Source organism: Candidatus Pelagibacter sp., from assembly GCF_052049675.1.
Classification (GTDB): domain Bacteria; phylum Pseudomonadota; class Alphaproteobacteria; order Pelagibacterales; family Pelagibacteraceae; genus Pelagibacter.
Map to the genome: position 1 here is coordinate 173,015 of NZ_JBNGZM010000001.1, position 461,373 is coordinate 634,387.

Consider the following 461,373-nt stretch of genomic DNA (forward strand, 5'->3'; position numbering starts at 1 on the left):
ATGTTTTCCGATACGTCTTTCTTTAGCGTTCTCCCACAGAGATAACCATTGTTTAAAATTTTGAACTTTAAGATTGTTTTTATTTTTACTTCTAACATAAAAGTTTGGAAGTGGCTCCCTACCTGATGGTTGTCCAGCAACATTATATCTCAAATCAGCACTAATTCTAAAATCATTTGATCTATTTGGTAAAGAGCAGTGAATAGAATGCTTGTGCAATAATATTATATCACCCACATTTGCTTCTAAATAAATATGCTCCATATCATCAAGTAATTCACTATTTTTTAATTCCACCTGTCCTCTATATCCTGATACATGGTTTAATAATCCCATTTTATTAATTTTTTTTACTGTAATCATACATCCATTCTTTTTAGTAGTTTTGGTGAAAGGAATCCACACTGTAACCATATCAGTTAATTTTTGTCCTCTAGAGTTTAAAACGGCAGCGTCTTGATGCCATGGTGTTCTACCACTTAAGCCGTCATGAATTGATCCTTTTGGTAATTTGTTTTCAGGTTGTTTGATTCTAGTATTTTGAACAGGGTTAGACATTATTTCTTTCCCTAAAATTTTTTCTACAACATCTAAAATTCTTTTATTTGTAATTAAATTCCATAATGATTGAGTTGCGAAATAATCACTATCTCTTTTAACATGGTCTCTTGGTAATCTTGTATTAAAATATTGATCTAGATCATAAATATTAAGTTTTGATATATATGAATATTTTCTTTTAAAATCTAGATTAAGAATTTTTTTTACCCCAGTTTTTTTTGCATACTTTTGAATGAGGCAATCCATGACAAATTCCATATCATTAAGAACTGGTTTTAAGTCTCTTCTATAGTCAAGTATATTTTTAACAATTGAGTACCCATTCTCATATAATTTTTTTTGAAGAGTATTTGTCATAGTTGAAATTTATTTTATCATTGAAATAATTTCAATGGTTTGGTGCTGTGGTTAAATAGTTCACGTCATGAAAAGAGGTTAACATTCTTTTTTTGTTGTTAATTATATGAGGATAATATGAGATTCCTTTGTAATTCCATATAACTGGTTTATTTAAAGCATAACTTCCATAAATAAAAAAACGTTTTGGACAATTTTTCTCTATAAAGCGCTTTACTCCATGATAGGAATTTGGAGTAGATTGAAAAAAAACAACAGTCCCTTTTTTGGGTGTAAAAGACTTAACTATTTCAAGCTCATCTATTTTTGGAAATCTTCTAAAACTTTTTCTTAAATTTTTTTTTGCCTTTTTCCTATAGATAGTAAGAGAGCCACCATTCTTTTTTGGTATGTCTGTTAAATAAATTAAGAAATTATATAACCTAGTTATGTCATCCCTATGAGGTCTTAATCTATATCCTCCTTTGGATACTGAAAAGTCAATATCTAAATTTACTTTAGGATTCGTATAATTATTGCCTAACATTTTTTTCAATTCTTTAGAATTTAATTTTTTTTTAATAGTAAACTTTTTAGGATTAAAAGATTTTGGTTTATGTAAATTAACCCATGATCCATCTTTAAAATTTTTAATAAAAATACTCTCAATTTTTTTATAAAAAGTATTGCTATTAAAAAGCTTAAAAAGTTTTGCAGAGTTAACTGAGTTTTTGATATATGAATTAAAATTTTTCGAACCTTTATTTATTCTGCTTCTACCACCCATGATCATATCATCAAATGATTTAGAATTACTAATTTCTTTAATTAACAAATTACAGATGCTTTTAGAAACAACGTTGTCACCAACTAAAACTGGAAAGTTACTTTTGATTTTTTTTAATTTATTTGTACTAAGCATTTAGCTGTACATGCCTTCTTTCACTTTAATCATTTTATACATGAGATCATTAAATGGTGTCTTAACACCATGTTTTTTACCTATTTTTGAAACCGCACCACTAATAAAGTCTATTTCTGTTTTTCTCTTGTATTGAACGTCAAAAGCCATTGATGATTTGTTAGTTTGCATTGAATCTACAATTTTATTAAACATAAATAAACATTCATCCTCAGAAACATTTACACCATCAGCAAGTGCAACTTCTCTAGTTTCTAAAATTATTTCTTTACCTAAACCACGAGATACTTCATTTGCTTTGTTGTTTATATATAAGTCAGTATGATGAAGATCAAAAATCGCAGATAATGGTCCAATTGCTGTTAGAGCAAAAAGTTTCATCCATTTTCTTTTCTTCACATCCTCTGCAGCAATCATTTCAAGATTGTGAGCGGTAAAGGTATCTGCTATTTCTTTAATTCGATCAGAAATTCCTCCCTCGTACTCACCAATCCAAGATGGTAACGAACCATGATTCATTATATGTCCAGGACCCAAAATATTCGAAGCCTGAGTAGTTGTTCCACCAATAACTTTTTCATCACCTACAATACTTTGGATAATTGCTTCATGACCAATACCATTTTGAAAAGACATGAACACTGTTTTGTCTCCTATGATATTTTTAACACTATTTAATGCTGGTTCTAAAGCTGTAGCTTTACACATAACAATCACAGCATCTACTTTATTCAACGAGGATGGGTCTGAAGTAGCTTTCACTTTAATTACTCGATTACCACCATGTCCGTCCATTTTTAAACCATCTTTATTAATTGCATCTACATGTTCTTTCCAAACATCAATTAAAATTACATTTAAACCTTTTTCAGAAAGTAAACCGCCAAATAAACAACCCATTGCTCCTGCACCAAGCACAGCCACTTTTAAATCTTTATTAATCATCGTTATCTTATCTAAAATTATTTATGTATAGAAATTATATATATTATCTATAGACATTATGCAAAATAAATAATAGCTTATTAACATCATGCAATTAAAAATAGAAAAAGGAATATTTAAAGATTATTTATTAAAAGACATTTCAATTGCATTAAGAAAAGGATTGTCTGAAAATTTCAAAAAAGTTGAAGTAGAAGTGGTAGATTGCCCAAATCTTAGAGATTGGGATTGTCCATCAGAAGGAATTAGTGGAAATCAAAAAATAATAGACGTTGGCGGAGAGCCTTATATGCATGATCCAAAATTTATTGGTGCAGAGTTTGACTATCAAGAAATATCTAAAATGATTGATTCTGAAAAATCTTATGCTTTAGGAGCTGGATCAGGTGCAATGTCATGTTTAGATGGTCATTGTGGAGAATTAGTTATAAATGAAAATTTAACAACTGATGAATCTAAATCAATAATAGCAAGAGTAAGTCCTGACAAAAAATGTGTTGTTGAAAAATATTCTGCAAAAAAACATGGTGGACTTGGAAATATTTATTATACAGATGGTAAACAAGGAAAAGTAATTAAAATTAAAATCAAAGGCAGAAATGGAGAACAAGGTTCTTTACCTCAAGCAATAAGGTCTTCTTTATTAAAAAATTTGAAAATTAAAGATAATGAGCACATGTCTCTCGCAGGTGTGTTTAGAGTATTAAATGGAAAAATAAGATCTCACGTGCAACCTGATTATAAAGATATTAAACACGAGTATTACGATCCAAAACAAATGAAATGTGTAAAAGATTTTCTTCAATTTTATGAACCTGTTGGACCAAAATTACAATGCTATACAGTTCTTTGGACTGGTGATCCAACTGGGGGAGAATTAAATTTAAGAGAATCTGGCGAACATACTCACTTTCATTCTTACGAGCATGACAGAGACGCTGGCCATTATCATTTTGATGTAACACCAGAGGAAATAGAATACGAATGTTATTTTAATACTGCAACTGAAGTACATAGAGTAAACAACATTTATAAAGAACTATTAAGTAAAAATAGTATTGAATAGAAAACTCAATGAGTTTAAATTTATTTAAATGAAAAGACAGTTCAAGTATCCAAAACACTTTGAAGAACAAAAAAAAATTCCAAAACTTACTCAAAAAAGAATTCAATTAGCAGAAATATCACTTGGTGATTTTGAAGGAAGATTAGCTAATGAATTATTGAATTGGTTTTCTTTAACCCCACAACATTGGATAATGTTGCATATGGTTATGCTTGCTTATTACAAAAATAAATCAATTACCAAAAATCAATTACTTAAAGTAATTGAGAAATCATATTTAACCTCAAACGTTTATATCGATACAGCAATTAAAAAAGGTTATTTTAGAATTATTAGAAACGAGAGAGACAAACGATCTATTTTTATTTTACCTGCAGTAATTACTATCAAAACCTTTGAGGAGTTTATTGATAGAAGAGATATTCTTTATAAAGGAATTAAATGAAGAATATTTATACATGGGCCGCTAAACCAGCGAAGCGAACTTTGACTGTAGCAGATTTAAAATCAGCTAAAGGAAAAAGAAAATTTACACAAGTTACAGCGAATAGTGTTGAAGAAGCGGATGCGGCTGAAAAGGCAGGCTTTGATATGATTATATCAAACGCAAAAAATGTAATTCCTGTTAGAGAAGGTTCAAGAAATTTATTCTTAACAGCAGCTTTAGTATTAAATGAGTTTGTAACAGCAGATGATATCATGCGTGGCGCTTTTAAAGCGTTAGAGAATGGTGCGGATGCAGTTATGACTCCTAGAAGTATGGATATAGTTGAAATGTTAGCTAAGGAAGATGTTCCAGTTATGGGGCATTTAGGTTTGGTTCCAAGAAAATCTACTTGGATTGGTGGCTTGAGGGCAGTGGGCAAAACTGCAGATGAAGCATATGATCTATTTCAAAAGTTTAAAAGATTAGAAGATGCAGGTGCTTTTTCTGCAGAGTGTGAAGTTATACCTGAAAATGTAATGGGTGAAATTTCAAAGCGCACAGATATCGTTACTGTTTCATTAGGTTCAGGAAAAAATGCTGATGTAATGTATTTATTTATGGAAGATATTTGTGGTGATACTGAAAATCCTCCACGACATTCTAAAGCATATGGAAATTTATTAAGACTAAGAGGTGAAATTAAAATTGAAAGAGTAAAAGCACTTAGAGCTTTTAAAAAAGACTCTATGACTGGTAAATTTCCAGGAAAAAAAGAATCATCAAATTTAGAAAAAAAACAATTTGAGAAATTTTTAGATCAATTAGATTAGTAAGTCGCGTTATCGTCTTTTTTTGATAAAGAACCTTTCATTTTATCAACTGTAGCTTTTGCACCAGCACTTAGAGCCCTTAAATCAGACGCTATAGTTACAAAATTAAAACCTTTTTCAATCATCTTGGTTGCATATTCTGTGGTACCATTATGAATTCCTGCAAAAATATTATTTTTTTTAGCATGTTCTAAAATTCTTAAAATTTCTGAATAAGCTTTGGTTGACTCAGGTCTATCAAAACCAGGTTTTTCACCTATAGCTAAACTTAGGTCAGCTGGTCCAATATAAATACCATCAACACCTGGTGTAGACATAATTTCATCAAGGTTTTCCAATGACTCTTTTGTCTCTATCATTGCCAATTTTAGTATTTCTTGATTAGCGTGATCTGCATAATCAGGTCCTCCATAAATTAAACCTCTAACAGGTCCAAAACTCCTGTACCCATCTGGTGGATACATACATGCTTGGACAAAATTTTCTGCTTCTTTTTTATTACTTACCATTGGGCATATAATTCCATAACATCCAGCATCTAATATTTTCATTATTTGACCAGGTTCATTCCAATTTACTCTTGCTAAAGGAGTTACTTCTGTTGTGGATATTGTTTGCATCATTGGTAGTGCATTACTGTAATCTACTAAACCATGTTGCATATCTACAGTTAGAGAGTCCCAACCTTGATGAGCCATTGCTTCAGCAGATGCTGTACTTGGAATTGCACACCAACCATTGATTACGGGCTTACCGTCTTTCATCATTTTTTTAACTTTGTTTTTTCGCATTATTTATATTTTTAAGCCCATGTGAGTATATTTCACATTCAGATAGTCTTTAATTGCTCCTGAACCACCTTCACGACCATAACCAGTTTGTTTAATACCTCCAAAAGGTGCTTCAGCAATTGCAACAACACCAGTATTAACTGCAACACAACCAGACTCTAGCTTTTCAGATCCAATATGAGCTTTGTCCATAGAATTAGTGTACAAATAACTACATAATCCTAAGTCATTATCATTTGCTCTTTCAATTACTTCATCAAAAGTTTTAAAAGTTAAAATTGGAACTAGTGGACCAAAAGGTTCTTCTTTCATAATTGTAAAATTATCTTTTACATCGTCAAAAACTGTTGGTTCATAATAATATCCTTTATTGAAACCAGAAGGTTTCTGTCCACCCATTAATACTTTAGCTCCTTCTTTTTTGGTAGTTTCAACCAGTTTTTCTATTTCTTCTAATCTCTTAGCTGTTGTTAAAGGTCCTAAATCAACTCCTTTGTCCATACCATTACCAATTTTTAATTTTTTTGCTCTCTCGATAAAAGCATCAACAAACTCATCTTTTCTGTTTTCTTGGATATAAAATCTATTTGGTGAAATACAGACTTGACCGTTATTTCTAAATTTACCAGTTATTGCAATATCAGCTACTTTGTTCATATCCACATCTTCACATACAATAAAAGGTGAGTGTCCGCTAAGCTCCATAGTAACTCTTTGAACTTTATCAGCTGCTTTTTTTAAAATAATTTTACCAACTCTAGTTGATCCAGTAACTGAAACTTTTTTAATTATATCAGACTCCATTAATTCATTTGAAATTTCAGCAGGATCACCAGACAACAGACTAACAACACCATCTGGTACACCAGCTTCTTTACATATGTTTACTAATTCCATTACAGCACCAGGAGTAATTACATCAGGTTTACAAATTACAGAACATCCTGCTGCTAAAGCAGTAGAAATTTTTCTTGAGGCTAAAACTATTGGGAAATTCCATGGAACCAAAGCTGCAACAACTCCTACAGGTTGATAATAAACATGAACTCTAGTATCTGGAAATCTACTTTGTTGTGTTTGACCATAAATTCTTTTTGTTTCCTCAGCATTCCACTCAAAAATATCAGCTCCACCACCCACTTCACCAACCGCTTCAGTTAGAGGTTTTCCAACTTCAAGGGTTAACCATTTTGCAATAACATCTTTTTTTTCTCTCATCATGTCTGCAATTTTTCTAAGTACATAAGCTCTTTGCCATGGTGCAGTGTTTTTCCAAACTTCTAAACCTTTTTCTGCAGACTTTAATGCTTTTTGCACTTCAATAGATGAAGCTTTCGATGCTTTTCCAATCACTTCTTCAGTTGCAGGGTTGATTACATCATAAGTTTCTTTTTTTTCAGCTTGTTGCCATTTACCATCAATGAATTGTCCAAATTTTTCGTACATAGAATTTATTTTTAAGTTTACTTAATTAGGTTTTTTAATTTATAATTAAAATTATATATAAACACTATACATATTAAAAGATAAACATATTTATGAAAAAAATTACCCTCACATGTGCTCATGCAATAGTTAAATATTTAATTGCTCAAAAAATATTAATTAATGGCAAAAAAGAACCTTTATTTCCAGGTGTCTTTGGAATTTTTGGACATGGAAATGTAGCTTGCTTAGGTCAAGCATTAGAGGAAAATCAAAAAGATCTTCCGACATATAGAGGGCATCATGAGCAAAATATGGCTCTTACAGGAATTGGTTATGCGAGAGCAAAAAGAAGACAACAAATTTTTGTAGCGACATCATCTGTTGGACCTGGGGCAACAAATATGGTTACAGCTGCAGCAGTTGCTATGAGCAATAGATTACCAATTTTATTTTTACCTGGTGATACTTATGCAAATAGAATGCCAGATCCAGTACTGCAACAAGTTGAACAATTTAACAACCCAAGCACAACTGCAAATGATGCTTTCAAACCAGTTACGAGATATTTTGATCGTATCACTAGACCTGAACAAATAATTCAATCATTTCCAATAGCAGTCCAGACAATGTTAGATCCTGCTGATTGTGGTCCTGCTTGTATTTCATTGAGTCAAGATATCCAAGGCCAAACTTTTGATTATCCAGTAGAATTTTTTCAAGAAAAAGTTCACACAATACGAAGACCAAGACCAGATGAATTTCAAATAAAAGAAGCAGTTGATAAAATTAAATCTTCAAAAAATCCAATTATAATATCTGGAGGTGGAGTATTTTATTCAGATGCAATGGAAGAATTGAGTCAGTTTGCAATTAAACACAACATCCCAGTTACACAAACTGTAATGGGCTACTCAACAATGAAGCGAGACCATTCTCATTTTGCAGGTCAAATTGGAGGCCTGGGAGGAAAAAATACAAATACATTAGCTAAAGAAACTGATCTTGCCATTGCAGTTGGAACAAAACTTGCTGATTTTACAACAGGATCATGGGCAAATTTTGAAAACGAAAATTTCAAATTAGTTTCTATCAATGTATCAAGATATGATGCTAATAAACATTTAGCACAAGCAGTTGTTGGAGATGCAAAAGTTTCATTAACTGAACTTTCTCAAGCCTTAGGTGATTGGAAAGTAGGAGAAGATTGGAATAAAAAATCTCAAATTGAGCTTAAGTCATGGAATGAACATATAGATAAAGAGAGTGCCCCAACTAATCAGGAAGTCCCAAGTTATGTCCAAGCAATTGGTGCAATCTATAGAAATTCTGATCCTACAGATATTGCAGTTACAGCTGCAGGAGGTTTAGTTGGTGAGGTAATTCAAGTTTGGAGACCAAGAGAACTAAATACTCATGAAACAGAATGGGGTTTTAGTTGTATGGGTTATGAAATTTCTGGAGCTTTAGGAATCAAAATGGCAAATCCAGATAAAGAAGTAATTTCTTTTGTAGGAGATGGATCTTATCTATTAAATAATACTGACATTTATTCTTCAGTTATCACAAAAAATAAATTAATTATAATTGTTTGTGATAACGGGGGCTTTGCAGTTATTAATCGATTACAATTATTTAAAGGTGGTAAAGAGTACAACAACTTATTGAAGAGTTCTAATACACCTGGCTTAGTTGATGTAGATTTTGCAAAACATGCGGAAAGTATGGGTGCAAAATCTGAACACGTTACTTCACTTTCAGATCTTGAAGCTGCATTTAAGAGAGCAAAAGCATCTGATGTGACTTATGTTATTTCAATTAAAACTCATGCTTACAAATGGGTTGAAGGTTCATCTTTTTGGGATAGCCCTACACTAGAAATTCCAACCACTAAAGAGAATGAAGAAGCTTTAAAACTTTATAAAGAAGGAAAAGATAAACAAAGACAAGGCGTATAAACCTTTATGAATAAAATTTTTAAGGTCGGTCTTATAGGCTGTGGTCATATTGCTGAGACATACTTTAGGGGGCAACAATATTTTAATAATTTTAAAATAATTGCATGTGCAGATATTGATCAAAAAGCAGCCGATAAATGTGCAAAATTATACAATATTAAATCTAAAACAGTTTCGGAAATTTTAAAAGACAATGAAATAGAAGTTATTTTAAACTTAACAATTCCACAATCTCATTATTCAGTCTCAAAAAAAGTTTTGACTTCAGGTAAACATGTTTATTCAGAAAAACCATTAGCAACTTATTTTGCAAAAGGTAAAGAACTTGTCTCACTAGCAAAAAAAAATAAACTTTATCTTGGAAATGCTCCAGATACATTTTTAGGTGGAGGAATTCAAAAAGCTCGAGAATTAATTGACTCTGATTTGATTGGAGAGATTAAATTAGGTAATGCCATTTTTGCATTTCCAGGGGTAGAGTCTTTTCATCCAAAACCTGAGTCATGGTATAAAAAAGAAGGAGGTCCAGTAATAGATATGGGACCATACTTTTTTACAACCTTAGTAAATTTACTTGGACCAGCAAAACAAGTGCAAGGAAGAACATTAACTGCCTTTAAAAAAAGAATTTATGGAGTGGGTCCAAAAAAAAATAAATCATTTAAAGTTGAAACTCCTACAACATACTTAGCAACAATCCAATTTCACAGCGGTGCTATAATTCAAGTAACACTTTCTTTTGATGTAATTAATCATCAAAGAAATCACATGGAGCTTTATGGCACAAAGGGATCGATTATTGTTCCAGATCCCAATATGTTTGGTGGTTCTGTTTTTATTTCTGTTACAGAGGGTGGAAAATGGGGAGAACATAAAACAGATAAGATGCATTTAGGAAAAATAAACATAACTTCTTCTAGTGGAAGATCAAATGAAGCTGCAACAAATGCGAACTATCGGAGTGTTGGTTTATCTGAAATGTTATATTCTATTCAGAAAAATAAAAAGCACAGGTGTTCAGGTGATTTATCTTTACATGTATTAGATATAATAGAGTCAACCATGAGGGCAGCAAATACTGGAATTCCTCAAAAAATACAAACAAAATGTGATAAACCAAAAAAATTTACCGAAGAAGAAGTAAAAAAAATTTTAATTTAGTGTCAAAATCAATTGTTATATCTGATCCTTTCCCAAGAACACTGGATCTGATTTTTAGGAAAAAAAAATTAATAGAATTAAAAACAAAATATAAGGTTTTAGTAGCACCTGATAAAAAAAAAAGACAATTTTATGAAAACTATATTGATAAGGCTACTTTCATTATGGGTCAGCCAGACTTAGATAAAAAAATTCTGTCAAAAGCAAAAAAATTGAAAGCAATAATCAATGTTGAAAGTAATTTTATGAATAACGTTGATTATGTTTATTGTGCTAAAAAAGGAATCCATGTAATTGCAACTTCCCCAGTGTTTTCAAATCCTGTCGCTGAAATTGCATTAGGAATGACACTTTCTCTATTAAGGAATATTCATAATGCTCATTTTGATTTTGTAAAAGGTAAAGAAAAATATGGGTTAGAAAGCAATTTAAAAGCATCTTTATTATCAGGAAAAAAAATTGGATTACTGGGTTTTGGTGATTTAGCTAAATCTTTATATCCAATGTTGCTTCCATTTACTAAAGATATAAATGTTTATGACCCATGGTTATCAAAGAATAAAATTAAAAGCTTCGGATTTAAACCTGTTGGTTTAAATCAAATGTTTAAAACATGTGAAATTATCTATGTTTTAGCCGCTGTAACAACTAAGAATAAAAATTTAGTTAATAAAAATTTAATTAACAAAATGAAACCTAACTCACTATTCATATTGATGAGTCGAGCAGCAGTTGTAAATTTTAAAGATTTAATCGATAGAGTTAAAAAGGGAGATATTTATGTAGCTACTGACGTATTTCCTGTGGAACCAGTGAGAAAAAATGACCCAATTAGAAAAGTCAAAAATATTTTGTTTTCAGCGCATAGAGCAGGAGCTTTAACAGAGGCCTTTTATAGTATGGGGGATATTGTTTTAAAGGACATGCATCTAATTTCAAAAAATTTAAAACCAAAATTTTGCAAAAAAGCTGAATTGAAAACAGTACGATTATTGGCCTCAAAACCAGTTGCAATTAATTGATTTTTTAATAATTTTATGAATTATGTCGGCAACTACTAATCCACTCTTAGAAGCTAAGGGGATAACAAAATATTTTGGAACTATTACTGCATTAGAAAATGTTAACTTAAAGGTTCATGCTGGAGAATGTTTGGGTGTAGTAGGAGATAACGGAGCAGGAAAATCAACTTTAATGAAAGTTTTGTCGGGACTTTATAAACCAAGCGCAGGTTCCTTATTTTTCCAAGGCAAAGAAGAAATATTAGAAAGTCCAAGAGACTCTCAAAATTTAGGTTTAGAAATGGTTTATCAAGATCTTGCTCTAGCAGGTAATTTACCTATTGGTGAAAATATTTTTTTAGGAAGAGAGCCAACAAAAAATTTAGGATTTTTAAAACTATTAGATTTTAATAAAATTAAAGAGTTAACTAATGCTCATTTAGATAAGTTAAAAATTAATGTTAAAAGTGCCGATCAAAAAGTAGAGGAACTTTCAGGTGGTCAAAGACAAGCTGTGGCAATCGCACGATCAACAGCCTTTAATGCTAAAGTAGTAATTATGGATGAACCGACTGCAGCATTAGCAATCAAAGAAGTGGGTAAAGTTTTAGATCTTATTAATAGTTTAAAAAAAACAGGTGTTGGAGTGATTGTTATAAGTCATAGAATGGATGATATATTTACAGTATGTGACAGAGTGATGGCTTTATTTCAAGGAACTAATTTTGCAGAAGCCAACCTATCAAGTACATCTAGAGATGAAGTGATTGGTTGGATTATGGGAAAAAAATAAATATGGAAGATAAAGATAAAAAAATTGTAAGTCTTCATTTGAAACTAATGCCATATTTAGAAAAATATGGAATTCTTCTTTTATTAGTAATTATGATTTTGGTTATGCACATTTTGCAACCAGATGTTTTTTTATCTTGGAGAAATGTAACTAACGTTTTTAAACAAATATCTTGGCAGTCAATGTTAGCCTTGGGAGTATTTATGGTAATTGTGACTGCTGGGATAGATCTTTCGGTTGGTTCAATCATGATGTTATCATTAATGATATTGGCTGTTGTTGCTAAAGCTGGAGCACCTTGGTACATTGTAGTTATTACACCTTTGATTGCAGGGTTTTTATGTGGTCTATTTAATGGCCTAGGTATCACCTTACTTCGCATGCCGCATCCTTTTATAATGACTTTAGGTACTCTTTATATATTTAGAGGAACTGGAAACTTAATTTCTGGTGGAACCCCAATAAGTGGTTTTACAGATGAAGTTAGGTACCTCGGTCATGGAAGAATTGATCTTCAATGGTTAGGATTAGAAAAATCGCAATACCTTCCAGTAAGTTTAGTATTAATTGCTATTGTATATATAATTTTTTGGATTTTTTTAAATCATAGCAAAACCGGAAAATGGATTTATGCAATCGGAGGAAATCCAAATGCTGCTAGAGCATCTGGAATAAATGTTAACAAAATTTTAGTTATAGTTTACTCACTATGTGGATTTCTATCAGGTATTGGTGCTTTAATTTTAGCAGGCAGAACTGACTCAGGTTATCCCAACGCTGGACTTCAATCTGAACTTGATGCGATCGCAGCATGTATAATCGGAGGAGCAAGTTTTTTTGGTGGAAGAGGTACAGTCCTAGGAGTATTTGCAGGTGTAATGATAATGGGAATTCTGAGAAATGGTCTCAATTTGATGGATGTTAGTTCTTTTTGGCAGCAAGTTTTGATAGGATCCATAATAGTTCTTGCAGTTTATGTAGACGTATTAAGAAGAGATTTGGGAACTAGAAAATAAATTATATATATTTACACGCCTTGGTTGTATTCAAAATTGTCTTAGCATACTTATAAATAGTTGAACTCTTCTGAATTTTTTTATTTAATTTAACTTTAAATAACAATAGGGGAAATAAATGAAAAACTTAACAAGAAAAATTGTTGTTTTTTTTACAGCAATTTTTTTATCGATCAGTATAGGTTCAGTCTCTTTTGCTGATGGACATGGTAAAAAAATTCTATTCAGTATTAAAGGTCCTGGATCAGGAAATCCTTTTTGGGCATCTGTAACAAAAGGTGCTGAAGAGGAAGCTAAAAAACTAGGTGTTAAATTAATTTTAATTGCACCTCCACAAGAAGGAGATGTTCAGGCACAGATAAATCAAGTAGAGGACCAACTGGCAAAAGGTGTTGATGCTTTAGCACTTGCACCAGGAGATCCAAATGCTTTTGCTCCGATCGTTGATGATGCGATCAAGAGTGGAGTTCCAGTAGTATTTGTTGATACAAAAGGAATAAATGAAGGAGTAACTTTTATTGGAACAAACAACATGAATGGTGCAGAGTTAGCTGCAAAATTTATTTGTGATAAAACTCCTAAAGGTTCAGATGTTGCAATTTTAACTGGTATTGAGTCACAATCTACAGCGTTGTTAAGAAGAGATGGTGCAATAAAAGGTTTTAAAAATTGTGGATTGAACATTGTTGCAACTCAAACTGCTGAGTGGGACACTGCGAAAGGTAGATCCGTTACTGAGTCGATTATTTTAAAAAATCCAAATATTAAAGCAATATTTGCTTCAAATGATAATATGGGCTTAGGCGCTATGCAGGCTCTTAAAGATGCGGACATGAATGATGTTGTTGTAGTAGGATTTGATGCTACTCCAGATGCAGCTACAAGTATCTTAAAAGGAGAGATGACAGCAACAATTGCTCAGTTTTCTTACAACATGGGTGCATATGGAGTAAAATATGCTCTAGAGTTAGCTAATGGTGGAAGTATTGATCCAAACATTGATACAGGAACACAATTAGTAACAAAAGAAAACGCCAACGATTTTAAATAATCGATAGGTATATAATTTAAAAAAAAGGGTGGAATTTAATTCCACCCTTTTTTTTATGTAATATAATAATCCATGCTTATTAAAATTGATCCAGTATTAAGCCCAGATTTACTTTTTCATCTAAGATCTATGGGTCATGGAGAAAAACTGATATTAGCTGATGCTAATTTTCCAGCATATACTACAAATGAAAAAGTAATAAGATTAGACGGAGTTGGCATAAAAGAAGCAGCCTCTGCCATACTTTCAGTTTTTCCACTAGATAGTTTTATTAATTCAAAAGGAGGATCTCCAGCTTTAAGAATGGAAGTAGATGATAAACCTGAGGAGTTAACTGAAACACATAAAGAATTTATTGAAGTTGTAAAAAAAATCTCAGGAGAAAATTGGAATGTGGGATCAATTTCAAGACAAGAATTTTATCAAGAGGCTAAAAAAGCTTATTGCATTGTTACTACAACAGACGCAAGACCGTTTGGCTGTTTTATACTTACCAAAGGAGTCATTTTGCCTGACGGAAACGTTTGGACTTAAAAAATGAAAACCATTTCAGTTTTTGGTGTATTTGTTGCAGATCTTTGCTTCATTTCTAACGCTATCCCTGAAAAAGGACAAACTATTCTAGGTTCGCAACATATTATTGGACCAGGTGGAAAAGGGTCAAACCAAGCAATTGCAGCAGCTAAACTCAATGGAAGCGTAAATTTTATTACAAAAATTGGCAAAGACAAAAATGGTGAGATGGCTTTAACTTTATATAAAGAATTGGGCATAGACACTGCTTGTATAATTCAAGATGAAAATCACTCAACTGGAGTTGCAGGAATAATGGTAAATGAAAAAACAGGTGAGAATGCAATAAATATAATACCTGGTGCTGCTGGAACTATTACCCATGATGATATTGAAAAAAATTTAAATTTTATTGCAAAAGCAGAAATATTTTTAACACAACTAGAAACACCTTATGAGGTTACTAGCTATGCATTAAAAAAAGCTAAAGAAAAAGGATTAGCCACAATATTAAATCCAGCACCAGCATGCAAAATTAAAGATAATGATTTTAAATTAATAGATTTTTTTACACCTAATGAAACTGAAGCAGAATTTTATTTAAATAAAAAAATTGAAACAGAAAAAGATATCAAAAATGCTTCAGAGGAATTTTTAAAAAAAGGTATTAAAAACATTATTATAACATTAGGAGAAAGAGGATGTTATTTTGCAAATAAAAAAGAAAATTTTTTCGTAGAAGCATTTGAACTTAAAGACCCAGTACTTGATACTACAGGCGCAGGTGATGCTTTCAATGCTGCATTAGCTGTAGGGTTATCAAAAGATTTACAAATTAAAGAAGTACTCACTTTTGCAAATCAAGTTGCAGCAATTTCAACCACTAAACAAGGCGCAGCAGCTTCAATGCCATCTTTGGAATATATAAAGAGTTATTAATATTTTTTTTAAAAATGAAAACTGAATATTTTGATCTTAAAAATAAAAGAGCTTTAATTTCAGGAGGAGCCTCTGGGATTGGTTCTTCAATTGTTGAACATCTCTGTGAGCAAGGAGTGGAAGTGTATTTTTTCGATATTGATAAAAAAGAGGCAAAAAAAACTATTAATAAGATCAAAAAGAAAAAATTTAAAATTCCAAATTTTGTGGAATGTGACATTAAAAATATAAAAAAATATAAATTATCAATTTTAAACATAATCAAAAAACAGGGTCCTATTGATATTTTAGTAAACAACGCTTCTAACGACCAAAGGCATAGTTTAGAGAAAATTACAGAAAAATATTGGGATGATAGAATGGCGATTAATTTAAAGCATTATTTGTTTGCAATACAATCAGTTAAAAAAAGCATGATAAAAAACAAAGGTGGATCAATAATAAATTTAGGGTCTGTCAGTTGGGTTAGAGGAGCAGTAATGTTTCCAGCATACAGTATTGCAAAAGCAGGAATTCATGGATTAACAAGATCTTTAGCAAGAGATTTAGGAAAACATAATATAAGAATTAATTCAATTGCACCTGGTTCAATCGCAACAGCTAGACAATCCAAATTGTGGCTTAATCCAAAATTTAAAAAAGAAATATTAAAAAATCAGGCTTTAAAAAAACAATTATTACCTGAAGATGTTTCAAAAATGGTTTTATTCTTAGCGTCTGATGTTTCATCAGGATGTACAAAACAAAACTTTACAGTTGACGCAGGATTAATTTAGTTTTTCTTATTTTGAGACATTGATAAAGCAATCTTAAAAGAGTTTAAGATTGGAGCTAGATTAGCCTCATTTTTTCCAGCGATAGCAAATGCTGATCCATGAGCAGTAGTAGTTACTGGTACAGTCAATCCGCCTTGAACTGTTACTCCTCTATCAAAGCCAAACGCCTTAAGTCCAGATTGAAGTGCATCATGATACATACCAACCATACAATCATGGTTTTTATTTTTATAAGCTACAACAAAAGATGTATCGCATGGCAATGGACCATCAACATTGTAGCCAAGTTTTTTTGCCTCTTCAATCGCAGGAATGATCTCATCTTTTTCCTCTGTCCCAAACTCTGCGTGTGGATTCAGAGCTTGAATGGCAATTCTAGGATTTTTTACACCATTCAACTCCATAACCTCATTAATTAATTTTATAGGTTTAATGATATTATCTTTAGTAATATGTTGAGCAACTTCTTTTATTGGAATATGAGATGTTACTCTTGCTGTCCAAAAATTATCTATAACATTAAATTCGCAACAAAAACTATTTACTTCAAGTTTTTCAGCCATTAACTGTAATTCATCTGAATGTTTATTTCCCCCAAGTTTTAAACTTGTTTTATTCATTGGTGCAAAATTAATTGCATCTATTTTTTTTTCTTTAGCTAGAGTTAAGGCTAAATCTAAAGCTTCTAATACACTTTCACCAGACTCTTTTGATGGTTCCGCTAATTTATATTTATGATTCTTACCTTTAGAAATATCTAACAAATATCTATTTGCTTTATCAAAATTTACATCATCAAAATTTTCTACAACATCTATATTATGTGAAATTCCTGTAATACTATTTCCGCTTTCAAAAACTTGTTTCTCACCGATTATGACGATGTTTGCTTTTTTTGTCATTTCATCATTTAAAAGTTTTGAAATTAATTCTGGTCCAATTCCAGCTGGATCACCAAGTAGAAGAGCTATGTTAGATTTATTTTCAGTCATTTTTTTCTTTACGTCTTGTAGCAGATTATGTTTAAATTATTATATATAAATTAACTTAAGAGGGAAATAATGAAAAAAAGCTTTAAACTATTTTTAGCAGCTGCTTTTCTAGTAACTGAATTTTTTGTTGTAGCTCTTCCATTAATGATCACATCAGCTAAAGCTGATGGTCACCCAATACAAGCAATTACACACGCTGGTTTTGGTGGTGGAACTGACGTTACTACTAGAATGATGTTATTAAGAGCAAGAAGAGTCCTTAAGCAAGACATGCAATTAGTAAACAAAAAAGGTGGTGGTGGGGCCGCATCTATGGATTATATGATGTCTTTACCAGCTGATGGAAATCACACTTTAACTTGGACAACAGGTCATGCTGTTTCCATGGCTTTAGGAAAAACTAAAGTTAAGTTAAGTGATATGCAACCACTTGCTAGAGGAACGGATGACCCTCAGTTATTTGTTGTAAATTGTAAAAACGATATTAAAGATGCTAAAAAATTTATTAGTACTCAAAAATCAAAATCACTAAAATATGGAACTACTCATACTGGTGGTATTGACGATGTTAGTGCAATTGCATTTACAAAAAAAGGTGGATTAAAAGATCCAACAATCGTTGCTTACAAAGGTGTTGCGCCAATTAAAACTAACCTTATCAAAGGAGATATTGATGTAGGTGTTTTAAACTTAGGTGAAGCACTAACTGAAATTAATGAAGGTAAACTTTGTGTATCAGTTGTATTAGCAAATAATAGAATGGCAAAAATTGGAGATTCTCCAACAGCAAAGGAATTAGGTATACCTGTTTCTTTATCTACTGTTAGAGGTTTCGTAACTAAAAAAGGTGCTCCAGCAGACAGAGTAAAACAATTAGAAGCTGGAATGATGAAAGCTATGAGCCACAACTATTACAAAAATTTCTTAACTGAAATTGGTCTTGATGACACTAGTGTAGTTGGTGCTGACGAGTGGGGTAAGCAAATGGAAGAAATGCTTACAGAAATGACTGCTCAGCTTAAAGCATTAGGTTACATAAACTAATCTAATCAAAAGTACATTTAGATATGAAGAATGTACAAAAACAAAAAAGGGCAAACAAAAGTTTGCCCTTTTTTGTTAGAGACGAGTTTAAAGTTTGTTTGGTTATTATTTTAACTTCTGTAGCGTTATTAATCACTACTTTTACATTTGATATTGTTCCTCCTATTTTAAATAGAGGAATTCAACCAGCAACATTTCCAAAGGCACTTTTGATTTTAATAATAGTAATGAGTTTACTAATTTATTATTTAGCAATCAAAAATCCTTGGAAAATTGAAAAAAAATTACCTAAATCATTTTATTTAACAATTTTAAGTTTTTTTATTTTTGTGGTGATTTCAAAAACTTTAGATTTCTTTTTAGCAATTTCAGCTTTATCTATTTTTGTTTCCTATTATTGGGGAGAAAAAAGAATATTTTATTTATTACTTGTTGGGATAATTTTTCCTGTGATTGTCTTTGTTTTTTTTGAAACAATTTTAGGTTTAAGATTTCCACCTGGAATTATAACTAATATTTATTATAGCTAGATGGACAATTTATTATTAATGATGGCTCCTTTGTTTAGCTCAAAGCTATTGTTGGTTTTATTTTTTGGAACTTTGTTTGGTTTAATATTAGGTGTTCTACCTGGTTTAGGACCAACAACTGGTGGAGCATTGATTTTACCTTTTACAATGACACTAGATCCATTATCAGCAATTGTATTGTTAACCTCTATTTATTGTGCAGGGACTTATGGAGGTGCAATAACTGCAGTTTTAATTAATACACCTGGAACCCCAGCTGCTGCCGCAACTTGTTTAGACGGGTATCCTTTAGCACAAAAGGGGGAGGCTGGAAGGGCTTTAGGAATGGCAACTGTTTCTAGTACAGTTGGGGGTATTTTTAGTGTTATTATTCTTGTCTTTTTCGCACCTATTCTGGCTCAACTTGCATATGAATTTGGTCAACCAGAATATTTTGCATTAGCTATTTTTGGTTTAACGATGCTTGCATCAATAGGAGAGGGAAGTCCAATTAAGAATTTAATTGCAGGCGCATTTGGAATTTTAATTTCAACTGTTGGTAAAGATTTTATGACTTCAATTGATCGGTTTACTTTTGGAATTAATGAATTAACTGAAGGGATTGGTTTTATACCGGTAGTAGTTGGGTTATTTGCTATGAGCGAGATGTTAACTCAATCAACTTTAATTAACCAAGTATTTAATAGAATAGCTTTAAAAGCAATAAAACTTCCAAGTAAAGATGATTATAAACAAACCTGGAAAACAATTTTAAGATCCAGCGGTATAGGTTCGTTTATTGGAGTGTTACCTGCTGAAGGTGGAACAGTTGCATCTTTAATTGGATATTCAGAAGCAAAAAGATTTTCAAAAAAACCCGAAGAGTTTGGAAAAGGTTCTATAGAAGGTATTGCGGGTGCAGAAGCAGCAAATAATGCAGCAACAGGAGGTGCAATGGTTCCAACACTTGCGCTTGGAATTCCTGGGAGTGCAACAACTGCTGTTATCCTAACTGGATTAATTATACATGGTGTAAGACCTGGTCCTGATTTATTTAGAGAACAACCCGATTTTTTATATGGAATCTTTGGAGCAATGTTAATTGCTAATGTTTTGTTTTTTATATTTGGTTTCTTTGGAGCAAAAATTTTTGCAAGAATAACACTAGTGCCAAATAAAATTTTATGGCCAATGATTTTTGCAGTTTCAGTTTGTGGAACCTATTCACTAAACCAATCTATAATTGATGTATGGATAATGTTATTTTTTGGTGTTCTAGGTTTCTTTATGAGAAGATATGGTTTCTCAGTTGTACCAGTTATCATTGGATTGATTTTAGGTGAGTTAGTTGAGGGTACTTTAAGACAATCTCTGGTTATATTTGATGGAAATTGGTTAATGTTTTTCACAAGACCAATAGCTTTAACGTTCTTTATTTTGTCTTTAATTGCCTTAGCTTTTCCTTTAATAAGATCAAAAAAATTTAAAAAATAAAGATGATTAAATATGATTTAAAAAACAGAGTAGCAATTGTAACAGGTGGAGCTCAAGGATTTGGTTTAGCTATCACTGAAAGATTTATTGAGTCTGGAGCTAAAGTAGTAATTTGGGATATAGACGAAAGTGAAGCCAAAAAATCTTTAGAAAAAGTAAATTCAGAAAACTTAACTTATCAAATAGTTGATGTTAGCAATTATGATGCAATAAATTCAAAATTATCTGAAGTTGAAAAATCACATGGTAAGATTGATATCTTTATTAACAATGCGGGTGTAGCTGGAATGAACACTACAGTTGCAGAATATCCAATAGAAGAGTGGAATAAGGTAATTAACTTAAACTTAAATGCAGTTTTTTACTGTTGCAAAGCAGTTGTTCCATTTATGTCTAAGAATGATTACGGAAGAATTGTTAATATTGCGTCTATTGCAGGTAAAGAAGGAAACCCAAACGCAAGCGCTTACAGTACATCTAAGGCAGGTGTTATAGGTTTAACTAAATCTCTAGGTAAAGAGCTTGCACAAAAAAATATAGCTGTAAATTGTGTAACACCAGCAGCAGCTAAGACCAGAATATTTGATCAAATGACAGAAGAACATATAAATTATATGTTATCAAAAATTCCCAGAAACAAATTTGCAAAAGTTGAAGAATTAGCGTCATTAGTAACTTGGTTAGCCAGTGAAGAAAATTCATTTTCAACTGCAGCAGTTTTTGATTTAAGTGGTGGAAGAGCCACATATTAGTTATGCAAATAGGAATTGATGTTGGTGCAACCAAAATAGAGAGCGTTGTTCTTGAAGTAAATGGAAACGAAAAACACAGATCAAGAATATCGTGTCCAAAGGAGTATACTCAAATTATAACTGCTATAAGAGATATCCATAAACAATTAGAAAAAGAGTTTAAACAAGAACTTCCAATTGGAGTTTGTCATCCAGGAGTTCATTCTCCTCAAACAGGGTTAGTAAAAAATGCACCAAATTTAAATTGGTTAGAAAAAAAGCCATTTCAAAGTGATCTACGTAAAGCACTCGGAAAAGAGGTATTTTGTGAAAATGATGCAAACTGTTTTGCTCTATCAGAAGCTATAGATGGATCAGGTAAACATTACAAAATTGTTTATGGAATTATATTAGGTTCAGGAGTTGGAGGTGGTTTAGTAATAGACAAAAAAATTATTACTGGCTCGAATGGAGTTGCAGGTGAATGGGGACACAACCAAATTCCATATTTTGCAGCTAAGAAAGAAAACTTCGACTCAAGTAATGCTAGGGAGGCAGAGATAGAAAGTTTTTTATCTGGTTTAAGTTTAGCAAAAAGATTTAAGAAACTTTATGGAAAAAATTTAAAAACAAATGAAATTTTTGAATTGAATAGAAAACATGATTTAGATGCCGAAAGATTTATAGATGATTTTAAAGTAAATTTGGCAATGTCTCTTTCAAGTATTATAAATATTTTAGATCCTGATGCTTTTATATTTGGAGGAGGAGTTTCAAACGAAATTGATTTTTTAAATGAAATAGACTCGTTAGTTAGAAAATTTGTTATTGGAAGAGAATATGAAGGTGTTTTTTTAAAACCTAGATATGGAGATGCTAGTGGTGTTAGAGGTGCTGCAAGATTAGGAAGAAGCACAACATATTAGAAAATTCTATTCATAATTTAATAAAAAAAAGTTTAATTTTTCTTAAAAGGATGAAAAATATAAAAAAAATTATTAAAAATTAATATCAACCAAGAGTTGAATTTATTTTAATTTTAACAAAATAAATTAGATATAGATATTATATATAAATTTTGAGTAATTTTATTTTTTACTTTACTACTTATGTTTGAATGTGTTTAAATCCCGACTTAATAATTAATATATATATTAAATTAACTAACTAATAAGAGGGAAATAATGAAAAAACTTATACTTTCGATTGCAGCTCTTGCATTATTTGCAACTTCTGCGTTCGCTGAAAGATACGTCATGATTACTCATGGTGAAGGTAAAGATCCTTTTTGGCCAGTAGTTCAAAAAGGTGGTGAAGATGCAGCTAGAGCAATCGGTGCTGACTTTGAATACATCTACAACCCTTCTGCTGATATGGCTGATATGGCAAGCTCAATTCAAGCTGCTGCAGCTACTCAACCAGATGGAATGGTAATTTCTTTACCAGATCCAGATGCATTAGGCCCAGCTATTAAAGCTGCTGTTGCTGCTGGTGTTCCGGTAATTACAATGAACTCTGGTTTAGAGTCGTCTGCTAGCCTAGGTGCTTTAATGCACGTTGGTCAGCCTGAATTACTTGCTGGACAAAAAGCTGGTGAAAGAGCAAAAGCTGAAGGTGCTACTAAAGCATTATGTATGATTCAAGAAGCATACAATACAGCTCTTGTAGACAGATGTGAAGGTTACGGTTCTGCAGTTCCAATGCAAATGACTGATACTACATCTGACCCTGCAACTATTCAAACTAGAGCTACTGCTGCTTTACAAGCTAACAGTGATATCAATGCGATCCTTTCAGTAGGACCACACGTATGTGAAGCTGTTGACAAAGCTTTAGTTGATCTTGGTATGACAGTACACCACTCTTGCTTCGACTTGAGTCCTGCAGTTATGGACTTAATCGGATCTGGAAGAGTTTCTTTCACTATCGATCAACAACAAAGATTACAAGGTTATGTGCCAATCATCGTATTGCACTTGTACAACAACAGTGCTGGACTTCTTCCAGGAGCTAACATCCCATCAGGACCTGGCTTCGTTGACAAGTCTAACGCTTCTTCAGTTGCTGCTCTTGCAGGAATTGACAGATAATTTAATATAATTTAAAGGGTCGATTGCGAAATCGGCCCTTTTTTTTTAAATTAACGAATCTTTTTTTTTAAATGAACACACCAACAACAAACAAACCAAGACAAGAGTCAGACCGACAGGGTGAAAAAAAATGGTATTCTGCCTTTACCTCTCGTCCAGAGATTGGACCTTTTGGGGTGATGCTATTGCTTTTTTGTTTGTTAGGGTACTTTTCAATTCCAGAAGGACAATTTTCTTTTAACCCTTTTTCTGGAGAAGGATTTAATGCATTAGGAATTAGAAATAATTTTAGGGTAATAGCTCAATTAGGAATCGTAGCGCTTGCTGCTGGAATGTTAATTATAGCAGGAGAATTTGATCTTTCCGTTGGTTCAATGATCGGTTTTGCTGGCGGTTGTATGGCAATGATACTAAAATGGGGTTTTGCTGTTGTTATTCCTTACATATCTTTTGAAGGAGGTTTTCATTTTGAAGGATTAAGGTTATTTGAAATAAGAGATGTCTCTCCACTACTAGCAATATTAATTACTTTATGCATGACTCTATCTTTTGGATGGATTCAGGGATGGATAATAGTTAAAAGTGGTATAGCTTCTTTCATTGTAACACTAGGTGGACTTTTCTTTTTAAGGGGTTTAACAGAAGTATCTTATAGAGCATTTAACAGAGCTCCTGATCAAACTGCTGGCTCAACAACCGTTACAGATTTACCAGATATTAAAAACATAATAAATGTACCAGGTCATGGAGAAATGGAAAGAGATGCGGCTAAAAATTTACCAAATGACCAATTATTAGAAATTCTTAGCACTGTGCCGGCAAGCACGGTAGCAAAATTAACCGAAAAATTAACATATATTAACGAAAAAGTTGCAGCTTTTAAAACTGCCTCAAATTCAGAAAAAATGATTGCAACTTTAGAAAAATCTTTAGCTGGAGCAAAAAAATCTGGCAATGATTCAATGGTGGAAATTTTGACAAAAAAAATAGAAGCTGGAGTAAATGTTCCTGAAGTTGCAGCAAAAGCAGTTACAGATATTGATATAGCAAAAGCTTATATTGACACAATTTATACTGCAAGACCAGTCGCTAACTTTTTTGGAGGTGATATAATGGAACCAATTTTTAACTGGTTGTATTTTACAGCAGATTGGAATGTAAATAACTATGGGAACATTTTTGCTAAAGGAATGTATTCTTGTTTAATGATTTGGTTACTTATCGCTCTAATTTTTTATTTTATTTTGAGCAAAACTCAAGCAGGTAACTGGATTTACTCAACTGGAGGAAATCTTAGTGCTGCAAAGGCTAATGGTGTGCCAACAAACAAAGTTAAGATTTCATTATTTGTGAATACTGCATTCTGCGCAACTATGTTTGCAGCATGTCAAGTGTTTGAAGTTAATACTGCGGATACAGCTAAAGGTAATTTAAAAGAATTAGAAGCAATTGCTGCAGCGGTTATTGGTGGTGTCGTGCTAACAGGAGGTTTCGGAACAATAGGTGGAATTATTCTTGGCACAATTATTTTTGGAATAGCAAAAGAAGCTTTCTTTTATATTCCAGGAATTGACGGATCATTCTATAGGGTCTTCCTTGGAGCTGTTCTTGTTACTGCTGCTCTTACAAATGAGAATATTAGGAAACGAATTATGGGAAATATCTAATGGATAAAAAACCATTAATTGAACTAAAAAATGTAGTAAAAAAATTTGGAACATTTACTGCTTTAAATGGTGTTTCATTAGATGTCTATCCAGGAGAAGTTCATGCTCTTTTAGGTGATAATGGAGCTGGAAAGTCAACTTTGATCAAAGTGTTATCTGGAGTTCATCTAATGACAAGTGGAGAAATAAAAGTTGATGGAGAAACTGTTAATTTTTCTACACCGCGACAAGCATCTGATGCGGGAATTGGTACAGTTTATCAAGATTTAGCACTCAATGCTTTAACTTCAGTAACAAGAAATTTTTTTCTTGGACGTGAAATAAAAAAAGGACCTGGCCCATTTGGCTTGATGCAAATGGATGAAATGGACAAAATAACAACAGAAGAAATGTCTAAAATTGGAATTAATATTTCAAACCCCAACCAACCTGTTGGAACAATGTCAGGTGGACAAAGACAAACTTTGGCTATTGCAAGAGCAATTTACTTTGGTGCAAAGATATTAATATTAGATGAACCTACATCAGCATTAGGTCAAAAGCAGCAAATGGAAGTTTTAAAAACAATAAAAAAAGTTCAAAGGCTTGGAAATATTGCAATTATACTTATAACACACAATGAAATTCATGCACGCCTTATAGCTGATAGATATACTTTTTTAAGTTTAGGAGAAGTGATCGGTTCAGGATTATCTTCAGAACTTGGTGGTGAAGATGTAAAAAGATTGATGTCAGGTGGTGCAAAAATTGGTGATCTTGCTCAAGAATTAGAGTAATAATTTTTTTATTTTTTTTTAATTTTTTTTCACTTAAGATTTATGTATGCGTAAATTCTCAAGAGAAGGTTTTAATATTACTGAAGCAATAAATGAATTAATGCATGAAACCGGAGTTATAGTTATTGAAAATGCATACAATTTAAATGATATCAAAGAAGCAAGAGAGATTGTTAATCATTTTGCTGATACACAGGAACAAAAAGAAACTCACTTTAATGCTGAGGCTGAAGCATCTGATAAGATTAAACTTCAGCAAAGGATATGGAATTTATTTGGTAAAGGAGAGGTATTTAGTAAGTTAATTACAAATGACATTATTTTTAGCTTAATGTCTAAACTTTTAGGTTCAGAATTTTTTTGTGGTTCTTACTGCGCAAGTAGATTGTTACCAGGGTCAATAGGACAGGAACTTCATATAGATTATCCGTATTGGGATTTTTATAATAGTGAAACTTTTCCTATGGGTCTTAATAGCTCATTCGCACAAAACTGTCAGGCTACCATTCCTCTAGATATTTGTTCAGAACAATCAGGAGCAACTGCATACATACCAGGATCGCAAAAGAAATTACATTATCCAAATGAAAATGACGATTTTTCAAATAAACAACAAATGATTGCTAATCCTGGAGATTTAGTTTTTTTTAATGGTAACTGTTGGCATGGAGCATCACCAAATAAATCAAATCACCAAAGAGCAGCATTATTGATAGAGTTTCTTCCTAAATATATAAAGCCAGTAGAGGATTTAGTCACTTATTTATCTGAAGACTTTAAAAATAATTCAAGTCCAAAAGTGCGACAGCTTTTAGGGTTAAATTATGAATATCCAAAAATTATGGATGCGAGCAAAAAAACAAATAATATTGGTTTAGGTTATAAAGCTAAATAAAATCTATATTTTTAATTTAAATTCTCTATAAATATTAATAATAAAATAAACAGAATAGAAAATATTAAGCTAATAGAATTTGTAAACATTAAGATTTTAAAAATATAAGAGCATTTATAACAGGCGGAGGATTAGGAAAATGAAAGTAAAATATTATGATCTAGAAAATAAAAGAGTATTTATTACAGGTGGAGGATCAGGAATTGGAGCTTCAATTGTTGAACATTTTTGTGAACAAGGTTCTGAGGTTTATTTTATAGATATTAAAGTGTCAGAGGCTGAAAAATTAATTGAAGATATCAAAAATAAAAAATATTCAATACCAACTTTTATTGAATGTGATTTGTTAAATATAAAACAACTTCAAAAGACAATAGCAGACATAATAGATCAAAAAGGCCCAATTGATATCTTAATCAACAATGCTGCTAACGACACAAGACACAAAATTGATGATGTTACAGAAGAATATTGGAACGAAAGAATGAATGTAAACCTAAGACATTATTTTTTCACAGTTCAGTCAGTTAAAAAATCAATGATTGAAAATAAGGGTGGTGTAATTGTCAATATAGGATCTTCTTCTTGGATGGTTGGACAAGGTGGTATGGCAGCTTATACAGCTGCAAAATCTGGAGTAGTTGGTTTGACAAGATCATTTGCGAGAGATTTAGGTGAATTTAACATTAGGGTTAACTCAGTAGTACCAGGCTGGGTTTTAACACAAAGACAAATTGATCTTTGGTTAAACGAGGAGTCCGAAAAAGACTTGATGAAAAACCAATGTTTAAAAGAGAGATTGTTACCCCATGAGCTTGCCCAAGCAGTATTGTTTTTTTCATCAGAACAATCAGGTGGATGCACAAATCAATCTTACATTGTTGATAAAGGCTGGTTGTAATAAGCTTTGTGAAAGTACAAAGCTCAATAATAGAAAATAAGTATCTAAGAGTTAAATCAATTAATATTGGTGCTTGTTTGTATGAAGTTTATGATAAGCAAAAGAAGATAAATTTAATCTTAAATCTTGGCTCTAAAAAAAATTATAGAAATAAAAATTTTTATGTAGGTGCTACGTGTGGCCGGTACGCAGGAAGAATATCAAATTCAAGATTTAAGATTAAAAAAAAGATTTATAGACTCGATGGCAATGAGGGAAGAAATACACTTCATGGAGGAAAAATAGGATTTGATAGGTTGGAATGGAAAATACACCATCATTCAAAAGCTAAAATAATCTATCAATTATTATCTAAAAATCTAGATCAAGGTTTTCCAGGAGATCTAAATTCACAGTGTATATTTGAAATTAAGAATAAAAGTTTATTTATCATATATCAATACAAATCAAATAAATTAACGCATGTGAGTTTAACAAATCACAGTTATTGGAATTTAAATAAAAATAAAAAAGAAACAATTTTTAATCATGAGTTAAAAATTAATTCTGAAAAATATCTTGAGGTGAACAATAAATTGATCCCAACTGGTAAATTTGAAAAAGTTAAAAATACTATTAATGATTTTAATAAGTTTAAAAATATTGGAGAAAAAATAAATATTATCAAAAATAAAAAAACAAAAATAACACTAAATAAAATAAATGCATTAGGATTTGATTTAACATTTTGTGTTAAAAAAAATTCCAAAAATTATTTAGCCTCATTAAAAAATAAAAAAACTAATATTCAATTAGATTTTTATTCAAATCTTCCTGGGATACAGCTTTATACTAGTCAGGGTTTGCGATTTAAAAACAAACTTTATCCTTACCAGGGTGTTTGTTTAGAAACTCAACACTATCCAGATGCACCAAATAACAAAAATTTTCCAAGTACTCTAATTAAACCCAAAAAACTTTATAAGTACTTTACAAAGATAAAAATCTCATAAAATGAAAAAAAAAATAAACATATCAATTGTTGGAACAGGACTAATGGGTTTACAACATATAAAAGCTATTCAAAAATCAAAGAAAGCAAATCTTCATTCGATAGTAGAGATTGGTGATAACGCTAAAAATTTATCTAAAAAATACAAGATTCCATTGTATTCAAATACAGGTGAACTGTTAAATTCAAAAAATTTAGATGCAGTGATTGTTGCTACTCCAAATCAACTCCATGAAAAGCATACAGTAAGTTTTTTAAAAAATAAAATTCCAGTATTGTTAGAAAAACCTATTTCAGATAATATTAATTCAGCTAAAAAAATTATTAGTAGTGCAAATAAAAATAAAACACCATTATTAATAGGTTATCACAGAAGACATAACTCAATAGTATCAAAGGTAAAAGGTTTAATTGATAAAGGAAAATTAGGAAATATAGTTTCAGCAAATGTTTTATGTTGGCTTTATAAACACAGAACCTATTACAAAGAAAAATGGAGAGTAAGTAAAGGTGGTGGGCCTTTAGGCATCAATTTAGTTCATGATATTGATATGATTTGTTATTTATTGGGTTCAATAAAATATGTTCAAGCGTTTACAACAAATATAACTAGAAAATTTCAAGTAGAAGATACAGCTACAATAAGTTTGATCTTTAATTCAGGAGCACTTTGTACACTAAATTTGTCAGATACAATTGTTGCACCTTGGAGTTATGAATTGACCGCTGGAGAAAATCCTGCATACCCAATTACAAACCAATCTGCATATATGATTGGAGGCACAAAAGGTTCTTTACAGTTTCCTAATCTTAAATATTGGTTTTATAAAAAAGAACGAAGCTGGTGGAATAAGATTTTTGTTAATGAAGATAAAAACAAAAAAGATGACAATACATTAGTAAATCAAATTAACCATTTTGCTGATGTAGTTACTAAAAAAGCTAAACCAAAAGTGAATGGTAATGATGGTTTAATTTCTCTCAAAATTTTTGCAGCAATAACTAAAAGTGCGAAAACTGGCAAAAAAGTAAGAATATAAACTTTTTATTAAAATTTAAATCATTCATTGTTTTGACATATTTTATTTGTTAACTTTTTATATGAAAAAAATTATCTTACTTGCTTTATTTAGTTTTTTATTTTTTACAAATTCAAATGCTGCATGTGACGATCCTTTAACAGAAGGTGTAGATTATTCTAATTGTAGATTTTCAGATTCTCAAGATTTACAAGGAAGTTATCTTCCAAATTCAAATCTTTCTTTTGCAAGTTTTATTCAAGTAAATTTTGATAAAAGCATTATGATGACATCAAATCTATCATTTGGTACTTTTCCAGAATCTACTTTTGTAAGAGCTAATCTTTATGAATCTGTTTCAATTGGTGCGAATTTTGAAAAAACTAACTTTACTGGAGCAAACTTAACCAGAGTTGATTTTATGGGCGCAACATTGATCGAAGCTAATTTTCAAAACTCTAATTTGATGGAAGCTAATTTTACATCATCTAACATTACCAATGCTAATTTTGATGGAGCTAATTTAACTGGAGCTACTTGGACCAATGGTCAAACGTGTGGTCCAGAGTCGATTGGTACTTGTAATCAATAGTTAATGAATACCTCAGTAAATACTGATGATGTTATTTTTAATTTTTTTAAACAAATTTGTGATGAAAAAGATGATCAAAAATGTGTTGAGCTTGGGAAAGAATGGATAAAAGCAATGGAAACAAACCTGTCCAGTATGGAATCAAATTTAAATGGTGCTGATTATATTAAGCATAAAGATGATATTCAAAGTAACAGAAACCATCTTAATAGCTTAAAAAATAAAACTTCATCTGAGTGGAGAGAGTACGCTACACAATGTATGATCGAAATAATGAACCATAAAAATCGGAAATAATTAAATTTTAAAAAGACTTTCAATAATAAACAAAATATATTAAGTATATCAACAAGGGGTGTCTTAACAGACTGAGATCATACCCAAAGAACCTGTCCGGTAATTCAGAAAGGGATAAAATGGATAAAACATATTTTTTAACTCAATCAACCTCATTAACATTAGTTATTACAATTAGTTTAATATTTGCTTTCTTGGGAATTTATCATTCTAAAAAATTTAGAGGAATAAATAATTATTTAACTGCAAATAGAAACATTGGTTTATTTTCACTTACCACAAGTCTAGTAGCATCAGCTTTAGGAGCCTGGATTCTATTTGGTCCAGTTGCGGCTGCAACATGGGGTGGAGTAGGTGCTGTTATTGGATATGCATTAGGCACAGCTTTTCCGATGATTTTCTTAATTTATTTTGGAAAAAAAATTAGAAAAGAGTTTCCAAAAGGGTCTTCTTTAGTTGAGTTTATGAGAAAGAAATTTAGCAAAAGCCTATTTAAGTTTATTTTGTTAATGACAATCTTTTATATGTTTATTTTTCTTTGTGCAGAAGTAACAGCGGTTGCTGTATTAATCAATTATATATCTGGAACAGAATTGTGGATTACAGCGTTAATAGTTTTGGTAGCTACATTAAGCTACACACTTTATGGGGGGCTAAGAGCATCAATATTTACTGATAATATTCAAATGATTGTAATTGGTGTTTTATTATTTGTTTTGATTTCAATCATTAGTTCATCTTCAGGGGATAATTTTTCTTTTTCTTTAGTTAATGAGAAAAACCCTCAACTAATAAGTTCAAAATATATTCCAGGATACACTGCTGGATTAACTTTTTTTATAGCAGTTGCAGCAACTAATTTATTTCATCAAGGAAATTGGCAAAGAGTATATGCAGCAAAAGATTATCAAATATTAAAAACTGGTTTGATAATTTCTTTCTTTATTATTGTTCCAATAGTTTTTTTAATGGGATTTATTGGAATGGTTTCATTTTCAATGGACCCATCTGTTAGACCAGATTTAGGATTTTTTAATTTATTATTAAAAGATCAAACAGAAATTTTATCCTTATTGATCGTTGTACTTGGTCTTGCATTAACAATATCTACTGTTGATACTTTAGTTAATGCTATTTCAAGCTTGTTTGTAGTTGATGGCAAACCAACTTTTAAATTAGATAAAAAAACTGATTACTTAAAAATATCTAAATATTTCATTTTAATCTTGTCTGTAATTGCTTTTGGAGTTGCTTCAAAAGGATTTGATATTTTATATTTGTTCTTACTTGCAGATTTATTTTGTTGTGCGTTTGTAGTGACTGTTTTTTATAGTTTCTATAATAAGGTGGATGAAAAAAATGCTTATGTTTCAATTATAATTGGTTTAATTGCAGGATTTTTAATGTTTCCATTTCCAGATTTTTCTAAAAGTTTATTAGTAGGAGTAATTTTTCCTACAGATATATTTTCACCTTTTATAGCTCAATCTTTATTATTTTTATCTTTTTTGGTTGCAACTTTCTTGCCAGTAATAATTTTGAAAATTAAATTTAGATAGAGGATTTTAAAGCGTCATAAATAAGTTCTTTGGTTGTCTCACCAATACTTCTGTAAACTTCTTTATTATCTTTAAAAATTAAAAGTGTTGTTTGATATTGAATATTAAAAAATTTAGCAATTTCTTTATTTGTTACATCAAAAGCAAAGTATTCCATATTTTCAAAATCTTTTTTTGCTTTTTTTAATACTTCCATTTGACCCGCACATGACGAGCAATATTTAATCCAAGAACTCACAACAACAACTTTTCCTTCCGATAAAGCTTTATCAAATAATTGTTTATCATAAGTCGTTTCTTTACTAGTTGCTTTGGAAGTCAATGCTAATACAAAACAAATAAATATTAAAAATTTTTTCATATGTTTTTTATTTAACGTAAATTTTAATTTATTGTAATACAATAAATTGTCTCTATATATGGTTATCAAATGTCTAGTGATCAAATTACCATAAATAACTTATCAAAAGTCTTTGACAATGGATTTGAAGCATTAAAAAACATTAATCTTAATATTAAAAAGGGTGAAATTTTTGCGATGCTTGGACCAAATGGCGCAGGAAAGACAACTCTTATAAGTATTATCTGTGGAATAGTAAGACCTTCTTCAGGAAAAGTTACCGTAGATGAATTTGATATTATTGATGATTATAGAGAAACAAGGTCAAAAATTGGTTTAGTTCCTCAAGAGCTTACTCTGGAACAATTTGAAACCGTATTTAATAACGTTTCCTACTCCAGAGGTTTATATGGAAAAAAACCTGACCAAAAACATATTGAAAAAGTTTTAAAAGATTTGAGTTTATGGGATAAAAAAGATCTAAGACTTAGACAGTTGTCTGGAGGAATGAAAAGAAGAGTTTTGATTGCTAAAGCATTATCTCATGAACCAACTATTTTGTTTTTAGATGAACCAACTGCTGGAGTAGATGTTGAGTTAAGACAAGACATGTGGAAAGTTGTTGAAAGTTTAAGAAAAACTGGCGTTACAATAATTTTAACCACACACTACATAGAAGAAGCAGAGGCTATTGCGGATAGAGTAGGAGTTATAAATCAAGGAGAAATAATAGTTGTTGATGAAACAAAAGAATTATTAAAGAAAATGGGTCATAAGAAACTTACGGTAGAATTACAGGAAGACGTTAAAGAAATACCAAATAGTTTAGTAAAATACAATCTTGAGATTGGAAAAGATAGAATGTCAATTGATTATACTTACAATGTTCAAGCAAAACAAACAGGAATTACAAATTTACTTCAAGATTTAAAAGATGCAGGATTTAAACTAAAGGATCTAAAAACAGAACAAAGTACTTTAGAAAAAATTTTTGTAAGTTTAGTAAAGGAAAACAATGAAATTTAATTATTACGCATTTAAAGCAATTTATCTTCATGAGATGGATAGATTTAGACGAACATTGATGCAATCTTTATTATCGCCAGTTTTATCTACTTCTTTATATTTTATTGTTTTTGGTTCAGTAATCGGAGGGTATGTTGAAAATATTGATGGCATTAGTTATGGATCATACATCGTACCTGGTTTGTTGATGCTTACATTATTAACCCAATCAATAAGTAACACATCCTTTGGTATTTTTTTTCCTAAATTTAATGGAACAATTTATGAAATTTTAGCTGCACCAATTTCAACTCTAGAAATAGTTCTTGCATTTGTTGGTGCAGGAGCAACCAAAACTTTAATTGTTGGTTGTATGATATTTATTACTTCAACTTTTTTTGTTGAAGTTGAAGTGCAATTCCCAATATTAATGATTTTTCTTTTAGTATTAGTTTCATTTACTTTTGCATTATTTGGTTTTTTAATTGGATTGATGAGTTCTAATTTCGAACAAATGTCAATCATACCAACTCTTGTTATAACTCCAATGGTTTTTTTAGGTGGAAGCTTATATTCTTTAGATATGCTTCCAGAGTTTTGGCAAATAGTTACATATTTTAATCCAGTAGTATATCTGATAAATGGATTAAGGTTTTCATTTTATGGAGTATCAGATTTTAATATATGGATAAGTGTTGGTTTAATGTTAAGCTTTTTGATTATTTGTATAGTGATTGTAACAACGCTTCTTAAAAAAGGTTATAATATAAAAGCATAAATAATGATTAAATATATTCTTCCAGCTATTATTATTTTTTTGATTGTTTTGTTCTGGGAGAAAATTACCGAATTTGTAGAAAAAAAATTCAATATTAAGCTTAATTATATTGTTGTTAGCTCCATAATTGCTGCAATAGCAGTAATTCTTTTGCTCCTTAATTACTAGTATTTATGAACATTCTTGATGTTTCAAATTTTGAAATAAAGGAAACGGATGGAGTTTTTACCTTTAAAAATGAAAATACAACAATAGGCTTTGTTAGATTTAATGAGATAGGAGAGGTAGAATATATTTTTGTTAATCCAATTTTTAGAAAAAAAGGATTAGCAACCAAATTATTAGAATTAGTAAAAGAAAAAACTGGAAAAGAAATAATACTTCAAGAACCAATAAGCCCTTTAGGATTGAAATTATTAAAATCATTAAATAGATGGAAATAAACTTTTTATTTTTCTTAACGGTTGTTCCTGCAATTATTTTATATGGAATTGCAAAATCAGGTCTAGGTGGTTCCATGACTTTAATTTCTGTTCCTTTAATGACAATAGTGATGCCATTAAACCAAGCGTTAGGAATTATTTTACCAATTTTAATATTTTCAGATTTTATTGCTGTTTATAAATATAGAAAGGAATTTGACATAGGAACTTTAAAATTAATGGTTCCATTTGCAGCAATCGGGATATTTTTTGGATCATTAACTTTTTCATATTTTTCAGAGGAATTATTAAAATTTATTATTGGAGTTATGGGCTTCTTGTTTGCTGGTCATTACTTTTTTTTTAAAAAAAATAAAGAAAAAAGGTCAGAAAAAAACTTTTTTAAAGGTGGTACTTGTTCAGTCGTGGCAGGATTTACAAGTTTTTGCGTACATGCGGGAGGAACTCCAACTAGTCTTTATTTACTCCCGCTTAGAATGAAAAAAGAAATTTATGTAGGTACAAGAATATTTTTTTTCACTTTCGTAAATTTAATTAAACTTCCCTTGTACATTAGTTTATCTATGACAAACTTAGAGTCTTTTAAACAGTCAGCAACATTGTTTCCAGTTGCATTATTGGGAATATTGATTGGATATCAATTACTTAAAATTATTGAAGAGAAACTATTTTACAATATTTTATATGCTTTAATTTTTGTTACTAGTGCGAAGCTTTTGTATGATTATCTGGTATGATTTAATTGCGCATTTAAACTTTAAAATAAATGGTAAATAATTATTAAAATGAAGAAAAAATTCAACCCAAGAATTAAAGCAAGATTAAGAAAAAATAGACAGGTTTTAACTAAAAATATTGATAATTTTTTTGCGTGGGTCAAAGGCGCAAAACTTGTTGAGCTTAAAGAATGCAATACTGATGAAGATCCTGTCAGACCAGAGTTAGATAACAAGTTTAGAACAGGATATGGAAGAAAAATTTTTGGTGTTGAATATCAAGGAGAAATTCACGCTGTAATGTGTTTTGCTTATACAAATGAAATTCCAAAAAGTGTTGAAGAGTTAGAAAAGTTAAGTACTGATGCATTTTTACAAACTGCTATGAGAGATCAATCAGGTGGTCAAATAGCTGTTGCTTATACTGTGTGGTCCAAAAAAAAAGGTGGGGGAAAATTAATTGTAAAAGAAGTTTTTAAAAATATAAAAAAATCTAATCATTTAAATAGATTAGTAACCCTTTCACCACTAACAGAAATGGCAACTAACTTTCATGAAAGAAATGGTGCTAAATTAATTCAAATTAATGAAACTACACAAAATTTTGAATATAAAGTTATGTAACAATGAGAATTATTAAATTTTATTTAATAGTATTTTGTACTTTATTTATTTTACCATATTCTGCAGTTATGGCTTACGAAGAAGCAAATTACGAAGTTGTCTCTAAAAATGAAATATATGAGATTAGGAAATATTCTGATCGTTTAGCGGTAGAAACAATGACATCTGGAATAGATAGTAATTTTAGAAAATTGTTTAATTACATTTCAGGCAGAAATGATACCCAGGAGAAAATTAAAATGACAACTCCAGTTACACAAGTTGAGAAAAATGGAAATATGATTATGCAATTTTATTTACCCTCTAAATTTAACTCAGAAAATGCACCAAATCCTAGCAGGAAAGATGTTAAAATAGTTAATATTGAAGGAGGATACTACGCGGTGTTGAAGTATTCTGGTCGAGCGTCTGATGGAAATTTTATTAAACATAAAGAAATTTTAGAAAAAGAGTTACAAAAAAAAAGCATATCTATTATAAGCCCACCTATTAGAGCAACATATGACAGTCCATTTACCCTACCAATGAATAGAAGAAATGAGGCCATGTTTAAAGTGGAATTAAATTGAATAAATCAAAATTTAAAGCAATGGTATTATCTTGTATAGATCCAAGATTTCAACATATAGTCTACAATCATTTACTGAAAAAAAATTAATAGGAAAATACAGCGCTTTTACAATTGCAGGTGCAGCTGTTGGGGTTACACATAATAAATTTAAGCAATGGCATAAAACTTTTTATGATAATTTAGGAACCTCTATTAAATTACATAAAATAGAAAAATTAATTGTTATTAATCATAAAGATTGTGGTGCAGCATAAATAGCTTATGGAAAAAAAGAATTTACTCCAGTTAATGAAAAAAAAATTCATAAAGATTCGTTTTCTAAAATTAAAAAACAAATAAAAAAAAGATTTCCAAAATTAAAAGTAGAATTAAATCTAATTTCTTTAGATAGCAAAATTACTAAATTCTAATTATTGATTCCTTATTAGAGGATAAACTTTAGGACTTAGATATTTTAAGTTTGTTAGCAATATTAAAATTAAAGTTACTAAACCAATTGAAAATCCTAAAAAAATTAAAACTTTGAAATCGAAAATCCAAACTAGTTCAAAAATATTTTCTATAATAAATTTTGAACCAATCACTGCAAATAATATTGCAATTAAAATTACAGAAATAAAAATAATAACGAATTCAATTAATGATGAAAAAACGATTTGTTTTTTTGAAAAACCTAAGATTTTAAAGACTAAATTTTGATATTCTTTTACTTTCCCTTGAACCATAATTGCGCTCGAAATTACGATTAACCCTATTACAATAGTAACCGCTGAAATTAAAGTAACTGCAATAAATACTTTATTTAAAACAGCTGTAACTTTAGATAAATAATCTGCAATTTTTATCATCGATAAACTCGGCATTATTTCAAGCATTTCAGTTTCATCAAATTTATTTGAATTAAATTTTGCAGTAGCTAAATATTCATGAGGTATATTTTTTGCAAATTGAGGATTAAATAACATTGCAAAATTGATGTTTAAATCTCGATAATCTACTTCTCTAAAATTAATGACCTCTCCTTCAATTTCTCGTCCATATACATTTAAAGTAAAAATATCACCTAACTGAATGTTAAAATCTTTAGCAACTTTTGCATCAAGAGATATTTGAAGTTGATCTGGGTTTGATAAATCCCACCATTTACCAGCTAAAATTGCGTTATCTTCAGGTATATTTTCTACCCAGGAAGATCTTCTTTCACTACCAATTACCCAATAACTGTCATTATCTGGTTTAATATAAGTGTTAGGATCCACACCATTAATTTTTACAATTCCAGAGGATACCATTGGCACAATTTCTATAGATGCATTTGGATCCATATTTAAAATACCTTGTTCAAATTTCTCTCTTTCACCTTTTTGAATACCGACAAAAAAATAATCAGGTGCAATGTCAGGAATAGATTTCGCAATTTCTCTTTGAAAATTTGTACCAACTAAAGCTAATGTTAATAACAAAGTAACCCCTAAGCCAAGAGACATAACTGTAATGGGAGTTATACTTTTTGTTTGGGTAATATTTTTAATTGAAACTTTTAAAGAAATTATTGGACTAGATTTGAATTTTTTTAGAAAAAAAATAATTAATTTTGAAAGTAAGAAAAATACAATTAAACACACAAAAAAGGCAGCAAAGTAACCCAAACTATATGAAGGCTGTTCAGATCCAACTGTGAATAATAAAATTAAAATAGATAATAAAATAAAACTTAGAACAACTGATCTCTTAGAATAATAAAATTGAAGGTTTTTAAATACGTTTCTAAATAAACTAGACGCTTTAACCTGATCAATAGAACTGATTGTTGGAATAGAAAAAATTACCAGCACCAATAAGCCTACAAAAAATATTTTTAAAAAATTGAGCAATGAAAATACTGGATAAACATTTAATCCCAATCCATCAGATAAATATTTATCTACTATTGGTACAATTAAGAAACTCGATCCATAAGCAACAACAGTGATGATAAATAAAAGTATAAATAACTGCAGATAATATAGTGTTTTAATATTGCCTGAATAAAAGCCAACTGCTTTTCTTACAGCTATCGACATGTTGTTTTGATTAATAAAAGAAAGCAAAGTATTTGCTATTCCAATACCAGCTATCAACATTGCACTGATAGATACAAGAGATAAAAATTGAGAAAAATTATTTATAATTCTCTTTATCCCACTTGCTGAATTTTCAGGATATCTAAGTTTAACTTTTTGATCGTCTTTAAAGATTTCTTCAATTTGTTGTTCAATTTCTTCTGGCTTATCATTTTCATTAAACCTTACTTTGTATTCATAGTTTAAAAAACTTCCAATTCCGTTTAGTTTTAAAATTTCTAAAGTTTGTTTTCCTGCTAAAGCCCAATCGCCAAATGCAACAAATCCACTTACATCTGGTACTGATTTAATAATTCCAATTACTTTAAAATTTTGATCTTGGACTTTTACTAATTCATTAATTTTAATATTTAGGGTTTTTGATAAACTTTCATTGATAAGGATAGTGTTAGGTTCTTTTTGCATTCTTTCATAAGCACCAATTGGCTCATACACAACATTTCCATATAGAGGATATTTTTCATCTACAGTTTTAATTCTAGTAAATAATGATTTATTTTTTTCTCTGCCAGTAGTTGAAAGCATAGTACTGAACTCAATCATTTGAGAAACATTTGCAAATTCTTTTACTTTATTAACTAGATCTAAATTTCCTTGATTACGATTGTAATCAATCTCTAAATCTCCACCTAAAAGTGCTTTGGCATTATCATTTAGTTCTTTTTTAAGACTATCTTCAATTGTGAAAATAGCACTTAAGATAAATAAACTTATAAAGAGTGTAACAATGATACTGGAAATTTTATGATAATTTCTGCTTAAGTCCTTTAAAGCATATTTAAAGATCAAACTAAATTTTGAAGGATTATTTAATTTTTCCATCTTTAATTTTTATTTTTCTTTTTGCTTTGTCAGCAAGTTTAGGATCATGAGTTACCATGATTAAAGACGAACCTTCTTCTTTGACGTACTTAAATAAAATATTTGCAATCATAATAGAATTTTCAGTATCTAAGTTTCCGGTTGGTTCATCTGCTAAGATTAATTCTGGTTTCATCGCAATTGCTCTAGCAATAGCAACTCTTTGTTGTTCACCACCTGATAATTGACTTGGAAGATTATTAAAACGATGTTTCAAACCAAATCGATCTAATAATATTTTTGCATCTTTTTCTGGATTTTTAAAGTTATTAAGTTCAAGTGTCAGAGCAACATTTTCAACCGATGTATAATTCGGAATTAAATAAAAAGACTGAAAAATTATTCCAATATTTTTCTTTCTTATCTCAGATACTTCATCTTCACTAAGGCTCGTTATTTCTTGATCATTAAAAATTATTTTACCAGAGGTTGGTTTTTCTAAGCCTCCAATTAACATTATTAAACTTGTTTTTCCCGAGCCACTTTCTCCAACTACTGAAACAGTTTCTTTTTTCTTAATATTTAAATCAACATTTTTTAAAACATTGATAGTATCTTTACCAGTTTGGTATTTGAGATTTATTTTTTTTAATTTAAGAAGAGCACCCATGAATAAAAATATATTTATAAAAATTTTGATGTTCTTTCTAGTGCACATAAACGCAAGTGCAATAGAAAAGGTAGTTTTATTTGGAGATAGTTTGATGGCTGGTTATGGATTACCTAAAGAACATCATTTATCAATAGTTTTAGAAAACAATCTTAAGCAGGCTGGTTTAAATATCAAAGTAATTAATGGAAGTGTCTCTGGTAGCACGTCATCAGGTGGATTAAATAGAGCTGATTGGAGTTTATCAGAGCCAGGTATTGATTTAATTATTTTAGGTTTAGGTGCTAATGATATGCTTAGAGGAATCCAACCAGAGGAAACGGAAAAAAATTTAGAACAAATAATAAAAGTTGCTCAGAATAAAAAAATTAAAATAATTTTAGCCGGAATGAATGCACCAGATACTCATGGGGAAAAATATAAAAAAGAGTTTGATGCTATTTATCCAAAGTTATCAAAAAAATATAATTTAGCGTTAATCCCATTTCTTCTTGAAGGTGTGGCACTTAATCCAAGTTTGAATCAACAGGACGGTATACATCCCAACAAAGATGGAACAATAAAAGTAAGTGAAACAATAAAAAAAAGTATTATTAATATAATAAATTAAATGAAAATCTTTCTATCAATATTTAGCTTATTGTGTTGCCTTAGTTTTGCTCAAGCTCAAAATACAAATATTACACTAAATTCTGATTTGAACTTAAACTGCAAATTTGAAAAAGTAATTTTAAAAAATCCAGACCATAACTTTCAATCTTTCACAAAAGATCAAATTAAAAGAAAAGATATTAATAAGTTAATAATCGAGTCTAAAACACCAGACATTCTAAATGTTAAAAATTTATCAGAATTTTTTAATAAAGTTGATTTAGAGGTTAAAATTTCGAATAAAGATATATTCTTAATTCAAGCGTTCGATAAAGAGAGGAATTATTCTGAGTCTGCAGTCTATACTAGAAAAACAGGCGAACTTATTCACGAAATCACAACCAATATAAAACAAGAGGAAAAAGAAAAAGATATTTCTTTTTATAGTTGTAAAAATAACAACAAAGACATTTAAGATCAAAGACACTAACTTCAATTTATGATAATGTAAAATTATGAATAAATTAATTTTAGTTATTTTTTTTTTCGCATTTTCACATTTTAATTCTATAGCCAGCGAGAGAGATATCAGGCTCAACCAACTGTTTAATGAGTTAAAAGCAAATAAATCAAAAGTAGCCGCAATAATTGAACAAGAAATTTGGTCTTTGTGGAGCACACATCCAACAGATGAAAAACTAACTGCAAGATTAGAAGAAGGTTCACAATTAGTTAGAGATCAAAACTATCTAAAAGCAAAAGATATTTTTACTGAAGTAATTAATCTTGATCAAAGTTGGGCTGAGGCATGGAATAAAAGAGCAACAGTACTTTATATGTTGGGAGAATTTCAAAAATCACAGGAGGATATAGATAGAGTATTAGCTTTAGAAGAGCGTCACTTCGGAGCTTTGGCAGGTCAAGGTTTAGTAAATATTCAACTAAGAAATTATGAGAAAGCAATTTATAGTTACGAAGAGGCTAAAAAAATTTATCCATCGATGAAATCAGCCGAAATAATGATTTCAAGAATAAAAAAACTTATAAAAGACGATTCTATTTGATCTAAATTATATGTTGCAAATTTACAACAATTTGAAAAATTAACCATTTTTCAATGGTTTTTAAGGCAATTTTGCCTTGTTTTTTTCAAAAGCAGCCTGTAAGAGTCCGTCAATACGTATTAAAAGAAAAAACAAGAAAGTAATTACTATGAAAAAAATACTATTAAGCGCAATATTATTTGTATTCGCATGTTTTGCTGCTCAGGCAGATAGCAGAGTGGGTATTAAAATATCAAGCGCTAACATGGCAGCGACGGGTACATCAACCACTGACGCCGGTGGAACTGTAAACCATGACGATGACGCTGATTTTGCTATTCCGGCCTTTTTTATTGAAAAAGATATAGAGGCAGGAAACTTTACTATAGCTTTAGGTTTAGATGTAATCCCGTTTAGTACGGAGGTAGATAAACTAGATGGTGGTGATGGTTTTGACGCTACAATTTCAGTTGGTAATCTTTTAACAGCATATGTTCAACCAACATTTAACACAGGTGGTCCTTTATCATTTTTTGTTAAAGCTGGTATTGCGGATGCAAGTTTAGAAATTACAGACATTTCAAGACAAGCTACAAACGCAGCAGCCAATAGTGACACTGCTAGTACTGATGGTGAACAAGACAAAGGTCTAAATGGTTCAATGTATGGTGCTGGTGTTCAGTATGATACTGATAGTGGTTTTATTAGATTGGAAGGTACTGTGACTGATTTTGATGAAATCAAACACACTAACTCGAACAGTAAAACACTTAAAGCTGACTCTGAGCTAACTTTAATTAGTTTATCGTTTGGAAAAACTTTTTAATTAATTAAAAACTAATTTTTAAAAAGGACCTTGATTTCTCAAGGTCCTTTTTTTTTGTTTAAACATAATTTTTTTTAAATTTAGATATATGTGTGGAAGATACGTAGTAAAAAATCCAGTTACAAAAACAAGCAAACTAGTTAAATCTGCAATTCAGGTTGAGGATACCGAAAACTATAATGCTCATCCATATCAAAAACTTCCTGTAATAAAAAAATATAAAAATGGCAATACTTTAGAAAATTTAAAATGGGGATTAGTACCAGGATGGGCTAAAGAAAAAAATTTTAAAGCTTTAATTAATGCAAGATTAGAGACTATTGATGAAAAAGTTTCCTTTAAAAGATTAATAAAAACCAACCGATGTGTCGCAGTTGCCGATGGTTTTTATGAATGGAAAAGAGAAGAAAAAGAAAAAACTCCATATTATTTTACTCGTGAAGATACAAACTCTATGTTTTTCGCTGGTATATTTGAAAACGATCAGTTTTGTTTAATTACAGAAGAAGCAAAAGAAAATATAAATGAGATTCATCACCGACAACCGGTTATTTTAAATCATGCTGATATTAATCGTTATTTAAATTTAGAACTACAGGGCTCAGCGTTTTTGAAAGAAAGGAAAATTCCAAATTTAATTTTTCATGAAGTATCAAAAGATGTAAATAAACCGACAAATAATACCGCATCTTTAATTCAAAAAGTTTAACTAATCTCTAAAGTTAATAAAATCAATGGGAAGCCCTATGTCAATTGCTTTGATTGCAGCCATAGCATCTTGAAGATCATCTTTTTTTTTGCCATCTACCCTCAATTCATTACCTTGTATTTTAATCTGAATTTTAAGTTTAAGTTTTTTGATATCAGCAATAATTTTTTTAGCATTTTCTTGACTAATACCCTCTTTTAATTCGCTTAATTGTCTAATTGATCCTCCGGAAGCTCCTTCAGAACTTTTAACTTCTAAAACCCTTGGATCTACTTTTCTTCTAACCAAATGGGTTTGTAACAATTCATTTACTTGCTTTAATTTTAATTCATCTGGAGCATTAGTAGTGACCGCTCTATCTTTTCGGTCTACAGATATGTTAAGTCCTTTAAAATCATATCTATTACTGATTTCTCTTAAGCAATTTGCCAAAGCATTATCAAATTCTTGATAATTTATTTTGCTTATTACATCAAATGTAGGCATGATTACATTATACAGTATTAATGATCGAAATTTAAACTAAAATCTAAAATCTAGTAATAATAAGGCATTTTAGCTTATTGAGTAAATTGTAAATAATAATATATTTAAGATGTGCTTACTTATATCGTCCCGTTTTTAATACTTATCTTAGTGGTTGTTTTTATACATGAATATGGACACTACTATTTTGCCAGAAGATATGGAGTAGGTGTTACAGATTTCTCAATCGGTTTTGGTAAAGAGTTGTTTGGTTGGAATGATAAATTCGGAACAAGATGGAAAATTTGCATAATTCCTTTAGGTGGCTATGTAAAATTTTTTGGAGATAGAAATGTTTATTCACAAGCTGACCATCAAGAAATTTTAGAAAAATATAACGAAGAAGAACGGGAAAAATTATTTATTTTAAAACCCTTATACCAGAGAGTTTTAATTGTATTTGGTGGTCCTTTAGCTAATTTTTTACTTGCTTTAGTAATATTTTTTTCAATTTACACTTTTATAGGTAAAGATTTTACTCCTGCTGTCATAAATGAAGTTCAAAAAGATAGTCCAGCAATGGCAGGAGGTCTAAAAACTGATGATATAATTTTAGAAATAGACGGTAATGAAGTTAAAAGTATTATGGAGGTTTCTAAGTTTATCACTATGTCTACTGGTGATTTTATAGACTTTAAAGTTAAGCGTTCTTACGATGAATTAATTTTAAAAATTAAGCCAAATATCGTTAAGGGTGATGATGGATTGGGAAACAAGATTAATAAAAGAATGGTTGGTATTAAGCTTGGTGCCTATGATAACAAAGTTAATCACGTTAAATTAGGACCTGCTCAGGCTTTATATCATGCAGGTTATGAAGTTTATTTTGTTAGTGTTTCCTCGCTTAAATACATCGGGGGTATGATTTTAGGAAAAGCAGATACTTCTCAGTTGGGAGGACCCATCAGAATTGCTAAAATTTCTGGACAAGTTGCAACATTTGGAGTGTTGGCTTTCATTAGTATGATGGCTTATATTTCTATAAGTTTGGGACTTATTAATCTATTTCCAATACCAATGTTGGATGGAGGACATTTAATGTTTTATGCTTTTGAGAAAGTTTTAGGCCGACCTTTATCTCAAAAAACTCAAGAAGGTTTTTTTCGAATCGGTTTATTTTTATTGCTATCATTAATGCTTTTCACAACATTTAATGATTTAAAAGACCTAGGTTTATTTAGATAATTCACAATATAAAAAGTTTAAAAAAGTCAATAAATCCAATGTTTATTTGAGTTTTTACAAGATATTGTGGGTTAAAAAAAACAAAACACTAAAAAAAAGCTTGATTTATCAACGTTTATGACAAGTATAAATATTAACCAACAAAACCGGAGCTAAAATGAACAAAAAACAACTAATTGCTAAGCTTTCTGGCTCTTTAAATTTGAGCAAAGCAGATGCAGAGCGAACTTTTGATACAATTACCAACACTATTTTAGACGCTCTAAAAGGTGATGACTCAGTAAAAATTGCCGGGTTTGGTACGTACAAAGTTGCTAAAAGAAAAGCAAGAGTTGGAAGAAACCCAAGAACTGGTGAGCAGATTCAAATTGCTGCTTCTCAAAAGGTAAAATTCTTGCCAGCTAAAGCTTTAAAAGAAGTATTCAACAGATAATATTCTTTTTTCAACAGCCCTAAACGTTTTAGAAGCACGTTTAGGGCTGTTTCTATATGCAAAAACTGCATAGCAAATTTTCCTAATCAACGTTAGTTTTAAAAATTAATAAAACTATAAAACAACTCTTAACAAGTGGAGGTCTTATGACTAAATTTATAAAAAAAATGTCCGCACCGATTCTTTGTTTGATATTTTTATTAAACATGAGTAGCGCGGGTATGGCAGAGACAACAGTTTCTGCTGAAGTTCAAGCTATATTCAATTCATTATTGTTTTTAATGTGTGGTTTCATGGTCATGTTCATGGCAGCGGGTTTTGCAATGCTAGAATCTGGTATGGTAACTTCAAAAAGTGTTTCTGTAATTTGTGCAAAGAACATTGGTCTTTACTCAATTGCCGGAATTATGTTTTGGTTATTTGGATATAACTTAGCGTATGGTATACCTGAAGGTGGATATATTGGAACATTCACACCTTGGTCAGATGCAAGTTCAGTTGATACTGGATATGCCGATGGGTCTGATTGGTATTTTCAAATGGTTTTCTGTGCAACAACAGTTTCAATTTGTTCAGGTGCAATGGCTGAAAGAGTAAAACTTTGGCCTTTCTTTCTATTTGCAGCTATCTTATCTGGAATTATTTATCCAATCGTTATGGGTTGGCAATGGGGTGGAGGCTGGTTAGCAGAACTAGGCTTCTCTGATTTTGCTGGTTCAACACTAGTTCACTCAACAGGTGGTGCAGCAGCTTTAGCTGGTATTATGTTGTTAGGTGCTAGATATGGAAGATTTGGTAGTAAGGGTGAAGCGAAAGCTCTTAGACCTTTTGCTGCTTCTTCAATTCCGCTAGTAACAGTTGGTGTTTTCATCTTGTGGTTAGGTTGGTTTGGATTCAATGGTGGATCTCAACTTGCTATAGGAACATTTGATGATGCAGTTGCAGTATCAAGTATTTTTATTAACACTAATCTTGCTGCTGCTGGTGGTGTAATGGCCGCTGCAATAATTACAAGATTAATGTTTGGTAAAACTGATGTTATTCAAATGTTAAATGGAGCAATTGGTGGTCTTGTGGCTGTAACAGCTGAACCACTAGCACCATCGCCTTTAGCAGCTATTTTCATAGGAGCTGTAGGTGGTTTAATCGTTGTATTTGGAACTAAATTACTTTTTAGTTTCAAACTTGACGATGTAGTAGGTGCAATTCCGGCTCACATGTTTGCAGGAATATGGGGAACATTAGCTGTGCCATTAACAAACACTGATGCATCGTTTAGTGCGCAATTAATTGGTGTGCTATCAATTAACATTTTTGTATTTGTGGTATCGTACATCGTGTTCTCTGCTATGAAAGCTACTTTTGGAATTAGATTAAGTAAAGAGGCTGAGGCCAAAGGTACTGACGTAACTGAAACAGGAGTAATAGCATACGCAATACGTGACTAATTGCATGTAATATAGAGGCTCTTCGATCTCCATGTCGTTATCTCATTGAAGAGCCTCTAATAAAAAGAATTAACTATAATCTCTCTCTCTAGTTAGTTAAATAAAGGCCCCTTAGAAATAAGGGGTCTTTTTATTTTTTTACGATATCTTGTAGAGTTTTTAAGACTTCTCTTGCATGGTCTTTAACTTTAACGTTGTCCCAAACCTTAAGTATTTTACCTTTTTTATCTATTAAATAAGTCGTTCTAACTATTCCCATAAATTCACGACCCATAAATTTTTTCTTTCCCCAAACTTTATACTTTCTAAGAACCTTTATTTCTTCATCAGCAAGCAAATCAAACATAATTTTGTACTTATCTTTAAATTTTTCATGACTTTTTAAACTATCTTTTGAAACGCCATATACCTCACAGTTTAATTTTTTAAATTTAGAAAGTAGTTTATTAAAATCATTAGTTTCAATAGTACATCCTGGCGTATCGTCCTTTGGATAAAAATATAAAACCAAATATTTTCCAATAGAATTTTTTAAAGAATATTTGCCAACTGAAGTTGCAGGAATTTCAAAATTTGGTGCTTGAGTGTTGATTTTTAATGTCATATTTTATTTTCTTTCCATAGTTTTTCATAATCTATCAAAGGCGATAAACCATATATTGAATTAATGTTAGTAAAATGAACTGCTAAAGCAGGCATTGGACTAATACATAGTTCTTTTTTATATATATCATGAAATGGTTTTTCAAAAGGATAATGTTCAAATTCGCAAGCACTAACAAATTTTTTAAAATGTTTATTAATAAGTTTTTTGCTCGTTAAAAAAGTACACAAAGATTCCTCGATAGTTCTCCAGTGACAGTTATTACCTAGAATTATTTTAGAGTCTTCTAATTTATTATAAAGATATGGATAGTCAGCAGGACACATAATTAATTCTTTACCTACTTGTGAAGAAATCCTTTCGTAAGAAAGGATCATTTCCTCTATAGCATTTCTCTTATGCAAATAATCATCTTCTACAAAATAAACTAAATCATCACAGTTTTTTCCAATATTAAGTGATTGATTTATATTTGACATATTTGAAATTTGATTATTAGTAACTTTATTTCCTTGTTGATTAATTTTTTTAATTTTCTTTTTATAAAAATTTATATTTAAATTAAGAATTTCACTTTTAAAAAACTGTCTTTTTAAAAGTTTTTTAAATTTTTCAATAACCTTATCATCAGAATTATGATCAATTATTGTAAGTTTAACTTTTACATTTTTAAATATTTTTTTATTATTGTTGATTGAATTAATAAGTGATTTTAAAGTTTTTAAAGAATAATCTTCTTTATTTAATTTAAATATTCTTTTCTTTGATTGAGTAAGCATATTAACTGAGGCGCATGTCCTTAAAATTATATCCAATGATCTGATTGGTCTTTTTATTTTAATTCTCCCCATTGGAAGAACAAGAGATTGTATTCCTAAATTTGATAAGTTTTTAGAACCTTTTTTGTTAGTCGTAGGAAAACTAAGATTACCTTGATCGACAATTTCATAATCAAAAAATCTACAAAATTTTATAAATAGTTTTTTAAATAAACTAGATTTTCTTGTTTTATTTTGAACTTTCATAAGTTAGAAATAATTAATTATGACAATTAAATCAATTCAAAGTTTAGTAGATTCAGCAATGCAGGAAATAAAAACTATTAATGCAAATGAAGCTTATGAAATGTTTGAAGGTAATAATTGTAATTTAATTGATATAAGAGAGATAAATGAATTAGATAACACTGGTAGAGTTGAAGGTGCAAACCACATTCCAAGAGGCATGCTAGAAGTTTATTTAGATCCAAATAGTCCAATCATACAAAATAGACAGGTTGATAAAAATAAAGAGCTTATTTTATTTTGTGCAGGAGGCGTGAGATCTGCTTTGGCCGTAAAATCATTAAAAGAAATGGGCTATGAAAAAATTTCTCATATTGATGGTGGATTTGCTGCAATGAGCAACAGTGGTTTTAAAATAATTTAATTATTATTTAACTCTTCTAAAGCATATTCAAGTCTATCTTGTCCCCAAAAAGTTTTATTATTAACTATAAAGGTTGGGGTTCCAAAAACTTCTCTTTGAAAGGCATCAGCAGTTAATTTAATCAATTTATCTTTGACAGATTGTTCTTTTATAGATTTAAAAAATTCATCATTATCAATATTTAATGTATTTAATAATTTAGAAAAATTTTCGATATTTGATAAGTCTTGATCATCTCTCCAATAAGCGTCAAAAAAACAATTTAAGTAATCGTTTTGCTTGTCCTTACTAACACTAATATATCCTCTCATTATATTTAGAGAATTTATTGGAAAATTAGAATTCCATTTGAATTTAATATTATTTTTTTCAGATACCAAATTGCAATCATTAATATTATTTCTTAATTTATATTTATTAAATGCAGGAGAATCAATTTCAGCTAGCTTATGAAGACCCCCTAAATAAATTGGTTTGTAATTAAATACGATATTTTTATGTTTAAGAATTTTTTTGTGTGCGATATATGCATAAGGACTAATTATATCGAAATAAAAATCTATATGATTACTCATATAAACTAATTCTTTTTGCGTAAAAAATTCTAATTATCCAATATAAAAATAAACCTAATGGACCAATTAAATAAGTTACAATTAACGGCACAGCCATCAAAACTCTATTAATAGAAAACTTTTGAGAATCTTTAACAATCCAGCCACCAATAAATAAGTTTATTGCTATGAAGTGAGTCCAAAATAACATTATGTACAAATGGTCTTCAAACAATCTAGATAGCTCGCTTAGACCTAGGTAAAGAGAGAAATTTCCATCAAAATCGTAACCAATTAAATAAGATTTGTATAAAATGAAGATATACACACCACTTAATATGAAAAAAGGAAAAATTGATGTAACAAAAATTCTACTTAAATGAGATTGCGGAAACACTATCAAGATAAACCAAAAAGGTAGAACTCCAAGGTTGATCCACATATAAAGTGTATCAATTGTGAAATAAGTATAAATTTGTTCAATCATAAAGATATATTATATTAAATCTAAGAATGATTCCTATAAGAAATAGAAAAAAAACACTCCAAGTAACTGTTGATGAGATGCGTAATTTTGCCTTTGCATATGTTGAAAAGTATGCTCCTTCAAAACAACAACTCAAAACTTATTTATTAAAAAAATACATGAAACTATCAGCATCAAATGTAAGAAAAAAAGATGTAAATAAATTGATTGATATTGTTTTATCTGATTTTGAAAAAAACAAATTTATAAATGATCAATTTTATTCTGAAAGTAAAGCCAAAAGTATGATCCAAAGAGGAAAATCAATTAATAAGATTAGAAATTATTTAATTGGAAAAGGAATTAACGAGATATTTATTAAGGATACGGTCGATAAAATAAAGGAAGATAATTCTGATCAAGATTTTTTTTCAGCAATAAAATTATGTAAAAAGAAAAGAATTGGCCCAGCTAGAGCAGAGGATAATAGAACTTTATTTTATAAAAAAGATATATCTCTACTTGCAAGAAATGGTTTTGATTTTGAAACATCAAAAAAGGTAATGGATATAGATAAAGATGAATATCTAAAAATAATAAATTTACTTTAATTTTTTATCATTTTCTTCTTTTACAAGCTGATTTATTTTATTTCTTATATAATTTTTTACGAAAACAAATATTAACAATCCAAAAATTGAAACAGATACAATAATTATTAGTATTATTCTTAATTGTTCATCCATTATAAAATATTTTTATTTTTTAAAATTATACTTGGATTTTTTAAATCTTTTTTCCCATACAAAATTTCGTTTCCTTCAAAATCAGTTACAGTTCCACCTGCATGTTCTAAAATTGCGTGACCAGCTGCTATATCCCACTCATATGCCCTAGGTTCTGCAACATAACCATCATATTCACCAGCTGCAACGACACAGAATTTCAAAGAACTTTTCATTCTAATATTTTCTTTTACTCCTAAATCATCATAAATTTTTTGAATTTCAGGCTTTATTTTAGTTGAGTATGAAATAAATTTTAAATTTTCTGTTTTCTTAGCAGGTAAATTGCTTAAGTTAATTTTTTTACTGTTTCTAAGCTCAAAAGCATTATCTTTTTCATAAGAGTAAAACATTCTTTTTTTTGCAGGAGCATTTATCAATCCTGCAACTGGCTTGTTATTGATAATTAAACCAGCGTTAATGGTAAACTCTTCTAAATTATTAATATAATCATAAGTTCCATCAATAGGATCAACAAGCCAGAAATCTTTTAAATTTAGATTATCTTTATTTTCAGAGGTCTCCTCTGAAATGATAGGTAAATTTGGAGTAATCTCAGAAATTTTTTTTGATATAAATTTGTTTACTTCCAAATCACCATTACTTACTGGTGTATTGTCTGATTTTATTTTTTTTACCAAACCCATTTCTCTTAGTTGAATAGCCAAATCTCCAGCCTCTAAAAAATTATCAATTAAATTCTCAACAATCTCTTTCAAGTTCAACTTCATTTTCCTAGTTTTTTTAATTCAACGTTTTTTACATTAATTACTTTTTTTCCAGCATTTTCAAAATTAACTGTCACTTTATCGTTAATTATAGATTGCACTTGCCCAATTCCCCATTCTTTTTTTTGAGGATTAGTGACTTTGTCACCTGGTTCATAATCTAAAATCATTTAATTTAACTTATATTGTAAATAAGTATAAATACCACCTTATGAATAAATATTTAAATTCTATTGGTTTAGACAAAAAACCTTCAGATACTACCTTAGTTGTTGCAATGTCGGGTGGAGTAGATTCTTCTACTGTTGCAGGAATTATGAAAAAGGAAGGATATAATGTAATTGGAATAACTCTAAAACTTTATGACGATGGTAGAGAAGTAGCAGCATCAAAACAATGTTGTTCGGGTCAAGATATAATGGATGCTAAACGTGTTGCACACAAATTAGGTATAGAACATAAAATTTTATATTATCAAGATAAGTTTAAACAAGGTGTTATAGATAATTTTGTTGAGAGCTATTTAAAAGGTGAAACTCCAATTCCATGTGTTCAGTGTAATCAAACTGTAAAATTTAAAGATTTATTTGAAGTTTCAAAAGAACTCAAAGCGGATGCGTTAATTACAGGCCATTATGTAAAAAGTATTACAGAAAATAAAACTACAAACATGTATAGAGCAATAGATGAAAATAGAGACCAAAGTTATTTTTTATTCAACACAACTAGAGAACAATTAGATTATTTAAGATTTCCCTTAGGTGGAATGTTAAAAGACAAAACCAGAGAAATTGCAAAAAATCTTGATTTAAACGTTGCAGATAAACCCGATAGTCAAGATATCTGTTTTGTTCCAAATGGTGATTATGCTTCAGTAATACAAAAGTTCAGACCAGACTCCTTTCAGAAAGGAAATATAAAAAATTTAGATGGTGAGGTAATTGGTGTTCATGATGGAATTATTAATTTCACAATTGGTCAAAGAAAAGGAATTAAAGTTTCAGATAAAGAGGCCCTCTATGTGTTAAAGATAAATTCCGATAAAAATGAAATAATAGTTGGACCGAAAGAAAAACTTGGAAAAAAAACAATTTCTATAAAGAAAATAAATTTATTAACAAACAAAGAGGATTTAGATAAAAATTTATTTGTTAAAGTTAGATCTACTGGAAGTCTACTAGAGGCAAAAGTTGATCTTATAGATAATAATAATGCTAAAGTTAATTTAGCAATTCCTGAAGATGGTATTTCACCTGGTCAGGCATGTGTGTTTTATCGTAAAGACCAGTTTGGCCACAAAGTGCTAGGTGGTGGTTGGATTAAAGAATAGCAGAAGAATTATTTCTTCTTATTTTTTCTTTTAGCTCTTCTTTTTTTAGACCCTTGTTTTCTTCGGCCTCGATGTTTCTTTGGGTAACTCATTTAGTCCTATTTTAATTTTATTGACGTTTTTCATGGGATATAGCATTGTCTTAATAACATATCAAATTTATTATGGGTAATTCCTTCAAGACTTTCCTGAAACATACAGCTAAAGATTTTCATAATCAGTCAGTAAATCCTCCTGTGGTTAGAGCTTCTACTATTATTTTTAAATCTATGCAGGATATTAAAAAAACTCAGAATAAATATTTGAAAGATCCAGTAAGTGGAAATTTTGATTATGGTCGACAGGGAACATCCACAACATATGCCTTACAACAAATTTTAAAAAAAATTGAAGAATGTTATAAGGTTTATTTAACTCCGACTGGTTTTGGTGCAATATTTCTTGGTGTGTTAAGCGTTGTGAACCCAGATGATGAAATACTTGTTACAGACTCAGTTTACTCGCCATCAAGACTTTTAACAGAAACATACCTTAAAAAATTTAATATCAGAGCAATATTTTATAATCCAAATGACTTAGATGATTTAAAAACTAAGATTACAAAAAAAACAAAGCTTATTTTTGTTGAAAATCCTGGAAGCAACACTTTTGAATTTCAAGATTTATCTAAAATAGTTGCATTGGCAAAAAAAAATAAAATTTATACAGCTATAGATAACACTTGGGGAACACCTTATTTTCTAAAACCAATAAAGCTAGGTTTTGATATGTCGATTGTCTCTGCAACAAAATATTATTCTGGTCACTCAGATGTAATGGGTGGAAGTTTAGCTATAAGTAAAAGAGTTTTTAAATTAGTCGAAGCAACAAGTAAAGTTTCTGGGTTAAGACTAGGTCCTGATGATGCGTATTTAATTCTAAGAGGTATTCGAACTTTAGATGTAAGATTGGAAAAACATCAGGAAAATGCACTTAAAGTCTCCAAGTTTTTATCAAAACAGAAAAAAATAATTAAAGTTTTTTATCCATATAAAAAAAGTAGTCAAAATTATAAATTATGGAAAAAATATTATTCTGGAGCATCGGGTTTATTAGGATTTAAAATAAAATCAAAAAATAAAAACTCAGTGTTAAAATTTGTTAATTCTTTAAAACTTTTTGGGTATGGATTTAGTTGGGGAGGTTTCGAAAGCTTAGCACTTTATCAAACACATCAAGCACTAGGTAAGAGACAATTTACACATGTAAATAAGGATGAACATATAATAAGGATGCATATTGGACTTGAAGATACTAAAGACATAATAAATGATATAAAACAAGCATTAAAATTTATAAAATGAGTTCAGAAAGTTTTATTATTAACAAAAAAGCACTAATCACTTTAATTGCTGCTTCTATTGTTGTAATTATTTCCTTAGGAATAAGACAGACATTTGGTTTATTTTATTTTGATTTTAATACAGATTTAGATATTTCCATTTCTCATTTTGGTTTTGTTATGGGATTGCAGTTATTACTTTGGGGAGTATTCAGTCCGCTGTTTGGTGTAATTACTGATAAATACGGAGGAGCGGTTGCAATATTTATTGGCTTTGTTTTTTATTTAGTTGGGGTTTTGCTTTTTTATTCTGGCTATAATACCGGAGGTTATTTTACTTTAACCATAGGAGTGATGATTGGAATTGGCTTAGGTTCTACTGCAATTGGTATCCCAGTATCAGTAGTAGCTAAACATTTTCCAGCATCTAATAGAACTATTGCAACAGGAATTGTTACATGTGCAGGTTCATTTGGATATTTTGTATCACCTTTACTTGTAAGATATTCCTTAGTTGAAACAGGCTGGGAGAATACTCTTTTATATTTTTCTCTTCTTTTAGGATTAGGATTAGTGGTAGCTTTGTTTGTAAGTACTCCTAAAATACCTGTGGGAGTTAATCAAGATAATAATCAAACAGTAAGAGAGGCTCTAAAAGAGGCATTTGCAAATAAAAGTTTTATTTATCTCACTTTAGGTTTTTTTGTTTGTGGTTGGCATATTGCTCTAGTAGCAACACACATTCCTACCTATATGGTAGATAAAGGTTTGCCTGATTGGACACCTGCAATGGTTTTAGCTTTGATAGGAGTGTTTAATATGGCCGGCACTATTACAAGTGGTTATTTAGCAACGAGGTACAGTAAGAAAAAAATATTAAGTGCAATATATCTTTTAAGAGGCGTTTCAATTATCTATTTTATTTTCTTACCACCAAGTATATTTAATTCTGTAGTTTTTGGAGTTACTTTTGGTTTTTTATGGCTATCCACAGTTCCTCCAACAAATGGAATTGTTGCACATATATTTGGTACAAAATATGTTGGACTTTTATATGGAATAGTTTTTGTAAGCCATCAAATTGGTTCTTTCCTAGGAGCGTATCTAGGTGGTGTATTTTATGAATTAAATGGAAATTTTGACTATGCATGGTACGGATCTATCGCATTATCAATTTTTGCAGGTCTGATACATTTACCTATAGTAGAGAAAGCAATTGAAAGAACTCAGCCAGCATAAGTTTAAATTTAACCCTTATTTAGAGGATCTGTATCAATCAGATAAACCTTTAATTATCTATAAAGTAGAAGATGGCTATAATATTTATACAGATTTTTCAAAAAAGATCATTTTAACAAAAAAAAATATACATAAATTTCTTAATTCGTTAGAGAAAAAAAAATATAACAAAGAAACAGATTTATATCTTGGATTTTTTGGTTATGAAATTTTATGTAATTTGATTGGTATTAATTTAAAAAATAAAAAAAGGATAAACTTTTATAAAGGAATTTTTTATAAACCTGAGACTATAATTAAAATTAGAAAAGATATTAAAGTTGTATCTAATATAAAAAAACATACTTTTAACTACCAATTCAATAAAACTCAAATATTAAGTCCTTTTAAGATTAATATTTCATATGCAAAATATAAAAAAATATTTGAATTATTTTCAAAAAAAATAAGAGAAGGCGAGACTTATCAAATTAAAATTTGCACAAAATATAAGAATAAATCGTTAATTAATCCTGTTAATTTTTTTTGGAAATTGATGCGTGTTAATGCGTCCCCAGAGTCATTTATGATAAAAGACAAGGATTATTCTATAGTAAGTTGCTCACCCGAAACATTAATTGATAAGAAAAAAAACAAAATTATAACAAAACCAATAGCTGGAACTTTTAAGAAAAAATTATTATCAAATAAAAATATAGCTCTTAAATATTTCAAAAATAATGAGAAAGAAACAAAAGAACACAACATGATAGTTGATATGGAAAGAAGTGATTTATCAAAAATTTGTAAGCCTGGAAGTGTTAAAATACTTAAAAAAAAATACGTTGAAGAATATAAGCATCTTTTCCATTATGTGACTTCAATAGGTGGGATAATAAATAAAAATACAAAATTGATTGATATCATCAAAGCTATGATGCCTGGAGGATCCGTAATTGGTTGCCCTAAAATTAGAACATTAGAACTACTAAATAATCAAGAAAAAGAAAGTAGAAATATTTTTACAGGAAGTTTTGGGTTTATTAAATTTAATCAAGACATGAAGTTTAATATTATAATTAGATCTATATTAAATTACAAAAATCAATCAGAGATCTCTGCTGCATCTGGAGTAGTATTAGATAGTTCACCCAAGAAAGAATTTAATGAAAATTATATTAAAGCAAAATCCTTATTGGAGTTATTTAAATGATTTACATTATAGATCATCAAGACTCTTTTACTTGGAATGTTGTTCATCAATTTGCAAAATTTGATAAAGTATTTTGCTCAAATTATTACGAGTTAAATAACAAATTACTTGATAACAGTGATGTGATCGTTTTATCACCAGGACCTGGATCACCAAAGGATTACCCTAATACTTCAAAAATTTATAAAAAATACAAAGGAAGGAAAAAAATTATTGGTATTTGTCTTGGTTATCAAATGATTTTGCATAATGAAGGAGGCAAAATAATACAACAAAAAAAAATTTATCATGGATTTCAATCTAAAATTAAAACAAATAATCAAAGTAAAATCTTTAGAAATAATCAACAGTTTAAAGTTGGAAGATATCATTCATTAAAATTAATGGAGCCATTTAAGTCGAATTCAATTAAAATAACTATGAGATGTAGTAAAACAAAAATACCAATGGGCCTTGAGGATAATCAAAACAAAATATATGGATTTCAATTTCATCCAGAATCTTTTTTAACAGAAAATGGCAACACTCTTATTAAAAAAATCTTATCAGCTTAGTAATCTTAAAGAAGTTACTTTCAAAGATCTCTGGGGAACTAGAGGTGTATTCACTACAATGCGAATGGTTGGAAAACCTCCTAAGTTAATACTTTTAAAACCGCATTTAGAGAACTTAATAAAATCTACAAAAAAATATGGAATAAGAAAAAACAATTTAAAAAACATTATTAAAGATTTAATTAACAAAAATTCTCTATACAAAGGTTCAGATAATTTATTTCGTATAGCGTTAAATAAAAAACTGATATCAGTCTCAATTAGAAAAAGACCAAAACCAAAAAGTAATTTTAATCTTTTATTATTTAAATATAAACGTGTAGAACCAAATTATAAAAATCTCTATTATAAAAAAATATTAGCAAAATTAAGCAAAGTTGATTCAACAAAATTTGATATTGCCCTAGTCGCAAATGATAAAATTTTAGAAACTGGTACTTCAAATTTAGTTTTTGTGAAAAATGAAAAAATTTTTTCACCTAAAAAAAATTGTTATTTTGGAAACACACTTAAATTTCTAAGCAAGAAAATAAAAATTAATTTTAAAGACATTTCTATTAAATCAATTAATGATTATGATGAAATAATACTAATCGGATCTGGCAAAGGAGTAACATCAGTATCAAAAATAAAAGATCTTAAATGGAAGAGAAGAAAGAATAATTGCTACACTAAGTTAAATAAAATATATAATTCTCTTGTTTAAATATGAAAGATCCAAACTACCCTTGTATATTTTTCAAAATCAGAAAAGAAGAGCTTCAGTTTGAAAACCAATTGGCTTACTCATCCATAGATACCTATCCAGTCTCGGAATTTCATAGTCTTATCTTTCCCAAAAGACATGTAGAGACATACTTTGAGCTTACTAAAGAAGAAATCCAGGCATGTAATGATTTAATTTTAAAAACTAAAGAAAAAATTTTAAAACAAAACCCTAGTGTTAAAGGTTTTAATATAGGCGCAAATGCAGGAAAATCTGCAGGCCAATCAATTATGCATTGTCACATTCATCTAATTCCTAGAAGAGAAGGTGATATAGAGAATCCTCAAGGAGGAGTCAGGTCTGTGATCCCAAAAAAACAATATTACAAAAAAAAGTAAATATTTTTTAATTGCTATTAAAGACAAATTTATCAATAGTTTTTGTTGATATGATGAGCTAACTAGATTAGAAAACTTTAAAATTATTTAAAAATAATTTAACATAAGGGTAAAATGCTTGAAACAAATCCATTTTCGTTATTATCTGAGACAGTTCCTACTGTTGTTATGCAAGGTTTTATAATTGCAATGGTTCTTTTAATTACTTTTGGAACAATTATTCAGATGATACACCACAAAAATTTAACTTATTTCTTTAACAATGCAAAAAAAGCAAAATTGCAGGCAACAAGAGAGGTTGGAGCTGCTGAGAAGGCAAAAATTATTGCTAAGACTACTGTTTATGACATTGGAACAACATCAGAATTAGGTTTTGGAAAAAGAAGATTAGCACATGTTCTTGGTATGTATGGAACTATAATCTTTTGGATTGCTTCAGCAATGTTAGTGTTTTGTTATACAGGTGCAGATAAAACTTCTTCTACATTATGGTCAATGCTATGGCATGTAGGTGCAATACTTACATGTGTTGGTGGATTTTGGTTTTGGTTTTTTTTAAGAGTAGATGTTTCTGCCGAAGCACACCCTTGGTATAGAATTATTAAAGCTGATTTGTTTGTTCTAGCATTATTAGCATGTTCAACTTTTGGACTAGCTTGGTCTTATACTCAATTTAATGGTCAAGTTGGTTTGTCATTCTTATTTTTTGCATTGTTTGTAGTTTCAAATTTAGTTTTATTTGGTGGAGTTTATTGGTCAAAATTTGCTCATATGTTCTATAAGCCTGGAGCAGCAATACAGAAAAATTTGGCTGAAGCAGACGGCTCTAGAGATAATTTACCACCTCCTGCTGATGCGCCTGAGCAATTTGGCCTAGGAATAAAAAGAGAAGAGCCAAAACATTATTAATATGATAACAAAAAAGGAAAAAAAATAAATTATGTCAACTTTTGTATATATGACTAGATGTGATGGATGTGGTCACTGCGTAGATATTTGTCCATCTGATATAATGCACATTGATGAAAATATAAGACGTGCGAAAAATATAGAACCTAATTTTTGTTGGGAATGTTATTCATGTGTAAAAGCATGCCCAAATCATGCGATCGACGTAAGAGGTTATGCAGATTTTGCTCCAATGGGACATAGCGTTAGAGTAAGACGTGAAGAAGAAAAAGGAACTATTTCTTGGAAAATAAAATTTAGAAATGGAACAACAAAAGACTTTGTTTCACCAATAACAACAAAACCATGGGGAAAATTTATTCCTAAACTTGCAGATGGTGAAAAAGTAAAACAAGGAGAATTAAATTCACAAAGACTTTATACTGAACCTGAAGGACTAAATATCGATGGTGAGCTTCCTGCAGTTCCAAAAGAATCTTTTAAAAAAGGAGTTTATTACTAATGGCTAAGCACAAAACTCATTACGAAGACTGTGATGTATTAGTTGTTGGTGGAGGAATGGCCGGCACTGGCGCAACTTTCGAAGCAAGGCACTGGGGTAGAGATATGAAAATCGTTTGTGTTGAAAAAGCAAACATAGACAGAAGTGGGGCGGTAGCTCAAGGTCTTTATGCAATTAACTGTTACATGGGCATGCAGTGGGGTGAAAATCAACCTGAAGATCATGTCAGATACGCAAGAAATGATTTGATGGGAATGGTTAGAGAAGATTTAGGGTATGACATGGCTCGTCATGTAGACTCAACTGTTCATATGTTTGATGAATGGGGTCTTCCTATGATGAAAAATCAAGAAACTGGAAGATATCTAAGAGAAGGTAAGTGGCAGATAATGATCCACGGTGAAAGTTATAAGCCAATTGTTGCAGAAGCAGCAAAAAAATCTGCAGACAAAATTTATAATAGAATTATGATTACTCATCTTCTAATGGATGAGGCTCAAGAGAATAGAGTGGGTGGAGCTGTTGGATTTAATATGAGAACAGGTGATTTCCATGTATTTAGAGCAAAGGCTGTAATTGTTGCAGCAGGAGGAGCTTCACACATATTTAAGCCTAGAGCTGTTGGAGAAGGTATGGGAAGAACTTGGTATGCTCCTTGGAGTAATGGTTCAGCATATGCATTACCAATTGCAGCTGGTGCTAAAATGACTCAGATGGAAAATAGAATTGTGTTATGTAGATTTAAAGATGGATATGGACCTGTTGGTGCTTACTTCTTACATTTAAAAACATATACACAAAATGCAAATGGTGAAAACTATGAGAAGAAATGGTACGATCAGACTAAGGAATTAGTAGGTGAATATATAGATCACCATCCAACACCTACGTGTTTAAGAAATCATGCATTTATTCAAGAAACAATGGCAGGTGGTGGACCAATCCATATGGTTACTACTGAGGCTTTTCAAGACCCACATTTAGAAACTGTTGGTTGGGAGAATTTCTTAGGAATGACAGTAGGTCAAGCTGTTGTTTGGGCATCTCAAAATATTGACCCGAAATATACAAATCCTGAATTAACAACGTCCGAACCATACGTAATGGGTTCACATGCTACTTGTTCTGGAGCTTGGGTAAGTGGACCAGAAGACTTGTCTCCACCGGAGTATTTCTGGGGTTATAATAGAATGTTAACAATTGATGGATTATTTGGGGCAGGTGATACTGTGGGTGGAAGTGCTCACAAATTTTCGTCAGGCTCATTTACCGAAGGTAGATTAGCAGCAAAAGCGGCTGTAAAATATATTGAAGACAAAAAAGCTGAGGGTTTAAAAGTATCAGATAAACAATGTGAAGATTTCAAAGTTAAAGTTTACAAACCTTTAGAAAATTACACAGTTGCTCAAAATGAGATTACTGGAGGAACTGTATCTCCAAGCTATATTTCACCTATTCAAGGCTTACAACGTTTACAAAGAATAATGGATGAATATGTAGGTGGAATAGCTACAAACTATATGACTAATGCTAATATGCTAAAAAGAGGATTAGAGTTGTTAGCTTGGCTTGAGGAGGATCTTGAAAACGTGGGAGCTGAGGATTATCACCAGCTTATGAGGGCATGGGAACTTAAACACAGAGCTTTGACATCTCAGTGTGTAACAGAACATACTATGTTTAGAGAAGAAACTAGATGGCCTGGATATTATTATAGAGGCGATCATATGAAACTTGATGATGATAATTGGCATTGTTTGACAGTTTCTAGAAGAGACCCTAAGACTGGTAAGTTTAGTATGGAGAAAGTTCCTGTCTACCATATAGTGGATGAAAACGAGAAGAAAAAAGCTTCGTAGTAGATAATTTAATTAAATTAAATGGATATTTTATCTAAATCAGATGATGAAATATATGAATTAGCCAAACCTATTTGGGATAATTTGGTTAAATCATCTAATCTTAAAGATTATGGTGGGTTTACTAAAGATTTCTCTACTCAAATGCTTTTTGGAGCTAACGAAGTAGAACTTGGTAAACAGTGGGCTAATAATAAGCTTATCACTAATCTTAGAGAGACCTTCGAACCTTTTGGATGTCTTAGAAGAGGAGATCACATAACTGTTTTGATCAAACAGACAAATAAAGAGATCCCAGGAGATTTCCTTGGAAGGTTGGTGTTAGGAGTTGAGGACGATTCAATTAAAGTTTTTGGGGCCACCATCTACTAGTCAAAGAAAATTGCTTAATAACAAATAATTGTTTGACAAATTTCGTTGTGGGTGTAATGACGAATTTAATGTTACTTTCTAACGTAAAAATTATCAATAAACTCTCAAATTTTAAAACTACATTTATTAAGGCAGGAATTATAGCAAGCTTAACAGCTTACTGGGGAGTGATTTTAGTTGGAACTTTTATCACTTTTAACTAAGTTGTTTTTTAACAACTTTTAAATTTTTTATGGAAGTATTTTTACCGATAGCTCAAGTTTTTGTTAACCCTATTGAGATACTTTTATTAAGCGCTATTGTTGGAGTGCTTTCAGGTTTATTTGGTGTTGGCGGTGGGTTTTTAATGACACCTTTTCTAATTTTTTTAGGAATACCTCCTGCATATGCAGTTGCAAATGAAGCAAATAATATTTTAGCTACTTCAGTTTCTGGATCTACAACACATTATTTAAAAAATACTTTAGATTATAAAATGGGCTCAATGATTGTGATTGGAGGTGTAATTGGAACTTCTTTAGGAATTTACACTTTTACGTATTTTAAGGGTATTGGAAAAATTGATACAGTAATCTCTTTAGCTTATATGTATATATTAGCAATAATTGGAACATTAATGTTAGTTGAGAGTTTGGGTGAAATAGATAAAGCAAAAAGAAACGTAGTAGTTAAAAAAAAATTACATGTTCATTATTGGATACATGGTCTTCCATTAAGAATGAGATTTCCAAAGTCAAAATTATATGAGAGCATTTTTACGCCAATTATAATTGGTTTATTAGTTGGATTTATTGCAGCTATTATGGGAATCGGAGGTGCTTTTATTTTAGTTCCTGCAATGATTTATATAATTAAAATGCCTACTAAATTAGTTCCTGGTACGTCTTTATTTGTAACAATTTTTGTAAGTGTGGTGGTTACTTTTCTTCATTCATTTAATTATGGATCTATAGATTTATTTTTAGTTCTTATGTTGGTTGTAGGATCTATAATAGGAGTTCAAGTTGGTCAAAAATTAGGAGAAAGAATCGATAGTTCTGGTTTAAGAGCTTTATTAGCAATCTTACTACTGATAGTGGGTATAGCAATAGCATACGATACATTTTTTGCAGAAAAAATTATAAATGGAACTGCTAAAGCCACTAGTTCAGATTTAAACTTCTTTTCTGAATTTATAATTGATTTTTCTAAAGAGATGTCTTTCTTTTATGGACTATTTACAATTATGTTTGCAATTATTTTAGGTGTTGGAGCTGCTTTTATAAGACGATTTATTTCAAATTTAAGAAAAAAATTATTAGTTAAATCCTAATTAAAATAATTTAGATATAATTCTATAGTTGTAATACTAACAAAACCGACAGTTGCCATACTTATAAAACCAAAAACAAATGGTTTATAACCCATATTTTTAATTTCTTTTAAGTTAGTGGAAAGACCTATTGCTGCCATCGCCATTGTTAAAAATATTTTTGAGGATAATTGAATACCTTCAATTGTAACCAACCATTTGTAATTATTTGAGTACATTAGATCACCTAAATTTCTTATTATTATCATGGCTACAAAACCTAATACAAAGTAAGGAAAAAAATCTATTATTGAGTATTTCTTTTCTTTAGTTTTTCCTCGATTATAAAGAAACGCAAATAAAGGGATCATGATAATCAAAAAGGTATTCCTTATTAATTTTGTCACTGTTGCGATATTTAAAGTTTCAGGACTATTAAACTGCTGGTCATAAATTAATCCTGCAGCTGCAACTTGAGAGGTTTCATGGATAGATGTTCCCAGAAATAATCCTATTAATAATGGCTCACTTTCAAAATAAAAGTTAGCAAAATAGGGATAAATAAGCATCGAAAGTATTCCAAACAATGTAATATTAGCAATTGCATACGACACCTCGTTTTTTTTTGCACCAATAACAGGAGCAGTAGCCATAATTGCTGTAGTGCCACAAACAGTGCTGCCTATTGATATTAAGTAAGCCATTCTTGTTGGTATTTTTAATTTTTTAATAAGAAGTTTAATTACTATTAACACACTGATTATACAGATTATAATTAATGGAATTGCTATTGCTCCAAATTCTAAAAATTCAAATGGCTTCAATTGAATACCTAAACAAATAATACCTAGTTTTAGAATATATTTTTGTGTAAAATCTAATCCTTTTAAAAAACTTTCTCTAATTTGAAAAACATTTCCGAAAAACATCCCTAATAAAATAGCAATCATTGCAGTAGATATTGGGCTTTTTTCATAGCCTAATAGCTCAATACCAAGAATATTATTGAAACCTTGAGATAAAGTATAAAGAACAAATGCCAATATAATGCCTGGTAATACAACCAGGTATTTTTTAAATTTCATGAAAGACTAAAGTTAATTAAGCACTTCTATAAAGTTTAGTCATAACAAATTCTTTATGACCTAAAGCTTCAGCACAAGTTAATCTACCGTTTGCTACTCTTAGTGTAGTTTTAATTAATTCATCACCTGCTTCAGATAAATTCATTTCTCTTGAAAGAATTTTTGAAACATCACAATCAATATGCTCTCCCATACCTCTTACAGTTAATGGATTAGCTGTTAATTTAACAACAGGTTCAATTGGATTTCCAACAATATTACCTTGTCCAGTTGGAAATAAATGAATATTAAAACCAGCAGCAGCTTGGAGTGTTACACATTCTGCAGCAGCAGATGATGTGTCCATAAAATATAAACCTTTTCCTTTAGTTGGTTCTTCAGCTGGTTCAAGAACATCAATAAATTTACAATTTCCAATTTTTTGAAAATTACCAAAAGCTTTTTCTTCAATTGTTGTAAGCCCCCCAGCTATATTTCCAGCTGTTGGTTGACTTTCAGAAAGATCATCTGTCGCTTCTTTTAAAATAAAATCATTATAAGAGCTCCAGGTTTTCATAAATTTTTCAGAAGCCTCTTTAGTAGCTCCTCTAGTTGCACAAACTTGTTCTGCACCAGTTAACTCTGATGTTTCACCAAAGCACAAGTGAACACCTAATGGCTCAAGTTTATCCATTAAGTTTCCTACAGTTGGGTTAGCGGCTAGTCCTGAAGTAGTATCAGACTCTCCACACTTAACTGAAATCCATAAATCACTCACAGGGCACTCTTCTCTTTGTTTTTCTGAAGCCCACATTACAAATTCTTGTGCTTTTTTTGATGCTTTCATTGTTGTGCCAATGTCTCCTGTACGCTCAATATGAAATCCTTCAACTGGTTTTCCAGTTTTGGCAATTCCATCTACAATTTTTTTTGTCCATTTTGGCTCAATACCAATAACAATTACTGCCGCAACATTTGGATTACAGCCAGTTCCTATCATTGTTCTAAAATGAAGCTTTAAATCTGCACCAAACTGAAGTCTTCCGTAAGAATGAGGAAGAGCGATTGTGCCTTTAATATTATTAGCAACTGCCTCTGCACATGCGTTTGAAATGTCATCAACTGGCAAAATAATTACATGATTTCTTGTTCCGGCTCTGCCGTTTTCTCTTTTATAACCTAAAAAGCTCTTTGGGATTTCCATACTATTACCACTTCTTTGTTTTTACATTGTGAACATGTACGTGTTCACCTTTTTTGATTGATTTAACAACTTTACCAATATCGTGACCATATTTTAAAATAGTATCACCCTCTTTAAGGTCAACCATTGCAATTTTATGACCTAGAGGTATTTCATCTACGGATTGAATATTTGTTGAACTGTCGTCTTCCATTATCCAGCAAGCACAGTCCTGTTTAGGAGTGATTTTTTCAATAACAACTACTCCCACGTTGTCTTTTTTATCATGTATGATTATATCTGTTGCCATATCGTGTCGATTTGTTTGTTTGAAATTCGTAAAAACTTATATATTAATCGCACAGATTAACAAAGGAATTTTATAAATAGTACAATTACATTTTAGAGAGGTTCTAGTTTTATGACAAAAATGACAACAGAAGAAGCTTTTGTAAAAGTTTTACAAATGCACGGTATTGAACATGCGTTTGGAATTATTGGTTCAGCCTTTATGCCAATTTCAGATATTTTTCCAGATGCAGGTATTACTTTCTGGGATGTTGCTCATGAAACAAACGGTGGTTTAATTGCTGATGGTTACACAAGAGCTACTGGTAAAATGTCAATGGTCATTGCTCAGAACGGACCTGGAATTACTGGATTAGTTACACCAATTAAAACAGCTTATTGGAATCATACCCCTCTTTTATTAGTTACACCGCAAGCAGCGAACAAAACAATGGGACAAGGTGGATTTCAAGAAGTAGAGCAAATGAATTTATTCAAAGACATGGTTTGTTATCAAGAAGAAGTAAGAGATCCATCAAGAATGGCTGAAGTACTAAATAGAGTTATAGAAAAAGCTATAAGAGGATCAGCACCGGCACAAATTAACGTCCCAAGAGATTATTGGTGCCAAGTAATTGATATTGATCTTCCTCCGATTGTAAGGCTCGAAAGACAAGGAGGAGGAAATGATGCAGTAGCCAAAGCATCCGACTTACTATCTAAAGCAAAGTTTCCTGTTATATTATCTGGAGCGGGTGTTGTTATTGGAGGAGCAATAGAAGCTACAAAAAAACTTGCAGAAAAATTAGATTCACCTGTTTGTTCAGGCTACCAACATAATGACAGTTTCCCTGGAAGCCATCCTTTAGCTGTTGGTCCTCTAGGTTACAATGGGTCAAAAGCTGCAATGGAATTAATTTCAAAAGCTGACGTGGTATTAGCTTTGGGAACTAGATTAAATCCATTTTCTACTTTACCTGGTTATGGAATTGATTATTGGCCAAAGAATGCAAACATTATTCAAGTTGATATTAATCCTGACAGAATAGGTTTGACTAAAAAAGTTACTGTAGGAATAAGTGGTGATGCAAAATTAGTTGCTGAACAAATTTTAGAAAAATTATCCTCAAACGCTGGTGATACTGATAGACAAGCTAGAAAAGATTTAATTCATCAAACTAAATCAGCTTGGTTACAAAAACTTTCAAGTTTAGATCACGAAGATGACGATGAAGGAACAGTTTGGAATAAAGAAGCTAGGGAAAGAGATGCAGATAGAATGTCACCTAGACAAGCTTGGAGAGCAATTCAAGCAGGAATGCCTGATGATGTAATTATATCAAGTGATATTGGAAACAATTGTGCAATTGGTAATGCTTACCCAACATTTGAAAAGCCAAGAAAATATTTAGCGCCAGGTTTATTTGGTCCTTGTGGTTATGGATTTCCATCAATATTGGGAGCAAAAATTGGTTGCCCAGATACTCCTGTTATTGGATTTGCTGGTGATGGTGCTTTTGGAATAAGTATGAATGAAATGAGCTCATGTGCAAGAGAAGAATGGCCCGCAATAACAATGGTTATTTTCAGAAATTATCAATGGGGTGCAGAAAAAAGAAACACAACACTGTGGTTTGATAATAATTTTGTTGGTACAGAGCTAGACCCAGAATTAAGTTACGCTAAAGTTGCTGACGCTTGTGGTTTAAAAGGTGTAACAGTTCGAACAATGGAAGAAACTACAAATGCTATAAAGAAATCTTGTGAGGATCAAAAGAGTGGAATTACAACCTTTATAGAAGTAATTTTGAACCAAGAACTTGGTGAACCTTTTAGAAGAGATGCTATGAAGAAACCAGTTAAAGTTGCTGGAATTAATATAGCAGATATGAAACCTCAAAAATCTTTAAATGGATGACATTAAATTAAGTTCAAATAGAAGTTTTGGAGTAGTTTTTTTTATTGTTTTTTTATTAATTGCTATTTATCCTCTTATAAATCAAGGAGAATTAAGGATATGGTCTCTGGTAATTTCATCTTTATTCTTATTATTAGGGCTATTAAATTCTAAAATATTAACACCTTTAAATAAGTTATGGTTTAAATTTGGACTATTTTTAGGAAAAATTATTTCACCAATTATTATGGGAGTAATATTTTTTTTGGTTGTAACACCAATAGGCTTGCTAATGAGGCTATTTGGAAAAGATGTTCTAAATCTTAAATTAAATAAAAAAAAAAATTCGTATTGGATTGAAAAAGTTGGCCCGAAAAGTAAAATGAAGAATCAATTTTAAAAATGAGTTTTATAATAGAATTTTGGGAATTTTTAAAAGTAAGAAAAAAATATTGGCTTCTACCAATAATAATTGTACTAGTTTTATTTGGTGGATTAATTGTATTAACACAAGGTTCAGCTGTAGCACCATTTATTTATACTATTTTTTAAAGTGGCTTCAATACTAGGTATTTCTGCATTTTATCACGATAGTGCAGCATGTATATTGAAAGATGGAAAAATTGTTGCAGCAGCACAGGAAGAAAGATTTACAAGAAAAAAACACGACTCAAGTTATCCTCATAACGCAATAAAATTTGTTTTAGAATATGCAGAATTAAAATTAAGTGAGGTAGACCAAATAGTTTTTTTTGAAAAACCTTTTTTAAAATTTGAGAGATTACTAGAAACATATGTAGCTTTTGCACCAAAAGGTTTTGTATCATTTGCTAAAGCTATGCCTTTATGGATTAAAGAAAAACTTTTTCAAAAAAATCTTTTATTTAATAAATTAAAAGAGCACGATTTAGATTATAAATCTGATCAAAATATTTTTTTTTCTGATCATCACTTAAGTCATGCGGCAAGTGCGTTTTTTCCATCTCCTTTTGAGGAGGCCATTGTCTTGACTGCAGATGGTGTAGGTGAGTGGGCCACAACAACAATAGCTATCGGCAAAAATAATAGTTTAGAAATTAAAAAAGAAATACATTTTCCGCATTCACTTGGCCTACTTTATTCTGCTTTCACATATTATACAGGATTTAAAGTAAATAGTGGTGAATATAAACTTATGGGTTTAGCTCCATACGGAAATCCAATCTATGAGGAAAAAATCAAAAAATTAATTGATATAAAAGATGATGGAACTTTTAGATTAGACCAATCATATTTTAATTATGCAACTGGTCTAACGATGACTAATAAGAAATTTAATAATTTATTTGGACAAAAACCCCGAAATCCAGAAAATGAAAATATATTACAATTTCATATGGATATTGCAGCATCTATACAAAAAGTAACTGAGGAAATAATGATTAAATTAGCAAAATCAATTCAAAGAGAGTATAAAATAAAAAATCTTTGTTTAGCAGGTGGTGTTGCTTTGAATTGTGTTGCTAATGGAAAAATTCTTAAAGAAAAAATCTTTGAAAATATTTGGATTCAACCAGCGGCAGGTGACGCTGGTGGGTCTTTAGGAGCAGCTTTAGCTCTTTGGTATATAGAACAAGGAAATAAAAGGACAGTGAACGTTAGTGATGATATGAAAGGGTCCTATTTAGGATGTGAATTTGATCAAGGACAAATTGAAAAAGAATTAAATTCAATTGGAGCAATATTTGAAACTTTAGATTACGAACAGTTAATTGATAAAACTGCAGATTATTTGTCTAAAGAAAAAGCTATTGGATGGTTTCAGGGAAGAATGGAATTTGGACCGAGAGCCTTAGGTTGTAGATCAATATTAGGTGATCCAAGATCAGATAAAATGCAAAAAAATTTAAATCTCAAAGTAAAATACAGAGAAAGCTTTAGACCATTTGCGCCTTCGATATTAAGAGAAGATTTAGAGGATTGGTTCAATTTAAAAGTTGATAGTCCATACATGCTTTTAGTTGCTGATATAAAATCAAATAAAAAAATCGAAATGAGTGACGAACAAAAAAAATTATTCGGAATAGATAAATTAAATGTAAAAAGGTCAGATATCCCTGCTGTTACACATGTAGATTATTCTGCAAGAATTCAAACTGTATTAAAGGAAACTAATAAAAGATATTATGATTTAATAAATAAATTTAAAAAAATAACAAGTTGTCCAGTAATTGTAAATACTTCATTTAATGTTAGAGGGGAACCAATTGTAAATACCCCACAAGATGCATTTAAATGTTTTATGGGTACAGAATTAGACTATTTAGTAATTGGAAATTGTATTTTAGATAAGAAAAATCAAAATAAGAATTTATTGAAAGATTACTCTAAAGGTTTTGAATTAGATTAATATGAATGTTAGTAACAAAAAATTTCAAAAATATTATTCAATTCAAGGCAGCCATTTGTTAGTGTTTGCAGCTTCAGAGTTTGCAAGGATTTTTTTAAAAAAATTTATTAATTATAATGTTTCATCAAATAACTAAAAAAATTTTATTTTATATAATTTTAACAACTTTAAATTTTTTAATTTTAGCATTAATTGTATTTACTTTTAGTTATGTTTCTTTAATTTTTGGAAAGACTTATGATTTATTTTGGATCAAAAGTATTCAGAAAAAAATTTATTTTCGTGGACAAAGAAATATATGGCAAAATAATAAGGATTGTGCCGTTTATGATAAAGATTTATTGTATAAACCTAAAGAAGGAATATGTCAGTTTTCAAATCCTGAATTTAAAACAACTTTAAATTTTACAAAATTTAATAGAAGTCATTTTATTAAAAACTCAGAAATTGACAAAAAAAATCCAATTATTGTAATTGGGGACTCAATAGCAATGGGTTGGGGTGTAAATGATAATGAAACCTTTTCCTTTCATCTGGAAGAACTTTCAAAAAGAAAGGTCTATAATATGGGGGTTTCTAGTTATGGTACAGTCAGAGAAATAAAAAGATTAAAACTAAGTCCATTCTACAAAGACACAGATACTATAATTATTCAATATCATCCTAATGATTTAGATGAAAATATAAATTTAGATTCAGGAAAATCTTATTCAAAGGATGAATATACTGAAATATTTTCAAAAAATAATACTTTTAAAAACAATTTAAAGTTTATTTTAAAAAATTATAAAACCTCAATTAGATTATTTTTTTCTGATTTAATTGATATTTTATTTAAATATAAAAATTTAGAAAAGTATAATTTTAATGTTCATAAAGAATACTTAGAAAGATTATTATTTAGTAATTTTGATTTAAAACAAAAAAAAATAGTAGTTGTTTTTATAAAGCAGCCTTGGCAAGAAATTATAAATTTTCCAAAAAAAAGCGATAAAATTAAATATATTCTAGTAAATTTAAAGAAATCAGATTTTTTTATAATTGACGATCATCCCAATAGCTCAGGTCATAAGAAAATTGCAAATATTTTAAATGAGTCATTATATTAATAAATAAATGAATATATTAAACGACAATACTTGTGGATGGATTAATGATTTAGATATTAGAACTAAAATTAATGTATTAAAAAAAAATATAAATTGTGAATGGTTGATTATTGGAGCAGGTTATACTGGTTTATCAGCGGCAAGAAAATTAGGTGAATTACATTCTGATCAGCAAATTATAATTGTTGATGCTCAACTCGCTGGAGAGGGTGCAAGCTCAAGAAACTCAGGTTATTTAGTTGATACAACGCTTAATGATGGTTTTACCTCTAATAAAGAATTAGATAATTATAAAAAAAAAACAGATATTTATAAATTAGGTATAGAGTCTGTTGAGAAATTTATTAAAGAATATCAGGTAGATTGTGATTGGAATGAATGTGGAAAATTTTTTGCATCATCAAAGCAAGAAGATAAAAAAATATTAGAAAATTTTTCAAACACTTTATTAAAATTAGGTTTTGAGCATAATTTGCTATCAAGCAAAGAACTTAGAAGAAGATTGGGTACAAATTTTTACAATATTGCTCTTTATACAAAGGGAGGGATTTTATTGCATCCGGGTAAATTGGTCAGAGCTATGATTGATACATTGCCAGAAAATGTAAATCTTTATGAAAATTCCTTATTATTAGACTGGAAAAAGAAAAATGATGCTGTGATTTGTAAATTTATAAATGGTTCAATTAAAACTAAAAAAATTATTTTTGCTACAAACGCATTTTTGAAGTCTTTAGGAATAAAATCAAATTATAATTTTCCCATTACTTTAACAGCTAGTATGACCAGACCTTTATCAGATGAAGAATTTTTATCTCTTGGTAAGCCTAAAGAATGGGGTGTTTTACCTGTTAGACCAATGGGAGCCACTATAAGAATGACGAAAAATAGAAGAATTTTAATTAGAAATACCGCAGAAGTTTATAATCCTTATCAAATGTCCAAAACTGAATTAAATAAAAGATCATTAAAACAAAAGATTGGAATTAAAAAAAGATTTCCTGAATTACCTGATGATATTATTCAATCTTCCTGGTCAGGAATTGTTTCAAGAACAAGAAATAGTTCACAAATTTTTGAAAAAATAGACGAAAATATATTTGCTGCAGGCTGTTATAATGGCTCAGGTATTGGAGTTGGTATTTTGTTTGGGGAACAAATTGCGATTAAAGCATGTAATGAAAATACAAATGAGATAAGAACTATAGAAGCGAGAAATAAACCTACATGGCTTCCTCCTGATCCAATTTTAAGTTTAGGTGTTAGAGCTAGATTGATCTATGAACGTTTAAAAGCAAGATCGGAAATTTAAACTATATATTTTAATTATCTTTTTCAATTAAATTAATTTTTTAATAAATTTAAATGAATTTGTTCTGAAATTTCATAAAAACCTTTTTCAGTGTAATGATCCCAGTGACCATCTATTCTTTTAAACATGGTTGAAATATTTTTTTCATTATATTTATTTAAAATATATTTGTTAAAGTCAAAGTAAGATATTTTTCTATTATTTAAATAATTTTTTAATTTATTTAGTTTTTCGTTTAATAATAAATTTTTTAAATATTGACCATCTTTGGATTTGGGAAACAGAATATCTGGGTTTACAGAATTAAAAACAACGTAAAGTTTTTTTTTCTCTTTCTCTAATGAATTTATAAATTGATCTAATACCTTTATAAAAATAATATCTATCTCTTTATTAAAAAGATAATCAAAATTTTTTTTTAAATTTTTTTTGTTTTTAAATAAATCTTCAATAGAATTTAATAATGACTTTAAGTTTAAATGATAAACGCTTAAAGAATCATTTAAAAATCTTTGGGCTTTATCACCAAAAAAAGAGTCTAAGATTGATACTTTGATTTTTTTATTTTTTTCATTATTTAGATTTTGAATAAAGTTTTCTTCATTCAGGTAATTCAATAATATATCATTTTTAATTTCTTTACTTAGATCTAAGTAATCGTTACTTGGTGTGATAAATAATATTACATGATCATAATTATACTGATCTCTATATTCTTTAAATGTTGCTAATTCAAGTAATGGACCGTTTCCACCAACTCCTAAGCTATTAGTTTGATAAGAAAATTTCTTAAATTGAGCATTTAGATTATTTTCATTTTGAACACACATACCTTGAACATATGAATCGCCTACTAATAAATAATCGTTCCTACTATTTATTTTATTATTAAAACCATTTGGGTCAGAAAAATAGTAAACAGGATTATTTTTTTCATCTAAACATAAAAGTATTTTTGAGTCTTCATATCCTGATAATAGTAGTATTTTATTCGATTTATCTAATAATTTATAAACTCCAAAATTTAGATAAATTTTATCATTTGGATTTTTTTCTTGAAGGATATTTAAATAATAGAGCCTTGTTTTTTTGAATAGTTTATTATTATTAAAGTTGATTCCTAGTTCAATTAAATAAAGCAGTAAGTATAAAATTGTAAAATTTATTAAAAATAATTTTAAAAAATATTTAATTTTATAAAAAAACATCAATTTTTTTATTTCAACACTGACATTGGATCCAGCCGTGTTTGAAACCAATTAATTCTAAAATCTAAGTGTGGTCCAGTTGATCTTCCTGTAGATCCTACGGTTCCAATTACATCTCCTTGATTAATTTGATCACCAACTGAGACTAATACACTTTGTAAATGAGAATATATCGTTGATATTCCGTGACCATGGTCCATTATAATCGTACCTCCTGTATAATATAAATCATCTTCAGCCATAGTAACAATACCTGAACCAGAGGATTTAATCATCGTTCCTTGTTTAGCTGCAATGTCTATTCCATAGTGGGGCCATCTTGGTTTACCATTCAAAATTCTTTGACTGCCATAAACACCACTGATTATACCTTCAACTGGCATTATAAATTTTTCTTTAAAAAATTGTAGATCAGAATTTATTGCTCTAGCTTCTCCAATTGCATTATTTTCTTTTTTAATTCTTTTATAAACAGATTCGGGAGGGGTAACTTTACTCTCTGCCAGACCATCTATTCTTTGTATATTATATTTTCTTTTTAAAACTTTTTTTGTAGTTAATAGTTTTTTTCCATTAATAATTTTTGTGAATGTTAAGTCATATTTTTGATCTCGATCTATACCAAATACAAAAAAACCATCTTTTGAAACTTTTACTTCTTTTTTTCCAACCAAAATTTTAGCATTAGGATCAGTTTTACCTAATATAAAATGACCTTGTAGAAATTTACCATGGAATTCAATAGCTTTTACTGGTGATACAAAAATTAAAAAAACAAAAAAAAATCTATAAATTATTGAGCTGTCCATCCACCATCTATAATTATTGATGTTCCAGTTATCATTGAAGATGCAGAGGATGCTAAAAAGCAAACTGTTGTAGCAACATCACTTTCAGTAGCTGCCTTTCCCATAGGAATATTTCCAAGGGCTAACTTTTTGAATTTTTTATTTTTAAAAAAATTTTTAACCATTGGTGTTTCAACAAAAGTAGGCGCTACCGTATTGACTCTGATATTTTTTTTAGCTAACTCTACTCCCATTCCTTTAGTCAATCCTTCAATCCCAAATTTTGTCATGTTGTAAACATTTCTACCTTCCATACCTACATGTCCAAGTTGAGATGACATATTTATAATTGAACCAGGTCTTTTTTTGTTTTTGAGCATCTTTTTTACAACAATTTGTGCTACGTTAAATGCTGCCTTAAGATTTAAATCCACAAGATAATTCATGCTTTTTTGTTTTATTTTTTCAAAAGGCTCTGGAATATTAGTTCCAGCATTATTTACTAACACATCAATAATTTTAATTTTATCTAATTTTTGTTTTAAATCTTCATAATTTATTACATCGCATGAAACTTTAATAATTTTACCTTTAACTTTTTTGATATCCTTCTCTAATTTATTAAGATCCGAAGATGTTCTGCTTAAAGCTATAACGGTTGCACCTGCCTCAGCTAAAGCAATTGAACATGCTCTTCCTAGTCCTTTACCTGCACCTGTAACTAAAGCATATTTGTTTTTTAGATTTATTTTTTGAAGATACATTAAAAGAATAATATTTTAATATCTGTGTAAATCAACTCAACAGCTACAATTAAAATAGCTAATAATCCAAGCCAAGCTATCCATCTATATTTTTTAATCCATCCAGAAATTAAAGTTGCTGCAGTTGCCATTAAAACAATTGATAATATTAATCCAAATACAAGAAGTCCATAGTGATCACCAGCTGCACCGGCAACACCCAAAACATTATCTAAACTCATTGTAAAATCTGCCAGTAAGACAGTCCAAATTGCTTTAAGAAAACTTGAACTATCTACTTTTATATCCTCTTCTGATTCTGATCCTTTTATTACGTCTACATAAAGCTTGTACACAATATAAAGTAACAACAATCCACCAATTAATCTTAAACCAGTGATTTGTAGCAGATAAGCTGTAAGTAAAGTGAGTATTATTCTTAAAATTACAGCACCACCAATTCCCCAAAAAATTACTTTTTTTCTTTGTTCGACTGGAAATTTAGACGCAACCATTCCAATTATTATTGCGTTGTCACCCGCTAAAACTAAATCAATAAGAATTATTTGAGTTACTATTGCTATTTGTTCAGGTGTAAAAAATTCTGCAAACATTACTGCTGTAGTATCATGTCAGCACCTTTTTCCGCAATCATTATTGTTGGAGCATTGGTATTTCCTGAGGTGATATAAGGCATTACTGATGCATCAATCACTCTTAGATTTTTTATTCCATGAACTTTTAATTGATCAGATACTACTGCATTTTCATCTTTACCCATTCTACATGTACTGACAGGATGGAAAATTGTGTTAGCATATTTCCCTGCTTCAACAGCTAACTGCTCATTGTCAGTAATATTTATACCTGGTCTTAATTCTTCTGGTCCATAATCTTTATAGGCTTTGGACTCCATAACTATTTTTCTTACTATTTTAAGAGACTTACCTGCTATTTCTCTATCTTCATCTGTAGATAGATAATTCATTTTAATCTTTGGAGGAATTCTTGTATCTGAGGATTTAAGTTCAATAGATCCTCTGCTAGTAGGTCTTACATTAGTAATGGTTGGTGTGAAAGCAGGAAATTTGTGTAATGATGATTTTCCTAAGAAATCTGTACTAGCAGGAGAAACATGAAATTGTAAGTTAGGAGTTTCTAAATGTGGATCACTCTTTACGAAACCACACAAATAACTAGCACCAACTGTAAGAGGACCAGTTCGAGTTAAGAAAAATTTTAATCCAGTAAATATTTTTTTAGTAAAGCTATAATAAATATCATTTAATGTTTCTAAATTTTTTATCTTATATACAGGTCTTAACATTAGATGGTCAGTTAAGTTTTGGCCTATATTTTTATTATCCATTAATACTTCAATACCGTTATCTTTTAATAATTTAGCTGGCCCCAAACCAGAAGCTTGAAGAATATGTGGAGATCCAATAGTACCAGCACTTAAAATGATTTCACTATTTGCTTCAACAGTATTTAACTTATCACCGGTCCAAAATTTTACTCTTTTGGCAATTTTATTTTCAAATTCAATATTTTTTATATGAGCTTTAGTTATAATTTTTAAATTACTTCTACTTTTTACAGGATTTAAATATCCAACTGCTGTGCTACATCTAAAACCATTTTTTACTGTTAAAGGAAAATATCCCATGCCCTCATTATCACCGTTATTAAAATCATCAGTTTTTTTATATCCAAATTCCTCTGCAGCTTCTAAAAATAAGTCTAAAACTTTGAATGTAGATCTAATTTTTTCTACCTTTAAAGGTCCACCAGAACCATGAAATTCATTTTTTCCAAATTGAAAATCTTCAGATCTTTTAAAATAAGGAAGCACATCCTCCCATGACCATCCTACATTTCCTAATTGTCTCCAATAATTGTAATCATTTGATTGCCCTCGAATATAAAGCATGCCATTAATAGAAGAGCTTCCCCCAAGTGTTTTTCCTCTTGGGTAAGTCATCTTTCTATTATCACAGAATGGCTCTTCTTCTGTGTTAAAACACCAGTCGGTCTCAGGATTATGCATTGTTTTAAAATACCCTCCAGGAATATGTATCCACGGATTAGTATCTTTACCACCTGCCTCTAAAAGTAAGACTTTATTCTTAGGATTAGATGAAATTCTGTTAGCAAGAACACATCCAGCTGATCCTGCACCAATTATAATATAATCAAAATTATCCATTACTTTAAACTCTTATAAATTAAAATTTTTTTATTTGTAACATTTCTGTATACAAAAAAATTAAAATAATCCAATATTAACACTTGTTTTAGATTTCATTCTTTGACAAGCTTTTGTTTTTATAAATAAAGAGAGGGAAATACGATATGAAAAAAATCATTTCAATGTTATTTGCAGTTGCTATGGTATTTGGATTTATTTCAAATGCAAATGCTGCAAAAACACTAAAATGTCAGACAGTTCTAAACACTAAAGCTGACGAAGTTAAAATGTTAAAGGACTTTACTGATACGGTAACTGAATTAACTGGTGGATCTCTTAAATTTGAAATCTTACCTGCTGGAGCGGTTGTTGGAGTTAAAGAAACTCTAGATGCTGTTGACAAAGGTTTGATTGACTGTGGATTTGCATGGACTCACTATTGGTCAGGTGAACACCCTGCTGCAATGCTATTTGGTTCTCCAGTAGCTGGTGGCGGAATAGGTATAGACAACTTAGCGTTTCTATCTTGGTTCCAATATGGCGGTGGAAAAGCGCTTTATGATCAATTATGGAAAGAGATGAACAGAGACATTAAAGGATTTATGCTTCAACCTGTTGGACCAGAAGCTTTAGGTTGGTTTCCAAAACCAATTAAAGATATGGCTGACTTTAGAAAGTATAAATTTAGAACACCTCCAGGTATTCCTGGACAAACTTATAAAGATATCGGTATAGCATCTGTTGCAATGGGTGGTGGAGATATTCTACCAGCTTTAGAAGCAGGAACTATTGATGCTGCTGAATGGTGTTGTCCAAAACCAGACTTAACATTTGGTTTCCAAAAAGTTTTAAAGCACTATTACTTACAAGGTTTACACCAAGTAGTGGTAAATGCTGACTTTTATATTACTGGAAAAACGTATGATGCTATGACTGCACATGAGAAGAAGTCTCTTGAAGTTGCTGCGGATGCGTCTTTGATAAAATCTTTAAGTTATAGAATTTTATCAAATGGGGAAGCTTTACAAGAACTTACAACAAAACATGGAGTGATTTTAGAAGATACTCCATCTGACTACTTCACTGAGTATATGGCAGCTGCTAAAGCAACTTTGAACAAAAATGCTGAAAAAAATGCATTTTTCAAAGAAGTTTATGACTCTATGAAAGTATTTGCTGATAAAGCAGTTCCTTTCTGGAGTGGTGCTCAAATGTCAAATGCGAAGCTAGGAATGGCTCACGCAGCAACATTAAAGTAATCATTAAATAATTAGAACATTAGAGCGGACTTAATAGTCCGCTCTAATTTTTTTTTAATAAAAATTTTTATGGCTGAAGAACCAGGTAAATTAGATATTTCAGATGAAATGATTGCTGAAAGGCGAGGTGGTTCGGGAAAAATGCCAGAAGATATGCCTTCTTGGATGGCAAAGTCTATAACTAATATAGACAAATTTAGCAAGCAAGTTGGTAGTGTAGTCTGTTGGATATTAATACCACTTATTTTTGCTATGACCTATGAGGTACTTGCTAGAAAATTATTTTTAGCACCTACAATATGGGCTTATGATATTAGCAGATTTTTATATGGAGCTCTTTTTATGTTGGGTGCAGGTTATGCACTTTCAAAAGGAGTTCATATTAGAGCAGATTTTTTATACAGAAATTTTAAAATTAAAAACCAAGGATTAATCGATTTTTGGCTTTATCTTTTATTTTATTTCCCAGGTCTAATAGTATTTTTTTATATGACTTTTGGATTTGTTGTAGAGTCTATCCAAAGAGGTGAAAGAGGTATGGATACTACCTGGATGCCATATATGTGGCCAATCAAAACATGTTTATTAATTGGAATTATATTTTTACTCATCCAAGGATTTGCAGAATTACTTAAAAGCTACTGGGCAGCTAAAAAGGGTGAGTGGCCAGGAGAGCATAAATGATAGCAGAATTAATTGATCCAGCCATTTTAGGTTTTATTTTAGTTGGAGTAATGCTTTTTGCAATCTTCGTTGGATTTCCAATTTCTTTCACTTTAATTTTTTTAGGGTTTGTATTTGGTTATTTAGGATTTGGAAAATTAGTATTTTATTTAATGACGCTCCAATTTTCGATGGTTATGACCGAACAAACTCTCGCTGCCGTTCCGCTCTTTGTGTTTATGGGAATAATGATGGAACAAGCAGGTTTAATGGAAAGGCTATTTTCAGCCTTCCAGATGATGTTAGCTAGAGTTAAGGGCTCATTATACTACGCAGTGTTATTTGTTTCAGTTATTTTTGCAGCTGCAACTGGAATAGTTGGTGCCTCAGTTACTATCTTGGGAATTATGGCGGCAAAATCAATGAACAGATCAAATTACGATGTAAAACTTGCTGCAGGTACAATTACAGCTGGTGGAACTTTGGGAATTTTAATCCCACCCAGTATCATGCTTGTAGTTATGGGGCCAATAATGGAAATTCCAGTTATAGATTTATTTGCTGCCGCAATTATTCCAGGAATTCTTCTTGCAAGTTTATATGCAGGCTACACCACAATCAGATGTATGATAAACCCAAAACTAGGGCCTGTTCTTCCAGAGGAAATGCGAGCTGCTAGTATGAAAGAAGTTTGGATTGAGTTTTTTTTAGGTTTAGTTCCACCCGCAGCATTAGTTTTTGCAGCATTAGGAAGCATTTTATTTGGTTTTGCTACACCGACAGAGGCTGCTGGGTGTGGTGCAATGGGTGCATTGCTACTTTCATTAGCATATAAAAAATTAACATTATCAAAACTACAAGAAGCTTTAGTTAAAACTTTAGAAATTACAGCTTTGATTATGGTATTAGTTGCTGCCTCAAATTTTTTTGGAGCTGTATTTGCAAGATTAGGAACACCAACTTTATTAACAGAATTTTTATTAGGTTTAGAAATGAATAAATATCTGATTTTAGGAATGATTATGGTTATGATATTTTTGCTTGGTTGGCCATTAGAATGGGTGCCGATAGTTATGATTATTGTTCCAATAATTTTGCCTCTTGTAGAAGCGTTAGGATTTAATTTAACTTGGTTTGCAATACTGGTAGCTGTTAATCTCCAGACCGCCTGGTTATCTCCACCTGTTGCACTCTCAGCATATTTTTTAAAAGGTGTAGTTCCAGAATGGGATTTAAAAGATATTTATTACGGAATGATGCAATTTATGGTTCTACAAATAATAGGTTTGGTTTTGATTATTATATTTCCTAAAATTGCCTTATGGTTGCCAACTCTCTTATATGGACAGTAGAATTTATTAGTTTAAAATAAATTTAGTGAATCAACCAAAAGTAAAATATTCTCTTTCAAATTGGGACCTGGTGACAGTTAACCCAAATTACAAAACTTGGAATTGGAAAGATCTTTTTTGTTTTTGGGGTGCTAATGTACAAAGTGTAATTGGTTTCTCATTAATCTCTTCGCTTTACTTAATGTATAGCTTAAATGTATTTGTAGTATTTTTTGGAATAATATTGGGATCTTTTTTTGTTTATTTATTTTCAAATGCAATTGGGAAGCCATCTCAAAAATTTGGTTTACCATTTGCAGTGTTGTTAAGATCATCTTTAGGATTTAATGGTGCTAAATTATTTGGATTAATCAGAAGTTTGGTGGGGATTTTTTTATTTGGTATTCAAACTTATTTTTTATCAAAAATATTAGTTTATTTGATAAGGATAGCAATTTTCTTAATTGACAATTCCTTATTAGAACAAGAATTATTTATTGTCTTTTATTTTGGTCTGAACATTATTGATTGGTCTGCGATAGTAATAACAATTATTCTACAGACTTTGTTTTTTACTGTTGGGATGCAGTACAATAAAAAAATAATTAATTTCTCAGCGATGATAGTTTATGCCGGAATGCTTATTTTTTTCATTGTTGTTTTATTAAGTGATGTAAAAATAACTACCGATGCTTTTTCAAATATATTTAATTTTAGTAATTTTTTAAATATAGATAATTTAGCTCCTTTAATTACAGTTGCTGGAACAATATTTGCTTATTTTTCAATTTTAATAATTAGTTTTGGTGATTTTTCTAGGTATGTAAAAAATGAGCAAGAATTGAGAAAAGGAAATTTAAGTTTAATTTTGAATTTAATTATTTTTTCATTTTTGTCTGTTTTCATCGTTACAGGTTCTGATGTTTTTCTAAATCAAAAATTTTCAGATATAGATAGAATTTTTACTAATCCAACGGATATAATTGGAAAGTTTGATAATATTCAAATAACAATAGTTGTTCTATTTTTCATTATAATAGCTTCAGCTTCGACAAATTTAGTTGCTAATTTTATACCATCTCAATACTCATTAATAAATTTTGCTCCTTCAAAATTAGGCTTAAAAAGTGCAAGTTATATAATTTTGTTTTTTGGTTTATTGATTGCAATATTTTGGCTGACCATATTGAGCCAAATAGGAATTTTATCCTTTGTTGATACCTTTGGTGCTTTTTTTGGTCCTTTATTTGGAGTGATGGTAGCTGATTATTATTTAATTAAAAATCAAGAATTAAGTAATAAAGATCTATATTCTATTGAAAAAGAGAGTGCTTATTATTATTCAGGTGGTTGGCATATAAAAGGTGTTTATTCTTTAATATTAGGATTTATTTTTTCAGCTTCTACAATTTGGAATACTAATTTAATGTTTTTACAATCTTATGCTTGGATAATAGGTGCATTTGTTGCCTGGATAACATACTACTTGTTAGCAAAAAAATAATTTAAATGCACACATTTGATTTTAAAAATAGAACAGCAGTAGTTACTGGTGGAGCTCAAGGGTTTGGTTTAGATGTTGCAAGAAGATTTTTGGAGTCTGGTGCTAAAGTATTTATATGGGATATTGATGAACAGCTTCTTAAATCAGTAGCTGATAAAGTAAAAAATCCTAACTTATTTTACAGTGTCGTTGATATATCAAATTATCAAGATGTAGAGAAAAACGTTGCAGACATAACCTTAAAATCAAATATAGATATTTTAATCAATAATGCTGGAATAACAGGTCCCACAGGTCCTTTATGGGAGTATAATGTCGAAATGTGGAATAAAATAGTACAGATAAATTTAATGGGTACTTTTAACTGCTGTCGAGCAATTGTGCCAAATATGATTAAAAACAATTATGGAAGAATTGTTAATGTAGCTTCCGTTGCTGGTAAAGATGGTAATGCAAATGCAAGCGCGTATAGCTCAGGAAAAGCTGGCGCAATTGGGTTAACAAAAGCTTTAGGTAAAGAATTAGCTGACAAAGATATAGCAGTAAATGCTGTCACCCCAGCAGGTGCTAAAACTAGAATTTTAGATCAAATGAGTAAGGAACATGTACAAAGAATGCTGTCAAAGGTGCCAAGAGGAAGATTTCTTGAAATACATGAGTTTACCTCACTAGTTTGCTGGCTCTCTTCACAAGAAAACACTTTTTCTACAGCTGCGGTATTTGATATCAGTGGTGGTAGATCCACATATTAGTCTCAAAAATTTGATACTATTTTTCGATCATTAGTTTGATTTTTAATAGAATTTTTACCCATAACTGGTGCTGTGATCATTATTGACCAATATATAAGCAGCATAAACACAGAAATTATTTTAATGTAACTAATTTAACAATAAATTTTGAATTTAGAATGTTGAAATTGTGACTGAATATTGAATTTATAAATAATCTATCTATAAGAAGAACATGTTAAAAATTTTTTATATTTTTATTACATCATTAATCTTTCTTAGCTCCGCACATGCAGAAACTGTAAAAGTTTTTGAATTTACTGAAAAAGAATTATCTGTACTTGAGATCCGTAAAGTAAGAGGAGCAGATAACAAGACTTTTTATACTGTTGGATCAAATGAAAATGGTAATTATTTAAAAGCCGTAGCAGATAATGCTGCTTCAGGCCTAGGAAAAGAGATCAAAATTGACCTAAATAAAACACCTTTTATCAATATTACATGGAAAATTGAAAAGGACCTTCGTGGAATTAAAGAGAATACGAAAAAAGGACATGATTATGCCGCCCGTGTTTTTGCGATTAAAAAAACTGGAGCTACACCTTTATCAAATAGAGCAATTAATTATGTTTTTTCAAGTAATAGTGAAGTTGGTGAAAATAGACCCAGTCCATATACAAAAAAATCAATAGACAACGTATTAGCAACTACTAAAGACAACTTAAATGAATGGGTAACAGTAAAAGCCAATGTTAAAGAAGATTTTAAAAAATTTCATGATCTAGATGTTAATGAACTAGATGGTCTGGCTATAATGGCTGATACTGATAATTCTAAAATGAAATCAATTTCTTATTTTCAGAATATTTATTTTTCAGCAGATTAATTATTATTTTACATACTTTTTTAATCCAATACTTAAAAACGATAATAAAATAGCTGCGATAACATCAGCAATTGGAATTGCATTTGGAAATCCAAAGTTCCATAAAATTACTCCGATTAACCAAATTATATAAATTTTCATTTTAGATATTATATCTTAGTTTCTATTAAATTTTTATTTATTTGATATTATTAATTTATGCATAAAAACTTTACTCATAATGTTAAAGTATATTATGAGGACACAGACGCTGGTGGAGTAGTATACTACGCTAACTATTTAAAATATTTAGAAAGAGCCAGAACGGAAGCGTTATCAACTATTGGATTAAGTAATAAAAAAATAAAAAATGATTTTGGTGCTCTTATAATTGTAAAATCGTGCAATATTGAATATAAAAAGTCTGCATATTTAGAAGATGATTTACAAATTAAATCTTTTGTAGACTCTACTTCAAAAACTTCTTTTTTGATGAATCAATCAATATTTAAAGATGAGGAATTGATCGTAGAAGCTAAAATTCATCTAGTATTTATAAATGAAAAATTTAAGCCAGTTAAAATTCCAGAAAAAATCTTATCAGAATTTCAACCCTATACTTCTAGTTCATAGATATTTTTCTAGCTTTTTTAAATAAGTCTACAATCATTCTTTCAGATACAAGTTTAGTATTTACATTTCTAGGGCTAGGGTGATAACAGGCAATTAATTTAATATTTCCTGGTAGTAAATAGGATTTTCCATGAATAAATTTTATCTTTTCTTTTAAATTGTATTTTTTTTTATAAAATTTAACACAATTATCAAATGCAACTTTTCCTAATGCAATAATAGTTTTTAATTTTTTTAAATTATAAATCTCGCTACCAAAGTAATTTGAACAATTATTAAGTTCCTCTAATTTAGGTTTATCACCTGGAGGAACACATTTTAAAATATTAGTTATATATGTTGATTTTAATTTAAGACCATCATTTAGATTTTCTGAATTTGGTTGGTTTGAAATTTTAGCTTTAAATAAACATTCAAATAAAAAGTCTCCAGATTTATCACCTGTGAAAGCTCTTCCTGTTCGTGTACCACCATGTGCTGCTGGGGCTAATCCAATTATTAAAATTTTTGCATCAATTTCACCAAAACCTGTAACTGGTTTTCCCCAGTAAGTTTCATTTATATTTTGCTTTCTTTTTTCTGTTGAAATTTTTTTTACAAAATTAACAAGCCTTGGACATTTTTTACATTTAAGAATCGTTTTATTTAAACTATCTATTTTAATATTCATAAATGAAAATTTTAAATTATTTAGTCATAATATTTATATGTATTAATCCCTCAGTTAAAGCAGATTCAAATAAAATATTAATTAATGAATTACAAAAGGGTGGAAAATTAATATTCATAAGACATGCTTATGCCCCTGGTGGCGGCGATCCAGATAATTTTGATATCAACGATTGTAAAACTCAAAGAAATTTAAGTGATAGTGGTAAAGTTCAATCACAAAAAATTGGTAATTTTTTTAAAAAAAATAAAATTTCAATTGGAAAAATTTATTCTAGTGAATGGTGTCGATGTAAAGAAACAGCATCTATTGCATTTAAAGAATATGAAACTAAAAATTTTCTAAACTCATTTTTTAGTACGAAATTTGCTAATAATAGAAAAAAGCAAATTATTGATTTTAATAAATTTATTAGTACTTGGGATAAAGATCAAAATTTAGTTTTTGTTACACATTATGTAGTGATTTCTGAAATTTTAAGTTATGCACCATCATCTGGAGAGATTGTTGTTTCGGATATAAATTTAAAAGTTATTGATACTTTAGAAATTGAATATTAAAGTAAATAATTATGTCATCTAAAAGAGCAATGAGACAAGCACAAAAACAAGCATACGCAAGGCATCGTTCAAATATTACAAATAGTAGATTTGAACTTAAGAAAAAATTTACTACCAAAAACAAAGAAGAAAAAAAAATAAAAACTAACTTTCTTGATCAAATTTCTCTATTTCTTTACAAGTAGAGATTTTAGATAAACTCTCGACATCATTCAAAACAGCCTTAACAAATATTTCTGGTTTATCTTTTTCAAATAAAATTTGAGTATAAAACTGAGGATACCCATGTTTTAATGTAAGTATTTTTCCATTTTCCTCATAAATATTTCTCACATAGGAGTTTTTCTTTTTAACGCTTAAATCGGTGATCTTATATTTTTGATAAGTTTTTTCATTATAAACGTAATTACGTGTCATAACTAATTCATTAAGATTTAAAATATATTCATTTTTTAAAAAACCGTCCTCTTTATCATCACATTTGCTCAGGACAATTATTTCTGAGTGAGAATTAAAGGATATAAAAAATGATATAAAAAATATTAAAAACTTATTTTTTCTCATTCTTATCTACAAAAAATAAAGCTACAATAAATATTACAGTCCATACAAATACAGACAATGTTTTAAAAGGGGTAGTGTCTGCTCCCCAAACATCAAAGAATAAAGCACCAATAATTATACCTATAGCGTAGATAATACTTACAATTTTAACTTTACTCATATTTTATATTACTCTTTGATTAAGTTTTTCTTGAAAAGAGACATGCCATTTTTGATTTTATAAGAGTACGATTCTTTAAAACTTTCAAGCTGCCAACCAGTCAGCCTTTTTTCAATTTGAATTATATTTTCTTTTTTCCAATCATCAGTTGTTTCTTCAAGCTTCCAAAGTCGTTTTTCCTCATTACTTCTTCCACAACCATAACAATAGCCTGTTGTTGGATCAGTTTTACAAATACTTATACAAGGTGAAATAATCATTTTTTATAAATTAGTATAAATTTTATTAGATAAATAGATAATTTTTTAACAATTGTCATTGGACAAATAGTTTCAATAATATATAAAACCCCATAATTTGTGGGGCGATGGCGGAATTGGTAGACGCGTTGGTCTTAGGAACCAATATGGCAACATGTGAAGGTTCGAGTCCTTTTCGCCCTACCATTAAGAAATTATGAAAGTTACAGTAGAAAATAAAAAAGGTTTAAATAAAGATCTTAAAATTTTTATCGATAAAAAGATAATGAATTCTTATATGGATGAAAAATACGAAGAGATCAAAAGTAATGTAAATCTTAAAGGATTTAGACCAGGTAAAGTTCCAAAAGAAATTTTAAAAAGACAATTTGGTAAAGCGGTTTTTGGAGAAGTCTTAGATAAAGTTTTAAAAGAAACATCAACTAAAGCACTAGAAGAAAAAAAGATTAAACCAGCTGGTCAACCAAAACTCGACTTAAAGACATACGGTGAAGACAAAGATTTAGAATATGTTTTATCAGTTACAGAGTTACCAAAAGTAGAAATTAAATCTTTAGAAAATATTAAATTTGACGAATACACTGTTAAAATAGATGAGGTTGAAACAGATAAAAGAATAAAAGAAATAGCAAAAAACCAACCAAATTTTAAGGAAGTAAGCCCTGATACAAAAGCTAAAAAAGGTGATTTAGTTTCTTTAGACTACAAAGCAACAGTTGATGGCAAGGACTTTAAAGGAAGCGAAGGAAAGAACACTCAGCTTACGTTGGGTAAAGATTTATTTTTAAAAGGCTTTGATGAGCAATTAATTGGAGTTATGAAAGATAATGAAAAAATTGTAGAAGCAACTTTGCCAGAAAATTTCCCAGAAAAAGAATTAGTAAATAAAAAAGCTAAATTTTATTGTAAAATTTTAAGTGTTAAACAATCAGAAGAAGTAAAAATTAATGATGATTTTGCAAAAAATTTAGGAGCAAAAGATTTAAAAGATTTAAAAACATTAATTTCAAAACAAATTAATGATGAATATAAAAACTCTTTAGACCAATTATCTAAAAACCAAATTTTAAAAGAAATAGAAAAAATTAAAATAGACGAAGTTCCAGAGAATTTAGTTGAGGAAGAAGTTAAAGTTCTTTCTCAAGGCATGTCTGAAGAAGAAGCAAAGAAAAATAAAAAAAATTTTGAAGAAAAAGCCAAAACAAGAATTAAAACTGGATTAATTTTAAACGAGTTTGGTGAAAAAAATCAAATTAAAGTAACAGAACAAGAGGTTCAAGCTGAAGTACAAAAACAACTAAGAATGATGCCGGGACAAGAAAAAATGGTTATGGATTTTTACCAAAAAAACCCATCTGCATTAGCAAGTTTAAGAGGAACTGTATATGAAGAAAAAATTTTAAACTTAGTTAAAGAAAAAGGTAAAGCAAACAAGAAGGAAATTTCAAAAGATGATGCTGAAAAGATTTTAAAAGAAGCTCATAAACGTGATCATGGAGAAGAAAAAAAAGAAACGAAGAAAAAATCCTCCACAACATCTGCGAAAGAAAAAAAACCACCAACTAAAAAGGCAAAATCAAAGCCTACAGCTAAAAAGACAAAAAAAGTTAGCAAAAAGTAATCTCAAGTTGTATAAGTAGAACGAATCAATTTATGACAACAAAATTATCAGAACAAATGAGCAATCTTGTACCAATGGTTGTTGAACAATCAAGTAAAGGTGAAAGAGCTTACGATATTTATTCTAGACTATTAAAAGAAAGAATAATTTTTTTAACAGGTCAAATTAATGATAACGTTGCATCATTAGTTACTGCTCAATTATTATTTTTAGAAGCCGAAGATCCAAAAAAAGAAATTTATTTATACATTAATAGCCCTGGAGGCTTAGTCACAGCAGGCCTAGGTATTTATGATACAATGCAATATGTGAAACCAGATATATCTACCTTATGTATTGGTCAAGCAGCTTCTATGGGTTCTTTTTTGCTTGCAGCTGGTACAAAAGGGAAAAGATTTTCATTACCAAATTCGAGAATAATGGTTCATCAACCATCAGCAGGTTTTCAGGGTCAGGCAACTGATATTGAAATTCATGCTAATGAAGTTTTGTCTTTAAAGAAAAGATTAAATGAAATTTATTCAAGACACACTGGAAAAAGTGTTGAAGAAATAAAATCTGCTCTTGAAAGAGATAATTTTATGACTGCAGATGTCGCACAATCTTTTGGTCTTATTGACGAAGTAGTAGAAAAAAGATCATAATACACAACATATTGAATCACAATTAATAGAAACTTGATTAGTATGAGTCTTCTATAATAAAGTAATAATATTGATTCGTTATAAAAATTAAAATGACTACAAATAATAAAAATATTCTTTACTGCTCTTTCTGTGGCAAAAGCCAACATGAAGTAAGAAAATTGATTGCAGGCCCAACTGTTTTCATCTGCGATGAATGTGTTGAGCTATGTATGGACATTATAAAAGAAGAGAGCAAAGACACTTTTGTAAAACATCAAGATGGACTTCCTTCTCCAAAGGAAATTTGTTCAGTATTAGATGATTATGTAATTGGTCAAGCTCATGCAAAGAAAGTATTGTCTGTTGCAGTACACAATCATTACAAAAGATTAAATTATGAGAGCAAAACAAGCAAAAATGTTGAGCTTTCAAAATCTAATATACTTTTAGTGGGTCCTACAGGTTGTGGAAAAACATTGCTTGCTCAAACTCTAGCTAGAATTTTAGATGTTCCGTTTACGATGGCTGATGCAACCACTCTAACTGAAGCAGGTTATGTTGGAGAAGATGTTGAAAATATTATTTTAAAATTATTACAAGCCTCTGATTATAATGTTGAAAAAGCTCAAAGAGGAATAGTTTATATTGATGAGGTTGATAAAATAAGTAGAAAATCTGAAAACCCTTCAATCACAAGAGATGTGTCTGGAGAAGGAGTTCAGCAAGCTCTTTTAAAAATAATGGAAGGAACAGTTGCGAGCGTTCCCCCTCAGGGTGGGAGAAAACATCCTCAACAAGAATTTTTACAAGTAGACACAACAAATATTTTATTTATTTGTGGAGGAGCATTTGCAGGGCTTGATAAAATTATTTCTCAAAGAGATAAGGGAACATCAATTGGTTTTGGTGCAGATGTAAAAAATACACAAGATAAGAAAACTGGTGAATGGATGAAAGGTCTAGAGCCAGAGGATCTACTAAAATTTGGTTTAATTCCAGAGTTTATTGGAAGACTTCCAATGATAGCAACACTTGAAGATTTAGATGAAAAATCTTTAATAAAAATATTACAAGAACCAAAAAACTCTTTAATTAAACAATATCAAGAGTTGTTTAAATTGGATGGTGCAAAACTTACTTTTAAAGAAAATGCTTTAAAAGAAATTGCGCAAAAAGCAATTAGCAAAAAAACTGGAGCAAGAGGTTTGAGATCAATTTTAGAGAATATTTTATTAAAAACAATGTATGATCTACCGAGTCAATATAATATTGAAGAGGTTATTGTTGATGCTGGTGCAGCAAAGGGACATTCACAACCAATCTTAGTTCATGCTAAAGGTGACAATAAATCTAAGTCAAATAAGACTACAGCGGCTTAATATCCTTAATAAGTAATAAATACCTATTGCATTATAGAATATAATATCCATATTATCCGTATGGACGTCAAAATATCACTTCCCTTACTTCCTTTGAGAGACATAGTTGTTTTTCCAAGTATGGTTATCCCACTTTTTGTGGGAAGAGATAAATCTATTTCAGCACTTAATGAAGTTATGAAAAAAGATAAGAAAATTATTTTGGTAACTCAAAAAAACTCAGAAATTGATGATCCTAAGAAAACTGATGTTTTTATGTACGGTTGTGAAGGAAGTATTTTACAATTGTTAAAATTACCAGATGGCACAGTTAAAGTTTTAGTTGAGGGTATTAAAAGAGTAAAAATTCTAGATTTTAATGATAACGAAAAATTTATAACATGTGATTACACACTCTTTAACGATGTTTTACCTAAGGATGAGGATTTATTTCCTTTAGCAACTACGGCCCTTCGAAGATTAGAGAAATTAACATCTATAAATAAAAAAATTTCCAATGAAACCATCAATACAATTAAACAATTAAAAGACCCATCACAAATTGCCGATAATATTGCATCTCATATAACAGCTACTATTTCTGAAAAACAACAAATATTTGAAACTGTAGATGTCAAGAAAAGATTAAACTCCATTATTAAAATAATGGAAAATGAAACAAGTATTATTGGTGTTGAAAAAAAAATTAGGGGAAGAGTTAAAACTCAGATGGAAAAAACGCAAAGAGAGTATTATTTAAATGAGCAGTTAAAAGCTATTCAAAAAGAACTTGGCGAAATTGAAGATGGTAAAGACGAAACAACAAGCCTGAATAAAGCCATTACAAAAGCAAAGATGCCAAAAGAAGTTGAAAAAAAATGTCTTCAAGAATTAAAAAAATTGAAAAATATGAGTCCTATGTCTGCTGAAGCAACAGTTGTAAGAAATTATTTAGACTGGATGACCGAACTCCCTTGGCATAAAAAAAGTGAGGTTGATATAAATTTAACTAAAGCTTTAAATATTCTTGATAAAGATCACTTTGGACTAGAGAAAGTTAAAGAGAGAATAATTGAATTTCTAGCTGTTCAAAAAAGAATGGAAAAAATCAAAGGACCAATTTTATGTTTAGTTGGACCCCCGGGTGTTGGTAAAACATCTTTAGGAAAATCAATTGCAAAAGCTACAAATAGAGAGTTCGTTAGAATGTCTGTAGGTGGAATGAGAGATGAAGCTGAAATAAGAGGGCATAGAAGAACATACATAGGATCTTTACCTGGAAAAATTATTCAGATGATGAAAAAAGCAGGAACAAAAAATCCACTAATTCTATTAGATGAAATAGATAAAATCGGTAATGACTATAGAGGAGATCCTTCATCGGCTTTATTAGAGGCTTTAGATCCAGAGCAAAACACTTCATTTAATGACCATTATTTAGAAGTTGATTACGATTTATCAGATGTAATGTTTGTTACAACAGCCAATACATTAAACATTCTTCCCCCATTATTAGATCGAATGGAAGTCATTAGACTAGCTGGTTATACAGAGGATGAAAAGATAAGTATTGCCAACAAATATTTACTACCGAAACAAATTAAGGATAATGGCGTCAAAGAAAAAGAAATGAAGCTTGATGATGACATTATAAAAGAAGTTATTAGAGGATACACTAAAGAATCCGGAGTTAGAAACCTGGAAAGAGAGATTTCTAAACTTGCTAGAAAAGTTGTTAAAAAAATTGTTTCTGGAGAAGAAAAAGAGGTTGGAATAAACAATAAAAATTTGTCTGATTTTTTAGGTGTCCCTAAATTCAAATTTGGAGAGCTAGAATCCGAGAACAGAGTAGGTATAGTTACAGGTCTCGCTTGGACAGAATATGGTGGAGAGATTTTAAAAATTGAAACTGTAACAATGCCAGGCAAAGGTAGAATGCAAATTACCGGTAAATTAGGTGATGTTATGCAGGAGTCAGTTAAAGCAGCTAAAAGTTTTGTGAGATCTAAATGTTTAGAATATGGAATTATTCCACCTGTATTTGAGAAAAAAGATTTTCATATTCACGTGCCTGAAGGTGCAACTCCTAAAGATGGTCCTTCCGCAGGTATAGGGATGGTAACTTCTATTGTATCTTCAATTACTAATATTCCTGTAAAAAGAGATGTAGCAATGACAGGAGAAGTAACTTTGACGGGTCAAGTTTTACCAATAGGTGGTTTAAAAGAAAAACTATTAGCAGCGCATAGAGCTGGAATAAAAGAGGTATTGATACCAAAAGAGAACGAAAAAGACTTAGTAGATATGCCAAAAAAAATAGTTGATGACATTAAAATCACCCCTGTTGAGTATGCAGATCAAGTTTTGAAAATAGCTCTTGTAAAAGAACTTAAACCAACCGAGTGGGTTGAGGTTGAAATCTCAAAAAAAGACGATAAATCTCAAGCTAGTATTCAGTAATAAAAAATCTATAAAATGGAAATATTAGTAATTTTTTTAGTAATTATATTTTTAGCTATTTATTTATTTAGACCTATTTCAAAACAGGAGAAAGATAGTTTTGAAAATAAGACAAATTGGAGGGGTGGATTTTAATTTTACCCTATTTTATAGTTATTAATAAATCTTGACGTTACTGATCTAAAAGATATAAATCACGTTACTTTTTGGTTATGGGCGGTTAGCTCAGTTGGTAGAGCATCTCGTTTACACCGAGGGGGTCATAGGTTCGAGTCCTATACTGCCCACCAAGAATCAAAAGTGGGGGTGTAGCTCAGTTGGTTAGAGCGATCGCCTGTCACGCGATAGGTCGAGGGTTCGAGTCCCTTCACTCCCGCCACTTTTTTACTAAATTACAACTTATTGTCTAATACATTGAAATTGTTAGCTTTTTTAGTTTACCCAATATAAGTCATTGAAATTGTTAATTTTTTTTTTTCAATAAAATGTGACGTATGAGCGCTTCAAGAACAAAAAAAAAGTGCTATATAGACTCCAATGTTATCTGATTTTTTACAAAATTACTTACCTATTATAATTTTTTTGATTCTAGCATTAGGGCTAAGTTGTGCTTTTGTGGTAATTAATTTTATTCTTTCACCAAAAAGTCCAGATCCTGAAAAGCTCTCTGCATATGAATGTGGATTTGAACCATTTGAAGATTCAAGGATGGAGTTTGATGTAAGATTTTATTTGGTAGCAATATTATTTATTATTTTTGATTTAGAAATTGCTTTCCTTTTTCCATGGGCAATTTCTCTTGGAAATATCGGTTTATTAGGTTTTTCATCAATGATGATTTTCCTCTTCATACTTACAATTGGTTTTATTTATGAGTGGAAAAAAGGTGCTTTAGACTGGGAATAAAATTTAATTACAATGCAAAACAAAATAGATCAGGTTCCTGAAGAGTTTAAACAACTTGCAGACGATTTTAGCAAGAATGGTTTTATTACAACTTCTCTAGACAATTTAATAAATTGGTCAAGAGCAGGATCACTTCATTGGATGACATTTGGACTAGCATGTTGTGCTGTTGAAATGATGCAAACATCGATGCCAAGATATGATCTTGAAAGATTTGGTGCTGCACCAAGAGCCTCCCCAAGACAATCAGATGTAATGATTGTAGCAGGTACTTTGACTAATAAAATGGCACCTGCTTTAAGAAAAGTTTATGACCAAATGCCAGAACCTAGATATGTAATCTCAATGGGAAGTTGTGCGAATGGTGGTGGGTATTATCATTATTCATATTCTGTAGTGAGAGGTTGCGATAGGATAGTTCCAGTTGACGTTTATGTGCCTGGATGTCCTCCATCAGCAGAAGCATTGCTTTATGGAATATTACAACTTCAAAAAAAAATTAGAAACAAGGGTTCTATAACGAGATAATTATGAAAAATTTAATTGATCTAGAAAAAAAAATTAACTCGGAATTAACAACTAAAATTAATAGGACTGAGATTAAACATAATCAGATTTATCTTGAAACAGACAAAGATGATCTTATTGATGTAGTTTTGTTTTTAAAAACAAACAATGACACCAAATTTAGACAACTTATTGATATCACAGTTACTGATTATCCAGAAAATAATCAAAGATTTGAGGTAGTATATTTATTTTTAAGCCATGAATTTAATCAAAGATTAATTTTAAAATATACAATTGCAGAAAATGAAATCATACCATCCATAACTAGTATATTTCCAGGAGCTAATTGGATGGAAAGAGAAGTCTTTGATATGTACGGTGTTTCTTTTAAAGATCACCCAGATTTAAGAAGAATACTCACTGATTATGGTTTTGAAGGCCATCCTCTCAGAAAAGATTTTCCTTTAACAGGACATACAGAAGTTAGATACAGTGAAGATCAAAAAAAAGTAATAAGTGAGCCAGTCAAACTTGAACAAAACTACAGAAACTTCGATTACGAAAGCCCATGGGAAGGCACTAAATATATTAAAGAAGAATTAGATAATAATGACAAAAAAAATTAAAAACCTTAATTTAAACTTTGGCCCTCAACACCCTGCTGCTCATGGTGTGTTAAGATTAATTTTAGAATTAGATGGAGAAGTAGTTGAAAAAGCAGATCCACATATTGGATTATTACACAGAGGCACAGAAAAACTAATTGAAAACAAAACCTATATGCAAGCAGTTCCTTACTTTGATCGTCTTGATTATGTTGCTCCAATGAACCAAGAACATGCTTTTGCTTTGGCAACTGAAAAAATACTTAAAATAGATGTCCCAATTAGAGCTCAATATATAAGAGTAATATTTTGTGAGATAGGAAGAATTTTAAGCCATATATTAAACGTGACCACACAAGCTATGGACGTTGGTGCTCTAACTCCAACTCTATGGGGTTTTGAGGAAAGAGAAAAGTTAATGGGTTTTTATGAGAGAGTTTCTGGTTCAAGACTTCATGCAAATTATTTTAGAGCAGGTGGAGTACATCAAGATTTACCACAAGGTTTAGAAGAAGATATAGGTGAATTTTGTGAGACTTTTCCAAAAATAATTAATGATTTAGAAAGTTTATTAACAGAGAACAGAATTTTTAAACAAAGAAATGTAGATATAGGAGTTGTTACCAAACAGGATGCTCTAGACTACTCTTTTTCAGGCGTAATGATCAGAGGTTCAGGAGTTCCATGGGATTTGAGGAAATCTCAACCATATGATTGCTATAAACAATTAGATTTTAAAATACCAGTTGGAAGAAATGGAGACTGTTATGACCGTTATTTATGCAGAATAGAAGAAATGAAAGAAAGTGTATCAATAATTAAGCAGTGCCTTTCTAAAATGGAAAAGGGTCCGATAAAATCTTTAGATGGTAAGATAAGTCCACCATCAAAAAAAGAGATTAAACAATCAATGGAAGCACTTATTCATCATTTTAAACTTTTTACAGAGGGTTATAGAGTTCCTAAAGATGAAATCTATACAGCAGTAGAAGCTCCAAAAGGAGAATTTGGTGTTTATCTGATTTCAGACGGATCAAATAAACCTTATAAATGTAAAATTAGAGCTCCTGGATTTTCACATCTACAATCAATGGACTATTTAATAAAAGGACATATGTTAGCTGATGTACCAGCAGTATTGGGTTCATTAGATATAGTTTTTGGTGAGGTAGACAGATGAGCTTAAGAAGACCTGCAAAAGATCAACCTGAAACTTTTAAGTTTAGCTCTTCCTCGATGGAAGAAGCAAATAAAATAGTTTTAAAATATCCTAAAGGCAAACAGCAAAGCGCTGTGATGGCTTTACTATATATTGCTCAAAAACAGAATGATAACTGGATACCATTGGCTGCCATGAAATATATCGCGAAGTTTTTAGACATGCCTTACATAAAAGTTTATGAGGTAGCAACTTTTTACACTATGTACAATTTATCACCAGTAGGAAAGTATTTTGTTCAGGTTTGTACTACTACTCCTTGTATGATTCGAGGAGCAAATAAAATAGTTGAAGCTTGTAAGGAAAAAATTTCAGATAAAGAAAATGAATTATTAAATGATAAAAATTGTTCTTGGATGGAAGTAGAATGTTTGGGAGCGTGTGTTAATGCACCTATGATGCAAATTAATGATGATTATTATGAAGATTTAGATAAAGAAAAGACAATAGAAATATTTGATAAAATTTTAAAAGGTGAGGACCCAAAACCAGGATCATATCGAGGACGATTAAATACTGAACCTGAAAAAAATAGAAAAACACTTATGGATGTAAAAAATGCTTAAAGATCAAGATAGAATTTTTAAAAATTTGTATAATGATATGGGTTCGGATGTTAAATCTGCTCAAAAAAGAGGTGACTGGGTAAATACATCAGAATTGGTAGCAAAAGGAAGAGATTGGATAATAAATGAGGTAAAAGATTCACAACTCAGAGGAAGAGGAGGTGCCGGATTTCCTACAGGTTTAAAATGGTCTTTTGCTCCTAAAGAAGTAGGATCTAGACCTCATTATTTAGTTATTAATGCAGACGAGTCTGAGCCAGGCACTTGTAAAGATAGAGATATTTTAAGATTTGAACCCCATAAATTGATTGAAGGTTGTTTAATAGCATCATACGCAGTTCAAGCTCATGTTTGTTATATCTATATCAGAGGTGAATATTTTATAGAGGGTCAAAAATTACAATCAGCTATTGATGAAGCTTATGAAAAAAATTTAATTGGTAAAAATGCTGCTGGAACTGGATGGGATTTAGATATTTACATTCACTACGGAGCAGGTGCTTATATTTGTGGAGAAGAAACTGCATTATTAGAGAGCATAGAAGGTAAAAAAGGGCAACCTAGATTGAAACCACCATTCCCAGCTTTAATTGGCCTTTATGGATGTCCAACAATTGTAAACAATGTAGAGACTATAGCAGTAGTTCCAACAATTCTTAGAAAAAGTGGGAAATGGTTTGCATCTCTAGGCAGAGAAAAAAATACTGGTACAAAAATATTTTGTATATCAGGAAATGTTAATACACCATGCAACGTTGAGGAAGAAATGAATATTCCTTTAAAAGAATTAATAGAAGTTCATGCTGGAGGTGTAATTGGTGGATGGGATAATTTACAAGCTGTTATACCAGGAGGCTCATCCATGCCTCTTATTCCCAAAGAAAAATGTGAAACATTAACAATGGATTTTGACTCACTTATGGCTGAAAAAAGTGGTTTAGGCACGGCTGGTGTTGTTGTGATCAATAAAGATCAAGACATCATTAAATGTATGGCAAGAATTGCTAGATTTTATAAACATGAAAGTTGTGGTCAATGTACACCTTGTAGAGAGGGTTCTGGTTGGATGTGGAGAATGCTTGAAAGAATGGCAAAAGGTGATGCAACAAAAGATGAAGTTGATATGTTAGGTGATGTTACTAATCAAATTGCAGGACATACAATATGTGCTTTTGGAGAAGGTTCTTCATGGCCTGTTCAAGGGCTTTTAAGACATTTTAAAAAAGAGATAGAGAAGCGAAATAATTTGGATCCTATTGTTCAGACAAGAAATAATATTCCTTATTTAGTAGACCAACACTTATTGGATAAAAAAAATGCTTAAACTGAGAGTAAATGATATTGATGTTGAAGTAGAAGAGGGATTAACGGTACTTCAAGCATGTGAAAAAGCTGGAGCGGAGATTCCAAGATTTTGTTATCATGAAAAATTATCTATAGCTGGTAATTGTAGAATGTGTTTAGTGGAGATGGAAAAATCACCTAAACCTATAGCTTCCTGTGCTATGCCAGCAGCTGAAGGGATGAATATAAAAACAAATACTGAGTTAGTAGAAAAAGCAAGAAAGGGTGTGATGGAATTTTTATTGGCTAACCATCCTTTAGACTGTCCAGTATGCGATCAAGGTGGTGAATGTGACCTACAAGATCAATCTATGTATTACGGTGTAGATAAATCAAGATTTAAAGAAAACAAAAGATTAGTTCCTGAAAAAAATATGGGACCGTTAATAAAGACCCAGATGACAAGATGTATACATTGTACGAGATGTGTACGATTTGCTACTGAAGTTGCGGGTGTACCAGAGCTAGGAGCCATAGGTAGAGGTGAAGATATGCAAATTACCACTTATCTAGAACAATCAATGCAATCAGAACTTTCAGCTAACGTAGTCGATCTTTGTCCAGTAGGAGCTCTAACCTCTAAACCTTATGTATTTGAGGCTAGACCTTGGGAATTAAAAAAAACAGAGACAATTGATGTAATGGATGCGGTTGGTTCTAATATAAGAGTTGATACATATGATTGGGCGGTAAAGAGAGTTTTACCAATCATTAATGAAGATATAAATGAAGAGTGGATTTCTGATAAAACTAGATATGCATGTGATGGACTTCTTCATCAACGACTAGATACTCCATTTATTAAATATAACAAAAAATTTGAGAAAGCTTCTTGGAGCGAGGTATATAAAATTTTAAAATCTAAATTTGAAAATACAACGAGAGAAAAAATTTGTGGATTTGTTGGGGACTTAACCAACATGGAAACTAGCTATATATTTAAAGAATTTTTTGAGAGAACACTTAATACAAAGAACTACGAGTCAAGAGTAGATAATAGATTTATAGATGTTTCTAAAAGAGAAAATTATATATTTAATGCCTCCATTAACGGAATAGAAGATGCAGATTTAATATTTTTAATAGGTACTAACCCAAGATATGAGGCAACTATTTTAAATGCTAGAATTAGAAAATCTCATTTAAATAACAATACTAAAATTTTATCTTTAAATGATAGTGGTGATTTAACATATTCTTACGAAAGTTTAGATGGAAATACCCAAACATTAAAAAATATTTTTGAAGGAACAAATGATTTATCAAAAATTATTTTAGAATCAAAAAAACCAATGATTATACTTGGAGAGTCATTTTTAAGATTAAATTCAGCAGAGTTTTTGTATGAAAAAATATTAGAATTTTTAAAACTGAATAATAAATTTTCTGAATATTGGAATCCTATAAACATACTTTCTTGTGATGCTGCTTCAGTTGGAAATTTTGACCTTGGTTTAATTAACAATGAAAATAATTTATTAGATAATTTAAAGTCCAATAAATTTGATATTGTTTATTTAGTTGGTCAAGATAATTTAGATTTTGTCAAAAAAGATGAGTTTGTAATTTATCAAGGTAGTCATGGTGATAAGGGAGCTGAAATTGCTGACATTATATTGCCTGGATCAGCTTATACAGAACAAGATGGATACTTTACTAATTTAGAGGGAAAAGTACAAAAAGCTTTTAAAGCATCTTACCCACCAGGAGAAGCTAAAGAGGATTGGCAAATAATTAATGAAATTGCTGAATTTATGAATAGTAGAAAATTATTTAATGATAAAGAAGAACTAGAAAGTAGTATGTTCAATTACCTAAATCTTCAAAAAGAAAAACAAAGTAAAGAATATGAAAAAAAGATAGTTAAAAATTTTCATGCCGAAAAATTAACAATAGACTTAAAACCGTATTATTTTTCAAATATCATTGCGAGATGTTCGAAGACTATGATTGAATGTAATAATTCAAAATTAAATTTTAAATCTACAGGTACAGAAGGTTAGCATGGAGTACGTAAATATAGTTTTTGAGCAAGTATATAAAATATTATTTTTGTTAGTTCCAGTTTTGGTTTCAGTAGCGATGGTTGTTTGGCTTGATAGGAGAGTTTGGGCTTTTGTGCAAAAGCGACAAGGACCAAATGTTGTTGGTCCTTTTGGATTATTACAATCTTTAGCCGATGCTTTAAAATATATCTTTAAGGAAATGATCATTCCTTCAAGTTCGAATAAAGTTATATTTATATTAGCTCCCATAGTAACAATGACCTTAGCCTTAATATCATGGGCAGTAATTCCATTTGGTGCAACTCAAGTATTAGCTGATATAAATGTTGGAATTCTATACTTATTTGCAGTTTCATCTTTAGGTGTGTACGGAATCATAATGGGTGGCTGGGCATCAAATTCCAAATATCCTTTTTTGGGAGCAATTCGATCTGCAGCTCAAATGGTATCATATGAGGTATCAATTGGAGTAATTATAATTAACGTGTTGTTGTGTGTTGGATCGCTTAACTTAAATGACATTGTTATTGCACAGCAAAATCTATGGTTTGTAATCCCATTATTTCCAATGTTTGTGATATTTTTTATATCAGCTTTAGCTGAAACAAACAGACCTCCCTTCGATTTACCTGAAGCTGAGGCAGAATTAGTTGCTGGTTATCAAACTGAATATTCTGGCATGATGTATGCAATGTTTTGGTTAGGTGAATACGCAAATATTTTATTAATGTGTGCAATGGGGGCAATATTGTTTTTAGGTGGCTGGTTATCTCCAATAGAAATATATCCATTCACATTGATACCAGGATCAATATGGCTGATTTTAAAAATCTTACTTTTATTTTTCTTATTCGCTTTAGTTAAAGCAATCGTTCCACGATATAGATATGATCAACTTATGAGACTAGGTTGGAAAGTGTTTCTTCCTTTTTCTTTAGTTTGGGTAGTACTTACCGCAAGTTATTTATTTTATTTTAATCTTTTACCAGTGAACTAAATATGAAGATTTCTAGAATTTTTAAAACAATATTCATGGCAGATTTTCTTGGAGGCTTATACATGGCTTTAAGAGAGTTTTTTAAGCCAAAAAAAACAATTAATTATCCTTTTGAAAAAGGAAAAATAAGTCCCAGATTTAGAGGCGAGCATGCTTTAAGAAGATATCCAAATGGTGAAGAAAGATGTATTGCATGTAAGTTATGTGAAGCTGTATGTCCAGCACAAGCCATAACAATCGAGTCTGCACAGAGAGAAGATGGTAGTAGAAAAACAACCCGATACGACATAGATATGATGAAATGTATATATTGTGGCCTATGTGAAGAGTCTTGCCCAGTAGATGCAATTGTTCAAGGTCCTAATTTTGAATTTTCTACAGAAACAAGAGAAGAGCTGTATTACACAAAAGAAAAATTGTTAGATAATGGGGATAGATGGGAGAATATTTTAGACGCTAACATTAAAGCTGACAATATTCATAGGTAAAAATGATTGCTCATGCTATTTTCTTTTATACCTTTTCTTTAATTGCTGTTGTCTCAGCTATAATGGTTACTGCTTCTAAAAATACTGTTCACTCAGTATTTTTTCTAATTTTAGATTTTATAAGTATTTCATGTCTTTTTATAATGATTGGTGCTGAATTTTTGGGAATGATAATGTTAATTGTATATGTTGGTGCTGTAGCAGTTTTATTTTTATTTGTTGTTATGATGTTGAATGTAGCACAACAAAAAAATCAATGGTTTGCAGGTCAACAAAGCTCTAAACATATCCCAGTAGGATTGATTATCAGTACGCTTATATTTGTTGAAGTAATAATTGTAATTGGTGGTTGGAAATATAAACCAGAAATTTTTGATATTAATAATTCATTTGCTCAAACCAGCATTAGCAACACTCACTCATTAGGACAGATTTTATATACAGATTATATTCATGTGTTTCAAATAAGTGGAATGATCCTATTAGTAGCTATGGTTGGGGCTATTGTATTAACATTTAGACAAAGATCAGGTGTTAAAAGACAAAGTTATATCAAGCAGATATCTAGAGAAAGAGCCGATGGTGTTGAGGTGCTAGAAGTTCAGAGCAACAAAGGAGTTAAGGTAGATGATTGATATAGGTTTAGGACATTATTTAACTTTAGGAGCAGTAATATTCTCAATTGGAGTAATTGGTATTTTTCTTAATAGAAAGAACATCATTGTCATATTAATGAGTATTGAACTAATATTACTTGCAGTAAATATTAATTTAGTTGCTTTTTCTATTTATTTAGGAGATTTGTCAGGGCAAGTCTTTACTTTATTTATTCTTACAGTTGCGGCAGCAGAAGCAGCCATAGGATTAGCAATCATAGTTGTATATTTTAGAAATTCTGGAACAATACGAGTTGAAGAAATTGACAAGTTGAAAGGATAATCATGGAACTATCAATTATATTTCTTCCACTTATTGCTTCAATTATCTCTGGTTTTTTTGGAAGATATATCGGTGATAGAAACTCAGAAATAGTAACAAGTGTTTTAGTTTCTATTTCTGCATTTTTATCAATTTATGTTCTTTATCAAGTAATTGTAAATAAATATGAAGAAAATATTGTTATAGCAAACTGGATAAGCTCTGGGTCACTTGATGTAAATTGGTCAATGTTAATTGATCCATTGTCAGCTGTAATGTTAGTAGTAGTAACTTCTGTATCTGCTTTAGTACATATCTATTCAATTGGTTATATGTCTCATGACCCTCATAAGCCAAGATTTATGGCTTATTTATCATTGTTCACATTTGCGATGTTGATGCTTGTAACTTCAGATAATTTTATACAATTATTTTTTGGTTGGGAAGGTGTAGGATTATGTTCTTACTTCCTAATTGGTTTCTGGTTTAAAAAAGAAAGTGCAAATGCTGCAGCCATAAAAGCATTTGTTGTAAATAGAGTAGGTGATTTTGGTTTTGCTTTAGGAATTTTCTTAATATTTTATTTATTTGGAACTGTTAATTACTCAGAAGTTTTTCAACAAATTCCAACAGTCGTAGATAAAAATCTACCATTTTTAGGTTTTGAAGTTAAAGCAATAGATTTAGTTTGTTTACTTCTATTTATTGGAGCAATGGGTAAATCTGCACAGATATTGCTACATACTTGGCTACCCGATGCGATGGAAGGTCCAACTCCTGTTTCTGCATTAATTCATGCAGCAACAATGGTAACAGCTGGTGTTTTCTTAGTAGTAAGGTGTTCCCCAATTTACGAATATTCACCGTTAATACTAAATTTTATAACTATAGTTGGAATGACTACTGCATTCTTTGCAGCAACTGTCGCTCTAGTTCAAACAGATATAAAAAAAATTATTGCTTACTCCACATGTAGTCAACTTGGTTATATGTTTTTTGCAGCAGGAGTAGGTGCATACAATGTTGCTATGTTTCACTTATTTACTCACGCATTTTTCAAAGCTTTATTATTTTTAGGGTCTGGTTCAGTAATCCACGCATTTAAAGATGAGCAAAATATAAATAATATGGGTGGCGTATGGAAAAAGTTACCATATACCTATACTTTAATGATTATCGGAACACTTGCTTTAACAGGTTTTCCTTTTTTATCAGGATTTTATTCTAAAGATGCAATTATAGAATTTGCCTATTTAAAAGGTAATACTACTGGTTATTACGCAGCCGGAATTGGAATAATTACAGCATTTTTAACATCTATTTATTCATGGAGATTAATCTTTAAAACTTTCCATGGAGAGTATAATAATAAAAAGGTCAAGATAGAGGAAACACATGAGTCTCCGTTAGTAATGCTTGTTCCTTTATTTATCCTCTCAATAGGAGCAATATTTGCTGGTTTTCTATTTAAAGGACTCTTTATTGGTCACGGTGATAATTTATTCTGGGCAGAGTCTATAATGTTTTTAGAGCCTTTGAGCACAGAACATCCACCTTTATGGTTTTTGCTTTTAACACCTTGTTTGGTTTTATTATCTATTCCAATTGCTTATTACTTATTTGTTAAAAACAAAGAATTCCCTAATTCAATAGTTTCTATGAATAAACCTTTGTATAATTTTTTAGTTAACAAATGGTATTTCGATGAGTTGTATGATGTGCTATTTATTAAATCCTCAAAAAAATTAGGTTTATTTTTATGGAAATTTTGTGATGGAACTATAATCGATGGTTTTGGTCCTGATGGAATTTCATCTTTTATAAAAAAATGTTCAATTAAAGCAACTAAATTTCAAAGTGGTTTTATCTATCAATATGCATTTGTAATGTTGTTAGGTTTCTCTGCTTTATTAACATTTTTAATAATTAAATAATGAATTTTCCTATTCTTTCATCTTTAATATTGTTGCCAATAGTTGGTTCATTATTTTTATTTTTTACTAAAGATAAAGAAGGGAATAATTTAACTGCGAAATATGTTGCTTTATTTACTACCGTAGTTAATTTTTTTATTTCTATTTATCTATGGATTTCTTTTGACCAATCAACTTCTAGTTTTCAATTTATAGAAGATAGAACGTGGATTGAAGGATTTATTAATTATAAAGTTGGAGTAGATGGTATTTCAATTTTATTTATTATATTAACCACATTTATAACTCCACTTTGTATTATATCTGTAAATAATTCTGTTAAAAATAGATTAAGAGATTTTTTAATTTCTATTCTCATCATGGAAAGTTTCATGATTGGTGTTTTCTGTGCACTTGATTTAGTTGTATTTTATTTATTTTTTGAAGCTGGATTAATCCCAATGTTTTTAATTATTGGTATTTGGGGAGGTGCAAAAAGAGTTTACTCAGCATTCAAATTCTTTTTATACACACTATTAGGATCTGTTTTGATGTTGGTTGCAATAATTTCAATTTACTGGATTACTGGAACAACTGACGTGGTTAAATTATATGAAATTGGCATTGATGTTAAATATCAAAATCTATTGTGGTTAGCATTTTTTAGTTCATTTGCAGTTAAAACACCTATGTGGCCAGTTCATACATGGTTACCGGATGCTCACGTGGAGGCTCCTACAGCAGGATCTGTATTATTAGCCGCAATTTTGTTAAAAATGGCTGGATATGGTTTTATAAGATTTTCTTTAGGTCTTTTCCCGGTTGCATCAGAGGTATTTACACCTTTAATTTACACCTTGAGTGTTATAGCAATCATATTTACTTCACTGATAGCTTTAATGCAGGAAGATATGAAAAAGTTAATTGCTTATTCTTCAGTTGCGCATATGGGCTTTGTAACTTTGGGTATATTCACTTTGCAACAACAAGGAATTGAAGGAAGTATAATTCAAATGATAAGCCATGGCTTAGTTTCAGCAGCATTATTTTTAACTGTTGGTGTAGTTTATGACAGAATGCATTCTAGATTGATAAGCACATATGGCGGACTAGTCTCTGTAATTCCAAAATATTCAATATTATTCATGCTATTTGCTTTAGCATCTCTTGGTTTACCTGGAACTAGTGGTTTTATTGGCGAGTTTTTAATATTAATGGGAGCCTTTAAAGATAATTTTTTAGTGGCTGTTATTGCAAGTATTGGGGTGATTTTAGGGGCAGCATACATGTTGTGGCTCTATAAAAGAGTGGTATTTGGAAAATTAATAAACGAAGACCTTAAAAAAATTTTAGATTTAAATAGATCTGAATATTTAATTTTGAGTTGTTTAGCTGCACCAATTTTATTTTTTGGTTTTTATCCTGATCCATTAATAAACACTATTGAAGTATCTGTTAATGATTTAATTAATATGCATAACGCAAATATAGCTAGTAAATAATATGGAAAATTTAAATTTAATATTACCTGAAATTTTTATTTCTCTATCGATAATGTTTTTACTTATTTTGGGTGTATTTAAAAATAACAGTTCTAAAATTACTTTTAATTTATCTTTGTTTGCAATTTTAATTACAACAATAATAATGATCAATGAAACTTTCTCTGTAACTAGAGGAACATTGTTTAATGAAAGTATTGTGATTGATAGTATGTCCTCGTTAATGAAAATTATAACGTTAATTGGAGGTTTTTTAGTTTTAGTTATTTCGTCAACTTATCTAAAAACATTCAAAATATATAATATAGAATACCCAGTTCTTATTCTGAGTTCAATTCTTGGCATGATGGTAATGATCAGCTCAAATGATTTAATTGTTTTTTATATGGGGTTAGAATTACAGTCATTGGCTCTTTATGTTTTAGCTACATATAATAGAGATCAATTAAAATCATCAGAAGCTGGTTTGAAATATTTTGTTTTAAGTGCATTATCATCTGGCCTGTTATTATATGGATGTTCTTTAGTTTATGGTTTTTCAGGTTCTACCAATTTTGATATAATATCAAATCAACTAAATACTGAGGATTATGTTTTAACTTTTGGGATTGTATTCATATTAGTTGGTTTAGCATTCAAAATTTCTGCAGTTCCATTTCATATGTGGGCACCTGATGTTTACGAAGGATCTCCAACCACTGTAACTTTATTTTTTACAATAGTACCAAAGATAGCTGCTTTGACTGTATTAATTAGATTTTTATATGTTCCATTCTTAAATTTAATTGATCAATGGCAAATGATAATAGTTTTCCTATCTATAGCTTCTATGGTTTTTGGAGCTGTTGCTGCTATAGGGCAAACTAACATTAAAAGACTAATTGCTTACAGTTCTATTGGACACATTGGTTATACATTGGCTGGTTTAGCTACAGCATCAAACGAGGGAATTCAAAGTTCAATAATTTATATTTCTATTTATGTTGTCATGAATTTAGCTCTTTTTTCATGTCTATTAATGTTAAGAAGAAAAGATCAATATTATGAAGATATTGATGATCTGTCAGGATTATCAAAAAATCATCCATTATTGTCTTTATGTTTGTTGATAGTATTATTTTCTTTAGCAGGAATACCACCCCTAGCTGGTTTCTTTGCGAAATTTTATGTTTTTAAAGCAGTATTGGAACAATCAATGTATTTTTTAGCTATAGTAGGGTTATTATCAACTGTGGTTGCAGCTTATTATTATCTAAGAATTATTAAAATTATGTATTTTGATATGGAAAAAGATAAATATGATACAGACCACAGCTTATGGCTAAAATTTTCACTGACAGTTTCTACAATATTAATTCTTTTATACTTCATATTCCCAAGTCAGTTAGTAGAAGTTGTTTCAAGAATTAATATTATTTAATGAAATATAAAAAATTTAAATTTAAAAAAGTTAAAAGTACAAACAATACTGCGATAAGAATTATTAAAGAAACTAAATGCAACTTAGGTATGGTTGTTGCTGAAACGCAAATAAATGGTAGAGGTCAGTATGGAAGAAAATGGATATCCTCAAAAGGAAATTTATTTATTTCTTTTTTTAATGAACTAAACAAAACAAAACTATCGATTAACGCTATAACAAAAATCAATTGTCTTTTAGTTAAAAAATTACTCTCGTCATTTACAAGTAAAAAAATTTTATTTAAAAAACCGAACGACTTGTTAATTAATAAAAAAAAAGTTAGTGGAATTTTACAAGAAGTCATATTTGTAAGAGATAAAAAGTTTTTAATTACTGGTATAGGTATAAATATTAAAAAACATCCCATTATAAGGAATTATCCTGCCACAAACTTGCAAGAGGTAACTAAAAAAAGTATTAATAAATTTATTGTAGAAAATAAACTAAAACTACTTTTTGAAAAAAATTTATCTAAACTGTATAAAATTTAATAATGTATATTTTTGGTGATATTGGTAATACAGAAACAAAATTATGTATTGTTTCAAAAAAAAATAAAATATCAAAAAAAATTACTTTTTTTTCAAAATCTGTAACTAACAAGCAGCTTAACTGTTTATTTAAAAAAAATAAAATTCAATTTAATAAAATTGAAAAAATATTATTTTGTAGTGTTGTTCCAAAAACATTTTCTGTAATTAATAAATTTTTATCTAAAAAAGTTAAAATTAAATGTTATGAGGTTAAAAAATTAAACTTAAAATCACTTATAAAAATCAAAGTAGATTATAAACAGGTAGGCTCAGACAGAATTACTAATGCTATAAGTTTAATGAACAATAAAAATAATTTTATAATTTTAGATTTTGGTACAGCAACAACTTTCGATGTACTAATTAAAAATACTTATTATGGAGGAATTATCGCCCCAGGTGTGAAATTATCTCTCAATACCTTATCTGACAAAGCAACTTTGATTCCAAAAATAGATTTAAAAAAGATTAATAAAGTCATTGGCAACAATACAATCTCAGCTGTCAGATCGGGCTTTTTTTGGGGTTATGCGGGTTTAATTGACAATATTGTTAATTTAATTAAGAAAGAGACCAGAAAATCTTTTAAAGTAATTATTACTGGCGGATTTTCAAATTTATTTAAAAACTCAATAAAAACGAAAGCAAGTCACAACCAAGATATTACAATTAAAGGCTTAATAAAGATTTCAAAATTAATAAAATAATATGAAAGATGAACTATTATTTTGTCCCTTAGGCGGATCAGGCGAAATAGGCATGAACATGAATTTGTTCGGCTATGGACAGCCTAGTGATCATAAATGGATTATGGTCGACATAGGAGTAACATTTGCAGATGATACTATTCCAGGTGTTGATTTAATTTATCCAGATCCTGGATTTATAGTAGAAAGAAAAGATAATTTATTAGGAATAGTTTTAACACATGCTCACGAGGATCACATTGGTGCAATTGCGCATTTATGGCCAAAATTACAATGTAAAATTTTTGCAACTCCTTTTACAGCTGTATTAATTCGGGAAAAATTTAGGGAAAAACAAATCGATATAACCAATTATTTGCAGATTGTTGAGTTAAATGGAAAGGTTTCTTTAGACCCATTTGAAATTGAATACATAACTTTAACGCATTCAATATTAGAACCAAATGGACTTAGAATAAAAACTCCTGCAGGAGTTATTTTGCATACTGGAGATTGGAAGGTAGACCCAAATCCTTTGATAGGAGACAATATAAACGTAAAAAGATTAAAGGAAATTGGTGAAGAAGGTGTTCTAGCAATGATTTGTGACTCAACAAATGTTTTTAGCGCTGGTAGATCAGGTTCAGAATTAGATGTAAGAAAAAACATGCTAAACGTAATGTCTAGATTAAAAAAAAGAATTATCATAACGTCTTTTGCTTCAAATGTAGCTAGAATGGAGACAGCTTTTTATTGTGCAGAACAAACAGGAAGACAAATTTCTTTAGTGGGAAGATCAATGCATCGTATTTATAAAGCTGCACGTCAATGTGGATATTTAAAAAATACAATTGAACCAATTGATCCAAGAGAAGCTAAAAATTTCCCAAGAGAAAAAATTGTATATTTATGTACTGGAAGTCAAGGCGAACCAATGGGTGCAATGATGAGAATTTCTAGCTATGTTCATCCAGATGTTTTTATTGAAAAAGGTGATGCTGTAATTTTTTCTTCAAAAATCATACCCGGTAATGAAAAAAAACTTTATAAACTTCACAATCAACTTGTTAAGGATGGAATAGAAGTAATATCTGAAGAAACTGAATTTGTTCATGTTTCAGGACATCCAAATAGAGAAGATCTTAAAGAGATGTATAAATGGGTAAAACCTAGGTGTGTAATACCTGTTCACGGTGAACATAGACATATGATAGAGCACATTAATTTTGCAAAAGAAATGCAAGTACCACATCCAGTTCAAGTAGAAAACGGTGATATTGTTAAGTTATATCCAGGTGAAATACCCACAGTATATGACAAGGCTCCAAGTGGCAGACTCTACTTAGATGGCAGTGTTAGTGTTGATCCAGATTCACAATCAATAAAAGATAGGAAAAATTTAAGTGCAAATGGATATCTTGAGGTAACAATTATGATTACACCTAAAGGTAATATACACAACAATCCTATTCTTTCATTTCGTGGTTTACCTGTAGATGATCGAGATGATTTTGTTTATGGATTAGAGGAGGAAATAGAGAAAACCTCTAGAACTTTTAAAATTGGAAGCAAACAACAAGAACACAATCTTATTGATGCATTAAAAATTGTCTGTAGAAAATTTTCTAAAGAGAGAACAGGGAAAAAACCTTTTACCAATATCAATTTAGTAAGAATTTAATGAGCGTAACAGGCTTAGCCATTATCTATATAATTATATGGTGGATAGTTTTTTTTGCTATTCTACCTATTGATGTGAATCGAACAAAAACTGTAAAAATTGACGGTGAGGATCCTGGCTCACCTGAAAATCCAAAAATGCTGAAAAAATTCCTTTATTGCACTGGAATTACTACTGTCATTTTCTTAATAATTTACTTATTAATTAAATTTGAATATTTAAATTTAAGAAATATGATTAATTAAGATGCTTTTATCAAATTCATTTATACCAATATTAAAAAATAATCCTTCAGAAGCAAAAATTAAATCTCATCAATTGATGTTGAGAGTAGGCATGATTAAACAAGCCTCTGCAGGAATTTATTCATGGTTACCTTTAGGTTTTAAGGTAATGAAAAAAATTGAAGACATTGTCAGACAAGAACAAAACAAAATTGGAGCTCAAGAAATATTAATGCCAACAATTCAATCCAGCGAAATTTGGAAAGAAAGTGGTCGTTATGATGATTATGGTGAAGAGATGTTAAGGATAACCGACCGTCAAAATAGAGAAATGTTATATGGACCAACCAATGAAGAGCAAGTTACTGAAATTTTTAGATCTTCAATAAAATCTTATAAATCACTCCCACAACTTATGTATCATATTCAATGGAAGTTCAGAGATGAAATTAGACCTAGATTTGGAATTATGCGTGGTAGAGAATTTTATATGAAAGATGCCTATTCATTTGATGTATCAGATGAAGAAGCTTTTTATTCTTATAATAAATTCTTTCTTTCTTATTTAAGAACATTTAAAAGATTATCTTTGACAGCAATACCCATGGCTGCTGATACAGGACCTATAGGTGGAAACTTATCTCATGAATTTATTATCCTTGCTAATACTGGAGAAAGTAAAATTTTCACAGATAAAAGGATATTTGATCTTGATAGTGAAGACACTGAAATAGAAAAAGCTTCATTGGAAAGTATGAGAAAAAAATATGAACAATTTTATGCTGTAACTGATGAAAAATTTAATAAAAAAGAGTTTGAAAAAATTGTTTCTAAGGAAAATCAATTGATTACAAAAGGTATCGAAGTAGGTCATATATTTTATTTTGGTGACAAGTATTCAAAACCAATGGGAGCATCTGTTGATTTACCAGGAGGAAAAAAAGATTTTGTTAAAATGGGTTCTTATGGAATTGGTGTATCAAGGTTGGTAGGGGCTATAATTGAGGCAAAATATGATGACAAAAATGAAATCATGAAATGGCCATTGTCTGTTGCTCCTTATGATATTGCTTTAATACCTATGATAAATAAAAATGACACCTCAGCTTTAGATAAAGCAAATAATATCAATATAGAATTAATCAAAAATAATATTGATGCAATCATTGATGATACAGATGAGAATTTCTCATCAAAAATTAAAAAAGTGAATTTAATTGGTGCCCCATATCAAATTATTATTGGCAAGAAAAGTGAGGGTGATTTATTAGAGTTCAAGGAAACCGGTGGTGAAACTCAAAATTTACCATTAAGTAAAATTATAGAAATTTTAACTAAACAAAAAAATTCAATTTGATTTCTACTTTAGAAAAAGAAATTACTTTTAGATTTTTAAAAGCCAGAAAAAAAGATGGCTTTTTGAATGTTATATCTATTTTTTCTTTTATAGGAATAAGTCTTGGAGTTGCAGTTCTTATTATCGTGATGTCAGTTATGAACGGATTTAGGACTGAGCTGATTAATAAAATAGTAGGCTTTAACTCACACATAACTGTAAAAACTTATGGAAATCCAATTGATCAAAAAAAAATAAATAAAAAAAATTTAAAATTAATTTCAGAAAATATTATTTTAAGTAACTCCGGAGAAGCTATTATACTTAAAAACGATACATCAAAAGGTATAGTATTACGTGGATATAAAACAAATGACTTTTCAAGTTTAGAAATTGTCAATAATGAAAAATTTAAAGGGAACAAAGGTCAATTAAATAGAAACTATATTTCTATAGGCAATGAATTAAGTTTTTCTTTAGATCTAAAAATAGGCGATGAATTAACTTTACTTTCACCATCAGGTATAGAAACAATTATTGGTAGTATGCCAAAACAAAAAACTTTTTTGGTAGCATCAATTTATAATAGTGGTTTGGCTGAGTTTGATAACAATATCGCATTTATTAACCTAAGTACTCTTGAGGATTTTTTTGACTATAAGTCAGAGGATAGAAATTTAGAAATTTATTTAAAAAACCCAAATAAAATTGAGCAGCAAAAATTTATTGTCCAAGAAATTTTTGATGAAGAATTTGTTGTTAGTTGGGCTGATATGAATAGTTCATTATTTTCTGCCTTAAAAGTAGAGAGAAATGTAATGTTTATTATTCTATCTTTAATAATTATTGTAGCAGCTTTTAATATAATTTCTGGGTTAACAATTTTAGTTAAAAACAAAACAAGAGATATTGCAATTTTAAAGTCAATTGGTGTGTTAAATAAATCAATTGTAAAAATATTTTTTTTAGCAGGTGTAATAATAGGAACATCAGCAACTATTTTTGGAATTTTTTTAGGTGTAACGTTTTCTCTTTACATAGAGAATTTTAGACAATTTCTTAGTTCGACATTTAATATAAGTTTATTTCCAGAAGAGATTTATTTTTTAAGCAAGATGCCTTCAGAAATAGATCCAACTTCAATTTTTTTAATATCAATTTGTTCGATAATTATAACAGTAATAGTTTCAATTTTTCCTGCCCTCAAAGCGGCCAAAATGGACCCAATTAAATCTTTAAAATATGAATAATTTTCTTGAATTAAAAAAAATATTTAAAACTTTTAAAACTAAAAATACAGTTAAAGTATTAAAAAATCTTTCTCAAAAATTTGATAAAGGTAAAAGCTATTCTATAATGGGACCATCTGGATCAGGTAAATCAACTCTATTAAATTTAATTTCATTGATCGATAGACCATCATCTGGGTCAATCCATTTTGATAAAATCCCTGTAAATTTCAATGAATCTGAAAAAAATGATGTTTATAGATCAAAAAAAATAGGAATTGTTTATCAACAAAATAATCTTCTCCCAGATTTTACTGCTTTAGAAAATATATATTTGGCCTCACTTGCAATTAATGACAATAAAGAGTTAGCAATATCTAATGCAGAAAAATTACTTAAAAAAATTGGTCTTTCTAAGAGAGCAGATCACTTTCCATCTCAACTATCAGGTGGTGAAACTCAAAGAGTTGCTATAGCAAGAGCAATTGTAAATGATCCTGAAATTATTTTAGCAGATGAGCCAACTGGAAGTTTGGATATGGAAACTGCAAAAGACGTTTTTGAACTTTTATACAAACAAAAAAGGTCGGATAGACTTATTATATTTGCAACTCATAATAGATTCTTTGCCAATAAGGCAGATTGTCTTTTGGAGATGATAGATGGTAGTATAAAACCATCTAATGTCTGAGTCTCATTTTCAAAATTTCAATCATCTTAAAATTCACACTCAATATTCTATTTGCGAAGGAGCAGCTAGAATTGATGATTTACAAGAATATTCTAAGAAAAATAAAATAAAATCACTTGGTTTGTGCGACACTTCAAATTTATGTGGTGCACTTGAATTTTCTGAAAAGATCTCAAAGTCTGGAACTCAACCAATAATCGGAACGCAAATTAATTTTAAAATTGGAGAAACAACAGGTTTAATCCCTTTGTTTGCTTTGAATGAAGAAGGATATAAAAATATAATAGAACTTTCATCTTTATCATATTTAGAAAACGATAAATTGTCTGATCCACATGTAGATTTAGAATTATTATTAAGCAATTCCAAAGGTTTTGCTGTTTTTTCAGGAACTGTTTTTGGTTTATTTGGTAAACTATTTGATAAAGGTAAGTTTAGTGAAATTGAAGAGCTTTATAGTAAACTTAAAAATACCTTTAATGATAGATTTTATTTAGAGATTCAAAGACATAATGATCAAAATGAAATTGGATTTGAAAAATTTAATTTAAAAAAATCTTTAGATTTGGAAATACCTATTATTGCAACTAATGAAGTTTTTTATTTAGATAAAGAAATGCATGAAGCTCATGATGCCTTAATTTGTATAGGTAACAAAACATATGTAAATGAAAAAAACAGGTTAAAATTAACCGACCAACATTATTTAAAAACTAACTCAGAGATGTCTGAATTATTTTCTGACTTACCTGAAGCTTTAGAAAACAATTATAATTTTCCATTAAGATGCAGTTATAGGCCATTATTTTCTAACCCTATTTTACCTGATATTAGTAGTGATAAAGATGGAAACGCAGATGAAATTTTAAAAAAAGATTCAATAAAAGGATTAAAAGATAAATTTAATAAAATTTTTAATTTAAGCAGTGATGATTTAGAAAATAACAATTCTTATAAAGAATACAAGAACAGGCTGAATCATGAACTTTCTATTATTATAGAAATGAAATATTCTAGTTATTTTCTCATAGTTGCTGACTACATAAAATGGGCTAAAAATAATGATATACCCGTAGGTCCTGGAAGAGGTTCAGGCGCAGGTTCATTAGTAGCTTGGTGTTTATCTATTACTGATGTTGATCCAATTAAATTTAATCTCATTTTTGAAAGATTTTTAAATCCAGATAGAATTTCAATGCCAGATTTTGATATAGACTTTTGTGAGGATAAAAGAGATCAAGTTTTTGAGTATCTAACAACAAAATACAAAGATAGCGTAGCTCACATTATAACATTTGGTAAATTAAAAGCCCGAATGGTAATTAGAGACGTTGGGCGAGTTTTGGGTTTAGCTTACGGATTTGTTGATAGCATATCAAAAATGATTCCTTTTGATCCATCTAGACCACAAAATTTAACTCAGTGCATTGCTGGAGAACCACGATTACAAAAACTTATTAATGATGATCCAAGGGTAAAGAAACTTACTGATCTATCTTTAAAATTAGAAGGTCTTAACAGAAACGTTGCTACTCACGCCGCTGGAGTAGTAATAGCAGATAAAAAACTTACAGAGGTTGTTCCTTTGTATAAAGATGTTTCTGCAGATTTATTATTACCATCTACACAATTTGATATGTACTCTGCAGAAAATGCAGGTTTAGTAAAATTCGATTTTTTGGGCTTAAAAACACTTACTGTAATTAACAATACACAAAAACTTGTAAGAAAAAAAATTAAAGATTTTGATATAGAAAAAATTAATTATGAAGATCAAAAAGTATTTGATCTAATGTCAACAGGTAAAACGGTTGGCTTATTTCAAATTGAAAGTTCCGGTATGAGAGAAGCTTTAACCCAAATGAAACCAAATCATATTGAAGATATTATCGCATTAGTTGCTTTATACAGACCGGGACCAATGAGCAATATTCCAACGTACAATGACTGTAAACATGGAAAGCAAAAACCAGATTATTTACACCCACTTTTAGAAGATATTCTAAAACCAACTTATGGCGTAATTATTTATCAAGAACAAGTAATGCAAATTGCACAAAAATTGTCAGGATTTACAGCAGGACAAGCTGATCTTTTGAGAAGAGCAATGGGTAAAAAGAAAAGAGCAGAACTTGAAAAACAGAAACAAGGATTTATTGCTGGTGCTGTTAAGAATGGAATAGCAAAAGATATTGCTGCTGGCATTTTCTTAAAAATAGAACCTTTTGCGGAGTATGGATTTAATAAAAGTCACGCAGCTGCATATGCAATTATTTCCTACCAAACCACATTTTTAAAAACATATTATCCAAAAGAGTTCATTGCTGCTTCAATGACTATGGATTTATCTAATCAAAATAAATTAAGTGAGTTTTATGAAGAATTAAAAAGATTAAATATCGAAGTTATTCGTCCTGATATAAATGAATGTTTTGCTGATTTTAGAACAATCGATGATAAATTTTATTACGCTTTAGGTGGCATTAAAGCTGTAGGTTTTGAAGCAATATTAAATATTGTGGAGGAAAGAATTTTAAACGGAAATTTTAAATCAATTAATGATTTCATAAATAGAGTAAATCCAAAAGATTTAAATAAACTTCAATTAGAAGGATTAGTTAAAGCAGGTGCTTTTGATAAATTACATGCAAATAGACAAGCTTTGTATAACTCTATACCAGCAATGATAGCTAAAAACAAAAATAAATTTGATAATAAATCTGCTAATCAGATTGATTTATTTTCAGATGACGAAAGTTCTCAGGATGATATTATAATTAAAGTTGAAGATTGGAAGTTTGAAGAAAGATTATCAAAAGAATTTGAAGCTGTAGGTTTTTTTATCTCAGACCATCCTTTAAATCAATTTAAAGAAATTTTTAATGATTATAAAATAACAGATTATTCAAGTTTCATTTCAAAAGAAGAATTAAAAGATTCAAACATAGCAGCAACCTTACTAAAGGTTCAAGAAAGAAAAACGGCAAAAGGAAATTCTTATGCTGTTTTGAAATTAACAGACCTATCAAGTGTATTTGAGCTTTTTATCTTTTCAGATGTTCTTGAGTTAAATAGAGAAATTTTAAAAGAGGGTAGCTCATTTATTTTAACGTTATTTAAAAATACTTCGAATGATGAAAATAGGCTAACTAGAATAAACGTTCAAAAAATAGCTTCACTTAAAGAATTATTTAACAGTCCTATAAACGAGGTTTCATTCAAGCTAAAATCTCCTGAACAAATTAAAAAAATATCTACAATCTTGAAAGATAAAGGCAAGACAGTAGTAAATATTAATTTAGTTAAAGGAAATAATATTCTTCAATTTAGATTGAAAAATCCACGTAAATTGGACAGAAAAGCTTTAAATCTCTTAAGAAATCAAGAGATTCAGGCAATAATAAACTAAATAAGTACTTGTTAAATTTATTAAATATTTGTAAATACTTCTCAAATTAAATTAACACGCACACAGTTATTGGTTTTATACCTCCGGTCCTTTATTGGAAATTACTGTGGTGGCTTAACCGGGAATAAATATGAAAATACCTAACGTTACAATACAACAATTACTAGAAGCTGGCGTTCATCTTGGACATAAAACTTTAAGATGGAACCCAAAAATGAAAAAGTATATTTTTGGAAAAAGAGACTCTATTCACATTATAGACTTAACCCAAACCCTTGAATTAACCAAAGTTGCTTTGGAAAAAGTTTATGAAATTATTTCAAATAATGGAAAAATTTTATTTGTATCTACAAAAAAGCAAGCATCTGAAGCCATAGCAGAAGTTGCAAAAGAAACAGACCAGTATTTTGTAAATTACAGATGGTTAGGAGGAATGTTAACTAATTGGGGGACAATTTCAAACTCAATTAAAAAATTAAAAAAATTAGAAACCGATCTAGTTTCAGAAAATAGAGGTTTTACGAAAAAAGAGCTTTTAAAAATGAGCGTTAAAAAAGATAAACTTCAAAGGTCTTTAGGTGGTATAGCTGAAATGAAAAAAGTTCCTGATCTAGTTTTTGTTATAGATACAAATTATGAGTCTTTAGCAATTGCCGAGTCTGCTAAATTAGGCATACCAATTATTGCTATTTTAGATAGTAATTCTAATCCAGATAATATTGATTACCCAATTCCAGGTAATGACGATGCAAGAAGAGCTATTGATCTTTATTGTAGTTTAATCAAAGAAACTATCAACAGTGCTAAAAGTTCTAAACCTGCAGTTGAGATAAAGAAAGATAAAGTTAAAGCTGAGGATAAAACAAAAACTATTCAGGAATTAGACAGAGAAAAACTAGAAAAAAAATTTTCTAAAGACGATAAGGAGAAATTAAATTAATGAGCGATGTAGAGAAAGTAAAAAAACTTAGAGAAGCAACCGGTGCTGGTTTTAAAGATTGTAACTTAGCTATTAAAGAATCAAATGGAGATTTAGATAAAGCAATTGAAATTTTAAGAGTAAAAGGAATTTCAAAAGCATCAAAAAAAATGTCTAGAGATGCAAAAGAAGGTGTTGTTGTAGTTAGTGGAGATGAAACTAAAACTTCTGTGATTGAAATAAATTGTGAAACAGATTTTGTTGCTAAAAATGATGATTTTATTAACTTTGTTAAAGAGTTAAGTGAATTAAATAATCAAAATAATTCAAACATTGAAGATTTAAAAACATCTAAAATGAAAAATGGACAAACAGTTGATGACAATCTAGTTGCTTTAATTGCAAAAATTGGTGAAAAAATAACAATAGGAAAAGCTAAAACTATTCAAAATACCGATGGAGTTAATAACCACTATCTCCATACAGTTGTAAAAGATAATGTTGCAAAATTAGCTGTTATGGTTTCTTTAGATACTAAAGATAATTCAGAAACAGTTAAAACATTTAGCAAGCAACTATCAATGCATATTGCAGCATCAAACCCACTAGCTTTAGAGTCAAGCTCAATAGATCAATCAATTATAGACAAAGAACAAGAGTTAGTTACTGAAGAATTAAAGAACTCTGGAAAACCTGATGATATTGCAAAAAAAATAAGCTTAGGTAAAATGAATAAGTTTAAAGAGGAAAATGCTCTTTTAACACAGGCTTGGGTAATGGAACCTAAAAAGAAAGTTAAAGAAGTATTAAAAGAATTGTCTATAGCAGATTTGAAAATTAAAGAGTTTTATAGAATTAAGATTGGAGAATAAATGTTTGATGAAAAATCATACAGCCTTAAAATGGATAAAGCCATTGAGGTATGCTCTAAAGAACTATCTTCCCTGAGAACAGGAAGAGCTAATGCGTCAATGCTAGATTTGATTAAGGTGGATGTGTATGGCCAACAAATGCCAATTAACCAAGTTGGCAGTATAACGACACCTGAACCGAGAATGATTAATATTCAAGTTTGGGATGCCAACAATGTACCTTTAGTTGATGCGTCCATTAAAAAATCTGATTTGGGTCTCAATCCACAAATAGATGGACAATTAATTAGATTGCCAGTTCCTGAGCTTAATGAAGAAAGAAGAACTGAGCTTAAAAAATTAATTAAATCTATAGGTGAAAAATGTAAAGTATCAATAAGAAATATTAGAAGAGAAGCTAATGAGCAGCTTAAAAAACTTTTAAAATCAAAAGGTATTGGCGAGGACGAAGAAAAAATAAATGAAAAAAAAATTCAAACAATAACAGATGAACACATAAACTCAGTGGATGAAAAAATTTCTTCAAAAGAAAAAGAAATTATGACTATATGAACCTTTTACGACACGTAGCCATTATTATGGATGGTAATGGTAGATGGGGTTTAAAGTTTAAAAATTCACGAAATGCTGGTCATAAAGCTGGTCTTAAAACTGTTGAAAAAATAATCAAGGAAACAATTAATCAAAATATCAATTTTTTAACATTATATGCTTTTTCAACTGAAAATTGGAAAAGGCCAAAAAAAGAAATTAACTACCTCTTTAACTTATTGGAAAGTTTTTTAAAAAATAAGATAGATAATTTGCATAAACAAAATATTAAATTAAAAATAATTGGTGAAAAAAAATTTTCAAATAAACTAAATAAACTTTTAATAAATGCAGAAAAAAAAACTTTAAAAAATGAAAAATTACAAATTAACTTAGCTTTAAATTATGGATCAAAGAATGAACTTCTAAGTGCTTTTACAAATATGAAAAAAAAAAATTATAAATTTACAGAAAAAAATTTAAACAAATTTTTGCATACTAAAAACCTTCCTGATCCAGATTTGTTGATTAGAACCGGAAATACACATAGACTAAGTAACTTTTTACTATGGCAATTAGCATATTCAGAAATTTTTTTTATTAAAAAGTTATGGCCTGAGTTTAATGAAAATGATTACATTAAAATAATTAAAAAATATAAAAATATAAAAAGAAACTTTGGTAATATTAATGAATAATGAATTATTAAAGAGAATTTTGAGTTCTTTAATATTAATACCACTTGTATTTTTTTTTATATTTAAAGGTTCTTATTTATTTATTTTTTTTATTTTAATAGTTTATTTAATTACTTTATATGAGTGGCATTTTCTAAGTTTAAAAAAAAATTATTATTTACCTGGATTTGTTTTTATTTCTTTTTCTTTCTACACCTTTTACTATTTGAGAATAGAGGGATATTTTTATTTATTTTTGTTAGTTATTCTAACTTGTATTTCAACTGATATTGGTGGTTATACTTTTGGAAAAATTTTAAAAGGTCCTAAAATAACAAAAATAAGCCCAAACAAAACATATTCAGGAATGTTAGGAAGTTTTTCTCTTTCAATTATCTTTTTAATTATTCTCAAAAGTAATACAGACTTATTTTTATTAATAAAAAATGAAAGTTTAGCTTATTTGAATATATTTATCTTAGCTTTAATTATTTCTTTTGTAAGCCAATTAGGAGATTTAATTATTTCTTACTTTAAAAGAAAATCAAATATTAAAAATACTGGAGAAATTTTACCTGGTCATGGCGGTCTCTTAGATAGAATTGATGGTATGCTTTTTGCCTTTCCTTTTACATATTTATTAATCAAAATGCTTTAATGAAGAAAAAAATAGCAATTTTAGGATCAACAGGCTCAATTGGTAAAAGTTTATTAAATATTATTAAAAAAGACAAAAATAGTTTTGAAATTTTATTACTTACCGCAAACAAAAATCATTCAAAACTTTTAGAACAGGCAAAAAAATTTAATGTAAAAAATCTTATTATTACAAATTCAAATAGCTTTAGATTGCTTAAAAAAAAAACCAAAAATCTTAAAATAAATGTTTTTAATGATTACAAAAATTTAAACAAAATTTTTATAACCAAGTGCGATTATATAATGAGTTCAATTATTGGTATAGATGGGCTATATCCAACCATCAATATAATTAAATTTACAAAAAAGATAGCAATTGCAAATAAAGAGTCAATCATATGTGGTTGGCCGCTAATCCAAAAAGAATTAAAAAAATTTAAAACAGAATTTATCCCCGTTGATTCAGAGCATTTTTCTATCTGGTATGGCTTATATAAAGAAAAGCCCAATAAACTAGATAAAATATTTATAACAGCCTCTGGTGGGCCGTTTCACAAGTTACCATCTAAAAAATTTAATAATATAAAAATTACGGATGCAATAAATCATCCTAATTGGAAAATGGGAAAAAAAATATCAGTAGATTCAGCAACGATGATCAATAAAGTATATGAGGTTATAGAAGCTAAAAATATTTTTAAAGTCCGATACAATCAAATAAAAATACTTATACATCCGAAGTCGTACATACATGCTATTCTAAAGTTCAATAACGGAATGATTAAAATTGTAGCCCATGATACAACAATGGATATACCTATATTTAATACAATTTTTAATAATGATGATAAAAAATTTATTTCAAACAATATTGATTTAAAAATATTAAATGATTTAAATTTTAGCTACGCAAATTACAAGAAATTTCCAATGTTCAAATTATTAAAAACACTTCCTGAAAAACACTCACTTTTTGAAACTGTTATTGTCTCTGCAAACGATACTCTTGTTAATTTGTTTTTGAATAAAAAAATTAGTTTTACTGAAATTCAAAAAAAATTATTTGAAGTTATAAAAAAGAAAGAATTTTTAAAATATAAAAAAATTATACCTCGAAAAGTAAATGATATTATAGATTTGAATAATTATGTTCGTTTAAAATTATTAAAAAAGGTGTATAAATCATCAAATGTTTAAACGTATTATTAAATTTTTATCTAGTGTTGGTTTTTCTATATATTTAACAAGCACAGTTCTTCATGCTGAAATTGTTAATCAAATAGAGGTAAATGGAAATGATAGAGTTTCAAATGAATCAATTCTAATGTTTTCAAAAATTCAAATAGGAGATGATTTAAATCAAATTAAAATTAATAATGCATTAAAAAATATATATGAGTCTAATTTTTTTTCTGATGTAAAAATTAAACTTAAAGCAAACAAACTCTCGATATTTGTCGTAGAAAATCCAGTAATTGAAAATATAGAATATCAAGGAATTAAATCAAAAACACTTATTGAAAATTTAACAAAAAATTTAAAATTAAAATCAAGATCCTCCTATGATGTTTCAATATTAAATAATGATGTGAAACAGATAAATTTTTTATTAAAAGAATTGGGTTATTATTTTTCAAAAGTTGAAGTGAATAAAATAGATTTAAGTGATAACAGATTAAAATTAATTTATAATATTGAGCTTGGAGAAAAAGCAAAAATTAAGAAAATTATTTTTTTAGGAGATAAAAAATTTAAAGATAGCAAACTTAAAAGTCTTATTACAAGTGAAGAATATAAGTTTTGGAAATTTATTTCAGGAAAAAAATATTTGAATGAAAATTTAATAAATTTTGACAAAAGATTGCTTAAAAACTTTTATTTAAACAAAGGGTATTATGATGTTAAAATCAATTCATCTTTTGCAAAATTAATTAATAATGATGAATTTGAATTAGTATTCAATATAAATGCAAATAAAAAGTTTTTCTTTGATAATTTAAGTATTGTTTTGCCTGACGATTTTGAACCAAATAACTTTAATGATTTAAAAATAATTTTTGATGAACTTAAAGATAAACCTTATTCTATAAATTCTGTTGAACAAATAATCAATGAAATCGACAAAATTTCAATAAATGAACAATTTGAATCTGTTAAAGCAAGTGTTTCTGAGAATATAATTGATAATAAAATAAACCTTATATTTAAAATAGAGGAAACAGAAAAGTTTTTTGTTGAAAAAATAAATATTTATGGAAACAATATTACAAGAGAAAGTGTAATAAGAAATAAATTTTTAGTCGATGAGGGTGATCCATATAATGAAATTTTAGCCAATAGAACAGTCAACGAGATTAAATCTCTAAATTTTTTTAGAGATGTAGAATTTAATGTTATTAATGGCGATAAACCGAATTCAAAAATAATTAATATTTCTGTTATTGAAAAACCAACAGGTGAAATAATGGCTGGTGCTGGTTTTGGAACTGATGGTGAAGTTTTAGAGATAGGCGTTAGAGAGAATAACTATCTTGGAAAGGGATTATCAATAGATACAAATCTTTTAGTTAGTTCAGATAAAATTTCTGGTCAGTTTAACATAATAAACCCAAATTATAATAATTCAGATAAAACATTAACTTTTGGTGTTCAAGCTTTGGAGTCGGACAAACTGAGTGATTTTGGTTATAAGTCAAACAAAATTGGATCTTTAATAGGAACAAATTTTGAATATTTAGAAGATTTTAAATTTGGTTTAGAGGCTTCATCATTTCTTGAGAAAATAGAAACTAACAGTACAGCTTCTGCAAGACAAAAAACCCAAGAAGGTAATTATTTTGATACTTATGTAAATTTAGATTTTGATTATGACAAGCGTAATCAAAAATTTCAAACTAGTGATGGTTTTAGAAGTTTTTATTCAATTGATGTACCTTTAGTTTCAGAGACAAATACATTGGTTAATTATTATAATTACAAAATTTATTCTGAATTATATGAAAACAACATATCGTCTCTATCAATTTCTTTGAGTGCAGCTAATTCATTAACCGGAGATGATATAAAGTTATCTGAGAGACTTTATATTCCTCAAAAAAAATTAAGAGGGTTTGTCAGGGGCAAAGTTGGACCAAAAGATGGAACAGATTATATAGGTGGCAATTATTACACTACAGTGAATTTAAACACATCATTACCGCAAGTGTTTCCCAACCTTCAAAATTTAGATGTTGGAGCTTTTTTTGATATTGCCAATTTATGGGGTGTAGATGATGCTACTTTAAATGATAGTAATGAATTAAGAAGTTCAGTAGGTATTGGTGTAGATTGGTTTACACCAGTTGGACCGTTGTCATTTACTTTTGCCCAACCTATCACTAAAGGATCAACTGATTCAACTGAAACATTTAGGTTTAATTTAGGTACAACTTTTTAATGTTCAATTTCAAAAAAATTATTTTTGTTGTAATATTTATCCTACATTCATCATTAGTTTATAGTGCAGAAAATGTAGTTTTTATTGATATAGATTATGTTTTAAATAACTCAAATTTGGGTAAATTAATTTATAAAGACTTAGAAAATATAAATAAAAAAAATATTACTCAATTGGAGGAAAAAGAAAAACAAATTAAAGAAAAAAAAGACGAAATAAATAAGACTAAAAATATAAAATCAAAAGAAATACTTGATCAAGATATTTTATTATTTAATAAAAAAGTAGAAAAATATAGAAGAGAAAAAGACGAACTAATTAAAAATTTTCAACAAATTAAAAAAACAAAGCTGGATAATTTTATGAATAAAATAAATCCACTTATCCAAAAATATATGGATGAAAATTCTATTGATATAGTTTTAGAAAAAAAACAAATTTTTATAGGAAATATAAATAAAGATATTTCTAACGATATACTAAAATTAATTGAAAAAAATTTTAATGAAAATTGATAAATTAAATAAAGAACAGATACGAAATTTATTACCACACAGAGAGCCAATGCTTTTAGTAGATGAACTTTATGATATAAAAAAACTTACATCTGCAACAGCACTTGTTAAAGTTAGAACAAACAGTTTTTTTGTTCAAGGTCATTTTCCAGATAATCCTGTTATGCCAGGTGTTTTAATTGTTGAATCATTTGGACAAGCTGCTGCTGCATTAACAGCATGTGGTTTAGAAAAATCCACATATGAGAATAAATTAGTTTTTTTAATGGGTGTAGAAAAAGCACGCTTTAGAAATCCTGTTATACCAGATTGTGAATTAATTTTAAAAATTGAAGCTATAAGATCACATGGCAAAGTTTGGAAGTATAAAGGTGAAGCTTTTGTAGATGAAAAAAAAATGGCTGATGCTATTTGGTCAGCAACTATTGTAGATAAGAAATAAATAGCAATAAATATTGATAACCTATTTAAAATTGCTTTGATAAAAGCAATTATGTCTAAACCATTCTTTAAAAACAAAGGACCATTTAAAATTTCAGAAATTATAAATTTATTAAATATTAAAATAGATGTTAAAAATAAAGATCAGTATATCAATGATATAAAGGACTTATTAACTTGTGAAAAGGAAGATATTACTTTTTTTCATTCTAAAAGATACAAAGATATTGCAAAAAAAACTAAAGCATCTTTTTGTTTGACTACCAAGGGTTTAATAAATGAATTGCCTAAAAGTTGCATTGCATTAACTGTTGATAATGTTTTGGTTTCTACTTCAAAAATTACTTCTTTATTTTATCCAGACTCAATAATCGATGATTTTGATGAAACTGTTAAAAAAATTAATGATACTAAATTTAAAGATAAGGTTAATTTTGGTCAAAATGTTTTGCTTGGTAGCAACGTTTCAATTGGCTCTAACTGTAAAATTGGACACAACACAATTATAGAAAAAAATGTTATTATTGGTGATAATTGCTCTATTGGATCAAATAATATTATTAGAAATACTTTAATAAAAAGCAATGTAAGAGTATTAGACAATTGTGTAATAGGAAAACATGGTTTTGGATTTTTTCCAATTAAGAATAAAAATTTAAGGTATCCTCATATCGGAATAGTTTTAATTGAGGACAATTGTGAAATTGGATGTGGTGCTACTATAGACAGAGGTTCTATGTCAAATACAATTATAGGCAAAAATACATATTTGGATAATCAAATACATATTGCACACAATGTTAAAATTGGGGAAAATTCAATAATAGCAGGTCAAGTAGGTATAGCTGGAAGCTCCATAATTGGTGATAATGTTAAAATTGGTGGCCAAGCCGGAATATCAGGTCATCTTAAAATTGGAAACAATGTAGAAATTGGAGGTGGTTCTGGTGTTATTAGAGATATTCCTGACAACACAAAAGTTATGGGCTATCCAGCAAAAAATATTAGAGAATTTTTAAGAGATAATAAATGATTCATAAAACAGCTATAATTGACTCAAATGCTAAAATTTCTAAAAAGGTAAAAATTGGACCATATACTGTTATTGGCCCAAATGTTGAAATAGGTGAAGAAACAGAAGTTTTATCTCACGTAAATATCGCAGGAAACACAAAAATTGGAAAAAATAATAAAATTTATCCATTTGCATCTATTGGAAATGATCCACAAGATTTGAAATTTCAAGGTGAAGAAACAAAATTGGAGATAGGTGATAATAACAAAATCAGAGAATATGTCACTATAAATCCAGGAACAAAGGGCGGCGGTGGATTGACTAAAATTGGTAATAACTGTTTATTTATGGTCTCAGCTCATATTGCTCATGATTGTTTTGTTGGTGATAATGTAATTTTAGCAAACAATGTACCATTAGGAGGACACGCACAAATAGGTGATAATGCCATTATTGGAGGTAATTCGGCTGTTCAACAGTTCACTAGAGTAGGTAAATCAGCAATGATAGGCGGGATGTGTGGCGTGGTTAGGGATATAATTCCATATGGCATAGCACATGGAAATAGAAGTATTTTACAGGGATTGAATTTAATAGGTTTAAGAAGAAAAAATATTCCAAATAAAGAAATAATGATTTTAACCAATGCTTACAAAGAATTATTTAAAAATGAAAATTTAACTGAGAATTTAAACAATTTATCTAAAGATTTTAAGAGCAATGAACTTGTAGCAGAAGTAATTGGATTTATTGAAAAGGATAAAAAAAGACCAATTTGTACACCGTTTTCAAAATAAAATGATAGGATTGTTTTTAGGTGATACTGATTTTTCAGAAATAGTTTTAAAAAAAATAAAAACAAAAAAAATTAAATATTTCATTATAGATTTTTCCAAAAAAAATAAATTTAAGAAGGATAAGAATTCATTTAAAATAAGTATTGGAAAATTTGGAACAATTATAAATTTAATTAAACAAAAAAAATGTAAAAAAGTTTTATTTGCAGGTAAGATCGCAAAACCAAATTTTTCTTCTTTAAGATTAGATTTTAAAGGCATTTATTATATGCCAAGTGTAATCAGAGCAGCTAAGATTGGTGATGCAGCTATAATTAAATCAATAATAGAAATTTTAAGCAATGAAGGAATAAAGGTCATTAGCTCTATATTTTTTAATCCAGAACTATCTTTAAAGAAAGGTTGTTACACCAAACCAAAGCCCAATCAACAAGATTTAATATCAATTAAAAAAGGGAAATTTTTTTTTAATAAAACAAAAAGTTTAGATCATATCCAAGCGTTAGTAGTTAAAGGCGATAAAATTTTAGCTAAAGAAGGTAAAGAGGGTACAAAAAAAATGTTATCAACATTAAAGAAAAAATCAGAAGGTATCTTAATTAAATTACCGAAAAAGAAACAAGATTTGAGAATGGACCTTCCAACAATTGGTTTACAAACTTTTAAGGACGCTAAAAAATATGGATTACGTGGTGTAGTTTTGCAATCTAAAAAGAATATTTTTTTAGATAAAATCAAATGCATTAGATTTGCTAATAAGAACAAGATATTTATCAATATTATATGAAAAGAATATTCATACTCACAGGCGAGCCTTCTGGAGATAAATTAGCTTCAATGGTTATTTCTAAGTTAAAATCTCAAAATCCTAATATTGAATATTTATCCGTTGGTGGAAATCATTTAAAAAAATTAGGAATTGAAAGTATTTTTAATTTAAATGAAATAACTTATCTAGGTTTTACGAGTATTTTATTAAATATATTTAAAATTAGAAATAAAATTAATTACACTGTTAATGAAATAATAAAATTTAACCCTGATATATTATTTACTGTTGATAGCCCAGATTTTACTATGCGTGTCGCCGAAAGAGTAAAAAAAATTAATAATAATATTAAAATAATTCATTATGTTGCTCCACAAGTTTGGATATGGCGAAAAAATAGAGTAAAAAAAATTAAAAAATATATCGATCATATTCTTCTATTATTTGACTTTGAAAAAAAATATTTTGAAGAAGAAAATATTAAAAATACTTTCGTTGGACATCCATTAATTGAGAACAATCAAGATAATCAAAAAATTATTGAAAATATTATTCCTAAAAATAAAAAAATTATATCAATTTTCCCTGGAAGTAGAAAATCCGAAACAGACGTATTATTAAATATTTTAATTGATTTTATAAAGCTAATGAACAAAAGACATAATGATTTTTATTTTTACTTTCATTCAACTGATGAAAATAAAAATTTAATTTTGTCAGAAATTAAAAAATTTAATATTAAGAATGTAGATGTGGTTTCAGATGAAGGTATTAAATCTAAAATTTTATCTAATTCAGTTTTTGCTGTATCTAAATCTGGTACAGTTTCGTTGCAAATTTCAAACTCAAACATACCTTCTATAATTATTTATAAACTCAGTTTTATAAATTTTATGATATTTAAAATGTTAGTTAATGTTAAATTTGCAAATATAATTAATATTATCAATAATCGTGAAGTCATCCCTGAATTGTTACAAAGTGAGTGTAATGCTGATGAAATTTATAGATCTGTTATTTATTTTTTAAAAAACCCTGACCTTATCAAAAAACAATTATCTGATTGTTCAAAAACATTAGAAGGAATTAGATCTAAAACATCTTCATCTGAAGAGGCTTGTTTAGTTTTAAGAAATTATCTTAGCTAGTCTTTTTAAAACCTCTTCTTTACCAAGAGAAATAACTATATCATATAATCCAGGACCAAATTTTGATCCTGTTAAACAAATCCTTATAGGCTGACCGACTCCTTTAAAATTTGTATCATTTGTTTCAATCAAATTATTTACTACAGGCTCTAAATTTTCCCTATTTATATTTGATATGGATGATAATTCTTTAATAAATTCAGAAATAATTTTTTTTGCATTATCATCAATCAATTTAAAATCATCCTTATTGAAGTTAACTTCATCATTAATGATAAACTTTGCATTATTATATATGTCTTCTAAGGTTTTAGCCTTATTTTTTAAAAATGATAATGAGGATTTAACTTTTATTTCTTTATCATTTTGAATCTCTTCTTTATAGATTTTGCAATATTCATCTAGACATTGATAAAGATCTTTCTCATCAATTGTTTTTATATAGTGTTCATTCATTGATAATATTCTGCTCATATCTAGTTTTGATGGTGATTTGCCAATACCTTCTAAATTAAAGTACTTAATACTCTCATCCAGAGTAAATATTTCTTTGTCTTGATATGACCATCCAAGTCTTAGTAAATAGTTTCTTAATGCATCAGGCATTATACCTATTTTTGAGTAATCATCCAAAGTAGAAGCATTATCTCTTTTTGACAGTTTTTTACCTTCGAGTGTATGAATTAATGGTATGTGCGCAAATTCTGGAACATTCCAACCCATTGCTTGATATATTTGTATTTGTTTAAAAGTATTTATTTTATGATCATCTCCTCTGATTATGTGAGTCATTCCCATTTGATGATCGTCAACAGTTGCAGACAAGTTGTAAGTTGGCGTTTCATCATTTCTTAAAATTATAAAATCTTCAATTGTATTATTTTCAATTTCAATAACTCCTTGAACTAGATCTTTAAGTTTAGAATTTCCCTCTATTTTACTTTTAAATCTAATTACAGGTTTAATATCTTTTGGAGCATCTTTATCATCAACATCTCTCCATTTTCTATTGTAAATATATGGCATCTTTTTTTGCCTAGCTCTTTTTTTTTGCTCATCTATTTCTTCAGTAGAGCAATAACATTTATACGCATTACCATTTTTTAATAACTCGTTTGCAACTTTAATATGATCTTCTATTTTTTTAGATTGAATATATTCTTCACCATCATGTTCAATCCCTATCCACTTTAATGATTTAATAATTTGTGTTTTGTGTTCTACTTTAGATCTTTCTTTATCAGTATCCTCTATTCTCAGGTGAAAAGTTCCTTTTTGGTTTTTAGAGAACAACCAATTAAATAATGCAGTTCTAACACCACCAATGTGAAGAGCTCCAGTAGGGGACGGCGCAAAACGTGTTGCTACTTTAGACATCAATGTTATTTAGACTATTTTTTTAGAAGTTTCTATATAAAGATACCAAAACTCCTTGAACTTTTACTCTATCAGGTCCAAAAATCTTAGTTTCATAGTTTCTATTGGCACTCTCAAGGGCTACAACTTTACCTTTTTTTCGAATTCTTTTTAACATTGCTTCATGTTCATCTATTAAAGCAACTACAATTTTACCATTATCAGCAGTATCAGTTCTTTTAATAATAACAGTATCACCTTCATGTATACCCGCATCTATCATAGAATCACCTTGAACTTTTAATCCAAAGTAATCACCATTTTTTTCTAAATTATTTGGTAGTGGAATTCTAGAAACCTCATTTTGTATTGCTTCAACAGGTGTTCCAGCTGCAATTTTTCCAAGTACTGGTACTTCTACTTCATCAGAATTAGTTTGTTCTTCATCTAGTCCACCTTTAATCACACTTGGTGAAAAACTATTATAAATGTCATTTGCAGAGGCTGTTTCTGGTAATTTAATTACTTCTAAAGCTCTTGCTTTATGAGCTAATCTTTTAATAAAACCTCTTTCCTCTAAAGCACTAATCAATCTATGAATACCTGATTTAGATTTTAAATTAAGAGACTGTTTCATTTCTTCATAAGAAGGAGATACGCCAGAACTTCTCAACTTCTTGTTGATAAATAAAAGTAGGTTTTTTTGTTTTTTCGTTAGCATAAGAACAAATATCGTACAAATAATGTTCTATAAAAGTTCTTTTAAATTAACAATACTAAAAAAAACTAGTAAAATTAGGGTTTATTTGACTATAAAACTGAAAATATAGAATTTTCATCTAGGTTTTTCAAAAGTGATTCACCAATTAAAAAAGTGTTAATTGATGTTTTTTTATTAAGCTCTAATAGCTCATCTTTACTCTTAATTCCACTTTCGGATATTAAAGGACCTTTGTGACTTTTTACAACATCATAAATATCATAAGTTGTATTTATATCAGTTTTAAGTGTTTTTAAATTTCTATTGTTTATTCCAATTAATGCATCTTTAAAATTTAATGCTTTTTTAGCCTCTTCTACTGTATGAACCTCAACTATAACCGACATATTATATTTCGTAGCTTCATCATATAATTCAGAAGCAAGATCATCTGAAACCCCAGCCAAAATAATTAAAATAGCATCAGCGCCATAACTTTTTGCCAAAGGTATTTGAAATTTATCAATAAAAAAATCCTTACACAATACAGGTAAATTTATTTTATCTTTTATTTTGCTTATGTGAATTAAATTTCCTAAAAAATAATCTTCTTCTGTTAAAACTGAAAGGCAAGTTGCTTTATTATTTAAATAAATTTGAGCAATATCTAAAGGATTATAATCATCGATTATTATACCCGATGAAGGACTTGCTTTTTTAATTTCAGCAATAATTGAAGTTTTATTATTTTTTAAATTATTTTCTATTTTCTCTTTAAAATTAATATAGCTGTTGTTTTTATTAATTAATTCATCCAAAGTTTTAAGGTCAAGAGATTTTTTTAATTTATCAACTTTTTCAATTTTCTTTTGAATGATATTTTGAAGTATATTTTCAGGCATTTTGAATTTTTTCTAGATGTAAAAAAGTTTTTCCAGAAAGGATAAATTCTCTTGTGTAATTATATGCATCAGAAAAGTCTGAAAATTTTTCTCCAACAATTAAACCTGCTGCAGCATTTAAACAAACTGCTTTTGAAAAGTCATTATCTTTACCTTTAAATATTTCAATCATCTTATCAGCATTGAATTTTGCATCATCACCCACTAGATTTTTAAAATTATCTGCATTAACCCCTAAAGCATTTGGATCTATTTTTATTTCAGATATTTGACCATCTTTTAATTGAATAACATTTGTGATTGCATATGGAGATATTTCATCTAATCCATCCTCGCTATTTACTATCCAAGCGAATTTTAAATTTAAATTTTTAAGTCCTTCTGCAAAAATTTTTATTAATTTTTTATCAAAAACACCTACAACTTGCCTTTCAACAAGAGCTGGATTACTTAATGGACCAATCATATTAAAAATGGTTCTTTTTCCAATTTTCTTTCTTACTGATCCTACAAATCTCATTGCACTATGATAATTTGGTGCAAACATAAACCCAAAATTATTGGTATTAATTTCTTTTTCAATATCTTCAGCTTCTAAATCAATTTTAATTTTTAGAGCCTCTAAAACATCACCAGATCCACATTTTGAAGAAACAGCTTTATTACCATGTTTAGCAACTTTTAAACCCATGCTCGCTAAAAGTAGGGCAGAAGCAGTTGAAATGTTAAGAGTATTCATACCATCACCGCCTGTACCACATGTATCAATACAATCATGTACTTTTACTCTTTTTGATTTTTGTCTTAGAACAAAAACTCCACCTGCTATTTCATCTGAAACTTCACCTTTTTCAGATAGTAAAGTTAAAAAGCTAAAAATTTCATCATCACTGGCTTTTCCAGTCATTAATATTTCAAAAGCAGTTTTACTTTCTTCAAAAGTTAAATCTTGTTTATTTTTAAGTTTTTCTAAAATTTGATCCATAAATCTAACTGTTAATAAAGTTTTTAAGAATTTTCATTCCAAACTTAGTTTTAATACTTTCAGGATGGAATTGTACACCATGAATATTAAATTTTTTATGTTGTACTCCCATTATAATCCCATCTTCTGTCTCCGCTGTAATCTCTAGCTCTTTTGATAACGTTTTTTTATCAATTATTAAACTATGGTATCTGGTGGCCTTAAATGTATTAGGGAGGTTTTTTAAAATACCGATTTTTTTTGATTTGATTTTGCTTGTTTTGCCGTGCATTAATTTTCTTGCTTGAACAATTTTTGATCCAAAAACTTGTCCGATTATCTGATGACCTAAACATACTCCTAAAAAAGGCAATTCTTTGTATAATGAATTCAATATTTTTATACAATTGCCAGATTGATTTGGGTTGCCTGGTCCTGGTGAAATAACAATTTTATCATATTTCTTTTTGATGATTTCTTTAGAATAAATTTTATCATTTCTTACTACATCAACTTTAACATTTAATGAGGAGATATAATGATACAAATTAAAAGTAAAACTATCGTAATTATCTATTAACAATATTTTCATTATCTTAAAGCATTAATTAAAGCTTTTGCTTTATTAACTGTTTCCTCATATTCATTTTTAGGTTTACTATCTGCAACTATACCTGCACCTGCCTGTACATAAAATTTTTTATTTTTAGCAACTGCAGTTCTTAAGGCTATGCATGTATCAAATTCTCCATTTGCAGAAAAATACCCAATTCCACCTGCATAAACTTTTCTTTTTGTTATTTCTAATTCATCTATAATTTCCATAGCTCTAATTTTTGGTGCTCCAGAAACTGTACCTGCTGGAAAACCAGCTAAGAGCGATTTAAATTTTGAAAATTTTTTATTATATTCTCCAACTACATTTGAAACTATATGCATAACATGAGAATATCTTTCGATAATGAAGCTTTCTGTAACTTTTACCGAATTTATCTTTGAAACTTTACCAGCATCATTTCTACCCAAATCAAGTAACATTAAGTGCTCAGAAAGTTCTTTTTTATCTTTAAGTAGATCTTTTTCATAAAAAAGATCTTCCTTTTTAGTTTTACCCCTTGGTCTAGTTCCTGCGATTGGTCTTACAGTAATTTTATTATCCCTAAGTCTCACAAGTATTTCAGGACTTGCACCAATTATTTGAAAATCCTTAAAATTAAAGAAAAACATAAAAGGAGAAGGATTTGTTACTCTTAGTTTTTTATAAATATCTAATGGTTTCTTTGTTAATTTTGCCTCAAATCTTTGGCTTAAAACAACCTGAAAAATATCACCTAATTTAATATATTTTTTTGCCTTATTAACCATTGATAAAAATTTATTTTTTGAAGTGTTAGATTTCACTTTTATATTTTTTGATTTTTGAATTATTTTTTTGTCAGTATTTTTAATAGATGATTGAATAAGTAATTTAAACAAATCAGATTTAATTTCTTCATATTTATTTTTATAGTTTTTAATTTTTTCATCTTTAAAAATGTTAGATATGTAGAATATTTCTTTTTTTAAATTGTCATGAATAACTAATGTTCTTGGACGTAGAAGCCTCACGTCTGGTAAATTTAGATCATTTTTACAATTATTTGGAATTTTTTCTATGTATCTGATTGAATCATAAGAAAAATACCCAGAGATTAATGAGCAAATTTTAGGTAAATTTTTAGGTGTTTCAAACTTAAAATCTTCAATGATTTCTTCAATTAATTTTTCTGGTTTATCATTTAGTTTTCTTTTTTTATTTTTTTGAATTATGTAAGAATTATTATTATTAAATTCCCAAATTTTGTCAGGATTTTTCCCAAATATTGTATATCTGCCTTTGATTTTACCTTTTTCAACAGATTCAAATATAAAACTATTTTTTTCCTCTAGGAAATTATCTATTAAGTTTAATACTTCCTCATCTTTTTTTACTTTTTTTTTTGTAAAGATGATTTGATTTTTTTTGCTTCTGTGTCGAAACTTAAAATCTTTGAAGCTTCGATTAATAATCATTTGAAATAATTTTTAACTCTATCAATAGTTTTTTGATTTAATTGAACTTGATATTTATCATTAAGTAATTGATCATACGATTGTAAGATACTTTTTCTATTATTTGTATTTTGGCTATTTACAAATTTAAGATATTTTTCATCGGTTTTGCTAAATGAATTTTTATTTGTTCCAGTAATTTTTACTAAATAAATTTTATTTTCTTTGTTTACTAGTGCAAAAGAGTTTACAGGTAACGAATAAAGCATTTTTACTGAGTTAATATCAATGAGTTGATCGTCTTCTATAGAATTAATAGAAGAATATTCCTTATATGATCCTGCTAGTTCTTCAAATCTCGAATTATCGAATTTCTTTTTTTGAATCTCTTCTATAATTTCTTTGTTGTAATCAAATTTACCTTTTTGATAAATAAACTCAACTATTTCTTCTTTAATGATTTCATCATTTAAATCTGGAGCTCGATCATATTGATTATTAATATTATAAAGTAAAAAGTTGTCACCACTTTCTATCAAGTCTATTTTAGATGCTTTCTTAGAATAAATTAGATCTTCATTAATTTGTTTATTAGAGCTAGGTGCAAACTCATTTACTTCAATAATTTCAACATCTACATCTTCTAATATATTTTCAAATGTAATCCCTTGAGAAATTTTGTTCTCAATTGAATCAATTTCATCAAAAAATTCTTGATTGAATTCTTCAATTCCAATTAGATTTTTTGGATTTAAAATCACATACTTAAAATCTATATATTCTCTTTTTAATTGATCTTTATTTTCATCAATAAATGCTTCAATTTCATTTGTTGTGTAATCATTTTTTGTTTTATATAGATCTTCCATATCAAAATACTCAATATCTAAAGATTTATTATTATCTTCAAACTTTTTTTCTATCAAAAAATTTGGTGTTATTGTTCCAGCACCAATAAAATCAAATAAATGTTTCTGTAATTCTCTATTTTTTAATTGCAATTCAAACATTGGAGCTGACAAGTTGTTGGAGAGTAAAAATTTTTCATATTTAATTCTTTGAAAAGTACCGTTTTCATCATGGAAATTTTTATTTTCTTTAATGTTTTTAAGTATGGTTCTTTCATTAATTGAAAGATCAAAGTCTTTAATTTCTAAATCAATCAATGTAGTTGAAATTAATCCTGATAACAATTCCTCAATAATATTGTTGTCTAAATTATCTCGAATAGCTTTTTGTGAAATTCCACTTTGATTCACATAGTCAATAAAATCTTGGGTTGTTACATTTGTTTTATTTATTTTTGCAATATTGTTTTGATTGTTTGTACTAAACCCACCGCCAAAACCTCCAAAACCAAAAGCGATGATGATTATGACAATTAATACCAATCCACCAAGTTGTTTCCAGCCTAAGTTTTTTAATTTTTCAATCATAGCGTTATAAATTTATTGATCTGTAAAAAACAAATCTATAGATTAAAAAGTCAATTATGACAAATAAATATATGTATTTTGTAGCTAATTGGAAAATGTTTGGTGATTTAAGAACTCTAAATTCGCTTGATAAAGTAATAAAGTTTTCAAAAAATATTAAAAAAAATAAGTTAAAAATAGTTTATTGCCCACCAAATACATTAATTCGTCCATTGTCGAGAAGACTAAAAAAAACAAAAATAGAGGTTGGTGCCCAAAACTGTCATCACAGCTATGACTATGGAGCGCACACTGGCCAAGTAAATTCTACCATGCTTAAAAATGTTGGAGCAAAGTTTATTATTTTGGGACACTCAGAAAATAGGCAGTTAGGAGAAACAGACAAAATAATTAATTTAAAAATTAAAAGTGCAATTAAATCAGGCTTGAAAATTATATTTTGTATCGGTGAAACTTTGAAAGAAAGAAGACAAAAAAAAACTAATCAAATTTTAAAAAAACAAATTGAAAAAGGGTTAAAATCGATAAAGAATAAATCTAAAATTATTATAGCCTATGAGCCTGTATGGTCTATCGGAACAGGTGTAATTCCAAAAGAAGCTGATTTAAATAAATCAATTTCATTCATTAAAAGTAGATTTGTAAAAAAATATCCTAAAATTTTATATGGTGGATCTGTAAATACTAATAACGTAAGTATATTAAAAAAAATTCCCAACATTGACGGTTTTTTGATAGGAAGCGCATCACAAATTCCAAAAAAATTTATTGATATAATTCAAAAAACCATTAATTAGACCCACATGGAAACTTTATTATTAGTAATCAACATCATACTTGCAGTTATTTTAGTTCTTTTGGTTTTATTACAAAAATCAGAGGGAGGTGCTCTTGGTATTGGGGTTTCTCAAGAAAATTTTATGTTGTCTAGATCAGCAGGTAGTTTTATGACAAAAGCTACTGCAATTGTTGCAACTCTTTTTATTATTTGTAGTTTAGCTTTAACAATAATTTCTAGAGCAGAACTTACTCCTACGGGGTCGGTATTAGATACAGTTGAGGAAAAAACTGAAGACACGCCGTCAATTCCAGAAAATAATTAATTAATCCTTTTCAATTCATTTTTTATTCGCTATAAGATACTTCCATGGCGCGATATATATTTGTCACTGGCGGCGTGGTTTCTTCCTTAGGCAAAGGTCTCTCTTCAGCATCATTAGCATATTTATTGCAATCAAGAGGTTATAAAGTTCGTTTAAGAAAATTAGATCCTTATTTAAATGTGGATCCAGGAACAATGAGTCCGTTTCAACATGGAGAAGTTTTTGTAACCGATGATGGGGCTGAAACAGATTTAGATTTAGGCCACTATGAAAGATTTTCAGGCGTTACTGCAAAAAAAACCGATAACATCACAACTGGAAAAATTTATAACGATGTTCTTAAAAAAGAAAGAAAAGGTCAGTATTTGGGCAAAACTGTTCAAGTTATTCCTCACATCACAGATAGAATTAAAGAATTTATAAAACATGATACATCTAAAGAAGATTTTGTCATTTGTGAAATAGGTGGAATAGTAGGTGATATAGAAAGTTTACCATTTGTTGAAGCAATAAGACAATTTTCAAATGATATTGGTAAAAAGAATGCATTATTTATTCATTTAACTTTAGTTCCTTATTTAAAAGCATCAGATGAAATCAAAACCAAACCAACTCAACATTCTGTTAAAGAATTAAGAAGTATTGGTATTCAACCTGATATAATTATTTGTAGATCAGAAAGACCTATTCCTTTAGACCATAGAAAAAAAATATCTTTGTTTTGTAATGTTGATATTAAAAATGTAATTGAAACTGTTGATGTTAAAACTATTTATGAGGCACCGATTAGTTTTGCAAAAGAAAAATTAGATGTTCAAGTTTTAAATTATTTTAAAATAAAATCTAAAAAATCAAATAATTTAACACCATGGAAGAAAATAACTAAAATCACTCTTAATACCAAAAGACATGTTAACATTGCAATTATTGGTAAATACGTTGAATTAAAAGATGCGTATAAATCTTTAGATGAAGCACTTACTCATGGAGGAATATCCAATAATCTTAAAGTTAATTTAGTAAGAATAGACTCTGAAAAATTAAAAGTTTCAGAAATAAAAAATAAACTTAAAAATGTTTCAGGAATTTTAATTCCAGGTGGATTTGGTAAAAGAGGAACTGAGGGTAAAATTGAAGCAATAAAGTATGCAAGAATAAATAAAATTCCATTCCTTGGAATTTGTTATGGAATGCAAATGGCAATAATTGAATTTGCTAGAAATCAATTGAAAATTAAAAAAGCAACTTCTTCTGAGTTTGATAAAGGTGGTGTTCATATTATTGGCTTGATGCATGAGTGGGAGAAAAGTGGCAGAAAAGTTAAAGGAACAGACAAAGACTTAGGAGGCACCATGAGGCTTGGTTCTTACGATGCAATTTTAAAAGATAAATCTAAAATTAGAGATATTTATAAATCTAGATTAATCAAAGAGAGACATAGACATAGATATGAAGTGGATATTTCATATAAAGATAAATTTGAGAAGAAAGGATTAATATTTTCGGGCTTATCTCCAGATCATAAGCTACCAGAGATAATTGAACTAAAAAATCATCCATGGTTTATAGGAGTTCAGTTTCACCCTGAATTTAAATCTAGACCTTTGAAACCACATCCTTTATTCTCTTCTTTTATCAAAGCAGCAAAAAATCATATATGAGTGCGATAAAAGTAAATTGTGAAAATATAGAAATTTCAAACAATAATAAGATCTGTATTATTGCAGGTCCATGTCAGTTAGAGACAGAGCAGCACGCAATGGATATGGCTGGAAAAATTAAGGAAATTACCTCTAAATTCGGCCTTGGATTTATTTACAAAACTTCTTTTGATAAAGCGAACAGAACTAGCTTAAAAAGTAAAAGGGGAGCAGGATTAGATGCATCACTTCCTGTATTTGATAAAATTAAAAAGGAATTAAATGTTCCTATTTTAACAGACATTCATAATGCAGAGCAATGTGAAGTTGTTTCAAAGTATGTCGATGTTTTACAAATTCCAGCTTTTTTATGTCGACAAACAGACTTGTTAATTGCTGCAGCTAAAACAAATAAAATTATTAATGTTAAAAAAGGTCAGTTCTTAGCACCATGGGATATGGTTAATGTAACTAAAAAAATTTCAGACTCAGGAAATAAAAACATCCTAGTCACAGAAAGAGGTGCAAGTTTTGGATATAACACTTTAGTCTCTGACATGAGATCATTACCTATAATGGCAAAGAATGGTTATCCGGTAATTTTTGATGCCACTCACTCGGTTCAACAACCTGGCGGACAAGGAGAATCTTCTGGTGGTCAAAGAGAATTCGTTGAATATTTAGCAAGAGCAGCTGTTGCTGTTGGTGTTGCTGGAGTATTTATTGAAACTCATCAAGATCCTGATAATGCTCCATCAGATGGACCAAACATGGTACCATTGAATAAATTAGAGAATCTATTAAAACAATTACACGATATAGATAATCTAATTAAAAAATAGTGAGTAAAATTTTAAAAGTAAAAGCACGTCAAGTTTTTGACAGCAGAGGAAATCCAACAGTAGAGGCAGAAGTTTATATTAAAAATAATAGCGCGTCCGCTATTTGTCCTTCAGGTGCTTCCACAGGAACTTTTGAAGCTTTTGAAAAAAGAGATAAAAATAATAAACGGTATTTAGGAAAAAGTGTTTTAAGTGCAGTTAATTTAGTCAATACTAAGATTTCAAAAAAATTAAAAGGACAAAGTATTCACAACCAAGAAAGAATTGATACTTTGTTGATTAACTTGGATGGGACAAGACAAAAAACTAACTTAGGAGCCAATGCCATGTTAGCTGTTTCTATGGCTGTTAAAAAACTATCTGCAAAAGCAAAAAAATTACCTTTGTATAAAACTTTTTTTCAAAAAAAAAACTTTCAATTACCTTATCCATTAATGAACATTATTAATGGTGGAGCGCATGCAAATAATGGTCTTAGAATTCAAGAATTTATGATCAGACCTGATCGAGCAAAAAGTTTTTCTGAGGCGATGCGAATTTGTTTTGTTGTTATTAAAAACTTAAGTAAATTAATTAAATCCAAAGGTTTATCAACTTCAGTAGGTGATGAAGGTGGGTTTGCACCCATGATCAGTAGTAATAATCAAGCTTTAGATTTAATTTTGAGTGCAATTAAAAAATCAGGATTTATTAATGGTAAAGATGTTTCTATTTGTCTAGATGTGGCTGCTAATGAATTATATAAAAAGAACAAATACTCTATTCATTCTAAAAGTTATATTTCAGTAGATAAATCCATTAAAGAATATCAAAAAATTATAAAAAAATACAAAATTAAGTCTATAGAAGATCCGTTTGCTGAAAATGATTGGTTGGCATGGAATAAATTAATAAAATCAATAAAAAAAGTTCAGATAGTAGGAGATGATTTGTATGTAACAAATCTTGAAAGATTAAAAAAAGGTTTCTTAAATATTTCCTCTAATTCTATATTAATAAAGCTAAATCAAATTGGAACTGTTTCCGAAACTCTTGATGTAATAAAATTTGCACAAACTATTGGATATAAAACTATTATATCTCACCGATCAGGTGATAGTGAGGATACGTTTATTGCTGATTTAGCAGTAGGTACTAATTCAAATCAAATTAAAACCGGATCTTTAGCCAGATCTGAAAGGGTTGCAAAATATAATCAATTAATACGTATTGAAGAAGAACTTGGAAAAAAAGCGAGGATGAATAAGATCAATTAATGCTTCGATTAATAAAAAGAAATTATTTTTTATTAATATCAGTTTTTCTTATTTTTTATTTTGGTTTTAACTTAGTATCTGGCGAAAGAGGTCTTTTTTCGTATATAGAAAAAAAAGAACTTTTGTCTAACTTGAAAAAAGAAGAATTAACCCTAACTAATAAGATAGAAGACATGGATCATAAAAATTCACTTCTAAGCACTAATTTAGATCTTGATTATATTGAGACTTTAATTAGAGAACGATTTTTATTTGGTAAAAAAAATGAGACAATTTATATAATTAAAAAACATGAAAAGTAGGCATCCAGAAAAAGAAAACAAACCGATTAATCCAATTAAAAAAAAACCTGAATGGATTAGATCTAAACTTACAAATAGTAAGGAATTCTTCTTAACCAAAACAATAGTAAATAATAATAATCTTGTAACTGTTTGTCAGGAAGCAAACTGCCCTAATATAACTGAATGTTGGAGTAAGCGACATGCAACTTTTATGATTATGGGAGACACCTGTACAAGAGCTTGTGCTTTTTGTGATGTTAAAACTGGTGTACCAGGAAAATTAGATCAACTTGAACCTGTAAAGATTGCAGAAGCTGTAAAAAAATTAAATTTAAAACATGTTGTTATTACTTCAGTTGATAGAGATGATTTAGATGACGGTGGATCAGAACATTTTTTTGAAGTGATTAATCAAACTAGAAAATCAAACCCAAATACTACTATTGAAGTTCTTACACCTGATTTTTTGAGAAAAGGAGATGCATATAAAAAAGTTTTAGATGCTAAACCAGATGTTTTTAATCATAATATTGAAACTGTTCCTAGTCTTTATTTAAAAGTTAGACCTGGATCTAGATATTTTGCATCTTTAGAGCTATTGAAAAATGCAAAAAAAGTTAATAAAAATATTTTTACCAAATCGGGAATAATGGTCGGCTTAGGTGAGGCAAGAGATGAAATTTTACAAGTCATGGATGATTTAAGAGCTGCAGACGTTGATTTCATAACGATCGGTCAATATTTACAACCATCAATCAAACATTATCCATTAGATCGATATTACACGCCAGAAGAATTTGAAAATTTAGGAACAATTGCAAAAGCCAAAGGATTTTTGTTAGTTTCTTCATCTCCTCTAACTAGATCTTCATATCATGCAGATGAGGATTTTGCGAAACTTCAACAAAATAGATTAAAAAAAAATTAATGCCGAAAGCATCAGTTAAGCGATTAATTGATAACAGAAAAGATAAGCTAATTGAGTTTGTTTTAGATATTGAAAAATACCCAGAATTTATTCCTTTCTGCGATAATTCAAAAGTCTATGAGAGAAGTGATAGAGGCGATACCATAAATATAATTGCTGATCTTACAATAGGTAAGGGGCCATTTAAGGATACATTTAAAAGTGATGTTAAATTAAATAAAAAAAATGATCATATTCATGTTGTTAATTTAGGTGGACCATTAAATCATTTAGAAAATAATTGGAAATTTATTGAGGTAGGAAATGACAATGAAGGTTATAAAACAGAGGTTTTATTTGACATCGATTTTGAAATCGAAAATAAGTTTTTAAATATTTTAATGACCAATTCTTTTCAATTTGGTTTGGAAAAGATAGCTGATGCCTTTCAAAAAAGAGCTGAAAGTATTAAATAATTTTACTGATTAACTTAATTACGTTACGAACTGTTGATTTTTGAATTGAATTACGGTTTTTTGATTTAAATTTATTTTCTTTAATAAGCAGAGTTTTACCTTTTTTAATGCCAACATATACAAGTCCAATGGGTTTTTCTTTTGATCCACCTCCTGGTCCAGCAATTCCTGTTATCGATACATTAATTTTACTCTTTGATATTTTAGATAAATTTTGAACCATTGACTTACAACACTCATGGCTCACCGCACCATATTTTTTAATAATATTTTTATTTACCTTTAATATTTTTATTTTGGCTTGATTAGAGTAAGTGATCAGACCCATTTGAAAGTATTTTGATGAATTAGCTAATTTCGTCAAATTATGGGCCAATAATCCACCTGTACATGATTCAGCTACAGATATAGTTATTTTTTTTTTAATTAATTTTTTATGAAGTAATTGGACACTCATTAGAATTTTAAACTTATTAAGTATATTAATACCATTGAATATAAACCTGCCATTATATCATCCATAATTATTCCAAAATAGTTCTTATGGTTTTTATCAAAATAACTTACTGGAAAAGGTTTTAGGATGTCAAAAAATCTAAAAAAAACAAAAGATAAAATATAATAAACTTCAATTGAAATGCTTATATTATTAGTTTGATTTAAATATAGCAATAAGATTAAAGGCATAGATTGCCCTAAAACCTCATCGATTACTATTTGTCTTGGATCTTTATTTTTAAATTCAGATTCTGAATCTTTTACTGCATAAAATGAATAAAAAAACAAAATTATAAAAAAAATAATTGAAAATTTAAGATCTGTGTATCCTAAAATCTCATAAGCTATGTAAATAAAAAAAGTTGTTACAGCAGAGGTTAAAGTTCCAGGAATTTTGGTTAAATATCCATAACCAAAGAAAGTGGATAACAGAACATTTATTTTTTTCATTGTGTTATTGAGCAAATAACTTCACAAGCTATTGCTTTTTCCTTTCCAATTAAACCAAGTTTTTCTACTGTTTTACCTTTTAGGTTAATTAATTCTTTATCAATATTTAGTAAATTAGATAGGGATTTGATTATTTTATCACGATACTTTGAAACTTTTGGTTGTTCGCATATTAAATTTATATCTAAATTATTTATATAAAAATCATTATTATTTAATATTTCAACAATAGGCTTTAGCATTTTAGGAGATCTAATATTTTTATATTTTTTTTGATTATCTGGAAAAAAAGTACCAATATCTTTTTTTCTTAGGGCCCCAAGGATAGAATCGATTATCGAGTGAATAATCACATCTCCATCAGAATGTCCTTTAAGTCCTGAGTGATATGGAATTTTTATACCACCTAAAAAAAGTTTTTTTCCTCTTATTAATCTATGAATATCAAAACCAATACCAAAATAAGTTTTATTAGTTTTGATATCTTCTTTAAATGTAATTTTGTTATTTAAGTTTTCACCTTTAATAAATTTAACTTTTAAATTATTTTCAATAAATAATGTTGCTTCATCAGTAATTTTATTTTTTTGTTTATTTGAAAGAATATATAAATCTTTAAATCTGAAACCTTGAGGAGTTTGAGTTAAAATTGAATTATTTCGACTAAGGTTTATAAGTTGGTTTTTTACTTTATATTTAATAGAATCTTTTGGATTTATAAAAGGTATTACAGCCTTATTTTTTTTAAGTGATTTAATTAGATTTTTTAAAAGCTCGATAGTGAAATTTGGTCTAGCAGCGTCGTGAATGAGAACATTATTAGGTTTAAATTTTTTAATATATTTTAAGGCAATTAAAGAAGAATCAGATCTTTCTTTACCACCTTTTATTATGAATACATTTTTAGGAAATTTTTCTTTAATACTTTTTTTATTATTTACGACCAATATAATTTTTTTAAAGAGCTTTGATTTCATTGCTTTTTCCAAAGAATGTTTAAAAAGAGCCTTGTTTTTATAAATATTGTATTGCTTTGGTTTTTTTGAATTAAATCTTTTGCTTTGTCCTGATGCTAGTATTATAAAATAATTATTCATTTATATGGTAGTTTTTATATTCAAATGTACGAATTTATTAAAAAAAATATATATTTAATAATATTATTTATTATCACATTATCGATTGGTTTTTTAACCTTTTTAACTTTTATTGACAAAGGATTTATTGAATTATCAGATCAAAATTTACAAATATTATTAGTATTAAACATTGTTCTTTTAATTGCACTTTTTGTTTTTATTTTTATTGAGATTAAGAGCGCAATAAAAAATGACATCGATAAAGATGGTTTTAAATCTAATAAAAAATATATTACATACTTTGGTTTATTTACTTTAATTCCATCGGTATTAATTTCAATATTTTCACTCTTTTTATTTTCTTTTGCTTTAGAGAAGTATTTTGACAAAAAAGTTACGACGGTAGTCAACAACTCTTATGAGTTAGCAAGGAATTATATCGAGGAAATTAGAAATAAAATTCAATCAGATATTGTTTTAATAGCTTTTGATACCAATAAAAGTAAAAAATTTTTAAATGATAATCAAAATGAATATAGTAGGTTTTTGGATACACAAAAATTAATTAGGGATGTTGATGAAGTGCATATCATAGATATTAATAAAAGGTTGTTATTTACGACTTTGAAAGATGATCAGCCATACATACCTCCAGTTGACAGAGCATTAAATTTAGTTTTGGATGATGATCGTCCTTTAAAAATTATTAATGCACCAGAAAATATTTCTGCCGCAATAATGAGGTTGCAAAATTTTGAAGATAGATTTTTATATGTAGTAAAGTATTTAGACAAAGATATTTCTAGATATTTGACAGAGTCTCAAGAAGCTATTAATTTTTATTATACAGTTGAGGAAAAAAGCACTGGAATTAAAATCTCATTTGCTATTATTTATATTATTGTTGTTAGTGTTTTATTATTTGTCTCTATATCTATTGCGATCAGATTTTCATCTAGGTTTTTTAGATCTATCAATAACTTAATTCTTGCTTCAACATCTATTGGTCAAGGAAATTTTGATGCAAAAGTTCCTGAAGTTAAGACAGATAAAGATTTAGAGACTTTAAATAAAAATTTTAACTTAATGATAGATAGGCTGAAAAGCCAGCAAGAGAAGTTAATTATTAATGAAAGGCACGAAGCATGGGGAAGTTTAGCTAGAAAACTTGCTCATGAAATTAAAAATCCACTCACACCGATACAATTAACCATAGATAGATTGAAAAATAAATATTCTAAACAATTAGATGAACATGAAACTGAAAATTTTAAAGAAAATTTAAAAATTATAAACAATCAAATAAAACAAATCGAAAAATTGGTTAATGAATTTTCTGACTTTGCAAGAATGCCTAAACCAATATTTAGAGGAAATAATTTAGTAGATATAATTCATGATAATGTAAATTTGCTTAAAGAATTAGATAATTCTATAGATATCACTTTTAAAAAAGATTTTGAGAAAATTAATTTAGAAAGTGATAAAGAACAAATAAGCAGAGTCTTCCTAAATTTGATTAAAAATTCCATAGAAAGTATCCATCAAAAGGCTCAAAACACCAACAATTTTAGCAAAAAAATTGCTATTGAACTTACTGAAGATAATAGCCACATAAAAGTAACTATAGAAGATAATGGCGTTGGTTTTAGTGAATTAAAAAATAATATTAAAGATATACTTAATCCGTATTTCACAACTAAGAAAAATGGAACTGGTTTAGGATTATCAATTGTTAATAAAATAATTAATGATCACAATGGAAAAATAGATTTTATACCAATTGAAAAGGGTGCAAAAATTAATATTACATTTTTAAAACAGAAATGAGTGAAGAAATTTTAATTGTAGATGATAACGCTGATATCAGAAATATAATTAATGAATTAATTATAGATGCCGGTTACAGAACTCGTTTAGCAGCAAATTACAACCAAGCACTTGCTGAAATAGATAAAAAATTACCTGATGTTGCAATTCTTGATGTAAAATTAGATAAGGGAGATAATGACGGTATTGAACTTCTTTCACATATCAAATCGAAAAACAAAGACACACCTGTTATAATTATATCTGGACATGCGAACATTGAAATGGCTGTTAAGTCTTTACAACACGGAGCTTTTGAATTCATAGAAAAACCATTCGATCAAGAAAGATTACTTAATTTTGTTAAAAGAGCAGTTGAAAACTTTAATTTAAAAAAACAAAATAAAGAATATGAAAGTAAATTATTCTCATCCTATGAATTAATAGGTAATAGTAAAAATATAGTAAATATTATTGATCAAATAAAAAAAATATCTATTACCGAAAGTAGAGTTCTAATAAATGGCCCTTCAGGTTCAGGAAAAGAATTAATAGCAAGAAAAATTCATAAAGCTTCTTCTAGAAGTAAAAATCCATTTGTTGTATTAAATGGTGCTTTACTAGATTTTCACAAATATGAATTAGAATTATTTGGTGAAGAAAAGGAAAATGGCTCTATATCATATGGTGCACTTGAAAAATCGAACAAAGGTACACTTTTAATTGATCAAGTTTCAGAAATACCATTAGATATACAGTCTAAAATATTAAGAGTTTTAACTGATCAAAAATTTAAAAGAGTTAATGGAAGTAACGATGTAAGTGTAGATGTTAGATTAATTTGCTCATCAAGCAAAGATTTAAAAAAAGAAATCGAAATTGGAAATTTTAGAGAAGATTTATTTCACAGAATAAATGTTTTTGAGATAAATATTGAACCACTAAACCAAAGAATTTCTGATATACCTTTATTAATTAAATATTTTTCAAAAAAAATATCTGATAATTATAAAATTAAAGATTTAGATATAGACGAAAATAATAGTTATATACTTAATCATAATTGGCATGGAAACGTTAGAGAATTAAGAAATTTAATCGAGAGGATTGCGATACTGCAACCAGACTCAAAAGATAAAGTTTCAAATATCATTAAGGAATCTTTAAAAAATATCAATTTTGATGATCAATTGGCTGAAAATAGCCTTTCTGTGCCATTAAAAGAAGCTAGAGAAAAATTTGAAAAGGAGTATTTAACTATTCAATTGAAAAAATTTAATGGAAATATTTCTAAAACAGCTAATTTTGTTGGCATGGAAAGAAGTGCGTTGCACAGAAAATTAAAAGGTTTGGGTATCAAAGAATTTAATTAGATGAATATAATCATTTGTGGAGCTGGAAGAGTTGGGTTCACTATAGCTAAACAGCTAAGTGAACAAGGTCATTCAATAACCGTTATTGACCCATCTAGTGAAGATATTCAAAAAATTGATGATGCTTTAGATGTCAAAGCTATAGTAGGAAAAGGAACTTATCCATCAATTTTAGAAAAAGCTAACGCAGCAGAGACTGATATGATTATAGCTGTCACTAGAAATGACGAAATTAATATGCTTATTTGTCAAATAGCATTTTCTATTTTTAAAATTCAAAAAAAAATTGCTAGAATAAGATCTCAAGATTATTTAAATCCAAAATTTACAAGAGTTTATAATAAAGAAAATTTACCTATTGATGTAATTATCTCACCTGAAATTGAGATTGCAAAATCGATACAAAGAAAACTTGAAGCACCAGGAGCACTAGATAGTGTTCCATTTGCTAGTAATAAAATCAGATTATTAGAAATTTTAATAAATGAAAATTGTAAATTAATTAATATTAAACTTAACGATCTGACTAAAAAATATCCTAATTTAGATGCAAATATTATTGGAATAATAAGAGATGAAAAATTTTTAATCCCAAAGAAAAACGATGATGTTAGAAAAAATGATAAAATTTATGTGATAATTAATTCATCACAAATGTCAGACACTTTAGAAGCTTTTGGACATGATGAAAAAATATCGAAAAATATTTTAATTGTAGGTGGTGGCAACATAGGTTTTAATTTGGCTAAAAATATTGAAGAAACTTTAGATGCAGCAAGAGTTAAGATTATTGAAAAAAGTAAAGATAGAGCAGAATTTCTTGCTAGTGAATTAAATAATACAATTATCATTAATGGAGATGCTTTAGATGAGGAAGTCCTTGTGGAGGCTAATTTACAGGAAGCGGAAACAGTTCTTGCTTTAACAAATGATGATGAAGATAATTTGATGGTAAGTGTTCTTGTTGAAAAATTTGCAAAAGATGAAAAAGATGTAGATGACAAAAGAACAATGGCTTTAATTAATAAGCCAAATTATTCTTTGTTGCAAAATTCTTTAAAAATTGATGATCTTATTGATCCTCGAATGAATACTGTCTCAAGTATTTTAAAACATATTCATAAAGGTACAATTGAAACAGCATATACAATTATGAATGGTGAATATGAGGTAATTGAAGCTGAAATTATAGAAACATCAGAACTTATTAATAAAGAATTAAAAAATTCAAATTTACCTGATGAAATAAGAATAGGTGCAGTCTTAAGAGAAAATAAAGTTATAATACCTAGATCAAATTTTGTTTTTCAAAAAGAGGATAAAGTTGTTTTTTTAGCAAAGAAAGATTCTATTTCGGTAGTAGAAAATATATTTAGAATAAGTTCTATTTAATTAAATGTCTTTTTTTAGAGTAAAGTACTTAAGTTTCTTTTTAATATTAATATCTGTTTTTTCTTTTTTTAATATTATTTATTCTTATTACTTTAATTTATATCTAAATTTAAATACATATTATTTAAGTTTAATTATTTCTGCAGTGATTGGAATAATTTTTTATAAAATTAAAGCAGATCAAAAAAAACCTTCAATATTTGAAAAAATATTAACTGTTTTATTGGGATATTTTTTGATGCCCTTGATTTTATCGATACCTTTTTATTTAAGTATATATAATTTATCTTTTTTAAATTCTTTATTCGAGGCAGTTTCTGGATTTACGTCAACAGGTTTTACTGTCTTCGAAAATATCAAACATATCGATCAAGGTTTAATTTTATGGAGATCATCAATTCAATGGATAGGTGGTTTGTATTTTTTATATTCTATTATTTTTTTAATTGATATTTACGACGAAAGTTTAAAAAAATCTTTAACTAATTTTTTATCTTTTAATTCTACTGAGGTATTAAAGCAATCAGTAAAAATATTTTTACTTTATTCAGGGTTAACTATATCAATTTTTATACTTTTAAATATCCTTGGTATAAGATCATTTAATTCATTGAATTTAGCAATGACAGTAATTTCATCAGGTGGCTTTCTACCTGTAAATGATCTTTCATCAATTTTAGTAAATGATTTTCAGATAATTATATTTTCTCTTTTAATGTTAATTTCTTTTTTTAGTATCTTTTTTACATATAATTTAATCTTTCTAAGAAATAAAAATTTAAATTTCTTTTATGAAGACATACATTTATTTTTATATTTTATTGTAGTTGTGAGTATCTTTTTTGTTTTTTTTAGCTATGATACTAATTTCACATATAGTTTTTTATCTTTAGTAAGTAGTATTTCAAATATAGGTATTTCACTCCAAGTTGATCAAACTAATTTAAACTTTATATACATCTTACTTGTAATTATAGGTGGATCTTTTTTTTCAACAAGTTCAGGTTTAAGATTTTTAAAAATATATTCTTTGACTAAATATTCTATTAATCAAATTTTATCTTTTAGTAGGCCAAAAAATGTATTCATGAATAAACTAGCTTTTTCAAAAATTAATTTTGATACAAAAGATATAAATAAATATTTTTTAACAATATTAATTTTTGTTATTTCTCTTTTTTCTTTAACTATCTTGCTGTCTTTATCTAACATTCAATTTGAATACTCATTTAAATTAGCTGTGTTAACATTAATGAATACTGTTAATTCATCAGCTTATGGCGTATCAGATTTTGATTTCCAAAATATGCACTTTTTAACCAAATATTTTCTTATATTTTTTATGATAATCGGAAGAGTTGAACTTTTATCTTTATTATTAATAGCTAAAAAATTTCTTTTTAAAAATTAATTTAGTATTATATATATCATTAAATTTTGCGCCCTTAGCTCAGCTGGATAGAGCATCGGTTTTCTAAACCGAGGGTCGTAGGTTCGAATCCTTCAGGGCGCGCCATTTCTCACTTTTTTAGCAAATAATAATTTAATATTTAGCTTGACGTAATTTTATATTGAACTTGATTTTTTTATTATTTTTCCTTGAACAGTAATTTCTTACATGCTTAAATTAAAAATATTCAAAAGTAATTTTGAATTATTTGTTAACAAATAAAAATAACATAAAGGAAGAATAATGTTTAAATACTTAAAACAATTAACTTCTTTAGTTGCTATGGTTGCAGTGTTGTTTACTTTTACGACAGAAACTATGGCTGCTAAAAAATCTAAAACACTTAAAAACACTCAAAAGAAGGGTTTTGTAAGATGTGGAGTATCTCAAGGTCTTCCAGGATTTTCTAATGCTGATGCTGCAGGAAATTGGACTGGTGTTGACGTTGATGTATGTAGAGCGGTAGCTGCTGCAGTACTAGGTGATGCGAACAAAGTTAAGTTTACACCATTAAGTGCTAAAGAAAGATTTACAGCTTTAACTTCTAATGAGATAGATATCTTATCAAGAAACACAACTTGGACTCTTTCTAGGGATGCTGACATTGGGCTTACTTTCGTAGGTGTAAACTTCTACGATGGTCAAGGTTTTATGGTAAGAAAAAACTCTGGAATATCTTCTGTGAATGATTTCAAAGCAGGTGTTTCAGCTTGTACAAACTTAGGAACAACTACTGAACTTAATATGAGAGATTTCTTTAATTCAAAAGGAATTCAATATGAGCCAGTAACTTTTGAAAAAGCAGACGAAGTTGTAGCTGCATATGATGCTGGTAGATGTGATACTTACACTACTGATAAATCAGGTTTAGCTGCTCAAAGAATTAAATTGAGTAACCCTGATGATCATATGGTTTTACCAGAAACTATATCAAAAGAACCTTTAGGCCCTGTTGTAAGACAAGGTGATTCTGTCTGGGAAGATATCGTTAGATGGTCACTAAACACTATGATTGAAGCTGAGGAGTATGGTGTTACTTCTGCGAATGCAGACTCTATGAAAACTTCTGACAATCCAGCTGTTAAAAGATTAGTTGGTGCTGAAGGTGAATTAGGTGCTGCTTTAGGTCTAGACAACGAGTGGAGTTTGAGAATTATCAAGCAAGTTGGTAACTATGGTGAAAGCTATAAGAGAAATATAGCCGACACAGGAATTTTACCTGATAGAGGTCCAAATCAATTATGGACTAAAGGTGGAATTCTTTATGTACCACCAGCAAGATAATTTATCTAATTAAATATCTAAAAAGGGCTAGATTTTTCTAGCCCTTTTTTTTATAAGTCATTAATTATCGTGAATATTAAAAAAATATTACCCCAATTACTTACACTTTTAGTCGTAATTCTTGTCTTTGGATTTTTTTCATACAACGCACAAATCAATATGGAAAACAGAGGGATAACTTTTGGTTATGGATTTTTATCACAAGAGTCTTCATTTGATGTTCAATTTTCATTAATTGAGTATGATGGTTCTCACTCATATTTTAGAGCTTATTTAGTAGGATTATTAAATACTATTTTAGTTTCTGTTATTGGAATTATATTTGCAACTATTATTGGAGTTGTTGTTGGAATTGCAAGATTATCAAACAATTATCTTATTAATAGAACTGCTGCAGTTTACGTAGAATTTTTTAGAAACATCCCTCTATTATTGCAAATATTTTTTTGGTATTTTGCTGCTTTAAGAGCACTTCCATTACCTCAAGATACAGAACCAATGTTTGGAGTTTTTTTTCTTACTATAAAAGGTTTTTTTGTTCCTGCTTTTGTTTGGAACAATTTAGATGTTTTTATTTATTCAATAATTGCTGCGATAATTTCAATTATTATTGTTAGAATTTATGCTAAAAAAAAGCAAGAGAACGAAGGTATACAAACACCAGTTCTTTCAATTTCAATAGGTCTCTTATTAATTTTACCAATTTTAAGTTTTTTATTTGGAGGAGTTGATGCTTCAGTTGAAATACCTGTAATTAAACAATTATCTCAATCTGGTTTTACTTATGAAGGAGGAATTAAATTACCTCCTGAGTTAATATCTTTAGCATTAGCTTTGTCATTGTATACAGCAACCTTCATTGCAGAATGCGTAAGAGCGGGTGTGCAAGGGGTAAGCAAAGGTCAAAAGGAAGCGGCAGCATCTATAGGTTTAACTCCTAATCAAGTTCTTAAATTAGTTGTAATGCCTCAAGCTTTGAGAATAATTATTCCTCCTACTACTAATCAGTATTTAAACTTAACTAAAAACTCTTCTCTCGCAGCTGCAATTGCGTATCCTGACTTAGTTCTTGTATTTGCAGGAACTGCTCTGATGCAAACAGGTAGAGCGATAGAAATTGTTTCTATAACAATGTTAACATATTTATCTCTGAGTATATCAATTTCAATATTCATGAATTGGTATAATAAAAAAATAGCTATTAAAGAAAAATAATGAACAAATTAAATTTTTTACAACCAGATAAAAATAACTTTTATACTTATCTATATACAGGGGTAATTTTAGTTGCTCTAAGTATATTTATAGTTTTTTTAAATTCTTTTTTTAACAAAGATATAGTATCTTTTTTACCTAGACCTATTAGCTTCTTTTTGCCGTTAATTTTAGGGTTTATAGGACTTCATTTAATTAGAATTGATTATTCAGGCTTAAGGTTTTTAGACTCAATTAATAAAAATATTAATACAAACAATTTCAATGCTTTATTATCATTATTAATTGTTTTCGTAGTTATCAAATCATTACCACCATTTTTAAGTTGGTTTATTTTAGATGCTAACATTGCAGGAGATTCAAAAGATGTTTGTACAGGTAGTGGAGCTTGTTGGACATATATTAAAATTTGGTTTAACAGATTTATGTATGGGATGTATCCAAATCCAGAGCAGTGGCGTATCAACTTATCATTCATCGCTCTAGCTTTTCTTGGAACCATAGGTTTTTTTGCTACTGAAAAGTTCAAAAAATATTTAACACTTTATTATGTAGTTGTTTATCCATTGATTGCTTTTTTCTTTATTTTCTTTTTTATATCTGGAGGTCCAATATTTTTTGATTTCTCGTATGGTATTATTGCAGCTGTAATTTCTGTTACAATAGGATTTTTTATTCCTTCAAAATTTAAAATGTACTATTTTATTATAGTTCCGATCACAACTTACATTTTATTAAAATATGTATTTTTTTATGAGGAACTTATTGAACTGGGTAAATTAGAAGCATTAGAGTGGGTAGAGACAGGTGCTTGGGGAGGTTTGTCTTTAACATTTATTGTATCATTTTTTTGTTTGATTTTTTGTTTTCCTATAGGTTTATTTTTATCTCTGGGAAGAAGATCAGATTTTCCAATAATTAAATATATTTCAATAGGAATGATTGAATTTTGGAGAGGTGTTCCACTGATTACAGTATTATTTATGTCCTCAGTAATGTTTCCAATGTTTTTACCTGAGGATATGTTTATTGACAAATTAGTCAGAGTAATTATTGCAATCTCATTATTTGAAGCTGCTTATGTTGCAGAAGTCATCAGAGGTGGTTTGCAAGCATTACCAAGAGGTCAATATGATGCTGCTAAATCTTTAGGAATGGGTTATTGGAAAATGCATATTTTAGTAATTTTACCTCAGGCATTAAAACTTGTAATACCTGGTATTGCCAATACTTTTTTGGCTCTTGTAAAAGATACACCTTTAATATTTGTTGTAGGACTTTTAGAAATTGTTGGAATGTTAAATCTTGCTAAAACTAACCCAGAGTGGTTAGGTTTTGCAATGGAAGGTTATGTGTTTGCATCAGCACTATTTTTTATTATTTGCTATGCAATGAGTAAATATAGTTATAATTTAGAACAAAAATATAAAACAGAAAGATAATGTCAGATAAAATAATTCAAATTACAGAAATGAATAAGTGGTTTGGTGATTTCCAAGTATTAAAAAATATTAATTTAGAAGTTGAAAAGAATAAAAAAATTGTTGTGTGTGGACCTTCAGGATCAGGTAAATCAACATTAATTAGATGTATAAACAGACTTGAGGAACATCAACAAGGTTCAATTATAGTAGATGGAAATGAGTTAACAGAAGATACTAAAGACATTGAAAAAATTAGAGCTGAGGTAGGAATGGTGTTTCAACAATTTAATTTATTTCCTCATCTTTCTATTTTAGATAATTGTACACTAGCTCCAATTTGGGTAAAAAAAATGCCAAAAAAAGAGGCAGAAGATTTAGCTCTTCAACACTTAGAAAAAGTACAAATTTCAGACCAAGCTAACAAATATCCAGGACAACTTTCAGGTGGTCAACAACAAAGATGTGCAATAGCTAGAGCATTATGTATGGAACCAAAAATAATGCTGTTTGATGAACCAACATCAGCCCTAGACCCAGAAATGATCAAAGAAGTTTTAGATGCTATGGTTAATTTAGCGAAGGCAGGAATGACAATGATTGTAGTTACTCATGAGATGGGATTTGCCAAAGAGGTTGCAGATGAGGTTATTTTTATGGATGAAGGAATGATAGTTGAAAGAGCCGAAACTAATGAGTTTTTTGCTAATCCAAAGAGTGATAGAACTAAGCTATTTTTAAGTCAAATCTTATAAAAATTATACAATAACATGTTAATTATAATAATTAAATCAATCTAAATATCTTAATTTTAAATTCAACTAATACTTGACATTATTTTGATTTTTACAAATTTCCTACAAAAAAAAATAAATTTTTTTATTGCAGTAACATTAATAAATAGGTTCAATGCTCTTTATAAAATTTAATTAAGAGGGGTCTTAATGGAAGATAATTTCAATAAACACTTAGGCAATAAGCTTAAGCTAAGAAGATTAGCTTTAGGTTTGACACAGACTAAAGTTGCAAAAGCAATTAATGTTACATTTCAACAAATTCAAAAATATGAAAAAGGAACCAACGGCGTAAGTTCTATAAGATTACTGCAACTTTCAAATTATTTAAAAGTGCCGATCAATTATTTCTTTGAAGATTTTTCAGAATATTTGTTAAACCTTGAAAAATCTCAAGAGGGTCATATGAATGTCAATTATAATTTTCTAGTAAAATTATATTCAGAGCTTAATGCTGATCAAAAATTAAAATTTAACAAATCTTTACAAATTTCAGGTTCAGGAATTTCAAAAGTAGTTTAATTAAGACCCTAGTGCTGATTATTTATAAAAAGTTTTATTAATATTCTATTTTCTGGCTCCTCGGGCAGGACTCGAACCTGCGACCAATTGATTAACAGTCAACTGCTCTACCAACTGAGCTACCGAGGAATATAAAAAGCCAACTTACTTTTTTTTGTAACTAAAACAAGATTTTTTTGGAGGCAACGCCCGGAATCGAACCGGGATACAAGGATTTGCAATCCTCTGCGTAACCATTCCGCCACGTTGCCATCTTATTTTTAGCTAATAGCTACAGATGCCTTTTTATATTAAATTATTTCTATTAGTCTATTAAATAACGATTCAAATTGATTATTGTTAATTTAAATTATTAAATTATAAACTTTAACATCAATGAGTAGCGATAAATATATACATTCTGATGTAGAAAATAGAATTTATTCTTATTGGGAAAAAAATGGTCTATTTAAGCCAAAAGAAAATTCAAAAAAATTTTCAATTGTAATTCCTCCACCAAATGTAACAGGTAGTTTGCATATGGGTCATGCTCTCAATAATTCTATTCAAGATTTATTAATTCGTTATCACAGAATGAATAATTATGAGACATTATGGCAACCAGGTACAGATCATGCAGGTATAGCTACACAGGCTTTAGTTGAGAAAAAATTAAGTTCTGAAAAAGTTGATAAAAATGAAATTGGTAGAGAAAAATTTATTGAAAAAGTTTGGGATTGGAAAGAGCAATATGGAGACATAATCATTAACCAATTAAAAAAACTTGGATGTTCTTGTGACTGGTCAAGAAATGCCTTTACTATGGATGATAATTTATCCAAATCAGTAATTAAGGTTTTTGTAGATCTTTATAATAAAGGTCTTATTTACAAAGATAAGAAATTGGTCAATTGGGACACAGTTTTAAAAACAGCTATATCGGATTTAGAAGTAGATCAAAGAGAGGTAAATTCTAAAATTTATTACATCAAATATCCTATAGATGGAACTGGTGAATTTATAACAATTGCAACAACAAGACCTGAAACAATGCTTGGTGATACAGCTATTGCTGTTAATTCAAAAGATAAGCGATTTAAATCCCACGTTGGAAAAACAGTTACTATTCCAATTGTTGGAAGAAAAATAAAAATTATCGAAGATGATTATGCAGATCCTGAACAAGGAACAGGAGCTTTAAAAATAACTCCAGCTCATGATTTTAATGATTATGATGTTGGGCAAAGAAATAATCTTGAAATTATAAATATTTTTACTGAATCAGGAAAAATAAATGACAGTGCTCCAGAACATTACGTAGGTCTTGATAGGTCTGAAGCAAGAAAAAAAATCCTAAATGAACTTAAAGAAAAAGAATTTTTTGTAAAAGAAGAGAATATTAAAAATAAAGTTCCTTACGGAGATAGATCCAATTCAATAATTGAACCATTCCTAACAGAACAATGGTTTGCTGATGCAGGTAAATTATCTGTTAAAGCCAAAGAAGTTGTTAATTCTAAAAAAACAAATTTCTTTCCTGAGAATTGGTCAAAAACTTATTTTCAATGGATGAATAATATTGAGCCATGGTGTATTTCAAGACAACTTTGGTGGGGACATCAAATACCCGCTTGGTATGGTCCTGACGAAAAAATTTTTGTTGCAGAAAATGAGGATGATGCAAAACAGCAAGCAAAAAAACATTATGGTAAAGATGTTGAATTAAATCGTGATCCAGATGTTTTAGATACCTGGTTCTCATCTGGCTTATGGCCTTTTGCAACACTTGGTTGGCCAGATGATAATAAATATGTAGACAAATTTTATCCAACATCTGTTTTAGTTACAGGTTTCGATATTATATTTTTTTGGGTAGCTAGAATGATTATGTTTGGTACAGAGTTTTTAAACAAAGAACCATTTAAAGATATTTATGTTCATGCATTAGTTAGAGATGAGAAAGGACAAAAAATGTCTAAATCAAAAGGCAATGTAATTGATCCTTTAGATATAATTGAAAAATATAGTGCTGATGCACTTAGATTTACTTTGTTATCTATGGCCTCTCCAGGTACAGACGTTAAGCTTTCTGAGGATAGAGTAAAAGGTTATAGAAATTTTTTAAATAAATTATGGAATGCAAATAATTTTTTGATAACCAATGAGTGTGATTTTAAAGACATAGAAAAAGTTCCTAGTTTAAGTGTAAATATTAACAAATGGATTTACTCAGAACTTGTTGAAACCAAAAATAAGATAGAAAAAAATCTTGAAGATTATAGATTTGATGAAGCAGCTAAAAACGCTTATCAATTTGCGTGGCATTCGTATTGTGACTGGTATTTAGAATTATCTAAAACAATACTATTTTCAGAAGACGAGAAATCTAAAGCAGAGGTAAAAAAAGTATCATCTTTTGTATTCAAACAAATTTTGATTCTTTTACATCCTTTTATTCCTTTTGTTACTGAAGAAATCTGGCTTAAAAATAAATTTGATAATGAAGGAAGTGATTATTTGATGCTTAAAAATTGGTTTTCAGGTGAGATAAATAAGGACAGTAGTACTGAACAAGTTGAAAATATCATCAAAATTATTTCAGAGATTAGATCATTTAAAAATGAGCTAAATGTAAGCCCAGGCTCATTTATTGATGTATCAATAAGTAATATTAATAAAAATCAAAAAGACTTTATTAATACAAATGAAATTATACTAAAAAAACTTGGGAGAATTAATAGTATTCTAGATAAAGATTTAGATAAACCAGCTGCGACAATGGTTGTTTCTGGTGATTTGTTTAAGATTTATTTTGATAAAGATGTTGATTTAAAATTAATTAAAGAAAATTTAACAAATAAACAAAGTAGATTAGAGCAAGAGATGAATAAAATATCTCAAAGATTGGAGAATAAAAGTTTTGTTGACCGAGCTCCAAAAGAGATTGTTGAACAAGAAAAAAATAATTATAATAATTTAAAGAATGATATTGAGAAAATATCAGTAACAATAAAGGGTATATAATGGCTAAATTTAACAAAAAGAAACTTCCAAGCAGACATACATCATTAGGTGCAGACAGAGCTCCACACAGATCGTTTTATTATGCTATGGGGGAAACTGAAAAAGATGTAGCAAAACCTTTTGTTGGCGTTGTTTCCACATGGAATGAGGCAGCTCCTTGTAACATTGCGCTAATGAGACAGGCTCAATCAGTTAAAAAAGGAGTTAGAGCAAATGGTGGAACACCAAGAGAATTTTGTACAATTACAGTCACTGACGGTATTGCAATGGGTCATGAAGGAATGAAGTCTTCATTGATCTCTAGAGAAGTAATCGCTGACTCAGCTGAACTTACGGTTAGAGGTCATTGTTATGATGCCTTAGTTGGTATTGCAGGATGTGATAAATCTTTACCAGGTCTAATGATGTCTATGGTTAGATTGAATGTACCAAGTGTATTTATATATGGTGGATCAATCCTTCCAGGAAAATACAAAGGAAAAGACGTAACAGTTGTAGATGTATTTGAAGCGGTTGGAAAACATTCAACAGGTCAAATGTCTGCGGCAGAACTTAGAAAATTAGAATTAGTTGCTTGTCCTAGTGCAGGTGCTTGTGGAGGTCAATTTACTGCAAATACAATGGCATGTGTATCTGAGGCAATTGGATTAGCATTACCTTATTCAGCAGGAACACCAGCTCCATATGAAGAAAGAGATAAATATGCAAAAGCTAGTGGTAAAACGGTTATGAACCTTTTGAAAAAAGGGATTAAACCAAGAGACATTGTTACAAGAAAAGCATTAGAAAATGCTGCAACTGTTGTTGCTGCAACTGGTGGATCTACTAATGCAGGTTTACACTTACCTGCTATTGCGAACGAGGCAGGAATTAAATTTGACTTAATGGATGTTGCTAAAATTTTTAAAAGAACACCTTATCTTGCAGATTTAAAACCTGGTGGAAAATATGTTGCAAAAGATATGTGGTTAGCAGGTGGTGTTCCAATGTTATTAAAAACCTTATATGAAGGTGGTTATATTCATGGTGATTGCATGACGGTTACTGGAAAAACTATGAAGGAAAATTTAAAAGGAATTAAATTTAATCCAAAACAAAAAGTAATGAGATCTTATAAAAATCCATTATCTCCAACAGGAGGTGTTGTTGGATTAAAAGGAAACTTAGCACCAGAAGGTGCAATTGTAAAAGTTGCTGGACTTAAAAAATTACAATTTACTGGAAAAGCAAGATGCTTTGAAAATGAGGAAAGTGCAATGAAAGCTGTTCAAAGCAAAAAGTATAATGATGGTGATGTAATTATAATTAGATACGAAGGACCTGTTGGAGGTCCAGGTATGAGAGAAATGTTATCAACAACTAGTGCAATTTATGGACAGGGAAAAGGGGAGAAAGTAGCCCTTATTACTGATGGAAGGTTCTCTGGTGCCACAAGAGGCTTTTGTGTTGGTCACGTGGGCCCTGAGGCTGCTCTAGGTGGTCCTATAGGCCTTTTACGCACAGGAGATATCATTGATATTGATGCCAAAAAAGGAACTATCAACGTAAGACTCTCTAAAAAAGAAATAGCTGCAAGGAAAAGAAAATGGCGGGCAAGAAGATCAGATTTTGGATCAGGTACTTTATGGAAATATGCACAAACTGTTGGACCAGCATTTTTAGGAGCACCAACACATCCAGGTAAGAAAAAAGAAGTTAAGGATTATTCAGAGATTTAATGAAAATTCGTCCAGTTATTTTATGTGGAGGTGCTGGAACTCGACTTTGGCCAAATTCTAAAAATCATCAAGCAAAACAGTTTATTGATTTTGGTAATTGGACATTACTTGGAAAGACACTTGAGAGAATAAAAACCTCTTTTTATGATGTACCTATCATCAGCACAAATAAAAGATATTTAAACAAAGTTAAACAGCATCTTAGAAAAAACAAAATAAATAAATACAAAATTGTTGTAGAACCAGCAAAAAGAAATACTGCTCCAGCTATATTAAGTTCAGCTTTAATTAAAGATATTCCAGACAATCAGCCTTTAATGTTTTTTACAGCAGACCATTTGATTGACAAGATGAGTATTTTTAATAAAGCGATAAATAAAAATAAATCAAAACTTAATAAAGAAAATATATTTGTTTTTGGAATTAAACCAAAGTCTCCAACAAGTGATTATGGTTATTTTTTAACTAAAAAAATTAAAGGTAATATCAATAAAGTAACAAGTTTTATTGAAAAACCAAAAGAAGCTAAAGCAAAACAAGTTATAAAGAATAAGGGCTATTGGAATTCTGGAATGTTTTATCTTAGAAAAGATTCCATTATTAACAACTTTAAAAAATATCAGGCTAAAACTTATAGAAATTGTATAAATGCAGTTAATAAAGCAAAATATAAGGCTAACACGTATTATTTAAATAAAGCTTCGTTTATAAAAGCGACTGCTAAATCTTTTGATTATGCAATTTTAGAAAAAACCAAACAAATTAACGCTATCAAATTAGATATTCCTTGGTCAGATCTTGGTAGTTGGAAGGAAATTCTGAATATGTATGACAAAAATAAAAAAAAATATATTAAGAAAAAAAACGTGTATTACCGTCCATGGGGGAAATACACTAATCTATTTGAAGGAAAAGAGTTTTTAATTAAAGAGTTATATGTAAAACCAAAAGGTATTTTAAGTTTACAAAAACACCATCACCGAGCTGAACATTGGTTAGTCACTCAAGGAAATGCTAAAATAACACTTAATAAAGATACAATTATAAAAAAACCTGGAGAACATATATTTATTCCACTAGAAGCAATTCATAGAGTTCAAAATTCTGGAAAAAAACCTGTTAAAATTCTTGAAGCACAAGTTGGTTCTATTCTTAAAGAAACTGACATCGTAAGATATCAAGATATTTATGGACGTGTTAAATAGTTGATATATAAATAATTCTTATTCAGTTTTAAAAATGAAAAAGTCAAAAAAAAAAGTTTATGTTGGTTTATCAGCAGATATTTTACACAAAGGCCACATAAATATTTTAAAAACTGCTAATACTTATGGCGATGTTTATGTTGGTTTGTTAACCGATCAAGCAATTTCAAGCTATAAAAATATTCCTTATTTAGACTTTGAAAAAAGAAAAATTGTTATTGAAAACATTAAATATGTAAAAAAAGTTATTCCTCAAAAAACTTTAGATTATGTAGAAAACCTAAATGTAATTAAACCAGACTATGTAGTACACGGAGATGACTGGAAAAAAGGTGTGCAAAAAAAAACAAGGGAAAGGGTAATTAAAACACTTAAAAAATGGTCTGGAAAACTTATAGAGCCAAAATACACTAAAAATATTTCATCAACATTAATAAAAAAAGAGATGAATAATATTATTGCTTTGCCTGAAAATAGAGTTTCTAGACTAAAAAGATTAATGAATTCAAAAGATATTGTAAGAATACTTGAATCTCATAATTCTTTAACTGGCTTAATTATTGAAAAAATCGATCTGATAAAAAATAAAAAAAAATTAGAATTCGATGGGATGTGGTCGTCTAGTTTAACAGATTCAGCAACTAAAGGCTTACCAGACAATTCTTCACTATCTTTTTCTGCACGTATTTCATCTTTAAACGACATGATGGACGTTACCACAAAACCATTAGTATTTGATGCTGACAATGGCGGTCAAATAGAACACTTATCGTTTTTAGTAAGGTCTTTAGAACGATCAGGCGCATCAGCAATAATTATGGAAGATAAAGTTGGTCTTAAGAAAAACTCTTTATTTAAAAATCAAGTAGGTACCAAACAGGATAAACCTAAACTTTTTGCAAAAAAAATTAAAAAAATATGCAATTCCAGACAATCACAAGACTTCATGGTTATAGCTAGAATTGAAAGCTTTATCGTTGGTAAAGGACTTAAAGATGCCTTGCACCGAGCTGAAATTTATTCAAAAGCAGGAGCAGATGCAATTTTAATTCATAGCAAAGAAAAAACCCCTACAGAAATTTTTTCTTTTGCAAGGGAATTTAAGAAGAGTAAAAATTTTATACCTTTAGTTTCAGTTCCATCTACTTATTCTAAAGTTTATGAGAAAGATTTAATTAAAAATGGATTTAAATTAGTTATTTATGCAAATCAATTACTAAGATCTGCTTATCCAGCCATGCAAAATACAGCTAGAACTATATTAAAAAATAGCAGAGCTTTTGAAGCGGATAAAAATATAATTCCAATAAAAGAAATAATAAATCTTATTAAAAATGATTAAAGTTAATACTTTAATTAACTTATTAAAAAAAAATAACACTAATTTTTTTACTGGCGTACCTGATAGTGTTTTAAAAGAACTATCTTCTTATTTAAAAAATCAGAGAAATCATATTATTGCAACTAGCGAAGGTTCTGCAGTTTCAATCGGAATAGGTCATTATCTTTCAACAAAAAAAATTCCATGTATCTACATGCAAAATTCTGGACTTTCTAATGCTTTAAATCCGTTAATATCTATAGCTCATAAGAAAGTATACTCAATTCCTCTAATATTAATTATAGGATGGAGGGGATCACCAAAAGTTAAAGATGAACCACAGCATAATGTAAAAGGTAAAATTACAAGAGAAATTTTAAAGTTATTAAATATTAAATATACTATTTTAAGATCAAATAAAGATTTTAAAAAATTTGATAAACAAATCAAACATGCAAAAAAAAACAATACAATAGTAGCTTGTTTAATTGAACAGGGCACTCTTCACAAAAATAGTAAATTAAGCTCTAAAAAAGACTTTTATAGTTTAGATAAAGAATATTTTCTTAAAACCTTAATTAAAGAAATTCCAACTAGATCAAAAGTAATTTCTAGCACCGGATACAATTCAAGAGAGTTAATGTACCTGAGAAAAAAATTTAATTTAAACAAAAATAAAGATTTCTATATGGTTGGTGGCATGGGTCATACTTCATCGGTTGCTTTGGGCTATTCATTAGCTTCTAAAAAAAATACTTTTTGTATAGATGGAGATGGTGCTCTTTTAATGCATTTAGGCTCGATTATGACAGTTGGTAATTTTGCCAAAAAAAATTTTAAATACATTTTATTAAATAACAATTCTCATGACTCTGTAGGGGGACAAAGCACTAATGCTGATAATATAAATTTTGAAAAACTATCTAAAAGTTTAGGTTTTAAAAAATTTTACTCAATTAAAAATAAATTAAATTCATTAAAAATAACTAAAAATTTTATAAAAATTAATGGACCTGCTTTTTTAGAGGTTAAGGTAACTAATAGTAAAATCAAAAAACTACCTAGGCCAGACAATTTGATTAAAATAAAAAATCAATTTATGAAAAAATGATCAATTCAAGTGAAGATATCTTAAAATACATAAACGATAAAAGTTTTAAAAAAATTTTTGTTTTATGTGGCAAAAAATCTTTTGTTAATTCTGGTGCTGAAAATCTACTTAAAAATATTAGTAATAAAGAGATAAAATTATTTTATAAAAAATCTGAAATTCCAATTCTTGAGGAGTTAATTGAAATTATAAAAGATATTAAAAATTTTAAACCTGATTTATTTTTAGCTATTGGTGGAGGTGCAGTAATTGATTATGCTAAAATAGCTAATGTAGTTGATATCAGACCAGATCTTGCTGAGTTAATTGTCAATTACACTTATCCGTTTAAAAAAAAATATACTAAATTAGCAGTTATACCTACTACAGCAGGCTCCGGTGCGGAAGTTACTTCTAATGCAGTTATTTATGTTGATGGAATTAAACACTCTTTTGAAAGTGAATTATTGATACCAGATCATTATTTCCTTATTCCTGAATTTTTAATATCTGCTCCAAATAAAATAAAAGCATCATCAGGCTTTGATGCTATAGCACAAGCTTTAGAATCTTTAGTTTCAAGAAAATCTAACGATAAAAGTGTTGAATATGCTTCAAAGTCTTTAAGAGTTTCCGTTAACAGTTTTATATCTTTTATAAACGAACCAAACATGAAAAATGCAACAGAGATGAGTATTGCTTCAAATCTAGCAGGTAAAGCAATTAGTATATCTAAAACTACTGCCCCACATGCTGCATCTTATCCATTTACATCTCTATTTAACATTAGTCACGGTCATGCAGTTAGCTTATTTTTTGAGAAATTTTTTAAATTTAACTATGAAAATATAGACAAATCTGAAACCTCTTTTGATTTAAAAAAAAGATTTGATTTAATATTTAACTTATTTGATGTTCAGGACATTAATGGTTTCAATTCCAAAATTTCTTTAATAAAAAAAAAAGCAAATTTAGAGGATGATTTAACAAAATTTAATATAAATATAATTAAAAGTTCAGAGGATGTTTTAAAAGGTATAAATTTATTAAGATTAGGCAACAATCCAGTTAAAATTGATGGTAAAGATATTTTAAATATAATAACAAAGAATTAAAAATATTATTAAATGGAATTATTGATCATAATACTTTTAATACTTGTAGGTATTCTTGCTTATTTTCTTTTAAAAAAAGAGAGAGTGCTCGGTATCAATGTTGAAAATGAAGCTTCAAAAGAACAAATTAAAGTAATTGAAAGTAAAGACTATAGAAAAAATATATATAATTTATTAAATTATATTCCTGAAGGAATAATAATTTTAGGTAAAGGTAAGAAAATTCTTTTTAGCAACAACTCTGCTAATAAATTATTTCAGATAAAACTAGAAGAGAATATAAGTGGCTTTTTAAGAAACCCTGATCTTTTAAGTTCAATTGATAAATCATTTGAGGGTAACAATATTTCAGATCTTGAAATTGAAGTTAGAAATCAAGCTGTTCAAAGATTAAATATAACAATTTACCTTGATCAGAATAATCTTTTTTTTGATGAAATATGTTGTGTTTTATTTATAAGGGATTTAACTGAATTCCATAAATTCCAACAATTAAAATCTGATTTTGTAGCTAATGTATCACATGAGCTAAGAACACCACTACAATCTATTAAAATGGGACTTGAAACATTTGAAAATAATTCAGATTTAAAAAAGAATTCGGAAGTAACTAATTTATTACCAGTAATGAGCTCTCAATCTGAGAGAATGGAAAATTTAATCAGAGATTTATTATCATTATCTAAAATAGAATTACAGGAACATATTCGACCAACACATGAAATAGATCTTATAGAATTGATTGATTATGTTATTAAAACTTATGAAAAAATAATTAGAAAAAATAATATTAGTATTAAATTTAACAAAATTGATAATTTCAAAATAATTGGTGATAGAGATAAATTAATAGAAATTTTTACTAATCTTATCGATAATTCAATCAAATACAGTGATAAAAATAAAGAAATTACAATCACTGCTAAAAAAGATGGTGAGTTTAATACTGTTTCAGTAGCAGATCAGGGAATAGGTATTCCAAAAGAGTCTATACATAGAATCACTGAAAGATTTTTTACTGTTGATCCAAGCAAAAGCCGAAGTGTAGGTGGTACAGGTCTTGGTTTAGCCATTGTAAAACATTTAGTCTCACAACATAGAGCAGAGATGGATATTAATAGTGTTGAAAATGAAGGAACCACAATAGATATCAAATTTAATCCTTTGTAATTCAACTAAAAAGTTAGTCATTGTAACAAAAGTTTAACCTTCCTTTAATAAAGTATTAAAGAATCAGAATTATTTAGTTTTGCATTATGAATTTAATAAGGAGAAATATGAATAAATTAACAAGTATATTTATAAGCTTTCTTTTAGTAATTGGTTTTACGACATCAAGTTACTCAAGAGATCAAATCAAAATAGTGGGGTCATCAACTGTTTACCCTTATGCAACAGTAGTTGCAGAAAAGTTTGGTAAAAGTGGAAAATTCAAAACACCAGTTATTGAAAGTACAGGAACTGGTGGTGGAATGAAATTATTCTGTGCTGGAGTTGGTGCTAATCATCCAGATATTACTAATGCTTCAAGAGCAATTAAACCTAAGGAAAAAACTTTATGTGAAAAAAATGGAGTTTCCGAAATTATTGAAATTGTAGTAGGTAATGATGGAATTTCATTTGCACACGCTGTTAGTGCTCCAGATGCAGATTTTACAAAAGAGCAATTGTGGAGAGCTTTAGCTGCTAAAGTTGATGTTGATGGCAAACTTATTGAAAATCCATACAAAAAATGGAGCGATATAGATGCAAATCTTCCAAATAAAAAAATTGAAATTTTAGTTGCTCCTCCAACTTCTGGTACTAGAGATGCATGGAATTCTCTTGTAATGGTTAAAGGATGTACAAAAACTGCTAAATCTTTATTTGGTGATAAAGCTAAAAAAGAATGTGCTAAAATTAGAGAAGACGGTTACGCTGTAGAAGCAGGTGAAAATGATACTTTAATTGTACAAAAACTTACATCTAATCCTGATGCTTTTGGTTTTTTTGGTTATAGTTATCTAGTTGCTAATAAAGATAAGGTTAAAGCATCCTCTGTTGAAGGAGTTCAACCATCTTTAGAAGGTATTCAAGATTACTCTTATCCGATAGCAAGACCTTTGTTTTTTTATGTAAAAAAGGCTCACATAGGTGTAATTCCTGGTATTCAGGAATTTTTAAAAGAGTTCACATCTAAAAAAGCTATGAGTAACAGAGGTTACTTAGCTAAAATAGGATTAGTCCCTTTAGCATCTGAGGAATACCAAATAACAAGAACAGCTGCTTTAGATTTAAACACAATAAGTATCAAATAAATTAAAACTTATCCCCAATAAAAGGCCAGTAAATACTGGCCTTTTATTTAATTTCAATTTCAGAGTTAGTTTGTAACAAAAATGTAACAATTAAAAGTTATAGAAACTTCGAATGAACTTTGTTCTAATATTTTTAATAACAATATTTTCTCTATCATTATTTTTTTATGGAAGGTCAAAAACTAAAAGTATTGCAATCGAGAAAAATATTAAATTAAATGCATTACCTAAATTTTATGGATATTACCTTGTTTTATGGTGTTCAATTCCTTCTCTAGTTTTTTTATTAATATGGTCATTATTTGAGCCTGTAATAATTAAATCAATAATAATTGAAACTGCAGCAAATCAAGGTGCTATTTTTAATGATAAAAATGAAGCTAATTTAATTTATGAAAAAATCAAAGCTATTCATTTAGGAACTTATTTTGGTGATATTGACAGTATTTTAAGAGAAAGCGCACTTGCTTATGCAAAATTTATTAATCTTTTTACAAATTCAAAAGTTGTACTAATTTTCGCTATAGTAATAGTATCGGTAATTTATTCCTTAAAAAAAATTAATAAAAATAATAAAGCAAGAGATGATGTGGAAATCATATTAAAAGGCTTATTGTTTGTATCATCTCTTATTGCAATTTTAACAACTTTAGGAATAATTTTTTCACTATTATTTGAAAGTATTAAATTTTTTTCTGTAATTAATATTTTTGATTATTTATTTGGAACAAATTGGAGCCCACAAAGAGCTTTTGTAAGAGATGCCTCTTCAATTACTGCAGCAGAATTTGAAGAATTAAAGGATGCTTTTGGTTTCATTCCTTTAATTGCTGGAACAACTTTTATTGCATTCATAGCAATGTTAGTTGCAGTTCCAATTGGACTTTTTTCAGGAATTTATATGGCGGAATACGCCTCATTAAAAATTAGAAGGATTTCAAAACCAATAATTGAAATTTTAGCAGGTATTCCAACTGTTGTTTATGGTTTTTTTGCAGCTTTAACAGTTGGACCTTTTTTTAGACAAATTGGAGAAAATTTTGGTTTAACAGTTTCATCAGAAAGTGCTTTGGCAGCGGGATTGATAATGGGTATAATGATCATACCGTATGTCTCATCTTTATCAGATGATGTAATTAATTCTGTCCCTCAATCACTTAGAGATGGTTCATATGCAATTGGTGCTACAAAATCTGAAACAATTAAAAAAGTAGTTATACCTGCAGCTTTACCGGGAATAATAGGTTCTATTCTTTTAGCAGTCTCAAGAGCAATAGGTGAAACTATGATCGTTGTGATGGCTGCGGGTCTAGCTGCAAACCTTACTATAAATCCTCTTGAATCAACCACAACAATCACAACTCAAATAGTTATGATTTTAGTTGGTGACCAAGAGTTTGATAGCCCTAAAACACAATCTGCATTTGCTCTAGGGTTAACATTATTTATTGCAACCTTAATTTTGAATTACATTGCTCAAAGAGCTGTTAAAAAATATCGAGAAAAGTATGACTAAAGAACAAAGATTAAATAAAAGACATAATGCAGAAAAAAGATTTAGGTTTTATGGTCTAGCATCAATTTTTTTCGCTTTGTTATTTGTTTTGATTTTAGTTCATAACATTTTTTCTAAAGGTAGTTCTGCATTTATGAAAACAGCAATAAATGTTGAGGTTTTCTATGATAAAGATCTTCTTGAATTGGAACCTGGGGCATCCGAAGAAGATATATTAGAGGCTGACTTTTTTGATATTACGATAGAAAGTTTACTAAAGGTATATCCAGCAAAAAACATGGATGAAGAAGATGCGCTTATAGAACTTTTTACAACTGATGCTGAAATTGAAATAAAAAAAGCTTTTTTAAATAATAAAAATTTAATCGGTAAAAAAATTAATCTAGAAATAACAGCCTCAGATGACATTGATCAATTACATAAGGGAAATTATCCAAGAGATTTACCTGAAGACAGAAGAAGAATTTCCAATTTCCAGTTAGAAATTTACGATGTCTTAGTAGAAAATAAAACAATCACTAAAAATTTTAATAATTACTTTTTTAAAAATGGAGACTCAAGAGATCCAGAAATAGCTGGTATAGGTGGTGCTCTTGTAGGCTCTTTCTACAGTATTTTAATTTGTCTATTATTGGCATTTCCAGTAGCAGTATTAGCTTCGATCTACCTAGAGGAATTCGCACCTAAAAATAAAATCACTGATTTCATAGAAATAAATATTAATAACTTGGCTGCTGTACCTTCAATTGTTTATGGTTTATTGGCTCTTCAAATACTTCTAGCTACAATTCAATTACCAAGATCTACTCCTCTAGTAGCTGGTATTACTTTGGCGCTTATGACTTTACCTAGAATAATAATTCCTTGTAGGGCTTCTTTGAAGGCGGTACCTCCATCAATAAGAGAAGGTGCGTTAGCAGTAGGTGCATCAAAATTTCAATCTGTATTTCATCATGTAGTTCCTTTAGCTTTACCTGGTACTTTGTCAGGAACTATTATTGGATTAGCACAAGCATTAGGAGAAACAGCTCCATTAATTTTGATAGGAATGGTAGCTTTTGTTGTTGATATTCCATCAACACCAATTGATCCTTCTTCATCTTTACCCGTACAAGTCTATTTATGGTCAGAGTCTGCTGAGAGAGGGTTTGTTGAAAAAACATCAGCCACTATTATGATGTTATTAAGTTTTTTGATTGTAATGAATTTTTTAGCAGTATACTTAAGACAAAAATTTGAGAAAAGATGGAACTAATGAATAATGTAAAAATAAAATCTAAAAATCTAAATGTCTATTATGGAGAAAAACAAGCTTTGTTTGACGTGAATTTAGATTTAAACGAAAAAGAAGTTACAGCTTTAATTGGGCCATCTGGATGTGGAAAATCTACTTTCATCAGATGTATTAACCGAATGAACGATGTAATTGATATTTGTAAAGTATCTGGAAATATTGAAATAGATGGTGTTGAAATCAATGATAAAAATTTAGATGTAGTATCTTTAAGAGAGAGAGTAGGAATGGTTTTTCAAAAACCAAACCCATTTCCAAAAAGTATATATGATAATATTTCTTATGGTCCAAAAATCCATGGAAAAGGTGAAACTAAAATTGAATTAGATGAAATCGTGGAAAATAGTTTAAAGAAAGCTGCATTGTGGGAAGAAGTTAAAGATAGACTTGATGAGCCAGGTACAGGCTTATCAGGAGGTCAACAACAACGTCTTTGTATTGCAAGAGCAATTTCTGTAAATCCTGAGGTTATATTGATGGATGAACCTTGTTCAGCTTTAGATCCAATAGCAACAGCAAAAATTGAGGAATTAATAGATGAGCTTAAAAAAACCTACACTATAGTAATTGTAACTCATTCAATGGCACAAGCAGTTAGAGTTTCGCAGAAAACAGGGTTTTTTCACCTAGGTAAATTAATCGAAGTAGGCAAAACAGAGAAAATTTTTAAAAATCCTGACAATAAAATGACACAAGACTATATTACAGGTAGATTTGGATAAATTATGAGTAATGAACATACAGTAAAATCTTATGAAGAAGAATTGAGATACTTAATAGACTCTGTCATAAAAATGGGAAGTTTAACAGAGTCTCAATTGGTCGACTCTATGGATGCCGTTATCAAAGTAGATAAAGATTCTATTGATAAAATTATTAAAAGTGATGATGAAATTAATAAATTTAGATCTAAAATTGATACGCAAATAATGACTTTGCTGGTGAAGAGAGCACCAATGGCAATTGATTTAAGAGAAACAATTAGTTCATTAAAAATATCTCAAGATCTGGAAAGAATTGGAGATTTATCTAAAAGTAATGCAAAAAAAGTTAAGCCACTTCCATTAGATTTACCTGAGGAACTTTTAGGTAATTTAAAAAGACTAGGTGATTTAGTTATAAAGCAGTTAAATGATGTACTCGATAGTTATGTTAATAAAAATTATGATAAAGCAAAAGAAGTATGGGAAAAAGACGAGCAAGTAGATGACCTTACTTATATTGCTATGGAAAGTGTAATTGATTTTCTTTCTAAAGATAAAAAGAATTTAGACTTTTCAACACATTTAATTTTTGCAACAAAAAATCTTGAAAGAGCAGGTGATCATATAACAAATATTGCTGAGTCAATATGTTATTTAATAAAAGGTGAATATTTAAAAGGAAGCAGACCTAAAGGAAAAGTTATTCAGCAATAAAATGAATGGCAAAATATTTATTATTGAGGACGAACCTTCAATAATTCAATTAGTTCAACATAATCTAGAAAAAAATGGTTTTATAGTTTCATCATCAGTAAATGGTAATGATGGCTTAAAAGAATTAAAAAAATTTCAGCCAGATTTACTTTTATTAGATTGGATGCTGCCTGATCTCTCTGGTATTGAAATTTGCAAATATATTAGAAAAGACAATAGTATCAAAAATTTACCTGTAATTATGTTAACCGCTAAAGGCGAAGAGGAAGATAAAATAAAAGGTTTAGATAGCGGTGTTGATGATTATTTAACTAAACCATTTAGTTTTAATGAGCTTATGGCAAGAATTAAAGCTGTTTTAAGAAGATCTAACCCTAATACTGTATCTGATAATTTAGAGTTTGAAGATTTAGTTTTAGATAGGATTGAAAAAAGAGTTTACAGAGATAAAAAAGAAATACAACTTGGACCAACGGAATTTAGGTTACTAGAATTTTTTTTGGTAAATCCAAAGAGAGTTTATTCTAGAGATCAGATTTTAGAAAATGTTTGGCCCAACAATATAAATGTTGAAAGCAGAACTATTGATGTTCATATCAGAAGATTAAGAAAATCAATTAATATCCAAAATAAAAAAGAACTTATAAGGACTGTAAGATCCTCTGGTTATTCTCTAATTTAAAATTTAATCTAATTTTTTTGAAGTTCGTAGATAGAAACATAATGTTTCTTCTTAGGGAGCGGGATTATGGTTGGAACTTTAGTTAATCTTGGTTTTATTGATTTATTTCCTACAATAATGTTTTTGTCATAATTTTCCAAATCAACTTCAGGATGAGGGTTTCCATCATTTATTAATGGCCACGCATCACAAGCTCTGTACCCAAATAAAATTAAGGGTCTAGAGTTGTTCATTTGGTTGTGTCCAGACCCATGAACTGATCTACAATGAAAAAATACTCCTGTTCCAGCTTTTCCAGTTATAGAAACACTATCCTTAGTTCCTATTTTATCTTTCTTAGTATCTATTTTTCCAACAAAATAATTTTCTTTGCTGTGGTGGCTGTACAATTTCTTTTTGTGTGATTTTTTTATTATTTTAAGTGGCCCATTTTTTTCATAGCAATCATCTAAATATATACCAACTGTAATTAAATCATCGTTCGTATGAGGGTAAAAAGCCCAATCTTGGTGCCATCCAATTTCACTTCCTTTTTTCTTATTTGGAAGCTTAAAATTTAATTTACCTAGATGAAATCTCACTGTTCCACCTAATAATTTTTTAGCTATGGATATAATCTTTTTATCTCTAGATAATTCATAGAAGATTTTATGTCTGTTCTGAGGATTATTTAGTCTTAGAATTTCTTTATTTTTAGAAGAGCCTGAATTGTAGACAAAATGGTAATTATCATAGGATTGAGTTCCATTTGCACCATTACCATTTTTTTTCTTTTTCTCTTTTAAAATTACTTCGTTAACAATTTTATTTATTTTATTTATCTTTGTTTGAGAAATTAAATTTTCTTTAACAAGAAAGCCATTTTTTTTAAATAAATTCAAATCATTCATAAATGTAGATTATAAATAAAAATAAATCTTCTTATAAAAAAATACAATGTTTAATTAAATCATTAATAAAATTTAGTAATTTTAAATTATTTTTTTAATGCATCTTCAAGATAATCCAATCTATCTTGACCCCAAAAAATCTCGTTATTTAAGACATATGAAGGAGCACCAAATACATGGTTATTAACTGCATCTTTTGAATTTTTTTGGTACTCAATGTTTACTTCGTCAGTTAAAGCTAAGTTCTTCATTTCCTCAAAATTTAAATTTAATTTTTCACAAATTTCCTGAAGTATTTTGTGATCTGAAAGATCTTTATCCATAGACCATAAATATTTTAAACACTCATTTCCAAAATGAAGTTTATTTCCCATTTTATTTGAAGCGATTACAAATTTTGCTGGCAAATGTGGATCACTAGGTGGAAAAAATTTTGGCTGTTTAATAATTGGCAAACCTAATTTATTTGAAATTCTCTCCATTTCTAAAAGTCTGTACTTTTGTCTAGCAGGGTGTCTTTTAGGAACTGGTAATCCTCCAGTATTTGGAAAAATTTCACCAACTAAATCAAGTGGTTTTTCTATTACTTCTAAATTGTATTGGCTTACTAGTTTTGTAAATCTATCAGCACCTAGATAAGTAAATGGAGACAAGACACTAAAATAATACTCAATTTTCATTATTTATTTAGTTAAGTGCAAACTGCTTAATTTTTTCAAATTCAAAATGATCTGCAATGTCCTTCTTAGCATAATAAACATCTTGAACTACACCTTCTTCATTAATTAGAACGTCAGTTACAGCTATATCTAAATGACCTTTTATTCTTGTTGGAATATATCCTTTTAACATAGCAGGAATAATTTTATGTGGTTTAAAAAACATTGCATTGATTGTTTTACTCATTGATCTTTCAATTTCATATTTTTGGAAATATTCAAAATTTTCATCTGCTAATACTGTGAATGGTAAATTTTTATGTTTATCCATATACAATTTTAAATTATCTACTGGTGAATGAAATATTCCAACATGCGTAAAGTTATTTCCTAGTTCGCTAAATCTCTTATTAATTTCATTCAGTCTTAGATTGCAGAAGCTACAACCAGCAATTCTATAGAAAGTTAATAAGACTTTTTTTCCTAAAGTCTGAGATAAATTAAATGCATTACCATTTTGATCTGGTAGTGTAATTTCCTCTAATCTGTCTCCAATATTGATCTTCATAATGACAAGATATAATATTAAGTTTAAATTATTAAAATTAATTTTAGCACATTTATAATTATTATAATATTTTATTTCCTCAATTAATGGTTGTTATTTTCTAAATCCTTAACATCCTTTTCACTTATTTCTTCAATAGGTTTATGAATTTTCCAGTTTTTCGTAGTTCCATCAATTGATCTAGCAGTTATAACTGTTTCAGTAGGTGGACAATCAGGTTCATGACAATTTAATTCTGCAATGCTTAAAATTGTACTTTCTGGTATTTGATATTTTTTTATAAAATAATTTTTTAAATTCTGAATTATTTCTAAATTTGGTTTTTTTTTATTAAACATTTTTTATTGATCCCAAATTGAAGTCCATAAAGTGTTTCCATTCATGTCACCAATAAATATACTTGATTTATCATCAGTCATTGCAATTGCACTAACTTCAGAGCCTGTGAAACTTCTAATTATTATAGTGTTATTCTCATTTTCAATTTGAGACAAAAAAACAGAACCATCACTCAAACCAGCAAAAATTGCTTTTTCATCCGGAAATGGTTCTATAAATGTTACTTGATTATTACCTACATAAGGAACACAAATAGGTGTGCGTCCCATAGGTCCCTCACCGTCAAAAGGCCAACATATTGCATCTATCGCTCCTGATGTTGCCAAGTAACTTGTATCATCAATAAATGCAAAACTTTTGACTTTTGAGCCATATCCTGACATAGCAAAATCAAGCTTATCTTTTAAACGCCAGCAACGAAGTACATTTTCTTGCATAGACGTTACCAAGTATTTACCATCTGGGCTAAAACCCACTTTATTGTGAGAACCTTTCCAATCTAATTTTGTTGATTTCCATTTATTGCTGTAATCTTTTTTCCAAATTGTAACACCTCCGTATCTAGATACAGCCAATCGTCTTCCTTTGGTATCGAATGCTAAACCTCCAATTGTACTATCATGATTTAAAGATTTTGGTTCTTTTTTATTTTTATCCCAATAATAAACTACCTTACCTGAAGAACAAACTAAGTTTCCATTATGTGCTGCAACATGATCTACCCATCGTGAACCAAAGTTTGTAATTTTATTTATTTCTCCGTTAAGTGAAATTTTTAAAAAATAACCATCATCACCACCAGTTAAAATATTATCACCATCTTTTGCCATGCAAAGAATAACACCTTTATGAGCCTTTAAAGTCTTGTGTTTTTCTCCAGAACTAAAAATTCTTATAGTACCATCACCAAAACCAGCAGCTATATTATTACCAATTGAAACCGCGCAGGTTACTGGAACTCCAATTTCTAACTGAATTCCTCTTTGTTCAAATTTAGTTTTGTCTAACTCTGGAAATTGATTTAAATCAGTTGTCATTCTGATTTACAGGCTTCAAATCCTTCTTTTAAATTCATAGTTTCTAAGTTACGTCCAATAAACACGAGTCGTGAACTACGTTCTTTATTTTCAGGCCATTTTCCCATAGGAGAAGCATCCATCAACATATGAACACCCTGAAATACATATCGATCATTTTCACCTTTAAAATCAAGTATTCCTTTAGTTCTCATAATATCTTGACCTTTTGTCTGTAAAAGTTTTCCAAACCAGTTTTGAAATTTTTCCATGTCTAGAGGTTTATCAGACACGAATGATAAACTTGTAACATCATCATCATGTTCATGATCATGATCTGACTCTAGAAAATCTGGTTCTACCTCTAGAATACGTTTTAAACTAAAAGCATCAAGATTAAGAATTTCCTTTAATGGTGCTCCACATTTTGTAGTTTTAATAATTTTAGCAAAAGGATTAATTTTACGAATTCTCTTTGTTACTACGTCTATATTCTCATCTTTCACAAGATCTATTTTGTTTAGTAATATTACATCACCAAAAGCAATTTGTTCCTCAGCTTCGTGATGATCTTCAATTTGTGAGCTTAGATGAACAGCGTCTGCAACTGTAACAATTGCATCAAGCTTTGTTTTATTTGCTACATCCTGATCTACAAAGAAGGTTTGAGCTACAGGAGCTGGGTCTGCTAAACCTGTTGTTTCAACTATAATTGCATCAAGTTTATCAGCTCTCTTCATTAACCCACTAAGTATTCTAATTAGGTCACCTCTGACTGTGCAGCATATACAGCCATTGTTCATTTCAAAAACTTCCTCGTCAGCATCCACTACAAGGTCATTATCAATACCCTGTTCACCAAATTCATTTACAATAACAGCGTACTTTTGACCATGCTGTTCTGTAAGAATTCTATTAAGAAGCGTAGTTTTTCCAGCACCAAGAAAACCTGTTAAGACAGTGACAGGAACTTGGTGCTTGTTTTCCATTAATAACGATTAGCAACCTTTAAAGGATGCAGACATATTTCTTATTAAATCAAAGTATAATGATTTTCCTGGATTTAAAGTAGCTCCTAAAGGATCCACTACTCCAGTTTTAATATTCATGTCTTTTGCAACAGCTTTAATAATATCAGGGTTAAATTGAGGCTCTGAAAATACACATGCAACTTTATCATGTTCAATTACCTCTCTAATTTCTTTTAATTGCTCTGCACCTGGCATTACATCTGTATTGACTGTGAAAGCACCCAAAATATTTACGTTAAATCTTTTCTCAAAATATTGATATGCATCATGAAACACAATTGAAGCAACACTTTTATTTAATTCAGATGTTACATCGCCAGTTAGTTTATCAATATCTTTATATGCTTTACTTAAATTAGCTCTATAAATTGTCTCATTTTTTGGATCATTTTCAATTAAGTGCTTAGACATCTCAAATAAAATTACTTTAGCATTTATAGGATCTAACCAAATGTGTGGATCAAATTCGCCGTGGTTGTGTCCTTCATGCCCATCGTGGTCGTCATGATCGTCGTGGTCATCTTTTTTACCATGGTCGTCATGATCATGGTCATCGTGATCATCTTCCTTTTTACCATGATCATCATGATCGTGGTCATCGTGATCATCTTCCTTTTTACCATGGTCGTCATGATCGTGGTCATCGTGATCATCTTCCTTTTTACCATGATCATCATGATCGTCATGTCCGTGATCATCATGATCATCAAAAATATTTCTTTCTCTAAATTTTAATACTTGCAATCCTTTGACTTCCATTAACTCAATTTTTTCTGCCTTTTTTGCAATTGATTTTAAAGGTTTTTCTAAAAAGTTTTCTAAGTCCTCTCCAACCCAAAAAATTAAATCAGCATTTTGTAACATTTTTGCGTGTGATGGCTTCATTGCAAATCCATGTGGAGATGCGTATCCATCAACTATTAATTCAGGTTTAGCAACACCATCCATAAGGTAACTTGCAAGAGAATGTATCGGCTTAATAGATGCAACTACTTTAATATCAGCGTTAGTTGGTGTAAAGAATGTTAATAATGATAATATTGAAAGGATAAAAGGTATTTTTTTTAGATTTTTCATAGTTATATATATTTTATTGGTTGTTATAATATAACGCTATGTAATAATATAACATTTACATGTCAAGATTTTTATGAGCACTGAAAATAATATTTTAGTAAAATTAAATAATGCTGGATATAAGCAAAATAATAAATGGCTAGTTGAAGGCGTATCTTTTACTGTTGAAAAGGGTAAAATTGTTACCCTAATAGGACCAAACGGTTCAGGTAAAAGTACAACTGCTAAAATAGCTCTTGGATTTTACAAAGGTATAGAAGGTCAGGTTGAAAAATTTACAAACAAAATTGGATATGTTCCACAAAAAATTTCGATAGATTGGACGTTACCGTTAAGAGTTAATGATTTTATGCTTTTGACAGATAAACTTAGTGATGACGTTGTGGATGAAGCACTAAAATCAACTGGCGTATATCATCTTAAAAATAAAAATTTAGGAAATTTGTCTGGTGGAGAATTTCAAAGAGTATTATTAGCAAGAGCTATATCAAAAAAACCAGAATTACTTGTCCTCGATGAACCAGTCCAAGGAGTTGATTTTACAGGTGAGATTGAAATGTATGAATTGATAAAAAAAATATCTGCAAATTTAAATTGTGGAATCTTATTAATATCTCATGATCTTCATACTGTTATGAGTGCTACTGATTATGTTGTTTGTTTAAATGGACATGTGTGTTGTTGTGGAAGTCCAACAGAGGTTGCTTTTAATAAAGAGTACAAGGCTTTATTTGGTGAACAAGCTTCAAAAACACTCACAATTTATGAACATAAACATGATCACATTCACACTACCGATGGAGAAATAAAAAAAAATTAATATGTTAGATGATTTTTTTATAAGAGCGTTAATTGCAGGGATTGGTATTGCTCTAGTTACTGGCCCACTAGGTTGTTTTGTCGTTTGGAGAAGGCTTTCTTATTTTGGAGATACTCTTGCTCATTCTGCTTTGCTTGGTGTAACAATTGCTTATTCTATGGAATTTAATATTGCTGTCTCAATATTTCTAATTTCATCATTAATTGCATTAATTTTAATACATCTTCAAAGAAAAACTAATCTACCTAGTGATGCTTTACTAGGTCTGCTTGCTCACTCATCGTTGGCAGTTGGTTTAGTTGTAATTGGTTTTTTAACATTTATTAGATTTGATATCATGGGGCTTTTGTTTGGAGATATTTTAGCCGTTGACAAGAATGATCTTATTATTATCTGGTTTGGAGGAGGATTGATATTATTAGTTTTAAAATTTATTTGGAAACCGTTGTTTGCCTCAACCGTTAATTATGAATTAGCTGAAGCCGAGGGTTTAAATCCAGATAGAGCCAAAGCCATTTTTACAATTTTACTGGCAGCTATAATTGCGATTTCAATTAAATTAGTTGGTGTTTTGTTGATCACAGGAATGTTAATTATACCAACTGCTATGGCTAGAAATCTCTCCGATACTCCCCAAAAGATGGTTGTTTTTTCTATAATTGGAGGTTTGTTATCAGTATTTATTGGTCTATTTTCTTCTTTAGAGTTTAACACACCATCTGGTCCTTCAATAATAACTGCTGCACTATTACTCTTTATAATTTCATTACTTAAAATTAAACAAACGATTCAATTGAAAAATTAATGAAGTATTGTAGAAAATATTAAAATGCAAAAACAACAAACTTTATCGAGAAACCAAAAAATTATTTTTGATTTAATTGATAAATCTCGTGGCCCCATGAAAGCTTATTCAATTCTTTTTAATGTTCAAAAAAAGGGAATTAAAGCGCCATTACAAGTTTACAGAGCTTTAGATAAATTAGTAGAAATTGGTAAAATTCATAAGATTGAAAGTAGAAATGCTTTTATTGCGTGTCAAAATTCTAGCTGTCAAATATCAAAAGCAACAGCATTTTCGATTTGTGAAAGTTGTGAAAATGTATCTGAAATAAGTAATACAAAACTTTCCAAATACCTATCTAATTTTGCTGATAGCTCTGGTATGAAATATAGCAAATACAATTTAGAATTTTTTGGTTTATGTAAAAAATGTAAATCAAAATAATGGGCACAGTTTCATTAACTTTAGACGAAATATTTGAACTAGCTAAAAAAACTCTTTTGTCAAATGGTTGTGATGATGAAACAGCATCAATTTTATCAGACTTAATTAGGAATGCTGAAAGAGATGGTTCTTTATCGCACGGTCTATTCAGATTACCAGCATACGTGACAGGTCTTAAAGGTGGAAAGATAAATGGCAAAGGTAAACCTGAGATAAAAAAAATATCTCCTTCTGTAATTAAAGTTGAAGGAAATAATTGTTTAGCACCTGTAGTTTTAAACAGAGGATTACCTGAATTAGCAAAAGCAGCAAAAGAAAACGGAGTTGCAGTCTTAGCAATAAATAATTCACATCATATGGCTGCTATGTGGCCCGAAACAGAGAAATTAGCAGAGGAAGGTTTGGTAGCATTTGCTTGCACATCTTATAAGCCTGCAGTTGCACCTGCTGGTGCCATAAAACCGTTATTTGGAACAAACCCAATTTCATTTGCTTGGCCACGTCCAGGTAAAACACCAGTTGTTTATGATATGGCAACAGCTTCAATGGCAATGGGAGAAGTTCAAGTTGCTAAAAGAGAAGGGCACAAAGTTCCACTTGGAACTGGTTTAACTAAAGATGGTAAAGAAACAACTGATCCAGGTGAAATTGCCGATGGTGGAGTTTTATTACCCTTTGGTGGTTATAAAGGATCTGCAATTGCAATGATGGTAGAATTAATGGCAGGAGCATTAGTTGGAGATAATTTTAGTTTTGAAACTGCTGTTAAGGATAATAATGATGGTGGTCCTCCAAGTGGTGGAGAATTCATATTAGCCATTAACCCAGATAAAACATCAGGTACTAATTGGCAAAAACATGCTGAGGAATTTTTTGAAAAAATGAAATCAATGGGTGAAGTAAGATTACCTGGAGAAAGACGTCATAAGAATAGAATGGACATTGGTCCAAGAAATATTAACGAAGAATTAGTAAACAAAATTAAATCTTTAAGCTAAATTAATCTCAATAGGTGTGTGATCAGAGGGCTTTTCTCTTCCACGTGGATCTTTATTGATATTAATATTTTTAATTTGATCAATTATAGAATTTGAAACTAAAAAATGATCAATCCTCATACCGTTATTTTTTTGCCATGCACCTCTCATATAATCCCAAAATGTATATCCTTCTTTATCTTCATAAAAATGTCTATAGACGTCATTAAAACCAAGATTAACCATTTCTCTAAATTTTTTTCTAATTTCAAGTCTGTATAGTGCGTCGTCTTCAAAACTTTTAGCATTATAAACATCTTCAGCTGACGGGATTATATTGAAATCACCAGCTAAAATAATATTAGAATTTTTCTTAGATAAAGTTTTTAATTGCTTTATTAATTGATCAAGCCAATCTTTTTTATAATCATATTTCTCAGTATCTACAGGATTTCCGTTTGGAGTATAAATATTAATTAAGTGTATATGTTTTTTCTTATATTCAAATTCAGCTGAAATTATTCTTGATTGTTTTAACTTATCTTTAATTAAATCTGTTTTGACATTTTTTAATTTATTTTTTGAGATAATCGCTACACCATTATAACTTTTTTGACCAAACACATGACTTTCGTAGTCCATAGATGAAAAATCATCATATGGAAAATTAACATCTTCAGTTTTAATTTCCTGCATCATTAAAATATCAGGTTTATATTTTAATAAATAACTTTTAATATTTTCAATTCTTGCTCTTACCGAGTTAACATTCCAAGATGAAATGAGCATTAAAGAGAGAAGGACACTCCACAACCACATGAAGATTTAGTTTGTGGATTAGATATTTTGAATTGTTCACCTATAAGTTCAGAAACATAGTCAACCTCAGATCCTTTAAGTAAATCAGCTGAGGTTTTATCAATTAAAATATTTTGATAATTTAAATCATCATCTTGTTTTGATTTGTCAAAAGTAAATTCATATTGAAAACCAGAACATCCTCCACCTTTGATAGCGATTCTGAAGAATGATCCTTTGTCTTTTTTTGATAACAAATTATCTATTTGTTTTAACGCTTTATCCGTAAATTTAATTTCTTTAATCATGACTGAACACTGATATTACTAATATAATACTTAATTATTTAAATTAAAGGATGAAAAAAGACACTTTGTTAGGCGTATTTAAAAGTAAAGGAAGACTTAATAAAGAAGCTAATTCAAAATACAGATCTCCTTTTCAACGTGACAGAGATCGGATAATTCATAGCGCATCATTTAGAAGATTAAAGCATAAAACCCAAGTTTTTGTTAATACAGAAGGGGATCATTTTAGAACCAGGATCACTCATTCAATTGAAGTAGCACAAATAGCAAGGTCAATTGCAAAATACCTAAAATTAAATGAAGATTTAGCTGAAACTTTAAGTCTTGCTCATGACTTAGGACATACTCCATTTGGCCATGCAGGAGAAGATGCCCTAGATGAATGTATGGAAAACTATGGTGGTTTTGATCATAATCTTCAGACACTAAGAATCGTAATGTTTTTAGAAAATAAATATTTCAAATTTGCTGGACTAAATTTAACTCTTGAAACATTAGAAGGACTTTTAAAACATAACGGACCAGCAGACGATCTGAGTATGGTAAATAAACTAATTGGTTTAAAAACTTTTAAAAACAAAATTAATTTTAATACTTATCCATCATTAGAAGCCCAAATATCAGCTATATCAGATGATATTGCATATAATAATCATGATATTCAGGATGGGATTAAAGCTAACTTATTTAAACTTGAGGAATTAGTTGAATTAGATTTTTTCAAAAAAATTTATCAAAAATATAAAAATAAAATTAATAAAAAAAATTATAAAATTGCTATTTATCAAATCATCAGAGATTCAATAGATATTATGATTAGAGATTTACTAAGTAATACAGAAAAAAATATTAAAAAATTCAAAATTAAGTCATTAAAAGATGTATCTAAATCAAATCAATTAATAGTTTCTTTTTCAGATAGAATAGAAAATTCAGAACAAGAAATCAGATCATTTTTAAGACATAGAATGTATGACAATAAGTCGGTGCTTTATAAGAATCAAAGAGGTAAAACGATAATTAAGAAATTATTTAAAATAATTAAATCAAATCCTAGAAAATTTCTTACTAAAGAGCAATTGACTAAAGACAAATATAGAGCTATTTCAGATTTTATATCTGGTATGACAGATAGATATGCAATTAACCTCTATAACGATAATAAATGAATATTTTTGAATTATATCTAGATAAAATTAAATCTATTATTGTTGAGCTTAGTAAAAAAAATCAACTTATCGTTCCAGAAAGCTTCAATGGTATTAATGCGGAAATACCACCTCCAAAATTTGATTGTGATATTTCAACTAATGTTGCAATGGTTTTATCCAAACTAAATAAAACCTTACCAATAGAATTAGCAGAAAAACTTGCACCTGAAATAAAAAATAAAGATGATCAAATAGACAATATATCCGTTGTCAAACCTGGTTTCATAAACATTAAATTTAAGCCATCTTTTTGGTCAAACTTTATTAAAGAAATTATTAGTAACGCTGAAAAATTTGGAATTAATGAGAAAGAGAAAAAAAATAATTACTTAGTAGAATTCGTATCTGCTAATCCAACAGGACCTTTGCATGTTGGTCACTGTAGAGGAGCTATTTTAGGTGATGTCATATCTAATGTGTTAATATTTAACAAGCACAAGGTTACAAAAGAGTATTATGTAAATGATTATGGTAATCAAATTATAAATTTTACAAAATCTGTATACTTTAGAATTAGAGAATTAAAGTTTAACGAAACTTTTCCTCAAAATAATCCTGATTTGTATCCAGGAGATTATCTAATTGATTTTGCGAAAAATATAGTTTCAGATAATTCAGAGTTAAATTTTGATAATTATGATGAAATTGATGATAAGCTTACAGTTTTATCTGTAGAACAGGCTCTACTTTTAATTAAAAAGAACCTTAAGAGTTTAGGAATTAACCATGATAATTTTGTTAGTGAAAAAAGCATTGTTTTAAACAATGAAGTAGAGAGTGTAATAAAATTTTTAGAAAAGAATAAATTTGTATACAAAGGGAAAATCAAAGCTCCAGCTGGAGAAGACGATAAAAACTGGGTAGAAAGAGAACAGTTACTTTTTAAATCTACTGATTTTGGTGACGACAAAGATAGAGCATTACAAAAATCAGATGGAAGTTGGACTTATTTTGCAAGTGATGTTGCGTATCATAAAAATAAAGTAGATCGTAAATTTGATTATTTAATAAATATTCTTGGTGCAGATCATGCTGGTTACATTAAAAGAATTTCATCATCAGTTGAAGCTTTATCAGGAAAAGAAGATAAATTGATCTGCAAAATTAGTCAGCTTGTAAAATTAATTAAAGATAACCAACCATTTAAGATGTCTAAAAGAAAAGGTGACTACATTACAGTTGATGATTTAATTGATGAAGTTGGAAAAGATGCAACTAGATTCATTATGCTTAACAGAAGTAGTGATGTGGAATTAGATTTTGATTTTGATGCTGTAAAAGAAAAATCTAAAGATAATCCGTTATATTATGTTCAATATTGTTATGCTAGAATTTCATCTGTCTTTAGACATATTGATAAAGATATAAATTCCAACATTGAATTAGATGATTTTAGTTTTGAATACTCAAATGATGAGATCAAAATTTTAAAAAAGATTTCAGAATGGCCCAAATGCATTGATGCAGCTAGTTCAAAATTAGAGCCACATAGAATACCTGTTTATTTATATGATCTTGCCTCAGAATTTCACTCCTATTGGAACCTTGGCAAACAAAACCCAGAAAAAAGATTTATTAATGATCAAAAAACAGTTTCACCAGATAAACTAATTTTTTTAAAAGCGATATCTAACGTTGTAAAATTAGGAATGGATATAGTTGGCGTTGATACACCACATAAAATGTAATGCTAAAAGAAATTAAGTATTTAATCTTTATTGTTGTAATTGCTTCATTTATTTTTTTAACAGGAAGATATTATTTTTCAGATGAAAATAAGAAAAAATCATACAGATCTCATAAAAATAACGATGAAAAAATTAAATTATATTCAAAAAATTTACCTGTTTTGGAAAACGACACACAAAATGTAATAGAATACGTTAAGCAAACAAACAAAAAAAAGAAAAAAAAGTTTAATTTCTGGAAACTTTTAGAGAATGATTAAGAATAGAAGAGCCTTCATTGTTGGTTTAAAATCATCAACATTATCAAACAAAGAAATAATTTTTTTGAAAAAATATAGACCGTGGGGTATTATTTTATTTTCAAGAAACATAAGTTCGATTGAACAAGCTAAAAAATTAACTGATAAAATAAAAAAGATATTTAAAGATAAAAAATACCCAATTTTAATTGATCAAGAAGGTGGACGAGTAAATCGATTAAGTAAAATTATTGCATTTGATAATTTGACTTCTGAATATTTTGGTAATTTATTCACAAAAGATAAAAAAAAATTTAATATTATTTATAAATTATTTGTCGATAAAACTTCGTATTTGCTTAAATCAATTGGAGTTAATATAAACACAGTTCCTGTTTTAGATATCCGAGTTAAAGGAGCTAGCAACATTATTGGTGATAGGTCTTTTTCAAAATATAAAAGAAAAATCTCTAAAATTGGAGATATTTGTATTGATTATTTTCATGAAAATTCTATTGGAACCGTGATTAAACATATACCAGGGCATGGATTAGCTAAGGTAGATAGTCATAAATTTACTCCTGTTGTTACAAAAAACTTGAATTATTTGAATAAAAATGATTTTTTTCCATTCAAGAAAAAACAAAGCTATTTTGCTATGACAGCGCATGTAATTTATCGAAGTATCGATAAGTTAAATACAGCTACACATTCTAAAAAAATTATAAATTTAATTAGAAATAAAATTGGCTTTAAAAATATTTTAATTTCAGATGATTTATCAATGAAAAGTTTAAAAGATAATTTAAAAACTAATACGATTAAAACATTTAGCGCAGGTTGTAATCTTGCTCTTCATTGCAATGGCAAATTGTCTGAAATGAAGGTAGTTGGTGATAATTCACCAAAGGTAAGTAATTTTATTATAAAAAAAACATCGTTATTTTATAAAATTTTAAGTTAATATCTGAGCATGACTATTTCTGATTCTGCATTATTTAATGTTGATATAAATAACTATAATGGCCCTCTAGATGTACTTTTAGATTTAGCTAAAGCTCAAAAGGTAGATCTTGAAGAGATATCAATTACAAAGTTAGCTGATCAATTTCACGATTATATTACAAAAGAAAAAGATTTAAATTTAGAAATTGCTTCTGAATATTTATTGATGGCTACTTGGTTAGCATATTTAAAATCTAAATTGTTACTCCCAGGAACACCAGAGGAAGAATTTAAAGTTCAAGAAGTCGCTGAAAAATTAAAATTACAACTCAAAAAATTAGAGTTAATTAGATTGCTTTCAGAACAAATGCTCAAAAGAAAAAGACTAGGAAGAGAAATTCGATCAAGAGGAATGAAGGGAAATATAAGATCTATTTATAGTAATGAGTATAATTTAAGTTTATTTGAACTTCTTAAGTCATATTCAACAATTATTATGACGAAGGATTTTCAAAAAATTAATATTCCAAAACTACCTGTATTTACTGCTGAGGATGGTATTAAAACAATAAGAGAATTTTTTGGTAAATTGATTGATTGGAAAAAATTAGATGATTTAATTCCTAAAAATTTTAAAAGTGGTTCAAAATATAAACGTACTGGAAAAGCAGGAATATTTGCTGGCTCTTTAGAATTGGTTAAAGAGGGAAATCTAACCATGAAACAGGATAAGTTGTTTGATGATATTTATGTGAAGGAAAATAATGATTAAAAAAGAAAAAATTACAAAAGATAATATTGTAAAATTTCCATCTAAGTTATCTGATTTAGAAAAAGAAATTGAAGCAGTTATTTTTGCTGCTGCTGAACCATTAGATGTTGATACAATTGAAAATAAAGTTACTAAAAAAGGTAACATCTCTAAATCATTAGAAAAATTGCAGCAAGAATACTCTATACGTGGAATTAATCTAGTCTGCATAAAAGAAAAGTGGTCCTTCAGAACTTCTCCTAACTTGTCAAACATCATGTCACAAGAAAGAACAGTTGAAAAAAAACTTTCTAGAGCTGCAGTGGAGACTTTGGCTATAATTGTATATCATCAGCCTGTTACTAGAGCAGAGATTGAAGAAATAAGAGGTGTTGCCTTTGGTACAAATACTCTTGAAATATTGATGGAGCTTAATTGGGTGAAGCCAGGTGGTCGTAAAGATGTACCAGGTAAGCCAATTCAGTATGTTACAACTGATGAATTTTTAAGTCATTTTAATCTCCAAAAATTGTCTGATTTACCAACAATTGATGAATTAGGTGCAGCTGGTTTAATTGATAGTTCTAGCATTGATAATGCAATTTTTGGAACAGGAAAATTCTACAAAGAAAAACAAGAAGAAAAAAAAGAGGATATTTATTCTAATATTGATGAGATGTTAAATAGTACTCTTGATGCAGAAGAGAAAGATTAACAAAAAAGTAACTTTTAAATTAATCATAAAAAGGTTATAAGTTTTTTATGAGCATAGGAATTTGGCAAATAGCAATAGTAGTTATATTAGTAGTCTTATTATTTGGACGAGGTAAAATTTCTAGTCTGATGGGTGATGTAGCTAAAGGAATTAAAAGTTTTAAAAAAGGAATGGCGTCAGACGTTACTGACGATACAGAGCCAAAAAATATTTCCGACGAAAATAAAGACTCAGAAAACAAAGATTAAATCACATGCCTACTATTGGTTGGTTTGAGATATTAATTGTTGTTGGTATTGCAATTGTTGTTCTTGGACCAAAAGATTTTCCAATCATGTTAAAGAAAGCTGGTTCTTGGATAGGAACTGTTAAAAGATATGTAAGCAACATTCAAAATGAAGTTTCAAATTTAGAAATAGATGAAGAAAAAATTGATAAAGAAATAAATAAAGAAACAAAAAACGATGAGCAATGAAGAAAATGAAGGTGGATTTGTTAGCCATCTAACAGAACTAAGAAAAAGATTAATACATAGTTTTATATTTCTAATAATCTTTTTTGTTATTTGTTATATATTTGCAGAACACATTTACGGTTTTTTAGTTGATCCATTTGCTCAAGCTGTAAAAGATGATGGGTCTGACAGAAGACTTATTTTTACAGCCTTACAAGAAACTTTTTTAACTTATATTAAGGTATCATTTTTCACTGCTTTTTTTGTAACCTGTCCATTTATTCTTATGCAAATATGGAAATTTATTGCGCCGGGATTATATAAACATGAAAAAGTTGCCATACTTCCATATCTTGTACTAACACCAATCCTTTTCTTTTTGGGAGGTATGCTTGTTTACTATTTGATAATGCCCCTAGCTATTAAATTTTTTTTATCATTTGAAAGCACAGGTATGTCTACAAGTTTACCAATTCAATTAGAAGCCAAAGTGAATGAATACTTGTCACTTGTTATGAAGTTAATTTTTGCATTTGGAATAAGTTTTCAACTCCCAATAGTTTTAAGTTTATTAGCAAGAATAGGTGTTGTTGACAGTAAATTTCTAAAAGAAAGAAGAAAGTATGTGGTAGTAATTATATTTGCTGCTGCTGCATTACTTACACCACCAGATCCAATTACTCAAATAGGTTTAGCCATTCCTTTATTAATTTTATATGAATTATCAATATTTTCAGTAAAATTTATAGAAAACAAAAATTTAGAAAAGACTGATGCATAATTTAAAAGAAATCAGAAAAGATTTTTCAAAATTTGAAAAAGATCTCAAAAAACGTTCAGTTAAAATTGATTTTAATAATTTAAAAAAGCTTGATGAGTTAAATAGAGATTTAATTCAAAAGAAAGAAAATTTAGAAAAAGAAAAAAAGGATATTTCAAAATCTAAAGATGAAAGTTTATTCAAAAAATCTAAAGAAATATCTGCAGAATTAGAAAAGATTACAGAGCAGCAAAAAAATACTAAAACTGAATTAGATAATATTTTATCAAGTATACCAAATATACCTCATCAAGACGTTCCAAATGGCAAAGATGAAAATGATAATGTAGAAGTTTTAAAATCTGGAAAAGTGCCTGAGTTTGATTTTAAACCCAAATCTCATTACGAACTTGGAGAAAATTTAGGCATGCTTGATTTTGATCTTGCAACTAAAACGACAGGATCAAGATTTGTTTTTGTTAAACAAGAGTTAGCATTACTAGAACGAGCTTTATCAAACTTTATGCTAGACACTCATATTGTTCAAAATGAATATCAAGAGATTTCACCTCCATTGATTGCTTCTGATAATACAATGTATGGAACAGGTCAATTACCAAAATTTGAAAATGATCAATTTGAAATAAAATTTGATGAAGGATCTGATAGAAAATTTTTAATTCCAACTGCAGAAGTAATTTTAACAAACATTGTTAAAGATAAAATTGTTGATCAAAAAGATTTACCTATGAGATTTGTTGCTTCAACACCGTGTTTTAGAAAAGAAGCTGGTAGTTATGGAAAAGATACCAAAGGAATGATTAGACAACATCAATTTTATAAAGTTGAGATGGTTAGTATTGTTGAAAAAGAAAATTGTCTTGAAGAATTAGAGCGAATGACAAACTGTGCAACAGATATTCTGGATAAGTTAGAGTTACCTTATAGAAAAATCATTTTATGCTCTGGGGATATGGGTTTCAGTGCAGAAAAAACATATGATATTGAGGTGTGGTTGCCATCAGAAAACAAGTATCGTGAAATATCATCATGCTCTTCTTGTTCTACATTCCAGGCACAAAGAATGAAATCAAGATATAAAAATAAAAACAAAGAAACTGTTTTTGTTGGAACATTAAATGGAAGTGGTTTAGCAGTGGGTAGAACATTAATTGCTTTACTAGAAAACTATCAATTAAAGGATGGTTCGATTGTTGTTCCTAAGGTACTGCGACCGTATATGAATAATTTAGAATTGATTTCGGCTAAATAAAGTTGTTTTAATTATATAGATAGTATAAGTATTCACATAATTTATAAGGAGATTTATGGAAGGTTCAGGAATAGGACAATTTATACCGTTAATTTTAATATTTGTTATTTTTTATTTTTTCTTAATCAGACCACAGCAAAAAAAAGTAAAAGAGCACAAAGCAATGGTTGAAAGTCTTAAAAGAGGTGACAGGGTTGTTACTTCTGGCGGAATTACAGGTACTGTCGAGAGACTTATAGACAACGATAAAGTTGAAGTAGAAATTGCTGAAAACGTGAAGGTTGAAATAGTTAAATCAACTGGTATTCAAAGTCTTGTTAATACAAATACTCAAGAAGTTAAAAAATAATTATTTTTTAAGTGCTTTATTTTTCTAAGTTAAGAATTTTATTTATAACTCTTTTTTCAGTTTTATTTATTTTAATTGCTTCATCAAATCTTTTTAAATTTGATGATAATTTTTTTGATAAAAAAATTAATCTAGGATTAGACCTTCAGGGTGGATCATATTTATTACTTGAAATTGATAATGAACCTGTAATTGAACAAAAATTACAAAACTTAACAACAACTATCAGAAATTACTTCAAAGAAAAAAACATTAAAATCAACAATATAAAAATAGATAATCGGAATATTTTTTTTAATGTAACAGATAATGATAAGCAATCTGTCTTAGATGTTTTTAAGGACGAAAATAGTGATTTAAACCCTTATTACCCAAGATTTAAATCACATCAGTTAGAAATTGAAGATATAGGGTTAAATTTAAAAGTTAATTTTTCAAGACAAGGTTTAATTAAACTTAAAACATCTTCTCAAGATCAAGCTATAGAAATAGTTAGAAGGAGAGTAGATGAGGTTGGAACCAATGAGCCAAACATACTTAAAAGAGGAAACAACCGAATTTTAGTAGAGCTACCTGGATTAGATGATCCAATGAGAATAAAATCATTACTTGGTAAAACTGCAAATCTTACTTTTAGATTTGTAACCAATGACGAAAATGATCGATTTGGTGTTGAAAAGTTAAAATTTGAAAATGGTCTAGAGGAAGCTACAGTTAGTAAAAGAATTATAATAAGTGGTGAAAACTTACTTGATGCTCAACCAAAAATGGACACTCAAGCTAATCAAACAATTGTTTCATTTACTTTAGATAGAGTAGGTGCAAAAAGGTTTGGTAAGGCAACATCAGCTGGTATTGGAAAACAATTAGCCATTGTTTTAGATGGTAAAATTATTAGTGCACCAGTTGTAAGAGAGACTATAGCCAGTGGATCAGGTCAAATAAGTGGAGGTTTTACTTTTCAAACTGCAACTGACCTAGCTTTATTATTAAGATCAGGAGCACTACCAGCACCATTAGAAATAATTGAAGAAAGAACAGTCGGACCTGATCTTGGACAAGATTCAATTAATGCAGGTATGATTGCCTTAGCAATAGGTTTTATGTTGGTAATAATTTTTATGTTCGTAAAATATAAAATTTTTGGGTTAATTACCAATGTAACACTAATAGTTAATTTGTTTATTCTTTTGGGTGTCTTAACTTTATTTGAAGCTACTTTAACGTTACCTGGTATTGCTGGGATTATTCTAACTGTAGGTATGGCAGTTGACGCAAATGTTTTAATTTTTGAGAGAATTAAAGAGGAACTAAAAGATGAGACTAATAATATTTTGGCTTTTGATGGTGGTTATACTAAATCAAGAACAGCAATTTTAGATGCCAATATTACTACATTATTAGCTGCAATTATTTTATTTTTCATGGGCTCAGGTCCAGTCAAAGGTTTTGCCGTAACATTAGGAGTTGGAATATTTACAACATTATTTTCTGTTTATTTCATAGCAAGATTGTTCACTAGTATTTATGTATCTAGAAATAAAGATAAGGAAAAATTAATCTAATGATTGCTTTTAATAAATATTATAATCACTTTAATTTACTCTCATCAATTTTAATTGTTGCTTCATTATTGTTGTTATTTTTTAAAGGACTTAATTTTGGTATAGATTTTAAAGGTGGTACTTTAATTGAATTAAGAGCTTCAGATTCTAAAATAAATGTAAGTTCATTAAGAGATCGATTTAATCAAATGGATTTAGGAGATGTTTCGGTAAAGAAATTCGGTAATAATACAGATTTTTTAGTTAAGTTTGAAAACAAAGATAATAAAAAAAATATTATTGAAGACATTAAGGTTAATTTAGAAAAATCTTTCGGAAATAACTATGATTTTAGAAGGGTGGAGAATGTTGGACCAAAGGTAAGTGCTGAATTATTAAAATCTGGGGTAATAGCAATATCTTTGTCTTTAGCATTAATGTTAATTTATATTTGGATAAGATTTGAATGGCAATTTAGTTTGGGTGCTATTTTGGCTTTGTTCCATGATGTAATTGTAACTCTAGGAGTTTTTTCATTATTTAGTTTAGAAATTAATTTGTCAATTATAGCGGCAGTGTTAACAATAGTTGGATATTCTATGAATGATACTGTGGTTATTTTTGACCGTGTACGTGAAAATTTAAGAAAGTATTCAGATATAAAAATTTTTGAATTAACAAATATTTCAATCAATGAAACATTATCAAGAACTATTATAACTTCTGCAACTACTTTACTTGCTTTATTAGCAATTTATTTTTTCGGTGGAGAAATATTAAAAGGATTTTCATTAGCAATGATACTCGGTGTTGTTTTTGGAACTTATTCTTCCATTTATATAGCTAATACTGTTTTGGTTAGACTAAAAGTTTCGCAAAAAACTGTTCTTAGAGAAGATGATAAAAAATAATTTAGTATAAGTTTTGAGCTATTACCATTGTAAGTAGCATTGGTAATGATAATAAAGTATTAGTTCTTGAAAATAGCATCGCTGTTTTTGCTGATTTTGCTTTTGTATCAGGATCACTTTCAACAATTCCTAATGCTCTTTTTTGATTTGGCCAAATTACAAACCAAACATTAAATGCCATTATAATTCCTAGCCACATTCCAATGCCTATTGCTGTATGTTTTGGAACACCTGAACCAATACTTAAAGTCATCGCATCATGAAGGTATCCATTTAGAAGAGCAAGAATTAAACCTGATATTACAGTAAATGCCGCTGCCCATCTAAAGTAAAATAACGCAGCTGGTGCTATTACTTTACCAATAGCTGGTTTTTGTTCATCTGGAATTTTTCCCATATTTGGAATTTGAACAAAATTAAAATACCAAAGTAATCCAATCCACATAATTGCAACAATTACATGTATGTATCTAAACAACCAGCTCCAGAATAGTGTATCAAAAGCTATTCCATCATTTAAATAAAACAATCCTAAAAACAATAAAATAGCAATTGCTAGTGATGCATGAACAGTCTTTGATAATGATGATAATAAATTATTCATGATTCTTTTAATTATACACTAATTTTTGAATATTTTTAAGTTGTTAAATTTAGGTCAAAAGAGGTTTTAAAAATTGTCCTGTATAACTTCCCTTAACTTTGCATACTTCTTCAGGTTTTCCTTCGGCGACAATATTACCTCCTTTAACACCACCTTCAGGACCCATATCCACTACGTAATCTGCTGTTTTAATTACATCTAAATTATGTTCAATTACAACTACTGTATTCCCAAGTTTTACAAATGTATGAAGTATCTCTAAAAGTTTTTTAATATCATGTTGATGCAAACCAGTTGTTGGTTCATCTAATATATACATCGTTCTTCCTGTTGATCTTTTTGAAAGTTCTTTTGCAAGCTTAATTCGTTGCGCTTCACCTCCTGACAGCGTAGTTGCTTGTTGACCAATTTTTATATAACCTAATCCAACTTTTTTAAGAGTTAACAATTTTGTTTTTATATTAGATATATTTTCAAAATACTCGCATCCTTCATCAACTGACATATCTAAAACATCGGCAATACTTTTGCCTTTAAATTTGATTTCTAAAGTTTCTCTATTATATCTTGTTCCTTTACATTCATCACACTGTATATAAACATCAGGTAGAAAATGCATTTCATATGTGATTACTCCATCACCCTCACAAGCTTCACATCTACCTCCTTTAACATTGAAAGAAAATCTTCCTGGTTTATATCCTCTTGTTTTCGACTCTGGTAAACTTGTAAACCAATCTCTAATAGGCCCAAAGGCTCCCGTATATGTTGCTGGATTTGATCTAGGTGTTCTTCCAATAGGAGATTGGTCAATATCAATTATTTTATCGATCAATTCTACTCCTTTATAACCTTTAAATGATTTAGGTGTTTTTCTAGCTTTATTATTTAAAGTTAAATTTAAAGCATGAAATAATGTTTGTAATATTAAGGTAGATTTTCCACTTCCAGAAACACCAGTAACACAGGTAAAAGTTCCGGTTGGAATTTTGAGATTAACATTATTCAAATTATTTCCACTTGCACCATTGATTTCAACAAATCTTCCATTTTTAGCTAAGCGTCGTGATTTTGGAATTTCAATTGTCTTTTTATTTGCAAGATACTGTCCAGTGATACTATTTTTATCTTTTTTAATTTCTTCATATGATCCTTGCGCTGTTATCTCACCACCATTACTCCCAGCTTCAGGGCCAAGATCAATAATATGATCTGCATTTTCCATTGTTTCTGTGTCATGCTCTACAACAATGACTGTATTGCCAAGATCTCGTAATCTTTTTAATGCATTAATAAGCTTCACATTATCTTTTTGGTGTAATCCAATAGAAGGTTCATCCAGAACATATAATACACCTGTTAAACCAGATCCAATTTGTGAAGCTAATCTTATTCTTTGAGCTTCACCACCTGATAAAGTTCCAGATTCTCTAGACAATGTTAAATAATCTAAACCAACGTTTAGAAGAAAATTTAATCTTTCATTAATTTCCTTCAATACATGTTCTGCAATTTTAAATTGTCTTTTATCAAGATTGTTTTCTAAATTTTTAAACCATTCTGCTGCATCCAAAATAGATTTCTTTGTTACTTCACTAATATTTAGATCATTAATCTTTACACATAATGCTTCCTCTTTTAATCTGTCACCACTACATGCCTCGCATGCTGTATCTGATTGATATTCAGCAATAGCTTCTCTTTTCCACTCACTATCAGACTCTAAAAATCTTCGTTCAAGATTATTTATTACACCTTCAAAGGTTTTTTTATAAGAATATTTCTCGTATCCATCATCATAATTAAATTTAATCTCATCTTCATCTGAACCATAAAGAATAATATCTTTAATCTTTTTAGGTAATTTTTTCCATTTTTCATCTAAAGAAAAACCATAATGTTTAGCTAAAGATGCTAAAGTTTGTGCATAATATAATGTGGTTGATTTTGACCAAGGTTCGATTGCTCCATCAGCTAAACTTTTTCTTTCATCAGGAACAACTAAATTTGGATCAACATTTAATTTCATTCCAATTCCCTCACACTCTTCACAAGCTCCATAAGGGCTGTTAAAAGAAAAAAGTCTTGGTTCAATTTCCTCAATTGTAAAACCACTTTCAGGGCAAGCAAACTTTGTAGAGTAAATTAACTTTTCGATTTTTCTAAATTTTTGAGGAAGTGTTTCATCTTCATATTCCACAAATACTAAACCGTTAGCTAAATTTACCGCTGTTTCAATACTTTCGGCTAATCTGTTTCCAAGTTTTGAATTTAAAACTATTCTATCGACTAAGATTGAAATATCATGTTTAAGTTTTTTATCTAGATTGGGTGATTTTTCTATATCATATAAAACATTATCAATTTTAATTTTTCTAAATCCTCTTCTCTTGTAACTTAGAATATCTTTTTTATATTCACCTTTACGACCTCTCACAACCGGAGCATAAATATATATTGTTGATTTTTTTGGTAATTTTTTTACTAAATCTACTATTTGTGTAATTGTTTGTGACGTTATTGGTTTACCTGTAAATGGTGAGTAGGGGATGCCTGCTCTAGCGTATAAGACCCTCATATAATCATAAATTTCTGTCACCGTTGCAACAGTAGATCTTGGGTTTTTTGAGGTATTTTTTTGCTCGATTGCAATAGCTGGACTCAATCCTTCAATTAAATCAACATTTGGTTTTTTCATTTTATCTAAAAATTGACGTGCATAGGCAGATAAACTTTCTACATATCTTCTTTGACCTTCTGCATAGATGGTATCAAAAGCTAAAGACGATTTTCCAGACCCGGATAGACCTGTTATGACCACAAATTTGTCTTTCGGAATCTCTACAGTAACATTCTTCAAATTATGTTCTTTAGCGCCCTTAATAACTATCTTTTTCATCATAATTTTAGTTGCTTTGAGTTAATAAAATTAATATTCAGAAGAATTGTGATATAATTCTAATTAACTAATTTAACAAATATTAAATATTATGGCTGGAAGTTTAAATAAAGTATTATTAATTGGTCGTTTGGGCGCAGATCCTGAAATTAAACAGATGGTGAATGGCAAAAGTGTAGCCAGATTAAGCCTTGCAACAAGTCAATCCTGGAAAGACAAAAACACTGGTGAAAGAAAAGAAAAAACAGAGTGGCACCGTGTAGTTGTATTTAACGAAGGTTTAGTAAATGTTGTTCAACAATATTTAAAAAAAGGTGCACAAGTTTATGTAGAGGGACAACTTACGACAAGAAAATGGAAAGATGAACAATCGGGACAAGACAAATATTCAACTGAAATAGTTATACAAGGATATAATTCTTCACTGACAATGTTGGGTGGAGGTAATTCAGGTGGTGGAATTCAAAATGATACAACTCAACAAAATAACATTGAGGATTCTTCACAAGTGTCAGATATGGATGATGAAATTCCATTTTAATTTCTATGAAAAATACCGAAGAGTTTAAAGATAAAAATATAAAATTAATCTCAATGCATGATGAGATGAGCTCATCATATCTTTCTTATGCAATGAGTGTAATTGTAAGTCGTGCACTTCCTGATGTAAGAGACGGGTTAAAACCTGTTCATAGAAGAATTTTATATGCAATGTACAAAGGCGGATATGATTGGTCTAAACAATTTAGAAAATCTGCTAGAATAGTTGGGGATGTTATTGGTAAATATCATCCTCATGGTGATCAATCTGTTTATGATGCGTTAGTTAGAATGGTGCAAGATTTCTCTATGAGCCTACCTTTAGTTCACGGCCAAGGAAATTTTGGTTCTATAGATGGTGATCCTGCTGCAGCAATGAGATATACCGAAACTCGTTTGTCAAAAGTTTCTCAATTTCTGATTGATGATATTGAAAAAAATACAATTACTTTTAAAAGCAATTACGATGAAACTGAGAAAGAACCTAGTGTTTTACCAGCACAGTTTCCAAATTTATTAGTAAATGGAGCTGGTGGTATCGCTGTAGGTATGGCAACAAGTATACCCCCTCACAATTTAGGTGAGATTATTGATGGCACTTTGGCCTTAATAGATAATAAAGATATTAAAATTAGAGAGTTAATGAAACATATACCTGGTCCAGATTTTCCAACTGGTGGTGTAATTATAGGAAAAGATATAATTAAACAAGGGTATAATAATGGAAGAGGGTCCTTTAAGATAAGAGGTGAAATCTCAATTGAACAACAAAAAAATGGTCGTGAAAGACTGGTAATAACATCAATACCGTATCAAGTTAACAAATCCGTTTTAAACGAAAGGATAGCTCAGTTAGTAAGAGAAAAAAAGATAGAAGGTATAAGAGATATTCGAGACGAGTCGAACAGAGAAGGTATTAGAGTAGCAATAGATTTAAGAAACGGTATAGAACCAGAAACTATAAAGAGACAATTATATAAAAACACTCAAATAGAAAGTTCTTTTGGTTTTAATACTTTAGCTATAGTTGAGGGAAAACCTCAAACGTGTACTTTAAAAGATTTTTTATCCAATTTTTTAACTTTTAGAGAAGATGTGGTTATTAAGAAAACTAAATTTGATCTTCAAAAAGCTGAAGAGCGTGCACATATATTAATCGGATTATCAGTATCGGTTGAAAATCTTGATAAAATAATAAAAATTATTCGATCATCTAAAACGCCTGATGATGCTAAAATATCAATTCTAAAAACTAAATGGAAAATAAATAAATCTCAAAAATTAATTTCTTTAGTAGAAGGAAAAAAAGGTAAAAATCTTTATTCTTTATCTGATCCACAAGTTTTAGCCATTTTAGAATTAAGGCTTCAAAAATTAACTGCATTAGGAATAAATGAAATCGAAGTTGAAATTAAAAAACTAGCTGAACTAATCACTAAATATAAAAAGATTATTTCATCAAAAAAAGAACTTTTAAAAGTAATCAGTGAAGAGTTAAAAAATATTAAAGAGAAATTTGCTATTCCAAGAAGAACTAAAATTATAGATGCTGTTTTAAATTACGATATTGAAGAAACTATTCAAAAACAATCTGTAATAATTACAGTTACATTACAAGGATATATAAAAAGAGGTTCTTTAGATGGAGTAAAAAAACAAAAAAGAGGTGGTAAAGGAAAGTCAGGTATAACAACAAGAGATCAAGACTCTGTGGTTCAAACATTATCTGTAAATACTCATACTTCAGTACTCTTCTTTTCTACCGAGGGTTTAGTTTACAAGATCAAAGCATGGAAAATTCCAGAGGGTTCATCGTCATCTAAAGGCAAGTCTTTATTTAATATTTTACCTTTAAAGAGTCATCAAGCAATAAGCTCAATTATGCCAATGCCAGAAGATGAAACAGATTTAAAAAATTATCAAATTATATTTGCTACTGCTCATGGCAAAGTAAGAAAAAATAGTTTAGAAGACTTTTCATCAATTAATGCATCTGGAAAAATTGCGATGAAATTAGATAATAATGACAAAATTGTAGGTGTTAAAATTTGTAAAGATGATCAGGATATAATTTTAAGTACAAGATTTGGAAAATGTATTAGATTTGAAGCAAAAAAGTTAAGAGTTTTTAAAGGCAGATCTTCTAAAGGAATTAAGGGAATAGAGTTAGCATCAAATGATCAAATAGTATCTTTGTCAGTTATTGATAATGATAAAATTAATAAAAACGGAAAAAAATCAAAAGATGAAAAATTTGAAATAAAAGCAAAAGAAAAATTTGTTTTATCAATAAGTGAAAATGGTTATGGGAAAAAAACTTCTCATACTGATTACAGAGTTACTAACAGAGGTGGTAAAGGCATTATAGGAATAGTAAATTCACCAAGAAATGGAAATATTACTTCATCCTTTCCTGTTTTTGAAGGTGATGAAATTTTAATTTCTACTAATAAAGGTAGGGTTATAAGAGTTGCGGTTAAAGAAATTAGAACTGCTGGCAGAAATACCCAAGGTGTTAGGATAATTAAGTTATCAGGAGAGGAAAAAGTTGTTTCGGCAATTAAAATTGATGATAATTTAATTTGATGAGTAAAATAGCAATTTATCCTGGAACATTTGATCCAATTACTTTTGGACATATAGATGTAATAAAAAAATCATTAAAATTGTTTGATAAGATAGTAATAGGTGTATCAGATGAAAGTAACAAAGATTATTTATTTAGTTCTGATGAAAGAATAGAAATAGTAAATAAAGCTTTATTTAAAGATCTAAAGTTAAATAGAAAAAAAATAAAAGTTGTTTCTTTTGGATCTTTAACTACAGATTTATGTAAAAAATATAAATCAAACATAATTTTAAGGGGATTAAGAGCTGTATCTGATTTTGAATACGAGTTTCAGTTAGCTGGTATGAACAGAAAATTGAACCAAAATATAGAAACAATTTTTTTAATGTCTGATGTAGAAAATCAAATTATTTCATCGAAATTTGTTAAAGAGATTGTTAAATTAAAAGGTGATATAAAAAAATTTACTACAAAAAGCACAATTAAATCATTAAAAGATAAATATGAATAAAATTTTTATTAAAATACTGATTTTGTTTTTTTTAATTACTAATCAATCAATAGCTGAGGAGAATATAATGATATTAAAGTTAAAAGATGGCAATGTTAAAATTGAATTATTCAAAGATGTTGCTCCAAATCATGTAAAAAGAATTAAGGAATTAGCAAATAGTGGTAAATATGATAACGTCGTTTTTCACAGAGTTATAGATGGATTTATGGCTCAAACAGGAGATGTCAAATTTGGTAATTCAGAGTCTAAAGATTTTGATCTTAGAAGAGCGGGCATGGGTGGGTCTGACTTCCCAGATTTAAAGCAAGAATTTAATAGTTTACCACATGATAGAGGAACTTTGTCAATGGCAAGAGCCCAAGACCCTGATAGTGCAAATAGTCAATTCTTTATTTGTTTTCAGCCAGCTCCTTTTTTAGATCGTCAATATACAGTTTTTGGAAAAGTAATAGAAGGAATGGAATTTGTTGATAAAATCAAAAGAGGTGACCAAAACAATAATGGTGCTGTTACTGACCCAGATAAAATTATTAGTTTCAAATCTCAATAATTTTTTTAATGGCATTAAAAAAATTTGCCTTTAACGTTTTAAAAAAAGATAAATTTGCTAGGTGTGGTTTAATAGAGACTCATCGCGGAAATATACATACTCCAGCATTTATGCCTGTTGGGACTCAAGCTACAGTAAAAGCTTGCACAATAGATGATATTAAAAAAACAGGCTCTGAAATCATACTTTCGAATACCTACCACTTAATGATACGTCCAGGTGTTGAAAGAATTAAATCAGCTGGAGGTATTCATCATTTTATGAATTGTGATTTACCTATTTTGACTGACTCAGGTGGTTTTCAAGTTATGTCTCTTTCAAAATTAAATAAGATTGACAGGGAGAAGGGTGCTATTTTTAACTCTCATGTTGATGGTAAAAAATTTTATTTAAGTCCAGAAGAGAGCATTAGAATACAACTAGGTTTAAATTCAGATATCGTAATGATTATGGATGAATGCCCTAAGAAAACTAATGATTACAAAATAATAAAAAATTCTATGGATCTTTCTATTTATTGGGCCGAAAGATCAAAGAAAGCATTTGGTAAAAATCCTCATAAAGCTTTATTTGGTATCGTTCAGGGTGGTTTGTTCAAAGATCTAAGGCTCAAATCTTTAAAAGAACTTATGAAAATTGGTTTTGATGGATATGCGATTGGTGGTTTAGCTGTTGGAGAAACTCAGAATGAAATGTTTTCAACCTTAGATGTTATTAAAGAATTTTTACCAACTGAAAAACCTCATTATTTAATGGGTGTTGGAACACCATCTGATATATTGGGTGCAGTAAAAAGAGGTATCGATATGTTTGATTGTGTTTTACCAACAAGATCTGGAAGAACAGGTTTGGCTTTTACTTGGCAAGGAAGAATCAATATAAAAAATAATAAATATCAAAATGATAATACCCCACTAGATCCTAGTTGTGACAATTTAAATTTAAATAGGTATTCAAAAAACTATTTAAATCACTTATTTAATACAAATGAGATTTTAGCATCTATGCTGCTTAGCCTTCACAATATTAATTTTTATCAAGAATTAATGGCTTCAATTAGAAATAATATCAATGAAGGCACTTTCAATCAATTTCATGATAAATACATTGATAAGTTGTAACAGCTATAGAATTTTTAGTTCAAATTGACATTTGAAAAAATAAAATAATTATGTATATAACAACTATTCAATTTGAATAATTTGGGGGCCCTTAGCTCAGTTGGTAGAGCAATTCCCTTTTAAGGAATGGGTCGATGGTTCGAGTCCATCAGGGCTCACCACTAATTGAATTAGCTTATATCTAGTGGAGGATAATCCAAAATCACTCCATTCATTTTTTCATTTAAATCTTTTATTCTATTATCCGATGAAGGATGAGTACTCATGAATTCAGGTGGTTCCTTGCCTTTATTTAGTTTTTTCATTCTTTCCCATATCTTAACAGTTTCTCTTATATCATAACCTGACAAAGAAGAGAAAATCATACCCAAATAATCAGCTTCACTCTCTTGCTTTCTGTTGAAAGGATTTAATAGACCTAATTGTGTTATTAAACCAACTGTGTTAATTCCTGTTGTTCTATTAACTTGTGATAATTTTCCTCCACTAAAAATATCTATTAACTGTGTTCCTGTGTTAACAAGTGTTGCTCTACTAGCTCTTTCTACAGAATGTTTTGCAACAGCATGAGCTATTTCATGTCCCATTACAGCTGCTAACCCATCTGTATTTTTTGTAGCTTCAAGTATTCCAGTATAAACTGCTATCTTACCACCAGGCATGCACCATGCATTCCTTACTTTTTTTCTATCTATTAATATATATTCCCATTCAAAATCTAGAGTAGGATCTTGTAAACCAGCCCTGTAAAAATACTCAGAAATTGAATCTTCCATCCTTTTTCCAATTTCTTTAATTTCATCAAGAGTTTTTGTGTCATCGCTCATTTTTTCTTTTTCTTTTATTCTTTCATAAATAGCTGCTGCTTGGGCATTAAGTTTAGCCTCAGAGACAATTTTTAATTGTTTTCTGTCAGTTATAGGTGCAGTGGTACAAGAAGATAATAATAAACTTCCACATCCACAACCCATATAAGATAAAAATTTTCTTCTATTCATAACTATAAAATTTGATAATAGTAGTTTAACATGAATCTTAACAATAAAATATTAATAGTATTATTTATTATTTCAATATTGTTTGTGATTTACGCTAGTTACAGTTAATTTTATGGCTAAAAAAACTAATAAAAAATCATTTTCTTTAACACTTAGAAATTATTTTATTGCTGGTGTTGTTGTTTTAATACCAATAGGTTTTACTTTATATTTAACTAAAATTTTAATAGGAATATCCTCAAACTTAATTCCAAAAAATATTAATCCAAATAGTTATTTACCTTTTAATATACCTGGCGTTGAAATTGTAATTTCAATTTTACTTATTACAATCGTTGGTGGCCTGTCTTTATCATTTTTTGGAAGAAGAATTCTGAAATTAATTGATGATTTGTTTAAAAGAATTCCTTTTTTGAGAACTGTTTATTCAGCAATTGTTCAAATGACTGAAACTTTTTCAAAAAAAGATGATGGTAAAAAGAGTGTTGTTTTGATCGAATATCCCAGAAAAGGGGTTTGGGCCGTTGGATTTGCTACAAAAGAAAACAAAGGAGAGATGGCAGAAAAAACTGGCAAAAATTTAATTAATGTTTTCGTTCCAACCACACCAAACCCAACAAGTGGTTTCTTATTAATGTTTCCGGTAGAAGATGTTATATATTTAAATATGTCTTTTGAAGAAGCTTCCAAATTTATAGTGTCAGCGGGTACCTCAACAAAAAAATCTTAAACGATATCGTTTATTATATCAGCCTTATCGTACAATTTTATCAAAGGTTTGAATTTACTTATATCTTCATTTGATTTTTCTATTCTTCTCATTTCTTTTTCAGCTAATAAGAAAAGATCACTATTCTGAATTGGATCTGCTAACTTAAAATTTTTTACACCACTTTGTTTAAATCCCAAAATATCACCAAACCCTCGTAATTTCATATCTTCTTCAGATATTAAGAAACCATCATTAGTGTCTTTTAAAATTTTTATTCTTTTTTTTGCGTTTTCGCTTAGATTTGATTTAAACATTAATATACATGTAGAGTCTTTATCTCCACGACCAACTCTACCTCTTAATTGATGAAGTTGAGATAAACCAAATTTGTTAGCGTTTTCAATTATAATCGTATTTGCATTCGGAAAATCTATCCCAACCTCAATAATTGTTGTAGAAACCAAAATCTTAAATTTATTATTTAAAAAATTGTTTAGAATTTCATTTTTTTCATCTATATCAGTTTTTCCATGAAGCAAACAAACTTGATTTGGAAACTTGTTCTCTAAATATTCATACTTTTTTACAGCCGATGTATGATCCAATTTTTTAGATTCTTCAATTAATGGACAAACCCAAAAAATTTGATTTCCTAAGTTAATTTCTTTTTTTATAAATTTTAATACATCTTCAATTTTAACCTCTAATTTACTATATGTTTTAATTGGTTTTCTATTTTTAGGTTTTTCTCTAATTATTGAAATATCCATATCACCATAAATTGTCATTGTTAGAGTTCTTGGTATAGGTGTTGCTGTCATTAATAACACATCACAATTTGATCCACCTTTGTCTGACAATTTTTTTCTTTGATTTACTCCAAACTTATGTTGTTCATCTATAATTATTAATCCTAATTTTTTGAAAATTATTTTTTTTTGAAAAATAGCATGTGTACCAAAAATAATATCTACTTTATTATTTTCTAATCTTTGAAGTATTTCTTTTTTTACCTTGTATTCTGATTTTCCAGAAATAAGAGCTATATTCATATTTTTAGGAAATAATTTTTTTGCTAGATTAAAATGTTGTCTTGCTAGAATTTCCGTAGGAGCCATAAAAGCAACCTGGAAACCAGAATTTATACTATTTATTGCTGCTAAAAGAGACACTATTGTTTTTCCACTACCAACGTCTCCTTGCAAAAGTCTAAACATTTTATTTGATGAACTTAAGTCTTTGTTTATTTCGTTAAGTGATTTTTGTTGATCATCGGTAAGAGAAAAATCTAATTTATCAGTTATAGAATTTTGTTTATTTAAATTGATAACTTTATTTTTTTTTTTTATTTTTCTTATTTTTTTTCTTATTTCAGAATTAACAAGAAATGTTGAAAATATTTCATCAAAAGCAAGTCTTTGATAGAAATTTGATTTATAATTTCCAATATTTTCAGGTTTATGAAGTTCTTTAATTGAGCTATTCCAACTTATATTTTTGAATTTAGATAAAATATTTTTAGAGTGCCATTCATTAAAAACTGGTAAATCATTGATTATTTGATTTAAGATTTTATTATATAATTTTTCAGAAATACCTTCAGTTAATGAGTATTTATTATGAGTTTGCTTGATTAAAGAAGAGTCTTCAGAAACATATTTTGGATTTGTAATTTGGTATTTATTCCTAAAATAACCTATTTTACCACTAACAGTAATTTCTTTACCCAGTGGAAGTATTTTTTTTATGTATCCTTCATAACTATTAAAAAAAATACAATCTATTTCACCAGTTTGATCACTACATAAAACTCTATTTGGTAATTTCCTTATACGTGGGAAATTATACTTTTGAGGAATTATAGTTACTGTTTGTATTTCACCAATTTTTAAATCTTTTATTTTTGATGATAAGCTTCTATCTGTATAAGATTTTGGTAGTTTCCATAGTAAATCAAATAAATTATTAATATTTTTCTTCTTTAATAAATTTTTTGTTTTAGTTCCCACACCTTTTAAAGAACTTAAATCTGACAATAAATATTCATAATTTGTTTTATTATTCATTAATTACTAATATATTCTAATTATTATGATCAACATAGATGAATTAAAAAAAAAAATTATTTACCGATCTAATTATAGAGGCACAAAAGAAATGGATAATCTTTTGGGGGCATTTACAAAAGAATATATAAATAATTTAAATGAAAATGATCTTCTTGATTTAGAAAAGCTACTGAATATTGATGACACTAATTTGTATAATTTTTATAATGGTTTTAAAACCGATTTTGAATTTGAAAATAATAATATTAATTTCTTATATAAAAATTTTAACTATACACAAAAATGATGGCGGAGAGACTGGGATTCGAACCCAGGAAAGAGTTGCCCCTTTGCCGGTTTTCAAGACCGGTGCTTTCAACCGCTCAGCCATCTCTCCATGAGCAAGGTTTTATAATTATAATTATTTAATTCAACCATAAAATAGTCTAATAAACTTATTAATTTAAAGCATCATGCTTTCCTATGAATAAAGAATTTAACAAAGGCTTATTACTTGCTGGGTTTGGATCATTTTGGTGGGGATTTTTTGGTGTAATTTATTTTAAATATATCGCTTATATTGGGCATATTGAATTAGTAGTTCATAGATGTTTGTGGACAGCGTTTACTTTAATTCTGACTACTTTTTTTTTCTCTAAATGGAATGTTTTTTTTAACATTGTAAAAAATAAATCAAATTTATTTTATTTATTTATCTCAGGATTTTTAATTTTTATAAATTGGGGTGTATGGATATATGCTATAGCAACAAATAGAATTATAGATGCAAGTTTTGGGTATTTTATAATGCCCATTTTAAGTGTAATGCTAGGTTATCTTTTTTTTAAGGAAAATCTTAATAAAAAAAGAATCTTTTCAATTCTCTTAGTTATTTTATCAATTCTTTTTTTAATAATAGTAAGCATTAAATCATTGCCCTGGGTTGGTTTAATTGTTGCTTTAAGTTGGGGGTTTTACAATCTTGTTAGAAAAAAAATAAATGTTGATACTGATATAGGCCTTCTTATCGAAAGTTTATTTATATTGCCATTTGCACTTATAGTTTTTTATTTTATAGCAAGCAAAGGATATAATGATTTTCAATTTTCCGATCCATCGATGATGCTATTTATTTATCTTGCTGGACCTATGACTGTCATACCTTTATTTTTATATGTTAGGGGAGTTGAACTCTGTGGTTTAGGTCCCGCTGGCATGATATTTTATATAACTCCTACTTTTCAGTTTTTATTAGGGTATTTTTATTACAACGAGCCTTTTTCAATAACAAAATTAGTTAGTTTTATTTTTATTTGGATTGCTGTAATTATATATTTGAAAGATTTACATGAAACTAATTAATATTTTTTTATTTTTTATTTTTATTTCTATTAATTTTTCATTTGCTGATATCAATAAAGAATTTGAAAATTGGAAATTAAATTTTAAAAAAATAGCTTTAGAAAACAATATTTCAGAAAAAACATTTGATATAGTTATGTCTGATACCAAATTTTTATCAGATGTAATAAAATATGATAGGTATCAACCTGAATTTTACGAGGATACTAAAACTTATATTTCAAAAAGAACATCATCAAAAAAAGTCTCGTTGGGTAAAAAATTCTATGAAAAAAATTCAACGTTAATCAATAACGTTGAAAACGAATTTAATATAGAGAGAGAGTTACTATTAGCTCTAATGGGAATAGAAACTAATTTTGGAACTTATGTTGGTAAAATGGATATTTTATCCTCTTTGGCAACCTTAAGTTTTGACAAAAGAAGATCAGAATTTTTTACAAACGAATTATTAATTCTTTTGAGACTAATTGAAAATGAACAAATAGATTATAAAACGTTATATGGATCTTGGGCAGGTGCTTTTGGTTTTTTTCAATTTATGCCATCAACAATGAAAAATTATGCAATTGACCATGATGGCAATGGATATATAGATTTAAAAAATAATAATGATGCATATGCTTCTGCATCAAACTATTTAAATCAAATAGGTTGGGAAAGTGAGAATCCTTGCTTTTATAGAATTGATTTATCAGAGAATATACCAAGTAAATATTTGAATATTTCTGCAAAAAGACTTCATGATAAAAAAAAATTAAAATATTTTAGAAAATTTATTAAAAATAATGATCAAATAGATAGCAAGTACAATTCGTTAAAGGTAGCTATTATAACTCCAGATAAAGATATCATACCTGATGCCGAAACTTTAAATCCAGCATATATCGTATTTAATAACTATGAGATAATATTAAAATGGAATAGATCATTACGATTTGCTTTAGCCGTTTGTACATTAAAAGATAAATTTAAAAATGAACTTTAAAAAATACATATTAATTATTTCCATACTTTTTTTAACTGCATGTAATCAATTTGATCAAAATAATAAAAACTTAGTTTATATTAGCGATCAAAAGTATAGTAATACCGGATTTGCTTTAATTTATGATAACAAATTAAAAAAAGAAAAAAAAATATCTAAAAAAATTGATAATAGATCTCTTTTAATTTTTCATAATAAAATTAAAAAAAATTCATTTGTTAAAATTACCAATCCTGTTAATGGTAAATCAATTATAGCTGAAGTGATCTCAAATAATGTTAAATTCTCATCTTTTTACAACTCTGTAATAACCCAACGAATTGCTGATGAGTTATCACTTGACACTAAAGAACCTTATATCGATCTTGTTTTAATCTCAAAAAGCTCAACATTTGTAGCTAAAAAAGCAAAGACTTTTGATGAAGAGAAAAACGTAGCTGAAAAAGCCCCTGTAGATGGAATTACTATAGATAACCTGGGTAAAGAAAAAGATAAAGAAGTTAAAATAAAAAAACATAAATTTTTATATTCAATAAAGATTGCAGATTTTTATTACCGAGACTCAGCAGAAAATATGGTTAATAGAATAAAAGATGAGACAAATATAAAAAAATCTGTAATTAAGAAATTATCTAAAACTAAATATAGGGTATTATTGGGTCCATTTAATGATATAAAAAAACTAGAAAAATCATTTAACAAAATAAAAGTATTAAATTTTGAAAATATAGAGATATTAAAAGATGTTTAGAATATTATTAATTATAATTTTTTTTAGTTTTTCATTAGCAAGTGTTTCAAAAGCTAATTTTGATGTAAAGGCAAGAACTGCAATATTGCAAGATTATCATTCAGGAGAAATTCTCTATGAAAAAGAGCCAGATATTTCAATTTATCCGGCTTCTATGACAAAAATAATGACAGCAATTATTGCTTTTGATCTAATAAAATCAGGTGATCTTAGTTTAGATGAAAAATTTATAATATCAGAGAGAGCCTGGAGACTATCTACATCAGGATATTCTTCGATGTTTATAATGGTTGGCGATCAGGTCTCTGTAGAAAATTTATTAAGAGGTATTATCGTTGCTTCTGGTAATGATGCGTGTATTGCATTAGCTGAAGGCATTGCAGGTACTGAAGAAGAATTTGCAATTTTAATGACTGCCAAAGCAAAAGAATTAGAGATGGATAATACAAACTTTTCTAATTCATCTGGAATAAATGACCCTGACAATTATTCAACAGTAAGAGATATTTTAAAAATGTCTAGATATTTAATTAAAGAACATCCTGAATTTTACAAAATGTTTGCTGAAAAAGAATTTACGTGGGATAGAACAGGAGGTGATCCAATAACACAAGGAAACAGAAATCCTTTGCTTTATAAAAATCTTGGAGCAGATGGAATAAAAACTGGTTATTTAGCTGTTGAAAAATACTCTTTAGCGTCATCAATAGATAGAAATGGCAGAAGATTGATTGCTGTTGGAAGTGGTTTTAATTCAAAAAATTCTAGATCTAAAGAGAGCACAAAATTACTTACATTTGGTCTTACTAATTATGATCTTGTAGAAATAGCTAAAGCCAACAAACCATTACATAAAATTAATATTTGGTTGGGAAAAGAGAATAGTGTGGAAGCATACACTAAGGAAAATATTTATAAAACAATCAAAAAAGCGAAAAAAAAACTTTTAAAGGTTGCTGTTAAATATGATGGACCAGTTGAAGCACCGATTAAAAAAGATCAAAAAATAGCTACTCTAAGAGTTATTTATGATCAAGAGCTTGTTGGTGAGTATGATTTACTTTCATCGAAAGAAATTAAAAAAGTTAATTTTTTTACAAGATTAATAAAATCAATAAATTACTTAATTTGGGGTGATGTCTAAAAAACCCATCATTGTTTTTGAGGGTATAGAGGGTAGTGGTAAAACTCATCATATAAATAAAGTATCTAAATATTTAGATAAAGAAAAAATTAATTATATAAAGATAAGAGAGCCAGGTGGAAGTCTCAATTCGGAAAAAATAAGAAAATTAATTTTAAATAAAAAATCTAATTTTAACATAAATACTGATTTACTTTTATATTTAGCAGCTCGTAGTGAAAACATAAATCTTATAAAAAAATCATACAAAAAAAAAATTATTTTGATTGATAGATTTATAGATTCAACTATTGCATATCAACATTATGGTATGGGTGTTGATTTAAAAATTATAAACATAATAAACAAATTTCTATTAAAAAACATTAAAGTCAACTTTACTTTTCTTAATGTTGTAAATAAAAAAAATCTATTTCAAAGATTGAAAAATAGAAAAACTTTAAATAGATATGATCAGTTTGATATGAATTTTTATAACAAAGTTCAAAAAGGTTTTTTAAAATTAGCTAAATATAATAAAAAATCATGCAAAATAATTGATTCTAATTTAGATATAAAAAAAAATGAAGATTTAATAATAAACCAAATTAAAAAATTAATTAAATGAATTTAAATCCCCTAACTCAAATAAATTTATTTGAGCACAAAAAAATTTTTAATCAATTATATAAATTATCCAAAAACGACACTTTGCCTAATAAAATTCTTTTATCTGGTGAAAAGGGTATTGGAAAATCAACATTAGCATATCATTTAATTAATTTTGTGTTGTCGGAAAATGAAGAACATCCCTACGATTATGAAAATAATAAAATTAATCCAGATAATAAGTCATATAAACTTATACTAAATAAATCTAACCCAAATTTTTACTTAATTGATGTCTTAGAAGAAAAGAAAAATATTGATATAAATCAAATTAGGGAATTGATAATAAATTTAAACAAATCCTCATTTAATAATAAAAAAAGATTTGTTTTAATTGATAATATTGAATTATTAAACTTAAATTCTATTAATGCTTTATTAAAAATTTTAGAAGAACCTAATGAAAATATAAATTTTATTTTAATTAATAACAATAAAAGAGTGCTTCCAACTCTTAAATCCAGATGTTTAAATTTCAAAGTTTTTTTAACAAAAGATCAGTCTATTAGAATTGTTAATCAACTACTAAACGATGACATAAGTACTATTATTAATAATAAGTTATTTGATTATTATGCAACTCCTGGAAAATTATTTAAATTAATTAAGATATCTGTAGAATATGGCTTAGATCTTGTTAATTTCGATTTAAACACAACACTAAAAACAATTATTAAAGATAAAATTTATAAAAAAGATAAATCAATTATTGAAATCATTTATTCTTTTATTGAACTTTATTTTAGAAACAATATATCTATTGAAAATATTAGTTTATTAAAGTCATACCATTATTTTTTAGAAAAAATTAACAATACTAGAACTTATAATTTAGATGAGGAAACATTGTTTATGGAATTTGAGGATAAAATACTAAATGGATAAAACTTATTATATTACCACACCTATATACTACCCATCAGCTAAGCCTCATATGGGTCATGCATATTCAAGTATTGTTGCAGATTTTTTTGCAAGATTTAAAATAATTGATGATCATCAGGTTCATTTCCTTACTGGTACTGATGAACATGGATTGAAAATTCAAAGATCTGCTGAAAAAGCAGGGAAGGAGCCTCTATTATTTTGTGATCAAATTAGTCAAACCTTTAGAGATCTTTCGAATATTTTGAATTTATCAAATACTGATTTTATTAGAACTACAGAAGCTAGACATAAAAAAACAGTTCAACATCTTTGGAATGAACTTGAGAAAAATGATGATATATATTTATCAAACTACTCTGGATGGTATTCAGTATCAGATGAAGCCTTTTATAATGAAGACGAAATTGAGGAATTAGATGGAAAAAAAATTGCTATCTCATCAAAATCTCCTGTTGAATGGATCGAAGAAGAATCTTATTTTTTTAGACTTTCAAAGTGGGAAAAACCGTTATTAGATTATTATGAAGCTAATCCAGATTTTATTGCTCCACAATCTAGAAAAAATGAAGTTATTAGTTTTGTAAAAAGTGGTCTTAAAGATCTTTCTGTTAGTAGAAAAAGTTTTTCATGGGGCATACCTGTTCCAAATAATAAAAACCACGTGATATATGTTTGGCTGGATGCTTTAACAAATTATTTGAGTGCATTAAACTATCCTAATACAAATGATGATTTGTTTAAAAAATTTTGGCCAGCCTCAATACATTTAATTGGAAAGGATATACTTAGATTCCATGCTGTTTATTGGCCTGCATTTTTATTAGCAGCAAAAATTGATTTGCCAAAGAAAGTTTATGGGCATGGATGGATATTATCAGGAGAAGAAAAAATGTCTAAATCTAAAGGAAATATTCTTGATCCACTTGAAATAATTAAAGAGTATGGTCTAGATCCTTTAAGATACTACTTAATTAAAGAAGTTTCTTTTGGTAATGATGGAAATATATCTCAAGAAAGACTAGAAGATTGTATCAATAGTGATTTAGCTAACAATTATGGAAATTTATGTCAGCGTGTAACTGCTTTTGCAATAAAAAATTGTGATGGAAAAATTCCAGCAGAAATTAAATTTAATGATGACGATTTATTAATATTAAATAAGTATAAAGATAATTTAGATAAAATTAGGTCTCAAATTGATAATCAAAATATTAATTTTTACATTGATTATATTGTAAATTCACTTTTTGAGGCTAACAAATATTTTAATGATCAAGAACCATGGAAAAAGAAAGACGATATAATTAGATTAAATACTATTGTATACACTACTTTGGAAATTGTTAGAAAAATAAGTTTTTTATTATATCCAATTATTCCCGAAACTTCTTTAAATGCATTAAAGATTTTTGCCATAAATGAAAAAAATATAAAATTAGATTTAGTTTCTAATAATGAGTATTTAACAAAAGGTAATAATATTAATAAAATAGATATACTTTTTAAAAAAATAGAAAAAAAAAATGATTGATTCACACTGTCATCTAGATCATGAACCATTATTAAGTGATTTAGCTAACGTAATACAAAGATCAAAAGATATAGGTATAGAAAAATTACTAACAATCTCAACTTCGTTTGAAAGTTTTTCTAGAGTAAAAGATTTAATTAATAAAGATGAGATGATCTATGGTACTATTGGTATCCATCCTCATGAAAGCTCCAAAGATATTATTACCTCAAAACAAATCATTGAAAGTCTCAATGAAAACTCAAAAATTATTGGTATTGGGGAAACTGGGTTAGATTTTTATTATAATAATAGTGAAAAAGATAAGCAAATAGCAAGTTTTAAAGAACATATAGATGCATCCATAAAAACCAATATTCCATTGATTGTTCATTCAAGAGATGCCGAAAAAGAAACTTTTGAGATTTTAAATGAATATAAAAATGAAAACCTTAAAATTTTGATGCATTGTTTTACTGGGTCTAAAGAATTCTCAGAAAAACTAATGACTTTAAATTCATTCTTTTCAGCAAGTGGCATTATTACCTTTAAAAACTCATTGGATTTACAAGATACGTTCAAATCTATCCCAATGGATAATATCTTAATTGAGACTGATAGTCCTTTTTTAGCACCCGTTCCTAAAAGAGGAAAAAAAAATGAACCATCATTCATTGATTTTACTGCTGCAAAATTAGCTGAAATTAAAAATATATCCAAAGAAGATCTTATAAAAAAAACTACAGATAACTTTAATAAACTATTTTTTAATTGAAATTAATGAAATTTATTATTTTAGGCTGTGGTAGTTCAATGGGCGTTCCAAGGCCAGATGGTTTCTTTGGAAATTGTGATCCTAATAATAAAAAAAATTATAGAACAAGATGTTCAGCTTTAATTAAAACTACAGATGAAAATATTCTTATAGATACATCTCCTGATCTACGACAACAACTTTTAAGTCATAAAATAAAAAAAATTAATAAAGTACTTTTTTCACACATGCATGGTGATCAAACACATGGAATTAATGATTTAAGATCTTTTTATATAAATAGTAGAAAACCGATTAATGTGTATGCAGATAACCAAACTTCTAAATATCTTAAAAATTCTTTCTCTTATATATTTAAAAGTTATTCAAAAGAATACCCCGCAACATTAAAACTTAATAAATTACAAAAAAAAATATTTATTAAAAATAATTATAAAAAAATTGGTATTCAATCGATTATTGTTGAACATGGTAAAGTAAAATCAAATTGTTTTATTATTAATAAAAAACTGGCTTATATAAGTGACGTGAGCAAAATTTACAATAAAGATCATAAGTATTTTAAAAATCTTAAATATCTAGTAATTGATTGTCTATGGTACAATTTTCATCCATCACATTTTAATTTAGAAACCGCACTAGCTATAATTAAAAAATTCAAACCCAAAAAAGCTGTTCTTACAAACCTATCACCAGTGCTAGATTATAAAGCGCTTAAAAAAATAATACCAAAAAATGTTATTCCTGCACATGATGGATTAACTATAAACTTATAAGATATTTTCTATAGCTTTGGTTATTATTTTTGACATAGGTTTTGTAAAAGATGCAAATGTATCTTGAATAATACCTTCTTTATTAATTAAAATTTTATGAAAATTCCATTTTGGTTCAGCTGATTTACCATGATTTTCTTTTGCCCATTTAAAAAGTTCGTGAGCATTATTACCTTTAACCTCAGTTATGGTTGTTAGTGGAAAATTAATATTAAAATTTACTTCACAAAATTCCTTAATATCTGCATTGCTTTTTTTTTCTTGATTAAATGAATTCGATGGAACACCAAGAACAATTAAACCTTTTTCTTTATATAAATCCCACAATTCTTGTAATTCATCGTATTGTTTTGTAAATCCACAATAACTTGCTGTATTAACAATTAAAATAACTTTATTTTTGTAATCTTTAAAATTAATTGTCTCTCCAGTTATGCTTTCTATGCTTAAATCATAAATTTTTTTTTCGTAGTTAGCTGTTGCTGCAGTTTTAAAAAAAAACATAATTATGGATATCAGAATTATTACTTTTTTCATTTACTAGGTTTATTTGGTGTAAGCAGTATTAAAAAATAACCAAATAAAGTCGATAACAGTGATCCAGTTAATACACCAATTTTTACTCCATCCATATATTGCATGTTTTCAACAAAAGCTAAATTTCCAACAAATAAACTCATTGTAAAACCAATCCCAGTAAGCACTCCTACACCGTAAAAATTATACCAACTTGTATCATTTGGCATTTGAGCTACTTTTAATTTTATAGAGACATAAGAGAATACAAAAACACCTAGCTGTTTACCAAGGAATAGTCCTAATACGATTCCTAGAGGAACCTTATCAAGTAATGAAGCGAAAGATAAACCTTCAAGAGATACTCCAGCATTTGCAAATGCAAATAATGGCATTATTCCAAAAGCAACATATGGACTAATTGCATGTTCGATTTTTATTAACAAAGAAAAATCTTTTTCTTTTTTTCTATGAGGGATAGTCATAGCCAATAAAACTCCAGCAATAGTAGCGTGTATTCCTGAATTATGTGTAAAATCCCAAAGGAAAAGACCTACAACCAAGTATGGAAGAAATTTTTTAATATTAAATTTATTAATTAATAACAAAACAATAAAAGCCAATAACATTAAGCTTAAGTACTTAATACTCAAATCCCCAGAGTAGAATAGGGCAATAATTACTATTGCTCCTAAATCGTCAATTATAGCTAATGCAGTTAAGAATACTTTTAAAGACAAAGGAACTCTTTTACCTAACAAAGATAAAACTCCTAAAGAAAAAGCAATATCAGTAGCTGAAGGAATAGCCCATCCATTTAAAGTTTCACTATCACCTAAATTTACGAAAACATAAAATAATGCTGGAACTAACATCCCTCCTACAGCACCAATTATTGGTAATAAAGCTTGCTTTATATTTGAAAGCTCTCCTTGTAAAAATTCTCTTTTAATTTCTAAGGTTACAAAAAAAAAGAAAATTGCCATCAGGGCATCATTAATCCAATGCAATACTGACAATTTTAATCCAAAACTATTTATACCAATGAATACATAATTATTAAGAGTATCGAAATATAAATCTGCTAGGTCAGAGTTACTTATAAATAAAGCTATTATTGCAGCAAACAACAATACTAGTCCACTTGCGGCTTCTAATTTAAAAAACCATCTAAAAGGTTTAGATATATAATTAATCATAAAAAATTAGAATAGGTCTATAATAAATAGTTTTATATCTTGCAATGTCTCAAAAAGGTTAAATAAAGCAATCTCTAATCCAGGAAACACATTAATTAGTGGGGTTTTTAGTGTATCTAACAAAATAATTAGTGCTACAATTGATATTATAAATACAATCAAATAAGAAAAAAATTTAGATCCTTTATTTTCATTTTCCAAATTTTTAACCTTTTTTGAAATTTCTTTTGATGTTTTGTTTTTTATTTCAGGTTCTGTTATTTTTTCTTTCTGTAAGTTTTTGCTAAATTCTAGATTTTTGTCATTTGTTTCAATAGTTGGTTCTATTTTATTTTCAATATTTTCATTTAATGTTAATGGTGTTTCGCTCTCAATTTTTGGTCTGTAAAACCAAACTCTTTCACATGAACCACATTGTAGTTCTCGCCCTTCTTGTGGTATTAATGAACTATCAATTTTGAATTGTTTCTTTTTGCAAGGGCAAGTAATAATCATGCTTTGTTATATACCAGATTTTAATCAATTTTCTTTTAATTTTGGCTTCTTTATACATTGAAATTATCAATAACTGTTGTATTAGTACTCGGATCGGAGTGTAGCGCAGCCTGGTAGCGCATCTGGTTTGGGACCAGAGGGTCGCAGGTTCGAATCCTGCCACTCCGACCATCGTTTATGAAAAAAGCTATTATTTACATTCCAAATAAAAATCCAATGCAATCTGGATTAGCAAAAAATGACAAATGGATTTTAGAATTTAAAACAAAAGATCCAACAAAAAACCCTTTAATGGGCTGGGAAAGTTCATCAGATACTTATACAGAGTTAAAATTAGAATTTTCTTCAAAGGAATTAGCAATTAATTATGCAAAAAAAAGGAAAATAGATTTCGAATTAATTGAACCTAGAAAAAGAAAAACTGTAAAGAAATCTTACGCAGATAATTTTTTAAAATAATCTATGTTTAGATTTTTCACACAAAAGAATTGGTTTCTTTGGTCATGGATAGGTTCGGCTATCATTCTATCATCTCTTTGGATACAAGTTAAAATAGATGTTAAAATCAATGAATGGTTTGGTGAATTTTATGATATGATTCAAAAAGCTTTAGGAGCACCAAACTCAATTACAATAGAAGAGTATTGGTCAAGCTTACTATCTTTTATAACTTTAGCTGCAATGTATGTTGGTGTAGCAGTTGTGGTAAGTTTTTTTACTTCTCATTATTTGTTTAGATGGAGAACAGCAATGGTTGAATGGTATCATAGTGTTTATGATAAAGCTCGAAAAATAGAGGGAGCTGCGCAAAGAGTTCAAGAAGATACTATTAAATTTTCAAGAATTATGGAGTCTCTAGGTACAAGCTTAATTGAAGCTATAATGATACTTGTTGAATTTATGCCTATTTTATTTGGATTGAGTATTGGAATACCAATATTCTTTTTTGGTGACTGGGATTATGGATTAATAGTGGGCGCTTTAATTTGGTCTGTTGGAGGAACAATTTTTTTAATTTTGCTTGGTTTTATTCTAAGATTAGTTGGGGTTGAGTACGATTTACAGAAAAAAGAAGCAGCTTATAGAAAAATACTTGTAATTGCAGAAGACGATGGATCAGTCAGACCTAAAACAATTGAAGAATTATTTGATGGTGTAAGAAGCATTCATTTTTTAAGTTACGCTAGGTATTTGTATTTTAATATTGGTAGAATAGCGTATTTACAAGCAAATGTTTTATCCGCTTATGTTTTTTTAGCTCCCGCAATAGTTGCTGGAGCTGTTACACTTGGTGTAATGCAGCAAATTATAAGAGCATTTGGAAGAGTAGAAGGATCGATGCAATATATATTAAAAGCTTGGCCAACCATTATAGAACTTGCAAGTGTATATAAACGTTTAAGAGAATTTGAGTCTAAGATTAATGAAGAAAATTTAATTGATGAAAAAGCTTAATGGCTATTGATAAAAAATTTATAGATCAATTTGTTAAAGTTACATCAAATGCAGCATTAGCATCATCATATCAAGTAGGAAAAGGAGATAAAATTGCAGCTGATAAAGCAGCAGTAGACTCTATGAGATTTAGTTTAAACAATCTAGATATGAAAGGTGAGATAGTAATAGGTGAGGGTGAGCTAGATGAAGCACCAATGTTATATATTGGAGAAAAACTAGGAAAAAGTAATGGCCCAGATTTTGATATCGCTGTTGATCCTTTAGAAGGTACAAATTTTGCTGCAAATAATCTTCCTGGTGCTTTATCAGTAATAGCTATTGCTGAAAAAAATAACTTATTTAAAGCCCCTGAAACTTATATGGAAAAAATTTCAACTAAATCAAAAGATAGAAGTGTTGTAGATTTAGATAATTCAGTCAAAAAAAATATTTATAATTTGAGTGATTATTTAAATAAAAAACCAGAAAATTTAACAGCATGTATCATGGATAGACCAAGACATGTTGAAATAATTAGAGATTTAAAAGAATTAAAAGTTAATATTAAATTAATTACTGATGGAGATATTTCTGGTGCATTATTAGTAACTGAAAATAAACATAATGTTGATATTTTTTTGGGTATTGGTGGTGGACCAGAAGGAGTTTTAGCCGCTACAGCATTAGATGCTTTTAATTGTAGTTTTCAAGGGCGATTTTTATTTGAAACAGAGGATGAAAAAAAAAGAGCAAAAAAAATGGGTATAAACGATTTTTCAAAAAAATATGAATTAAAAGAGATTATTTCTGGTGATTCTATATTTTGTGCAACCGGCATTACCAATGGTGACCTAGTTTCAGGTATAGAGATTTATGATAATGAATTTATTTCAGAGACTTTGGTGACGCATAAATCTTCAGGACTAAAAAAAGTAATAAAACTAAAACAAAAAATTTGACGATTAACTTGATTAATTATCTAATTTACAATAAAAAACAGCTTCTGGTCCCTTCGTCTATCGGTTAGGACACGTGGTTTTCATCCTCGAAAGAGGGGTTCGATTCCCCTAGGGACCGCCAAAATGGTTTATTACGTATATATTTTATTATCTAAAGATAATCCTAAAAAACCTACATATGTAGGTTATACAAAAAACCTTAGTATCAGATTAAAATTACACAATAGCTCTAAGGGAGCTAAATTCACAAGAGGTAGACAATGGGAAATAATATATAAAAAAGCCTATAAATCTAAAGTTTTAGCTATGAAAAATGAATATATGTTAAAAAAGGATGTAAAAAAAAGAAAAAAAATTAAAAATGAATATCTTAATAAAATATAAAAATGCAAATTTGTATTCTTCTTCCTTATAAAGAAAATTTTACTAAAAACAAAGCGGGAGCTGTATCTATTTTTGTTAATGATACGAATCAAATTAGTAAATTAAAAAAAAATATTAAAGTTTTTGGCTCTACGTATAATAAAAAAACTTTTAAAAATTATATTAATATCACATTAAAAAAAAAACTTTTTTCAAGTACTTCAAATCAATATTTAAATAACTTTATAAAGTTGATAGATAAAAATAATATAGATCTTATAGAAGTACATAACAGACCCCATTATATAAGCACTTTAGATAAAATCACAAATGTTAAAAAAATTCTTTTTTTTCATAATGATCCCTTAAAAATGCAAGGTTCTATTACTGTTCAAGATAGATTAAGTTTAATAAATAAAAATGAAAAAATAGTATTTAATAGTAATTGGTCTAAAAATCAATTTTTAGTGAATTTACCTAAAAACGTAGATTTAAGTAAAATTACTGTTATTCATCAATCCACATCCTCAACAAAAATTGATTTTAAGAAAAAACAAAAAATAATCTCTTTTGTTGGAAAATTGAATTCATCTAAAGGATATGATATTTTTGGAAAATCTGTCACAAAAATTTTAAATAAATACAAAGATTGGAAATGTATTGTAATTGGCGATGAGCCAAGAGAAAAATTTTCTTTCAAACACAAAAATTTGTATCACTTAGGATATAAAAATAATAAATTTATATTAAATACACTTAAAAAAGTCAGTATTTCTGTTGTACCATCCATGTGGGATGAACCATTTGGTAGATCTAGTTTGGAAGCCGCAAGTAGAGGATGTGCATTAATAATATCTAATACTGGAGGTTTAACTGAGACAACTAATCATGCGATAGTTTTAAAAAAAATTACTGAAAAAAACTTATTTAATAAAATTGATTTCTTAATTAAAAATGTATCTTACAGAATAAAATTACAAAAAGAGTCATATAAAAATTTTAATTTAACTAATGAAAATGCCTCTAGATTAATCGATAACTTAAGATACGATACAATTTCGAAAAATATAAACATTGCTACTAAAAACTTAAAAAATCTTAAAATTCTTCATATCACTAATTTTAACGAAAGATTTGATGGTCGCTTACATTATAATACTGGAAAACGATTTAATAATGGATTTATAAGATTAGGACACAACGTATTAAATATTAGTGATAGAGATATAACATCATATTATAAAAGCTTAGGTGATCCAAAAGGATCTAAAACATTAAATAATAAAATTATTAACTCTTTTAAAAATTTTAATCCTGATATAATTGTTATGGGACACGCTGATAATACATCACTTGATACACTTAATTACATGAAAGAAAAAAAAAAAGAAGTTAAGTTTGTTCAATGGTTTTTAGATCCTGTATCAAAAACAGGTCCCGATTATTTAAATAATAAAAAAAGATTACTAAAATTCTCTGATTTTATGGATGCGAATTTTATTACTACAGACCCAAATTCATTAGATTTTAAATTAAAAAATTCTTTTTTTATTCCAAATCCTGCAGATCCAGCATTTGAAACTTTAGAAAATTATAAGAAAAATTGCCAAAATGATGTTTTTTTTGCAATGAGCCATGGTGTACATAGAGGGATTTTAAAAAAGGGTAAGTATGATGATAGAGAAAAAATTTTAAGTAAACTTATAAAAGAAAATAAAAATATCAACTTTGATTTTTATGGTTTTAAAGAAAAACAGCCTATATGGAGCGATAATTTTATTAAAAAACTATCAAACTCTAAAATGGGTTTAAATCTGAGCAGAGGTAAACCAATAAAATATTATAGTAGTGATAGAATGGCGCAGTTAATGGGGAATGGACTTCTTACTCTAATTGATAAAAAAACTCTATATTCAGATTTTTTTTCTAAAAATGAAATCGTCACATATAAAAACTACAGTGATCTAATTGAAAAAATTAAAAAATATAAAAAAGATGATAATGAAAGAAGGAGAATTGCAAAAAATGGTAAAAAAAAATATTTAAAATATTTTAATTCATCTATCGTATCGAATTTTATCTTAATGAAAACATTTAATATCAAAACTTATGAAAGATTTCTTTGGGATTAAAATCTATTTAAATGAAAATTTTAATTAATGTTAATACGAAACAAAATTTTAATAAAAAATATTCTTTAGGTGGAATAGAAGTTTTAAATTTTGATCTTTTTAATCATTTAAAAAAAGAACATGATGTTGTTTTAATAAATAAAATAAATAAAAATATAAAAAATAAGAAATGGGATATTATTATAAGTTCAAATGATGCAAAAATTTTTAGTTCTGTTTACGCAAAAAGAAACATTCTTTGGCTTCACAATAAATTACAAATTGAAAAAGCTTTTAGAAAAAAACAATTAATCTCTCTATTATCAAATAAAATTGAAACAGTATTTGTTAGTAAATATTTAAATAATAATACATCTAAATTATATAATTTCAAAAAAAGATTAGTAATACCAAATTTTTTACCTAAAATTTTTAATAATCAAAAAAAAATTATTTTTAAAAAACAAAATGTAAAAAGAATTATTTGGTCGGTTCAGAGAGATAAAGGATTACAAGATCTGATTAACGTGTGGAATTTAAAAATTAGACCATTATATCCAAATTCTGAATTACATTTATTTTCAATTAAACTTAAAAAAGAATATCAAAATATATTTAATAACATCTTTTTTCATGGAAGAGTAGAAAGAAAAAAATTAATTAATTATTATAAAAAATCTACATGCATGGTTTGCTTAGGTTATGATGAAACATTTTGTCTAAACGCAATTGAGTCAATGAGAGTTGGTTTACCTGTAATATCTTTGGGCAAAACTGCTCTAAAGGAAATAATAATAAATAATAAGAATGGCTATGTAATTAATTCTATAAATAATATTAATAAACCAATAATCAAATTATTTAATATGAATAATTTAAAATTAAATAAATTAAAGAAATCATCTATTGCTTATGCAAAAAAATATAATTCAAAAAAAATATTTAAGAAATGGGATAGATTAATTAATAACTAAATTCTCTGATTTATGAATAAATTATCTAATTTTTTGAAAAATAATCAAATATATTTAAATTTTAATAAAAGAAGATATGATCATATTTTAAAATCTCTAAAATTTAAAAATAAAATATCAGTTATATTTTTAGTCAATCATATTTCACAGTGGAAATATCAATTATTATTTGAAATCTTTAATAATAAAGATAAATTTGACGTTCATGTAATTTTTATACCTGATGAAAATTACAATGCAGATTATCATAATGAGTATCTTTTAAATAAAGTACAATTTAGTAAAAAAAATATAAATTTAATTTCTTCTTATGATGAATTCACTAAATCATGGAAAAATTTAGATTTTTTGTTTAAACCTGATATTGTTTTTTATTCAAGAACACTTTTAAAATCTAAGTTTAGATATTCAATTTACAATTTTAAAAATAGCCTAAATTGTTATGCTCCTTATTCTTTATTTATTGATAAAAACGATAAGCTACAATGTGGAACTTTATTTCATAAGCTTTTGTGGAAACAATTTCTACCATTTAAAGAAAATTTAAAAATCGTAAAAAATAGTTACGATGCTAAGAATGTTTTAATTTCAGATTATATAGGTTGTGATTATTTTAAAATTAATAGTAATAGTCATATTATATGGAAAAATAAATTTCATAAAAAAATAATTTTAGCTCCACATCATACTATTGAGCATGATAATAAAAAAAATTATTTTTCTACCTTCCTGAAATTATCTAAAGATTTTATTAATCTTTCTATAAAATATAAAAATATGATTGATTTCTGTTTCAAGCCTCATCCAGCTTTAAAGGAAAAGCTTTATGCGCATAAGGATTGGGGATACCATAAAACTGATGATTATTATAATTTCTGGAATAATGGATCAAATACAATTCTATCTGAAGTAGATTATCATGATCTATTTGTTCAGTCTGACGCACTAATTTTAGACAGCGTTTCTTTCACTGCAGAATATTTATATCTTAATAAACCTTATTGTTTTTTAATTAAAGATAATTTTGACTACAATTCATCATTAAATGTTATTGGACAAAAAATTTTTAAAATTATAAAAAAATCTAACAATATTAATTCAATTGAAAAATTTATTAATGATAATGTTTTTAGAATTAATCAAAGTCAATTAGATCATCAAAAACAAATTTTAAATGAATTAAACATATTGAACAAAAATAATAAATTAGCTTCTGAAACCATTTATGATTTTATTTACGAATCAATATTTAATTAGATTTCAACTTTATTTAGAGCATTATTTTTGAATATATTTGCTTCTTTTATATATCTTCTGACCATTTGTGTTGTTTTATGACCTGTCATAGCCATTATGCTTCGCTCATCAGCACCCGACTCAGCAGCGACTGTTGCGAAACCTGATCTTAAACTATGACCCGAATAATTCTTATTTTCTATACCTGCTAAGTTCAAATATTCTTTTATCAATAAAACTACAGATTGGTCTGTTAATCTTTTGTCACTTAATGATAGACCTTTTGTAAATCTTCTAAATATAGGTCCTGATTTAATTTTAGAAATTTCTAACCATTTTTTAAGGTTTGTTACTGGACAATAAATTTCATTAGTGAAGTAGGGCAGCCCCTTAGTCATTCCTTCACCAAATTGATCAGTTTTTGACTTTTTAATTTTTATTTTAAGACCTTCTGAAACAAATTCTAAATCATCATAATTAATTGAAACAAGTTCAGTTCTTCTAAAACCACCTCCAAAGCCAATTAATATTATTGATTTATCTCTTAGTTTTTTTAATTGGTCAACTTTTTGATTATTTATTACATTAATAATTAATTTTAAATGATTGATTAATATAGGTTTTTTACCTTTTTGAATACTTCCTACGACCCTTCTAATTCCCATTAAATTTTCAATTATAATCGGATGTTTTGTGTCTAGATAATGACCTTTTAATTTATGGAACATGCTAATTGACACTAATCTCCGTCTTAAAGTGCTTATTTTTGATTTTTTAGAAAGATGAGTTAAGTACAATGAAACTATTTTAGGATCTGTTGGTAATGAATTAAAATTATGTCTAGCGCAAAAAGCTCCAAAGTCTGCAAAATCTGATTTATAAGCTCTTAACGTGTTATTTGCTTTAGAATTTTTGAGGTTATTTATAGTTTCCTCATGAAGTAATTTAAGTTCTGTAGATAGCTCATTCATACAATCACTAATGATAACAATTAATTATCGTTAGTAATATATCAAGTATTCTACAATGTCAAATAAAATAATTTAATAATTTAAAGGACAATTAATGACATTGTGTGAACAATGGGTATGAAATATTATTTAAATATGGGCATAGACGGAGTAATTGAACCGATATATTTTTTAATAACATCTTTTGGATTTGCAATATTAAGTTTTATTAATTATAAAAAATCTGGAAAAACCCTCGAAACTATTTATCTTTCAATTTTAACTGTTTTCTTTATAATATGTTTCATTATTTTAAATTTTTATTGATGAAGGGTACTAAATTTCAATTAAAAGTCTGGAATTACCTTAAAACTATACCAAAAGGCACTGTTAAAACCTATAAACAAGTAGCTATAGCTATAAAAAGCCCTAAATCAGCGCGTGCTGTAGCTAATGCATGCGGAAAAAATCCTTATGCCCCCAAAATACCTTGTCATAGAGTAATTCGGTCCGATGGAGGCCTTGGTGGATACTCAGGAAGAGGTGGAATTAAAAGGAAACTAAGTTTATTGAAGTCTGAAAAAGTTTGTATTTAGTGGCTTTTTGGCCTATTTTACGGTCAAAAACACTAGTAAAATCAACGTTTTTTTAATATTTAAGCTTATTTTAACACAAACAGCAATATTCACCCTTCAGTTGCACTATATATCTTGATATAACGAAATAAAGCACATCTATGGCTGTTTAAAACATATATTCTATAACTGCATTGCTCTACTTTTAAATGATACCAAGGCTAAATTTAGTGTCAAATTTTATGGAATTTTTTTAAATTTTGTTCCCCTATCAACTTATTAAAATTAAAAGTTTGAATTTTATTTTTAATTTGCCAATAAAATCATTGGTATTAAACACTTTAAGTATTATGGTTTATTTTCTTTATTAAGATTGTTATTTTTGGCTTTATCTATTTAAAATAACAATTATTAATTTTATAATTTGTCTTAATTTATATTTTTTATAATTATAAAAAACATAACAATTACAATAGTTTAAAAATATATTTTAAAGTATTGGATTATATATTAGTAACTATTTATTTACTATTAATTAGAACGAGTAAGCAAATATTCTCTTCTAGAAATATATAGGCCACTTAGAACAATGATAAACAAACCTAAATATGTCCAGTTATCAGGTAATTCATGAAAGAAATAGTAACTAATTAGTATATTGGTAATTATCTCTGTATAGCCCAAAGGAGCTAATTTAGAGGCATCAGCGTATTTGAGTGATAATATTAGGAAAAGATGCGCTACGGAGGCTATAAGGCCAATTAAAGCCATTAAAATCCACTGATTTGACGTGGGATTGATCCAAACTGACGGCATAAAAAGGCTTATTATTATAGTTCCAATCAAACCAGACAGCAAAAGGGTTAATAGAGGATTATCAGAGGTGCTTAGTTTTCTAGTGATAATGAGATAAAATCCATAGCAAATTCCATTACCTAAGGCAGCCATAGTAGCCAAGTTAAGCTCAATAAAGCCAGGTCTAATTACAATTAATGTTCCAATAAATCCCAATGAAACAGCTGTCCACCTTTTCACCCCTACCTTCTCATTTAAAAAAAATGGAGATAAGGCTGTAACACAAATTGGAGCGACAAAAGCTAAGGTTAAGGCTTTAGGAAGTGAAATTTCAGATATGGCGTAAAAAAATAAATAAGTAGAAAAAACAAAAATTAATCCTCTAATTAATTGAAGGGCTGGTTTTTTTGTCCAAACTAATGAATGTCTATAAAAAATAAGCATTAAGGATAATGTGAAGACTACAGTAAAAAAATATCTTGCCCACGTTATCTGTAAAACATCCATAGATGAGCTTAAATATTTAGCAAAAGCATCCATTACAGGAACAATCATCCAAGCAGTAGCATTTAAAATTATAGCCCTCATGATATATATAAGGATATCTCTTAATAGAAGTATTTTAAAGCAAAGAATAATGTAATTGGAATAGTGAATAAGGACATGATTGTAGATACTACAATCGTGCTAGAAATATTATCCACAATTTCTTTTGGAGAGTACATGTGTGCAACCAAGTAACATAAAATTGCACTTGGCATACACGATTGTATCAACAATACACCCGCAGGTATTCCAGATAAATTAAAAAATTTAATAACAGCAAAACCAATAATTGGCCCAAGTATTACTCTTCCAAAGGAAGTTATTAATGCATCTTTAAAAGAAAATACTTTCATTTGAGTAAGAGCTACTCCAAGAGACATTAGGATCATTACAATCATACCGTAGGCTAAAAGCATTACAGTATTTAATACAAATTGAGGAAACGGTATTTCAAAATATAAAAAAACAACTGTTATTATAATTGCATAAAAAGATGGACTTTTTAATATAATTTTAAAATCAAATGAGCGTTTTGCTAAGAATATATTAAGTGTAAAATGCAGTAAAACAATTAGAGATGAAATTGCTGCAGCTATCCCCATTCCTAATTCGCCATAAGCAAATAAGCATATTGGAATACCCATATTGCCTGTATTTGGTAAAATAAATGTAGGTAATTCTCGAATATAATCTTTTTTCATTAGTATAAGAAAAATTAATCCAACAACACCAAATAGACTTAATAGAATTATTGAGTAACCAAAATACTCTTTAAATACTTCAAAAGTAACACCACCTGCCGTAATTGCAAAAATTACTAATGCTGGTGTTCCAAAATTACCAGCGTATGTAGTTATAAATGATGTATCAAAATCTGGATTTTTTTTACCTAGGTGATATCCAAGTCCTACTATTAAGAATACTGGAAATAAAACCTCAAAAAGTTTTAAATAAATTTCCATTAACCAAGCAATCTAATTAATGTTGGTGTTTTTAGAATATTTTTATTTTTCTTGAAAATAGATAAACAGTTATGAATATTAATATCAGTTGTTTTATGAGTAATAATAACAATTGTTGCTTTATTATTTTTTTTATCAGGTGTCTGTATTAGCCTTTTAACTGAAATTTTATATTTAGCTAAACGATTAGTTATTTCAGATAATACACCAGGCTTATCTTTTACTTCGAACCTCAAATATAATGAATTAACATAATTATTTAAATTATATGGTTTTAAAGATTTGAGCTTAGAAACACTAACACCAAAAGGTTTTTTTATATTTCCACGCAAAATTGATAATAAATCAGAAAGCAATGATGAAGAAGTAGGACCTGGTCCAGCTCCCTCCCCTTGTAAAATACTTTCTCCAACTGGTTTACCTTGAAGAATAACTGCATTCATCACACCGTTTACATTACCAATATAAGATTTTTTACTAACTAAACATGGATGAACGGTTTCAAAGAGATGATTATATTTTAACTCAGAAATTCCCAGTAGCTTTATTCTTAAATCTAATTGATTAGCAATTTTAATATCTTTTAATTCAATTTTTTCTATTCCTTCCATTAAACATTTATGTTTAGAAATTTTACTATTAAAGGCTAATGCAGACAAAATTCTTACTTTGGCAAATGCATCAAAACCATTTAGGTCTAATTTTGGATTACCAGGTTCTGCATAACCAAGTACCTGTGCTTTTTTTAAAACATCTGCAAAATTTTCATTCGAATTTTCCATTTCAGATAAAATGTAATTTGAAGTACCGTTCAAAATTCCGTAAACTTTTGATATTTTGTTTGTTGCCAATCCTTCTTTAATAGATCTTAATATTGGGATACCACCAGCAACTGATGCTTCAAATTCCAAATTAACTTTATTTTTTTCTGCAAGTTTTGCTAACTCATTACCATGTTTCGAGATTAAAGCTTTATTAGGTGTAATAACATGAATTTTGCTTTTTAAAGCAGTTTCTACAACTTTTTTAGAAATTCCATCTGATAAACCTATAGCTTCAAATAATATATCAATATTATTTTTCTTAAAAATTTCTAAAGGATTTTTGTAAAATATTTTTTTATTAACTTTGAATTTTCTTTTTTTATTAATATTTCTAGCAGAAACAGCCATGACATTAATTTTCTTACCTGTTTTAAGCTCTATATCTTTTTTTTTTGTATTTAGTTCATTTAGCAAATAATTGCCAACCTGACCAAGTCCTACTAATGCAATATTAATTAATTTACTCATTTGCTTATATCTGGATATTTACTTTTTTTTGTATAGTCATCTATATAAATCTCATATTCCTCTAATGTCATTGATGTTATATCGTCTGATTTTTTTAATATTTCATTTAATTTTTTTTGATTAGTTTTACTTTCAATAGAATTTTCTGTCCAATATTGAGAATCTTTGTTTAATGAACAATTAGCTAATATTAAAGAATATAAAATCATTATAAATTTTCTCATTTTAATCCAGTCGTTTCAGAAAAATTAAATTTATTATTCAGATTTTGTACAGCTTGACCTGCTCCACCCTTAATCAAATTATCAATAGCAGATAAAATGATTATTTTACTGCTATATTTAGATTTGCACACTGAAATATAACAATTGTTTGTATTTATTACGTTGTTGGTGCTTAACAATGTGCCAGACTTTAATATTTTTACAAAACTTTCGTTTTTATAAAAACTAATTAATGTTTTTAATACTTTTGTTTGTGAAATATTATTTTCTAAATCAACATATATTGTACTCAGAATGCCTCTAAACATTGGTGATAAGTGAGGAGTAAAACTAAATTGAAATTTTTTTTTAGTAAATTTTCTTAACATTTGATCTATTTCAGAATTGTGACGATGAAAACCAACTCCATATGCACTTAAAGATTCATATAGATTTTTATCTTTATACTTTTTGTGAACTCCTCTACCAGCGCCTGAATATCCAGATTTTGAATCAATTATTATATTATTTAATTTAATTAAATTTTTCTTAAATAAAGGAAATAGAGGAAGCAATATTGATGTCGGATAACATCCTGGGCATGAAATAATGTTATATTTTTTAATCTCTTTTCTATTAATTTCAGGAAGTAAATAAATACTTTTTTTTATTAAATTAGTTGCTCGATGTTTTTGTTTATACCACTTTAAATAATCAGAAGCTTTTTCTAATCTAAAATCTGCAGCAAGATCTATTAGAGTATGATTTTTGCTTAAATGTTTAGATATGTCCTGTGCTTCCCCATTTGGAAGTGCTGTAAAGATAATATGAACGTCTTTTAATAGTTTTTTATTAAATTTTAAAATTTTTGGTAATTTATATTTAGATAAAGATTTATCGTAAAATTTGACATGTTTACCCACAGAAGAGTTTCCACAAAGGTATTTAATATTAATATATTTGTGTTTAACTAATAATTTAATTAATTGAACACCAATGTATCCAGTTGATCCAGCAACTAATGCGTTAAACTTAGGCATTTTTTATTATAACAGTTAAAAATTAAAAAAAAATTATCTTTTAGAGAATTGGAAGCTTCTTCTAGCTTTTCTTCTACCAGGTTTTTTTCTTTCAACTGCCCTTGAGTCTCTGGTAGTAAGTTTCTCTGTTTTTAATGTAGCTTTTAGATTTTCATCAAATAATACTAAAGCTTTTGAAATACCATGAACCATAGCCCCTGCTTGGCCTGTAGGTCCTCCTCCTTTTACACTGCATCTTACATCATAATCAGTAGCCTGATTAATAATCTCGAAAGGTCTTGTAATTTGCATTTTATGAGTTTCGTCAGCAAAATAATCACTAAATAATTTACCATTTACATAAATTTTGCCAGAACCTTTTTTTAACCAAACTTTTGCAATTGATGTTTTTCTTCTACCAGTAGCATATTTACTATCTTTAAAATCTAATTTTAATTTTGGAGATTTTGATGCTGATTGAGTATTTTCCATCTTAGTTTCTAGCTATATTTTTACTGTTTAATTTATCTAAATCTATTACAGTCGGATTTTGTGCTGAATGCGGGTGTTCATTTCCTGCATAAATTTTTAATTTTGTTAATTGTTTTCTCCCCAATACTCCACCAGGTAACATTCTTTTAACTGCCATTTTTAAAGTTTCCCCAGGTTTTTTTTCATGAAGTTTCTCAGGTGTTGTAACTTTAATTCCACCTGGATGACCAGTATGTCTGTAATATTTTTTATCTTGAAATTTTTTTCCAGTAAATTTTGCTTGTTCAATATTTTTAACAACTACAAAGTCACCATCATCCATATGAGGAGTGTATGTAGTTTTGTTCTTGCCTCTTATGATATTGGAAACAACAGTTGCTAATCTTCCAACTACTGCATTCTTTGCGTCTATTTCATACCAAGATGAAATTAATTGGTCTTTTTTAGTGAATTTTGTCATTGTGCGAGGATTAATACTATTAATAATTACAAAGTCAATTTTATATTTGGCTTGAAATATGTAGCTAATATGCTAAAAATTAGTTGCCGATTTGATCCTATTGCGGGCATATAACTGCTAAAAAGGAAATTTCATAAAATTGACAAAATCGGTAGGCATTTGAACTGTATTGTGCGCCTGACATAATGTTGAAGCACTAAAAAAGGAGTAAAATGATTAAAAAAAGAAATAACCCTGAAACTATTGCCATACATGGTGGTGACTATAGAAGTGATCCAGCGACGAACGCAGTAGCTGTTCCAATTTATAGAACAACATCTTACCAATTTAATAACACAGAGCACGCTGCTAACCTTTTCGCTCTTAAAGAATTTGGTAATATATATACTCGTATAATGAATCCTACAAATGATGTTCTGGAAAAAAGAGTTGCCGCTCTTGAAGGAGGTCTATCATGTGTAACTGTATCCTCAGGTCAAACAGCTTCAACGTTTGCTGTATTAAATGTAGCCCAAGCCGGTGATAATATAATAAGCTCAACTGATCTTTATGGTGGTACAGTATCTTTATTCACACATACACTTAGTAAACTTGGTATAGAGATAAGATATGCAGATCCAAGTAATCCAGAAAATTTTGAAAAGTTAATAGATGATAAAACTAGAGCTTTTTATGGTGAAACCTTGCCAAATCCATATTTAAGGGTGTTTCCAATAAAGGAAGTTTCTGACATTGGGAGAAAATATAATATTCCATTAATAATGGATAACACAGCTGCGCCAGTAATATGTAAACCAATTGAACATGGAGCTGCAGTAGTAATTCACTCTCTCACAAAGTATATAGGTGGACATGGTACAGCAGTTGCTGGAAGTATAGTTGATAGTGGTAACTTTGATTGGACAGCAGACCCAAAAAGACAACCATTATTTAATGAGCCAGATGCAAGTTATGGTGATGTTGTTTGGGGAAAAGCTGTACCAGAATTAACTGGTGCTAATGTCCCCTTCGCTGTTAGAGCAAGAGTCTGTTTATTAAGAGACTTAGGATCAGCTCTGGCACCAGATAATGCTTTTGCAATAATTCAAGGACTTGAAACAGTTGCTTTAAGAATGAGACAGCATTGTGCTAACGCCGAGTATGTTGTTGATTTTCTTAAAAAACATAAAGAAGTTACAAAAGTTATTTATTCTACAGAGCACGATAAACCCATTGCTGATAGAGCAAAAAAATATCTTAAAGGTGGAAATGGACCAATGATTGGTATTGAGCTTAAAGGTGGAATTGAAGCTGGTAAAAAATTTATCGAGTCTTTAAAAATGTTCTATCACGTAGCTAATATTGGTGATGCTAGAAGTTTAGCAATTCATCCAGCAAGTACAACTCATAGTCAATTAAATGAGAAAGAACTAGCTGCATCAGGCGTTACTCAAAGTTATGTAAGACTTTGTATTGGTATTGAACACATCGATGATATTATTGAGGATCTTAATCAAGCATTGAATAAATCTTCAAAGGGTAATTTAAAAGCTGTAAGCTAATTCGAGGTTTGAATGTCTAACAATAGAAACTAATAAATATCCTCTCTATGTTTTGTTATATAAAGAAAATACAAAGTTGAAAGTATTATTAAAATAGAATTTATCTGGTGTAGAGATGCATAGAGCATTTTTACTCCAGATAAAATCGTTAGAACACCCAAAACAATTTGAAATAATAAACTAATTCCAATAACAAAAAATGGAATTCTTAAATTAAGGTTTCCATTTTTTAAAATAAAAAAAAGGATGTAAAAATACAATACAACTATTAAATAAGCTAAATTTCTATGAATAAATTGAACAAGTGATTGATCATCAAAGACTGTGAAATTAAACAAATCATTGAATATACTGTCATCCGGAAAATATGATGAGCCCATTAAAGGCCAAGTATTGTAAATTTTTCCTGCATCCATCCCGGACACAAATGCTCCAATTATTAATTGTAAAAATAATAATAAAAGAAAGAATTTAATTAAGTTTAATTTAATATTAATTTGATTAATTTTTATATTTGTTAGTTTTAAAAACTTCCAGAAAACTAAGGATAAAATAATAAAAGCAATAAATAAATGTAGTGACAATCTATAATGACTAACATCAACTCTATCAACTAAACCACTTGAAACCATGTACCATCCAATAAATCCTTGAAAACACACTAAGAAAAAAATAATTGAATATTCTCTTAAAATCCAAACACCATTTTTAATTGTAAAATAAATCATTGGCAAAAGAACAGTTAGACCAATTAATCTTCCCAATTGACGATGTGCCCATTCCCACCAAAAAATTATTTTAAATTCACTTAAAGTCATATTGAAATTTTGTTCTTTAAATTCAGGTATTGTTTTATAAAGATCAAAATATTCTATCCATTTATCACTTGTTAAAGGAGGCAATGTACCAACGAAAAGCTCCCAAGTAGTAATAGATAGGCCAGAGTCAGTTAATCTTGTTAGGCCCCCTACTAAAATTATAAGCACGATCATTAATAATAAAGTGATCATCCATATTTTTAATTGAGAATTTAAAGAATAATTCTGACTGTACATGATTAGATAAATATAATAATTATTAATTAAACCAATAAATTAAATGTCGCCTAAAAACAAAAAAAAATTAGAAATAATAAGATCTAAATTAGATAAGTTAGATAATAAGTTGTTATTCTTGATTAAATTTAGAACAAATCTTGTAAAAGAAGTTTTAAAACTTAAAGAATTTAAAAAAGAAATTGTAGATAAAAAACGTATTAATTTTATACTTAAAAAAATTCATTCAAAATCTAAGAAACTAAAAATTGACCCTAGAATCACTAATCGTATTTGGAAAAATATGATTTTATCTTATATCGATTACGAAAAAAGAAACTTTAAAAAGAAGTAATTATTTACTATGTGGTGGAAGCTTTTTTTCCACAAACATTTCATGTTTTCTTGTATCAGGATTATATTTTTTTGCTGAAAGTTTTACTTTAGCTTTTTCACCACCAGCAGGTTTTTTTACGTAATAAAAGTAAGGACTATCTGGTTTCGCCTCGGGAACCATTCTTACTTTAACGTGTGTTTTTTTTGCCATTTTTTAATTCTTTTAATTTATTTGAAATTTTAATTAACTTATTTCTAAAATTTTCAGTTCTTATAGATTTATCTGCAATTTCGTCAAGCTTTAAAGAATCGTCATTATTTAATATTTTTTTTACACCATTTATCGTCATACCTTGGTCTTTAAGTAAAAATTTAACTTTTTTAAGAAGATTTATTGTTTTTTCATCATAATACCTTCTGTTTGAATTCAATATCTGTGGTTTAATTTGTTTAAATTGAGTCTCCCAAAATCTAATTACATGTGTCGGCAAAGCTCCTTTATTATTTGATTTAAGATTTAATATTTTGGCAACCTCACCAATAGTTTTATAAGCACTATCTGATTTATCCATTATCTTTTAAATTAATAAATTCTTTAAATTCCTTTGATGGCTTAAATAAAACAACATCCCTACTTGAAATTACTTTTGTTTCTTTAGTTTTAGGGTTTCTTCCGATTCTAGATTTTTTTTGTCTAATAGAAAAAGTACCAAATTTAGATAATTTTAATTTTTTTTCATCTTTAATATTAGTTAATATGGTTGATAAAAAATCTTCAATTAAAGTTTCTGAAATTTGCTTTGAAAAGCCAAGCTGCATATAAACCAAATTAACTAAGTCTTTTTTAGTTAAATTAATTCTCATATTAAATATTCTGTTTAATCTTTTCTATCAAATTACCTTTTACAATTCTATGACAAACATCTAGTGAATTTGAAAAACCAATATAGTCTGTTCCACCGTGACTTTTTACAACTGGTGAGTCTAAACCAATAAATATAGCCCCGTTATATAATCTTGGATCTAGTCTTTTCTTAAATTTCTTTAAGTTTGATATATTTAATAAAGATGCAATTTTACCAAATAGTGAACCTGTCATAGCGCTTTTTAATTCACTGGTTATAAAATTTGCAGTACCTTCTGCGGTTTTTAATGCAATATTTCCTGTAAAACCATCCGATACAATTACGTTTACCTGTCCATCCATAAGATGATTTCCTTCGATGTATCCATTGAAGTTATAATTACCTGTTTTTTTTTCATTTAATAATTGATATGTTTCTTTAATAGTCTCATTACCTTTTAATTCTTCTGAACCAATATTTAATAAAGCAACATTTGGTCTATCGTTCGGATAAAGTGATGTGTAAAGTGAAGCACCCATAATTGAAAAATCTAGGAGATTTTTAGAACTACATTCAATATTTGCTCCTAAATCTAGGACAACACTCATGCCCTTTTTATTTGGCCATAAAGCAGACAGAGCTGGTTTATCTATATTTTCAATCATTTTTAAATTCAATTTTGATACAACTAACAGTGCTCCAGTATTGCCAGCAGATATCACTATATCGGCCTCTTTGTCTTTAACACTTTGAATAGCAAGCCACATACTCGTATCCTTACCTCTCTTAGCTCCTTCTAAAGGACTATCAGTGCTCTCAATTTTTTTTTCTGTATGAACTATTTCAAAAAATTCTTGGGAAACTTTTCCATCTATTAATGGATGAATCATATTTTTGTTTCCAAAAATTTTAAAAAAATTTTTTTTATTTGCTGAATGATTTAAAATAATACCATCTATTATTTTTTTTGGTGATCCATCACCACCCATTGCATCAACTGCAATTTTTATCAAATCTGACATTTTTATAGATTATTATATACTATTCTTTTGGGTCTAAAACTTGTCTTCCCTTATACATGCCAGTTTTAAGGTCAAGATGATGAGAAAGTCTATATTCACCTGAATTTTTGTCTTCAACTATGTTTTTAGTTGAAAATTTCATAGTCTGAGCTCTTCTCATTCCTGTTCTGGAAGGGGTTTGTTTACGTTTTGGTACAGCCATAATTATGGGTTACTTACACTTTTTAAATAAGAATTCAAAGTTTTTTTTGATAAATTTGCATTAAAAAGATCAAAATATTCTAATAATTCCTCATTATTTTGAAAATCACTTAAAAAAGTAGAAATTTTTTTTAATTTTTCAGATCTCGATAAATCATTCCAGAAATGTATTTCGGAAACCATGGAATGAAATAAATTAATATAATCCTTCATTTTTTTATTTATAGACTGATCACCATATCCAATTTCTCTAATACTCAATTCAAGTTGTCTAAAATTGAAGTCATAAATTTCCTGTAAAATTTTCTTATTTTCTTCATTTTTATAATTTTTCAAAAAAAAGGAAAAATGTAGTAAAAAAAGGGTTAATCGATCAGAAAAATTATCTGCTCTATCAAGATTTTTATATAAATCTTTATTTCTAGTGTAATTAATTAAATTATTATAGATATGTATATATTTTTCATTCATGAATAAAATATTATATATAATTTTAATAACTTTTATAGTTTCAAATTGCTCATTTAAACCTGTGGTAAAACATCATGGTGTACCATTTTTAGAAAAAAAACAGTCACAACTTATAGTGAATAAGAGTAATAAAAATGATATTAGAAAAATTTTAGGTAATCCGTCAACAACTAGTAAATTTGATAACGATATATGGATTTATATTGAAAGAAAACAAACACAATCAAAAATTAAAAATTTAGGTAAAATGAAAATATTTAAAAATGATGTTTTAGTTTTAGAAATTGATAATTATGGAATATTAAAAAAAAAGGATTTTTATAATAAAGATGATATGGAAAATATAAAAATAGTTAAAGCAACTACAGAATCTGGATTTAAAAAAAATTCATTTATTTATGCATTTATGTCTAGTATGAGACAAAAAATTAATGACCCTCTTGGACAGAGGGCCAAAAAAAGAAAAGAAATTAACCAGCGATAACAGCTAATAAAAGCAAAGCCACTATATTCGTAATTTTAATCATTGGATTAACCGCAGGGCCAGCAGTATCTTTATAAGGATCACCAACTGTATCTCCTGTAACTGCAGCTTTATGGGCTTCAGAACCTTTTCCACCATGATTTCCATCTTCAATATATTTTTTTGCATTATCCCAAGCTCCACCACCTGCAGTCATTGATACCGCAACAAACAAACCAGTGATGATAACACCAAGCAACATTGCACCAACTGCAGCTAAGGCAGCAACTTGCCCGCCAATTGATAGAATTATAAAATATAAAACGACAGGTGATAAAACTGGCAACAATGATGGTATAATCATTTCCTTGATAGCAGCAACAGTAAGTAAATCTACTAATTTAGCATAATCGGGTTTTTGTTTTCTTTTCATAATACCAGGGAATTTCTTAAATTGTCTTCTTACTTCAACTACAACTGCACCACCTGCTCTTCCAACGGCTTGCATTCCCATTGAACCAAAAAGATATGGTAACATTCCACCAATTAATAGACCAACAACTACATAAGGATTTGATAGATCAAAAGTAACTACAATTCCTTCTAATGCAGATCCTGCTTCTTTTGAAAAGTGTTTAATATCTTCTGTATACGCAGCGAATAAAACCAACGCACCTAAACCAGCTGAACCAATTGCATAACCTTTTGTAACTGCTTTAGTTGTGTTACCCACAGCATCTAAAGTGTCAGTTGTTTTTCTAACTTTTTTATCAAGATTAGACATTTCGGCAATTCCTCCAGCATTATCTGTAACTGGTCCGTATGCATCTAAAGCAACAACCATACCAGCTAAAGCAAGCATTGTAGTCACAGCAATTGCAATACCAAAAAGTCCTGCAATAGAATTTGTAATAAGAATACCTGCAACAATTATTAATGCAGGAATAGCAGTTGCTTCCATAGAAACAGCTAGCCCTTGAATAACATTAGTACCATGACCAGTTGTTGATGATAACGCAACAGATTTAACTGGTCTATAACTTGTTCCTGTATAGTATTCAGTTATCCAGATCAATAATCCAGTTATAACTAACCCTATAACACCACAATAATATAGATCCATACCATTAAAAGTCTTATCATTAATTGTAAATTCATTAGTAAAACCAATTACATGATCTGTTACAGGCCATAATATAACTAAAGATGCTAACGCAGAAACAACAAATCCTTTATACAAAGCATTCATAACGTTATTACTTTTTCCAAGTTTAACAAAAAATGTTCCAACAATAGATGTTAACAAACATGCAGCACCAATGGATAAAGGGTAAATCATCATATTTAGATCACCAACAAAGAAAATAGAAGATAGAACCATTGTTGCAACAATTGTAACAGCGTAAGTTTCAAATAGATCAGCGGCCATACCAGCACAGTCTCCTACATTGTCACCAACGTTATCTGCGATTACAGCAGGGTTTCTAGGATCATCTTCAGGAATTCCAGCTTCAACTTTTCCAACTAAATCAGCACCTACGTCAGCACCTTTTGTAAAAATTCCTCCACCTAATCTTGCAAAGATAGAAATTAAGGAAGCACCAAAACCTAATGCAACTAGAGCATTAACTATCTCTCTTTCGTCAACGTTTGATTTCAATAATATATAGTAATATACAGCTATAGCTAATAATGCTAAACCAGCAACCAACATTCCAGTTACTGCACCAGATTTAAAAGCAACTGAAAGGCCTTGAGCTAAGCCTTTTCTTGATGCTTCTGCTGTTCTTACGTTTGCCTCTACAGAGACTAACATTCCCACATAACCTGCAATTCCTGATAAGGCAGCTCCTATTAAATAGCCTAGACCTACAAGCGGACTAAATGCAATACTTACAATAACCAAAACTACAGCACCAACAATAGCAATTGTTTTATATTGTCTTGCTAAATATGCCTTTGCACCAATTTGAATTGCAGATGCAATATCTTGCATTTTTGCATTTCCTGCACTTGAATTAAGAATATTTTTACCTGTTAAAAATCCATAAACGATAGATAATAAACCAGCTCCGATTGTGTATAAAAGTATTGTTTCGACAGTTCCGCTCATATTAACCTTAAGTTGTTGGTTGTTAAATTTTAAGCCCGCACAATACAAAAAAAGATAAAAAAGACAACGATTAACTTCTAAAACCGATGAATATAACCTTTGGATTTAGCTTGTATTTGCTTGCCTTTTACATCGAATATCAAAGATCTACCTTTACCAGATACAATTTTACCAATTTTAGTTATTTTAATGCCGGTTGTTTTAGACGCTTTTTTAATGATTCTAGCTTTCTTGATATCTGCGGTAAATAAAACCTGATAATCATCTCCATTAGAAATTAGATTAATTTTATTTAATTTTTTTTTTTTAATATAATCACTCAATTTATTAGAAACAGGTATATTTTTTTCAAATAAGTGAAATGATAAGCTTTGTCTATTAATCATTTTTGTTAAATCATCAATTAATCCATCTGAAATATCGATAGAGCTATTAGCAAATTTTAATAAATATTTTGTTAAATTTAAGGGTAAATCTGGTTTGTAATATTTATCTACAAAAAATAATTTATCTTTGTTTTTAAATTTAGATTTATTACTTAATGCTTTAAGTCCTAAATAACTATCTCCCAAATTTCCCGTAACATAAATATCATCATTTGATTTAGCTTTGTTACGATAAATTATTTTATTTGAGTAACCCATTGAAGTAATGGTGAAACTTAGTTTGTTTGAAAAGGTTGTGTCGCCACCACATAAATCTATATTAAATTTATTTTGTTCTGATTTGAGCGACTTTGAGATTTTATATAAATTGTTTTTTGTAAAAGTTTTTTTATTACCTGAGCCAGAAATAAAATAAAATTTTGGTTTAACACCTTTACAAATTAAATCAGAAATTGATGATCTTAATATTTTTTTAATTACAAGGTCAGGAGATTTAAAATTCAAAAAATGTGTACCAATATTGTATGTATCTACAGTTATAACAACGCCTCTCTTTTTATCAAAAAAAACATCGTCATTTAAATTAAGAGCAGATTTATTTTTTTTTGCTATTTTTAAAAAATAATTATTTATTAGATCAAATTCATGCATTGTTAGATCTTAATTTTTTTCCAACATTATCTAATAAAGCATTAAGATATTTTGTTTGTGAATCTTCAAGAAAAAAATTAGATGAGTTTAAATATTCTTTAATGATTATATTTATAGATAAATTTGGTTTATACATAAATTCATAAGTTGCTGCTTTTAAAATTGTTTGAAAAACTTTATCTAATTTTTCAAATACAAATTCTTCTCCTAATTTATTATTTAATTCATTTAAAATAAGATCATTTCTTTCTATTGTGCCTAAAACTATATCTTTAATAAATTTTTTAAATCTGTGTTTTGGAAAATTTAAATCATCATCTTCATTATAAAATTTCCCATATAATTTCTGAATAATTATAACTCTAGGATTATTTTTTGGATTATAATGGGTTTTCATTTTTGAGATAGAACTGAAATCACTGCTTCTGCAGCTTCAGCACCCTTTTTTCTTCTACCTCTCGCTTGAGCCATATTAAGACAGGTAATTATTCCATTTCCAATAGGTTTTTTACTATCTATAGATAATTTCATTATAGCATCTGTTGATGTTTGAGAGATAAAATCGAAGTGAGGTGTTTGACCTTTAATTACACATCCTAAAGCTAAAAAACCATCAAATTTTTTTAAATTTTTTGATATTGTAACAGGAATTTCAAAAGCACCAGGTACTTTAATGATTTTTATTATATTTTTTTTTGGAATTTTTTTTAGGGCACTGCTAATTAAGCCATCAGCAATATCTTTGTAATAATCAGCTACAACAATTAAATATTTTTTTTTCATCAAATTAATTCCTGTTTTGTAATTTTTATACCATAACCATCAAGACCAATAACTTTTTTTGGTGATTTGGTAATTAATATCATGTTTTTAATTTTTAAATCTTTAATAATTTGAGCTCCAATACCATAATTTCTTATTAACTTATCATTTCCCTTTTTATAAAAGTCTTTGTTTTTATAATCTTTTAAGGTCTGGGTTACTGATTTTAAATTAGTGTCTTTGATAAAAACTAAAACACAATTTTGGTATTTTTTAAAATAATTTAAGGTCTTGTTAAATGAATTTGGTAGTGTTTGATTTATTAGATAGTTTTGGACGACATTAGATGAAATTACTCTTACTCTTGGAGTAATACTTTTTTTTATTTTACCTTTTATTAATGCGAAATGCTCTGAACCATCTAAAACATTCTCATAAATTCTAATAATGTATTTTTGATTTTTTACATCAATCTTGCTTTGCTTTTTAAGTTTAATAAGTTTTTCTTTTTTTAATCTATACGCAATTAGGTCTTCTATCTTTCCAATTTTTAATTTATGTTTTTTTGCAAAATTGAATAAATCCTGACCTTTGGCCATTGTTCCATTTTCATTCATAATTTCACAAATTACAGCAGAGTTATTTTTTTTTGCTAATTTAGATATATCAACTGAAGCTTCGGTGTGTCCCGCTCTGACAAGGACTCCACCATCTTTAGCAATAATTGGAAACACGTGACCAGGTGAAACAATTTCATTTTTATTTACATTTTTTTTTGATGCAATTTTGATTGTTTTCGCTCTATCTTTAGCAGATATACCCGTTGTTATTCCTTTTTTTGCTTCAATAGAAATTGTAAATGCAGTCTTGTTTCTTGATTGATTTACTGGAGACATTAAAGATAAATTTAATCTTTTTGCTTGAAGTGAATCAAGTGCTAAACAAATTAAACCTCGCCCGTATTTTGCCATGAAGTTAATATTCTTTGCATTTGAGTCTGATGTTGAAATAACTAAATCTCCTTCATTTTCTCTTTTTTCATCATCTACCAAAATAAACATACCACCTTTTTTGGCGACACTTATAATTGACTCTATTGACGCGAAATTATTTTTTTCCATTAAAATAGTTCCTAACGTATTTAGACAAGATATCTATCTCTATGTTGACTAAACTAGATTTTTTTAAAGTTGATAAATTCGTTTCCTTGTAGGTATGGGGAATAATCCAAATTTGGAAACCTTTTTTAGTCACTTTTGAAATTGTAAGTGAAATACCATTTACACAAATCGATGCTTTCTCTATTAAGTGTTTTCTTTCCTTTTTAGGTAAATCAAAGTCAAAAAGAAATGATTTATCTATTTTTTTGATACTTAATACTTTTCCGACAGTATCAACATGTCCTTGACAAATATGTCCTGAAATTTTTGTCCCATATTTTAAAGGTAATTCTAAATTAATTTTATCTTTTAATTTTAAAAATTTAAATTTTGAACGAATTATCGTTTCTTTCGAAAGATAAAACTCCATAATTTTAGATTTATATGAAATTAAAGTTAGACAAACACCATCACAGGCAACAGATAATCCTATGTCTTTATTAGATACTCTAACATTACTTTTTACAAAAATGTTAAGACCTTTAGGTCTTTTAATAATTTTAGTAATAGTACCTTGGTTATAAATTATTCCGTTAAACATTTTTTCTAACTATATAATGTTATTCTGTCTTTTCGTAAATTGTGATTTAGATTAATTTTTGTTTTATATTTTTGATTTAATATATTTTGACCATTAAATTTCAAATATTCTAATTTTTTAGAAAGATTTTTTGGGCTTTTATACAAATAAAATTTATTAAAAATTTTATTCTTAATCAGTGAATTTGTTAATTTATCTCCTCCTTCTATAAGGAGATTCCTGCATCCATAATTATATAATTTTTTTAAAATTAATTTAATATCAAATCTGTTATTTCTATCGATTTTAGATTTAATTAGATGAATTCCTTTTCTTTTAAATTTTGAAACTTTTGATTTATCAGCTTTATTATAAAAAATTAAAGTATTTTTATTATTTGAGGATTTAATTATATAACTGTTTATTTTAGAATTTAGCTTGTTATCTAAAATAATTCTTTTGGGAGAAAATTTTTCTAAACCTTTCAAGCGACAATTTAATTTTGGATTGTCTTTATTGAGTGTTTTATATGTAATCATCAAACTATCATTTTTGTATCTCAATAGATGAGTAAACTGATCAGAATAAGAATTGGTAATTTTTTTTTGTATCTTGCTGTAAATAATATTATTTTTTGAAATAGCAATTTTGCCAGTAACAAAGGGTAATTTTTTTTTTCTATTAAAAAAATAAGGTATATAAAAACTTTCAATTTTGTTTTTTAACAAACCTTTTTTTACAATTATTTTTTTTGACTTTAAAATTTTAAAACTTTTATTTCTTACTCTTTTGTCTATATCGGTAACAGCATATATTACCTCTGAAATTTTTGATTTTATTATAGCGTCAGTACATGGCGGTGTTAAACCATGGTGACAACATGGTTCTAAAGTAACATACATTTTTGAGCCTTCTAATTCTTCAAAACTATTTTTAATTGCATTGAATTCAGCGTGTGGTCTTCCATTAAATGAGGTTTGACCTATAGAAATTATTTTGTCATTTTTAACAATTACACACCCTACAGAAGGGTTTGAACCAGTGAGGCCATGACGAGATCTAGCCAGATCCAAGGCTATCCCCATGTATAATTTATCTTTTAATGTAAATTTATGTTTTTTTGTAGACATTAAGTTTGTCCACGAATTGCACGAAATCTTTTTCTTCTCTAAAGTTTCTATAAACTGAAGCAAACCTTACGTAACCAACAGGATCTAAATCCTTTAAACCATCCATAACCATTTTACCAATTGTATTAGTTGATACTTCGCCTTGACCAAGTTCCTCTAAAGACCTTGATATATGACTTATAAATTTTTCTATTGTTTCAGTATCAATTGGCCTTTTCTTTAGTGCAATATAAATTGATTTAGATAGTTTATCACGGTCAAAAACTGACTTTCTTCCATTTTTCTTAACAACCATTAATTCACGAATTTGAATTCTTTCAAAAGTAGTAAAGCGTTCACCACAAATACAAAGTCTTCTTCTTCTTATAGCTGTTCCATCTTCTGTAGGTCGTGAATCCACTACAGATGTATCACCCTTTTTTTCGCACGGACAAATCATTTACTAGAGGTTCTTATATATAGGAAATGACGAAGTTAAAGCAATAACTTCATTTTTTACTTCTTCTTCTATTTTGCTATTATCAGAAGGATTTTCAGACAATCCTTTAAGTGTTTTTGTAATTAATTCTCCAACAGTTTTAAACTCACTTAATCCAAAACCTCTTGTAGTAGCTGCTTGAGTACCTAATCTAATACCAGATGTAATCATAGGTTTTTCTGTATCAAAAGGGATACCATTTTTATTACATGTAATATTTGCTCTTGATAAACTCTCAGCTGCAAGATTACCTTTTACATTATAAGGCCTTAAATCTACCAACATCAAATGTGTATCTGTTCCATCCGAGTAAATTTTAAATCCATTATTTTTCAGAGTCTCTGCAAGCATTTTAGCGTTTGCTAAAACTGATTTAATATAATTTTGAAATTCTGGCTGTAAGGCCTCCAAAAATCCAGCCGCCTTAGCTGCAATGATATGCATCAAAGGTCCTCCTTGATAACCGGGAAAGACTGCTGTATTAAATTTTTTAGAAAGATCTTCGTGATTAGTTAAAATTATACCACCTCTTGCACTTCTAAATACTTTGTGTGTAGTAGAAGTAACAACATGAGCATAGTCACACGGATTAGGATAACCTTTGCCTGCAACCAAACCAGAGAAGTGCGCCATATCAACCATTAAATATGCACCTACTTTATCCGCTATCTCTCTAAATCTTTTAAAATCAATTACTCTAGAATAAGCGCTTCCACCTGCAATTATAAGTTTAGGCTTATGTTCTAAAGCAAGTTTTTCAACATTGTCATAATCAATTAATTCTGAATCCTTATCGACATCATATCCTATTGCGTTAAACCATTTGCCAGACATTGAAATTTTCAATCCATGAGTAATATGACCACCTGAATTTAAACTCATACCCATGAATGTGTCTCCTGGACTTAACAATGCTAAAAATACTGCGCCATTTGCTTGAGCACCTGAATGTGGTTGTGCGTTTGCAAATTTACAATTAAATAACTTTTTTAATCTTTCGACAGCAAGGTTTTCTGCTACATCAACATGCTCGCAACCATTATAATATCTTTTACCAGGATAACCTTCAGCATATTTATTCGTTAAAACTGATCCTTGTGCTTCCAATACTGCTTGAGAAACTATATTTTCAGAAGCGATTAGCTCTATATGCTGTTGTTGTCTGATTAATTCATCCTTAATTGCTTTATAAAGCTCTGGATCTTTAACCGATAAACTATCCTCAAAGAAACTTTTATAACTATCGTTTAAATAATTTTTTTCACTAGACATAATTATATTTTTTTTACTCTTTTTAAGTGTCTCCCACCATCAAATTTTGTATTTAAAAAAACACTTATAAATTTTAAAGCATTTTTTTTCGATATCAATCTTGATCCCAATGTAATGATATTTGCATCATTATGCAATCTGGATAATTTTGTTGATTTTAGATTAAAACATTGGGCTGCACGTACATTTTTATGCTTATTTGCCGCTATATTCATACCAGTCCCAGATCCACAAACTAAAATACCAACATTTCTCTTATTAAGTTTGACTTTTTTTGCAACTTTATGTGCATAGTCAGGATAATCAACACTACTATCATCTTCAGGACCAAGGTCCTCAAACTTTACTTTTTTATTTTTTAAATAATCTTTGATTGATTCTTTTAATTTAAATCCAGCGTGATCTGATGAAATAAATATTTTTTTCAAATTAATTAAATTTGTAATCTAAAACACAAGCAACTAAATGTATTCTATTTTCTTCTCCGCCATTAAATGCATTGTGATACTTTGTATTATTTGTGATCCAAACAGAACCATCGGCAGGCATATGCTTTGCAACATTATCAATAACCATAATACAGCCTGGGTTAGTAATTATAGGTATATGCAATCTTGGCTCAGGATCTCTATGCCAACTTAAAGTTGATCTTGGTTCTTTTAAAAGAATTCTTACTCTTCCAAGTTTATATTTAGATGACAATCTATCGTATACTTCTTTGAAATAAGTATTTTCGTAATCTTTTATAAATTCTGAATATAATGACTCATCAAGGGACTCGTCTCTAACAACCTCTTTTCCTGATTTATCAGGTTTTGTCCAATATACTCCCCTAGCCTTATTACCTTTAATTGAGTCTGGATCGCCTGGAATTTGGGTTAATGATATTGCCCCAAAGTGAGTTACACCAGCATCTTCAAATTTTTTTATTTTAACAATTTGTTGATAGGCCTCTTGTAATTTTTCAATATCAAATTTAATTCCTTGCTTTTGGAAGTCGCTAAAGTCTAAAATTCTATCTTCTTTTTTTATATTTAAGTCTATAACTTTTGAATTTTCTAACGTCATCTTGATTGCTTTCTACCCTTTTTTTTGTATATGTGTATATTACATTTGTCGCAATTTAAAAGTAAATTAAAACATGATAATTGGTAAATATCCAAGTCTTAGACTTAGAAGAACTAGAAAAGAATCTTGGTCAAGAAGACTGATTCAGGAAAATTCTTTAAGTCCTAATGACTTTATATTACCTATTTTTTTAATTGAAGGATTAAATAAACGGCAACAAATTCCATCAATGCCAGGTGTATACAGGTATACAATTAATCGATTGAGTCAAATAGTAGACAAAGCAATAAAAAAAAAGATACCGATGATTGCACTTTTTCCAAAAACTCAAAATTCGAAAAAAGATGAATTAGGAACAGAATCACTAAATGAAAAAAATTTAGTTTGCAGAGCAATTCAGGAAATAAAAAAAAGATACAAAAATCAAATAGGTATAATGTGTGACGTAGCATTAGATCCCTACACATCACATGGTCATGACGGTTTAATTAGATCTAACACTATTCTAAACGACGAGACTATAGAGGTACTGATTAATCAATCATTACTTCAGGCAGAGATGGGTTGTGATGTCATTGCCCCATCAGATATGATGGATGGTAGAATAGGAAAAATAAGAAAAGCTTTAGATAAAAATAAATTCCAAAACGTGCAAATATTATCTTATGCCGCAAAATATGCTTCAAGCTTCTATGGACCTTTTAGAGATGCTGTTGGCTCTAAGAGTTCGTTAAAAGGAGACAAAAAAACCTATCAAATGGATTTTAGAAATTCTGATGAAGCTTTAAGAGAAGTTGCATTAGATATTAAAGAGGGAGCTGATATGATAATGGTCAAACCAGGTATGCCATACTTAGATATAATTAAATCGATAAAAGAAAAATTTAAATTACCAGTTTTAGCCTATCAAGTATCAGGCGAATATAGTTTAATTGAAACAGCCATAGCAAAAAAATTAATTGGTAAGGATGCCATATACGAAAGTTTAGTTGCTTTTAAAAGAGCTGGTGCCAACGCTATAGTTAGCTATTATGCTGATAGAATTGATAAAATAATAAAATAATTATTTTAAAGTATTTAAGAATAACAACCTGCTATTTGGATAATTTAAATTATTAGGTCTTAATATAGTTTTATCTAAATAATCACCTACTAATTTCAGACCATTTAATAAAGTACCTAGATCATTAACTTCTATATCTTTTTCAATCAAAAAATTAGGTACATATTTTTTTTCATTTAAAGAGCTAGCATAATACACAGTTTTGTTACCTTCTAAATCTTTTTCAACTAAACTTTCAAGCGCTAAGTCATATCCTAATATTTTAAGTAACTCTAATTCCCAAAATATATATTTTTTTAACCAATCTTTTTCTTTTAAGATTAAAAATAAATTTTGAATTATAAAATAAACTTTATCATTAGATTGAGACTCTGCTGTTAATATTTTAATCAAATTCATTGCAGATGTAATACAATACAACTTTTGTATATGATCAAAATATAATGGAGTATAAGCATTTAAAATTTCGATTTTAAAATAACCTATTCTGTTCTCATTTTTAGAATTGTAATTAACATGGAGCTTGTTGCCGACTTGAAGATAATTTTTAATTTTTTTTGAAGTACCACCAAATATAATTCCAGATATCTTACCTTTGTCTTTTGTAAATAATTCAGCAATTAATGAATTTTCATTATATCTTGTTTTGCTTATTAAAAATCCTTCGTCTGACCAATTCATTTTTTATTTATATTTTTTAAACATTCTATAGCAGCATTTTGTTCAGCTTCTTTCTTTGATTTTCCAGTGGCTATAAAATATTTTGTATTGGGTAATTTTACTCCGACTTTAAATATAGGTTTATGTCTTGGACCTGTATTTGAAATCAATTTATAAGTAGGTAATTTTTTAAAGTTTTTTAAGGTTAGTTCTTGTAACTTTGTTTTTGCATCAATTTCCGTAATTACACTTTTTTCAATATGATCTTTCCATAAGTTTAAAATAGTTTTTTCAACAATTATAAAACCTTTATCAAGATAAATAGCACCAATTAATGCTTCACAGCTATCAGATATAATTTTGTCCTCAATTTTTATTTTTTTATTGTTGGAATTAAATGTTTTAACATAACTAGCTAAATTAATTTTTTTTGCTATATCCAGACAAGTTTTTTTATTAACTAACGATGCAAATTTTTTATCAAGAATACCTTCTTTTTCCCCTGGATAAATTTCTAAAAGTTTTTTTGCTATCACTAAACCAAGAACTCTATCACCCAGAAACTCTACCTTTTCATTATTTTCATTTGGGTTAAAGCTTTTATGTGTAAGAGCTTGGATAAGTAGATCTTTATTTTTAAATTTTATATCAATTTTTCTTTCTAAACTCTGATAGTTAATTTTCATTAATTAATTTTATTAAAGGTTCTTTTAAATCTTATTGACTTATGCCATTTCCAAAATTCAATAAAACTTCCTATTCTTTTATCTGAGGAGAAGAATATAAATTGAGCTTTACCTACTAAATTATCTTTATGTACGTATCCAACGCTTGTTAAGTACCTACTATCTTTAGAACAATCTCTGTTGTCACCTAAAAAAAAATAATGATCTTTTGGTACAGTAAACACATCAGAATTTTGATAGGTATAATCTTTTAAATAAACGGTATGAAATTTTTTACCATTTGAAAGTTTTTCCTCAAATCTGTAAACATCAATACTTTTATCACCGCAGAAAATTGTAGTTTTGTTATTAATTTTAGATTTAAGAATTTCAGAATTATTCAAAAATAAATTAGAGTCTATAAATTGAATTTTATCACCAGGTAGACCAATTAATCTTTTAATATAATCTGTTCGATTATCTGCTGGTGTTTTAAATACTATTACGTCACCTCTTACAGGGCTACTAAACATAATTCTTTTGTTTAATATTGGAGGACTAAAAGGAAATGAGTGCTTGCTATATCCGTAGGTATATTTTGTTACAAATAACCTATCACCCACTAATAAAGTAGGTTCCATGGATGATGATGGAATATAAAATGGTTGAACTAAAAGCGATCTAATTATAACTGCAATTATAAATGCATAAATTAAGGTTTTTATATTTTCTGAAAAAAAATTTTTATCTAATTTCATGATGTTTGAATAATTGCGAATGCTGTTGAATAATTTTTTTCATCTGAAATTGATAAAAAAAATTTAAATTTTTTGATTTTAAAGTTCTTTTGAACGATTTTTGTAATTTTTTTATTTTTAACATAATAAGGCTTTCCCATTTTGTCATTAATAACTTCTATATCTTTAAAATTTAAATTCATACGAAAACCTGTGCCAAGAGCTTTAGAAAATGCCTCTTTTGCAGCAAATCTCTTCGAAAAAAAAGCTACTTTATTGTCTACAGCATTAGACTGTTTCAATTCTTTAAATGAATAAATTCTTTTTTTAAACAAAGGATTTTTAATAGATTTTTGAATTCTTTTATTTTCAACAATATCAACACCAATACCAAGAATTTTCATTTATTTTTTTATAATTTTTTTTAAGTTTTTAATTACTTTTGAAAGTCCATCAAATATTGACTCTCCAATTATAAAATGTCCAATGTTATACTCCTCAATATATATTATTTTTGTTAACATTTTGGTGGTTTTATAGTCTAGACCATGACCGGCATGAACTTCTAAATTTAAACTTGATGCTAATTTTGCACTTTTTTTAATTCTGTTTAATTCACTAGAATAATTTTTTTTTGATTTAACTAGGTTTGCTAGTTTTCCAGTATGTATTTCAATACAATCAACATTTAATTTTTTAGCAAGTCTAATGTCATTTGGAGAAGGGTTAATGAATAAACTTGTTCTTACCTTTGCTTTTTTAAATTTTTTAATTATTTTCCCTAATTTATTAAGATTGTTTCTTATATTTAAACCTCCCTCAGTAGTAATTTCTTTTCTATTTTCTGGAACTAAACAAATAAAATTTGGTTTTATCTTAAGTGCTTTGTTAACAATTTCTTTGTTCATAGAAATCTCAAGGTTTACAAGCACATTTTTTAAACTACATATTTTTTTTGCGTCAACATCATTTATATGTCTTCTATCTTCTCTTAAATGAATTGTGACGGAGTCAGCTCCATAACTAATAACTTTTTTGGCTGCGTAAAATGGATCAGGATGTTTCTCTCCACGAGCGTTTCGTAAAGTTGCAATATGATCTATATTTACACCTAACCTTTTCACTTAATAAATCTGCTTCCTGGAGTTGTTATTGGTATAGATTTAAGTTCTGGTGGTAATTTATTTGCTTTATAAGTTGGAACATCAATTTTTAAATGAGATGTTATTCTAGTTTTTATTTTTAAAGATTGTTTAGTCGATCGATCAATTATAGATGCAAATCCAATTAATTTTGCTTTTGATTTTTTAATCAATTTAACACACTCTAAACTTGATTTTCCTGTAGTGATTACATCTTCTATAATTAATACTCTTACACCTTTTTTAATATTAAAACCTCTTCTGAGAGTAAATTTGCCATTTACCCTTTCGCAAAAAATTGTTTCTTTTTTAAGCAATTTTCCTATTTCATAACCAATAATTACTCCTCCCATTGCAGGAGCTAATATTAAATCAATTTTTTTAAATTTTTTTCTAATTTTATTTGCTAAAGACTTACAAATTTTATCAGCTAAATTTGGAAAACTTAAAAGTTTTGCACACTGTATATATTTTGAAGAATGTAGACCTGAAGATAAAACAAAATGACCTTCTAATAATGCATTAGTTTTTTTTAAAATATTTAAGGATTTTTTGTGTGAAAGCATTTCTTTTTTCTTCGTGTCTGATTATCTTAAATTTTATACTCTTTTGTTTTAGCTCTGCAATAAAATTAGTAAAATTCTTAAGGTTTCTAATGATTAATTTAAATTTAAAATTTATATAATTGGGATTTTTACCAACCATTTCTAAACTAGATATATTTAATTTATGACTTCCAATGAGTGAGCTTATATCTCCTAATTGTCCAGGCTTATCGGGTAATGACATCCATAAGGTAGTATTATATTTTTTTGTTTTTTCTTCTTTTTGCTCTCCTTTATCATGCCAATATCTTCGTATAGCAGCTCTTGCTTTACCGGTTTTAGTTGTTGGTATCCAGTGAAGTGACGGAGAATTGTTTTTAGATGTTATAATATTTACACGATCACCATTTCTTAAAATAGTTTGTAGCTCACTTTTGTTTCCATTAATTTCACAACCAACTGCTGAATTACCAATTTTAGTATGAACAGCATATGCAAAATCAATAGCTGTAGCGTCTTTAGGTAATTTTATTACTGAACCTTTAGGTGTGAAACAAAATACATTTTCTTGAAACATTTGCAGTTTAGTATACTCATATGAGTCTTCAGGATTTTCATTTTTTTCAATAATTTCAACAAGATCTTTTAACCAATCATACTCCTTCCAGCTTAAAGAATTAAATTTTTCAGAAGATTTATACTGCCAATGAGATGCAATACCTCTTTCTGCAAATTCATGCATTTCGTGGGTTCTAATTTGAATTTCTATTGGTTTTTTATTTGAACCAATTACAGAAGTATGAATAGATTTATAACCATTAATTTTCGGAGAAGAAATATAATCTTTAAATTTTCCTGGTATACAATTCCATTTTTTGTGAAAAATACCCAGAGTTTTGTAACAATCGTCTTCGTTGTTCAAAATTATTCTAAATCCAATAATGTCTGTTATTTGTTCAAGTGAAACTCTTTTTTTTTGTACTTTTCTCCAAATTGAAAAAGGTGTTTTTTCTCTACCGTGAATCTCTGCATCGATTTCATTATCATTCAAGATTTCACTTAATTCATACGATTGTTCTTCAAATAAATCTTTTTTATCTAGCTTTATTTCATCAAGTCTTTTTTTTATAAGTTTTCTAGCATCGTTATTTAAAATTTCAAAAGACAAATCTTCAAGTTCATCTCTTATTCTGTGCATTCCCATTCTATCTGCTAATGGAGCATAAATTTCCATGGTTTCTTGAGCTATCCTCTTTCTTTTGTCTTCCTTTGTAATAGCTTTAATGGTTCTCATATTATGAAGTCGATCAGCAATCTTAACTAACAGAACCCTTATGTCTTTAGATGTTGCTAAAATTAATTTTCTAAAATTTTCTACTTTAGAATTTGCTCCAGCTGAATTTTCAAATGCTGAAATTTTTGTGACACCATCAACTAAATCTGCAACCTCATCCCCAAATTCTTGTTTGATGGTTTCATAAGTTGCAAAAGTATCTTCTATAGTGTCATGCAATAGACCTGTTGTAATTGTGGCGCTATCTAATTTTAATTCAGTTAAAATATTTGCAACCTCAATTGGGTGAACTGAATAAGGATCACCCGAAGCTCTTTTTTGACTCTTATGTGCATTAACTGCAAAATTATATGCTTTATCCAACCTCTCAGGATTAAGGAATTTATTATAATTCTTAACCTTATTTATAAGTTCATTTGAATTAAGCATAATTAATATTATATCACTAAATCAAATTTGTTTAATAGATCTAATGTCTCTATCAGGAAGTAGAGAAATCAAGGTTTTAACATCGATTTGTTTATCAGGATGGATCCAATTTTTTTGGATTTCAAATAATGGAAACAATACAAAGCTTCTTTTGTGCATCCTTTTATGAGGCAAATTAATTTTAGCATTTTTTTTTGATACCATTTTATTGAAATCAATTATGTCTAAGTCACATATGCGAGGAGCATTTTTTTTTGCTTTTTTTCTACCTAATTGAGTTTCTACAGTTTTGCATATTTTTAATAATTCTTGAGGACTATAATTACATTTTAATTTTAAAATTATATTTAAGAACTTAGGTTTTCGTGGGTCAGGCCAGGAAGGAGTTTCATAATAACTAGATACCGAGAGAACATCTAAGTTATGTTCTGCCAATAAAAATTTTGCTTTTTCTATATTTCTTTTTCTTATACCTAAATTTGAACCTATTCCTAAAAAAACAATTTTAGCTTGATTTTCTAATATATCTTGCCTTTTCACGATTCCAATCTCTATTTTTTTTTGTTGCTCTTTTATCATATTGCTTTTTCCCTTTTGCAACAGCTAGTTCTATTTTAGCCTTTCCTTTTTTAAAATACATTTTTGTTGGAACTAATGTGAAACCATCTCTTTGCATTTTACCTATCAATTTATTTATCTCTTTTTTATTAAGAAGCAATTTTCTATCATCTGTTGGATTATGATTAGAGTAACTGGCTTGCTTGTATGGAGATATATGTGAATTAATTAAAACAATTTCACCTCCCTTTTCAACAGCATAAGACTCAGCGATATTGACCTTCCCCTCTCTTACTGATTTAATTTCTGATCCCTTTAAGACAATTCCAGCTTCAAAAAGATCTTCAAAAAAATAATTAAAACTAGCTTTTCTATTTAAACAAATGATTTTCAAACCAGGATTGGTTTTTTTGTTCATTAAATTAACTTAGCAGACTGAAGAGCTTTTTTTACAATTTCTTTTGTTGTGTCTGTTACTGTAACAAGTGGTAGTCTTACATTGTCATCACAAAGTCCTAAAAGTTTTGCAGCATATTTTACAGGACTAGGATTGCTCTCAACAAACATCGAGTGATGAACTGGTTGTAATATTTTATCTAATCTTTCTGCTTCTTTCATTTCATTATCCGTGTCTGATTTGGAGAATTTTTGAAAATCTGAACAAAGTTTAGGCGCAATATTAGCTGTTACACTAATAGCACCTATTCCACCACGTTTATTAAATTCAAAAGCATTATCATCATTACCTGTTAATTGAATAAAATCTTTACCCATTTTTTCAAGTGTCTGATCAACTCTATCTAAATCACCTGTTGCATCTTTTACACCGGCTATATTTTTTAATTCATACAGTCTAGCCATTGTATCCACTGACATATCAATCACAGATCTACCAGGAATATTATAAATTATAATTGGAATGCCACACTTGTTATTAATTGCTTTATAATGTTGATACAAACCTTCTTGAGTTGGTTTATTGTAATAGGGTGTAACTATCAAAGCGCCGTTAGCTCCTGCTTTTTCTGCATGTGTGGTTAAAGAAATAGCCTCCTCTGTTGAGTTGGAACCTGTACCAGCAATAACTGGAATTTTTCCATTACTTTCTTTTATACATAAATCTATTACTCTTTGATGCTCATCATGACTTAACGTAGGGGATTCACCTGTTGTACCAGCTGGAACAAGTCCATTGGTACCATTATCAATGTGGAAATGGATTAAATTTATATATGCTTCCTCATCTAGACCATTATTTTTAAATGGTGTAATTAAAGCAACATTTGATCCTTTGAACATAAATACTTATAACATAGTTTAAAGATTCATATACTAAAAGATTATGCTCAAAAAAATATTATTTTTAGGTTTCACTTTATCAATATTAATATTTTCAAATAATCTCTTTGCTGAAATCAATTCAATTATACCATTAAAAAAACCTGTTTTAAGTAAAGAAGAAATTCAAAAGAAAATATCTATAAATATCCTTAAGCCTTTGAAGAAGCCCTCGAAAACCGAAGAAATTAAAATTGAAGAAGTGATTGTTAAAAAAGAGTTGGTTTTAAAAGAACAAAAATTAAGTTTTAAAATACCGAAAAAAAAACCCACAATAGCTGGCTCAAGCGCAGCTAAAAATATTAAGATTTCAAGATATTATAGTAAAAAAGACTTTGGGTTGGCTAAAAAAGCTATTTCGGAAATGCAGAAAAGTAAATGGTTGTCTGCTCTTAAAATAGCAAAAAAAGCTAAAGACAAGTCTATTTATAATTTTATACAATGGAGACATCTTTTAACTTCTGGTAACCAGGCTTCCTTTTACGATTATCAAGTTTTTTTAAATAAAAATTCAGATTATCCTAGAATTGGCAGAGTTAAATATCTTGGTGAACATAAACTATCAACAGAAAGTGTTTCACCTAAAAAAATAATAAATTGGTTTGGAGAAAAAGATCCATTAAGTGGTTATGGAAAAATGATACTTGGAGAAAGTCACATTTTAATTGGAGACAAAAATAAAGGTATTAAACTAATTAAAGAAGGTTGGATAACAGCAGATTTATCTAAAAACGAATTAAAATATTTTAGAAAAAAATATAAAAAATATTTAAATGCAAATGACTATATTAAAAGAGCTGATTATTTAGCTTGGAACGGTGATCGTTGGGATTTACAAAGATTAATAAGATATTTGCCAAAAGATTACGAACTTTTATATAACGCAAGGCATCTTTTAATGAGTAAAGGCTATGGGGTTGACCAAGCCATAGCAAATGTTCCTCAAAAATTTAAGAATGATGCTGGATTAAACTATGATCGATTGAAATGGAGAAGAAAAAAAGGACGTGTAGACTCTTCAGCTGAAATATTGTTGAAAATAAGAAATGATAAAGAGTATTTAGTTAGACCTGATAAATGGTGGAAAGAAAGAGAAATTATCTCAAGAGCATTGCTTTATAAAAAAAAATATGAAATTTCATATAAAATTTCAAGCAATCATGGAATGACTGAAGGATCTGAATATGCGGCTGCTGAATGGATGAGTGGATGGATAGCATTAAGTTTTTTAAACGACCCTTTGACTGCTAAAAATCATTTTAAAAATTTTTATGAAAATGTTAGTTATCCAATAAGTTTATCTAGAGGCGCGTATTGGCTTGGAAGAGCATATGAAAAAATAGGCGAAAGAGACCAATCAAATAATTGGTACAGAGAAGCTACAAAATATCTTACTACTTACTATGGTCAGCTAGCTTTTTTAAAATTAAATCCAAATGGAAAATTTGAGTTAGACAAAGATATGGAAATTGATCCAAAATATAGAATTCAATTTTTTAATAAAGAGCTTGTAAAAATTTCTTATCTTCTAGAAGAATTAAAGAAAGATAAATATACGAAACATATTTTAAGACATTTAGCGAACGACAATATAGCTAAAGGTAGTGAAGTTTTAGCTGCAGAACTAGCTACAAGTATCAACAGATATGATTTTGCTATTCAAGTTTCAAAAATTGCTTCTTACCAAAAAAGATTTCATAATAAATACAATTATCCAATAATTAGCACTCCAAAATATATTAATAAAAGAAAAATTCCAGAAAGTGCTTTGATCTTATCTATAATTAGACAAGAAAGTGAATTTGATTTAGAGGCTAACAGTCGTGCAGGTGCAAAAGGATTAATGCAATTAATGCCCTACACTGCAAAATTAGTTTCAAAACAAGCCAAACTTCCTTATTCAAAATCAAGATTAACCACTGATCCAGAATATAATATTAATTTAGGTTCACATTATATTGCAGGTTTAATTCTACAATATGATGGTGCTTACCCTTTTGCAGTCGCTGCATATAATGCTGGACCTAATAGAGTTAAATATTGGAAAAAAATTAATAAAGATCCACAAAAAAAACAAGTTGATTATGTAGATTGGGTTGAATTAATAAAATTTAGAGAAACAAGAAATTACGTACAGCGTGTAATGGAAAATTATAATGTCTATAGATATATTTTGGAACAACAACCTGTACCTATGAAAAACTTTTTTAAAGATCAGCCTCTATTTTAGTGGCGGAAGAGGAGGGATTCGAACCCTCGGTACAAGTTTCCTCGCACGGTCATTTAGCAAACGACTGGTTTCAGCCTCTCACCCACTCTTCCGTATGACATTGTGTATTAAGCGATTGTATTGAAAATTCAATATATATAAAGTAATTATTCAATTATTATGAGAAATAAGTACTCAGTATTTTCGTTAATCAAAAATGCTCTTTCATATCATGAAAATTGGCAAAGGGCGTGGAAAGATCCTGTTCCTAAAAAAGAGTACGATGCAGTTATTGTTGGTGGTGGTGGCCACGGATTAGCAACAGCCTACTATTTAGCAAAAAAACACAATATGAATAATATTGCTGTAGTCGAGAAAGGTTGGATTGGTGGAGGAAATACTGGACGGAATACTACAATTATTAGATCAAATTATTTATGGGACGCTAGTGCAGGATTATATGATCATGCATTAAAAATTTGGGAAGGTTTGTCTCAAGAAATAAACTATAATGTAATGTTTAGTCAAAGAGGTGTGATGAACCTTGCACATAATTTACAAGATGTTAGAGATTTAAAAAGACGAACACATGCTAATAGACTAAATGGAATTGACGCAGTCTACTTGAGCACAGAAGAAGTTAAAAAATTTTGTCCAATTATAAATACATCGCCAGATATTAGATACCCTGTTTTAGGAGGAACTTTGCAACGTAGAGCTGGTACAGCAAGACACGATGCGGTTGCTTGGGGATATGCTAGAGGAGCTGATGCAATGGGTGTTGATATTATTCAAAATTGTGAAGTTAAAGGAATAAAAAGAAATGGAGATAGTGTTGAAGGAATAGAAACAACAAAAGGATTTATAAAAACTAAGAAAGTTGGTGTAGTTGCAGCTGGTCATTCTAGTGTAATAGCTAATATGGCTGGTCTAAGACTTCCCCTTGAAAGTAAACCTTTACAGGCTTTAGTTTCTGAACCTGTAAAACCAATTATTGATACAGTTGTAATGTCTAACGCAGTGCATGCTTATGTCAGTCAATCTGATAAAGGAGAGCTAGTGATTGGTGCTGGAACAGATGATTATGTTTCTTATACTCAAAAAGGTAGTCATCAAATAGTTGAAGGAACATTAAACGCTATATTAGAATTATATCCAATTTTCAGTAGAATGAGAATGTTAAGACAATGGGGAGGAATAGTAGATATTTGTCCTGACGCTAGTCCAATTTTAAGTAAAACTTCAATTAAAGGATTATACTTTAATTGTGGTTGGGGTACTGGAGGATTTAAAGCAACTCCTGGATCTGGAGATTTGTTTGCACACACTATCGCAAATGATGAACCACACAAACTTAATGCTGCATTTAACTTAAATAGATTTGTAAGCGGAGACCTTGTTGATGAACATGGGGCTGCAGCGGTTGCTCATTAATGTTTTTAATAAACTGTCCATACTGTGGAGAACGAGATCAGCAGGAATTTAAGGCTGGCGGTGAAGCTCATATTGAAAGACCTAAGCAACCAACAGAATTAAGTGATGATGAGTGGGCAGAATATTTATTTATGAGAAAAAATATTAAAGGTGTACAATTTGAAAGATGGAACCATGCACATGGTTGTCGTAAGTGGTTTAATATGGTTAGAGATACTTCTAACGATGAAATAAAAGCAATTTATAAAATGGGTGAAAAACCACCTGCTCAATAAAATGACTAAAAACTTAAGAGTAAAATCTAGCGAGTACATTGATGAAACTAATAGAATTTCCTTTAAATTTAATGGCAAAACTTACCATGGATTTAAAGGCGATACTTTAGCATCAGCATTACTTGCAAATGACGTTCATTTAGTTGGAAGAAGTTTTAAATATCATAGACCAAGAGGAATTATGACATCTGGTTCCGAAGAACCAAATGCCATAGTTCAAGTAAATCCTGGTACCAACAGAACAGAACCTAATGTTAGAGCAACTGAAGTGGAGATTTACGAGGGATTAGAGGCATCTAGTCAAAATTGTTGGCCAAGTGTAGAATTTGATATTGGTGGAATAAATAATTTTCTCTCCCCTTTTTTTCCAGCGGGTTTTTATTATAAAACATTTATGTGGCCTGCCAGTTTCTGGGAGAAATATGAATTTTTCATACGACACTCAGCTGGTTTAGGAAAATCACCAACATCAAGTGATCCTGACATTTATGACCACCGAAATATTCACTGTGATGTATTGGTTGTAGGCGCAGGTATATCTGGAATATTAGCAGCAAAAAATGCAGCTAAAAATAATTTTAAAACGTTGTTAGTTGATGAAAAAAATGAACTTGGTGGTTCAACTATTTTTGAAAATAACGAATTTAACAAAATTGATAATAAAATACCTTCTGAATGGTTAAAAAAAGAAATAGAGGAACTTAAAAATATTAAAAATCTTGAAATAAAAACTAGAACAAGTGTAGCTGCCTATCATCAATATAATTATCTTTTGGCTAGAGAAAATCTAACTGATCATTTAGAGACAAAAAATAAAGCAAATAAAATCAGACAAAGACTTCTTAAAATTAGAGCTAAGAAAGTTATTTTAGCTACAGGTGCATTAGAAAGACCATTGATATTTAATAATAATGATAGACCAGGAATAATGCTTGCATCTGCTATTAAAAAATACAGCGAATTTTATGGAGTTGCATGTGGTAGTAAAAATGTATTTTTTACTAATAATGATAGTGCTTATGAAAGTGCTTTGTCATTATATAACAAAGGTATCAATGTTGAAGCGATCGTTGATATTAGAGACCAATCTGAAAGTAAAATTGTAAAAAAAATTGAAGAAGCAGGTATTAAAATTTACTGGTCACATACAATTGTTGATACAGCTGGATACAAAAGATTAAATAGCGCTTCAATAATGAAACTATCTAATGATGGTACTTCAGTTACTGGAAGTAAAATTTCTATTTCATGTGATTGCATAGGAGTTGCTGGTGGTTGGACGCCTGCAGTACATTTATACACACAATCTGGTAGTAAACTTAAGTTTGATGATGAAAAACAGATTTTCTTACCAAATCAAAATACATCCGAACAAATAAGTGTAGGATCTTGTGGTGGTGATTTTAAAATTGATGAAATCATTAAAAATTTAAATCAAAAGCTTAAAGATAGTCTAAATATTAAAGAAACAGATTTAGATAAAATTAAAGTTGAAATTGATCAGGAAAATTCAAAAAGAAATATTTGGTTGCTACCTTCTGATAAACCTTTGGGTAAAACTAAACCATTTGTAGATTATCAAAACGATGCTACCGCTAAAGATATTAAATTGGCATTAAGAGAAGGTTTTAGATCTATCGAACATGTTAAGAGATACACAACTACTGGAATGGGAACAGATCAAGGTAAACTAGGAAATATGCATGCGTTGGGCATAATTGCAGATACAGCAGGCGTTAAAATGGGAGAATTAGGGACCACTACTTTTAGACCTCCTTACACACCATTAACATTTGGTACTATTGTTGGTCGAAATGTAGGAAAATTTTTTGATATTTTTAGAAGAACACCAATAAATGATTGGCATGTTCAGAATAAAGCTGAATTTGAAAATGTCGGTCAATGGAAGAGAGCATGGTACTACCCTATTAACGGAGAAACTATGCATCAGGCAGTACAAAGAGAAAGTAAAGCTGCTAGAGAAAGTGCTGGTATATTAGATGCCTCTACTCTTGGTAAAATTGATATTCAAGGAAGTGATGCTTCTGAATTTTTAAATAGAGTTTATACAAATGCTTGGTCAAAATTAGCAATAGGGAAATGTAGATATGGCCTAATGCTAAATGAGGATGGTATGGTTTATGATGATGGAGTTACAACAAGATTAGGTGAAAATCATTACCTTATGACCACAACAACTGGTGGTGCTGCTAATGTTTTAGGTAAACTTGAAGATTATCTTCAAACAGAATGGCCTGAGCTTGATGTGTATTTAACATCTGTAACAGATCATTATGCTACGGCGAGTTTATGTGGACCTAATAGTAAAAAAATTATTAAAAAAATAATTCCCGATTTAGATTTATCAGATGAAAGCTTTCCTCACATGTCATTCAAAGAATCGAAAATCGGCAATATTCAATGCAGAATAATGAGAATTAGTTTTACTGGAGAACACAGCTACGAAATAAATATTCAAGCAAGCTACGGAAAAGATTTATGGGAAAAGTGTATAGAGGCAGGTAAAGAGTTTAACATTACACCTTATGGAACTGAGACAATGCACTTATTAAGAGCAGAAAAAGGTTTTATTATTGTTGGTCAAGATACTGACGGAACAATGACCCCTATCGATCTTCAAATGGATTGGATAGTAAGCAAGAAGAAATACGATTTCATAGGTAAAAGATCTCTTTATAGGTCTGATACAATGAAAGAAGATAGAAAACAATTGGTGGGATTATTAACAGAAGATCCAAATGTAATTTTAGAGGAAGGAGCACAAATCGTTTCTGAGTTAAATCAAAGTCCAGTAGAAATGCTTGGACATGTAACTTCAAGTTATTTCAGTCCTAACCTAAACAAATCAATCGCACTTGCAGTAGTTAGAGGTGGAAAAGACATGATGGGAAAACAACTTTTTGTGCCAATGGAAAATAAAAATATTAATGTCACTGTTGCAAATCCTGTTTTTTACGATGAGAAAAATGAGAGGTTAAATGCTTAATTATAATTCAGTTATTAAAAATGAAATAAATCAAGAAAGTGTTTCAGTAAAAGAAATCTCTCAAGTAATGAAAATTAATTTAAGAGGTAAAAGAAGAGAGTTTTTAACAAATATTGGTAAAAATCTTAATATGATCCTACCTACAGAGGCAAACACTTCAACAACTAGTGATAAATTAACAGCAATGTGGCTTAGCCCAGATGAATGGATGATAGTTTCTAACCAGATTGTAAGTAGGGACACTAACAAGTACGAGCTACATGAAATTTTATTTAATAGTATTTCAAAAACAAATTTAGGTGCTGTTACTGATGTAACAGATCAATTTGTTCAATTAGAACTTAAAGGTAAAAATATTTATAAAATTTTTTCGGCAGGATCTCCCTTTAATTTTAATGAATTTAAAGAAAAGAAAGGATCAACAACTCAGACAGTTTTAAATCATATAGATGTGACTCTGCACCATAAAGACGAAAATATTGTAAATCTGTTTGTTAGAAGATCTTTTGCTGAACATCTTTGTTCTTGGATTGAAGACTGTGCTTCAAGATTATAAACTTATTTTTTTCTTCTAAACTCCCATGGCATTTCAAATTTACCTTGCCAAATACCTTTTTTTTCATTTTTAGCATTAATTTCGTTTGGTATATATTTTTTTGAGTATTTTCTATAAGCTACTGCATAACCGTTTGAAACTAGCCAAGAATTCAGATTTATATTTCTTTTATAGCACTCTCCAATTAATCTTTTATATCTGTCAATATCCAAAATTTTACAAGTTATTACTTTTTTATTTATTTTTTTTTGTAATTTTTGAGTTGAAATTTTTCCACATGGATAATCTTTAGTAAAAGTAAAAAAAATTATTGTTAAATACGGTTTTTTACACATTTGCTTTAATTCAGGTGCATCAATTCCATACAATCTTATTTTTTTTGAATTTATTTTTATTGTATCACCATCAATAATTTGAGCATTACCAGAAATTTCTTTTATCTCTTCAGACTTAACATCTTTATATGTGAGAATAAAAAATATCGAACAGATTATAATTAAAATTATCGCTTTCCTTTTTGTAAAAAACATATTTAAAAAATATTAAACATTAGCCAATTTATGTTTAATATAATATTTAACATAAAATAGTAATATCAATGATATCAACCATTGAAAGATAGCCCAAATATAAAAAAAAGTTTTAAAATCTGCATTTAAATACTTTGCAATGTAAAATGATAAAACTGGTACTATCACATTTCTGGCAATATTATTAACCATGGCTTTTTCAGATTTCTTTAATGCCATAAAAAATCCATTTGATAAGAAAAATATTGGATAAGCAGGTAAAATAAATGCGGAAATCTTAAGGTACATCGAGCCATGCATAATTACATCTGGATTTGAAGAAAAGAATTTAGGAACAATGTCAGCACTTATAAAAATAACTACACCAGCAATTAACATTATAAATAGACCGTATTTTATTGAGGTGAAATAGGATTGCTCCACTCTATCGTAATATTTTGCTCCAATATTTTGCGCTATTATAGATATTATTGCTGTATTAATTCCTAATATTGGTAACAAAACTACTTGCTCAATTCTTGTGGCAGATCCATACCCTGCTACAGCATATTCACCAAATAATCCAACATATGTAAAAACAACTGTTGCAGCAATAGAATATCCTAATATGGCAATTGTAATTGGCATTGATTGAAAAAAAATATTTTTTAAGAAAAAAAATTTAGCTTTAAAATTGTCTAAAGTTATTTGTTTAATTCTTTGATTATTTAAAATTTTTATCAGAATAACCAACAAAGATACAAATTGAGCAATTAAAGTTGCTATCCCAATACCAGTTATTCCTAATGGTGGTATAAATAAATAACCAAAAATAAAAATTGGATTTAAAATAATGTTTAAGAAAAAAGAAAATATTAAAACATTTCTGTAAGTTTTAGTATCTCCTTCTGCGTGTAAGAATGAATTTAATGCTACTACTAAAATAAATAATATCGTACCTAAAAAAATTACATTTATATATTCGAGTCCAAGAATTGTTACTTCTTGAGAAGAATTCATTAATAAGAATATCTTTTCTCCAAAAGTAAATCCTAAAATAGATACAACTACCGAAATTATAATCGAATAAATGATTACATTTCCAAAATAACTTAAAACATTTTTTTCGTTTTTTTCTCCAATACTGCTACCAATCAATGATGTGCCCGCTACGGTAACTCCAATTGATGTCGCAATTATCAAAAAATATATTGGAAATGACTTGCTCAAAGCAGATAAGGCTTCTGGTGATATTTTTCCTGCATAAAAAGTATCTACGATTGTGTAAAGTGTTTGGAATAAGGTTCCAACACTTGCTGGTACAGCAAGTTTTCTTACTAACAACGAAACTTCATCTTTTAATAAATTCATTAATTTAAGATTTGTTAATACTCTTTTTGGAAGATATGTCTTTTTCCTGCTTCTTTAGCAAGATTAATTTGTTTCTGTCTCATTCTAAATCTTGATTTTTGATTATCTGTTAGATTATCGTGACAATTTGGACATGAAACGCCCTCTTCATATTTTTTTGATTTTTTATCCTTAAGAGAAATAGGCTTCCTACAACCACTGCAGATAGAGTAAGAACCAACTTTCAGACCATGTTTTAAACTAATTCTGTTATCAAAAACAAAACATTCACCTTTCCATAAACTTTTTTTCTTATTAGTTTTTTTCAGATAATTTAAAATTCCACCATTTAACTGATAAATGTTATTAAAACCTTTTTTTTCCAAATATACAGATGCCTTTTCACAACGAATTCCACCAGTACAAAACATAGCTATTGGTTGATTTTTTTTTAATTTTTTTAGATATTTTGGAAAATCTCTAAAGTTATCAACAACAGGATTGATTGCTCCCTTAAAAGTTCCAACATCATATTCAAATGGTTTTCTCGCATCTATTAGAACAGTATCCTTTTCTTTAATCAGCTTATTCCATTTGATTGGATCTACATGGCTATCTTTTTTCTTTATTCTTTTATTTAAGATTAAGTTCATAGGAACAACCTCGTTTTTGATTTTCACTTTAGGTTTATGAAATGGTTGGAAAGAGCTTTTAGAGACATTGATAGTGTTAAATTCTTTAAATTTAAGAGTTCTTTTTAAATTGTTAATTATGAATTTAATGTCTGCAGCTTTACCAGAGATAGTTCCATTTACACCTTCTTTGGAGATAATTATCGTGCCTCTTATGTTTTTCTTTTTTAGAGTTTCTAATAAAACTTTTTGATTTTTCTTTAGATAAGAAATTTTAAAAAATTTATAAAAGCCAACTACTTCAAACATTATAATTTTCTACAAACGGTCATTCCATCTCCAAGAGGAATTATTAATTTTTCAACCCTTTTATCCTTTGAGATATGACTATTAAACTCTTTAATTTTTTTGGTAAATTTATCATTATTGTTTTCATTAACAACTTCTCCATACCATAAAACATTATCAATAATTATTAGACCATTTTGGTTCAATAATTGTAAAGAACGTTCATAGTATTCAATATAATTCATTTTATCAGCATCTATAAAAACTAAATCAAAATTTTCATTTTTAATTTCGTCTAAACTTTCTAAAGCAGGTTTAATTAATGTTTTTATTTTATGGTCTTGATTTGCTTTTTTAAAAAAATCTATTGCAACTTTATTGGTTTCCTCATTTTTATCTAAAGCAATTATTTTGCCATCATCTGATAATGCCAAAGCCATAGATAAAGTACTTAATCCTGTAAATGTACCTATCTCTAAAACTTTGTTGATATTTGATATTTTTATAATTAAATGCAGAAATTGACTTTGTGAAATTGAGATTTGCATTCTTTTGATATCACCAAGAGATGTGTTGTAATCAATTATTTCTTTTTGGACTGGATTTAAATTATATCCATGACTTAAAATATACTCTTGAAGTTCTTTAGTTATGTTTAGGTCTGAACCCATAAATTCTAAAGTTTTTTCTTTAAAATCTCATTAACTAATTGAGGATTTGCTTTTCCACCAGAAACTTTCATCACTTGGCCAACAAAGAAACCAAATAATTTAACTTTACCTGATTTATATTCGGTAGCTTTATCTCTGTTATCATCAATAACTTTATCTATCAGCGCCTCAAGTGCTTTTGGATCACTCTCTTGTTTTAAACCTTTTTCTTCAACAATTTTTTTAGGATCCTTATCGCCTTCCATCATTTGTTCGAAAACTGTTTTTGCAATTTTTCCTGAAATTGTTCCATCTTTAATTAAATTGATTAACTTTGATAAATTGCCTGCGCTTATAGGGCTTTCAGTTATTTCTAAATTTTTTTCATTTAACGCTGCAAATAATTCACCAATTATCCAATTTGTTGCAAGTTTTACATCGGATTTCTTAATTACATTTTCAAAGTAATTAGATGTTTCAATATCCGAAACTAAAATGTTAGCTTCGTAAGGAGATAGCTTGAATTTTTCTATAAATCTTTTTTTCTTTTCATCTGGTAGCTCTGGAATTTCCGATTTTAATTTTTCAATAAACTCATCTGAAACTTCTAATGGCAATAAGTCTGGATCTGGAAAATATCTATAATCATGAGCATCCTCTTTTGATCTCATTGATCTAGTTTCATTCTTTTTAGTATCAAAAAGTCTTGTTTCTTGATCAATTGTTTGACCATCCTCAATTAAATCAACTTGTCTATTAGCCTCGTATTCAATTGCCATCTGCATGAACTTTATTGAGTTAACATTTTTGATCTCACATCGGGTTCCATAATCTTTTGAACCTTTTTTTCTAACAGATACATTTACATCAGCCCTCAAAGATCCTTCCTGCATGTTTCCATCACAGGTACCTAAATATCTCATTATAGATCTTAATTTTTTAATATATGCATTTACTTCATCTGGAGATCTTAGGTCGGGTTTGCTTACAATTTCCATTAAAGCCACACCTGATCTATTTAAATCTACAAAAGTATTTTTAGGATCTAGATCATGAATACTTTTACCCGCATCTTGCTCCAAGTGTAATCTTTCTATACCTACCTCTTTTTGACCATCAGGCATATCAAGTATTACTTTACCCTCACCTACAATTGGATCTTTGAATTGTGAGATTTGATAACCCTGAGGTAAGTCAGCATAAAAATAATTTTTTCTATCAAAGACAGATCTATTATTGATTTTAGCTTTTAAACCAATTCCTGTTTTAATAGCTTGTTTTACACAATACTCGTTTATTACCGGTAACATTCCAGGAAATGCTGCATCAACTAAACTTACTTGAGTATTTGGTTCAGCTCCAAATTTGGTTGCTGATGTGGAAAATAATTTGGACTCCGATGTAACTTGTGCATGAACTTCTAAACCAATGACAACTTCATATTGATTATCATATCTATTAATTAGATATTCAGATTTGTTCTTACTCACTTAATCCACCAATCAGTAATATTGTTTTTAAAATTAATTTTTTCTTCCATAGCATATGCAATGTTTAAAATATTTTGTTCATCAAAAGCCTTACCAATTATCTGTAATCCCAATGGATATCCTTTAGCATCATGGCCTGCAGGTAAAGAAATTCCGGGTAAACCTGCTAAATTTACAGGAACAGTAAAAATATCGTTTAAATACATTGAAACTGGATCATTTGTTTTTTCACCAATTTTAAAAGCTGAACTTGGAGTGGATGGGGTTAGAATTGCATCAACTTTTTTATAAGCATCATCAAAATCATTTTTAATAAGTTTTCTTACCTTTTGAGCTTTAAGATAATAAGCATCATAATATCCTGAAGATAAAACATAAGTTCCAATCATTATTCTTCTTTGAACTTCAGCACCAAATCCTTCAGATCTAGTTTTTTCATACATATCAATAAGATTTTCCCCTTCTGCTCTAAAACCATATTTAACACCGTCATATCTAGCCAAATTAGATGAAGCCTCTGCTGGTGCTACTATGTAATAAGTTGGTAATGCATAATTAGTGTGAGGTAGAGATATATCGATAATTTCAGCACCACAATCTTTTGCATATTCAATACCTTTTTTCCAAAGGTCCTCTATCTCCTTAGGCATGCCATCTACTCTATATTCTTTAGGTATTCCTATTTTTTTACCTTTAATATCTTTTGTTAATTCTTTGCTGTACTCGTTTCTTTTAAAGTCTATTGATGTAGAATCTTTTTCATCATAAGTGCTAATAACTTCCTGTAACAATGCACAATCTTTAACATTTTGCGCCATTGGACCAGCTTGATCTAAGGATGATGCAAATGCTACAATTCCGTATCTAGAGCAACTACCATAAGTAGGTTTTAATCCGACAGTTCCAGTAAATGAAGCAGGCTGTCTTATAGATCCGCCTGTATCTGTTCCAATAGTAATTGGTGTTAATTGAGCTGCTACAGCGCAAGATGATCCACCTGAAGAACCTCCCGGAACTAAATTCTTATCAATTGGGTTTTGTACATTACCAAAAAAACTAGTTTCATTAGATGAACCCATTGCAAATTCATCACAATTTAATTTCCCCATTAGGATAGCTCCTTCATTCCAAATGTTTTGTGTGACTGTTGACTCGTAAGTTGGAACAAAGTTATTTAAAATCTTGCTTCCTGCCGTAGTTCTTAAATCTCTAGTACAAAATAAATCTTTTACAGCCATTGGAATACCAGGTAATTTCAGATCAAGATTAGGTTTTTCATCAAACTTTTTTGCTTTATTCAAAGCATTTGCATAATCTTCAGTTATATATGCATTTAATTCTTTTGATTTTTCTGATCTTTCAACAAATGCTTTAGTAACTTCACTTGAAGAAAGTTTTTTACTTTTTATATTTTCTACTAAATCAGATAATGCTTGTTTAGTTATATCTAACATTATTCAATTACCTTCGGTACTACAAAATAATCTTCATTTTCCTTAGGAGAATTTTTTATTACTTGATCTCTTAAGTTTTTACTTTTTACTTCATCTGATCTTAGTTTTAGAGTTGTTTCAGCAACAGAAGTTAATGGTTCAACATTGTCAGTTTTTAATTCGTTAAGTTTTTCAATAAAATCGAAAATTGAATTTAAATCTCCTGCAAGTTTCTCTGCTTTTTTCTCATCTACAGAAATTCTTGATAGTTTAGATATGTGCTTTATTGTTTTAAGATCGATGCTCATATGGTATTTAAATATGTCGCAAACTATCACTTAAGTTTAAAATATACAATATGATCACTATTGAAGAATTCAAAAAAAAACAGTCTGAAACCACGAGATTGATTGGTTTAGATCTTGGTTCAAAAAGAATCGGTGTATCAATTTGTGATGAAAAACAATCAATTGCCACACCTTTTAAAACAATCAATAAAACCAATAATGATGATCTAATCAACGAATTAAAAAAAATAATAGACGAAAATAATATTAAAGGAATTATCGTTGGATATCCAATTAACATGGATGGTTCATTAGGTCCTTCTGCTCAATCAGTAAGCGATGTATCTAAAAATATAGACCAAAATGTTGATGTAGATGTTTGCTTATGGGACGAAAGACTTTCAACCGTTGGTGCATTTAATTTGTCCAGTCAGCTTGATATTAATGTTTCTAAGCGTGAAAAAAACATAGATCAGAACGCAGCTGCATTTATTCTTCAGGGGGCTATAGATTATTTAAACAATTAATCCTTGCCATTTAGAGGCTTTATAGCTATAGAGTTAGTTTTAATGGCAACTAGAACCAATAACGCTATTAAAATCTCACAAAAACATCTGTTAGGTATCCAAGATTTATCAGTTAATGATATTAATTATATTCTAGATGAGTCAGAAGCTTTCATAAAATTAAACCAGAGTAAAAATAAAAAAATCGATGTGTTAAGAGGCAAAACACAAATAAACTTATTCTTTGAGCCATCGACTAGAACTCAAAGTTCATTTGAACTTGCTGGAAAAAGACTTGGCGCAGATGTTATGTCAATGAATATGGGTAACTCTGCAATTAAAAAAGGTGAAACTTTGATTGATACAGCAATGACTTTAAATGCAATGCATCCAGATATAATTGTAATAAGACATCAAGACTCTGGTGCTTGTAATCTATTATCACAAAAAGTTAATTGTGTTGTATTAAATGCTGGCGATGGTAGACGTGAGCACCCTACCCAAGCATTATTAGATGCATTAACAATTAGAAATCGAAAAAAAAAAATTCAAGGGTTAAAAATAGCAATATGTGGAGATATCCTTCACTCGAGAGTAGCTAGATCTAATATTTACCTTCTGACAATGTTAGGAGCTGAAGTTAATATTGTTGCACCATCAAATCTGATGCCAAAAGAAATTGAAAAATTTGGTGTAGACACTTTTACAGATATGAAAAAAGGTCTCAAAGATTGTGATATTGTGATGATGCTTAGATTGCAAAATGAAAGGATGACCAGTTCATATCTTTCATCAAATAGAGAGTACTACGAATATTATGGATTAACCCCTGACAAACTTGATCATGCAAAAGCAGATGCTCTAATTATGCATCCTGGTCCAATGAATAGAGGAATAGAAATTGATACAAGATTAGCAGACGACATTAATAAAAGTGTAATTAAGGAACAAGTTGAATTAGGTGTTGCTGTAAGAATGGCATGTTTAAAAATATTTTGTGAATAAATGAAAAAACAATACTTTATAAATTCAAATATTATAGATCCTCATAACTCTATAAACGAAAATGGTGGATTAATAATTGGAGAAGACGGAAAGATAGAGGCTATAGGGAAAAAGGTAAATACAAATAATTTACCAACTAGAGAAAAACCAACTGACTTAAAGGGTAAATATATATTTCCTGGGATAGTAGATATGAGAGTTTTTGTAGGTGAGCCAGGATATGAATATAAAGAAAATTTTAGAACTTTGAGTAATGCTGCATTATCTGGTGGAGTAACTTCGGTTGTAACCATGCCTAATACAGACCCAATTATAGATAATGTATCAATTGTAGATTTTTTAAAAAGAAGAGGACGTGATAAGTCTAAAATAAATATCTTTCCTTGTGCTTCATTAACTCAAAACACTGATGGTACCAATATGACTGAATTTGGGTTGCTAGCTAAAAAAGGAATTATAGCATTTACTGATGGAGTTAAAACAATTCAAAATACTAGACTTATGTCTAGAATTATGAATTCAGCCAAAGATTTGGGATGTCTTATAATGCAACATGCTGAAGATTACGATTTAGCTAAAAATGGAATGATTAATTCTGGTATTATTGCAACAAAACTAGGTTTATCAAGCATACCAGATATTGCTGAAAGAATTATAATAGAAAGAGACCTTACTCTCTTAGAAAAAACTAAATGTCGATATCATATATCTCAACTTTCAGCAGGAAAATCTGTAGATATAATTAAGGAACGTAAACAAAATGTTAAATTTTCTTGCGGTGTATCAATAAATAATCTCTCATTAAATGAAAATGATATTGGAGATTTTAGAACATTTTTAAAATTATCACCTCCACTGAGAAGAGAAGAAGATCGAGAAGCTTTAGTTCAGGGATTAAAAGATAAAACTATTGATGTAATTGTTTCTGACCATAAACCTGAAGATGAAGAATCAAAAAGATTAACTTTTGCTCAAGCTGCAACAGGTGCATCTGGTATTGAAACATTGTTATCTTTAAGTTTAGAATTATTTCATAATGGAACTGTAAAACTTGAAACTATAATTCAAGCTTTAACCTCTAATCCAGCAAAAATATTAAATATAAATAAAGGAAACCTATCTATTGGTAATGATGCAGATTTTTGTATAGTTGATATCAATAAACCATGGATTGTAAAAAAAGAGAATTTAATCTCTAAATCTAAAAATACTTCAATTGAAGATAAGAAACTTCAAGGAAAAGTAACCAATACATTTGTAAAAGGTAAAGAATTATTTAAAATATAAAAATGGAACTTTTTATAATAGGTATAATTTCATACCTAATGGGATCAATTCCTTTTGGATTAATTTTAACTAAAATATTTTTAAAAAAAGATATTAGAGAAATCGGTTCTGGTAATATTGGCGCAACGAACGCTTTAAGAACTGGTAATAAATTAATTGGTTATTCAACACTAACACTTGATGTGTTAAAAGCAGTAATACCTGTTTTATACGTAAAAAATAATTTCCCTGATGCAGTATATATATCAGCTTTATGTGCTTTTATAGGTCATGTTTTTCCAGTATGGTTAAAATTTAAAGGTGGCAAAGGTATAGCCACATATGTTGGGATACTTTTTTCTTTAAATATTATTTTTGGTTTAGTATTCGGTATTTGTTGGTTAATAATTTTTTTTATTTCTAAATATTCATCTTTAGCTTCCTTGATAGGATCACTTTCTATACCGGTTTATATTTTAATTTTGGAGGGTTTGGAAAATGTATTTTTTTACGTAATAATGTTTATTTTAATATTTTTTACCCACAGAGAAAATATTAAACGCCTGAAAAATAAAGAAGAAACTAAGACAAAAATTTATTAATTTGACTATCAAACTCTTTTGAGTAGTTTGTTATTTTATGAATCTAGTCATAGTTGAAAGCCCTGCTAAAGCGAAAACAATTAATAAATATTTAGGTGATAACTATACCGTTTTAGCTAGCTATGGTCATATTAGAGATCTTCCTTCAAAAAATGGATCAGTTGATCCTAATCAAAATTTTAAAATGGAATGGGAAGTTGACAGCTTTTCAAAAAAATATTTAAAAGAGATTACTGATGCTGCAAAAGATTCTTCAAAAATTATTCTTGCTACTGACCCAGATCGTGAGGGTGAAGCAATAGCATGGCATGTAAAAGAATATTTAGATGAAAAAAAACTTTTAAAAGACAAAGAAATTGAACGTGTTGTATTTAACGAAATAACAAAAAAAGCTGTCACACATGGTATTGAAAATCCAAGACAGATAGAGCCCTTATTAGTCGATGCATACATGGCTAGAAGAGCACTAGATTATTTGGTGGGATTTAATATATCACCAATACTTTGGACAAAACTACCTGGTTCAAAATCAGCAGGTAGAGTTCAATCTGTTGCACTGAAATTGATCACTGAAAGAGAGCATGAAATTGAATTATTCAAACCTGAAGAGTTCTGGACATTAAGTATTAATTTTCAGGATAAAAAAAAAAGCAAAATTACAGCAAGTATTTCTCTTCTTGATGGAGAAAAAATTGAAAAATTCTCATTTAAAAATAAAGAAGATATTGAAAAGGCAATTTCTAATATTAAGACCAAAAAATTTAACATAACTGATATTTCCTCAAAAATTGTTAACAGAAATCCCTCAGGACCATTTACTACTTCAACACTTCAGCAAGTTGCGTCAAGTAGATTGGGGTTTGGTGCTTCAAGAACAATGCAAATAGCACAAAAACTTTATCAAGGAATAGAAATTGAAGGAGATACAATTGGGTTAATTACTTATATGAGAACAGATGGAACTAATTTATCTGATGATGCTGTCAGTGATTTTAGAAATTTTATTAAAAAAGAATATGGTAACGAATACTTGCCAGAAAATCCAAATAATTACTCAGGAAAAAAAGCAAAAAACGCTCAGGAAGCTCATGAAGCAATAAGACCAACTGATATTAATAAAAACCCAGATTCTGTTAAAAATTATTTAAGTTCTGATCAGCAAAAATTATATTCTTTAATATGGTCTAGAGCTCTATCGTCTCAAATGGAAACAGCAAAATTTGACAGAAATACAATAACAATTGAATCTGAAGATAGTAAAACTGTATGTAAATCAAGCGGATCAGTTTTGAAATTTGATGGATTTTTAAAAGTTTATTCAAATCAAAGCAAAGATGATGATGAGCAAATTTTACCTGAAATGTCAAAAGGACCAATAAATATAGAAGCTCTTATTGATGAACAACATTTTACCCAACCTCCCCCACGTTACTCTGAGGCGAGTTTGGTTAAAAAATTAGAGGAGTTAGGAATTGGAAGGCCTTCAACTTATGCAAGTATAATTTCAACAATAGCAAATAGAGGTTATGCAGAAATAGTTAATAAAAGATTTTTCCCAACCGACAGAGGTAAATTAATTTCTGCGTTTTTAGAAAAACTATTTTCAAAGTATGTAGATTATAACTTTACAGCTGGACTAGAGGATCAGCTAGATGAAATAACTTCTGGAAAAGAAAGCTGGTTAAAAGTCTTAGAAATGTTTTGGAAAGATTTTAATAGCAATGTTTCAGAAGTAAAAGGAAAAAGAACTAGAGAGGTTTTAGATCTTTTAAATGAAAGTCTGGGAGCATTAATATTTGACACTGATAAAGAAGGAAAGATAGTAAGAAAATGTCAGTTATGCAGCACTGGTTCACTGAGTTTAAAAAATAGTTTTAGAGGAGGTGCTTTTATTGGATGTTCAAACTATCCAGAATGTAAATTTACAAGACCACTATCAAAAGCTAAAGCGGCTGCTCAATCACAACTAGCTGAACCAAAATTTCTTGGAAAGCACGAAAATGGAAATGATATTTTTCTAAAAAATGGAAGATTTGGTCCTTATCTTCAATATGAGAAGGTTGTTGAGAAAAGTATTGAAGAAGAAAAAACTAAAAAGAAAAAAAAAACAAAAAAAAAGAAAAGTGAGGTGAATGAACTATTAAAAAATGTATCAATTCCAAAAGGAATTGAATTAGAAAGTATAGATTTAGAAAAAGCTAAATTTTTATGCTCACTTCCTACATCACTGGGTATTAATCCAGATAATCAAAAAGAAATTATTTTAAACACAGGCAGATTTGGTCCTTATTTAAAATGTGAGAATAAGTCAGCAAGGATAGAAAACGTCGTTGAAATTTTTTCAATAGGATTAAATAGAGCTATTACTCTTATAGCTGAAGCAAAACCAGGAAGAATGTCATCATCAATTATTAAAGATTTAGGAGAACACCCTGAAGATAAAAAACCAATTCGAATCATGAAGGGTCAATATGGTCCATACATAAAATATAAATCATTAAACGCAACAATACCTGAAGAAAAAGACCCAATAGAAATGACAATGGAGGAAGCATTAATCCTCATTGAGAAAAGAATAGAATACGATAAGAATAAAAAAACTAAGGGTAAGAAAAAAAATTGAAAAAAATATTAGTTATCATTGTAATTTATTTATTAAATACCATATTGGTATCAGCTGAAATAAATGATTGCTCTGGAATGAAAAAGCTGTCAAAAGAATATATCACTTGCACCGCTAAAAATATAAAAAATGCTGCAAACAAAACAAATCAAAAGATAAAAGAAGGTTCTGCTGAAAAAACAGAGCAATTAACTGAGGGTGCAAAAAAACTTATTGATAATGTTAAAAATAAAGTAAAAAAATAAAATTAGTTTATGAGTTTTCAAAAAAAAATAGATGAACTTAAAATAAAACTTCCTGAAGCTAAGCTACCAGTAGGTTCTTATGTTGCTACAAAAATTACAGGTAATCTTTTATTTATATCTGGTCAAATCTCAATAGGAGAAAATGGTGAACTAATAAAAGGTAAAATTGGTAAAGAATTATCAACAGAACAAGGTTATGATGCTGCTAAAAGATGTGGATTAGGAATTGTTGCTCAGGCAAAAGTAGCATGTGGTGGTGATCTATCTAAAATTAAATCATGTGTAAAGTTAACAGGTTTTGTTAATTCGACTAAAGATTTTGTTGAACAACCAAAAGTAATTAATGGTGCTTCCGATTTAATTTCTAAAATATTTGGTGATGCTGGAATGCACACAAGAGCTGCAGTAAGCACAAATAGTTTGCCACTTGGAGTATCAGTTGAGGTAGATGCAATTTTTGAATTAAATTAATTCTATCTTCCAATACCAAAGTATTTAAAACCCATTTTCTTGATTTTATTAGGAGAAAAAATATTTCTCATATCGTAAACAATGAGATTTTTATTTTTAGAATATCTTCTAAAATTAATTGATTTAAAATCATTCCATTCTGTATGAATAATGATTAAATCTGAACCTTCAATAGAACTTTGTATTGATTTTGAAAATTTAACATTATTTAATTTATTAAATTCCTTTTTTGAACCAGTTGGATCAAAGTATTTAATTTTTGCACCCCTATTAGATAAATAAGGAATTAATTTCAAACTAGAGGAGTCTCTCATATCATCGGTGTTAGCTTTGAATGTTACTCCCAAAAAGGCTATTTTTTTATTTTTAATTTTATTTTTCAATATTAAATTAACTCTTTTCTGTAATATATCTGATCTGATTTCATTTGATTTAATAACACTTTTTATGACAGATAAATTGGTCTTAAATTTATCTGCAGTAGAAACAATTGCTTTAGTATCTTTTGGAAAACAAGATCCACCATAAGCAGGACCTGCTCTTAAAAATCTACTTCCAATTCTTTTATCAAGACCAATACCTATAGCAATATCTTCGACATCAATGCCTGTTTTTTCACATAGATTTGCAATTTCGTTAATAAATGTAATTTTTGTTGCCAAGAAAGCGTTTGAAGCATATTTAATCAATTCTGCAGCTCTTCTATTAGTAGATACAAACTTTGCACCTTTAGAAATTAACGGAGAATACAAATTTTTTAATATTTTCTCAGATTTTTTATCATTGCTTCCGACAACGATTCTATCAGGATAAATAAAATCTCTAATTGCTTCTCCTTCTCTTAAAAATTCTGGATTTGAAACTACTGAAAAATACTTACTTTTTACTTTTTTAGAAATAATCTTCTCCACCTCATCACCTGTAGTTACGGGAACTGTGGATTTGTTTATTATAATTTTAAATTTATTTATTGATTTTGATATTTCCTTTGATACTGAATAAACTTGACTTAAATCCGCACTATTACTATTTTTTTTTGTTGGAGTTCCGACGCATATAAAAATTATATCTGAGTTTTTAACTGCTTCTTTTAAATTTGTTGAAAAATTAAGTCTTTTATTTTTATAATTTTTTAAAACTAATTCTTCTAAACCTGGTTCATAAATTGGGATTATACCTTTTTTTAAATTATTAATTTTAGTATCATCTTTATCGACACATATAACATCATTACCTAAGTCAGCAAAACAAACACCACTAACCAAACCTACATAACCTGTGCCAATCATGCATAATTTCATAATTTACCTATTACTTTAGATGAATTGATGTAACCTTTCATTGTTCCACAATCAAGATATTTTCCCTCAAAATTATGAGCTACAAATTTCTCATTATCATTTATTAATTGTTGGATTGCATCTGTTATATGAATTTCAGTTCCATTGCCTGGTTTTAATGATTTAAGTTTCTTAAAAATTTTACGAGGTAATATATATCTTCCTATAACTGCATTATTTGATGGTGCATCTTTGATAGATGGTTTTTCTACAACACCATTAATTATATAATTTCTCTTATTTAATTTCTTATTTAATTTATAAATTCCCCACCTTGAAACATTTTTTTTATTTACTTTCATAGATGCCATGACAGAAGCTTTATATTTATTATGAACTTTAATCATGGCTTTTGAACAATTTTTTTTTATTATTAAATCATCAGGTAATAACATTAAAAAATATTTATTTTTGATAAATTTTTGTGTTTTAAGTACAGCATCTCCTGTACCTTTAGGAATATTTTGATAAACAAATTTTATTTTTTTTTTATATTTCAATATTTTTTTATATTCATTGATTATTCTTTGATCCTTCTTTTTTTTAATAATATTTTTATAAAAATTATCGCTATAGAAATATTTTTTAATCATTTGCTTCTTAGTTGATATTATAAAAACTATTTCTTTAATTCCTGCGTCAACACATTCATCTAGAATATATTCAATTCCAGGCTTTCCGTTTATAGGTAATAACTCTTTAGCAAAAACACTAGTTAAAGGCAGTAACCTTGTACCTAAACCAGCTAAAGGAATAATTGCTTGTTTAATCATTTAAATGTTTTACTTATTAAATATTTTAATACAAATGAAAATTTTATTAGACAATACTTCATTATTTAAATCATTAAGGCCATATAATGACTTGGGTTTTGTTCCTACTATGGGAGGTGTACACAAAGGCCATTTATCACTTATAAACAAGTCAAAGAGACTCTGTAGAACAACAATCGTTAGTATTTTTGTTAATCCAAAGCAGTTTAATAATAAAAAAGATTTAAAATCTTATCCTAGAGATATTAATAATGATCTTAAAATTTTAAAAAAAACAAAAAAAGTTGATTTTGTCTATCTTCCAAGATTCAAAGATATATATAGTGATAAAAATAAATCTCAAATTAAACTAAGTAAAAAAGACACTATACTTTGTGCTAAATATAGAAAAGGTCATTTTGAGGGTGTTTTGGATGTCATGGAAAGACTTACAAAAATTGTTAATCCAAAAAAGATATTTATGGGAGAAAAAGATTTTCAACAATTATACTTGGTTAAAAAACGATTAGAGAAAAAATATAAAATAAAAATTATTTCTTGTAAAACTATTCGCGATTCAAACAATGTAGCATTGTCATCTAGAAATTTTCTTTTAAATAAATTAAATTTAAAAGTTGCAGCAAGTATTTACCTAAAATTAGTAAATATTAAAAAAAATTTAAAAAAGGAAAAAAATATTTTAGACTTTTTAAATCATCAAAAAATAAAATTAAAAAAAAATTATAAAATTAAAATAGATTATTTAGAATTAAGAAATATAAAAAACTTAAAAGTTTCAAAAAAAACAAATAATTCAAGATTATTTATTGCTTATTATTTAAATAATGTCAGATTGATTGATAATATTTAATTACAAAAAATACGCTCCAACACCTAAAAAAGAAACAAAACCGATTACGTCTGTAATTGTTGTCACAAAAACACTTGATGCAATCGCTGGGTCAATATTCATTTTTTTTAGACTAAAAGGAACTAATATACCAAATAATCCAGCGATGATCATTGTAAGTACCATAGATATTGCTATAATCAGTGAAAGGATACCATCTTGAAACCATATCTGAACAATTAAAGCACTTATAACTGCAAATATAATTCCATTTAAAATACCAATAGAAAATTCTTTAAATACATTTGATGAAAAATTATTTGGAGTTAAATCATTTGTAGCTATGGTTCTTACTGTAACTGCAAGTGTTTGCATTCCAGCATTTCCACCCATTGAAGCTACAATAGGCATTAAGAAAGCTAATACTACCATTTGTTCAATTGTTGCTCCAAATAAACTAATGCACCATGTGGCTAGAAAGGCAGTAAATAAATTAAGCAAAAGCCAATTGAATCTTCTTTTTGTTTTTTTTACAATACCATCAGTAATTTCTTCATCTCCTACCCCTGCTAATCTTAAAGCATCTTCCTCAGCTTCCTCTTTCAAGACTGTTAAAACGTCATCGTTCATAATCATACCAACTAATTTATTATTTTTGTCTACAACAGCGGCTGAATTCAAATTATAATTTTCAAATAAGTTAGCAACTTCCTCTTTATCCATTTCAACCGGAATTAATAATTGAGATTCTGACATAATTGTTGCCATTTTAGTATCTCGTGGTGTTGTTAGAACTCTAGATGAAGGAACAGTACCTATTGGTTTAAAATCCTGATTAACAATAAAAATTTCTAAAAACTCTTCAGGTAAATCTTTGTTTTCTCTTAAATAGTCAATTGTCTGACCTACAGACCAATTACTTGGTATAGCTGTAAATTCACGCTGCATAAGTCTAGCAGCAGTGTCCTCTGGATAGCTTAAGCTTTCTAATAAAGCAAATCTATCTTTAGGAGGTAATGAGCTAAGAATTATATTTTTATCCTCTTCAGGAACATTTTCTAATATAGATATAGCATCGTCTGATTCTAAACCTTTTAGAATACTTACTATAGACTCTGAGGATAAATACGTAATAATTTCTGATTGAATAGATTCATTTAATTCAACAAAAACCTCTGGATCAATATTGAAATTATTTAGTTTAATTAAACTTTCTCTATCCCCTTCGCTAAGGTGTTCTATAATATCTGCTGCATCAGCAGGGTGCATTTCATTAAATGAATTGGTAATAAATTGAGCGTCATTGTTAGCTATTTTGCTAGTAACAACTCTTATATATTCTTTATTAAACTCAAAATTTACTTTTTTATCTTTAGTTTTTTTAGTTAAAGACATAAATCTACCTATAATTAGATTTGCACTATTAATACATAATAAAGATAATACAAATTATAAATGGACATAGAGATCAAAAAGTCAATAAAACCAGTAAATTATTTTGATGCTATAAATATACTAGAGTCAAGATTAAAGGATTTATATGAAAATAATGATCGAGAATTAATTTGGACTTTAGAGCATAATGAAGTTTTTACTGCAGGAACTTCCTATAAAAAAAATGAGATTGTTGATAAATCGATTAAAATATTAGAAACGAATAGAGGTGGTAAAATTACTTACCATGGGCCAGGTCAATTAATTTGTTATTTTGTTTTAGATTTAAGAAAAAAAAAAGATATCAGAAAATTTATAACGATTATCGAAAAAACAATAATTCAAACTTTAAAATTTTATAGAATAGAAACTTTTCCAGATAAAGATAATATCGGCATATGGCATAAATATAATAATCAGGTAAAAAAAATTGCTGCAATAGGAATTAGAGTTAGCAAATGGATTGCTTATCATGGTTTTGCAATAAATATAAATAATGATCTAGAAAATTATAAAAAAATTATACCATGTGGTATTTCAGATAAAGGCGTAACTAATTTAAAAAATATTTTAGATCAGGATTACTCAAATCTAAGTAACATATTAATAAAAAATTTTATTTCAAATTTGAAAATCTAAGTCTTTTTGATTTTAAAAGATTTTTAAAATAATCAGGTAACAGTGCTGAATAAGTATGTTTTATGTCATTAATTTTAAATTTTATTTGATATGAATGTAACATTAAATATTTATTAACTCCTTTATTAGAATTTGATAATTTATATTTTGTATCTCCAAAAATAGGATTGCCAATTGAATACAATTGTTTTCTTAACTGGTGTTTTCGACCAGTAATAGGTTTTAGTTCTAATAAACTTGCTTCAGAATTTTTATCAATAACTTTGAAAATTGTTTTTGCTTTTTCAATTATTTTTTTTTCACCATCGTACCTAATTAAATCATCATTCCATACGCCAGATTTTTTATTAATTTCTCCTTGACAGATTGCTAAATATGTTTTGTGTACTTTTCTTAGTCTAAATAAAGAAGTAAACAATTGAGCGCTCTCTCTGTTTTTTGCCATAATAAAAACTCCAGAGGTATCTTTGTCCAATCTATGAACAGAATATGGTTTTGTTCCCTCAAAAATTTCACTTTTGGCAAAAATATCAACTAAATTTTTTTTTGATTTGGTTCCACCTTGTACTGATATGCCAGATGCTTTGTTTATAACAACAAAATTGTCAGTGTTGTCAATAATTTGATCTTCATTTGATTTTACAATTTCTTTTGATGGTAAAAACTTAATTTTTTTTTGTTGAATTGTTTCTTTAAATTCAATGTTAAATATATTTATTTCATCTTTAGTTTTTATTTTAAATGAGCTTTTAACTTTCTTTCTATTTAATTTTATTTTTCCTGTTCTAATATATTTTTCAACAAGTCCTTGTGGAATTTTTCCAATTTTTAATCTTAACCATCTATCCAAACGCATATCATTACACGTTGAATCAACGATGTAAGATTTCTTCATAATTTAAGACTTAAGCTGTAGCTTGTTTTTTCTCTTCCGTTTTAGGAGACTCTTTAGTTATGTCTTTTTTTGGTTTATCAACTCTCTTGGCTTCAACGTCTCTATCAACAAATTCAATTATTGCCATTGGAGCGTTATCTCCATATCTAAACCCAGCTTTAATTATTCTTGTGTAACCACCTTTTCTATTCTGATATCTTTTAGAAAGTGTTTTTTTAACTTTATTAGCTGATTTAATGTCTTGTAGTTTAGAAACTAACATTTTAGTTGTCTGTAAAGTTTCTTTTTTACCTAATGTTATTATTTTATCTGCTTGTGGTTTAAGAAATTTAGCTTTTGGCAAAGTAGTTTTAATCTGTTCGTACTTAATCAAAGAATTCAGCATATTCTTAAGTAGAGCTTTTCTGTGCTCTGATGTTCTATTCAACTTCTTATTTGCCAAACCATGTCTCATTAAATTGCTTCCTCCAATTTCTTAGACATTTCAGCAATGTTGTCTGGTGGCCAGTTAGGTATTTCCATTCCTAAATATAAAGACATGCCTGTTAAAACTTCTTTAATTTCATTTAATGATTTTCTACCAAAATTAGGTGTACGCAACATTTCACCCTCAGATTTTTGAACCAGGTCACCAATATAAATAATATTATCATTTTTCAAGCAGTTCATTGATCTAACTGATAACTCTAACTCATCCACTTTTCTTAATAAGTTTTTGTTAAATTCAGGTTCAGTAGAAACTTCTTTTATAGGAGCTTCAACTGGCTCATCAAAGTTCACAAACATTTTAAGTTGATCTTGAAAAATTCTTGCTGAATAAGCTACTGCGTCTTCAGCAGAAATTGATCCATTAGTTTCAACTTCCATAATTAACTTATCATAATCTAATGCTTTGCCTTCTCTAGCAGTACTTACTGAATAAGAAACTTTTTTAACTGGACTATAAAGTGAATCAATAGCTATAAGACCTAATGGTGGCTCCTCAGGTTTATTTAGCTCTGCAGGAACATATCCTTTACCTGTGTTAACATTCATCTCCATATGAAAAGTAGTATTTTCATCTAAATTACAAATAACTAAATCAGGATTTAAAATCTCAACATCTGCAACTGGAGATATATCTGAAGCTTTAATTTCTCCAGGTCCTTTTGCATCTAAAATTAATTTTTTTGTACCTTCTGAATCACATTTAAGAGCTAAAGACTTTACGTTTAATACGATATCAGTAACATCTTCTCTGACACCTTTTATTGAAGTGAACTCATGTAAGACTCCGTCAATTTGAATAGATGTTACAGCGGCACCTCTTATAGATGATAACAAAATTCTTCTCAAAGAATTTCCTAAAGTTAAACCATAACCTTTTTCTAAAGGCTCTGCTATAATTTTTGCATGAGTTAAGTCATCACTTATTTGTACATCTAATTTAGATGGCTTGATTAATGACTTCCAATTTTTTACATTAACATTTTCGACTTCCATTAAACTCTCCTTTTCTTTGGTGGTCTAGTTCCATTATGGGGCATAGGTGTAGTATCTTTTATTGACAAAATCTTAAATCCCCTTGCTTGTAGCGCTCTTAAAGCTGTTTCTCTTCCTGATCCAGGACCTTTAACTTCAACAGATAAAGTTTTCATTCCGTACTCAAGCGCTTTCGAAGCTGCAGAATCAGCTGCTATCTGTGCAGCATAAGGTGTCGATTTTCTCGACCCCTTAAACCCTTTTTGTCCAGCAGATGCCCATGAAATTACATTTCCATTAGTATCTGCAATTGAGATGATTGTATTATTAAATGTTGATTGCACATAAGCAATTCCATTTAAAATGTTTTTTTTAACTTTCTTTTTTTTTGAATAAGAGCTTTTTACATTTTTCTTAGTAGATTTTTCTACCTTCTGATCTTTATTTTCAACTTTATCAGTTTTAGCCATTACTATTTTTTAGTTGGTGTTAATTTTTTTCCAGCAATCGCAATTGCTTTTCCTTTTCTTGTTCTAGCATTACATCTGGTTCTTTGACCTCTAACAGGTAATTTTTTTCTATGTCTTGTTCCCCTGTAACAAGCCAAATCAATTAATCTTTTAATACTTAATGAATAATCTCTCCTTAAATCACCTTCTACTTTAAAGTTTTGATCAATGTATTCTCTAATTTTTAAAATCTCTTCATCTGTTAATTCGTTTACTCTTTTAGCTCTTGGAATTTCTAAGGATGAACAAATTTGCTGAGAGAATTTATCACCAATTCCATAGATATAAGTTAAACCTATGTGAACAAGCTTATTCTGTGGAATGTTTATACCTGCGATACGAGCCATAAATTTGTGATAAATTGTGCCTTTTATATAAGAAGATTAATCAAAGTCAACGTCTTATACATTGATAAAAGCATCTATTTTCCTCGTTATTTCTTCAATTTCTAAGCCTCCATCAATCTCTTTAAAATTAGGATTCTCAGAGTAGAAATTTAGAACTGGTTGGGTTGCTTCCATGTATTTCTCATACCTTCTAACTATGGTATCAATATTATCATCAGACCTATTTTCTACAATTTTTCTCTTCTCAAGCCTTTTGAGAATTGTTTCTTTGTCTACGTTTAGATATAAAATTAAATCTATGTTCTGGTTTGAATTTTTTAGTAATACTTCTAAATTTTTAGCCTGGCTTAATGATCGAGGATATCCATCAAAGATTAATTTATTTTTTTTTTGTGGATCAGATATTAAATTTTCTATAAGTTTATTTACAATATGATCACTAATAAATTTTCCATTCTCCATATCTTTGGTTATAGCTTTACCAATATCTGATTTTTTTTTGATTTCTTCTCTTAAAAGTTCACCTGTTGAAATTTGAAAAGCATTTAATTTGTTTACTAAATATTTAGACTGAGTACCTTTTCCAGCACCAGGAGGTCCAAATAAAATTATATTCACTTACTTACCAAATTTTGTTTTTTTTACCAGTTGCTCGTATTGCGAACTCATTAATCTTGTTTGTATTTGCGTTACAGTATCGATAGCTACTACGACAACGATTAATATTGATGCACCTCCCAAATAAAAAGGTATTGGGTAATTTGCAATTAAAAATTCTGGCATTAAACAAACTAATGTTAAATATAAAGCACCTATTGTTGTTAACTTAGTTGAAATATTTTGAATATATAAAGCTGTACTCTCACCCGGCCTAATTCCTGGCACAAAACCTCCATACTTTCTAAGATTTTCAGCAGTTTCATTTGGATTGAATGTTATAGACGTATAAAAAAAAGTAAAAAAAATTATACCTGATGCATAAAGTAACATATAAAGAGGTTGTCCTTGAGTGAAATACGAGCTTAAGTTTAAAAATGTTTCGTTATTAGAAAATGAAAAATTTGAAAATGTTACTGGTAGCAATAAAAGCGCTGAAGCAAAAATTGCTGGAATTACTCCGGCCTGATTAATTTTAAGTGGTAAATGCGATGACTCTCCTCCATACATTTTATTACCCATTTGTCTTTTAGGATAATTAATTAAAATTTTTCTTAATGCTCTTTCCATGAAAACTACAAATAGAATTGTAACTATTAATAAAACAAATATAGCTAGGATCATAAATGTTGAAACTGCACCTGTTCTACCTAATTCAAAAGTTGTAACTAAAGCTCTTGGTATTTCAGCTACAATACCAGCAAAAATTATTAACGATATTCCATTACCAATACCCCTTTGAGTAATCTGTTCACCTAACCACATTAAAAATATTGTTCCTGCAACGATAGTTGTAACAGTGGTTATTTTAAAAAAAGCCCCAGGATTAATTACTAAATCAGCTGAGGATTCTAAACCAACAGATAAACCATAACCTTGAACTGTTGCAAGTAACACTGTTCCATATCTGGTAATTTGCGTAATTTTTGCTCTACCCGTCTCACCTTGTGCTTTTAAATTTTTAAAATATTCAGTAACACCAGTTAAAAGCTGAACAATGATAGCAGATGAAATGTAAGGCATTATTCCTAATGCAAATATAGCCATTCTGCTAACGGCACCTCCTGCAAATACATTAAACATACCTAACAACCCTTTTTGATTGCCTTCCATCATTATTTTTAATTGCTCAGGATCTATGCCAGGTAAAGGTACAAAAGTTCCAAATCTATAAACGGCTAATAATAAAACAGTAAATATGATTCTATTTCTTAAATCATTTGTTGATGATGATGCACTCATTTAAACAAACTATTTTTTTAATTGAATAGATCCACCAATTTTTTCTAGTTTTTCTATTGCTGATTTAGAGGCCAGGTCGGCTTCAATATTGATTTTATCTTTTACCTCCCCAGATCCTAAAATTTTTAATTTTTTTGAGTTTTTATTTATTAATTTGAGTTTTTTTAATAATTCTGAGTTTAATATTTCATTTGGATTAATGTTTTTCTTGTCTATATAAGATTGTATTTTATCCAGATTTAGAATTGCAATACTCTGTTTTAATATTGGGTTAAATCCTCTTTTTGGAAGTCTTCTGTACAACGGCATTTGACCACCTTCAAAACTTTTTATAGCTACTCCAGATCTTGATTTTTGACCTTTAACACCTCTACCTGATGTTTTTCCTTTACCCGAACCTATTCCTCTACCTACTCTTATTTTTGGTTTATTGGTTTTATCTCTATTGTTTAAAGTAATCATTATCCTCTTTTTTCAATTATTTCAGAAATTTTTTTATTCCTAATTGCTGATATTTGTTTTGGTGAACTTTGTTTCATTAATGCTTTCATTGTAGCTCTAATAACATTGTGCGCATTTGAAGTCCCCATAGATTTTGCAACAATATCTTTGACTCCTAAAACTTCACATACCGCTCTAACAGGACCACCTGCAATAATACCTGTTCCCTTAGAAGCTGCTCTTAGCACTATTCTACCAGAACCATCTTTTGCCTTTACGTCGTGATGTATAGTTCTACCTTCTCTTAATGGTATATGAGTAAGTTTTCTTCTTGCCATCTCATTTGCTTTTTTGATAGCATCGGGTACCTGTTTTGCCTTTGCGTGAGCTATGCCTATTTTACCTGCTTGATTTCCAACAACTACAAGCGCTGAGAATCCAAATCTTCTTCCACCCTTAACAACTTTAGTAATACGATTTATATGAACTAATTTTTCTAATATATCGTCAGTTTTTTTATCTTTTAAGTTATCCATAATTAAAATTCCATTCCATTTTCTCTTAAAGTTTCTGCAAAAACTTTAATTCTTCCATGATATTTATAAGAACCTCTATCAAAATAAATTTTAGTAATTTTTTTCTCTTGAGCTTTTTTAGCTAAGTTTTGAGCAACCAATTTAGATAATTCTATTTTATTAACTTTATCAGCTAATTTAAGATCTTTTTCTATAGATGAAGCTGATAGCAAAGTTATTTTTTTTGTATCATCAATTATTTGAGCCGAAATATTTTTTGATGATCTAGAAATACTTAATCTAAATCTATCTTTTGGAGCAACTTTTTTAACTTTATTGCTAACTCTAAATCTTTTTCTGATACGAGTGTTTAGTTTCATTACTTTTTCTTTCCCTCTTTTTTTAGAACATACTGACCTTTTTCTCGAACACCTTTTCCTTTATATGGTTCGATTTTTCTTAATGTTTTAATTTTAGATGCAACCTCACCCACTAATTGCTTGTCAGAGCCAGTGATTTTTAATGTTGTTTGTTTTTCAACATTAATTTTAATACCTTCTGGTATATCAAAATTTATATCATGGGAATAACCTAATTGTAAATTTAACTGATTTCCCTTTAAGGCTGCTCTATAGCCAACACCAACTAATTCTAAAGTTTTTTCATATCCTGTGCTAGATCCAATAACGGCATTATTTATTAAACTTCGATTCATGCCCCAAAGTCTTTTTGAGTTTTGATCTACTTTTTTTGGTTTAATAGAAATTTCTTTTCCTTCAATAATGTCTAAATTAAACATTTCTAGATCAACATTAATTGATTTTTTTCCTAGAGGCCCTTCTATATTTATCATATTTCCAGCTAAAGCAACTTTTACTTTTTCAGGGATTGATATGTTTATTTTACCTATTTTAGACATTAAAATACCTTACAAATTATTTCGCCACCAACTTTTTGTTTTCTTGCATCTATATCAGTCATTACTCCTTTTGGAGTTGAAACAATGGCAATTCCTAAACCATTATTTATTTTAGGTAAGCTATCAGCAGATGAAAAAATTCTTCTACCAGGTTTTGATACTCTTTCAAAAGCACTAATTACTGGATTACCTGAATGGTACTTAAGTTCTAATGATAATATTGGTTTTTTCTCCTCAGAACTAACTTTAAAATCTTTTATAAAACCCTCATTTTTAAGTATATCAGCAATTTTTGTTTTAAAATTAGATGAAGGTAATTCTACTTTTTTATGATTTCTAGCTTGAGCGTTCTTCACTCTAGCAATCATATCTCCTATTGGGTCACTTAAACTCATAATTTTCCTTTCTACCAGCTAGATTTAACTAAGCCCGGTATCTTTCCTTGTAATCCTAATTGTCTTAATGCAATTCTTGAAATCTTTAATTTTCTATAAACACCATGAGGTCTTCCAGTAATCTCACATCTATTCATAACTCTTGTTTTAGCTGAGTTTCTTGGCAGTTTAGATAATTTTTGTTGCGCTTTAAATCTTTCTTCTAATGGAATCTTTTTATCCATTACAATCTTCTTTAATGCTTGTCTTTTCTTATAAAGCCTATCTGAAAGCTTAATTCTTTTATTATTTTTGTTAACAGCGCTTAACTTTGCCATGTTTAATTATCTCCTTTTTTAATAAATGGAAAATTCATTTTTTCTAATAACGCAAAACTATGTTCTTTATTTATTGCTTTAATAATTATTACTACATCTAAACCTCTAACTTTGTCTGCTCTATCAAAACTTACCTCTGGAAAAATTATATGCTCTTTAATTCCGAATGTATAATTACCAAATTTATCAAATCCTTTTGGTGATAAACCTCTAAAATCTTTAATCCTTGGTAATGCTATATTCACTAATCTATCTAAGAATTCATACATTCTGTTTTTTCTTAATGTTACCTTTAAACCAGCATTTGATCCTTTTCTTGTTTTAAAATTAGCTACTGATTTTTTAAATTTTGTTGTAACTGGTTTTTGTCCAGTGATTTTAGCCATGTCTTCTTCACATGATTTTAAAATCTTAGAATCTGTGGCATCTAAACCAAGACCCATATTCAAAACAACTTTCTCAATTCTTGGGGCCATATAAATATTTTTAAAACCAAATTGATCTTTTAACGCAGGCTGAATTTCTTTATTGAATATTTCTTTTAATCTTGGTGTCATTATTTTTTAACCTCTTTTTTTTTAACCGCTTTTTCATCAATTAGTTTTAAGTTAGAAATATGAATAAAGCTTTCCTTTGGAAAAATTCCACCTTTTTTCTCTTTTGTCGTTTTTACGTGTTTTTTAACCATGTTTATTTCTTTAACTTTAACTCTGTTATTAGCTCTATCAATTTCAATAATTTCACCTTCTTTTTTTTTGTCTCTTCCAGTCAAAACTCTTACTTTCAAACCCTTTTTGATCATTATAAAACCTCCGGTGCCAATGAAATAATTTTCATTTGACCTCTACTTCTTAATTCTCTTGTAACTGGACCAAATATCCTTGTTCCAACTGGTTCTCCTTTGTCATCAACTAACACAGCTGCATTATTATCAAATCTTACTTTAGATCCATCATTTCTGTGAATTCCCTTTTTAACTCTTACAACTACAGCTTTATGGACAGACCCCTTTTTAACTTTTCCTTTAGGTATCGCCTCTTTAACTGCAATTACAATTGTATCACCAATACTAGCATATCTTCTTTTTGATCCACCTAGAACCTTAATGCACTCAATTCTTTTTGCACCGGTATTGTCAGCTACTTGTAATTCTGTTTGAACACCAATCATTACTTTATACTCTCCATAACTTGAAATTTTTTATTTTTAGAAAAGGGTTTGCTCTCAATAATTGAAACTTTATCACCAGTTTTAAACTTATTATTTTCATCGTGAGCGTTATAGTTTTTTCTAACTCTGATTACTTTTTTTAAAACTGGGTGAGAATATTTACGTTCTACCATAACAGTAACTGTTTTATTTGGTTTATCACTTATAACTACACCAGTGAGTATTTTTTTAGGCATTTGCTTTTCCTTTTAAAATTGTTTTTAATCTTGCTATTGTTTTTCTAGTTTCACCAATTTTAGCTGGGTTTGTTACTTGTGAATTCATTTTTTGAAATCTGAAATTAAAAAGATCTTTTTTAAGCTTATCAATGTTCTTCACAATTTCATCCTTTGATAATTTTTTAATTTCTTGTTTTTTCATTATGCAAATCTCTTAATTGTTTTAGTCTTAATAGGTAATTTTGCTGATGCTTTATATAAAGCTTCTTTTGCAATTTGTTCAGAAACACCATCAACTTCAAATAATATTCTTCCTGGTTTTACTCTGCATGCAAAGTACTCAGGTGAACCCTTTCCTTTACCCATTCTGACTTCAATTGGTTTTTTTGAAACTGGTATATTTGGAAATATTCTTGTCCAAACTCTTCCTTGTCTTTTCATATGCCTTGTTAAAGCAACTCTCGCAGCTTCAATTTGTTTTCCTGTAACTCTTTCTGGTTGCAAAGCTTTTAATGCGTAAGCACCATAATTAATAGTACTTGCTCTGGTTGCATTACCATGGATTCTACCTTTATGAGCTTTTCTCCACTTAGTTCTTACTGGTTGAAGCATTATTGTTTACCTTCCTTTGGTGCTACCTTGTTTGTCTCTTGGCTAAATTCTCTAGCAAAAACTTCACCTTTATAAATCCAAACTTTAATACCAATAATTCCATAAGTTGTAAGAGCCTCTGCCTCTGCGTAATCTATATCAGCTCTTAAAGTGTGTGATGGAATACTTCCATCTCTCAACCACTCTGTTCTAGCTATTTCATTTCCGCCAAGTCTTCCACTTACAGATACTTTAATTCCTTTAGCACCCAATCTAATACATGATTGCATTGCTCTTTTCATGGCTCTTCTATAAGAAATTCTTTTAACAAGCTGCTGTGCAATATTTTCTGCTACCAAATAAGCATTTGTCTCAGGTTTTTTTACCTCTTTTATGTTCAGATTTACTTCATTTGTAGTTAATTTTGAGAGATTATTTTTAATTTTATCAATATCACTTCCTTTTTTACCAATCACAAATCCTGGCCTAGAAGTGTAAATTGTAACATAACACTTATTAGATGTTCTTTCAATCATTACCTTGGATACACCAGAGTTAATTACATTTTTCTTGATATATTCTCTAATTTTAAAATCTTCGATTAGATAATTTCCAAAATCTTTTTTCTTAGCATACCATACAGAGTCCCATCCTCTGTTGACACCTAATCTAAAACCTACAGGATTAACTTTTTGCCCCATGTTTCTCCATTTGTTTTGCTTCTGATAATATTATTGTAACAGTTGACCAAGGTTTTAATATTGGTGCCGCTCTTCCTTTGGCTCTTGGTCTAAATCTTTTCATAACTATTTTTTTTCCACAATATGCCTCTTTAACTATTAATTTATCAATATCGTATTGAAAATTATTTTCAGCATTAGCTACAGCTGAACTAATAGTTTTTCTAACATCTCTAGTAACTCTCTTTTCTGAAAACTGTAAATCTCTAATTGCAACATCAACTTTTTTTCCAACAATGCTTTTTAGTATTGGATTTAACTTTCTGACACTTGATCTAATACCATTGTTAACAGACTTTACTGTTTTATTGTTAGATTTATCTATTTTCTTTTTCTTGCCCATAATTATTTCTTCTCTGCTGTTGCTGGTTTGGCTTTTTTGTCAGCTGGTGTATGACCAAAAAAAGTTCTTGTTGGTGCAAACTCACCTAATTTATGTCCAACCATATCTTCTGAAACAGTTATTGGTATAAATTTTTTCCCATTATAAATTTGGAAACTTACCCCTACAAAATCTGGTAAAATTGTAGATTTTCTTGACCAAGTTTTAATAGGAATTTTCTTTGGATCATCTTTATACTTGTTCACTTTCTTCATCAAGCTTTCCTCTACAAACGGACCTTTCCAAACTGCTCTAGCCATTACTTAGTATCCTTCCTCTTATTTCTTCTCTTAACTATAAATTTATCTGTTCTCTTATTATCTCGGGTTTTTAAACCTTTAGCTGATTGTCCTGTAGGTGATACTGGATGTCTTCCTCCAGCTGATTTACCTTCACCACCTCCATGTGGGTGATCAACTGGGTTTTTAACAACACCTCTTGTATGAGGTCTTCTGCCCAACCATCTTGATCTACCTGCTTTTCCAATTTTAATATTTTTTTGATCTGGATTACTTAAAATTCCAATAGTAGCCAAAGCTCTTGAATCAATTTTTCTAACTTCACCTGAAGCTAATTTTATTAAACTGTAGTTTCCATCTAGACCACTAATAGTAACTGATGAACCAGCAGCTCTAGCGATTTTTCCACCACCACCTGGTTGTATCTCAACATTATGTATATTTATACCCACTGGAATGTCTTGCAATGGCATACAATTACCTACTTTAATTTCTTTCTTAGAACCGCTTTCAACTTTATCTCCAACTTTAATTTTTTGTGGTGCTAAGAAGTATGCATACGTACTATCCTCAAATTTAACTAACATGATGTAACATGATCTATTTGGATCATACTCTATTCTTTCAACTGTAGCTTCCATGTCGAATTTTTTTCTATAAAAATCAACATGTCTGTACATTTTTTTATGTCCACCTGCTCTATTAATAGAGGTAATATGACCATTGTTATTTCTTCCTTTCATGGCATTTTTTGGAGAGACTAATGACTTGAATGGTTTACCTTTCCATAAACCGGTTCTATCAACTAAAATAGTGCCTCTTGTAGATTTTGTGTATGGTTTAAAAGTTTTTAATGCCATTTATTAAATTCCTGTTGTTAGATCAATACTTTGACCTTTTTTTAAAGTTATTATTGCTTTTTTATATCCAGATACTTTTACTTTTCTACCTCTGGTAACTTTTGTTCTATTTTGTTTGTTGATAATATTTATCTTAGTCACATTAACTTTAAATATTTTTTCTATATTCTTTTTTAAATTTTTCTTATTTGCTCCATCCGGAACTTTAAAAACAATTTTATTAAGTTCAGATAAATTAGTAGATTTCTCAGTAACCACTGGAGAAAGAATTTTGTCGTATAAGTGAATTTTTTCCATTTTATGAATATCTCTTTTCTAATTCTTTCACTGAACTTTCTGTGAAAACTACTTTTTTAAATTTAATAATATCGTAAGCACTGAAATGATTTACATCTGTAACTTTAACATTTGGAATATTTCTTACTGATTTTTCGATTTTTTCTTTTGAATTTTTGTCTAAAATTATTAGTGAATTTGTAATTTCAAGTTTATTAATAATTGAGTTCATCTCTTTAGTTTTTTTAATTTCTGAACTAAAGTCATTTAAGATTAATAAGTTTTTATTATTATTTTTTTCTGTAATTAGTGAAGCTACGCTTTGTTTTTTCTCAGTTTTATTAAGTTTTCTTTTTTTATAAGCCAATTCACCTTTTGGACCATGAGCAATACCTCCACCAACAAATATGGGAGCTTTTCTACTAGCATGTCTTGCGCCACCAGTCCCTTTTTGAGCATATATTTTTGAAGTTGGTCCTTTTACCTCATTTTGTTGTTTAGTTTTAGCATGTCTTCCTTTATAATTTGCATTTGTTTTATAAAGAACAGAACTAACCAATTTATGGTTAATTTTTGCAGAAAAAATCTTATCCAAAACTTCAATACTGTCTTTTTTCCCATCTATGCTAATTTTATCTAATTTCATTATTTTTTCTTTTTCTCAGGTGTTTTTTTAGCTTCTTCAGCAGCTGCTTGTTTCTCACCAATTGTCATTTTGGTTATATTTTTTACAGATTTTTTAACCATTACTTCAGAATTTTTTGAACCAGGTATTGATCCTTTTAAATAAAGAAGTTCGTTTTCTAAGTCAGTTTTTATTATTTCAATATTTTGCATTGTTCTTAGCTTGTCACCCATATGACCAGCCATTTTTTTTCCTTTAAAAACTTTTCCAGGATCTTGACTATGCCCAGTTGAACCATGTGCTCTGTGTGATATCGAAACACCGTGACTGGCTCTTAAACCACCAAAATTGTGTCTTTTCATAGCACCTGCAAAACCTTTACCAATTGTCTTTGATCTTGTGTCTACAAATTTAATATCTTTGAATATTTCTAAACCAAACTCGTTTCCTTCTTTGTAAACAGATGTATCATTTACTTTAAATTCTTTTAATTTTTTCTTAGCTTCAGTATTTTTTTTTGCAAAAACACCTTTCATAGCTTTTGTTAATTTAGAATTTTTTATTTTACCATATCCAAGCTGAACAGCCTTGTACCCTCTTTTTTCTTCTTCAATAACCTGAATAACTCTAGCTTTTTCAACCTTAAGCACAGTAACAGGAACTAATTGACCAGATTTATAAAATTCTCTCGTCATACCTATTTTCTTACCTAATAAAGCTATCTCACTCATAATTATATTTTTATCTCCACATCTACACCAGATGCTAAATCAAGTTTCATTAATGCTTCTACAGTTTGTGGTGTTGGTTCAATAATATCGATTAATCTTTTATGTGTTCTTGATTCAAATTGCTCTCTACTTTTCTTATCTATGTGAGGTGATCTTAATACTGTGTATCTTTCAATTCTTGTAGGTAATGGAATTGGTCCTTTGATTGTGGCCCCAGTTCTTTTTACTGTATTAACAATCTCTTCAGTTGAAGCATCTAGAACTTTATTGTCATATGCTCTTAATTTAATTCTAATGTTCTGTTTTTCCATGATTAACCTGCGATCTTCTTAGTTACTTCGTCTTGAACATTTTGAGGAACTTTTGAATAATGATCAAAAAACATTGAATATTGTGCTCTACCTTGAGACATTGATCTTAAATTATTTATATAACCAAACATATTTGCCAAAGGAACCATTGCTGTAATTACAGTTGCGTTACCTCTTTGCTCTTGGGTGCTGATTTGACCTCTTCTGCTGTTTAAATCACCTATAACATCACCCATGTAATCTTCAGGAGTTACTACTTCCACTCTCATTACAGGTTCTAATAATTTTAGACCACCTTTTGTACAAGCCTCTTTAAAACAAGCTCTACTTGCTAATTCAAACGCTAAAACACTTGAGTCAACATCATGATGTAAACCATCTAAGATTGTTACTTTGTAATCAATCATTGGAAAACCAGCTAAAATTCCAGTATCTGAGACTGTTTCTATGCCTTTTTCAACACCTGGAATAAATTCTTTTGGAATAGCCCCACCTTTAATTTTGCTCTCGACATCTCGACCTTTACCAGGTTCTTGAGGCTCTACTAAAAGTTTAACTTTTGCAAATTGACCTGCACCACCACTTTGTTTTTTGTGAGTGTATTCAACCTCTGAAGCAGCTTCTATGGTTTCTCTATAAGCTACTTGTGGTGCTCCAACATTCGCCTCTACTTTAAATTCTCTTTTCATTCTATCAACAATAATATCCAGGTGTAATTCACCCATACCTTTAATAATCGTCTGTCCAGATTCTTCGTCTGATGTAACTCTGAAGGAAGGGTCTTCCTTAGCTAACCTACCTAAAGCTTCGCCCATTTTTTCTTGATCCGCTTTTGTTTTTGGTTCTACTGCAATTTCAATTACCGGATCAGGGAATTCCATTGGCTCAAGTAGAACTGAATTTTCTTTGTCACATAGAGTGTGTCCTGTAATTGTATTTTTTAATCCTGCTAAAGCTACTATATCACCTGCATTAGCTTCCTTAATATCTTCACGAGAATTTGCATGCATTAGAAGCATTCTTCCAACTCTTTCTTCTTTCTCCTTAGAAGAATTGAAGACCGCAGTACCAGTTTTTATTGTGCCTGAGTAAATTCTAATAAAGGTTAATGAGCCAACAAATGGGTCATTAGCTACTTTAAAAGCTAAAGCAGAAAATGGAACGCTGTCTTCAAATTTCATTTCCATTTCATCTTCACTACCTAATTTAGTTCCTTTGATTGAACCAATATCTACTGGACTTGGTAAATAATTTACAACAGCATCAAGTAAAGGCTGAACACCTTTATTTTTGAATGCTGAACCAGTTAAAACTGGAACAAAACTAAAATTAAGTGTTCCTTTTCTTATACACTTAACTAAATCTTCCTCTTTTATTTCATCGCCATTTAAGTAAGCCTCCATTAGCTTTTCGTCTTGTTCAACAGCTGTTTCTACTAATTCTGTTCTATATTTTTCTGAAATTTCTTTTAAGTCTTCTGGAATTTCTTTGTATTCCCATTCAGCTCCTAGTGCTTCATTTTTCCAAACTTGAGCTTTCATTTTAACAAGATCAACTACTCCAGATAAAGAAGCTTCAACACCAATAGGAACTTGCACAACTAAAGGTTTGGCACCCAATCTATCTCTGATCATATCTATACATCTAAAGAAATCAGCACCTGTTCTATCTAATTTATTAACAAAGCAAATTCTTGGAACTTTGTATTTATCTGCTTGTCTCCATACAGTTTCAGATTGAGGCTCCACACCTGCAACACCATCAAAAACAGCAACAGCACCGTCTAAAACTTTTAAAGATCTTTCTACTTCAATAGTAAAATCAACGTGACCAGGTGTGTCTATAATATTAATTCTATGATCATTCCAAAAACAAGTAGTAGCTGCAGATGTAATTGTAATTCCTCTTTCTTGTTCTTGCTCCATCCAATCCATCGTTGCAGCACCATCATGAACCTCACCAATTTTATGGCTCTTACCTGTATAGTAAAGAACTCTTTCGGTAGTAGTTGTTTTACCAGCATCTATATGGGCCATGATCCCAATGTTTCTATATTTATCTAATGAATGAGTTCTAGCCATATCTTATTACCACCTAAAATGAGCAAATGCCTTATTAGATTCTGCCATTTTATGTACATCCTCTCTTTTTTTAACAGCAGCTCCCTTTTTTTCATAAGCATCATAAAGCTCATTAAAAATTTTATCTGCCATGTGTTTATCTTTTCTTTTTCTTGCTGACTCAACTAACCATCTGATAGCTAAAGCTTGTGCTCTTTTACTTTTTACCTCAACAGGAACTTGATAAGTTGCACCACCAACTCTTCTAGACCTAACTTCTACAGTTGGTTTGATATTGTTAATTGCTTCATTGAAAATATTAATCGGTTCATCTTTAGTTTTTGTTTTAATTTTATCGATAGCGTCATAAACTATTTTAGCAGCAATACCTCTTTTACCATCATACATTATATTATTTATCAATTTAGGGATTATAGTTGATTTGAATTTTGGATCTGGAACTACATTTTTTTTGGGCTGTGTTTTTTTTCTAGACATTATTTACCTTTTTTTGTTCCGTATAAAGATCTTCTTTGTTTTCTATTTGCAACGCCCTGAGTATCTAGATTGCCTCTTAAAATATGATAACGTACGCCTGGTAAATCTTTTACCCTACCACCTCTAATCAGTACTACCGAGTGTTCTTGAAGGTTGTGACCTTCACCAGGAATGTAAGCTGTTACTTCAAATCCATTTGATAATCTCACTCTAGCAACTTTTCTTAATGCAGAGTTTGGTTTCTTTGGTGTTGTTGTATAAACTTTCACACAAACACCTCTTTTTAAAGGTTGTTTTTGTAAAGCAGGAACCTTATTCCTTGCTGCTGGTTTCACTCTTTTTTTTCTTAACAACTGATTAATAGTTGGCATAAATTTTTTTAAATTAATTAATTTATTTTTAGATGAAAATAACTGACAGGTTATTTTGTGGCAGCGTTTAGTACCGTTAGAAGCACTACATTCCAACCAAAAACATCGCCAAAATACTTAATAATAGCCCTTTGTCAAACTAAAACTGCAATTATTAGGCGATTTTTTACTGATTTATCTGTGTTTCTTCAGGTTCGGAAGCTTCTATCTTTTCTTGCTCAGTTAAGAAATTTTTATCATCCTCTAGAGCTTTATTGTTCCATCTGTTTTTAATATTACCAGTTCCTGCAGGAACTAATCTTCCAACTATTACGTTCTCTTTAAGACCGTTTAATGGGTCAACTTTTCCTTTAATTGCAGCATCTGTCAACACTCTTGTTGTTTCTTGGAACGAGGCTGCTGAAATGAAGGATTCTGTTTGAAGTGAAGCTTTAGTGATACCCATTAGGACTCTTTCACCAACAGCTGGTATTTTACCCTCTGCAACTAATTTTTCATTACTATTGTCAAACTTAATTCTATCGACAACTTCACCAGGTAAATAAGTTGAATCACCAGATACTTTAACCTCAACCTTTTTAAGCATTTGTCTTAAAATAGTCTCAATATGCTTATCATTTATGATTACACCTTGTAATCTATAAACCTCTTGAACTTGGTTAACAAAGTATTCCGTTAGTTCTTTAATGCCTAAAATTCTTAAGATATCATGTGGCAATGGTTGACCATCTAGAAGATATTCACCTTTTTGAATTTTTTCGCCAGGGTTAAAATTAATATGTTTGCCTTTTGGAATTAAATAATTTGAAGGTTCTGATCCGTCTTCAGGAACGATAGAAACTCTTTGTTTTCCTCTTACTTCTTTTCCAAATATTACACTACCGTCATTTTCTGCAATGATTGCACTATCCTTCGCCTTTCTTGCTTCAAATAACTCAGCAACTCTTGGAAGGCCTCCGGTAATATCTTTTGTTTTTGTAGTTTCCTTAGGTAATCTTGCAATTACATCACCTGCGTAAACTTTTTGACCATCTTTAACTGATAAAATCGAATCTGGTACCAAATAATATCTAGCTTCATTATCGTCAGCTTTTTTGATTACATTTCCTTTTTCATCTCTAAGAGTAATTCTAGGTTTTAAATCAGTACTTTTTGATTGGCCTCTCCAATCAATTACTGATTTAGATGAAATTCCTGTTGCATCATCAGTGGTTTCTTGAATTGATACACCATCAATTAAATCTACATAACTAGCTGTACCACTTTTCTCTGCAATAACTGGAGTTGTATATGGATCCCATTCACATATTTTAGTATTAGCTTTTACTTTATCACCGTTATTAAAAAATAATCTTGATCCATATGCAACTTTATAAACTGCAATTTGAACTCCATTATCATCCTCAATTGAAAGTTGAGTATTTCTACCCATTACAATTAAATTCTTTTTAGAGTCCTCTAATATATTTGAGTTTATAATTTTTAATGTTCCTTCATTTTTAGTTACAATTTGCGAGTCCTGTTTAACGGAAGCAGTTCCACCTACGTGGAAAGTTCTCATTGTTAACTGTGTTCCTGGTTCTCCAATTGATTGGGCAGATATCATTCCAATTGCTTCTCCAACGTGAACCATTTTACCTCTAGATAAATCTCTTCCGTAAGAAGTAGCACAAACACCTTCTTTTGAACCACAGGTCATTACTGAGTAAACTTTTATTGATTTTACCCCTGCAGCATCAATTTTATCACATCCAGCCTCATCGATCATAGTTTGTTTTTTGATTATTACTTCACCAGTTAAAGGATGTTTAACCTCATCAAATGTAATTCTACCTAGCGCTCTTTCAGATAGGCTAACTACTACATTACCACCTTCTAAAATTTCTGAAAGCTCGATAAATCCTGGGTTTTTACAGTCACAAGCTTTTTTGGTAACAGTTAAATCTTGAGCTACATCGCAAAGTCTTCTAGTTAAATATCCAGAACTAGCTGTTTTAAGTGCTGTATCTGCTAACCCTTTTCTAGCTCCATGAGTTGAATTAAAGTACTCTAAAGCAGTCAATCCCTCTTTAAAGTTTGAAATAATTGGACTTTCGATAATTTCTCCTGACGGTTTAGCAATCAAACCTCTCATACCAGCTAATTGTTTCATTTGTGCAGCAGATCCTCTGGCTCCACTGTCAGCCATCATAAATACAGAATTTATTTTCAATCCTTCATCAGTTTTTTCTGTAGCTGAAATTCCTTTCATCATTTCACCGGCAACTTTATCAGTACACTTAGACCAAGCATCAACAACTTTGTTATATTTTTCACCTCTTGTAATTAAACCTTCGGCATATTGGGTTTCATAATCTGCAATTAGTTTTTTAGTATCATCGATCAATTGAGTTTTATTTGCTGGAATTACAAGATCGTCTTTTCCAAAGGAAATTCCTGCTTTAAATGCATGTTTAAATCCTAAATCTTTAAGTTTATCACAGAAAATTACAGTTGTTTTTTGACCACAAAATCTAAATACAACATCAATTATTTCTGAAACTACTTTTTTAGGCAATAACCTATCTACTAAAGAAAACTTAATGTTGCTATTCTTAGGTAATAAATTTGCTAACAAAAATCTTCCAGCTGTAGAAGTATATTTTTCCATTTTTTTGTTACCTTGATCATCTACAGTCTCAAATCTTGAAATAATAGTGCTATGAACATTTATTTGACCAGATGATAATGCAAATTCAATTTGATCTGAATTTGTAAAGTATCCAGCTGGTTTGTCAGATATAGGTTCTTGGGACAAATAGTAAATTCCTAAAATCATATCCTGACTTGGAACGATTATTGGTTTACCGTTTGATGGAGAAAGAATATTGTTTGTAGATAACATTAAAATTCTAGCTTCTAATTGTGCTTCTAAACTTAATGGAACGTGAACTGCCATTTGGTCACCATCGAAATCAGCATTAAATGCTGCACAAGTTAAAGGATGTAATTCAATTGCATCACCTTCAATTAATTTCGGCTCAAATGCTTGAACTCCAAGTCTATGAAGTGTTGGCGCTCTATTTAAAAGCACAGGATGTTCTCTAACTATCAATTCTAAAGCATCCCAAACTGCATTAGTTTCTTTTTCAACTAATTTTTTTGCTTGTTTAATTGTTGAAGCTAAACCTAATTTATTCAATCTTGCATATAAAAATGGTTTAAATAATTCTAAAGCCATTTTTTTGGGTAAACCACACTCATGTAATTTTAAATCTGGACCAACAACAATTACTGATCTTCCTGAATAATCAACTCTTTTACCCAATAAATTTTGTCTAAATCTTCCTTGCTTACCTTTTAACATTTCAGCAAGAGATTTAAGTGGTCTCTTACCTGTGCCTGTAATTACTCTACCTCTTCTTCCGTTATCAAAGAGAGCATCAACAGACTCTTGAAGCATTCTTTTTTCATTTCGTACGATGATGTCTGGAGCTCTAAGATCCATTAATCTTTTTAATCTGTTATTTCTATTAATTACCCTTCTGTATAAATCGTTAAGATCTGAAGTAGCAAATCTTCCACCGTCTAGAGGAACTAATGGTCTTAATTCCGGCGGTATAACTGGTACAACAGTCATAATCATCCACTCAGGCTTTTGACCTGTCTCAATAAATGACTCAATTAATTTTAATCTTTTAATTGCTCTCTCTTCATTGACTTTTGATTTAGTTTCTTTAATGAAGCTAACAAGATTTTTTCTTTCTAATTCTAAATCTAAATTTTTCAGCATCTCAAGAACAGCTTCTGCTCCTATTCCCGCTGTAAAACTTTCTTCACCAAACTCATCCTGGTATTTTGCTAATTCTTCCTCGTTTAAAAGTTGATTTTTTTGTAAACCAGTTAAACCAGGCTCTATTACTATAAAGTTTTCAAAATAAAGAACTCTTTCTATTTCCTTTAATTTCATGTCTACTGCTAAAGCAATTCTGCTTGGAAGAGACTTCAAAAACCAGATATGTGCTACCGGTGTAGCAAGATTAATGTGGCCCATTCTTTCTCTTCTCACGTTTGATTTTGTAACTTCAACACCACATTTTTCACATATAATTCCTCTAAATTTCATTCGTTTATATTTACCGCATAAACACTCATAATCTTTTATTGGTCCAAAAATCCTTGCACAGAACAAACCATCTTTTTCAGGTCTAAATGTTCTATAATTAATTGTTTCAGGTTTTTTTATTTCACCAAATGTCCAAGATTTTATTTTTTCTGGGCTAGCTAGTGAAATTTTAATGCTATTAAAATTTTGAGCTTCTGAAATTTCACTGCCTTTGAATAAATCAGTTAATTCTTTTTTCATTAATTAAGCTCCACATTTAATGCTAATGATTTAATCTCTTTAACTAAAACGTTAAAAGACTCTGGTATTCCAGACTCAAAGTTTTCTTCACCTTTAACTATAGTCTCATAAACTTTAACTCTTCCTGCAACATCATCAGATTTAACAGTTAAAATTTCCTGTAATGTATATGATGCACCATATGCTTCAAGTGCCCACACTTCCATTTCCCCAAATCTTTGACCACCTAATTGGGCTTTACCACCAAGAGGTTGTTGTGTAACTAAACTGTAAGGTCCTGTAGATCTTGCGTGAATTTTATCCTCAACTAGGTGATGAAGCTTTAGCATATAGATTATTCCAACAGTAACTGGTCTATCAAATTTCTCTCCTGTTCTTCCATCCCATAAATAAGTTTGTCCAGATCCTGGTAAATTTGCCAGTTCAAGCATCTCAGTAACATTTTTTTCTTTAGCTCCGTCAAAAACAGGTGTTGAGATTGCGATACCATTTTGTAAATTTTCACAAAGATCTTTAAATTCACTCTTGCTTAATTTGTCTACTTTGTCATTGAAAATTTCTTCTCCGTAAACAGATTTTAAAAATTTTTCGATTTTTTCTGTTCTTTCAATTTTTTTATTATTTTCGTTTACTAAATTTTTAACTTGTTCACCGAATTCTTTACATGCCCAACCTAAATGTGTCTCTAAAATTTGTCCAACATTCATTCTGCTTGGAACACCGAGAGGGTTTAATACAATATCAACTGGCCTACCATCTTCTCTATACGGCATATCTTCAACGGGTACAATTTTACTTACAACTCCTTTATTTCCATGTCTTCCTGACATTTTATCGCCAGGTCTTAATCTTCTTTTTATAGCAACGAATACTTTTACCATTTTCATAACACTTGGTAACAAATCATCACCACTTCTAATTTTTAAAACTTTATCTTCAAATCTCTCTGTTATGTCTTGTTTTGCTTTATTATATTGCTCTTTTAATTGAGCTAATGTTGCTTCGTCATTTACATTTCCTACTGTAATTTTGAAGACATCATTAATTGATAGTTTATTAATAGTATCAAAATCTAACTTAGTTCCTTCTGATAAATCTTTTACTTTTTTTGTTACAGATGATCCTGACAGAAATTGTGAGGCTCTTTGTTTAATACTTCTCTCTAATATTTCTTCCTCAACAATTTTATCTTGTTGAACTTGCTCAATTTCTGCTCTTTCAATTGTTATTGATCTTTCATCTTTTTCAATTCCATGTCTATTGAATACTCTTACATCAACTACTGTTCCGCTTGATCCTCTTGACATTCTTAAAGATGTATCGGTTACATCAATAGCTTTTTCTCCAAATATTGATCTTAATAATTTTTCCTCTGGGCCTGATGCTGAGTCTCCTTTTGGAGTAACTTTACCAACTAAAATATCTCCAGCATTTACCTCTGCACCAATATAAACTATTCCTGATTCATCAAGATTTTTTAAAGCTTCCTCATTTACATTTGGTATGTCTCTTGTTATTTCTTCCTCACCAAGTTTTGTATCTCTCGCCATTATTTCGTATTCAACAATATGAACAGATGTAAATACATCATCTGTAACACATCTTTCTGAAATTAGTATTGAGTCTTCAAAGTTGTAACCTTGCCATGGCATGAAAGCTACAGTAACATTTTTACCTAAAGCAAGTTCCCCTAATTTTGTTGAAGGACCATCAGCAATAATATCTCCAGATTTAACTTTATCACCAACTCTAACTAATGGTCTTTGATTTATACAAGTATTTTGGTTTGATCTTTTAAATTTTTGAAGATTATAGATATCTACACCGGACTTACTAAAATCAGTTTCCTCTGTAACTTTTATAACAATTCTTTTACCATCTATTTTATCAACAATACCATCACGTTTAGCAACTATAGTTACTCCAGAGTCTAGAGCAACATCACTTTCAATTCCTGTACCAACAAGTGGCGACTCAGGTTTTAATAATGGAACTGCTTGCCTCATCATATTTGAACCCATTAAAGCTCTGTTTGCATCATCATTTTCTAGGAATGGAATTAATGAGGCAGCAACTGAAACTAATTGTTTTGGTGATACATCAATGTAATCAATAGAGTCAGGTTTAGCTAAAAGAAAGTTTAAATTTTGTCTACATGAAACGAGTTCTTCAGTAATTTTTCCATTTTTATCAAGTTTTGTGTTTGCTTGAGCAATAGTGAATTTTGTTTCTTCCATTGCTGACAAGTACTCAACTTTATCTTGAACAACACCGTCTTTTACTTTTTTGTATGGGCTTTCAATAAACCCATACTTATTAATTTTTGCATACGTTGATAAACTGTTAATCAAACCAATATTTGGACCTTCTGGTGTCTCAATTGGACAAATTCTTCCATAGTGAGTTGGGTGCACGTCTCTAACTTCAAAACCTGCTCTTTCTCTAGTTAATCCACCCGGACCTAATGCTGAAACTCTTCTTTTGTGAGTAATTTCAGATAATGGATTTGTTTGGTCCATAAACTGAGATAGTTGTGAACTTGCAAAAAAATCTTTCAATGAAACGGTTAATGGTTTTGCATTTATTAGATCTTGTGGCATTGCCGACTCAACATCTAAAGTTGTCATTTTTTCTTTAATAGCTCTTTCCATTCTGTAAACACCAATTCTAGCTTGGTTCTCCACTAACTCTCCTACAGAACGTACTCTTCTATTTCCTAGATGATCGATGTCATCAACATCGTCTTTTCCATCACGTAAATCTAGCATTTTATGAATTATTGCAATGATATCGTCATTTCTTAATATGGTAATTTTATCAGAACACTCTTGGTTTAATCTTGAGTTCATTTTAACTCTTCCTACATCGGATAGATCATATCTATCTGAACTAAAGAAAAGATTATTAAATATTTGAGTTGCTATCTCTATAGTTGGCGGTTCACCCGGTCTTAACATTTTATAAATTTCTGTAATAGCTTCGTCTTTAGTGTTATTTTTATCAGCTAAAATAGTTGTAAGTAGATAAGGTCCTTTATTTATAGAGTTTGTAACAGAAATTTGAAGTGCATGTATATTTGCATCTAAAATTTGTTGAATAATTGTATCATTTAGTTCAGTCCCGATTTTAAATACACCTTCTTCTTCTTCATTAACTTTTACATCTCTATGTAAAAATTTACCAAACAAGGACTCTCTTGAAACCAGTATGTCTTTAAGACCATCATTAGCTAATTTTTTTGCACTTAAAAAATTAATCTTATCACCTAATTTAATTACTACTTCACCAGTCTTAGCATCAATTACCTCTTCTGAGAAATTTTTTGCTTTGTAGTTTTCAGGGTTAAACTTTGTTTTCCACTTTTCTGTTTTTGGATCAAAATTATATTGTTCACTTTCATAGAACTCATCTATAATTTCTGATTTTGTATAACCTAAAGCTAACAATAAAGTAGATGAAAAAATCTTCTTTTTTCTGTCAATTTTAAAATATAGAAAATCTTTCACATCATACTCAAAATCTAACCACGAACCTCTATTAGGTATTACTCTACAATTAAATAAGAGTTTACCACTTGCATGAGTTTTCCCTTTATCATGATCAAAAAATACACCTGGACTTCTGTGCATTTGGTTTACTACAACTCTTTGAACACCATTAGTTATAAAAGTTCCACTATTAGTCATCATAGGCACTTCACCCATATAAACTTCTTGCTCTTTAGCTGATAAAATATCTTTTGTATTATTTTCTTGATCTATTTCATAAACTACTAATCTTAAAGTACACTTAAGAGCCGATGAATATGTAAGACCTCTTGCTATACACTCTTCAACATCGAATTTAGGTTTCTCCAATCTGTATGAAACATACTCTAGAGTTGCTTTATCGTTTAAATCTTCTATTGGGAAAATACTTTTAAATACTCTATCAAAACCTTTGGTAAGTTCTGCTGCCTCAACATTAAATTCTGTTAATTCTTTATACGAATTTTTTTGTACTTCAATTAAGTTAGGTATAGATAAACTCTCTTTTAGTTTACCAAAACTTTTTCTAATGTTTTTCTTTTCAGTAAAAGATAATTGCATCTATGTTTATAAATACTGATTAAAAATAATCAGTATTCGAATTCTTTCTATTTAATTTATTTAAGTTCTACTTTAGCGCCAGCAGCTTCTAACTTAGCTTTTATCTCTTCAGCATCTTTTTTGTTTACACCAGATTTAACTTCTTTTGGTGCTCCCTCTACAAGATCTTTAGCTTCTTTTAAACCTAATGAAGTAGCTGCTCTTACTTCCTTGATAACATTAATTTTTTTATCACCTGCAGAAACTAACATGATTGTAAAATCATCTTTATCTTCTGCTGGAGCCGCACCACCTGCTGCTGCGGGAGCTGCTGCTGCCATTGGAGTTACACCCCATTTTTCTTCTAATTGTTTTGAAAGTTCTGCTGCCTCTGCAACAGTCAAACTTGATAAGTCTTCAATAATTTTGTTTAGGTCAGGCATATGTATTACTCTTTGGGTTGTGTTTCAGAATTTTCTGCGGTCAAACTACTCATTTTTTCTGAATGTGCAAGCAAAATACTAATTAATTTAGATGCAGAAGCGTTCAAAATACCCACAATATTGGCTCTTGCTTCATCTAATGTAGGTAAACTAGCTACATTTTGGACACCGGCCGAATCTAAAACCTCATTATCCATTATTCCACCAATTAATTTTAAGTTTTCGTTATCTTTTGCAAATTTTGAAAGTATCCTAGCGGACATTATAGCGTCTTCACCAAATGCAACTGCGGTAGGTCCAGTAAATAAATTTGATAAATCTTTACACTTTGTTTTTTCTAAGGCTAATTTTGTGATTCTATTTTTTGTTATTTTGAAAATGATACCATGTTCTCTCATTTTTGCTCTCAATTCATCTAATTGATTCATGGTTAAACCTTGGTAATGGGTAACCATAATAGCTTTGCTGTTCTCAAACTTACTAGTCATCTCTTCAATATAATTTTTCTTTTGTTCTTTATTCATCATAACTATATCGATTTCCCTAATTTAACTTTATATGAAACACCCATTGTTGATGTAGCAAATACACTTCTAATTAAATCACCTTTTAATGTGTTGTTTGATTTTTCTTTTTCTAAAGCATCTAAAATTGCATTGTAATTTTTTAGTAATTGATCATCACTAAAGGATTTTTTACCAATACTAACTCCAATGTTTCCATCTTTATCATTTCTAATTTCTACTTGACCAGATTTAGCATTAGTAACAGCTTCTTTAATATTTTCAGAAACCGAACCTAGTTTAGGATTTGGCATTAAACCTTTTGGTCCTAAAACTTTTCCTAATTTAGAAAGTTTAATCATCATTCCAGGAGTACAAATTAATTTTTCAAAATTTAATTCTCCACCTTTAATTCTTTCAACAAATTCATCACCACCCACAATATCTGCTCCAGCATCTTTTGCATCTTGAGCTTTATTATCTTCACAAACTACAGCAACTTTAACTTTCTTACCTGTGCCCCCTGGTAAATTAACTACTGTTCTAATATTAACTTCGCTTTTCTTTTGTTTGTTATTAATTTGAAAACTTAAGTCTAAAGACTCATCAAATTTAGTTGTGCAATTTTTCTTAAGTTCAGGTAATAATTTTTCAATAAACTCTGCACTTAAGTCCTTAGTCTTTTCAGGTAATTTTTTATATCTTTTGGATGTCATTATTCTTTTACCTCAATACCCATTGATCTAGCTGATCCAGCAATAATTTTTATAGCTTCTTCAACATCGTGAGCATTTAAATCATTCATTTTTTCTTTTGCTATACTCTCTAATTGTTTTTTAGATATTGAAGCAACAATATTTCTTCCAGGTTCTTTAGATCCACCTTTTAGTTTTACTGCTTCTTTAATATAAAATGATGCTGGAGGCGATTTAATTTTAAAATCAAATTTTTTGTCTTTATAAACTGTAATTTCAACTGGCACAGGTTTGCCTGCCATTGATTTTGTTTTGTCATTAAACGCTTTACAAAATTCCATTATATTTACACCACGTTGGCCTAATGCAGGACCAACTGGTGGAGCTGGATTGGCTTGACCACCTTTAATTTGTAATTTTATAAATCCACTTATTTCTTTTGCCATTAACTTACCTTTTCAACCTGGTTATATTCTAAATCTACAGGTGTTGGACGACCAAATATAGAAACTGACACCTTAAGTCTAGCTTTTTCTTCATCAATTTCTTCAATCATTCCAGTAAATGATGCAAATGGACCATCTACAACCTGAACTTTTTCACCTACACTGTAATCTACTCCAGATTTTGGTTGAGCAACACCATCTTTGATCTGACCTAAAATCTTTTCTACTTCTTTATCTGAAACTGGAACCGGAATACCTTTTGTACCCAAGAAACCACTGACCCTCTTTATATTCTTAATCATGTGATAAATATTATTATCCATCTCGCTCTTTATTAATACATATCCAGGAAAGTATTTCTTTTTTCTTTGAATTCTTTTACCTCTTTTCACTTCAGTAACATCATGGGTAGGTACAATAATCTCCTCAAATTTATCGGCAATTTTAGCTTTATCTGCCTCCTCTTTAATTAAAGAGGCTACTTTATTCTCAAAACTAGAATGTGACTGAACAATGTACCAATTTTTCATTAAATACTCACTTTAAGTAAAAGTTCTAAGAAAAATTTTAAAACCTGATCTAAAAGAAGGAAAAATAAAGACATAACAACTGCCATTACAAATACCATTAAAGCACCTTGCAATGTCTCTTTCCAAGTTGGCCAAGTAATCTTAAAAGCCTCTTGTTTGACTTCCTGTATAAATTTAATCGGGTTTCTCATAATTTATAAGCTCAAATTGGCAGGAGCGGAGGGACTCGAACCCTCAGCCTCCGGTTTTGGAGACCGGCGCTCTACCAATTGAGCTACACTCCTATTTATAGAGTTACTCTATAATTTTAGTTACTACTCCTGCTCCAACAGTTCTTCCACCTTCTCTAATAGCAAAATTTAATTTCTCTGCCATAGCAATTGGTGTAATTAGTTTAACAGTAAATTTAGCATCATCACCTGGCATAACCATTTCAGTGCCAGCTGGTAACTCCACTTCACCTGTAACGTCTGTTGTTCTAAAATAAAACTGCGGTCTGTATTTTGTAAAGAAAGGTGTGTGTCTTCCACCCTCATCTTTTTTAAGTACATAAGCCTGGGCTTCAAATTTAGTATGTGGAGTAATTGAAGCAGGTTTACAAAGAACTTGACCTCTTTCGATATCAGTTCTTTCAATACCTCTCAATAAAATTCCAACATTATCCCCAGCTTCACCAGAATCTAAAAGTTTTCTAAACATCTCAACTCCAGTACAAACTGATTTTTTAGTTTCTCTAATTCCTACTATCTCAACTTCCTCACCAGTTTTAATTACACCTGACTCAACTCTACCAGTTGCAACTGTTCCTCTTCCTGAAATTGAGAATACATCCTCAACAGGCATTAAGAATGGTTTATCAACCTCTCTAGCTGGCTGTGGAATATGTTCATCAACAGCTTTCATTAATTCTAAAATTGAATTTTTTCCAATTTCATCATCTCTCTTTTCAACTGCTGCTAAAGCTGAACCTTTGACGATTGGTGTTTTGTCACCAGGATATTTGTAAGATGTTAAAAGTTCTCTAATTTCTTCTTCCACAAGATCAATCATTTCCTTGTCATCAACTTGGTCAACTTTATTTAGGTATACGACAATTGCAGGTATACCAACCTGTCTTCCTAATAGAATATGCTCTCGTGTTTGTGGCATAGGACCATCAGCTGCGTTAACTACTAGAATTGCTCCATCCATTTGTGCGGCTCCTGTGATCATGTTTTTTACATAATCAGCATGACCAGGACAGTCTACGTGAGCATAGTGTCTTTTTTCAGTTTCATACTCAACGTGTGCTGTTGAAATTGTTATACCCCTCTCTTTTTCTTCTGGTGCTTTATCAATTTGATCATAAGCAACTGCTGTTCCACCACCTGCTTCTGCTAGCACATTTGTAATAGCGGCAGTAAGAGTTGTTTTACCATGGTCTACATGACCAATAGTCCCAATGTTACAGTGGGGTTTATTTCTTACAAATTTTTCTTTTGACATTACTTTTATACCTCAGTTTATTTGTTTTTATTTATAATTTCATTTTCTTGGAGCGGGTAAAGGGAATCGAACCCTTACATCCAGCTTGGAAGGCTAGCGTTCTACCATTGAACTACACCCGCACAACCCCAAGAGTAACACTCCATGTTATTTAAAAAATTATTAAATGGTGGAGGGGGAAAGATTCGAACTTTCGAAGACCGAAGTCAACGGGTTTACAGCCCGCCCCATTTGACCGCTCTGGAACCCCTCCTTTGGGGAAGTGTCCCCTTGTTCAATAAAGCTTCAAATAACATGCGTTTTATATATTTTATTTATGCAAATGCAACACGTGATTTAATAGTAAAATATTAAAAAAACCGTATAAAACGGTAAGTAATTTATGAATAAATCGACATTTTTTATTGTTGGTCAACATGCGGTTATTGAGGCTCTTAAAAATCCTAAAAGAAAGGTTTTAAAAGTCTTTTTGACTGAAGAGGCAAAGAAAAATATTCACAGAAAAAACCAAAATAAAAATATTCTAGAAGATGTAAAGGTTTACTTCAAATCCAAAAAGGAATTAGACAAATATACTTCGAAAGAACAATTAATGCATAATGGTTATGTTGCAGAGATTGAACATTTGGATCAAATGGATCTAAAACAATTCATTAAAGGAAAAAATAATTTAACATTTGTCTGCCTTGATGAAGTTACCGATTCAAGAAATATTGGATCATTAATAAGAAGTGCAGCATCATTCGACATTGATGGATTAATAATTAAGGAAAGACATTTTCCAAGAGATAGTAAATTGATGTATAAGTCAGCAAGTGGATGTATGGAGCACGTTAATATATTCCAAGTATCCAACATCAATTCTACACTTAAAAATTTAAGAGAAAAAAACTTCTGGGTTTATGGTTTCGATGCAAAAGGTCAAAAAGATTTTACAGATATAAAATGGGAGGGAAATAATATTCTTCTATTTGGTTCTGAAGGATTTGGTATGAGACAGCATACAGGAAAATATGTAGATTTTTTTGTTAAAATTAATATTAATGAGGATATTGAAAGTTTAAATATCTCAAATAGTGCAGCAATTGTCTTTCATCACATAAGTTATTTAAAAAAAAAGAGTTGATTATTTAACAAATAATTAATAATTATTGCGCATGCCCTTGTAGCTCAGCTGGTAGAGCAATTGATTTGTAATCAATAGGTCCGCGGTTCGAATCCGTGCGGGGGCACCACTAAAATCTCATTTATTTTCAACAAACATAATAATTTCCTTAACTTTTTTAAAAACAAAAAATCGTTGAATAATAATATAGAATGGAAGGAAGAAGAACTGACTGTAGTCTTTTTGTAGTCTTTGCTAAAAAGAACTTAATTTGAAAGATACTTCATATTTCATAAATTTTATATTTGGTGCAACAGATAATGCATCTCTTAAATTCTTATCATCCTCTAATGCAATGATAAGTCCCTTAACATCTTTATCACCAGCTAAATTATTTTTAATATGCCCCATATATCTTTGGATCTGACCCATAACTACATCACTAGCTCTACCCTTCTTTAATTCTATAACTAAAAATTCTTTTTTATCTTTACTAATTGCTAAAATATCTAAAGGACCAGATCCTGTTGAATATTGAGTACAAAGTTTGTTGTTTTCTTTATGAATATCATAATCTTTATTCAACTCTATATTGGTCCAATTTCTAATAATATAATCCTCAAGATGTTTTTCTAATAAAAAAGAAGATTTAGTAACTGAATTATTTTCAATTGAATAATCTTTTTCATTATTAACATTAGTTTGATTTTGAATAGGAATTATCTCACCAGAATCTTCAACAGTTAATTTTAATTCTATAGTTTCTACCTCTTTTTTATTTCCATCTAAACAAAGAACACCATCCTTAAAACTAACAACTTTTCCAATACCTAGATAAGTGAATTGGGGATCTTTATTATCCCAACGCGCAAAAAAATGTGGCGTCATTTCACCGGATAATAACTTTTGAAAAGTTGGTTGTTGAGAATGAGATCTTGGTTTCCCGTACCATACAATAACTCCTTTTGAATGATCATAATGATTATCAAAATCATGTTCTGTTGTTCCTGGCACACCAATATTCATAAAGATTATTAAATTATCTTCTACACGCACATAACCTGTATCCCAATCACCACCGGCAGGTCTGCCTTTGTCAGGAAAGCAAACCCAACCAATATCTTTTCTTGAATATTTTGAACCTTTTTTAAATTCCAATTTCACTTATTTTTTCTCTTCAATTTGAATTATACAATCTGGTCCAACTTTAAGTGTAAAAGATTTTATCATATCTCTAAAGTCTTCTTCCATATCAAGCATAGCTCTTTCCTTATTAGCAATACTATTTTCAAAAAACTTTTTTTCTTTTCCCATAAGATCATTCATTTTAATCATTGATTGATACAAATTTCTTACAGGTAATTGAAATGATGGTCCCATTATATGATCCCAAAGCCTTTTCATCATTTTTGGTGCATCAAAATCTTTCTTAGATTTATGTTCATTTATCAAATTAGTTTTAATAAAACTTACTAGCATATGAATTATTGGATAATTCATTGGAATTATAATAATTCTTTTGCCATGTCTTTCAACATAGCCATCATGTTGTTTATTATAGTCTTTTGGCATAGCTGTAGTAATTAAAACACCATAATTGATATTTTTATCTTTCATATCACTTAATAGTTTGCTTACCCATTCTTCTTTAAAAGTTTTGTGATCTTTGCTTTCAAAGTAAATCTGTGCAAGTTTTTCTTGATCTTTATTATTGATTGTAAGTATACAATCTGCACCTTTAGCTCCCTTTTTAACTTCTTCTACAGTATCGTACGGAAATTTACTTCTAAGGTAATCTTCAATTAGCTCTTCTTGAACTTCACCTTGAACTTCCATCGATTTTTGCTTTAGTTGTTTAGACATTTCATCAATTTTTACTTGAGTACGCCTTTTTTCTATTTCTCTTTCTTTGTCTTTTTTAGCCATCAGATCTTTAAGTTTTTGAACATCGTTTTCAGATTTTTCTTTAATTTTTTGTTCAATAACTTTTTCTTTTTGTTTAAGATCTGCAATTAACTTAGCTTCAATTTGTTTTTTATTCTTCTCAGCTTGTGCAACTTTATTTTGAAGATCCATAAGCTCTTTTTTTTGCTTATTTTCCCTAATTAGAGATTTCTCTTTTAACTGTTTTTCTATTTCTTTTTCCTTAAGCTTTAAACTAGCAATTAATTTAGATTCTGCGTCTTTAGAGCTTTTCTCCATTGCTTTTTCTTTAGCCTTAAGTTTATCTTCAATTGCTTTTTCTTTTTGCTTTAAAGTTGCTGTCATCTTTAATTCAGTCTCTTTTCTGTTCTTTTCGGCCTCTAAAACTTTAGACTGCAATTCCTGAACTTTAGCTTTACTTTCATTTTGTACTTTTAATGAAAGTTCTTTCTCTAAATTTTTTTCTTTTAGCTTGAAATCAAGATTAAATTTTTCTTTTAAAAGTTTTTCCTTAACCTTTATTTCCTCTTGGTACTCTTTTTCTTTACTCTTTAAATGATTCTGTAATGCCTGATCTGCAGAAAAAGTTTCGTTACAATTTGGGCAAGTTATTTTTAATTGGTTCATTTTATCTCCTTCAATTGTTTGTTTAATTTAGAGTTAAATCCTCCTCAGAATTCCACTCGTGAGTTTTGTGTTGTATTTCTTTCATTTTACTTTTAGCTAAATACTCAATTGTTTTACTTATTGTTAAATCTGCATGAACAATATTGCCTTTTCTAAGCCAATCTAAAATTTCATGAGTATCTCTTGGTACGCTTACTGATTTATATTTGTTTGGATCTGCCATATTTCTCCTTTGTTAAATTAAAATCCCCTGCATAAAACAGGGGATATTGTTGATGATTTATTCACTTTTATTTCCCAAGTTTAAAAACATTGCTCCAACCAAACCTGCAGCAAGCGGTGTGAATTGAGACAAAGGTCCAAGGAAAGCAGTTAGATTTGTGCCCATCCAAGACATAGCAAAATCGACAATTGCAAATCCTATTAATAGTATTCCTATAATTTCAAATACTCCGTAATCATTTGTTTTTTCTTGTACTTTTATTTTCTTCATTTTCTCCTCTTTGTTAGTGTTTATGATCAAGAGGAATTCACAAATTGCAGAAAGGAGGTTAAGAACTATAATTTAACCAAAGATCAATTTGCTTACTTCCTCTTAATCTTTTGTGTGTTCAATAAAATCAAACACACCCTATTTATAGTGATTTTAAAATGGTTTACCCGTAGGTTAACTTTTGACTTTGCCTACGGATGAATTTCTAATAATCTAAATTTATGAGTAAAAGAAAGGGCTATCCAAGAAAACCATATTCATTTGAAAGAGTTTTAAAAGATTTAGCTGACGATATTGGTTACGATAATATTGAAACTGTTATAGAAAAAAAAAGAAAAGCTATTGAACATATCTCAAACCCTAATTTCAAAGATCGGCAACTTCATATACAAGATGGGTTGGAATTAGATATTCATTGTAAAAGGATTGGTAAAGGAACCCCTTTTCTTACAGCTTATGAAACCTTACTTAGAAAAGAAATTGCCAATAGAAAAGATCACGATACTAGTGACGAAATAATCAATAATTTACTTAGGTTAGGTGAGTCTATAGGTGATGTAATGGAAGAAACTAGAAAAGCATTAGACGATGATAAGGTTGATGAAGATGAAAAAGAACAAATTTCTATTGAGGTTATTGAATTAGAAAAAAAAATTGCTGAACTTAAGCTAAAATTAAATTTAGGTGAAAAAACAAACTATAAAATTCAAAATAAAAGAGAACCTTAATCAATGCGTTATAGGTTTTTATTTAATTTTCTAAAAATTTCACTAGTTACAAAAGGAATAAATAAAATAAATATTTTTTTAAATCTTGCAATTTTTTTAAGCATCTTCGCTATCTCAAGTACTCTCATATCTATATATTATGAATCAAAAATTACTGATATCGAAAAAAAAATCGCAAAAAATGATACGACATTAGACGTTCTGTCAGCGAGCACACTATCAATTCCAACTAAAGTTTTAGGTTTAGAGAATATATCAAATGATATTAAAAAAAATAATGACATCATAAATTATTTTTTTTATTCAAAAGTAGGACAATTATTTGATGAATATGAATTGTATTATCGTCCAGTGATTCATCTTAGTAATTATTTATCTAGTGGTTTTACGGCTATTAAAAATTTTGAGGATTTTATTAATATTAAAGATGATGCAATGCTTAAAAATGTTGATGAGAAAGTATTTGAAGATTTAAAGCAAAACTCAAGAAACCAAGAAGAATTTTTAAAAATTAGAAATAAAATTGATAATGATCATAAAGAATTTAAACTAGACAGAGGTATTAAGGTAATTAAACCTGAAAGTTTAAAAAATTATCAAAATTACTATGACACTTTTATTATATATATAAATGATCAGCTTCATCATTATTCAATAATATCTGGAACGTTACAAAAAATTTATAATAATATAAAAAACGATAATCTTAAAAATTTTGAAGAAATATCGAAGAATTCAAAAGAGTCTAAAAAATTCATTATATTTGCTTTTTTCTTTCAATTAATAATTTTTATTATTGTACAGGCAATGGAAATAATAACTACCAGAAGGGAAATACAAAAAATCAAATGACTTTAAATGTAAGAATTCTAGGTTTAATTATTCTAGTAGGTTTATTTACTGTATCATCTTTTATTTTCGATCAGATGGTTATTTATTCTGAAGATAAAATCAGAGAAAAAAACTTCTTATATAAAAGATCATTTAATAATTATTTATCTAGCAAAAATGTAATGTTTACTACAAGAGATTTAATGACAAGGATTCAAGTGAAAAAAAATTTTTTTGAGGATAGACAATCCTTTTTGCAGGATGCTGTATCAGTATTATTTAATGATAATCTAATTAAATCAACATTTGATGAAAATGTTGGAAAAAATTATTTCAAAAATCTTAAAACAATTTTTACATCAAGATATCAAACACTGGGATATGATATTTTAAAAGAATGCGATCTAGCATACAGTTTTTTTAAAGGAATACAGGTAAGAAAATTTGATCTTAATATCCATGAAGATGAAAAGACAATAAAAGCAATTAAAGGATTAAATAAAATAAATTTAGAAAACTCATTAAAAACTCATGATCATTTTACCAAAAAACTGGATATAGAAAGAAAAAAAATTCTATCTGTAGACTATGGCATTTCTAATATTGACGAATTCTATCTCATTAGAAAAATGTACACTGATTTATTAAATTATTATTTTTTACACTATGGATACTTAGAAAAAATAAATGATGCACATAGGGTAACTTTCAATTTTTATTTTAAAGAATCTTCACGTTTTTTAGATGAAAAAAGTAAGCACGAAAGACAAAAAAATTATTTTATTTTATTTGGTGTTTTATCTCAAATTTTAAGTCTTTTTTTCCTAATATTTCTTTTTAAAACTTTAATGTTTTTAGCAAATAAAAAATCATAAAAAATTTGTCTTAAATTTTTGATTTTTTATAAATCAACAATCCTCTAAATAAAATCAACAAACAGAGTAAGCTTAATAACTGGAATACTACACCGAATAGAAGCATAAGTTGTTTTCTATTTTCTATTTTTGAAGACTCATTTATCAATTTATCGAGATCTTTTGATGCATTCGTTCCAAGTTCAGCCATAGTATTTAACAGATCTTGTAAATAATAATTATTGTGTTCTACATAAGCTTTTGTAGTTTCTAGAGCAGAACTTTCAGTATCATTTCCATCTTTATCTGTTAAAACAATTACAAAATCAGGGTCTTTTTCTAACTCACCAGTTAACCAATGATTTTCGTCAATTAAATATTGAAAATATTCAGCAAAGGAAAACTCTTTTTGATTTAATTCTTCACTACTTGTATCTGTTGCCTTTATCTTTTTATCCTTAAGACCTTCTATTACCATTTGATCATTAATAATATCTTCCATTAACCTGGTTTGATCAAAAATATTTGAAAAATAATAAAATTTTTTTTTATCTTCAGAAAATGTAGATGCACTTACAATAAAAACTGTATTTTGAAATGCTAGCAGAAACTCATTTACCCTATTGTTCATTGAAAGATAAGCAGATCTACTTTCTGAGTTTGTTATTATATCAAAGTTAACTTTCCTTAATTTTTCCTCATACTGAATAACAAATTGGTCAAAAACAAAAGTTAAAATTTGAAAAACACCTGCAAGAAAAACCAATGTCCAGTTAAAATTTGATAATTTTCCTTTTGCTCTTCTCATGAAAGTTCTTTTAATTCAAATATTTGTACTAAAGAAAAAATAACCAATTGAAAAATAAACGCATACAAGATTGCATCTGTTGATTTGTCTGTTGTATTTAGAATAATTTTTTTTAATTCTTTTTTTTCACTATCAACAATACGATTATAATCTTGAAAGAATAAATTTATTTGTAAAGTATTATATTCAGATTGGTTCAAATGAAATAAAATATCATCAAATGGAACATTTTTAAGAACTTCCTCAATTTCTAAAATTTCACTACTTTCTAAATATTCATTCTCATTATCAGGGAATTTATCATATATTTCATAAACATAGTTTAACGCGTCTTCATTTGTCTTTTTGATGTTTTTAAAATTATATTTTTTCTTAAGAATTTCATTTTTGATGAGCTCAATATCATCAATGGCATACCTAATTGTAAACGGATACCAAGTTAATAAATAAAAATAAAATCTTTTCTTACTTATGTTAACCTTTTCGTTGTTTTCAATTGTATCATAAGTAAATTTTCCAATTTTAAATTCTAAATTTCTTGATGGTGCGTCTGTTAACCATTCTTGTATTTTAAACTCTTCAAGTTCTAATTTAATTAATTTAACCTTATAATTGTTTAATTTATTTTCAAAATATATTGAAATACCTGAAGATATAAGTGCTGCTAATACTAAAAAAATTCCCAACTCCGAAAAAAATTTCAGTCTTTGTTTATTTTTTTTACTAGTTGCTAAAAGGTTTTTAATTAAAAAAGTTCTAATCATTTATATTTTTATTTTCTCATGTTCGCTTTTTTTATTTTTCTGTTTCCTTTTAAGATCTCTATGAAGGTATAATGAAGAAAAAACTAGAGCAAGTATGACCCACATTGAGTCTGGCCATTCAAGAAAATTATAAAAACCATGAAATAGATAAGGTAAAATTAACGACAATATCAAAAAATTTTTATTTCCAGTAAAAGCATACATTCCAAAATAGTAACCCATTACAGCACCATTAAGTCCATGCAAAGGTATTGCCGAGTATGACCTGCCTAAAGCCACTAAATATGATAATTCAGCAAAATCATAACCTTCATCTTTTGCTATTTGCTCTGCCCATTCATATACGTAAGTATAATTTTCATAAGTTGCAAAACCCAAAGAAACAACAACCCCATAAACTAAACCATCCATAGGTTCATTAAATTCGTTTCTTTTTAAAACTATTAGATAAAGAATTGAAAATTTTAACAATTCTTCGGCCCACGCAGGACCCAAGAAACTACTGACTAAATTTTCAGAGTATTTTGATCCGTCATAAAAAAAATCATGACTTAAACCATTTAAAATTCCCGCAGGTAAACAAATTAAAAAACCAAGAAAAAAAATTAATATTACTGTGCCTTTAGGTTCTTTAAATTTATCGGTAAGTACAAAATATAATAAAATTATTATTGGAGGAACTAATGTAATTAAAAGAGTTATCATTTAAAAATGCTATCAAATGATTAAAATAAAGTCTAACGCAAGTGTAGTCTTTTTGTAGTCTTTATAGATGATGCTTGTAGACGGGAGTCTAAAAGTTAAGTAGTATCAACCTTAATGAAAGGAAAATTATTTACGCTTACTGATTTGTAATCAATAGGTCCGCGGTTCGAATCCGTGCGGGGGCACCATCAAATAATCCCGCCATTCACATCTATAATAGATCCATTAGAATGATTCCAATGATCTTGAAAAATATCATTAATAATTTTAGCTAAATCATCACAATTTAAAATTTTTTTATTAGGTGTACTATTTAATATTTTATTAATATTTTTTTTTGACATCATCCTATGCATCTTAGTCTTATTAATAACTGATGGAGCAATAACATTTACTCTTAAGTTTGAGCCATAATTAATTGATAAAGATTTGGCAATTTTTGATAAAGCACTTTTAGAGGAAGCGTATAATTCGTCAAAACTTCCTTTCCTTTCAGAAATAGAGGAAATAAATATAATATTCATTTTTTTATTTGTCTTTTTTGACAATAATTTAGATAAAATTTTTATTACACCAAGTACATTAATATTAAATAGAGTATTAATTTTTTCAAAGTCATAGTCTGTGACTGTTTTTCCATAAATAATACCAGAAGTTATTAAAATGTTATCAAATTTTATTTTTTTGATGTGTTTAACAAATTCTAAAATAGAAACATCATTATTCAAATCTAAGAAAAAACAATTGTTTTTTGAATTTTTTTTTGTTGTTGTTGTATAAATTAAGTAATTTTTATTAAATAGTTTTTGAAAACTTTTGGAAACACTTGAATTACCTCCAATTATTAAAAGTTTTTTTTTCATTAAGTGCTAGGATAAGAAAAATGTGTTTGAAAATTTATCGTTTTTTTATCAGCAGAATAAACTCTACTTTTTACAGGCCCTAATTCAAAAGGGACCCCAAAAGATTTATCTTTTTTAGCTTGGTCTAAAGTTCTTAGGACTATATGATCCCATGCATCAAGATAATCTAAATCACTTTCTTTCTGAGAAAAATCTTTGTTTAGTTTCAGTGCAGAATCTATAATTTTATCCAAATTATTCTCTTCATTAATTCTACCCAATATATATCTTTTTGATCCAGGACGATCTAAAAAAGCAGCTTCCCTATAACCATAAATATCGCCATAAATATCTACAGCAACAGATATATTTGGAGTACCTTCTTTAAGCAATATGCTTTGGTCTGCAAAAACATCTTCATAAACATGATCGATCAACCCGTTTTTTATTGGCTCCAGACTGTATCCATAATCTACAAATAAATCTTTGTAATTATTTCCATTATTAATTTTTTCTTGAAATTTTTTAAATATTTTCACTAATTCTAATCTTTCATTTCTTTTAAGTCTCAAGTTTGTTGTGCTTCTAAAATCTTCTCTTAATGTTAAAAAGTTTATATTATTTTTTTTATTTCCAACCTGTAAATTAATTTCTTCAATAAAATCTAATAATTTTAAAATCTCTTCACCTCTACCATCTAAAATTATATAATTTAAACCTATTAATGTTTCTAAATTATTTTTATTTTTGTAATTAATTAAATTTACAATATTGTTTTTAACTAGTTTAAATTGATTTTTTTTTCTTACAGTTTTTTCATATTGACTCTCATTTGTTCCATAAAGAGAAATTCTTACACTATATAGATCCTTTACAAATCCAGCTTTCTCTAAAAACTTTTCAGTAAACATTTGACCATTAGTATAAAGAGGAACTTGAAAATTATTTTTTTTCAATTCTTTTATTAAAATATTTAATTTTGGATTGGTTAATGGCTCCAAACCTCCAGAAATATAAAATTTAAACTTGTCTTCTTTTGGTGATGATGAAATTAAATCAATATATTTTTTTATACCTTCGTCTAATTTATTTCTTTCATATTTTGCTGAGTAATTTCTTCCACAAAAGACACATTCGAACATACATGATAAACCTGGGTAAATTCCAATTCTATAAGGATGTATTGGTTCTTTCTTAATTGTTTTATTTAAAGAGCCAGACTCACAAATAGGAATGATTGTATTTTTCCAATATTTTGACCCTACACTATAATTTATAATTAAATTTTGACACAATTCACTGTTTTTTAATTTAGAATTTAAATCAATTAAATTATTAGTTTCCAAATTTGTATCAAATTCTTTAATTATTAATTTGAAAATTTCCTCTTGAGTAATGAATGGCTTATTTCCAATTAAATGTGAAATAAAAAAAATTATATTTAAATCTTTTTCGGAGTATTTAATTTCATTTATTTTATTCTGCTCATCTAAAAAAAATAATTTAAGCTTTTTGATAATATCCGAATTTCTATCAAACTTACTATACATAAATTCTCTTGATAAATTTTGAATTTTGTTTGAATCAATCATATTATTATTTAACTTAATTTATTCTTAATTTTAACATTAATTTCATCTGCCATAACTTTTCCACTCATAAAAGCTTGATCAGACCATAGATAGTCCCATTTTCCAAATCTTCCAATGAGTGAAATTTTCTTTTTTCTTAGAAAATTAATTACAAAATCTCTATTTTTATATATTTTTTTATCAAAAACTACATTGGCATATTTGATATATTTTGAATGTTTAAAAATTAAATCCATTTTTTTAAAAATATTCATTTTAATAAGATTGTCTATTGCCTGCTTTTCAAATTTCTTTATTTTATTTTTATTAATTTTATCATAATGAACTTAAAAAAAATTAATGTAATTTTTTTTTAGGTTCATAAATATTTAAAGAATTAAAAATATTTTTATTTATCTAACTAGTTTCTTTTCTAAGTTGTTCAATTTTAATCTTCTTTTGTAGACTTCTATTTCTATCATATAAAAGATTAAACTTTATTTTATTATTTTTTTTTATTGTAATTGATTTAGCATTTCTTACTTCCAAATTATCTGCTACAGCACTTATTGGTCTTTTAGAAGGATTTAAATTTGTAATAATAATTTTAGATTTATCATTAACGATTTTGCCCTTCCACCTTCTAGGTCTAAACGCACTTATTGGTGATATGGATAACTTTTTTGAATGTAAGCTTAAAATAGGACCATGAACAGAAAGATTATATGCTGTACTACCAGCAGGTGTTGATACCAGTACACCATCAGAAATTAATTGTTTAATTATTTGTTTTGATCCTTGTTTAATAGATATAGATGCAGCTTGCCTGCTTTGTCTAAGCACAGACACTTCGTTTATTGCTATTGATTTTTTAATTTGCTTATTTTTATTTCTAACAATCATTTCTAAAGGAAAAATTGAAACCAAATTAGCCTTTGACAAATTTTTTATAATATCTTTTGAAGAAAATTTATTCATAAGGAAACCATAATTTCCAGAATTAATCCCATAAAAATGTTTTTTTGAATTTTTATTATTTTTAAGTGTTTGAAGCATGAAACCATCACCTCCAATAACAATTATAAGATTATCTTTTTTAAATTGATTAGATTTTATTTTTTTTAATAATAAATTTTTAATCTTATAAGATTTTTTATTTGTATCAGAAATTATTTGCAGTTTGTTCATTTAGTGGTGCCCTCGGCCAGACTCGAACTGGCACTCCGCAAGCGGCAAGGATTTTAAGTCCTTTGTGTCTACCAATTTCACCACGAGGGCATTAATGAATTTCATGAGTATTTATGCTAATATTTATAATTGAACAAGTCTAATTAGTAAAATTGTTATTTATTAGAATATTTTATAAATATCAATCAATGGAAAAAGCAATCAAAGTTTTGATATTTACTGACCTAGACGGCTCTCTGCTTCATAGAGATACGTTTAAATTTGATGAAATAAAAGACTATTTAAAAGAACTAATATCAAAAGGAATTTTTATAATTCCCAATACTAGCAAAACTGAGAAAGAAATTTTACAGTTTAATAAAGAGTTAGGATTAAATTTACCTTTTATTTCTGAAAATGGATCAGCTATTTATGGCTTAGAATTATTAAATTTAGACTTACCTAAGGAATTAATTCTTAGCAGAGAAAAAAGTGATCTTTTAAATATTTTTAAAAATATAGTTCCAATAAACCTGCAAAATAAATGCAAATTGGTATCTGAAATGAATAAAAAAAAACAAAGTTTAGTTTTTGGTTTAGAAGATAAAAAACTAAAGATGGCTTTAAATCGTAAATACACTATTCCATTTGTATTTGAGGGAACCAAAAACCAAAGAAATGAATTATCTAAGATAATTAAAAATGAAGATCTTTATTTACAAGAAGGAGGAAGGGTAATTAATTTAACTGATAGGGTTAGTAAAGCTAAAGCTCTTCAAATATTTGTAAGATTTTTAAAAAAAAATAATAAAAATATGAAAACAATAGCTGTTGGTGATAATTACAATGATTTAGACATGCTAAAAAAGAGTGATTTTCCGTGCTTAGTATTCAATGATAAATTCACTTTAGATGAAATTCCTATAAATAATTTGATAACAACAAATAAGCCATCTCCTGAAGGCTGGGCAGATGTGATTAAAAAGGCTCTAGTTAAAATAAACGAAAATTAATAAAATGAATTATGAGTGAATTTTCGCAAAATGGTATTATTTCAACACTTCATGACTTTGGAACAAAGTCAACAAAGCAAATAGAAAAAGAGCTTTTAAGTTTTTCAAAAGAGAGAAAAATGGAACTTATATTACCTTGTCTTTATAGCGAATTAAATGGAGATGCATTACCAAAAATTGTTTCTGAAATTGCTCAAACTAATTATCTACATCATATAATAATAGGACTAGATCAGGCTAATGAAAAACAAGCGAGAAAGGCATGGACATTTTTTGAAAAATTAGAAACTCCATTCACAATACTTTGGAACGATGGTCCAAATTTAAAAAAATTAGATAAAGAATTACAAAAAAAAGCATTAGCACCGAATGAAAAAGGCAAAGGCAGAAATGTTTGGTACTGCATAGGAATGTCTATAGCAAGAAATAGTGCAAGATCTGTCGCTTTACATGATTGTGATATAAAAACATATGATCGAAGAATGTTAGCAAAATTATTTTATCCAGTAGTTAATCCATTATTCAATTTTGAATTTTGCAAAGGTTTCTATCCTAGGGTAGCAGATAACAAAATGAATGGAAGAGTAGCAAGGCTATTAGTTTTCCCACTACTAAACGCTTTAGAAAAAACAATAGGGAAAAGTGAATATTTAGATTTTATGAAATCGTTTAAATATCCACTAGCTGGAGAATTTTCTTTTAGAAGAAATATTCTACCAGAATTAAGAATTTCATCAGACTGGGGGATAGAAATTGGAATTTTGTCGGAAATGCAAAGAAACTTTTCTCCTCAAAATATTTGTCAGGTTGATTTAGCTGATACTTATGACCATAAACATCAGGATTTATCTACTGATGATGAAAATAAAGGTCTTTCAAGAATGTCCATTGACATAATAAAAACCTTTATAAAAAAACTTGCTACACAAGGTCACTCGTTTAGTAGAGAGCAATTAAGATCACTTAAAGCAACTTACTATAGGTCAGCACTTGATTTAATTGACGCTTATCGAGGCGATGCTGAAATGAATGGTTTGAAATTTGACTCTCATTCTGAAGAAAAGGCTGTAGAGTTATTTTCTAGAAATATAATTAAAGCAGGAGAAGATTTTTATTTAAATCCAATGGATGCTCCGTTTATACCAACTTGGAGTAGAGTTAAGAGTGCTATACCAGATTTTTTAATAAGATTAGAAAAAGCTGTTAACGAAGATAATAAATTTTATCTTTAAAAGATTCTAAGTCCTTTGTGTCTACTAATTTAACCTCGAGTGCATTAATGAATTTCATGAGTGTTTATGCTAATATTTATAATTGAACAAGAGTAATAAGTAAATTTTTTTTAAAATACTTTCTTTTTCCACGTATCTGGTGTGAGTTTAGTATTTATTTCTAATTCATAATTATATTCAAATTTTTTAGGCCCTTTTTTCTTAATATAATCTATAACTTTATCAATTGAATCGCTTAAATTTACTGACGTTTGATAATTAAGATGTTTTCTTGCTTTATCAGATGAACAAATTGCGTGCTTAACTTCATTCGGTCTATCATTTACATATTCAGCAGGTTCGTTGTATTGAAGTTTATTACAAAGTATTTTGTATAATTCATTAATAGTTATACTTTCTTCGTCTGGGCCTATATTAAATGTTTCAGAAACTATATCTTTATTTGTAATTAGTTTATCTAAACAATAGATACAATCATCTATATCAGAAAAATTTCTTGTTTGTTCACCATCTCCATAAATAATTGGTCTTCTTTTTTGTAAAATCAAATTTGTCATTATAGAAACAACATTTCTATATGGGTCGTCGTATTTTTGTTTAGGACCTATAATGTTATGAGGAACAGCGATATTGTATTCAAATTTATGTGTCTTTGCTAAAATTTTAAGAGTATTTTCTGCAGCTAATTTTGATACTCCATATGGGTCAACTGGATTTACTTTTTGCTCTTCATAAAATGGAGTTTGCACATCTCCATATCTAGCCATTGAGGAACAAAAAACAATTCTTTTAACATTATTTTGAATTGCAGCAGTAAATACTGATATTGATCCAATATAATTACTTTTGCATATTAAGTATGGTGAAAATGAAGACAAACCTTCATGAGGATAAGCAGCGGCATGAACTAGAATATCAACGTCACGCATAATTTTTGACATTTCTTCAAGATTTTCGCAATCAGCTTTAAAAAATTTAACTTTATTTTGATCGATATTATCTAAAGTTCCTCCAACTAAATTATCACAACCAGAGACGGTGAAATTTTTTTTAAGGTAATAATCAGCTAAATTTGCACCGAGAAAACCTGCTATACCGGTTATAAATATTTTCATTATTAATTATTTTTTAAATTTTGATTTTAAAGTGCTTAATAGCACTTTTAATCCATATGGAATAGATTTTAAATGAGATACTTCATCTCCATAGTAAGTAGGTATATGAATTTCTAAAATTTTTAATTTTTTTTTTAAAAACTCTATTATTATTTCTGTATCAAAATGATAATAATCCGCCATTTTTTGATAATTTATTATTTTTAAACTATCAACTTTAAATGACCTATATCCTGAATGAAATTCACTCATTTTAGATCCTAAAATTAAATTTTGAACAAATGTTAAGCCAATATTTCCTAAAAACTTGTAAATTGGCATTCCTCCTTTTAGTGCACTAGAGTAAGATTTCATTCTAGATCCAAAAACTGCATCTATATTTTTATCTTCAAATCTGTTTATAAAATCTGGAAGCTTTTCTGGTAAGTATTGTCCATCTCCATGAAGCATAATAACAAAATCAAAAGATTTTTCTATAGCGTAATTAAATGCATATTTTTGAACTCCTCCATATCCTAAGTTTTTGTTAGAGCTAAATACGTCAATATCATAGTTATAATCATTTTTTATACGAGCAATTTCTAAATTTGTTTTATCATTTGAATAATCATTAATAATTAATAAACTAATTTTATTTTTTTCAAAGATACTATGAGGTATATTTGAAACCACTGAATAAATTTTTTTTTCAACATTGTAAGCTGGAATAAATATTAAAATTTTTTTATTATCTGATGTAAGTGTCATTTTAAATCTTAATGTTTTAAATTAAATTAATTCATTTATTTATTAAATGTTCAATAATTTATCTTAACTATAAGTTTTTGAATTCTACTCTATCTTCATAAACAATAGCACAAATTTTTTCTTGCTTTTCAAAATTAGTATACAATTTTGATTTATTTCTTATATTAACATTGTAAACAGAAAACTTTTCATGATTTAATGTTTTTTTTAAAATATTCCAAAAAGGATATTTTAAATTATTTGTCAAATAATTGTCTAAACCAATAGATCTACATCCGTTTTCCTTTATTTTTTTTATTATATCAATATGGGTGCTATATAAGTCTCTCTTATGGTAATATTTATCTGCTACATAGTAAAGCTCGTCACGATTTAATGATATAAAATCAGCTTGTTTAAAATTTAAATTTTTTTCGTTAAATTCTAATTTTGCAATTAAAGGTCTTGATTTGTTAAAAAATAGATAAGGTAAAGAATATAAAAACAATGAAGTTGATATTAATAAAACAAAATTCTTTATTTTAAATTTGCTTATCATTAATGCAGTAAATGGCGAAATTAATACAAAAGATATTAATAGAATTCTATTTCCTTGAGGCATCCATTTAACTAAAAAAGAAAAAATCAAAAAACCAAATACTATTGATGTTAAATATAAAATATCAGTTTTATTTCTCTCTTTTTGAAGAGTAAAAAAAATAACTACTAAAATTATTATTATAAAATGCAATGTATTTGGTGCTGTACTCTCATAAAATGAAAATGGAATATAATATCCTCGGCTTCCCATTGTAGTTCTTGGATCTCCAGGTGTAACTTCTAAATATTTATGAATTTTTTGAACTACTTTACTTGTTAATTCATTGGTAGCTTTATTTGGTAAAGATAAATTTAAACTTAAATTTTTAATTGTATTAGAAGTAAATCCATGAATATTCAAAACCTCATTATTCCAACTTGGACTTTCATTGCTAATACCAAGCGGATTATTGTAAAGACTAATATTTCTAAAAAAATGTCCCGAATTAATTATTAAAAAAATTACAACTATTACAAAAGATAAATAAATTTTTTTTGATTTAAATGTTAAATGCCATCCAAACCAGATACAAAATGGTAAAGCAAAAAAATAAAAAGTACCTTTTGTGAGAACACCTAAGCCTAAACAAATAGAAAAAAACACTAAATATAAGAAACTATTTTGCCTTATAAATTTTAAAAGAAAATAAACCATCAATACAATCCACATAGTTGTTACATAATCTGTTTGGGTGCTGGTACTTTGCATTATACCCATAGGTATTGAAGCACAAAAAAGAGCTGAGAGTATTTGATATTTAGTATTACAATTAAGTTCCTTGGCAATTAATGAAACACCTAAACAACTCACAAACATACTGTACCACTGAGCTAAATTTGCTAGAAGATCTCCTCCTACTAAAAGATATAGATGTAAAATAATATATTCAGAAAAAGGTGCTAAAATTAATTCTCTAAGATCGTTTGTAGGATAAAAATTTAAGTTTTCGTTTTGTATCCAATTCATTACTTTTGTCATATGATAAGTCATTGCATCTAAAGTATTAGGTGCATAGATGATGGCGTTTATAAAAGTAATTAAAAATATAAACAAAATAAAAAAAATTTCAGGGGTAAATTTTAATTTTTGAAAAATTATTTTGGTGAAATATTTTTTTTTAATTAATATTAAGCTTAATATTATTACTATTGATATCCAAAATATTCGTATGCTTAATTGGTTCAATATATTTAATTGACTAAAAATTTCAGTCGATAAAAATATTAAAGAGAAAAAAATTATTGATGAAAATATTATAAATTTTCGTAAACACATTTAACAACAAAACTATTATATTTTATATAACTGTATATAAAAAAATTCTAAATTACTGTGATTTTAAACCTATTTTTAAAAACTTTATATCTAATCCACAATCTTTATAACCTCTTTTAACAATATTTAAATATCTTTCAGTAGGAAATTTAAATGGTGTTTTTTTAACCATTGTATAAGTCATAACTTTTTTTCCATAATAATAAAAATAATGTTTTTTATAGAGAATTGGAAAATCTTCATATACATCTAACTTTTTTTCATCACTTTTTGAAATTTCAAATAAAGCTCCTGGTACAATAGAATTTTTTTTATGTTCTATGTCTGCAGCTCTATATTTGCTTCTAAATGTTAGTTTGAAATTTTTTAAATTTATTTTTTTTAAGAAAATACTATCTTTGCACCTACGTTTCATTTGAAAATGATCAAGATTACTACCATAAGCAAAATACAACATTACCTATCTACTACCTCAATTTTTTTCTCATTCACAAATTTTAAAATTTCTGAATTACAATTATCAATTTTGCTTTGATCTTCTGACCTTATTACAATTGAAACACCTAATTTCCCAGCATGAAAAAATGGATAACTTCCTATTTCAACATCCTTATTATTATTTTGAACTTTAGTTAAAGAATTTGCTATTTCGCTTTCAACTGTTTTTAAACTTATAGTAAGACTTTTAATTGGTTCTCCACCAACAATTTCATTTGTTAAACCACCTAACATTGATTTTAAAATAGAGGGAACACCTGGTAATGAATATACATTCTTAACATTAAAACCTGGTGCACCACTTGTAGGATTTAAAATTAAATTTGCATTCTCTGGCATCCACGCCATTTTTTGTCTCCCCTTATTAAATTCACCTGGTTGATAATATTTTTCTAAAATTTTAAAAGCTTCTTTATGTACTTCATATTTTATTCCAAAAGCCTTTGATACTGATTGAGCTGTAATATCATCATGTGTTGGTCCTATACCTCCAGTTGTAAAAACATAATCATATGTTGATCTAAGTAAATTTAAGGTATCCACAATTATTTTTTCAACGTCTGGAATTACTCGAACTTCTGCAACATTAACTCCAATTGAATTTAACCATATTGCTAAAGTTGAGGTATTTGTGTCTAAGGTTCTACCAGACAAAATTTCGTTACCAATAATTAATATTGATGCATTTACTTTTGCTTTTTTTTCCATATGAAATATATAATTTAGTAATGGAATTTACCAAGTCTTTAATAAAAGGCAAACTAATCAAACGATATAAAAGATTTTTTACCGATGTAAAACTGGGTAAGGAAATTGTCACAGCTCACTGTCCTAACACAGGATCAATGAAAGGATTATTAGATGAAGGAAATGAAGTTTATTTGCTTCCTAATAATGATCCAAAAAGAAAGCTTAAATATGGATTGGAAATTATCAAATCTAGAAAAAATTTAGTAGGTGTAAATACCCATATGGCCAATAGAATAATTGAACATGGTCTCAAAAATAATTTAGTAAAAGAACTAAAGAATAATGACATTATAAAACCAGAAGTTTTTTTTAATAAAGAAACACGGTTTGATTTTTTATTAGAAAAAAAGGGTCAAAAAATGTTTTTAGAGGTTAAAAATGTTACATTGTTTAGAAATAAGGATACTGCTGAATTTCCAGATGCTCCAACAGCAAGAGGAACTAAGCATTTATTAACCCTTATTGATGCCATAAAAAAAAGTTATAAAACATACTTAATATTTTTAGTTCAAGTTCAAAATATGAATTACTTTAAAATAGCTAAAGATATAGATGAAGAATATTATAAGAGCTATTTAATTGCTAAAAAAGCTGGTGTTAATTTTTTAGCGTATAGATGTAATATAAGTTCTAAAAAAATTTTTATAGATAAAAAATTAAAAATTATAGATGACTGATTATAAAGAAAAATTTGAAAAAATGAGAATTGCAGGAAACTTGGCTGCAAAAACTTTAGATATGTTAACTGATAATATTAAAGAAGGTGTATCCACTGATCATATCGATAAACTTGGATATGAATTTATTAGAGACAATGGTGGCTACTCAGCTCCTCTGTATTATAGAGGATTTACAAAATCTTTATGCACATCTTTAAATCATGTAATATGTCATGGAATACCCTCAGATAGAATTTTACAAGAAGGTGATGCTGTAAATGTTGATGTTACTGCAATTGTTGATGAACATTATGGTGATACAAGCAGAATGTTTTGTATTGGAAAAACCCCAGTAAAGTTAAACAATCTTATAGATGCTACCCACGAATCTATGATGAGAGCTATTAGAATTTTAAAACCTGGAATTAAATTAGGAGATATTGGTTATGAAATTCAATCATTTGTAGAAGAAAAAGGATTTTCAGTTGTCAGAGATTTTTGTGGTCACGGAATAAGTACAACATTTCATGAGCCACCAAATATTTTACACTACGGTAAAAAAAATACAGGCACAGAATTAAGACCGGGTATGACATTTACGATAGAACCAATGATTAATGCGGGTAAATACGATATTAAAATGTTAAACGATGGTTGGACAGCTGTTACGAAAGATAAATCTTTATCTGCACAATTTGAACATACGTTAGGAATTACTGAAAATGGTTATGAAATCTTTACAGAATCTGCTAAAGGTTATTTAAAGCCTCCATACTTATAATTAATGATTAAAAGATACTCGAGAAAAGAATTAACTGATATTTGGTCAGAAGAAAATAAATACAAAATCTGGTTAGATGTTGAAGTTGCAGCTGCAGAAGCAATGGAAAAACTTGGGCAAATTCCGAAAGGTGTTGCTTTAATCGTAAAAAAAAAAGCTAAAATTAATGTAAGCAGAATTCACAAAATAGAAGCTGAGGTTAAACATGATGTAATAGCATTTCTTACCTCTGTAACTGAAAAAGCTGGAATTAAAGCACGCTACCTGCATCAAGGAATGACTTCATCAGATGTTTTAGATACTAGTTTTAATATTCAATTAGTCCAATCAGGTAAAATCATTTTAAAAGATATAGATCAAATTTTAAAAGTTTTAAAAAAACAAGCCAAAAAATATAAATTTACACCGTGCATGGGAAGAAGCCATGGTATCCATGCTGAGCCAATTACTTTTGGATTAAAATTGGCTTCGTTTTACGAAGAATTTAAAAGAAACAAAAATAGATTAAAAGATGCGATTGATGAAGTATCAACATGCGCAATATCTGGTGCTGTTGGAACATTTGCTAACATTAGTCCGAATGTTGAAAAATATGTGGCAAAAAAATTAGGTCTGAAAGTTGAACCAATTTCTACACAAGTAATTCCCAGAGATAGACATGCATTTTATTTTTCTGTTTTAGGTATTATTGCTGGTTCTATTGAAAGAGTAGCAACTGAAATAAGACATCTACAAAGAACTGAAGTTTATGAGCTACAAGAATATTTTTCTAAAAATCAAAAAGGATCCTCTGCAATGCCTCATAAAAAAAATCCTATCTTAAGTGAGAATCTTACTGGTTTATCTAGGATGGTTAGAAGTGCAGTTATACCAGCACTTGAAAACATAGCTCTTTGGCATGAAAGAGATATTTCTCATTCAAGTGTTGAAAGAAATATCGGACCAGATGCTAATATAACAACTGATTTTGCATTAATTAGACTTACAAATATTTTAGATAACATGATTGTTTATCCTAAAAAAATGCTTGAAAACTTAAATTTAACAAAAGGTTTAATTTTTTCTCAAGAGGTTATGTTGGAATTAACTAAAACAGGTTTAAGCAGAGAAAAATCTTATAGATTGGTTCAATCTTACGCAAAAAAATGTTTTGCAGAGAATTTAAACCTTATTGACGTCATTTTATCTGATAAATTTATAATGAATAAAATTTCACAAAAAAGATTAAAATCTATATTTAATTATTCTAAACACCTTAAAAACGTAAATTTTATCTTTAGAAGAGTTTTTAAATAATGAAAAAAGGCAAAAAATTATACGAGGGAAAAGCTAAAATCATTTATGCAACAAATGATAAAAACTTAGTTATCCAATATTTTAAAGATGATGCTACTGCATTTAATAATCAAAAAAAAACTACCATTGAAGGTAAAGGTGTTCTAAATAACAGAATATCAGAACATATACTCTATAACCTTTCTCAAATAGGAATTAAAAATCATTTAGTAAAAAGATTAAATATGCGTGAGCAAATTATAAAGCTTGTTGAAATAATTCCGATAGAGTTCATTGTAAGAAATGTTGCAACAGGCTCAATTACTAAAAGATTGGGTATTGAGGACGGTACTGTTTTAAAAGAACCTCTGATCGAATACTGCTTGAAAGATGACAATCTTGGAGATCCATTAATATCTGAAGAACATATTTTAGCTTTTGATTGGGCGTCAAAAACAGAAATAGATAAAGTTAAAAAAATGATTTTAAGAATTAATGATTTTATGATTGGGATGTTTAGAGGTGTAGGGATTAAACTTATTGATTTTAAATTAGAATTTGGAAGAATTAAAATTGATGGAAAAAATGAAGTTATTTTAGCAGATGAAATTAGTCCTGACACATGTAGATTATGGGACAGTATTACAGAAAAAAAATTGGATAAAGATCGATTTAGAAAAGATCTGGGTGATTTAATTCCAGCCTATACTGAAGTTGCAAAAAGATTAGGTATACTTCATGAGCAATCTAATGTTTCAGCAGTAAATGTAACTAAATTATCTTCAGTTAAAAGAAAGAAAAAATGAAAATTTCTGTAATCATCACTCTAAAAAAAGATGTACTTGATCCACAAGGAAAGATTATTCATCAAACTTTGGATGGAATGGGTTTTGATGATGTTAAAGAAGTTAGACAAGGTAAATATTTTGAAATAGACACTAAAGAAACCGACAACACCAAAGCAAAAGCAAAAGTTGAAGAAATGTGCAAAAAACTTTTGGCAAATCTTGTAATTGAAAATTATAAAATTATTGATCCAAAGTAATTAATGAAATCATCAGTTATTACTTTTCCTGGTTCAAATTGCGACAGAGACATGGATGTTGCTCTAAAAAAATTTGGATTTAAAAATAAAATGGTTTGGCATGCCGATACTGAATTACCAAAAAGTGATTTGGTTGTGTTACCAGGTGGTTTTTCATATGGGGACTACTTAAGATGTGGAAGTATGGCTTCTAAATCAAAAATAATGAAATCTGTTATTAATTTTGCAAATTCAGGAGGTATGGTTATGGGTATCTGTAATGGATTTCAAATATTAGTAGAAACTGGTTTGGTTCCAGGTGTTTTGCTTAGAAACAAATATTTAGAATTTATTTGTAAAAATGTTTTTGTAAAAATTAATGATAAAAAAAATAAATATTTTAAAAATGTTGATAACGAGGTTTTAGAATTTCATATAGCTCATAATGAAGGTAATTATTTTTGTACTTATGATCAATTAAAAGAAATTGAAGATAATAATCAAATAGCTATTAACTATTGTGATGAAAATGGAAAAATAGAAGATCAATTTAATCCTAATGGATCTATAAAAAATATTGCTGGTATATTTAATAAAGAAAAAAATATTCTAGGGATGATGCCCCACCCTGAAAGAATGATTGACACATCTTTATCTGGTGAGGATGGATCATTATTTTTTAAAAACTTAATTAACAATTTAAAATGATTGTAAACGAACAAGTAGCAGTTGATCATGGTTTAAAAGAAGATGAATACGCTAAAATTTGTGAGTTATTAAAAAGGACACCAAACATTACAGAATTAGGGATTTTTTCTGCAATGTGGAATGAACATTGTTCATATAAATCATCAAGATTACATTTAAAAAAACTACCTACCAAAGGAAAGAAAGTTATTCAAGGTCCTGGTGAAAATGCTGGTGTTATCGATATTGAAGATAATGATGCAATAGTTTTTAAAATAGAAAGTCATAATCACCCTTCATTTATAGAACCTTACCAGGGTGCTGCAACTGGGGTTGGTGGAATAATGAGAGATGTATTTACAATGGGCGCAAGACCAATAGCTAACTTAAACTCAATACATTTTGGATCACCACAAAATAAAAAAACAAAAAATTTATTAAGAGGTGTTGTCCATGGCATAGGTGGTTATGGAAATTGCATGGGTGTTCCTACAATTGCTGGCCAAACAAGTTTTGATAGCTCCTATAATGGAAATATTTTGGTTAATGCTATGACATTAGGATTAGTCAAAAAAGATAAGATTTTCTACTCAAAAGCTGCAGGTTTAAACAAACCAGTTATATATGTTGGATCAAAAACTGGAAGAGATGGAATTCATGGAGCAAGTATGGCCTCAGCTAGTTTTGATGAAAAAATTGAGGAAAAAAAGCCAACAGTTCAAGTTGGAGATCCTTTTACTGAAAAACTTTTACTTGAAGCTTGTTTAGAGTTAATGGCTGGAGACTCCATTATAGCCATTCAAGATATGGGTGCTGCTGGATTAACCTCTTCAAGTATTGAAATGGCTTCAAAAGGCAACCTTGGAATTGAAATTAATTTAAACAAAGTACCTTGTAGAGAAACTAAAATGACTCCTTATGAAATTATGCTCTCTGAGAGCCAAGAAAGAATGTTGATTGTTTTAGAAAACGGCAAAGAAGAACAAGCAAAAAAAATATTTGATAAATGGAACTTGGATTTTGCAGTGATTGGAAAAACTACTAAATCTAAAAAAATAGAACTTTATTTTGATGAAGAAAAAGTTGCAGATATTCCAGTTAATACTTTGGTTGAAAACTCTCCTATGTACGATCGAAAATGGAAAAAAGCAAAACTTCCTAAAAAAAATAAGATTAAAAAAGAGGATATTAAACATTTAAAAATTATCGATGTATTAAAAAAAATTTTAGCAAATCCAAATGTATGTAGTAAAGAATGGATTTGGCAACAATACGATCATACTGTTATGGGAGATACAATACAAAAGCCAGGTGGAGATGCAGGGGTTGTAAGAGTTCATGGAACAGATAAAGCTGTCGCTGCTTCTGTAGACTCTTCAGCGGTATATTGCTGGGCTCACCCTTTAACTGGTGGAAAGCAGGTAGTTTGTGAAAGTTTTAGAAATCTTATATCTGTTGGAGCAAAACCTATTGCTATCACGAATTGTTTAAACTTTGGCAGTCCTGAAAATGAAGAAAACATGGGAGAGTTTGTTGAATGTGTTCAGGGAATTGGTGAAGCAAGTGAATATTTAAAGTTCCCAGTGGTTTCTGGAAATGTATCTTTCTATAACCAAACAAAAGACCAAGGTATAAAACCTACACCTGCAATAGGTGGAGTTGGATTGATAAAAGATTATAAGAATATGATCACTATGGATTTTAAAGAAGTTGATAATTTAGTTTTAGTAATTGGAAAAACTGAAGGACATATTGATCAAAGTTTATTTGCAAGAAATATTTTAGATGAAAAAAATGGACCTCCACCCGAGGTAAATCTATTTAATGAAAAAAATAATGGTGAAACAATACTGAAATTGATTGATAATAATTTAATTAAAAGCGCACATGATGTTTCTTTAGGTGGCATAATTACAGCAGTAGCGAAAATGTGTATTAAAGGAAAAAAGGGAATAAATATTAAAAAACCAAAATATTTAATTAACGAAATAGAATACTTGTTTGCTGAGGATCAAGGTAGATATATTATAGAAATAAACAAAAAAGATTTTAAAAAAGTAACTGATATATTGCATAAAAATGCAGTCCATTTCGATGATCTTGGTACAATTAATGAAAATGAACTATATATTAATGATAAGACAAAAGTTACAATTGACGAATTATCAACTTCTAATAAAAGTTGGCTTAAAAACTATATGAGTAAATAATGGCGATGGATTTAAAAGAAATTGAGAGTTTTATAAAAGAGGCAATGCCAGATGCAATTGTTGAAATACAAGATTTGGCAGGTGATGGAAATCATTATTCAGCTACCGTTACCTCGTCTCAATTTTCTGGAAAAAGTAAAATTGAGCAACATAAAATGGTTTACAACTCATTAAAAGGTAGAATGGGTAATGAACTTCATGCATTAGCAATCAAAACAAAGGAGAGTTAAATGGATCAACAAACAAATGATTTAATTAAAAATGAAATTGAAAACAACGAAGTATGTTTGTTTATGAAAGGTACACCTGACGCTCCACAATGTGGATTTTCAATGGCTACTTCAAATATATTAAAAGTTCTTGAAGTAAATTTTAAAGGTGTAAATGTTTTAGAAAATCAAAATTTAAGAGAAGGTATTAAGGTTTTTAGTGACTGGCCAACAATACCTCAACTTTATGTTAAAAATGAATTCGTAGGTGGATGTGATATAGTTAAAGAAATGTACGAAAGTGGAGAGTTAGCAAAACTTTTTGAGAGTAAAAATATAAACTTTAAATCTAAAAGCTAATTATCTAGAATAATATTCAATCACTAAATTAGGCTCCATAACAATTGGATATGGAACTTCTTCAAACTTTGGAATTCTAACAAATTTTAATTTTTTATTTTTTTCGTCCATCTGAATATATTCTGGAGTTTCTCTTTCTTTATTTGCAAGAGCAATATCGATTATTGCAAGCTGTTTAGATTTATCTCTTATCTCAATTGAATCTTCTTCTCTAACTAAGTAGCTTCCGATATTTACTTTTTTACCATTTACTTTTACATGACCATGATTGATTAATTGTCTAGCTGAAAAAATTGTTGTTGCGAATTTTGCTCTATAAATTACAGCATCTAATCTTCTTTCAAGAAGACCAATTAAATTTTCTCCAGTATCGCCTTTAAGCATTACTGCTTTTTTGTAAATATTTCTAAATTGTCTCTCGTTTATATTTCCGTAATATGCTTTCAATTTTTGTTTTGCTTGAAGCTGTATTCCATAATCAGATGGCTTTGATGTTTTTGTTTGACCATGTTGACCTGGTCCATAAGCTCTAGTATTAAAAGGACTTTTAGGTCTTCCCCAAAGGTTAACTTTTAATCTTCTGTCTACTTTATGTTTAGAGTTTAATCTTTTAGTCATTTAATAGTGGAGCTTTATAAACCTACTCATCATTTTGTCAATCAACGTTTTTTACCTAAGCTTGCAAATACACCTGATAAAATACGTGTTTCTTTGTTTGATAATTCCATCCTATAAAAAATATTCCTCAAGTTTTCAAGCATTATCGGCTTCTTTTCTTTCGATTTAAAGAAATTAATATCTTCAAGATTCTGAATACAAAGATTTGCCATAGCAACTATCTCTTTTTTAGATGCTGATTTAACTTTATTTGACTTCTTAAAAAAAGATACTTTTGAATTAATTATGCTTGATACATATTGTGCAATTATTATTAAGCTGTGAGATAAATTTAATGATTTAAAATCGGGATTTGTTGGAATTTGAAGAGTATAATTTGCATAACTTATTTCATTATTTGATAAACCTGATGCCTCTGACCCAAATAAAAAGGCTACATTTTTTTTGTAATTTATTTTTTTTAAATCTTCTAATTGAATATGTTTAATATTTTTATTTCTAAATCGTGCAGATGTTGCAATTACAACATCAATATTCTTTAAAGATTTTTCTATATTTTCAAAACTCTTAGCTTTATTGATTATATTTTTAGCTCCTACAGAAGTTGCTAAAATTTTATCATTTGGAAAAATTGGTTTGGAATCAACAATAATAAGTTTGTTAAAATTAAAATTTTTCATTCCCCTTGCACAGGCTCCAATATTTTCAGAAAGTTGGGGCTTGTGTAAAATGAAAGAAATATTATTAACAGACATTAATCTATGCCATGATTTCTGTTGTAATTTGAAATAACTGATGGTTTGATATTATTTAAATATTTAGAGTCTATTGTCCAAATTGAAACTTTTAAAGGATAACATTTTGCTACATCAGATGAATGCTCAGATCCGCAATCACCACCTGGACAAGCAGAAAGGGCACCTAATAAATCTGTTTCAGCAAAAAATTCCAAATAATCACCAGGTCTAACAGGACTTGCTTTCATAAAGTATTGTTTAGTATCATTAGTAAATCCAGTTAACATAAATACATTTAACACATCATGAACTATTTTTTCAGCATGGTCTAATTGGATATTTTTTTCTTTAACTAAAGCTCTTGTTAAATTTGAATGACAACAATAGTGATAATCATTATCACTAAGAAGTTTTGATGTATAAGGATCGCATCTTGTGCCAATTACATCATGTACCGATCCTCCATCTTCGTCATAATCATACCAATCTAAAGTATCCCAGGTAATCGTTGCCAGAGATCTTAAATATGGAAAACTACTAAACATTTTATCTCCTACTGAAAGATGAGTTCCATAGAGAGCTCTTGTTTTTCCTGAATAAAATTTTTCTTCTAAATTGTTTAAATTGAATAAATTTAAATCTCCTACTTGTGGACCATCAACACTCTCAATTCTAAAAAACTCTCCAAATTTTACCTCAAATGTTTTTGCATCTCTAGGAGGAATAATAACCTCATCTTTTTTAACTAAGTGCTTTCTAGCAGAATGTAAAATACTTAAATTTTTTTCTTCAATGTTTGTATTTGGATAGCAAACTATTGGTTTAGCTCCAACTCTTGTTTCCAAGTCTAATGGTTTCTCTGAAAATTTCTTAATTTTCATTTTTACAAACTTCCAGGAGCTTTATCCTTAAATAACTTATAATCTAGACTATCCACTAAAGCTTTGAAAGATGCATCAATAATGTTTGGAGACACCCCAATAGTGAACCAATTAATACCTCTAGAATCTGTGCTCTCGATACTTACTCTTGTTACAGCCTCAGTACCAGTATTTAAAATTCTAACTTTATAATCAACAAGTCTTAAATCTTTTAAATATTCTGAATATTTAGCAAGCTTACTTACATTTCTCCTAATTGCATTATCCAAAGCATTAACAGGGCCGTTTCCTTGACCTTCACACAAAATTTTTTCTCCATCTACTTCCAATTGAGCTTTTGCGTGTGAAATTATTTCTCCTGCATTATCTTTTTTAACTGAAACGTCATATTCATTAATAGAAATATATCTCGGTATCTCACCAATTAATCTTCTGGCTAACAATTCAAAAGACGCGTCAGCACCATCATAACTGTAACCAATAAATTCTCTATCTTTTACTTCTTCTAAAAGTTTTTTGATTTTTGGATCACTTTTTTCAACATTTATTCCTATAAGTTTTAATCTAGACATAATGTTTGATTGTCCAGATTGATCTGAAACAACTATATTTCGTGAATTTCCTACTTCTTCAGGATTAACGTGTTCATAAGTCTTTGGATCTTTTTGAACAGCAGAAACGTGCATACCACCTTTGTGTGAAAAAGCTGAAGCACCAACATAAGGAAGATGCTTGTTTGGTTTTCTATTTAACAATTCATCTAATAACCTTGAGCATTGAGTTAAATTTTTTAAATTTTCACGTTTGATATTAAGTTCATAGTTTTCATAAAAATCTTGTTTTAAAAAAAACGTAGGTATTAGAGATACTAAATTTGCATTTCCGCATCTCTCTCCTAATCCATTCAATGTACCTTGAACTTGTCTAACTCCTGCTTGAACAGCAACTAAACTATTAGCAACAGCATTTTCAGTATCATTATGAGCATGAATACCTAAATTTTTACCAGGAATATGATTAATTACTTCTCTAACAATCTTATCTACTTCATGAGGAAGAGTTCCACCATTTGTATCACATAAAACAATCCATCTAGCTCCGTTATCATATGCTGCTTTTAAACAAGAAATTGCATATTCAGGATTCGATTTGTAACCATCAAAGAAATGTTCAGCATCAAACATAAATTCTTTTCCAGATTTAATTATATGTTTTGCACTTTCACTTATATTTGAGAGATTTTGATCATTTGAAATACCAAGGGCAACATCCACCTGAAAATCCCAAGATTTACCAAACAAACATACCGACGAACTTTTAGAATTTATCAATGAGGATAGCATTGGATCATTCTCAGCACTATGTTCAGTTTTTTTTGTCATACCAAATGCAGTTAATTTTGCTGATTTAAAATTATGTTCTTTATTGAAAAATTCTGTATCTGTAGGATTTGCTCCAGGCCATCCTCCTTCAATATAATCAACACCTAAAGTATCCAGAGAAGATGATATCTTTTCTTTGTCATCAATTGAAAAATCTACACCTTGAGTCTGTGCACCATCACGTAATGTAGTATCAAATATGTATAATCGATCTTTACTCATTTAAATTTCCAGACCGTTTTACCATCTTTGTCCTCTATTAAAACACCTTTGTCTAAAAGATCATTTCTAATTTTATCAGCTTCGTCATAATTTTTATTAATTCTAGCTTTATTTCTCTGATTAATTTTAAATAAAATTTCACTTTCAGAAATTGAAACCTTGCTTTTTTTAAATTTTAGCCAATCCTCTTTACTTTCATTTAATAATCCAACAAAATGACATGCTGAAATAAATATTCTTTTATCCTCATCAGATCCTTTTGATGCTTTCTCATATAATTTGTGCAAATTAGTTATAAAGCCTGGAGTATTCAAATCATCGAGAAGAGGTTTTAAAATTTCGTCTGAAATTTTTGGTTTTTTTTCAATATTTAGGTAAATATTATACCATTTATTAATTGTATTTTCGCTATCTTCTAAAAGCTTATCATTCCAATCAAGTGGTTGTCGGTAATGTGCACTCATTAAAGCCAGTCTTAAAACTTGACCGCTTTTTATATTTCTAAAATCTTTAATTTTTAAAATATTACCTTGAGATTTTGCCATTTTTTCATTGGACATTGTGATAAAAGCATTATGTAACCAATAATTAGCAAACACTTTACTATCATTTGCACATCTTGATTGAGCAATTTCATTTTCGTGATGAGGAAATAATAAATCAACACCTCCTCCATGAATATCAAATTCTTTTCCTAAATATTTTTTAGACATTGCTGAACATTCTAAATGCCAACCAGGTCTTCCTTTCCCCCAAGGTGAGTCCCAGGATGGTTCGTCTGCTTCTGATGGTTTCCAAAGAACGAAATCTTCAGGATTTTTTTTATTATCACTCACTTCAATTCTTGACCCTGCAACCAATTCATCTAGTTTTTTGTTTGATAACTGTCCATAATCTTTAAATTTTTTTACTTCGAAATAAACATGCATATTATTTTCATAGGCAAATCCTTTTTTTATTAGTTCAGAGATCATTTCTTTCATCTCAGAAATATGCTCAGTCGCTTTAGGTTCATGATTTGGTTTTTCACAATTTAGATAAATACAATCTTCTTTAAAGCTTTCAGTAATTTTTTTTGTAAGATCTAAAATTGAAATATTATTTTCCCGTGATGATTTTATTATTTTATCATCTACATCAGTAATATTTCTGACATATGTTACATTTGGATATTCTTTTTTTAAAATTTTAAACAAAATATCAAATACAATTAGTGGTCTAGCATTACCAATGTGTGGATCGTCATAAACTGTTGGACCACAAACGTACATTCGCACATTATTTTTATCCTTAGGAATAAATTTTTCTTTTTTGTTAGTAAGATTATTTGTTAAAAAAATATCCAAACTCATAGTTGAAGAGATATACTTAAATTATAGATTTGTGAATCTATTTGATTAATTTGGAATTATGCACACAGGAATTGGCTCCATTTTATGCATATTTTGTTTTCTAATATTTTCGTATTTATTACGATTCGGAGAATTTGGATTCTCCATGGCTTCTTCTAATTCGTTATATTTTAATCCAAGTTGACCTTCATCCGTTCTACCATCATCCCACAATCCATCAGTTGGGGGTGCATCAATAATCTCTTTTAAAATTCCAAGTTCCTTCCCCAATTCCCAGACTTGAGTTTTATTACAATCAGCTATTGGGGAAATATCTACACCTCCATCACCATACTTTGTGTAAAATCCTACTCCAAAATCCTCAACTTTATTACCTGTTCCTACAACAATACCTTTGTTTGCAGCAGCCACTTGATAAAGAGTAGTCATTCTAAGTCTTGCTCTTGAATTAGCCATACCATGCTCGCTGTCAAATTCAGATAAAGTTGCGTTAAATGCTAAAAATAATTCATCTAAATTAATTGTGTGAGCCTCAACATTTTTGAAATTTTTAACTAACCAATCTTGATGTTTTAAACTCAAATCATGTTGATGAGATTTTTGTTTGATTGGCATTGATAAAACAATCGTTTTTAAACCAGTCATAGCACTAAGAGTGCTTGATACTGATGAGTCAATTCCTCCAGAAATTCCAATTACTAAAGACTCGGCCTTTTTTGGCATATTATTTACATAATCTTTAATCCAATTAGAAATAAATCTTACTTTTTCCTGAGGTTGCATACTCTTAAAATATTTATTATTTGTAAATTTACAATGTATTAAGATGCCGCTCTGTCTGCATTTTTTGAATATGAGCTATTCTTTTTAATCTCATCTGAGATCAAAAATGCCATCTCTAATGCTTGATTTCCATTAAGTCTTGGATCGCAATGAGTATGATACCTAGAAGATAAATCTTTTTCTGATATTTTTTGAGCACCTCCTATACATTCAGTTACATCCTGACCAGTTAATTCGATATGTAAACCACCTGCATAACTTCCCTCACTTTGATGGCATGCAAAAACTTCCTTTACTTCTTTTAAAACACTATTGAATGGTCTTGTTTTAAAACCTGTAGCTGCTTTGATTGTATTTCCATGACAAGGATCACACGACCAAATCACATTTAATCCCTCTTTTTTTATCGCTCTAATTAATTTTGGTAAAAATTTTGATACATTATCAGCTCCAAATCTTGATATTAAAGTAATTTTGCCTTTTTCATTTTTTGGATTAATTCTATTACAAAGATTAATTAAATCATCAGCTTTTAAAGTTGGTCCACATTTAATCCCAATTGGATTTTCTATACCTCTGCAAAATTCAACATGACCACCATCTAATTGTCTTGTTCTATCTCCAATCCAAACAAAATGAGCTGAAGTATCATGATTTTCACCAGTGGTAGAGTCTGTTCTAGTCATAGACTCCTCAAAAGGTAGTAGTAAAGCTTCATGTGATGTCCAAAAATTTACTGTGTACAATCTATTATTAAAATCTGAAGTAATTCCACACGCTCGCATAAAAGCAATAGCATCAGCAATTTTATCTTCAAGATCCTTAAATTTTTTAGCCTGTGGGCTTTTTTTAATATAATCTAAATTCCATAAGTGGACTTTGTTTAAATCTGCAAAACCTCCTTTTGAGAAAGCTCTAATAAGATTAAGAGTTGCAGCTGATTGTGAATAAGCTTTAAATAATCTTTTAGGATCTGGAACTCTTGCTTTTTCTGTAAATTCCATTGCATTTATATTATCACCTAAGTAGCTTGGTAGTTCTACGCCATCTTTAATTTCTGTTGGAGCACTTCTAGGTTTTGAAAACTGTCCTGCTATTCTTCCAACTTTAACAACTGGTAAGGATGCCGAATAAGTTAAAACTAATGACATTTGCAACATAAGTTTAAATGTATCTCTAATATTATCTGGATTAAATTCTGCAAAACTTTCTGCACAGTCTCCACCTTGAAGTAAAAATGCTTTACCATCGACAACTTCAGCTAACTGACTTTTAAGATGTCTTGTTTCGCCTGCAAAGACTAATGGAGGAAATGTTCCTATCTTATCTAAAACCTTATCCAGTTCTTTTTTGTCTGGATAATCTGGAATATGTTTAACAGGGTATTTTCTCCAACTATTTTTTTTCCAACTTTTCATATTCAACCTAGAGGTGTTTTAACAGAGTTTAAAGTTTATTCAACAGTGACAGATTTAGCCAAATTTCTAGGCTTATCAATGTCATAACCTTTTTTAAGAGCAGAGTAATATGCAAGTTTTTGAAGCGGAATAGTCAGAAGGAATGGAAGTAAGTCATCATTTGTATTCTCAACTTCAATAGTTTCCCAAATATTTTCTGACACAACTTCATCTTTACTTTTGTTGGTTATCAATAATACCTTCGCTCCTCTAGCAATAACTTCCTGCATATTCGAAATAGTTTTTTTGTAATAATTATCTCTCGGTGCCAAAACAACTACTGGCATGCCCTCTTCTATCAAGGCCAAAGGTCCATGTTTCATTTCCCCCGCTGGATATCCTTCAGCATGAACATATGAAAGTTCTTTAAGTTTTAATGCGCCTTCTAAAGCTATTGGATATGAATACCCTCTTCCTAAAAACATTGAACCTTTAGCTTCATTAAATGTTGATGATATTGCTTGGATATCATTATCATGAAGTAATGTTTTCTCTATTAAGCCAGGCAAAGCTTTTAAAGCTCTAATCTTTTCTTGATATTCTTTTTTTTCAATTTCATTTCTCATTGATCCAAGTTTTAAAGCTAGAATATATAAAACAAGTATTTGACCTAGAAATGCTTTTGTTGATGCAACTCCAATTTCAGGACCACAATGAATTGGTAAAACAAAATTAGAGTCTCTTGCTATTGAGCTTTCGATTACATTAACAACAGCACATGTTTTCATGCTGTTTTTGTTACATATATCTAAAGCCGCATAAGTATCTGCTGTTTCCCCAGATTGTGAAACAAAGACATATAAAGTGTCTTTTTTAAATCTATTTTTTCTATATCTAAATTCTGACGCTATATCTATATTAACATCTAAATTTGTAAGTTCTTCAAACCAATATTTTGCCATTAAGCAAGAGTGATACGCTGTTCCACATCCTATTAAGGTGATATAATTGATCTCTTCTATTTTCCAAGGAAAATTAAAAATATTTATGTCTTTATTTACATTATCTACATATTCTTTAATTCCGGTTTTAATTGTTAGTGGTTGCTCTTCAATTTCTTTTGCCATGAAATGTTTAAAATCGCCTTTATCGTAATTTGCTTGATCTGATGATAGTTCTAATATTTTTTTATTAACTTTTTTTCCTTCTTCGTTGAAAAAAAGAACTTGATCTTTTTTAACAATACAAAATTCACCATCGTCAAGATAAGTAATTTTATTTGTCATAGATTTTAAAGCATAAGAATCTGATCCTAGATAGTTTTCATTTGGACCATAACCAACAGCTAAGGGTGACCCTCTTCTAGCACCAACTATTAAGTCTGGCATATCTTTAAAAACAATTCCAAGAGCAAAACTACCATGAAGTTGTTTTAAAGTTTTTGTAATGGCTTCCTCTAATTCTGAAGTCTTTAAATGTTCTGTTATTAAGTGAACAATTACTTCTGTATCTGTCTGTGATTTGAAGTTATGACCTTTGTTAATTAAATGTTTTTTTAATATTGTAGAATTTTCAATAATTCCATTATGAACTACAGATACGTTATGAGAAGAATGAGGATGAGCATTTAAACTATTTGGAATTCCATGAGTTGCCCATCTTACATGACCTATACCAATATTTCCTCTTAAGTTTTTTAAATCAAAATTGTTTTCTAAGTTATCAACTCTTCCCTCTGATTTCATTTCATTGATTTTACCGTCAGAGAGTGTGGCTATTCCTGCTGAATCATATCCTCTGTACTCTAATTTTTTTAATGAATTAATTATATTTGCAGAAACAGGTTTGTTACTTGATATTCCAATAATTCCACACATAAATTATTTTTTCTTTCTTTTGTAATTCTTAACTTCTAATTGTGGCGATCTTGTTAGCGCTAAAGATTGTTTTTTGACATTCTTTGTTATTACTGATCCAGCTCCAACAACACTATCTTTATTTATAGTAATTGGTGCAACTAAAGAAGAGTTTGAGCCTATAAATACTTTGTCTTTAATTTTTGTCTTATTTTTATTTACTCCATCATAATTACAAGTAATTGTTCCCGCTCCAATGTTCACTGATTTTCCAATTAGAGCATCTCCCACATAAGATAAATGATTAACTTTAGATTTATTTCCTAAAGTGCTTTTTTTAATCTCTACAAAATTACCTACTTTAGATCCCTCTTTTAAAATTGTATTAGGTCTTATTCTGGCATATGGACCAATCTCAACTTTATTTTCAATTTTACAAGATTCTAAATGTGAAAAAGATTTTATAATTACATTACTCCCAATTTTGACCTTAGAGCCAATAACTACAAAAGGTTCTATTGTTACGTTACTTCCAATCTTTGTATCTTTTGAAAAAAAAATGGTTTCAGGACCAATCATCTTTACGCCTGAGTTTATAAATTTTTCTCTAAGTTTTTTTTGATTTAAAACTTTCATTTAAAATTGATTTACATTAAGTATATACATTGATTAATTCACAATTTATTTCTTTAAAATACTTTTAAAATGAAACAAAAATTTACAATTTTATTCGATTTAGATGGCACATTAGTTGATACGGCTCCAGATCTAATGAGGGCTCACAATCATGTTATGAAGAAATTTGGCTACCCAACTAAATCAACTGAAGAAATTAGAAATCTTGTTGGTAAGGGTGCTGGAGCAATGATTGGTAGATCTATATGGGGTCAAGCAAAAAAAGAATTTGGGAAAGTAAATGATGAAAAAGTAAAAAAAGAAATGGTTACTGAGTTTGTTGATTTTTATGGGAAAAATATAATAAACGAAAGTACACTTATTAGAGGTGTAAAAGAATTTTTAAATTGGTGCAAAGATCAAAATATATCCATGGCTGTTTGTACAAATAAACAAGAACGTTTATCAAATGATCTTTTAAAAAAAATTGGCATCTATGATTATTTTGAATATGTGGCTGGATCAGATACTTTTGATTATTGTAAACCAGATCCAAGGCATCTTACCTCTGTGGTTGAAATACTAGATGGAGATATAAAAAAGTCGATAATGATAGGTGACAGTGAAACTGATGCAAATGCTGCAAAGGCAGCTGAGATACCAATTATCTTATTGGAGGACGGATATACTGAAAAAAATAAAGACGAAATTTATCACAATCACTTAATAAAAGACTTTGTAGATATTGAAAAAATTGTATCTCAATATCTTTAATATTGATTAATTTATTTTAACTATTAAAACAAAATCACACATTAGGAGTTATTTTGTTATTACATACAGTTGAAGTATATCCATCAAAAATTAATCTTCCAAAGAAGAAACAACTCGCATGGAAGATAGCTGATATAGCAAGTGATAATGCTAAATTAAATAAAGACGCTATTCAAATGGTTATCAACAGAATAATTGATAACGCTTCAGTTGCTATTGCTTCGTTAAATAGAAAACCAGTAATATCATCTAGAGAGATGGCATTAAAACATTCTAGAAAAAATGGTGCCACTATATTTGGAGTAAATTCAAAATTAAAATTTGATTGCGAATGGGCAGCTTGGTATAATGGAACAGCAGTTAGAGAATTAGATTTTCATGACACTTTTTTAGCTGCTGATTATAGTCATCCTGGTGATAACATACCTCCGCTTATAAGTGTTGCACAACAAAATAAAAAAAGTGGATTGGATTTACTAAGAGGAATAATAACTGCATACGAAGTTCAAGTAAATTTAGTTAAAGGAATTTGTTTACATAAGCATAAAGTTGATCACATTGCTCATTTAGGACCTAGTGTGGCTGCTGGATTAGGAACAATGTTAAAGTTAAATACAGAAACAATTTATCAGGCTGTTCAACAAGCACTACATACAACAATTTCTACAAGACAATCAAGAAAAGGAGAAATTTCAAGTTGGAAAGCATATGCTCCAGCGCATGCAAGTAAACTTGCAATAGAAGCTGTTGACAGAGCTATGAGAGGTGAAGGAGCTCCTAGTCCAATTTATGAAGGGGAAGATAGTGTTATAGCAAGAATACTAGATGGTAAAAAAGCTAAATACAAAGTTCCTTTACCAAAAAAAGGTGAAAGCAAAAAAGCTATTTTAGAAACATATACAAAAGAGTATTCCGCTGAATATCAGTCTCAGGCATTAATTGATCTAGCTAAAAAATTAAAAATAAAAATACCTAATTTAAACCTTATTAAAAAAATTGATATATTTACAAGCCACCACACACATTATGTTATCGGTACAGGTGCTAATGACCCACAAAAAATGGATCCTAATGCCAGCAGAGAGACATTAGATCATTCTATAATGTACATCTTTGCTGTAGCACTTGAAGATGGAGATTGGCATCATGTCAAATCTTATACAAAAGCAAGAGCTAATAGAAAAAGTACCATTAAGATTTGGAAATCAATAAAAACGTATGAAGATAAAAAATGGACAAAGAAATATCACGATCCAAATCCAAAAAAAAAATCTTTTGGAGCTAAAGTTGTTGTAACACTTAAAAATGGAAAAAAAATTACTGAGGAATTGGATAGAGCTGATGCACATCCGTATGGAGCAAGACCATTTAAGAGGCAAAATTATATAAATAAATTTTTAACTTTAACTGATGGTATTTTAGATAGAAAAGAGAGTGATCGTTTTTTAAAAACAGTACAAAATTTAAAAAATTTAAAACCTGGTCAACTTTATAAATTAAATATTGAAGTTAAAAAGAAAAAATTAAAACAAAATAATAAAAAGGGAATTTTTTAATGCACTTTGTGGAAAAAGAACCAAGTCAAAAGAGATTAGATTTTGACCAGAAATTAAAATCAAATAAAATATTACGAGTTCCTGGTGCATATAATCCATTGACAGCAAAATTAATTGAGGAAATTGGTTATGATGCAGTTTACGTATCTGGTGGAGTAATGGCTAATGATCTTGGTTTTCCAGATATTGGCTTAACTACACTTCAGGATGTTAGTACAAGATCTTATCTGATTTCGAGAGTAACTAATCTTCCAACAATAGTTGATATAGATACGGGATTTAAATCATGTAAAGAAACCATAGAAACCTTTGAAGAATTTGGAATAACAGGAGTTCATATAGAGGATCAAATTGAACGAAAAAGATGTGGACACCTTGATAATAAAGAACTTATTTCAACTGATGATATGGTTAAAAAAATTAAAGAATGTGTTGCTACTAAAAAAGATCAAAATTTTAAAATTATCGCACGTTCAGATGCTAAAAGTGTTGAAGGTTTGGATAAAATGATTGAAAGATGTAAAGCCTACATTGATGCTGGTGCTGAAATTATTTTCCCAGAAGCTCTTGAAAATGAAAAAGATTTTGAAAAAGTTCGTAAAAATTTATCTGGTTATTTATTGGCTAATATGACTGAATTTGGTAAATCAAAATTATTTAATTACAAAGAATTAGAAAATTTCGGATACAATATTGTTATTTATCCAGTAACTTCGCAAAGATTGGCCATGAAAAATGTAGAAGATGGATTAAGAGACATTTATGCAAATGGACATCAAAATAATATTATCGATAAAATGCAAACTAGGAAAAGACTTTATGAATTAGTGGATTATGAAAAATACAATTCATTAGATGAAAAAATTTATAATTTTAGTTCGGAAGGGCATGAATAATGAATGATGATATAAAAAAAGGATTACTTGGCATTGTTGTAGATGAAACAGAAGTTTCAAAAGTAATGCCAGAAATTAATTCTCTTACTTATAGAGGATATGCTGCTCAAGATTTATGTGAATACTGTAGATTTGAAGAAGTTGCTTATCTAATTTTAAATAAAGACCTTCCAAATACTATTCAACTTAGACAATTTGAAAAAGAAGAAAAAAATAATAGAGAACTTACAAAAAACTTATATGAAATAATAAGACATATGCCTAAAAAATCTCATCCAATGGATGTGGCAAGAACTGCTGTGAGTGTTATGGGATTGGAAGATAAAGAAACAACAGACTCTTCACCTGAGGCAAATATGAGAAAAGCTCTAAGAATTTTTGCAAAAACTCCAACTGCACTTGCTGCTTTTTACAGAATTAGAAAAGGTAAAAAAATTATTAAACCAAAAAAAACACTCACATTTGCTGAAAATTTTTTCTATATGTGTTTTGGAAAAGTGCCACAAAAAGAGATCGTAAAAGCTTTTGATGTCTCATTAATTTTATATGCTGAACATAGTTTTAATGTATCAACATTTACTGCTAGAACAATTACTAGTAGCCTATCTGATATACATGGTGCAATAACTGGAGCAATTGCAAGTTTAAAAGGTCCTTTACATGGTGGGGCAAACGAAGAGGTAATGCACATGATGAATAAAATCAAAAAACCAGAAAATGCACTTAAGTGGATAAATAATGCACTTAAAAACAAGGAAGTAGTGATGGGATTTGGTCATAGAGTTTATAAATCAGGCGACTCTAGAGTTCCAACCATGAGAGAATACTTTAGTAAAGTTTGCAAAATCAAAAAAGACAAAAAATTTGAAAGAATTTACGATATTGTTGAAAGAGTAATGATCAAGGAAAAAAATATACATCCTAACGTGGACTATCCTACAGGACCAACTTACCACTTAATGGGGTTTGATACTGATTTCTTTACACCTATTTTCGTTATCTCAAGAATAACAGGTTGGTCTGCTCACATAATGGAGCAGCATGCAGCTAACAAACTTATTAGACCTTTAGCTAGCTACAAAGGCAACAAACATAGAAAAGTAATGGAATTAAACCAAAGATAGCTATTTATAAGCTAATATATTTTCTTTATCTATTTGATTTAACTTAAATCCTTCTAATATTAATTTATCTTTAATTTCCTGTAATTTTTTACCTTCTTTAAAAGTACCATCAAAGTGTTTAGACTCAAACTGGATCGAATTAATATCAGTTTTTTTATAATTAATAGATTTTAAAATTTCATATTCTGCGCCCTCAACATCTATTTGTAGTTTATCTATTGATTCAATTTCAAATTTTTCAATTAAGCCATCAAAAGTAATAAACTCTATTTCAATCTCATCTATATCTTCATCCTCAATTTTAAATCTTTTTGTTCTATGGTCTAAGATATGATTTTTATTAAATGAGCCAATTCCACTTGCCCAATGTTTTCCTAGTTTTGAAATTGATTTTTCATTAACATAATAAAACTTACTTATTTTATTTTCTGAAAAAATAGCATTCGTGCAAATTTGAATATTATTTGAACTTATAAATTTTTCTTTTAACTTATTATAGTTATAAGGAACTGGCTCAACTAATAAGATATTTTGTTTATCAAACCTAGATAACTCATCGTTTAGCCAAACACCGAAATGTGCTCCAATTACAACTAAACCAAATTTTTTCACTCAATTGTTTTTAACTGAAAGCTTCTGCCCAAGTACCTTGTGTTGATGCTTTAGAATATTCTGTTGCTCTTCCTTCAAAGAAATTCATGTGCTCAACAGCATTAAGCATTGTGTCTAACCAAGTTAAAGGATTTTTATCAATATCATAAATTGGTTCTAGTCCTAACTGAACCAATCTTCGGTTAGCAATAAATCTGATGTATTCCTTAACTTCTTTTGCAGTTAATCCTTCCATTGGTCCCATTTCAAAAGCAAGATCAATAAAAGCATCTTCATGTTCAATGATAGTTCTACAAGCTTCGTAAAGTTCTTTTTTAAGTTTTGGAGTCCAAATTTCTGGATTTTCTTTGATGAATTCTTTAAAAATTCTAATCATTGAGTTGCAATGAAGGGTTTCATCTCTTACAGACCAAGTAACAATCTGACCCATTCCTTTCATTTTATTGTGTCTTGGAAAATTTAATAAAATTGCAAAACTTGCAAATAGTTGCAGTCCTTCAGTGAAAGCACTAAATACAGCTACAGTTTTTGCAATATCTTCTTTTGAGTTAACATTAAAGTCTTGCATGTAATCATATTTGTCTTTCATTTCTTTATATTTCATAAATGCTGAGTATTCAGACTCAGGCATTCCTATTGTATCTAACAAATGAGAATAGGCAGCAACGTGTACAGTTTCCATAGCTGCGAAAGCTGTCATCATCATTAAAACTTCTGTAGGTTTAAATACTGTTGTGTAGTGTCTTAAGTAACAATTATTAACTTCTACGTCTGCTTGGGTAAAAAATCTAAAAATTTGAGTTAATAAATTTTTTTCTGATTGTGACAAGTTTTTTTGCCAATCTCTCACATCATCTCCAAGAGGAACTTCTTCTGGTAACCAATGAATTCTTTGCTGTGTAAGCCAAGCATCATAACACCAAGGATATCTAAATGGTTTATAAACTGGGTTCTCAACTAATAATCCCATTTTTTTTGGTTGAATAATTTCTTTTTTTTCAGGATGAATAATTTCTGAATTTATTTTTTCTGCTACTGACATGATAGACACTCCTCGTATTCTGTTTCTTCAGTTTTGGTTGATTTATTTTTGTAAACATTTGCCATGATATCTGTTGATTTTGCATCATTGATATTTTCGGCTCTTTGAATTGATTTTGATCTACAGTAATAAAGGCTCTTTAAACCTTTTTTCCAAGCATCAAAATGAATTTTATGAAGTTCTTTCTTATGAACATCAGCAGGTAAGAACAAATTTACTGATTGCGCTTGAGATATAAATGGAGTTCTGTCTCCACTTAACTCAATAATCCAATTTTGGTTCAACTCAAATGCTGTTTTAAAAACATCTTTCTCTAAATCAGTTAGAAAATCTAAATGTGATATTGAGCCTTGGTTAGTTGTAATGCTCGACCAAGTTTCATCATCATTTTTACCATAGCTCTCTAATATCTCCTCAAGATATCTATTTTTAACGTTAAATGAACCTGACAAAGTTTTATGTGTGTAACTATTGGCAGCAATTGGCTCTACTCCTGGTGACGCCCCACCACAAATAATAGAAATCGAAGCTGTTGGCGCTATTGCAGTTTTATTAGAAAATCTTTCTTGATAACCATATTCTGCAGCATCGGGACATGCACCTCTTTCTTCTGCTAAATCTTTAGAGGCCTGATTTACTTTAGCATCTATGTCTTTAAATATTTTTTTGTTCCAAGACTTAGCCATTACAGATTCTAAAGGAATTCTATTTTTTTGTAGAAACGAATGGAAACCCATTACGCCTAATCCAACGCTTCGCTCTCTTTCAGCTGAATACTTTGCGTCTTTAAATTGATCTGGAGCTTTGTTTATAAAGTCCGATAAAACATTATCTAAAAATCTCATAACATCATTGATCATGTTTGGATCATCTTTCCACTCGTCATATTTTTCTAAATTTAAAGATGATAAACAACAAACTGCTGTCCTATCTCTACCATCTTTATCTATTCCAGTTGGTAAAGTTATTTCACTACACAAGTTAGAAGTTTTAACTGTAAGATTAGCTAATTTGTGATGCTGCGGAATTTGTCTATTAACAGTATCAATATAAATTATATATGGTTCACCAGTTTCTATTCTTGCAGTAAGTAATCTTATCCATAAATTTCTTGCAGAAATGGTTTGTTGAACAGTTCCATCTGCCGGACTTTTCAACGCCCATTGTTCGTCAGTTTCCACAGCTCTCATGAATGCATCTGAAACTAAAACACCGTGATGTAAATTTAATGCTTTTCTATTTGGATCTCCACCTGTTGGTCTTCTCATCTCAATAAACTCTTCTATCTCAGGATGATCTATTGGAAGATAGCATGCTGCAGAACCTCTTCTTAATGATCCTTGACTAATTGCCATAGTCAAAGAGTCCATAACCTTAATAAAAGGAATTATTCCTGATGTCTTTCCAACTTTACCAATTTTTTCGCCAATAGATCTTAAGTTACCCCAATAACTTCCAATACCACCACCTTTAGCTGCAAGCCAAACATTCTCACTCCATAAATCTAAAATGCCTCCTAAGCTATCTGATGCTTCATTTAAAAAACAAGAAATAGGTAATCCTCTTTTGGTTCCACCGTTTGATAAAACAGGTGTTGCTGGCATAAACCAAAGATTACTTATATAATTATAAATTCTTTGAGCATGAAGATTGTCATCGGAATATGAGCTTGCAACTCTAGCAAATAAATCTTGAAAAGATTCGTTGTGACCAAGATATCTATCTTTTAAAGTCGCTTTACCAAAGTCAGTTAAATTTGCATCTTTTGAACGGTCAATCTTAATAATAATGCCTTTGTCATTTTGAAATAATTCTGTTTCGTTATTTAATGAGAATAGGTCAGGTCTTTTATCTTTTGTAACCTCGTTAATTTGAGGGCTATATTCAGAGACAGCTTTCTTTAGGGCCTGCGATAAAATTTTGTTCATAACTCTTATTATATTTAGTTTATTTAACGAAAACAACTACATGTTGTAGGCGTTTTGACTTAATATACTATATAATCAGTAAATCAATAGAACATTTATAGAACATGACAAATTATATTTCAATAAAAAAAATTAAAAAAGTACAAGTAATTAACATAAAAGAGATAAAAAATTAACAAATGACACAAAATATTAAAATTGATCCATATGGTTTTAGAGAATATGACGCCCGATGGTTGTATGAAAAAGACATAAATATAGCTGGAATAGAGAATCTTGGAAAAGGTTTGGGTACACAAATAATCAGTCATACTAAAAAAAATAATCCTACTGTTGTAGTTGGTCATGATTATCGTTCTTACAGTGAGGAAATAAAAACAGCTCTTAAAAGAGGATTAATATCAACTGGATGTAATATAGAGGATATTGGTCTGTCATTATCACCCATGGTTTATTTTGCACAATTTAATTTAGACGCAGATGCGGTCGCTATGGTTACAGCAAGTCATAATGAAAATGGTTGGACTGGTGTGAAAATGGGTATCAAAAAAGGACTAACCCATGCACCCGAAGAAATGAAGGAATTAAAAGAAATTACCTTAAATCAAAAATTTACAAAAGGTGAAGGTAGTGAAAAACAAATAAAAGATTTTGATAAAATTTATAAAAAAGACCTAATTAGTAAAAATAAAATTAAGAAAAAAATAAAAGCTGTGGTGGCTTGTGGAAATGGAACAGCCGGTGTTTTTGCCCCAGATATTCTAAGAGGTATTGGATGTGAGGTTATAGAGTTAGATTGTAACCTTGATTGGAATTTTCCTAAATACAATCCAAATCCAGAAGATTTAGAAATGCTTCACGAAATAGCGAAAGCAGTTAAAGAAAATAAAGCTGATATAGGATTTGGGTTTGATGGTGATGGGGATAGGGTTGGTGTTATTGATGACAAAGGTAATGAAATATTTTCAGACAAAATTGGTCTTCTAATTGCTAGAAATTTATCGAACAAACATAAAAACTCTAAATTTATAGTAGATGTAAAATCAACAGGTTTATTTTCAAAAGATAAAATATTAATTGAAAACAACTGTGAAACAATTTATTGGAAAACAGGTCATTCTCACATTAAAAGAAAAGTAAACACAGAAAAAGCTTTAGCTGGATTTGAAAAAAGTGGTCATTTTTTTTTCAATCAGCCATTAGGTTTTGGTTATGATGATGGTATCAATTCAGCAATTCAAGTATGTCATTTATTAGATAATCAAAATAAGAAAATAAGTGAAATTATTTATGAATTACCCAAGACATTTCAAACTCCAACAATGGCACCTTTTTGCAAAGATGAGGTGAAGTATGTTGTTGTTGAAGATATAGTTAAAAAAATTAAAAAATTAAAAGAAACCAAAACTGAGATAGACGGCCAAATTATTAATGACATTTTAACTGTTAATGGAGTTAGGTTTTCATTCGAAGATGGTTCTTGGGGACTTATAAGAGCTTCATCAAACAAACCATCCTTAGTTATTGTTACTGAAAGTCCAACATCAGACGAAAGGAAAAAAAAAATATTTGATTTTATTGACGATTTGTTAAAAAAAACTGGTAAAATTGGCGAATATGATCAAAAAATTTAATTACTCTTTATTATCTAATCATAAGGCCTATAAGATGACTTCATTAATAAATATGAGTAAATTAGACCTCTAAGTCTCATTAAATTTATAACTATTTTTTTTTTATTAAAAACTATTAAATAAAAACAAACTTTTAAGAAGGAATTTAAAAAATTAGGTATTGTTGCTAAAAAACCTTTTAAATATCCATAATGTTTTTTATTATAATAGAACTTAGACCACATCCAGTGCCAATTCCTACTTTTTTCCATTTCAATATCATTTCTATCTCCATGAGAAATACCACTTAAATGAATAATTTGTGCATTAATTAAGAATATATTTTTTTTTCTATTTAATGCTCTCTTACACAAATCTATCTCCTCTAAATAGATAAAAAAATTTTCATCAAAATAACCTACATCTTCCATTTGAGTTTTATCTATAAACATTGCAAAACCTTTAACAGATTGTTGAGGTATTAATTTTTGATTCTTAAAATAACTCTCATTAAAATCATCTTTTGAGTAGGGTGCAGCAATCGCAAATTGTTTGTTTTCTAATGCTTTAAACATATAACTAAGAGTATCTGATTTTAAATAGGCATCAGGATTTATTATAAAAATATACCTCGTGCTTGATTTATTAATGGCAAAATTATTTGCTGAGCCATAACCAAGATTTGTCTTCATTATATAACATTTTAAATTTTGATATTTTGTTTCTAAAGAACTTTTAAGTTTAAAATTCGAACTATTTTCAACAACAATTTTTTTTGAATCTAGTGGTAAGCTATCTAAACAACCATAAATAAATTTTTCACTTTTAAAAGTTGTAATTATGAACGTAATTTCACTAGTAGAAATATTAGACATTGTGGTAAAATTGTTTTTTAAATAATGTTACAATAATAATTATAATATTAATAACTACCAAATTCTATTACTAATTGTTTTTGTTTATACAATAATCATATAACTATTATATCGCAACGTAAGTAAGATACTTAAATCAACTAAATTTTATCTTATTAATTTTAACTATCTGTAAAAAATTTAATTTTTGGAGTTATCATTATCAATTATAGTTTCTTGGTTCTCACTATTCTCATTATTTTCTTGTTTAGGAATTTCATCGCTATAAAACTTTCTAACCAATTCCTCTTCTTTAAGTCGTTGTTGCTCATCAAATTTTTTCTCCCATTCTTTCATTCGTATATTTTCCTCATCCTCTCTCTCTTTTTGAGCTACTTCAGCTAATCGAATTCTTTCGTTTTCTTCTTCAATTCTTTTTTGTCTTTCCTCCTCTATTTTAAGTTCTCTTTCTCTTTGACGTCTTTCATTTTCTTTATTTATTCTCTCACGTTCTGCTTCTTTTAGTTCTTTCTCTTTTATTCTCAACTCCTCTTCTTTCGCTCTTTGCTCGGCCTCCTCTTTTAAAATCTGTCTTTGAATTTCCTGTTGTCTTTCGGTTTCTAAGTCTCTTAATCTTTCTTCCATTTCTTTAAGTTTTTCTTGCTCATATTTTAACTTTCTAGCTGCCTCTCTTAATCTTTGTTCTTCTTCAAGTCTATTTTTCCTCTCAATTTCTTTTAATCTTAATTTTTCTTGTCTTTCCTTTTCTTTTTCGTCTCTTTTCTTTTGAGCTTCAATTTCTTTATTTTTTAGTTGTTCTTCTTTAATTTTAATATTTTCTTCTCTAATTCTTTGCCTCTCTAACATTTTAAGCCTTAAATCTTCTTGCTTAAGCTTTCTGGCTTCCCCTCTAAGTTTTCTAGTTTCTTCGTCTTTAATTTTTTTTTGTTCTATTTTAATTCTTTGAGCTTCTATTTTTTGTCTTTTTTCCTCATTCTTTTTTTCTTGCTTTTCATTTTCAATGATTAATTTTTTTTGATAAAGGATTTTCTTTCTTTCCTCTTTTAATTCATCTTGTTTAGCTTTTTTTGCTAGTTTTTTTTCTAAAATTAATTCTCTTTTCTTTTCTTTTTCTAATTGTTTTTGTAATGCTAAATCTTTTTTAACTTTGTTTTTTTTCAAATCATCTAAAAATGAGGAAAACTTATTTTTAGTTTTATCGATTGGATCAAATAAATTTTTTTTAATATTTTTATTAATGTCTTTTATTGAAACCATTTTTAAAAGTATCAATTATAATAATATCACTAAATATGATGTATGGCTAAATTGAGTTTTTTTTATAAACTAAATACAACTTAAGATTGTTAGAGTTTGATTAGTTGATAAATCGTATTTTCAACTAGTAAGTGTTCATAAATATTTAAAGAATCAGTTAATTTAGATTTGTGAGGTGATGGAGGGAGACTGAAGTCACCTCTTTTTTTTACTTGTTACAATTTTAAGTATTCATAAAAAAATTTTATCGAAACTGCTAAAAGAAAAATCCCAAAAAACTTACTAATTTTATTTTTATCAATACTATGAACTGTTTTAGCTCCAATCCTAGCCATGAACGTTGTAATTGGTATGAAAATTAAAAAAGCAGGAATATTTATAAAACCAATACTTAGTGGAAGACTTGAATTTAAAAAACTTCCTGAAAGAAGAAATCCTATTGCTCCAAATAAAGCAATTAGAAAACCTATGGCTGCTGCACTTCCTATTGCTTTATTTATTGAATAACCAAAAAACTTAAGAATAGGAACATTCATTACAGCTCCTCCTATACCCATAGGAGCAGATATAAACCCGACAAGAAAACCTAGAATTACTTTTAGATGTAATTTCATTTTAACTATTATGTTTTGCTCCTTTTCTTTTATTAAAAGTAAGTAAATTCCTAAAAATAAGATCATTATAGAAAAAAATAAAACTAAGGATTTAGTTTTTAAAGAAGCTGCAAAAGCAGTACCTACAATAACTCCCAATACAACAAACAGACCGTAATTTTTAACTATTTCAAAATCAACAGCTTTAAATTTATGATGTGTTAAAACTGAAACTGTAGATGTTGGTATTATAATTGCAAAAGAGGTTCCAACAGCAAGGTGCATAACATATTGAGGATCAATTTCTAAAGACCCAAAAATAAAATATAAAAAAGGAACAGTTATTAAACCTCCACCAATACCAAATAATCCAGCAACAAAACCAACCGGTATAGCTGTTAAAGCCATTAATAAAATAATATAACTGTATTCGTTTGTTAGAATTGAATTAAGCAGACTGTCCTACTCTAGTATCTACATTGTTGTATTTGATTTTATCCATGATGTGATCAATTTTTTTCACATCAGCGTCTCTTACACACATATTTTCACTTAAATACCTTTTCCAATAGCTTGCACCTGATTGACCATGAAACAAGCCAAGAGTATGTCTCATAATTTGATTTAATCTCGTTCCTTTTTTTAATTCCTCTTTAACATAAGGAATGAGATGTTCAATTACATCTTGTCGGCTTGGAACATCATCATTATGAAATATTTCTTTTTCAATATCTGCTAATAGATAAGGGGTATGATATGCAGCCCTTCCTATCATTACACCATCTGTTTTTTCTAAATGAGGTTTTATTTCATCCACTGAGATTATTCCTCCATTAATTATGATCTCTTCATTAGGAAAATCTTCCTTTAATTTATATACATATTCATATTTTAAAGGTGGAATATTTAAATTTTGCTTAGGAGTAAATTTACCTAACATTGCTTTTCTAGCATGGATGATAAAAGTTTTAACTCCAGTTGCTTTTAAGGTAGAAATAAAATTCTGTAAATTTTCATAATCTTCTACATCGTCGTAACCAATTCTTGTTTTTATAGTTACTGGTAGTTTTGTAGCTGATTGCATTTTACTTAAACAATCTGCAACTAAATTTGGCTCTTTCATTAAACATGCACCAAATCTATTTTTTTCAACTTTTTTACTAGGACAACCTAAGTTTAAATTAATTTCATCATAACCAAAATCTTCACCTACTTTAGTTGCTTCAGCTAAAAGTTTTGGAGAAGATCCTCCTAGTTGAAGTGCTACAGGTTTCTCATTAATATTAAATTCTAATAACTTTTTTTTATCTCCTCTATTTATGGCTTCATCGACTATCATCTCAGTATAAAGAAGAGTGTTTTTGGATATTAATCTAAGAAAATATCGTTCATGACGATCTGTGCAATCCATCATAGGAGCAACTGATACTTTCCTATTCATGATATAACTTTATATTATTTTCTTAAGAGTTTGAAGCTTCTGTATCGTCTGAAGTTACGTCTGCTTCTTGGTTTTCTGATTCTGATACTTCATCTAAAGAAACCTCTCCTTGCTCGTTCATAGTTTCTTCACCTACTGAATTATCAAAATCTGCTGTAGCTGTTTCAGATAGCTCAGCCAGATCTTCTTTTGTTACTTGAATTTTTTCTGGGGTTTTTCTTGCTCTTTTAGATGGTAAAATTGGGGTACCACTTTTTGAAATTTCACCTTTGTATAAATTTTCAAAATCATCACCTATCTCTTCATCATCTTCTGCAGTATCGTCAACTTGTTCAACATGTTTTCTAAGTTTATAAACAGCGCTATCAGTTAAATCTGAAACTTTAATTTTTTCCTCTGCAATTTCTCTTAATGAAATAACCGTATTTTTATCGTTATCTCTATCAATTGTTGGTTCTATTCCTGCATTTAATTGAGTAGCTCTTTCTTTAGCAACTAGTACTAATTCATAAGGGCTCTCTACTTTATCAATACAATCTTCTACAGTAACTCTTGCCATGCGGAGTATCTACACAGTGAGTCCTAAAAAATCAAGGGCTATTTTATAAATAATTTGGATTTAGCTTATTTTTAACCAAATAAAGAAGGACAATTGAGCCAAAGATGTAAGTTCCTGAAACAATGGCTATCTGTTCAATTGAAAAACCAGTATCAATCAGGAAACCAAATAATGCTGTACCAAAAGCTGTTGCAAATACCATTAACGCTGTTGTAAGAGCTTTAATGGAGCCAATATATTTAACACCATAAATTTCAGCCCATATCGATGAACCTAAAACATTAGCGAGTCCATTTGTAATTCCAATCAAGCCAAAGAAAAAAAATGAGGAAATTTCAGCATCAAAATAAAATAAAATTACTGTCGCAAAAAAAAGTGGGATGTTCATGTAAATTAGTAGTTTTCTACTCGAGAATTTATCAATTAGAAAACCAGATATAAATAAAGTAAGCACAGACAATATTGAGTAAACCATAAATGATTGAGCAATTACATATGGGCCCCAGTCTTTCGAACTAGTTATGAAAGATTGAAAAACCCAAGCACCTGTTGCAATCCATGGCATGGCAAGTATTGTCATACATATAATGTAAAATCTATAATCTTTTAAAACTTCTATTCTTTTCCATTGTTTAATTTCTTTATTATTTTCTTCTACTTTAGAATCTTCTCTAGTATCAAGCATAACATCTTTAACTAAAAAAAAAGTTGCAACAGGTAACACAAGAATAACTAAAACAGAAATTGAAACCCAGATATCTCTCCACTCTATAAAAGTTAATAAAAAAACAATTAATACTGGCATTACAAATTCAGCTAATGACAATCCCAACCATCCTGTACTCAAAGCTCTTCCTCTATTTTTATCAAAAAAACGAGATATGGTTGTTGTAGCTGTATGACTTGATAATCCTTGTCCAGCTAAACGCATTAAAAAAATTCCTATAAATAGGAAAATAACAGATGAAATTTTTGAAAATATGAAACAAGAAGCGGATAGAAAAATTATTACATAAGAGGCAAATTTTAATATATTTACATCATCAATTTTTTTTCCAATCCAAACTAAAACAATACTACTTAATAAAGTTGCTGACGCATAAATTGAGCCAAATTGTCCATGTGTAATTGATAAAGCATCTCTAATACTAGAATTAAAAAGCCCAAGAAAAAAACTCTGTCCAAAGCTTGAAAAAAATGTAAAAATAAATCCAAATACAATTACTTTTAAACTTAAACTTTTAAACATAGAAAAAAAATTATGACTTGTAATGTTGCTTTCATAGGTCTTGGGGTCATGGGCTACCCAATGGCTGGTTATATATCAAAAGCTGGACACAATGTAACTGTTTTTAATAGAACAAAATCAAAAGCTGAAAAATGGATTGGTGAATATAAAGGTAAAATGGCTAATACACCTGCCGAAGCTGCAGACGGTGCTGATTTTATTTTCACATGTGTTGGCAATGATGATGATTTAAGACAAGTAGCAACTGGAGAAAATGGATTGTTTAACACAGCAAAAGCTGGATCTATTTTTATAGACAACTCTACTGTATCTGCAGAAGTATCAAGAGAATTAAATAAAAAAGCTAATGATAAAGGTTTTAGTTTTTTAGACGCTCCTATCTCTGGAGGACAAGCTGGAGCAGAGGGTGGAATATTAACTGTTATGGTTGGTGGTGATGAAGAAGTGTTTAAAAAGGCTGAACCTGTAATAGACTGTTATAGTAAAAAAGTAAAATTAATTGGTCCTTGTGGTAGTGGACAGTTAACAAAAATGATGAATCAAATGTGTATTGCTGGAACAGTTCAAGGTTTATCTGAAGCAATTAATTTTGGAATTAACGCAGGTTTAGATATGGATAAAGTTATGGAAACAATATCTAAGGGTGCAGCACAATCTTGGCAAATGGAAAATAGATACCGAACTATGACCGATGATAAGTTTGATTATGGTTTTGCCATTGATTGGATGAGAAAAGATTTAAAAATTGCAATTGAAGAGGCAAAGAAAAATGGTTCCCCTGTTCCTATAACAGAAATTATTGATGGCTATTACGCTGAAGTTCAAGAGATGGGTGGAAATCGTTGGGATAGCTCAGGTTTGATTGCTAGATTAAAAAAGAAAAAATAATATTTGTGACAGATACAGTTCCTTATTACGAGGACTTTACGGAGATCAAAAAGAAAATTTGGTCAATGTTAGAAAATGCAGTTAAAGATAGAAGTTCTCCTTTTCGAATACCAGTATTTATTTGTGGAGATCAATCTGATTTAGATGGAAGAATTGTAGTTTTAAGAAAATCTGATCAATCAAATAATCTAGTACAATATCATAGTGACATTCGGTCAGATAAAATCGAAAAATTAAAAATAAATAAAAACGCAGCAATGTTATTTTACGATAAAGATGAAAAAATACAGGTTAGATTGAAAGTTGAATGTACTGTTAATCATAATAATGATGTAACAAAAGAATCTTGGTCTAAAACCCAACATATTAGTCGAAAATGCTATTTAGTTGATAATGGTCCAGGAACTGAGTCAGATGTACCAACCTCTGGACTAAAACCAGAATTAGACAATTTTGACTACACAAAAGAAAAAAGTGAAGAAGGTTACAAAAACTTTACTGTCATTCAGTGTAAAATCAAATCTATAGAATGGCTTTACTTAGCAGCTAAAGGCCATCGAAGAGCTAAGTTTAATTTAGAAAATAATAAAGATACCTGGCTAGTTCCATAGATGGTTACTGGATATATATTTACAGCATTTCTTATTATTCTAGGATTAGCTGTAATGAGATTTGGGAGCATTCTTTTTAAAAAATTTAAAGGAGGAAAAACAAAATTAAAAGCGCACTTAAGTGGGCAAATTTCTTTTTTAATTTTATTAATAATAATTATTGGATTAATAGTTTATTCAATTAATGGTTTACTTTTTAGTTAATTTCCAACATTGTAAGTGCACCAGGTTCTTTTAGCTTTTATTTTTTGTAGTTTTTTATGTGAATATCTATTTCTCCAGTCATAATTCTCATTTGGAGCTTTTCCTCGTCCAACTTCAGCTGCCATTGCACATTTTAGCTCAACAGGATTAAAAGGATTATTAGATTTTGGTTCTAGAAAAGCAGAGTCTTTAAAATCTGGACAAGTATCATCGCCGTGATCATACAAAACTCCAAGTCTATACGAATCGTCACCAACTGGACCACCAATAACAGTTGAGCTTGATGTGTGTCCATTAGAATTACCTTTTGTACAAGGCCATGCAAAACCATTTACATGTAGTATTTCATGTAATGTCATCATCATTCTTTTATTTGCATTTGTTATGTATTTACTTTGTAAAAAAATATATCCATGGTGAACACTTCCCTGTCCACCATCACGATGTTTAACATCAGCCCAGGCAAAATATAATTTGTTAGGATCATTAAACCCTTTTTGTGTTAAATAAGCATCAGGATAATTCATTCCATAATTACCTTTATATTGCTTATTAAATCTAACAAATGAAATATCTAATTTTCCATCTTCTCTCATATCATATCTAAATTTTTGTTTACCTTTTGTCATTTCAAAAACTTTTTCATTTGCAGCTAATAGCTCTTTTTCCATTTTGCCATTAATATCCCACTCGTTATCCTCACTGTCTTTATTCAATATATAAATAAAATGAACTTGAGGTTCATCTGTAACATCAGGTTGATCTTTAAAAAATCTTCCAGGTTTTTTATCATTTTCATCTATTTCCAAATTCATCTTTACACTTGCAATAGGTTCATCAATATTAGTCCAAACAATTTTGTCGTTAATTGCAAACAAAAAACATTCATTTTGAGTGTACTTTTTTGCTCTCTTCATACACTGTTTATAGGCTTGTTCATGTACTTGATCATTTATATCTTTTACAATTTTAAATCCAGTCGCCCATCCTCCTCCACTTGTAGATCCATAAAAAATTAATTTTTGATTCTTTTTTTGAGATTTCTTAAGTTGTTTTTTGTAAAATTTTTCAAAATCATTCCAATAATTAATCCCTCCAGAACCTGGAACTTTAATTTCCGCAAAAATATTATTTGTTAAAAATGATGAAGAATAAAAAACTATAGCAAATAAAAATATAAATTTTTTTTTCATTTTGATATTTTTTTATCATTAAGATTTGTCATTGCTTTGCCAGCAGAAAATGTATAATCATTGTCATCCATTAATTTTCCACTTCCATCATAAAGTTTCCAATTAAATTTTACTTTGTCTTTTTGTTTTTTTCCTAGTTTTAAAATGGTCAATTCAATTTTTCTAGTCTTTCCTCCAGAAGATCCTTTAAATGTTCTTTTTTCACCTTCATTCCACACTCCTAAAGGAAATTTACATCCATTTACAATTATTCTTCCACCCCTCCTACTATCCCATACTCTTCCAATACATTGTCCATTATTAGTAACGGTAAATAATTGTGTTTTTACGCCACTTTGGCTTTTCCTTGTTCTTTTATAGACTTTAATGATCTCACCTGTATTTGAATTTTTCCAATTTTCAGGTCCTATTATTTTTTTTCTTTTCTTCTCTCCAAAAACCAAATTTGCTTTTGTAAATTTTATTTCGGTATCTTCACGGATTTCTCCACCAGTGAATAATTCAAGTGGTATGAATCTTTCTTTTGCTTGAGATAATTGAGAAATTAAAGAAATTATTAAAACTATAAATATTTTTCTCATAGACCTTTAATTATTATATTTGTTCCCTCAGCATTATCCAATCTTATTTGTTTTATTGGTTTATATTCCTCTGAATTATACCACTCAAGAGCTCTTTCATAGCTCGGAAATTTTAGAATAATTATTCTTGGAAATTTTGTTTCCCCATCAAATATTTGAAACTCACCAGCTCTTACCAAATATTCTCCACCAAATTTTTTTATAATTGGATTCACTTTTTCAATATACTCCTTATAATTTTCCGGATTAGTTATTTTCAATTGTGCTATGACATATCCTGCTGGCATTTATCTCCTTTAAAAAATTGATTTCGAATATTTTTTCCAATTATCTTGGTAATGTTTTGTGTTTTCAAATACTGCTTTTTTTTCTTCCTCTGAAACTTCTCTAATAACTTTACCTGGTGAGCCAACAACCATAGAGTTATCTGGTATGATTTTATTTTCTGTAATTAAAGCTTTTGCACCAATGATGCAATTTTTGCCAATATGAGCTTTATTTAAGATAACAGCTCCAATTCCAATTAAACTGTTATCTCCAATGGTACATCCATGAAGCATAACTAGATGGCCAACCGTAACATTTTTTCCTACTTTTAAAGGACATCCAGGGTCTGTGTGTAATACGCTTCCATCTTGCACATTAGATCCTTCACCAATATGAATATTTTCAATATCTCCTCTAAGCACTGCATTAAACCAAATACTTGTATTTTTTTCTAAAGTAACATCTCCTATTATTGTGGCATTAGGAGCTACCCAATTTTCGCCAGAGTTTTTTGGTTTTTTATCTTTTAAATCATAAAACATAATCTATATATTTTACATTATGCCTATACAAACTCCAATATGTGATTTTAGTCAAAAAGCTATTCCATTTGAATTAAAATCTACTGATAATAAAATTCTGTCTTTAAATGATATCAAAGGTGAAAATGGAACTTTGATAATGTTCATTTGTAATCATTGTCCATATGTAAAAGCTATTACAAAAGAATTAGTTGAAGATTGTAGTGAATTAAACAAAATTGGTATCAACTCAGTTGCGATCTGCTCAAATGACTTTGTGAATTATCCAGACGACTCATTTGATAACATGATCAAGTTTTCAAATGAAAATCATTTCAATTTTCCTTACTTACATGATGAAACTCAAGAAATTGCTAAAGCATATGATGCTGTATGTACTCCAGATTTTTTTGGTTATAATAAAAATTTAGAACTTCAATACAGAGGACGATTAAGAGAACTTAAAAAGTTTATTCCGGTTAAAGACGGAGAAAGTGATCTGCTAACAGCTATGAGACAAATAGCTGAAACTGGAAAAGGTCCTGAAGATCAAATACCAAGTGTAGGCTGTGGTATTAAATGGAAGTATGATTAATGTATCTAATTGTAACTAGATCATTCCCGCCTGAGGTTGGTGGAATGCAAAATCTAATGTGGGGTCTTTCAAGAGAGCTGTCTAAAAACTTTATGATAAAAGTTTTTGCATATCATATGGAAGGTCATAAAGAATTTGATGAGCAAGCTTCTTTTTCAATCGAAAGAGTTGGAGGAATTAAATTGCTTAGAAAATATAGAAAAGCACAATTAATTAATGAATATATTAAAGAAAATAAAATTGATGGTGTTATTGCTGATCATTGGAAAAGTTTAGAACTAATTAAAACTTCTAAGAAAAAATACTGTTTAATTCATAGTAAAGAAATCAACCATCCTAAAGGTTCTAGTCAAAATAAAAAAATAGTTAGTATTTTAAATAATGTTGAAAAAGTTATAGCAAATTCTCAGTTTACAAAAAGTCTAGCTATAAAGCTTGGGGTTAATGCTAATAAAGTAATAGTAATAAATCCAGGTGTAGATCCTGCTGAAGAATTAAATAAAAAAACTTTAAATAAAGTTGAAAGTATACTTAAAGTTAAAAATCCAAGGCTAATTACTATTTCAAGATTTGATAAACGTAAAAATCACGAAAAAATAGTAATGGCTTTGAGAAATTTAAAACAAATTTATCCTGATATTGTTTACATATGTGTTGGATATGGAGAGGAAGAAGAAAATATTAAGAGACTGGTGAAAGAACTAGATCTTGAAGCACAAGTTATGTTTTTTAAAGATATTAGTAATGATTTAAAAAATGCATTAGTTTCAAAATCAAATATCTTTGTAATGCCATCTATAATTTATAAAAAATCAGTTGAGGGTTTTGGTATAGCTTATGTTGAAGCTGCACAATACGGTGTTCCATCAATTGGTGGTAAAGATGGCGGAGCTGCAGATGCAATTGATCATGAAAAAACTGGCTTAATATGTGATGGTAACAATCTAGATGATATTTATTCTTCTATTAATACAATGTTAGAAAATAAAAAATATTTAGATTATGGAAAAAACGCAAAAGAATTTGCTCATAAATTTCAATGGTCAAAAATTATTGAGAAATATAAAAAAACCCTAAGCTAATTTATGCTTATTTTAAAATCCAAAGAGTCTATTGGAATACTTTTTGGGATTTTTGCTTATTTATCTTTTTCTATTTTAGACACTATACAAAAAACTCTAATTATTAATCATTCAGTTTTTCAATTACTTTTTGTGAAGTATTTTTTTGTTTTATTTTTAGCTTTTTTTGAGGCTAAGAGAAAAAAAAATAATTTATTTTATAAATCTAAAGATGTTAAATTACAGATATTTAGAAGCTTATTATCTGTGTTGGAGTCTGGGTGTTTTGTTTTGTCATTTAAATATTTATCTTTAGCAAATGCTCATAGTATTGGTTCCTTAGCGCCAGTAATAGTGGTTGCTTTATCTGCAATAATGTTGAAAGAAAAAGTATCTGTTAAAACATGGATAGCAATTTTTATCGGATTTCTCGGAGTTTTGATAATTCTAAGACCAACTTCATCAATTTTTGATCCTAAAGCTTTAATACCTCTATTCGCAGCATTTGTGCTAGGACTTTATCAGGTCATCACTAAAAAAGTTTCAAAATATGACTCAAACGAAACATCTTTGTTTTTTACCTCAATAATTGGTTTGTTAGTTATGTCGTTATTAGCTTCTAATTTTTGGAGACCAATAGATTACTCTTTATACCTAATGTTTTTGGGTATAGGCATATTTTTTTCATTAGGTCTTTACCTTCAAATAATTGCTTTAAGTAAAGCTAGAGCAAGTATAATTCAACCATTTCATTACACTTTAATTTTTTGGGCAATAATTTTTGGATATATATTTTATAATGATATTCCAGATATGTTCACAGTTATTGGAGCTATAATAATTACTTGTTCTGGCATTTTTGTTTTAAACCAATCATCAAAAAATTAACTTAAAGTATGATTGTTTATAGTTTAGTTTTACATATAGTCATCTATTGATGTCTAATAATAAATTAGCAATTTTTTTAATTGTAGCTTCAGTGCTATTTGGAACTTTGATGCTTACATTTTTAAAATTAGCCCAAGAAGAAGTTAATGTTTATGTTGCAGGATTTTTTAGATTTTTATTTGGTTTTCTAATTATTTTGCCTTACATATTAAAATCCAAGTTCACAGTATTTAAAACAATTCATCATAAAAAACATTTTTTAAGAGCTTTTTTAAACTTACCCTCAATGCTTTTATACTTCTCAGCTTTAGTAATGATGCCAATTGAAAAAGCTACTGCTATTTCTTTTGTTGTCCCTTTCTTGGTAACAATTTTGGCTGTTTTATTTCTTGGAGAAAAAATTTACCTATACAGAAGTTTTGCCCTTATTTTGGGATTTATTGGTATGTTAATAATTTTAAGACCAGGAATAATTGATATCTCTCTTGGGGTATATATGGCACTAGCCTCCTCATTTATGTGGTCAGTAGTTATTATAATTACAAAGAGTATTGCAAAAGATGATAGTTCAATCACAATTTTATCTTATGGTTACACTTATATGACAATTTTTAGTTTCATAATTGCATTGTTTCATTGGCAAACGCCTGGCTTACAGACTTTGATTTATTTATTTTTTGGAGGTTTATTTGGTACATTGTTACATCTTTGCATTAATCACGCTTATAAATTAGTAGATGTAAGTGTGACTCAACCCTATTCCTTTCTAAGTCTCGTATTTGCATCTTTAATAGGATTCTATGTATTTAATGAAAAACCTGATCTATTTACATGGATTGGTGCAAGTGTAATTTTTTTAGGTGTTTTAATTATTTCATATAGAGAAATGAAATTAGAAAAAGAGATAATTAGAAAAAGTATAGATATTAAAAATTAAAAAATAATTTTAGATAATCTTTCAAAAACTTTTTCTACTGACAGTTTTGATAATTCAGGAGCTTGTATCGCTTTAAAATTTTCTCTTTCAATACTTACTTTAAAAGGGGTTGTATGAGATCCAAATAATGAAATTCCTTTTGATCCTAAATGAGCTGCCATGTGTGCAGGTCCAGTATCATTTGCAACAACAAATGAACTGTCTTTAATTAATGCTGCTAACTGAGAAATATCTAATGCTTTGCTGTTATCTAAAATACAAAGCGCATTAATATTTGATGCCTCTTTAATTTCATCTGGTCCAGGTGCTACTACAACTTTAAATTTATTGTCTGACTTTTTGTTAATCATAGAAATTAATTCGTTATAGTAAGGCCATTTTTTAGATGTTAAATGGGGTGAGCAGAAAGGAAAAAGAAGAATATATTTATCTAATTTATGAAAATTTTTTATTTGAGATATGTCTGTTGTGCTCCATGAAAAATCAGGCTTTAAAGTATGATTTGTACTTATGCCTGAACTTTTTAATTGATAATCGAATCTAGACAAAACAGATTCTTTATCAAAATCTTGTTTAGTTGTTCCTTCAGGTAATGTTGTATCAGTAGATGACCAAGTATCTTTTGTTGCTTTTGGAAATAAAATTTTTTTATAAAAAGCAGTTCTGCTAGAGTTCTGTAGATCATAAACTTTAAAAAAATTATATTTTTTTATACTTTTCATTAATGAATATAAATAAATGAGGTTTAATCTCGATAACCGTTTATCTATAATAATATTTGAAATATGTGGATTTTTTTTAAATAAATCAAAGTATGGTTTAGTTGTAAGCAAATGAATTTCATCTTCTTTATGATTCTCAGAAATATCTTGAATTGCACCACAAGCTTGAGCTATATCACCCAAAGATCCATGTTTAATGATTAAAATATTAGACATATTTTTAACAATTTAACATAGTATTAAATTTAATGAATAAAATTATAGTAGAAGTATCGGTTGGTGAGCTTTTAGACAAAATTTCAATCTTAGAAATTAAAAAGGAAAAAATTAAAGATCCAGAAAAGCTTAAATTTATATCCAATGAACATTCGATTCTAAAAGATCAGTTAGAAAAGAATGTTAGATCTGATGATAAACTAGATAAACTATTTCTAGATTTAAAAGAAATTAATTCCAAGTTGTGGGTTATAGAAGATGATAAAAGAGATTGTGAAAAGAATAAAGACTTCGGTGAAAAATTTATTAAATTATCTAGAGATGTTCATTTTCTAAATGATGACCGAGCAAAGATTAAATTAGAAATTAATAATAAGACTGGATCAAATATTAAAGAAATTAAAGAATATACTAGCTACTAAAAACTTTAGGGAACCAATCATCTCTCATCAAATCTCCTGTTTTTAAATTTATCCCATCAAATGGAGGTGAGGTTGGCCCTTTTCTATCAAAATATTTTACATCATCTCCTATAAATCGCATCGAAAATGCTCTTCGTGATTTAGAAGAATTGTTTCCTGTTGAACCATGTACGGTTTTAAAGTTAAACAAAACAGCATCTCCTAAACTTAGTTCTGGAATTAAAATATTTTCTTCAAATTCTTTTGAAGGAGGTAAATCCATAAAAGCACTATCATCATCATACCAAGATTGGTTATTTGACCATTTTGTAGGTCTAATTAACTTTGACCATTTGTGAGAACCTAAAATTAATTTAAGATTATTTTTATGATCAACTTCATCTAATGGTATCCAAAAACTTCCAGTATCATTACCATCAACACAATAATATGGCATATCTTGATGCCAGGGTGTTTCTTTATGAGTACCTGGATTTTTTATAAAAATATGTTCGTGAAAAATTTGAATAGATTTTGAATTAGTTGCTTCTGCAACTATTTGAGCTCCAGGTGAATTATATAAACAATCCTTAAATTCTTCTATCCTCTCCCAGTTACAATAATCCTCAAAAAATCTTCCATTATCATCAGTTACATTTTCTCTTCCGTGTTTACTTGGATTATCTAAAACTTTTTGAAATCCTTTTCTAAGTGGCTCAATCCAATCTTTTAATACATCCTTAATTATTATTACACCATCATTTTGATAATCATTGATTTGTTTCTCTGATAAAAACATTTTTATTGTTGAAAGCTGTACTTTTTCTCTAAATATTTAATCACATTATGAATGATAAAAGTCATGAACAAATAAATTCCACCGGCAACAATGAATACTTCGATTGGTTTAAAAGTTGTTGAAATTATATATTTTGCAACACCTGTTAAATCCATCAAAGTCACTGTACTTGCTAAAGAAGTTCCTTTCATCATCAATATAATTTCATTTCCGTATGCAGGGAGTGATTGTCGAACGGCAATTGGAATTTGAATTTTGTAAAAAATAATCTTATTTGATATACCTAAACTCCTTCCAGCTTCAATAATGCCTGGTTTTATTGTTTGAAAAGCTGATCTTAAAATTTCAGAGGTATAAGCGCCAGTATTTAAAGTAAAAGCTATTATTGCGCACCAATAAGGTTCTTTTAAAATTACCCATAAAAATGTTGTTCTTAAATATTCGATCTGTCCTAATCCAAAATAAATTATAAAAATCTGAACCAATAAAGGTGTTCCTCTAAATATATATGAATAGCCATAAGCAAATTTATTAATAAATATATTTTTATTTAATCTTAAAATTGCAAATAAAAGACCTAAGAATAATCCAAAAAATAATGATGCAGATAATAATTTTAAAGTAACTACTGTTGCTCCTAGAAGTTTAGGGAAACTAGTGATCATTAAATCAAAATCCATTAATACCCCCTGCTATACTTAACTTCTAATTTGTTAATTAACTTCATACTCACGTAAGTAAGCAAAAGATATAAAACTGCTGCAAATGAATAGAAGAATAATGGATCTCTAGTAGATCCTGCAGCAATATAAGACTGTCTCATTATTTCAACCAATCCTGTTACTGAAATAAGAGAAGTATCTTTTAAAGTTATTTGCCAAACATTACTTAAGTTTGGAATAGCGAGTCTTAACATCTGGGGTAGTATTATTTTATAAAATTGACCAATCTTATTTATTCCAAGTACCTTTGCTGCTTCAAACTGACCTTTGTCTATAGATTGTATGGCACCTCTAAATACTTCAGTTGAATAAGCTCCAGATATAATACCAATTGCTAATGAGCCAGTAATAAAAGCGTTAATTTCTATGTATTCATAATAACCAAAAATAGAAGCTACATACATAATGGCCCCACTGCCGCCAAAAAAGAAAAGGTATATTACTAGCAATTCAGGTACTCCACGGATTACTGTCGTATAAAAATTACCCACTAAATTTAAAGATTTATATTTTGAAAGCTTTAGAGGAGTAAAAATTAATGCAAAAAAGAAACCAACTAAAATTGCTGTAATCGATACAGCAATTGTCATTAAGGTTGCGTAAAATAACTCGTCACCCCAACCTGTTTTACCAAATGCGAGAAGTTCCATATAGATTGGCGACTATATATTATAGTCGCCAAATCTGAAATGAATTACATAGAAGCGTCGAAACCAAAGTGCTTAATAGCAAGTTTGCTAATAATTCCTTGTTTTCTAGCTTTGTTAATTGCTTTATTGAAGTCTTTTAAGATTTTGGCATCTCTTTTTCCAATTGCGCTATCGCTAGCTTGTCTAATACCAACACCTACACCATTACCAAATGCACCACCTGAAAAAGTTGGCCCAACTAATACAACTGGTTTACCTGATTTATCTGCATAATCTGTAAATGCTACTGCTGCAGCTAAAGCAACATCACATCTTCCAGAAGTTAGATCAAGGTTAACTTCATCTTGAGTTTTATAAGTTCTAACATTTACACTTCCAACATCACCAGACTCTAAAAAATTTTGGTGAATTGTGCCTGTTTGAGTACACACAGTTTTACTAGCAAGTGCTCCTGTTAAAGTTTTAAGAGCTTTTTTAACATCTGATCCACCTAATGATAAATTAATACCTTCTGGTGTATCCATGCCCTCTAGGCTTGAACCTTTCATTACCGCAAGAGAAGCTACTTCATCAGCATAACCTTGTGAAAAAGTAATTGTTTTTTGTCTTTCAGCAGTAATTGACATTCCAGCCATTATTGCATCAAACTTTCTCATTACTAGGGCTGGAATCATACCATCCCAATCTTGTTCAACAATTGTACACTCATACTTCATAATTGAACAAAGTTCTTGAGCAAGCTCTACCTCAAAACCAATAAGATTACCTGATGCATCTTTTGAATTCCATGGAGGGTAAGCACCTTCAGTTCCAATTTTTATTTTTTCAGCAGAAACATTTCCGATGATAAATAAAGAAGCAAGAACTGTTAAAATAGTTTTTTTGAATATATTCATTATTTTCTCCTTTAATTAAGGTGAATTATTTCACAAATTTAAATAAGAAAAAAGAAAAAATTAATGATTTATTGATGAAGAAAAATTCCAAGAGCAATCAAAGCTAGGTATATAAACTCTTGATAATTTTGCGTTTCCAAAATTTTGATTAAAAACATTCAACCAGTTTTCAACTTGTTGTGGTTTTTTGTCTTGACTCCCTACTTGAGCAGTAATAACTCCTTTAGGTTTTAAAATTCTCACCAACGAATCCATATTCTTAGCAGCTAAATCTATACAAAATTGATCATCATTTAGATCAACAAAAATATGATCATAAGTATCATCACCAACTGACTTAATACTTTCGAAGGCGTCACCCCAAACACATTTCACAGAATTTTTTTCAGTCGCTTTTTTTCCAATATCCCCAAGGTGTTTGTTACAAACATACACAACTTCAGGATCAAGTTCATACCAATCTATGAAGTTAAAATTTTTAGAAATGCATTCTCTAGCAACTCCGCCATCTCCGCCACCAATAATTGCAGCTCTTTCATTATCTTTATTTAAATTTAAACCAGATCCTACAAATGTTGAGCTGTATAAATGCTCATCGGTTGAAGCTACTTGAATTTCTCCGTCTATAAATAAAGATTTACCAAACTGTTCTAAATCTAAAATTTCTATATGTTGACCTACTTTAGATTTGAAATCTTCTAAAACATCATTCACAATGTATGATTTTTGTAAGCCTGGCGAACTATAAATGTCATGATAAAGAGATTTTGTATCTCTATTAAATTCTTTTTTAACTATTCTTGTGTGTTCAAATTCTTTCTTTATAATATCTATCGCCACTGAAGGGTTTACTTTTCCACAAGTAAAGAAATCAAAACTTATAATCCCTTTTTCTGGAAATGTATGAAAACTCATATGACTTTCGGCTAATAAAGCAAGAATTGTAAAACCTTGAGGTTCAAATTTATATTTAGATATGTTCAGAATTGTTACTTTAGCAGCTTTTGCAATATCATTAATTACTTTTTCAAATACTTTAGGATCGTATTCTTTTGTTGTACCAATAATGTCTAGAGTTATGTGTTCTCCAACTTTAGTCATTAGCTATCCTCTTTTATAATTCTTTGCTTTGGATAAAACTTTTTTCATTTCATTAATTGAAAGAATCTTAGGCTTACCCAATTTAAGGCTCGTTATATACTGAAGGGATATATTTTCAACCTCCTCAGCAAGTTCAAATGCTTTTGACAAATTTTCCTCAAATGCAATCTGTCCGTGATTTGCAATTAAACAAGCTTTCCGACCTTTTAGTGCTTTCAAAATATTTTTTGATAATTTTCTTGTTCCAAATGTTGCGTATTTTGCACATTTGATATCATGACCTCCAGCCATTGCTACCATATAATGAAAGGAAGGTATTCCTCTCTTGTGAGTAGAAACTGCTGTAGCGCATGTTGAATGTGCATGAACAATTGCTTTTGCTTCTTTTTTGTTTCTGTAAATATCTTGATGAAACTTCCATTCAGATGAAGGAATTCCTTTTTTTTTATCAAAGTATCCGTTTATGGAAACAAAAACTATATCATTGTTCTTTAATGTTGAATATTTTTTTCCTGAAGGAGTAATTAAAAAACCATCTTTGTACCTTGATGAAATATTGCCAGATCTTAATGCTGATAACTTTTTTGAATTCAGCATTTTTGAATATTTTATTATTTCAGATCTTAAATTTTTCATTTGAATAATTTTTTTAAACCGTCAAATGAAGCTTCAATAGTCGCTCTTTCAGTAATTAATCCTGTCACATATTTTGCAGGTGTAACATCAAATGCTAAGTTCATTACTTTACTTTTATTAGGATATATCAAAACTTTCTTAATTTGATTATTCTCATCAATGCCTTCGATGTGAGATAATTCTTCCGAATTTCTTTCCTCTATTGGGATATCTTTGGCATCTTTTATATCCCAATCTATTGTTGAGCTAGGAAGGGCTACATAAAAAGGAACGTTATTATCATGAGCGGCTAATGCTTTAAGATAAGTTCCAATTTTATTACAAACGTCTCCATTGGATAAAGTCCTATCAGTACCTACAATGCACATATCAACTTCACGCCTTTGCATTAAAATACCCCCTGTATTATCAGCAATAATTGTGTTTGGAATTTCCTCTTCGTTTAATTCGTATGAAGTTAAGTTTGCACCTTGATTTCTTGGTCGTGTTTCATCTACCCATACATGAACTGGTATTCCTTTTTTATGAGCATGGTAAATTGGCGATGTTGCTGTACCCCAATTAATAGTTGCTAACCAACCTGCATTACAATGTGTTAATATATTTACTGTATCTTTCTTTTTATTATAAATTTCTTCAATTATTTTTAATCCATTAATACCTATTTTTTCACAAAACTTTTCGTCTTCATCACATATTTCTTTTGCCTCGTTTAAAGCTATACTTAATATTTGATCACTGTTAATTCCTGCTAATTTTTTTAACATTCGTTCTACAGCCCACTTAAGATTAATAGCAGTAGGTCTTGATTGAGTTAATTCTTCTGCACTTTTTTTTATAAATTCTGAATCATTATTTTCTTGAGCTGCTAAAGCTAGACCATAAGCAGCTGTTGCCCCAATTAGAGGTGCGCCTCTTACCTCCATTACTTTAATTGCATTTATTGCATCATTTATAGTTTTAAGTTCTTTAATTACAAATTGGTGAGGAAGTTTTGTTTGATCAATAATCTTAACAACATTATTTTCAAACCAAATAGTTCTATACTCTTTTCCTTCTATTCTCATTTATTTAAAACTCTACCTGCTACAGTTTTTAATTTATCTATAGTCTTTTTTGTTCTTTTTTCCGGAGCAGTAATAATAGCTACATCTAAACAATTGTTTGTTGGATCATTAGGATCAATATGATCTTCAAAATTATCAATTAAATTTTTAATCATAATTTTTGCTTTTTCCGCGTTTCCTAACAAAACTTTAATTACTTGTTGAACATCAACATTTTGATGATCTGGATGCCAACAATCAAAATCTGTTACCATAGACACTGACGCATATCTAATTTCAGCTTCTCTTGCTAATTTTGCCTCAGGCATATTTGTCATTCCAATTACATCTGCTTTCCAAGATCTATATAAATTAGACTCTGCTAACGTAGAAAATTGAGGCCCTTCCATAACTACATATGTTCCATTTCTTTGATAGTCTATGTTTGATTTTTTAATTGCTTCTTCACATGCATTCATTAATCCGTTAGAGGTTGGGTTAGCCATTGATACATGAGAAACAATCTCATCATCAAAAAAAGTTTTATTTCTTACAAAAGTCCTATCTATAAATTGATCTACAATTACAAATTTTCCAGGAGGTAAATTTTCTTTAAGAGAACCAACAGCTGATACAGAAACAATATCTGTTACCCCTAACTGCTTAAGTGCATCTATATTTGCTCTAAAATTTATATTTGAAGGAGAAACAAAATGTCCCTTTCCGTGTCTTGGTAGAAAATAAATTTCCTTACTATTATATTTGGTTTTTAAAATCTGATCAGAAGGTTTTCCCCAGGGTGTTTGTAAATCAAGTAACTCTCTTTCTTTGAATTCCTCAACATCATAAAGACCACTACCACCAATTATTGCTAATTTATTTGTTGTCATAATTAAAATATTATTTATTTATACTTTTATAATTATTATTATGAACTTAAAAGATTATATTAGATCTATACCTGACTATCCAAAAAAAGGCATTTTATTTAGAGATATAACTACTTTAATCAAAAATGAAAATGCATTTGCAGAAACAATTAATCAGATTGTTAAAAGATCGAAAAAATATAATTTTACAAAAATTGCTGCAATTGAATCTAGAGGTTTCGTGTTTGCCTCTGCTGTTTCTTATGTTCTTAAAAAACCATTTATTATGCTTAGAAAAAAAAATAAATTACCAGCAGATGTCCACTCAGTAGATTTTGAGCTTGAATATGGTACTGCAACAATTGAAGTTCACAAAGATTCAATAAATGAAAAAGACAATGTGTTGATTATTGATGATCTAATTGCTACCGGCGGGACTGCTGAAGCAGCTGCAAAATTAATAGAAATTTCAGGTGGAAAAGTATCTTGTTTTATTTTTGTAATAAATCTTTTTGATTTAAATGGTTCAGATAAATTAGTTAAAAATAGTTATAATGTTGAGAATTTAATTGAGTTTCCGGGGCACTAACACAAATAAAACATAATTATAATTAAAAGATAAAAAATAAATGAAAAAAATAATAGTAACGGGAGGCCTAGGATTTATTGGAAGTAATCTAATAGAAATTCTTTTAAAAAAAAAATACTATGTAATTAATTTAGATAATGCTTCATATTCTTCTAATTTTTATAATACTAAAGAATTTAGTAATTTGAAAAATTATAAATTTATTAAATGTGATATTGGAGAAAAAAAATTTAAAAATATAATTTTCAAATATAAACCAATTTGTATATTTAATTTAGCAGCTGAGACCCATGTAGATAGATCTATAGATAGTGCTGAAAAATTTATAAAAAGTAATATTGTTGGTGTATATAATTTACTTGAATGCTTTAAATTATTTTCAAAAAAAAATAAATCAAAGTTAATCCACGTTTCTACTGATGAAGTATTTGGTGATATCCTGAAAGGTAGATCAAGTGAAACTTATCCTTATAGACCTAGCTCACCATATTCAGCAAGTAAAGCAGCTTCAGACCATTTAGTCAGTTCATATGTTAGAACGTATAAGATACCAGCAATTGTAACTAATTGCTCAAACAATTATGGTCCAAAACAGCATCCAGAAAAGTTAATTCCTAAATTAATTTATAACATATTTAATAATAGATCGTTGCCTATATATGGAAAAGGCAATAACTCAAGAGAATGGATATATGTTAAGGATCACTGTGAGGCATTATATAAAATTTTTCTCAAAGGCAAGATTGGCGAATTTTATAATATTGGTTCAAATAAAAATTTAAGTAATTTAAATGTCTGTAAAGAATTACTTCAAACCTCAAAAAATTTCATCAGAATAAAAAATAAAGTAAAAATAAATTTTATTAAAGATAGACCAGGACATGATTTTAGATATGCTTTAAATAGTAACAAAATCAAAAAACAACTTAAATGGAAACCTAAAACTAAATTTAAGAAAGGATTAAAACTAACTGTCGAATGGTATTATAAAAATAAATCTTATTATCAAATGCTATCAAAAAAAGATATAACAAGTAGATTGGGTAAAATATGATTAAAAAAGGAATTATTCTTGCTGGAGGAAAGGGAACAAGGATGAGTCCTTTAACTAAAGCAGTAAACAAACAGCTGCTCCCAATATATGATAAACCTTTAATATTTTACCCTCTTTCAATATTAATGTTAGCTAATATTAGAGATATACTAATTATAGTTAATAAAGGACAACTAGATCAATACAAAAAAATCTTACCAAATGGAAAAAATTTAGGTTTAAAAATAAGATATGAGGAACAAGATAAACCTCGAGGTTTACCAGATGCTTTTCTAATAGGAGAAAAATTTATTGAAAATAAAAATGTTGCACTCATTCTTGGTGATAATTTTTTTTATGGTCAGAATTTGACTAAAAGTTTAGTAAAATCATCAAAAATAAAAAATGGTGCAAAAATATTTCTTCATAAAGTTCTTAAACCCGAATTATTTGGGGTAGCAAAAGTTAACAAAAATAAAAAGATTATTTCCATCAAAGAAAAACCAAAAAAATTTTTTTCAGATTATGCAATTACAGGATTATATTTTTTTGATAAAAACGTTGTTAAATTTGCAAAAACATTAAAAAAATCTCTTAGAGGAGAATTGGAAATAGTTGATTTATTAAACATCTATAAGAAAAGAAATGCTTTAAATGCTGATTTTATTGGTAGAGGTGGTGCATGGTTAGATACAGGGACCATGGAAGATTATTATAAAACAATTTCTTTTGTGTCAGCGATTGAAAATAGACAGGGTTTAAAAATTGCTTGTCTAGAAGAAATTGCACTTAGTAAAAAATGGGTGAAGAAAAAAAATATTAATCAAGCAATTAAATTTTATGGAAATTGTGATTATTCCAAATACTTAAAAAAATTAATTTAAATGAAAATTTTAAAAACAAAATTTAAAGGATTGCTTATTTTTAAATCAAAAAATTTTACTGATAAGAGAGGATATTTTAGAGAAATTGCTCATCAAAAAAAAATAAATGAAAAATTGATATTTACAGTTGTATCTAAGTCAAAAAAAAATGTTTTAAGAGGTTTGCACATGCAAACAAAATTTATGCAAGGTAAGTATGTTTCTGTAGTTAAAGGAGAAATTTTAGATGTAGCTGTAGACTGTAGAAAAAATTCTAAAACGTATGGTGAACATTTCAAAATTAAATTAAGTCAAAAAAATTCAAAATCGATTTATATACCCCCTGGATTTTTACATGGTTTTTTAGGTAAGAAAAAAGAAAATATTATCGTTTATAGCTGTACAAATTATAGAAATAAAAATTCTGAAATAAGTGTTTCTTGGAAAGATAAAGACCTAGCTATTAATTGGGAAATTCGAAAACCAATATTATCAAATAAGGATGCTAAAAATAGTATACCATTTAATAAATTAAAAATTTAATGAATAATCTCAAAATGTTTTGCATCTGTATTCATGATGACCTTTTATCAAAAGTGAAATCTTTAAATTATATACCAGTAGGCTTGGGGGATGAAAAGTATAGAGATGATTGGTTAAGAGATAATACTGGAGATAATATATCTAAAAAGAATAAATTTTATGGTGAACATACATTTCATTATTGGTTATGGAAAAATAAAATTGAAACTTTAGAAAATGACAAATGGATAGGTTTCTGTGCTTATAGAAGATTTTGGTTGAATGAAAATGGTAAATATCTTCAAAAAAGATTTGGTGATCAAGTCTTAAGTAAAATACCTAAAAGCTGGAATAATTACGATGTAATTTTAGGAGATCATACAAAAGTTGATCACTTTAAATGGAGTAAAGTGTTAAAATATGGAAAATTGGCTTTTCTAAGAAATCCTAAATCTTTTATGAAAAGTGGACGAAGTATTAGATTTCATTTTGACATGTTTCATGGAAATGGAATTTTGGATACTGCGATAGACCAATTAAATCATAGTGATAGAGAGAGTTTTAGAGAATATGTAAAAAGTAATACATCCTATAACCAAGGGAATATGTTTATTTGTAGATCAAAATTATTAATGAGTGATTATTACAAAACAATATTTGAATGGTTATTTAGATGTGAAAAAATATTTGGCTTTAACTTGGAAGGTTATGGCAAAATAAGAATTTATGCATTTTTAGCAGAAAGATTTTTACCATATTGGTTTTGTAAATATTCAAATTATTTAGAATGGCCAATTATTTTTAATGATTTAAGAAATGAGAATTTAAAAGTATGACTAAAATAACTTTTTTAAATCTTGGAAATCAACCTTTAGCAAACAACTACCTGTCAAAAAAAAATATAAATAAAAAAGAAAAAAAATATCAACTTAATGTTTGTGTTGATAAAAAAACTAATCTTGTATCAATTAAAAAAACGTTTTCTAGTAAAACAATGTTTAATAATAAATATCCTTATAGATCATCTATGTCAAAAACAATGACAAAATCATTTAAGACACTAGCTCAATATATAAAAAAAAAATATAAACCTAATATAGTTTTAGAGATTGGTAGTAATGATGGAGCATTTATAAAAAATTTTAAAAAGAATAAAACAATAGGAATTGAACCATGTAGTAATATTGAAAAGTTAACAAAAAAACTTAATTATAATACTTTCTCAGATTATTGGTCAAAAAAATTAGCAAAAAAAATTTTAAAAAAATTTGGTAAAGTAGATTTAATTTATTCTGCAAATACAATTAGCCATATTAAAAATTTAAATGAAGTTTTTAATGCTATTAATGTAGTGCTTAATGATGAGGGCATATTAATAATTGAAGACCCCTCTTTGCTAGAATGTATTAAAAGAAATACATATGATCAATTTTATAATGAGCATATATATGTTTTTTCAACTATTGCATTAGAAAATATTTTAAAATTACATAATTTACAAATTTTTAAAATTGAAAAATTAAATATCCACGGAGGTAGTAATAGATACTTTATCAAAAAATCCTTTAGTAAAAGAAAAATAAATAATTCTGTAATATTTAATAAGAAAAAAGAAAATGATTACGGTTTAAAAAAAATAATAACTTATAGAAAATTTGCTTCTAGAGTTAAACTTTCTAAAATTAAACTTAACAAAATATTAAGTAAAATAAAAAAAGATAATCAAAAAATAATTGGTTATGGCGCAACTGCAAAATCTACAACAATTTTAAATTATTGTAATATTGGTAATACAAAAATAGAATATTTTTTAGATACAACAAAAGATAAGCAAAACAAATACACTCCAGGAACAAAAATTCCAATACTTAAATACAATAATTTAATTGATGATAATATAAAATATGTTTTTCTTGGCGCCTGGAATTTTAAAAATGAAATTTTTAAAAAAGAAAAAGTATTTATAAAAAGAGGTGGAAAATTTATAACCCATACTCCTTTTCCAAGAATAATATGAAAAAAATTGTATTCACTGGAGGTAGTAGTAGGTTTGTAAAGGTATTTAGGAAATTAAATAACAAAGATTATTTATTTTTTTATCCTTCAAGAAAAAAACTCAATATTGAAAATATAAAATCAATAAAACAATATTTTTCAAAAATAAAACCAGATTATTTAATTCATTGTGCTGCTTTATCCAGACCTATGAATATACATGAAAAAAATATCATAAAAAGTATTGATACAAATATAATTGGAACATCAAACGTTGTAAAAACATGTAAATTATTTAATACAAAAATAATATATTTTTCCACAAACTATGTTTATGAAGGAAAAAAAGGAAATTATAAAGAAACTGATCCAGTTTTGCCTATAAATAAATATGCCATTTCTAAGTTAGGTGGTGAATGTGCGGTACAATTGTATGAAAACTCTCTTATATTAAGAATTTGCATGACTGAAAAACCATTTATACATAAGAAGGCATTCAAAGATGTTGAAATGAATTTTATGTTTCAAGAAGATTTGGCTAAAAATTTAACAAAAATTATTGATGAAAAAGGGATAATAAATGTAGGAGGAAAAAAACAAACTGTTTTTAATTTTGCAAAAACATTCAACAAAAAAATAAAATCCATCTCTGCAAGAAAATTATTTAATAAAAACTATCCTACAAAACAATCAATGAATGTAGATAAGTTTAAAAGTTGTATTAAAAATATTAAATAATATTGTTAAATCTAATAAATATATTTTTTTAAGGACTTATCCACAGGTAATTAATTAATTTGAAATAAGTATTTATAGATATAACTTTAATTCTTATGAGAATTGAGGAAGAATTAAAACTAGATTATTCAGATGTACTATTTAGGCCTAAAAGAAGTACATTAAAAAGCCGTAAAGACGTAAATCTTTTTAGAACGTACAGATTCAAATATAGCAAAAATGAATGGTCAGGTATTCCAATAATGGCAGCAAACATGGATGGTGTTGGAGAGTTAAGTGTCGCTGAAAAATTAAATGAATATGGAATGATTACCTCATTAACAAAACAACATGATGTTAAAAAAATTAAACAAAATAAAAATATAAAAAAAATATATCCAAATATTGCACTTAGTGTTGGTATAAAAAAAGAAGATTTTCTAAATTTAGATAAAGTTTTAAAAGAATTTGGTTTTTTTAAATTTATTTGTATTGACGTTGCTAATGGATACACAGAGCATTTTACTAATTTCATTAAATCAGTAAGAGATAAATATCCAACCAAAACAATCATTGCTGGTAACGTAGTAACAGCTGATATGACTCAAGAATTAGTTTTAAGTGGAGCAGATATTGTTAAAGTTGGAATTGGACCTGGAAGTGTTTGCACAACAAGAATTCAAACTGGTGTAGGCTATCCGCAATTAAGTGCAGTAATCGAATGTGCAGATGCAGCACATGGACTAGGTGCACATGTAATTGCAGATGGAGGGTGCACATGTCCAGGTGATGTTGCCAAAGGTTTTGGAGGTGGTGCAGATTTTGTAATGCTTGGAGGTTTGCTGGCTGGACATGATGAAGGAAATGGTAAAATTGTTAAAGTTAATGGAGAAAAATATATAGAATTTTATGGATCTAGTTCTGAAGTTGCTAATAAAAAACATTATGGCGGATTATCAGATTATCGAAGTAGTGAAGGACGTAAAGTAAGAGTAAAATATAGAGGTAAAATTAATGATACAATCTTAAATATTCTTGGAGGTGTAAGAAGCAGTTGTACTTATGTTGGTGCACCTTCACTTAAACAATTAAGTAAATGTACAACATTTGTTAGAGTGTCAAATCAGTTTAATGATAGTTTAATAAAATAATTAATTATTTAAATTTAAAATCTTTTATATTTGTAGTTTCATATTTCTCAAAAGGCATATGAATCCAGGGAGAATCTTTTAAGTAATCTACAGAATAATCAGGTTTAAATTTTGAAGTTGATTTGTGCCATATAACTGCAGTTTTAATTTTTTCTTCTAAATAAAATCCATAAAAGTGCTCTAACCATTTAATACTTTTAATTAAAGTTTTCCCCGAATCTGCTAAATCATCAACTAATAAAACATGTGAGCCTAAATTTGGAGTAGTTTTTGCTAAATCTCTTGAAAAAGTAAACTGTCCTTGTTGATTTTTAATATCATCACTATCACCATGATAAGACTCAACAGATAATATAGCTAAAGGAATATTGAAAAGTCTACTAAAAACGTCTCCTACTCTCAATCCACCTTTTGCAATACAAATAATTTGATTAAATTTTAAATTGTCCTCGTGAATTTTTTTAGCCAATTGCTCAATCTTATTGTGATAATCATCCCAAGTTATATAAATATCTTTCATAATTCATGGTAGCGGGAAGTGGGATCGAACCACTGACCTCGGGCTTATGAGTCCCGCGCTCTAACCAACTGAGCTACCCCGCCTTAATTGATTAATGATTTATAATATAAATCTTTTTTGTTTCAATAAACTTTTTAAATCAAATTCCAAACTAAATAATAAAATAAACAGCTAATGAGCTAACTAAACCAGCTAAAATAATTGAAAAAAAAATTCTTTTTTTTAAAGTTCTTTTTTCATCTAATCTTACTCTATTAAGTAAAATATTTACATCAGTAGTTTTTATCTTATCTGATTTTAAATCATTCTTTAAAGAAATATCAGAATTAAATAACGAATTATCTTGATCTTTTTTTTCCACAGTTAATTTAACCAGGTAATTAGCCTAAATACAATAAAATTGGATAAACTAAGCTCCTCTAAAATCTTTTGTATTTAACGGTTTTGAGAGAATTTCGACTGGGTATTTGATCTTCTCAACTTCGATAAATAAATTTTTGTCTTTAAGCGTTTCTATTGTGTTTCCTGAATTAACGTAGCCAAATGACAAATTTTTATCAAAGCAGAATGAATAATTACCTGATGTTGTTTTTCCAATTATTTTATCATCTAGATAAATGGGTTCGTCATGTAACAACAAAGGTACACCGGGTTTGCTATCTTTTAATGTAAACATCATCATTGTTTTCTCTAAAGATTTATCTTTAATTTTAAGTAAAGCATCTTTTCCAATAAAATTAGTATTTTTTTTAAAACTAATAGTAAACTTTAAACCAGCTTGATACTGATTTTCTTCTGGGGAAATATCATGGCCCCAGTGTAAAAAACCACTTTCCATTCTCATTATATCCATTGCATGCATGCCACAATGAGATAAGTCAAAATTTTTACCTTCTTCAATCAGAATTTTATATAACTTTAATGCATTTTCTTTATTGACATATAATTCAAAGCCAAGTTCACCAACATAAGATATTCTTTGTGCCCAAACTTTAATATCAAGTATGTTTATATTTTTACCTGTACTAAATTTAAAATTTTCAGAACTAAAATCGTCACTACTTATCTTTTGAATCATATTTCTACTTTTAGGACCAAACAAGCCAAGGCAACAAATGTTTTCAGTGACATCAACAAACACAACTTCATCAGACAAATGTTTAAGGATATGATGTTTATCTCTTTCTCTTGTGGATGCTGAACTAACTATTCTAAAATGATTTTTATCTATACAAACAACCGTTAAATCTGTTTCAATACCACCATCTTCATTTAGCATGTGAGTATAAGTGGATTTACCAATTTCATTTTTAATATGAGCTGTACAAATTTTTTGTAAATTACTATGAGTTTTTTCACCTTTTAAGTCAAATTTAGAAAAAGATGAAAAATCAAACAGCCCAACATTTTTTCGCGCATTTGTTGTTTCATATTTTGCTGATGGGTACCAATTTTGATAATTGAAACTATATTTATATGCTGATTTTTCTCCATTTAAGGAATACCACATAGGTCTTTCAAAACCTCCTGCTACACCAAAACAAGCTCCTGCTTTTTTTAATTCATCATGATAAGGTAATAATTTTACATTTCTTGATGTTGAGTGTTGTTTAAAAGGCCAATGCATACCATAAAGGTCCCCCAAAGTTTCGGTAACCCTATCCATGATAAATTTTTTTGAAGAATGAAACTTTTGAAATCTTTTAATATCTAGCGAAAATAAATCTTCATTTATATGACCATTAATCATCCATTCAGCTGTAACTCTACCTGCACCTCCTGAACTTGCGATTCCGATACTATTAAAACCACAACAAGTATAAAGATTTTTTACTTCAGGTGTTTCTCCAAGTAAATACTGTGTATCAGGAGTAAATGACTCAGGTCCTGAAAAAAATTTTCTTATTCCTACGTTTTCTAACATCGGAAGTCTGAGAAAAGATTTCTCAAGATAAAGTTCAAAGTGATCAAAATCATCAGGAAATTCTCCAAATGAAAAATCATCAGGAACTCTGCCACTATCTTTAAAAGCAGGTTTTGCATTAGGTTCAAAAATTCCAACTAACATTTTTCCAGCATCTTCTTTTAGATAAAGACAAGCATTGTAATCCCTTAAAACAGGTAAATCTTTTGGAAGATCTTTCATTGACTCTGTAATGATATAGAAGTGTTCATTAGGATATAAAGGAACACTAACACCAATATCTTCTCCAATTTGTCTTGACCACATTCCTGTAGCTAAAACTACATATTCACAATCAATTTTTCCTTTAGAAGTTTCAACGCCACATATTCTTTTATTTCTTAATAAAATTTTTTTTACTGGTGTCTTCTCAAATATTTGAACACCCGACATTTTAGCTGCTTTAGCCAATACATTGGTAACTCCAACAGGATCTGCCTGACCATCTTTTGGCATATATACACCACCTACTAGATCCTGATTTTCTACTACTGGATATAATTCTTTTATTCTTTGTTGATTTAAAACCTCAACTTCAACATTAGATAGTTGTGCAGTTGTAGCTTGCCTTAACAACTCCTGCATTCTTTCTTTGGAAGAGGCTACTGTTATTGATCCATTCTGTTTAAGGCCAGTTGATAAACCTGTTATTTTTTCTAACTCTTTATAAAGATCTAAAGAATATTTTCTTAATTTTGTAATTGTAGAAGTTGCTCCTAATTGCCCTATTAAACCTGCTGCATGCCAGGTTGTACCAGAGGTTAATTGATCTCTTTCTAATAAAACTACATCTTTCCAACCAAAATTGGCTAAATGGTAAGCACAAGAAGTGCCAGCAACACCACCTCCTATTACAACTACCTTTGCGCTTGAAGGATAGTTTTTTTCCATTTCTAATGTTTGATAGCTTCTCCGGGTTCTACAAAACTATGCCCAAAGACATCTGCAACAGCCTTATAGGTTACTTGACCTTTATGAACATTTAACCCTGCTAAAAAGTTTTTATCTTCACTTAATGCTTTTTGATAACCTTTGTTAGCAAGTTTAACTAAGAAAGGTAAAGTTGCATTATTTAATGCCAATGTTGATGTTCTAGGAACACCACCAGGCATATTTGCTACACAATAATGAACTACATCATCAACTATATAAGTTGGATCACCGTGTGTTGTAGGTTTACTTGTTTCAACACATCCACCTTGATCTATAGCAACATCAACAATTACAGAACCTCTTTTCATTGTTTTAATCATTTCTTTGGTAATTAATTTTGGTGCTTCTGCACCTGGAATTAATACTCCGCCTACTAAAAGATCTGCCTCAGCAACTAGTTTATCTAAATCGGTTTTATCACTTTGTTCTGGAATAATTTTATCTCCAAACATTTCAACAAGTTGTTTTAATCTAGTCTCTGATTTATCTACAATATGAACTTTAGCTTGCATACCAGTTGCAATCACAGCAGCATTTTCTCCAACAACTCCTCCACCTAATATAACTACCGTTCCACCTGTTACACCTGGTGCACCACCTAAGAGTAAGCCTCTACCGCTTTGGTTTTTCTCCAAACAATGAGCACCTGCTTGTACAGACATTCTTCCTGCAACTGCACTCATAGGCGCAAGTAAAGGCAATCTTCCATTATCATCTGTAACTGTTTCGTATGCTATATTAATACTTTTAGATTTTATTAACCCCTCGGTTAATTCCTTTGCAGCAGCTAAATGAAAATAAGTATATACAATTTGATTTTCTCTTATCATATCTACTTCCACTTTTTGTGGCTCTTTAACTTTAACTATTATTTCTGTATCATTAAAAATATCAGCTGCTGTATCAGCAATTTTAGCTCCAGCTTTTATATATTGATCATTCTCAAATCCAGCTTCAAATCCACCATTGTTTTCAACCAATACTTCATGACCTTCTGAAACTAAAGTTTTAACACTGTCAGGTGTTAAACCAATTCTATTTTCCTGAGGTTTTATTTCTTTAGGAACTCCAATTTTCATAAACAAAAATTAATTCTTTTTGCTTTTTGCGTAATTTGTTATTCCAGTTCTAAGTTTTTCGATAATCTCATCAATGTGTTTTTTTTCACAAATAAACATAGGAGCAATAATTAAACAATCACCTGTAGCTTTGAAATTTACACCTGCTTCATAGCAATGTTTAAAACAAGTAAGTCCTGCAGCACCTGGTTTTTTGTCCGTAACAATATCTATACCACCCATCATTCCATAACCTCTAATGTTATCAACAACATCAATATCTTTTAAAGACATTAAACCTTCTTGGAAATAAGGTGCTAAATTTTTAGCTCTATTGAAAATATCATCTTTCTCAATGATGTCTTGTACAGCTAGTCCAGCAGCTACAGAAATTGGAATTCCTGAATAAGTATATCCATGAAATAATTCTATTGTTCCTTTTGGAGCATTTTCTGCAATAGCATCATAAATATCTTCTTTACACGCAACAACACCCATTGGACTAATCCCGTTTGTAGTAGCTTTTGCCATTGTCATCATGTCTGGTGTTACACCATACTCTTGTGATGCAAATGGAGAACCAGTTCTTCCCCAACCCGTTATTACTTCGTCAAAAATTAAAAGTATTCCATGTTTATCACAAATCTCTCTTAATCTTTGTAGATATCCTTTTGGTGGAACTAATGTACCTGTTGATCCTGCAATAGGTTCAACAATACAAGCTGCTATATTTTCAGCTCCAAAGTTCATACAAATTCTTTCTAAATCTTCCGCTAACTCAACACCTGTTTCAGGTTGACCACTTACAAACTTATGCTCTGGCAAATGTGTATGTCTCATATGAACAACACCTGGCATTAAAACACTTGCAAAAGTTTTAACATTATTCACCATACCACCTACAGAGGTCGCACCAATATTCATTCCATGATAACCTCTTTCTCTTCCTACAAATCTAAATCTTTGACTATCTCCTCTTGCTCTATGATATGCTATCGCAATCTTGATTGCAGTCTCAACAGCTGTTGATCCACAAATAGTATAAAACATTCTATTTAGATTTCCCGGAGTATGTTTTGAAATCCTTGTTGCTAGTTCAAATGATCCTCCAAAACCTTGTTGGAAAGGTTGACAATAATCTAAAGTTTTTAATTGATTTGTTATTGCATCAATAATTTCTTGTCTACCATGACCTAATGGATTACAAAATAATCCAGAACTTGCATCAATTTGAGTTTGACCTTGATGGTTTTTTAAATACACACCTTTTGCCTCAACAATTAATCTTGGGTTCTCTTTGAAGTCTTTGTTGGATGTAAATGGCATCCAATGCTCATTTAAAGAATTTGGAATTGCTGTTTTGTTTTGTGTGCTCATAAAAATTTTTTTCTATAAAATAATTTAATTTAATCTTAAAGCCTCTTTAGACTAAAATAAATGGATTAACTACCACATTATTGACACAACCAAAGATTGTATAAGTTTCTTTTTTTGTTTTACTTCGAGCTCAATTTAAACTTAAATATCGATAATTTAATTAATTAAACATAGGGGAATAAATGAAAAAAATACTAAGTTTTATTCTAGGATCTATTTTTGCACTTAACCTATCAATTTCAGTTGCTAATTCAGCTGCAAATGAAGTTAGAGTTGCATATTTTTTAGAATGGCCAAGTCCAAATTTAGAGGACATGCAAAAAAAGAATTTTGCTAAAGCTCTTGGTGTTCCAGTAAAATGGACAAACTTCACTAATGGTGGAGCTATGACTGATGCAATGTTAGCAGGAGATATTGATATTTCTTACTCTCAAGGATTAGTGCCTTTTATCAATGCTGTAAAATCTAATGCACCTATCAAATTAGTTGATATTGCTATGGAATACGGAATGGGTGGAACTACTTGTGTTACATCTAACGCTTCTGGAATTACAAAAGCAAACGCCACTGAATTGGAAGGTAAAAAGGTTGCTGTTCCATTAGGAACAATGGCTGAATACGTTTTTGATGAAAGCATGAAAGTTGTTGGTGCTGACAGAGGTAAAATGGATATTATTCAAATGGACCCTGAAGAAGGTGCTGCTGCATTAGTAAGCGGTGATGTTGTTATGGCATGTTTATTTGGTGGTAATTCTATCAAAGCTGCAACTGCAGTTGGTTCAAGACTTTTAACAGTTCAAGAAGCTAGAGATGCTGGTATTTTAGGTATTGATATTACTTCAGTAACTGACAAGTTTATGAAAGAAAATCCAGGTATGTTGAGAACTTTTATCGAAGTAACTCATGAAGCAAATGCTAGATACGCTGCAGGAAAAAGTGATATGAATTCAATGTCTAAAGCATCTGAAATGAAAGTTGCAGATATGAAAGATACTTTAAGCGGATTTAAATTCTTAACTCCAGAAGAAACTAAATCATCTATGGAAAGTGGAAATCTACATAAGTTCCTAGAAGGAATGGGAACTCCAGGTGGAAACGTAGATACTAGTTTCTTACCTTTATAATTTTAAAGGTTTAAAACTTTTAATAGGCACTAATTTAATAATTGGTGCCTATTTTTTTTTAAAATTTCTAATATAAGACAGTTATGAGTGATCTGATTTCTCAAAATCTAAACATGATTTTTAAAACTCCAAAAGGAGAAACTGTTCATGCTTTAAAGGATGTAAGTTTTACCTTAAAACAAGGAGAGTTACTTACAGTGCTTGGTCCCTCTGGTTGTGGAAAAACAACTTTATTAAATATTACTGCAGGATTTTTAAGACCTACCTCAGGAAAAATAACTCTTAACAATAACGAAATTGATGGTCCTGGTGTTGAACGAGGAATGGTTTTTCAACAAGGTGCTTTATTTGAATGGTTAACGGTAGCTGAGAATGTAAATTTCGGGCTTAGGATGAAAAAAGAAGATCCTGAAGTTACAGCAAAGAAAGTTGATGAATGGTTAGATATAGTTGGACTTAAAGGTTTTGGTAACACACCTACTTATCAATTATCTGGAGGTATGCAGCAAAGAGTTGCGCTAGCAAGGTGTCTAATAAATGATCCTGATTTAATTTTAATGGATGAGCCATTAGGTGCATTAGATGCATTAACAAGAGAAAAAATGCAGTCTTTAGTTTTAAAAATTTGGAAAGAAACAGGAAAAACAATAATATTAATTACACACTCTGTTGAAGAAGCATTGTTACTTGGAGAAAGATTATATGTAATGGCACCAAGACCAGGGCGTATACATAAAGAGTACAATCTTCCTTTTGCAGAAATGGGTCTTACACAAGACTTAAGAGAAATAAAAAAAAACAAAGAGTTTTCATCTACAAGAGAAGAAATTTTATCCATGATTTGGAATATGGAGGAAGAAATAATGGGGAAAGAAAATTAAATGTTAACCCAATTTGTAACCATCTTAATATTTGTGGCTGTAATTGGATGTATTCTTTATGGAAGAAGATTAATTAGAACTGAAAAGGTTGATGCCGTCTTTGGTAATCCGGAAAGAGCTAAAGGTGGAACACACTGGGTAATTGTCGGTAGTAGTGCAATATTGATGCTATGGCTTTATTATTCATGGGATATAGCAAAAGGTTTTTATCCAAAATCAGCAAATGAATTATGCCAAGTAGCTAAAATTAACGAGTCGTTATTAGGATTAAAATACCAATTTCCTATTCAAGAAAGAGAATTCAAAAGCACATCAATTATAAAAATTGAAAATAAGAACCTTAAAAAAATTACTAATGAAATAAATGGATCTCCAGATTTAAATGATCAGCAAAAAACAATTCTAGTAAGCTATATTGATAGAACATCTAAATTAATTCCTTTCTTAACTAGTGAAGAGCTTATGGAAATGGAAACTAAAATTAAAATTAAAGAAATGACAGAGGAAATAAAACTTTTGAGTTTAAATTTCCAAAAGAAAGATTATCCTTTTGAAACTGATGCTGAAAAAAATGAAAGACAAAAACTTATTAATGAACAAGGTGGTTGGGGAATTACAACAATAGATTCTGGGAGTGGTTCTATAGAAAACACAATAGAAATACCAACTGTACCTCAAACGAATAAAGGTTTAAAATTTCATGCTGCTGCAGCAGAACTAAAAAAAATTGACGACAAATTTTTTAAATTAAAAAACCATAACCCACAGTTCAAAAGTGCAATCGAAAAACTTAAAGATGATATTAAAGCTTACAGAAAAGGATTAGATGATAGTGAGGAAATAGCATCTGACTATGCAAAAAATATTGTTAAAATTGCAAGAAGAATTGAGTTTGCAAGCATCTATCCTCCTAATGCATTAAATGAAATGCAAGCAGCAATAATAGAGTTTGATGAATTACAAAATAAAGAGCAAGGTGGATTAAGATTAATAGATATTCTTTTATTCCCAGCTGGTACAATAGTCGCAAGTGGACCTACATGTTCAGAACAGGGTTCAGGAAGATGGCTACCAAAACCATCTGATACGTTTAATAAATTCATACTGATGTCAAAACCAAGTGTTGGCTACAAAAATATTCCACTTTTATGGATTGAGATGGTTGATGTAAGTAGAATGATTGGATTTATTTTACCAGATTGGATAGCAGATATATTACCTGGAGAATATCCAGTGCATACAAAAGATGGAATTGTAAAAGAAAACTTTAAAAGTAACGTTTTAAAAGTTGTTACTGGTGAATTTAAATTATTTAAAGTGCCTGTTCCATATGGACACATATGGGATTCATTCTTAAGAGTATTTTTAGGTTTAGTATTTGGAATTCTTATTGGGGTCCCATTGGGGTTATTTATGGGTTTAAATCGATTTGCTAAAGGCTTCTTTGATCCTTTAATCGAATTATACAGACCTGTTCCACCTTTAGCTTGGGCGCCATTGATTATTTCAGTTCTTGGAATAGATAATACGGGTAAAATATTTTTATTATTCATGGTCTCACTTTCAATTATGATTATTTCTGCAAGAGCTGGTGCATCAGGAACACAACTTTCAAAAATCCATGCAGCACACTCACTAGGAGCTACTAAAAAACAAATTTTAAGATATGTTATTTTCCCTAATTCACTACCTGAAATTCTAACAGGAATTAGAGTAGCTGTTGGTATGTGTTGGGGAACACTTGTTGCTGCAGAATTTTTAGCAGGTACAACAGGTATTGGTTTTGTTGAAAATGTTGCAAAAAAATATTTCCAATATGAAGTGATTTGGATAACAATATTTATTATGGGTCTTCTAGGTCTTTTATTTGATATTACATTAAGAAAAATAATCGACAAAACAATACCTTGGCGTGGCAAAGGATAATCAGTCAAACCAATTTTTATATTTATCAAGATTATTTATCAGATATTTGGGTAAAGAGGATTTCTCTATTTTTTCCAATTTAGTACGGTTAAATTTCTCATTGGATTCTTTTTTTGCTTTATGATTATAGTTTACATATTTATTTTTAATACTTTCTTGAATTTTAATCATTGAATGTCCTTGGGTTTCATACTCTGCATGATTTTCATCATTTAAGTACTTTCTCTCAAGCTCCTCTATTGTTTTCAAATTTGAAAAATGCCATCCACCATTTTTAATTAAATTTACGCTTTGATGTTTTATATCTGAAAAAAAGGTATCAAACCTATAAAAAGGATATTTTTTATTTTTGGAATGTCTTAATAAATCTATATTTTTTAAATTTTTTATCTTGCATGCTTTGGAGCCATACCAATCCAGATATGGTAATCCTAGATTAAATTTATAATAAAATAATTTTTGATTAAACATTATTATTTTTTCTTTATTAGATTTAAAATCAAAGTTATCTAATTTTGGAATTTCATCATTATCGCTATAAATAATGTAATCATGAGGAGAAAAATTTTTTAAAGTTTTCATAATAAAATTTCTTTGATGCTTAATTCTAGAAACGCTATTTAATCTCAATTCTTTACTGCTGATATTTTCTTTCATTATTATATCTTCAGGCTGATTATCAACTATTAAATGTATAATTTTATCCTCAAATTTTGGATAATCTTTTTTATTGAAATTAATTTCTTTTTTTTTTCCACTATGAGTAAATCTTGCCTCACAAACTATAAATTTATCAATATAAGGATCTAGAATATTAAATCTAAGATCCATCATCATTTTCTCCTCAAAATAAGTTGTTGAGTCTATTATTTTCATATAAGAACATTTTAACATAATTATTTTTTATGAAACAACAGAATTTAAAAAAATTAATCATAAAAATTTTTACAAAACACTCTCTTTCAAGAAAAGACTCAGAAATATGTGCTGAAGCATTACTAAATGCAGAATTAGTTGGTGCTTATGGTCATGGTTTATCTAGGATCAAAATGTATTGTGAAAGAATTTCGAGAAAATTAATTAATCCAAAACCAAAAATAAAAGTTAAAAAAATTTCACGCTCAATTTCACACATAGATGCGAATAATAGTATTGGTTTTGTTGCAGCTGATCTAGCAATTAAAACTGCAATTAAACACGCACAAAAAACTGGAATAGGAATGGTGGCAGTCAAAAACAGTGGTCACTATGGTTTATCAGGTTATTACGCAGAACAAGCGGTAAAGAAAAATTTAATTACAATCATCTATACAAATGCTCCACCTGCAGTTGCTCCACATGGTGCATTAAAAACTTTGTTTGGAACAAATCCAATTTGTTTTGGATCTCCTACTGGTACTAAAATTCCATTTATTTTTGATACGTCAATTTCAATGATTAATAGAGGAAAAATAAGAGTTGCAGCAAGAAACAATCAATCAATTCCTGCAGGAGTTGCTTTAGATAAATTTGGTAAACCAACTACAGATGCTAAAAAAGCATTAGCTGGAGTTCAATTACCAATTGCAGGTTTTAGAGGCTCAGGACTTGCTTGGATGGTAGATATATTAAGTGGAGTTTTAACTGGAGGAAACCACGCAGGAAGAGTTAAAGATCCATTTGATGATTTTTCAGGTCCACAAAATATTGGGCATTTATTTATTACTTTTAAAGCAAATTTATTTCAAAAAAATTACAACCAACGAATTAAAGATAATATTAAAACAATAAAAAAACTTCCTAAGATAAAAGGTGTTAAGGAAATAATGTATCCAGGACAAAATAAATATGCCCGGTATAAAAATAACTCAAAAAAAGAAATTTCTATACCGGATATAATAAAGAAAGATTTGGAAACCTTAATAAGTTAACATCGTTAGAGCACCCAAAGAAACGATAACAGATGATAAAATTATTGTTCGTTTAACTTTTTCCTTCTTTTTTTCTTCTAGAAGTCTTTGCTTTAGAACATCCACGTTAACTCTTTTTGGAGTTTCAACATATTGAGAAGGGGTCTCTATAATTTCAGATGTTCTATTTAAGCTTTCTGTACTCATTAACATAAATAAACATAAATTTAGTTTTTTTTAAATAGATCTATTTGTCCAAAATGGGTTGACTCGTTATTCGATATTGTTCATATTGGGTTTTTTTAAAAATCATGAGCACTTTACCTAGTATATCCGACCACATTAATGAGAAAATTATTAATAAAGTAATTGAAGATAACTTTGCCGCACTAGCACCCTTTTATTTTACTTTAACAAGTAACTGGTTCGTCAGAGCCTATGATCATTGGAAAGACATAGATAAGTTCGTCATAATTATATATTTGATTCATCAAGATCTTATATATTTCAGGCAAAATGGCTTAAAAATTAACTACGAAACGTTTTACGAAAAAAAATCAATTGAGATTGATAAAATTAATATTTCAGATATCTCAAAAGATTTAGGAATTCCGAAAGAAAGCATTAGACGAAAAGTTTTAGAATTAGAAAAACAAAAAGTAATTAAAAGAGTTGGTAAGAAAATTTATATTGTTAGAGATACCCTGTACTCAGCTAAAGCAGTCGACACTCTTACAGAGGTTGTAAATATCTTACATGAATTTAATAAAATTTTAAAAAAGGAAAAATTAGTAAATAAAGTTTATTCTGTTAAAGAAATAATATTAGCAATAAAAGAAAATTTTTCTTATTGCTTGTATCAGTTTAATAAATTTTGGTTTATTTATATTAATAGATGGAGAAATGAGCTTAAAGATTTAGAAACCTTAGGTATTGGTATGGTTGTAGTAATTAACGCAGTCAAAAATAAAGATTTTACTCCAAAAAAAAATATGCGTTCATTCCATAAAGAAGTTATGGGTTCTGATAGTAGAGGTGTAAATGCTATGTCAATTTCTGAGATAACAGGTATTCCAAGACCTACTGTTGTTAGAAAATTAAAAAATTTAATTGATAAAAAATATCTTCATATAAATGAAAAAAAATTGATTACATTCAATGCTAAAGATAGTGCCTTTATAACGACTAAGGGAATGGTGAATAAAAATATGATTAGCTTAAGTCATTTTATTTATAAAGTTTTTAATCAAATAAGAATTATAAATTCTTAATTAGATTTTCTTAAAATAAAAATAAAAATAAATCCTGTGATGTACATGATTAATGCATATGCAGCAGTTGGTATTGCGTACAATATATCGGTACCAAATATTTGTGTAGAAACGAATATAGCTAAAGTACCATTTTGTAGTCCACATTCTAATGCTATACACCTCATTTGTTTAATTCCAGAAGTAAAAGCTTTTGCAATGTAGTAAGCAATAACCATCATCGATACATTTAATATTAAAGTTATTAAACCAGCTTGCATTATAAAGCTAATTAAATTTTCTTTTTCTTCGTAAAATGCTGCAAAGAAAAAAATTACAAATAACACAATATTAAGTTTATTAAAAATTCCAACTTTAGATCCTATGAAATTTTCAGCAACTTTTCTGATAATCATTCCTAAAATTACAGGAACCGTTACAACTAAAAACATTTTTAGTGCTATTCCTGTCATTGAAATATTTTGTGAAATTTCTGTTATTCCAAGTAAACCTGCAGATGTAAAAATTATCAACGGAACTGTAATTATACTTAATAAACTAATTATAGCAGTTAAAGATATTGATAATGCAACATCTCCATCAGCAAATTTTGTCATAATATTAGATGTAACACCTCCTGGAGCAGCAGCTATAATCATAACCCCTATTGCTATTTCTGGAGGTGCCCTAAAAATTAAAATTAATACGTATGCTACAATTGGAAGAATTATTAATTGAGAAATAAAACCAACAATAAAATCTTTTGGTGTTTTTAATACTCTTCCAAAATCTTCTAGTTTTAATCCAAGGCCTAAGCCCAACATTATCAAAGCCAAAATAATTGGCGCTATTTTTGTTACAATCTCCAAAGTGTTGCCCTCTTAATATCTAGATTATAACTTTTTACATAATTTGTTTACACGATTTTTTTCTATATACATGTTGAGTTTTTTGACTTATTTAAGGAAAATGCTTTCAAACAAAGAAATAATCTGCCCAAATAACTTGTTAGATTTAGCCCATAAAAAAAAGGGAGTTAAAGTTGCAGTTGTGAATGCTGGTAAACCTTTGCCCATGTTATCAGTTCAAGACGCAGTTAATGAAGGTTTAATTGAGCCAATATTTATAGGTCATGAAGTTGAAATACAAAAATGTGCTGAAGATATAAAATGGGATATTTCTAAATATGAACTTATCCATGAGCCTGTAGAAAATGAAACTGCTAAAATTTCAGCTAAATTAGCAAGTGAAGGTAAGGTGCAAATAATAGTTAAAGGACATATTCATACAGATGTTTTAATGAAAGAAGTTTTAAAACGTGAATATAATTTGCTAGGTAAAACAAGGCTCAGTCATATTTGGCATATGACCCTTGATAAAGACGACAAACCATTAATTATTACAGATGGAGCATTAAATGTTTTGCCAAATTTGAAAACAAAAATGCATATTTTAAAAAATGTTATTAATTTTTCAAATAGAATAGGAATAGAAAGACCCAAAATATCTGTATTGTCTGCAACTGAAGAAGTTTTAGAAAGTGTACCAAGTTCGATTGAAGCTGCAGAAATTACTAAATTAGCTGAAAAAGAAAATTTAAATGCTGATGTTTTTGGTCCATTGGCATTTGATAATAGTATTTCAAAAAAGTCAGCAGCGATTAAAGGAATTAAAAACTTAGTTGCTGGAGAAGCAGATGTATTGTTGGTACCAAGTGTTGAGACTGGAAATGCATTGGTAAAAATGCTTATTTATTTCAGTGGTGCATGTGCCGCAGGAGTAGTTGTTGGAGGGAAAGTGCCTGTGGTAATAACAAGTAGATCAGATGAAGCACAAGCAAGACTAGCATCGATTGCTGCTGCTGTGGTTGCTTTAGACTAAATGTTTCATTGAAATTTAAAAAAATTTCATTTAAATAAACTTAATTTTAAAGGAGAAAAATGGCTATAACATATCTAAAAAGATCACCTAAAACTTCCTCTACAGATGATACTAAGACGCGAGAAATAGTTGAAAATATTTTAAAAGATATTGAAAAAACCAAAGAAGAGGGATGTAAAGAACTTTCAAAAAAATTTGACAAATATGAAGGTGATGTAATTATTTCTAAAGAAAAAATTGAGGAGATTAAAAAAAACTTAGATCAAAAAACTAAAGATGATATTCAATTTTCCCATGAAAGAGTGAGGAAATTTGCTGAAGCACAATTAAAAAATTACGGTCAAGATTTTGAAGTTGAATTATCCGATGGTCTGTTTGCAGGTCAAAAATTAATTCCGGTAAATACTGCTGGTTGTTATGTCCCAGCTGGTAGGTATGCTCATATAGCATCTGCAGTTATGAGCGTTACAACAGCCAAAGTAGCAGGAGTTAAAAATATAATAGTCTGTAGCTCACCTAAACCTGGTGTTGGTGTGCATCCATCAATTGTTTATACGGCAGATTTATGTGGCGCTGATGTAATTATGAATTTAGGTGGTGTTCAAGCTATTGCAGCAATGACTAACGGATTATTTGGAAATGCACCCGCAGATATTTTAGTTGGACCAGGAAATCAATTTGTTGCTGAAGCAAAAAGACTTTTATTTGGTAAAGTTGGTATCGATTTATTTGCAGGACCAACAGAAATTGCAGTAATTGCAGATGAGACAGCTGATCCTGAAATGGTTGCCTACGATCTTGTTGGACAAGCTGAGCATGGTTACAATTCTCCTGCATGGTTATTTACAAAAAGCAAAAAAATTGCTGATTATGTATTGCAAAGGGTTCCTGAATTGATCGAAGATCTTCCAGATTTACCTAGAGAAAATTCTGGTGCAGCATGGAGAGATTATGGAGAAGTAATATTATGCGATACTGATGAGGAAATTGCAAAGGTAAGTGATGATTATGCGCCAGAGCATTTAGAAGTTCAGACAAAAAATTTACAATGGTATCATGATAGACTTAAAAATTATGGCTCTTTATTTATTGGAGAAGAAACAACAGTAGCTTATGGTGATAAATGCTCAGGTACAAATCATATTTTACCAACAAAAGGTGCTGGAAAATATACAGGCGGTTTATTTGTTGGAAAATTTATCAAAACACTTAGCTTCCAAAGAATGAGTAAAGAAGCAACGAAAGAAGTGGGAGCAGCTTGTGCTAGAATTTCTAGATACGAAGGCATGGAAGCTCATGCTCGAACAGGTGATGTTAGATTAAGAAAATACGGCTTTTCAAACTAATTATTAAAGGATTTTATATGAAAAAATTTGATGAGTTAATGAGTGTTGGAAGTGAGATAGAAAATATTTCTGCAGAAGAAGCAAAACAAAAATTAAATGACTCTAATGTCCAATTTATTGACGTAAGAGATAAAGAAAGCTTTTCTAAGGGCACAATAGGAAATGCCATTCATATGGATAGAGGATTACTGGAATTTTATTTAGCAGAAGGAAGTCCTCTAGAAAATGATATTTTTAAAAATAATCCAGATAAAGAATTTGTAGTTTTTTGTGGTGTTGGCGGTCAAGGTACTCTTGCTACTAAAACAATGAAAGATATGGGAGTAAAAAATGTTAAAAATATTTCAGGTGGAATGGCCGAATGGGAAAAAATAAAAGATTAATTTTTATTTAACCTTAAATCTAGATAAAGAGCTGCTGACCACGAAAAATTTTTTGCACCCATCGGTTTACCACTCTTACAGCTAAAATATTCAAAAAAACCTTTTTTTTCTAATAATTGAATAGTTCTCTTTTTTATAAGATTAGAAAAATATTTATCTTTGTTTTTTAATCCTTTGTAAAGAAACCAATTGCAATTAATCCAAACAGGTCCTCGCCAGTATCTTTTTTCCTCAAAGCTTTTGTGATTTGGTTTTATAGATGAAAAGAAATATTTATCTTTAGTATTATGTTTTTTAAGATTTTTAATAAGTTTTTTATTTATTTTATCATTATTCAAATCAGCAAATAGTATAAAATAATTAGTTATCGAAGGAATGAATATTTTTCTATTATTTCTTATATCTTTTGAAAAAAAAGTTTCTTTTTTTTTATCGTATAATTTAAAAAAATTTTTTTCTGTTAATTTTATATAATTGCTAATTTTTGTTTGTTTTAAGTCAAACTTTTCTAGCAACTTTAATAGATCTTTATTTGCTTTTAAAAAGATAGAATTAAAACCAACATCTACTACATTAAAAAAAGACGATTTATAAACTTTTTTTGGATTGTATCTAATTTTTCTTAAGTTATTTTTGATTGTGACATACCTGTCGTAATCAATTTGAAGTGGTCTATAATCTGGATTTACAACCTTATTATCAGCTCTTTTGTATTTTATATTTTTTTCAATTTTTATTTTTTTCATTGGTTCATCCCATATTGGAGAATTATCGTATCCACTCTCCCAAGGATGTAAAATTGATACTAAACCGGTTTTTTTTGGATCTCTAAATTGAATTAACCATTCATGAAATTTTTTAATTTTTTTAATTATTTTTTTTATATTTAAAAGTTGCGATTTGGTAATTTTATTTTTATCTAAAATTTCCTTTATAATTGTTGCTAATATTGGTGGCTGAGTTATTCCAGAAGAATGAATTTTATTACCACAATTCCATGCAGTATAATTTGGATAATAGTTTGTTTTTGTATTATGAAATAAAATGTGTGGAACCATTCCATTCTTCCATTGCCCATCGAGTAATGTGTTAATTTCTTTTAATGCGAAATTTAAGTTAAAATAAGAATATCCTAATGCTATAAAACCGGAGTCCCAATTCCATTGAGCTGGGTAAAGTTTATTATTAGTTGGTAAAGTGTAACCTCTTCTTCTGTTAGCAAGTAAAGTTTTTTTGGCTTTATTAATTGAAATTTTCATTAACCCTTTACACTACCTGCTGTTAGACCGCTTACTAGATACTTTTCGAAATAAACAAATATAAATAATACAGGTAATGTAACAACAACTGATCCTGCCATTAAATATTGTCTAGGTGTTTCGGCATCTCCACTTAAATATTGAATTGCTCTTGATAATGTAAATGAATTTGGATTATCCAAAAACATCAAAGAAAATAGAAACTCATTCCATGCTATCATAAATACATATAGTGCCACAGAAGAAATAGCTGGGATACTTAAAGGAATTATAATTTTTGTAATAATTCCGAACCAACTTAATTTATCTAGTATTGCTGCTTCCTCTAATTCTTTAGGTATGCTTTTAAAATACCCTTGCAACATGTAAATTGCTACAGGAAGAGTTGTTGCTGTATAAACTATCAATAAACCCTCTATTGAATTTCTTAAACCTAATTGACTAAAAATTGTGTAAAGTGGAATTACAAGCACAATTGCTGGAAACATATATATTATAAGTATGGATGTAGACAAAAATGTTTTTCCAAAGAAATTCAATCTTGCAACTGCGTAAGCTGCAGGAATTGCAAAAAGAAGGGTTATAATAACTGTACCCACAGAAACAATTGTACTAGTCAAAATATACTTACCAAATTTATAAGATTTAAAAATAACAAAGTAGGATTTAAATAAATCTTTAATATCTTGCCCAAAGTTAATACTGAAATCTAAAGGATTTACCAACAATGCAATCTGTGTCTTAAAACTTGTTACTAACATCATGTAAAATGGAAATAATATTACAAATGAAAAAAATAAAATTCCAAATAAAGTTAAAAAGTCGAATAAAATTACTTGAGTTGAGTGCTCTTCTTTTAAACCTATAAAACTATATTTGCCAATTTTATAACTAAAGAAATATAATATTAAAAATACTCCCACATTATACCAAATAGGTAATTTTTGAATTAAATAACCATCACAAAAAACAAATACAGTTGAAAAAATTATTGATTTAAATATTGGTTTAATTCTATTAGCTATTCCAAGGTGAGCTAATGATATTAAAAATCCTAAAATGAAAAGTACTTCTATGTTTAAACTTTTGATGCTTAGACCCTGTAACGTAGCTAATATTTTCCAGATTGAAATTAAAAAAATTAAGAAAAAAGTAGAAATTAACGAGTATATAATTGTGTTCTTAATTCTCATCTACCCTCTTTCCTAAAAGTCTGAAATAAAAAAACATAAACATTAAAAGCAATACAACAATTACTATTGAAACAGCCGAGCCCATTCCAATATCTGATATTGCGAAACCTTGTTGATAAACATTTATTGGTAAAGTTCTTGTTCCAGATGCTCCTCCAGTTAATAAAAATACATCCTCAAATTTATTAAAATTCCATATAAATCTAATCATAAAAAGAATTGAAATTACTGCAGTAATTTGAGGAAGTGTAATTTTGAAAAACTTTTGAAAAGGACTAGCACCATCAACATCAGCTGCTTCATATAATTCTTTTGGTATTGCTTGAAGTCTTGCAAGAATAAATAAAAAGGCTAAAGGGAAATACCTCCAAATTTCAAACATTATAACTGTTGTAAGTGCTAATCTTAATTTAAAATCAAAACCAAAAATACCAATTTGAATATATTTTTGTCCAAGTAAATTTATTGGAGTTTCAATAATTTGATAATTCAACAACAAACTATTAAGTGTCCCACTGTTTGGGTCCAATAGTAGTTCCCAAGTGTAAGCCAAAGCAACAACTGGAGCAACGTATGGGAAAAGTAAAACACTTCTCATAAAGGTTCTTCCATAAAATTTTTGGTTAACCATTTGAGCAGTTAAAATACCAAATACAATAGAGCCAACAGTTCCAAAAAATGTATAATAAAAAGTCGTAAGTAGTAAATCTACAAATTCATTCTCAAACAAAACTTTTTTAAAGTTTTTAAGAGTAAAGTTGGTATTAAGTAAAATATTATCCGATTTCCCATCTAGTTTTGGTTTAATAGATTTCAAGCTTTTTTTATCAATTTTTGATCCATCATTTGTTGAAAAAACTACTTGAAAATTTTCCTTATATTTAGCTGGCCAATTGCCAAATTCACATTTTAATGAGGACTTTATATATTCACATCGTGAGTCTAAATTTTCAATTTCAAAATTTTTCGGAAAATTATCTTTAAATGAAACGTCTCTGATTTCTTGAAGTAATGAGCTATTTCTTAATTTATATAATATTTTTATTTTAGAAGGTTCTTCAGAGACAGATTTAACAATTTTTTTTGCTCTTGGTTCTGGAATTCTTATATCTTTTAATTCAACTTCTTTGAAGCTGATCCAAATGTTTGCAAAAATTGGAAAAAGAATTATTGCAAAAACTAAAAGGACTGCAGGTAGAGTTAATATGTATGCAGTTTTTTTTTCTGTATTTGCTAAAGTATCATTCATAAAAAAAGCGGATAATTAATATTATCCGCTTTTTTATTATAATTAAATTATTTGAATTTAGCTAATGAGTCGTTAATCATTTTAACAGCTTCATCAACATCAATTTGATCATCAATATAAAGTCTTGTGATTCTGTTTATAAATTGAGAATTTATGACTTTTGATGCTCTTGATAGTTCACCCTCTTTAACACCCCATCTATTTGCAGTATCTAAACCAGCTACTATATTATTTATAACATCTGGGTCATAAAGATCTGACAAAGGAGCTTTTCTATCAACTCCTACAGGTAATTTACTCCATGCTTTTGTAAATGCCTCAGGGTCACTCGAATTTCCTCTTCTAACAGGAAACTTACCTTCAGGAGCTATTGATAGAGTACTTGCATAACCCTCATCCATAGAGTACATGATAAATTGTTTAGCTTCATCAGTATCAGCATCAGCTGTTATACCAAAGTATCTAACATCTGCCCATGCAGCACCTTTTTTGTTACTAGGCCCACTAAAATTTGTAATGAAGCCAGTTTTAGATGCTAGCTCAGGTGAAGTTGGATCACTGTTAATTGTTGGTGGTGCTGAGTCTCTTAAACCAGCAAGTTCATCCATAATAAATGGAGACCAAATAATCATAGGAGTTTTACCTGCAAAGTAAAGTGCTCTAGATTGTTTCCAGTACAATTCTCCTGGAGGACTTGCTTTAGCAATTACTTTATAAAACTCTAATGCTTCTTTTAGTTTTTTACCTTGTTTCTTGATGCCACCTTTTTTAACAATATTTACACCGTTTGCTAAAAGAACATGCTCTAGTACCTGACTCATAAAATTTTCATCAGTTTTTGTTGCAGCAACAAAACCAAACATACCGTTTTGTTTTGATAATTTTTCAACTGCAGCAACAATGTTTGCATAACTTGTTGGTGGTGCTAAATCTGCATTTTCAAAAAGATCTTTTCTGTAAACAACCATTTGTGTCCATCCATCAACTGGAACAGCTGCTATCTTTGAACCCTTTTTAGCCATGTTAAGAGCACCAGGTGCAAATGTATTTTTACCTAGGTCTTTTACAACGTCGTTATTAGCATCTACATCTAAAATTCCTGCTTCAGCCCATGGTAATACATATTGTAGAGTATGGTAGATCACATCAGGTAAATCACCTGCTGCAGCAGCTGCTGTAGCTCTAGTTCCCAAATCTTTTTCTTCTACTGGGATCACCTCTACTTTAATTCCTGTTTTAGCTTCAAAAGCTTTTGCCATTTCCTCTTGCTTAGCCATTCGGGCAGGCTGAACTTCTGTAGTCCAAAACTTTATGTCTGCGTAAACAATACTTGAAATAAAAAAAGATATTACGCAAAATAGTCTTATTATATTCTTCATTTCCCCTCCTATTTATAAATAAAATTATAATTAATTTAAAAATGTTTCGCAAACTATTCAGCTACTTTTCTAAATCCTATGCTTTTCCTAGTAAATTTACTCAAATATGTTGAAAATTTAAAGTTAGTCAATTGTAAGTTGTACTATGACTTTAATCTATTGCCATTTTCATCAAAAATGAATAAGTCACTCAAATCAAATCCAATTTTATTTCCAATTTCTATATTACTTGGGACTTTGGCACTTAATTGATGCTCACTCTTTTTCATATAAGCAATTTTTTCATTACCTAAATTTTCTATTAACTCTATCTCAGGATTAAAACTGAACTGATTTTCTTGATTTGCTTTTAAGTGTTCAGGTCTGATACCTACAAAATGTTTTGATTTATTTAATTTTAATTGATCAAACTGAATATTGTTCTCTAATATCTTAATTGTATTTTCAGAGATGATGTTTTGTTCACTTACTTCTAATATATTCATCTTTGGTGTTCCAATAAATTGAGCTACAAAAATATTTGCAGGGTCATTATAAATTTCCTCTGGAGTTCCAACCTGTTCAATATTACCTTGATTTAAAATAACTATTCTGTCAGCTAAAGTCATAGCTTCAACCTGATCATGAGTAACATATATCATGTTAGTTTTTATTTGATTGTGTAATTTTGATATTTCCACTCTCATTTCAGCCCTTAAAGCAGCATCCAAATTTGATAATGGTTCATCGAATAAGAATATTTTTGGATTTCTTGTGATAGCTCTTCCTATTGCCACCCTTTGTCTTTGACCTCCAGACAATTGTTTTGGTTTCCTCTCAAGAAGTTCTTCAATTTTTAGAATTTTTGCAGCTTGCATCACTTTTGTGTTAATTTCCTCTTTTGGTCTTTTTTCAATTTTTAAACCGAACGACATATTTTCATAAACATTCATGTGAGGATAAAGAGCGTAAGATTGAAAAACCATTGCAGTTTGACGTTTCGAAGGATGAAGTTCATTAATTTTTTGATCGTTAATAAAAATTTCACCTTCATCAATTTTTTCTAATCCAGCAATCATTCTTAATAATGTTGATTTTCCACATCCTGATGGTCCTACTAAAACAAGAAATTCGTCTTCTTTTCCTATGAGATTAAAATCAGTAATAATTTTATTTGAACCAAAAGATTTATGTACACCTGTAAATTTTATATTTGCCATTTTATTCTTTTATATTTTCTAAAATATCTACTCCAATCTGTTTTAGTACATGAATTATATCAATTGGTACCCAGTTTTCACGAATTTTTCCTTCATCATGATGATAAAAATCCATAACTCTCATAGTTACTTTTTGATTTTCAGATTTATAACCTAGCCAATCTTCAGTTCCATATGTAGCATGAATACTATTCCAGCCTGCAGTTAAAGAAAATTTTCCATCTCCTAATTCACAATAGTGACCTAGTTTCCAATAATTTCTTACTTTAAATGTTTTTCTAAAGGGTAATTGATGATTATCAACAAACCCTTCTAAATTTCTCGCTGTTCCAATTCCACTTGGTCCATACCATACCATTTTATCATGCCAATAATCATTTTGAGGATGATTAATCAATCTTTCCTTAAGATCTTTATCAGAAGAAACTTCCAATTCAGGTTTTATATTTAAACTTCTCTGCATAATAAGTGATTGTTCTAAACTAGCTTTCGAAACTTGCATATCTTTTTCAAAAAAATTTACACCATCTGTATTAATTGGGTTCAACCAATTACCTTCAGAACCTCTCGAGGTCTTTAATGGATTTAATCCAATTTGGATTAAGAGATCTATTAAATCAATCAAAATATAGCTCTCAATAATTTTATTATTCTTAAGTTCATGAATTTCACAGCATTTTAGATTTACCATTTTCATATTTGGTTTGATGCCTAACCAAGTTTTTTTGAAAACTCCTGATAAAGTTGAGATTGTTCCAACTTGAATTTTGTCTCTAAAGGCTCCACTTATTACTAGCTGTTCTCTTCTTTCAATGTCAGGAAATGAATTAAATAAAGGTTTCCAGAACCTTTCCTTAAATTCATCTATTCCAATAAATTCATTTAATGGATAAAAACAATTAATATTAACATCGTTAGAGAACGCATTTTGAAGATTTTGATCAAGCTTAGAGATACCTTCTTTTACTATTGTGCCTAAATATTTTCTAACAACCTGTTTATAATTATAATTTTCCTCAGGAGTTATAACTATTTTTTCTACTTTCCCCTGACCCTTAAGACCTGTATCAAATTGTTCAATTTGCATAAATTTTTTGTTAGATAAATTTAGTATCACAAAATATACTTTAAAAAAATATGAATAATCGATTAGCAAAGTTTGAGGATCTTGTTCCAAGTACTTTACCGTTTGTTGAGGGAAAGCTCGAAGGACACAAGGAAAGAAAAAATTATTCTATTGTAGGGCCTGGAGTTGCAGAAGACAGTAAACAATTCGTTAAAATAGCGATGCCTCATAGCTTTAATCTAGGGGCTGTCTCAGCGCTACCAAAAAATGGCTCAGGCTTACATAGTCATACAACTGCTGAAGTTTTTATTATCTATTCTGGTAAGTGGAGGTTCTATTGGGGTGCTGAAGGTAAAGATGAAACAATTCTAACTGCAGGAGATATAATTTCTATGCCTACTAATATGTTTAGAGGATTTGAAAATGCAGGAAATAAAGAGGGATTAATTTTTGTTGTATTGGGTGGAGATGATCCTGGAATAATCACGTGGGTACCAAGTGTATTAGAAAAAGCCAAACAGACAGGAATGGCCCTTTTAAATGACAATTCTCTAATTGATTTATCTAAAAATGATATTCCTAAAGATAAATCTCTACTAGAACCAATTTCTTCTGAACAAATTAAAAAATTTGATAATTATAATTTAAATGAACTTGAAAAATTTATTTGTAAATTTTCTGACAGAATTAAATATGAAAATAAAATAAATGAGAGTTTTAATTTAATACAGATATTAGGCAATGATTTTCAAGATAAAAAATTTAATCCTGTTATAAATCAGTATACAGGTTTTAACTTTTCAGTTTTAAAAGCAAAAAAAGGAATATTAGAAAATTTAAAATTTTCTAAGCCCTCAATAATGTTCTCTCAGAAAGGAAGTTGGCAAATTAAATTTGAAGATTTTGAATTAAAACTAAATCCTAAAGATACAATATCTATTCCTATTAATTCAAAAGTAAATATTGAAATTAATGAAGATGAGGAAAGCTTATTGAACTGTGTAACTCAAATCTAATGAAAGGGTTTGATAAAAAATATAAAAATTTTCCTGATTTTATTCTCAAGATTACAAAACAAATTTGGGAAGAAAAAGACGTTAACTCTATAGCAGATTTTTATACCAGTGATATCCCTGTAAGATCTCCTTTTGGAGTTACTTATGGAAATAAACCAGTTATTGATGCAACATTTAAAACATTAAAGGAATTCCCAGACAGACAATTGTTGGGTGAAGAAGTTATTTGGAATGGAAACGATGATACTGGTTATCATTCTTCTCATAGAATTTTGAGTAAAGGTACTCACCTTGGAGATGGTTATTACGGTAAACCAACAGGAAAAAATATTTATTATAGAGTAATTGCAGATTGTGCATGTAAAGATAATCAGGTTTACGATGAGTGGATTGTTAGAGATCAAGGTGCTATGGTTAGACAGATAGGTTTTACTCCTAAAGAATTTGCTCAAAAAATTATTGAAAATGAAGGTGGATTTGAAAAAGCACAAAAATTATTTAATTCTAAATCCGATATGAAGTCAGAGTATGTATCAACTACTGTCCCAAAAAACTCTGTTGGAGTTAATTATTCAAATATACTAAATAAAATTTTTAACACTGATTATAATTTTTCTGATTATGCCAGAGCAGCAAGTATTTACTGGCCAGGTAATAGAATTGGACATGGTAGAGAAGATATTATGAAATTCTGGAAATTAATTAAAGAAGCTTTAAGTAATATAAAATTTTCTGTTGAACACATTGGGTACTTAGAGGAACCAAATAAAAATTATAAAGCATCAATTAGATGGTTTTTAGATGCTGTTCATTCAAATGATACCTCTGAATTTGGTAAAGCAACAAATAAAAATATTTTTATAATGGGTATTAATCATGCAGAAATAACTAATGGAAATGTTATAAGAGAATGGGTTTTATTTGATGAAGTGGCGATCTGGAAACAAATTTTAATGAATTAATTAATGGTCAAAATTAAAACAACTCATGTTGGGAGTCTACCAAGATCAAATGAATTATCAGATCTTTTATTAAAGAAAGATCAAAAGCAAAAAATAAATTTAGATGTATTTGATCAAATAGTTAACAGAGACGTGAATGAGGTTGTTAAAAAACAAATCGATGTAGGTATAGATTTTATCAGCGATGGTGAAATGTCTAAAATAAGTTATGCTACTTATGTTAAGGATAGAATTGATGGTTTTTCTGGTGAAAGTGAAAGAAAAGCACCAAAAGATTTAGACGATTTTCCATCTTTTAAAGAAAGAATAGCTAGAACTGGTGGAACCCCTACTTATACAAGACCTTGTTGTACAAATGAATTAAAAGTAAAAGACAAGTCTTCTCTAACAAAAGATATTAATAATTTTAAAGAAGCTTTAAATAAAAATAATCACAAGAATGGATTCATGAATGCTGCATCACCAGGTGTCATATCAGCTTTCTTACCTAATAAATTTTATAAAAATGATGATGAATATTTAGAAAACTTGGCAAATATAATGAAAGAAGAATATGAGGAAATTACGTCAAGTGGAATAAAACTTCAGTTGGATTGTCCTGATTTAGCATTAGCTAGACACATGACATTTAAAGATTTTTCAGAAGATGAATTTTTATTAAGAGCTGAAAAACAAATTGAATGTCTCAACAGTGCGATTAGTAATATAGATAGCTCAAATATTAGACTTCATATTTGTTGGGGGAATTATGAAGGTCCACATTTACATGATATTGCACTAGAAAAAATAATGCCAATTGCTTTAAAAGCAAATGTACAAACTTATCTAATTGAGTCATCTAACCCTAGACATTCTCATGAATGGCAAACTTTTGAAAATTTAAAATTACCAAAGGATAAAATTATTGCTCCTGGAGTAATAGATTCTACCACAAATTTTGTTGAGCACCCTGAAGTTGTGAAAAATAGAATTTTAACATATGCAAAAGTGATTGATATAGAACAACTATTAGCTGGTACTGATTGTGGATTTAGTACCTTTGCTGGTTTTGGAAATGTGGACGAAAATATAGTTTATAAAAAACTCGAAGCACTCGTGAAAGGCTCAGAGCTTGCGTCAAAAGTGATTTAATTATCTCTTTTAATCTTTTTGATGAATAGATATAGTTTTTGCACATAAATTATAATTTAACAAACAAATAAAGAGAGAAGAATATGAGAAAAATACTAGTTACTTTATTGTTTCTACTATTTGGAACTTCTGCTTTTGCAGATTGTAACATTAAAAGTGGTTCAATAAATATTTTGGCTAATGATTTTCCTGCATTAAGAACTTTCGTTGAAACTTCTAAACAATGTAAAGGAAGTGCTGATTTTAAAGTGACTCACTCATCTGAGCATAATAAAATCGCAGTGCCAGCATTAACTGCAAATCCTTCTGAGTTTTCAGCTAGGATTGCTGCTAACAGTTCTATTGTTCCTTTAATGAACCAAGATTTGATTAGGCCTTTAGATAATCTTGTAAAAAAATATGGAAAAGGAATTCAGGACTCGCAATTAATTACAATTGATGGAAAAGTAATGGCTGTAGCTTTTATGGCTAATACTCAACATTTATACTACAGAGAAGATGTTTTGAAGGATCTTGGTATAGCAGTTCCAAAAACATACGAGGAAGTAGTTGCTGCATCTGAAAAAATTAGAGCTTCAGGTAAAATGCAATATCCTTATGCTGCTGCATATAAAGCAGGTTGGAATTTAGCAGAAGAGTTTGTAAACATGTTTATTGGTCATGGTGGCGAATTCTTTAAAGCAGGCGGTGCTCAACCGAATATTAACAACGCAAAAGGTGTTGCTACTTTAAACATGCTTAAAAAATTATCTGAACTAAGTAATCCTGATTACTTAACTCACGATAGTGAAGCTATTAAAGTTGAATGGGAATCAGGTAATGTTGCATTAATGACATTATGGGCTTCAAGATCAGGTACTCTTTTAGATGATGAAGGAGATCCAAACATTACTAAAGCAACAAAACTAACTGGACCAGCTACAGTGGGTGGTGGAAATATTCCAGCAGCTACATTATGGTGGGATGGTTTCACGCTTGCTAAAAACAGATCAGATGCAGACGCAGAAGCAACATTTAGAGCTTTAGCGCATGCAGCATCAAACAAGAAAATGGTAGCTGACGCAGCTGACCAAGCTGTTTGGTTAGTTGAAGGATTTGTTCCAGGACCAAAGTCTATTGGTGTAATTGAAGCTGTAAAAATGGGAGCAAAACCATATCCAATGTTACCACAAATGGGTTTAATGCATGGTGCATTAGGAAGTGAAATTGTTGAGTTTTTACAAGGAAAAGAGTCTGCGGAACAAGCATTAAAAGATGTTGAGGCTGCTTACATTAGTAAAGCTAAAGAACAAGGCTTTCTATAAAATCTAAAACTTTTAAGTGGGGATTAATTCCCCACTTACTCAAAATTTAATGCCTAATAAAACTTTTTTTTGGTTTTTTTTACCAACAGGTTTAGCAATGATCCTGTTTATTGGGCTACCAATCATTTCTACAGGAATTCAATCTTTTTATGCTCAACACGATCAAGTAGTAAAAGAAGTTAAAAAGTGTGACCCTTTTGGTTGCACTGTTTCAATAGTTGTAGATAACGAAGAAACTACAAAATTAAGAGAAGCTAAGCCGCTTGGTAAATTTAATGGGTTTGGAACTTATGTGGATAGAAATCATCTAGCTATTGATGAAATTAAAAAATTTTGGAATGAAACTGAGAGTTTTGGTGCTTTCGTAGATCAAGTAACCAATCTTCCATTTTACAAGGCATTAATATTTACCCTAACCTATTGTTTGTTTGTTACACCAAATGTTCTTTTATTAGGATTTATTATTGCTTTAAGTTTAAATGCAGTTGCAAGAAAAATTAGGGGACCGCTAATTTTTGGTACGATATTGCCGATGATAGTTACACCTCTAGTAGGGTCTCTTGTATTATTTTGGATGATAGATTCTCAAGGAATTATTGGAGCCAATATTCAAAATTTAATGAATGATCCTTATTTATCATTAAAATCGTCTAAAACATTAACCTGGATCACTATTATTATATATGGAATTTGGCATCACTCACCTTTTGCATTTGTAGTATTTTATGCAGCTCTTCAAACAGTTCCTCAAGAACCAGTAGAAGCTGCAATTATTGACGGCGCATCAAGGTTTCAAAGAATTAAACATATAGTGTTGCCGCATATTTATCCTGTAGTTACTTTTGTAGCTTTGATTTCGTTAATGGATAACTTCAGGGTTTTTGAGCCAATAATTGGCTTTAGTGCTGAGGGAAGTGCACAATCATTATCATGGTTAATCTATGATAATTTAGTAAATGAGGAAGTCATATTATTTGGATCTGCTGCAGCAACCTCTATGATGACGATTGTTGGTATAGCAATTTTATTAGCTCCAGTTTTAATAAGAACATGGAAAGAATTTAAAACAGCGAGATAATTATGGATTATGGTCTAGATAGAAAATCAACAAGTTTAAAAACTTTCAATACAATTTTTATTATTGTTTGGCTTTTAATTGCTTGCTTTCCTTTCATTTGGACTTTTTGGGGATCATTTAAAGTTAGGGCTGATTTTTTTTCAAGATCAGATTGGTGGTATGCTATTTCTGCCTTCAATACTTTAATTGAAACTGGTGGAAAATTTACAACTGATGCATATACCCAAGCTTGGACTGAAGGGGAGTTTTGGAAAGCATCCAAAAATACAATAATTGTAACTGTATTTGTTGTAAGCATTTCATTATTTTTAGGTACACTTGGTGCTTACGCTCTTTCAAGATCAACTGAAAGATATGCATTTTGGATATTAATTGCAGCATTAATTTTTAGAGCAATGCCTCACATCACTCTAGTATCAGGATATTTATTTCCATTTTTTCAATTACAAATATGGGGAATTCTCCCCACAACTATAGTTGTATTAGTAGCAATTAATCAACCATTTACTTTATGGTTACTGTATTCATTTTTTAAAACAGTCCCTAAAGAACTTGATGAAAGTGCTTTGATAGATGGATGTTCATACTTTCAAGCTTTTAGACATATTATCATGCCAGTGATGTGGCCAGGAGTAATTACTGCAGGATTATTTAGTTTAATGCTTGCTTACAATGATTTTACAGTAACCGCATTACTTTTAAACCAAGAAAATCATACTATGGTTCCAAAAATTCAAAGTTATTTAGGAACAAATCAACATGAAGGAAATTTAATGTGGGCAGTTTCTGCAGTAGTTTCAGCAACAGCTCCTTTATTTATGTTGGTGATGTTTTTTCAAAGGCAGGTTATTAGTGGTTTAACTGCTGGAGCTGTAAAAGGTTGAAATATTACAAAGCTTTACTTTTTGGTTCCATTGGATCAATTGTTGAAACTTCAGAGATTCAAAGAAAGTCATTCAATAAAGCGTTCGAACAATATGGGCTTAAATGGAATTGGACTAAGCGTGAGTATTTAAGTTTATTAAATAAATCTGGAGGAAAAGATAGAATATCTAGATACGCAAAGAAGAATAAAGAAATTGTAAACTCTACATATTTAAGAAATTTAAAAACTAAAATATTCAATAATTACCTTAAAAAAAACCAGCTTAAATTAAGACCAGGTGTTAAAAATTTAATTTTATTTTGTAAAAAAAAAAAAATAAAATTAGCTTTTGTCTCATCAACATCTATAAACAATATAAATGCAATCTTATATTCATTGAGGAATTCAATTAATAAAAAGGATTTTAGTTTTGTAGGTAATTCAAAATTAGTTAAAAAATTAAAACCAAATCCTGCAATATATTTACTAGCACTAAAAAAACTTAAGATTAAAGCTGACGATTGTTTGGCTATTGAAGACACACAAGAAAGCCTAAATTCAGCTAAGCGATCTAAAATAAAATGTATAATTTTTCCTGGGAAATTTCATTCTTCAAGAAAATTTAGTGGTGCTTATAAAAAAGTTTACAGACTAAATAATAATATTATTCTGAGATAAATTCTTGTATTAAATTATTAAAATGATCAGGCTGTTCTAAATGAACATTGTGGGCACAATCTTTAAAAATTTTTAAACGACTATTTTTTATGTTTTTATTTAATATTTCTACTTGATCAAAATTGTAGGAAGTATCTTTGTCTCCCCATATAATCAAAGTTTCGTTCTTTATATTTTTTAAATCTTCTTTGCCACTCCAGTTTTTCATTGCCAATAAAGCATTATCAGCGGTCACTAAAGAAACACCTTTAACTGCATTTTTACATAAATAATAATTTTTATCTTTATCTCCTTTAACAAACCATTTTTTTGGAACTCTAGAAAATGAAACCTCAATTCCATCTTTTTTTAATTTTTCTCTTGTTTTGTCTATTGTTTCAAATCTACCAGGTATTTCTCCAATTGATCCGGTAGCAAAACAAATTAACTTATTAACTCTATCACCAATTATTTTTGTAATTTCTTGAGCAATCATTCCTCCCATTGAATGTCCAATTAAATTAAATTTATCAATATTTTTTTGATCTAGTAAATCTATTATTTGTCTGGCCATTTTATTTATAGAGTCTAAAGATTTAACATTATGACTTTCACCAAAGCCTGGAAGAGCTGGAATTATTACACGATAATATTTTGAAAAAAATTCTTTTTGAAGGCTCCACATTTCAGATGAGCCTAAATAACCATGAACAAAAACAAATGGAAACCCCTTACCTACATCTTCCACATAAATATTACTCACAACATTTCCTTAATAATAAAAAAAATTAAGACAGTCATAAAACCTATAATAAATATATTAATTACTTTCCAAATTTTTTTACTTTTAGCATACTCTGATAAATAATTAGATAAATACCCCAATATAAAAAAGAATAAAAACGATGCTATAGACGCACCTACCCCAAATAAAATTTTTTGATTTAGTAAATAATTTTTTGAAAAATTTCCAAGAAAAAAAACTGTATCAGAATAAACGTGTGGATTTAAATAGGTAAATCCTAAAGTTTTAAGTATGATATTTAATTTTGAAATGTTATTTGGTTCAATGCTAAAATTAAAATCTGAATAATAAGACTTTATTTTTTTATAAATAAAGTGAATTAAAAATAAAATTAAAAATAAATTTAAAATTAGTTCAATTAAAGAATTAAAATATTGATTAAAATAATGGAAAAGGAAAATACCTAAAAAAATTAATATCAGATCTGATAAAGAGCATATTAAACAAACAATAAATACGTGTTGTTTTTTTAAACCTTGTTCTATTACAAATATATTCTGGGCACCAATAGCTAAAATTAAGCTTATCCCAGTAAAGAAGCCTAATACTAGGTATTCCATTTAAGTTTTAGACTATTCTGGATTTGCAGTTAAAGTTTTAATTTCTAAAATATTTTCGTTTGGATCTTTAACAAAGAAAGTTTCTTGCTCGTATTTTGTTCCTTTAAATCTCAAATAAGGTTCGTCGTAATACTTGGTTCCACTATCCTTTAATCTTTGTTTTAGAGCATCAAAGTCTTTTCTTGATAAATGAACACCAAAATGAGGAACTGAAACATTACCCATGTCTACATCGTGTCTCTCATTATCTAATTTATGTTCACTTTTATGTAAGGTTAATTCATTGCCCCAAAAATCTACATCTGCCCACTCTTGTGCTGAGTTGTCTAATCTACATCCCAAAGTTTCACTGTAAAACTTTTTTGCGATCTCTAAGTCTCCACACGGGATGGCTAGATGAAAACAATTGGTGTTTTTATACATTTAAACCTCTTTAAATTAAGCAATTAAGTACTATATAAGGCATATAATTTTTTAATCAACAGCAACTAAACTAAAGAAATATGAGTGATTTTTTACAATCCATAATTGATAGAGATCCTGCTGCAAGGTCAAAGTTAAGTTTGATATTAACTTATCCTGGTGTTAAAGCAGTTTTTTTTCATCGAATAGCAAATTTTTTTAGTACTGCAAAATTTCATTTGATAGCAAGAATCATTTCTCAATTTTCAAGATTCTTAACTGGAATAGAAATTCATCCTAATGCAAAAATTGGAAAAAATTTATTTATAGATCATGGAATGGGTGTTGTGATTGGTGAAACTTCAGACATTGGGGATAATGTAACTATCTATCACATGGTTACGTTAGGTGGAATTGCTCCAAGCATTAATTCAAATCACCAACGAAATATGAAAAGACATCCAACTATAAAAGAAGATGTAGTTATTGGTTCAGGTGCACAAGTATTAGGTCCTGTTGTCGTTGGCAAAGGTGCTAGAATTGGAGCAAATGCAGTCATTACAAAAGATGTTTCAGAAAATGCTGTAATGGTTGGAATTCCTGCAAGAAATGTTGGAATAGCAGATAGTGAATTTAAACCTTATGGAATTACGTCTGATAGTGATAAAAAATCAGATAATGAATAATACCCAAAACGATTTTATTTCTGGAATAGGAAATACTCCATTAATTAAACTCAGAGCAGCCTCTGAAATTACTGGGTGTAACATTTATGGAAAAGCAGAATTTTTAAATCCTGGAGGATCAGTAAAAGATAGAGCTGCTCTTGCATTAATTAAAGATGCTCAAGAAAAAAAGTTAATTTCTAAAGGTGGAACTGTTGTCGAGGGAACAGCTGGTAATACAGGAATAGGTTTGGGTCTTTTAGGAAATTCTCTTGGTTATAAAACTATAATTGTAATGAATGACAATCAAACACAAGAGAAAAAAGATTTACTTAGAAACCTTGGAGCTGAATTAAGATTAGTTCCACCTAAGCCTTATAAAGATGACAACAACTTTGTAAAAGTAGCAGCTAGACTTGCAGATGAACTAAGACCTACAAATAATAATGGAGTGATTTGGGCTAACCAATTCGATAATACTGCAAATGCCAGAGGACATTATGAGGGAACAGGTCAAGAAATCTGGGAACAAACTGATGGTAAAGTAGATGGTTTTGTTTGTTCTTCAGGGACTGGAGGTACAATTTCAGGTGTCAGCAATGCTCTTAAAGAAAAGAATAAAGATATAAAAATTTACCTATCTGATCCAAAAGGTTCTGCTCTTTATAATTACATAAAAAATGGTGAACTTAAATCGGAGGGTGGATCAATTACTGAAGGAATTGGTTCAAGTAGAGTAACAGCTAACTTTGGTGAAGCTAAGATTGATAATGCTTATTCAATAGATGATCATGAGGCACTACCTATTCTTTATGATTTAATTCAAAACGAAGGATTAAGTTTAGGTACAAGCTGTGGAATAAATATTGCAGGAGCAATTAGAATGGGAAAAGAGTTAGGGCCAGGAAAAACTATTGTTACTATTCTTTGTGATAGAAGTGACAAATACGCAACTAAAATGTTTAATAAAAAATTTTTAGAAGAAAAAGGTCTGCCAATACCTAATTGGTTTTAAATATAAATTTTATCAGCTAATCCGTAAGTAAGAATAGCACTTAAAATTGTAAGTACTCCAGCAGCTATTACACCTTCACTGTTAGTCTTTTCAGTGTGTCCAAGTTTATTTATGTAAATGGTATAAATACCAAATATTAAGTACATTAAATTTTGAACAAATACTAAATTAAAGAACGCCCAAGTTCCATTTACTCCACCGTCTCTAACGAACATAATATAAATAGCCATTAGGAAAGACCCAACAAAAGGAGCTCCAAAAAATCTTGTAATCACAGCTGCCGAATGATCGATGTTATATTGATCCATAAAACTCTTTGTTCCAACTATGGCTCTAAAAGCATAAACAGCGTAAACAAGGAAATGAACAATAAAAATTATTAGATAAACAATTCCATTAAATTCTTCGATCATAGATAATTATTATCAAATATTTAAATTAAATAAAACAGCATAATTAACATTTTTTATGCTCTGAAATTGCATAACTGTCGCGCGCTATAAACACGAGTGACTCATTAACAATTATGTAACAGTGTTGTGTTAAATTTAATAATTTAAAGAGGTAAAAATGAAGAAAATTTTATTTTTAATAATTTTTTTAACGATCTCAAATTACTCATTAGCAGAGACAGGAAAATTTAATGCTGCTGGAGCAGGATCATGGTCATTAAATGCAATGGATGCTGGAAACGGTAATATGAGTATTACATATGATGGTAATGCTGGGCTTATGGATAAAGAACCCGGAAGTATTTTTGACAAATCTACTATGCATTGCATTGGTGGATTAACATTGGTAGCTGGAAAATTTGACGATGAAACAGGTATGTGTACTTTTTATCTAATGGATGGTGAAAAGGTTTATATTAATTACAAAGGTAAAGGAACTGGTGGCCAAGGTGGAACAGGTACTTTTGTTATTGTTGGTGGAACAGGAAAATATGAAAATATTTCAGGAAGTGGTAATTCAAGTCGACAAAATATAAGAGGTAAAGCTGGTATGGCTCACTCTATGAATCAAATGAGTGGTGAATATACTTTTTAGAAAGGGAAAATGAAAAAAATAATTTTTACGTTTTTATTGATTTTGCTAACAGCAACTTCACATGCAAAAATAAGTAATAAAGAAATATCCGATTCTTTAAAATGTGCAGGAATTTTTACATCTACTCAGTTTATTAAACAAGGTGAGCTTCCAAATGGAGATTTAGCTTACAAAGAAAATAGTTTGGCTGCAGCAAAGGTTACTAGAGAATTTCTTACAAATGAGGGTGTTTTAGAGGATAAAATAAATTCAAGTATAAATTCTACTGTTGATGAAATGTTTGGTAAACCTTATCAAAAAACTTTAATGGATAATTGCTATGCGTTTATTTTCAAATTAATACCAAATGGTAAAGAAAAAGTAGAGGAAACTTCTAAAACAATTTATGGAGGATAAAATATGATTATAAAAATAGAGGAAAATATAAAATCGTTTTCAGCATGGAGGGATATGGTTAAAGATAATGCTGAAAAAATTAAAGGATTTGGTGCAACCATTATTTTTGCTGGTGTATCAAAAGAAGACGCTTCAAAATTTACAGTGATTGTAAAATATGCAACAATGCAGGGGTTTGAGGCATTTAAAAATGATAAAGAACTTCACGCTGCAAGAGCTGCAGCTGGTGTTGACTTAGATTCTGCAAAAATCACTCCCATGAATGGAGACTTTATGGAAAATTTTTCAGGATAATAAAATAGGAGGAAAAAATGGAAAAAGAAATGCTAGTAGTAGCAAAGTTAAAAGAAGGTACTTTTGAGAAATTCATGGGATTTATGCAATCTCCTGAAGGACTTGCTGAAAGGGCTAAAGTTGCTGTGGTTGAAAAAACAATTGGAACTGTAACTCCAGACAAAAGCACTGTAATGTTTAAAATATTTTGTACTGATGAAGCTGCACTTCATAAGTTTATAGAAGGTACAGAGGTATCAAAGCCAATAATGGATGAAGTGTTAGACAGTTACTCAATATATGATTTAACTAAGGTTAAATAGAAAGCTGAGGCTACACATACTGACTAATCTCTGCTAGACTTAGTAACTAAATCATTAGTAACAAGGAGGAAAAATGGTTGGAATAGAAGTAAAAAGTTTTGATAAAGCAGATGAAGTAAATGATAATTTTAATAATGCTAAAATTGAAGCGGTCAAAGTTGGAAATCAAAGATTGATGAAACTTACTTTGCAACCTGGTTGGCAATGGTCAAAAGACATAAAGCCAACAGTTGGTGGCGACAGCTGTCAAGCTACACATCTTGGTATAATTATCTCAGGTGCAGTTTGTGCAAAACATAATGATGGAACTGAACTAACTTATAAAGCTGGTGATGCATATTCAATACAACCAGGTCATGATGGATGGGTTGTTGGAGATAAACCAGCAGTAGTATATGAATTTCATGGAATGTGGGGTGAGTAATGTCTAAATTTTATGTAATTGGAAAGGCAAGTCCTGAGTTATTAAAAAAAATGCATGCTGACCCTAACGCAGATAGAGGTGCAGTAATGAAATCAATGTGTGATAGCTTAGGAGTAAAAGCAATAAGTTATGAATGGTTAAGAGGACGTTTTGATGTTCTTTTCTGTGTTGAAGGAGATTATGAAAGTGTTCTTGCTATGAAAGTAACTGTTTTAAATAGTGGAATGATGTCAGATCTGATGGTTCATGAAGTATTTGATTACAACAGTGCATTTAAAAAGGCAGCTGATGTTTCAAAAAGTTATAAAAAACCAGGTGAATAAATAGAAAGGAATAATATGTCTATATTAGAAAAATATAGTGCTGCAATAAAAAATAAAGATGAAGCAGTGATGAATGATCTTTTGCATGATGATTTTAAATTCACAATGCATAAGTCAGGAAATGTTTTAGGCAAAAGTGACGTTATCAAATGGGCAATGAGCGGCGACATAAATCAAGATAAAGTAAGAGTTGTCTATGAAAATGAGGAAGTTGGTGTTCATCATTCATTTGTTACTTTTGATGATGGAAATGTAGAGGCTGTAATGGCAGTTTATAAATATGATAATGGAAAAATTGTTAGTTTAGAAACTGGTGCTACACCTATGCCAAAGTAAGTGAGTGGTATTGATTTTTATTTTTCGATAGGAAGTACTTACACCTATCTTTCTGTAACAAGAATACTTGATGTTGAAAAACAACATCAAGTAAAATTTAATTGGAAACCCTTTTCAGTTAGAGCAATTATGAGGGAAATGAATAATATCCCATTTCCAAAAGATAAAATTAATAAAGTCAATTACATGTGGAGAGATATTGAAAGACGAGCAGAAGGATATGGTTTTTTTGCTAAGACACCAGTTCCCTACCCTTTATCAGAGTTTGATTTAGCAAATCAAATCGCAATTCTTGGCTTTGAAAAAGGTTGGGGAGAAAAATTTGTAATTCTTACTTATAAAAAATGGTTTCAGGAAGGAAAAGAACCAGCGATAGAACCTAACATTAATGAGGTTTGTGATGAATTAAATTTAAATAAAGATGAAATCATATCTGAGGCAAAATCAGAAATTATAGAGGCAAAATATAACGAGAACACTAATTCAGCTCGTGAAAATAAAATTTTTGGTAGTCCATCTTTTATAGTGAAAAATGAACTCTTCTGGGGTGATGATCGAATGGAAGATGCTATTAAATGGTCTCTTAAATAATTCTATATATTCTAACAAAATTCATTTAAACTCTTTGTATGAGTCTTGCTAGTTCATATTTATTTTTAGGTATTGCAGTATTTTTAGGTGTAACTTCAAACAGTTTTGCAAAAAGTGCTGAAGGTTTTACACTTTTTGTTCCAAGTATAATTACAGCAATTACAATTGTATTGTGTATGTATGCACTTTCATTAGTAATGAAAAATATACCTATGGGAATTACCTACGCCTCTTTCGCTGGACTCACAATTATTGCAACAGTCATTGTGGGTGTAATTAAATATAATCAAGTTCCCAATTTATATTCTATGATAGGACTAGCATTTATTATAGTTGGCGTATTAATGGTAAATTTATTAGGAAATCAATAATATGAAACCTTTGTTGGGTTATTTATTTTTAGCTTTAGGTATTTCTTTTGGAATTGCATCTAATAGCTTAGCCAAAATTTCTGAAGGATTTACAAAACTAACTCCATCTGTTTTATGCATTCTATTTATGTGTATTACAATGTTTTCAATTGCAAAAGCAATGCATGCTCTTCCAGTTGGTTTTGCTTATGCAACATATAGTGGGCTAACAGTAACGGGAGTAGTACTATTTGCAGTATTAAAACTTAATCAGGTCCCAAATATTTATGGAATTGTAGGAATAATATTAATTATTGTTGGTGTAATAATGGTTAATTATCTTGGTCGGCTAAACTGATATTTTTTTAAAATCTCTTGAAGTTTATGATTTCCATCCTCATCAAGAGGTAAATCGAATTCTTCCTCAACATTTGAGATATCTAAAGGTGAATATAAATGAGGATACATATCTCCATTTGAAGCTTGTTCCCATAGTAAGTGCTCAAGTTTAAATGCATTCACTTTTAATAAAAGTAAATTTTCTTTTTTTGGATAATGTCTTCTAAGCGTTTCCTCTACTTGATCTTCCTCTGAGAAATGTATGTAACCATCTTCGATATCCTTTTTAGATCCTCCATAAGTCCCAATTTGTTTGGCTTTTTGCCAATCATCTTTATCAATAATTTTGAAAATAAACTCTAAATTCATTTTACCAAGAAGAGTTTGGACCTTTTAAGAATTCTTTTTCTTCTTCTGTAGACTCTCGACCTAATATTTCATTTCTATGTGGATATCTATGAAATAATCTAATAGCTTTTGTATGATCCTGCCAAAACTTTTTAATTTTATGATATTCTTCATGCTCTCTTAAATATTTATTTAATAAATAATATGCCATTTCGTGATCACTAATTTCCTCACTATGAATTAAAGGTAATAGCATAAAAAATCTTTGATCAACATTCATGGCTTCTAAATAGCCAGAGTAAACTGCGTCATTTACAATTAATCTTGTTTTTTGGTCCTTATCAAAAGCTCTTTTATCACCTCTAAATAAATTACGTGAAAACTGATCAAACAAAATTACAAGAGCTAAGCAGCTCATTGGGTTATCTTGCCAGTCGTCATACTCATTATTACACGCAAACTCATAATCTTTTAGAAAATTATCTCTGATTTTTTTATCAAAGATTTCATCTTTTTTGAAACGTATTTCAAAAGGAGTTTCTTTAAACCAAAAATCTAAAATAACTTGTGCTCTTTCTGGTATCATTTTGATACTGGTTTTAATAATTTTAGAAAATTATTATGAATTTTTTTATTTGAAGAGACCAGGATATTTCCAGCATTAGTAGCATCTCTATTATCCCAGGTACTAATGATACCACCTGCTGCCTTAATAATTGGTATTAGTGGATGAATATCCCAAATTTTATTTGAGCACTGTATTACTATATCAACTCTTCCCTCCGCTAAGTGAGAATAACTTAATGCATCACTGCATGGAAATTGCATTAATTTCAAAATTTTTGGAATTTTTTTTTGTTTGTTTAATGACAACCATCCATGAAATGCTGCAGAAACCTTTACATTTTTAAACGTAGCTTTTTTATTTACTGATAATTTTTTCTTTTTTCCTTGAGAAATGACATAAGCAAGTTGATCAGAATAATTTAAATAATATTTTTTAAGAACTGGAAAGTTTGCTAATCCCAGAATTGGTATTCCCTTAAAATTTAATGAAATTAAGTTACTCCAAGTTGGGTTTCCTATAACGTATGATCTTGTTCCATCTATAGGGTCAATTACCCAGGTATAATCACTTTTTGAATTTGTTGAACCATATTCTTCACCAATAACTTGATGTGTAGGAAATTTTTTTTTAATCCTTGAACGTATAAATTTTTCAAAAGCTCTGTCTGAAGTAGTTACTGGATCATAACCTTTTCCTTTAAGCTTGTTAGATACTTTAAAAGTTCTGTTCAATTTTGAATTATAGAACTTAGTTAAATCCTTTGCTAATTGATTCAAAAAACTAGCGTATATAGGGTATTTTTTTCTATCAAAATTAATCACACAGAACTCATACTATTTAATTTATGTTGATTAAAGTTAAATTTTAAATAATCCTCAGGTGGTAATTATGAAAATTGAGCTAAATCAAAATAAGGTTTTTTACAATAATGGATCTGAAAAAAAAGAAATTCACCCATTCTGGTTACGTGAAAGAGTAAATGGCGAAGAATACCTAGATAAAGGAACTCAACAGAGGCTTTTTGATCCTACTTCCTTGAGTAGTGATATTTCAATAAATAAAGCAAATATTAATGAAAAATATTTGGAAATTGATTTTAATGATGGTGTTACTTCAAAACTAGAAATTGATAAAATTGCTTTAGAATTTTCTAATGAAGATATTGTTATTAAATCAATAGAAAAAACTAAATGGGACTCGCGACTTAAAAATATTAAAAATTTTCAGTATCAAAAAGATTTTTATGAAAGTAAGGAAATGCATGATTTGCTTGTTTCTTTTTATCAATATGGATTTGTTATTATAAAGAATATTCCAACATCAAAAAACTATATTGTAGAATTTGCAAATTCCATAGGAAGTGTACGAAGAACAAATTTTGGAGAATACTTTAATGTTAAATCTAAACCAGATCCTAATGATCTTGCTTACACATCTTTAGCCTTAGCTCCTCATACTGATAATCCTTATAGAAATCCTGTACCGTGTATTCAGTTATTACATTGTATTGAAAGTAAAGTATCAGGCGGACTATCATCTTTAGTTGACGGTTATACTGTTACGGAAGAATTAAGAAGTAAATTTCCAGAATTTTATGATATTTTAACAGAGGTAAAAGTTAGATTTAGATTTGTAGATAAAGAAGTAATATTAGAAAACATCTCTCCATTAATTGAACTTAACGATGATAAAAGTTTTAGACAAGTTAGATTTAGTCCTAGACTAGACTACGTTCCAATTTTAGATAAAGAAAAATTAGATCTTTATTATCAAGCAAGAAAGAAACTATCTGAAATGTATAATTCTGAGAAATATAGAATTGAATTTAAACTTGAGCCTAAAGACTTAATAATGATGGATAATCATCGATTACTACATGGTAGAACATCTTATGAAACTAAAGAAGGTGAAAGATTTTTACAAGGTTGTTATATTGATTTTGATAGTACCGAGGGGAAACTTAGACATTTAAAAAGAAAGTTTAATCTTTAAATAATTTTTCTATTTGTGCCTCTGCATCGCTTATTGATTTTTCATAATCTAATGCCATTTGATCTGCACTGACAATATCTACTTTTTCAATTCCAAAAAAATTAAGAATAAATTTTAACCATGGAGTTAAGAAATCCTCAGAACTGTTCAATTTGGTTCCTCCAGAGGTTATTACTAAATAGGCATGTTTATTTTTTAATAACCCTTCCCGTCTCCCATTAGGTTTAAATCTAAATGTTTCTCCAATTCTAGCTGCTAAATCTGACCAAGCTTTAAGTGTTGCAGGAGGACCATAATTATAAATAGGAGCTGAAATTATAATCACATCACTTTCTTTTAACTCTTTTACTAATTTATCAGAAAGTTCGAACATTTTTTTGTGGTGCTCTGTCTGATCTTTTTCATCAATTTTCATACCCGACTCTGTAAGTCCGCTTACAAAAAACATTTCATCATCTAAATCACGATAAATCACCTTATCTCCAGGTTTTTTAATTTTCTCTAAAAGTTTTTTAGCAAGTGCACGTGAGGTTGATCCTTTTTTTCTAGCACTTGAGTCTATTTGATAAATCTTCATTAATACCTTTTATCCGAATTTTTGCATAAAAGGAAAGATTTCAATTATATAAAATCCAATCGCTTGTAATTGGTTAGTTAGGATCAAAATACCTGTTACTAAAAGAATAATTCCACCAATTTTTGATATTAAATTAATATTTTTCCTAAAGTTCTTAGAAAATAATAAAAATCTTTGAATTAAATATCCTGATAAAACAAAAGGAATTGCAAGTCCTAATGAGTATAAAATTAATAATATAATTGCTCTTGATAAAGTTTCCTCAATAGATGCTAAAGCTAAAATTGAACCTAAAATTGGACCAATACATGGTGTCCAACCAAAACCAAAAGCAACACCGATTACATATGGAAAAAGAATATTTCTTGATTCTTTTGCATCGAATCTTTTTTCAAAATTTAAGTAGGGAATATTGATTATTCCAATTAATTGAAGAGAGAAAATAATTATAACTATTCCAGCTACAATTCTTAATATTTCTGAATTTTGTAAAAGTGTTTGACCTAAAAATGATGCAGATGCTCCTAAAAGAACAAAAACTGTAGAGAACCCTAAACAAAATAAAATTAACGGAAAAAAGTTTATTTCTTTTTTATTTAGTATTTCTTGTAATGATTGACCAGATATATAAGAAATATATCCAGGTATTAAAGGTAACACACATGGAGACAAAAAACTTATAAGCCCTGCTCCAAAAGCAATTAAATATTCAAACATTTATCCGGTATTTTTCATTGCAGCAGATATACCTGCGATAGATGTCATTAAAGCATCATCAAGAAATTTTTTATCCAATTTTTTGTATTTTTTCTTTGTTAATTTATTCATTATATTCGCCTGTAAAATGTTTAACATCTCTGTATAATTGCTCCTAATAAACAGTGCTTTTCTAAATTTTTTTCTTTCTTTTACCACTTCCTTTGGAGTTATTTTATTATGCAATTTGACCAGTGCATCAAATTGATATCTTAGTTTTTTACCAATTCTCCTTAATGGGGCATCTGCCAAATTATTTTCATAAATCACTGATATTTCTGGATCAACTTTTGAAATTACCATATCTAAAATATCCATTGTCGAAACAAAATATGGCCAGTTTTTTTCCATGTCCATCATAGTTTTTTTAAACTTTTTAATTGATCCATATCTCAAAGCCTCGGTTGTTCCTAACCAAGCTGGTAACATTAATCTAATTTGCGTCCAAGCAAATACCCAAGGTATCGCTCTTAGACCTTGTATGTTATCAACATTCTTTCTTTTTGTTGGTCTAGAACCTATAGCTAGCTTTCCTAAAGACTTGTGAGGTGTAACAGTTTTAAAGTATCTGATAAAGTCTTCGCTTTGATTTAAATATTTCCTATAAGCAGATGTTGAGATTTCAGACATGTTCTGGATTAACGCTCGCCAATTAGGCTTAGATCTTGGAGGTGGATTTAAAGAAGCGTCCATAACCGCTCCGATGTAGCTACAAAGATTATATTCAGCTAAAGGTTTGTATCCATATTTTTGTTGAATTACCTCTCCCTGATCAGTAATTCTAATTTTTCCATTTACAGTTCCAGCTGGTTGGGATTTTAATGTTGCCTGAATTGGACCACCTCCTCTTCCTGGAGACCCTCCTCTTCCATGAAAGAAAACCAAATCAAAACTATATTTTTTTGCTAAACCTCTTAATTCCTCTTGAAGTTTGTATTGATGCCAACTAGCTGACAATTTACCTGCATCTTTACTTGAGTCTGAGTATCCAATCATTACTTCTTGATTAGCGTTTGCCATTTTTCTATACCAAGAAAGTTTAAATAAATTTTTCATAACGCTATTTGCATTTTTTAGGTCATCTAAAGTTTCAAAAAGTGGGACAACCCTTAAAAAATTTTTTATTTTTGCTTGAATTTGTAAAAAATACACAGATAAAATATCTGATGCAGTAGAAGTCATTGATATAACATACGCGCCTAAACATTCATTAGGAGTTTTTGATATTTGCTTAAATGTGTTCCAAACTTCCTTGTTTTCTTTGTTAGTTATTTTTATTCTATCGACAAAATATTTTTTTTCTTTAATTAATTTATTCAATAATTTTATTTTTTCTTTTTCACTTAATAAATTATATTTAATATTATATTTTTTTTTAAAAAGTTCATTTAGAAGCTTGCTATGTCGATCCGCTTCTTGTCTTATATCTAATCTGGCAAGATTGATACCAAAACATCTTACTCTTCTCATTAAGTCTAGTAAATCTGCATTTGCAATATGGTCCTCTTTATTTAATTTTAAAGAATTTCTTACCTCTCTTAATGGAAGTGTAATTTCATATTTATTTTGTATCAATTTCTTTTCATCCAGTATCGAATTATTATTTAAATGATTTTCGATTAGATGATGTGTTAATCTTACTTTATCTCTTATAGGTCTTAAGAATACTCTATATGGTTCAAAACTATTTCCAGTTACTTTTTTAATTTTCACAGAACATTCTTCCATTGATAAATCTTGTATTAATTTTGTAAGTTCTTTGTCGTATAATTTTGCAGCTTGCCATCGAGAAAATAGCAAAACTTTTTTAGTGACTTCAGCAGTCACATTTGGATTTCCATCTCTATCTCCTCCCATCCAGGATCCAAATTGAATAGGATTAAAGTCTCTAGGTAAATCTTTCTTTAAATTTTTTCTAAATATATCATTAAGTCTCTTATAAACTTTAGGTATTGTATCCCATAAACTGTCCTCAATTACTGCCAACCCCCATCTTGCCTCATCAAGTGGGGAAGGCTTAGTCCTCTTAAGTTCGTCTGTTTTCCATATTATAGCAATTTCTGAATATAGCTGTCTGTCTAATTCGATAATCTTAGATGGATATTTTTTATAGAGATGCCTTTTTTCCAATATATCTATTAAATTTGCATATTTTTGAATTAAGGTCCTTCTTTTTACTTCTGTTGGGTGTGCAGTTAAAACAATTCCAATATCAAGTTTTGTTGCTTGTTCATAAATTTTTTTATCAGGAATTTTTTTATTTTTAAAAAGACCTTCAATTAAATCTTCAATAAATAAATTTTGATTTTTATTTTTAAAATATGGATTTTCATATTCATTAAGCTTCCTTGAAGCATCAATTGACTCTGCAAGATTTAATAAATTTAAAATGTGTGAAAATGCTCTTGTTAACTTAAATGTATTTTCTGGTGAAAGTTTTTTTACTTCCATGGATATTTTAGATAAAACTTTACTTTTATTTTTGTCTCTTAGAGTATTTTTGGATAATAACCTAAATTTTTCAACAATATTGAAAAAGTTCTTACCCTCTTGATCTTTTATAACTTTACCAAGAAAAGTACCTAGTAATCTAAAATCTTCTCTTAAAAGCTTTGTAGGTATTCGCTCATAGTAAAGATCTCTTTTCTTCATTACTTAAAATAAATTTTTTCTGTAAAATTCCTTTCGAGTTAGTTTTTACACTAAAAAAGAAGCCAGAATATCTAAATTTTCGCAAATCTGCTTTGTTCATTCCTTTTGTTGCTGTTGAAACATAAAGTTCTTGATTATTTTTACCTCCAAATGCACAGTTAGTAATGTTTTTAGCTGGAAAATGAATTCTATGAATTAATTTTGCCTTACTGTTAAATACTGAGACGCATGCCCCACGAAAATGTGCGACCCATAAATTTTTATTTTTATCTAAAGTCATTCCATCTGGAACTCCTTCCTCCAGTGACAATTTTTTAAATATTTTTTTACTAATTATTTTATTTTTTTTATTTATCTTAATTTTATAAATAGTTTTTTTCCGACTATCAGTGTGGTATAAGTTATATTCATCAATAAATGCTGGACCATTTGTAATTCTATAATTTTTGTCAACTTTAGTTAATTTAAGATTTTTATCTAACTTATACAAAGATCCTTTTTCAATATTTCTCTCTAGATTATCCATAGTACCAAACCAAAGATTTCCAGCAGGGTCTGTTTTGCCATCATTTATTCTATTTAACTTTATTTTTGGCTCTATAGGTATTGATTTTAAAACTTTTTTTGATTTTAAATTTTGAATTCTTAATTCTCCCTGAAGACCTAAAATAAAAATATGATTATTAATATGAGCAATGAAACCTACTTCTTTATTGACTTTAAATATATTCTTTTTTTTATTTTTAATATTTAAAGAACAAATTCTCTTTTTCTTTATATCTACAAAGTAAATTGAATTATGCTCTTTAACCCAAAGTGTTCCTTCACCTAGAGTGCATCTTAATTTCCAAATTGGTTTTGGTTCTGAAGTTTTAATTTTATTCATTTACCTCAAACTCTTTAATAAAGTCCTCATTTGGGTTTATACCAATACCTGTATTATCTGTCACTGATGCAAATCCATTATTATCTTTAACTTGATCAAAAATTGAAAAATTCTCTTTTGGCAGATCTGTTATAAAGATATTTTTTTCTGTAGTATCAAATTCAAGCATAGATTTTGTAGGAAATAATCCCCCTGGCATATCAGGTTGTGAGGTTAACAAATGAAGATTGACCGCAATACTTACAGCAGATCCCCAAACATGATTGACCACTGGAACAAAGTTAGCTTGAGCCATGGCCACAACCTTCAAATATTCTGTAATGCCACCTAACCCACATACCTCTGGTTGAGCTATATCAATGCATTTATTTTCTATAAGTTTATTCCATCCATATTTCGTAAATTCAGCCTCACCGCCTGCAATACTAGTGGAGATTTTTTGTTTTAATTCTTTATACCCGTCATAATCCTCAGGAGCAACAGGTTCCTCAAACCAATAAATATCTAATTCATCCAAACCTTTTCCAACGTAAAGTGCATCTTTCAAGTTATAAGCATGATTTGCATCAACCATTAATTTAAAATCTTTGCCTATAGAGTTTCTAACTGCTTGTACTAACTTTAAATCTTCTTTTGGACCCAATCCAACTTTCATTTTCATAGCTTTAAAGTTTTTTGATTTAATCTGTTTTGCTTCTTCTTGAAATAATGGAATTAACTCATCAATTGATTTTTTTTGCAACATCATCCCATATCCATATACAGGAACATCATCATTACATTTTCCACCAACAAGTTGGTAAAGGGGAGAATTTGTTTTTTTTCCTAAGATATCCCATAGAGCTATATCTACTCCTGATAAAGCTTGTATTGGCATCCCCTTTTGACCACTATCTCTTAAAAGATTGTAAACTTTTTGCCAGATATACTCTTTGTTTAAAGGGTCTTCACCAATCACCAAAGGCTGTATAACCTTTTCTACAATATACTTGTTTGCTAAAGCTATATTTCCAGGGCCAAAACACTCACCCCAACCCGTTATTCCTTCATCTGTTTGGACTTCAACTAGGTGAGCTGTACGATGTTTATAGTATTGTTGTGAGTAACCGAGTTCTTTTTCTAACTCATATCTAAGTACATGACTTTTAATAGAAGTTATTTTCACAACAAATTATAAAGCAACTACCTTCGAGTTTTGCTCTCCTAAATTTTCAACTGATAATTTCATAATATCACCTGCTTTTAAGAATTGCTGTGGCTTCATTCCCATGCCTACTCCTGGAGGTGTCCCGGTTGTAATAATATCTCCTGGTAAAAGGGTCATATACTTACTCAAATAAGATACTATCACATCAACATTAAATATCATTGTGCTTGTATTACCTGTTTGCATTCTTTTTCCATTTACATCTAAGCTCATTTTTAAATTATTAACGTCTGATATTTCATCTTTTGTAACTAAATGTGGACCAACAGGGCCATAAGTGTCATGAGATTTTCCTTTGACCCATTGTCCCATTTTTTCAAGTTGCCACTCACGTTCACTTACATCATTTACTAAACAATAACCTAAAATATGATCTTGTGATTTATTTTCTGCAATATGTTTGGCTTCTTTACCAATTACAATACCAAGCTCTACCTCCCAGTCTAATTTTTTTGATCCTGAAACTATTTCAACATCATCGTTGGGTCCAACTATACAGCTAGTTGCCTTCATAAAAACTATTGGTTCTTTTGGAATATCAGCACCAACTTCAGCAGCATGATCTGAATAATTAAGACCTATAGCTATAAACTTACGTGGGCTAGTTATACAAGAGCCTATTCTTTCATTTGAGGATAATTCAGGTAAACTCGATAAATCAGCATTTTGTAACTTTGCAAAAGTCTCGAAGTTTAAGAAATCAGGATTTAAATCTTTAATATGAGAACTTATGTCCCTAATTTTACCATCCTTATCCATAATAGCTGGCTTTTCACTTCCTTTTTTTCCTACTCTTAATAATTTCATATTTATCCTTTTGTTGTTTAATTATATTGAAATTCCACCATCAACTGAAATTGTTGTTCCTGTTGTAAATGTTGCATCATCACTTGCTAAATATACAGCTACTGCTGCTATCTCCTCAGCGGTACCTAGTCTTCCCATAGGTTGTCTAGCGATGAAATCTTTTTTTGCCTGAACAGGATCTGGACTTTGATTAACTCTATCTTGCCAAGATGGAGAAAATACTGTTCCAGGTGCAATTGAATTACATCTAATATTTTTTTTAACAAAGTCAGCAGCTATTGATTTTGTTAAACCAATTACTGCGCCTTTTGTTGCTCCATAAACAAACCTGTTTGGAAAACCTTTTAAACTTGATGCACATGATGATACATTTATGATGCTTCCACCATTTTGTTTTACCATTAAAGGTAGGATAGCTTTACACATAAAATACATAGACTTTACATTCACAGTTGAGGAAAAATCCCAATCTTTTTCCTCACACTGTAATATTGTCCCATGATGGACAAATCCAACTGCATTAAACAAAACATCGACTTTATCTAATGTTTTAGTAAATTCTAAAATCGCACTGTTATCTGTTGAGTCTAAATTTTGTACTTTAATCTCAGGATATTCTTTATTTAAATCAGCCAAAGTCTTATCATTTAAATCAGTTGCAATAACCTGAGCACCTTCTTTGTGAAATGCAATTGCAGTTGCTTTTCCGATTCCTTGACCGGCTGCTGTTACTAGAATTTTTTTACCTTCTAATCTTCCACTCATTTTTTATTTATCCTTTCGATTTCATTATAAAGTGAACTATGATCAGTGTTTCCATGACCATTATCGACTAAAGTTTTATACATTTCTTTCACCAAATTTGAAATAGGTAAATGCGTATTATATGAGTTTGCGCACTCTAAAATGTTATTCATATCTTTCAAATGAGTTGATGTTTTACCTTTTGGACTAAAATCTTTATCTATCATTCTTTTTCCATGTGTTTGTAAAATTTTACTATCTGCCCAGCCTCCAGAAAGAGCTTTAATTAGTTTTGTTGGATCAGCACCAGCTTTTTCACATAAGGTTATTGCCTCTGCAACTGCTCCTATTGTAACTCCTACTACAATTTGATTTGCTAATTTAGAAACTTGTCCACTTCCCACAGGTCCCACTAATGTTGGGTTTCCCATTGCTTTTAAAATATTCAGAGAATTATCAAATACACTTTGTTCACCTCCAACCATAATTGCTAAAGATGCTTCCTCTGCTCCGATAGTGCCTCCTGAAACTGGTGCATCTAAATAATTTATATTTTTTAATTTTAGACTATTGCCATATTTTGTTGCAGTGGTTGGTTTAACTGAACTCATATCAATAACAGTAGATCCAGATTTTAAGTTATCTAAAAAATCTGAATTACTCATAATTGCATCAACTGCACTATCATCTGTTAACATTGTAATTATACAATCTTTATCTTTAACAACTTCAGTTAATGTTTTTGATATTTCTGCACCAAACTCTTTTAAAGGTTCAGCTTTATTTATTGTTCGGTTGAATACAGTTAATTTCAATCCTGATTTTAATATATTTTTTGCCATTGGAAGGCCCATAAGACCTGTTCCAACAAAACCAATATTTATCATGGCTTAGGTTTAAACTCGTGGAAATTTTGTGTCATTGCCTCTGGAAAGAACATAACACAAGCTAATACTATTAATTGGATTACTATAAAAGGAGCAAAACCTCTGAATATATCTGTCAATGAAATATGTGGAGGTGCAACTGATTTCAAATAAAAAGCTGCAGGACCAAATGGTGGACTTAAAAACGAAACTTGCATATTTACACAAAATAAAATTCCAAACCAGATGGGATCCATACCTAGTGCTATAACAATTGGTAAAAATACCGGCATTGCTAATAAAACAATCCCAACCCAATCCATAAATGCACCCATAATTAAAAACATTATTTGCATCATGAAAATTAAATACATTGGTTTTAAATCATAAGCTAAAATAGTCTCTGCAACATAAGTTGGTCCTCCAGCAAGTGAATAAGCACCTGCAAGCACTGTAGCACCAAAAGTAATTGTTAAAATTGTCCCCGAAGCTTTAAATGTTCTAACCAATGCGTCTTTAAACAAAAACCATGTAAGCTCTCTTCTAGCAAAAATTATTATTAAAGTTGCAACCACACCCATTCCAGCTGCTTCTGTAATACCTGTCATACCAGAGTAAATTGAACCCAAAACAATTATTACAATACCAATAGGTGGCAAAAGACCTGGAAGGTAAGACATTTTTTCTTTGAAGGTTAAAGCTGGTTCATCACTTAGTGGTGCCAGATGAGGCTGCAATCTTGTTCTTATAAGAATGTAAGTAATAATTAATCCTGAAATCATTAAACCCGGAACAATTGCCTCTTGGAATAACATCGTAATTGAAGTTTCGGTTGTTAATCCATAAATAATTAAAACAATAGATGGAGGTATCATTGTACCTAAGGAACCTGATGCACAAATAATACCTATCGACATATCTTGATCGTATTTTAATCTCAACATCTGAGGGAGTGCAATCAATCCTAATAAAACTATTTCGCCTCCAATAATTCCACTCATTGCAGCCATGATTGTTGCCATGATCGCAGTTACGACACCTACTCCACCTCTAGTTTTTCTTAACCAAGCATTTAAAGCATCATATAAATCTCTCGCAATGTTCGAGCGTTCAAGCAAGGAGGCCATAAATATAAACAAAGGAACAGATAAAAAAGAATATGTAACAACAAGAGAATAGTATCTTGAAAGTAAAATTCCCAATGCATGTTCACCTATATATAAAAATACAAGTACCGCACCCATAAAACCAGATGCAAATCCCATTGGAACACCAATAGATATAAGGGCTAATAATCCAACGATAAGTATGATAGAGAGTGTACCTATCTCAAATTCCATCTTATTTTAAATCTTTAGCTGGTTGGTATTGTTTTTCTTTAGGATTTTTCCAATCAATAATTAAATTATTTACAGATTGAAGTGCAATAAGAAATAAGCATATTAGTGTAAGAGGTTTCATAGTAGCTGGAATTGGTGGATCCCAGTAAGTTGCAAATCTTTCCCAATTTATGAATGATCTATGCGCATCTTCAAAACCACCATAAATTACAGCAGCAGCAAAAACAACTATAATAGTAGTGCTAATTAAATCAAAAATTCTCTGAACTGGTCTGCTGACATAATCATATAATAATACTATTCTTATGTGGCTTCTTAGTCTTGTAGCGTATATTCCTCCTACTAAATAACAAACACCAGCCAGCCACAAACATAACTCGTTAGCCCATAATGTTGGTTTAAATAAGACATATCTCATAAAAATTTCATACATCATTACAACTACTATTATAGGGATTAAGTATTTGGTTGTATGACTTAAAAATAAGGAAATTCGGTCTATCCAATTTATTGGAAAATCATCTTTACTTGCAACTTTTTCACTTTGCTCTTGAAGTTGTTTATCTTGCAAATCTTTATCTCGCATAAGTAAAAAATTTTTTTGTTAGAAGGGCCTTTTCAGGCCCTTCAAGATTTTTTATATACTATTAATTATAGGATACCGTTAGCTTTCATGTAAGCTTTATGTATCTCTATAAGTGCAGCAGCTTCAGGTGATTTAGTCTTCCATTCTTCCCAAGCACCAAGTGCAGCTTGTCTAAATTTAGCTCTATCTTCTTTAGACCAGTCGTGAAGAGTAACTCCCATTTCATTTAAAGCTTTAACTGCTTCTGCATTTTTTCTTTCAACCAAACTAGTGATAGTTCTTCCACAGATTTCGATCGCAGCTAACATTGCACCTTTTTCGTGAGGCTTTAACTTGTTCCATACTTTTGTATTGCAAGCTAAATGGTCAGCTGGCATAGAGTGGAAACCTGGGTAAGTAGCATATTTATTTTGCTCATAGTGTCCACCTGCATAGTTAGTCGCTAAAGATGAGTAATCTGCACCATCGATTAGACCAGTTTGTAAAGCCGTAGGAACTTCACCAAAGTCCATAACAATTGGCTTAGCACCTAATGCTGTGAAGATCATACTTTCCATTCCTGGAGGCGATCTGAATTTAAAGTCTTTCAATGAAGCAACATCTGGAATTGGTCTGCTAGAAATTAGAGACTCATGTCCTGGTATCCACCAACCAATCAAAGTCATTCCATACTTATTGTAAAGTGCATCAACGGCCTCTTGAGCTCCTGGGAAATTCAAGAATTCATATTGTTGATAAGGGTTATCATACCCACCCATTACGTCTCCTGCAAATTGAAATGCTGCATTTTTACCAGTTTGGTATCCTGCACCAGTCATATCACAGTCAATAATTCCAGTTTGTGCAGAGTTAAATACCTCAGCTGATTTACCAGTTACTGACGATGAATAGAACATTTGCACTTTTAAGCTTCCGCCAGAAAACTTTTCAACGTTTTTAGCGAATTGAGCGGCAACCTCACCATTTGGTGAACTAGCAGTAAAGTGTGTTTCAATCTTTAAAGTCTTTGCATGTGCAGAACCAAATAAAGCAACTGAAACAATAGCTACTGCAGCTATAGTTTTAGATATAAGTTTAAACATTATCTTCCTCTCGTTTGTGTTTTTTTTGAAATTTAATCACAAATGTTTTTTGAGATCAACGAATTCGTTTAATGTTTATATATAGAAATTATATATATCTTCTTAACTAACAACTCTAAGTTGTTTTAAACCACTTCAGAAATAAGCGGTTTTTTATTAAAAAAACAATAAATGTTATCAACTGCCATCATGCTCATTGCTAATCTAGTCTCATGAGTCGCACTTCCAATATGTGGTAAAACAAAACAGTTATCTAATTTTAAATATCTTTTATCTAAATTAGGTTCATTATTAAATACATCTAAACCAGCCGCATAGATTTTTTTATTCTCGAGAGCATCAATTAAATCATCATCATTAATAGTTGATCCTCTTGAGGTATTTATAACAACAGCATGCTTAGGTAATAAATTTATAGTTGAAGCATTTAATATATATTTGGTCTCAGATGTTGCTGGTGTATGAATACTAAGAAAGTCACACTCAGGTAGCATAGACTTTATATCGGAAAAATATTTTGCCCCATCCTCTTGATCATCAGAGAGTTTATTTCTGTTATGATAAATTATATCCATTCCAAATGCTTTAGCACTTTTTGCAGCCATTCTTCCTATACGACCCATACCAATGATACCTAAAGTTTTACCTGTAACCGAGTTTCCAATCATAAATTTAGTAAGATCGGGTTTTTGATTTTTCCAATTGTCTGTTTTCACTAGATTGTATGCTTCACCAATTCTTCTTGAAGCTGCCAGAATTAATAGAATAGTCGTTTCTGCTACTGCTTCATTTAAAACATTAGGCGTATTTGTAACTTTAATTTTTTTTTCTTTTGCAGATTTAATTGAAATATTATCATAACCAACACCAACTTGAGCAATAATTCTTAATTTACCATTTAAATTATTAAAAAAATTTTCACTAATTTTATCAAAACCAGTCGAAATCATTCCATCGTAATCATTAACAATTTTTATTAAGTCACTTTCTGAAATGGGTTCGTCTTTTGAATTAAAAGTTACTTCAAATTCTTTTTGAAGTTTTTCTTCTGCTAAATCTGATATTTTCCTGGAAACTAATATTTTTGGCCTCATTAGTGGGAATCTCTTGGTAAACCTTTGGTGTGTGATACGTCTAAGTATTTACCTCGAGAATTGATGCATGCACCATCATCCAACTGACCAACAGTATTTCTAAATATTTCCTGCCAAGGAGTTTGGTTTTTTGGCTTAAATAATTTTTTGTTTTTTCTTCGTTTTTTAAATTCAGCTTGAGAAATCAATAAATCAACTCTTCTTTTATTTAAGTCTATTTTTATTTTATCATAAGTTTTAACAATGCCTAGATCTCCACCTACTGCTGACTCTGGTGAAACATGAAGTATTGATGGGCTCTCGGATGTTCCACTCTGTCTTCCATCTCCCAAAGTTGGTAAATGTCTTATTCCTTTTTTTAATAATCTGTCAGGTGGTTGCATATTAACCACCTCCGCCGATCCAGGATATCCAACCGGTCCGCAACCTCTAATAATTAATATTGAGTTTTCATTTACTTTTAATTTTTTATCATTAAGTCTTTTATGATAATCTTCAGGTCCTTCAAAAACTATAGCTTTACATTCAAAAACATTAGGGTGTTTAGGATTTGATAAGTATTGATCTTTAAATTCCTTACTGATTACAGATGTTTTCATTATAGCAGACGAGAAAAAATTACTTCTCATAACCAAAAAACCAGCTTTTTCAGTTAATGCATTTTTAAAAGTTTTAATTACTTTATTGTCTATATCAACTTTCTTTCTTAAATTTTCACCTACAGTTTTACCCGTGACTGTCTTTATATTTGTATGAATTTTTTTATTTTTAATTAATTCCTTCATTACTGCAGGTATTGCTCCAGCTCTGTGAAAACTTTCCATTAAGTATTCTCCTGCAGGTTGGCAATTTACTAATAAGGGAATGTCGTGCCCAAGTTTTTGCCAATCAGAAAGATCGAATTTAATTCCCATATGTTTTGCAATAGCACTTAAATGGGCTGTACAATTACTAGATCCGCCTATAGCACTTGCTACTACTACTGCGTTTTCAAAAGCTTTACGTGTCATAATTTTTGATGGGGTTAAATCTTCATAAACCATTCCAACAATTCTTTTTCCTGTTTCGTAAGAAATTTGCTCTCTTTCTCTGTAAGGAGCGGGAATAACTGCACCTCCTGGTAAAGACATCCCTAATGCTTCTGCTACTGAGTTCATTGAAGAAGCTGTTCCCATTGTATTGCAATGGCCAGCACTTGGTGAGGATGATGAAACCATATCCATAAATTCCTCATATTTAATTTCTCCTTTAGCTAACATTTTTCTAGCTTCCCAAACTACCATTCCTGATCCAGCTAATTTTCCCTTATAAACTCCATCTAACATAGGGCCACCAGATAAAACTATTGCTGGAATATTTACTGTGGCTGCTGCCATCAAGGCTGCAGGAGTGGTCTTATCACATCCTGTTGTTAAGATAACTCCATCTAGTGGGTATCCATATAAAACTTCTACTAATGACAAATATGAAAGATTTCTATCCAACATTGCTGTTGGTCTTTTTCCTGTTTCTTGAATTGGATGGGTTGGAAACTCCATAGGTATACCTCCTGCTCTTCTGACTCCATCTTTTATTCTCTTGCTGAGTGACATAAAATGCCTATTACATGGTGAAAGGTCACTACCAGATTGAGCTATTCCTATTATTGGGTTTCCAGATTGTAATTCTTTTCTAGTGAGACCATAATTTAAATATCTTTCTAGATACAAAGCCGTCATATCTGGGTTTTTTGGGTTATTAAACCACTGCTGACTTCTGAAAGTTTTTTTTCTCTTTTTAGGCATAATTGTTTAATGGTCTCTTTAGATTTATAGTTATATAATAATTTTATGAATAATCTAATAGTTTTAAATAAGAATGACAATGTGGGTGTTAGTCAATTTATTATTCCTGAAAAAACAAAAATTAAAGGTCATGAGATTAGTACTATCGATCCAATCCCTTTTGGACATAAAGTTTGCTTAAAAACAATTAAAAAAGGTGATCCAATCATTAAATATGATCAAATAATTGGTTTTGCTTTAGATGAAATTAAACCTGGACAACATGTCCACTCACATAATTTAGAATTTAGAGAGTTTAAAAGAGAATTTAAAGTAACAGACAAAAAACACATTATAGATAATAAAGCAGATACCTTCTTTAATGGAATTTTAAGAGATAATGGACAGGTCGCTACTAGAAATTATATTGGAATAGTTAGCACAGTAAACTGCTCAGCAACAGTCACTAAAATGATTGTTGAAAAGATTAAATATTCTGACATTTTAAAAGATTACCCAAATATTGATGGCATAGTGCCAATTACTCACTCAACTGGATGTGGAATGAATACAGAAAGTGAAGGGATGCAAATTTTCCAAAGAACTATAGATGGCTTTAAAAATCATCCAAACTTTTCTCATGTGTTTGTAATCGGTTTGGGTTGTGAATGTGCCCAAGTAAGTTTATTTGATGAGTCTTTAAAAAAACATAACCGAATTCATTTTTTAACTATACAGGACGAAGGTGGAACTAAAAAAATAGTTGATAAAGTTTTGTCTCAAATAAAAAATTTACTTTCAGAGGCAAACAGTGTGCAGAGAACCTCACAACCAGTAAGCCATTTAACTTTAGCTCTTCAGTGTGGTGGCTCAGATGGATATTCTGGGATAACTGCAAATCCTGCATTAGGTGTTGCGGCAGACCTACTGGTTAAGAAAGGTGGAAGTTCAATTTTATCTGAAACTCCAGAGATTTATGGAGCTGAACATTTATTGATTAATAGAGCAAGCTCACAAGAGACTGCTGACAAGCTGATACAAAGATTAGAATGGTGGAGAAATTATACTTCAATCAATAACAGTTCAATGGATAACAACCCGGCCCCAGGAAATAAAAAGGGTGGCCTTACAACAATTTTAGAAAAATCCTTAGGTGCTGTTGCAAAAGGAGGAAATTCTATTCTTCAGGATGTATTGCACTATGCAGAACCTTTAAAAAACAAAGGATTTAATTTTATGGACTCTCCTGGTTACGATCCTGTATCTGTTACAGGTCAAGTAGCATCAGGTGCTAATGTAATTTGTTTTACAACAGGACGCGGATCTTGTTTTGGTTGCAAACCAGTTCCAAGTTTAAAACTTTCAACAAACTCAGCTATGTTTGAAAAAATGTCAGAAGATATGGATATTAATTGTGGAACAATTGCCGAAGGTAAAGAAAAAGTTGAAGAAGTTGGTCAAAAAATATTTGAACTAATTGTTAATACTGCTTCAGGAAATAAATCAAAGAGTGAAATAAACGGCTACGGTGACGAGGAGTTCAATCCTTGGCAGGTAGGCGTAGTGATGTAATTTTTATTTTCCAGTGCCACAGCAAACATCATTAATTAATGTAATTTTATTAGCAGCAGGTGGTTTTTTCATGTTTGTATGTATGGACTCTACAGCAAAGTACCTTGGTACAGTTATGCCAGTTACACAAGCAATTTGGGGTAGATTTTTTTTTCACTTAGTTTCTTTAGTTATATTTTTTTTAATATTTAAACCTAAAGTAAATTTAAAAAAAAATTTTAAGGTTCAAATAATAAGATCAATATTGATGGTTACAGCAACGTCATTTATGTTTTATTCATTACAAAAATTTGACTTAGTAGACATATATGTAGTTTTCTTTACCGCTCCTTTGATAGTTTCTTTGCTTTCAGCATATTTTTTAAAAGATATTTTAACACCGAAGGGTATACTTTTAATGTTACTTAGCTTTGGTTCAATTATTTACTCCTTAGGACCAAGTATGAAAATATTTAGCATTGATTTAATTTTTCCAATAGTTCCACCAATTTGTTGGGCTCTTTATCAATTTTTTACTAAACTTGTATCAGGTGACAATGACCCATTTGCTGCGATATTCTATACCTCAATTTTAGGTGCAATTATATTTAGTATATTTATTTTTTTTAATTGGGTTCCATTAGAAAAGAATATTTTTTGGTTTTATTTATTATTACTCGGAGTAGCAGGCTTTGTTAGTCATTCTCTAATAATTTATGCAATTCAACTGTCTAATTTATCATTTGTGACAAACTTTCAATATTCACAACTTGTTTGGTCAACTATTATTAACTTCTTAATTTTTGGTGTACCCTTTGATTATAACAAAATTGTAGGTGTGGTAGGAATTATTGTTTTTGGTATAATGTTTATAAGAACAGAAGGCACAAAGAAAAGTTAATTATTGAAACAAATATGAAAAATATTGGATTTATTGGTGTTGGTTATATGGGCTATGGAATAGCCAAAAATATTTTGAAACACAAAAATAAACTTTTTGTTATTGCAAATAAAAACAGAAAACCAATTGAAAAAATTATTGGCGATGGTGCAGAAGAAGTAAAATCTTTCGAGGATTTTTCAGATAAAAATCTCGATGCCTTGTTTATGTGTGTAACAAACACCCCAATTGCAAAAACAATTTCTGAAAAAATTTCAGCAATTTTAAACAATAAAACTTTAATTATTGATATCACAACTCATAACAAAACTGGTTCTATCGAAACTGAAGCTATATTTGAGAAAAATAATATTAAGTATGTTGAGTGTCCTGTAATGGGTGGTCCTGTTCAAGCTGAAGAAGGAGTTTTAGGAGGAATAGTAGGAGCATCAGATGAAAATTTTAAAATAGCTGAACCCTATTTTAAGTTTTTTTGTAAAGAATATTTTCATTTTGGAACTGTCGGGATGGGTGCAAAATCGAAACTTTTAAATAATTTTTTATCCCTTGGAAATGCTGCACTAGTTAATCATTTAGCTAAAAGTGCTAAAGAAATGGGTTTAGATTTAAAAAAGGTTTTTGATGTTGCTAAGCTTGGTTCTGGTAATTCTGCGGCTTTAAATAGAGTTTTTGACAATTTATTAAAAGGAGATTTTACCGGATTTAAGTTTACCGCCAGTAATTCTGTAAAAGATTTAACTTATATTCAAGACTTATTAAAAGATTTTCCTGAAGCAGAAAAAGTTGCTGAAGTTAACAAAAATTATTTTCAAAAAGCGGTTGACGAAGGTTTTGGTGAAAATTTTATTAGTGAATTGATTAATAAAAAATAATTTTAAGTATATAAATAAGATACCGGGAATCTACTAAAGCATCAGGTTGTATTCAAGAATTTTATTTAACAAAAACTCAAATAAATTTATTGAATTTAGATTAAATATAATTACCTTTTTTTTAGAAGGAGGTTTATGTTAATACTTTCACCGCCTGATACTTAGCTGAAGTCTTTTAAATACCAAAAAAGTTAATAACATTAAAATCCGTTTGGATTAAAATGCCAAAGAGGCTTAAAAAAAGGGAGCTCTTTAGGTATTCGCTTAAAGAGCGAACCCTTAAAATAAATTTTAATGAGGCATCCGGTAATTGCTATGACAAGCTTTACAATTACTCCACATCAATTGTTTTAATGTAGCTCTAATATCATCGCTATCTTCAATTACAGATGCAAGCTTAACCATGTCATCAGATGCTTTTTTCATAAGAGCATTAAAAGCATCTTTTTCTTCCCAAATAATTGGTAAAGCTTCTGTTTTAAATCCTTCCTTGGTGTTTTCAGGAAATAAATCAATCAAAACTTTATAATTCTCACTCATTTCTATCATTAATTCAATTGACTCATCAAAATCTCCATTTGATGCATATGCTTGCACTCTTTTAGCGGTACTATAATTCTTACTAAATAATGCTTTTCTCCCCTTTATAATATCTTCAACGCTTTGTTCAGCATAACTAGCTGAGACTAAAAACACGGTTAAAGTTGATAACAATAATATTTTAATAGATGAAGTTATGTGATTAAATAATTTATGCATCTTACAAATACCCTAACAGAGTACGGTATTATTTCAAAGCTGTTACATTGGCTTAGTGCGATATTGCTTTTAATTCAAATTCCATTAGGTTTTTATCTTGTTGATTTGGATTTTGGTGACGAAAGAATAACTTTTGAAAATATTCATGTATTAATAGGTTTAACAATATTTTATTTAGTAATTATAAGGTTATTAAATAACATACTTAATCCTAAACCCAAACTTAATCCAAGCGTTTTCGTTGGACAAAAATTTATAGCAAAATTAAACCATGTGCTTTTATATGTGGCAATTTTGTCAATCACAATTTCAGGTATTTTAAAAAAATTATTTAATGGAGAAACTTTAGTAATTTTTTTTAAAGAGATAAGAATTAAAGATAACTTTGAATTAGCAGATCAGTTTTATAATATTCATATATATTCAAATTATACAATTGTAGCTTTAATATCTCTTCATGTGTTAGCAGTGATAGCTCATAGATTGTTGTTTAAAGATAATTTATTAAAAAGAATGCTTTAAATTAATGACAAGCAACTCCGTATTTTTTTAATCTCCAATAATTGTAAGGCCAAGGAGTTAAAAAACCTACAATTAACATTATTGGTACAACCCACCAAGTTAATATAGCTCCACCAGTTAAAACATAATCTGTCAAATTCATCATGATTTCCATACTAATCATTGAGATTAAACTCATTCCACAAGCAGTTTTGAATGCATTAATAAAATTAAAATTTTGTGTCATTAAAATTATTGTTTCTAAAATAATACTTGTGATCAATCCATTGATTATTGCTAAAATCATAATTCCTAAAACTGGAAAAGGAATTTCAGTTAATTGAAAAAATAAAATTGTACCAAAATCGCCTATAGCACAACCTAATACACACCAAGCGGTATTTTTTGCGCTTCTTTTCCAAGTGTGCTTACACGACCAATTAAATGTAGCAGTAGAGGTATTCACGATAATTTGATAATAATGAATAATGATTTTTAAACAAGTATTTGATCAAAAATCTTCTACTTACACTTATTTAATTGCATCGGCAAAAGGTCGCGAAGCTTTAATTATTGATCCTGTCATTGAAAACGTTGATAGCTATATAGCTTTACTAAATGAATTAGATCTTAAACTTGTAAAAGTAATTGATACACATATTCATGCAGACCACATAACAGGTGCTTCAAGATTAAAAAAAGTTACAAATTGCTCTACAATCATGGGAGAGCACACACCTGCTGATGCAGTAGAAGTCAAAGTAAAAGATGAAGAAATAATTAAAATTGATCAAATAACAATTAAAGCGATGTATACACCGGGTCATACTTCAGACAGTTACAGTTTTTTGATGGATAAATATTTATTTTCTGGAGATACCCTTTTGATTAATGGAACAGGTAGGACAGATTTTCAAAATGGTAGTTCAAAAGATGCCTATAATTCTTTATTTAATAAATTGCTTAAACTTCCTGATGATACAGTGCTTTATCCAGGTCATGATTATAATGGAAAACTATCTAGTACTATCGGTAAGGAAAAACAACATAATCCAAGATTACAAGTAGAAAATGTTGATCAGTACATTGAAATTATGTCAAATTTAAATTTATCAAAACCGAAAATGATAGATCACAATATATCTAGAAACCTAAAGCTTGGAAAAATATAATACAATTTCTTTTTAAAATGAGGGGCATATTACATAAAAAATAGGAGAGTTATGTTTATGCCCCTCTTTAAGAGAGGGATAAGAAGTTAATAACCCAAGAGGGATTAATTAAAGAGATATGTAAATTAATTAATCTTTTCTTATACCTTTCTCAAAAATTATATAATTCTATTTAATCAAAACAGATATGCATAAAGTATAATTTTTGTTCAGTAAGTTTACACTATGAAGAAAAAATAGATTAAGCTAAAAAAACAAAAATGATCAACCAATAAGACAAGAGACCAGAGAATATAGTCGCAATAACATTTTTTGAAAAATAACCCACTATAACTGCAACTAATGCTCCAAAAATTTTAGGATCATTCATTTCTATAAAAGTTCCAAAATCATTTATAAATATTCCTGGAAATATTATTGCTGGGAACACTGCTGAAGGAACATATTCCAACACAGCTTTAATTTTATCTCCCAACATATCTCTACTAATTAAAGCGATCATAGTCATTCTAGTAAAGTAAGTTAATATTCCTGCAAAAATAATTGAGGTAAGGGTCATTTTTTTAACCTCAACAATAGTGCAGCTACAAATAAAGCAATTAGTGGTGAAATAATAATATAAGATTTAAATGGAGCATCAAAAAATAATAGTGAACTTAAACCGCAGGTAATCATAACAATTACATGATCTAATTTTTTTAAATCCTGAACAACAATAGCTATAAAAGTTAATGGTATTGCAAATTTTAATCCGAGTTCTTCAGGAACAAACGATCCTAGGATTATTCCTGAAAGAGTTGCTACCTGCCAACAAACCCACATTGTGCAACCTGTACCAATTAAATGATAGTGCAAATATTCTTCATTTCTATTTTTTTTAAAAAATTTATTAGACTCAGCAAAACCTTGATCTACCACGACATATGAAATTAATATTTTTTTAATAAAAGATAATTTTTCTAAATATTCAGATAAAACAGCTCCATATAGCAAATGTCGAGAATTAATAATTCCAACAGAAGTAACAGCAACTAAACTAGACGCACCTCCTGATAAAAGCTGCAAAAAAACTATTTGAGAAGCACCTCCAAAAATAATGAAGGACATTGCATAAACTAAATAAGGATTAAAACCAAGTTCAACTCCAATTGCCCCACAGATTATTCCAAATGGAATCACTGAAAGCATATGTGGAGAAATATCCAGCATACCTTTGGTGAATAATTGTTTTTTTGAAAGCATTTGCTTGTTTTATTAAAAACAAACTATGTGATCAATATGAATCGGTCTTTTAATTCCAAACTTTTCGTCAGCTTCATGCTGATGTTCATGATGAGAATGAACAAATACAGGTATTAATAAATCGCTACTAGTTTTTAGTGTATAAATAAAGTTGGTACCTCTAAATTTTCTATCAACTACCTCTAATTTTAGATTGCTTTTATCATCGTGCTCAAGATCTTCTGGCTGTAATAATAATTTTACACTTGATCCTTTTGGATAATGCTTAATGAAATTGCCTTTAATTGTTCCTAGGTCTTCGTTTTCTAATGAATTTTCTCCTGTAACTTTTGCAGGAATTAAAATACCTCTATTTAAAAAATTAACTACTTCTTCAGAGTTTGGAAAATGATAAACATTATAAGGATCATCAAACTGTTTAATTTGACCATCTAATACAATTGCACATTTGTGGCCAAGGTAAAAAGCTTCGTAAGAGTCGTGAGTCACTATTATTGTTGTAATCTTCAATTTACTTAATATTTTTTTTAATTTTACTTGTATCTCCTCTTTAAAACTTTGATCAACGTTTGATAATGGCTCATCTAAAAGCAAAAGATCAGGTTGTGTTAAAAGTGATCTAGCAAGTGAAGCTCTTTGCGCTTCTCCAGCACTAATTTCATGTGGGTATTTTGTTAAAATTTGTTCTATGTGAAGAAAATCTACTATCTCCTTAAAGCTGAGTTTTTTTTTTCTTTTTTCCTGATTTCTTTCAGCACCTAATAAAATATTTTTTTCAACTGTGTAATGTGGAAACAAACTGTTATCTTGAAAAGCTAAGGATATATTTCGATCCTCAGGCTCTACATTTTGGTCTTTGGAAGATAATATTTTACCGTTTAGTTTAATTGTACCTTTTTCAATTTTTTCTAAACCGGCAATAGTTCTTAGTATTGTTGTCTTTCCAATTCCTGATGGGCCTAAAATACATAAAGTATCTCCCTCGTTTTCAATTACGAAAGATGCGTTCTTGACTTTAGTCTTCCCACTTATTGTAAAATCAACATTTTTTATCTCTAAATAGCTATTGCTCATTATCCCTCAAAATATATTTAGATGTAAGCATTATAAAAAAACTTGCAATAAGAATTAAAAATAATGAAGGTACGGCAGCAGCTTCTAGCAAGTCTTCAGAGGCAGATATATATGCAGTAGTAGCGAATGTTTCAAAATTAAAAGGTCTTAAAATCAAAGTGATCGGTAGTTCTCTTATTATTTCTAAAGAAATAAGAATTCCAACAAATAACAGAGATTTTCTTAAGAAAGGTATATGAATATTCATGAATGTCTTTTTTTTAGAATAACCAAGTAGGTATGAACTTTCATCAACTGAAATATTTATTTTTTCGTATCCAGATTTTATTCCATTAAAAGCTAAAGAATAGAACCTAATAAAATAAACAAGAACTAAACCAAGAATAGAACCAATAAATATTTTTTTAACAGATAAAAAGCCTAGTGCTTTAACTACGTTGTCATCAAACCAGGCTATAAAAGTTATAAAAGCTACAGCTAAGATTACTCCTGGAATAGCATAACCTGAGATAGATAAAGTAGACAAGGCATTTAAGGTTTTATTTTTTGAAACTCTATTTCCATAATTAGAAATTAAAGAAAAAGTTATTAAAACTAAACTCGATAATAACACCAAGTAAAGTGTATTTAATGTCAAAGTAATGACCGGTATATCAAAAAGATTTTCTGGAAACTTTAAAGTCCAATATAACATTTGACTTAGTGGAAATAGAAAACTTAAAAAGAAAACAACAAAACAAAATGAAAATGCATAAAATGCTTTTGCCCCTGAAAGTTGAATTTTTTCTTTTTGTTTAAATCCACCTTTTGTACTTGAATGGTACCTTGCCTTTTTTCTAGATAAATTTTCTAAAATGAATACTGCAAAAATGAATAAAAGAAGAAAAAAAGATATTCTGTTTGAGAAAGCTAAATCATCAAAAGTGATCCAAGAATTGTAAATACCCGTAGTTAAGGTATTTATAGAAAAGAAATCAACAGCTCCAAATTCAGCTAAAGTTTCCATCGCTACCAAAGAAAGACCTGCAACGATTGCAGGTCTGGCTGCTGGCAATATTAAAGAATAAAAGGACTTCATTTTAGAAAATCCTAAATTTCTACCTAAATCAATTAGATTTTGAGATTGATACTGGAATGATGCTCTTGAGAGAATATAAACATAAGCAAATAGTGAAAAAGATAGCGAAAGTACAGCGCCTATTAAACCATCAAACTTTGGGATGTTTTTGTTATAATTTGCTTCTCCGAATACATTTTTCAATATCGAATATAAAGTTCCATAATTTTCAAAGAAAGCTGTTAAAGAATAAGCATAAATGTATGGAGGTACTGCAAAAGATAATATCAAAGCCCATTTAAAAAAATTACTTAAAGGGAATTTATAAAAAGAGACTAAATAAGCTGTACTAGTTCCAATAAAAAAGGTTAAAACTAAGACACCAACCAGCAAAATTAATGAATTAAAAATATATTCAAATAAAAAAGTATCTTTTAGAATTTGATAATAATTCGATGTATCCTCAAAAAAACTTGTAAATACGGTTACGATTGGTATAGCAACAAAAATTGATACCAACAAAGAAAACAAAAACCAAATATTTATCTTATTAAAATACATTTTACCCTTTTGTTTCAGTGAACATAATCAATAGTAGGGTAAATAACTATTGAGTTATGTTCACTTTTTGAAAATTAATCTTTTAAACCAAAAACATTAATGACACGATCAATATCATTATTTTTGATCTCTGATAATTTTCTATTATTTATTTTTTTTTTAATTTTTTCACACTCAGACAAACACGGTTCACAAGTTATCTGACCTTCAAGTGAACTATTGTTATTTTGAGAAATATTTAAATTAAAATCAAATAAATTTTTTTTCACTTCTTCCTTACTTCCACCCAGCAGCTGTCATTACCTCTAATGCTGCTGCTTGATTTTTTCCGTAGCTTGAAACTTTAGTTGTTAGATCTTGTTTAAAATCTAATCCTAAATTATTTACTACCAATGGATTTGGAGATACACCAGCTATCATTGGAAACTCAAAAGTATTGTTTGTAAAATGTTCTTGAGCTTCTGGTGATAACAAGAAATCTACAAGTGCAATTGCATTTGCTTTATTAGGTGCTCCTTTAACTAAAGCTGCACAACTAATATTCATATGTGTTCCTCTGTCATTTTGATTAGGAAAAAATGCTTTGACTTTTTTTGCAGCAGCTTGTTGTTCTGCTCCTTTGTTACCAGATAACATAAGTGCTAAGTAGTATGTATTAGCTACAGCAATATCAGCTTCTCCGGCTGCAACTGCCATAATTTGGGCTCTATCATTTCCTTTTGGTGTTCTTGCCATATTTGCAACAACTCCTTTAGACCATTCTGCAGCGGACTTCTTGCCATTATTTTCAATTAATGAAGCTACAAGTGACTTATTGTAAATGTTACTTGATTTTCTAATTACTAATCTGCCTTTCCATTTTGGATCAGCTAAGCCTTCGTAGGTAAGTCCTGATAATTCAGCTCCAGTTACTCTCTCTGGTGAGTAATAAATTATTCTAGCTCTTTTAGCTACTCCAACCCAGTGTGTAGTTCTAAAACTTTTTGGAACTGATGATTTAATTGTTGGAGACACTAGACCACTTTGTGTCATTCCTTTAGCCTTAAATGCTCCACACCTACCTGCGTCAGCAGTAATATAAAGATCAGCTGAAGAGTCAGTGCCTTCTTCAATCATTCTTTTTTCTAATGCACCAGCCTTTCCATTAATCAGGTTTACTTTAATTCCAGTTTTGTTGGTAAATTTGCTATAAAGTTCATTATCTGCCTTGTAATGTCTTGCATTGAAGATATTTACTTCATTTGCAAAAGCAAAAGATGAGACTATTAAAGAAACAAATAAACTTATTATTGTTACTTTTTTCATTTTATCCTTATCTTTACCCTAGTTGGTTTGCGAATGAGAATTATTCTCAATGCGAATGATTATCAATCGCATATTTTGTCGCAGATTACAAGGGTTATTTTATATTATTTGAAAGGAGAATTTTTATTTCCAATCACCGATTTTACTGAATAAGAAATTTCTAAAAGCTTGAACTCTAGCTGTATTTTTGAGTGATTGAGGGTAAACAAAGTGTGCCTCCGTTATTGGTCCCTCTACTTTGGGTAGGACTTTGATTATTTTTGCAGAATTTGATACCAAATATTCTGGTAGTGCAGCTAATCCTACACCAGACTCAACACCATATAGTAATCCGCTTACACTGTTTACTTTCATAATTGATTTTCTTTTCTTTCCATCATGCATTCCAATTTTTAAAGCCCAATCTGGGTTATAGACTGGTGAAGGTGCTCCTTTTCCAAATGAGATAAATTTGTGTTTATTTAAATCATTAACTGTTTTAGGCATCCCATTTTTTTCCAAGTATTTACTTGAGCCATAAATGTAATATTTAATATCTACCAACTTTTTTTGAATATAATTAAGTTGTTTTGGTCTTCTCATGAAAATTCCAATATCTGCTTGCCGAGTACTTAAATCTAACTCTTTATCATCGAAAACTAGTTCAATCTCAATTTCTGGATTTAGCCTCATGAATTCTTGAATTCTCGGTGTTAACCAGTGAGTACCAAAACTTCTCACAGTTGTAATAGTTAATTTTCCTGAAGGTTTACTTTTTTGATCACCCAGTGATGTCTCAACTTCTTTAAGTTTTGTGATTACCTCATGAGCAGTTTTAAAAACATATTCTCCATTTTCTGTAAGAGTTAATCCTCTTGCATGTCTTTCGAACAACTGTACTTTTAAATCTTGTTCTAAAGATTGAATTTGTCTACTTATAGCAGATTGGCTTAGGTTTAAATTAATAGTAGCATTTGTAAAGCTGCCAGCTTCTGCTACAGCATGAAAAATTTTTAATTTATCCCAGTCCATTATTTATTTAAATCAACTAATACTCTTCCAGAAATTTCACCTTTTAAAATTTTAGGATAAGTCTCAATCAATTCCTCCAAGCTTACTGTTAAAATCGATTTTTCTAATAAATCAAAATCAATTAAATTTTTTGCTTCTCCCCAAATGAAACCTCTTCTTTTTATACTACAATTAGCAGAATCCATGCCCCAAACTTTAATACCTCTCAACATAAACGGTAATAAATTTGTATTAAGTTCATTACTGTTTGCATTTCCGCAAACTGAAATTATCCCATTTGATTTTGTTTGAGCAATTGCATTTGCCAAAATTTTTCCACCAACTGTATCTACCACTCCATCCCATAGACCTTTGTCTATTGGACGTGGATCTTTGTCAAATTCTGCCCTATTTATAATGTTTTTTGCACCTAATGATTTTAAATAATCCGATTTTGAATCTTTTCCAGTAACAGCAGAAACATTATATCCCATTTTGGTTAATGCCATGATCGCTACACTACCAACTCCTCCAGTTGCACCTGTAACTAAAACATCATTAACTTTTTCACCCAATAAAATACTTTCCCTGGCTTGAATTGCAAAAGCACTCATTAATGAAGTAAAACCTGCTGTACCTAAAATCATAGCTTGTTTGCTTGTTAAGCTATCAGGTTTTTTAACTAAAAAATCTGCATTTACTTTTGCAATTTGTGAATATCCACCAAAGAATATTTCTCCAACTCTAAATCCAGTTAAAATTACCTCATCTCCTTCTTTAAATTTTGAATTTTCACTTTCAATTACTTTTCCTGAAAAATCTATTCCTGGAATATGCGGAAATTCTTTTACTAATCGTCCACCATTTTTTAAAATCATTCCATCTTTAAAATTAAGATCAGAATAATCTACTTGGACAGTTACATCACCATGCTTCAAAAAACTTTTATCAATTGATTTAACTTCACGTGAGAAGTTTTCGCCTTCTTGATTAAGAATTAGTGCTTTAAATTGGTCGGACACACTAATCTTTTAACTCAGTGCTGATAAATCGTAAATATCTATTTTGATAACTTAGATCTTCTTTGAATTGACCTAAGTAAAAATTAGTTACAGTTGTTGCTTGTTCTTTTTTTATACCCCTCATAGTCATACACTGATGAGTTGAATCTATTGTAACAGCTACACCTTTTGCATCTAATGCTTCCATTAAGCTGTTTGCTATCTGAACTGTTAATCTCTCTTGTGTTTGTAATCTTTTTGAAAATATTTCAACTACTCTCGCAATTTTACTCAATCCAACAACTCTCTCATTTGGTATATAAGCAACATGTGCTTTTCCAATAATTGGAGCCATATGATGTTCACAATGACTTTGTACTGAAATATTTTTTTGAACCACCATATCGCTATAACCTTCCACATCACCAAAAGTTTTATCTAATACTTTTTTTGCATCCTCGTTATAGCCTTGAAAATATTCTTTAAATGCTTTTACAACTCTTTTAGGGGTTTCAAGCAATCCTTCTCTTTTTGGGTCTTCTCCCATCCATGTCAAAATTGTTCTGATGGCTTCTTCAGCTTCTTTATCTGAAACCTTTTTTGCTTCTAAATTACTGGTGTCTGTGTTTTTTACTAATTTCATAGCGCCTTTTTATACAGTAAATACCTCAAATTAAAAATATTTAATATATTTAGATATGTGCTAAATAATCACCCCGTATGTTCAAAAAAAGAGAAAATATTCATGATATTGAAGAAGGAAGTCTTCTTTCGCCCAAATTTGATAATGATGGATTGATTCCTGTGATTACCATGTGCTCAAAAACAAAAGATATTTTAATGCATGGATACATGAATGTAGAAGCTCTAAAAAAGACAATTGAAACTAAAGAAGCACATTATTATAGCAGATCTAGAAAAGCTATTTGGCATAAAGGTAAAACAAGTGGGTTTACCCAAAAAGTAACAGAAATTCGAATTGATGATGATCAAGATTCTATATGGTTAACAGTTGATATAGGTGATGGGGCTAGCTGTCATGTAGGATATAGATCATGTTTTTACAGATCAATTCCAATGGGGCCAATTGAGAATGGAAGAAAAGTTGAAATGGAATTTCTTGAAAAAGAAAAAAAATTTGATCCAGAAGAAGTTTATAAAGGACAACCAAACCCAACTAAAATTTAAATGAGTAAAAAACAAAAAAATGTCCTTGGTGAAGACTTGGAGGAATGTTCAAATGATCCTTTAACAGGATGGTTTCGCGATGGTTGTTGTAATACTGACGAGAATGATCATGGGATTCATACAGTTTGCGCTAAAGTTACTACCGAATGCTTAGAATGGATGAAAGAAGCAGGTAACGATTTGATTACTCCACATCCTGAATTTGGGTTTCCAGGTTTAAAAGATGGAGATGGATGGTGTTTATGTGCTAGTTGGTATGCAAGAGCAGTTGAAGCCGGTAAAGGATGTCCAATATTTTTGAAAAAAACTCACGAAAACACTCTTAAATATGTACCTATTGAAACTTTAAAAAAGTTTGCAATAGATTTGTCCTAATTTACATATTTCCATATCTTGGGCCACCGCTACCCTCTGGAGTAACCCAAGTAATATTTTGAGATGGTTCTTTAATATCGCAAGTTTTACAATGAATACAATTTTGAGAATTGATCACAAATTTATTTAAATCATTTTCTTTTTGAACTTCATACACACCTGCAGGACAATATCTTTGAGCAGGCTCATCAAATTTTTCCAAAGTATACTTTATTGGTAAATCAGGATCTTTAAGCTTTAGATGAACTGGTTGATTGTCTGTATGATTAGTTCCTGTTAGATACACTGAACTTGTTTTATCAAAAGTTATTACATTATCATATTTTGGATAATCTATTTTTGGCATTTGATTTGCAGGTTTTAATGTTTCATGATCAGCATGTTTATGTTTTAGTGTAAAGGGAAGTTTTCCTCTAAATAAAATCTGATCGATACCTGTGAAAATTATTCCTAAAATTAATCCCCAGCTAAAACTAGGTTTCACATTCCGAGCTTCATAAAGCTCTTTATGTAACCAGCTATTTTTAAATTTATCTTCATAAATAGATAAATCTTTGTTTTCTTTTAAGTGTTCATTAATAGTTTCGGCTGCAATAATTCCACTTTTCATAGCTGTATGAGAGCCTTTAATTTTTGGCATATTTAAAGTTCCAGCATCACAACCAACTAATAAAGCTCCGGGCATAAACATTTTTGGCAAACTTTGAAATCCACCTTCAATTAAAGCTCTTGCACCGTAAGATATTCTTTTTCCACCTTCTATAATTTTTTTAATTGCTGGATGTGTTTTAAACCTCTGAAATTCATCATAAGGTGATAAATGTGGATTTTTGTAATCTAGACCAATTACATAGCCCAGAAAAACTTGTTTATTTTCTGCATGATACATAAAACTACCACCATATGTATTGTTATCTAATGGCCATCCAGCTGTATGCATAACTAGGCCTTCTTCATGATTTTTATCCTCTATTTCCCAAATTTCTTTAAAACCAATTCCATATTGTTGAGGATCTTTACCTTTGTTTAATTCAAATTTTTCAATGAGTTGTTTTCCTAAATGACCTCTGCAACCCTCTGCAAAAACAGTTACTTTACCTAAAAGTTCAATACCAGGTTCAAAACTATCTTTTTTATTACCATCTTTGTCTATGCCCATATCTTGAGTTGCAACACCTTTAACAGATCCATCCTCTTTAAATAAAATTTCACTTGCAGGAAATCCTGGAAAGATTTCCACACCTAAATTTTCAGCTTGTTCAGCAAGCCATCTACATAAATTTGCAAGACTAATAATATAATTTTTATGATTTTGTTGTACAGCAGGTAGTAGCCAAGTTGGCCAACTTAAAGATTTGGTTTTTCCTAAAAATAAAAATTTTTCTTTAGTTACTTTTGTGTTGATGGGAGAATTTAACTCTCTCCAATTTGGTAATAATTCATCTAGAGCACGTGTTTCAAATACATTTCCACTTAAAATATGGGCTCCAATTTCTGATGCTTTTTCTAATAAACAGACATTTAGATTTGGATCTAATTGTTTTAACTTTATTGCAGTTGATAACCCTGATGGACCTCCACCAATGATTACAACATCGTATTCCATTGATTCTCTAGACATTACCTAGTTTTTAACTGTAAGGATTATTTTTGTATAGTGTTTAATTTGTTCAGTTCTTCCATGAACTGAGGTATTGCCTCAAATAAATCTGCTTCAAGACCATAATCTGCAACACTAAAAATTGGTGCTTCACCGTCTTTATTAATTGCAACAATAACTTTACTTTCCTTCATTCCAGCTAGATGCTGAATTGCACCTGAAATTCCAACAGCGATATATAGATCTGGCACTACCACTTTTCCTGTTTGACCTACTTGATGATCGTTACTTATGTATCCAGCATCTACTGCCGCTCTTGATGCGCCAATTGCTGCACCTAATTTATCAGCAATTTCTGTAATTAATTTAAAATTGTCCCCACTTTGCATTCCTCTACCACCTGATACAACAATTCTTGCTGTTCCAAGCTCGGGTCGATCAGATTTAATTTCCTCTCTTTTTATAAATTTTGTATTTGAAAACTCCTCACTTGCATCTACTTTTTCAATTGGAGCTGACCCACCTGTGCTCTCACATGGATCAAATGAAGTAGGTCTAATTGTTACGCACTTTTTAGCATCATTACTCTTAATTGTTGCAAAAGCATTACCTGCATAAATTGGTCTTAAAAAAGTATCTGATGATATTACTTTAATTATGTCACTTACTTGTGATGTATCAAGATGAGCAGCAATTCGTGGCATCAAGTTCTTTCCAAATGTATTTGCTGAACAAACAATGTGAGAATAATTCTCTGCAAGTTTAACAATCACCGGAGCAAAATTTTCTGCTGTGAAGTTTTCATAGTGGGCTGCTTCCACGCTTAATACTTTTTTAATTACCGGAAGTTCAGATAATTGTTTTGCAGCATCTGTGGAGTTTTGACCAATAACTACAGCATGAACATCTGAATCAATTTGAGATGCTGCTGTAGCTGCATTAAGAGTAAACTGTCTTAACTCTTTATTATTGTGCTCTGCTATAAGTAAAACAGCCATTAAATTACCTTCGCCTCATTTTTTAATTTTTGAACCAATTCAGCAACATTTGCTACTTTTATACCTGCTTTTCTTTTTGGAGGTTCCTCTACTTTTAATTGTTCTAATCTTGGTGACACATCTACACCTAAATCAGAAGCAGCAATTTCCTCTATAGGTTTTTTCTTAGCTTTCATTATATTTGGGAGTGATGCGTATCTTGGTTCATTCAGCCTAAGATCACAAGTTACAATAGCTGGAACATTTATTTCAATTGTTTCAAGACCTTCGTCTATTTCTCTAGTTACTTCTAATTTATTATCTTTAATATCTATCTTTGAAGCAAATGTTGCTTGTGGCCAATTTAATAAAGCACTCAACATTTGGCCTGTTTGATTACAATCATCGTCTATTGCTTGTTTGCCCATAAATACTAAATCTGGTTTTTCTTTATCTACTATTTTTTGTAAAATTTTTGAAACAGCGAGTGGTTCTAAAATTCCATCAACTTTCACATGAATACCTCTGTCCGCACCAACCGCTAAAGCTTTCCTAACAGTTTCTTGAGCTTTTTCTTCACCGACAGTCACTGCAACTACTTCTGTAGCTTTGCCTGCCTCTTTTATTTTTACAGCCTCTTCTATTGCATTATCATCAGGAGGATTGGTTGACATTTTAACGTTGTCAGTAACTACACCCGTTCCGTCTTCTTTAACTCTTATTTGAACGTTGTAATCAATAACCCTTTTTACAGCTACTAAAATTTTCATTAAGCTCTCAATAAATTATTTTCTGAGTCGTATGGACTTTCATCTAGGACGGTAGCGTCGTACATTTCACCTAATATATCAACTTGTAATTTGTCGCCCACATTTGAACAATTTGGTTTAACCATTGCAAGAGCTATTGATTTATCTAATCTAAATCCAAATTCACCACCCGTTGCTCTCCCAACAACTTTTCCATCTTTAAAAATTGGGTTATTTCCAAGTACATCTGCATCTTTAGTATTATGAACTTCTAAAGTGACCAATTTATTATCAAAACCTTTTTCTCTCCATTTATTAAGTGCCTCTAAACCAATAAAATTTCCTTTATTTGGATGAACAAATCTATCAAGACCAGACTCGTATGGTGAGTATTCAATTGATAATTCTGTACCAACTAGTTTGTAAGATTTTTCAACTCTTAAACTATTCATAGCCCTAATCCCAAAAGGTTTGATTCCTAAATCTTTTCCTGCTTCCATTAATTTATCAAAAATATGATTTTGATATTCAATTGGGTGATGTAATTCCCAACCAAGCTCACCCACAAAGTTTACTCTCATCGCATTTACTGGAGCATATCCAACATTTACATTTTTAGCAGTTAGCCATTTGAAATTCTCATTAGAGAAATCATCTGTTGAAACCTTATGCATTAATTGTCTAGCTTTAGGTCCTGCTACAACTAAAACTCCTGTGCTGTTTGTTAAATCTTCAAATATTACTGATCCATCATCTGGCATCCATTTTTGTATCCAGTCATGATCTAATCTTAAATTTGCTCCAGCAGAAACTAAATAGTAACTATTCTCTGCTTCTTTCATTATCGTAAATTCTGAATGCACTCCACCTTTAGTGTTCAAAGCATGACATAAATTTATCCTTCCAATTTTTTTTGGAAGTTTATTAGCTACCAAATAATCTAAAAATTCTTCAGCTTTCGGGCCCCTAATTCTACATTTTGCAAATGCAGTCATGTCTAAAAGGCCTACATTTTCTTTTACATTTTGACATTCTTTCTTAATTGCGTCGAACCATTTTGATCTTCTAAATGACCAATCATCTTTTTGTTCCATTCCATCTGTTGCAAAAAAATTAGGTCTTTCCCATCCAAACTTCTGACCAAACACAGCGCCTAAATTTTTCATTCGTTCATAACAGGGAGCTGTTCTTAGAGGTCTTGCTGCTGGTCTTTCTTCATCTGGATAATGAATTATGAAGACATGACTATATGCTTCTTCATTTTTTGCTCTTAAATAAGATTTAGTTGCATAGTTACCGTAACGTCTTGGTTCTACTCCTAACATGTCAATTGTAGGTTCGCCATCAACGATCCACTCTGCTAGTTGCCAACCTGCACCACCTGCTGCAGTTATTCCAAAACTATGTCCTTCATTAATCCAAAAATTTTTAAGTCCCCACGCAGGTCCAACAATTGGATTTCCATCGGGAGTATAACATATTGCACCGTTATAAACTTTCTTCACTCCAACTTCTCCAAATGCAGGGACTCTATGAATTGCTCCTTCAATATGTGGAGCTAATCTGTCTAAGTCTTCTTGAAATAATTCATATTCAGAATTTTTTGATGGCCCTTCTACATAACAAGCCGGTGCACCATCTTCATAAGGACCTAAAATTAATCCTCCAGCTTCTTCCCTCATATACCATCTACTATCACTATCTCTTAAGACACCCATTTCTGGTAATCCATCTTTTTTTCTTTTTTGAATTGCTGGATGCGGTTCTGTAACAATGTATTGATGTTCAACAGGTATTACTGGAATATCTAATCCTACCATTTCACCAGTTTGCCGTGCAAAATTTCCTGAACATGAAATAACGTGTTCGCACTCTATTGATCCTTTGTCTGTTTCTACAACCCATCCATCTTTAATTTGTCTCATTGATAGGACAGTTGTATTTCTATAAATTTCAGCTCCTCTGTTTCTTGCACCTGTTGCTAATGCTTGTGTTAAATCTGCTGGTTGGATATATCCATCTTCAGGGTGTTGTATTGCGCCAACTAAATCATCGGTATTGCATAATGGCCAAATTTCTTTTACTTGCTCTGGTTTCAAAAATTTAACATCTACTCCAATAGTTCGAGCTACACCTGCATATTGATGGTATTCATCCATTCTATCTTTTGTACTTGCTAAACGAATATTTGAAACAACACTAAAGCCAACATTTTTCCCAGTTTCTTCCTCAAGTGTTTTGTAAAGATTAACTGCATACTTATGAAGTTGTCCCACAGAATAACTCATATTGAATAAAGGTAATAATCCTGCGGCGTGCCAAGTAGATCCTGAGGTTAACTCTTTTCTTTCAACAAGAACTACATCGGACCAACCTTTTTTTGCTAAATGATAAAGAGCGCTAACTCCTACAACTCCTCCACCAACTACTACAACTTTAGTTTTTGTTTTCATTCAGAGATTCCTACTAAATTTTTAAATATTACGAAACAAAAATGTATGTTGAAAATCAAATTGAGCTTCCAAGAGGGATCGGACTAGATACCATTGTAGTTAACCAACAATCTTTTAAACTTCCATCCAAAGTATACTTTTCAACTTGCCAATTAAATTTATGATAAATCTTGTTTTTATCAAGAATGATTACTTCAAATTGTGCCCATTTGTCAC

509 protein-coding genes, 17 tRNA genes and 1 riboswitch (2 of these 527 only partly in view) are annotated in these 461,373 nt (G+C 29.2%); of the genes, 279 read left to right on the forward strand and 247 right to left on the reverse strand.

Features of this window, described 5'->3' with window-relative positions; all coding sequences use genetic code 11:
• The 3 genes in view from ACTT9L_RS00915 to ACTT9L_RS00925 are tightly spaced (at most 31 nt apart) and all read right to left on the reverse strand, a layout consistent with a single transcriptional unit that may run on beyond the window.
• Positions 1-918, reverse strand: partial view of a phytanoyl-CoA dioxygenase family protein gene (locus ACTT9L_RS00915; RefSeq protein WP_440927506.1) — the 5' portion only. It extends 63 nt beyond the left edge of the window; 918 of the gene's 981 nt are visible here — the first part of the coding sequence; it begins with the start codon at positions 916-918; its stop codon lies beyond the left edge, outside the window.
• Positions 919-949: 31 nt separating this feature from the next.
• Positions 950-1,819, reverse strand: coding sequence for a 2OG-Fe(II) oxygenase (locus ACTT9L_RS00920; protein ID WP_440927507.1), 870 nt, complete (start codon positions 1,817-1,819; stop codon positions 950-952).
• Positions 1,820-2,764 (reverse strand): ketopantoate reductase family protein, encoded by a 945-nt coding sequence (locus ACTT9L_RS00925; protein ID WP_440927508.1) that lies wholly within the window; start codon positions 2,762-2,764, stop codon positions 1,820-1,822. It abuts the gene before it with no gap.
• 88 nt (positions 2,765-2,852) lie between these two features.
• On the opposite strand from ACTT9L_RS00925, the gene ACTT9L_RS00930 reads away from it, so the two are divergent.
• From ACTT9L_RS00930 to ACTT9L_RS00940, 3 genes are read left to right on the forward strand one after another with little or no spacing between them, the layout of a single operon-like run.
• Positions 2,853-3,830 (forward strand): DUF1907 domain-containing protein, encoded by a 978-nt coding sequence (locus ACTT9L_RS00930; RefSeq protein WP_440927509.1) that lies wholly within the window; start codon positions 2,853-2,855, stop codon positions 3,828-3,830.
• 28 nt (positions 3,831-3,858) lie between these two features.
• Positions 3,859-4,275, forward strand: a complete 417-nt coding sequence (locus ACTT9L_RS00935) for a MarR family transcriptional regulator (protein ID WP_440925433.1) — start codon at positions 3,859-3,861, stop codon at positions 4,273-4,275.
• Positions 4,272-5,087 (forward strand): 3-methyl-2-oxobutanoate hydroxymethyltransferase, encoded by an 816-nt coding sequence (locus ACTT9L_RS00940; RefSeq protein ID WP_440927510.1) that lies wholly within the window; start codon positions 4,272-4,274, stop codon positions 5,085-5,087. Before ACTT9L_RS00935 ends, ACTT9L_RS00940 begins: the two co-directional genes overlap by 4 nt.
• Here ACTT9L_RS00940 and ACTT9L_RS00945 read toward each other — a convergent pair.
• Together ACTT9L_RS00945 and ACTT9L_RS00950 are read right to left on the reverse strand one after the other, a co-directional pair.
• Positions 5,084-5,878 carry an HpcH/HpaI aldolase family protein gene (locus tag ACTT9L_RS00945; RefSeq protein WP_440925431.1) on the reverse strand — a complete coding sequence of 265 codons (795 nt, stop codon included), beginning with the start codon at positions 5,876-5,878 and terminating at the stop codon, positions 5,084-5,086. The genes ACTT9L_RS00940 and ACTT9L_RS00945 overlap by 4 nt on opposite strands.
• 3 nt (positions 5,879-5,881) lie before the next feature.
• The gene (locus ACTT9L_RS00950) at positions 5,882-7,324 is read right to left on the reverse strand and encodes an NAD-dependent succinate-semialdehyde dehydrogenase (RefSeq protein ID WP_440925430.1); all 1,443 of its coding nucleotides are present in this window, start codon (positions 7,322-7,324) and stop codon (positions 5,882-5,884) included.
• Positions 7,325-7,416: 92 nt separating this feature from the next.
• On the opposite strand from ACTT9L_RS00950, the gene iolD reads away from it, so the two are divergent.
• From iolD to ACTT9L_RS00995, 9 genes are all read left to right on the forward strand, one after another.
• Positions 7,417-9,261 (forward strand): 3D-(3,5/4)-trihydroxycyclohexane-1,2-dione acylhydrolase (decyclizing), encoded by a 1,845-nt coding sequence (gene iolD / locus ACTT9L_RS00955; RefSeq protein ID WP_440927511.1) that lies wholly within the window; start codon positions 7,417-7,419, stop codon positions 9,259-9,261.
• A 6-nt stretch (positions 9,262-9,267) separates the two neighbouring features.
• Positions 9,268-10,422 (forward strand): Gfo/Idh/MocA family protein, encoded by a 1,155-nt coding sequence (locus ACTT9L_RS00960; protein ID WP_440927512.1) that lies wholly within the window; start codon positions 9,268-9,270, stop codon positions 10,420-10,422.
• A complete protein-coding gene (locus tag ACTT9L_RS00965; protein ID WP_440927513.1) occupies positions 10,422-11,444 on the forward strand; it encodes an NAD(P)-dependent oxidoreductase in 1,023 nt (340 codons plus the stop codon). Before ACTT9L_RS00960 ends, ACTT9L_RS00965 begins: the two co-directional genes overlap by 1 nt.
• Before the next feature lie 22 nt (positions 11,445-11,466).
• Positions 11,467-12,216: an ATP-binding cassette domain-containing protein gene (locus ACTT9L_RS00970; RefSeq protein ID WP_440927514.1), complete on the forward strand. Its 750-nt coding sequence runs from the start codon at positions 11,467-11,469 to the stop codon at positions 12,214-12,216.
• Between the two features lie 2 nt (positions 12,217-12,218).
• Entirely contained in the window at positions 12,219-13,232 is a 1,014-nt protein-coding gene (locus ACTT9L_RS00975; protein WP_440927515.1) for an ABC transporter permease, read from the forward strand.
• 118 nt (positions 13,233-13,350) lie between these two features.
• Positions 13,351-14,283, forward strand: a complete 933-nt coding sequence (locus ACTT9L_RS00980; RefSeq protein ID WP_440925425.1) for a sugar ABC transporter substrate-binding protein — start codon at positions 13,351-13,353, stop codon at positions 14,281-14,283.
• A 72-nt stretch (positions 14,284-14,355) separates the two neighbouring features.
• On the forward strand, positions 14,356-14,817 hold the full coding sequence (locus ACTT9L_RS00985) for an RbsD/FucU family protein (RefSeq protein WP_440927516.1): 462 nt from the start codon (positions 14,356-14,358) through the stop codon (positions 14,815-14,817).
• 3 nt (positions 14,818-14,820) lie between these two features.
• Positions 14,821-15,735 (forward strand): ribokinase, encoded by a 915-nt coding sequence (gene rbsK / locus ACTT9L_RS00990; RefSeq protein ID WP_440927517.1) that lies wholly within the window; start codon positions 14,821-14,823, stop codon positions 15,733-15,735.
• Between the two features lie 14 nt (positions 15,736-15,749).
• Positions 15,750-16,511 (forward strand): SDR family NAD(P)-dependent oxidoreductase, encoded by a 762-nt coding sequence (locus ACTT9L_RS00995; RefSeq protein ID WP_440927518.1) that lies wholly within the window; start codon positions 15,750-15,752, stop codon positions 16,509-16,511.
• Here the strand turns inward: ACTT9L_RS00995 and ACTT9L_RS01000 are convergent.
• Positions 16,508-17,503, reverse strand: coding sequence for a 4-hydroxythreonine-4-phosphate dehydrogenase PdxA (locus ACTT9L_RS01000; RefSeq protein ID WP_440927519.1), 996 nt, complete (start codon positions 17,501-17,503; stop codon positions 16,508-16,510). The genes ACTT9L_RS00995 and ACTT9L_RS01000 overlap by 4 nt on opposite strands.
• A gap of 69 nt (positions 17,504-17,572) precedes the next feature.
• On the opposite strand from ACTT9L_RS01000, the gene ACTT9L_RS01005 reads away from it, so the two are divergent.
• The 15 genes from ACTT9L_RS01005 (at position 17,573) to ACTT9L_RS01075 (ending at position 32,068) form a co-directional block, all read left to right on the forward strand.
• A complete protein-coding gene (locus tag ACTT9L_RS01005) occupies positions 17,573-18,547 on the forward strand; it encodes a Bug family tripartite tricarboxylate transporter substrate binding protein (RefSeq protein WP_075504332.1) in 975 nt (324 codons plus the stop codon).
• Positions 18,548-18,570: 23 nt separating this feature from the next.
• Positions 18,571-19,077, forward strand: coding sequence for a tripartite tricarboxylate transporter TctB family protein (locus ACTT9L_RS01010; protein ID WP_440927520.1), 507 nt, complete (start codon positions 18,571-18,573; stop codon positions 19,075-19,077).
• Entirely contained in the window at positions 19,078-20,550 is a 1,473-nt protein-coding gene (locus ACTT9L_RS01015; RefSeq protein ID WP_440927521.1) for a tripartite tricarboxylate transporter permease, read from the forward strand.
• 2 nt (positions 20,551-20,552) lie between these two features.
• The gene (locus ACTT9L_RS01020) at positions 20,553-21,302 is read left to right on the forward strand and encodes an SDR family NAD(P)-dependent oxidoreductase (protein WP_440927522.1); all 750 of its coding nucleotides are present in this window, start codon (positions 20,553-20,555) and stop codon (positions 21,300-21,302) included.
• 2 nt (positions 21,303-21,304) lie between these two features.
• On the forward strand, positions 21,305-22,207 hold the full coding sequence (locus ACTT9L_RS01025) for an ROK family protein (protein ID WP_440927523.1): 903 nt from the start codon (positions 21,305-21,307) through the stop codon (positions 22,205-22,207).
• 258 nt (positions 22,208-22,465) lie between these two features.
• Positions 22,466-23,371, forward strand: a complete 906-nt coding sequence (locus tag ACTT9L_RS01030) for a sugar ABC transporter substrate-binding protein (protein WP_440927524.1) — start codon at positions 22,466-22,468, stop codon at positions 23,369-23,371.
• Between the two features lie 71 nt (positions 23,372-23,442).
• The gene (locus ACTT9L_RS01035) at positions 23,443-25,038 is read left to right on the forward strand and encodes an ABC transporter permease (protein WP_440927525.1); all 1,596 of its coding nucleotides are present in this window, start codon (positions 23,443-23,445) and stop codon (positions 25,036-25,038) included.
• Positions 25,038-25,814, forward strand: coding sequence for an ATP-binding cassette domain-containing protein (locus ACTT9L_RS01040; RefSeq protein ID WP_440927526.1), 777 nt, complete (start codon positions 25,038-25,040; stop codon positions 25,812-25,814). The genes ACTT9L_RS01035 and ACTT9L_RS01040 overlap by 1 nt, the downstream gene beginning before the upstream one ends.
• A gap of 46 nt (positions 25,815-25,860) precedes the next feature.
• A complete protein-coding gene (locus ACTT9L_RS01045) occupies positions 25,861-26,709 on the forward strand; it encodes a phytanoyl-CoA dioxygenase family protein (RefSeq protein WP_440927527.1) in 849 nt (282 codons plus the stop codon).
• A 139-nt stretch (positions 26,710-26,848) separates the two neighbouring features.
• Positions 26,849-27,610, forward strand: coding sequence for an SDR family NAD(P)-dependent oxidoreductase (locus ACTT9L_RS01050; RefSeq protein WP_075485964.1), 762 nt, complete (start codon positions 26,849-26,851; stop codon positions 27,608-27,610).
• 8 nt (positions 27,611-27,618) lie between these two features.
• A complete protein-coding gene (locus ACTT9L_RS01055) occupies positions 27,619-28,602 on the forward strand; it encodes an aldose epimerase family protein (RefSeq protein ID WP_440927528.1) in 984 nt (327 codons plus the stop codon).
• Between the two features lies 1 nt (position 28,603).
• Positions 28,604-29,641 carry a Gfo/Idh/MocA family protein gene (locus ACTT9L_RS01060; RefSeq protein WP_440927529.1) on the forward strand — a complete coding sequence of 346 codons (1,038 nt, stop codon included), beginning with the start codon at positions 28,604-28,606 and terminating at the stop codon, positions 29,639-29,641.
• A gap of 61 nt (positions 29,642-29,702) precedes the next feature.
• Positions 29,703-30,212 (forward strand): pentapeptide repeat-containing protein, encoded by a 510-nt coding sequence (locus ACTT9L_RS01065; protein ID WP_440927530.1) that lies wholly within the window; start codon positions 29,703-29,705, stop codon positions 30,210-30,212.
• A gap of 3 nt (positions 30,213-30,215) precedes the next feature.
• Positions 30,216-30,509: a hypothetical protein gene (locus ACTT9L_RS01070; protein ID WP_440927531.1), complete on the forward strand. Its 294-nt coding sequence runs from the start codon at positions 30,216-30,218 to the stop codon at positions 30,507-30,509.
• Positions 30,510-30,628: 119 nt separating this feature from the next.
• Entirely contained in the window at positions 30,629-32,068 is a 1,440-nt protein-coding gene (locus tag ACTT9L_RS01075; RefSeq protein WP_440927532.1) for a sodium:solute symporter family transporter, read from the forward strand.
• On the opposite strand, the gene ACTT9L_RS01080 is transcribed toward ACTT9L_RS01075, so the two are convergent.
• Positions 32,061-32,429: a thioredoxin family protein gene (locus ACTT9L_RS01080; RefSeq protein WP_440927533.1), complete on the reverse strand. Its 369-nt coding sequence runs from the start codon at positions 32,427-32,429 to the stop codon at positions 32,061-32,063. The genes ACTT9L_RS01075 and ACTT9L_RS01080 overlap by 8 nt on opposite strands.
• 69 nt (positions 32,430-32,498) lie before the next feature.
• Here ACTT9L_RS01080 and ACTT9L_RS01085 point away from each other — a divergent pair, with 69 nt between their 5' ends.
• From ACTT9L_RS01085 to ACTT9L_RS01115, 7 genes are all read left to right on the forward strand, one after another.
• Positions 32,499-33,434, forward strand: a complete 936-nt coding sequence (locus ACTT9L_RS01085) for an ABC transporter ATP-binding protein (RefSeq protein ID WP_440927534.1) — start codon at positions 32,499-32,501, stop codon at positions 33,432-33,434.
• A complete protein-coding gene (locus ACTT9L_RS01090; RefSeq protein ID WP_440925406.1) occupies positions 33,424-34,191 on the forward strand; it encodes an ABC transporter permease in 768 nt (255 codons plus the stop codon). The genes ACTT9L_RS01085 and ACTT9L_RS01090 overlap by 11 nt, the downstream gene beginning before the upstream one ends.
• Positions 34,192-34,364: 173 nt before the next feature.
• Positions 34,365-34,634, forward strand: a complete 270-nt coding sequence (locus ACTT9L_RS01095; protein ID WP_440927535.1) for a GNAT family N-acetyltransferase — start codon at positions 34,365-34,367, stop codon at positions 34,632-34,634.
• A complete protein-coding gene (locus tag ACTT9L_RS01100; RefSeq protein ID WP_440927536.1) occupies positions 34,625-35,371 on the forward strand; it encodes a sulfite exporter TauE/SafE family protein in 747 nt (248 codons plus the stop codon). The genes ACTT9L_RS01095 and ACTT9L_RS01100 overlap by 10 nt, the downstream gene beginning before the upstream one ends.
• 48 nt (positions 35,372-35,419) lie before the next feature.
• Positions 35,420-35,974, forward strand: a complete 555-nt coding sequence (locus tag ACTT9L_RS01105) for a hypothetical protein (protein WP_440925404.1) — start codon at positions 35,420-35,422, stop codon at positions 35,972-35,974.
• Between the two features lie 2 nt (positions 35,975-35,976).
• Positions 35,977-36,543: an SOUL family heme-binding protein gene (locus ACTT9L_RS01110; RefSeq protein WP_440927537.1), complete on the forward strand. Its 567-nt coding sequence runs from the start codon at positions 35,977-35,979 to the stop codon at positions 36,541-36,543.
• 31 nt (positions 36,544-36,574) lie between these two features.
• Positions 36,575-36,799 (forward strand): hypothetical protein, encoded by a 225-nt coding sequence (locus tag ACTT9L_RS01115; RefSeq protein ID WP_440927538.1) that lies wholly within the window; start codon positions 36,575-36,577, stop codon positions 36,797-36,799.
• 156 nt (positions 36,800-36,955) lie between these two features.
• Here the strand turns inward: ACTT9L_RS01115 and ACTT9L_RS01120 are convergent, their stop codons facing one another.
• Both ACTT9L_RS01120 and ACTT9L_RS01125 read right to left on the reverse strand, forming a co-directional pair.
• Complete coding sequence (locus tag ACTT9L_RS01120; RefSeq protein WP_440927539.1) at positions 36,956-39,490, reverse strand: ABC transporter permease; 2,535 nt, start codon at positions 39,488-39,490, stop codon at positions 36,956-36,958.
• On the reverse strand, positions 39,474-40,139 hold the full coding sequence (locus ACTT9L_RS01125) for an ABC transporter ATP-binding protein (RefSeq protein WP_440927540.1): 666 nt from the start codon (positions 40,137-40,139) through the stop codon (positions 39,474-39,476). Before ACTT9L_RS01125 ends, ACTT9L_RS01120 begins: the two co-directional genes overlap by 17 nt.
• Here ACTT9L_RS01125 and ACTT9L_RS01130 point away from each other — a divergent pair.
• The 5 genes from ACTT9L_RS01130 to ACTT9L_RS01150 all read left to right on the forward strand — a co-directional run bounded on the left by ACTT9L_RS01130 (position 40,138) and on the right by ACTT9L_RS01150 (position 43,308).
• Positions 40,138-40,749, forward strand: coding sequence for an arylesterase (locus tag ACTT9L_RS01130; protein WP_440927541.1), 612 nt, complete (start codon positions 40,138-40,140; stop codon positions 40,747-40,749). The genes ACTT9L_RS01125 and ACTT9L_RS01130 overlap by 2 nt on opposite strands.
• A complete protein-coding gene (locus ACTT9L_RS01135) occupies positions 40,750-41,205 on the forward strand; it encodes a hypothetical protein (RefSeq protein ID WP_440927542.1) in 456 nt (151 codons plus the stop codon). It abuts the gene before it with no gap.
• A gap of 40 nt (positions 41,206-41,245) precedes the next feature.
• Positions 41,246-41,794, forward strand: a complete 549-nt coding sequence (locus ACTT9L_RS01140) for a tetratricopeptide repeat protein (protein ID WP_440927543.1) — start codon at positions 41,246-41,248, stop codon at positions 41,792-41,794.
• A 148-nt stretch (positions 41,795-41,942) separates the two neighbouring features.
• Positions 41,943-42,599: an outer membrane protein gene (locus ACTT9L_RS01145; RefSeq protein WP_440927544.1), complete on the forward strand. Its 657-nt coding sequence runs from the start codon at positions 41,943-41,945 to the stop codon at positions 42,597-42,599.
• Between the two features lie 88 nt (positions 42,600-42,687).
• Positions 42,688-43,308, forward strand: a complete 621-nt coding sequence (locus ACTT9L_RS01150) for an SOS response-associated peptidase (RefSeq protein WP_440927545.1) — start codon at positions 42,688-42,690, stop codon at positions 43,306-43,308.
• Here the strand turns inward: ACTT9L_RS01150 and ACTT9L_RS01155 are convergent, their stop codons facing one another.
• Positions 43,309-43,794, reverse strand: coding sequence for a YajQ family cyclic di-GMP-binding protein (locus tag ACTT9L_RS01155; protein WP_440927546.1), 486 nt, complete (start codon positions 43,792-43,794; stop codon positions 43,309-43,311).
• 111 nt (positions 43,795-43,905) lie between these two features.
• Between ACTT9L_RS01155 and rseP the strand changes: the two genes are divergently transcribed.
• From rseP to ACTT9L_RS01170, 3 genes are all read left to right on the forward strand, one after another.
• The gene (gene rseP, locus ACTT9L_RS01160; RefSeq protein WP_440927547.1) at positions 43,906-45,018 is read left to right on the forward strand and encodes an RIP metalloprotease RseP; all 1,113 of its coding nucleotides are present in this window, start codon (positions 43,906-43,908) and stop codon (positions 45,016-45,018) included.
• 157 nt (positions 45,019-45,175) lie between these two features.
• Positions 45,176-45,451, forward strand: coding sequence for an HU family DNA-binding protein (locus ACTT9L_RS01165; protein ID WP_023853992.1), 276 nt, complete (start codon positions 45,176-45,178; stop codon positions 45,449-45,451).
• Positions 45,452-45,597: 146 nt separating this feature from the next.
• Positions 45,598-46,899, forward strand: a complete 1,302-nt coding sequence (locus tag ACTT9L_RS01170; RefSeq protein ID WP_440927548.1) for an ammonium transporter — start codon at positions 45,598-45,600, stop codon at positions 46,897-46,899.
• A gap of 130 nt (positions 46,900-47,029) precedes the next feature.
• On the opposite strand, the gene ACTT9L_RS01175 is transcribed toward ACTT9L_RS01170, so the two are convergent.
• Positions 47,030-47,503, reverse strand: coding sequence for a peroxiredoxin (locus tag ACTT9L_RS01175; protein ID WP_440927549.1), 474 nt, complete (start codon positions 47,501-47,503; stop codon positions 47,030-47,032).
• On the reverse strand, positions 47,500-48,528 hold the full coding sequence (locus tag ACTT9L_RS01180) for a glycosyltransferase family 2 protein (protein ID WP_440927550.1): 1,029 nt from the start codon (positions 48,526-48,528) through the stop codon (positions 47,500-47,502). Before ACTT9L_RS01180 ends, ACTT9L_RS01175 begins: the two co-directional genes overlap by 4 nt.
• Before the next feature lie 19 nt (positions 48,529-48,547).
• On the opposite strand from ACTT9L_RS01180, the gene ACTT9L_RS01185 reads away from it, so the two are divergent.
• Positions 48,548-48,931, forward strand: a complete 384-nt coding sequence (locus ACTT9L_RS01185; RefSeq protein WP_440927551.1) for a rhodanese-like domain-containing protein — start codon at positions 48,548-48,550, stop codon at positions 48,929-48,931.
• Here ACTT9L_RS01185 and ACTT9L_RS01190 read toward each other — a convergent pair.
• Both ACTT9L_RS01190 and ACTT9L_RS01195 read right to left on the reverse strand, forming a co-directional pair.
• Positions 48,928-49,506: a 2-hydroxychromene-2-carboxylate isomerase gene (locus ACTT9L_RS01190; RefSeq protein ID WP_440927552.1), complete on the reverse strand. Its 579-nt coding sequence runs from the start codon at positions 49,504-49,506 to the stop codon at positions 48,928-48,930. The genes ACTT9L_RS01185 and ACTT9L_RS01190 overlap by 4 nt on opposite strands.
• Positions 49,499-49,972, reverse strand: coding sequence for an ABA4-like family protein (locus ACTT9L_RS01195; protein ID WP_440927553.1), 474 nt, complete (start codon positions 49,970-49,972; stop codon positions 49,499-49,501). The genes ACTT9L_RS01190 and ACTT9L_RS01195 overlap by 8 nt, the downstream gene beginning before the upstream one ends.
• A gap of 26 nt (positions 49,973-49,998) precedes the next feature.
• On the opposite strand from ACTT9L_RS01195, the gene ACTT9L_RS01200 reads away from it, so the two are divergent.
• Positions 49,999-50,562: a regulatory protein RecX gene (locus ACTT9L_RS01200; RefSeq protein WP_440927554.1), complete on the forward strand. Its 564-nt coding sequence runs from the start codon at positions 49,999-50,001 to the stop codon at positions 50,560-50,562.
• Here the strand turns inward: ACTT9L_RS01200 and ACTT9L_RS01205 are convergent.
• The 3 genes from ACTT9L_RS01205 to ACTT9L_RS01215 are packed head-to-tail and all read right to left on the reverse strand — an operon-like array spanning position 50,554 to position 51,634.
• The gene (locus ACTT9L_RS01205) at positions 50,554-50,697 is read right to left on the reverse strand and encodes a hypothetical protein (RefSeq protein ID WP_440927555.1); all 144 of its coding nucleotides are present in this window, start codon (positions 50,695-50,697) and stop codon (positions 50,554-50,556) included. The genes ACTT9L_RS01200 and ACTT9L_RS01205 overlap by 9 nt on opposite strands.
• Entirely contained in the window at positions 50,697-51,467 is a 771-nt protein-coding gene (locus tag ACTT9L_RS01210; protein WP_440927556.1) for a 3'(2'),5'-bisphosphate nucleotidase CysQ family protein, read from the reverse strand. The genes ACTT9L_RS01205 and ACTT9L_RS01210 overlap by 1 nt, the downstream gene beginning before the upstream one ends.
• Positions 51,464-51,634 carry a DUF3553 domain-containing protein gene (locus ACTT9L_RS01215; protein ID WP_440927557.1) on the reverse strand — a complete coding sequence of 57 codons (171 nt, stop codon included), beginning with the start codon at positions 51,632-51,634 and terminating at the stop codon, positions 51,464-51,466. Before ACTT9L_RS01215 ends, ACTT9L_RS01210 begins: the two co-directional genes overlap by 4 nt.
• A gap of 41 nt (positions 51,635-51,675) precedes the next feature.
• Here ACTT9L_RS01215 and mnmA point away from each other — a divergent pair, with 41 nt between their 5' ends.
• The 13 genes from mnmA to ACTT9L_RS01280 all read left to right on the forward strand — a co-directional run bounded on the left by mnmA (position 51,676) and on the right by ACTT9L_RS01280 (position 63,158).
• Positions 51,676-52,794, forward strand: coding sequence for a tRNA 2-thiouridine(34) synthase MnmA (mnmA, locus tag ACTT9L_RS01220; protein ID WP_440927558.1), 1,119 nt, complete (start codon positions 51,676-51,678; stop codon positions 52,792-52,794).
• A 164-nt stretch (positions 52,795-52,958) separates the two neighbouring features.
• A complete protein-coding gene (locus tag ACTT9L_RS01225; RefSeq protein ID WP_440927559.1) occupies positions 52,959-54,137 on the forward strand; it encodes a trans-sulfuration enzyme family protein in 1,179 nt (392 codons plus the stop codon).
• Complete coding sequence (locus ACTT9L_RS01230; RefSeq protein ID WP_440927560.1) at positions 54,134-55,354, forward strand: MFS transporter; 1,221 nt, start codon at positions 54,134-54,136, stop codon at positions 55,352-55,354. The genes ACTT9L_RS01225 and ACTT9L_RS01230 overlap by 4 nt, the downstream gene beginning before the upstream one ends.
• Positions 55,332-56,546, forward strand: a complete 1,215-nt coding sequence (locus ACTT9L_RS01235; RefSeq protein ID WP_440927561.1) for a chorismate-binding protein — start codon at positions 55,332-55,334, stop codon at positions 56,544-56,546. The genes ACTT9L_RS01230 and ACTT9L_RS01235 overlap by 23 nt, the downstream gene beginning before the upstream one ends.
• Positions 56,543-57,100, forward strand: coding sequence for an aminodeoxychorismate/anthranilate synthase component II (locus tag ACTT9L_RS01240; protein WP_440927562.1), 558 nt, complete (start codon positions 56,543-56,545; stop codon positions 57,098-57,100). Before ACTT9L_RS01235 ends, ACTT9L_RS01240 begins: the two co-directional genes overlap by 4 nt.
• Positions 57,063-57,806: an aminotransferase class IV gene (locus tag ACTT9L_RS01245; protein WP_440927563.1), complete on the forward strand. Its 744-nt coding sequence runs from the start codon at positions 57,063-57,065 to the stop codon at positions 57,804-57,806. Before ACTT9L_RS01240 ends, ACTT9L_RS01245 begins: the two co-directional genes overlap by 38 nt.
• A 2-nt stretch (positions 57,807-57,808) precedes the next feature.
• Complete coding sequence (locus ACTT9L_RS01250) at positions 57,809-58,204, forward strand: HIT family protein (RefSeq protein ID WP_440927564.1); 396 nt, start codon at positions 57,809-57,811, stop codon at positions 58,202-58,204.
• Between the two features lie 114 nt (positions 58,205-58,318).
• The gene (locus tag ACTT9L_RS01255; protein WP_440927565.1) at positions 58,319-59,113 is read left to right on the forward strand and encodes an adenylyl-sulfate reductase; all 795 of its coding nucleotides are present in this window, start codon (positions 58,319-58,321) and stop codon (positions 59,111-59,113) included.
• A gap of 31 nt (positions 59,114-59,144) precedes the next feature.
• Positions 59,145-59,615 (forward strand): adenylyl-sulfate reductase subunit beta, encoded by a 471-nt coding sequence (gene aprB / locus ACTT9L_RS01260; protein ID WP_440927566.1) that lies wholly within the window; start codon positions 59,145-59,147, stop codon positions 59,613-59,615.
• Positions 59,615-61,474 carry an adenylyl-sulfate reductase subunit alpha gene (gene aprA, locus ACTT9L_RS01265; RefSeq protein WP_440927567.1) on the forward strand — a complete coding sequence of 620 codons (1,860 nt, stop codon included), beginning with the start codon at positions 59,615-59,617 and terminating at the stop codon, positions 61,472-61,474. Before aprB ends, aprA begins: the two co-directional genes overlap by 1 nt.
• A gap of 21 nt (positions 61,475-61,495) precedes the next feature.
• A complete protein-coding gene (locus ACTT9L_RS01270) occupies positions 61,496-61,846 on the forward strand; it encodes a hypothetical protein (protein ID WP_440927568.1) in 351 nt (116 codons plus the stop codon).
• Between the two features lie 68 nt (positions 61,847-61,914).
• Positions 61,915-62,049, forward strand: coding sequence for a hypothetical protein (locus ACTT9L_RS01275; protein ID WP_440927282.1), 135 nt, complete (start codon positions 61,915-61,917; stop codon positions 62,047-62,049).
• A gap of 29 nt (positions 62,050-62,078) precedes the next feature.
• Entirely contained in the window at positions 62,079-63,158 is a 1,080-nt protein-coding gene (locus ACTT9L_RS01280; protein ID WP_440927569.1) for a sulfite exporter TauE/SafE family protein, read from the forward strand.
• Here ACTT9L_RS01280 and ACTT9L_RS01285 read toward each other — a convergent pair.
• From ACTT9L_RS01285 to ACTT9L_RS01295, 3 genes are read right to left on the reverse strand one after another with little or no spacing between them, the layout of a single operon-like run.
• On the reverse strand, positions 63,155-64,222 hold the full coding sequence (locus ACTT9L_RS01285; RefSeq protein ID WP_440927570.1) for a YeiH family protein: 1,068 nt from the start codon (positions 64,220-64,222) through the stop codon (positions 63,155-63,157). The two genes, ACTT9L_RS01280 and ACTT9L_RS01285, sit on opposite strands and share 4 nt — an antisense overlap.
• A gap of 16 nt (positions 64,223-64,238) precedes the next feature.
• Positions 64,239-65,405: a UxaA family hydrolase gene (locus ACTT9L_RS01290; protein ID WP_440927571.1), complete on the reverse strand. Its 1,167-nt coding sequence runs from the start codon at positions 65,403-65,405 to the stop codon at positions 64,239-64,241.
• A 4-nt stretch (positions 65,406-65,409) separates the two neighbouring features.
• Complete coding sequence (locus ACTT9L_RS01295; protein ID WP_075504801.1) at positions 65,410-65,694, reverse strand: UxaA family hydrolase; 285 nt, start codon at positions 65,692-65,694, stop codon at positions 65,410-65,412.
• A gap of 111 nt (positions 65,695-65,805) precedes the next feature.
• On the opposite strand from ACTT9L_RS01295, the gene xsc reads away from it, so the two are divergent.
• From xsc to ACTT9L_RS01325, 6 genes are all read left to right on the forward strand, one after another.
• A complete protein-coding gene (gene xsc / locus ACTT9L_RS01300; RefSeq protein WP_440927572.1) occupies positions 65,806-67,590 on the forward strand; it encodes a sulfoacetaldehyde acetyltransferase in 1,785 nt (594 codons plus the stop codon).
• Positions 67,583-67,969 (forward strand): SxtJ family membrane protein, encoded by a 387-nt coding sequence (locus ACTT9L_RS01305; protein ID WP_440927573.1) that lies wholly within the window; start codon positions 67,583-67,585, stop codon positions 67,967-67,969. Before xsc ends, ACTT9L_RS01305 begins: the two co-directional genes overlap by 8 nt.
• A gap of 2 nt (positions 67,970-67,971) precedes the next feature.
• Positions 67,972-68,121, forward strand: coding sequence for a DUF5989 family protein (locus ACTT9L_RS01310; protein ID WP_440927574.1), 150 nt, complete (start codon positions 67,972-67,974; stop codon positions 68,119-68,121).
• 1 nt (position 68,122) lies between these two features.
• On the forward strand, positions 68,123-69,958 hold the full coding sequence (locus ACTT9L_RS01315) for a carbamoyltransferase family protein (RefSeq protein WP_440927575.1): 1,836 nt from the start codon (positions 68,123-68,125) through the stop codon (positions 69,956-69,958).
• A 116-nt stretch (positions 69,959-70,074) separates the two neighbouring features.
• Positions 70,075-71,067, forward strand: a complete 993-nt coding sequence (locus ACTT9L_RS01320; RefSeq protein WP_440927576.1) for a hypothetical protein — start codon at positions 70,075-70,077, stop codon at positions 71,065-71,067.
• 7 nt (positions 71,068-71,074) lie between these two features.
• Positions 71,075-72,379 (forward strand): NAD(P)/FAD-dependent oxidoreductase, encoded by a 1,305-nt coding sequence (locus tag ACTT9L_RS01325; RefSeq protein WP_440927577.1) that lies wholly within the window; start codon positions 71,075-71,077, stop codon positions 72,377-72,379.
• 32 nt (positions 72,380-72,411) lie between these two features.
• On the opposite strand, the gene ACTT9L_RS01330 is transcribed toward ACTT9L_RS01325, so the two are convergent.
• The 5 genes from ACTT9L_RS01330 to ACTT9L_RS01350 are packed head-to-tail and all read right to left on the reverse strand — an operon-like array spanning position 72,412 to position 77,327.
• Complete coding sequence (locus ACTT9L_RS01330; RefSeq protein ID WP_440927578.1) at positions 72,412-73,587, reverse strand: hypothetical protein; 1,176 nt, start codon at positions 73,585-73,587, stop codon at positions 72,412-72,414.
• Positions 73,588-73,595: 8 nt separating this feature from the next.
• Positions 73,596-74,396, reverse strand: a complete 801-nt coding sequence (locus ACTT9L_RS01335) for a M23 family metallopeptidase (RefSeq protein WP_440927579.1) — start codon at positions 74,394-74,396, stop codon at positions 73,596-73,598.
• Positions 74,381-75,139, reverse strand: coding sequence for an SDR family NAD(P)-dependent oxidoreductase (locus ACTT9L_RS01340; protein ID WP_440927580.1), 759 nt, complete (start codon positions 75,137-75,139; stop codon positions 74,381-74,383). Before ACTT9L_RS01340 ends, ACTT9L_RS01335 begins: the two co-directional genes overlap by 16 nt.
• Entirely contained in the window at positions 75,139-75,732 is a 594-nt protein-coding gene (locus ACTT9L_RS01345) for a TerC family protein (protein ID WP_440927581.1), read from the reverse strand. The genes ACTT9L_RS01340 and ACTT9L_RS01345 overlap by 1 nt, the downstream gene beginning before the upstream one ends.
• Positions 75,732-77,327, reverse strand: a complete 1,596-nt coding sequence (locus ACTT9L_RS01350) for a GMC family oxidoreductase (RefSeq protein WP_440927582.1) — start codon at positions 77,325-77,327, stop codon at positions 75,732-75,734. The genes ACTT9L_RS01345 and ACTT9L_RS01350 overlap by 1 nt, the downstream gene beginning before the upstream one ends.
• A 146-nt stretch (positions 77,328-77,473) precedes the next feature.
• Here ACTT9L_RS01350 and ACTT9L_RS01355 point away from each other — a divergent pair, with 146 nt between their 5' ends.
• The 6 genes from ACTT9L_RS01355 (at position 77,474) to ACTT9L_RS01380 (ending at position 83,683) form a co-directional block, all read left to right on the forward strand.
• Positions 77,474-78,568, forward strand: a complete 1,095-nt coding sequence (locus ACTT9L_RS01355) for a TRAP transporter substrate-binding protein (RefSeq protein ID WP_075485551.1) — start codon at positions 77,474-77,476, stop codon at positions 78,566-78,568.
• Between the two features lie 69 nt (positions 78,569-78,637).
• The gene (locus tag ACTT9L_RS01360) at positions 78,638-79,252 is read left to right on the forward strand and encodes a TRAP transporter small permease subunit (RefSeq protein WP_440927583.1); all 615 of its coding nucleotides are present in this window, start codon (positions 78,638-78,640) and stop codon (positions 79,250-79,252) included.
• Positions 79,249-80,583, forward strand: a complete 1,335-nt coding sequence (locus ACTT9L_RS01365; RefSeq protein ID WP_082255027.1) for a TRAP transporter large permease — start codon at positions 79,249-79,251, stop codon at positions 80,581-80,583. Before ACTT9L_RS01360 ends, ACTT9L_RS01365 begins: the two co-directional genes overlap by 4 nt.
• 25 nt (positions 80,584-80,608) lie before the next feature.
• Complete coding sequence (locus tag ACTT9L_RS01370) at positions 80,609-82,066, forward strand: cytosine permease (protein ID WP_440927584.1); 1,458 nt, start codon at positions 80,609-80,611, stop codon at positions 82,064-82,066.
• A gap of 5 nt (positions 82,067-82,071) precedes the next feature.
• Complete coding sequence (locus tag ACTT9L_RS01375) at positions 82,072-82,818, forward strand: SDR family NAD(P)-dependent oxidoreductase (protein ID WP_440927585.1); 747 nt, start codon at positions 82,072-82,074, stop codon at positions 82,816-82,818.
• 214 nt (positions 82,819-83,032) lie between these two features.
• On the forward strand, positions 83,033-83,683 hold the full coding sequence (locus ACTT9L_RS01380; RefSeq protein WP_440927586.1) for a DUF3047 domain-containing protein: 651 nt from the start codon (positions 83,033-83,035) through the stop codon (positions 83,681-83,683).
• A 3-nt stretch (positions 83,684-83,686) separates the two neighbouring features.
• Here ACTT9L_RS01380 and ACTT9L_RS01385 read toward each other — a convergent pair whose 3' ends face one another.
• On the reverse strand, positions 83,687-83,824 hold the full coding sequence (locus tag ACTT9L_RS01385) for a hypothetical protein (RefSeq protein WP_440927587.1): 138 nt from the start codon (positions 83,822-83,824) through the stop codon (positions 83,687-83,689).
• Between the two features lie 57 nt (positions 83,825-83,881).
• Between ACTT9L_RS01385 and ACTT9L_RS01390 the strand changes: the two genes are divergently transcribed.
• Positions 83,882-84,295: a YbgC/FadM family acyl-CoA thioesterase gene (locus tag ACTT9L_RS01390; RefSeq protein ID WP_440927588.1), complete on the forward strand. Its 414-nt coding sequence runs from the start codon at positions 83,882-83,884 to the stop codon at positions 84,293-84,295.
• Here ACTT9L_RS01390 and ACTT9L_RS01395 read toward each other — a convergent pair.
• Positions 84,285-84,965, reverse strand: coding sequence for a uracil-DNA glycosylase (locus tag ACTT9L_RS01395; RefSeq protein ID WP_440927589.1), 681 nt, complete (start codon positions 84,963-84,965; stop codon positions 84,285-84,287). The two genes, ACTT9L_RS01390 and ACTT9L_RS01395, sit on opposite strands and share 11 nt — an antisense overlap.
• A 2-nt stretch (positions 84,966-84,967) precedes the next feature.
• On the opposite strand from ACTT9L_RS01395, the gene ACTT9L_RS01400 reads away from it, so the two are divergent.
• Both ACTT9L_RS01400 and ACTT9L_RS01405 read left to right on the forward strand, forming a co-directional pair.
• Positions 84,968-85,525, forward strand: coding sequence for a histidine phosphatase family protein (locus tag ACTT9L_RS01400; RefSeq protein ID WP_440927590.1), 558 nt, complete (start codon positions 84,968-84,970; stop codon positions 85,523-85,525).
• Between the two features lie 11 nt (positions 85,526-85,536).
• Positions 85,537-85,710 carry a hypothetical protein gene (locus ACTT9L_RS01405; RefSeq protein ID WP_440927591.1) on the forward strand — a complete coding sequence of 58 codons (174 nt, stop codon included), beginning with the start codon at positions 85,537-85,539 and terminating at the stop codon, positions 85,708-85,710.
• Here the strand turns inward: ACTT9L_RS01405 and ACTT9L_RS01410 are convergent.
• From ACTT9L_RS01410 to ACTT9L_RS01420, 3 genes are read right to left on the reverse strand one after another with little or no spacing between them, the layout of a single operon-like run.
• Positions 85,670-86,089 (reverse strand): hypothetical protein, encoded by a 420-nt coding sequence (locus tag ACTT9L_RS01410; protein ID WP_440927592.1) that lies wholly within the window; start codon positions 86,087-86,089, stop codon positions 85,670-85,672. The two genes, ACTT9L_RS01405 and ACTT9L_RS01410, sit on opposite strands and share 41 nt — an antisense overlap.
• Entirely contained in the window at positions 86,076-86,249 is a 174-nt protein-coding gene (locus ACTT9L_RS01415; protein ID WP_440927593.1) for a hypothetical protein, read from the reverse strand. The genes ACTT9L_RS01410 and ACTT9L_RS01415 overlap by 14 nt, the downstream gene beginning before the upstream one ends.
• A gap of 8 nt (positions 86,250-86,257) precedes the next feature.
• The gene (locus ACTT9L_RS01420; protein ID WP_440927594.1) at positions 86,258-86,509 is read right to left on the reverse strand and encodes a DUF1289 domain-containing protein; all 252 of its coding nucleotides are present in this window, start codon (positions 86,507-86,509) and stop codon (positions 86,258-86,260) included.
• Positions 86,510-86,610: 101 nt separating this feature from the next.
• On the opposite strand from ACTT9L_RS01420, the gene ACTT9L_RS01425 reads away from it, so the two are divergent.
• From ACTT9L_RS01425 to lpxB, 42 genes are all read left to right on the forward strand, one after another.
• A tRNA-Leu gene (locus ACTT9L_RS01425) sits at positions 86,611-86,695 on the forward strand.
• Positions 86,696-86,705: 10 nt separating this feature from the next.
• Positions 86,706-88,130 carry a trigger factor gene (gene tig, locus ACTT9L_RS01430; RefSeq protein ID WP_440927595.1) on the forward strand — a complete coding sequence of 475 codons (1,425 nt, stop codon included), beginning with the start codon at positions 86,706-86,708 and terminating at the stop codon, positions 88,128-88,130.
• Between the two features lie 32 nt (positions 88,131-88,162).
• Positions 88,163-88,774, forward strand: a complete 612-nt coding sequence (gene clpP / locus ACTT9L_RS01435; RefSeq protein WP_440927596.1) for an ATP-dependent Clp endopeptidase proteolytic subunit ClpP — start codon at positions 88,163-88,165, stop codon at positions 88,772-88,774.
• Between the two features lie 92 nt (positions 88,775-88,866).
• On the forward strand, positions 88,867-90,135 hold the full coding sequence (clpX, locus tag ACTT9L_RS01440) for an ATP-dependent Clp protease ATP-binding subunit ClpX (protein ID WP_440927597.1): 1,269 nt from the start codon (positions 88,867-88,869) through the stop codon (positions 90,133-90,135).
• A 60-nt stretch (positions 90,136-90,195) separates the two neighbouring features.
• Positions 90,196-92,574, forward strand: a complete 2,379-nt coding sequence (gene lon, locus ACTT9L_RS01445; RefSeq protein WP_440927598.1) for an endopeptidase La — start codon at positions 90,196-90,198, stop codon at positions 92,572-92,574.
• 214 nt (positions 92,575-92,788) lie between these two features.
• Positions 92,789-92,864, forward strand: a tRNA-Val gene (locus tag ACTT9L_RS01450).
• A 12-nt stretch (positions 92,865-92,876) separates the two neighbouring features.
• Positions 92,877-92,953: transfer RNA gene (locus tag ACTT9L_RS01455), tRNA-Asp, on the forward strand.
• A gap of 158 nt (positions 92,954-93,111) precedes the next feature.
• Positions 93,112-93,480 carry an NADH-quinone oxidoreductase subunit A gene (locus ACTT9L_RS01460; protein ID WP_440927599.1) on the forward strand — a complete coding sequence of 123 codons (369 nt, stop codon included), beginning with the start codon at positions 93,112-93,114 and terminating at the stop codon, positions 93,478-93,480.
• 12 nt (positions 93,481-93,492) lie between these two features.
• A complete protein-coding gene (locus ACTT9L_RS01465; protein ID WP_440927600.1) occupies positions 93,493-94,008 on the forward strand; it encodes a NuoB/complex I 20 kDa subunit family protein in 516 nt (171 codons plus the stop codon).
• 2 nt (positions 94,009-94,010) lie between these two features.
• Positions 94,011-94,616, forward strand: coding sequence for an NADH-quinone oxidoreductase subunit C (locus ACTT9L_RS01470; RefSeq protein ID WP_440927601.1), 606 nt, complete (start codon positions 94,011-94,013; stop codon positions 94,614-94,616).
• Positions 94,600-95,775 carry an NADH-quinone oxidoreductase subunit D gene (locus ACTT9L_RS01475; protein ID WP_440927602.1) on the forward strand — a complete coding sequence of 392 codons (1,176 nt, stop codon included), beginning with the start codon at positions 94,600-94,602 and terminating at the stop codon, positions 95,773-95,775. Before ACTT9L_RS01470 ends, ACTT9L_RS01475 begins: the two co-directional genes overlap by 17 nt.
• On the forward strand, positions 95,772-96,380 hold the full coding sequence (gene nuoE, locus ACTT9L_RS01480; protein ID WP_440927603.1) for an NADH-quinone oxidoreductase subunit NuoE: 609 nt from the start codon (positions 95,772-95,774) through the stop codon (positions 96,378-96,380). Before ACTT9L_RS01475 ends, nuoE begins: the two co-directional genes overlap by 4 nt.
• Positions 96,373-97,704, forward strand: coding sequence for an NADH-quinone oxidoreductase subunit NuoF (nuoF, locus tag ACTT9L_RS01485; RefSeq protein ID WP_440927604.1), 1,332 nt, complete (start codon positions 96,373-96,375; stop codon positions 97,702-97,704). The genes nuoE and nuoF overlap by 8 nt, the downstream gene beginning before the upstream one ends.
• Positions 97,697-99,727 carry an NADH-quinone oxidoreductase subunit NuoG gene (gene nuoG / locus ACTT9L_RS01490; protein WP_440927605.1) on the forward strand — a complete coding sequence of 677 codons (2,031 nt, stop codon included), beginning with the start codon at positions 97,697-97,699 and terminating at the stop codon, positions 99,725-99,727. The genes nuoF and nuoG overlap by 8 nt, the downstream gene beginning before the upstream one ends.
• Before the next feature lies 1 nt (position 99,728).
• On the forward strand, positions 99,729-100,727 hold the full coding sequence (nuoH, locus tag ACTT9L_RS01495) for an NADH-quinone oxidoreductase subunit NuoH (protein WP_440927606.1): 999 nt from the start codon (positions 99,729-99,731) through the stop codon (positions 100,725-100,727).
• 2 nt (positions 100,728-100,729) lie between these two features.
• Positions 100,730-101,215, forward strand: coding sequence for an NADH-quinone oxidoreductase subunit NuoI (gene nuoI / locus ACTT9L_RS01500; RefSeq protein WP_440927607.1), 486 nt, complete (start codon positions 100,730-100,732; stop codon positions 101,213-101,215).
• 2 nt (positions 101,216-101,217) lie between these two features.
• Positions 101,218-101,850 (forward strand): NADH-quinone oxidoreductase subunit J, encoded by a 633-nt coding sequence (locus tag ACTT9L_RS01505; protein WP_440927608.1) that lies wholly within the window; start codon positions 101,218-101,220, stop codon positions 101,848-101,850.
• Positions 101,846-102,154, forward strand: coding sequence for an NADH-quinone oxidoreductase subunit NuoK (gene nuoK / locus ACTT9L_RS01510; RefSeq protein ID WP_440928653.1), 309 nt, complete (start codon positions 101,846-101,848; stop codon positions 102,152-102,154). Before ACTT9L_RS01505 ends, nuoK begins: the two co-directional genes overlap by 5 nt.
• A gap of 2 nt (positions 102,155-102,156) precedes the next feature.
• A complete protein-coding gene (nuoL, locus tag ACTT9L_RS01515) occupies positions 102,157-104,067 on the forward strand; it encodes an NADH-quinone oxidoreductase subunit L (protein ID WP_440927609.1) in 1,911 nt (636 codons plus the stop codon).
• Positions 104,067-105,548 carry an NADH-quinone oxidoreductase subunit M gene (locus tag ACTT9L_RS01520; protein WP_440927610.1) on the forward strand — a complete coding sequence of 494 codons (1,482 nt, stop codon included), beginning with the start codon at positions 104,067-104,069 and terminating at the stop codon, positions 105,546-105,548. Before nuoL ends, ACTT9L_RS01520 begins: the two co-directional genes overlap by 1 nt.
• 1 nt (position 105,549) lies before the next feature.
• Entirely contained in the window at positions 105,550-106,968 is a 1,419-nt protein-coding gene (gene nuoN, locus ACTT9L_RS01525) for an NADH-quinone oxidoreductase subunit NuoN (RefSeq protein WP_440927611.1), read from the forward strand.
• On the forward strand, positions 106,968-107,501 hold the full coding sequence (locus ACTT9L_RS01530; RefSeq protein WP_440927612.1) for a biotin--[acetyl-CoA-carboxylase] ligase: 534 nt from the start codon (positions 106,968-106,970) through the stop codon (positions 107,499-107,501). The genes nuoN and ACTT9L_RS01530 overlap by 1 nt, the downstream gene beginning before the upstream one ends.
• A 2-nt stretch (positions 107,502-107,503) precedes the next feature.
• On the forward strand, positions 107,504-108,250 hold the full coding sequence (locus ACTT9L_RS01535; protein ID WP_440927613.1) for a type III pantothenate kinase: 747 nt from the start codon (positions 107,504-107,506) through the stop codon (positions 108,248-108,250).
• Between the two features lies 1 nt (position 108,251).
• Positions 108,252-109,910 (forward strand): ribonuclease J, encoded by a 1,659-nt coding sequence (locus ACTT9L_RS01540; RefSeq protein WP_440927614.1) that lies wholly within the window; start codon positions 108,252-108,254, stop codon positions 109,908-109,910.
• Positions 109,910-110,155 carry a DUF1467 family protein gene (locus ACTT9L_RS01545; protein WP_440927615.1) on the forward strand — a complete coding sequence of 82 codons (246 nt, stop codon included), beginning with the start codon at positions 109,910-109,912 and terminating at the stop codon, positions 110,153-110,155. Before ACTT9L_RS01540 ends, ACTT9L_RS01545 begins: the two co-directional genes overlap by 1 nt.
• Before the next feature lies 1 nt (position 110,156).
• Positions 110,157-111,491: a proline--tRNA ligase gene (gene proS / locus ACTT9L_RS01550; RefSeq protein ID WP_440927616.1), complete on the forward strand. Its 1,335-nt coding sequence runs from the start codon at positions 110,157-110,159 to the stop codon at positions 111,489-111,491.
• Positions 111,488-112,720, forward strand: a complete 1,233-nt coding sequence (locus ACTT9L_RS01555; protein WP_440927617.1) for a lipoprotein-releasing ABC transporter permease subunit — start codon at positions 111,488-111,490, stop codon at positions 112,718-112,720. The genes proS and ACTT9L_RS01555 overlap by 4 nt, the downstream gene beginning before the upstream one ends.
• Positions 112,713-113,390 (forward strand): ABC transporter ATP-binding protein, encoded by a 678-nt coding sequence (locus ACTT9L_RS01560; RefSeq protein ID WP_440927618.1) that lies wholly within the window; start codon positions 112,713-112,715, stop codon positions 113,388-113,390. The genes ACTT9L_RS01555 and ACTT9L_RS01560 overlap by 8 nt, the downstream gene beginning before the upstream one ends.
• Positions 113,383-116,799 (forward strand): DNA polymerase III subunit alpha, encoded by a 3,417-nt coding sequence (dnaE, locus tag ACTT9L_RS01565; RefSeq protein ID WP_440927619.1) that lies wholly within the window; start codon positions 113,383-113,385, stop codon positions 116,797-116,799. Before ACTT9L_RS01560 ends, dnaE begins: the two co-directional genes overlap by 8 nt.
• 130 nt (positions 116,800-116,929) lie before the next feature.
• Positions 116,930-117,739 carry a 30S ribosomal protein S2 gene (gene rpsB, locus ACTT9L_RS01570; protein WP_440927620.1) on the forward strand — a complete coding sequence of 270 codons (810 nt, stop codon included), beginning with the start codon at positions 116,930-116,932 and terminating at the stop codon, positions 117,737-117,739.
• Positions 117,739-118,590 carry a translation elongation factor Ts gene (gene tsf, locus ACTT9L_RS01575; RefSeq protein WP_440927621.1) on the forward strand — a complete coding sequence of 284 codons (852 nt, stop codon included), beginning with the start codon at positions 117,739-117,741 and terminating at the stop codon, positions 118,588-118,590. The genes rpsB and tsf overlap by 1 nt, the downstream gene beginning before the upstream one ends.
• The gene (gene frr / locus ACTT9L_RS01580) at positions 118,591-119,142 is read left to right on the forward strand and encodes a ribosome recycling factor (protein WP_440927622.1); all 552 of its coding nucleotides are present in this window, start codon (positions 118,591-118,593) and stop codon (positions 119,140-119,142) included.
• Entirely contained in the window at positions 119,139-119,819 is a 681-nt protein-coding gene (uppS, locus tag ACTT9L_RS01585) for a polyprenyl diphosphate synthase (RefSeq protein ID WP_440927623.1), read from the forward strand. Before frr ends, uppS begins: the two co-directional genes overlap by 4 nt.
• Positions 119,812-120,456: a phosphatidate cytidylyltransferase gene (locus ACTT9L_RS01590; protein ID WP_440927624.1), complete on the forward strand. Its 645-nt coding sequence runs from the start codon at positions 119,812-119,814 to the stop codon at positions 120,454-120,456. The genes uppS and ACTT9L_RS01590 overlap by 8 nt, the downstream gene beginning before the upstream one ends.
• On the forward strand, positions 120,456-121,634 hold the full coding sequence (locus ACTT9L_RS01595) for a 1-deoxy-D-xylulose-5-phosphate reductoisomerase (protein ID WP_440927625.1): 1,179 nt from the start codon (positions 120,456-120,458) through the stop codon (positions 121,632-121,634). Before ACTT9L_RS01590 ends, ACTT9L_RS01595 begins: the two co-directional genes overlap by 1 nt.
• Positions 121,627-123,873, forward strand: a complete 2,247-nt coding sequence (bamA, locus tag ACTT9L_RS01600) for an outer membrane protein assembly factor BamA (RefSeq protein ID WP_440927626.1) — start codon at positions 121,627-121,629, stop codon at positions 123,871-123,873. Before ACTT9L_RS01595 ends, bamA begins: the two co-directional genes overlap by 8 nt.
• Positions 123,873-124,388 (forward strand): OmpH family outer membrane protein, encoded by a 516-nt coding sequence (locus tag ACTT9L_RS01605; RefSeq protein WP_440927627.1) that lies wholly within the window; start codon positions 123,873-123,875, stop codon positions 124,386-124,388. Before bamA ends, ACTT9L_RS01605 begins: the two co-directional genes overlap by 1 nt.
• Positions 124,378-124,830 carry a 3-hydroxyacyl-ACP dehydratase FabZ gene (gene fabZ / locus ACTT9L_RS01610; protein WP_440927628.1) on the forward strand — a complete coding sequence of 151 codons (453 nt, stop codon included), beginning with the start codon at positions 124,378-124,380 and terminating at the stop codon, positions 124,828-124,830. The genes ACTT9L_RS01605 and fabZ overlap by 11 nt, the downstream gene beginning before the upstream one ends.
• A 51-nt stretch (positions 124,831-124,881) precedes the next feature.
• Positions 124,882-125,862 (forward strand): UDP-3-O-(3-hydroxymyristoyl)glucosamine N-acyltransferase, encoded by a 981-nt coding sequence (lpxD, locus tag ACTT9L_RS01615; protein WP_440927629.1) that lies wholly within the window; start codon positions 124,882-124,884, stop codon positions 125,860-125,862.
• Positions 125,859-126,641 (forward strand): acyl-ACP--UDP-N-acetylglucosamine O-acyltransferase, encoded by a 783-nt coding sequence (gene lpxA / locus ACTT9L_RS01620; protein WP_440927630.1) that lies wholly within the window; start codon positions 125,859-125,861, stop codon positions 126,639-126,641. Before lpxD ends, lpxA begins: the two co-directional genes overlap by 4 nt.
• A 1-nt stretch (position 126,642) precedes the next feature.
• A complete protein-coding gene (locus ACTT9L_RS01625) occupies positions 126,643-127,428 on the forward strand; it encodes an LpxI family protein (protein ID WP_440927631.1) in 786 nt (261 codons plus the stop codon).
• The gene (lpxB, locus tag ACTT9L_RS01630) at positions 127,425-128,558 is read left to right on the forward strand and encodes a lipid-A-disaccharide synthase (RefSeq protein WP_440927632.1); all 1,134 of its coding nucleotides are present in this window, start codon (positions 127,425-127,427) and stop codon (positions 128,556-128,558) included. Before ACTT9L_RS01625 ends, lpxB begins: the two co-directional genes overlap by 4 nt.
• On the opposite strand, the gene gltX is transcribed toward lpxB, so the two are convergent.
• From gltX to ACTT9L_RS01665, 7 genes are all read right to left on the reverse strand, one after another.
• Positions 128,538-129,935: a glutamate--tRNA ligase gene (gltX, locus tag ACTT9L_RS01635; protein WP_440927633.1), complete on the reverse strand. Its 1,398-nt coding sequence runs from the start codon at positions 129,933-129,935 to the stop codon at positions 128,538-128,540. The two genes, lpxB and gltX, sit on opposite strands and share 21 nt — an antisense overlap.
• A gap of 22 nt (positions 129,936-129,957) precedes the next feature.
• Complete coding sequence (gene lexA / locus ACTT9L_RS01640; protein WP_023853892.1) at positions 129,958-130,635, reverse strand: transcriptional repressor LexA; 678 nt, start codon at positions 130,633-130,635, stop codon at positions 129,958-129,960.
• An 89-nt stretch (positions 130,636-130,724) separates the two neighbouring features.
• Positions 130,725-131,516 (reverse strand): indole-3-glycerol phosphate synthase TrpC, encoded by a 792-nt coding sequence (locus ACTT9L_RS01645; protein ID WP_440927634.1) that lies wholly within the window; start codon positions 131,514-131,516, stop codon positions 130,725-130,727.
• Positions 131,509-132,501, reverse strand: a complete 993-nt coding sequence (gene trpD, locus ACTT9L_RS01650; protein WP_440927635.1) for an anthranilate phosphoribosyltransferase — start codon at positions 132,499-132,501, stop codon at positions 131,509-131,511. Before trpD ends, ACTT9L_RS01645 begins: the two co-directional genes overlap by 8 nt.
• Positions 132,502-132,505: 4 nt before the next feature.
• Complete coding sequence (locus tag ACTT9L_RS01655) at positions 132,506-133,072, reverse strand: anthranilate synthase component II (RefSeq protein WP_440927636.1); 567 nt, start codon at positions 133,070-133,072, stop codon at positions 132,506-132,508.
• Entirely contained in the window at positions 133,072-134,529 is a 1,458-nt protein-coding gene (gene trpE / locus ACTT9L_RS01660) for an anthranilate synthase component I (protein WP_440928654.1), read from the reverse strand. The genes ACTT9L_RS01655 and trpE overlap by 1 nt, the downstream gene beginning before the upstream one ends.
• Positions 134,529-135,947, reverse strand: a complete 1,419-nt coding sequence (locus tag ACTT9L_RS01665; protein ID WP_440927637.1) for a SurA N-terminal domain-containing protein — start codon at positions 135,945-135,947, stop codon at positions 134,529-134,531. Before ACTT9L_RS01665 ends, trpE begins: the two co-directional genes overlap by 1 nt.
• Positions 135,948-136,003: 56 nt before the next feature.
• On the opposite strand from ACTT9L_RS01665, the gene tpiA reads away from it, so the two are divergent.
• Genes tpiA through ACTT9L_RS01705 form a run of 8 tightly spaced genes read left to right on the forward strand, consistent with a single transcriptional unit; the run spans position 136,004 to position 142,455 of the window.
• Positions 136,004-136,744 carry a triose-phosphate isomerase gene (gene tpiA / locus ACTT9L_RS01670; RefSeq protein WP_440927638.1) on the forward strand — a complete coding sequence of 247 codons (741 nt, stop codon included), beginning with the start codon at positions 136,004-136,006 and terminating at the stop codon, positions 136,742-136,744.
• Positions 136,745-136,750: 6 nt separating this feature from the next.
• Entirely contained in the window at positions 136,751-137,050 is a 300-nt protein-coding gene (gene secG, locus ACTT9L_RS01675) for a preprotein translocase subunit SecG (protein WP_023853885.1), read from the forward strand.
• A 44-nt stretch (positions 137,051-137,094) separates the two neighbouring features.
• Positions 137,095-138,711: a CTP synthase gene (locus tag ACTT9L_RS01680; RefSeq protein ID WP_440927639.1), complete on the forward strand. Its 1,617-nt coding sequence runs from the start codon at positions 137,095-137,097 to the stop codon at positions 138,709-138,711.
• Positions 138,708-139,532: a 3-deoxy-8-phosphooctulonate synthase gene (gene kdsA, locus ACTT9L_RS01685; RefSeq protein ID WP_440927640.1), complete on the forward strand. Its 825-nt coding sequence runs from the start codon at positions 138,708-138,710 to the stop codon at positions 139,530-139,532. Before ACTT9L_RS01680 ends, kdsA begins: the two co-directional genes overlap by 4 nt.
• A complete protein-coding gene (gene eno, locus ACTT9L_RS01690) occupies positions 139,532-140,788 on the forward strand; it encodes a phosphopyruvate hydratase (protein ID WP_440927641.1) in 1,257 nt (418 codons plus the stop codon). Before kdsA ends, eno begins: the two co-directional genes overlap by 1 nt.
• Positions 140,788-141,090 (forward strand): FtsB family cell division protein, encoded by a 303-nt coding sequence (locus ACTT9L_RS01695; protein ID WP_440927642.1) that lies wholly within the window; start codon positions 140,788-140,790, stop codon positions 141,088-141,090. Before eno ends, ACTT9L_RS01695 begins: the two co-directional genes overlap by 1 nt.
• Entirely contained in the window at positions 141,080-142,000 is a 921-nt protein-coding gene (gene lipA / locus ACTT9L_RS01700) for a lipoyl synthase (RefSeq protein WP_440927643.1), read from the forward strand. The genes ACTT9L_RS01695 and lipA overlap by 11 nt, the downstream gene beginning before the upstream one ends.
• Entirely contained in the window at positions 142,000-142,455 is a 456-nt protein-coding gene (locus ACTT9L_RS01705; RefSeq protein ID WP_440927644.1) for a type II toxin-antitoxin system RatA family toxin, read from the forward strand. The genes lipA and ACTT9L_RS01705 overlap by 1 nt, the downstream gene beginning before the upstream one ends.
• On the opposite strand, the gene ACTT9L_RS01710 is transcribed toward ACTT9L_RS01705, so the two are convergent.
• Genes ACTT9L_RS01710 through ispF form a run of 3 tightly spaced genes read right to left on the reverse strand, consistent with a single transcriptional unit; the run spans position 142,448 to position 144,500 of the window.
• Positions 142,448-142,912 carry a CinA family protein gene (locus tag ACTT9L_RS01710; RefSeq protein WP_440927645.1) on the reverse strand — a complete coding sequence of 155 codons (465 nt, stop codon included), beginning with the start codon at positions 142,910-142,912 and terminating at the stop codon, positions 142,448-142,450. The two genes, ACTT9L_RS01705 and ACTT9L_RS01710, sit on opposite strands and share 8 nt — an antisense overlap.
• Positions 142,912-143,403 (reverse strand): phosphatidylglycerophosphatase A family protein, encoded by a 492-nt coding sequence (locus ACTT9L_RS01715; RefSeq protein ID WP_440927646.1) that lies wholly within the window; start codon positions 143,401-143,403, stop codon positions 142,912-142,914. The genes ACTT9L_RS01710 and ACTT9L_RS01715 overlap by 1 nt, the downstream gene beginning before the upstream one ends.
• The gene (gene ispF, locus ACTT9L_RS01720; protein WP_440927647.1) at positions 143,400-144,500 is read right to left on the reverse strand and encodes a 2-C-methyl-D-erythritol 2,4-cyclodiphosphate synthase; all 1,101 of its coding nucleotides are present in this window, start codon (positions 144,498-144,500) and stop codon (positions 143,400-143,402) included. The genes ACTT9L_RS01715 and ispF overlap by 4 nt, the downstream gene beginning before the upstream one ends.
• Positions 144,501-144,524: 24 nt before the next feature.
• Here ispF and ACTT9L_RS01725 point away from each other — a divergent pair, with 24 nt between their 5' ends.
• The 10 genes from ACTT9L_RS01725 (at position 144,525) to ACTT9L_RS01770 (ending at position 155,742) form a co-directional block, all read left to right on the forward strand.
• The gene (locus ACTT9L_RS01725; RefSeq protein ID WP_440927648.1) at positions 144,525-146,312 is read left to right on the forward strand and encodes an ATP-binding protein; all 1,788 of its coding nucleotides are present in this window, start codon (positions 144,525-144,527) and stop codon (positions 146,310-146,312) included.
• On the forward strand, positions 146,309-147,664 hold the full coding sequence (locus ACTT9L_RS01730; RefSeq protein WP_440927649.1) for a sigma-54-dependent transcriptional regulator: 1,356 nt from the start codon (positions 146,309-146,311) through the stop codon (positions 147,662-147,664). Before ACTT9L_RS01725 ends, ACTT9L_RS01730 begins: the two co-directional genes overlap by 4 nt.
• Positions 147,665-149,056 carry a Trk system potassium transporter TrkA gene (trkA, locus tag ACTT9L_RS01735; protein WP_440927650.1) on the forward strand — a complete coding sequence of 464 codons (1,392 nt, stop codon included), beginning with the start codon at positions 147,665-147,667 and terminating at the stop codon, positions 149,054-149,056.
• Positions 149,057-149,060: 4 nt separating this feature from the next.
• Complete coding sequence (locus tag ACTT9L_RS01740) at positions 149,061-150,467, forward strand: TrkH family potassium uptake protein (RefSeq protein WP_440927651.1); 1,407 nt, start codon at positions 149,061-149,063, stop codon at positions 150,465-150,467.
• A gap of 28 nt (positions 150,468-150,495) precedes the next feature.
• Positions 150,496-150,572, forward strand: a tRNA-Arg gene (locus ACTT9L_RS01745).
• A gap of 177 nt (positions 150,573-150,749) precedes the next feature.
• Entirely contained in the window at positions 150,750-151,790 is a 1,041-nt protein-coding gene (locus ACTT9L_RS01750) for an amino acid ABC transporter substrate-binding protein (RefSeq protein ID WP_440925317.1), read from the forward strand.
• Positions 151,791-151,859: 69 nt separating this feature from the next.
• Positions 151,860-153,005, forward strand: coding sequence for an amino acid ABC transporter permease (locus ACTT9L_RS01755; protein WP_440927652.1), 1,146 nt, complete (start codon positions 151,860-151,862; stop codon positions 153,003-153,005).
• Positions 153,005-154,447, forward strand: coding sequence for an amino acid ABC transporter permease (locus tag ACTT9L_RS01760; protein WP_440927653.1), 1,443 nt, complete (start codon positions 153,005-153,007; stop codon positions 154,445-154,447). Before ACTT9L_RS01755 ends, ACTT9L_RS01760 begins: the two co-directional genes overlap by 1 nt.
• Positions 154,447-155,181 carry an amino acid ABC transporter ATP-binding protein gene (locus tag ACTT9L_RS01765; RefSeq protein ID WP_440927654.1) on the forward strand — a complete coding sequence of 245 codons (735 nt, stop codon included), beginning with the start codon at positions 154,447-154,449 and terminating at the stop codon, positions 155,179-155,181. The genes ACTT9L_RS01760 and ACTT9L_RS01765 overlap by 1 nt, the downstream gene beginning before the upstream one ends.
• A gap of 189 nt (positions 155,182-155,370) precedes the next feature.
• Positions 155,371-155,742 carry a helix-turn-helix domain-containing protein gene (locus ACTT9L_RS01770; protein WP_440927655.1) on the forward strand — a complete coding sequence of 124 codons (372 nt, stop codon included), beginning with the start codon at positions 155,371-155,373 and terminating at the stop codon, positions 155,740-155,742.
• A 53-nt stretch (positions 155,743-155,795) separates the two neighbouring features.
• Here ACTT9L_RS01770 and ACTT9L_RS01775 read toward each other — a convergent pair.
• Both ACTT9L_RS01775 and ACTT9L_RS01780 read right to left on the reverse strand, forming a co-directional pair.
• Positions 155,796-155,871 (reverse strand) — tRNA-Asn (locus tag ACTT9L_RS01775).
• 48 nt (positions 155,872-155,919) lie between these two features.
• Positions 155,920-155,993, reverse strand: a tRNA-Cys gene (locus tag ACTT9L_RS01780).
• 124 nt (positions 155,994-156,117) lie between these two features.
• On the opposite strand from ACTT9L_RS01780, the gene ACTT9L_RS01785 reads away from it, so the two are divergent.
• From ACTT9L_RS01785 to phoB, 13 genes are all read left to right on the forward strand, one after another.
• A complete protein-coding gene (locus ACTT9L_RS01785) occupies positions 156,118-158,745 on the forward strand; it encodes a valine--tRNA ligase (RefSeq protein WP_440927656.1) in 2,628 nt (875 codons plus the stop codon).
• Entirely contained in the window at positions 158,745-160,463 is a 1,719-nt protein-coding gene (gene ilvD, locus ACTT9L_RS01790; RefSeq protein WP_440927657.1) for a dihydroxy-acid dehydratase, read from the forward strand. The genes ACTT9L_RS01785 and ilvD overlap by 1 nt, the downstream gene beginning before the upstream one ends.
• Positions 160,463-161,668 carry a sugar phosphate nucleotidyltransferase gene (locus ACTT9L_RS01795; protein ID WP_440927658.1) on the forward strand — a complete coding sequence of 402 codons (1,206 nt, stop codon included), beginning with the start codon at positions 160,463-160,465 and terminating at the stop codon, positions 161,666-161,668. The genes ilvD and ACTT9L_RS01795 overlap by 1 nt, the downstream gene beginning before the upstream one ends.
• Positions 161,669-161,702: 34 nt before the next feature.
• The gene (aepX, locus tag ACTT9L_RS01800) at positions 161,703-163,010 is read left to right on the forward strand and encodes a phosphoenolpyruvate mutase (RefSeq protein WP_440927659.1); all 1,308 of its coding nucleotides are present in this window, start codon (positions 161,703-161,705) and stop codon (positions 163,008-163,010) included.
• On the forward strand, positions 163,003-164,100 hold the full coding sequence (aepY, locus tag ACTT9L_RS01805) for a phosphonopyruvate decarboxylase (protein WP_440927660.1): 1,098 nt from the start codon (positions 163,003-163,005) through the stop codon (positions 164,098-164,100). The genes aepX and aepY overlap by 8 nt, the downstream gene beginning before the upstream one ends.
• Positions 164,097-165,194 (forward strand): iron-containing alcohol dehydrogenase, encoded by a 1,098-nt coding sequence (locus ACTT9L_RS01810; RefSeq protein WP_440927661.1) that lies wholly within the window; start codon positions 164,097-164,099, stop codon positions 165,192-165,194. The genes aepY and ACTT9L_RS01810 overlap by 4 nt, the downstream gene beginning before the upstream one ends.
• Before the next feature lie 12 nt (positions 165,195-165,206).
• On the forward strand, positions 165,207-166,364 hold the full coding sequence (locus ACTT9L_RS01815) for an ATP-binding protein (protein WP_440927662.1): 1,158 nt from the start codon (positions 165,207-165,209) through the stop codon (positions 166,362-166,364).
• Positions 166,365-166,471: 107 nt separating this feature from the next.
• Positions 166,472-167,491 carry a substrate-binding domain-containing protein gene (locus ACTT9L_RS01820; protein ID WP_440927663.1) on the forward strand — a complete coding sequence of 340 codons (1,020 nt, stop codon included), beginning with the start codon at positions 166,472-166,474 and terminating at the stop codon, positions 167,489-167,491.
• 112 nt (positions 167,492-167,603) lie between these two features.
• Positions 167,604-169,007: a phosphate ABC transporter permease subunit PstC gene (gene pstC / locus ACTT9L_RS01825; RefSeq protein ID WP_075484532.1), complete on the forward strand. Its 1,404-nt coding sequence runs from the start codon at positions 167,604-167,606 to the stop codon at positions 169,005-169,007.
• Positions 169,000-170,262: a phosphate ABC transporter permease PstA gene (gene pstA, locus ACTT9L_RS01830; protein ID WP_440927664.1), complete on the forward strand. Its 1,263-nt coding sequence runs from the start codon at positions 169,000-169,002 to the stop codon at positions 170,260-170,262. Before pstC ends, pstA begins: the two co-directional genes overlap by 8 nt.
• The gene (pstB, locus tag ACTT9L_RS01835) at positions 170,262-171,023 is read left to right on the forward strand and encodes a phosphate ABC transporter ATP-binding protein PstB (protein ID WP_440927665.1); all 762 of its coding nucleotides are present in this window, start codon (positions 170,262-170,264) and stop codon (positions 171,021-171,023) included. The genes pstA and pstB overlap by 1 nt, the downstream gene beginning before the upstream one ends.
• A 3-nt stretch (positions 171,024-171,026) precedes the next feature.
• Complete coding sequence (phoU, locus tag ACTT9L_RS01840; protein WP_075484536.1) at positions 171,027-171,719, forward strand: phosphate signaling complex protein PhoU; 693 nt, start codon at positions 171,027-171,029, stop codon at positions 171,717-171,719.
• Between the two features lies 1 nt (position 171,720).
• Positions 171,721-172,401 carry a phosphate regulon transcriptional regulator PhoB gene (gene phoB, locus ACTT9L_RS01845; protein WP_440927666.1) on the forward strand — a complete coding sequence of 227 codons (681 nt, stop codon included), beginning with the start codon at positions 171,721-171,723 and terminating at the stop codon, positions 172,399-172,401.
• An 8-nt stretch (positions 172,402-172,409) separates the two neighbouring features.
• Here phoB and ACTT9L_RS01850 read toward each other — a convergent pair whose 3' ends face one another.
• The 7 genes from ACTT9L_RS01850 to ACTT9L_RS01880 all read right to left on the reverse strand — a co-directional run bounded on the left by ACTT9L_RS01850 (position 172,410) and on the right by ACTT9L_RS01880 (position 177,981).
• Complete coding sequence (locus ACTT9L_RS01850; RefSeq protein WP_440927667.1) at positions 172,410-173,291, reverse strand: phytanoyl-CoA dioxygenase family protein; 882 nt, start codon at positions 173,289-173,291, stop codon at positions 172,410-172,412.
• An 86-nt stretch (positions 173,292-173,377) separates the two neighbouring features.
• Positions 173,378-173,971: a 2-hydroxychromene-2-carboxylate isomerase gene (locus ACTT9L_RS01855; RefSeq protein WP_440927668.1), complete on the reverse strand. Its 594-nt coding sequence runs from the start codon at positions 173,969-173,971 to the stop codon at positions 173,378-173,380.
• 7 nt (positions 173,972-173,978) lie between these two features.
• Entirely contained in the window at positions 173,979-174,518 is a 540-nt protein-coding gene (locus tag ACTT9L_RS01860) for a peroxiredoxin family protein (RefSeq protein ID WP_440927669.1), read from the reverse strand.
• An 83-nt stretch (positions 174,519-174,601) separates the two neighbouring features.
• Positions 174,602-174,856: a hypothetical protein gene (locus ACTT9L_RS01865; RefSeq protein ID WP_440927670.1), complete on the reverse strand. Its 255-nt coding sequence runs from the start codon at positions 174,854-174,856 to the stop codon at positions 174,602-174,604.
• 3 nt (positions 174,857-174,859) lie between these two features.
• Positions 174,860-175,894, reverse strand: coding sequence for a WD40 repeat domain-containing protein (locus tag ACTT9L_RS01870; RefSeq protein WP_440927671.1), 1,035 nt, complete (start codon positions 175,892-175,894; stop codon positions 174,860-174,862).
• A complete protein-coding gene (locus ACTT9L_RS01875) occupies positions 175,891-176,862 on the reverse strand; it encodes a CobW family GTP-binding protein (RefSeq protein WP_440927672.1) in 972 nt (323 codons plus the stop codon). Before ACTT9L_RS01875 ends, ACTT9L_RS01870 begins: the two co-directional genes overlap by 4 nt.
• Before the next feature lie 9 nt (positions 176,863-176,871).
• The gene (locus tag ACTT9L_RS01880; protein WP_440927673.1) at positions 176,872-177,981 is read right to left on the reverse strand and encodes a zinc ABC transporter substrate-binding protein; all 1,110 of its coding nucleotides are present in this window, start codon (positions 177,979-177,981) and stop codon (positions 176,872-176,874) included.
• Positions 177,982-178,054: 73 nt separating this feature from the next.
• On the opposite strand from ACTT9L_RS01880, the gene ACTT9L_RS01885 reads away from it, so the two are divergent.
• From ACTT9L_RS01885 to ACTT9L_RS01900, 4 genes are read left to right on the forward strand one after another with little or no spacing between them, the layout of a single operon-like run.
• A complete protein-coding gene (locus ACTT9L_RS01885; protein WP_440927674.1) occupies positions 178,055-178,801 on the forward strand; it encodes an ATP-binding cassette domain-containing protein in 747 nt (248 codons plus the stop codon).
• 1 nt (position 178,802) lies between these two features.
• Complete coding sequence (locus ACTT9L_RS01890) at positions 178,803-179,606, forward strand: metal ABC transporter permease (protein ID WP_440927675.1); 804 nt, start codon at positions 178,803-178,805, stop codon at positions 179,604-179,606.
• Positions 179,607-179,630: 24 nt separating this feature from the next.
• Positions 179,631-180,029, forward strand: a complete 399-nt coding sequence (locus ACTT9L_RS01895) for a Fur family transcriptional regulator (RefSeq protein WP_440927676.1) — start codon at positions 179,631-179,633, stop codon at positions 180,027-180,029.
• A complete protein-coding gene (locus tag ACTT9L_RS01900; protein WP_440927677.1) occupies positions 180,029-181,027 on the forward strand; it encodes an Ldh family oxidoreductase in 999 nt (332 codons plus the stop codon). Before ACTT9L_RS01895 ends, ACTT9L_RS01900 begins: the two co-directional genes overlap by 1 nt.
• On the opposite strand, the gene xth is transcribed toward ACTT9L_RS01900, so the two are convergent.
• Both xth and ACTT9L_RS01910 read right to left on the reverse strand, forming a co-directional pair.
• The gene (xth, locus tag ACTT9L_RS01905) at positions 181,019-181,795 is read right to left on the reverse strand and encodes an exodeoxyribonuclease III (protein ID WP_440927678.1); all 777 of its coding nucleotides are present in this window, start codon (positions 181,793-181,795) and stop codon (positions 181,019-181,021) included. The two genes, ACTT9L_RS01900 and xth, sit on opposite strands and share 9 nt — an antisense overlap.
• Positions 181,795-182,112, reverse strand: coding sequence for a HesB/IscA family protein (locus ACTT9L_RS01910; protein WP_023853837.1), 318 nt, complete (start codon positions 182,110-182,112; stop codon positions 181,795-181,797). The genes xth and ACTT9L_RS01910 overlap by 1 nt, the downstream gene beginning before the upstream one ends.
• A gap of 50 nt (positions 182,113-182,162) precedes the next feature.
• Between ACTT9L_RS01910 and ACTT9L_RS01915 the strand changes: the two genes are divergently transcribed.
• From ACTT9L_RS01915 to secF, 13 genes are read left to right on the forward strand one after another with little or no spacing between them, the layout of a single operon-like run.
• Positions 182,163-183,281, forward strand: coding sequence for a deoxyguanosinetriphosphate triphosphohydrolase (locus ACTT9L_RS01915; RefSeq protein WP_440927679.1), 1,119 nt, complete (start codon positions 182,163-182,165; stop codon positions 183,279-183,281).
• Positions 183,278-185,011, forward strand: a complete 1,734-nt coding sequence (gene argS / locus ACTT9L_RS01920; protein WP_440927680.1) for an arginine--tRNA ligase — start codon at positions 183,278-183,280, stop codon at positions 185,009-185,011. The genes ACTT9L_RS01915 and argS overlap by 4 nt, the downstream gene beginning before the upstream one ends.
• Positions 185,011-185,271, forward strand: a complete 261-nt coding sequence (locus tag ACTT9L_RS01925) for a hypothetical protein (RefSeq protein WP_440927681.1) — start codon at positions 185,011-185,013, stop codon at positions 185,269-185,271. Before argS ends, ACTT9L_RS01925 begins: the two co-directional genes overlap by 1 nt.
• Positions 185,264-186,214 (forward strand): glycoside hydrolase family 3 N-terminal domain-containing protein, encoded by a 951-nt coding sequence (locus tag ACTT9L_RS01930; protein ID WP_440927682.1) that lies wholly within the window; start codon positions 185,264-185,266, stop codon positions 186,212-186,214. The genes ACTT9L_RS01925 and ACTT9L_RS01930 overlap by 8 nt, the downstream gene beginning before the upstream one ends.
• Positions 186,215-186,223: 9 nt before the next feature.
• Positions 186,224-186,967, forward strand: coding sequence for a segregation and condensation protein A (locus ACTT9L_RS01935; RefSeq protein ID WP_440927683.1), 744 nt, complete (start codon positions 186,224-186,226; stop codon positions 186,965-186,967).
• Entirely contained in the window at positions 186,960-187,661 is a 702-nt protein-coding gene (scpB, locus tag ACTT9L_RS01940) for an SMC-Scp complex subunit ScpB (protein WP_440927684.1), read from the forward strand. Before ACTT9L_RS01935 ends, scpB begins: the two co-directional genes overlap by 8 nt.
• A 47-nt stretch (positions 187,662-187,708) precedes the next feature.
• A complete protein-coding gene (tatA, locus tag ACTT9L_RS01945) occupies positions 187,709-187,909 on the forward strand; it encodes a twin-arginine translocase TatA/TatE family subunit (protein ID WP_023853830.1) in 201 nt (66 codons plus the stop codon).
• Between the two features lie 5 nt (positions 187,910-187,914).
• Positions 187,915-188,136, forward strand: coding sequence for a Sec-independent protein translocase protein TatB (gene tatB, locus ACTT9L_RS01950; protein ID WP_440927685.1), 222 nt, complete (start codon positions 187,915-187,917; stop codon positions 188,134-188,136).
• Positions 188,126-188,896 carry a twin-arginine translocase subunit TatC gene (tatC, locus tag ACTT9L_RS01955; protein WP_440927686.1) on the forward strand — a complete coding sequence of 257 codons (771 nt, stop codon included), beginning with the start codon at positions 188,126-188,128 and terminating at the stop codon, positions 188,894-188,896. Before tatB ends, tatC begins: the two co-directional genes overlap by 11 nt.
• Positions 188,889-190,148, forward strand: a complete 1,260-nt coding sequence (serS, locus tag ACTT9L_RS01960; RefSeq protein WP_440927687.1) for a serine--tRNA ligase — start codon at positions 188,889-188,891, stop codon at positions 190,146-190,148. Before tatC ends, serS begins: the two co-directional genes overlap by 8 nt.
• A gap of 55 nt (positions 190,149-190,203) precedes the next feature.
• Positions 190,204-190,497 (forward strand): preprotein translocase subunit YajC, encoded by a 294-nt coding sequence (gene yajC, locus ACTT9L_RS01965; RefSeq protein WP_440927688.1) that lies wholly within the window; start codon positions 190,204-190,206, stop codon positions 190,495-190,497.
• A gap of 11 nt (positions 190,498-190,508) precedes the next feature.
• The gene (gene secD / locus ACTT9L_RS01970; RefSeq protein ID WP_440927689.1) at positions 190,509-192,062 is read left to right on the forward strand and encodes a protein translocase subunit SecD; all 1,554 of its coding nucleotides are present in this window, start codon (positions 190,509-190,511) and stop codon (positions 192,060-192,062) included.
• The gene (secF, locus tag ACTT9L_RS01975) at positions 192,062-192,952 is read left to right on the forward strand and encodes a protein translocase subunit SecF (RefSeq protein ID WP_440927690.1); all 891 of its coding nucleotides are present in this window, start codon (positions 192,062-192,064) and stop codon (positions 192,950-192,952) included. Before secD ends, secF begins: the two co-directional genes overlap by 1 nt.
• Before the next feature lies 1 nt (position 192,953).
• Here the strand turns inward: secF and ACTT9L_RS01980 are convergent, their stop codons facing one another.
• Together ACTT9L_RS01980 and uvrA are read right to left on the reverse strand one after the other, a co-directional pair.
• Positions 192,954-193,556: a urate hydroxylase PuuD gene (locus tag ACTT9L_RS01980; protein WP_440927691.1), complete on the reverse strand. Its 603-nt coding sequence runs from the start codon at positions 193,554-193,556 to the stop codon at positions 192,954-192,956.
• A 49-nt stretch (positions 193,557-193,605) separates the two neighbouring features.
• The gene (gene uvrA / locus ACTT9L_RS01985) at positions 193,606-196,458 is read right to left on the reverse strand and encodes an excinuclease ABC subunit UvrA (protein WP_440927692.1); all 2,853 of its coding nucleotides are present in this window, start codon (positions 196,456-196,458) and stop codon (positions 193,606-193,608) included.
• Between the two features lie 88 nt (positions 196,459-196,546).
• On the opposite strand from uvrA, the gene ssb reads away from it, so the two are divergent.
• The 6 genes from ssb (at position 196,547) to ACTT9L_RS02015 (ending at position 201,910) form a co-directional block, all read left to right on the forward strand.
• A complete protein-coding gene (ssb, locus tag ACTT9L_RS01990; protein WP_075536288.1) occupies positions 196,547-196,996 on the forward strand; it encodes a single-stranded DNA-binding protein in 450 nt (149 codons plus the stop codon).
• A gap of 5 nt (positions 196,997-197,001) precedes the next feature.
• Positions 197,002-199,581, forward strand: a complete 2,580-nt coding sequence (gyrA, locus tag ACTT9L_RS01995) for a DNA gyrase subunit A (RefSeq protein ID WP_440927693.1) — start codon at positions 197,002-197,004, stop codon at positions 199,579-199,581.
• Positions 199,581-200,075 carry a pantetheine-phosphate adenylyltransferase gene (gene coaD, locus ACTT9L_RS02000; RefSeq protein ID WP_440927694.1) on the forward strand — a complete coding sequence of 165 codons (495 nt, stop codon included), beginning with the start codon at positions 199,581-199,583 and terminating at the stop codon, positions 200,073-200,075. The genes gyrA and coaD overlap by 1 nt, the downstream gene beginning before the upstream one ends.
• Positions 200,068-200,628 (forward strand): peptidylprolyl isomerase, encoded by a 561-nt coding sequence (locus ACTT9L_RS02005; RefSeq protein WP_440927695.1) that lies wholly within the window; start codon positions 200,068-200,070, stop codon positions 200,626-200,628. Before coaD ends, ACTT9L_RS02005 begins: the two co-directional genes overlap by 8 nt.
• Positions 200,629-200,636: 8 nt before the next feature.
• Positions 200,637-201,749: a tRNA guanosine(34) transglycosylase Tgt gene (gene tgt, locus ACTT9L_RS02010; RefSeq protein ID WP_440927696.1), complete on the forward strand. Its 1,113-nt coding sequence runs from the start codon at positions 200,637-200,639 to the stop codon at positions 201,747-201,749.
• Positions 201,750-201,834: 85 nt separating this feature from the next.
• A tRNA-Lys gene (locus ACTT9L_RS02015) sits at positions 201,835-201,910 on the forward strand.
• Between the two features lie 9 nt (positions 201,911-201,919).
• Here the strand turns inward: ACTT9L_RS02015 and ACTT9L_RS02020 are convergent.
• Positions 201,920-202,747: a M48 family metallopeptidase gene (locus ACTT9L_RS02020; protein ID WP_440927697.1), complete on the reverse strand. Its 828-nt coding sequence runs from the start codon at positions 202,745-202,747 to the stop codon at positions 201,920-201,922.
• 112 nt (positions 202,748-202,859) lie between these two features.
• Here ACTT9L_RS02020 and ACTT9L_RS02025 point away from each other — a divergent pair, with 112 nt between their 5' ends.
• On the forward strand, positions 202,860-203,477 hold the full coding sequence (locus ACTT9L_RS02025; protein WP_440927698.1) for a DUF502 domain-containing protein: 618 nt from the start codon (positions 202,860-202,862) through the stop codon (positions 203,475-203,477).
• On the opposite strand, the gene recG is transcribed toward ACTT9L_RS02025, so the two are convergent.
• Positions 203,474-205,525, reverse strand: a complete 2,052-nt coding sequence (gene recG / locus ACTT9L_RS02030) for an ATP-dependent DNA helicase RecG (RefSeq protein ID WP_440927699.1) — start codon at positions 205,523-205,525, stop codon at positions 203,474-203,476. The two genes, ACTT9L_RS02025 and recG, sit on opposite strands and share 4 nt — an antisense overlap.
• Before the next feature lie 25 nt (positions 205,526-205,550).
• Between recG and ACTT9L_RS02035 the strand changes: the two genes are divergently transcribed.
• Positions 205,551-205,814 (forward strand): succinate dehydrogenase assembly factor 2, encoded by a 264-nt coding sequence (locus ACTT9L_RS02035; RefSeq protein WP_440927700.1) that lies wholly within the window; start codon positions 205,551-205,553, stop codon positions 205,812-205,814.
• Here ACTT9L_RS02035 and ACTT9L_RS02040 read toward each other — a convergent pair.
• Positions 205,815-205,904: transfer RNA gene (locus tag ACTT9L_RS02040), tRNA-Ser, on the reverse strand.
• Between the two features lie 86 nt (positions 205,905-205,990).
• Between ACTT9L_RS02040 and rarD the strand changes: the two genes are divergently transcribed.
• From rarD to ACTT9L_RS02085, 9 genes are read left to right on the forward strand one after another with little or no spacing between them, the layout of a single operon-like run.
• On the forward strand, positions 205,991-206,869 hold the full coding sequence (gene rarD / locus ACTT9L_RS02045; RefSeq protein ID WP_440927701.1) for an EamA family transporter RarD: 879 nt from the start codon (positions 205,991-205,993) through the stop codon (positions 206,867-206,869).
• Positions 206,856-207,857 carry a lytic murein transglycosylase gene (locus ACTT9L_RS02050; RefSeq protein ID WP_440927702.1) on the forward strand — a complete coding sequence of 334 codons (1,002 nt, stop codon included), beginning with the start codon at positions 206,856-206,858 and terminating at the stop codon, positions 207,855-207,857. The genes rarD and ACTT9L_RS02050 overlap by 14 nt, the downstream gene beginning before the upstream one ends.
• On the forward strand, positions 207,847-208,608 hold the full coding sequence (locus ACTT9L_RS02055; RefSeq protein ID WP_440927703.1) for an SPOR domain-containing protein: 762 nt from the start codon (positions 207,847-207,849) through the stop codon (positions 208,606-208,608). Before ACTT9L_RS02050 ends, ACTT9L_RS02055 begins: the two co-directional genes overlap by 11 nt.
• Positions 208,601-209,752 (forward strand): D-alanyl-D-alanine carboxypeptidase family protein, encoded by a 1,152-nt coding sequence (locus ACTT9L_RS02060; RefSeq protein WP_440927704.1) that lies wholly within the window; start codon positions 208,601-208,603, stop codon positions 209,750-209,752. Before ACTT9L_RS02055 ends, ACTT9L_RS02060 begins: the two co-directional genes overlap by 8 nt.
• Entirely contained in the window at positions 209,745-210,359 is a 615-nt protein-coding gene (gene tmk / locus ACTT9L_RS02065) for a dTMP kinase (RefSeq protein WP_440927705.1), read from the forward strand. Before ACTT9L_RS02060 ends, tmk begins: the two co-directional genes overlap by 8 nt.
• Positions 210,356-211,285, forward strand: a complete 930-nt coding sequence (locus ACTT9L_RS02070) for an AAA family ATPase (protein ID WP_440927706.1) — start codon at positions 210,356-210,358, stop codon at positions 211,283-211,285. Before tmk ends, ACTT9L_RS02070 begins: the two co-directional genes overlap by 4 nt.
• A complete protein-coding gene (gene metG / locus ACTT9L_RS02075; RefSeq protein ID WP_440927707.1) occupies positions 211,278-212,819 on the forward strand; it encodes a methionine--tRNA ligase in 1,542 nt (513 codons plus the stop codon). The genes ACTT9L_RS02070 and metG overlap by 8 nt, the downstream gene beginning before the upstream one ends.
• Complete coding sequence (locus ACTT9L_RS02080) at positions 212,812-213,573, forward strand: TatD family hydrolase (protein WP_440927708.1); 762 nt, start codon at positions 212,812-212,814, stop codon at positions 213,571-213,573. The genes metG and ACTT9L_RS02080 overlap by 8 nt, the downstream gene beginning before the upstream one ends.
• 5 nt (positions 213,574-213,578) lie before the next feature.
• The gene (locus tag ACTT9L_RS02085; RefSeq protein WP_440927709.1) at positions 213,579-214,349 is read left to right on the forward strand and encodes an MBL fold metallo-hydrolase; all 771 of its coding nucleotides are present in this window, start codon (positions 213,579-213,581) and stop codon (positions 214,347-214,349) included.
• Here the strand turns inward: ACTT9L_RS02085 and ACTT9L_RS02090 are convergent.
• Genes ACTT9L_RS02090 through ACTT9L_RS02100 form a run of 3 tightly spaced genes read right to left on the reverse strand, consistent with a single transcriptional unit; the run spans position 214,344 to position 216,559 of the window.
• On the reverse strand, positions 214,344-214,886 hold the full coding sequence (locus tag ACTT9L_RS02090; protein WP_440927710.1) for a glutathione peroxidase: 543 nt from the start codon (positions 214,884-214,886) through the stop codon (positions 214,344-214,346). The two genes, ACTT9L_RS02085 and ACTT9L_RS02090, sit on opposite strands and share 6 nt — an antisense overlap.
• Positions 214,883-216,064 carry a Na+/H+ antiporter NhaA gene (nhaA, locus tag ACTT9L_RS02095; RefSeq protein WP_440927711.1) on the reverse strand — a complete coding sequence of 394 codons (1,182 nt, stop codon included), beginning with the start codon at positions 216,062-216,064 and terminating at the stop codon, positions 214,883-214,885. The genes ACTT9L_RS02090 and nhaA overlap by 4 nt, the downstream gene beginning before the upstream one ends.
• A gap of 6 nt (positions 216,065-216,070) precedes the next feature.
• Positions 216,071-216,559, reverse strand: coding sequence for a zinc-ribbon domain-containing protein (locus ACTT9L_RS02100; protein ID WP_440927712.1), 489 nt, complete (start codon positions 216,557-216,559; stop codon positions 216,071-216,073).
• A gap of 94 nt (positions 216,560-216,653) precedes the next feature.
• Here ACTT9L_RS02100 and ACTT9L_RS02105 point away from each other — a divergent pair.
• From ACTT9L_RS02105 to ACTT9L_RS02145, 9 genes are all read left to right on the forward strand, one after another.
• Positions 216,654-216,730 (forward strand) — tRNA-Pro (locus ACTT9L_RS02105).
• A gap of 6 nt (positions 216,731-216,736) precedes the next feature.
• Positions 216,737-217,018 carry an ETC complex I subunit gene (locus ACTT9L_RS02110; RefSeq protein WP_440927713.1) on the forward strand — a complete coding sequence of 94 codons (282 nt, stop codon included), beginning with the start codon at positions 216,737-216,739 and terminating at the stop codon, positions 217,016-217,018.
• Between the two features lie 3 nt (positions 217,019-217,021).
• Positions 217,022-218,014: a putative transporter gene (locus ACTT9L_RS02115; RefSeq protein ID WP_440927714.1), complete on the forward strand. Its 993-nt coding sequence runs from the start codon at positions 217,022-217,024 to the stop codon at positions 218,012-218,014.
• A complete protein-coding gene (glpX, locus tag ACTT9L_RS02120; protein WP_440927715.1) occupies positions 218,014-218,955 on the forward strand; it encodes a class II fructose-bisphosphatase in 942 nt (313 codons plus the stop codon). Before ACTT9L_RS02115 ends, glpX begins: the two co-directional genes overlap by 1 nt.
• A gap of 46 nt (positions 218,956-219,001) precedes the next feature.
• Positions 219,002-219,076 (forward strand) — tRNA-Glu (locus ACTT9L_RS02125).
• Between the two features lie 2 nt (positions 219,077-219,078).
• Positions 219,079-219,339 carry a GIY-YIG nuclease family protein gene (locus ACTT9L_RS02130; RefSeq protein WP_440927716.1) on the forward strand — a complete coding sequence of 87 codons (261 nt, stop codon included), beginning with the start codon at positions 219,079-219,081 and terminating at the stop codon, positions 219,337-219,339.
• A 2-nt stretch (positions 219,340-219,341) separates the two neighbouring features.
• Positions 219,342-221,450 carry a glycosyltransferase gene (locus ACTT9L_RS02135; RefSeq protein WP_440927717.1) on the forward strand — a complete coding sequence of 703 codons (2,109 nt, stop codon included), beginning with the start codon at positions 219,342-219,344 and terminating at the stop codon, positions 221,448-221,450.
• Between the two features lie 11 nt (positions 221,451-221,461).
• Positions 221,462-222,403, forward strand: coding sequence for a glycosyltransferase (locus ACTT9L_RS02140; RefSeq protein ID WP_440927718.1), 942 nt, complete (start codon positions 221,462-221,464; stop codon positions 222,401-222,403).
• A 12-nt stretch (positions 222,404-222,415) separates the two neighbouring features.
• On the forward strand, positions 222,416-223,660 hold the full coding sequence (locus ACTT9L_RS02145) for a CDP-glycerol glycerophosphotransferase family protein (protein ID WP_440927719.1): 1,245 nt from the start codon (positions 222,416-222,418) through the stop codon (positions 223,658-223,660).
• Here the strand turns inward: ACTT9L_RS02145 and ACTT9L_RS02150 are convergent.
• Positions 223,657-224,610, reverse strand: coding sequence for a site-specific integrase (locus tag ACTT9L_RS02150; RefSeq protein WP_440927720.1), 954 nt, complete (start codon positions 224,608-224,610; stop codon positions 223,657-223,659). The two genes, ACTT9L_RS02145 and ACTT9L_RS02150, sit on opposite strands and share 4 nt — an antisense overlap.
• Positions 224,611-224,888: 278 nt before the next feature.
• Between ACTT9L_RS02150 and ACTT9L_RS02155 the strand changes: the two genes are divergently transcribed.
• The gene (locus ACTT9L_RS02155; protein WP_440927721.1) at positions 224,889-225,185 is read left to right on the forward strand and encodes a methylated-DNA--[protein]-cysteine S-methyltransferase; all 297 of its coding nucleotides are present in this window, start codon (positions 224,889-224,891) and stop codon (positions 225,183-225,185) included.
• 510 nt (positions 225,186-225,695) lie between these two features.
• On the opposite strand, the gene ACTT9L_RS02160 is transcribed toward ACTT9L_RS02155, so the two are convergent.
• Genes ACTT9L_RS02160 through rplM form a run of 7 tightly spaced genes read right to left on the reverse strand, consistent with a single transcriptional unit; the run spans position 225,696 to position 230,933 of the window.
• Complete coding sequence (locus ACTT9L_RS02160; protein ID WP_440927722.1) at positions 225,696-226,547, reverse strand: DMT family transporter; 852 nt, start codon at positions 226,545-226,547, stop codon at positions 225,696-225,698.
• Positions 226,548-226,567: 20 nt separating this feature from the next.
• On the reverse strand, positions 226,568-227,467 hold the full coding sequence (locus ACTT9L_RS02165) for an AEC family transporter (protein WP_440927723.1): 900 nt from the start codon (positions 227,465-227,467) through the stop codon (positions 226,568-226,570).
• A complete protein-coding gene (locus ACTT9L_RS02170) occupies positions 227,467-228,759 on the reverse strand; it encodes a homoserine dehydrogenase (protein WP_440927724.1) in 1,293 nt (430 codons plus the stop codon). The genes ACTT9L_RS02165 and ACTT9L_RS02170 overlap by 1 nt, the downstream gene beginning before the upstream one ends.
• Positions 228,756-228,983 carry a hypothetical protein gene (locus ACTT9L_RS02175; RefSeq protein ID WP_440927725.1) on the reverse strand — a complete coding sequence of 76 codons (228 nt, stop codon included), beginning with the start codon at positions 228,981-228,983 and terminating at the stop codon, positions 228,756-228,758. The genes ACTT9L_RS02170 and ACTT9L_RS02175 overlap by 4 nt, the downstream gene beginning before the upstream one ends.
• On the reverse strand, positions 228,980-230,002 hold the full coding sequence (gene argC / locus ACTT9L_RS02180) for an N-acetyl-gamma-glutamyl-phosphate reductase (protein WP_440927726.1): 1,023 nt from the start codon (positions 230,000-230,002) through the stop codon (positions 228,980-228,982). Before argC ends, ACTT9L_RS02175 begins: the two co-directional genes overlap by 4 nt.
• Positions 230,003-230,035: 33 nt before the next feature.
• Entirely contained in the window at positions 230,036-230,473 is a 438-nt protein-coding gene (gene rpsI / locus ACTT9L_RS02185) for a 30S ribosomal protein S9 (protein WP_440907903.1), read from the reverse strand.
• A 1-nt stretch (position 230,474) separates the two neighbouring features.
• A complete protein-coding gene (gene rplM, locus ACTT9L_RS02190; RefSeq protein ID WP_440927727.1) occupies positions 230,475-230,933 on the reverse strand; it encodes a 50S ribosomal protein L13 in 459 nt (152 codons plus the stop codon).
• Positions 230,934-231,077: 144 nt separating this feature from the next.
• Positions 231,078-231,144, forward strand: a riboswitch (SAM riboswitch).
• Position 231,145: 1 nt separating this feature from the next.
• Between rplM and ACTT9L_RS02195 the strand changes: the two genes are divergently transcribed.
• The gene (locus ACTT9L_RS02195) at positions 231,146-232,474 is read left to right on the forward strand and encodes an O-acetylhomoserine aminocarboxypropyltransferase/cysteine synthase family protein (RefSeq protein WP_440927728.1); all 1,329 of its coding nucleotides are present in this window, start codon (positions 231,146-231,148) and stop codon (positions 232,472-232,474) included.
• Positions 232,475-232,503: 29 nt separating this feature from the next.
• Here the strand turns inward: ACTT9L_RS02195 and ACTT9L_RS02200 are convergent, their stop codons facing one another.
• Positions 232,504-233,529, reverse strand: a complete 1,026-nt coding sequence (locus ACTT9L_RS02200; protein ID WP_440927729.1) for a COX15/CtaA family protein — start codon at positions 233,527-233,529, stop codon at positions 232,504-232,506.
• A gap of 43 nt (positions 233,530-233,572) precedes the next feature.
• Between ACTT9L_RS02200 and ACTT9L_RS02205 the strand changes: the two genes are divergently transcribed.
• Positions 233,573-233,863: a chorismate mutase gene (locus tag ACTT9L_RS02205; protein ID WP_440927730.1), complete on the forward strand. Its 291-nt coding sequence runs from the start codon at positions 233,573-233,575 to the stop codon at positions 233,861-233,863.
• Here ACTT9L_RS02205 and ACTT9L_RS02210 read toward each other — a convergent pair whose 3' ends face one another.
• From ACTT9L_RS02210 to ACTT9L_RS02235, 6 genes are read right to left on the reverse strand one after another with little or no spacing between them, the layout of a single operon-like run.
• Complete coding sequence (locus ACTT9L_RS02210) at positions 233,864-234,055, reverse strand: 50S ribosomal protein L33 (protein ID WP_023853780.1); 192 nt, start codon at positions 234,053-234,055, stop codon at positions 233,864-233,866.
• Positions 234,033-234,416: a MerR family transcriptional regulator gene (locus ACTT9L_RS02215; protein WP_440927731.1), complete on the reverse strand. Its 384-nt coding sequence runs from the start codon at positions 234,414-234,416 to the stop codon at positions 234,033-234,035. Before ACTT9L_RS02215 ends, ACTT9L_RS02210 begins: the two co-directional genes overlap by 23 nt.
• Positions 234,409-234,708 (reverse strand): integration host factor subunit alpha, encoded by a 300-nt coding sequence (locus ACTT9L_RS02220; protein WP_440927732.1) that lies wholly within the window; start codon positions 234,706-234,708, stop codon positions 234,409-234,411. Before ACTT9L_RS02220 ends, ACTT9L_RS02215 begins: the two co-directional genes overlap by 8 nt.
• 1 nt (position 234,709) lies before the next feature.
• Positions 234,710-235,711, reverse strand: a complete 1,002-nt coding sequence (gene plsX / locus ACTT9L_RS02225; RefSeq protein WP_440927733.1) for a phosphate acyltransferase PlsX — start codon at positions 235,709-235,711, stop codon at positions 234,710-234,712.
• A 19-nt stretch (positions 235,712-235,730) separates the two neighbouring features.
• Positions 235,731-235,913, reverse strand: a complete 183-nt coding sequence (gene rpmF / locus ACTT9L_RS02230) for a 50S ribosomal protein L32 (RefSeq protein ID WP_075536328.1) — start codon at positions 235,911-235,913, stop codon at positions 235,731-235,733.
• Between the two features lie 2 nt (positions 235,914-235,915).
• Positions 235,916-236,383, reverse strand: a complete 468-nt coding sequence (locus ACTT9L_RS02235) for a ubiquinol-cytochrome C chaperone family protein (RefSeq protein ID WP_440927734.1) — start codon at positions 236,381-236,383, stop codon at positions 235,916-235,918.
• On the opposite strand from ACTT9L_RS02235, the gene bamE reads away from it, so the two are divergent.
• The gene (bamE, locus tag ACTT9L_RS02240; RefSeq protein ID WP_440927735.1) at positions 236,382-236,867 is read left to right on the forward strand and encodes an outer membrane protein assembly factor BamE domain-containing protein; all 486 of its coding nucleotides are present in this window, start codon (positions 236,382-236,384) and stop codon (positions 236,865-236,867) included. The genes ACTT9L_RS02235 and bamE overlap by 2 nt on opposite strands.
• Here bamE and ACTT9L_RS02245 read toward each other — a convergent pair.
• From ACTT9L_RS02245 to ACTT9L_RS02295, 11 genes are all read right to left on the reverse strand, one after another.
• Positions 236,854-238,959, reverse strand: a complete 2,106-nt coding sequence (locus tag ACTT9L_RS02245; protein ID WP_440927736.1) for a sodium-translocating pyrophosphatase — start codon at positions 238,957-238,959, stop codon at positions 236,854-236,856. The genes bamE and ACTT9L_RS02245 overlap by 14 nt on opposite strands.
• 77 nt (positions 238,960-239,036) lie before the next feature.
• Complete coding sequence (thiL, locus tag ACTT9L_RS02250) at positions 239,037-239,996, reverse strand: thiamine-phosphate kinase (protein ID WP_440927737.1); 960 nt, start codon at positions 239,994-239,996, stop codon at positions 239,037-239,039.
• Positions 239,989-240,393, reverse strand: coding sequence for a transcription antitermination factor NusB (locus tag ACTT9L_RS02255; RefSeq protein WP_440927738.1), 405 nt, complete (start codon positions 240,391-240,393; stop codon positions 239,989-239,991). The genes thiL and ACTT9L_RS02255 overlap by 8 nt, the downstream gene beginning before the upstream one ends.
• On the reverse strand, positions 240,390-240,779 hold the full coding sequence (ribH, locus tag ACTT9L_RS02260) for a 6,7-dimethyl-8-ribityllumazine synthase (protein ID WP_440927739.1): 390 nt from the start codon (positions 240,777-240,779) through the stop codon (positions 240,390-240,392). Before ribH ends, ACTT9L_RS02255 begins: the two co-directional genes overlap by 4 nt.
• The gene (ribB, locus tag ACTT9L_RS02265; RefSeq protein WP_440927740.1) at positions 240,779-241,879 is read right to left on the reverse strand and encodes a 3,4-dihydroxy-2-butanone-4-phosphate synthase; all 1,101 of its coding nucleotides are present in this window, start codon (positions 241,877-241,879) and stop codon (positions 240,779-240,781) included. The genes ribH and ribB overlap by 1 nt, the downstream gene beginning before the upstream one ends.
• Complete coding sequence (locus tag ACTT9L_RS02270; RefSeq protein ID WP_440927741.1) at positions 241,866-242,459, reverse strand: riboflavin synthase; 594 nt, start codon at positions 242,457-242,459, stop codon at positions 241,866-241,868. Before ACTT9L_RS02270 ends, ribB begins: the two co-directional genes overlap by 14 nt.
• 5 nt (positions 242,460-242,464) lie before the next feature.
• The gene (gene ribD / locus ACTT9L_RS02275) at positions 242,465-243,568 is read right to left on the reverse strand and encodes a bifunctional diaminohydroxyphosphoribosylaminopyrimidine deaminase/5-amino-6-(5-phosphoribosylamino)uracil reductase RibD (RefSeq protein WP_440927742.1); all 1,104 of its coding nucleotides are present in this window, start codon (positions 243,566-243,568) and stop codon (positions 242,465-242,467) included.
• Complete coding sequence (gene nrdR, locus ACTT9L_RS02280) at positions 243,549-244,007, reverse strand: transcriptional regulator NrdR (protein WP_440927743.1); 459 nt, start codon at positions 244,005-244,007, stop codon at positions 243,549-243,551. Before nrdR ends, ribD begins: the two co-directional genes overlap by 20 nt.
• Positions 244,008-244,010: 3 nt before the next feature.
• Complete coding sequence (glyA, locus tag ACTT9L_RS02285) at positions 244,011-245,318, reverse strand: serine hydroxymethyltransferase (protein WP_440927744.1); 1,308 nt, start codon at positions 245,316-245,318, stop codon at positions 244,011-244,013.
• Positions 245,319-245,320: 2 nt separating this feature from the next.
• Positions 245,321-245,746, reverse strand: coding sequence for a ribose 5-phosphate isomerase B (gene rpiB, locus ACTT9L_RS02290; protein WP_440927745.1), 426 nt, complete (start codon positions 245,744-245,746; stop codon positions 245,321-245,323).
• Position 245,747: 1 nt separating this feature from the next.
• Positions 245,748-246,386: an aspartyl/asparaginyl beta-hydroxylase domain-containing protein gene (locus ACTT9L_RS02295; protein WP_440927746.1), complete on the reverse strand. Its 639-nt coding sequence runs from the start codon at positions 246,384-246,386 to the stop codon at positions 245,748-245,750.
• Positions 246,387-246,459: 73 nt separating this feature from the next.
• Here ACTT9L_RS02295 and hemB point away from each other — a divergent pair, with 73 nt between their 5' ends.
• Complete coding sequence (hemB, locus tag ACTT9L_RS02300; RefSeq protein WP_440927747.1) at positions 246,460-247,449, forward strand: porphobilinogen synthase; 990 nt, start codon at positions 246,460-246,462, stop codon at positions 247,447-247,449.
• On the opposite strand, the gene recO is transcribed toward hemB, so the two are convergent.
• From recO to dapA, 10 genes are read right to left on the reverse strand one after another with little or no spacing between them, the layout of a single operon-like run.
• Complete coding sequence (recO, locus tag ACTT9L_RS02305) at positions 247,450-248,130, reverse strand: DNA repair protein RecO (RefSeq protein WP_440927748.1); 681 nt, start codon at positions 248,128-248,130, stop codon at positions 247,450-247,452. It lies immediately after the preceding gene.
• Positions 248,127-248,795, reverse strand: coding sequence for a ribonuclease III (gene rnc / locus ACTT9L_RS02310; protein ID WP_440927749.1), 669 nt, complete (start codon positions 248,793-248,795; stop codon positions 248,127-248,129). Before rnc ends, recO begins: the two co-directional genes overlap by 4 nt.
• A complete protein-coding gene (gene lepB, locus ACTT9L_RS02315; protein WP_440927750.1) occupies positions 248,795-249,532 on the reverse strand; it encodes a signal peptidase I in 738 nt (245 codons plus the stop codon). The genes rnc and lepB overlap by 1 nt, the downstream gene beginning before the upstream one ends.
• On the reverse strand, positions 249,529-249,915 hold the full coding sequence (gene acpS / locus ACTT9L_RS02320) for a holo-ACP synthase (RefSeq protein WP_440927751.1): 387 nt from the start codon (positions 249,913-249,915) through the stop codon (positions 249,529-249,531). Before acpS ends, lepB begins: the two co-directional genes overlap by 4 nt.
• Positions 249,916-250,635, reverse strand: a complete 720-nt coding sequence (locus ACTT9L_RS02325) for a pyridoxine 5'-phosphate synthase (protein ID WP_440927752.1) — start codon at positions 250,633-250,635, stop codon at positions 249,916-249,918. It abuts the gene before it with no gap.
• Positions 250,632-251,219, reverse strand: a complete 588-nt coding sequence (gene pyrE, locus ACTT9L_RS02330) for an orotate phosphoribosyltransferase (protein ID WP_440927753.1) — start codon at positions 251,217-251,219, stop codon at positions 250,632-250,634. The genes ACTT9L_RS02325 and pyrE overlap by 4 nt, the downstream gene beginning before the upstream one ends.
• Positions 251,176-252,921: a RelA/SpoT family protein gene (locus ACTT9L_RS02335; RefSeq protein ID WP_440927754.1), complete on the reverse strand. Its 1,746-nt coding sequence runs from the start codon at positions 252,919-252,921 to the stop codon at positions 251,176-251,178. Before ACTT9L_RS02335 ends, pyrE begins: the two co-directional genes overlap by 44 nt.
• A gap of 21 nt (positions 252,922-252,942) precedes the next feature.
• Positions 252,943-253,500, reverse strand: coding sequence for a 2-amino-4-hydroxy-6-hydroxymethyldihydropteridine diphosphokinase (gene folK / locus ACTT9L_RS02340; protein ID WP_440927755.1), 558 nt, complete (start codon positions 253,498-253,500; stop codon positions 252,943-252,945).
• Complete coding sequence (smpB, locus tag ACTT9L_RS02345; protein WP_440927756.1) at positions 253,427-253,897, reverse strand: SsrA-binding protein SmpB; 471 nt, start codon at positions 253,895-253,897, stop codon at positions 253,427-253,429. The genes folK and smpB overlap by 74 nt, the downstream gene beginning before the upstream one ends.
• On the reverse strand, positions 253,897-254,778 hold the full coding sequence (gene dapA / locus ACTT9L_RS02350; protein WP_440927757.1) for a 4-hydroxy-tetrahydrodipicolinate synthase: 882 nt from the start codon (positions 254,776-254,778) through the stop codon (positions 253,897-253,899). Before dapA ends, smpB begins: the two co-directional genes overlap by 1 nt.
• Positions 254,779-254,821: 43 nt before the next feature.
• Between dapA and ACTT9L_RS02355 the strand changes: the two genes are divergently transcribed.
• Positions 254,822-257,047: a lytic transglycosylase domain-containing protein gene (locus tag ACTT9L_RS02355; protein ID WP_440927758.1), complete on the forward strand. Its 2,226-nt coding sequence runs from the start codon at positions 254,822-254,824 to the stop codon at positions 257,045-257,047.
• On the opposite strand, the gene ACTT9L_RS02360 is transcribed toward ACTT9L_RS02355, so the two are convergent.
• Positions 257,048-257,139: transfer RNA gene (locus tag ACTT9L_RS02360), tRNA-Ser, on the reverse strand.
• A 67-nt stretch (positions 257,140-257,206) separates the two neighbouring features.
• On the opposite strand from ACTT9L_RS02360, the gene ACTT9L_RS02365 reads away from it, so the two are divergent.
• From ACTT9L_RS02365 to ACTT9L_RS02380, 4 genes are read left to right on the forward strand one after another with little or no spacing between them, the layout of a single operon-like run.
• A complete protein-coding gene (locus ACTT9L_RS02365) occupies positions 257,207-258,460 on the forward strand; it encodes a sarcosine oxidase subunit beta family protein (RefSeq protein ID WP_440927759.1) in 1,254 nt (417 codons plus the stop codon).
• A complete protein-coding gene (locus ACTT9L_RS02370) occupies positions 258,460-258,735 on the forward strand; it encodes a sarcosine oxidase subunit delta (protein ID WP_145597818.1) in 276 nt (91 codons plus the stop codon). Before ACTT9L_RS02365 ends, ACTT9L_RS02370 begins: the two co-directional genes overlap by 1 nt.
• A gap of 1 nt (position 258,736) precedes the next feature.
• Positions 258,737-261,742 carry a sarcosine oxidase subunit alpha family protein gene (locus ACTT9L_RS02375; RefSeq protein WP_440927760.1) on the forward strand — a complete coding sequence of 1,002 codons (3,006 nt, stop codon included), beginning with the start codon at positions 258,737-258,739 and terminating at the stop codon, positions 261,740-261,742.
• Positions 261,735-262,298 carry a sarcosine oxidase subunit gamma gene (locus ACTT9L_RS02380; protein ID WP_440927761.1) on the forward strand — a complete coding sequence of 188 codons (564 nt, stop codon included), beginning with the start codon at positions 261,735-261,737 and terminating at the stop codon, positions 262,296-262,298. The genes ACTT9L_RS02375 and ACTT9L_RS02380 overlap by 8 nt, the downstream gene beginning before the upstream one ends.
• A 2-nt stretch (positions 262,299-262,300) precedes the next feature.
• Here the strand turns inward: ACTT9L_RS02380 and ACTT9L_RS02385 are convergent, their stop codons facing one another.
• The 7 genes from ACTT9L_RS02385 to gatC are packed head-to-tail and all read right to left on the reverse strand — an operon-like array spanning position 262,301 to position 268,958.
• On the reverse strand, positions 262,301-262,828 hold the full coding sequence (locus tag ACTT9L_RS02385; RefSeq protein WP_440927762.1) for a thermonuclease family protein: 528 nt from the start codon (positions 262,826-262,828) through the stop codon (positions 262,301-262,303).
• Positions 262,829-262,840: 12 nt separating this feature from the next.
• Positions 262,841-264,178, reverse strand: coding sequence for an MATE family efflux transporter (locus ACTT9L_RS02390; protein WP_440927763.1), 1,338 nt, complete (start codon positions 264,176-264,178; stop codon positions 262,841-262,843).
• Between the two features lie 14 nt (positions 264,179-264,192).
• A complete protein-coding gene (gene trhO, locus ACTT9L_RS02395) occupies positions 264,193-265,098 on the reverse strand; it encodes an oxygen-dependent tRNA uridine(34) hydroxylase TrhO (protein WP_440927764.1) in 906 nt (301 codons plus the stop codon).
• Positions 265,098-265,748, reverse strand: coding sequence for an O-methyltransferase (locus tag ACTT9L_RS02400; RefSeq protein WP_440927765.1), 651 nt, complete (start codon positions 265,746-265,748; stop codon positions 265,098-265,100). The genes trhO and ACTT9L_RS02400 overlap by 1 nt, the downstream gene beginning before the upstream one ends.
• Positions 265,749-265,753: 5 nt before the next feature.
• The gene (gene gatB / locus ACTT9L_RS02405) at positions 265,754-267,217 is read right to left on the reverse strand and encodes an Asp-tRNA(Asn)/Glu-tRNA(Gln) amidotransferase subunit GatB (RefSeq protein WP_440927766.1); all 1,464 of its coding nucleotides are present in this window, start codon (positions 267,215-267,217) and stop codon (positions 265,754-265,756) included.
• A complete protein-coding gene (gatA, locus tag ACTT9L_RS02410) occupies positions 267,214-268,671 on the reverse strand; it encodes an Asp-tRNA(Asn)/Glu-tRNA(Gln) amidotransferase subunit GatA (RefSeq protein ID WP_440927767.1) in 1,458 nt (485 codons plus the stop codon). The genes gatB and gatA overlap by 4 nt, the downstream gene beginning before the upstream one ends.
• Positions 268,671-268,958, reverse strand: coding sequence for an Asp-tRNA(Asn)/Glu-tRNA(Gln) amidotransferase subunit GatC (gene gatC, locus ACTT9L_RS02415; protein WP_075485199.1), 288 nt, complete (start codon positions 268,956-268,958; stop codon positions 268,671-268,673). The genes gatA and gatC overlap by 1 nt, the downstream gene beginning before the upstream one ends.
• 50 nt (positions 268,959-269,008) lie before the next feature.
• Between gatC and ruvX the strand changes: the two genes are divergently transcribed.
• Genes ruvX through ACTT9L_RS02450 form a run of 7 tightly spaced genes read left to right on the forward strand, consistent with a single transcriptional unit; the run spans position 269,009 to position 275,655 of the window.
• Positions 269,009-269,464 carry a Holliday junction resolvase RuvX gene (ruvX, locus tag ACTT9L_RS02420; RefSeq protein WP_440927768.1) on the forward strand — a complete coding sequence of 152 codons (456 nt, stop codon included), beginning with the start codon at positions 269,009-269,011 and terminating at the stop codon, positions 269,462-269,464.
• Positions 269,465-269,506: 42 nt separating this feature from the next.
• Entirely contained in the window at positions 269,507-270,448 is a 942-nt protein-coding gene (locus tag ACTT9L_RS02425) for an aspartate carbamoyltransferase catalytic subunit (RefSeq protein WP_440927769.1), read from the forward strand.
• Positions 270,449-271,735, forward strand: coding sequence for a dihydroorotase (pyrC, locus tag ACTT9L_RS02430; RefSeq protein WP_440927770.1), 1,287 nt, complete (start codon positions 270,449-270,451; stop codon positions 271,733-271,735).
• 2 nt (positions 271,736-271,737) lie between these two features.
• Entirely contained in the window at positions 271,738-272,316 is a 579-nt protein-coding gene (gene plsY, locus ACTT9L_RS02435) for a glycerol-3-phosphate 1-O-acyltransferase PlsY (protein ID WP_440927771.1), read from the forward strand.
• Positions 272,317-272,353: 37 nt separating this feature from the next.
• Positions 272,354-274,939 (forward strand): type I DNA topoisomerase, encoded by a 2,586-nt coding sequence (gene topA / locus ACTT9L_RS02440; protein ID WP_440927772.1) that lies wholly within the window; start codon positions 272,354-272,356, stop codon positions 274,937-274,939.
• A complete protein-coding gene (locus ACTT9L_RS02445) occupies positions 274,936-275,184 on the forward strand; it encodes a hypothetical protein (RefSeq protein ID WP_440927773.1) in 249 nt (82 codons plus the stop codon). The genes topA and ACTT9L_RS02445 overlap by 4 nt, the downstream gene beginning before the upstream one ends.
• 9 nt (positions 275,185-275,193) lie before the next feature.
• Positions 275,194-275,655 carry a RidA family protein gene (locus ACTT9L_RS02450; RefSeq protein WP_440927774.1) on the forward strand — a complete coding sequence of 154 codons (462 nt, stop codon included), beginning with the start codon at positions 275,194-275,196 and terminating at the stop codon, positions 275,653-275,655.
• A 2-nt stretch (positions 275,656-275,657) separates the two neighbouring features.
• On the opposite strand, the gene ACTT9L_RS02455 is transcribed toward ACTT9L_RS02450, so the two are convergent.
• Together ACTT9L_RS02455 and ACTT9L_RS02460 are read right to left on the reverse strand one after the other, a co-directional pair.
• Positions 275,658-276,956: a UDP-glucose dehydrogenase family protein gene (locus tag ACTT9L_RS02455; protein ID WP_440927775.1), complete on the reverse strand. Its 1,299-nt coding sequence runs from the start codon at positions 276,954-276,956 to the stop codon at positions 275,658-275,660.
• The gene (locus ACTT9L_RS02460) at positions 276,953-277,768 is read right to left on the reverse strand and encodes a sugar phosphate nucleotidyltransferase (protein ID WP_440927776.1); all 816 of its coding nucleotides are present in this window, start codon (positions 277,766-277,768) and stop codon (positions 276,953-276,955) included. Before ACTT9L_RS02460 ends, ACTT9L_RS02455 begins: the two co-directional genes overlap by 4 nt.
• Positions 277,769-277,772: 4 nt before the next feature.
• Here ACTT9L_RS02460 and panC point away from each other — a divergent pair, with 4 nt between their 5' ends.
• Complete coding sequence (gene panC / locus ACTT9L_RS02465; protein WP_440927777.1) at positions 277,773-278,618, forward strand: pantoate--beta-alanine ligase; 846 nt, start codon at positions 277,773-277,775, stop codon at positions 278,616-278,618.
• On the opposite strand, the gene mgtE is transcribed toward panC, so the two are convergent.
• Complete coding sequence (mgtE, locus tag ACTT9L_RS02470) at positions 278,619-279,992, reverse strand: magnesium transporter (RefSeq protein WP_440927778.1); 1,374 nt, start codon at positions 279,990-279,992, stop codon at positions 278,619-278,621. It lies immediately after the preceding gene.
• 60 nt (positions 279,993-280,052) lie between these two features.
• Between mgtE and lipB the strand changes: the two genes are divergently transcribed.
• On the forward strand, positions 280,053-280,670 hold the full coding sequence (lipB, locus tag ACTT9L_RS02475) for a lipoyl(octanoyl) transferase LipB (RefSeq protein WP_440927779.1): 618 nt from the start codon (positions 280,053-280,055) through the stop codon (positions 280,668-280,670).
• On the opposite strand, the gene ACTT9L_RS02480 is transcribed toward lipB, so the two are convergent.
• The 42 genes from ACTT9L_RS02480 to ACTT9L_RS02685 form a co-directional block, all read right to left on the reverse strand.
• Positions 280,648-281,565 (reverse strand): RluA family pseudouridine synthase, encoded by a 918-nt coding sequence (locus ACTT9L_RS02480; RefSeq protein ID WP_440927780.1) that lies wholly within the window; start codon positions 281,563-281,565, stop codon positions 280,648-280,650. The genes lipB and ACTT9L_RS02480 overlap by 23 nt on opposite strands.
• 10 nt (positions 281,566-281,575) lie before the next feature.
• On the reverse strand, positions 281,576-282,019 hold the full coding sequence (rplQ, locus tag ACTT9L_RS02485) for a 50S ribosomal protein L17 (RefSeq protein WP_440927781.1): 444 nt from the start codon (positions 282,017-282,019) through the stop codon (positions 281,576-281,578).
• The gene (locus ACTT9L_RS02490) at positions 282,019-283,047 is read right to left on the reverse strand and encodes a DNA-directed RNA polymerase subunit alpha (protein ID WP_440927782.1); all 1,029 of its coding nucleotides are present in this window, start codon (positions 283,045-283,047) and stop codon (positions 282,019-282,021) included. The genes rplQ and ACTT9L_RS02490 overlap by 1 nt, the downstream gene beginning before the upstream one ends.
• A complete protein-coding gene (gene rpsK, locus ACTT9L_RS02495; RefSeq protein WP_440927783.1) occupies positions 283,047-283,496 on the reverse strand; it encodes a 30S ribosomal protein S11 in 450 nt (149 codons plus the stop codon). The genes ACTT9L_RS02490 and rpsK overlap by 1 nt, the downstream gene beginning before the upstream one ends.
• 2 nt (positions 283,497-283,498) lie before the next feature.
• Positions 283,499-283,882: a 30S ribosomal protein S13 gene (rpsM, locus tag ACTT9L_RS02500; RefSeq protein WP_023853721.1), complete on the reverse strand. Its 384-nt coding sequence runs from the start codon at positions 283,880-283,882 to the stop codon at positions 283,499-283,501.
• Between the two features lie 54 nt (positions 283,883-283,936).
• Entirely contained in the window at positions 283,937-284,500 is a 564-nt protein-coding gene (locus tag ACTT9L_RS02505; RefSeq protein WP_440927784.1) for an adenylate kinase, read from the reverse strand.
• Positions 284,501-285,781 (reverse strand): preprotein translocase subunit SecY, encoded by a 1,281-nt coding sequence (gene secY, locus ACTT9L_RS02510; RefSeq protein WP_440927785.1) that lies wholly within the window; start codon positions 285,779-285,781, stop codon positions 284,501-284,503.
• Positions 285,782-285,790: 9 nt separating this feature from the next.
• Positions 285,791-286,243 (reverse strand): 50S ribosomal protein L15, encoded by a 453-nt coding sequence (rplO, locus tag ACTT9L_RS02515; protein ID WP_440927786.1) that lies wholly within the window; start codon positions 286,241-286,243, stop codon positions 285,791-285,793.
• Positions 286,243-286,758 carry a 30S ribosomal protein S5 gene (rpsE, locus tag ACTT9L_RS02520; protein WP_440927787.1) on the reverse strand — a complete coding sequence of 172 codons (516 nt, stop codon included), beginning with the start codon at positions 286,756-286,758 and terminating at the stop codon, positions 286,243-286,245. Before rpsE ends, rplO begins: the two co-directional genes overlap by 1 nt.
• A gap of 2 nt (positions 286,759-286,760) precedes the next feature.
• Positions 286,761-287,117, reverse strand: a complete 357-nt coding sequence (gene rplR, locus ACTT9L_RS02525; protein WP_440927788.1) for a 50S ribosomal protein L18 — start codon at positions 287,115-287,117, stop codon at positions 286,761-286,763.
• Positions 287,117-287,656, reverse strand: a complete 540-nt coding sequence (gene rplF, locus ACTT9L_RS02530; protein ID WP_440927789.1) for a 50S ribosomal protein L6 — start codon at positions 287,654-287,656, stop codon at positions 287,117-287,119. Before rplF ends, rplR begins: the two co-directional genes overlap by 1 nt.
• Positions 287,656-288,051 (reverse strand): 30S ribosomal protein S8, encoded by a 396-nt coding sequence (rpsH, locus tag ACTT9L_RS02535; RefSeq protein ID WP_075485249.1) that lies wholly within the window; start codon positions 288,049-288,051, stop codon positions 287,656-287,658. Before rpsH ends, rplF begins: the two co-directional genes overlap by 1 nt.
• An 11-nt stretch (positions 288,052-288,062) precedes the next feature.
• Complete coding sequence (gene rpsN, locus ACTT9L_RS02540) at positions 288,063-288,368, reverse strand: 30S ribosomal protein S14 (protein WP_440927790.1); 306 nt, start codon at positions 288,366-288,368, stop codon at positions 288,063-288,065.
• Between the two features lie 2 nt (positions 288,369-288,370).
• A complete protein-coding gene (gene rplE / locus ACTT9L_RS02545; RefSeq protein WP_440927791.1) occupies positions 288,371-288,925 on the reverse strand; it encodes a 50S ribosomal protein L5 in 555 nt (184 codons plus the stop codon).
• Positions 288,925-289,170, reverse strand: a complete 246-nt coding sequence (gene rplX, locus ACTT9L_RS02550) for a 50S ribosomal protein L24 (protein ID WP_440927792.1) — start codon at positions 289,168-289,170, stop codon at positions 288,925-288,927. Before rplX ends, rplE begins: the two co-directional genes overlap by 1 nt.
• Entirely contained in the window at positions 289,170-289,538 is a 369-nt protein-coding gene (rplN, locus tag ACTT9L_RS02555; protein WP_023853710.1) for a 50S ribosomal protein L14, read from the reverse strand. Before rplN ends, rplX begins: the two co-directional genes overlap by 1 nt.
• Positions 289,538-289,774, reverse strand: coding sequence for a 30S ribosomal protein S17 (rpsQ, locus tag ACTT9L_RS02560; RefSeq protein ID WP_440927793.1), 237 nt, complete (start codon positions 289,772-289,774; stop codon positions 289,538-289,540). Before rpsQ ends, rplN begins: the two co-directional genes overlap by 1 nt.
• The gene (rpmC, locus tag ACTT9L_RS02565) at positions 289,767-289,958 is read right to left on the reverse strand and encodes a 50S ribosomal protein L29 (RefSeq protein WP_023853708.1); all 192 of its coding nucleotides are present in this window, start codon (positions 289,956-289,958) and stop codon (positions 289,767-289,769) included. The genes rpsQ and rpmC overlap by 8 nt, the downstream gene beginning before the upstream one ends.
• Positions 289,958-290,368 carry a 50S ribosomal protein L16 gene (gene rplP, locus ACTT9L_RS02570; RefSeq protein WP_023853707.1) on the reverse strand — a complete coding sequence of 137 codons (411 nt, stop codon included), beginning with the start codon at positions 290,366-290,368 and terminating at the stop codon, positions 289,958-289,960. Before rplP ends, rpmC begins: the two co-directional genes overlap by 1 nt.
• The gene (rpsC, locus tag ACTT9L_RS02575; RefSeq protein ID WP_440927794.1) at positions 290,368-291,048 is read right to left on the reverse strand and encodes a 30S ribosomal protein S3; all 681 of its coding nucleotides are present in this window, start codon (positions 291,046-291,048) and stop codon (positions 290,368-290,370) included. The genes rplP and rpsC overlap by 1 nt, the downstream gene beginning before the upstream one ends.
• Complete coding sequence (gene rplV / locus ACTT9L_RS02580; RefSeq protein WP_440927795.1) at positions 291,032-291,430, reverse strand: 50S ribosomal protein L22; 399 nt, start codon at positions 291,428-291,430, stop codon at positions 291,032-291,034. Before rplV ends, rpsC begins: the two co-directional genes overlap by 17 nt.
• Before the next feature lie 2 nt (positions 291,431-291,432).
• Complete coding sequence (gene rpsS, locus ACTT9L_RS02585) at positions 291,433-291,729, reverse strand: 30S ribosomal protein S19 (RefSeq protein ID WP_440927796.1); 297 nt, start codon at positions 291,727-291,729, stop codon at positions 291,433-291,435.
• Positions 291,729-292,568 carry a 50S ribosomal protein L2 gene (gene rplB, locus ACTT9L_RS02590; protein ID WP_440927797.1) on the reverse strand — a complete coding sequence of 280 codons (840 nt, stop codon included), beginning with the start codon at positions 292,566-292,568 and terminating at the stop codon, positions 291,729-291,731. Before rplB ends, rpsS begins: the two co-directional genes overlap by 1 nt.
• A gap of 3 nt (positions 292,569-292,571) precedes the next feature.
• Positions 292,572-292,865, reverse strand: coding sequence for a 50S ribosomal protein L23 (gene rplW / locus ACTT9L_RS02595; RefSeq protein WP_072091192.1), 294 nt, complete (start codon positions 292,863-292,865; stop codon positions 292,572-292,574).
• A gap of 1 nt (position 292,866) precedes the next feature.
• A complete protein-coding gene (gene rplD / locus ACTT9L_RS02600; protein ID WP_440927798.1) occupies positions 292,867-293,490 on the reverse strand; it encodes a 50S ribosomal protein L4 in 624 nt (207 codons plus the stop codon).
• Positions 293,490-294,200, reverse strand: coding sequence for a 50S ribosomal protein L3 (gene rplC / locus ACTT9L_RS02605; protein WP_440927799.1), 711 nt, complete (start codon positions 294,198-294,200; stop codon positions 293,490-293,492). Before rplC ends, rplD begins: the two co-directional genes overlap by 1 nt.
• A gap of 2 nt (positions 294,201-294,202) precedes the next feature.
• Positions 294,203-294,511: a 30S ribosomal protein S10 gene (gene rpsJ, locus ACTT9L_RS02610; RefSeq protein ID WP_023853699.1), complete on the reverse strand. Its 309-nt coding sequence runs from the start codon at positions 294,509-294,511 to the stop codon at positions 294,203-294,205.
• Positions 294,512-294,513: 2 nt separating this feature from the next.
• Positions 294,514-296,592 carry an elongation factor G gene (fusA, locus tag ACTT9L_RS02615; RefSeq protein ID WP_440927800.1) on the reverse strand — a complete coding sequence of 693 codons (2,079 nt, stop codon included), beginning with the start codon at positions 296,590-296,592 and terminating at the stop codon, positions 294,514-294,516.
• Positions 296,593-296,598: 6 nt separating this feature from the next.
• Entirely contained in the window at positions 296,599-297,069 is a 471-nt protein-coding gene (gene rpsG / locus ACTT9L_RS02620; RefSeq protein WP_075485276.1) for a 30S ribosomal protein S7, read from the reverse strand.
• Entirely contained in the window at positions 297,069-297,440 is a 372-nt protein-coding gene (rpsL, locus tag ACTT9L_RS02625; protein WP_023853696.1) for a 30S ribosomal protein S12, read from the reverse strand. The genes rpsG and rpsL overlap by 1 nt, the downstream gene beginning before the upstream one ends.
• Before the next feature lie 166 nt (positions 297,441-297,606).
• Positions 297,607-301,785, reverse strand: coding sequence for a DNA-directed RNA polymerase subunit beta' (rpoC, locus tag ACTT9L_RS02630; protein WP_440927801.1), 4,179 nt, complete (start codon positions 301,783-301,785; stop codon positions 297,607-297,609).
• Positions 301,785-305,873, reverse strand: coding sequence for a DNA-directed RNA polymerase subunit beta (gene rpoB / locus ACTT9L_RS02635; protein ID WP_440927802.1), 4,089 nt, complete (start codon positions 305,871-305,873; stop codon positions 301,785-301,787). Before rpoB ends, rpoC begins: the two co-directional genes overlap by 1 nt.
• A gap of 56 nt (positions 305,874-305,929) precedes the next feature.
• Positions 305,930-306,295 (reverse strand): 50S ribosomal protein L7/L12, encoded by a 366-nt coding sequence (gene rplL / locus ACTT9L_RS02640; protein WP_145597943.1) that lies wholly within the window; start codon positions 306,293-306,295, stop codon positions 305,930-305,932.
• A 5-nt stretch (positions 306,296-306,300) separates the two neighbouring features.
• Positions 306,301-306,819, reverse strand: coding sequence for a 50S ribosomal protein L10 (gene rplJ / locus ACTT9L_RS02645; protein ID WP_440928655.1), 519 nt, complete (start codon positions 306,817-306,819; stop codon positions 306,301-306,303).
• A gap of 5 nt (positions 306,820-306,824) precedes the next feature.
• Complete coding sequence (rplA, locus tag ACTT9L_RS02650) at positions 306,825-307,514, reverse strand: 50S ribosomal protein L1 (protein WP_440927803.1); 690 nt, start codon at positions 307,512-307,514, stop codon at positions 306,825-306,827.
• Positions 307,514-307,939 carry a 50S ribosomal protein L11 gene (rplK, locus tag ACTT9L_RS02655; protein WP_440927804.1) on the reverse strand — a complete coding sequence of 142 codons (426 nt, stop codon included), beginning with the start codon at positions 307,937-307,939 and terminating at the stop codon, positions 307,514-307,516. The genes rplA and rplK overlap by 1 nt, the downstream gene beginning before the upstream one ends.
• The gene (gene nusG / locus ACTT9L_RS02660) at positions 307,939-308,469 is read right to left on the reverse strand and encodes a transcription termination/antitermination protein NusG (RefSeq protein ID WP_023853689.1); all 531 of its coding nucleotides are present in this window, start codon (positions 308,467-308,469) and stop codon (positions 307,939-307,941) included. Before nusG ends, rplK begins: the two co-directional genes overlap by 1 nt.
• On the reverse strand, positions 308,469-308,660 hold the full coding sequence (secE, locus tag ACTT9L_RS02665; protein WP_440927805.1) for a preprotein translocase subunit SecE: 192 nt from the start codon (positions 308,658-308,660) through the stop codon (positions 308,469-308,471). Before secE ends, nusG begins: the two co-directional genes overlap by 1 nt.
• A 17-nt stretch (positions 308,661-308,677) precedes the next feature.
• A tRNA-Trp gene (locus ACTT9L_RS02670) sits at positions 308,678-308,753 on the reverse strand.
• A gap of 10 nt (positions 308,754-308,763) precedes the next feature.
• On the reverse strand, positions 308,764-309,954 hold the full coding sequence (tuf, locus tag ACTT9L_RS02675; protein WP_440927806.1) for an elongation factor Tu: 1,191 nt from the start codon (positions 309,952-309,954) through the stop codon (positions 308,764-308,766).
• A 48-nt stretch (positions 309,955-310,002) separates the two neighbouring features.
• A tRNA-Gly gene (locus ACTT9L_RS02680) sits at positions 310,003-310,076 on the reverse strand.
• A gap of 45 nt (positions 310,077-310,121) precedes the next feature.
• Positions 310,122-310,207 (reverse strand) — tRNA-Tyr (locus ACTT9L_RS02685).
• Positions 310,208-310,336: 129 nt separating this feature from the next.
• Here ACTT9L_RS02685 and rlmB point away from each other — a divergent pair.
• Together rlmB and ACTT9L_RS02695 are read left to right on the forward strand one after the other, a co-directional pair.
• Entirely contained in the window at positions 310,337-311,080 is a 744-nt protein-coding gene (gene rlmB / locus ACTT9L_RS02690) for a 23S rRNA (guanosine(2251)-2'-O)-methyltransferase RlmB (RefSeq protein ID WP_440927807.1), read from the forward strand.
• A gap of 33 nt (positions 311,081-311,113) precedes the next feature.
• A tRNA-Thr gene (locus ACTT9L_RS02695) sits at positions 311,114-311,189 on the forward strand.
• 125 nt (positions 311,190-311,314) lie between these two features.
• Here ACTT9L_RS02695 and ACTT9L_RS02700 read toward each other — a convergent pair.
• The 4 genes from ACTT9L_RS02700 to ACTT9L_RS02715 are packed head-to-tail and all read right to left on the reverse strand — an operon-like array spanning position 311,315 to position 314,102.
• Complete coding sequence (locus ACTT9L_RS02700; RefSeq protein WP_440927808.1) at positions 311,315-312,223, reverse strand: endonuclease NucS domain-containing protein; 909 nt, start codon at positions 312,221-312,223, stop codon at positions 311,315-311,317.
• Positions 312,224-313,609 carry a DUF2130 domain-containing protein gene (locus ACTT9L_RS02705; protein ID WP_440927809.1) on the reverse strand — a complete coding sequence of 462 codons (1,386 nt, stop codon included), beginning with the start codon at positions 313,607-313,609 and terminating at the stop codon, positions 312,224-312,226. It abuts the gene before it with no gap.
• Between the two features lie 22 nt (positions 313,610-313,631).
• On the reverse strand, positions 313,632-313,832 hold the full coding sequence (locus ACTT9L_RS02710) for a hypothetical protein (RefSeq protein ID WP_440927810.1): 201 nt from the start codon (positions 313,830-313,832) through the stop codon (positions 313,632-313,634).
• A 57-nt stretch (positions 313,833-313,889) separates the two neighbouring features.
• Positions 313,890-314,102 (reverse strand): hypothetical protein, encoded by a 213-nt coding sequence (locus tag ACTT9L_RS02715; protein WP_440927811.1) that lies wholly within the window; start codon positions 314,100-314,102, stop codon positions 313,890-313,892.
• 221 nt (positions 314,103-314,323) lie between these two features.
• Here ACTT9L_RS02715 and ACTT9L_RS02720 point away from each other — a divergent pair, with 221 nt between their 5' ends.
• Genes ACTT9L_RS02720 through ACTT9L_RS02730 form a run of 3 tightly spaced genes read left to right on the forward strand, consistent with a single transcriptional unit; the run spans position 314,324 to position 316,536 of the window.
• Positions 314,324-314,830: a hypothetical protein gene (locus ACTT9L_RS02720; protein WP_440927812.1), complete on the forward strand. Its 507-nt coding sequence runs from the start codon at positions 314,324-314,326 to the stop codon at positions 314,828-314,830.
• 3 nt (positions 314,831-314,833) lie between these two features.
• On the forward strand, positions 314,834-315,682 hold the full coding sequence (locus tag ACTT9L_RS02725; RefSeq protein ID WP_440927813.1) for a hypothetical protein: 849 nt from the start codon (positions 314,834-314,836) through the stop codon (positions 315,680-315,682).
• Complete coding sequence (locus tag ACTT9L_RS02730) at positions 315,679-316,536, forward strand: hypothetical protein (RefSeq protein ID WP_440927814.1); 858 nt, start codon at positions 315,679-315,681, stop codon at positions 316,534-316,536. The genes ACTT9L_RS02725 and ACTT9L_RS02730 overlap by 4 nt, the downstream gene beginning before the upstream one ends.
• A gap of 10 nt (positions 316,537-316,546) precedes the next feature.
• On the opposite strand, the gene ACTT9L_RS02735 is transcribed toward ACTT9L_RS02730, so the two are convergent.
• The 8 genes from ACTT9L_RS02735 to ACTT9L_RS02770 all read right to left on the reverse strand — a co-directional run bounded on the left by ACTT9L_RS02735 (position 316,547) and on the right by ACTT9L_RS02770 (position 322,483).
• The gene (locus ACTT9L_RS02735) at positions 316,547-317,323 is read right to left on the reverse strand and encodes a hypothetical protein (RefSeq protein ID WP_440927815.1); all 777 of its coding nucleotides are present in this window, start codon (positions 317,321-317,323) and stop codon (positions 316,547-316,549) included.
• Positions 317,320-318,087 (reverse strand): hypothetical protein, encoded by a 768-nt coding sequence (locus ACTT9L_RS02740; protein ID WP_440927816.1) that lies wholly within the window; start codon positions 318,085-318,087, stop codon positions 317,320-317,322. Before ACTT9L_RS02740 ends, ACTT9L_RS02735 begins: the two co-directional genes overlap by 4 nt.
• Positions 318,088-318,792 carry a PrsW family intramembrane metalloprotease gene (locus tag ACTT9L_RS02745; protein ID WP_440927817.1) on the reverse strand — a complete coding sequence of 235 codons (705 nt, stop codon included), beginning with the start codon at positions 318,790-318,792 and terminating at the stop codon, positions 318,088-318,090. It lies immediately after the preceding gene.
• A 188-nt stretch (positions 318,793-318,980) separates the two neighbouring features.
• Positions 318,981-319,655, reverse strand: a complete 675-nt coding sequence (locus tag ACTT9L_RS02750) for an SDR family oxidoreductase (RefSeq protein ID WP_440927818.1) — start codon at positions 319,653-319,655, stop codon at positions 318,981-318,983.
• Entirely contained in the window at positions 319,655-321,226 is a 1,572-nt protein-coding gene (locus ACTT9L_RS02755; RefSeq protein ID WP_440927819.1) for a radical SAM protein, read from the reverse strand. The genes ACTT9L_RS02750 and ACTT9L_RS02755 overlap by 1 nt, the downstream gene beginning before the upstream one ends.
• Before the next feature lie 8 nt (positions 321,227-321,234).
• Positions 321,235-321,480, reverse strand: coding sequence for a hypothetical protein (locus ACTT9L_RS02760; RefSeq protein ID WP_440927820.1), 246 nt, complete (start codon positions 321,478-321,480; stop codon positions 321,235-321,237).
• 142 nt (positions 321,481-321,622) lie between these two features.
• Entirely contained in the window at positions 321,623-322,393 is a 771-nt protein-coding gene (locus ACTT9L_RS02765) for an NAD kinase (protein WP_440927821.1), read from the reverse strand.
• A 4-nt stretch (positions 322,394-322,397) separates the two neighbouring features.
• Positions 322,398-322,483 (reverse strand) — tRNA-Leu (locus tag ACTT9L_RS02770).
• Positions 322,484-322,581: 98 nt separating this feature from the next.
• Here ACTT9L_RS02770 and ACTT9L_RS02775 point away from each other — a divergent pair.
• Together ACTT9L_RS02775 and ACTT9L_RS02780 are read left to right on the forward strand one after the other, a co-directional pair.
• Positions 322,582-323,385, forward strand: coding sequence for an HAD-IIB family hydrolase (locus ACTT9L_RS02775; protein ID WP_440927822.1), 804 nt, complete (start codon positions 322,582-322,584; stop codon positions 323,383-323,385).
• An 11-nt stretch (positions 323,386-323,396) separates the two neighbouring features.
• Positions 323,397-324,617: a glycosyl transferase gene (locus tag ACTT9L_RS02780; RefSeq protein WP_440927823.1), complete on the forward strand. Its 1,221-nt coding sequence runs from the start codon at positions 323,397-323,399 to the stop codon at positions 324,615-324,617.
• A 110-nt stretch (positions 324,618-324,727) separates the two neighbouring features.
• Here ACTT9L_RS02780 and ACTT9L_RS02785 read toward each other — a convergent pair whose 3' ends face one another.
• The 5 genes from ACTT9L_RS02785 to ACTT9L_RS02805 all read right to left on the reverse strand — a co-directional run bounded on the left by ACTT9L_RS02785 (position 324,728) and on the right by ACTT9L_RS02805 (position 329,540).
• Positions 324,728-325,732, reverse strand: a complete 1,005-nt coding sequence (locus ACTT9L_RS02785; RefSeq protein WP_440927824.1) for an NAD-dependent epimerase/dehydratase family protein — start codon at positions 325,730-325,732, stop codon at positions 324,728-324,730.
• Between the two features lie 6 nt (positions 325,733-325,738).
• Positions 325,739-326,479: a glycosyltransferase family 2 protein gene (locus ACTT9L_RS02790; protein ID WP_440927825.1), complete on the reverse strand. Its 741-nt coding sequence runs from the start codon at positions 326,477-326,479 to the stop codon at positions 325,739-325,741.
• A 67-nt stretch (positions 326,480-326,546) separates the two neighbouring features.
• A complete protein-coding gene (locus ACTT9L_RS02795) occupies positions 326,547-328,112 on the reverse strand; it encodes an ArnT family glycosyltransferase (RefSeq protein ID WP_440927826.1) in 1,566 nt (521 codons plus the stop codon).
• Positions 328,113-328,386: 274 nt separating this feature from the next.
• Positions 328,387-328,791, reverse strand: coding sequence for a gamma-glutamylcyclotransferase family protein (locus tag ACTT9L_RS02800; RefSeq protein ID WP_440927827.1), 405 nt, complete (start codon positions 328,789-328,791; stop codon positions 328,387-328,389).
• Positions 328,791-329,540 carry a competence/damage-inducible protein A gene (locus ACTT9L_RS02805; RefSeq protein WP_440927828.1) on the reverse strand — a complete coding sequence of 250 codons (750 nt, stop codon included), beginning with the start codon at positions 329,538-329,540 and terminating at the stop codon, positions 328,791-328,793. Before ACTT9L_RS02805 ends, ACTT9L_RS02800 begins: the two co-directional genes overlap by 1 nt.
• A gap of 20 nt (positions 329,541-329,560) precedes the next feature.
• On the opposite strand from ACTT9L_RS02805, the gene sfsA reads away from it, so the two are divergent.
• Genes sfsA through grxD form a run of 9 tightly spaced genes read left to right on the forward strand, consistent with a single transcriptional unit; the run spans position 329,561 to position 336,787 of the window.
• Positions 329,561-330,259 carry a DNA/RNA nuclease SfsA gene (gene sfsA, locus ACTT9L_RS02810; RefSeq protein WP_440927829.1) on the forward strand — a complete coding sequence of 233 codons (699 nt, stop codon included), beginning with the start codon at positions 329,561-329,563 and terminating at the stop codon, positions 330,257-330,259.
• Positions 330,252-331,022 carry a type I methionyl aminopeptidase gene (gene map / locus ACTT9L_RS02815; RefSeq protein ID WP_440927830.1) on the forward strand — a complete coding sequence of 257 codons (771 nt, stop codon included), beginning with the start codon at positions 330,252-330,254 and terminating at the stop codon, positions 331,020-331,022. Before sfsA ends, map begins: the two co-directional genes overlap by 8 nt.
• A 3-nt stretch (positions 331,023-331,025) precedes the next feature.
• On the forward strand, positions 331,026-332,318 hold the full coding sequence (purB, locus tag ACTT9L_RS02820) for an adenylosuccinate lyase (RefSeq protein WP_440927831.1): 1,293 nt from the start codon (positions 331,026-331,028) through the stop codon (positions 332,316-332,318).
• Complete coding sequence (gene purC, locus ACTT9L_RS02825) at positions 332,318-333,103, forward strand: phosphoribosylaminoimidazolesuccinocarboxamide synthase (RefSeq protein ID WP_440927832.1); 786 nt, start codon at positions 332,318-332,320, stop codon at positions 333,101-333,103. The genes purB and purC overlap by 1 nt, the downstream gene beginning before the upstream one ends.
• Positions 333,100-333,342, forward strand: coding sequence for a phosphoribosylformylglycinamidine synthase subunit PurS (gene purS, locus ACTT9L_RS02830; protein WP_440927833.1), 243 nt, complete (start codon positions 333,100-333,102; stop codon positions 333,340-333,342). Before purC ends, purS begins: the two co-directional genes overlap by 4 nt.
• Positions 333,343-333,345: 3 nt before the next feature.
• Positions 333,346-334,029 carry a phosphoribosylformylglycinamidine synthase I gene (gene purQ / locus ACTT9L_RS02835; RefSeq protein ID WP_440927834.1) on the forward strand — a complete coding sequence of 228 codons (684 nt, stop codon included), beginning with the start codon at positions 333,346-333,348 and terminating at the stop codon, positions 334,027-334,029.
• On the forward strand, positions 334,026-336,218 hold the full coding sequence (gene purL, locus ACTT9L_RS02840; protein WP_440927835.1) for a phosphoribosylformylglycinamidine synthase subunit PurL: 2,193 nt from the start codon (positions 334,026-334,028) through the stop codon (positions 336,216-336,218). The genes purQ and purL overlap by 4 nt, the downstream gene beginning before the upstream one ends.
• Complete coding sequence (locus tag ACTT9L_RS02845) at positions 336,218-336,448, forward strand: BolA/IbaG family iron-sulfur metabolism protein (protein ID WP_440927836.1); 231 nt, start codon at positions 336,218-336,220, stop codon at positions 336,446-336,448. Before purL ends, ACTT9L_RS02845 begins: the two co-directional genes overlap by 1 nt.
• Positions 336,449-336,787 (forward strand): Grx4 family monothiol glutaredoxin, encoded by a 339-nt coding sequence (gene grxD / locus ACTT9L_RS02850; RefSeq protein WP_440927837.1) that lies wholly within the window; start codon positions 336,449-336,451, stop codon positions 336,785-336,787.
• Here grxD and rpsD read toward each other — a convergent pair whose 3' ends face one another.
• Genes rpsD through ACTT9L_RS02895 form a run of 9 tightly spaced genes read right to left on the reverse strand, consistent with a single transcriptional unit; the run spans position 336,788 to position 346,651 of the window.
• Positions 336,788-337,405, reverse strand: coding sequence for a 30S ribosomal protein S4 (rpsD, locus tag ACTT9L_RS02855; protein ID WP_440927838.1), 618 nt, complete (start codon positions 337,403-337,405; stop codon positions 336,788-336,790). It lies immediately after the preceding gene.
• A gap of 41 nt (positions 337,406-337,446) precedes the next feature.
• Positions 337,447-338,160: an RNA methyltransferase gene (locus ACTT9L_RS02860; protein ID WP_440927839.1), complete on the reverse strand. Its 714-nt coding sequence runs from the start codon at positions 338,158-338,160 to the stop codon at positions 337,447-337,449.
• Entirely contained in the window at positions 338,160-339,023 is an 864-nt protein-coding gene (locus ACTT9L_RS02865) for an urea carboxylase-associated family protein (RefSeq protein WP_440927840.1), read from the reverse strand. The genes ACTT9L_RS02860 and ACTT9L_RS02865 overlap by 1 nt, the downstream gene beginning before the upstream one ends.
• Positions 339,024-339,025: 2 nt before the next feature.
• Complete coding sequence (cimA, locus tag ACTT9L_RS02870; protein WP_440927841.1) at positions 339,026-340,627, reverse strand: citramalate synthase; 1,602 nt, start codon at positions 340,625-340,627, stop codon at positions 339,026-339,028.
• Positions 340,624-341,979 (reverse strand): cysteine--tRNA ligase, encoded by a 1,356-nt coding sequence (cysS, locus tag ACTT9L_RS02875; RefSeq protein WP_440927842.1) that lies wholly within the window; start codon positions 341,977-341,979, stop codon positions 340,624-340,626. The genes cimA and cysS overlap by 4 nt, the downstream gene beginning before the upstream one ends.
• A gap of 45 nt (positions 341,980-342,024) precedes the next feature.
• Positions 342,025-342,762 carry an NAD(+) synthase gene (nadE, locus tag ACTT9L_RS02880; protein WP_440927843.1) on the reverse strand — a complete coding sequence of 246 codons (738 nt, stop codon included), beginning with the start codon at positions 342,760-342,762 and terminating at the stop codon, positions 342,025-342,027.
• Positions 342,763-342,800: 38 nt separating this feature from the next.
• Positions 342,801-344,180, reverse strand: a complete 1,380-nt coding sequence (locus ACTT9L_RS02885) for a class II 3-deoxy-7-phosphoheptulonate synthase (RefSeq protein ID WP_440927844.1) — start codon at positions 344,178-344,180, stop codon at positions 342,801-342,803.
• Between the two features lie 35 nt (positions 344,181-344,215).
• Positions 344,216-346,036, reverse strand: a complete 1,821-nt coding sequence (gene glmS / locus ACTT9L_RS02890; protein WP_440927845.1) for a glutamine--fructose-6-phosphate transaminase (isomerizing) — start codon at positions 346,034-346,036, stop codon at positions 344,216-344,218.
• A gap of 3 nt (positions 346,037-346,039) precedes the next feature.
• Positions 346,040-346,651 (reverse strand): DapH/DapD/GlmU-related protein, encoded by a 612-nt coding sequence (locus tag ACTT9L_RS02895; RefSeq protein WP_440927846.1) that lies wholly within the window; start codon positions 346,649-346,651, stop codon positions 346,040-346,042.
• A gap of 69 nt (positions 346,652-346,720) precedes the next feature.
• Between ACTT9L_RS02895 and ACTT9L_RS02900 the strand changes: the two genes are divergently transcribed.
• From ACTT9L_RS02900 to ACTT9L_RS02915, 4 genes are read left to right on the forward strand one after another with little or no spacing between them, the layout of a single operon-like run.
• The gene (locus ACTT9L_RS02900) at positions 346,721-347,404 is read left to right on the forward strand and encodes an HAD-IA family hydrolase (protein ID WP_440927847.1); all 684 of its coding nucleotides are present in this window, start codon (positions 346,721-346,723) and stop codon (positions 347,402-347,404) included.
• A 53-nt stretch (positions 347,405-347,457) separates the two neighbouring features.
• Positions 347,458-348,960, forward strand: a complete 1,503-nt coding sequence (locus ACTT9L_RS02905) for an MmgE/PrpD family protein (RefSeq protein WP_440927848.1) — start codon at positions 347,458-347,460, stop codon at positions 348,958-348,960.
• Complete coding sequence (prpB, locus tag ACTT9L_RS02910; protein WP_440927849.1) at positions 348,960-349,856, forward strand: methylisocitrate lyase; 897 nt, start codon at positions 348,960-348,962, stop codon at positions 349,854-349,856. Before ACTT9L_RS02905 ends, prpB begins: the two co-directional genes overlap by 1 nt.
• Positions 349,856-350,980 carry a bifunctional 2-methylcitrate synthase/citrate synthase gene (locus tag ACTT9L_RS02915; RefSeq protein ID WP_440927850.1) on the forward strand — a complete coding sequence of 375 codons (1,125 nt, stop codon included), beginning with the start codon at positions 349,856-349,858 and terminating at the stop codon, positions 350,978-350,980. The genes prpB and ACTT9L_RS02915 overlap by 1 nt, the downstream gene beginning before the upstream one ends.
• On the opposite strand, the gene ACTT9L_RS02920 is transcribed toward ACTT9L_RS02915, so the two are convergent.
• Genes ACTT9L_RS02920 through ACTT9L_RS02930 form a run of 3 tightly spaced genes read right to left on the reverse strand, consistent with a single transcriptional unit; the run spans position 350,981 to position 354,562 of the window.
• The gene (locus tag ACTT9L_RS02920) at positions 350,981-351,592 is read right to left on the reverse strand and encodes an FkbM family methyltransferase (RefSeq protein ID WP_440927851.1); all 612 of its coding nucleotides are present in this window, start codon (positions 351,590-351,592) and stop codon (positions 350,981-350,983) included.
• 10 nt (positions 351,593-351,602) lie between these two features.
• Positions 351,603-352,634, reverse strand: a complete 1,032-nt coding sequence (locus ACTT9L_RS02925; protein WP_440927852.1) for a ribonucleotide-diphosphate reductase subunit beta — start codon at positions 352,632-352,634, stop codon at positions 351,603-351,605.
• A complete protein-coding gene (locus ACTT9L_RS02930) occupies positions 352,625-354,562 on the reverse strand; it encodes a ribonucleoside-diphosphate reductase subunit alpha (protein ID WP_440927853.1) in 1,938 nt (645 codons plus the stop codon). Before ACTT9L_RS02930 ends, ACTT9L_RS02925 begins: the two co-directional genes overlap by 10 nt.
• 179 nt (positions 354,563-354,741) lie before the next feature.
• Between ACTT9L_RS02930 and ACTT9L_RS02935 the strand changes: the two genes are divergently transcribed.
• Positions 354,742-356,196, forward strand: a complete 1,455-nt coding sequence (locus ACTT9L_RS02935; RefSeq protein ID WP_440927854.1) for a phosphomannomutase/phosphoglucomutase — start codon at positions 354,742-354,744, stop codon at positions 356,194-356,196.
• Between the two features lie 14 nt (positions 356,197-356,210).
• Here the strand turns inward: ACTT9L_RS02935 and ACTT9L_RS02940 are convergent, their stop codons facing one another.
• The 6 genes from ACTT9L_RS02940 to ACTT9L_RS02965 all read right to left on the reverse strand — a co-directional run bounded on the left by ACTT9L_RS02940 (position 356,211) and on the right by ACTT9L_RS02965 (position 362,149).
• Positions 356,211-357,050, reverse strand: a complete 840-nt coding sequence (locus tag ACTT9L_RS02940) for a glycosyltransferase family 2 protein (protein WP_440927855.1) — start codon at positions 357,048-357,050, stop codon at positions 356,211-356,213.
• Between the two features lie 180 nt (positions 357,051-357,230).
• Positions 357,231-358,307 carry a hypothetical protein gene (locus ACTT9L_RS02945; RefSeq protein ID WP_440927856.1) on the reverse strand — a complete coding sequence of 359 codons (1,077 nt, stop codon included), beginning with the start codon at positions 358,305-358,307 and terminating at the stop codon, positions 357,231-357,233.
• Between the two features lie 215 nt (positions 358,308-358,522).
• On the reverse strand, positions 358,523-359,308 hold the full coding sequence (locus ACTT9L_RS02950; RefSeq protein WP_440927857.1) for a sulfite exporter TauE/SafE family protein: 786 nt from the start codon (positions 359,306-359,308) through the stop codon (positions 358,523-358,525).
• A gap of 40 nt (positions 359,309-359,348) precedes the next feature.
• The gene (gene dusA / locus ACTT9L_RS02955) at positions 359,349-360,341 is read right to left on the reverse strand and encodes a tRNA dihydrouridine(20/20a) synthase DusA (RefSeq protein WP_440927858.1); all 993 of its coding nucleotides are present in this window, start codon (positions 360,339-360,341) and stop codon (positions 359,349-359,351) included.
• 22 nt (positions 360,342-360,363) lie between these two features.
• Complete coding sequence (gene rpoZ / locus ACTT9L_RS02960; RefSeq protein WP_440927859.1) at positions 360,364-360,900, reverse strand: DNA-directed RNA polymerase subunit omega; 537 nt, start codon at positions 360,898-360,900, stop codon at positions 360,364-360,366.
• Between the two features lie 43 nt (positions 360,901-360,943).
• Complete coding sequence (locus ACTT9L_RS02965; protein WP_440927860.1) at positions 360,944-362,149, reverse strand: MFS transporter; 1,206 nt, start codon at positions 362,147-362,149, stop codon at positions 360,944-360,946.
• A 12-nt stretch (positions 362,150-362,161) separates the two neighbouring features.
• Between ACTT9L_RS02965 and ACTT9L_RS02970 the strand changes: the two genes are divergently transcribed.
• The 3 genes from ACTT9L_RS02970 to ACTT9L_RS02980 are packed head-to-tail and all read left to right on the forward strand — an operon-like array spanning position 362,162 to position 363,852.
• The gene (locus tag ACTT9L_RS02970; RefSeq protein WP_440927861.1) at positions 362,162-363,037 is read left to right on the forward strand and encodes an NAD(P)-dependent oxidoreductase; all 876 of its coding nucleotides are present in this window, start codon (positions 362,162-362,164) and stop codon (positions 363,035-363,037) included.
• A gap of 5 nt (positions 363,038-363,042) precedes the next feature.
• The gene (locus ACTT9L_RS02975; protein WP_440927862.1) at positions 363,043-363,648 is read left to right on the forward strand and encodes a flavin-binding protein; all 606 of its coding nucleotides are present in this window, start codon (positions 363,043-363,045) and stop codon (positions 363,646-363,648) included.
• Complete coding sequence (locus ACTT9L_RS02980) at positions 363,649-363,852, forward strand: hypothetical protein (protein WP_440927863.1); 204 nt, start codon at positions 363,649-363,651, stop codon at positions 363,850-363,852. It begins immediately after the preceding gene.
• Here the strand turns inward: ACTT9L_RS02980 and ACTT9L_RS02985 are convergent.
• The 4 genes from ACTT9L_RS02985 to ACTT9L_RS03000 are packed head-to-tail and all read right to left on the reverse strand — an operon-like array spanning position 363,849 to position 366,435.
• Entirely contained in the window at positions 363,849-365,045 is a 1,197-nt protein-coding gene (locus tag ACTT9L_RS02985) for a hypothetical protein (RefSeq protein WP_440927864.1), read from the reverse strand. The two genes, ACTT9L_RS02980 and ACTT9L_RS02985, sit on opposite strands and share 4 nt — an antisense overlap.
• On the reverse strand, positions 365,042-365,626 hold the full coding sequence (locus tag ACTT9L_RS02990; protein ID WP_440927865.1) for a hypothetical protein: 585 nt from the start codon (positions 365,624-365,626) through the stop codon (positions 365,042-365,044). Before ACTT9L_RS02990 ends, ACTT9L_RS02985 begins: the two co-directional genes overlap by 4 nt.
• A complete protein-coding gene (locus ACTT9L_RS02995) occupies positions 365,623-365,913 on the reverse strand; it encodes a DUF1330 domain-containing protein (RefSeq protein ID WP_440927866.1) in 291 nt (96 codons plus the stop codon). The genes ACTT9L_RS02990 and ACTT9L_RS02995 overlap by 4 nt, the downstream gene beginning before the upstream one ends.
• A gap of 9 nt (positions 365,914-365,922) precedes the next feature.
• On the reverse strand, positions 365,923-366,435 hold the full coding sequence (locus tag ACTT9L_RS03000; RefSeq protein ID WP_440927867.1) for a gamma carbonic anhydrase family protein: 513 nt from the start codon (positions 366,433-366,435) through the stop codon (positions 365,923-365,925).
• A 19-nt stretch (positions 366,436-366,454) separates the two neighbouring features.
• Between ACTT9L_RS03000 and ACTT9L_RS03005 the strand changes: the two genes are divergently transcribed.
• From ACTT9L_RS03005 to ACTT9L_RS03020, 4 genes are read left to right on the forward strand one after another with little or no spacing between them, the layout of a single operon-like run.
• Complete coding sequence (locus ACTT9L_RS03005) at positions 366,455-367,009, forward strand: thioredoxin family protein (protein ID WP_440927868.1); 555 nt, start codon at positions 366,455-366,457, stop codon at positions 367,007-367,009.
• Positions 367,009-368,091: a glycosyltransferase family 4 protein gene (locus ACTT9L_RS03010; RefSeq protein ID WP_440927869.1), complete on the forward strand. Its 1,083-nt coding sequence runs from the start codon at positions 367,009-367,011 to the stop codon at positions 368,089-368,091. Before ACTT9L_RS03005 ends, ACTT9L_RS03010 begins: the two co-directional genes overlap by 1 nt.
• A gap of 3 nt (positions 368,092-368,094) precedes the next feature.
• Positions 368,095-368,958: a DMT family transporter gene (locus ACTT9L_RS03015; protein ID WP_440927870.1), complete on the forward strand. Its 864-nt coding sequence runs from the start codon at positions 368,095-368,097 to the stop codon at positions 368,956-368,958.
• Between the two features lie 49 nt (positions 368,959-369,007).
• Positions 369,008-369,895, forward strand: coding sequence for a DMT family transporter (locus tag ACTT9L_RS03020; RefSeq protein ID WP_440927871.1), 888 nt, complete (start codon positions 369,008-369,010; stop codon positions 369,893-369,895).
• Here ACTT9L_RS03020 and ACTT9L_RS03025 read toward each other — a convergent pair.
• The gene (locus ACTT9L_RS03025; RefSeq protein ID WP_440927872.1) at positions 369,892-370,833 is read right to left on the reverse strand and encodes a glycosyltransferase family 9 protein; all 942 of its coding nucleotides are present in this window, start codon (positions 370,831-370,833) and stop codon (positions 369,892-369,894) included. The genes ACTT9L_RS03020 and ACTT9L_RS03025 overlap by 4 nt on opposite strands.
• A 32-nt stretch (positions 370,834-370,865) precedes the next feature.
• Between ACTT9L_RS03025 and ACTT9L_RS03030 the strand changes: the two genes are divergently transcribed.
• Positions 370,866-371,255, forward strand: a complete 390-nt coding sequence (locus ACTT9L_RS03030; RefSeq protein ID WP_440927873.1) for a DUF6165 family protein — start codon at positions 370,866-370,868, stop codon at positions 371,253-371,255.
• Here ACTT9L_RS03030 and ACTT9L_RS03035 read toward each other — a convergent pair.
• From ACTT9L_RS03035 to ACTT9L_RS03070, 8 genes are read right to left on the reverse strand one after another with little or no spacing between them, the layout of a single operon-like run.
• On the reverse strand, positions 371,245-372,033 hold the full coding sequence (locus tag ACTT9L_RS03035; protein WP_440927874.1) for a phytanoyl-CoA dioxygenase family protein: 789 nt from the start codon (positions 372,031-372,033) through the stop codon (positions 371,245-371,247). The genes ACTT9L_RS03030 and ACTT9L_RS03035 overlap by 11 nt on opposite strands.
• Before the next feature lie 2 nt (positions 372,034-372,035).
• The gene (locus ACTT9L_RS03040) at positions 372,036-372,713 is read right to left on the reverse strand and encodes an ABC transporter permease (protein ID WP_440927875.1); all 678 of its coding nucleotides are present in this window, start codon (positions 372,711-372,713) and stop codon (positions 372,036-372,038) included.
• Complete coding sequence (locus ACTT9L_RS03045) at positions 372,713-373,405, reverse strand: ABC transporter permease (RefSeq protein WP_440927876.1); 693 nt, start codon at positions 373,403-373,405, stop codon at positions 372,713-372,715. The genes ACTT9L_RS03040 and ACTT9L_RS03045 overlap by 1 nt, the downstream gene beginning before the upstream one ends.
• 44 nt (positions 373,406-373,449) lie before the next feature.
• Positions 373,450-374,301, reverse strand: coding sequence for a transporter substrate-binding domain-containing protein (locus ACTT9L_RS03050; RefSeq protein WP_440927877.1), 852 nt, complete (start codon positions 374,299-374,301; stop codon positions 373,450-373,452).
• A gap of 60 nt (positions 374,302-374,361) precedes the next feature.
• Positions 374,362-375,402 carry an adenosylmethionine decarboxylase gene (speD, locus tag ACTT9L_RS03055; protein ID WP_440927878.1) on the reverse strand — a complete coding sequence of 347 codons (1,041 nt, stop codon included), beginning with the start codon at positions 375,400-375,402 and terminating at the stop codon, positions 374,362-374,364.
• 3 nt (positions 375,403-375,405) lie between these two features.
• The gene (locus ACTT9L_RS03060) at positions 375,406-376,038 is read right to left on the reverse strand and encodes a class II aldolase/adducin family protein (protein WP_440927879.1); all 633 of its coding nucleotides are present in this window, start codon (positions 376,036-376,038) and stop codon (positions 375,406-375,408) included.
• Entirely contained in the window at positions 376,035-377,105 is a 1,071-nt protein-coding gene (mtnA, locus tag ACTT9L_RS03065) for an S-methyl-5-thioribose-1-phosphate isomerase (RefSeq protein WP_440927880.1), read from the reverse strand. Before mtnA ends, ACTT9L_RS03060 begins: the two co-directional genes overlap by 4 nt.
• Positions 377,102-377,974, reverse strand: a complete 873-nt coding sequence (locus ACTT9L_RS03070) for an S-methyl-5'-thioadenosine phosphorylase (RefSeq protein ID WP_440927881.1) — start codon at positions 377,972-377,974, stop codon at positions 377,102-377,104. Before ACTT9L_RS03070 ends, mtnA begins: the two co-directional genes overlap by 4 nt.
• A gap of 40 nt (positions 377,975-378,014) precedes the next feature.
• Here ACTT9L_RS03070 and ACTT9L_RS03075 point away from each other — a divergent pair, with 40 nt between their 5' ends.
• From ACTT9L_RS03075 to ACTT9L_RS03110, 8 genes are all read left to right on the forward strand, one after another.
• Positions 378,015-378,542 (forward strand): adenine phosphoribosyltransferase, encoded by a 528-nt coding sequence (locus ACTT9L_RS03075; RefSeq protein ID WP_440927882.1) that lies wholly within the window; start codon positions 378,015-378,017, stop codon positions 378,540-378,542.
• 40 nt (positions 378,543-378,582) lie between these two features.
• Positions 378,583-379,596, forward strand: coding sequence for a dTDP-glucose 4,6-dehydratase (rfbB, locus tag ACTT9L_RS03080; protein ID WP_440927883.1), 1,014 nt, complete (start codon positions 378,583-378,585; stop codon positions 379,594-379,596).
• Positions 379,593-380,459 (forward strand): sugar nucleotidyltransferase, encoded by an 867-nt coding sequence (locus tag ACTT9L_RS03085; protein ID WP_440927884.1) that lies wholly within the window; start codon positions 379,593-379,595, stop codon positions 380,457-380,459. The genes rfbB and ACTT9L_RS03085 overlap by 4 nt, the downstream gene beginning before the upstream one ends.
• Positions 380,460-380,981: a dTDP-4-dehydrorhamnose 3,5-epimerase gene (gene rfbC / locus ACTT9L_RS03090; protein WP_440927885.1), complete on the forward strand. Its 522-nt coding sequence runs from the start codon at positions 380,460-380,462 to the stop codon at positions 380,979-380,981.
• Positions 380,981-381,796 (forward strand): DUF4422 domain-containing protein, encoded by an 816-nt coding sequence (locus tag ACTT9L_RS03095; protein ID WP_440927886.1) that lies wholly within the window; start codon positions 380,981-380,983, stop codon positions 381,794-381,796. The genes rfbC and ACTT9L_RS03095 overlap by 1 nt, the downstream gene beginning before the upstream one ends.
• Complete coding sequence (locus tag ACTT9L_RS03100; protein ID WP_440927887.1) at positions 381,793-382,977, forward strand: class I SAM-dependent methyltransferase; 1,185 nt, start codon at positions 381,793-381,795, stop codon at positions 382,975-382,977. Before ACTT9L_RS03095 ends, ACTT9L_RS03100 begins: the two co-directional genes overlap by 4 nt.
• A complete protein-coding gene (locus tag ACTT9L_RS03105) occupies positions 382,974-383,693 on the forward strand; it encodes a sugar nucleotide-binding protein (RefSeq protein ID WP_440927888.1) in 720 nt (239 codons plus the stop codon). Before ACTT9L_RS03100 ends, ACTT9L_RS03105 begins: the two co-directional genes overlap by 4 nt.
• 95 nt (positions 383,694-383,788) lie before the next feature.
• Entirely contained in the window at positions 383,789-384,823 is a 1,035-nt protein-coding gene (locus ACTT9L_RS03110) for a GMP reductase (protein ID WP_440927889.1), read from the forward strand.
• Between the two features lie 4 nt (positions 384,824-384,827).
• On the opposite strand, the gene ACTT9L_RS03115 is transcribed toward ACTT9L_RS03110, so the two are convergent.
• The 6 genes from ACTT9L_RS03115 to ACTT9L_RS03140 all read right to left on the reverse strand — a co-directional run bounded on the left by ACTT9L_RS03115 (position 384,828) and on the right by ACTT9L_RS03140 (position 390,674).
• Positions 384,828-385,343, reverse strand: a complete 516-nt coding sequence (locus ACTT9L_RS03115) for a phosphoribosyltransferase (RefSeq protein ID WP_440927890.1) — start codon at positions 385,341-385,343, stop codon at positions 384,828-384,830.
• 6 nt (positions 385,344-385,349) lie between these two features.
• Positions 385,350-385,426 (reverse strand) — tRNA-Met (locus tag ACTT9L_RS03120).
• 68 nt (positions 385,427-385,494) lie between these two features.
• Positions 385,495-385,704 (reverse strand): hypothetical protein, encoded by a 210-nt coding sequence (locus ACTT9L_RS03125; protein WP_440927891.1) that lies wholly within the window; start codon positions 385,702-385,704, stop codon positions 385,495-385,497.
• A 48-nt stretch (positions 385,705-385,752) separates the two neighbouring features.
• Positions 385,753-388,197 carry a GcvT family protein gene (locus tag ACTT9L_RS03130; protein ID WP_440927892.1) on the reverse strand — a complete coding sequence of 815 codons (2,445 nt, stop codon included), beginning with the start codon at positions 388,195-388,197 and terminating at the stop codon, positions 385,753-385,755.
• 2 nt (positions 388,198-388,199) lie between these two features.
• Positions 388,200-389,318 (reverse strand): alanine dehydrogenase, encoded by a 1,119-nt coding sequence (ald, locus tag ACTT9L_RS03135; RefSeq protein WP_440927893.1) that lies wholly within the window; start codon positions 389,316-389,318, stop codon positions 388,200-388,202.
• A gap of 9 nt (positions 389,319-389,327) precedes the next feature.
• Positions 389,328-390,674, reverse strand: a complete 1,347-nt coding sequence (locus ACTT9L_RS03140) for an aminotransferase class III-fold pyridoxal phosphate-dependent enzyme (RefSeq protein WP_440927894.1) — start codon at positions 390,672-390,674, stop codon at positions 389,328-389,330.
• Between the two features lie 182 nt (positions 390,675-390,856).
• On the opposite strand from ACTT9L_RS03140, the gene ACTT9L_RS03145 reads away from it, so the two are divergent.
• The 3 genes from ACTT9L_RS03145 to ACTT9L_RS03155 all read left to right on the forward strand — a co-directional run bounded on the left by ACTT9L_RS03145 (position 390,857) and on the right by ACTT9L_RS03155 (position 394,605).
• On the forward strand, positions 390,857-391,798 hold the full coding sequence (locus tag ACTT9L_RS03145) for an ABC transporter substrate-binding protein (protein ID WP_440927895.1): 942 nt from the start codon (positions 390,857-390,859) through the stop codon (positions 391,796-391,798).
• Positions 391,799-391,881: 83 nt separating this feature from the next.
• Positions 391,882-392,679, forward strand: coding sequence for an ABC transporter ATP-binding protein (locus tag ACTT9L_RS03150; protein ID WP_440927896.1), 798 nt, complete (start codon positions 391,882-391,884; stop codon positions 392,677-392,679).
• Entirely contained in the window at positions 392,680-394,605 is a 1,926-nt protein-coding gene (locus tag ACTT9L_RS03155; RefSeq protein ID WP_440927897.1) for an ABC transporter permease subunit, read from the forward strand.
• Here ACTT9L_RS03155 and ACTT9L_RS03160 read toward each other — a convergent pair whose 3' ends face one another.
• Positions 394,606-395,481 (reverse strand): hypothetical protein, encoded by an 876-nt coding sequence (locus tag ACTT9L_RS03160; protein WP_440927898.1) that lies wholly within the window; start codon positions 395,479-395,481, stop codon positions 394,606-394,608. It lies immediately after the preceding gene.
• A 29-nt stretch (positions 395,482-395,510) separates the two neighbouring features.
• Between ACTT9L_RS03160 and ACTT9L_RS03165 the strand changes: the two genes are divergently transcribed.
• Positions 395,511-396,515, forward strand: a complete 1,005-nt coding sequence (locus tag ACTT9L_RS03165; RefSeq protein ID WP_440927899.1) for an Ldh family oxidoreductase — start codon at positions 395,511-395,513, stop codon at positions 396,513-396,515.
• On the opposite strand, the gene ACTT9L_RS03170 is transcribed toward ACTT9L_RS03165, so the two are convergent.
• Positions 396,504-396,701, reverse strand: a complete 198-nt coding sequence (locus tag ACTT9L_RS03170) for a hypothetical protein (RefSeq protein WP_440927900.1) — start codon at positions 396,699-396,701, stop codon at positions 396,504-396,506. The genes ACTT9L_RS03165 and ACTT9L_RS03170 overlap by 12 nt on opposite strands.
• A 104-nt stretch (positions 396,702-396,805) precedes the next feature.
• Here ACTT9L_RS03170 and ACTT9L_RS03175 point away from each other — a divergent pair, with 104 nt between their 5' ends.
• Entirely contained in the window at positions 396,806-397,765 is a 960-nt protein-coding gene (locus ACTT9L_RS03175; protein ID WP_440927901.1) for a MarR family transcriptional regulator, read from the forward strand.
• Here the strand turns inward: ACTT9L_RS03175 and ACTT9L_RS03180 are convergent.
• The gene (locus ACTT9L_RS03180) at positions 397,762-398,613 is read right to left on the reverse strand and encodes a bile acid:sodium symporter family protein (protein WP_440927902.1); all 852 of its coding nucleotides are present in this window, start codon (positions 398,611-398,613) and stop codon (positions 397,762-397,764) included. The genes ACTT9L_RS03175 and ACTT9L_RS03180 overlap by 4 nt on opposite strands.
• Before the next feature lie 100 nt (positions 398,614-398,713).
• Between ACTT9L_RS03180 and ACTT9L_RS03185 the strand changes: the two genes are divergently transcribed.
• From ACTT9L_RS03185 to ACTT9L_RS03195, 3 genes are read left to right on the forward strand one after another with little or no spacing between them, the layout of a single operon-like run.
• Complete coding sequence (locus tag ACTT9L_RS03185) at positions 398,714-399,625, forward strand: bifunctional enoyl-CoA hydratase/phosphate acetyltransferase (protein ID WP_440927903.1); 912 nt, start codon at positions 398,714-398,716, stop codon at positions 399,623-399,625.
• Between the two features lie 59 nt (positions 399,626-399,684).
• The gene (hisD, locus tag ACTT9L_RS03190) at positions 399,685-400,971 is read left to right on the forward strand and encodes a histidinol dehydrogenase (RefSeq protein WP_440927904.1); all 1,287 of its coding nucleotides are present in this window, start codon (positions 399,685-399,687) and stop codon (positions 400,969-400,971) included.
• Positions 400,972-400,988: 17 nt separating this feature from the next.
• Positions 400,989-401,354: a rhodanese-like domain-containing protein gene (locus ACTT9L_RS03195; protein WP_440927905.1), complete on the forward strand. Its 366-nt coding sequence runs from the start codon at positions 400,989-400,991 to the stop codon at positions 401,352-401,354.
• Here the strand turns inward: ACTT9L_RS03195 and ACTT9L_RS03200 are convergent.
• The 6 genes from ACTT9L_RS03200 to ACTT9L_RS03225 form a co-directional block, all read right to left on the reverse strand.
• Positions 401,351-402,613, reverse strand: coding sequence for an MGH1-like glycoside hydrolase domain-containing protein (locus tag ACTT9L_RS03200; RefSeq protein WP_440927906.1), 1,263 nt, complete (start codon positions 402,611-402,613; stop codon positions 401,351-401,353). The two genes, ACTT9L_RS03195 and ACTT9L_RS03200, sit on opposite strands and share 4 nt — an antisense overlap.
• Positions 402,613-403,806 (reverse strand): carbohydrate ABC transporter permease, encoded by a 1,194-nt coding sequence (locus tag ACTT9L_RS03205; protein WP_440927907.1) that lies wholly within the window; start codon positions 403,804-403,806, stop codon positions 402,613-402,615. The genes ACTT9L_RS03200 and ACTT9L_RS03205 overlap by 1 nt, the downstream gene beginning before the upstream one ends.
• Positions 403,796-405,055, reverse strand: coding sequence for a carbohydrate ABC transporter permease (locus ACTT9L_RS03210; protein ID WP_440927908.1), 1,260 nt, complete (start codon positions 405,053-405,055; stop codon positions 403,796-403,798). The genes ACTT9L_RS03205 and ACTT9L_RS03210 overlap by 11 nt, the downstream gene beginning before the upstream one ends.
• A gap of 47 nt (positions 405,056-405,102) precedes the next feature.
• Positions 405,103-406,434, reverse strand: coding sequence for an ABC transporter substrate-binding protein (locus ACTT9L_RS03215; RefSeq protein WP_440927909.1), 1,332 nt, complete (start codon positions 406,432-406,434; stop codon positions 405,103-405,105).
• Positions 406,435-406,577: 143 nt separating this feature from the next.
• Complete coding sequence (locus ACTT9L_RS03220; RefSeq protein WP_440927910.1) at positions 406,578-407,633, reverse strand: ABC transporter ATP-binding protein; 1,056 nt, start codon at positions 407,631-407,633, stop codon at positions 406,578-406,580.
• A 1-nt stretch (position 407,634) separates the two neighbouring features.
• Positions 407,635-408,750, reverse strand: coding sequence for an ester cyclase (locus tag ACTT9L_RS03225; protein WP_440927911.1), 1,116 nt, complete (start codon positions 408,748-408,750; stop codon positions 407,635-407,637).
• 20 nt (positions 408,751-408,770) lie between these two features.
• Between ACTT9L_RS03225 and ACTT9L_RS03230 the strand changes: the two genes are divergently transcribed.
• From ACTT9L_RS03230 to ACTT9L_RS03260, 7 genes are all read left to right on the forward strand, one after another.
• Positions 408,771-409,715, forward strand: coding sequence for a cupin domain-containing protein (locus tag ACTT9L_RS03230; protein WP_440927912.1), 945 nt, complete (start codon positions 408,771-408,773; stop codon positions 409,713-409,715).
• Positions 409,715-410,677, forward strand: a complete 963-nt coding sequence (locus ACTT9L_RS03235) for an ester cyclase (RefSeq protein ID WP_440927913.1) — start codon at positions 409,715-409,717, stop codon at positions 410,675-410,677. The genes ACTT9L_RS03230 and ACTT9L_RS03235 overlap by 1 nt, the downstream gene beginning before the upstream one ends.
• A gap of 3 nt (positions 410,678-410,680) precedes the next feature.
• Positions 410,681-411,808: a cobalamin-independent methionine synthase II family protein gene (locus tag ACTT9L_RS03240; RefSeq protein ID WP_440927914.1), complete on the forward strand. Its 1,128-nt coding sequence runs from the start codon at positions 410,681-410,683 to the stop codon at positions 411,806-411,808.
• Between the two features lie 83 nt (positions 411,809-411,891).
• Complete coding sequence (locus tag ACTT9L_RS03245) at positions 411,892-413,112, forward strand: ABC transporter substrate-binding protein (protein ID WP_440927915.1); 1,221 nt, start codon at positions 411,892-411,894, stop codon at positions 413,110-413,112.
• A 49-nt stretch (positions 413,113-413,161) separates the two neighbouring features.
• Complete coding sequence (locus ACTT9L_RS03250) at positions 413,162-414,190, forward strand: carbohydrate ABC transporter permease (RefSeq protein WP_440925111.1); 1,029 nt, start codon at positions 413,162-413,164, stop codon at positions 414,188-414,190.
• 2 nt (positions 414,191-414,192) lie between these two features.
• Positions 414,193-415,074 carry a carbohydrate ABC transporter permease gene (locus ACTT9L_RS03255; protein ID WP_440925110.1) on the forward strand — a complete coding sequence of 294 codons (882 nt, stop codon included), beginning with the start codon at positions 414,193-414,195 and terminating at the stop codon, positions 415,072-415,074.
• A complete protein-coding gene (locus ACTT9L_RS03260) occupies positions 415,071-415,733 on the forward strand; it encodes an HAD-IA family hydrolase (RefSeq protein WP_440927916.1) in 663 nt (220 codons plus the stop codon). Before ACTT9L_RS03255 ends, ACTT9L_RS03260 begins: the two co-directional genes overlap by 4 nt.
• Here the strand turns inward: ACTT9L_RS03260 and ACTT9L_RS03265 are convergent.
• The 3 genes from ACTT9L_RS03265 to ACTT9L_RS03275 are packed head-to-tail and all read right to left on the reverse strand — an operon-like array spanning position 415,720 to position 417,500.
• Positions 415,720-416,475: an alpha/beta fold hydrolase gene (locus tag ACTT9L_RS03265; protein ID WP_440927917.1), complete on the reverse strand. Its 756-nt coding sequence runs from the start codon at positions 416,473-416,475 to the stop codon at positions 415,720-415,722. The two genes, ACTT9L_RS03260 and ACTT9L_RS03265, sit on opposite strands and share 14 nt — an antisense overlap.
• Positions 416,472-417,077: a LysE/ArgO family amino acid transporter gene (locus ACTT9L_RS03270; RefSeq protein WP_440927918.1), complete on the reverse strand. Its 606-nt coding sequence runs from the start codon at positions 417,075-417,077 to the stop codon at positions 416,472-416,474. The genes ACTT9L_RS03265 and ACTT9L_RS03270 overlap by 4 nt, the downstream gene beginning before the upstream one ends.
• Before the next feature lie 12 nt (positions 417,078-417,089).
• On the reverse strand, positions 417,090-417,500 hold the full coding sequence (locus ACTT9L_RS03275) for a VOC family protein (RefSeq protein ID WP_271560141.1): 411 nt from the start codon (positions 417,498-417,500) through the stop codon (positions 417,090-417,092).
• 80 nt (positions 417,501-417,580) lie between these two features.
• On the opposite strand from ACTT9L_RS03275, the gene epsC reads away from it, so the two are divergent.
• Both epsC and ACTT9L_RS03285 read left to right on the forward strand, forming a co-directional pair.
• The gene (gene epsC, locus ACTT9L_RS03280) at positions 417,581-418,165 is read left to right on the forward strand and encodes a serine O-acetyltransferase EpsC (RefSeq protein WP_440927919.1); all 585 of its coding nucleotides are present in this window, start codon (positions 417,581-417,583) and stop codon (positions 418,163-418,165) included.
• Entirely contained in the window at positions 418,158-419,159 is a 1,002-nt protein-coding gene (locus tag ACTT9L_RS03285; protein WP_440927920.1) for a cysteine synthase A, read from the forward strand. The genes epsC and ACTT9L_RS03285 overlap by 8 nt, the downstream gene beginning before the upstream one ends.
• Here ACTT9L_RS03285 and ACTT9L_RS03290 read toward each other — a convergent pair.
• Positions 419,156-419,572 carry a hypothetical protein gene (locus ACTT9L_RS03290; RefSeq protein ID WP_440927921.1) on the reverse strand — a complete coding sequence of 139 codons (417 nt, stop codon included), beginning with the start codon at positions 419,570-419,572 and terminating at the stop codon, positions 419,156-419,158. The genes ACTT9L_RS03285 and ACTT9L_RS03290 overlap by 4 nt on opposite strands.
• Before the next feature lie 157 nt (positions 419,573-419,729).
• Here ACTT9L_RS03290 and ACTT9L_RS03295 point away from each other — a divergent pair, with 157 nt between their 5' ends.
• From ACTT9L_RS03295 to ACTT9L_RS03340, 10 genes are all read left to right on the forward strand, one after another.
• Positions 419,730-420,206 carry a hypothetical protein gene (locus ACTT9L_RS03295; protein WP_440927922.1) on the forward strand — a complete coding sequence of 159 codons (477 nt, stop codon included), beginning with the start codon at positions 419,730-419,732 and terminating at the stop codon, positions 420,204-420,206.
• A 9-nt stretch (positions 420,207-420,215) separates the two neighbouring features.
• Positions 420,216-420,602 carry a hypothetical protein gene (locus ACTT9L_RS03300; RefSeq protein WP_440927923.1) on the forward strand — a complete coding sequence of 129 codons (387 nt, stop codon included), beginning with the start codon at positions 420,216-420,218 and terminating at the stop codon, positions 420,600-420,602.
• A gap of 3 nt (positions 420,603-420,605) precedes the next feature.
• Complete coding sequence (locus ACTT9L_RS03305) at positions 420,606-420,896, forward strand: hypothetical protein (RefSeq protein WP_440927924.1); 291 nt, start codon at positions 420,606-420,608, stop codon at positions 420,894-420,896.
• A 17-nt stretch (positions 420,897-420,913) separates the two neighbouring features.
• On the forward strand, positions 420,914-421,198 hold the full coding sequence (locus tag ACTT9L_RS03310; RefSeq protein WP_023854076.1) for a hypothetical protein: 285 nt from the start codon (positions 420,914-420,916) through the stop codon (positions 421,196-421,198).
• Between the two features lie 73 nt (positions 421,199-421,271).
• Positions 421,272-421,622: a cupin domain-containing protein gene (locus ACTT9L_RS03315; protein ID WP_440927925.1), complete on the forward strand. Its 351-nt coding sequence runs from the start codon at positions 421,272-421,274 to the stop codon at positions 421,620-421,622.
• Positions 421,622-421,945, forward strand: coding sequence for a hypothetical protein (locus tag ACTT9L_RS03320; RefSeq protein ID WP_440927926.1), 324 nt, complete (start codon positions 421,622-421,624; stop codon positions 421,943-421,945). Before ACTT9L_RS03315 ends, ACTT9L_RS03320 begins: the two co-directional genes overlap by 1 nt.
• A gap of 15 nt (positions 421,946-421,960) precedes the next feature.
• The gene (locus tag ACTT9L_RS03325; protein WP_440927927.1) at positions 421,961-422,281 is read left to right on the forward strand and encodes a nuclear transport factor 2 family protein; all 321 of its coding nucleotides are present in this window, start codon (positions 421,961-421,963) and stop codon (positions 422,279-422,281) included.
• Positions 422,282-422,872 (forward strand): 2-hydroxychromene-2-carboxylate isomerase, encoded by a 591-nt coding sequence (locus ACTT9L_RS03330; protein ID WP_440927928.1) that lies wholly within the window; start codon positions 422,282-422,284, stop codon positions 422,870-422,872. It begins immediately after the preceding gene.
• 38 nt (positions 422,873-422,910) lie between these two features.
• A complete protein-coding gene (locus tag ACTT9L_RS03335) occupies positions 422,911-423,243 on the forward strand; it encodes a DMT family transporter (RefSeq protein WP_440927929.1) in 333 nt (110 codons plus the stop codon).
• Between the two features lies 1 nt (position 423,244).
• Positions 423,245-423,580 (forward strand): SMR family transporter, encoded by a 336-nt coding sequence (locus tag ACTT9L_RS03340; protein ID WP_075484748.1) that lies wholly within the window; start codon positions 423,245-423,247, stop codon positions 423,578-423,580.
• Here the strand turns inward: ACTT9L_RS03340 and ACTT9L_RS03345 are convergent.
• The 3 genes from ACTT9L_RS03345 to ACTT9L_RS03355 are packed head-to-tail and all read right to left on the reverse strand — an operon-like array spanning position 423,559 to position 425,298.
• Entirely contained in the window at positions 423,559-423,930 is a 372-nt protein-coding gene (locus tag ACTT9L_RS03345) for a DUF952 domain-containing protein (protein WP_440927930.1), read from the reverse strand. The genes ACTT9L_RS03340 and ACTT9L_RS03345 overlap by 22 nt on opposite strands.
• A gap of 1 nt (position 423,931) precedes the next feature.
• Entirely contained in the window at positions 423,932-424,495 is a 564-nt protein-coding gene (locus ACTT9L_RS03350) for a DUF924 family protein (RefSeq protein ID WP_440927931.1), read from the reverse strand.
• The gene (locus tag ACTT9L_RS03355; protein WP_440925092.1) at positions 424,492-425,298 is read right to left on the reverse strand and encodes an inositol monophosphatase family protein; all 807 of its coding nucleotides are present in this window, start codon (positions 425,296-425,298) and stop codon (positions 424,492-424,494) included. Before ACTT9L_RS03355 ends, ACTT9L_RS03350 begins: the two co-directional genes overlap by 4 nt.
• Positions 425,299-425,365: 67 nt before the next feature.
• On the opposite strand from ACTT9L_RS03355, the gene ACTT9L_RS03360 reads away from it, so the two are divergent.
• On the forward strand, positions 425,366-426,469 hold the full coding sequence (locus ACTT9L_RS03360) for a TauD/TfdA family dioxygenase (RefSeq protein ID WP_440927932.1): 1,104 nt from the start codon (positions 425,366-425,368) through the stop codon (positions 426,467-426,469).
• Here the strand turns inward: ACTT9L_RS03360 and ACTT9L_RS03365 are convergent.
• The 13 genes from ACTT9L_RS03365 to ACTT9L_RS03425 form a co-directional block, all read right to left on the reverse strand.
• Positions 426,459-427,046, reverse strand: a complete 588-nt coding sequence (locus tag ACTT9L_RS03365) for an FMN-dependent NADH-azoreductase (protein WP_440927933.1) — start codon at positions 427,044-427,046, stop codon at positions 426,459-426,461. The genes ACTT9L_RS03360 and ACTT9L_RS03365 overlap by 11 nt on opposite strands.
• Before the next feature lie 9 nt (positions 427,047-427,055).
• Complete coding sequence (locus ACTT9L_RS03370; RefSeq protein WP_440927934.1) at positions 427,056-427,763, reverse strand: cytochrome c biogenesis CcdA family protein; 708 nt, start codon at positions 427,761-427,763, stop codon at positions 427,056-427,058.
• Positions 427,764-430,454 (reverse strand): phosphoenolpyruvate carboxylase, encoded by a 2,691-nt coding sequence (ppc, locus tag ACTT9L_RS03375; RefSeq protein WP_440927935.1) that lies wholly within the window; start codon positions 430,452-430,454, stop codon positions 427,764-427,766. It lies immediately after the preceding gene.
• On the reverse strand, positions 430,429-431,340 hold the full coding sequence (locus ACTT9L_RS03380; protein ID WP_440927936.1) for an SMP-30/gluconolactonase/LRE family protein: 912 nt from the start codon (positions 431,338-431,340) through the stop codon (positions 430,429-430,431). Before ACTT9L_RS03380 ends, ppc begins: the two co-directional genes overlap by 26 nt.
• The gene (locus ACTT9L_RS03385; protein ID WP_440927937.1) at positions 431,333-432,505 is read right to left on the reverse strand and encodes a mandelate racemase/muconate lactonizing enzyme family protein; all 1,173 of its coding nucleotides are present in this window, start codon (positions 432,503-432,505) and stop codon (positions 431,333-431,335) included. The genes ACTT9L_RS03380 and ACTT9L_RS03385 overlap by 8 nt, the downstream gene beginning before the upstream one ends.
• 6 nt (positions 432,506-432,511) lie before the next feature.
• Positions 432,512-433,354 carry a fumarylacetoacetate hydrolase family protein gene (locus tag ACTT9L_RS03390; protein ID WP_440927938.1) on the reverse strand — a complete coding sequence of 281 codons (843 nt, stop codon included), beginning with the start codon at positions 433,352-433,354 and terminating at the stop codon, positions 432,512-432,514.
• A gap of 21 nt (positions 433,355-433,375) precedes the next feature.
• Positions 433,376-434,119, reverse strand: a complete 744-nt coding sequence (locus ACTT9L_RS03395; RefSeq protein ID WP_440927939.1) for an SDR family oxidoreductase — start codon at positions 434,117-434,119, stop codon at positions 433,376-433,378.
• Positions 434,116-434,985 (reverse strand): NAD(P)-dependent oxidoreductase, encoded by an 870-nt coding sequence (locus ACTT9L_RS03400; protein WP_440927940.1) that lies wholly within the window; start codon positions 434,983-434,985, stop codon positions 434,116-434,118. The genes ACTT9L_RS03395 and ACTT9L_RS03400 overlap by 4 nt, the downstream gene beginning before the upstream one ends.
• Complete coding sequence (locus ACTT9L_RS03405; RefSeq protein WP_440927941.1) at positions 434,982-436,304, reverse strand: TRAP transporter large permease; 1,323 nt, start codon at positions 436,302-436,304, stop codon at positions 434,982-434,984. The genes ACTT9L_RS03400 and ACTT9L_RS03405 overlap by 4 nt, the downstream gene beginning before the upstream one ends.
• Position 436,305: 1 nt before the next feature.
• Positions 436,306-436,890, reverse strand: coding sequence for a TRAP transporter small permease subunit (locus ACTT9L_RS03410; RefSeq protein WP_440927942.1), 585 nt, complete (start codon positions 436,888-436,890; stop codon positions 436,306-436,308).
• Positions 436,891-436,955: 65 nt separating this feature from the next.
• Complete coding sequence (dctP, locus tag ACTT9L_RS03415; protein ID WP_440927943.1) at positions 436,956-437,972, reverse strand: TRAP transporter substrate-binding protein DctP; 1,017 nt, start codon at positions 437,970-437,972, stop codon at positions 436,956-436,958.
• A gap of 125 nt (positions 437,973-438,097) precedes the next feature.
• Positions 438,098-439,066 (reverse strand): 2-hydroxyacid dehydrogenase, encoded by a 969-nt coding sequence (locus ACTT9L_RS03420; protein WP_440927944.1) that lies wholly within the window; start codon positions 439,064-439,066, stop codon positions 438,098-438,100.
• A complete protein-coding gene (locus ACTT9L_RS03425; protein WP_440927945.1) occupies positions 439,066-440,850 on the reverse strand; it encodes an IlvD/Edd family dehydratase in 1,785 nt (594 codons plus the stop codon). Before ACTT9L_RS03425 ends, ACTT9L_RS03420 begins: the two co-directional genes overlap by 1 nt.
• A 45-nt stretch (positions 440,851-440,895) precedes the next feature.
• On the opposite strand from ACTT9L_RS03425, the gene ACTT9L_RS03430 reads away from it, so the two are divergent.
• The 3 genes from ACTT9L_RS03430 to ACTT9L_RS03440 are packed head-to-tail and all read left to right on the forward strand — an operon-like array spanning position 440,896 to position 444,153.
• Entirely contained in the window at positions 440,896-442,401 is a 1,506-nt protein-coding gene (locus tag ACTT9L_RS03430) for a UxaA family hydrolase (RefSeq protein WP_440927946.1), read from the forward strand.
• Between the two features lie 13 nt (positions 442,402-442,414).
• Positions 442,415-443,281, forward strand: coding sequence for a DMT family transporter (locus ACTT9L_RS03435; RefSeq protein WP_440927947.1), 867 nt, complete (start codon positions 442,415-442,417; stop codon positions 443,279-443,281).
• Between the two features lie 14 nt (positions 443,282-443,295).
• Positions 443,296-444,153 carry an NAD(P)-dependent oxidoreductase gene (locus ACTT9L_RS03440; protein ID WP_440927948.1) on the forward strand — a complete coding sequence of 286 codons (858 nt, stop codon included), beginning with the start codon at positions 443,296-443,298 and terminating at the stop codon, positions 444,151-444,153.
• A 291-nt stretch (positions 444,154-444,444) separates the two neighbouring features.
• Here ACTT9L_RS03440 and ACTT9L_RS03445 read toward each other — a convergent pair whose 3' ends face one another.
• A complete protein-coding gene (locus ACTT9L_RS03445) occupies positions 444,445-444,912 on the reverse strand; it encodes a c-type cytochrome (protein ID WP_440927949.1) in 468 nt (155 codons plus the stop codon).
• On the opposite strand from ACTT9L_RS03445, the gene ACTT9L_RS03450 reads away from it, so the two are divergent.
• On the forward strand, positions 444,907-445,434 hold the full coding sequence (locus ACTT9L_RS03450; RefSeq protein ID WP_440927950.1) for a cytochrome b: 528 nt from the start codon (positions 444,907-444,909) through the stop codon (positions 445,432-445,434). The two genes, ACTT9L_RS03445 and ACTT9L_RS03450, sit on opposite strands and share 6 nt — an antisense overlap.
• Position 445,435: 1 nt before the next feature.
• Here the strand turns inward: ACTT9L_RS03450 and ACTT9L_RS03455 are convergent, their stop codons facing one another.
• A complete protein-coding gene (locus ACTT9L_RS03455) occupies positions 445,436-445,879 on the reverse strand; it encodes a DUF4396 domain-containing protein (protein ID WP_440925072.1) in 444 nt (147 codons plus the stop codon).
• A 22-nt stretch (positions 445,880-445,901) separates the two neighbouring features.
• Here ACTT9L_RS03455 and ACTT9L_RS03460 point away from each other — a divergent pair, with 22 nt between their 5' ends.
• Positions 445,902-446,585, forward strand: coding sequence for an MBL fold metallo-hydrolase (locus ACTT9L_RS03460; RefSeq protein ID WP_440927951.1), 684 nt, complete (start codon positions 445,902-445,904; stop codon positions 446,583-446,585).
• Between the two features lie 241 nt (positions 446,586-446,826).
• On the opposite strand, the gene ACTT9L_RS03465 is transcribed toward ACTT9L_RS03460, so the two are convergent.
• The 9 genes from ACTT9L_RS03465 to folE form a co-directional block, all read right to left on the reverse strand.
• Positions 446,827-447,144, reverse strand: coding sequence for an AzlD domain-containing protein (locus ACTT9L_RS03465; RefSeq protein ID WP_440927952.1), 318 nt, complete (start codon positions 447,142-447,144; stop codon positions 446,827-446,829).
• Positions 447,141-447,827 (reverse strand): AzlC family ABC transporter permease, encoded by a 687-nt coding sequence (locus ACTT9L_RS03470; RefSeq protein ID WP_440927953.1) that lies wholly within the window; start codon positions 447,825-447,827, stop codon positions 447,141-447,143. Before ACTT9L_RS03470 ends, ACTT9L_RS03465 begins: the two co-directional genes overlap by 4 nt.
• Positions 447,828-447,839: 12 nt before the next feature.
• Positions 447,840-448,901, reverse strand: a complete 1,062-nt coding sequence (locus ACTT9L_RS03475; RefSeq protein WP_440927954.1) for an ABC transporter ATP-binding protein — start codon at positions 448,899-448,901, stop codon at positions 447,840-447,842.
• Complete coding sequence (locus ACTT9L_RS03480) at positions 448,891-450,519, reverse strand: ABC transporter permease (protein ID WP_440927955.1); 1,629 nt, start codon at positions 450,517-450,519, stop codon at positions 448,891-448,893. Before ACTT9L_RS03480 ends, ACTT9L_RS03475 begins: the two co-directional genes overlap by 11 nt.
• 74 nt (positions 450,520-450,593) lie before the next feature.
• Entirely contained in the window at positions 450,594-450,788 is a 195-nt protein-coding gene (locus ACTT9L_RS03485; protein WP_440927956.1) for a hypothetical protein, read from the reverse strand.
• Between the two features lie 7 nt (positions 450,789-450,795).
• A complete protein-coding gene (locus ACTT9L_RS03490; protein WP_440927957.1) occupies positions 450,796-451,824 on the reverse strand; it encodes an extracellular solute-binding protein in 1,029 nt (342 codons plus the stop codon).
• 123 nt (positions 451,825-451,947) lie between these two features.
• Positions 451,948-452,835, reverse strand: coding sequence for a LysR family transcriptional regulator (locus ACTT9L_RS03495; protein ID WP_440927958.1), 888 nt, complete (start codon positions 452,833-452,835; stop codon positions 451,948-451,950).
• The gene (locus tag ACTT9L_RS03500; protein ID WP_440927959.1) at positions 452,835-453,836 is read right to left on the reverse strand and encodes an MDR family oxidoreductase; all 1,002 of its coding nucleotides are present in this window, start codon (positions 453,834-453,836) and stop codon (positions 452,835-452,837) included. Before ACTT9L_RS03500 ends, ACTT9L_RS03495 begins: the two co-directional genes overlap by 1 nt.
• A 1-nt stretch (position 453,837) precedes the next feature.
• A complete protein-coding gene (folE, locus tag ACTT9L_RS03505; protein WP_440927960.1) occupies positions 453,838-454,458 on the reverse strand; it encodes a GTP cyclohydrolase I FolE in 621 nt (206 codons plus the stop codon).
• A gap of 77 nt (positions 454,459-454,535) precedes the next feature.
• On the opposite strand from folE, the gene hisI reads away from it, so the two are divergent.
• Complete coding sequence (hisI, locus tag ACTT9L_RS03510; protein WP_440927961.1) at positions 454,536-455,003, forward strand: phosphoribosyl-AMP cyclohydrolase; 468 nt, start codon at positions 454,536-454,538, stop codon at positions 455,001-455,003.
• On the forward strand, positions 455,004-455,378 hold the full coding sequence (locus ACTT9L_RS03515; RefSeq protein WP_440927962.1) for a DUF2237 family protein: 375 nt from the start codon (positions 455,004-455,006) through the stop codon (positions 455,376-455,378).
• Between the two features lies 1 nt (position 455,379).
• Here ACTT9L_RS03515 and ACTT9L_RS03520 read toward each other — a convergent pair whose 3' ends face one another.
• The 5 genes in view from ACTT9L_RS03520 to ACTT9L_RS03540 are tightly spaced (at most 55 nt apart) and all read right to left on the reverse strand, a layout consistent with a single transcriptional unit that may run on beyond the window.
• A complete protein-coding gene (locus tag ACTT9L_RS03520) occupies positions 455,380-456,999 on the reverse strand; it encodes an electron transfer flavoprotein-ubiquinone oxidoreductase (protein ID WP_440927963.1) in 1,620 nt (539 codons plus the stop codon).
• Between the two features lie 23 nt (positions 457,000-457,022).
• A complete protein-coding gene (locus ACTT9L_RS03525) occupies positions 457,023-457,976 on the reverse strand; it encodes an electron transfer flavoprotein subunit alpha/FixB family protein (protein WP_440927964.1) in 954 nt (317 codons plus the stop codon).
• Positions 457,976-458,725 carry an electron transfer flavoprotein subunit beta/FixA family protein gene (locus tag ACTT9L_RS03530; protein ID WP_440927965.1) on the reverse strand — a complete coding sequence of 250 codons (750 nt, stop codon included), beginning with the start codon at positions 458,723-458,725 and terminating at the stop codon, positions 457,976-457,978. The genes ACTT9L_RS03525 and ACTT9L_RS03530 overlap by 1 nt, the downstream gene beginning before the upstream one ends.
• Complete coding sequence (locus tag ACTT9L_RS03535) at positions 458,725-461,157, reverse strand: GcvT family protein (protein ID WP_440927966.1); 2,433 nt, start codon at positions 461,155-461,157, stop codon at positions 458,725-458,727. The genes ACTT9L_RS03530 and ACTT9L_RS03535 overlap by 1 nt, the downstream gene beginning before the upstream one ends.
• 55 nt (positions 461,158-461,212) lie before the next feature.
• A protein-coding gene (locus ACTT9L_RS03540; protein WP_440927967.1) for a hypothetical protein crosses the window boundary here: on the reverse strand, positions 461,213-461,373 show its final stretch. 301 nt of this gene lie beyond the right edge of the window; only the last 161 of its 462 coding nucleotides appear in the window; its start codon lies beyond the right edge, outside the window; the stop codon is at positions 461,213-461,215.

Coding starts and splice junctions, on each gene's coding strand:
- ACTT9L_RS00920 (WP_440927507.1), bottom strand. CDS start 1,819: ATGCTTAGTACAAATAAATTAAAAAAAATCAAAAGTAACTTTCCAGTT.
- ACTT9L_RS00925 (WP_440927508.1), bottom strand. CDS start 2,764: ATGATTAATAAAGATTTAAAAGTGGCTGTGCTTGGTGCAGGAGCAATG.
- ACTT9L_RS00930 (WP_440927509.1), top strand. CDS start 2,853: ATGCAATTAAAAATAGAAAAAGGAATATTTAAAGATTATTTATTAAAA.
- ACTT9L_RS00935 (WP_440925433.1), top strand. CDS start 3,859: ATGAAAAGACAGTTCAAGTATCCAAAACACTTTGAAGAACAAAAAAAA.
- ACTT9L_RS00940 (WP_440927510.1), top strand. CDS start 4,272: ATGAAGAATATTTATACATGGGCCGCTAAACCAGCGAAGCGAACTTTG.
- ACTT9L_RS00945 (WP_440925431.1), bottom strand. CDS start 5,878: ATGCGAAAAAACAAAGTTAAAAAAATGATGAAAGACGGTAAGCCCGTA.
- ACTT9L_RS00950 (WP_440925430.1), bottom strand. CDS start 7,324: ATGTACGAAAAATTTGGACAATTCATTGATGGTAAATGGCAACAAGCT.
- iolD (WP_440927511.1), top strand. CDS start 7,417: ATGAAAAAAATTACCCTCACATGTGCTCATGCAATAGTTAAATATTTA.
- ACTT9L_RS00960 (WP_440927512.1), top strand. CDS start 9,268: ATGAATAAAATTTTTAAGGTCGGTCTTATAGGCTGTGGTCATATTGCT.
- ACTT9L_RS00970 (WP_440927514.1), top strand. CDS start 11,467: ATGTCGGCAACTACTAATCCACTCTTAGAAGCTAAGGGGATAACAAAA.
- ACTT9L_RS00975 (WP_440927515.1), top strand. CDS start 12,219: ATGGAAGATAAAGATAAAAAAATTGTAAGTCTTCATTTGAAACTAATG.
- ACTT9L_RS00980 (WP_440925425.1), top strand. CDS start 13,351: ATGAAAAACTTAACAAGAAAAATTGTTGTTTTTTTTACAGCAATTTTT.
- ACTT9L_RS00985 (WP_440927516.1), top strand. CDS start 14,356: ATGCTTATTAAAATTGATCCAGTATTAAGCCCAGATTTACTTTTTCAT.
- rbsK (WP_440927517.1), top strand. CDS start 14,821: ATGAAAACCATTTCAGTTTTTGGTGTATTTGTTGCAGATCTTTGCTTC.
- ACTT9L_RS00995 (WP_440927518.1), top strand. CDS start 15,750: ATGAAAACTGAATATTTTGATCTTAAAAATAAAAGAGCTTTAATTTCA.
- ACTT9L_RS01000 (WP_440927519.1), bottom strand. CDS start 17,503: ATGACTGAAAATAAATCTAACATAGCTCTTCTACTTGGTGATCCAGCT.
- ACTT9L_RS01005 (WP_075504332.1), top strand. CDS start 17,573: ATGAAAAAAAGCTTTAAACTATTTTTAGCAGCTGCTTTTCTAGTAACT.
- ACTT9L_RS01010 (WP_440927520.1), top strand. CDS start 18,571: ATGAAGAATGTACAAAAACAAAAAAGGGCAAACAAAAGTTTGCCCTTT.
- ACTT9L_RS01015 (WP_440927521.1), top strand. CDS start 19,078: ATGGACAATTTATTATTAATGATGGCTCCTTTGTTTAGCTCAAAGCTA.
- ACTT9L_RS01020 (WP_440927522.1), top strand. CDS start 20,553: ATGATTAAATATGATTTAAAAAACAGAGTAGCAATTGTAACAGGTGGA.
- ACTT9L_RS01025 (WP_440927523.1), top strand. CDS start 21,305: ATGCAAATAGGAATTGATGTTGGTGCAACCAAAATAGAGAGCGTTGTT.
- ACTT9L_RS01030 (WP_440927524.1), top strand. CDS start 22,466: ATGAAAAAACTTATACTTTCGATTGCAGCTCTTGCATTATTTGCAACT.
- ACTT9L_RS01035 (WP_440927525.1), top strand. CDS start 23,443: ATGAACACACCAACAACAAACAAACCAAGACAAGAGTCAGACCGACAG.
- ACTT9L_RS01040 (WP_440927526.1), top strand. CDS start 25,038: ATGGATAAAAAACCATTAATTGAACTAAAAAATGTAGTAAAAAAATTT.
- ACTT9L_RS01045 (WP_440927527.1), top strand. CDS start 25,861: ATGCGTAAATTCTCAAGAGAAGGTTTTAATATTACTGAAGCAATAAAT.
- ACTT9L_RS01050 (WP_075485964.1), top strand. CDS start 26,849: ATGAAAGTAAAATATTATGATCTAGAAAATAAAAGAGTATTTATTACA.
- ACTT9L_RS01060 (WP_440927529.1), top strand. CDS start 28,604: ATGAAAAAAAAAATAAACATATCAATTGTTGGAACAGGACTAATGGGT.
- ACTT9L_RS01065 (WP_440927530.1), top strand. CDS start 29,703: ATGAAAAAAATTATCTTACTTGCTTTATTTAGTTTTTTATTTTTTACA.
- ACTT9L_RS01070 (WP_440927531.1), top strand. CDS start 30,216: ATGAATACCTCAGTAAATACTGATGATGTTATTTTTAATTTTTTTAAA.
- ACTT9L_RS01075 (WP_440927532.1), top strand. CDS start 30,629: ATGGATAAAACATATTTTTTAACTCAATCAACCTCATTAACATTAGTT.
- ACTT9L_RS01080 (WP_440927533.1), bottom strand. CDS start 32,429: ATGAAAAAATTTTTAATATTTATTTGTTTTGTATTAGCATTGACTTCC.
- ACTT9L_RS01085 (WP_440927534.1), top strand. CDS start 32,499: ATGTCTAGTGATCAAATTACCATAAATAACTTATCAAAAGTCTTTGAC.
- ACTT9L_RS01090 (WP_440925406.1), top strand. CDS start 33,424: ATGAAATTTAATTATTACGCATTTAAAGCAATTTATCTTCATGAGATG.
- ACTT9L_RS01095 (WP_440927535.1), top strand. CDS start 34,365: ATGAACATTCTTGATGTTTCAAATTTTGAAATAAAGGAAACGGATGGA.
- ACTT9L_RS01100 (WP_440927536.1), top strand. CDS start 34,625: ATGGAAATAAACTTTTTATTTTTCTTAACGGTTGTTCCTGCAATTATT.
- ACTT9L_RS01105 (WP_440925404.1), top strand. CDS start 35,420: ATGAAGAAAAAATTCAACCCAAGAATTAAAGCAAGATTAAGAAAAAAT.
- ACTT9L_RS01110 (WP_440927537.1), top strand. CDS start 35,977: ATGAGAATTATTAAATTTTATTTAATAGTATTTTGTACTTTATTTATT.
- ACTT9L_RS01120 (WP_440927539.1), bottom strand. CDS start 39,490: ATGGAAAAATTAAATAATCCTTCAAAATTTAGTTTGATCTTTAAATAT.
- ACTT9L_RS01130 (WP_440927541.1), top strand. CDS start 40,138: ATGAATAAAAATATATTTATAAAAATTTTGATGTTCTTTCTAGTGCAC.
- ACTT9L_RS01125 (WP_440927540.1), bottom strand. CDS start 40,139: ATGGGTGCTCTTCTTAAATTAAAAAAAATAAATCTCAAATACCAAACT.
- ACTT9L_RS01135 (WP_440927542.1), top strand. CDS start 40,750: ATGAAAATCTTTCTATCAATATTTAGCTTATTGTGTTGCCTTAGTTTT.
- ACTT9L_RS01140 (WP_440927543.1), top strand. CDS start 41,246: ATGAATAAATTAATTTTAGTTATTTTTTTTTTCGCATTTTCACATTTT.
- ACTT9L_RS01145 (WP_440927544.1), top strand. CDS start 41,943: ATGAAAAAAATACTATTAAGCGCAATATTATTTGTATTCGCATGTTTT.
- ACTT9L_RS01150 (WP_440927545.1), top strand. CDS start 42,688: ATGTGTGGAAGATACGTAGTAAAAAATCCAGTTACAAAAACAAGCAAA.
- ACTT9L_RS01155 (WP_440927546.1), bottom strand. CDS start 43,794: ATGCCTACATTTGATGTAATAAGCAAAATAAATTATCAAGAATTTGAT.
- ACTT9L_RS01165 (WP_023853992.1), top strand. CDS start 45,176: ATGAACAAAAAACAACTAATTGCTAAGCTTTCTGGCTCTTTAAATTTG.
- ACTT9L_RS01170 (WP_440927548.1), top strand. CDS start 45,598: ATGACTAAATTTATAAAAAAAATGTCCGCACCGATTCTTTGTTTGATA.
- ACTT9L_RS01175 (WP_440927549.1), bottom strand. CDS start 47,503: ATGACATTAAAAATCAACACTCAAGCACCAAATTTTGAAATTCCTGCA.
- ACTT9L_RS01180 (WP_440927550.1), bottom strand. CDS start 48,528: ATGAAAGTTCAAAATAAAACAAGAAAATCTAGTTTATTTAAAAAACTA.
- ACTT9L_RS01185 (WP_440927551.1), top strand. CDS start 48,548: ATGACAATTAAATCAATTCAAAGTTTAGTAGATTCAGCAATGCAGGAA.
- ACTT9L_RS01190 (WP_440927552.1), bottom strand. CDS start 49,506: ATGAGTAATCATATAGATTTTTATTTCGATATAATTAGTCCTTATGCA.
- ACTT9L_RS01195 (WP_440927553.1), bottom strand. CDS start 49,972: ATGATTGAACAAATTTATACTTATTTCACAATTGATACACTTTATATG.
- ACTT9L_RS01200 (WP_440927554.1), top strand. CDS start 49,999: ATGATTCCTATAAGAAATAGAAAAAAAACACTCCAAGTAACTGTTGAT.
- ACTT9L_RS01205 (WP_440927555.1), bottom strand. CDS start 50,697: ATGGATGAACAATTAAGAATAATACTAATAATTATTGTATCTGTTTCA.
- ACTT9L_RS01210 (WP_440927556.1), bottom strand. CDS start 51,467: ATGAAGTTGAACTTGAAAGAGATTGTTGAGAATTTAATTGATAATTTT.
- ACTT9L_RS01215 (WP_440927557.1), bottom strand. CDS start 51,634: ATGATTTTAGATTATGAACCAGGTGACAAAGTCACTAATCCTCAAAAA.
- mnmA (WP_440927558.1), top strand. CDS start 51,676: ATGAATAAATATTTAAATTCTATTGGTTTAGACAAAAAACCTTCAGAT.
- ACTT9L_RS01225 (WP_440927559.1), top strand. CDS start 52,959: ATGGGTAATTCCTTCAAGACTTTCCTGAAACATACAGCTAAAGATTTT.
- ACTT9L_RS01230 (WP_440927560.1), top strand. CDS start 54,134: ATGAGTTCAGAAAGTTTTATTATTAACAAAAAAGCACTAATCACTTTA.
- ACTT9L_RS01240 (WP_440927562.1), top strand. CDS start 56,543: ATGATTTACATTATAGATCATCAAGACTCTTTTACTTGGAATGTTGTT.
- ACTT9L_RS01245 (WP_440927563.1), top strand. CDS start 57,063: ATGGCAACACTCTTATTAAAAAAATCTTATCAGCTTAGTAATCTTAAA.
- ACTT9L_RS01250 (WP_440927564.1), top strand. CDS start 57,809: ATGAAAGATCCAAACTACCCTTGTATATTTTTCAAAATCAGAAAAGAA.
- ACTT9L_RS01255 (WP_440927565.1), top strand. CDS start 58,319: ATGCTTGAAACAAATCCATTTTCGTTATTATCTGAGACAGTTCCTACT.
- aprB (WP_440927566.1), top strand. CDS start 59,145: ATGTCAACTTTTGTATATATGACTAGATGTGATGGATGTGGTCACTGC.
- aprA (WP_440927567.1), top strand. CDS start 59,615: ATGGCTAAGCACAAAACTCATTACGAAGACTGTGATGTATTAGTTGTT.
- ACTT9L_RS01270 (WP_440927568.1), top strand. CDS start 61,496: ATGGATATTTTATCTAAATCAGATGATGAAATATATGAATTAGCCAAA.
- ACTT9L_RS01275 (WP_440927282.1), top strand. CDS start 61,915: ATGTTACTTTCTAACGTAAAAATTATCAATAAACTCTCAAATTTTAAA.
- ACTT9L_RS01280 (WP_440927569.1), top strand. CDS start 62,079: ATGGAAGTATTTTTACCGATAGCTCAAGTTTTTGTTAACCCTATTGAG.
- ACTT9L_RS01285 (WP_440927570.1), bottom strand. CDS start 64,222: ATGAAATTTAAAAAATACCTGGTTGTATTACCAGGCATTATATTGGCA.
- ACTT9L_RS01290 (WP_440927571.1), bottom strand. CDS start 65,405: ATGGAAATCCCAAAGAGCTTTTTAGGTTATAAAAGAGAAAACGGCAGA.
- ACTT9L_RS01295 (WP_075504801.1), bottom strand. CDS start 65,694: ATGGCAACAGATATAATCATACATGATAAAAAAGACAACGTGGGAGTA.
- xsc (WP_440927572.1), top strand. CDS start 65,806: ATGACAAAAATGACAACAGAAGAAGCTTTTGTAAAAGTTTTACAAATG.
- ACTT9L_RS01305 (WP_440927573.1), top strand. CDS start 67,583: ATGGATGACATTAAATTAAGTTCAAATAGAAGTTTTGGAGTAGTTTTT.
- ACTT9L_RS01310 (WP_440927574.1), top strand. CDS start 67,972: ATGAGTTTTATAATAGAATTTTGGGAATTTTTAAAAGTAAGAAAAAAA.
- ACTT9L_RS01320 (WP_440927576.1), top strand. CDS start 70,075: ATGTTTCATCAAATAACTAAAAAAATTTTATTTTATATAATTTTAACA.
- ACTT9L_RS01325 (WP_440927577.1), top strand. CDS start 71,075: ATGAATATATTAAACGACAATACTTGTGGATGGATTAATGATTTAGAT.
- ACTT9L_RS01330 (WP_440927578.1), bottom strand. CDS start 73,587: ATGTTTTTTTATAAAATTAAATATTTTTTAAAATTATTTTTAATAAAT.
- ACTT9L_RS01335 (WP_440927579.1), bottom strand. CDS start 74,396: ATGGACAGCTCAATAATTTATAGATTTTTTTTTGTTTTTTTAATTTTT.
- ACTT9L_RS01340 (WP_440927580.1), bottom strand. CDS start 75,139: ATGTATCTTCAAAAAATAAATCTAAAAAACAAATATGCTTTAGTTACA.
- ACTT9L_RS01345 (WP_440927581.1), bottom strand. CDS start 75,732: ATGTTTGCAGAATTTTTTACACCTGAACAAATAGCAATAGTAACTCAA.
- ACTT9L_RS01350 (WP_440927582.1), bottom strand. CDS start 77,327: ATGGATAATTTTGATTATATTATAATTGGTGCAGGATCAGCTGGATGT.
- ACTT9L_RS01355 (WP_075485551.1), top strand. CDS start 77,474: ATGAAAAAAATCATTTCAATGTTATTTGCAGTTGCTATGGTATTTGGA.
- ACTT9L_RS01360 (WP_440927583.1), top strand. CDS start 78,638: ATGGCTGAAGAACCAGGTAAATTAGATATTTCAGATGAAATGATTGCT.
- ACTT9L_RS01365 (WP_082255027.1), top strand. CDS start 79,249: ATGATAGCAGAATTAATTGATCCAGCCATTTTAGGTTTTATTTTAGTT.
- ACTT9L_RS01375 (WP_440927585.1), top strand. CDS start 82,072: ATGCACACATTTGATTTTAAAAATAGAACAGCAGTAGTTACTGGTGGA.
- ACTT9L_RS01380 (WP_440927586.1), top strand. CDS start 83,033: ATGTTAAAAATTTTTTATATTTTTATTACATCATTAATCTTTCTTAGC.
- ACTT9L_RS01385 (WP_440927587.1), bottom strand. CDS start 83,824: ATGAAAATTTATATAATTTGGTTAATCGGAGTAATTTTATGGAACTTT.
- ACTT9L_RS01390 (WP_440927588.1), top strand. CDS start 83,882: ATGCATAAAAACTTTACTCATAATGTTAAAGTATATTATGAGGACACA.
- ACTT9L_RS01395 (WP_440927589.1), bottom strand. CDS start 84,965: ATGAATATTAAAATAGATAGTTTAAATAAAACGATTCTTAAATGTAAA.
- ACTT9L_RS01400 (WP_440927590.1), top strand. CDS start 84,968: ATGAAAATTTTAAATTATTTAGTCATAATATTTATATGTATTAATCCC.
- ACTT9L_RS01405 (WP_440927591.1), top strand. CDS start 85,537: ATGTCATCTAAAAGAGCAATGAGACAAGCACAAAAACAAGCATACGCA.
- ACTT9L_RS01410 (WP_440927592.1), bottom strand. CDS start 86,089: ATGAGAAAAAATAAGTTTTTAATATTTTTTATATCATTTTTTATATCC.
- ACTT9L_RS01415 (WP_440927593.1), bottom strand. CDS start 86,249: ATGAGTAAAGTTAAAATTGTAAGTATTATCTACGCTATAGGTATAATT.
- ACTT9L_RS01420 (WP_440927594.1), bottom strand. CDS start 86,509: ATGATTATTTCACCTTGTATAAGTATTTGTAAAACTGATCCAACAACA.
- tig (WP_440927595.1), top strand. CDS start 86,706: ATGAAAGTTACAGTAGAAAATAAAAAAGGTTTAAATAAAGATCTTAAA.
- clpP (WP_440927596.1), top strand. CDS start 88,163: ATGACAACAAAATTATCAGAACAAATGAGCAATCTTGTACCAATGGTT.
- clpX (WP_440927597.1), top strand. CDS start 88,867: ATGACTACAAATAATAAAAATATTCTTTACTGCTCTTTCTGTGGCAAA.
- lon (WP_440927598.1), top strand. CDS start 90,196: ATGGACGTCAAAATATCACTTCCCTTACTTCCTTTGAGAGACATAGTT.
- ACTT9L_RS01460 (WP_440927599.1), top strand. CDS start 93,112: ATGTTATCTGATTTTTTACAAAATTACTTACCTATTATAATTTTTTTG.
- ACTT9L_RS01465 (WP_440927600.1), top strand. CDS start 93,493: ATGCAAAACAAAATAGATCAGGTTCCTGAAGAGTTTAAACAACTTGCA.
- ACTT9L_RS01470 (WP_440927601.1), top strand. CDS start 94,011: ATGAAAAATTTAATTGATCTAGAAAAAAAAATTAACTCGGAATTAACA.
- ACTT9L_RS01475 (WP_440927602.1), top strand. CDS start 94,600: ATGACAAAAAAAATTAAAAACCTTAATTTAAACTTTGGCCCTCAACAC.
- nuoE (WP_440927603.1), top strand. CDS start 95,772: ATGAGCTTAAGAAGACCTGCAAAAGATCAACCTGAAACTTTTAAGTTT.
- nuoF (WP_440927604.1), top strand. CDS start 96,373: ATGCTTAAAGATCAAGATAGAATTTTTAAAAATTTGTATAATGATATG.
- nuoG (WP_440927605.1), top strand. CDS start 97,697: ATGCTTAAACTGAGAGTAAATGATATTGATGTTGAAGTAGAAGAGGGA.
- nuoH (WP_440927606.1), top strand. CDS start 99,729: ATGGAGTACGTAAATATAGTTTTTGAGCAAGTATATAAAATATTATTT.
- nuoI (WP_440927607.1), top strand. CDS start 100,730: ATGAAGATTTCTAGAATTTTTAAAACAATATTCATGGCAGATTTTCTT.
- ACTT9L_RS01505 (WP_440927608.1), top strand. CDS start 101,218: ATGATTGCTCATGCTATTTTCTTTTATACCTTTTCTTTAATTGCTGTT.
- nuoL (WP_440927609.1), top strand. CDS start 102,157: ATGGAACTATCAATTATATTTCTTCCACTTATTGCTTCAATTATCTCT.
- ACTT9L_RS01520 (WP_440927610.1), top strand. CDS start 104,067: ATGAATTTTCCTATTCTTTCATCTTTAATATTGTTGCCAATAGTTGGT.
- nuoN (WP_440927611.1), top strand. CDS start 105,550: ATGGAAAATTTAAATTTAATATTACCTGAAATTTTTATTTCTCTATCG.
- ACTT9L_RS01530 (WP_440927612.1), top strand. CDS start 106,968: ATGAAATATAAAAAATTTAAATTTAAAAAAGTTAAAAGTACAAACAAT.
- ACTT9L_RS01535 (WP_440927613.1), top strand. CDS start 107,504: ATGTATATTTTTGGTGATATTGGTAATACAGAAACAAAATTATGTATT.
- ACTT9L_RS01540 (WP_440927614.1), top strand. CDS start 108,252: ATGAAAGATGAACTATTATTTTGTCCCTTAGGCGGATCAGGCGAAATA.
- ACTT9L_RS01545 (WP_440927615.1), top strand. CDS start 109,910: ATGAGCGTAACAGGCTTAGCCATTATCTATATAATTATATGGTGGATA.
- proS (WP_440927616.1), top strand. CDS start 110,157: ATGCTTTTATCAAATTCATTTATACCAATATTAAAAAATAATCCTTCA.
- ACTT9L_RS01560 (WP_440927618.1), top strand. CDS start 112,713: ATGAATAATTTTCTTGAATTAAAAAAAATATTTAAAACTTTTAAAACT.
- dnaE (WP_440927619.1), top strand. CDS start 113,383: ATGTCTGAGTCTCATTTTCAAAATTTCAATCATCTTAAAATTCACACT.
- rpsB (WP_440927620.1), top strand. CDS start 116,930: ATGAAAATACCTAACGTTACAATACAACAATTACTAGAAGCTGGCGTT.
- tsf (WP_440927621.1), top strand. CDS start 117,739: ATGAGCGATGTAGAGAAAGTAAAAAAACTTAGAGAAGCAACCGGTGCT.
- frr (WP_440927622.1), top strand. CDS start 118,591: ATGTTTGATGAAAAATCATACAGCCTTAAAATGGATAAAGCCATTGAG.
- uppS (WP_440927623.1), top strand. CDS start 119,139: ATGAACCTTTTACGACACGTAGCCATTATTATGGATGGTAATGGTAGA.
- ACTT9L_RS01590 (WP_440927624.1), top strand. CDS start 119,812: ATGAATAATGAATTATTAAAGAGAATTTTGAGTTCTTTAATATTAATA.
- ACTT9L_RS01595 (WP_440927625.1), top strand. CDS start 120,456: ATGAAGAAAAAAATAGCAATTTTAGGATCAACAGGCTCAATTGGTAAA.
- bamA (WP_440927626.1), top strand. CDS start 121,627: ATGTTTAAACGTATTATTAAATTTTTATCTAGTGTTGGTTTTTCTATA.
- ACTT9L_RS01605 (WP_440927627.1), top strand. CDS start 123,873: ATGTTCAATTTCAAAAAAATTATTTTTGTTGTAATATTTATCCTACAT.
- fabZ (WP_440927628.1), top strand. CDS start 124,378: ATGAAAATTGATAAATTAAATAAAGAACAGATACGAAATTTATTACCA.
- lpxD (WP_440927629.1), top strand. CDS start 124,882: ATGTCTAAACCATTCTTTAAAAACAAAGGACCATTTAAAATTTCAGAA.
- lpxA (WP_440927630.1), top strand. CDS start 125,859: ATGATTCATAAAACAGCTATAATTGACTCAAATGCTAAAATTTCTAAA.
- ACTT9L_RS01625 (WP_440927631.1), top strand. CDS start 126,643: ATGATAGGATTGTTTTTAGGTGATACTGATTTTTCAGAAATAGTTTTA.
- lpxB (WP_440927632.1), top strand. CDS start 127,425: ATGAAAAGAATATTCATACTCACAGGCGAGCCTTCTGGAGATAAATTA.
- gltX (WP_440927633.1), bottom strand. CDS start 129,935: ATGTCTAAAGTAGCAACACGTTTTGCGCCGTCCCCTACTGGAGCTCTT.
- lexA (WP_023853892.1), bottom strand. CDS start 130,635: ATGCTAACGAAAAAACAAAAAAACCTACTTTTATTTATCAACAAGAAG.
- ACTT9L_RS01645 (WP_440927634.1), bottom strand. CDS start 131,516: ATGCCTGAAAATATACTTCAAAATATCATTCAAAAGAAAATTGAAAAA.
- trpD (WP_440927635.1), bottom strand. CDS start 132,501: ATGGATCAAATTTTAGAAAAACTTAAAAATAAACAAGATTTAACTTTT.
- ACTT9L_RS01655 (WP_440927636.1), bottom strand. CDS start 133,072: ATGAAAATATTGTTAATAGATAATTACGATAGTTTTACTTTTAATTTG.
- ACTT9L_RS01665 (WP_440927637.1), bottom strand. CDS start 135,947: ATGATTGAAAAATTAAAAAACTTAGGCTGGAAACAACTTGGTGGATTG.
- tpiA (WP_440927638.1), top strand. CDS start 136,004: ATGACAAATAAATATATGTATTTTGTAGCTAATTGGAAAATGTTTGGT.
- secG (WP_023853885.1), top strand. CDS start 136,751: ATGGAAACTTTATTATTAGTAATCAACATCATACTTGCAGTTATTTTA.
- ACTT9L_RS01680 (WP_440927639.1), top strand. CDS start 137,095: ATGGCGCGATATATATTTGTCACTGGCGGCGTGGTTTCTTCCTTAGGC.
- kdsA (WP_440927640.1), top strand. CDS start 138,708: ATGAGTGCGATAAAAGTAAATTGTGAAAATATAGAAATTTCAAACAAT.
- ACTT9L_RS01695 (WP_440927642.1), top strand. CDS start 140,788: ATGCTTCGATTAATAAAAAGAAATTATTTTTTATTAATATCAGTTTTT.
- lipA (WP_440927643.1), top strand. CDS start 141,080: ATGAAAAGTAGGCATCCAGAAAAAGAAAACAAACCGATTAATCCAATT.
- ACTT9L_RS01705 (WP_440927644.1), top strand. CDS start 142,000: ATGCCGAAAGCATCAGTTAAGCGATTAATTGATAACAGAAAAGATAAG.
- ACTT9L_RS01710 (WP_440927645.1), bottom strand. CDS start 142,912: ATGAGTGTCCAATTACTTCATAAAAAATTAATTAAAAAAAAAATAACT.
- ACTT9L_RS01715 (WP_440927646.1), bottom strand. CDS start 143,403: ATGAAAAAAATAAATGTTCTGTTATCCACTTTCTTTGGTTATGGATAT.
- ispF (WP_440927647.1), bottom strand. CDS start 144,500: ATGAATAATTATTTTATAATACTAGCATCAGGACAAAGCAAAAGATTT.
- ACTT9L_RS01725 (WP_440927648.1), top strand. CDS start 144,525: ATGTACGAATTTATTAAAAAAAATATATATTTAATAATATTATTTATT.
- ACTT9L_RS01730 (WP_440927649.1), top strand. CDS start 146,309: ATGAGTGAAGAAATTTTAATTGTAGATGATAACGCTGATATCAGAAAT.
- trkA (WP_440927650.1), top strand. CDS start 147,665: ATGAATATAATCATTTGTGGAGCTGGAAGAGTTGGGTTCACTATAGCT.
- ACTT9L_RS01740 (WP_440927651.1), top strand. CDS start 149,061: ATGTCTTTTTTTAGAGTAAAGTACTTAAGTTTCTTTTTAATATTAATA.
- ACTT9L_RS01750 (WP_440925317.1), top strand. CDS start 150,750: ATGTTTAAATACTTAAAACAATTAACTTCTTTAGTTGCTATGGTTGCA.
- ACTT9L_RS01760 (WP_440927653.1), top strand. CDS start 153,005: ATGAACAAATTAAATTTTTTACAACCAGATAAAAATAACTTTTATACT.
- ACTT9L_RS01765 (WP_440927654.1), top strand. CDS start 154,447: ATGTCAGATAAAATAATTCAAATTACAGAAATGAATAAGTGGTTTGGT.
- ACTT9L_RS01770 (WP_440927655.1), top strand. CDS start 155,371: ATGGAAGATAATTTCAATAAACACTTAGGCAATAAGCTTAAGCTAAGA.
- ACTT9L_RS01785 (WP_440927656.1), top strand. CDS start 156,118: ATGAGTAGCGATAAATATATACATTCTGATGTAGAAAATAGAATTTAT.
- ilvD (WP_440927657.1), top strand. CDS start 158,745: ATGGCTAAATTTAACAAAAAGAAACTTCCAAGCAGACATACATCATTA.
- ACTT9L_RS01795 (WP_440927658.1), top strand. CDS start 160,463: ATGAAAATTCGTCCAGTTATTTTATGTGGAGGTGCTGGAACTCGACTT.
- aepX (WP_440927659.1), top strand. CDS start 161,703: ATGAAAAAGTCAAAAAAAAAAGTTTATGTTGGTTTATCAGCAGATATT.
- aepY (WP_440927660.1), top strand. CDS start 163,003: ATGATTAAAGTTAATACTTTAATTAACTTATTAAAAAAAAATAACACT.
- ACTT9L_RS01810 (WP_440927661.1), top strand. CDS start 164,097: ATGATCAATTCAAGTGAAGATATCTTAAAATACATAAACGATAAAAGT.
- ACTT9L_RS01815 (WP_440927662.1), top strand. CDS start 165,207: ATGGAATTATTGATCATAATACTTTTAATACTTGTAGGTATTCTTGCT.
- ACTT9L_RS01820 (WP_440927663.1), top strand. CDS start 166,472: ATGAATAAATTAACAAGTATATTTATAAGCTTTCTTTTAGTAATTGGT.
- pstC (WP_075484532.1), top strand. CDS start 167,604: ATGAACTTTGTTCTAATATTTTTAATAACAATATTTTCTCTATCATTA.
- pstA (WP_440927664.1), top strand. CDS start 169,000: ATGACTAAAGAACAAAGATTAAATAAAAGACATAATGCAGAAAAAAGA.
- pstB (WP_440927665.1), top strand. CDS start 170,262: ATGAATAATGTAAAAATAAAATCTAAAAATCTAAATGTCTATTATGGA.
- phoU (WP_075484536.1), top strand. CDS start 171,027: ATGAGTAATGAACATACAGTAAAATCTTATGAAGAAGAATTGAGATAC.
- phoB (WP_440927666.1), top strand. CDS start 171,721: ATGAATGGCAAAATATTTATTATTGAGGACGAACCTTCAATAATTCAA.
- ACTT9L_RS01850 (WP_440927667.1), bottom strand. CDS start 173,291: ATGAATGATTTGAATTTATTTAAAAAAAATGGCTTTCTTGTTAAAGAA.
- ACTT9L_RS01855 (WP_440927668.1), bottom strand. CDS start 173,971: ATGAAAATTGAGTATTATTTTAGTGTCTTGTCTCCATTTACTTATCTA.
- ACTT9L_RS01860 (WP_440927669.1), bottom strand. CDS start 174,518: ATGAAGATCAATATTGGAGACAGATTAGAGGAAATTACACTACCAGAT.
- ACTT9L_RS01865 (WP_440927670.1), bottom strand. CDS start 174,856: ATGTTTAATAAAAAAAAACCAAATTTAGAAATAATTCAGAATTTAAAA.
- ACTT9L_RS01870 (WP_440927671.1), bottom strand. CDS start 175,894: ATGACAACTGATTTAAATCAATTTCCAGAGTTAGACAAAACTAAATTT.
- ACTT9L_RS01875 (WP_440927672.1), bottom strand. CDS start 176,862: ATGGAAAACAAGCACCAAGTTCCTGTCACTGTCTTAACAGGTTTTCTT.
- ACTT9L_RS01880 (WP_440927673.1), bottom strand. CDS start 177,981: ATGAAAAATCTAAAAAAAATACCTTTTATCCTTTCAATATTATCATTA.
- ACTT9L_RS01885 (WP_440927674.1), top strand. CDS start 178,055: ATGAGCACTGAAAATAATATTTTAGTAAAATTAAATAATGCTGGATAT.
- ACTT9L_RS01890 (WP_440927675.1), top strand. CDS start 178,803: ATGTTAGATGATTTTTTTATAAGAGCGTTAATTGCAGGGATTGGTATT.
- ACTT9L_RS01895 (WP_440927676.1), top strand. CDS start 179,631: ATGCAAAAACAACAAACTTTATCGAGAAACCAAAAAATTATTTTTGAT.
- ACTT9L_RS01900 (WP_440927677.1), top strand. CDS start 180,029: ATGGGCACAGTTTCATTAACTTTAGACGAAATATTTGAACTAGCTAAA.
- xth (WP_440927678.1), bottom strand. CDS start 181,795: ATGCTCATTTCATCTTGGAATGTTAACTCGGTAAGAGCAAGAATTGAA.
- ACTT9L_RS01910 (WP_023853837.1), bottom strand. CDS start 182,112: ATGATTAAAGAAATTAAATTTACGGATAAAGCGTTAAAACAAATAGAT.
- ACTT9L_RS01915 (WP_440927679.1), top strand. CDS start 182,163: ATGAAAAAAGACACTTTGTTAGGCGTATTTAAAAGTAAAGGAAGACTT.
- argS (WP_440927680.1), top strand. CDS start 183,278: ATGAATATTTTTGAATTATATCTAGATAAAATTAAATCTATTATTGTT.
- ACTT9L_RS01925 (WP_440927681.1), top strand. CDS start 185,011: ATGCTAAAAGAAATTAAGTATTTAATCTTTATTGTTGTAATTGCTTCA.
- ACTT9L_RS01930 (WP_440927682.1), top strand. CDS start 185,264: ATGATTAAGAATAGAAGAGCCTTCATTGTTGGTTTAAAATCATCAACA.
- ACTT9L_RS01935 (WP_440927683.1), top strand. CDS start 186,224: ATGACTATTTCTGATTCTGCATTATTTAATGTTGATATAAATAACTAT.
- scpB (WP_440927684.1), top strand. CDS start 186,960: ATGATTAAAAAAGAAAAAATTACAAAAGATAATATTGTAAAATTTCCA.
- tatA (WP_023853830.1), top strand. CDS start 187,709: ATGAGCATAGGAATTTGGCAAATAGCAATAGTAGTTATATTAGTAGTC.
- tatB (WP_440927685.1), top strand. CDS start 187,915: ATGCCTACTATTGGTTGGTTTGAGATATTAATTGTTGTTGGTATTGCA.
- tatC (WP_440927686.1), top strand. CDS start 188,126: ATGAGCAATGAAGAAAATGAAGGTGGATTTGTTAGCCATCTAACAGAA.
- serS (WP_440927687.1), top strand. CDS start 188,889: ATGCATAATTTAAAAGAAATCAGAAAAGATTTTTCAAAATTTGAAAAA.
- yajC (WP_440927688.1), top strand. CDS start 190,204: ATGGAAGGTTCAGGAATAGGACAATTTATACCGTTAATTTTAATATTT.
- secF (WP_440927690.1), top strand. CDS start 192,062: ATGATTGCTTTTAATAAATATTATAATCACTTTAATTTACTCTCATCA.
- ACTT9L_RS01980 (WP_440927691.1), bottom strand. CDS start 193,556: ATGAATAATTTATTATCATCATTATCAAAGACTGTTCATGCATCACTA.
- uvrA (WP_440927692.1), bottom strand. CDS start 196,458: ATGATGAAAAAGATAGTTATTAAGGGCGCTAAAGAACATAATTTGAAG.
- ssb (WP_075536288.1), top strand. CDS start 196,547: ATGGCTGGAAGTTTAAATAAAGTATTATTAATTGGTCGTTTGGGCGCA.
- gyrA (WP_440927693.1), top strand. CDS start 197,002: ATGAAAAATACCGAAGAGTTTAAAGATAAAAATATAAAATTAATCTCA.
- coaD (WP_440927694.1), top strand. CDS start 199,581: ATGAGTAAAATAGCAATTTATCCTGGAACATTTGATCCAATTACTTTT.
- ACTT9L_RS02005 (WP_440927695.1), top strand. CDS start 200,068: ATGAATAAAATTTTTATTAAAATACTGATTTTGTTTTTTTTAATTACT.
- tgt (WP_440927696.1), top strand. CDS start 200,637: ATGGCATTAAAAAAATTTGCCTTTAACGTTTTAAAAAAAGATAAATTT.
- ACTT9L_RS02020 (WP_440927697.1), bottom strand. CDS start 202,747: ATGAATAGAAGAAAATTTTTATCTTATATGGGTTGTGGATGTGGAAGT.
- ACTT9L_RS02025 (WP_440927698.1), top strand. CDS start 202,860: ATGGCTAAAAAAACTAATAAAAAATCATTTTCTTTAACACTTAGAAAT.
- recG (WP_440927699.1), bottom strand. CDS start 205,525: ATGAATAATAAAACAAATTATGAATATTTATTGTCAGATTTAAGTTCT.
- ACTT9L_RS02035 (WP_440927700.1), top strand. CDS start 205,551: ATGATCAACATAGATGAATTAAAAAAAAAAATTATTTACCGATCTAAT.
- rarD (WP_440927701.1), top strand. CDS start 205,991: ATGAATAAAGAATTTAACAAAGGCTTATTACTTGCTGGGTTTGGATCA.
- ACTT9L_RS02050 (WP_440927702.1), top strand. CDS start 206,856: ATGAAACTAATTAATATTTTTTTATTTTTTATTTTTATTTCTATTAAT.
- ACTT9L_RS02055 (WP_440927703.1), top strand. CDS start 207,847: ATGAACTTTAAAAAATACATATTAATTATTTCCATACTTTTTTTAACT.
- ACTT9L_RS02060 (WP_440927704.1), top strand. CDS start 208,601: ATGTTTAGAATATTATTAATTATAATTTTTTTTAGTTTTTCATTAGCA.
- tmk (WP_440927705.1), top strand. CDS start 209,745: ATGTCTAAAAAACCCATCATTGTTTTTGAGGGTATAGAGGGTAGTGGT.
- ACTT9L_RS02070 (WP_440927706.1), top strand. CDS start 210,356: ATGAATTTAAATCCCCTAACTCAAATAAATTTATTTGAGCACAAAAAA.
- metG (WP_440927707.1), top strand. CDS start 211,278: ATGGATAAAACTTATTATATTACCACACCTATATACTACCCATCAGCT.
- ACTT9L_RS02080 (WP_440927708.1), top strand. CDS start 212,812: ATGATTGATTCACACTGTCATCTAGATCATGAACCATTATTAAGTGAT.
- ACTT9L_RS02085 (WP_440927709.1), top strand. CDS start 213,579: ATGAAATTTATTATTTTAGGCTGTGGTAGTTCAATGGGCGTTCCAAGG.
- ACTT9L_RS02090 (WP_440927710.1), bottom strand. CDS start 214,886: ATGAAAAAAGTAATAATTCTGATATCCATAATTATGTTTTTTTTTAAA.
- nhaA (WP_440927711.1), bottom strand. CDS start 216,064: ATGATTAATTATATATCTAAACCTTTTAGATGGTTTTTTAAATTAGAA.
- ACTT9L_RS02100 (WP_440927712.1), bottom strand. CDS start 216,559: ATGATTATTACTTGCCCTTGCAAAAAGAAACAATTCAAAATTGATAGT.
- ACTT9L_RS02110 (WP_440927713.1), top strand. CDS start 216,737: ATGAAAAAAGCTATTATTTACATTCCAAATAAAAATCCAATGCAATCT.
- ACTT9L_RS02115 (WP_440927714.1), top strand. CDS start 217,022: ATGTTTAGATTTTTCACACAAAAGAATTGGTTTCTTTGGTCATGGATA.
- glpX (WP_440927715.1), top strand. CDS start 218,014: ATGGCTATTGATAAAAAATTTATAGATCAATTTGTTAAAGTTACATCA.
- ACTT9L_RS02130 (WP_440927716.1), top strand. CDS start 219,079: ATGGTTTATTACGTATATATTTTATTATCTAAAGATAATCCTAAAAAA.
- ACTT9L_RS02135 (WP_440927717.1), top strand. CDS start 219,342: ATGCAAATTTGTATTCTTCTTCCTTATAAAGAAAATTTTACTAAAAAC.
- ACTT9L_RS02140 (WP_440927718.1), top strand. CDS start 221,462: ATGAAAATTTTAATTAATGTTAATACGAAACAAAATTTTAATAAAAAA.
- ACTT9L_RS02145 (WP_440927719.1), top strand. CDS start 222,416: ATGAATAAATTATCTAATTTTTTGAAAAATAATCAAATATATTTAAAT.
- ACTT9L_RS02150 (WP_440927720.1), bottom strand. CDS start 224,610: ATGAATGAGCTATCTACAGAACTTAAATTACTTCATGAGGAAACTATA.
- ACTT9L_RS02155 (WP_440927721.1), top strand. CDS start 224,889: ATGTTTCATTATTTTAAATTTTTATTGATGAAGGGTACTAAATTTCAA.
- ACTT9L_RS02160 (WP_440927722.1), bottom strand. CDS start 226,547: ATGAGGGCTATAATTTTAAATGCTACTGCTTGGATGATTGTTCCTGTA.
- ACTT9L_RS02165 (WP_440927723.1), bottom strand. CDS start 227,467: ATGGAAATTTATTTAAAACTTTTTGAGGTTTTATTTCCAGTATTCTTA.
- ACTT9L_RS02170 (WP_440927724.1), bottom strand. CDS start 228,759: ATGAGTAAATTAATTAATATTGCATTAGTAGGACTTGGTCAGGTTGGC.
- ACTT9L_RS02175 (WP_440927725.1), bottom strand. CDS start 228,983: ATGAGAAAATTTATAATGATTTTATATTCTTTAATATTAGCTAATTGT.
- argC (WP_440927726.1), bottom strand. CDS start 230,002: ATGCCTAAGTTTAACGCATTAGTTGCTGGATCAACTGGATACATTGGT.
- rpsI (WP_440907903.1), bottom strand. CDS start 230,473: ATGGAAAATACTCAATCAGCATCAAAATCTCCAAAATTAAAATTAGAT.
- rplM (WP_440927727.1), bottom strand. CDS start 230,933: ATGACAAAATTCACTAAAAAAGACCAATTAATTTCATCTTGGTATGAA.
- ACTT9L_RS02195 (WP_440927728.1), top strand. CDS start 231,146: ATGATTAAAAAAAGAAATAACCCTGAAACTATTGCCATACATGGTGGT.
- ACTT9L_RS02200 (WP_440927729.1), bottom strand. CDS start 233,529: ATGTACAGTCAGAATTATTCTTTAAATTCTCAATTAAAAATATGGATG.
- ACTT9L_RS02205 (WP_440927730.1), top strand. CDS start 233,573: ATGTCGCCTAAAAACAAAAAAAAATTAGAAATAATAAGATCTAAATTA.
- ACTT9L_RS02210 (WP_023853780.1), bottom strand. CDS start 234,055: ATGGCAAAAAAAACACACGTTAAAGTAAGAATGGTTCCCGAGGCGAAA.
- ACTT9L_RS02215 (WP_440927731.1), bottom strand. CDS start 234,416: ATGGATAAATCAGATAGTGCTTATAAAACTATTGGTGAGGTTGCCAAA.
- ACTT9L_RS02220 (WP_440927732.1), bottom strand. CDS start 234,708: ATGAGAATTAATTTAACTAAAAAAGACTTAGTTAATTTGGTTTATATG.
- plsX (WP_440927733.1), bottom strand. CDS start 235,711: ATGTCAGATTTGATAAAAATTGCAGTTGATGCAATGGGTGGTGATGGA.
- rpmF (WP_075536328.1), bottom strand. CDS start 235,913: ATGGCTGTACCAAAACGTAAACAAACCCCTTCCAGAACAGGAATGAGA.
- bamE (WP_440927735.1), top strand. CDS start 236,382: ATGAATAAAATATTATATATAATTTTAATAACTTTTATAGTTTCAAAT.
- ACTT9L_RS02235 (WP_440927734.1), bottom strand. CDS start 236,383: ATGAATGAAAAATATATACATATCTATAATAATTTAATTAATTACACT.
- ACTT9L_RS02245 (WP_440927736.1), bottom strand. CDS start 238,959: ATGAGCGGAACTGTCGAAACAATACTTTTATACACAATCGGAGCTGGT.
- thiL (WP_440927737.1), bottom strand. CDS start 239,996: ATGCATGAATTTGATCTAATAAATAATTATTTTTTAAAAATAGCAAAA.
- ACTT9L_RS02255 (WP_440927738.1), bottom strand. CDS start 240,393: ATGAAAACCCATTATAATCCAAAAAATAATCCTAGAGTTATAATTATT.
- ribH (WP_440927739.1), bottom strand. CDS start 240,779: ATGAAAAAAAAATATTTAATTGTTGTAGCTGATTATTACAAAGATATT.
- ribB (WP_440927740.1), bottom strand. CDS start 241,879: ATGGAAAAAAATAATTTCGCGTCAATAGAGTCAATTATAAGTGTCGCC.
- ACTT9L_RS02270 (WP_440927741.1), bottom strand. CDS start 242,459: ATGTTTAACGGAATAATTTATAACCAAGGTACTATTACTAAAATTATT.
- ribD (WP_440927742.1), bottom strand. CDS start 243,568: ATGTCTACAAAAAAACATAAATTTACATTAAAAGATAAATTATACATG.
- nrdR (WP_440927743.1), bottom strand. CDS start 244,007: ATGATTTGTCCGTGCGAAAAAAAGGGTGATACATCTGTAGTGGATTCA.
- glyA (WP_440927744.1), bottom strand. CDS start 245,318: ATGTCTAGTGAAAAAAATTATTTAAACGATAGTTATAAAAGTTTCTTT.
- ACTT9L_RS02295 (WP_440927746.1), bottom strand. CDS start 246,386: ATGACGTTAGAAAATTCAAAAGTTATAGACTTAAATATAAAAAAAGAA.
- hemB (WP_440927747.1), top strand. CDS start 246,460: ATGATAATTGGTAAATATCCAAGTCTTAGACTTAGAAGAACTAGAAAA.
- recO (WP_440927748.1), bottom strand. CDS start 248,130: ATGAATTGGTCAGACGAAGGATTTTTAATAAGCAAAACAAGATATAAT.
- rnc (WP_440927749.1), bottom strand. CDS start 248,795: ATGAAAATTAACTATCAGAGTTTAGAAAGAAAAATTGATATAAAATTT.
- lepB (WP_440927750.1), bottom strand. CDS start 249,532: ATGAAATTAGATAAAAATTTTTTTTCAGAAAATATAAAAACCTTAATT.
- acpS (WP_440927751.1), bottom strand. CDS start 249,915: ATGAAAATTCTTGGTATTGGTGTTGATATTGTTGAAAATAAAAGAATT.
- pyrE (WP_440927753.1), bottom strand. CDS start 251,219: ATGCTTTCACACAAAAAATCCTTAAATATTTTAAAAAAAACTAATGCA.
- ACTT9L_RS02335 (WP_440927754.1), bottom strand. CDS start 252,921: ATGCTTAATTCAAATGAACTTATAAATAAGGTTAAGAATTATAATAAA.
- folK (WP_440927755.1), bottom strand. CDS start 253,500: ATGATAAAAGAGCAACAAAAAAAAATAGAGATTGGAATCGTGAAAAGG.
- smpB (WP_440927756.1), bottom strand. CDS start 253,897: ATGAACAAAAAAACCAATCCTGGTTTGAAAATCATTTGTTTAAATAGA.
- dapA (WP_440927757.1), bottom strand. CDS start 254,778: ATGTTCAAAGGATCAAATGTTGCTTTAATTACACCATTTAAAAATAAT.
- ACTT9L_RS02355 (WP_440927758.1), top strand. CDS start 254,822: ATGCTCAAAAAAATATTATTTTTAGGTTTCACTTTATCAATATTAATA.
- ACTT9L_RS02365 (WP_440927759.1), top strand. CDS start 257,207: ATGAGAAATAAGTACTCAGTATTTTCGTTAATCAAAAATGCTCTTTCA.
- ACTT9L_RS02370 (WP_145597818.1), top strand. CDS start 258,460: ATGTTTTTAATAAACTGTCCATACTGTGGAGAACGAGATCAGCAGGAA.
- ACTT9L_RS02375 (WP_440927760.1), top strand. CDS start 258,737: ATGACTAAAAACTTAAGAGTAAAATCTAGCGAGTACATTGATGAAACT.
- ACTT9L_RS02380 (WP_440927761.1), top strand. CDS start 261,735: ATGCTTAATTATAATTCAGTTATTAAAAATGAAATAAATCAAGAAAGT.
- ACTT9L_RS02385 (WP_440927762.1), bottom strand. CDS start 262,828: ATGTTTTTTACAAAAAGGAAAGCGATAATTTTAATTATAATCTGTTCG.
- ACTT9L_RS02390 (WP_440927763.1), bottom strand. CDS start 264,178: ATGAATTTATTAAAAGATGAAGTTTCGTTGTTAGTAAGAAAACTTGCT.
- trhO (WP_440927764.1), bottom strand. CDS start 265,098: ATGTTTGAAGTAGTTGGCTTTTATAAATTTTTTAAAATTTCTTATCTA.
- ACTT9L_RS02400 (WP_440927765.1), bottom strand. CDS start 265,748: ATGGGTTCAGACCTAAACATAACTAAAGAACTTCAAGAGTATATTTTA.
- gatA (WP_440927767.1), bottom strand. CDS start 268,671: ATGTTAGATATAACTAAACAAGCATTATCTGATTTAGTAGAAAATATA.
- gatC (WP_075485199.1), bottom strand. CDS start 268,958: ATGAGCATCGATCTTAAAACAATAAAGCACATATCTAAACTATCAAGA.
- ruvX (WP_440927768.1), top strand. CDS start 269,009: ATGATCACTATTGAAGAATTCAAAAAAAAACAGTCTGAAACCACGAGA.
- ACTT9L_RS02425 (WP_440927769.1), top strand. CDS start 269,507: ATGGCAACTAGAACCAATAACGCTATTAAAATCTCACAAAAACATCTG.
- pyrC (WP_440927770.1), top strand. CDS start 270,449: ATGAAAAAACAATACTTTATAAATTCAAATATTATAGATCCTCATAAC.
- plsY (WP_440927771.1), top strand. CDS start 271,738: ATGGAACTTTTTATAATAGGTATAATTTCATACCTAATGGGATCAATT.
- topA (WP_440927772.1), top strand. CDS start 272,354: ATGAATCTAGTCATAGTTGAAAGCCCTGCTAAAGCGAAAACAATTAAT.
- ACTT9L_RS02450 (WP_440927774.1), top strand. CDS start 275,194: ATGAGTTTTCAAAAAAAAATAGATGAACTTAAAATAAAACTTCCTGAA.
- ACTT9L_RS02455 (WP_440927775.1), bottom strand. CDS start 276,956: ATGAAATTATGCATGATTGGCACAGGTTATGTAGGTTTGGTTAGTGGT.
- ACTT9L_RS02460 (WP_440927776.1), bottom strand. CDS start 277,768: ATGATTAAACAAGCAATTATTCCTTTAGCTGGTTTAGGTACAAGGTTA.
- panC (WP_440927777.1), top strand. CDS start 277,773: ATGTTTTACTTATTAAATATTTTAATACAAATGAAAATTTTATTAGAC.
- mgtE (WP_440927778.1), bottom strand. CDS start 279,992: ATGTCTTTAACTAAAAAAACTAAAGATAAAAAAGTAAATTTTGAGTTT.
- lipB (WP_440927779.1), top strand. CDS start 280,053: ATGGACATAGAGATCAAAAAGTCAATAAAACCAGTAAATTATTTTGAT.
- ACTT9L_RS02480 (WP_440927780.1), bottom strand. CDS start 281,565: ATGAAGAAATCTTACATCGTTGATTCAACGTGTAATGATATGCGTTTG.
- rplQ (WP_440927781.1), bottom strand. CDS start 282,019: ATGAGACATGGTTTGGCAAATAAGAAGTTGAATAGAACATCAGAGCAC.
- ACTT9L_RS02490 (WP_440927782.1), bottom strand. CDS start 283,047: ATGGAAGTCGAAAATGTTAATGTAAAAAATTGGAAGTCATTAATCAAG.
- rpsK (WP_440927783.1), bottom strand. CDS start 283,496: ATGGCTAAAACTGATAAAGTTGAAAATAAAGATCAGAAGGTAGAAAAA.
- rpsM (WP_023853721.1), bottom strand. CDS start 283,882: ATGGCTCGTATCGCAGGTATAAACATTCCACAGAATAAGCTTGTTCAC.
- secY (WP_440927785.1), bottom strand. CDS start 285,781: ATGAGTGCATCATCATCAACAAATGATTTAAGAAATAGAATCATATTT.
- rplO (WP_440927786.1), bottom strand. CDS start 286,243: ATGATTACTTTAAACAATAGAGATAAAACCAATAAACCAAAAATAAGA.
- rpsE (WP_440927787.1), bottom strand. CDS start 286,758: ATGGATAACTTAAAAGATAAAAAAACTGACGATATATTAGAAAAATTA.
- rplR (WP_440927788.1), bottom strand. CDS start 287,117: ATGAAACTAAACACTCGTATCAGAAAAAGATTTAGAGTTAGCAATAAA.
- rplF (WP_440927789.1), bottom strand. CDS start 287,656: ATGTCTAAAATAGGTAAAATAAACATATCAATCCCTGAAAAAGTAAAA.
- rpsH (WP_075485249.1), bottom strand. CDS start 288,051: ATGAGTTTAAGTGACCCAATAGGAGATATGATTGCTAGAGTGAAGAAC.
- rpsN (WP_440927790.1), bottom strand. CDS start 288,368: ATGGCAAAGTTAAGCGCTGTTAACAAAAATAATAAAAGAATTAAGCTT.
- rplE (WP_440927791.1), bottom strand. CDS start 288,925: ATGACACCAAGATTAAAAGAAATATTCAATAAAGAAATTCAGCCTGCG.
- rplX (WP_440927792.1), bottom strand. CDS start 289,170: ATGATCAAAAAGGGTTTGAAAGTAAGAGTTTTGACTGGAAGAGACAAA.
- rplN (WP_023853710.1), bottom strand. CDS start 289,538: ATGATTGGTGTTCAAACAGAATTACAAGTAGCTGACAATACCGGTGCA.
- rpsQ (WP_440927793.1), bottom strand. CDS start 289,774: ATGCCTAAAAAAATACTCACTGGTGTAGTTATAAGTGATAAACCAAAT.
- rpmC (WP_023853708.1), bottom strand. CDS start 289,958: ATGAAAAAACAAGAAATTAAAAAATTATCAAAGGATGAAATTGTGAAG.
- rplP (WP_023853707.1), bottom strand. CDS start 290,368: ATGCTTCAACCAGTAAGAACTAAGTGGAGAAAAGCTCATAAAGGTAGA.
- rpsC (WP_440927794.1), bottom strand. CDS start 291,048: ATGGGGCAAAAAGTTAATCCTGTAGGTTTTAGATTAGGTGTCAACAGA.
- rplV (WP_440927795.1), bottom strand. CDS start 291,430: ATGGGCAAGAAAAAGAAAATAGATAAATCTAACAATAAAACAGTAAAG.
- rpsS (WP_440927796.1), bottom strand. CDS start 291,729: ATGGCTAGAGCAGTTTGGAAAGGTCCGTTTGTAGAGGAAAGCTTGATG.
- rplB (WP_440927797.1), bottom strand. CDS start 292,568: ATGGCATTAAAAACTTTTAAACCATACACAAAATCTACAAGAGGCACT.
- rplW (WP_072091192.1), bottom strand. CDS start 292,865: ATGGAAAAAATTCACTTATACGACAAAATTCTTTCTCCAGTGGTTACT.
- rplD (WP_440927798.1), bottom strand. CDS start 293,490: ATGAAATTAGATAAAATTAGCATAGATGGGAAAAAAGACAGTATTGAA.
- rplC (WP_440927799.1), bottom strand. CDS start 294,200: ATGAGTGAGATAGCTTTATTAGGTAAGAAAATAGGTATGACGAGAGAA.
- rpsJ (WP_023853699.1), bottom strand. CDS start 294,511: ATGGAAAAACAGAACATTAGAATTAAATTAAGAGCATATGACAATAAA.
- fusA (WP_440927800.1), bottom strand. CDS start 296,592: ATGGCTAGAACTCATTCATTAGATAAATATAGAAACATTGGGATCATG.
- rpsG (WP_075485276.1), bottom strand. CDS start 297,069: ATGTCTAGAAAAAAAACACAGCCCAAAAAAAATGTAGTTCCAGATCCA.
- rpsL (WP_023853696.1), bottom strand. CDS start 297,440: ATGCCAACTATTAATCAGTTGTTAAGAAAAAAAAGAGTGAAACCAGCA.
- rpoC (WP_440927801.1), bottom strand. CDS start 301,785: ATGAAAAAAGAATTAACTGATTTATTCAAAGGCAGTGAAATTTCAGAA.
- rpoB (WP_440927802.1), bottom strand. CDS start 305,873: ATGCAATTATCTTTTACTGAAAAGAAAAACATTAGAAAAAGTTTTGGT.
- rplL (WP_145597943.1), bottom strand. CDS start 306,295: ATGCCTGACCTAAACAAAATTATTGAAGACTTATCAAGTTTGACTGTT.
- rplJ (WP_440928655.1), bottom strand. CDS start 306,819: ATGAATAAAGAACAAAAGAAAAATTATATTGAAGAGATGACTAGTAAG.
- rplA (WP_440927803.1), bottom strand. CDS start 307,514: ATGACATCCAAAAGATATAAAAAATTACCTGAAAAGACTAAGGACTTA.
- rplK (WP_440927804.1), bottom strand. CDS start 307,939: ATGGCAAAAGAAATAAGTGGATTTATAAAATTACAAATTAAAGGTGGT.
- nusG (WP_023853689.1), bottom strand. CDS start 308,469: ATGAAAAATTGGTACATTGTTCAGTCACATTCTAGTTTTGAGAATAAA.
- secE (WP_440927805.1), bottom strand. CDS start 308,660: ATGAGAAACCCGATTAAATTTATACAGGAAGTCAAACAAGAGGCTTTT.
- tuf (WP_440927806.1), bottom strand. CDS start 309,954: ATGTCAAAAGAAAAATTTGTAAGAAATAAACCCCACTGTAACATTGGG.
- rlmB (WP_440927807.1), top strand. CDS start 310,337: ATGAATAAATCGACATTTTTTATTGTTGGTCAACATGCGGTTATTGAG.
- ACTT9L_RS02705 (WP_440927809.1), bottom strand. CDS start 313,609: ATGAACCAATTAAAAATAACTTGCCCAAATTGTAACGAAACTTTTTCT.
- ACTT9L_RS02710 (WP_440927810.1), bottom strand. CDS start 313,832: ATGGCAGATCCAAACAAATATAAATCAGTAAGCGTACCAAGAGATACT.
- ACTT9L_RS02715 (WP_440927811.1), bottom strand. CDS start 314,102: ATGAAGAAAATAAAAGTACAAGAAAAAACAAATGATTACGGAGTATTT.
- ACTT9L_RS02720 (WP_440927812.1), top strand. CDS start 314,324: ATGAGTAAAAGAAAGGGCTATCCAAGAAAACCATATTCATTTGAAAGA.
- ACTT9L_RS02725 (WP_440927813.1), top strand. CDS start 314,834: ATGCGTTATAGGTTTTTATTTAATTTTCTAAAAATTTCACTAGTTACA.
- ACTT9L_RS02730 (WP_440927814.1), top strand. CDS start 315,679: ATGACTTTAAATGTAAGAATTCTAGGTTTAATTATTCTAGTAGGTTTA.
- ACTT9L_RS02735 (WP_440927815.1), bottom strand. CDS start 317,323: ATGAGAAGAGCAAAAGGAAAATTATCAAATTTTAACTGGACATTGGTT.
- ACTT9L_RS02740 (WP_440927816.1), bottom strand. CDS start 318,087: ATGATTAGAACTTTTTTAATTAAAAACCTTTTAGCAACTAGTAAAAAA.
- ACTT9L_RS02745 (WP_440927817.1), bottom strand. CDS start 318,792: ATGATAACTCTTTTAATTACATTAGTTCCTCCAATAATAATTTTATTA.
- ACTT9L_RS02750 (WP_440927818.1), bottom strand. CDS start 319,655: ATGAAAAAAAAACTTTTAATAATTGGAGGTAATTCAAGTGTTTCCAAA.
- ACTT9L_RS02755 (WP_440927819.1), bottom strand. CDS start 321,226: ATGATTGATTCAAACAAAATTCAAAATTTATCAAGAGAATTTATGTAT.
- ACTT9L_RS02760 (WP_440927820.1), bottom strand. CDS start 321,480: ATGAATATTTTTAAAAAAATGGATTTAATTTTTAAACATTCAAAATAT.
- ACTT9L_RS02765 (WP_440927821.1), bottom strand. CDS start 322,393: ATGAACAAACTGCAAATAATTTCTGATACAAATAAAAAATCTTATAAG.
- ACTT9L_RS02775 (WP_440927822.1), top strand. CDS start 322,582: ATGGAAAAAGCAATCAAAGTTTTGATATTTACTGACCTAGACGGCTCT.
- ACTT9L_RS02780 (WP_440927823.1), top strand. CDS start 323,397: ATGAGTGAATTTTCGCAAAATGGTATTATTTCAACACTTCATGACTTT.
- ACTT9L_RS02785 (WP_440927824.1), bottom strand. CDS start 325,732: ATGAAAATATTTATAACCGGTATAGCAGGTTTTCTCGGTGCAAATTTA.
- ACTT9L_RS02790 (WP_440927825.1), bottom strand. CDS start 326,479: ATGACACTTACATCAGATAATAAAAAAATTTTAATATTTATTCCAGCT.
- ACTT9L_RS02800 (WP_440927827.1), bottom strand. CDS start 328,791: ATGTTGTATTTTGCTTATGGTAGTAATCTTGATCATTTTCAAATGAAA.
- ACTT9L_RS02805 (WP_440927828.1), bottom strand. CDS start 329,540: ATGGAAAAAAAAGCAAAAGTAAATGCATCAATATTAATTATTGGTAAC.
- sfsA (WP_440927829.1), top strand. CDS start 329,561: ATGGAATTTACCAAGTCTTTAATAAAAGGCAAACTAATCAAACGATAT.
- map (WP_440927830.1), top strand. CDS start 330,252: ATGACTGATTATAAAGAAAAATTTGAAAAAATGAGAATTGCAGGAAAC.
- purB (WP_440927831.1), top strand. CDS start 331,026: ATGATTAAAAGATACTCGAGAAAAGAATTAACTGATATTTGGTCAGAA.
- purC (WP_440927832.1), top strand. CDS start 332,318: ATGAAAAAAGGCAAAAAATTATACGAGGGAAAAGCTAAAATCATTTAT.
- purS (WP_440927833.1), top strand. CDS start 333,100: ATGAAAATTTCTGTAATCATCACTCTAAAAAAAGATGTACTTGATCCA.
- purQ (WP_440927834.1), top strand. CDS start 333,346: ATGAAATCATCAGTTATTACTTTTCCTGGTTCAAATTGCGACAGAGAC.
- purL (WP_440927835.1), top strand. CDS start 334,026: ATGATTGTAAACGAACAAGTAGCAGTTGATCATGGTTTAAAAGAAGAT.
- ACTT9L_RS02845 (WP_440927836.1), top strand. CDS start 336,218: ATGGCGATGGATTTAAAAGAAATTGAGAGTTTTATAAAAGAGGCAATG.
- grxD (WP_440927837.1), top strand. CDS start 336,449: ATGGATCAACAAACAAATGATTTAATTAAAAATGAAATTGAAAACAAC.
- rpsD (WP_440927838.1), bottom strand. CDS start 337,405: ATGACTAAAAGATTAAACTCTAAACATAAAGTAGACAGAAGATTAAAA.
- ACTT9L_RS02860 (WP_440927839.1), bottom strand. CDS start 338,160: ATGTCTGTTAATAATATTTCTTTCATTTTACACAAGCCCCAACTTTCT.
- ACTT9L_RS02865 (WP_440927840.1), bottom strand. CDS start 339,023: ATGAAAATTAAGAAATTTTCAGAGAAACCATTAGACTTGGAAACAAGA.
- cimA (WP_440927841.1), bottom strand. CDS start 340,627: ATGAGTAAAGATCGATTATACATATTTGATACTACATTACGTGATGGT.
- cysS (WP_440927842.1), bottom strand. CDS start 341,979: ATGAGTTTGGATATTTTTTTAACAAATAATCTTACTAACAAAAAAGAA.
- nadE (WP_440927843.1), bottom strand. CDS start 342,762: ATGCAACCTCAGGAAAAAGTAAGATTTATTTCTAATTGGATTAAAGAT.
- ACTT9L_RS02885 (WP_440927844.1), bottom strand. CDS start 344,180: ATGAAAAGTTGGAAAAAAAATAGTTGGAGAAAATACCCTGTTAAACAT.
- glmS (WP_440927845.1), bottom strand. CDS start 346,036: ATGTGTGGAATTATTGGAATATCAAGTAACAAACCTGTTTCTGCAAAT.
- ACTT9L_RS02895 (WP_440927846.1), bottom strand. CDS start 346,651: ATGAAAGTTTTAAATCAAAAAAAACTTAGAGAAAAATTTATAAACTCA.
- ACTT9L_RS02900 (WP_440927847.1), top strand. CDS start 346,721: ATGAAACAAAAATTTACAATTTTATTCGATTTAGATGGCACATTAGTT.
- prpB (WP_440927849.1), top strand. CDS start 348,960: ATGCACTTTGTGGAAAAAGAACCAAGTCAAAAGAGATTAGATTTTGAC.
- ACTT9L_RS02915 (WP_440927850.1), top strand. CDS start 349,856: ATGAATGATGATATAAAAAAAGGATTACTTGGCATTGTTGTAGATGAA.
- ACTT9L_RS02925 (WP_440927852.1), bottom strand. CDS start 352,634: ATGTCAGTAGCAGAAAAAATAAATTCAGAAATTATTCATCCTGAAAAA.
- ACTT9L_RS02930 (WP_440927853.1), bottom strand. CDS start 354,562: ATGAACAAAATTTTATCGCAGGCCCTAAAGAAAGCTGTCTCTGAATAT.
- ACTT9L_RS02935 (WP_440927854.1), top strand. CDS start 354,742: ATGACACAAAATATTAAAATTGATCCATATGGTTTTAGAGAATATGAC.
- ACTT9L_RS02940 (WP_440927855.1), bottom strand. CDS start 357,050: ATGTCTAATATTTCTACTAGTGAAATTACGTTCATAATTACAACTTTT.
- ACTT9L_RS02945 (WP_440927856.1), bottom strand. CDS start 358,307: ATGGTTTCAATAAAAGACATTAATAAAAATATTAAAAAAAATTTATTT.
- ACTT9L_RS02950 (WP_440927857.1), bottom strand. CDS start 359,308: ATGGCTTTAACAGCTATACCGGTTGGTTTTGTTGCTGGATTATTTGGT.
- dusA (WP_440927858.1), bottom strand. CDS start 360,341: ATGAATAGGAAAGTATCAGTTGCTCCTATGATGGATTGCACAGATCGT.
- rpoZ (WP_440927859.1), bottom strand. CDS start 360,900: ATGGCAAGAGTTACTGTAGAAGATTGTATTGATAAAGTAGAGAGCCCT.
- ACTT9L_RS02965 (WP_440927860.1), bottom strand. CDS start 362,149: ATGTTTAAAAGTTTAAGTTTAAAAGTAATTGTATTTGGATTTATTTTT.
- ACTT9L_RS02970 (WP_440927861.1), top strand. CDS start 362,162: ATGACTTGTAATGTTGCTTTCATAGGTCTTGGGGTCATGGGCTACCCA.
- ACTT9L_RS02980 (WP_440927863.1), top strand. CDS start 363,649: ATGGTTACTGGATATATATTTACAGCATTTCTTATTATTCTAGGATTA.
- ACTT9L_RS02985 (WP_440927864.1), bottom strand. CDS start 365,045: ATGAAAAAAAAATTTATATTTTTATTTGCTATAGTTTTTTATTCTTCA.
- ACTT9L_RS02990 (WP_440927865.1), bottom strand. CDS start 365,626: ATGAGAAAAATATTTATAGTTTTAATAATTTCTTTAATTTCTCAATTA.
- ACTT9L_RS02995 (WP_440927866.1), bottom strand. CDS start 365,913: ATGCCAGCAGGATATGTCATAGCACAATTGAAAATAACTAATCCGGAA.
- ACTT9L_RS03000 (WP_440927867.1), bottom strand. CDS start 366,435: ATGTTTTATGATTTAAAAGATAAAAAACCAAAAAACTCTGGCGAAAAT.
- ACTT9L_RS03005 (WP_440927868.1), top strand. CDS start 366,455: ATGCCTATACAAACTCCAATATGTGATTTTAGTCAAAAAGCTATTCCA.
- ACTT9L_RS03010 (WP_440927869.1), top strand. CDS start 367,009: ATGTATCTAATTGTAACTAGATCATTCCCGCCTGAGGTTGGTGGAATG.
- ACTT9L_RS03015 (WP_440927870.1), top strand. CDS start 368,095: ATGCTTATTTTAAAATCCAAAGAGTCTATTGGAATACTTTTTGGGATT.
- ACTT9L_RS03020 (WP_440927871.1), top strand. CDS start 369,008: ATGTCTAATAATAAATTAGCAATTTTTTTAATTGTAGCTTCAGTGCTA.
- ACTT9L_RS03025 (WP_440927872.1), bottom strand. CDS start 370,833: ATGTCTAATATTTTAATCATTAAACATGGATCTTTGGGTGATATAGCT.
- ACTT9L_RS03030 (WP_440927873.1), top strand. CDS start 370,866: ATGAATAAAATTATAGTAGAAGTATCGGTTGGTGAGCTTTTAGACAAA.
- ACTT9L_RS03035 (WP_440927874.1), bottom strand. CDS start 372,033: ATGTTTTTATCAGAGAAACAAATCAATGATTATCAAAATGATGGTGTA.
- ACTT9L_RS03040 (WP_440927875.1), bottom strand. CDS start 372,713: ATGGATTTTGATTTAATGATCACTAGTTTCCCTAAACTTCTAGGAGCA.
- ACTT9L_RS03045 (WP_440927876.1), bottom strand. CDS start 373,405: ATGGAACTTCTCGCATTTGGTAAAACAGGTTGGGGTGACGAGTTATTT.
- ACTT9L_RS03050 (WP_440927877.1), bottom strand. CDS start 374,301: ATGAATATATTCAAAAAAACTATTTTAACAGTTCTTGCTTCTTTATTT.
- speD (WP_440927878.1), bottom strand. CDS start 375,402: ATGACTAAAGTTGGAGAACACATAACTCTAGACATTATTGGTACAACA.
- ACTT9L_RS03060 (WP_440927879.1), bottom strand. CDS start 376,038: ATGAAAAATTTAAGATCTGAAATAATAAAATATTCAAAAATGCTGAAT.
- mtnA (WP_440927880.1), bottom strand. CDS start 377,105: ATGAGAATAGAAGGAAAAGAGTATAGAACTATTTGGTTTGAAAATAAT.
- ACTT9L_RS03070 (WP_440927881.1), bottom strand. CDS start 377,974: ATGACAACAAATAAATTAGCAATAATTGGTGGTAGTGGTCTTTATGAT.
- ACTT9L_RS03075 (WP_440927882.1), top strand. CDS start 378,015: ATGAACTTAAAAGATTATATTAGATCTATACCTGACTATCCAAAAAAA.
- rfbB (WP_440927883.1), top strand. CDS start 378,583: ATGAAAAAAATAATAGTAACGGGAGGCCTAGGATTTATTGGAAGTAAT.
- ACTT9L_RS03085 (WP_440927884.1), top strand. CDS start 379,593: ATGATTAAAAAAGGAATTATTCTTGCTGGAGGAAAGGGAACAAGGATG.
- rfbC (WP_440927885.1), top strand. CDS start 380,460: ATGAAAATTTTAAAAACAAAATTTAAAGGATTGCTTATTTTTAAATCA.
- ACTT9L_RS03095 (WP_440927886.1), top strand. CDS start 380,981: ATGAATAATCTCAAAATGTTTTGCATCTGTATTCATGATGACCTTTTA.
- ACTT9L_RS03100 (WP_440927887.1), top strand. CDS start 381,793: ATGACTAAAATAACTTTTTTAAATCTTGGAAATCAACCTTTAGCAAAC.
- ACTT9L_RS03105 (WP_440927888.1), top strand. CDS start 382,974: ATGAAAAAAATTGTATTCACTGGAGGTAGTAGTAGGTTTGTAAAGGTA.
- ACTT9L_RS03110 (WP_440927889.1), top strand. CDS start 383,789: ATGAGAATTGAGGAAGAATTAAAACTAGATTATTCAGATGTACTATTT.
- ACTT9L_RS03115 (WP_440927890.1), bottom strand. CDS start 385,343: ATGAAAGATATTTATATAACTTGGGATGATTATCACAATAAGATTGAG.
- ACTT9L_RS03130 (WP_440927892.1), bottom strand. CDS start 388,197: ATGGAAAAAAACTATCCTTCAAGCGCAAAGGTAGTTGTAATAGGAGGT.
- ald (WP_440927893.1), bottom strand. CDS start 389,318: ATGAAAATTGGAGTTCCTAAAGAAATAAAACCTCAGGAAAATAGAATT.
- ACTT9L_RS03140 (WP_440927894.1), bottom strand. CDS start 390,674: ATGAGCACACAAAACAAAACAGCAATTCCAAATTCTTTAAATGAGCAT.
- ACTT9L_RS03145 (WP_440927895.1), top strand. CDS start 390,857: ATGAAAAAAATACTAAGTTTTATTCTAGGATCTATTTTTGCACTTAAC.
- ACTT9L_RS03150 (WP_440927896.1), top strand. CDS start 391,882: ATGAGTGATCTGATTTCTCAAAATCTAAACATGATTTTTAAAACTCCA.
- ACTT9L_RS03155 (WP_440927897.1), top strand. CDS start 392,680: ATGTTAACCCAATTTGTAACCATCTTAATATTTGTGGCTGTAATTGGA.
- ACTT9L_RS03160 (WP_440927898.1), bottom strand. CDS start 395,481: ATGAAAATAATAGACTCAACAACTTATTTTGAGGAGAAAATGATGATG.
- ACTT9L_RS03165 (WP_440927899.1), top strand. CDS start 395,511: ATGAAACAACAGAATTTAAAAAAATTAATCATAAAAATTTTTACAAAA.
- ACTT9L_RS03170 (WP_440927900.1), bottom strand. CDS start 396,701: ATGAGTACAGAAAGCTTAAATAGAACATCTGAAATTATAGAGACCCCT.
- ACTT9L_RS03175 (WP_440927901.1), top strand. CDS start 396,806: ATGAGCACTTTACCTAGTATATCCGACCACATTAATGAGAAAATTATT.
- ACTT9L_RS03185 (WP_440927903.1), top strand. CDS start 398,714: ATGCTTTCAAACAAAGAAATAATCTGCCCAAATAACTTGTTAGATTTA.
- hisD (WP_440927904.1), top strand. CDS start 399,685: ATGGCTATAACATATCTAAAAAGATCACCTAAAACTTCCTCTACAGAT.
- ACTT9L_RS03195 (WP_440927905.1), top strand. CDS start 400,989: ATGAAAAAATTTGATGAGTTAATGAGTGTTGGAAGTGAGATAGAAAAT.
- ACTT9L_RS03200 (WP_440927906.1), bottom strand. CDS start 402,613: ATGAAAATTTCAATTAATAAAGCCAAAAAAACTTTACTTGCTAACAGA.
- ACTT9L_RS03205 (WP_440927907.1), bottom strand. CDS start 403,806: ATGAGAATTAAGAACACAATTATATACTCGTTAATTTCTACTTTTTTC.
- ACTT9L_RS03210 (WP_440927908.1), bottom strand. CDS start 405,055: ATGAATGATACTTTAGCAAATACAGAAAAAAAAACTGCATACATATTA.
- ACTT9L_RS03215 (WP_440927909.1), bottom strand. CDS start 406,434: ATGAAGAATATAATAAGACTATTTTGCGTAATATCTTTTTTTATTTCA.
- ACTT9L_RS03220 (WP_440927910.1), bottom strand. CDS start 407,633: ATGGCAAATATAAAATTTACAGGTGTACATAAATCTTTTGGTTCAAAT.
- ACTT9L_RS03230 (WP_440927912.1), top strand. CDS start 408,771: ATGAATAATCGATTAGCAAAGTTTGAGGATCTTGTTCCAAGTACTTTA.
- ACTT9L_RS03235 (WP_440927913.1), top strand. CDS start 409,715: ATGAAAGGGTTTGATAAAAAATATAAAAATTTTCCTGATTTTATTCTC.
- ACTT9L_RS03240 (WP_440927914.1), top strand. CDS start 410,681: ATGGTCAAAATTAAAACAACTCATGTTGGGAGTCTACCAAGATCAAAT.
- ACTT9L_RS03245 (WP_440927915.1), top strand. CDS start 411,892: ATGAGAAAAATACTAGTTACTTTATTGTTTCTACTATTTGGAACTTCT.
- ACTT9L_RS03250 (WP_440925111.1), top strand. CDS start 413,162: ATGCCTAATAAAACTTTTTTTTGGTTTTTTTTACCAACAGGTTTAGCA.
- ACTT9L_RS03255 (WP_440925110.1), top strand. CDS start 414,193: ATGGATTATGGTCTAGATAGAAAATCAACAAGTTTAAAAACTTTCAAT.
- ACTT9L_RS03270 (WP_440927918.1), bottom strand. CDS start 417,077: ATGGAATACCTAGTATTAGGCTTCTTTACTGGGATAAGCTTAATTTTA.
- ACTT9L_RS03275 (WP_271560141.1), bottom strand. CDS start 417,500: ATGTATAAAAACACCAATTGTTTTCATCTAGCCATCCCGTGTGGAGAC.
- epsC (WP_440927919.1), top strand. CDS start 417,581: ATGAGTGATTTTTTACAATCCATAATTGATAGAGATCCTGCTGCAAGG.
- ACTT9L_RS03285 (WP_440927920.1), top strand. CDS start 418,158: ATGAATAATACCCAAAACGATTTTATTTCTGGAATAGGAAATACTCCA.
- ACTT9L_RS03290 (WP_440927921.1), bottom strand. CDS start 419,572: ATGATCGAAGAATTTAATGGAATTGTTTATCTAATAATTTTTATTGTT.
- ACTT9L_RS03295 (WP_440927922.1), top strand. CDS start 419,730: ATGAAGAAAATTTTATTTTTAATAATTTTTTTAACGATCTCAAATTAC.
- ACTT9L_RS03300 (WP_440927923.1), top strand. CDS start 420,216: ATGAAAAAAATAATTTTTACGTTTTTATTGATTTTGCTAACAGCAACT.
- ACTT9L_RS03305 (WP_440927924.1), top strand. CDS start 420,606: ATGATTATAAAAATAGAGGAAAATATAAAATCGTTTTCAGCATGGAGG.
- ACTT9L_RS03310 (WP_023854076.1), top strand. CDS start 420,914: ATGGAAAAAGAAATGCTAGTAGTAGCAAAGTTAAAAGAAGGTACTTTT.
- ACTT9L_RS03315 (WP_440927925.1), top strand. CDS start 421,272: ATGGTTGGAATAGAAGTAAAAAGTTTTGATAAAGCAGATGAAGTAAAT.
- ACTT9L_RS03320 (WP_440927926.1), top strand. CDS start 421,622: ATGTCTAAATTTTATGTAATTGGAAAGGCAAGTCCTGAGTTATTAAAA.
- ACTT9L_RS03325 (WP_440927927.1), top strand. CDS start 421,961: ATGTCTATATTAGAAAAATATAGTGCTGCAATAAAAAATAAAGATGAA.
- ACTT9L_RS03335 (WP_440927929.1), top strand. CDS start 422,911: ATGAGTCTTGCTAGTTCATATTTATTTTTAGGTATTGCAGTATTTTTA.
- ACTT9L_RS03340 (WP_075484748.1), top strand. CDS start 423,245: ATGAAACCTTTGTTGGGTTATTTATTTTTAGCTTTAGGTATTTCTTTT.
- ACTT9L_RS03345 (WP_440927930.1), bottom strand. CDS start 423,930: ATGAATTTAGAGTTTATTTTCAAAATTATTGATAAAGATGATTGGCAA.
- ACTT9L_RS03350 (WP_440927931.1), bottom strand. CDS start 424,495: ATGATACCAGAAAGAGCACAAGTTATTTTAGATTTTTGGTTTAAAGAA.
- ACTT9L_RS03360 (WP_440927932.1), top strand. CDS start 425,366: ATGAAAATTGAGCTAAATCAAAATAAGGTTTTTTACAATAATGGATCT.
- ACTT9L_RS03365 (WP_440927933.1), bottom strand. CDS start 427,046: ATGAAGATTTATCAAATAGACTCAAGTGCTAGAAAAAAAGGATCAACC.
- ACTT9L_RS03370 (WP_440927934.1), bottom strand. CDS start 427,763: ATGTTTGAATATTTAATTGCTTTTGGAGCAGGGCTTATAAGTTTTTTG.
- ppc (WP_440927935.1), bottom strand. CDS start 430,454: ATGAAGAAAAGAGATCTTTACTATGAGCGAATACCTACAAAGCTTTTA.
- ACTT9L_RS03380 (WP_440927936.1), bottom strand. CDS start 431,340: ATGAATAAAATTAAAACTTCAGAACCAAAACCAATTTGGAAATTAAGA.
- ACTT9L_RS03390 (WP_440927938.1), bottom strand. CDS start 433,354: ATGAAATTATTAAGAGTAGGAAAAAAAGGAAGTGAAAAGCCAGCTATT.
- ACTT9L_RS03395 (WP_440927939.1), bottom strand. CDS start 434,119: ATGAGTGGAAGATTAGAAGGTAAAAAAATTCTAGTAACAGCAGCCGGT.
- ACTT9L_RS03400 (WP_440927940.1), bottom strand. CDS start 434,985: ATGATAAATATTGGTTTTGTTGGAACAGGTCTTATGGGCCTTCCAATG.
- ACTT9L_RS03405 (WP_440927941.1), bottom strand. CDS start 436,304: ATGGAATTTGAGATAGGTACACTCTCTATCATACTTATCGTTGGATTA.
- ACTT9L_RS03410 (WP_440927942.1), bottom strand. CDS start 436,890: ATGCGAGATAAAGATTTGCAAGATAAACAACTTCAAGAGCAAAGTGAA.
- dctP (WP_440927943.1), bottom strand. CDS start 437,972: ATGTTTAAACTTATATCTAAAACTATAGCTGCAGTAGCTATTGTTTCA.
- ACTT9L_RS03420 (WP_440927944.1), bottom strand. CDS start 439,066: ATGAGGCCAAAAATATTAGTTTCCAGGAAAATATCAGATTTAGCAGAA.
- ACTT9L_RS03425 (WP_440927945.1), bottom strand. CDS start 440,850: ATGCCTAAAAAGAGAAAAAAAACTTTCAGAAGTCAGCAGTGGTTTAAT.
- ACTT9L_RS03430 (WP_440927946.1), top strand. CDS start 440,896: ATGAATAATCTAATAGTTTTAAATAAGAATGACAATGTGGGTGTTAGT.
- ACTT9L_RS03440 (WP_440927948.1), top strand. CDS start 443,296: ATGAAAAATATTGGATTTATTGGTGTTGGTTATATGGGCTATGGAATA.
- ACTT9L_RS03450 (WP_440927950.1), top strand. CDS start 444,907: ATGCATCTTACAAATACCCTAACAGAGTACGGTATTATTTCAAAGCTG.
- ACTT9L_RS03445 (WP_440927949.1), bottom strand. CDS start 444,912: ATGCATAAATTATTTAATCACATAACTTCATCTATTAAAATATTATTG.
- ACTT9L_RS03460 (WP_440927951.1), top strand. CDS start 445,902: ATGATTTTTAAACAAGTATTTGATCAAAAATCTTCTACTTACACTTAT.
- ACTT9L_RS03465 (WP_440927952.1), bottom strand. CDS start 447,144: ATGACCCTTACCTCAATTATTTTTGCAGGAATATTAACTTACTTTACT.
- ACTT9L_RS03470 (WP_440927953.1), bottom strand. CDS start 447,827: ATGCTTTCAAAAAAACAATTATTCACCAAAGGTATGCTGGATATTTCT.
- ACTT9L_RS03475 (WP_440927954.1), bottom strand. CDS start 448,901: ATGAGCAATAGCTATTTAGAGATAAAAAATGTTGATTTTACAATAAGT.
- ACTT9L_RS03480 (WP_440927955.1), bottom strand. CDS start 450,519: ATGTATTTTAATAAGATAAATATTTGGTTTTTGTTTTCTTTGTTGGTA.
- ACTT9L_RS03490 (WP_440927957.1), bottom strand. CDS start 451,824: ATGAAAAAAGTAACAATAATAAGTTTATTTGTTTCTTTAATAGTCTCA.
- ACTT9L_RS03495 (WP_440927958.1), bottom strand. CDS start 452,835: ATGGACTGGGATAAATTAAAAATTTTTCATGCTGTAGCAGAAGCTGGC.
- folE (WP_440927960.1), bottom strand. CDS start 454,458: ATGAAATTAGTAAAAAACACAGACACCAGTAATTTAGAAGCAAAAAAG.
- hisI (WP_440927961.1), top strand. CDS start 454,536: ATGTTCAAAAAAAGAGAAAATATTCATGATATTGAAGAAGGAAGTCTT.
- ACTT9L_RS03515 (WP_440927962.1), top strand. CDS start 455,004: ATGAGTAAAAAACAAAAAAATGTCCTTGGTGAAGACTTGGAGGAATGT.
- ACTT9L_RS03520 (WP_440927963.1), bottom strand. CDS start 456,999: ATGTCTAGAGAATCAATGGAATACGATGTTGTAATCATTGGTGGAGGT.
- ACTT9L_RS03525 (WP_440927964.1), bottom strand. CDS start 457,976: ATGGCTGTTTTACTTATAGCAGAGCACAATAATAAAGAGTTAAGACAG.
- ACTT9L_RS03530 (WP_440927965.1), bottom strand. CDS start 458,725: ATGAAAATTTTAGTAGCTGTAAAAAGGGTTATTGATTACAACGTTCAA.
- ACTT9L_RS03535 (WP_440927966.1), bottom strand. CDS start 461,157: ATGAAAACAAAAACTAAAGTTGTAGTAGTTGGTGGAGGAGTTGTAGGA.